Annotated in this window: 281 protein-coding genes, 7 tRNA genes, 1 other RNA gene, 2 pseudogenes and 2 riboswitches (1 of these 293 running past the window's edge); of the genes and pseudogenes, 100 read left to right on the top strand and 191 right to left on the bottom strand. The window is 66.4% G+C overall.

What is annotated here, in order from left to right; genetic code table 11:
- The 6 genes from AC3IMC_RS05640 to fabF all read left to right on the top strand — a co-directional run.
- On the top strand, positions 1-328 hold a 328-nt coding region (locus tag AC3IMC_RS05640), incomplete at its 5' end, for a transketolase-like TK C-terminal-containing protein (protein WP_490917407.1).
- A gap of 168 nt (positions 329-496) precedes the next feature.
- On the top strand, positions 497-1,741 hold the full coding sequence (locus AC3IMC_RS05635) for a PucR family transcriptional regulator (protein WP_221386892.1): 1,245 nt from the start codon (positions 497-499) through the stop codon (positions 1,739-1,741).
- A gap of 88 nt (positions 1,742-1,829) precedes the next feature.
- Positions 1,830-2,759, top strand: a complete 930-nt coding sequence (locus AC3IMC_RS05630) for an ACP S-malonyltransferase (RefSeq protein ID WP_490917406.1) — start codon at positions 1,830-1,832, stop codon at positions 2,757-2,759.
- On the top strand, positions 2,756-3,817 hold the full coding sequence (locus AC3IMC_RS05625; RefSeq protein ID WP_490917405.1) for a beta-ketoacyl-ACP synthase III: 1,062 nt from the start codon (positions 2,756-2,758) through the stop codon (positions 3,815-3,817). The genes AC3IMC_RS05630 and AC3IMC_RS05625 overlap by 4 nt, the downstream gene beginning before the upstream one ends.
- A 78-nt stretch (positions 3,818-3,895) precedes the next feature.
- Positions 3,896-4,141: an acyl carrier protein gene (locus AC3IMC_RS05620; RefSeq protein WP_009359314.1), complete on the top strand. Its 246-nt coding sequence runs from the start codon at positions 3,896-3,898 to the stop codon at positions 4,139-4,141.
- Positions 4,142-4,314: 173 nt separating this feature from the next.
- Positions 4,315-5,550 (top strand): beta-ketoacyl-ACP synthase II, encoded by a 1,236-nt coding sequence (fabF, locus tag AC3IMC_RS05615; RefSeq protein WP_490917404.1) that lies wholly within the window; start codon positions 4,315-4,317, stop codon positions 5,548-5,550.
- Positions 5,551-5,670: 120 nt separating this feature from the next.
- On the opposite strand, the gene AC3IMC_RS05610 is transcribed toward fabF, so the two are convergent.
- The 17 genes from AC3IMC_RS05610 to AC3IMC_RS05530 all read right to left on the bottom strand — a co-directional run bounded on the left by AC3IMC_RS05610 (position 5,671) and on the right by AC3IMC_RS05530 (position 19,085).
- The gene (locus AC3IMC_RS05610) at positions 5,671-6,174 is read right to left on the bottom strand and encodes a DUF3145 domain-containing protein (protein ID WP_490917403.1); all 504 of its coding nucleotides are present in this window, start codon (positions 6,172-6,174) and stop codon (positions 5,671-5,673) included.
- Between the two features lie 271 nt (positions 6,175-6,445).
- Complete coding sequence (locus AC3IMC_RS05605) at positions 6,446-7,372, bottom strand: tyrosine recombinase XerC (RefSeq protein ID WP_490917402.1); 927 nt, start codon at positions 7,370-7,372, stop codon at positions 6,446-6,448.
- A gap of 46 nt (positions 7,373-7,418) precedes the next feature.
- On the bottom strand, positions 7,419-8,639 hold the full coding sequence (gene dprA / locus AC3IMC_RS05600; RefSeq protein WP_490917419.1) for a DNA-processing protein DprA: 1,221 nt from the start codon (positions 8,637-8,639) through the stop codon (positions 7,419-7,421).
- 104 nt (positions 8,640-8,743) lie between these two features.
- Positions 8,744-10,288 carry a YifB family Mg chelatase-like AAA ATPase gene (locus tag AC3IMC_RS05595; protein WP_490917401.1) on the bottom strand — a complete coding sequence of 515 codons (1,545 nt, stop codon included), beginning with the start codon at positions 10,286-10,288 and terminating at the stop codon, positions 8,744-8,746.
- Positions 10,288-10,644, bottom strand: coding sequence for a YraN family protein (locus AC3IMC_RS05590; RefSeq protein ID WP_490917400.1), 357 nt, complete (start codon positions 10,642-10,644; stop codon positions 10,288-10,290). Before AC3IMC_RS05590 ends, AC3IMC_RS05595 begins: the two co-directional genes overlap by 1 nt.
- Before the next feature lie 101 nt (positions 10,645-10,745).
- Positions 10,746-11,072: a DUF2469 domain-containing protein gene (locus AC3IMC_RS05585; protein ID WP_221386884.1), complete on the bottom strand. Its 327-nt coding sequence runs from the start codon at positions 11,070-11,072 to the stop codon at positions 10,746-10,748.
- Positions 11,073-11,121: 49 nt separating this feature from the next.
- The gene (gene rnhB / locus AC3IMC_RS05580; protein ID WP_490917399.1) at positions 11,122-11,964 is read right to left on the bottom strand and encodes a ribonuclease HII; all 843 of its coding nucleotides are present in this window, start codon (positions 11,962-11,964) and stop codon (positions 11,122-11,124) included.
- 2 nt (positions 11,965-11,966) lie between these two features.
- Complete coding sequence (gene lepB, locus AC3IMC_RS05575; protein ID WP_490917398.1) at positions 11,967-12,788, bottom strand: signal peptidase I; 822 nt, start codon at positions 12,786-12,788, stop codon at positions 11,967-11,969.
- Positions 12,789-13,466 (bottom strand): signal peptidase I, encoded by a 678-nt coding sequence (gene lepB, locus AC3IMC_RS05570; RefSeq protein ID WP_490917397.1) that lies wholly within the window; start codon positions 13,464-13,466, stop codon positions 12,789-12,791.
- 83 nt (positions 13,467-13,549) lie between these two features.
- The gene (gene rplS, locus AC3IMC_RS05565; protein ID WP_221386880.1) at positions 13,550-13,909 is read right to left on the bottom strand and encodes a 50S ribosomal protein L19; all 360 of its coding nucleotides are present in this window, start codon (positions 13,907-13,909) and stop codon (positions 13,550-13,552) included.
- A gap of 252 nt (positions 13,910-14,161) precedes the next feature.
- Positions 14,162-14,974, bottom strand: coding sequence for a tRNA (guanosine(37)-N1)-methyltransferase TrmD (gene trmD, locus AC3IMC_RS05560; protein ID WP_490917418.1), 813 nt, complete (start codon positions 14,972-14,974; stop codon positions 14,162-14,164).
- Position 14,975: 1 nt separating this feature from the next.
- Entirely contained in the window at positions 14,976-15,521 is a 546-nt protein-coding gene (gene rimM, locus AC3IMC_RS05555) for a ribosome maturation factor RimM (RefSeq protein WP_490917396.1), read from the bottom strand.
- 99 nt (positions 15,522-15,620) lie between these two features.
- A complete protein-coding gene (locus tag AC3IMC_RS05550) occupies positions 15,621-15,863 on the bottom strand; it encodes an RNA-binding protein (RefSeq protein WP_490917395.1) in 243 nt (80 codons plus the stop codon).
- Position 15,864: 1 nt separating this feature from the next.
- Positions 15,865-16,287, bottom strand: a complete 423-nt coding sequence (gene rpsP, locus AC3IMC_RS05545; protein ID WP_490917394.1) for a 30S ribosomal protein S16 — start codon at positions 16,285-16,287, stop codon at positions 15,865-15,867.
- 181 nt (positions 16,288-16,468) lie between these two features.
- On the bottom strand, positions 16,469-16,921 hold the full coding sequence (locus AC3IMC_RS05540; RefSeq protein WP_490917393.1) for a hypothetical protein: 453 nt from the start codon (positions 16,919-16,921) through the stop codon (positions 16,469-16,471).
- A gap of 106 nt (positions 16,922-17,027) precedes the next feature.
- Entirely contained in the window at positions 17,028-17,903 is an 876-nt protein-coding gene (locus tag AC3IMC_RS05535) for a VOC family protein (RefSeq protein WP_490917392.1), read from the bottom strand.
- A gap of 99 nt (positions 17,904-18,002) precedes the next feature.
- Positions 18,003-19,085, bottom strand: coding sequence for an amidohydrolase family protein (locus AC3IMC_RS05530; RefSeq protein WP_490917391.1), 1,083 nt, complete (start codon positions 19,083-19,085; stop codon positions 18,003-18,005).
- 93 nt (positions 19,086-19,178) lie between these two features.
- A riboswitch (TPP riboswitch) is annotated at positions 19,179-19,286 on the top strand.
- On the opposite strand from AC3IMC_RS05530, the gene thiC reads away from it, so the two are divergent.
- Positions 19,281-21,107, top strand: a complete 1,827-nt coding sequence (gene thiC / locus AC3IMC_RS05525; RefSeq protein WP_490917390.1) for a phosphomethylpyrimidine synthase ThiC — start codon at positions 19,281-19,283, stop codon at positions 21,105-21,107. Its footprint overlaps the riboswitch before it by 6 nt.
- Here the strand turns inward: thiC and AC3IMC_RS05520 are convergent.
- The gene (locus AC3IMC_RS05520; RefSeq protein ID WP_490917389.1) at positions 21,104-21,838 is read right to left on the bottom strand and encodes an alpha/beta fold hydrolase; all 735 of its coding nucleotides are present in this window, start codon (positions 21,836-21,838) and stop codon (positions 21,104-21,106) included. The genes thiC and AC3IMC_RS05520 overlap by 4 nt on opposite strands.
- 102 nt (positions 21,839-21,940) lie before the next feature.
- Positions 21,941-23,524 (bottom strand): signal recognition particle protein, encoded by a 1,584-nt coding sequence (gene ffh / locus AC3IMC_RS05515; protein WP_490917388.1) that lies wholly within the window; start codon positions 23,522-23,524, stop codon positions 21,941-21,943.
- Positions 23,525-23,608: 84 nt separating this feature from the next.
- Here ffh and AC3IMC_RS05510 point away from each other — a divergent pair, with 84 nt between their 5' ends.
- A complete protein-coding gene (locus AC3IMC_RS05510; RefSeq protein WP_490917387.1) occupies positions 23,609-25,012 on the top strand; it encodes a glucose-6-phosphate dehydrogenase in 1,404 nt (467 codons plus the stop codon).
- Between the two features lie 105 nt (positions 25,013-25,117).
- Here the strand turns inward: AC3IMC_RS05510 and AC3IMC_RS05505 are convergent, their stop codons facing one another.
- Together AC3IMC_RS05505 and AC3IMC_RS05500 are read right to left on the bottom strand one after the other, a co-directional pair.
- Positions 25,118-25,456, bottom strand: a complete 339-nt coding sequence (locus tag AC3IMC_RS05505; RefSeq protein WP_043453189.1) for a P-II family nitrogen regulator — start codon at positions 25,454-25,456, stop codon at positions 25,118-25,120.
- Positions 25,453-26,802 carry an ammonium transporter gene (locus tag AC3IMC_RS05500; RefSeq protein ID WP_490917386.1) on the bottom strand — a complete coding sequence of 450 codons (1,350 nt, stop codon included), beginning with the start codon at positions 26,800-26,802 and terminating at the stop codon, positions 25,453-25,455. Before AC3IMC_RS05500 ends, AC3IMC_RS05505 begins: the two co-directional genes overlap by 4 nt.
- A gap of 226 nt (positions 26,803-27,028) precedes the next feature.
- Here AC3IMC_RS05500 and AC3IMC_RS05495 point away from each other — a divergent pair, with 226 nt between their 5' ends.
- The gene (locus AC3IMC_RS05495; protein ID WP_490917385.1) at positions 27,029-28,270 is read left to right on the top strand and encodes an MFS transporter; all 1,242 of its coding nucleotides are present in this window, start codon (positions 27,029-27,031) and stop codon (positions 28,268-28,270) included.
- A 19-nt stretch (positions 28,271-28,289) separates the two neighbouring features.
- On the opposite strand, the gene ftsY is transcribed toward AC3IMC_RS05495, so the two are convergent.
- From ftsY to coaD, 7 genes are all read right to left on the bottom strand, one after another.
- Entirely contained in the window at positions 28,290-29,495 is a 1,206-nt protein-coding gene (gene ftsY / locus AC3IMC_RS05490) for a signal recognition particle-docking protein FtsY (RefSeq protein ID WP_490917384.1), read from the bottom strand.
- Between the two features lie 75 nt (positions 29,496-29,570).
- Positions 29,571-33,158 (bottom strand): chromosome segregation protein SMC, encoded by a 3,588-nt coding sequence (gene smc, locus AC3IMC_RS05485; RefSeq protein ID WP_490917383.1) that lies wholly within the window; start codon positions 33,156-33,158, stop codon positions 29,571-29,573.
- Positions 33,159-33,267: 109 nt separating this feature from the next.
- A complete protein-coding gene (mutM, locus tag AC3IMC_RS05480) occupies positions 33,268-34,254 on the bottom strand; it encodes a bifunctional DNA-formamidopyrimidine glycosylase/DNA-(apurinic or apyrimidinic site) lyase (RefSeq protein ID WP_490917382.1) in 987 nt (328 codons plus the stop codon).
- 6 nt (positions 34,255-34,260) lie between these two features.
- On the bottom strand, positions 34,261-34,989 hold the full coding sequence (gene rnc / locus AC3IMC_RS05475; RefSeq protein WP_490917381.1) for a ribonuclease III: 729 nt from the start codon (positions 34,987-34,989) through the stop codon (positions 34,261-34,263).
- Positions 34,990-35,009: 20 nt separating this feature from the next.
- Complete coding sequence (gene rpmF / locus AC3IMC_RS05470) at positions 35,010-35,213, bottom strand: 50S ribosomal protein L32 (protein WP_009356569.1); 204 nt, start codon at positions 35,211-35,213, stop codon at positions 35,010-35,012.
- Between the two features lie 36 nt (positions 35,214-35,249).
- Positions 35,250-35,774 (bottom strand): YceD family protein, encoded by a 525-nt coding sequence (locus AC3IMC_RS05465; RefSeq protein WP_490917417.1) that lies wholly within the window; start codon positions 35,772-35,774, stop codon positions 35,250-35,252.
- A 122-nt stretch (positions 35,775-35,896) separates the two neighbouring features.
- The gene (gene coaD, locus AC3IMC_RS05460; protein WP_490917380.1) at positions 35,897-36,397 is read right to left on the bottom strand and encodes a pantetheine-phosphate adenylyltransferase; all 501 of its coding nucleotides are present in this window, start codon (positions 36,395-36,397) and stop codon (positions 35,897-35,899) included.
- A 43-nt stretch (positions 36,398-36,440) separates the two neighbouring features.
- On the opposite strand from coaD, the gene AC3IMC_RS05455 reads away from it, so the two are divergent.
- Positions 36,441-37,670, top strand: a complete 1,230-nt coding sequence (locus AC3IMC_RS05455) for an aminotransferase class I/II-fold pyridoxal phosphate-dependent enzyme (protein ID WP_490917379.1) — start codon at positions 36,441-36,443, stop codon at positions 37,668-37,670.
- Positions 37,670-38,437, top strand: coding sequence for a spermidine synthase (locus AC3IMC_RS05450; RefSeq protein WP_490917378.1), 768 nt, complete (start codon positions 37,670-37,672; stop codon positions 38,435-38,437). The genes AC3IMC_RS05455 and AC3IMC_RS05450 overlap by 1 nt, the downstream gene beginning before the upstream one ends.
- Positions 38,438-38,538: 101 nt before the next feature.
- On the opposite strand, the gene rsmD is transcribed toward AC3IMC_RS05450, so the two are convergent.
- Genes rsmD through thiL form a run of 4 tightly spaced genes read right to left on the bottom strand, consistent with a single transcriptional unit; the run spans position 38,539 to position 43,517 of the window.
- On the bottom strand, positions 38,539-39,156 hold the full coding sequence (rsmD, locus tag AC3IMC_RS05445) for a 16S rRNA (guanine(966)-N(2))-methyltransferase RsmD (protein ID WP_490917377.1): 618 nt from the start codon (positions 39,154-39,156) through the stop codon (positions 38,539-38,541).
- A 42-nt stretch (positions 39,157-39,198) separates the two neighbouring features.
- Positions 39,199-41,472 (bottom strand): ATP-dependent DNA helicase RecG, encoded by a 2,274-nt coding sequence (locus AC3IMC_RS05440; protein WP_490917376.1) that lies wholly within the window; start codon positions 41,470-41,472, stop codon positions 39,199-39,201.
- The gene (locus AC3IMC_RS05435) at positions 41,462-42,448 is read right to left on the bottom strand and encodes a DAK2 domain-containing protein (protein WP_490917416.1); all 987 of its coding nucleotides are present in this window, start codon (positions 42,446-42,448) and stop codon (positions 41,462-41,464) included. Before AC3IMC_RS05435 ends, AC3IMC_RS05440 begins: the two co-directional genes overlap by 11 nt.
- 22 nt (positions 42,449-42,470) lie before the next feature.
- Positions 42,471-43,517: a thiamine-phosphate kinase gene (thiL, locus tag AC3IMC_RS05430; RefSeq protein WP_490917375.1), complete on the bottom strand. Its 1,047-nt coding sequence runs from the start codon at positions 43,515-43,517 to the stop codon at positions 42,471-42,473.
- A 69-nt stretch (positions 43,518-43,586) separates the two neighbouring features.
- Here thiL and AC3IMC_RS05425 point away from each other — a divergent pair, with 69 nt between their 5' ends.
- Entirely contained in the window at positions 43,587-44,090 is a 504-nt protein-coding gene (locus tag AC3IMC_RS05425) for a DUF3515 domain-containing protein (RefSeq protein WP_490917374.1), read from the top strand.
- 32 nt (positions 44,091-44,122) lie between these two features.
- On the opposite strand, the gene AC3IMC_RS05420 is transcribed toward AC3IMC_RS05425, so the two are convergent.
- The 6 genes from AC3IMC_RS05420 to leuC all read right to left on the bottom strand — a co-directional run bounded on the left by AC3IMC_RS05420 (position 44,123) and on the right by leuC (position 50,684).
- A complete protein-coding gene (locus AC3IMC_RS05420; RefSeq protein WP_490917373.1) occupies positions 44,123-45,271 on the bottom strand; it encodes a D-alanine--D-alanine ligase family protein in 1,149 nt (382 codons plus the stop codon).
- A 2-nt stretch (positions 45,272-45,273) separates the two neighbouring features.
- Positions 45,274-46,326, bottom strand: coding sequence for an NAD(P)H-dependent glycerol-3-phosphate dehydrogenase (locus tag AC3IMC_RS05415; RefSeq protein WP_490917372.1), 1,053 nt, complete (start codon positions 46,324-46,326; stop codon positions 45,274-45,276).
- Positions 46,323-47,093 (bottom strand): lysophospholipid acyltransferase family protein, encoded by a 771-nt coding sequence (locus AC3IMC_RS05410; protein ID WP_490917371.1) that lies wholly within the window; start codon positions 47,091-47,093, stop codon positions 46,323-46,325. Before AC3IMC_RS05410 ends, AC3IMC_RS05415 begins: the two co-directional genes overlap by 4 nt.
- A gap of 9 nt (positions 47,094-47,102) precedes the next feature.
- Entirely contained in the window at positions 47,103-48,428 is a 1,326-nt protein-coding gene (gene murA / locus AC3IMC_RS05405; RefSeq protein ID WP_490917370.1) for a UDP-N-acetylglucosamine 1-carboxyvinyltransferase, read from the bottom strand.
- Between the two features lie 189 nt (positions 48,429-48,617).
- Positions 48,618-49,220, bottom strand: a complete 603-nt coding sequence (gene leuD, locus AC3IMC_RS05400; protein ID WP_490917369.1) for a 3-isopropylmalate dehydratase small subunit — start codon at positions 49,218-49,220, stop codon at positions 48,618-48,620.
- A 9-nt stretch (positions 49,221-49,229) separates the two neighbouring features.
- The gene (gene leuC / locus AC3IMC_RS05395; RefSeq protein WP_490917368.1) at positions 49,230-50,684 is read right to left on the bottom strand and encodes a 3-isopropylmalate dehydratase large subunit; all 1,455 of its coding nucleotides are present in this window, start codon (positions 50,682-50,684) and stop codon (positions 49,230-49,232) included.
- 113 nt (positions 50,685-50,797) lie between these two features.
- Here leuC and AC3IMC_RS05390 point away from each other — a divergent pair, with 113 nt between their 5' ends.
- On the top strand, positions 50,798-51,517 hold the full coding sequence (locus AC3IMC_RS05390; protein WP_009356552.1) for an IclR family transcriptional regulator: 720 nt from the start codon (positions 50,798-50,800) through the stop codon (positions 51,515-51,517).
- Positions 51,518-51,566: 49 nt separating this feature from the next.
- On the top strand, positions 51,567-52,115 hold the full coding sequence (locus tag AC3IMC_RS05385; RefSeq protein ID WP_490917367.1) for a DUF1697 domain-containing protein: 549 nt from the start codon (positions 51,567-51,569) through the stop codon (positions 52,113-52,115).
- Between the two features lie 25 nt (positions 52,116-52,140).
- Here the strand turns inward: AC3IMC_RS05385 and AC3IMC_RS05380 are convergent, their stop codons facing one another.
- From AC3IMC_RS05380 to AC3IMC_RS05365, 4 genes are all read right to left on the bottom strand, one after another.
- The gene (locus tag AC3IMC_RS05380) at positions 52,141-53,751 is read right to left on the bottom strand and encodes a GTPase (RefSeq protein WP_490917366.1); all 1,611 of its coding nucleotides are present in this window, start codon (positions 53,749-53,751) and stop codon (positions 52,141-52,143) included.
- Positions 53,748-55,523 (bottom strand): dynamin family protein, encoded by a 1,776-nt coding sequence (locus tag AC3IMC_RS05375; RefSeq protein ID WP_490917365.1) that lies wholly within the window; start codon positions 55,521-55,523, stop codon positions 53,748-53,750. The genes AC3IMC_RS05380 and AC3IMC_RS05375 overlap by 4 nt, the downstream gene beginning before the upstream one ends.
- A 188-nt stretch (positions 55,524-55,711) precedes the next feature.
- Positions 55,712-55,787 (bottom strand) — tRNA-Glu (locus tag AC3IMC_RS05370).
- Positions 55,788-55,914: 127 nt separating this feature from the next.
- Positions 55,915-55,986 (bottom strand) — tRNA-Gln (locus tag AC3IMC_RS05365).
- Between the two features lie 301 nt (positions 55,987-56,287).
- Between AC3IMC_RS05365 and AC3IMC_RS05360 the strand changes: the two genes are divergently transcribed.
- Positions 56,288-57,853, top strand: coding sequence for a hypothetical protein (locus tag AC3IMC_RS05360; RefSeq protein WP_490917364.1), 1,566 nt, complete (start codon positions 56,288-56,290; stop codon positions 57,851-57,853).
- Positions 57,854-57,855: 2 nt separating this feature from the next.
- Here AC3IMC_RS05360 and AC3IMC_RS05355 read toward each other — a convergent pair whose 3' ends face one another.
- The 4 genes from AC3IMC_RS05355 to AC3IMC_RS05340 are packed head-to-tail and all read right to left on the bottom strand — an operon-like array spanning position 57,856 to position 61,774.
- Positions 57,856-58,593 (bottom strand): HAD family hydrolase, encoded by a 738-nt coding sequence (locus AC3IMC_RS05355; protein ID WP_490917363.1) that lies wholly within the window; start codon positions 58,591-58,593, stop codon positions 57,856-57,858.
- Complete coding sequence (gltX, locus tag AC3IMC_RS05350) at positions 58,593-60,107, bottom strand: glutamate--tRNA ligase (RefSeq protein ID WP_490917362.1); 1,515 nt, start codon at positions 60,105-60,107, stop codon at positions 58,593-58,595. Before gltX ends, AC3IMC_RS05355 begins: the two co-directional genes overlap by 1 nt.
- 55 nt (positions 60,108-60,162) lie before the next feature.
- Positions 60,163-60,939, bottom strand: a complete 777-nt coding sequence (locus tag AC3IMC_RS05345) for a fumarylacetoacetate hydrolase family protein (protein ID WP_454484282.1) — start codon at positions 60,937-60,939, stop codon at positions 60,163-60,165.
- 16 nt (positions 60,940-60,955) lie between these two features.
- Complete coding sequence (locus tag AC3IMC_RS05340) at positions 60,956-61,774, bottom strand: MBL fold metallo-hydrolase (protein WP_490917361.1); 819 nt, start codon at positions 61,772-61,774, stop codon at positions 60,956-60,958.
- Between the two features lie 151 nt (positions 61,775-61,925).
- Between AC3IMC_RS05340 and AC3IMC_RS05335 the strand changes: the two genes are divergently transcribed.
- Positions 61,926-63,365 carry an LGFP repeat-containing protein gene (locus tag AC3IMC_RS05335; RefSeq protein ID WP_490917360.1) on the top strand — a complete coding sequence of 480 codons (1,440 nt, stop codon included), beginning with the start codon at positions 61,926-61,928 and terminating at the stop codon, positions 63,363-63,365.
- Positions 63,366-63,449: 84 nt separating this feature from the next.
- On the opposite strand, the gene AC3IMC_RS05330 is transcribed toward AC3IMC_RS05335, so the two are convergent.
- The 10 genes from AC3IMC_RS05330 to ilvD form a co-directional block, all read right to left on the bottom strand.
- Positions 63,450-64,562 carry a branched-chain amino acid aminotransferase gene (locus AC3IMC_RS05330; RefSeq protein WP_490917359.1) on the bottom strand — a complete coding sequence of 371 codons (1,113 nt, stop codon included), beginning with the start codon at positions 64,560-64,562 and terminating at the stop codon, positions 63,450-63,452.
- 114 nt (positions 64,563-64,676) lie between these two features.
- On the bottom strand, positions 64,677-65,729 hold the full coding sequence (locus AC3IMC_RS05325; protein ID WP_490917358.1) for a 3-isopropylmalate dehydrogenase: 1,053 nt from the start codon (positions 65,727-65,729) through the stop codon (positions 64,677-64,679).
- Between the two features lie 86 nt (positions 65,730-65,815).
- Positions 65,816-67,372: a methionine--tRNA ligase gene (metG, locus tag AC3IMC_RS05320; protein ID WP_490917357.1), complete on the bottom strand. Its 1,557-nt coding sequence runs from the start codon at positions 67,370-67,372 to the stop codon at positions 65,816-65,818.
- 34 nt (positions 67,373-67,406) lie between these two features.
- Positions 67,407-68,162, bottom strand: a complete 756-nt coding sequence (locus AC3IMC_RS05315) for an ABC transporter ATP-binding protein (RefSeq protein WP_454484291.1) — start codon at positions 68,160-68,162, stop codon at positions 67,407-67,409.
- Entirely contained in the window at positions 68,159-70,957 is a 2,799-nt protein-coding gene (locus tag AC3IMC_RS05310) for an ABC transporter permease (protein ID WP_490917356.1), read from the bottom strand. The genes AC3IMC_RS05315 and AC3IMC_RS05310 overlap by 4 nt, the downstream gene beginning before the upstream one ends.
- A 218-nt stretch (positions 70,958-71,175) precedes the next feature.
- Positions 71,176-72,765 carry a phosphoglycerate dehydrogenase gene (serA, locus tag AC3IMC_RS05305; RefSeq protein WP_490917355.1) on the bottom strand — a complete coding sequence of 530 codons (1,590 nt, stop codon included), beginning with the start codon at positions 72,763-72,765 and terminating at the stop codon, positions 71,176-71,178.
- Positions 72,766-72,889: 124 nt separating this feature from the next.
- Positions 72,890-73,990, bottom strand: a complete 1,101-nt coding sequence (ilvC, locus tag AC3IMC_RS05300) for a ketol-acid reductoisomerase (protein WP_490917415.1) — start codon at positions 73,988-73,990, stop codon at positions 72,890-72,892.
- Between the two features lie 14 nt (positions 73,991-74,004).
- Positions 74,005-74,517 carry an acetolactate synthase small subunit gene (ilvN, locus tag AC3IMC_RS05295; RefSeq protein ID WP_043453275.1) on the bottom strand — a complete coding sequence of 171 codons (513 nt, stop codon included), beginning with the start codon at positions 74,515-74,517 and terminating at the stop codon, positions 74,005-74,007.
- A gap of 2 nt (positions 74,518-74,519) precedes the next feature.
- Positions 74,520-76,427 carry an acetolactate synthase large subunit gene (locus AC3IMC_RS05290; protein ID WP_490917354.1) on the bottom strand — a complete coding sequence of 636 codons (1,908 nt, stop codon included), beginning with the start codon at positions 76,425-76,427 and terminating at the stop codon, positions 74,520-74,522.
- A 398-nt stretch (positions 76,428-76,825) separates the two neighbouring features.
- On the bottom strand, positions 76,826-78,544 hold the full coding sequence (gene ilvD, locus AC3IMC_RS05285) for a dihydroxy-acid dehydratase (protein WP_490917353.1): 1,719 nt from the start codon (positions 78,542-78,544) through the stop codon (positions 76,826-76,828).
- 257 nt (positions 78,545-78,801) lie between these two features.
- Here ilvD and AC3IMC_RS05280 point away from each other — a divergent pair, with 257 nt between their 5' ends.
- The 3 genes from AC3IMC_RS05280 (at position 78,802) to AC3IMC_RS05270 (ending at position 81,176) form a co-directional block, all read left to right on the top strand.
- The gene (locus tag AC3IMC_RS05280; protein ID WP_490917352.1) at positions 78,802-79,899 is read left to right on the top strand and encodes a sunset domain-containing protein; all 1,098 of its coding nucleotides are present in this window, start codon (positions 78,802-78,804) and stop codon (positions 79,897-79,899) included.
- 58 nt (positions 79,900-79,957) lie between these two features.
- Positions 79,958-80,986 (top strand): PQQ-dependent sugar dehydrogenase, encoded by a 1,029-nt coding sequence (locus AC3IMC_RS05275; RefSeq protein ID WP_490917351.1) that lies wholly within the window; start codon positions 79,958-79,960, stop codon positions 80,984-80,986.
- 114 nt (positions 80,987-81,100) lie between these two features.
- Positions 81,101-81,176: transfer RNA gene (locus AC3IMC_RS05270), tRNA-Lys, on the top strand.
- 491 nt (positions 81,177-81,667) lie between these two features.
- Here AC3IMC_RS05270 and AC3IMC_RS05265 read toward each other — a convergent pair.
- Positions 81,668-82,126 carry a MarR family winged helix-turn-helix transcriptional regulator gene (locus AC3IMC_RS05265; RefSeq protein WP_490917414.1) on the bottom strand — a complete coding sequence of 153 codons (459 nt, stop codon included), beginning with the start codon at positions 82,124-82,126 and terminating at the stop codon, positions 81,668-81,670.
- 95 nt (positions 82,127-82,221) lie between these two features.
- On the opposite strand from AC3IMC_RS05265, the gene bcp reads away from it, so the two are divergent.
- From bcp to AC3IMC_RS05225, 8 genes and pseudogenes are all read left to right on the top strand, one after another.
- Complete coding sequence (gene bcp, locus AC3IMC_RS05260) at positions 82,222-82,695, top strand: thioredoxin-dependent thiol peroxidase (protein ID WP_490917350.1); 474 nt, start codon at positions 82,222-82,224, stop codon at positions 82,693-82,695.
- A 95-nt stretch (positions 82,696-82,790) separates the two neighbouring features.
- Positions 82,791-82,875: transfer RNA gene (locus AC3IMC_RS05255), tRNA-Leu, on the top strand.
- Between the two features lie 233 nt (positions 82,876-83,108).
- Positions 83,109-83,801 (top strand): fasciclin domain-containing protein, encoded by a 693-nt coding sequence (locus tag AC3IMC_RS05250; RefSeq protein WP_490917349.1) that lies wholly within the window; start codon positions 83,109-83,111, stop codon positions 83,799-83,801.
- A 218-nt stretch (positions 83,802-84,019) separates the two neighbouring features.
- Complete coding sequence (locus AC3IMC_RS05245) at positions 84,020-85,639, top strand: ABC transporter substrate-binding protein (RefSeq protein WP_490917413.1); 1,620 nt, start codon at positions 84,020-84,022, stop codon at positions 85,637-85,639.
- 79 nt (positions 85,640-85,718) lie between these two features.
- Entirely contained in the window at positions 85,719-87,221 is a 1,503-nt protein-coding gene (locus AC3IMC_RS05240) for a malate:quinone oxidoreductase (RefSeq protein ID WP_490917348.1), read from the top strand.
- Between the two features lie 68 nt (positions 87,222-87,289).
- A pseudogene (locus tag AC3IMC_RS05235) lies at positions 87,290-90,522 on the top strand (efflux RND transporter permease subunit).
- A 195-nt stretch (positions 90,523-90,717) separates the two neighbouring features.
- A complete protein-coding gene (locus AC3IMC_RS05230) occupies positions 90,718-91,827 on the top strand; it encodes an LLM class flavin-dependent oxidoreductase (RefSeq protein ID WP_490917347.1) in 1,110 nt (369 codons plus the stop codon).
- Complete coding sequence (locus AC3IMC_RS05225) at positions 91,827-92,300, top strand: MarR family winged helix-turn-helix transcriptional regulator (protein WP_490917346.1); 474 nt, start codon at positions 91,827-91,829, stop codon at positions 92,298-92,300. Before AC3IMC_RS05230 ends, AC3IMC_RS05225 begins: the two co-directional genes overlap by 1 nt.
- Here AC3IMC_RS05225 and AC3IMC_RS05220 read toward each other — a convergent pair.
- Both AC3IMC_RS05220 and AC3IMC_RS05215 read right to left on the bottom strand, forming a co-directional pair.
- On the bottom strand, positions 92,297-93,103 hold the full coding sequence (locus tag AC3IMC_RS05220) for a transglutaminase-like domain-containing protein (RefSeq protein ID WP_490917345.1): 807 nt from the start codon (positions 93,101-93,103) through the stop codon (positions 92,297-92,299). The genes AC3IMC_RS05225 and AC3IMC_RS05220 overlap by 4 nt on opposite strands.
- 72 nt (positions 93,104-93,175) lie before the next feature.
- Positions 93,176-93,991, bottom strand: coding sequence for a hypothetical protein (locus AC3IMC_RS05215; RefSeq protein ID WP_490917344.1), 816 nt, complete (start codon positions 93,989-93,991; stop codon positions 93,176-93,178).
- Positions 93,992-94,152: 161 nt separating this feature from the next.
- Here AC3IMC_RS05215 and AC3IMC_RS05210 point away from each other — a divergent pair, with 161 nt between their 5' ends.
- Both AC3IMC_RS05210 and AC3IMC_RS05205 read left to right on the top strand, forming a co-directional pair.
- Positions 94,153-94,815 (top strand): DUF1684 domain-containing protein, encoded by a 663-nt coding sequence (locus AC3IMC_RS05210; RefSeq protein WP_490917343.1) that lies wholly within the window; start codon positions 94,153-94,155, stop codon positions 94,813-94,815.
- Positions 94,816-94,865: 50 nt separating this feature from the next.
- Positions 94,866-95,354 carry a GtrA family protein gene (locus AC3IMC_RS05205; protein WP_490917342.1) on the top strand — a complete coding sequence of 163 codons (489 nt, stop codon included), beginning with the start codon at positions 94,866-94,868 and terminating at the stop codon, positions 95,352-95,354.
- A 31-nt stretch (positions 95,355-95,385) separates the two neighbouring features.
- Here AC3IMC_RS05205 and AC3IMC_RS05200 read toward each other — a convergent pair whose 3' ends face one another.
- The 5 genes from AC3IMC_RS05200 to AC3IMC_RS05180 are packed head-to-tail and all read right to left on the bottom strand — an operon-like array spanning position 95,386 to position 101,318.
- Positions 95,386-96,543: a cysteine desulfurase family protein gene (locus tag AC3IMC_RS05200; RefSeq protein ID WP_490917341.1), complete on the bottom strand. Its 1,158-nt coding sequence runs from the start codon at positions 96,541-96,543 to the stop codon at positions 95,386-95,388.
- Between the two features lie 3 nt (positions 96,544-96,546).
- On the bottom strand, positions 96,547-97,464 hold the full coding sequence (gene nadC, locus AC3IMC_RS05195; RefSeq protein ID WP_490917340.1) for a carboxylating nicotinate-nucleotide diphosphorylase: 918 nt from the start codon (positions 97,462-97,464) through the stop codon (positions 96,547-96,549).
- Entirely contained in the window at positions 97,457-99,289 is a 1,833-nt protein-coding gene (locus AC3IMC_RS05190) for an L-aspartate oxidase (RefSeq protein ID WP_490917339.1), read from the bottom strand. The genes nadC and AC3IMC_RS05190 overlap by 8 nt, the downstream gene beginning before the upstream one ends.
- A complete protein-coding gene (gene nadA / locus AC3IMC_RS05185; RefSeq protein WP_490917338.1) occupies positions 99,289-100,593 on the bottom strand; it encodes a quinolinate synthase NadA in 1,305 nt (434 codons plus the stop codon). Before nadA ends, AC3IMC_RS05190 begins: the two co-directional genes overlap by 1 nt.
- Positions 100,590-101,318, bottom strand: a complete 729-nt coding sequence (locus tag AC3IMC_RS05180) for an NUDIX hydrolase (protein WP_490917337.1) — start codon at positions 101,316-101,318, stop codon at positions 100,590-100,592. The genes nadA and AC3IMC_RS05180 overlap by 4 nt, the downstream gene beginning before the upstream one ends.
- Positions 101,319-101,545: 227 nt before the next feature.
- On the opposite strand from AC3IMC_RS05180, the gene AC3IMC_RS05175 reads away from it, so the two are divergent.
- The 3 genes from AC3IMC_RS05175 (at position 101,546) to AC3IMC_RS05165 (ending at position 104,596) form a co-directional block, all read left to right on the top strand.
- On the top strand, positions 101,546-102,943 hold the full coding sequence (locus tag AC3IMC_RS05175; protein ID WP_490917336.1) for an amino acid permease: 1,398 nt from the start codon (positions 101,546-101,548) through the stop codon (positions 102,941-102,943).
- Positions 102,944-103,046: 103 nt separating this feature from the next.
- Positions 103,047-103,874: an alpha/beta fold hydrolase gene (locus AC3IMC_RS05170; RefSeq protein ID WP_490917335.1), complete on the top strand. Its 828-nt coding sequence runs from the start codon at positions 103,047-103,049 to the stop codon at positions 103,872-103,874.
- 74 nt (positions 103,875-103,948) lie between these two features.
- Positions 103,949-104,596, top strand: coding sequence for a phosphoribosyltransferase (locus tag AC3IMC_RS05165; RefSeq protein ID WP_490917334.1), 648 nt, complete (start codon positions 103,949-103,951; stop codon positions 104,594-104,596).
- A gap of 81 nt (positions 104,597-104,677) precedes the next feature.
- Here the strand turns inward: AC3IMC_RS05165 and AC3IMC_RS05160 are convergent, their stop codons facing one another.
- On the bottom strand, positions 104,678-106,012 hold the full coding sequence (locus tag AC3IMC_RS05160) for an MFS transporter (RefSeq protein WP_490917333.1): 1,335 nt from the start codon (positions 106,010-106,012) through the stop codon (positions 104,678-104,680).
- Positions 106,013-106,265: 253 nt separating this feature from the next.
- Here AC3IMC_RS05160 and AC3IMC_RS05155 point away from each other — a divergent pair, with 253 nt between their 5' ends.
- Positions 106,266-107,006 carry an IclR family transcriptional regulator gene (locus AC3IMC_RS05155; RefSeq protein ID WP_490917332.1) on the top strand — a complete coding sequence of 247 codons (741 nt, stop codon included), beginning with the start codon at positions 106,266-106,268 and terminating at the stop codon, positions 107,004-107,006.
- A gap of 49 nt (positions 107,007-107,055) precedes the next feature.
- Here AC3IMC_RS05155 and AC3IMC_RS05150 read toward each other — a convergent pair whose 3' ends face one another.
- From AC3IMC_RS05150 to AC3IMC_RS05135, 4 genes are all read right to left on the bottom strand, one after another.
- Positions 107,056-108,354 (bottom strand): MFS transporter, encoded by a 1,299-nt coding sequence (locus AC3IMC_RS05150; RefSeq protein WP_490917331.1) that lies wholly within the window; start codon positions 108,352-108,354, stop codon positions 107,056-107,058.
- Positions 108,355-108,503: 149 nt separating this feature from the next.
- Positions 108,504-111,626 (bottom strand): AAA family ATPase, encoded by a 3,123-nt coding sequence (locus AC3IMC_RS05145; protein WP_490917330.1) that lies wholly within the window; start codon positions 111,624-111,626, stop codon positions 108,504-108,506.
- Positions 111,623-112,801 (bottom strand): exonuclease SbcCD subunit D, encoded by a 1,179-nt coding sequence (locus AC3IMC_RS05140; RefSeq protein ID WP_490917329.1) that lies wholly within the window; start codon positions 112,799-112,801, stop codon positions 111,623-111,625. Before AC3IMC_RS05140 ends, AC3IMC_RS05145 begins: the two co-directional genes overlap by 4 nt.
- Before the next feature lie 71 nt (positions 112,802-112,872).
- Positions 112,873-113,817, bottom strand: coding sequence for an MIP/aquaporin family protein (locus AC3IMC_RS05135; RefSeq protein WP_490917328.1), 945 nt, complete (start codon positions 113,815-113,817; stop codon positions 112,873-112,875).
- Positions 113,818-113,990: 173 nt separating this feature from the next.
- On the opposite strand from AC3IMC_RS05135, the gene AC3IMC_RS05130 reads away from it, so the two are divergent.
- Positions 113,991-115,004, top strand: a complete 1,014-nt coding sequence (locus tag AC3IMC_RS05130) for an ADP-ribosylglycohydrolase family protein (RefSeq protein ID WP_490917327.1) — start codon at positions 113,991-113,993, stop codon at positions 115,002-115,004.
- On the opposite strand, the gene AC3IMC_RS05125 is transcribed toward AC3IMC_RS05130, so the two are convergent.
- Complete coding sequence (locus tag AC3IMC_RS05125) at positions 114,985-115,464, bottom strand: DUF4395 domain-containing protein (RefSeq protein WP_490917326.1); 480 nt, start codon at positions 115,462-115,464, stop codon at positions 114,985-114,987. The genes AC3IMC_RS05130 and AC3IMC_RS05125 overlap by 20 nt on opposite strands.
- A 9-nt stretch (positions 115,465-115,473) precedes the next feature.
- Positions 115,474-116,517: a 3'-5' exonuclease gene (locus AC3IMC_RS05120; protein ID WP_490917325.1), complete on the bottom strand. Its 1,044-nt coding sequence runs from the start codon at positions 116,515-116,517 to the stop codon at positions 115,474-115,476.
- An 82-nt stretch (positions 116,518-116,599) separates the two neighbouring features.
- Here AC3IMC_RS05120 and AC3IMC_RS05115 point away from each other — a divergent pair, with 82 nt between their 5' ends.
- Positions 116,600-117,394: a VTT domain-containing protein gene (locus AC3IMC_RS05115; RefSeq protein WP_490917412.1), complete on the top strand. Its 795-nt coding sequence runs from the start codon at positions 116,600-116,602 to the stop codon at positions 117,392-117,394.
- A 60-nt stretch (positions 117,395-117,454) separates the two neighbouring features.
- On the opposite strand, the gene rdgB is transcribed toward AC3IMC_RS05115, so the two are convergent.
- From rdgB to clpS, 6 genes are all read right to left on the bottom strand, one after another.
- Complete coding sequence (gene rdgB, locus AC3IMC_RS05110) at positions 117,455-118,102, bottom strand: RdgB/HAM1 family non-canonical purine NTP pyrophosphatase (protein WP_490917324.1); 648 nt, start codon at positions 118,100-118,102, stop codon at positions 117,455-117,457.
- Positions 118,099-118,857, bottom strand: a complete 759-nt coding sequence (gene rph, locus AC3IMC_RS05105; protein WP_441863454.1) for a ribonuclease PH — start codon at positions 118,855-118,857, stop codon at positions 118,099-118,101. Before rph ends, rdgB begins: the two co-directional genes overlap by 4 nt.
- A 71-nt stretch (positions 118,858-118,928) precedes the next feature.
- Positions 118,929-119,726: an MBL fold metallo-hydrolase gene (locus AC3IMC_RS05100; protein ID WP_490917323.1), complete on the bottom strand. Its 798-nt coding sequence runs from the start codon at positions 119,724-119,726 to the stop codon at positions 118,929-118,931.
- A complete protein-coding gene (gene murI / locus AC3IMC_RS05095) occupies positions 119,723-120,754 on the bottom strand; it encodes a glutamate racemase (protein WP_490917322.1) in 1,032 nt (343 codons plus the stop codon). The genes AC3IMC_RS05100 and murI overlap by 4 nt, the downstream gene beginning before the upstream one ends.
- A gap of 105 nt (positions 120,755-120,859) precedes the next feature.
- Entirely contained in the window at positions 120,860-121,426 is a 567-nt protein-coding gene (locus AC3IMC_RS05090) for a DUF2017 domain-containing protein (RefSeq protein ID WP_490917321.1), read from the bottom strand.
- Positions 121,419-121,799 (bottom strand): ATP-dependent Clp protease adapter ClpS, encoded by a 381-nt coding sequence (gene clpS, locus AC3IMC_RS05085; RefSeq protein WP_490917320.1) that lies wholly within the window; start codon positions 121,797-121,799, stop codon positions 121,419-121,421. Before clpS ends, AC3IMC_RS05090 begins: the two co-directional genes overlap by 8 nt.
- Before the next feature lie 38 nt (positions 121,800-121,837).
- Between clpS and AC3IMC_RS05080 the strand changes: the two genes are divergently transcribed.
- Together AC3IMC_RS05080 and AC3IMC_RS05075 are read left to right on the top strand one after the other, a co-directional pair.
- The gene (locus AC3IMC_RS05080) at positions 121,838-123,166 is read left to right on the top strand and encodes a nicotinate phosphoribosyltransferase (protein WP_490917319.1); all 1,329 of its coding nucleotides are present in this window, start codon (positions 121,838-121,840) and stop codon (positions 123,164-123,166) included.
- 9 nt (positions 123,167-123,175) lie between these two features.
- The gene (locus AC3IMC_RS05075; protein WP_490917318.1) at positions 123,176-123,811 is read left to right on the top strand and encodes an isochorismatase family protein; all 636 of its coding nucleotides are present in this window, start codon (positions 123,176-123,178) and stop codon (positions 123,809-123,811) included.
- A gap of 19 nt (positions 123,812-123,830) precedes the next feature.
- Here AC3IMC_RS05075 and AC3IMC_RS05070 read toward each other — a convergent pair whose 3' ends face one another.
- The 5 genes from AC3IMC_RS05070 to AC3IMC_RS05050 all read right to left on the bottom strand — a co-directional run bounded on the left by AC3IMC_RS05070 (position 123,831) and on the right by AC3IMC_RS05050 (position 129,219).
- Entirely contained in the window at positions 123,831-125,609 is a 1,779-nt protein-coding gene (locus tag AC3IMC_RS05070; RefSeq protein WP_490917317.1) for a DEAD/DEAH box helicase, read from the bottom strand.
- The gene (locus AC3IMC_RS05065; RefSeq protein ID WP_221386802.1) at positions 125,609-125,950 is read right to left on the bottom strand and encodes a DUF3039 domain-containing protein; all 342 of its coding nucleotides are present in this window, start codon (positions 125,948-125,950) and stop codon (positions 125,609-125,611) included. Before AC3IMC_RS05065 ends, AC3IMC_RS05070 begins: the two co-directional genes overlap by 1 nt.
- A gap of 119 nt (positions 125,951-126,069) precedes the next feature.
- Positions 126,070-126,849 carry a glucosamine-6-phosphate deaminase gene (gene nagB, locus AC3IMC_RS05060; RefSeq protein WP_490917316.1) on the bottom strand — a complete coding sequence of 260 codons (780 nt, stop codon included), beginning with the start codon at positions 126,847-126,849 and terminating at the stop codon, positions 126,070-126,072.
- Positions 126,850-126,871: 22 nt separating this feature from the next.
- A complete protein-coding gene (locus AC3IMC_RS05055) occupies positions 126,872-128,443 on the bottom strand; it encodes a transporter (protein WP_490917315.1) in 1,572 nt (523 codons plus the stop codon).
- A complete protein-coding gene (locus AC3IMC_RS05050; protein WP_473696955.1) occupies positions 128,425-129,219 on the bottom strand; it encodes an ABC transporter ATP-binding protein in 795 nt (264 codons plus the stop codon). The genes AC3IMC_RS05055 and AC3IMC_RS05050 overlap by 19 nt, the downstream gene beginning before the upstream one ends.
- A gap of 47 nt (positions 129,220-129,266) precedes the next feature.
- Here AC3IMC_RS05050 and AC3IMC_RS05045 point away from each other — a divergent pair, with 47 nt between their 5' ends.
- The gene (locus AC3IMC_RS05045; RefSeq protein WP_490917314.1) at positions 129,267-131,141 is read left to right on the top strand and encodes a Na+/H+ antiporter; all 1,875 of its coding nucleotides are present in this window, start codon (positions 129,267-129,269) and stop codon (positions 131,139-131,141) included.
- Positions 131,142-131,182: 41 nt separating this feature from the next.
- Here AC3IMC_RS05045 and AC3IMC_RS05040 read toward each other — a convergent pair whose 3' ends face one another.
- From AC3IMC_RS05040 to AC3IMC_RS05025, 4 genes are read right to left on the bottom strand one after another with little or no spacing between them, the layout of a single operon-like run.
- On the bottom strand, positions 131,183-131,461 hold the full coding sequence (locus AC3IMC_RS05040; RefSeq protein WP_490917313.1) for a DUF3253 domain-containing protein: 279 nt from the start codon (positions 131,459-131,461) through the stop codon (positions 131,183-131,185).
- A gap of 15 nt (positions 131,462-131,476) precedes the next feature.
- A complete protein-coding gene (locus tag AC3IMC_RS05035; RefSeq protein ID WP_490917312.1) occupies positions 131,477-132,574 on the bottom strand; it encodes an NADH:flavin oxidoreductase/NADH oxidase in 1,098 nt (365 codons plus the stop codon).
- Complete coding sequence (locus AC3IMC_RS05030) at positions 132,574-133,563, bottom strand: co-chaperone YbbN (protein ID WP_490917311.1); 990 nt, start codon at positions 133,561-133,563, stop codon at positions 132,574-132,576. The genes AC3IMC_RS05035 and AC3IMC_RS05030 overlap by 1 nt, the downstream gene beginning before the upstream one ends.
- A 51-nt stretch (positions 133,564-133,614) precedes the next feature.
- Positions 133,615-135,324: a DUF8094 domain-containing protein gene (locus AC3IMC_RS05025; RefSeq protein WP_490917310.1), complete on the bottom strand. Its 1,710-nt coding sequence runs from the start codon at positions 135,322-135,324 to the stop codon at positions 133,615-133,617.
- Positions 135,325-135,515: 191 nt separating this feature from the next.
- On the opposite strand from AC3IMC_RS05025, the gene AC3IMC_RS05020 reads away from it, so the two are divergent.
- A complete protein-coding gene (locus AC3IMC_RS05020; protein WP_490917309.1) occupies positions 135,516-136,832 on the top strand; it encodes an AI-2E family transporter in 1,317 nt (438 codons plus the stop codon).
- Positions 136,833-136,838: 6 nt separating this feature from the next.
- Here AC3IMC_RS05020 and AC3IMC_RS05015 read toward each other — a convergent pair whose 3' ends face one another.
- Positions 136,839-137,633, bottom strand: coding sequence for an alpha/beta hydrolase (locus tag AC3IMC_RS05015; RefSeq protein WP_490917308.1), 795 nt, complete (start codon positions 137,631-137,633; stop codon positions 136,839-136,841).
- 45 nt (positions 137,634-137,678) lie between these two features.
- A complete protein-coding gene (locus AC3IMC_RS05010; RefSeq protein WP_490917307.1) occupies positions 137,679-138,032 on the bottom strand; it encodes an Rv1322 family protein in 354 nt (117 codons plus the stop codon).
- A 79-nt stretch (positions 138,033-138,111) separates the two neighbouring features.
- On the opposite strand from AC3IMC_RS05010, the gene nucS reads away from it, so the two are divergent.
- Together nucS and AC3IMC_RS05000 are read left to right on the top strand one after the other, a co-directional pair.
- Positions 138,112-138,807, top strand: a complete 696-nt coding sequence (gene nucS, locus AC3IMC_RS05005; protein ID WP_490917306.1) for an endonuclease NucS — start codon at positions 138,112-138,114, stop codon at positions 138,805-138,807.
- A 314-nt stretch (positions 138,808-139,121) separates the two neighbouring features.
- Positions 139,122-139,325 (top strand): cold-shock protein, encoded by a 204-nt coding sequence (locus AC3IMC_RS05000; RefSeq protein WP_003804766.1) that lies wholly within the window; start codon positions 139,122-139,124, stop codon positions 139,323-139,325.
- Positions 139,326-139,419: 94 nt separating this feature from the next.
- On the opposite strand, the gene AC3IMC_RS04995 is transcribed toward AC3IMC_RS05000, so the two are convergent.
- The 26 genes from AC3IMC_RS04995 to argS form a co-directional block, all read right to left on the bottom strand.
- A complete protein-coding gene (locus tag AC3IMC_RS04995) occupies positions 139,420-141,945 on the bottom strand; it encodes a bifunctional lysylphosphatidylglycerol flippase/synthetase MprF (RefSeq protein WP_490917411.1) in 2,526 nt (841 codons plus the stop codon).
- Positions 141,946-141,977: 32 nt separating this feature from the next.
- Positions 141,978-143,288: an alpha/beta hydrolase gene (locus AC3IMC_RS04990; RefSeq protein WP_490917305.1), complete on the bottom strand. Its 1,311-nt coding sequence runs from the start codon at positions 143,286-143,288 to the stop codon at positions 141,978-141,980.
- A 5-nt stretch (positions 143,289-143,293) separates the two neighbouring features.
- Entirely contained in the window at positions 143,294-143,725 is a 432-nt protein-coding gene (locus AC3IMC_RS04985; RefSeq protein ID WP_490917304.1) for a DUF2550 domain-containing protein, read from the bottom strand.
- Between the two features lie 10 nt (positions 143,726-143,735).
- On the bottom strand, positions 143,736-144,020 hold the full coding sequence (locus tag AC3IMC_RS04980) for a F0F1 ATP synthase subunit epsilon (RefSeq protein WP_018760117.1): 285 nt from the start codon (positions 144,018-144,020) through the stop codon (positions 143,736-143,738).
- Position 144,021: 1 nt separating this feature from the next.
- Positions 144,022-145,476 (bottom strand): F0F1 ATP synthase subunit beta, encoded by a 1,455-nt coding sequence (atpD, locus tag AC3IMC_RS04975; RefSeq protein ID WP_490917303.1) that lies wholly within the window; start codon positions 145,474-145,476, stop codon positions 144,022-144,024.
- A gap of 83 nt (positions 145,477-145,559) precedes the next feature.
- Positions 145,560-146,447 (bottom strand): F0F1 ATP synthase subunit gamma, encoded by an 888-nt coding sequence (locus AC3IMC_RS04970; protein ID WP_454484388.1) that lies wholly within the window; start codon positions 146,445-146,447, stop codon positions 145,560-145,562.
- A gap of 73 nt (positions 146,448-146,520) precedes the next feature.
- Entirely contained in the window at positions 146,521-148,158 is a 1,638-nt protein-coding gene (gene atpA / locus AC3IMC_RS04965) for a F0F1 ATP synthase subunit alpha (RefSeq protein ID WP_490917302.1), read from the bottom strand.
- A 78-nt stretch (positions 148,159-148,236) separates the two neighbouring features.
- Positions 148,237-149,064: a F0F1 ATP synthase subunit delta gene (locus AC3IMC_RS04960; protein ID WP_490917301.1), complete on the bottom strand. Its 828-nt coding sequence runs from the start codon at positions 149,062-149,064 to the stop codon at positions 148,237-148,239.
- Positions 149,064-149,615: a F0F1 ATP synthase subunit B gene (locus tag AC3IMC_RS04955; RefSeq protein ID WP_490917300.1), complete on the bottom strand. Its 552-nt coding sequence runs from the start codon at positions 149,613-149,615 to the stop codon at positions 149,064-149,066. The genes AC3IMC_RS04960 and AC3IMC_RS04955 overlap by 1 nt, the downstream gene beginning before the upstream one ends.
- Before the next feature lie 51 nt (positions 149,616-149,666).
- The gene (gene atpE / locus AC3IMC_RS04950) at positions 149,667-149,870 is read right to left on the bottom strand and encodes an ATP synthase F0 subunit C (RefSeq protein WP_009356484.1); all 204 of its coding nucleotides are present in this window, start codon (positions 149,868-149,870) and stop codon (positions 149,667-149,669) included.
- Between the two features lie 109 nt (positions 149,871-149,979).
- Complete coding sequence (gene atpB / locus AC3IMC_RS04945; RefSeq protein WP_056335080.1) at positions 149,980-150,780, bottom strand: F0F1 ATP synthase subunit A; 801 nt, start codon at positions 150,778-150,780, stop codon at positions 149,980-149,982.
- A gap of 81 nt (positions 150,781-150,861) precedes the next feature.
- The gene (locus AC3IMC_RS04940; protein ID WP_490917299.1) at positions 150,862-151,200 is read right to left on the bottom strand and encodes an AtpZ/AtpI family protein; all 339 of its coding nucleotides are present in this window, start codon (positions 151,198-151,200) and stop codon (positions 150,862-150,864) included.
- Positions 151,193-151,675, bottom strand: coding sequence for a Cg1360 family ATP-synthase-associated protein (locus tag AC3IMC_RS04935; protein ID WP_490917298.1), 483 nt, complete (start codon positions 151,673-151,675; stop codon positions 151,193-151,195). Before AC3IMC_RS04935 ends, AC3IMC_RS04940 begins: the two co-directional genes overlap by 8 nt.
- Before the next feature lie 99 nt (positions 151,676-151,774).
- Positions 151,775-152,800: an MraY family glycosyltransferase gene (locus AC3IMC_RS04930; protein WP_490917297.1), complete on the bottom strand. Its 1,026-nt coding sequence runs from the start codon at positions 152,798-152,800 to the stop codon at positions 151,775-151,777.
- Entirely contained in the window at positions 152,797-154,662 is a 1,866-nt protein-coding gene (locus tag AC3IMC_RS04925) for a polysaccharide biosynthesis protein (RefSeq protein ID WP_490917296.1), read from the bottom strand. The genes AC3IMC_RS04930 and AC3IMC_RS04925 overlap by 4 nt, the downstream gene beginning before the upstream one ends.
- 99 nt (positions 154,663-154,761) lie before the next feature.
- On the bottom strand, positions 154,762-155,724 hold the full coding sequence (locus AC3IMC_RS04920) for a glycosyltransferase (protein WP_490917295.1): 963 nt from the start codon (positions 155,722-155,724) through the stop codon (positions 154,762-154,764).
- A gap of 6 nt (positions 155,725-155,730) precedes the next feature.
- Complete coding sequence (locus AC3IMC_RS04915; protein ID WP_490917294.1) at positions 155,731-156,642, bottom strand: glycosyltransferase; 912 nt, start codon at positions 156,640-156,642, stop codon at positions 155,731-155,733.
- A gap of 1 nt (position 156,643) precedes the next feature.
- Complete coding sequence (locus AC3IMC_RS04910) at positions 156,644-157,396, bottom strand: L-threonylcarbamoyladenylate synthase (protein ID WP_490917293.1); 753 nt, start codon at positions 157,394-157,396, stop codon at positions 156,644-156,646.
- 12 nt (positions 157,397-157,408) lie between these two features.
- Complete coding sequence (gene prmC / locus AC3IMC_RS04905; RefSeq protein ID WP_490917292.1) at positions 157,409-158,278, bottom strand: peptide chain release factor N(5)-glutamine methyltransferase; 870 nt, start codon at positions 158,276-158,278, stop codon at positions 157,409-157,411.
- A gap of 10 nt (positions 158,279-158,288) precedes the next feature.
- Complete coding sequence (gene prfA / locus AC3IMC_RS04900; protein WP_461856253.1) at positions 158,289-159,362, bottom strand: peptide chain release factor 1; 1,074 nt, start codon at positions 159,360-159,362, stop codon at positions 158,289-158,291.
- 243 nt (positions 159,363-159,605) lie between these two features.
- Positions 159,606-161,741 carry a transcription termination factor Rho gene (rho, locus tag AC3IMC_RS04895; protein ID WP_490917291.1) on the bottom strand — a complete coding sequence of 712 codons (2,136 nt, stop codon included), beginning with the start codon at positions 161,739-161,741 and terminating at the stop codon, positions 159,606-159,608.
- A 292-nt stretch (positions 161,742-162,033) separates the two neighbouring features.
- Positions 162,034-163,008: a homoserine kinase gene (gene thrB / locus AC3IMC_RS04890; RefSeq protein ID WP_490917290.1), complete on the bottom strand. Its 975-nt coding sequence runs from the start codon at positions 163,006-163,008 to the stop codon at positions 162,034-162,036.
- A 2-nt stretch (positions 163,009-163,010) separates the two neighbouring features.
- Entirely contained in the window at positions 163,011-164,117 is a 1,107-nt protein-coding gene (thrC, locus tag AC3IMC_RS04885; protein WP_490917289.1) for a threonine synthase, read from the bottom strand.
- Complete coding sequence (locus AC3IMC_RS04880; protein WP_490917288.1) at positions 164,118-165,434, bottom strand: homoserine dehydrogenase; 1,317 nt, start codon at positions 165,432-165,434, stop codon at positions 164,118-164,120. It lies immediately after the preceding gene.
- On the bottom strand, positions 165,435-166,910 hold the full coding sequence (gene lysA, locus AC3IMC_RS04875) for a diaminopimelate decarboxylase (protein ID WP_490917287.1): 1,476 nt from the start codon (positions 166,908-166,910) through the stop codon (positions 165,435-165,437).
- A gap of 4 nt (positions 166,911-166,914) precedes the next feature.
- A complete protein-coding gene (argS, locus tag AC3IMC_RS04870; RefSeq protein ID WP_490917286.1) occupies positions 166,915-168,579 on the bottom strand; it encodes an arginine--tRNA ligase in 1,665 nt (554 codons plus the stop codon).
- A gap of 173 nt (positions 168,580-168,752) precedes the next feature.
- Between argS and AC3IMC_RS04865 the strand changes: the two genes are divergently transcribed.
- The 4 genes from AC3IMC_RS04865 (at position 168,753) to AC3IMC_RS04850 (ending at position 171,783) form a co-directional block, all read left to right on the top strand.
- Positions 168,753-169,238 (top strand): FMN-binding protein, encoded by a 486-nt coding sequence (locus tag AC3IMC_RS04865; protein ID WP_490917285.1) that lies wholly within the window; start codon positions 168,753-168,755, stop codon positions 169,236-169,238.
- A 3-nt stretch (positions 169,239-169,241) separates the two neighbouring features.
- Complete coding sequence (locus AC3IMC_RS04860) at positions 169,242-170,111, top strand: FAD:protein FMN transferase (RefSeq protein WP_490917284.1); 870 nt, start codon at positions 169,242-169,244, stop codon at positions 170,109-170,111.
- Positions 170,108-171,658, top strand: a complete 1,551-nt coding sequence (locus AC3IMC_RS04855; protein WP_490917283.1) for a ferredoxin--NADP reductase — start codon at positions 170,108-170,110, stop codon at positions 171,656-171,658. The genes AC3IMC_RS04860 and AC3IMC_RS04855 overlap by 4 nt, the downstream gene beginning before the upstream one ends.
- A gap of 49 nt (positions 171,659-171,707) precedes the next feature.
- Positions 171,708-171,783: transfer RNA gene (locus AC3IMC_RS04850), tRNA-Arg, on the top strand.
- A gap of 87 nt (positions 171,784-171,870) precedes the next feature.
- On the opposite strand, the gene AC3IMC_RS04845 is transcribed toward AC3IMC_RS04850, so the two are convergent.
- Positions 171,871-172,821 (bottom strand): cation diffusion facilitator family transporter, encoded by a 951-nt coding sequence (locus AC3IMC_RS04845; RefSeq protein WP_490917282.1) that lies wholly within the window; start codon positions 172,819-172,821, stop codon positions 171,871-171,873.
- A gap of 128 nt (positions 172,822-172,949) precedes the next feature.
- Here AC3IMC_RS04845 and AC3IMC_RS04840 point away from each other — a divergent pair, with 128 nt between their 5' ends.
- From AC3IMC_RS04840 to AC3IMC_RS04825, 4 genes are read left to right on the top strand one after another with little or no spacing between them, the layout of a single operon-like run.
- Positions 172,950-174,002 (top strand): M4 family metallopeptidase, encoded by a 1,053-nt coding sequence (locus AC3IMC_RS04840; protein ID WP_490917281.1) that lies wholly within the window; start codon positions 172,950-172,952, stop codon positions 174,000-174,002.
- Positions 174,003-174,062: 60 nt separating this feature from the next.
- A complete protein-coding gene (locus AC3IMC_RS04835; protein WP_490917280.1) occupies positions 174,063-174,389 on the top strand; it encodes a protealysin inhibitor emfourin in 327 nt (108 codons plus the stop codon).
- Between the two features lie 49 nt (positions 174,390-174,438).
- Positions 174,439-178,416: an ATP-dependent RNA helicase HrpA gene (hrpA, locus tag AC3IMC_RS04830; RefSeq protein ID WP_490917279.1), complete on the top strand. Its 3,978-nt coding sequence runs from the start codon at positions 174,439-174,441 to the stop codon at positions 178,414-178,416.
- 28 nt (positions 178,417-178,444) lie between these two features.
- Entirely contained in the window at positions 178,445-179,428 is a 984-nt protein-coding gene (locus AC3IMC_RS04825; protein ID WP_490917278.1) for a beta-ketoacyl-ACP synthase III, read from the top strand.
- Between the two features lie 56 nt (positions 179,429-179,484).
- Here the strand turns inward: AC3IMC_RS04825 and AC3IMC_RS04820 are convergent, their stop codons facing one another.
- Genes AC3IMC_RS04820 through AC3IMC_RS04810 form a run of 3 tightly spaced genes read right to left on the bottom strand, consistent with a single transcriptional unit; the run spans position 179,485 to position 181,984 of the window.
- Positions 179,485-179,913 carry an HIT family protein gene (locus tag AC3IMC_RS04820; protein ID WP_490917277.1) on the bottom strand — a complete coding sequence of 143 codons (429 nt, stop codon included), beginning with the start codon at positions 179,911-179,913 and terminating at the stop codon, positions 179,485-179,487.
- Positions 179,910-181,076: an NAD(P)-dependent alcohol dehydrogenase gene (locus AC3IMC_RS04815; protein WP_490917276.1), complete on the bottom strand. Its 1,167-nt coding sequence runs from the start codon at positions 181,074-181,076 to the stop codon at positions 179,910-179,912. Before AC3IMC_RS04815 ends, AC3IMC_RS04820 begins: the two co-directional genes overlap by 4 nt.
- Positions 181,073-181,984, bottom strand: a complete 912-nt coding sequence (locus AC3IMC_RS04810) for a sulfurtransferase (RefSeq protein WP_490917275.1) — start codon at positions 181,982-181,984, stop codon at positions 181,073-181,075. Before AC3IMC_RS04810 ends, AC3IMC_RS04815 begins: the two co-directional genes overlap by 4 nt.
- Before the next feature lie 114 nt (positions 181,985-182,098).
- On the opposite strand from AC3IMC_RS04810, the gene AC3IMC_RS04805 reads away from it, so the two are divergent.
- Positions 182,099-183,232: a PLP-dependent cysteine synthase family protein gene (locus tag AC3IMC_RS04805; RefSeq protein ID WP_490917410.1), complete on the top strand. Its 1,134-nt coding sequence runs from the start codon at positions 182,099-182,101 to the stop codon at positions 183,230-183,232.
- 10 nt (positions 183,233-183,242) lie between these two features.
- Here AC3IMC_RS04805 and AC3IMC_RS04800 read toward each other — a convergent pair whose 3' ends face one another.
- Positions 183,243-183,899, bottom strand: coding sequence for an MBL fold metallo-hydrolase (locus AC3IMC_RS04800; RefSeq protein WP_490917274.1), 657 nt, complete (start codon positions 183,897-183,899; stop codon positions 183,243-183,245).
- Between the two features lie 96 nt (positions 183,900-183,995).
- On the opposite strand from AC3IMC_RS04800, the gene AC3IMC_RS04795 reads away from it, so the two are divergent.
- A complete protein-coding gene (locus tag AC3IMC_RS04795; RefSeq protein WP_490917409.1) occupies positions 183,996-184,457 on the top strand; it encodes a Fur family transcriptional regulator in 462 nt (153 codons plus the stop codon).
- On the opposite strand, the gene AC3IMC_RS04790 is transcribed toward AC3IMC_RS04795, so the two are convergent.
- The 5 genes from AC3IMC_RS04790 to AC3IMC_RS04770 form a co-directional block, all read right to left on the bottom strand.
- Positions 184,435-185,319, bottom strand: coding sequence for a metal ABC transporter permease (locus AC3IMC_RS04790; RefSeq protein WP_490917273.1), 885 nt, complete (start codon positions 185,317-185,319; stop codon positions 184,435-184,437). The genes AC3IMC_RS04795 and AC3IMC_RS04790 overlap by 23 nt on opposite strands.
- Complete coding sequence (locus tag AC3IMC_RS04785) at positions 185,319-186,134, bottom strand: metal ABC transporter ATP-binding protein (RefSeq protein WP_490917272.1); 816 nt, start codon at positions 186,132-186,134, stop codon at positions 185,319-185,321. Before AC3IMC_RS04785 ends, AC3IMC_RS04790 begins: the two co-directional genes overlap by 1 nt.
- Positions 186,131-187,099: a metal ABC transporter solute-binding protein, Zn/Mn family gene (locus AC3IMC_RS04780; RefSeq protein ID WP_490917271.1), complete on the bottom strand. Its 969-nt coding sequence runs from the start codon at positions 187,097-187,099 to the stop codon at positions 186,131-186,133. Before AC3IMC_RS04780 ends, AC3IMC_RS04785 begins: the two co-directional genes overlap by 4 nt.
- 112 nt (positions 187,100-187,211) lie before the next feature.
- Positions 187,212-188,282: a hemolysin family protein gene (locus AC3IMC_RS04775; protein WP_490917270.1), complete on the bottom strand. Its 1,071-nt coding sequence runs from the start codon at positions 188,280-188,282 to the stop codon at positions 187,212-187,214.
- Positions 188,279-189,613 carry a hemolysin family protein gene (locus AC3IMC_RS04770; protein ID WP_490917269.1) on the bottom strand — a complete coding sequence of 445 codons (1,335 nt, stop codon included), beginning with the start codon at positions 189,611-189,613 and terminating at the stop codon, positions 188,279-188,281. Before AC3IMC_RS04770 ends, AC3IMC_RS04775 begins: the two co-directional genes overlap by 4 nt.
- Positions 189,614-190,158: 545 nt before the next feature.
- Here AC3IMC_RS04770 and AC3IMC_RS04765 point away from each other — a divergent pair.
- The 5 genes from AC3IMC_RS04765 to AC3IMC_RS04745 all read left to right on the top strand — a co-directional run bounded on the left by AC3IMC_RS04765 (position 190,159) and on the right by AC3IMC_RS04745 (position 196,439).
- A complete protein-coding gene (locus tag AC3IMC_RS04765) occupies positions 190,159-193,971 on the top strand; it encodes a multifunctional oxoglutarate decarboxylase/oxoglutarate dehydrogenase thiamine pyrophosphate-binding subunit/dihydrolipoyllysine-residue succinyltransferase subunit (protein ID WP_490917268.1) in 3,813 nt (1,270 codons plus the stop codon).
- 154 nt (positions 193,972-194,125) lie between these two features.
- Positions 194,126-194,725, top strand: coding sequence for a GDSL-type esterase/lipase family protein (locus AC3IMC_RS04760; protein WP_490917267.1), 600 nt, complete (start codon positions 194,126-194,128; stop codon positions 194,723-194,725).
- An 80-nt stretch (positions 194,726-194,805) separates the two neighbouring features.
- Positions 194,806-195,633, top strand: coding sequence for a DUF4097 family beta strand repeat-containing protein (locus AC3IMC_RS04755; protein ID WP_490917266.1), 828 nt, complete (start codon positions 194,806-194,808; stop codon positions 195,631-195,633).
- Positions 195,633-196,244, top strand: coding sequence for a PadR family transcriptional regulator (locus AC3IMC_RS04750; RefSeq protein ID WP_490917265.1), 612 nt, complete (start codon positions 195,633-195,635; stop codon positions 196,242-196,244). The genes AC3IMC_RS04755 and AC3IMC_RS04750 overlap by 1 nt, the downstream gene beginning before the upstream one ends.
- Before the next feature lie 120 nt (positions 196,245-196,364).
- Entirely contained in the window at positions 196,365-196,439 is a 75-nt protein-coding gene (locus AC3IMC_RS04745) for a 50S ribosomal protein bL37 (protein ID WP_369299106.1), read from the top strand.
- A gap of 115 nt (positions 196,440-196,554) precedes the next feature.
- Here the strand turns inward: AC3IMC_RS04745 and rsrA are convergent, their stop codons facing one another.
- The gene (rsrA, locus tag AC3IMC_RS04740) at positions 196,555-196,815 is read right to left on the bottom strand and encodes a mycothiol system anti-sigma-R factor (protein WP_490917264.1); all 261 of its coding nucleotides are present in this window, start codon (positions 196,813-196,815) and stop codon (positions 196,555-196,557) included.
- Positions 196,812-197,585, bottom strand: a complete 774-nt coding sequence (locus AC3IMC_RS04735) for a sigma-70 family RNA polymerase sigma factor (protein WP_490917263.1) — start codon at positions 197,583-197,585, stop codon at positions 196,812-196,814. Before AC3IMC_RS04735 ends, rsrA begins: the two co-directional genes overlap by 4 nt.
- Before the next feature lie 320 nt (positions 197,586-197,905).
- On the opposite strand from AC3IMC_RS04735, the gene AC3IMC_RS04730 reads away from it, so the two are divergent.
- From AC3IMC_RS04730 to AC3IMC_RS04695, 8 genes are all read left to right on the top strand, one after another.
- Positions 197,906-198,454 carry a DoxX family protein gene (locus AC3IMC_RS04730; protein ID WP_221386744.1) on the top strand — a complete coding sequence of 183 codons (549 nt, stop codon included), beginning with the start codon at positions 197,906-197,908 and terminating at the stop codon, positions 198,452-198,454.
- 6 nt (positions 198,455-198,460) lie between these two features.
- A complete protein-coding gene (gene aroA, locus AC3IMC_RS04725; RefSeq protein WP_490917262.1) occupies positions 198,461-199,840 on the top strand; it encodes a 3-phosphoshikimate 1-carboxyvinyltransferase in 1,380 nt (459 codons plus the stop codon).
- Complete coding sequence (rsgA, locus tag AC3IMC_RS04720; protein ID WP_490917261.1) at positions 199,824-200,939, top strand: ribosome small subunit-dependent GTPase A; 1,116 nt, start codon at positions 199,824-199,826, stop codon at positions 200,937-200,939. Before aroA ends, rsgA begins: the two co-directional genes overlap by 17 nt.
- Before the next feature lie 49 nt (positions 200,940-200,988).
- Entirely contained in the window at positions 200,989-201,801 is an 813-nt protein-coding gene (gene hisN, locus AC3IMC_RS04715) for a histidinol-phosphatase (protein ID WP_490917260.1), read from the top strand.
- A 151-nt stretch (positions 201,802-201,952) separates the two neighbouring features.
- Positions 201,953-202,066: riboswitch (SAM riboswitch) on the top strand.
- A 37-nt stretch (positions 202,067-202,103) separates the two neighbouring features.
- Positions 202,104-203,522: an aminotransferase class V-fold PLP-dependent enzyme gene (locus AC3IMC_RS04710; protein ID WP_490917259.1), complete on the top strand. Its 1,419-nt coding sequence runs from the start codon at positions 202,104-202,106 to the stop codon at positions 203,520-203,522.
- A gap of 111 nt (positions 203,523-203,633) precedes the next feature.
- Positions 203,634-204,392: a class I SAM-dependent methyltransferase gene (locus tag AC3IMC_RS04705; RefSeq protein ID WP_490917258.1), complete on the top strand. Its 759-nt coding sequence runs from the start codon at positions 203,634-203,636 to the stop codon at positions 204,390-204,392.
- A gap of 63 nt (positions 204,393-204,455) precedes the next feature.
- Positions 204,456-205,169 carry a metal-dependent transcriptional regulator gene (locus tag AC3IMC_RS04700; protein ID WP_490917257.1) on the top strand — a complete coding sequence of 238 codons (714 nt, stop codon included), beginning with the start codon at positions 204,456-204,458 and terminating at the stop codon, positions 205,167-205,169.
- A 64-nt stretch (positions 205,170-205,233) separates the two neighbouring features.
- The gene (locus AC3IMC_RS04695) at positions 205,234-205,605 is read left to right on the top strand and encodes a hypothetical protein (protein ID WP_490917256.1); all 372 of its coding nucleotides are present in this window, start codon (positions 205,234-205,236) and stop codon (positions 205,603-205,605) included.
- A gap of 42 nt (positions 205,606-205,647) precedes the next feature.
- Here the strand turns inward: AC3IMC_RS04695 and AC3IMC_RS04690 are convergent, their stop codons facing one another.
- Positions 205,648-206,625, bottom strand: a complete 978-nt coding sequence (locus AC3IMC_RS04690; protein WP_490917255.1) for a S1C family serine protease — start codon at positions 206,623-206,625, stop codon at positions 205,648-205,650.
- 181 nt (positions 206,626-206,806) lie between these two features.
- Here AC3IMC_RS04690 and AC3IMC_RS04685 point away from each other — a divergent pair, with 181 nt between their 5' ends.
- The 3 genes from AC3IMC_RS04685 to AC3IMC_RS04675 all read left to right on the top strand — a co-directional run bounded on the left by AC3IMC_RS04685 (position 206,807) and on the right by AC3IMC_RS04675 (position 208,858).
- Positions 206,807-207,271, top strand: a complete 465-nt coding sequence (locus AC3IMC_RS04685; protein WP_490917254.1) for a pyridoxamine 5'-phosphate oxidase family protein — start codon at positions 206,807-206,809, stop codon at positions 207,269-207,271.
- Between the two features lie 90 nt (positions 207,272-207,361).
- On the top strand, positions 207,362-207,832 hold the full coding sequence (locus AC3IMC_RS04680) for a pyridoxamine 5'-phosphate oxidase family protein (protein WP_490917253.1): 471 nt from the start codon (positions 207,362-207,364) through the stop codon (positions 207,830-207,832).
- Positions 207,833-207,853: 21 nt separating this feature from the next.
- Positions 207,854-208,858 carry a zinc-dependent alcohol dehydrogenase family protein gene (locus AC3IMC_RS04675; RefSeq protein ID WP_490917252.1) on the top strand — a complete coding sequence of 335 codons (1,005 nt, stop codon included), beginning with the start codon at positions 207,854-207,856 and terminating at the stop codon, positions 208,856-208,858.
- 79 nt (positions 208,859-208,937) lie between these two features.
- Here the strand turns inward: AC3IMC_RS04675 and AC3IMC_RS04670 are convergent, their stop codons facing one another.
- The 16 genes from AC3IMC_RS04670 to AC3IMC_RS04595 all read right to left on the bottom strand — a co-directional run bounded on the left by AC3IMC_RS04670 (position 208,938) and on the right by AC3IMC_RS04595 (position 224,172).
- Positions 208,938-209,963 carry an ATP-dependent 6-phosphofructokinase gene (locus AC3IMC_RS04670; RefSeq protein WP_490917251.1) on the bottom strand — a complete coding sequence of 342 codons (1,026 nt, stop codon included), beginning with the start codon at positions 209,961-209,963 and terminating at the stop codon, positions 208,938-208,940.
- The gene (locus AC3IMC_RS04665; RefSeq protein ID WP_490917250.1) at positions 209,960-213,136 is read right to left on the bottom strand and encodes an HAD-IA family hydrolase; all 3,177 of its coding nucleotides are present in this window, start codon (positions 213,134-213,136) and stop codon (positions 209,960-209,962) included. Before AC3IMC_RS04665 ends, AC3IMC_RS04670 begins: the two co-directional genes overlap by 4 nt.
- A 90-nt stretch (positions 213,137-213,226) precedes the next feature.
- Positions 213,227-213,697, bottom strand: coding sequence for a pyridoxamine 5'-phosphate oxidase family protein (locus AC3IMC_RS04660; RefSeq protein WP_490917249.1), 471 nt, complete (start codon positions 213,695-213,697; stop codon positions 213,227-213,229).
- A 167-nt stretch (positions 213,698-213,864) separates the two neighbouring features.
- Positions 213,865-214,233: a transfer-messenger RNA gene (gene ssrA / locus AC3IMC_RS04655) on the bottom strand.
- A 73-nt stretch (positions 214,234-214,306) separates the two neighbouring features.
- Entirely contained in the window at positions 214,307-214,780 is a 474-nt protein-coding gene (gene smpB / locus AC3IMC_RS04650) for an SsrA-binding protein SmpB (protein WP_490917248.1), read from the bottom strand.
- 81 nt (positions 214,781-214,861) lie between these two features.
- Positions 214,862-216,289: a peptidoglycan DD-metalloendopeptidase family protein gene (locus tag AC3IMC_RS04645; protein WP_490917247.1), complete on the bottom strand. Its 1,428-nt coding sequence runs from the start codon at positions 216,287-216,289 to the stop codon at positions 214,862-214,864.
- Positions 216,290-216,316: 27 nt separating this feature from the next.
- The gene (gene ftsX, locus AC3IMC_RS04640; RefSeq protein ID WP_221386727.1) at positions 216,317-217,231 is read right to left on the bottom strand and encodes a permease-like cell division protein FtsX; all 915 of its coding nucleotides are present in this window, start codon (positions 217,229-217,231) and stop codon (positions 216,317-216,319) included.
- Positions 217,228-218,016 carry a cell division ATP-binding protein FtsE gene (ftsE, locus tag AC3IMC_RS04635; RefSeq protein ID WP_490917246.1) on the bottom strand — a complete coding sequence of 263 codons (789 nt, stop codon included), beginning with the start codon at positions 218,014-218,016 and terminating at the stop codon, positions 217,228-217,230. The genes ftsX and ftsE overlap by 4 nt, the downstream gene beginning before the upstream one ends.
- Positions 218,017-218,201: 185 nt before the next feature.
- Positions 218,202-219,317, bottom strand: coding sequence for a peptide chain release factor 2 (gene prfB, locus AC3IMC_RS04630; protein WP_454486169.1), 1,116 nt, complete (start codon positions 219,315-219,317; stop codon positions 218,202-218,204).
- 104 nt (positions 219,318-219,421) lie between these two features.
- Positions 219,422-219,826: a pilus assembly protein TadG-related protein gene (locus tag AC3IMC_RS04625; RefSeq protein WP_490917245.1), complete on the bottom strand. Its 405-nt coding sequence runs from the start codon at positions 219,824-219,826 to the stop codon at positions 219,422-219,424.
- Between the two features lie 38 nt (positions 219,827-219,864).
- On the bottom strand, positions 219,865-220,248 hold the full coding sequence (locus AC3IMC_RS04620; protein WP_490917244.1) for a hypothetical protein: 384 nt from the start codon (positions 220,246-220,248) through the stop codon (positions 219,865-219,867).
- A 160-nt stretch (positions 220,249-220,408) separates the two neighbouring features.
- A complete protein-coding gene (locus AC3IMC_RS04615; protein ID WP_490917243.1) occupies positions 220,409-220,828 on the bottom strand; it encodes a TadE family protein in 420 nt (139 codons plus the stop codon).
- Positions 220,829-220,831: 3 nt separating this feature from the next.
- A complete protein-coding gene (locus tag AC3IMC_RS04610) occupies positions 220,832-221,092 on the bottom strand; it encodes a hypothetical protein (RefSeq protein ID WP_490917242.1) in 261 nt (86 codons plus the stop codon).
- A gap of 64 nt (positions 221,093-221,156) precedes the next feature.
- Positions 221,157-222,098, bottom strand: a complete 942-nt coding sequence (locus AC3IMC_RS04605; protein WP_490917241.1) for a type II secretion system F family protein — start codon at positions 222,096-222,098, stop codon at positions 221,157-221,159.
- Positions 222,095-222,952 (bottom strand): type II secretion system F family protein, encoded by an 858-nt coding sequence (locus AC3IMC_RS04600; protein ID WP_490917240.1) that lies wholly within the window; start codon positions 222,950-222,952, stop codon positions 222,095-222,097. Before AC3IMC_RS04600 ends, AC3IMC_RS04605 begins: the two co-directional genes overlap by 4 nt.
- A complete protein-coding gene (locus AC3IMC_RS04595) occupies positions 222,949-224,172 on the bottom strand; it encodes a TadA family conjugal transfer-associated ATPase (RefSeq protein WP_490917239.1) in 1,224 nt (407 codons plus the stop codon). Before AC3IMC_RS04595 ends, AC3IMC_RS04600 begins: the two co-directional genes overlap by 4 nt.
- A gap of 294 nt (positions 224,173-224,466) precedes the next feature.
- Here AC3IMC_RS04595 and AC3IMC_RS04590 point away from each other — a divergent pair, with 294 nt between their 5' ends.
- From AC3IMC_RS04590 to AC3IMC_RS04580, 3 genes are all read left to right on the top strand, one after another.
- A complete protein-coding gene (locus AC3IMC_RS04590; protein ID WP_490917238.1) occupies positions 224,467-226,767 on the top strand; it encodes a hypothetical protein in 2,301 nt (766 codons plus the stop codon).
- A 196-nt stretch (positions 226,768-226,963) separates the two neighbouring features.
- Complete coding sequence (locus AC3IMC_RS04585) at positions 226,964-227,689, top strand: LGFP repeat-containing protein (RefSeq protein WP_490917237.1); 726 nt, start codon at positions 226,964-226,966, stop codon at positions 227,687-227,689.
- Between the two features lie 282 nt (positions 227,690-227,971).
- Positions 227,972-229,876: a GH25 family lysozyme gene (locus AC3IMC_RS04580; RefSeq protein ID WP_490917236.1), complete on the top strand. Its 1,905-nt coding sequence runs from the start codon at positions 227,972-227,974 to the stop codon at positions 229,874-229,876.
- A 352-nt stretch (positions 229,877-230,228) separates the two neighbouring features.
- On the opposite strand, the gene AC3IMC_RS04575 is transcribed toward AC3IMC_RS04580, so the two are convergent.
- The 6 genes from AC3IMC_RS04575 to AC3IMC_RS04550 all read right to left on the bottom strand — a co-directional run bounded on the left by AC3IMC_RS04575 (position 230,229) and on the right by AC3IMC_RS04550 (position 239,721).
- Complete coding sequence (locus tag AC3IMC_RS04575; protein ID WP_490917235.1) at positions 230,229-232,274, bottom strand: acyltransferase family protein; 2,046 nt, start codon at positions 232,272-232,274, stop codon at positions 230,229-230,231.
- Positions 232,275-232,386: 112 nt separating this feature from the next.
- Positions 232,387-234,315, bottom strand: coding sequence for a hypothetical protein (locus tag AC3IMC_RS04570; RefSeq protein ID WP_490917234.1), 1,929 nt, complete (start codon positions 234,313-234,315; stop codon positions 232,387-232,389).
- 113 nt (positions 234,316-234,428) lie between these two features.
- Positions 234,429-235,598, bottom strand: a complete 1,170-nt coding sequence (locus AC3IMC_RS04565; protein WP_490917233.1) for an acyltransferase family protein — start codon at positions 235,596-235,598, stop codon at positions 234,429-234,431.
- A gap of 327 nt (positions 235,599-235,925) precedes the next feature.
- Entirely contained in the window at positions 235,926-237,344 is a 1,419-nt protein-coding gene (locus AC3IMC_RS04560; RefSeq protein ID WP_490917232.1) for a sugar nucleotide-binding protein, read from the bottom strand.
- 3 nt (positions 237,345-237,347) lie between these two features.
- Entirely contained in the window at positions 237,348-238,346 is a 999-nt protein-coding gene (rfbB, locus tag AC3IMC_RS04555) for a dTDP-glucose 4,6-dehydratase (RefSeq protein WP_490917231.1), read from the bottom strand.
- Between the two features lie 70 nt (positions 238,347-238,416).
- Positions 238,417-239,721 carry a D-alanyl-D-alanine carboxypeptidase family protein gene (locus AC3IMC_RS04550; protein ID WP_490917230.1) on the bottom strand — a complete coding sequence of 435 codons (1,305 nt, stop codon included), beginning with the start codon at positions 239,719-239,721 and terminating at the stop codon, positions 238,417-238,419.
- 179 nt (positions 239,722-239,900) lie between these two features.
- On the opposite strand from AC3IMC_RS04550, the gene AC3IMC_RS04545 reads away from it, so the two are divergent.
- The 9 genes and pseudogenes from AC3IMC_RS04545 to AC3IMC_RS04505 all read left to right on the top strand — a co-directional run.
- Positions 239,901-241,211, top strand: a complete 1,311-nt coding sequence (locus AC3IMC_RS04545) for a polysaccharide biosynthesis protein (RefSeq protein WP_490917229.1) — start codon at positions 239,901-239,903, stop codon at positions 241,209-241,211.
- A 48-nt stretch (positions 241,212-241,259) separates the two neighbouring features.
- Entirely contained in the window at positions 241,260-242,333 is a 1,074-nt protein-coding gene (locus tag AC3IMC_RS04540; RefSeq protein ID WP_490917228.1) for a glycosyltransferase family 2 protein, read from the top strand.
- A 5-nt stretch (positions 242,334-242,338) separates the two neighbouring features.
- The gene (locus AC3IMC_RS04535) at positions 242,339-243,088 is read left to right on the top strand and encodes a glycosyltransferase family 2 protein (protein ID WP_490917227.1); all 750 of its coding nucleotides are present in this window, start codon (positions 242,339-242,341) and stop codon (positions 243,086-243,088) included.
- Positions 243,085-243,501, top strand: coding sequence for a DUF2304 domain-containing protein (locus tag AC3IMC_RS04530; protein ID WP_473696888.1), 417 nt, complete (start codon positions 243,085-243,087; stop codon positions 243,499-243,501). The genes AC3IMC_RS04535 and AC3IMC_RS04530 overlap by 4 nt, the downstream gene beginning before the upstream one ends.
- 32 nt (positions 243,502-243,533) lie before the next feature.
- Complete coding sequence (locus AC3IMC_RS04525; RefSeq protein ID WP_490917226.1) at positions 243,534-244,421, top strand: glycosyltransferase; 888 nt, start codon at positions 243,534-243,536, stop codon at positions 244,419-244,421.
- Between the two features lie 24 nt (positions 244,422-244,445).
- Positions 244,446-245,540, top strand: a complete 1,095-nt coding sequence (locus AC3IMC_RS04520; protein WP_490917225.1) for an NAD-dependent epimerase/dehydratase family protein — start codon at positions 244,446-244,448, stop codon at positions 245,538-245,540.
- 328 nt (positions 245,541-245,868) lie between these two features.
- Positions 245,869-246,732 (top strand): glucose-1-phosphate thymidylyltransferase RfbA, encoded by an 864-nt coding sequence (rfbA, locus tag AC3IMC_RS04515; protein WP_490917224.1) that lies wholly within the window; start codon positions 245,869-245,871, stop codon positions 246,730-246,732.
- Between the two features lie 101 nt (positions 246,733-246,833).
- Positions 246,834-247,325, top strand: a complete 492-nt coding sequence (locus AC3IMC_RS04510) for a hypothetical protein (RefSeq protein WP_490917223.1) — start codon at positions 246,834-246,836, stop codon at positions 247,323-247,325.
- 144 nt (positions 247,326-247,469) lie between these two features.
- Positions 247,470-247,878, top strand: a pseudogene (locus AC3IMC_RS04505) (class F sortase); the annotation flags it as partial.
- A gap of 49 nt (positions 247,879-247,927) precedes the next feature.
- On the opposite strand, the gene AC3IMC_RS04500 reads toward AC3IMC_RS04505, so the two are convergent.
- From AC3IMC_RS04500 to glf, 5 genes are all read right to left on the bottom strand, one after another.
- Positions 247,928-249,892: a DUF6541 family protein gene (locus AC3IMC_RS04500; RefSeq protein ID WP_490917222.1), complete on the bottom strand. Its 1,965-nt coding sequence runs from the start codon at positions 249,890-249,892 to the stop codon at positions 247,928-247,930.
- A gap of 106 nt (positions 249,893-249,998) precedes the next feature.
- A complete protein-coding gene (locus AC3IMC_RS04495; protein ID WP_490917221.1) occupies positions 249,999-250,754 on the bottom strand; it encodes an ABC transporter ATP-binding protein in 756 nt (251 codons plus the stop codon).
- 1 nt (position 250,755) lies between these two features.
- A complete protein-coding gene (locus AC3IMC_RS04490; RefSeq protein ID WP_490917220.1) occupies positions 250,756-251,625 on the bottom strand; it encodes an ABC transporter permease in 870 nt (289 codons plus the stop codon).
- Positions 251,626-253,617, bottom strand: a complete 1,992-nt coding sequence (locus AC3IMC_RS04485; RefSeq protein WP_490917219.1) for a glycosyltransferase — start codon at positions 253,615-253,617, stop codon at positions 251,626-251,628.
- On the bottom strand, positions 253,614-254,801 hold the full coding sequence (glf, locus tag AC3IMC_RS04480) for a UDP-galactopyranose mutase (RefSeq protein ID WP_490917218.1): 1,188 nt from the start codon (positions 254,799-254,801) through the stop codon (positions 253,614-253,616). The genes AC3IMC_RS04485 and glf overlap by 4 nt, the downstream gene beginning before the upstream one ends.
- A gap of 216 nt (positions 254,802-255,017) precedes the next feature.
- Between glf and AC3IMC_RS04475 the strand changes: the two genes are divergently transcribed.
- Positions 255,018-259,040, top strand: a complete 4,023-nt coding sequence (locus AC3IMC_RS04475; protein ID WP_490917217.1) for an FtsK/SpoIIIE domain-containing protein — start codon at positions 255,018-255,020, stop codon at positions 259,038-259,040.
- A gap of 35 nt (positions 259,041-259,075) precedes the next feature.
- On the opposite strand, the gene AC3IMC_RS04470 is transcribed toward AC3IMC_RS04475, so the two are convergent.
- Positions 259,076-259,552, bottom strand: coding sequence for a hypothetical protein (locus AC3IMC_RS04470; protein WP_490917216.1), 477 nt, complete (start codon positions 259,550-259,552; stop codon positions 259,076-259,078).
- A gap of 230 nt (positions 259,553-259,782) precedes the next feature.
- Between AC3IMC_RS04470 and AC3IMC_RS04465 the strand changes: the two genes are divergently transcribed.
- The gene (locus AC3IMC_RS04465) at positions 259,783-260,031 is read left to right on the top strand and encodes a WhiB family transcriptional regulator (RefSeq protein ID WP_003804966.1); all 249 of its coding nucleotides are present in this window, start codon (positions 259,783-259,785) and stop codon (positions 260,029-260,031) included.
- A gap of 133 nt (positions 260,032-260,164) precedes the next feature.
- On the opposite strand, the gene AC3IMC_RS04460 is transcribed toward AC3IMC_RS04465, so the two are convergent.
- Genes AC3IMC_RS04460 through AC3IMC_RS04445 form a run of 4 tightly spaced genes read right to left on the bottom strand, consistent with a single transcriptional unit; the run spans position 260,165 to position 268,511 of the window.
- Entirely contained in the window at positions 260,165-261,631 is a 1,467-nt protein-coding gene (locus AC3IMC_RS04460) for a sensor histidine kinase (RefSeq protein WP_454485013.1), read from the bottom strand.
- Between the two features lie 27 nt (positions 261,632-261,658).
- Positions 261,659-266,512, bottom strand: coding sequence for an NAD-glutamate dehydrogenase (locus AC3IMC_RS04455; RefSeq protein WP_490917215.1), 4,854 nt, complete (start codon positions 266,510-266,512; stop codon positions 261,659-261,661).
- A 56-nt stretch (positions 266,513-266,568) separates the two neighbouring features.
- Entirely contained in the window at positions 266,569-267,873 is a 1,305-nt protein-coding gene (locus AC3IMC_RS04450; protein ID WP_490917214.1) for a CpaE/TadZ family protein, read from the bottom strand.
- Entirely contained in the window at positions 267,870-268,511 is a 642-nt protein-coding gene (locus AC3IMC_RS04445; protein WP_490917213.1) for a CpaB family protein, read from the bottom strand. Before AC3IMC_RS04445 ends, AC3IMC_RS04450 begins: the two co-directional genes overlap by 4 nt.
- A 151-nt stretch (positions 268,512-268,662) precedes the next feature.
- Between AC3IMC_RS04445 and AC3IMC_RS04440 the strand changes: the two genes are divergently transcribed.
- Positions 268,663-268,878 carry a helix-turn-helix domain-containing protein gene (locus AC3IMC_RS04440; protein ID WP_018768505.1) on the top strand — a complete coding sequence of 72 codons (216 nt, stop codon included), beginning with the start codon at positions 268,663-268,665 and terminating at the stop codon, positions 268,876-268,878.
- A gap of 43 nt (positions 268,879-268,921) precedes the next feature.
- Here the strand turns inward: AC3IMC_RS04440 and AC3IMC_RS04435 are convergent, their stop codons facing one another.
- Positions 268,922-269,488 (bottom strand): hypothetical protein, encoded by a 567-nt coding sequence (locus tag AC3IMC_RS04435; protein ID WP_490917212.1) that lies wholly within the window; start codon positions 269,486-269,488, stop codon positions 268,922-268,924.
- Positions 269,489-269,633: 145 nt separating this feature from the next.
- Here AC3IMC_RS04435 and AC3IMC_RS04430 point away from each other — a divergent pair, with 145 nt between their 5' ends.
- Positions 269,634-270,485 carry a LysM peptidoglycan-binding domain-containing protein gene (locus AC3IMC_RS04430; protein ID WP_490917211.1) on the top strand — a complete coding sequence of 284 codons (852 nt, stop codon included), beginning with the start codon at positions 269,634-269,636 and terminating at the stop codon, positions 270,483-270,485.
- Between the two features lie 50 nt (positions 270,486-270,535).
- Complete coding sequence (locus tag AC3IMC_RS04425; RefSeq protein WP_490917210.1) at positions 270,536-271,051, top strand: Rv3235 family protein; 516 nt, start codon at positions 270,536-270,538, stop codon at positions 271,049-271,051.
- Positions 271,052-271,119: 68 nt separating this feature from the next.
- Here the strand turns inward: AC3IMC_RS04425 and secA are convergent, their stop codons facing one another.
- From secA to mtrA, 7 genes are all read right to left on the bottom strand, one after another.
- Entirely contained in the window at positions 271,120-273,858 is a 2,739-nt protein-coding gene (secA, locus tag AC3IMC_RS04420; protein ID WP_490917209.1) for a preprotein translocase subunit SecA, read from the bottom strand.
- A gap of 98 nt (positions 273,859-273,956) precedes the next feature.
- Positions 273,957-275,171 carry a winged helix-turn-helix domain-containing protein gene (locus AC3IMC_RS04415; protein WP_490917208.1) on the bottom strand — a complete coding sequence of 405 codons (1,215 nt, stop codon included), beginning with the start codon at positions 275,169-275,171 and terminating at the stop codon, positions 273,957-273,959.
- A gap of 27 nt (positions 275,172-275,198) precedes the next feature.
- The gene (gene hpf / locus AC3IMC_RS04410; protein ID WP_490917207.1) at positions 275,199-275,924 is read right to left on the bottom strand and encodes a ribosome hibernation-promoting factor, HPF/YfiA family; all 726 of its coding nucleotides are present in this window, start codon (positions 275,922-275,924) and stop codon (positions 275,199-275,201) included.
- Between the two features lie 143 nt (positions 275,925-276,067).
- Positions 276,068-276,997, bottom strand: a complete 930-nt coding sequence (locus tag AC3IMC_RS04405; protein WP_490917206.1) for a ComF family protein — start codon at positions 276,995-276,997, stop codon at positions 276,068-276,070.
- 67 nt (positions 276,998-277,064) lie between these two features.
- Positions 277,065-278,777 carry an LpqB family beta-propeller domain-containing protein gene (locus tag AC3IMC_RS04400; RefSeq protein WP_490917205.1) on the bottom strand — a complete coding sequence of 571 codons (1,713 nt, stop codon included), beginning with the start codon at positions 278,775-278,777 and terminating at the stop codon, positions 277,065-277,067.
- A complete protein-coding gene (gene mtrB, locus AC3IMC_RS04395; RefSeq protein ID WP_490917204.1) occupies positions 278,774-280,726 on the bottom strand; it encodes an MtrAB system histidine kinase MtrB in 1,953 nt (650 codons plus the stop codon). Before mtrB ends, AC3IMC_RS04400 begins: the two co-directional genes overlap by 4 nt.
- The gene (mtrA, locus tag AC3IMC_RS04390) at positions 280,698-281,372 is read right to left on the bottom strand and encodes an MtrAB system response regulator MtrA (protein WP_454485031.1); all 675 of its coding nucleotides are present in this window, start codon (positions 281,370-281,372) and stop codon (positions 280,698-280,700) included. Before mtrA ends, mtrB begins: the two co-directional genes overlap by 29 nt.
- Before the next feature lie 173 nt (positions 281,373-281,545).
- On the opposite strand from mtrA, the gene AC3IMC_RS04385 reads away from it, so the two are divergent.
- The 6 genes from AC3IMC_RS04385 to AC3IMC_RS04360 are packed head-to-tail and all read left to right on the top strand — an operon-like array spanning position 281,546 to position 287,858.
- The gene (locus AC3IMC_RS04385) at positions 281,546-282,952 is read left to right on the top strand and encodes a DUF7847 domain-containing protein (RefSeq protein WP_490917203.1); all 1,407 of its coding nucleotides are present in this window, start codon (positions 281,546-281,548) and stop codon (positions 282,950-282,952) included.
- Positions 282,942-283,589 carry a DUF4129 domain-containing protein gene (locus AC3IMC_RS04380; protein ID WP_490917202.1) on the top strand — a complete coding sequence of 216 codons (648 nt, stop codon included), beginning with the start codon at positions 282,942-282,944 and terminating at the stop codon, positions 283,587-283,589. The genes AC3IMC_RS04385 and AC3IMC_RS04380 overlap by 11 nt, the downstream gene beginning before the upstream one ends.
- Positions 283,586-284,782 (top strand): DUF4350 domain-containing protein, encoded by a 1,197-nt coding sequence (locus tag AC3IMC_RS04375; RefSeq protein WP_490917201.1) that lies wholly within the window; start codon positions 283,586-283,588, stop codon positions 284,780-284,782. Before AC3IMC_RS04380 ends, AC3IMC_RS04375 begins: the two co-directional genes overlap by 4 nt.
- Positions 284,779-285,807 (top strand): AAA family ATPase, encoded by a 1,029-nt coding sequence (locus tag AC3IMC_RS04370; protein ID WP_490917200.1) that lies wholly within the window; start codon positions 284,779-284,781, stop codon positions 285,805-285,807. The genes AC3IMC_RS04375 and AC3IMC_RS04370 overlap by 4 nt, the downstream gene beginning before the upstream one ends.
- Entirely contained in the window at positions 285,807-287,099 is a 1,293-nt protein-coding gene (locus AC3IMC_RS04365) for a DUF58 domain-containing protein (RefSeq protein ID WP_490917199.1), read from the top strand. The genes AC3IMC_RS04370 and AC3IMC_RS04365 overlap by 1 nt, the downstream gene beginning before the upstream one ends.
- 45 nt (positions 287,100-287,144) lie before the next feature.
- Positions 287,145-287,858 (top strand): DUF4166 domain-containing protein, encoded by a 714-nt coding sequence (locus AC3IMC_RS04360; protein WP_490917198.1) that lies wholly within the window; start codon positions 287,145-287,147, stop codon positions 287,856-287,858.
- 4 nt (positions 287,859-287,862) lie between these two features.
- Here AC3IMC_RS04360 and AC3IMC_RS04355 read toward each other — a convergent pair whose 3' ends face one another.
- The 9 genes from AC3IMC_RS04355 to AC3IMC_RS04315 all read right to left on the bottom strand — a co-directional run bounded on the left by AC3IMC_RS04355 (position 287,863) and on the right by AC3IMC_RS04315 (position 298,446).
- Entirely contained in the window at positions 287,863-288,867 is a 1,005-nt protein-coding gene (locus AC3IMC_RS04355; protein ID WP_490917197.1) for a uroporphyrinogen decarboxylase/cobalamine-independent methonine synthase family protein, read from the bottom strand.
- 62 nt (positions 288,868-288,929) lie between these two features.
- Positions 288,930-289,331 (bottom strand): chorismate mutase, encoded by a 402-nt coding sequence (locus AC3IMC_RS04350; RefSeq protein WP_221386666.1) that lies wholly within the window; start codon positions 289,329-289,331, stop codon positions 288,930-288,932.
- Positions 289,332-289,410: 79 nt separating this feature from the next.
- Positions 289,411-291,126 (bottom strand): ABC transporter ATP-binding protein, encoded by a 1,716-nt coding sequence (locus AC3IMC_RS04345; protein WP_490917196.1) that lies wholly within the window; start codon positions 291,124-291,126, stop codon positions 289,411-289,413.
- Positions 291,123-292,163, bottom strand: a complete 1,041-nt coding sequence (locus AC3IMC_RS04340) for an ABC transporter permease (protein WP_490917195.1) — start codon at positions 292,161-292,163, stop codon at positions 291,123-291,125. The genes AC3IMC_RS04345 and AC3IMC_RS04340 overlap by 4 nt, the downstream gene beginning before the upstream one ends.
- Position 292,164: 1 nt before the next feature.
- The gene (locus AC3IMC_RS04335) at positions 292,165-293,256 is read right to left on the bottom strand and encodes an ABC transporter permease (protein WP_221386663.1); all 1,092 of its coding nucleotides are present in this window, start codon (positions 293,254-293,256) and stop codon (positions 292,165-292,167) included.
- Between the two features lie 127 nt (positions 293,257-293,383).
- Positions 293,384-295,018 carry an ABC transporter substrate-binding protein gene (locus AC3IMC_RS04330; RefSeq protein ID WP_221386662.1) on the bottom strand — a complete coding sequence of 545 codons (1,635 nt, stop codon included), beginning with the start codon at positions 295,016-295,018 and terminating at the stop codon, positions 293,384-293,386.
- Positions 295,019-295,269: 251 nt separating this feature from the next.
- Positions 295,270-296,403 (bottom strand): tRNA 2-thiouridine(34) synthase MnmA, encoded by a 1,134-nt coding sequence (gene mnmA / locus AC3IMC_RS04325; protein ID WP_490917194.1) that lies wholly within the window; start codon positions 296,401-296,403, stop codon positions 295,270-295,272.
- Positions 296,404-296,532: 129 nt separating this feature from the next.
- A complete protein-coding gene (locus tag AC3IMC_RS04320; RefSeq protein WP_490917193.1) occupies positions 296,533-297,762 on the bottom strand; it encodes a cysteine desulfurase family protein in 1,230 nt (409 codons plus the stop codon).
- A 9-nt stretch (positions 297,763-297,771) separates the two neighbouring features.
- Entirely contained in the window at positions 297,772-298,446 is a 675-nt protein-coding gene (locus tag AC3IMC_RS04315; RefSeq protein ID WP_490917192.1) for a helix-turn-helix transcriptional regulator, read from the bottom strand.
- A gap of 87 nt (positions 298,447-298,533) precedes the next feature.
- Here AC3IMC_RS04315 and AC3IMC_RS04310 point away from each other — a divergent pair, with 87 nt between their 5' ends.
- Entirely contained in the window at positions 298,534-298,953 is a 420-nt protein-coding gene (locus AC3IMC_RS04310; protein WP_490917191.1) for a hypothetical protein, read from the top strand.
- 101 nt (positions 298,954-299,054) lie between these two features.
- Here the strand turns inward: AC3IMC_RS04310 and AC3IMC_RS04305 are convergent, their stop codons facing one another.
- Complete coding sequence (locus tag AC3IMC_RS04305) at positions 299,055-299,744, bottom strand: hypothetical protein (protein WP_490917190.1); 690 nt, start codon at positions 299,742-299,744, stop codon at positions 299,055-299,057.
- A gap of 193 nt (positions 299,745-299,937) precedes the next feature.
- On the opposite strand from AC3IMC_RS04305, the gene AC3IMC_RS04300 reads away from it, so the two are divergent.
- The 4 genes from AC3IMC_RS04300 to AC3IMC_RS04285 all read left to right on the top strand — a co-directional run bounded on the left by AC3IMC_RS04300 (position 299,938) and on the right by AC3IMC_RS04285 (position 303,073).
- Positions 299,938-300,888: a J domain-containing protein gene (locus AC3IMC_RS04300; protein ID WP_490917189.1), complete on the top strand. Its 951-nt coding sequence runs from the start codon at positions 299,938-299,940 to the stop codon at positions 300,886-300,888.
- A 21-nt stretch (positions 300,889-300,909) separates the two neighbouring features.
- Positions 300,910-301,377, top strand: coding sequence for a tRNA (cytidine(34)-2'-O)-methyltransferase (locus AC3IMC_RS04295; protein WP_490917188.1), 468 nt, complete (start codon positions 300,910-300,912; stop codon positions 301,375-301,377).
- A 198-nt stretch (positions 301,378-301,575) separates the two neighbouring features.
- The gene (gene sigK / locus AC3IMC_RS04290) at positions 301,576-302,184 is read left to right on the top strand and encodes an ECF RNA polymerase sigma factor SigK (protein WP_490917187.1); all 609 of its coding nucleotides are present in this window, start codon (positions 301,576-301,578) and stop codon (positions 302,182-302,184) included.
- A 10-nt stretch (positions 302,185-302,194) separates the two neighbouring features.
- Positions 302,195-303,073 carry an anti-sigma factor gene (locus tag AC3IMC_RS04285; RefSeq protein ID WP_490917186.1) on the top strand — a complete coding sequence of 293 codons (879 nt, stop codon included), beginning with the start codon at positions 302,195-302,197 and terminating at the stop codon, positions 303,071-303,073.
- Between the two features lie 13 nt (positions 303,074-303,086).
- On the opposite strand, the gene AC3IMC_RS04280 is transcribed toward AC3IMC_RS04285, so the two are convergent.
- The 4 genes from AC3IMC_RS04280 to AC3IMC_RS04265 all read right to left on the bottom strand — a co-directional run bounded on the left by AC3IMC_RS04280 (position 303,087) and on the right by AC3IMC_RS04265 (position 307,449).
- Positions 303,087-303,866: a PIG-L deacetylase family protein gene (locus AC3IMC_RS04280; protein WP_490917185.1), complete on the bottom strand. Its 780-nt coding sequence runs from the start codon at positions 303,864-303,866 to the stop codon at positions 303,087-303,089.
- 4 nt (positions 303,867-303,870) lie between these two features.
- Positions 303,871-304,824 carry an electron transfer flavoprotein subunit alpha/FixB family protein gene (locus AC3IMC_RS04275; protein WP_490917184.1) on the bottom strand — a complete coding sequence of 318 codons (954 nt, stop codon included), beginning with the start codon at positions 304,822-304,824 and terminating at the stop codon, positions 303,871-303,873.
- Between the two features lie 13 nt (positions 304,825-304,837).
- Positions 304,838-305,629, bottom strand: a complete 792-nt coding sequence (locus AC3IMC_RS04270) for an electron transfer flavoprotein subunit beta/FixA family protein (protein WP_490917183.1) — start codon at positions 305,627-305,629, stop codon at positions 304,838-304,840.
- A gap of 263 nt (positions 305,630-305,892) precedes the next feature.
- Complete coding sequence (locus AC3IMC_RS04265) at positions 305,893-307,449, bottom strand: trypsin-like peptidase domain-containing protein (protein ID WP_490917182.1); 1,557 nt, start codon at positions 307,447-307,449, stop codon at positions 305,893-305,895.
- A 283-nt stretch (positions 307,450-307,732) separates the two neighbouring features.
- Here AC3IMC_RS04265 and AC3IMC_RS04260 point away from each other — a divergent pair, with 283 nt between their 5' ends.
- The 3 genes from AC3IMC_RS04260 to AC3IMC_RS04250 all read left to right on the top strand — a co-directional run bounded on the left by AC3IMC_RS04260 (position 307,733) and on the right by AC3IMC_RS04250 (position 312,291).
- Positions 307,733-309,829 (top strand): TPM domain-containing protein, encoded by a 2,097-nt coding sequence (locus AC3IMC_RS04260; RefSeq protein WP_490917181.1) that lies wholly within the window; start codon positions 307,733-307,735, stop codon positions 309,827-309,829.
- 108 nt (positions 309,830-309,937) lie between these two features.
- Positions 309,938-310,726: a PspA/IM30 family protein gene (locus tag AC3IMC_RS04255; protein WP_454485068.1), complete on the top strand. Its 789-nt coding sequence runs from the start codon at positions 309,938-309,940 to the stop codon at positions 310,724-310,726.
- Between the two features lie 134 nt (positions 310,727-310,860).
- Entirely contained in the window at positions 310,861-312,291 is a 1,431-nt protein-coding gene (locus AC3IMC_RS04250; protein ID WP_490917180.1) for a cryptochrome/photolyase family protein, read from the top strand.
- A gap of 9 nt (positions 312,292-312,300) precedes the next feature.
- Here the strand turns inward: AC3IMC_RS04250 and AC3IMC_RS04245 are convergent, their stop codons facing one another.
- The 5 genes from AC3IMC_RS04245 to AC3IMC_RS04225 form a co-directional block, all read right to left on the bottom strand.
- The gene (locus tag AC3IMC_RS04245) at positions 312,301-313,233 is read right to left on the bottom strand and encodes a cytochrome b/b6 domain-containing protein (RefSeq protein ID WP_490917179.1); all 933 of its coding nucleotides are present in this window, start codon (positions 313,231-313,233) and stop codon (positions 312,301-312,303) included.
- Between the two features lie 139 nt (positions 313,234-313,372).
- Positions 313,373-313,446 (bottom strand) — tRNA-Met (locus AC3IMC_RS04240).
- A gap of 156 nt (positions 313,447-313,602) precedes the next feature.
- A tRNA-Met gene (locus AC3IMC_RS04235) sits at positions 313,603-313,676 on the bottom strand.
- A 131-nt stretch (positions 313,677-313,807) separates the two neighbouring features.
- Entirely contained in the window at positions 313,808-316,798 is a 2,991-nt protein-coding gene (locus AC3IMC_RS04230; RefSeq protein WP_490917178.1) for a UPF0182 family membrane protein, read from the bottom strand.
- Positions 316,799-316,976: 178 nt separating this feature from the next.
- On the bottom strand, positions 316,977-318,167 hold the full coding sequence (locus tag AC3IMC_RS04225) for a YlbL family protein (RefSeq protein WP_490917177.1): 1,191 nt from the start codon (positions 318,165-318,167) through the stop codon (positions 316,977-316,979).
- 136 nt (positions 318,168-318,303) lie between these two features.
- Between AC3IMC_RS04225 and AC3IMC_RS04220 the strand changes: the two genes are divergently transcribed.
- On the top strand, positions 318,304-319,743 hold the full coding sequence (locus AC3IMC_RS04220) for a zinc-dependent metalloprotease (RefSeq protein WP_490917176.1): 1,440 nt from the start codon (positions 318,304-318,306) through the stop codon (positions 319,741-319,743).
- A 40-nt stretch (positions 319,744-319,783) separates the two neighbouring features.
- Here AC3IMC_RS04220 and AC3IMC_RS04215 read toward each other — a convergent pair whose 3' ends face one another.
- Genes AC3IMC_RS04215 through nudC form a run of 3 tightly spaced genes read right to left on the bottom strand, consistent with a single transcriptional unit; the run spans position 319,784 to position 323,658 of the window.
- The gene (locus AC3IMC_RS04215; protein ID WP_490917175.1) at positions 319,784-320,449 is read right to left on the bottom strand and encodes a M48 metallopeptidase family protein; all 666 of its coding nucleotides are present in this window, start codon (positions 320,447-320,449) and stop codon (positions 319,784-319,786) included.
- Complete coding sequence (locus tag AC3IMC_RS04210) at positions 320,446-322,581, bottom strand: ATP-dependent DNA helicase UvrD2 (protein ID WP_490917174.1); 2,136 nt, start codon at positions 322,579-322,581, stop codon at positions 320,446-320,448. Before AC3IMC_RS04210 ends, AC3IMC_RS04215 begins: the two co-directional genes overlap by 4 nt.
- A 54-nt stretch (positions 322,582-322,635) precedes the next feature.
- Complete coding sequence (gene nudC, locus AC3IMC_RS04205; protein ID WP_490917173.1) at positions 322,636-323,658, bottom strand: NAD(+) diphosphatase; 1,023 nt, start codon at positions 323,656-323,658, stop codon at positions 322,636-322,638.
- A 141-nt stretch (positions 323,659-323,799) separates the two neighbouring features.
- On the opposite strand from nudC, the gene AC3IMC_RS04200 reads away from it, so the two are divergent.
- Positions 323,800-325,110, top strand: coding sequence for a macrolide 2'-phosphotransferase (locus AC3IMC_RS04200; RefSeq protein WP_490917172.1), 1,311 nt, complete (start codon positions 323,800-323,802; stop codon positions 325,108-325,110).
- 72 nt (positions 325,111-325,182) lie between these two features.
- On the opposite strand, the gene AC3IMC_RS04195 is transcribed toward AC3IMC_RS04200, so the two are convergent.
- Both AC3IMC_RS04195 and AC3IMC_RS04190 read right to left on the bottom strand, forming a co-directional pair.
- Positions 325,183-328,674 (bottom strand): ATP-dependent helicase, encoded by a 3,492-nt coding sequence (locus AC3IMC_RS04195; RefSeq protein WP_490917171.1) that lies wholly within the window; start codon positions 328,672-328,674, stop codon positions 325,183-325,185.
- On the bottom strand, positions 328,671-331,609 hold the 3' portion of the coding sequence (locus tag AC3IMC_RS04190) for an ATP-dependent helicase (RefSeq protein ID WP_490917170.1). 361 nt of this gene lie beyond the right edge of the window; 2,939 of the gene's 3,300 nt are visible here — the last part of the coding sequence; its start codon lies beyond the right edge, outside the window — the gene reads right to left on this strand; the stop codon is at positions 328,671-328,673. Before AC3IMC_RS04190 ends, AC3IMC_RS04195 begins: the two co-directional genes overlap by 4 nt.

The following is a 331,609-nucleotide window of genomic DNA, read 5'->3' as shown; positions in this document are numbered from 1 at the left end:
CGTCCCGTTCGTCACCCAGCAGCTCGAAGGCGCCACCGGCCCCGTCGTCGCCGTCTCCGACTACATGAAAGCCGTCCCCGACCAGATCCGGCAATTCGTCCCCAACGAATACGCCACCCTCGGCGCCGACGGCTTCGGCTTCTCCGACACCCGCGCAGCAGCCCGCCGCTTCTTCAAAAACGACACCCACTCCATCGTGGTCCGTGCCTTGGAGATGCTCGCGCGCCGCGGCGAAGTGGACGTGGACTCCCCGGTGAAGGCGATCGAGAAGTACAAGCTGCTCAACGTCAACGCCGGCACCACCGGCAATGCGGGCGGCGAGGCCTAGCCCTAGGCCGGACAGCAAAACCAGCCATGAACGACGGCGGCCCTCACCCACAAGGTGAGGGCCGCCGTCGTTCGCTGCATAGGCGCTCCAACGCTGTGACGCAGCACAAAGCGAATTGTAGCCTTCGCACAAATGGAGCTTGCGGGGCGCTGGCCGTATGCTCAAAGAATGCCAGCACCAGCAAGCCCGTCCGCAAAGCGGAAACCGTCCCCGCCGAAGGTCACCCCGGAGAAGTCCGAAACCCTCAAGCAGCTGCGGGCCAACGTGGGCCAGCTCTCCACCACCACCATGCGGAAACTGGAACAATCGCTGCCCTGGTACAGCAGGCTCAGTGCGGATGAGCGCTCAGCGCTGGGGATGGTGGCGCAGAACGGCATAGCCGCCTTTGTTACCTGGTATGAGCGCCCGAGCTCGCCGTCATGGATCCTGACCGACGTCTTTGGAACTGCTCCCACCGAGCTCACCCGCTCGATCAGCCTGCAGAAGGCGCTGCAGCTGATCCGGATCGTGGTGGAAGTGGTGGAGGACCAGGTTCCCGTCATTGCGCCCGAGGCCGACCAGCCCTCCCTGCGCGAAGCCGTCCTCCGCTATTCGCGGGAGGTGGCCTTCGCGGCCGCCGACGTCTATGCCCGCGCCGCAGAGTCCCGCGGTTCCTGGGATACCCGGCTCGAAGCCCTGATCGTCGACGCCATCCTCCGCGGCGAGAACACCGACGCCCTGCGGTCCCGGATCGCAGCACTGGGATGGAAGGCGCAGGAGCGCTTCACGGTCATGGTGGGCAATTCGCCGTCGGAACCAAGCGCCAGCTACGTCAGCGAACTGCGCCGGATGGCAGGACGGTACGCCGAGGACGCGCTCGTAGGCATCCAGGGTGATCGCCTCATCCTCATCCTGGGCGGCGTGCAGGACCGCGAGACCGCCTATGTAAAGCTCAGCGACATGTTCGCCCCCGGGCCTGTGGTCTATGGCCCCGAAGCAGGCTCGCTCCTGGAAGCCAGCGGATCCGCGCAGTCGGCGTTCGCCGGCCTGACAGCCGCCCGCGCGTGGCCCTCCGCGCCCCGTCCCGTCGCGGCGGACGACCTGCTCCCCGAACGGGTGATTTCCGGCGACGACGCGGCCCGGCGCTCCCTGGTCAAGAACATCTACCGGCCCCTGCTGGCAGCATCGAACGGGCTGGTGGAGACCCTCGGCACCTACCTGGAACTGGGGCATTCGCTGGAGGCGACGGCACGGGAACTCTTTGTCCACGCCAACACCGTCCGGTACCGGCTCAAGCGCGTCTGCGACGTTACCGGCTGGGACCCACTGCTGCCCCGCGAGGCGTTCGTGCTCCAGGCTGCGCTCGTGGTGGGCCGGCTTTCGGCCCCGCCCAAGGCCGCCACGGAGCGGCAGGCGTCCCGGAACCAAGGCTGACACGTTGTAGACTTCCTACAACCTGACCCCGTGAGCTTGGTGCGGAGAAACACCGCTGGATCACACTGTAATTTGGAAAGCTGGTTACGTGCTTGCAATAGTCTGCCCTGGACAGGGCTCACAGACCCCGGGTTTTCTGGCCCCCTGGCTGGAACTGCCCTCGGTGGCAGGCCAGCTGGCCTCCCTCAGTGACATCGCAGGCATCGACCTGATCGCGCACGGGACCACCTCCGACGAGGAAACCATCAAGGACACTGCCGTCGCGCAGCCCCTGATCGTTGCCGCCGGCCTGGTCACGGCAGCCTCGCTCTTCGACGTCGAACTCAATTCCCTTCCCGTGATCCTGGCCGGGCACTCCGTAGGTGAAATCACCGCAGCTGCACTCGCCGGCGTGCTGACCGAGCAGGAAGCCATGACGTTCGTCCGCGAACGAGCCAACAGCATGGCCGCGGCCGCGGCGGTAACGCCCACCGGCATGAGCGCGGTGGTGGGCGGTGACCCGGCGGAAGTACTGGCAGCCATTGAGGCGTCCGGCGCTGCTCCCGCCAACGTCAACGGAGCCGGCCAGACTGTTGCCGCCGGAACCTTTGAACAGCTGAAGGCACTGGCCGACAACCCGCCGGCGAAGGCCCGCGTCATCCCCCTCAAGGTTGCCGGTGCATTCCACACCAGCCACATGGCGCCCGCAGTCAGCGCGCTGAAGGCGCTGGAGCCCCAGCTCAACCCGGTGGCCCCCAAGGTGCCCCTGCTGTCGAATTACGACGGCGGCGAGGTCACCGACGGCGGTGCCGCCGTCGAAAGCCTGATCGCCCAGGTGTCCCGTCCCGTGCGTTGGGACCTGTGCATGGAAACCATGGTCAAGCGCGGCGTCACCGGCGTCATCGAACTGGCTCCCGCCGGCACCCTGGCCGGCCTGGCAAAGCGGGGCATGCCCGGCGTCAAGACGGTAGCGGTCAAGACCCCCGAGGACCTGTCCGCCGCCCTTGCGCTCTTCGCGGAACTGGAAGGCAACGCATGAGCGTCCCCACACTGAAGCAGGCTCCCCTGCAGGAGCACACCCGGATCCTCGGGCTTGGGGCTTACCGGCCCGATGTCATCGTCACCAATGAGGATGTCTGCCAGTGGATCGATTCCTCCGATGAGTGGATCCGCCAGCGTACCGGCATCGTGACCCGGCACCGCGCCCCGGCCGAGGTCAGCGTGATCGACATGGCCGAAGGCGCCGCCCGCGAAGCCATGGAGAAGGCCGGCATCGAGGCCTCCGAGCTTGGCGCCGTCATCGTGTCCACGGTGACCCACCCTTACGCCACTCCGTCTGCAGCTGCCAGCCTGGCCGACCGCCTGGGCGCCACCCCGGCACCGGCTTTCGACATCTCCGCAGCCTGCGCCGGCTACTGCTACGGCATCGCCCAGGCTGATGCCCTGGTCCGCTCCGGCGCCGCAAAGTACGTCCTGGTGGTGGGCGCCGAGAAGCTTTCCGACGTGATCGACAACCGGGAACGGACCATCTCCTTCCTGCTCGGCGACGGCGCCGGAGCCGTCGTCATCGGCCCCTCCGACACGCCGGGCATCGCACCGTCAGTGTGGGGCTCGGACGGCAGCAAGTGGAACGCCATCGGCATGACCCGTTCACTGCTCGATGTCCGCGACCTGGGCCTGGCTGCGCGGCAGTCCGACTCCACCGGCGACCTTGCCCTGCTCGAGGAGGCGCAGGAGCTGTACCCCACGCTCCGCCAGGACGGACAGACGGTCTTCCGCTGGGCCGTGTGGGAAATGGCCAAGGTTGCCCAGCAGGCACTCGATGCCGCCGGCGTCGAGGCCGAAGACCTGGTGGCGTTCATCCCCCACCAGGCGAACATGCGCATCATCGACGAGATGGTGAAGAAGCTGAAACTGCCGGAGACGGTTACAGTGGCACGGGACATTGCCGATGCCGGCAACACGTCCGCTGCCTCAATCCCGCTCGCGACGCACCGGCTCTTGCAGGAAAACCCGGCGCTGAGCGGCGGGCTGGCCCTGCAGATCGGTTTCGGCGCCGGACTGGTCTTCGGTGCGCAGGTAGTTGTCCTTCCCTAAGTACGTCCAAGGGTCCGCAACCGCGGCCCCTCCCGTTTCCGGCAGTCCCTGCCGGCAATACAAGAAAAGGAGCCATCAATGGCTAGCAACGAAGAGATCCTGGCCGGCCTGGCTGAAATCGTCAACGAGGAAACCGGCCTGGCCCCCGAGGCCGTCGAGCTGGACAAGTCCTTCACCGAGGACCTGGACATCGACTCTATCTCCATGATGACCATCGTGGTCAACGCTGAGGAAAAGTTCGGCGTGCGCATCCCGGACGAAGAGGTCAAGAACCTCAAGACCGTTGGCGACGCCGTCAGCTTCATCGCCGGAGCACAGGCCTAGTCAAGGCTCCCGCCGTTTATTCGGCTTGGCGGGCTGCCGGTCCGGACTGACCGGACCGGCAGCCCGCCGCATTTATCCGGCACTATCCCCGACCGGGACTGGGCCGATCATCAACACGTGCGGGACCCTGCGGCGGACGCAGGCGGATTCCCCACCGACGAAAGAGTGATCCCATGACACGCAAAGTAGTCATTACCGGTCTGGGTGCCACCACGCCCATCGGCGGCGATGTACCCACCATGTGGAACAACGCCCTCAAGGGGGTCTCCGGTGCCCGCACCCTGGAGGACGACTGGGTAGCCAAGTACGAGCTCCCCGTCCACTTCGCTGCCCGGTGCAGCACCCCGGCCCTGGACGTGCTCAGCCGCGTCGAGGCCAAGCGGATGGACCCCTCCACCCAGTTCGGCGTCATCGCCGCCCGCGAAGCGTGGGCAGACTCCGGCATCACTGACATCGACCAGGACCGGCTGGCCGTGGCTTTCGCCACCGGCATCGGCGGCGTCTGGACGCTGCTGGACGCCTGGGACACCCTGAAGGAAAAAGGCCCCCGCCGGGTCCTGCCTATGACCGTCCCCATGCTGATGCCCAACGGTGTTGCGGCGGCCGTGAGCCTGGACCTGGGTGCCCGCGCCGGTGCGCACACGCCCGTCTCGGCCTGCGCGTCCGGCACGGAAGCGATGCATCTTGGCCTGGAACTGATCCGCTCCGGCAAGGCCGACGTGGTCATGTGCGGCGGCGCCGAAGCAGCCATCCACCCGATGCCGCTGGCAGCATTTGCCTCGATGCAGGCCCTCTCCCGCCGCAATGATGAGCCCGAGCGCGCTTCCCGCCCCTACGACACTGCACGTGACGGATTCGTCATGGGTGAAGGTGCCGGTGCCCTGGTCCTGGAGGCCGAGGAACACGCCCTGGCCCGCGGTGCACGCATCTACGCCGAGCTCGCCGGCACGTCGGTCACTGCTGACGCCTACCACATCACCGCTCCGGACCCCGAGGGCCTCGGTGCCACCCGTGCCCTCAAGGCCGCCATGTTCGATGGCCGGATCCAGGCCGAGGACGTGGTGCATGTCAATGCCCACGCAACCTCCACGCCTGTTGGCGACAAGCCGGAGTACACGGCCCTGCGCGCCGCACTCGGTACCCACGTGGACAACGTGGCCGTCTCGGCCACCAAGTCCCAGATGGGCCACCTGCTGGGCGCCTCCGGCGCGGTCGAAGCCGTCCTGACCGTACTGGCCGTGCACGACCGGAAGGCACCGGTCACCATCAACCTCGAGAACCAGGATCCGGAGATCCCCCTGGACGTGGTGACCTCGGCCCGCGACCTGCCTGCAGGAAGCATCGTGGCACTGAGCAACTCGTTCGGCTTCGGTGGCCACAACGCCGTGGTGGCTATCCGCAGCGTCTGAGTTTGCCGGCCCGGGGTAAGCCCCGGAAGCAGGAGGAGGCCCCGCCGTTGTGGCGGGGCCTCCTCTTTTGCTATGGAAGTTTGCTTGTTGCGTTCCTGCTGGAAGAACGGACGACGGCGGTCAGCCCACCTGGTGGAGCCAGCGGACGGGTGCGCCTTCGGCGGCATGGCGGAACGGCTCCAGCTCCTCGTCCCACGCTTCCCCCAGCGCGAGGGAGAGCTCGTGGTAGACGGCTGCGGGGTCGCCTGCACCTGACTCGTAGGCGTAACGGATCCGGTCTTCGGAGACCATGATGTTGCCGTGGACGTCCGTGACGGCATGGAAGATTCCCAGCTCCGGCGTGTGCGACCACCGGCCGCCGTCCACGCCCTGGCTCGGCTCCTCGGTTACCTCGTAGCGGAGGTGTGCCCAGCCGCGGAGGCAGGATGCCAGCTTCGAACCCGTCCCGGGGGTACCGGTCCAGGAAAGCTCGGCCCGGAACATTCCGGGCGCGGCTGGCTGCGGGGTCCACTCAAGGTCCGTCCGCTTGTCCACCACGGCGCCGACTGCCCACTCAACGTGGGGGCACAGCGCCGTAGGGGCCGAGTGAACGAACAACAGACCGCGGGTCATTGCAACAGACATTCCATCCTCCATAGCTCTAGGTACGTCTTCCCCAACGACCTCTGCCTGGATGGAACTGCCGTGCATTGCTTTGCGGCGGTGGTTCCCTGCGCGGTATTCAGATGTGTCCAGCTGTAGTGGATTAAACTGTGTCCGGACTTGCCGTGCCGCATCAAGCTTAGGAGCTTCAAGCGGCACTTGAAAGTTGCCGGACGTGACTCTTATTGTGCCGTACCGTGTGGAATTACGCCAGTGCGATTAGTCCGCCCTGCCTCGAGGATGGGACGGCTGTTCAGGCCCGGGGATGGGCCTGCTGGTAGCTTTTCCGCAGGCGGTCCACCGAAACATGGGTATAGATCTGGGTGGTGGCCAGGCTGCTGTGGCCCAGGAGTTCCTGCACGGCACGCAGGTCGGCCCCGCCGTCGAGCAGGTGGGTGGCCGCAGAGTGCCGCAGGGCGTGGGGGCCGGACGCGGAGGTGTCCCCCAGCTCACCGAGGAGGCTGTTGACCAGGGCGCGGACCTGTCTCTGGTCAACCCTGCCGCCGCGGGCGCCCAGAAAAAGCGCCGGGCCGCTGGTCTCCTTGGCCAGCAGGGGGCGCCCGCGCCGGAGCCAATCGTCAACGGCCACGGCTGCAGGAACGCCGAACGGAACTGTGCGTTCCTTGTTGCCCTTGCCGATGACGCGCAGTGTCCTGCGGTCCGGATCGAGATCATCGACATCCATTCCGGCCAGTTCGCCAACACGCACACCGGTGGCGTAGAGCAGTTCGACCATTGCCCTGTTGCGCACGGCAACGGGTTCACCACCGGCGGCGGCCGCTTCGAGCTTGTCGAGCAACCGCGTGAGCTGGGTTGAGTGCAGGACTCCCGGGAGGGAGCCCTCCCGCTTGGGTGCCTTCAACCGCAGTGCGGGGTCCACCTCGATCAGGTCCTCCCTCAGGGCCCATGCGGTAAAAGTGCGGGCAGTAGCGGACCGGCGTGCCAGGGTTGCCCTCGAGGCGCCGGCCTGGCTTTGGCTGCCCAGCCAGCGGCGCAGCGTGCCCAGTTCGATGTCCTTGGGCCCGGCGGCCCCTTCGCCGGCTGCATGGGCAAGGAGGCTGTGCAGGTCGCCCAGGTAGGCCCGCCTGGTGTGCTCCGACACCGCCCGCTCACCCGAGAGGTAGCCGGAGAAGGCATCATATGCTGCGCCGAGTTCCCGGGGCAGTCCGTCATGTTCCATCCCTCCACTGTCCCAGTTGGCGGCCCTGAACGGCCGCGGGACACGGTCATCCTTTGCCCCGTTTCCAGCCGCCGCGCTCCGATACCGCCAGGCCCAGCAGTCCGAGCCGGCCAAGGCCTGCCCTTACCGATTCCAGGCCCAGGCCCGCCACCGAGGACAGCTTCTCCACTGAGGTGGTGGAGCGCAGCGGCAGCGCATCCAGGAGGATCAGGTCTTCCAGGGTGAGCCCGTCCTGGACGGCCGCCGGTGTGTGCCGCGGTTGAGGCATTGCCGTGCCGCTGGGCCCGGCGAGCTCGGCGACCTCTGCCGCGTCGGTCACGCAGACCGCTCCCCCGTCCCGGAGGAGCCGGTGGCAGCCGGCCGAATTGGCGCTGTGCACGGACCCTGGCACCGCGCCGACTGCGCGGCCCAGCGTTTCGGCGTGATGGGCCGTGTTCAGTGCACCTGACCGCCAGCGCGCCTCCACCACCACAGTCACGGCCGAGAGGGCAGCGATGAGGCGGTTTCTTTGCAGGAAGCGGTACCGGGTGGGAGCCGATCCCGGTGGCACCTCGGCGAGGACCGCGCCCTGGTTGGCGACGGCCCGCAGCAGGTCGTCGTTGCCGGATGGATAGAACCGGTCAACGCCGCCGGCCATCACGGCGATGGTGGGGAGGGCGGAAGAACCGCCCGCAAGTGCGGCACGGTGGGCGTGGGCGTCGATCCCGTAGGCACCGCCGGAGACCACGGTGAACCCCCGCTGCGCCAGGGCGTAGGCGAGATCGCCCGTTACCGAGGCCCCGTAACTGGTGCTGTCGCGGGATCCGACCAGAGCGATGGCCTTGTCCGCTGCCGGCAGCGGCTGCTCCTGGCCGCGCCACCAGAGGCAGATGGGTTCCTGGATGCCCAGGTCCGCCAGTTGCGCCGGCCACAGCTCGTCAGAGGGAACGATCAACCGGCCTCCCAGGCGCGCCATGGTGGCGAGGTCCCGCTCGGGCGCCACGTCCGGCACCCGCGGCTGCCACCGCTTCAACGCCGAGGCCAGGCCTGCCCAGCCCGTGGCAGTGCCGCCGTCCGCCAGCAGCGTGCCGATCTCCTGCTCCAGTCCAGGGCCGGCCTTTACCTGTCCGGTGGCGATCCGCAGGGCATCTGTTGCTCCCGTGAGCTGCACGAGTGCCAGCCCCGCTGCGTCCTGGGGCTCCATCAGCCTGGACAGGGCTGCCCGCGCAAGCCGTTCGGCGTCCTGGGGTGCTTTCCTAAATCCCGCCTTTTTGCCCTGTTCCGGCATGTTGCCCTGTTCCGGCGTGTTGCCCTGTTCCGCCATATTGCCCTGTCCTGCCGTGTTGCCCTGCTCCAGCATGTTGTCCTGCTCGGTTCCAACTCCATGTCCCGTCATGCGGCCACCGCCGCTGCCTGCCGCAGGCCCAGGGCCTGCCCGATGTCGTTCGCGTCAGGTGTTTGCCGGTGTCCCAGGTCGGCCAGCGTCCAAGCCAGGCGAAGGACGCGGTCGTAGCCGCGTGCCGTCAGCACGCCCCGCTCCAGCGAAAGGTCGAGGATCCGGGTGGCTGCCGGAGCCAACCGCAGCTCTCCCCGAAGGATCCGGCCCGGCACCTGTGAGTTGGTCTCCAGCCCGAAGGCGCGCAGCCGTTCGGACTGCCGCGAGCGCGCCTCCAGGACACGGCAGGCTACCGAGGCAGTGTCCTCTTCTGCCCCGGCCTGTCCAAAATCTGCCAGCGACACCCGCTCCACCTGCAATTGGATGTCCACCCGGTCCAGGAGGGGGCCGGACATGCGGGCAAGGTACCGGCGGCGCATCACAGGGGTGCAGGTGCAGTCCAGACCTTTGCCCGATGCCTTGCCGCACGGACAGGGGTTGGCGGCAAGCACCAGCTGGAACCGTGCTGGATAAGCGGCAGTCCCGGCAGAGCGGTGGATGACCAGTTCCCCGCTTTCCAGCGGCTGCCGCAGGGCATCGAGGACCCGGCGTTCGTATTCCGGTGCCTCGTCGAGGAAGAGTACGCCGCGGTGGGCCCGGGACGCCGCGCCCGGCCGCGGAAGGCCGGATCCGCCCCCGATAATGGCCGCGGCGGTGGCCGAGTGGTGCGGGTTCTCGAAGGGCGGCCGCCGCAGCAGCTGCACCCGGGATGCCGGCAGGCCGCAGAGCGAATGGATTGCCGTCACTTCCATGGATTCGTGGTCCCCGAGATCCGGCAGGAGTCCGGGCAGCCGTTCTGCCAGCATGGTTTTGCCTGCACCAGGGGGTCCGGTGAGCAGCAGATGGTGCGCTCCGGCAGCCGCTACTTCCAGTGCACGCCGGGCGTCGCCCTGGCCCGAGACATCCGCCATGTCGGGACATGGACCCTGGTCTAACGGGCAGTCGGCCGCGTCCTGGGCGTCATCCGGTTCGAAGTCCAGGGCGAGCTCCTGCGGGTCGGCGCCGAAGTCGAGGGCCAGGCGGGCCAGGGTTCGGTATCCGCGCACCTTCGCGCCGGGCACCAGGGCAGCTTCGGCGAGGTTTGCCTGGGCAACCACGATCTCCGGATAGCCAGCCTGCACGGATGCCATCACGGCAGGAAGGATTCCCCGGACCGGGCGCAGCCGTCCGTCGAGCCCTAATTCGGCGATGAAGACAGCGCGTCCGGTGGGCTTGATGTCTCCGGCGGCCCGCAGCACGGCCATGGTCACCGCGAGGTCGAACCCCGAGCCCCGCTTCGGCAGGGAAGCCGGAATGAGGTTGGCGGTGATTTTCCGGCGGCTCAAAGGGATGCCCGAGTTTTTTGCGGCCGACCGGATGCGTTCCTTCGCTTCATTCAAGGAAGCGTCAGGCAGCCCAAGGATCACGAAGGCGGGCAGCGTCTGGCCGATGTCTGCTTCGACTTCCACCATGTAGCCGTTCAGGCCGACCAGGGCGATGGAATAGGTCCTTCCCAGTGCCATCACCCCACCCCCTTGAGGTGTTCCAGCGTGGGCTCCCCGCCGCCGTCGTCCACCACGGCAATGACGTCCACGCGGCGCAGGGGCATCCGCAGTTCCCGGTCGCGGCACCACGCGGCACCGAGCCGGTGCAGCCGGGCGAGTTTCTCCGGGCCCACCGCCTCGAACGGATGGCCGTAGTCCAGCGACCGGCGGGTCTTCACCTCGGCAATGACGAGGGCGTCCCCGTCGAGGGCCACGATGTCGATCTCGCCCTCGCGGCAGCGCCAGTTGCGCTCGACGACGAGCATGCCAAGGGCTTCAAGATGGCCGGCTGCGAGGTCTTCCCCGCGGCGGCCCAAAAGGTCCTTCGATTTCATGTGTACCTCCGCAACCAGCCTGCGGGGGCGTGGCAGCGGAGGAAACCCGGATCCTGCCGTATGTGGACAGGGCCGGGTGTGGAGGGAAGGTCAGGGCGGGCCTAGTTGCCCAGGTCCACGTCCTTGGGAAGGGCCAGTTCCTCGTTGCGGGGCAGCTCCTCGACGTTGACGTCCTTGTAGGTCAGGACCCGGACGCTTTTGACGAACCGGGCCGAGCGGTAGACATCCCAGACCCAGGCATCCTGGAGGGTCAGGTCGAAATAGACTTCGCCGTCGGCGCTGCGTGCCTGGAGGTCCACGTGGTTGGCGAGGTAGAAGCGCCGCTCGGTCTCGACAACGTAGCTGAACAGGCCGACGACATCGCGGTACTCACGATAGAGCTGGAGCTCCATGTCGGTTTCATAGTTCTCAAGATCCTCAGCACTCATGCTTCCATCTTGCACCATGTCCGGCATGGCTGGCGCCGGGCAGACGGAGTCAGTCTTCGCCCGCGCCGTCCGCGTCAGGATCGTCCACGCCCTGCAGTTCCCCGCCGAGCAGGCGCCAGCTGACCCGATGGTAGGGAGTGGCGCCGGCCGCCCGCAGGACATCCCGGTGCGCCGCGGTGGCGTACCCCTTGTTGATGTCCCAGCCATACTCGGGGTATTCCTGGTGAAGCTCCCTCATCTGGTGGTCACGCTCCACCTTGGCAATGACACTCGCGGCAGCGACGCTCAGGCACTGCATGTCCGCCTTGATCCTTGTGTGGACCGGAGCATCGCAGTCTGCCTCGAGCGCGGGCTGGTCGAACAAGGACGGCTGCTCCGCCGGGGAGAGCCAGTTATGGCTTCCGTCCAGGAGCACCAGTTCCGGCACGACACCGGCGGCCAGGATGCTCCGCCAGGCACGTGTTCCGGCCAGCCGGAGGGCTGCGATGATTCCCAGGGCGTCGATCTCCTGTGCGCTGGCGTGGCCCACGGCCGAGGCGACGCTCCACCGCCGTACCAGCGGCTCCAGCCGCTCCCGTTCGACAGGGCTCAGGAGCTTGCTGTCGCGGACGCCGGGCAGCGGTTTTTGGCGCTCGAGGTCCACAACGGCGATGCCCACGCTGACCGGGCCGGCGAGGGCACCGCGGCCCACCTCGTCCACCCCGGCGAGGAAGCGTACGCCCTGGGCTTTGAAGGAGCGCTCGTGCCTCAGCGTCGGCGCCTTCCCGGTGCTTGCGGATACCTTGGACGAACCGGACCGCGTTTTTGCGGAAGTCCGTGTTCCCGGGGCTTTCTTCGGTGGAACCTGCAGGGCACCGGTCCCTGCGTGGCCCGTCTCCAGCGCGGACGACATGGTCAGCGCGCAGCCGGGACGTTCCTGAACACGTCCGGGTAGTTGTCCAGGGTCTTGATCCTGTTCAGCGGCCACGCAATGACGGCGGCCTTGCCTTCGAGGTCCTTGAGGTCGACGAATCCGCCGTCGGTCTCCATGTGCGCCCGGGAGTCAGCCGAGTGGTTGCGGTTATCGCCCATCACCCACACCTTGCCTTCCGGGACGGTGACGTCAAAATTGCGGACCTGCGGCACTTCGGCGGGATTGATGTAGGCCTCGTCAACGGCCGCGCCATTGATAGTCAGTTTACCGCCGGCATCACAGCACACGACGTGGTCGCCCGGCAGGCCGATAACCCGCTTCACCAGGTGCTGCTCCGAATTGTCGGGCAGGAGGCCGACGAAGGTGAGTCCGTCCTGGACCCAGGTGAAGGGGCCCTCCGTCTTCGCCGGGGCGGGTGGCAGCCAGCCCTTGGTGTCGCGGAACACCACCACGTCTCCGCGGCTGAGCGCGAACGGCTCCGGAACGAGCAGGTTGACGAAGATCCGGTCGTCCACGTCCAGGGTGTTCACCATGGACTCGGACGGAATGAAGAAGGCCCGGAACAGGAAAGTCTTGATGAGGAAGGACAGCACCACCGCGATCACCACCACCGTGGCAATCTCCTTCAACCACCCCAGCAGGGGGTTGCCCGCGGATTTGCCTTCGGCTTTGGAAGCGGACCGGCTTTTTGCGTGCACCGGTGCGGCGGGAGCTGCACCGGGCGCGTCGGGGGCCGGAGCGGCCGGGACCTCCGAAGCTCCGTCGTGGCGGGGCTCGGGATTCGGCGCGTGGTTCTCGGGCATTTACCGTCCGTTCTCTGTCGTCGGCCCCGCAGCGGGCGGCCGGGATACTGGAGCAAATCTATCAAGGGGCCACAGGACCTGGACCGTCCGGCCAATCACCCGGTCCAGCGGCACCATCCCGCCGCCGGGGGCGCCGAGAAGGCTGCGGGAGTCGGCCGAGACAGACCGGTGGTCCCCCATCAGCCACAGCCGGCCCTCCGGCACCACGGCGGTGAACTTTTGCGTGCTGGGGCTGTCACCGGGAAAAATGTATGGCTCGTCGAGGGGTGCGCCGTTGACGGTCACTTTCCCTCCGGCGTCGCAGCAGGCCACAGTGTCACCTGGAACCCCGATGACGCGTTTGACGTAGGTCGTGTCGCTTCCGGTGAGTCCCAGCCACTGGGTAACGGCAGTGGCGGCGTCCGCCAAGGGGCCTTTGCCGCTGTTCAGCGGAGCGAACGTTCCCCGCCCGTCGAAGACGATGATGTCCCCGCGGCGGAGCGGTTCGCCCTGGAAATCGGTCCGGGAGACCAAAATCCGGTCGCCGCCTTCCAGGAGCGGCTCCATGGATTCCGACGGTATGAAGTACACGTCCAGCCACAGCGAGCGGACCAGCCCGCTGACCGCGATGGCAAGGACAAGCGCCAGGAACGCAAAACGCCAGCCCACGGTGCGGGGCTGGCGTTTTGTCTGGTCCATGGTCCGTAATCCTGGCGCTGGTGCATGGCTCCGGCGCTTGCCGGCACGGCCGCGTTCCAGATGTGGTGCAGGTCCGAAAAGACTTACTTGGCGGCGGTGAAGTCGCGCTTTTCCTTGATCTTCGCGGCCTTGCCACGCAGTGCGCGCATGTAGTACAGCTTGGCGCGGCGGACGTCACCCTTGGTAACAACCTCGATCTTTTCGATGATCGGGGAGTGGACCGGGAAGGTACGCTCCACGCCGACACCGAAGGAGACCTTGCGGACCGTGAAGGTCTCGCGCACGCCATCGCCCTGGCGGCCCAGGACGAAGCCCTGGAAGACCTGGACACGGGTGTTCTTGCCTTCGATGATGTTCACGTGCACCTTGAGGGTGTCGCCCGCGCGGAACTCGGGAACATCGTTGCGCAGCGAGGCTGCATCGACGGAGTCGAGAATATGCATGATTGCACTCCTGGTGAACGCCACAGGTCATTCACTTTGGGTCACGGCGGGCAGGCCCGGCTGCTGGAAAGCGCACCGGAAGCTGCCGCCGAAAGTTAAGTGGTCCGCCCGCGTCAATGGTTGACTCGGCCGGTTGCCTTGCTGTTGGCCGCGCTACCCCCTGTGGCAGGTGCGGACCCAGCAGACACAAGGTCTAATTTTGCCACAGCGGTCCGGCAACAGCCAATCCGGCAGCAGTGCGAGCGCGAGCCTTCAGCCCTGCTCCCGGTCAAGCGTTCCAGGCCGGCGGACCAGCCGGCCGTCCACGATCTCGTACCCCAGGTCCTGCAGCGCGGTGCGGTCGGCACGCGGGAGGCTGCCGGCGTCGAACTCCTGCAGCAGGTCGGGGCGGCGCTCCGCTGTCCGGCGGTACTGTTCGTGGCGGCGCCACTGGGCGATCTTCCCGTGGTTGCCGCTGAGCAGGACGGCCGGCACTTCCCGGTCGCGCCAGACGGAAGGTTTTGTGTACACGGGATACTCAAGGAGCCCGTCGGAATGCGATTCCTCGACCAGGGACTCGGGATTGCCCACTACTCCCGGGAGGAGCCGGCCGATGGCCTCCACCATCGCCAGGACCGCCACTTCCCCGCCGTTCAGCACGTAGTCACCCAGGCTGACAGGCCGCACGGTGAAGTGCTCCTGCGCCCATTCGATCACCCGCTCGTCGATGCCTTCATAACGGCCGCACGCGAATACCAGGTGCTGTTCCTCGGCCAGTTCGTAGGCGATGGCCTGGGTGAAGCGCTCCCCTGCCGGCGACGGCACGATCAGGACGGGCTTGCGCTCCGTGTCCTGCTGCCCCTCCGCCACGGCGGAGAGTGCCTGTGCCCACGGCTCCGGCTTCATGACCATCCCTGCGCCACCGCCATAAGGCGTGTCGTCAACGGTGCGGTGCCTGTCCGTGGTGAAGCTGCGCAGGTCATGCACCTGCAGATCCAGGATTCCATCCTGGCGGGCCTTGCCGATCAGGGAGAGCTCAAGGGGCGCCAGGTACTCAGGAAAGATGCTGACGACGTCGATCCGCACCTTAGTCACTGCCTTCCGTATCATCGGCGGCGGTTTCCTCGGAATTCAGTTCGAAGAGCCCGTCCGGCGGGGTGAGCAGGACAAAGCCTTCCCCGATGTTGACCTCGGGCACGATCTGTTCCACGAAGGGGATGAGGACCTCTTCGCCGCCGGGGGTGGTGACCGTGAGCAGGTCCTGGACCGGCATCGTGTTCAGTGCCGTTACCTTGCCGACCACCTGCGAGCCAACCCGGGCCTCCAGCCCGACCAGCTCGTGCTCGTACCAGCCCTCGTCGTCGTCCTCGTCAAGCTCCTCGGTTTCGATGAAGAGCTTGGCCCCGCGGAGCGTCTCCGCCCGGTTGCGGTCCGCGACTTCCTCAAAGCCGAGCAGCAGGATGTCCTTGTTCCACCGCGCACTGCTCACCGTCAGGGGGCCGGACGCCGCAGGTTCAACCACGAACTGCGTGCCCGGCACGAACCGGTCCTCAGGGGCGTCGGTCAGGACCTGGACCGTGACTTCCCCGCGAATTCCGTGCGGCTTGCCGATCCGCGCCACCTGAAGCTGCATGTGTTCCCCTGTTCCCGAATGTGGTGTTTGGATAAAAGAACTCCGGCCCCTCCACCTGCAGGTGGAGGGGCCGGAGCAAAAGCTGGTGTTGCCGTGCGCTCAGCGGCGGCGGTCGGTGTCGACGACGTCGACCCGGACCGCTTCGCCGCCGGCCAGCGCTGCCACCACGGTACGCAGTGCGCGGGCGGTGCGGCCCTGGCGGCCAATCACCCGTCCCAGGTCGTCCTGGTGGACACGCACCTCGAGGGTATCCCCGCGGCGGTTGCTCTTCGAGCTGACCTTGACGTCATCCGGGGAATCGACGATTCCCCGGACCAGGTGCTCCAGCGCTTCTGCCAGCAACCTACTCAGCCTCGGTGGTCTCAGCTTCGGCGTCGGCCGGGGCCTCGGCAGCGTCAGACTTGGAAGCCTTCTTGGTGATGGCTTCCGGGATGATGACGGAACCCTTCTCAGGGGCAACGAAGGCTTCCTTCTCGACCTTGGTCTTGAGGGTGCCTTCCTGGCCCGGCAGGCCCTTGAACTTCTGCCAGTCACCGGTGATCTTCAGGATCGCGGCGACCTGCTCGGACGGCTGGGCGCCGACGGACAGCCAGTACTGTGCACGCTCGGAGTCAACCTCGATGTATGAGGGCTCTTCGGTGGGGTGGTACTTGCCGATCTCTTCGATGGCGCGGCCGTCACGCTTGGTGCGTGAGTCCGCGACGACGATGCGGTAGTACGGGGCGCGCATCTTGCCGAAGCGCTTAAGGCGAATCTTTACGGCCACTTTTGTGGTCACTCCTGTTTCAGAAAAGGGGTGAACCCGGCTTTCTGCACCCGTGGGGCGGGCCGTACTTGCGGGTTCGAAGGACAGGATCCGGACACGGAGAGAGGGGCCGCGCGGATCGAGTACCTGTCCATTGTGCCAGATCAGTGGCGTTATTTCGACTTGGCCCCGGCCACACGGCTCAGGCCGACCAGACGTAGAGCCCCGTGCGCTCGGAATCACCGATGCCGGCGGCAAGTTCCGCCAGCTGCTGGACGTAGGTCCGGGCCTGCGCGGCACCGAAGGGCATGTCCTCCTGGCCCGCCCACTGTTCCGCGACGTCGTCGAGGACGTTGCCCTCGCCCTCCGTCTCGTAGGTGAGCAGGTCCGCCAGGGCGCGGACCATGGCGGGCGGCACGGCCAGGAGTGAGTCACTGGCCACATCCACCATGGTCAGCTCATAGTCGGCCCCGCCGGCATGGACGGCAGTTCCGGCCAGGTCCCCCAGCTGTTCGACTTCGAAATCGCTGATCCCCTGGATCCGCACCGCCTCGCCCGCGGGAGCCGCGGCAGCCCCGCCGCGCCCCTCGTCGAGGACGCCGGCGCGCTTCAGCGCTGCGTCATGGGTGGCGACAAAGATCTCGGTGAAGCCCATGGGATGTGCCCTTCTTCCGTCGGCAAAGCTGCGTTCCGGGCGCCTTTGGGCCCCGGGCGTACGGCATCAGCCTAGTAGTTGCGGGCGGCCGCGCGCACGCGCCGCCCTAGCGGACAGCCACCCGGAGCTTGTTGCGCCACGGATCCTCGAAGCGCAGTTCGGCGCCGGTGTGGTGCGCCGGCACCCCGGCGACCTTGAGGCGGTCAGCCAGCGCCCCGACGTCGTCCCCCGTGGGAACTTCAATGAGCACCTCGCCGAGGCCCAGCGTGTCCTTGCGCGGGCCGGCGCCGCGGCTGTTCCAGACGTTCATGGCCATGTGGTGGTGGTACCGGCCCGCGGAGACGAATAATGCCTGGCCGTGCCAGCCGGCGGTTTTTTCGAACCCGAGGGTTCCAACGTAGAAGTCCCGCGCGGTTTGGACGTCGCCCACCTGCAGGTGCACGTGTCCGACACCTGCGGCGGTGGTGCGCTGGCCTTCGAGCGCCTCCTCGGTGAGGTGCTGCTCGAGGTACCGCTGGGGCGGCAGCGCCAGGCTGTCCATAACGACGTCGGTTCCGTTCCAGGACCAGTTGCTGCGGGGCCTGTCCCAGTAGAGTTCGATGCCGTTACCTTCAGGATCGGTGAAGTAGAACGCTTCGCTGACGAGGTGGTCGGCGCTGCCGGTGAAGGCCCGCGGCTCGTACTGGGCGGCGGTGGCGATGGTGGCCGCGAGGGAGGCCTGGTCCTCGAACAGCAGCGCGGTGTGGAAGAGGCCGGCTTCACCCCTGCCGGGAAGGTTCAGCCCCGGTGCGGGGGCCAGATGCACCAGCGGCCTCTGCAGCCGGCCAAGGTAGATTCCCCCGTCCTGCTCCGCTACGACGTCGAGGCCGAGGGCGCGCTGGTAGTAGTCGGTCATGACCTTCATGTCGCCCACCTTGAGCATGACGGTGCCCATGGCGAGGTCGGCGGGAAGAAGGTCCTGGGCAGTTACTTCTGCGGTCATTGAATGCTCCCTGTGGTGTGGGCCCTCCGAATGAGATGGCCACCCATTAAAATTACTTGAAGCTTCAATTTATTCCAAGTGGTGCCCGGAGATTTCCGCTCAGCGGATGATGTGGCCGTCCAGCACGACGTGGGCCAGTGCCCCAATGGTTTCCGGGACTGCCCGCGGGTCCTCGCGGCACAGCACGACGTCGGCCCGGGCACCTTCGGAAATGTTGTCGGCGCCCAGCCAGGTGCGGGCCGACCAGCAGGCGGCGTCCAGGGCTGCGGCCATGGGCAGGCCCGCGGCGTGCAGGGCAGCGATTTCGTCGGCGATCCGGCCATGGCGGATCACGCTGCCGGCGTCAGTCCCGGCGAAAATCCGGACACCGGCTTCGTAGGCCTCCGCCACCCGTTCGGCGCGGCGTTCCCACAGGGCCCGCATATGGGCCGCGTAAAGCGGGAACTTGGGCTCGGCCTGGGCAGCAATGTCGGGGAACGTCGCGATATTGATGAGGGTGGGCACGATCGGTACGCCCTGCTCAACGAAGCGCGGCAGGTGGCGGGGAAGGAGTCCGGTGGCGTGCTCGATGCAGTCGATACCGGCGTCGAGCATTTGATCCAGCGTGTCCTCGGCAAAACAGTGCGCCGTCACCCTCGCGCCTTCGTCATGGGCCGCCTGCACGGCGTCGCGGACGACGGCGGCGGGAAAGGACGGCGCCAGGTCACCGATGCCCCGGTCAATCCAGTCCCCCACCAGCTTCACCCAGCCGTCGCCGTCGCGCGCCTGCTTGCGCACCGCCTCGACGAGGCCTTCAGGCTCGACCTCCTCGGCGAAGCCCCGGAGGTAACGCCGGGTCCGCGCCACATGCCGGCCGGCACGAATGAGGACCGGAAAGTCCCGGCCGCCCTGCATCCAGCGGGTGTCGGCCGGGGAGCCGGCATCACGTACCAGCAGGGTGCCGGCGTTAAGGTCTGCCATTGCCTGCTCTTCTGCGGTAGCGGTATCCACCGGGCCGTCCGGGCCCAGTCCAATGTGGCAGTGGGCGTCCGCGAATCCGGGCAGCACCCAGCCGTCGAGAACCCGGTCAGGCGGTACTGCCGGCCGGCTGAAGGTAAGCCTGCCGTCCACGGACCAGAGTCCGTTCCGGACGGTGTCCGGACCTGTCAGGACGGGGCCCCGAAGTTCGATGACTTGTGGCATTCGGATGTCCTTTCGCTGCCCGCACAGGGTAGCACCGCCCGAATGTTACAAGGCCCGCCGCGTTTGTCCCTGCGGGGCGTGTGGTAGCTTCGTTCCTGACCACACGGGTGCCCCTGCAGGGGCTGAGATCGGGCTGACGCAGCCTGCGACCGTTGAACCTGTCCGGGTAATGCCGGCGAAGGAAGTGAGTATTCCTTGAGTACACAAAATGCCCAGTTGAACCCTGCCCAAAGCCAGGCGGAAGCCTCCCGTCCGGCCCCAGAAGCGGCTCCCGTGACCCAGTCCCTGAAATCGCACTCGCTGGCGTTCATCGAAGACACGGGGAACGGGATCCGCGTTCCGGTGACGGAAATTGCTCTGGAGGACTCGCCGAACGGCCAGCCGAACGCGCCCTTCCGGACCTACCGGACGGCGGGGCCCGGCAGTGACCCGGTACGCGGCCTGCAGCCCTTCCGGGAGCAGTGGATTGCTGAGCGCGGGGACACCGAGGCCTACAGCGGCAGGGAGCGGAACCTGCTCGACGACGGCCGCTCGGCGATGCGCCGCGGCGCCGCCTCTGCGGAATGGAAGGGCGCGCAGCCGGTGCCCCGCCGTGCCGTCGAAGGCCGGACGGTGACACAGATGCACTATGCCCGGAAGGGCATCATCACCCCCGAAATGCGCTTCGTCGCCCTGCGCGAGAACTGCGACGTCGAGCTGGTCCGGAGCGAGGTGGCGGCTGGCCGGGCCATCATCCCCAGCAACATCAACCACCCGGAATCCGAGCCGATGATCATCGGCAAGGCCTTCCTGGTGAAGATTAACGCCAACATCGGCAACTCGGCAGTCACCAGTTCCATCGCCGAAGAGGTGGACAAGCTGCAGTGGGCCACCCAGTGGGGTGCGGACACCGTCATGGACCTCTCCACCGGTGACGACATCCACACCACGAGGGAGTGGATCATCCGCAACTCCCCCGTACCGATCGGCACCGTGCCCATCTACCAGGCCCTGGAAAAGGTGAACGGCGAGGCCAACGCCCTGACCTGGGAGATTTTCCGCGACACCGTCATCGAGCAGTGCGAGCAGGGCGTGGACTACATGACCATCCACGCCGGAGTGCTGCTGCGGTACGTGCCGCTGACCGCCAACCGCGTCACCGGCATCGTCTCGCGCGGCGGCTCCATCATGGCGGGCTGGTGCCTGGCACACCACCAGGAGAACTTCCTCTACACCCACTTCGACGAGCTGTGCGAAATTTTCGCCAAGTACGACGTCGCGTTCTCCCTGGGCGACGGCCTGCGCCCCGGTTCCACCGCGGACGCCAATGACGCCGCCCAGTTCGCGGAGCTGGATACGCTGGCCGAGCTCACGCAGCGCGCCTGGGAATACGACGTACAGGTGATGGTGGAAGGCCCTGGCCACATTCCCTTCCACCTGGTCCGGGAAAACGTCGAACGCCAGCAGGAACTCTGCAAGGGCGCGCCCTTCTACACCCTGGGACCGCTCGTCACCGATGTTGCCCCTGGCTACGACCACATCACCTCTGCCATCGGTGCGACGGAAATCGCCCGGTACGGCACGGCGATGCTCTGCTACGTCACCCCGAAGGAACACTTGGGCCTGCCGAACAAGGACGATGTGAAGACCGGCGTGATCACCTACAAGATCGCGGCCCACGCCGCAGACCTGGCCAAGGGGCACCCCGGCGCGCACGAACGCGATGACGCCGTGTCCAAGGCCCGCTTCGAGTTCCGGTGGCGGGACCAGTTCGCGCTGTCCCTGGACCCGGAGACCGCCGAGGCGTTCCACGATGAAACTCTTCCGGCAGAACCGGCCAAGACGGCCCACTTCTGTTCGATGTGTGGTCCGAAGTTCTGCTCGATGCGGATCAGCCAGGATATCCGGGACGAGTACGGGTCAGCCGACTCGCAGGCGGCGCTGGCTGAAATGGCGTCCGGGATGCGCGAAAAGAGCCAGGAATTCCTTGCGGCCGGCGGGAAGGTGTACCTGCCTGAGCTGCAGGTTCCCGCGGGCAGCTAGGACGCCCGGGCCGGTTGGCTCCGGCTGACCTCGCTGATGAACTGCCGGATGGTGTGGTCGCCGTCCGGCGAATCATGGGGCCGGTGCCCGCCCGCGGCAACGCGGTGCAGGGCACCGGTCTCCCGCAGGTAGCCGGCAATCTCTTCGTACAATGGCTCCCAGCCCCCGGTCAGGACCAGGGTGGGAACGCCCGGAACGATGTGCAGGGGTGCCTCCCAGGAGGGCGCCTGGAGCCGGAGCCGCCGGGCCGAGCGTCTTTCCTCGGCAGTGGCGGGCTGCTGCAGGTCCGTGGCGTAGACCCGGCGCACGAACTCACGCTGGAAGTCCTCGTCACTGAGCTGGTGGCGGACCTCAAACAGGGGCTGCATCAGGCTGATGTGGGCTGCCGTGGCCGGCAGTTCCGCGGTCAGCGAGAGGCACGCCGGCTCCACCAGGGTTAGGGAATGGACGAGGTCGGGGCGTTCAACGGCGGCCATCATGGCTGCGATGGCCCCTTGGGAGTGCGCCACCACGTGTCCCCCGGCGGCTCCCCGTCCGTCATCGGCCAGTGACCGCAGCACGATGGCCGTGTCCTCGGCGAAAGAGGACTCCAGGGGCTCTGCGACAGCGTCGTAGCCGTGCCGGCGCAGGAACAGGGCGTCGTAGGACAGTGCCATGCCGTGCTGGCGCGGCCAGGCAGCGGCGCCGAAGCTGCCGGCACCGTGCACGAACACTACCCTTTGCTTGAACATGTCCCCACCCTATTCCACGGCGCCGTCATCTTAAGTGAGTAGCGCCAGGTGTCGTTTTGAACCGTCAAAACGACACCTGGCGCTGCTCAGTTGGGCCGGGTGCTACTTGCCGAGGAACTTGTCGAAGCCCTTGGGCAGGTTCAGCTGCGAGGGGTCGAAGTCACCGCCCTGCTGGCCGAAGGCTGCCCCGGTGGGCAGTGCCTTGGCAGCGTTGGCACGCCGGGCTTCCGCTTCCTTGCGCTCCTGCGCGGCCTTGGCCGGGTTGCCGGACTTGGCCTTCTTCTTCGGGGCGTTCTTGGCGTTCTTCCGGGCACCGCCGCCGGCGCCTGGCAGGCCGGGCATGCCCGGCATTCCCGGCATGCCGCCCTGGGCCATCTTCTTCATCATCTTCTGGGCCTGGGCGAAGCGTTCCAGCAAGCCGTTGACCTCGGAGACGTGGACGCCGGAGCCGCGGGCGATGCGGGCGCGGCGGGAGCCGTTGATGATCTTGGGCGCAAGGCGCTCGTGCGGGGTCATGGACCGGACGATGGCTTCGACCCGGTCGATCTCACGCTCGTCGAACTGCTCCAGCTGCTGCCTGATGTTCTGGGCGCCGGGCATCATCATGAGCATCTTCTTCATGGAGCCCATGTTGCGGATCTGCTGCATCTGGGCCAGGAAGTCCTCGAGGGTGAAGTCCTCCTGGTCGGCGAATTTCTTCGCCATCCGGGCGGCTTCATCCTTGTCCCAGGCCTTCTCGGCCTGTTCGATGAGCGTGAGGATGTCACCCATGTCCAGGATGCGCGAGGCCATCCGGTCGGGGTGGAAGAGTTCGAAATCGTCCAGCCCTTCACCGGTGGAGGCGAACATGACGGGCTTGCCGGTGACCGACGCGACGGACAGCGCGGCGCCGCCGCGGGCGTCGCCGTCGAGCTTGGACAGCACGATGCCGGTGAAGTTGACGCCTTCGTCGAAGGCGAGGGCCGTGTTGACGGCGTCCTGGCCGATCATGGAGTCGATCACGAAGAGGACTTCGTTGGGGACAATGGCACGGCGGATCTGGCGGGCCTGCTCCATCATGTCGGCGTCGACGCCGAGGCGCCCGGCGGTGTCGACGATGACGACGTCATGCAGCTTCTGGCGGGCTTCCTCGACGCCGGCGCGGGCGACGGCGACGGGGTCGCCGGCGGGCTGGTCCAGCTCCTGCGAGGTGGCTCCGGGGTGCGGGGCAAAGACGGGCACGCTGGCGCGCTGGCCCACCACCTGCAGCTGGGTGACCGCGTTGGGGCGCTGGAGGTCGCAGGCCACCAGCATGGGGCTGTGGCCCTGGGCCTTCAGCCACTTCGACAGCTTGCCCGCAAGGGTGGTCTTACCCGCACCCTGGAGGCCGGCGAGCATGATGATGGTGGGGCCGTTCTTGGCCAGGCGGATGCGCCGCGTTTCACCGCCGAGGATCTCCACGAGTTCCTCGTTGACGATCTTGACGATCTGCTGGCTGGGATTCAGCGCTGCCGAGACCTCGGCGCCGAGCGCGCGTTCACGCACCCGCGCGGTGAATTCGCGGACGACCGGAACTGCGACGTCGGCGTCCAGGAGGGCGCGGCGGATCTCCCGGACGGTGGCATCGACATCGGCCTCCGTGAGGCGGCCCTTGCCGCGGAGATTCTTGAAGGTTGCTGTCAACCGGTCAGAGAGTGAATTGAACACGCGCCGTGAACTTCTTTCAGGAGATGATCGGGACTCGACTATCTAGGGTATCAAGTCGGGCACAGTAGGTGGCATGCTGGCCCAATGACGAGCCAAACAACTGTCAAGACCTTGCTCATCCTGGGCGCCTCCGGGGACCTCACCGGCCGCCTCCTGCTGCCGGGCCTGGCGCGCCTGGTCGCGGCCGGCCGCGCAGAGGGCCTCAGCCTGGTGGGGGCCGGCTCAGATCCGTGGACGCCTGAACAATGGCGGGAGCGGGTCCAGTCGTCGTCGGCAGCGGCGGCCGGCGGTGCGGACAAGTCCGGCAAGGAAGCCCTGGAGAGGCTGCTGAAGGACACGGTGTACCACCAGGTGGATGTCACGGCCCAGGGGGCACTGGCACGGCTGCTCGCGGACCTGCCGGGACCGGTAGCGGTTTACTTTGCGCTTCCGCCGCGCATCAGCCAGAAGGCCTGCGAGGTCCTGCGGCCGGAGGAGGTGCCCGAGGGCACCCGCCTGGTGATGGAAAAGCCGTTCGGCTCCAGCGAGGAATCGGCCCATTCCTTGAACCAGACCCTGGCGCGGCTGGTTCCGGAAGAGCACATCCACCGGGTGGACCACTTCCTGGGCAAGGCCACCGTCCTGAACATCCTGGGCCTGCGCTTCGCCAACAACTTCCTGGAGCCGGTGTGGAACCGGCAGCACGTGCAGAAAGTGGAGATCTTCTTCGACGAGGACCTGGCGCTGGAAGGCAGGGCCCGGTACTACGACGGCGCCGGTGCCCTCCGCGACATGATCCAAAGCCATCTCCTGCAGGTGATGGCGCTGATGGCCATCGAACCGCCGGCCACCATCGGCGAGCGCGACCTGCGGGATGCGGTCTCGGCTGTCCTGCGCGCCAGCAGCGTGGGTGCCCCGTTCGCGAAGACAACGCGCCGGGCGCGGTACACGGCCGGGACTGTGGGAGGCAAGGACGTGCCGGACTACGCGGAAGAGGAGGGCGTGGATGCCGGCCGGGAGACCGAGACACTGGCCGAGATCCAAGTGGGCATCGACAACTGGCGCTGGCAGGGCGTGCCGTTCATCCTCCGGTCCGGCAAGGCGCTCGGAGACCGGCGCAAGGAAGCGGTGGTCACCTTCCTGCCGGTGCCCCACCTGCCGCAAGGCTTCACGGGGGTGGACTCCCCCAACCAGCTGCGTATCGGCTTCGGCCCGGACACCCTGGCGTTCGACGTCGACGTCAACGGTCCCGGGAACATCTTCAGCCTGGGCCGGGTCACCCTGGAGGCGGAATTGAGCGCCTCCGACCTCCTGCCCTACGGCGAGGTCCTGGACGGCGTGTTGACCGGCGACCCGCTTCTGTCCGTGCGCGGCGACACGGCGGAGGACTGCTGGCGGATCGTGGAACCGGTGCTTAAGGCGTGGGACCAGGGCGAGGTGCCCTTGGAAGAGTACGACGCCGGCTCTGCCGGGCCTGCATCCTGGCCCACCAACCGGGACAAGGGCTGACCCTTCCACCCAGGGCGGCCACGGCACCCTTAACGGCAGACAGGACGGGCGGGAACCTTTCGGTTCCCACCCGTCCTGTCCATGCCTCCCGGCACAGGGGCCTGGCTAGATCGCAGCCACTCCGCGCTCGCCCGTGCGGACCCGCACTGCCTCGTGGACGTCGATGGTCCAGACCTTGCCGTCCCCGGCCCGGCCGGTGTTGGAGCTGGCGATGATGACGTCCAGGATGTCATCCGCCTGTTCGTCGGTGGCCAGGACTTCCACCCGGATCTTGGGCAGCAGGTCCACGTTGTATTCCGCTCCGCGGTAGACCTCGGTGTAGCCTCGCTGCCGTCCGTATCCGCTGGCTGCGCTGACCGTCAGGCCCTGTACGCCGTAGGCTTCCAGTCCCTCCCGGATGGCTTCGAGCTTTTCCGGCCTGACGATTGCGGTGATCAGTTTCATGCCCCCACGCTTTCCTTACCTGTTGCTGACTGGCTCTTCTGTGCACCGGGTGCCGGGGCGGATTCCGCCTGGGTCTTGCCGGTGATCATGTCGTGCAGCGGCTGGAAGCTTCCGCCGTGGCCGCTGAGGCCGAATTCGTAGGCGGTCTCGGCGTGCAGGCTGAGGTCCACACCCACCGTTTCCTGTTCCTGGGAGACCCGGAAGCCCATGGTCTTGTGGATGGCCAGCGCGATGATGGCCGTCAGGACGGCCGAGTAGGCGATGGCGATGCCGGCTGCTGCCAGCTGGGCCCAGAGCTGGGTGAGGCCGCCGCCGTAGAAGAGGCCGCCGCCCACGCCGTCGGTGGGCAGGGCGATGAAGCCCAGGGCGACGGTGCCGATGATGCCGGAGACCAGGTGCACGCCGACGACGTCCAGGGAGTCATCGAAGCCCCAGCGGAACTTCAGGCCGACGGCCAGTGCGGAGGCCACGCCGGCCACGACACCGAGGCCAAGCGCACCGACCGGGCTGACGTTGGCGCAGGCCGGGGTGATGGCCACGAGGCCTGCGACGACACCGGATGCGGCGCCCAGGGAGGTGGGGTGGCCGTCGCGGATGCGTTCGGTCACGAGCCAGCCGAGCATGGCGGCGGCGGGGGCTGCCAGGGTGTTGATCCAGATCAGGCCGCCCTGTTCGGCGGTGGTGGCGGCGCCGCCGTTGAAGCCGAACCAGCCAAACCACAGGATGGCCGCGCCGAGCATGACGAACGGGATGTTGTGCGGGCGGTGGTTGGGGTCCTTGCCGAAGCCCTTGCGGTTGCCGATGATCAGGACGAGGATCAGCGCTGCCACACCGGCGTTGATGTGGACAACAGTGCCGCCGGCGAAGTCGATCGCGGGGCCGAGAGCCTTGCCGATGGCGCCTTCGGGCCCGAAGAGGCCGCCGCCCCAGACCATGTAGGCCAGCGGGCAGTACACCAGGGTGACCCATACGGGGACGAACACGGACCAGGCACCGAACTTGGCGCGGTCAGCGATGGCGCCGCTGATCAGTGCCACCGTGATGATGGCGAAGGTGGCGGCGTAGCCGACCTTGATGAGCCCGTCGGGGGTGGTGATTCCTTCAAGGCCGAACGTGGCGAACGGGTTGCCCACGATTTCCAGGAACCCTTCACCGGAGCTCATGGAGGCGCCCCACAGAACCCACACAACGCCGACCATGCCGATGGAGATGAAGCTCATCATCATCATGTTCAGGGCTGCTTTGGCGCGGGTCATGCCGCCGTAGAAAAATGCCAGACCGGGTGTCATGAACAGCACGAGCGCTGCCGCCACCATGACCCAAACGTGACCTGCGGTAAGTTCCATGGTGCACGTCCTCTCTCATCGAATCTTGCGGATCGCTCCGCCTGCCAACGCCTTTTTGCGTCCTGTAAGAAGTGTGTCGGCGGCGTGTTTCGCCCGCAGAGGATTTAGATTGCCGGTCTGTTACAACAACCTCTAGGAAGTAAATGGTGCATATCCGCTTTGTTACGGTTATGTTTCTGCGTTCACGCAGCCACCCCGCTTCCTGTTCAGCAAGGACTCTCGCACCATGACGCCAGCACCCCGCGGAAGCGGCGCCACTTCAAGGATCCTGGCCCGCCTGCGGCCCCAGCGGGAAAAGCTTCCCAGGGACATCCTGGTGATGCTGGCTGCCGCGTTCCTGATTGCGCTTGGATTCGGGCTTGTTGCGCCCGTATTGCCGCAATTCGCCACAACCTTCGGCGTCGGAAACACCGAGGCCGCCGTGATCGTTGCGATCTTCGCCTTCATGCGCCTCGCGTTCGCCCCCGCCGGCGGCTACCTGATCGGCAGGTTCGGCGAGCGGCCCGTGTATGTTGCGGGGCTGCTGATTGTGGCGCTGTCAACGGCGGCCTGCGCGTTTGCCCAGAGCTACTGGCAGTTGCTGCTGTTCCGCGGCTTCGGCGGCGCCGGCTCAGTGATGTTCACGGTGGCGTCCATGGCGCTGGTGGTCCGGCTGGCGCCGGCCAGGAGCAGGGGCAGGGTCTCGGGCGCCTACGCGTCGGCATTCCTGATCGGCAACGTGTGCGGACCGATCGTGGGCGGGCTGCTGGCCGGCCTGGGCCTTCGGGTCCCGTTCCTGGCCTATGCCGCGGCCCTGATCGTCGCAGCCCTCGTGGTGCAGACCCAGCTCAGCCACGAGCGCCGCGGGGCGGACGGGGGGCAAAAGCGGGGTCCGGTGATGCGGTTTGGCGAAGCCCTGGCAACCGGCACCTACCGGTCCGCGCTTCTGTCGAGCTTCGCCAACGGCTGGGCCACGTTCGGCGTGCGGATGGCAACCGTGCCCTTGTTCGCCGCGGCCGCGTTCGGTGCCGGGCCCCAGGCGGCCGGACTTGCACTGGCGGTCTTTGCCGCCGGCAACGCCGCCGCCCTGAGCTTCTCGGGCCGGTTGGCGGATTCGATGGGCCGTAAACCCATGATGATTTCCGGGCTGCTGGTGGCCGGCCTGTCCACCGCCGGGATCGGCGCCACCCATGACCTGCCGTGGTTCCTTGCGGCGTCGACGCTGGCAGGCATCGGGTCGGGCCTGTTCGGCCCCGCCCAGCAGGCCGCCGTGGCCGACGTCATCGGCAGCGAACGGTCCGGCGGCAAGGTTCTGGCCGTCTACCAGATGACGTCCGACGTCGGGGCGATCGTCGGGCCCGTGGTGGCCGGGCTGCTCGCCGACCGGCTGGGGTTTGGCTGGGCGTTCGGGGTGACCGGCGGCGTCATGCTCGTTGCCGCCGCCGGCTGGCTGGCCACCCGGGAACCGCTGCGCAACGCCAGCGCCTGACCGGCCAGGTGCAGTCCGGCTAGTTCAGGAGGGCGTCGACGAATCCTTCGGTATCGAAGGGGGCGAGGTCGTCGGCGCCTTCGCCCAGGCCGATTAGCTTCACAGGCACCCCGAGTGACTTTTGGATGGCGACGACGATGCCGCCCTTGGCGGTGCCGTCCAGCTTTGTCAGGACGATGCCGGTGATGTTGACAACTTCGGAGAAGACCCGGGCCTGGTTCAGGCCGTTCTGGCCGGTGGTGGCGTCCAGCACGAGCAGGACCTCGTCCACCTCGGCCAGTTTCTCCACCACCCGCTTGACCTTGCCAAGCTCGTCCATCAGGCCCACCTTGTTCTGGAGCCGGCCGGCGGTATCGATCATGACCACGTCGACTTCCTGGTCGATGCCTGCCTTGACGGCTTCGTAGGCGACGGAGGCGGGGTCGGCGCCGTCGATATCCGACTTCACGGTGGGAACGCCCACGCGCTGGCCCCACGTAGCCAGCTGCTCGGCGGCGGCAGCCCGGAAGGTGTCCGCGGCGCCAAGGATGACGTCCTTGTCCTCCGCGACCAGTACGCGGGCCAGCTTGCCCACGGTGGTGGTCTTGCCGACGCCGTTCACGCCCACCACCATCATCACCGCGGGCTTGTCGCCGTGGCGCTGGACGTTGAGGCTGCGGTCCATGGTGGGGTCCACGATCTTGACCAGCTCTTCGCGGAGCATGGCTTTGACGTGCTCGGGCGTCCTGGTTCCCAGCACCTTGACCCGTTCCCGGAGGGCGTCCACGAGCTGCATGGTGGGCTCAGTCCCCAGGTCTGCGAGGAGGAGGGTTTCCTCCACCTCGTCCCAGACGCTCTCGTCGATCTTGTCGCTGGACAGCAGGGCCAGCAGCCCTTTGCCCATGATGTTGTTGGAGCGGACCAGCCGCTCGCGGAGGCGCGTGAGCCGCCCGGCGACGGGCAGCGGAGTTTCAACGGGGATGACTTCCAGCCCGGCGGCATTGTCCGGAACGGTTGTGGTGTCCAGCCCTTCGAGGTCGACGCCGGCAGGGGCCTTGCGCTCGATGGTTCCTTCGCGGTCCAGTACTGCCGTGCTGCCGCCGGAGCGGATTTCGGGGTCGTTGGCGTCGCGGGTACCGGGATACCGGTTGATGTTCCTCCGCGTCTTGAGCAGGACCGGAATCAGCCCGCCAATCACCACCAGGGCAACAAGGATGGGCAGGATTATGGGAAGGATGTCATTCACTCCCCTAGCTTCTCACAAAGAATCCGCCCGCCTCCGGCAGGGTGCCGGAGGCGGGATGCACTGCGCTGCCTCCCGCTAGACCCCTGCGCCGAGGCGCTGGCTGATGACGGTGGAAACGCCGTCGCCGCGCATGGTGACGCCGTAGAGTGCGTCGGCCACTTCCATGGTCCGTTTCTGGTGGGTGATGACGATCAGCTGGCTGGACTCCCGGAGTTCCTCGAAGATGGTGATCAGGCGGCCCAGGTTGGTGTCGTCCAGGGCAGCCTCCACTTCGTCCATCACGTAGAACGGCGAGGGCCGCGCCTTGAAGATCGCCACCAGCAGGGCCACCGCGGTCAGGGAGCGCTCACCCCCGGACAGCAGGGACAACCGCTTGATCTTCTTGCCGGCGGGACGGGCCTCCACTTCGATCCCCGTAGTGAGCATGTCGCCGGGGTCGGTGAGGACCAGGCGGCCCTCACCGCCGGGGAAAAGGCGTTCAAAGACCCGGACAAACTGGGCCTGGGTGTCCTCGAACGCTTCGGTGAACACACGCTGCACCCTGTCATCAACTTCCTTGATGATGTCCAGCAGGTCCCGCCGGCTGGCCTTCAGGTCCTCCAGCTGGGTGCTCAGGAACTGGTGGCGTTCTTCGAGCGCGGCGAACTCCTCAAGGGCCAGGGGGTTCACCTTGCCAAGGCTGGCGAGGTCGCGTTCGGCCTTGCGCAGCCGTTTCTCCTGTTCTTCCCGGACGAAGGGCTTGCCTTCCCGGATCTCCTGGCCGGCGTCGTCCACCGGTGCGCGCAGGGCCGCCCACTTGTCACCGGACTCCTCCGCCGGGACAGGCACCGGAACATGCGGCCCGAATTCGCTGACCAGCGCTTCGGGGCTAATACCCAGTTCATCGACGGAGCGGGTTTCCACCGCTTCAATCCGCGCGCGCTGCTGGGTACGGGCCAGTTCGTCTCGGTGCACGTTGTCCGTGAGGTCGGCCAGCTCGCGGGCCAGGGCATCGTTGGCCTCCCGGACATCGCGCAGGCCGCGGTCCCGCAGTTCGCGGTTTTCCTCGGCTTGGTCCCGTTCGTGCCGGGCAAGGTCCACCGATATGTCGACATAGCGAAGGGCAAGGTCGACGGCGGCGGAAACGGCCGCCGCCCGCTGCGCCTGGATACGGCGGCGCCGGGCGCGTTCGGCAGCCTCCTCGCGGGCACGGCGTTCGGTGGCGGCGGCACGCTCGAGGGACGCCACCCTGTTCCGGGTGGCTGCGAGCTGTTCTTCGGCGCTGCGCAGGGAAAGACGCGCTTCCACCTCTGCAGCCCGTGCGGTGGAAGCGGCGCGGGCCAGGGCGTCGCGCTGGTCGGTGGAGGGTTCCTGCTCCACGGGGACTTCCTGTGCGGCGGCGAGCCGTGCGGTGATGGCTGCCAGCGCTTCCTCCTCGGCCGCGACGTTTTCCTCGGCCCGGGCCAGGGACGCGGCAAGCCGGTCGCTCTCCCCGACGGCGCTGCGCAGGACCGAGTTGAGGTGGCCCAGCCGTTCTGCCACGGCGGCCAGACGTGCATCTGATTCGTGGAGCTTGTCCAGGGCGATGTCCGCCGCTTCCTGCGCGCCGGCGCGCCGTGCCTCGGCAGCTGCCAGGGCAAACCGGTTGCGTTCCAGGCCGGCGGTGACGGCGGAGAGTGAACGCCCGGCGTCGTCCACGGCTGCCTGGACCTCCAGGAGGGACGGGGCCGAGGCAGATCCACCGGTTACGGTGACGGCGGTGAAGACGTCACCGTCGCGGGTGACTGCCGTCAGGCCGGGCGTGACTGCCACGAGTCCGGCCGCTGCCTCCACATCATCGACCACGGCGGTCGTGGCCAGCAACTGCCTGACCAGCGGGAGGTGGCTGGCCGGGGCCTCCACCAGGTCCGGTGCCCACCTCACACCCTCAGGAAGCGGGCCCCTGCCGGCGTCCCCTAGGTGGTCCGCGGCCGCGGACGCGAGGAGCAGCGACGCCCGCCCGGCGTCGTCGTCCTTCAACAGCTGCAGAACCTCCGCCGCGGTTGCCCGGTCCCGCACCAGGAGAGCCTCGGACACCTCCCCGAGGGCTGCGGCAATCGCCGTCTCGAAACCTCCCTCGACCGTCAGTGCTGAGGCGAGGCTCCCCTCCACCCCGGCAAGCCCTGCCTCGAGTGCGTGCCGGGCGCCGTCCTTGCGGTCAAGGCCGAGCTTCAGCGCTTCCAGGCGTGCTGCCAGGGCATCACGCTTGCGGATCCCCTCGTTCACCGCCGTCTTGAGGTCGGCGATTTCCTGCAGTACGGCGTCCAGCACCTCGCTCGCGGCCTCGTACTCGGCGTCGAGGGACTCCTCCCCCTCTTCCACCCCGGCCACCTGGTTTTCCAGCGCGATGAACTCGGCCTGGGCCCGGGCGCGGCGCTCCGTTCCGGCAGCGAGCGACTCCCTCAGCCGGCCCAGTTCGGCCTGTGCGGATTCCACCCGCGACCTGGCTGCGGCGACCTGCCCGGCCAGACGCGCCAACCCTTCCCTGCGGTCCGCCAGTGCCCGCAGCTCAGCCGTGAGCCGCCTGTCCTCCGCCAGGGACGCCTGCTCAGCCTCGGCCTTCACAGCAGTAGCTGCTTCCAGCGCACTCCGCCTGCCGGCGATGTCCTGTTCCAGTTCTGCGAGCTCCTGCCGGACCCGGGCCGCCTGCCGTTCCAGTTGTTCCGGGTCCCGGCCGGAAGCGGGGGCCGGGTCGTCGGATCCCAGCAGGCGGCTGCGTTCGGTAGCCAGGGAACCGAGCGAACGCAGCCGCTCGCGGGCGGTGGACAGCCGGTACCAGCTGTCCCTGGCGGCATTCAGCCGGGGGGTTGCCTCGGCGGCGAGTTGTTCCAGGGCGGCCTGTTGTCTGCGGCCGGCTTCGAGTTCCTGCTCGACGGCGGTCCGGCGCGCCTTCAGCGCTGCCTCGTCCGCGACGTCTTTCTCCAGCGCCTGCTGCAGCTGGACCAGGTCGTCGGCAAGCAGGCGGGCGCGGGCGTCGCGGACATCGAACTGGACGCGCTGGGCGCGCCGGGCCACTTCTGCCTGCTTGCCCAGGGGCGTGAGCTGCCGGCGGATCTCGCCGGTGAGATCGGTGAGGCGCTGGAGATTGGCCTGCATGGCCTCCAGCTTGCGGACGGTTCGTTCTTTGCGCCGGCGGTGCTTGAGGATCCCCGCGGCTTCTTCAATGAAGCCGCGCCGGTCCTCGGGAGTGGCGTGCAGGACGCGGTCCAGCTGGCCCTGGCCGACGATGACATGCATCTCCCGGCCCAGCCCGGAATCGCTGAGCAGTTCCTGGATGTCCAGGAGCCGGCAGGCGGCGCCATTGATGGCGTACTCCGAGCCACCGGTACGGAACAGCGTCCGGGAGATGGTCACTTCGCTGTACTCGATGGGCAGGGCGCCGTCGGTGTTGTCGATGGTCAGCGAAACGTGGGCGCGGCCCAGGGGCGGGCGGCCGGACGTGCCGGCGAAGATAACGTCCTCCATCTTGCCGCCGCGAAGGGTTTTCGCGCCCTGCTCCCCCATGACCCAGGCCAAGGCGTCCACGACATTTGATTTGCCCGACCCGTTCGGGCCCACGACCGCGGTGACGCCGGGTTCGAACTCGAACGTGGTGGCGGACGCAAAGGACTTGAACCCCCGGACGGTGAGGCTTTTGAGGTGCAAGGCTTTTCGGATCTCCTGAGTGGCTGCAGCGGCTGCTAGGCTCCCCTCAATCTACTGCCTGGCCGCGGAATTTCGCGGGATATCGCCGGGGAAAGGCGCAGCGGGCCGGCTACCAGCGCCCGTTGCGGGGACGCGGCTGGCAGACGGGGCAGGTGTGCGAGGAGCGGTTCATGAACTGCTCGCGTCGGATGGTCGCCGGGATTCCCGATGCGGCGCACCGCTTGCACGGTTCGCCTTCGCGGCCGTAGGCGTTGAGGGACCGGTCGAAGTATCCGGACGCACCGTTGACGTTCACGTACAGGGAGTCGAAGCTGGTGCCGCCCGCTGCCAGGGCGTCGAGCATCACCTCGCGTGCACTGTCGATGACACGCTGGGCATCGGCACGGCGGAGCGTGTCGGTGGGGCGGGCGAAATGGAGCCGGGCCCGCCACAGCGCTTCGTCGGCGTAGATGTTTCCGATGCCGGACACGAGGCCTTGGTCCAGCAGCGCCCGCTTCAGGCCGGTCCTCCGTTTCCTCAGCCGCCGGTAGAAGAGTTCGAACGAGAAAGCGGGATCCAGGGGATCGCGTGCAATGTGCGCCGCCTCCCCGGCGATCAACGGAAGGGGCGATTCGGCGAGCCCGCCGGGTCCGGCGTCGTCCGTGGGAACCAGCGAAGTGACGAACAATCCGCCGAAAATGCGCTGGTCCACGAACCTCAGCTGCTCGGGCATGCCCTCCTGCGGGCTGAGGCGGAACCTGACCTTGAGGTGCTTTTCGTCCGGAACGCCGGAATCCTGCATCAGGAGCTGGCCGCTCATGCCCAGGTGGGCCATGAGTGCCACGTGCGGCTGCGGCACGCCGGTGCCGTCTGTTCCGGCGGCGGAAACACTTCCAGGGACGTCAGCACCGTCCAGCAGCGGCAGCCAGAGGAATTTGCCGCGCCGCACGACGTCGGCCACCATGGCCCCTTCGAGGTTGCCGGCGAAATCGTCAGCGCCCAGGGCGTGGCGCCGGATGGAGCGCGGGTCGAGGACCTCGACGGCTTCGATGGTCCTGCCGCGCACCCAGCTCACCAGGCCGCGGCGCACCACTTCCACCTCGGGCAGTTCCGGCATGGCGGGCTACTTGGCGGCTACGGAGCCAGCGGCTTTGCCGGTGGCGTCCAGGCTTTCCGCCCCAGTGAGCACCCGCCAGCCGTCAGCTGCCGCTTCCTGCTCCGCCTCTTTTTTAGAGTGCCCGGTGCCCTTGCCGTAGGCGGTTCCACCAATGCTCAGCACAGCTGTGAACGTCCTGGCGTGGTCCGGACCGGCGCCGTCCACGGCGTAGTGGATGGTGCCCAGCTGGCGGCTGGCCGCGAGCTCCTGGATGCTGGTCTTCCAGTCGGTGCCGGCACCAAGGACAGCCGCATCCTTCAGCAACGGGCCGATCAGGCGCATGACCAGCTGGCGTGCCGTCTCGATGTCGTTGGAGACATAGGTGGCCCCGATCAGGGCCTCCATGGTGTCCGCGAGGATGGACGCCTTGTTCTTTCCCTGGGTGAGCTTTTCGCCCTGCCCCAGGTAGATGTACTCCCCGATGCCCAGGCTTCGCCCGATGTTGGCCAGCGCCCGGGTGCTGACGACCGCCGAGCGGCGTTTGGCGAGGTCGCCTTCGGGCAGGTCGGGGTTGTCCCGGTAGAGGGCGTCGGTCACGGAGAAGCCCAGGATGGAGTCGCCCAGGAATTCCAGGCGCTCGTTGGTGGGGATGCCGCCGTTTTCGTAGGCGTACGAGCGGTGGGTGAGCGCAAGACGAAGCGTCCCGGCGTCAATATTGACACCGAGACGCTTCAAAAGCTCTTCAGTTGAAGACATCTTTCCAGCCTGTCGGCCGATTAGACGTCAGCGACCTTGCGGCCCTTGTACTCAAGGAACAGCGCGGTGCCAGCAGAGTCGGTGACGACCTTTGCCTGGTGCGGCAGGCTGTAGGTGACCTGGCCGTTTTCAACGGTCTTCACCAGGTGGGGGGCGGTCGCCTTCCACTGCGAGCGGCGGGCGCGGGTATTCGAGCGAGACATTTTCCGCTTGGGAACAGCCACGGCTAACTCATTTCTCTCTAGACAAACACGTACAAATCAATTTTGCCGGTCAGGCTTAGCCATATCAGCTAGGGCAGCCCAGCGAGGATCCAGGACCTCGTGGTGGTGCCCCGGCTCGTCTTCCAGGCGAACTCCGCATTCGGAGCAAAGGCCCTGGCAGTCTTCCCGGCACACCGGCTGGAACGGCAGATTGGTGACAACCGCGTCCCGCAACACCGGTTCAAGATCGATTACATCGTGCTCGACTCGACGTTGCTCTTCATCATCTTCTTCGTCCGAAAGCTCAGCGCCCTCGTAGAAGAAAAGTTCTTGCACATTGACCTCAAGGTCATACGCAAGGGGATCCAGGCATCGGCCGCACTCGCCGGTTACACCGACGACAACGGTTCCAGATACCAGAATTCCTTCGTGTACGGCCTCAAGCCTCAGGTCGAGCTCGACATCCGAGCCTTCCTGAACACCAATGAGCGCCACACCAAGATCACCCGGTGCGGGTACATGTTCCTTCAGCGTCCGCATGCTTCCCGGGCTGCGCCCGAGGTCCTTGACGTCGAACGCCAGGGGCGAACCAGCATCTCTTTTAATGAGAACTCCTGTTGAACATATGACCGACGTACCATCTTAGCCCGATGAGCCCTAACGACTCAAACTGGCCGGAGGCGGCGCCGAAGTACCGGACAAGCTTACCGTCTTGGCTGCAGGTCGGTCGAAGACTCGCCGGAGAGCATCCGGCGGTGCACGGACCTCGGCACGTAATCAGTGACGTTCCCGCCCAGGGACGCCACCTCCTTGATCAACGTGGAGGACAGGTGCACGTAGCTTGCCTCGGCCGGGAGGAAGACGGTCTCCACCCCGCTTAGCTGGCGGTTCATGGTGGCCATGGGATGCTCGTAGTCGAAGTCCGAGGACGACCTGAGGCCCTTGACGATGGCGGACACACCGCGTTGGCGGCAATACTCGGCCAGAAGCCCCTCGCCCACCGGTTCCACGACGATGCCCTTGAGGGAGGCGAGGGTCTCACGGGCCATCTCGAGCCGCTCGTCCAGGGTGAACATGTACTTCTTCGCGAAGTTCGTGGAAATGGCAACGATGACCTCGTCAAAGAGCCCGGCGGCACGTGCAATGACTTCGAGATGGCCGTTGTGGATGGGGTCGAAGGATCCGGGGCAAACAGCGCGTCTCATGCTCCGAACCTACCCCATGGCAAGGCCGGGATACCATGACTGGATGCATCCAGCACGGGAACTTTCCACGCCCCTGTCACCTGCCCCCTGGCAGCGCACCGCACTTGGTGCCAACCTCCTTTCACCCGATGGCAGCCTGGGCGTGACCATCTTCGAGGAAATGACAACCCTGGCCCTGCAGACCGGCGCCATCAACCTCGGCCAGGGCTTTCCGGACGAGGACGGCCCGGCCGAAATCCGGGAAGCCGCCCGTGCAGCCATCGCTGCCGGAGCCAACCAGTACGCGCCAGGGAAAGGGATCCCCGAACTCCGGGAGGCCGTTTCCGCGCACCAGGACCGGTTCTACGGGCTGTCAGTGGATCCTGCCTCGGAGGTCATCATCACCACGGGCGCCACGGAAGGCATCGCGGCCGCCCTCCTGGCATACGCCCGGCCAGGCGACGAGGTGCTGACGTTCGAGCCGTTCTACGACTCCTACGGGGCAATCATTGGACTGTCCGGCGCCACCCACGTGACGGTGCCGCTGGCGGCCCCGGACTTCATGCCCGACCTGGACGCCCTGGAGGCCGCCTTCAACGCGCAGACGCAGGTGGTGCTGCTGAATAATCCGCACAACCCCACAGGGGCGGTCTTTCCCCGGCACGTCCTGCAGCGCGTGGTGGACCTCGCGGCCCGGCACGGCAGCATCATCATCACCGATGAAGTGTATGAGCACCTCACGTTCGGCGTCGCCCACACGCCCGTGGCTTCGCTCCCGGGAGCAGGGGAACGCACCATTACCATTTCCTCGGCAGGAAAGACCTTTTCCCTGACCGGGTGGAAGGTGGGTTGGCTCAGCGGGCCTGCGGAACTCGTTTCCGCAGTACGCACGGTGAAGCAGTTCCTCACCTACAGTTCGGGCACCCCCTTCCAGCTTGCCATCGCCCAGGGCCTGGCCCTGCCGGACACTTTCTACGAGGGCAGTGCCGCGGCCTTGGAGTTGAAGCGCGACATCCTCAGCGAGGGGCTGCGCGCCGCCGGCTTCGACGTCTTCACTCCGCAGGGCACCTACTTCGTCAACGTGGACACCGCCCCGCTCGGCATCACTGACGCGCTGGACCTCGCCAGGCGGCTGCCGGCGCTGGTGGGCGTGGCCGCCATCCCCGTCCCCGTCTTCTGCCATGAGGAAGGTGCACGACGCACCCGAAGCCTGCTCCGGTTCGCATTCTGCAAAAAGAATGCCGTCCTGGAGGAGGCCGCGGAGCGGCTTGCCACACTGCGTGGCAAGCTCTAATGTCGTCGCGGTTCCTGCGGACCACCGGCCAGCATGCCACCATCGAACCGGACGCGTTCACCGAGGGCGGTTTCGTCCTGAGCATCGGCGGCGCTGAGCAGTCGCACGTCAACCTCGAGCGGCCCGCCGAGATCTTCTATGAGTACCTGCGCAGGATCGGGCACCTGGTGGATCTTGCCGCTCCGGAAGGTGCGCCGGTCCGCGCGCTGCACCTGGGGGCGGGCGCCCTGACGCTGGCCCGGTACATCCAGGCCACCCGCCCCGGCTCGGTGCAGTATGCGGTGGAACTTGAGCGTGAGCTGCTGGACTTTGTCCTGAAGTACCTGCCCCTTCCCGAGGGCACGGACCTGACCACCGTCATCGGGGACGCCAGGGACGCACTCGGCGCGCTGGACCCCGGCCTCACGTTCGACGTCGTAATCCTGGATATTTTCTCCGGCCCCGAGGCGCCGGCCCACATCGCCTCCAGCGGGTTCTACCGGGAGGCGAAGGCGCGCCTGCGTCCGGACGGAGTGCTGATCGTCAACGTCGGTGACGAACCGGGGCTCACCCTGGTGCGGAGCCAGGTAGCTGCGCTGCGGGACGTTATGGGGGACGTGGCCGCTGTTGCGGAGGCCGGGATGTTCGACGGCCGATACCCCGGCAACATCATCCTTGCCGGAACCTTGGGAAAGTGGCCGGAGCAGTGGACCGCGGAGCTGCTTGCCCGGGGCCCGCATCCGGCCAGGGTGCTGGCGGGTGTCGACCTGGACGCGCTGGCAGGCTGACCCGCCTCACCCCTCCGTGCCGGAATCCGGTCCGGGCTCCTCGATGCTGTCCCGCGCGCCGTCCTGGGCCACGCGCGTCCTGTGTTATCCGCCGTCCTGGGTTATCCGCCGTCCTGGGTCAGGGGAACATCCTCGGCGTCGATGGCGTCCGGCACGAACGGCTCTGCGAACCACAGCCTGGTTTCCCCGTATTTCTTCTCCGCGAACCGCGTCATCGCCCCGGGCCAGCCAGGCTCCGGCGAACGTGAGGACCTCTCCACCACGACGACGGCCCCCGGAGCCAGGTGGGCGGACAGCTTTTGCAGCACTGAGGTCACTGCCGCCTCCTCCAGTGGATAGGGCGGATCCAGGAAGACGAGGTCCCACGCCGCGGTGTCGGCGGCGCGTTCCAGGAAGGGTTCGACCTTGGAGCGGTGCACGGTGACCGCCTTGCGGCCCAGGACACCATTGATAAGGTCGGCGTTGCGCTGGCATACGGCGCTGGCCTTGGCATCCGACTCCACCAGGTCCACGGACGCCGCTCCCCTGCTGCCGCTCTCCACGCCCAGGGCCCCGGAGCCGGCATAAAGGTCCAGCACCCGCGCGCCGGCGATGGCCTCGAAAGCATCAAGCCGGGAAAACAGCGCCTCCTTGACCCTGTCCGTGGTGGGCCGCGTCAAAGATCCCGGGACGGCCATCAGCGGTGTGCCGCCCGCGGCTCCCGCAATGATCCGGGTCATGCGGCCCACCGCGTCTTCCGGCCGCGAACGGCGCTTTCCTTGCTAGCCGCGTTCAAGGAACGCCTCCTTTTCGGGGTTGAGGTATTTGTCGATGGCATCAGCGAGTTCCGGATGGCTGGACAGGAAGGGGTCGTCCCGGACAACGCCCTGGGCGTCTTCCCTGGCCCTGGCAATGACGTCTTCATGGTCCAGGACCCGCAGCAGCTTCAGGGTTGAGCGGCCGCCGGACTGCGAGGCGCCCAGGATGTCACCCTCCCGCCGCAGCTTGAGGTCCTCCTGCGACAGGACGAAGCCGTCGGTGGTGTCGGCCACCGCCTCCAGCCGCCGCCGGCTGGGATGTCCGGGCTCGAGGGCAGTGACCAGCAGGCAGGTCCCCGGCAGGCCGCCGCGCCCCACACGGCCGCGGAGCTGGTGAAGCTGGGAGATCCCGAACCTGTCGGCGTCCAGGATGACCATGAGTGTGGCGTTGTGGACGTCCACGCCCACCTCGATCACTGTGGTGGAAACGAGCAGCTTGATGCGGTTGGCAGTGAACCCTGCCATGGTGTCCATCTTCAGGTCCGCGTCCTGGCGCCCGTGGAGCGGGGCCAGCGGGACGCCGGACAGGGACGGCTCAGCCAGCAGATGCTCGACGACGGCCGTTACGGAGGCCAGTTCGCGCGCGCTTTCGTCCGTGTCGAGGCCCGGCGGTTCGGCTTCCCCGGGGCTGAAATCGCCGTCGTCGTCCGTACCGATCTTGGGGCAGACCACGTACACCTGGTGCCCGGCGTCGATTTCCTCCCGGGCGCGCGCCCAGATCCGTGCCGCCCAGGCGGGGTTCTCCGCAAGGCCTACCAGGTGGGTGGTGATCGGCGCCCTGCCCTGGGGCAGTTCGTCGAGGGTGGAAGTTTCCAAGTCACCGAAGACGGTCATCGCGACGGTGCGGGGAATGGGGGTGGCGGTCATGACCAGCAGGTGCGGGGGCTTGCGTGCCTTGGCCCGGAGGGCGTCGCGCTGCTCCACGCCGAACCGGTGCTGCTCGTCCACCACAATGAGGCCAAGGTCGTAGAAGGATACGTTGTCGCTGAGCAGTGCATGGGTTCCGATAATGATGCCCGCCGTGCCGGAAGCGGCGTCCAGCATGGCCTGTTTCCGTGCCGCCGTGGGCATGGAACCGGTCAGGAGGGTGACCTGGACGGACGTTCCTGCGCTTCCGGCCAGCCCGCCCAGCAGGCCGTCTGCGGAAAGCGGGCCAAGGGTGCGCCGGATGGAGTCGTAATGCTGGGCGGCGAGCACCTCGGTGGGCGCAAGGAGGGCAGCCTGTCCCCCGGCGTCGACCACCTGCAGCATGGCCCGCAGCGCCACGATGGTCTTGCCGGACCCCACTTCGCCCTGCAGCAGCCGGTTCATGGGAGTGTCGCGCGCAAGTTCCGCGGAGAGCGTCTTCCCGACGGCGGCCTGGCCGGCAGTGAGGGTGAAGGGCAGGTTGCTGTCGAAAGCGGACAGGATGCCGTCCTCTGCGGGCCGCCGGGCGGTGGCTTCCTCGGCGGCGAGCTGCGCCCTGCGCCGCGCCAGCGCTGACTGCAGCACCAAAGCTTCCTGGTACCGGAAACGGTCGCGGGCCCGCTTCCAGTCCAGCGCCGCTTGGGGCGCGTGGATGAGCCGGTAGGCATCCGCCAGGGGCAGGAAACCTTCCCGCGCCGCGACAGCTGCGGGTACCGGATCCGGCAGGGAGCCGAGGTCGACGGTTTCCAGCAGGGCGGCGATGACCTGTTGGATCTTCCAGCTGGGCAGCTTGGCCGTCGCAGGGTAGACAGGGATGGGCATGGCGGCGAGTTTCTCCGGATCCCCGCTGCCCTGGTTGAAGGGGTCGTCGTCCAGTATGAGGAAGTCAGGGTTGGTCAGGCCCAACTGCCCTTTGAAACTGCTGACTTTTCCTGAGAACAGGGCGCGCCGGCCCTGCAGCAGCTCCGCCTTGGCCTTGTAGCCGTTGAAGAAGCTGATTTTGAGGGTTCCGGGCACTTTGCCCCGGAAGTCACGGCCGCCCACCAGCCGAAGCCCCTGCTGCCCGTCGTCGTCGGAAACTATGACGTCGGTGATGGTCCCGCGCCGCGCCTGCATGCGCCGGGTGCTGCTGGAAAGCACCCTCGCAATCAGGGTGACGTCCTCATCGAGTGGAAGCTCACTGATGGGCGTCAGCTCACCCCTGGTGAGGTAGCGGCGGGGGAAATAGCTGAGGAGCCCTTCGACGGTGGTGATGCCGAGGTGCTTTTCAATGACCGCCGCGGAGCGTTTCCCGATCCGCCGCTCCAGGGCGAGGTCCAGTTCAGCGTTCATGCCCGCTGGTGTTCACTGCGTCCGCTTCGGGATCCCGGGGCAGTGCCAGTTCGCTGATATTGATCTGCGATGGTTCGCCCAGGGACTTGATGATCTCCACCGCCGGGTCCGGGTCCGGGACGTGGACGTGGACGCGCCAGCGGTAGTTTCCTTCGGCATCCGGGCCGCCGCCGACCTGGCTCATGATCACTGACTCGCCAATTTCGTCGAGCCGCTGCCGGAGCGTGGCCGCGTTCAACGGCGACAGGCTGATGGTGCACATGACTTCCACCCCGTCGTCGTCCGGCATGGAGGCATGGATGTGGGGATCCGACACGTCATAGCCATGCAGGCCGTCCAGGAGTTCGCTTTGCAGTTCCTGGCCCATGACTGCCGAGCGGAGGCAGTCCAGGATCAGCAGCATTCCCACGCCGCCGGCGTCCACCACATGGGCGGACTGCAGCGCGTCGAGCTGTTCCTCGGTGTGGATTACCGCGGCCAGGGCACCCTCAACCGCGGCGTCGAGCGCCAGGCCCAAGGCGTGGTTGCTGTCGTCTCCGTTCTGCCCCGCGTCCACCGCCGCCGCGGCGCGGGCCGCTGCTTCCATGACGGAGAGCATGGTCCCGGGTACGGGATCGCTGAGGGCGGACCAGGCGCGGATCTGTGCCCGGTTCAGGGCTGCCGCCAGCAGGGTGGAGGTCAGGCGGGTGTGTCCGGCCAGCGGCTCGGCGGCGGCGCACAGGAAGACTGAGAAGAGTGTTCCGGAGTTCCCCCTGGCTTCCTCCATGGCTGCCTGCCCTGCGGTGGCAAGGATGGCTCCCACGTCAACCGGGGCGGGCTGCTCTTCGCTGAGCACCAGGGAGCGGGCGGCGGCGCGCACCGTGAGGTAAAGGTTGGTGCCGGTATCACCGTCAGCCACCGGGAAGATGTTGATGGCGTTGAGGCGGTCGCTGTGGTTGCCCAGGGCAGTTTCAGCCTTGCCCAGCCACCTCTTCATCGCCAGCCCGTTGGCGGCAACCTTAGTGTGCAAAGTGATCCCATCCCCCGGTGTCCGCGGCCCGGCCCGCAATCAGGACTCCCGGGCCTTCATCGGTTCCGAGTGCTTGTACCGAGCCTATCGCAGTGAATCCGGGAGGCAGCCGAACGCCGGCAGGGAATGTGGCCAGCAGGCCGTGGTCCTCCCCGCCGCCCAGCACCCACCTTGCGGCGTCCGTGTCCAGCAGCGCCGCCGCCGGCCCGAGGAGTCCGGCAAGGTGCTGGAGTGCGGCGGGGTCGAGATGGACGGCGACATTGCTGGCTGCAGCCAAACGCTTGCCGTCGCGCAGCAGGCCATCGGAAATGTCCAGCATCGCTGTGGCGCCGGCCGCACGGGCCGCCGGCCCCGCGGCCAACGGCGGCCGGGGGCGGGACTGCAGGTCAACGAAGACCCGCTCGGCAGGGCTGAGGCTGTCCACTGCAACGTTCGACTCCAGGAGGGCCAGACCTGCCGCGGCGTGGCCGACCGTCCCGGCCAAAGCGAGGACGTCGCCTGGTTGCGCGCCGGACCGCAAGACCGGCCGGCCGCCGTCGAGCGTGCCCGTGACGGCGACCGTCACGGAAATCTCGCGGCCACGGCCCAGGTCACCGCCGGCCACTGAGCAGGCGTTTGCACCCAGGGCGGTGATCCCCGCGGCAAGCCCGTCGGCGAGCTCCTCCACCCAGCTGACGGGCGTATCCACCGGAAGGGTGAGGCTTACCACCATGGCCGTGGCCCGCGCCCCCATGGCGTTGATGTCGCTGAGGTTCTGCGCGGCCGCCTTCCAGCCGACGTCGAATCCCGTAGTCCGGTAGCCATTGGGCCACAGAAGGCGGAAGTCCTGGTCCTGGACCTGCGTGTCGATGCTGATCACTGTCCTGCCGTCCGGGGCGGCCACGATGGCGGCGTCGTCCCCCGGCCCCAGCAGCGTGGCTGCGGCGTGGGACTCCCCCATCCGAAGGCGCGGGAAAATCAGGGAAAGCAGGTCGGCTTCGGACAGGCCGGCGACAGTGGGCTGGCAGGCAATGCGGTCAGGGAGGTCTACAGGCACGCCACTACGCTACCGCGCCCCGCCGACATCGTGTCCCGACGGGGTTCACGGCGGCGATAGGCTGGAGGGATGCACCGTCCCCAGCCTTCCCTGTCCGTTCGCGCCGCCAGGATGGCACTGATCGGGGGAATGGTTGCCGTTCCGCTGGTCGCCTGCGCCCCGGCCGTGGACGTCACGGCGGCCAAAGACGCGGCCAACCCGGCGTGCGCACCCATGATGGTGGCACTCCCGGATGCGATCGGCGATTCGAAGCTGCGCAAGACCAACAGCCAGGCCACCGCTGCCTGGGGTGATCCCTCGCTCGTGATCCTGCGGTGCGGAGTCAACGTGCCGGGACCGACGACGGACCGCTGCGTCACGGTCAACGGCGTCGACTGGGTGATCAAGGAGGGCGACCCGGTGTGGACCCTCACCACCTACGGCCGTGAACCCGCCACGGAGATCCTGATGGACCCGGACAAGATCAGCTCCGCAACGGTGCTGGCTGACCTGTCGGCCGCGGCAGCCAAGGTGCCGGCGGTGCGGAGCTGCGTAGGCCAGGAGGAACTGCAGAACCTGCCGAAGAGCCAATAAGGAGCCCTGGCCGATGAGAGGCCAGGACTCCGTCAGCGAAGGCCGGTCTTACGGTTCAGGGCCAGGTAGATGAGCTCATCGATCAGGTCCGCGTAGTCCAGGCCGGAGGCGGCCCACATCTGCGGGTACATGCTCTTGGGCGTGAACCCGGGCATGGTGTTGATCTCGTTGATGATCAGCTCGCCCTCGGGAGTGTAGAAGAAGTCCACGCGGCTCAGGCCTTCGGCACCCACGGCATCGAACGCGGCGGCGGCCAGCTCGCGGACCCGTGAAATGGCTTCCGCGGGGATGTCCGCCGGGCAGCTGAGCGCTGCGGCATCGTCCTCGACGTACTTGGCGTTGAAGTCATAGAACTCGTGCGTTCCGCCGGCCACCGAGATCTCACCAGGCATGGAAGTCCGCGGAGCGTCGGTACCCCGGCCTTCGAGGACGGCACACTCGATCTCACGCCCGACAATTCCGGCCTCGATGACGAGCCGAAGGTCGTGCCGCCGGGCTTCTTCGATGGCCGCGTCCAGTTCCTCCAGCGAGTCCACCTTGGAAATACCCATCGACGAACCCGCCCGGGCCGGTTTGACGAAGACGGGGAAGCCAAGCCGGTCCACCTGCTTGCGCACTGACTCCGGGTCCTTGAGCCACTGCCTGTCGGAGACCGACACATAGGGGCCAACCCTCAGGCCCGCGGCTTCGAAGACCACCTTCATGAAGTGCTTGTCCATGCCGACGGCCGAAGCCAGGACACCGGCTCCGACATAGCGGGTGTCCGACAGTTCCAGGAGGCCCTGGATGGTGCCGTCCTCGCCGAACGGTCCGTGCAGCAGCGGGAAGACGACGTCGACGGCACCGAGTTCCTGCGGCACCTCGTTGGGTGCCGCGACGATCAGCTGGTGCTCCCCGCCGATTTCGGCCAGGGTAACGGTCCGGGCGGAGGGCACCACTTCCGGGAGGGACGACGCCGCAAGGGACCACTCGGCGGTATCGGCGGGGGCCAGGACCCATTGACCTGTCTTGGCGATCCCTATAGGGATCACCTCATACTTGTCCTTGTTAATGGCGCCCAGCACCCCCGCCGCCGTCACGCAGCTTACGGCGTGTTCGCTGGAGCGGCCGCCGAAAAGCACCGCTACCCGCGGCTTTCGCGTGCTCGCCGTTTCCCCCGTGGTGGATATGTCTTGGGACATGGTCAGTAATCGCCTTCAGGTTTCAATTCCCGGGACAGCAGGACCGGCCCCAGTTGGTCAACGGACAGCTTGCCTGCCAGCACCGCAACGACGGCGGCAGTGATGGGCATTTCGACGCCGAGCTTGCCGGCAAGTTCGTGGACGGCCTGGCCTGATTTTATGCCTTCGGCGGTCTGGGTCATTTTCCGGCCCACCTCGTCCAGCGTCAGCCCCTGGCCCAGGAGCCGGCCGGCCGTGTGGTTCCTGGAGAGTGCGGAGGAGCAGGTGGCCACGAGGTCCCCAAGGCCTGCCAGCCCTGCCATGGTCTTCGCGTCTCCGCCCAGCGCAAGTGCCAGGCGGGACGTTTCCGCCAGCCCGCGGGTGATGACGGAAGCCTTGGTGTTGTCGCCCATCTGCCGGCCTTCGCAGATGCCGACTGCCAGGGCAATCACGTTCTTCACGATGCCGCCGATTTCGACGCCGACGACGTCGGCCGTGGTGTACGGCCGGAAATATGGCGCGGTGCAGGTCCTGGCGATCCAGCCCGCGGTGGCCGAATCAGTGCAGGCCACCACGGAGGCAGTCGGCTCCTCGCGGGCGATTTCCATGGCCAGGTTGGGACCCGAGACGACCGCGATGCGGTCCAGCGGCAGGTCCAGCTCCTGGCCGATGACCTCGCTCATCCGGGCGTCGGTGCCCAGTTCCAGGCCCTTCATCAGGGACACGACCACCGCGCCCGGAGCGATCATGTCCTTCCATTCGCGCAACTGCGGACGGAGGGACTGGGCCGGGACGGCCACCACCACGAGGTCGGCCCCCGCCAGTACCTCCCGTACGTCGGTTGAGGCGGTGATGCTGTCCGGCAGGACGATGTCCTTGAGGTACACGGAGTTGCGGTGGCCGGTGTTGATCTCGTCCACCACTTCCGCGCGCCTGCCCCAGATCCTGACGGAACGGGGAGTCCCGGCCGCGGTGGCGGCATCGCCGAGGATTTTCGCGAACGTTGTACCCCAGGAACCCGCGCCAAGGACGGCGACGCTGCGGGCCGAACCCGCGAGCTTTCCTTCAGCGGTCACCGGGCATCCGTTCCGGCCTCGGGCTGCTGTCCGCGCTCCACGAAGCGGCCGTGCTTGGACTGCTGCTGCTTGGCCGGATCCCAGCGCTCGGCGGGGGGCTGCTCGCCCCGGAGACCGGCCAGGAGATCCGTAATGGCGTCCATGATGGCGTCGGTGGCTTCTGTCAGAGTGGCCTTGTCGAGGGGACGGCCGGCGAAGGCGCTGAGGTCCACCGGGTCTCCCACCACGACCCTCGAAAGCTTGCGGGGGAAGATGTGGAACGTCTTGCCGTACCGGGGAAAGACCTCGTGCGCACCCCAGTGCGCGATCGGAACCACGGGGATGCCGCCCTCCAGGGCCAGCCTCGCCGCGCCGGTGTGGCCCTTCATGGGCCAGAGCCCGGGATCGCGGGTGAGGGTGCCCTCCGGGTAGATGATGATCGCGCCTCCCTCGGCCACGATCTCCTGGGCCACCTGCAGCGAGCGGTTCGCTCCCGCCGTCGAACGTTCCACGGGCACCTGTTTGGTGGCCCGCAGGAGCCAGCCGAGGCCCGGAACCTTGAACAGGGCCTCTTTGGCCAGGAAGTGCGGTGCGCGCTTGTTGTTGTAGAGCATGTGGCCCACCACCAGGGGATCAATTTCCGTGCAGTGGTTAGGGGCGGCGATGAAGCCGCCGGCGGGAAGTTTTTCGGTTCCCTCCCATTTCTTGCTCATCATCGCGGTCATCAAGGGCCGGACGATGCCGGCAATGAAAACGAATGTGGCCTTGCTCTTGGCCGATTCCTTCACGGTTCCGCTCTACTTCGTGGTGGTGATGTCGAAGTCGGCACCGAGTCCCGCGAGCTTTTCGGTGAACCGCTCATAGCCGCGGTTGATGATGTCGATGCCGGTGACGCGCGAGGTGCCGGTGGCAGCCAGGGCAGCGATCAGGTGGCTGAACCCGCCGCGAAGGTCGGGGACGTCGATATCGGTGCCCTTGAGCTGGGTGGGGCCGGAAATGACGGCGGAATGCAGGAAGTTGCGCTGCCCGAACCGGCAGGGCACGCTGCCCAGGCACTCGCGGTGGACCTGGATGCTGGCACCCATGCGGATCAGGGCGTCGGTGAAGCCGAAACGGTTCTCGTACACCGTCTCGTGGACGATGGACACGCCTTCGGCCTGCGTCAGCGCGACGACGAGCGGCTGCTGCCAGTCCGTCATGAAGCCAGGGTGGACGTCGGTTTCCAGGACCAGCGGGCTCAGCTTTCCGCCGCGGTGGTAGAAGCGGATGCCGTCCTCGCCGATGTCCATGCCCCCGCCCACCTTGCGGTAGGTGTTCAGGAAGGTCATCATGTCGCGCTGCGAGGCGCCTTCAACGAAGATGTCGCCGCGGGTCACCAGGGCTGCCGACGCCCAGGAGGCCGATTCGTTGCGGTCCGACAGGGCGCGGTGGTTGTAGCCGCCCAGGTCACGGACGCCCTCGATCCGGATGGTCCGGTCGGTCTGGACGCTGATGATGGCGCCCATCTTCTGCAGCACGGCGATGAGGTCGATGACCTCCGGCTCGGTGGCCGCACCGGAGAGCTCGGTAATGCCTTCGGCGCGGGTGGCGCTGAGAAGGACCTGTTCGGTGGCGCCAACGGACGGGTAGGGCAGGGAGATCTTGGCCCCATGGAGCCCCTTCGGCGCGGAGATGTGGATGCCGCCCGGGCGCTTTTCCACCACTGCCCCGAACTGGCGCAGCACGTCCAGGTGGTAGTCGATGGGCCGGTCGCCAATCTTGCAGCCGCCGAGGTCGGGGATGAAGGCCTCGCCGATGGCGTGGATCAGGGGTCCGCAGAGCAGGATGGGGATACGCGAGTCACCTGCGTGGGCATCAATGGCGGTGCTGGGCGCGGTCTTGGCGGACTTCGGGTCCAGGGTCAGGTCACCGTTGACCGGGTCTTTCTCCACGGTCACGCCATGCAGCTGCAGCAGGGAGGTGACAACCTCCACGTCCTTGATCTCCGGAACGTTCCGCAACACCGAGGGTTCATTGCCCAGCAGTGCCGCCACCATGGCCTTGGGGACGAGGTTCTTTGCCCCCCGGACGCTGACGCGGCCTGTAAGCGGGACTCCGCCGCGGATTGTCAGAACACTACTCATATACCGGTTTCCTCACGATCACTAGCCCACAAATCCTTGCGAAGGCTCCAACCAAGCATAGGAGGTCGCGTTACCGAACCGAAATAAGGGGCCGCCGAAGGCGGGGCGTGGCGGCCGCCGGGACAGCTCCGGCCCCTTTCCCCGTACGCGCGGGACGCGAGGGGGAAGGGGCCGGAGGGAAAGCCTGGCCTAGGAAACCCGGGCCGGCAGCGTTTTCGGCTTGAAGCTGGGGCGGGTGGCTTCGTAGGCGGTGATGTCCGCCTCATGCTGCAGCGTCAGCCCGATGTCATCCAGGCCTTCCAGCAGCCGCCAGCGGGTGTAGTCGTCGATCTCGAACGGCGCCACGATATTGCCGCACACCACGGTCTTGGATTCGAGGTCCACCGTGACCTCGGTTCCGGGTGCGTTTTCGAGCTCTTTCCAGATGAGTTCGATGTCGTCCTGCGCCACCTGGGCGGCCAGCAGCCCCTGCTTGCCGGAGTTGCCGCGGAAGATGTCGGCGAAGCGGGAGGACAGCACGGCCTTGAAGCCGTAGTCCTTCAGCGCCCAGACAGCGTGCTCACGGGAGGAACCCGTCCCGAAGTCGGGGCCGGCCACCAGTACGGAACCTGCACTGTACGGCTCCTGGTTCAGGATGAACGAGGGATCCTTGCGCCAGGCGGAGAACAGGGCGTCCTCAAAGCCGGTGCGGGTGATGCGCTTGAGGTACACGGCGGGGATGATCTGGTCGGTGTCAACGTTGCTCTGGCGCAGCGGGACGCCGATGCCGGTGTGCTGGGTGAACTTTTCCATGGTCTTGTCCTAGGCTGCGTCGATGCGGATGGCGGCGGGTTCGGGGGCCGGTTCAAGGTCCGACGGCGAGCTGAGCGTGCCGCGCACTGCAGTGGCCGCGGCGACCACCGGGGACACCAGGTGGGTGCGCCCACCCTTGCCCTGGCGCCCTTCGAAATTGCGGTTGGACGTGGAGGCGCACCGCTCCCCCGGCTCCAACTGGTCCGGGTTCATGCCCAGGCACATGGAGCAGCCGGCGAACCGCCATTCGGCGCCGAAGTCCTTGAACACGCGGTCCAGGCCCTCGGCCTCGGCTTCCAACCGGACGCGGGCGGATCCGGGAACCACAAGCATCCGGACGTTCGGGTCCTTTTCGCGGCCGCGGATGATGTCCGCCGCCGCCCGCAGGTCCTCGATCCGGGAGTTGGTGCAGGAGCCCAGGAAGACGGTGTCCACCCGGATGTCCTTCATGGGAGTCCCGGCTTCCAGGCCCATGTACTGCAGGGCGCGTTCAGCAGCGGCCTTGGCGTTTTCGTCGCCGAAGTCCGCCGGGAACGGCACCGCTTCGGACAGGGACACGCCCTGCCCCGGGTTGGTGCCCCAGGTGACGAACGGCTCCAGCGTGTCGGCATCCAGGTCCACCTGTGCGTCGAAGACGGCGTCGTCGTCGGTCTTCAGCGTGTTCCAGTACTCGACGGCGGCGTCCCAGTCCGCGCCTTCCGGCGCGTGCGGGCGGCCCTTCATGTAGGCATACGTGGTCTCGTCCGGGGCCACCATTCCCGCGCGGGCGCCGGCTTCGATGGACATGTTGCAGATGGTCATGCGGGCGTCCATGGACAGGGCCCGGATGGCCGAGCCGCGGTATTCCAGGACGTAGCCCTGGCCGCCGCCGGTGCCGATCTTGGCAATGACGGCGAGGATAATGTCCTTGGCGGTGACGCCGGGGCGCAGCGTGCCCTCGACGTTGATGGCCATGGTCTTGAACGGCTTCAGCGACAGGGTCTGGGTGGCCATGACATGCTCCACCTCGGAGGTGCCGATGCCCATCGCCAGGGCGCCGAACGCGCCGTGCGTGGACGTGTGCGAGTCGCCGCAGACCACGGTCATGCCGGGCTGGGTGAGGCCCAGCTGCGGGCCTACGACGTGGACGATCCCCTGTTCGGCGTCGCCCAGGCTGTGCAGCCGGACGCCGAACTCCGCGCAGTTGTGGCGCAGGGTCTCGATCTGGGTGCGGCTGGTGAGATCGGCAATGGGCTTGTCGATGTCCAGGGTGGGAGTGTTGTGGTCCTCGGTGGCGATGGTCAGGTCAGGGCGGCGCAGCTTGCGGCCGGCCAGCCGCAAGCCTTCAAACGCCTGCGGGGACGTGACTTCGTGGACCAGGTGGAGGTCGATGTAGAGAAGGTCGGGCTGGGCGCTGGCACCGTCGCCGTCACCTTTGCGCACCACGTGTGCGTCCCAGACTTTCTCGGCCAATGTCCTTGCCATGGCCATCTCCCTTCACTGCTGTTTGGCTGATTGGTCCAACTGAATCAGGGCGGCTCCGCGATGCGCCAGCCGAAAGATTTGCATCTCAGATATTGAGACGGCAATATCATTACATGGACAATTCTAGTGGAGTCGGTGTCATTGATAAAGCAGCCCAGGTGCTTGACGCACTCGAGGCCGGCCCCACCACCCTGGCACAGCTCGTGGCGGCGACCGGCCTGGCCCGGCCCACTGTCCACCGCCTCGCTTTGGCGCTCGTCCACCACCGCCTGGTCAGCCGCGACATCCAGGGCCGGTTCGTCCTGGGCAGCCGGCTCGTTGAGCTCGCCTCCGCCGCCGGCGAGGACCGCCTGATTGCCTCCGCCGGCCCCGTGCTGATGCAGTTGCGCGATGCCACCGGTGAAAGCGCCCAGATCTTCCGGCGCCAGGGTGACTGGCGTGTGTGCGTCGCCTCCGCGGAGCGCCCGATCGGGTTGCGCGACACCATCCCCGTCGGCACGCAGCTGTCCATGAAAGCCGGCTCCGCCGCCCAGGTGCTGCTCGCCTGGGAGGACCACGACCGGCTCCTTGAGGGCCTGCAGTCTGCCCGCTTCACGCCCACCGTCCTGGCAGGAGTACGACGCCGGGGCTGGGGACAGAGCCTTGGCGAACGCGAGCCGGGGGTCGCCTCCGTCTCGGCACCGGTGCGCGGTCCGTCCGGCAGGGTGATTGCCGCCGTCTCCATTTCCGGCCCCATCGAGCGCCTGACCCGCCAGCCGGGGCGCCTGCATGCGGAAGTGGTCTGCAATGCCGGCCGCATCCTGACCGAGGCGCTGCGCAAGAACAACGACTGAGGCAGGAACAACGCCTCAAAGCGCCGGGACCTGCCGCTAGGCTGTGGCCATGGGCAGCTATGCAGTGTTCCTCCGCGGCATCAATGTTGGCGGCATCAATATCAAAATGGCCGTCCTTCGGGAGGCACTGAAGAACTGCGGTTTCCCGGACGCCAAGACCTTGCTGGCGAGTGGAAACGTAGTGCTCTCCAGCAGCCTGGATGCAGCCGACGTCAAGCGGCAGTGCGAAACGTGCCTCCGTTCAGCGTTCGGCTACGAGGCGTGGGTGGTAGTGCTGGACGCGCGGAGGGTGGCCGGTCTGGTGGCGGCCTGCCCCTACCCCGACGACGACAAGTCCACCCACAGCTACGTCACCCTGTCATCGGACACCGCTGTCCTTGATGAGCTGGAAGCGGCCGGGTCAGCCCTGGAGGGCCATGACCAGCAGCGCCTGGGTCCAGAGGCCCTGGCCTGGCTCGCTCCAGCCGGCGGGACCCTGGACAGTCCCTTCAGCAAAATCAGCGCCAAGGCAAAATTCAAGGCTGCCACCACCACCCGCAACCTGCGCACCATGATCAAAGTGGGGGACGCGGCGGCCGGGCTCGCGGGCGCCGGCTGACCGCGCTGCCCATTGACCGGGCCGCCTACGCCGCCGTCTTCAGCGCCGCATTGAACGCAGAGAGCCGCGCGATCTCCACTTCCACCGGTTCAACCACCAGCTCCTGCGCCACGGCGGCAACGGCAGCGTTAAGCCGCCTCCGTGCCCGTGCGGCGCGCGCCCTGGCAGCACCGGCTGCGATGAAGCGGCCTGTCATGGCGAGGAAGATCCCTAACGCAACGCCAAAAGCGATCATCAGGGTGGGCACGGGCCAGCCCTCCACCCGTGGCACCTCCGGGACGGGCATCTGGAAATAGCCCAGCGCGGCCAGCACGCCAAGCCAGCCCAGGCCGCCCAATACCGTCAGCAGCGCCAGCCACTGCACCACATTGAAGACGCCCCACCACCACGCCCTCCGGTTGGCGCCGAGGTCCGCACCGGCAATGGCCTGGTCGAGGGCATCCGGCAACCGGTCCCTGCCTTCCCTGGCGGCACCCCTGATGGCTGCCCGCCAGGGGCCGGGAGCCCCGGCACTGGCGGCATCGGCGAACTCCCTGACGGCTGCGTCGGTCCGGGCCCGCTCCGGCGCCCCGGCCGGCGGCAGCGAGGTCCGGTTGAGGCCCGCCGGCGCGTTGCTGCGGAGGTTGAGGCGCCTCAAGGGGTCCGGCCGGAACCGGGAGAGCCAGCGGGTAACCGGCCAACCCGTCCGGCGCACCGACTCGAGCCGGTAGGACTGTGACACGGCCTGCACCACGGCAGGAACGTTTGCTGCCACGGCGAGTTCCTCGGCCAGCCGGGCTTTTGCCGGGGAACGCACGCCTGCGGCTTCGCCATCCCCAGAAGCGTTGTGGAGTCCGCCGGCTGCACGGGTTACGTCGGCTTCCAGCCGCCGTGACTGGGCCTGGCGCTCCAGGGCCACCTTCCGGATGGCGTCACGCACCCCGGCTACGCCTGCTCCGGTGACGGCAGACGAAGCGAGCAAGCGCACCTTGCCCAGGCCTTCCCCCGCCAGGATCCCCCGCAGGGAATCGAGCACGGGCTCCACGTCGCGCTCCGGCAGGCGGTCCACCTGGTTCAGGACTACAAGGGTGACGGCGCCGTGGGAGGCGTGAGGCGCCAGGAAGCCGTTGTGGACCGCCGCGTCTGCATACTTCTGGGGATCGAGCACCCACACGAGGACGTCCACCATGCCCACCATCCGCCGCACGATTTCACGGTTGGCTGCACGGGTGGAGTCGAAGTCGGGCAGGTCCAAAAGGATCAGGCCGGTTTCCTCGTCGGCAAAGCCCTTCACGGGCGCCGCGTGGTGCCGGTGGCCCACCTCCAGCCAGTCGAGCAGGGCGTCACTGCCCGGTGCTCCCCAAACCCCCGCCAACGGCTCCGACGTCGTCGGCCGGCGGGCCGCCGCCGTCGCAATTTCCGCCCCGCTGACGGCGTTGAAAAGGGAGGACTTGCCGCTTCCCGTTGCCCCGAAGAACCCCACCACGGTGTGATCCGCGGACAGTGAGCGGCGGGAGCGGGCCCGTTCCAGGACGCGGAGGGCTTCCTGCAGCGGCTCGTCGGGGAGGATTCCCTCCCCGAGGGTGCAGGCGTCCTGGAGCGCCTGCAGCTGGCCGTCCAGCCGGGATTGCTTCCTGGTTCCACCGTGCCGGCTCATGCGTTCTCCGCCAGCCGGGCCAGGGCATGGGACTGCGCCGTGAGCGTCTGCGCTGCGGCCGGATTCACCTCCGGCAGGCGTTCGAGGAACTTCTGCTGTTCCTCCTGCAGCAGCCGGCGGCAGCGTCCGGCCAGGTCCGTGCGCGCTTTCTCTGCCATCCGCCGGACGGCGTCTTCGCCGAACACAGCTTCGAGCAGCCGCTGGCCCACGACGGCGGTACCACCGGCCACCCCGATCTCCAGGCCGGTCAGGCCTGCCGTCATGGAGAACACCACGATCATCAGCGCGGCCCCCAGTCCGTTGATCCCGAACGACAGCCAGCGTGCCTGGGTCCGGCGCCCCTGGCCTTCGGTGCGGATCAGCTCCATCAGCCCTTCCTGCCAGGCACGGATTTCCGCTGCCGCCCGCCCGGCGAAGCCCGCAGACGTTCCGGACAGGTCATCCGTCCCCAGCAGCTGCCGGCCCGCGGGGTCGGAGCGCCACCGCTGGTCGGTATCCTCTGCAGCATTGGCGGCCTCGTCGAGGATCACCGCCTGCAGCCCGGTTTCGATGGCGGCCTCAACCTTCACCGCCGGTGCCGGCTCGCCGCGGAAGAAAGCCCCCAGCCGGTCACGGAAGCGGCCCACGTTCTGTTCGAGGGTCCGGAAGAACTCGCCGGTGCCCACAAAGTCCTGCCAGCGCGCCAGCACCTCGCCGCGGAGCAGGGCGCCGTCGCGGGTTGCGTCCAGGATGCGGCCGGCCGCATCCTCGTAAGCAGCGGCAGCGTCCGCTTCGAGTCGCGCCGCTGCGTGCTCCTGCTCCTGCACAGCCACCCCAAGCCTTTCGAGGTGGGCGGCCAGCGTGCGGACAGCCCCGTTCAGTGTACGGCGTGCCACGGCGGAGCGACCCGCCGCATCGGCGGCCAGCCGGCCGAGCCACTCCCCCAGCTCGGCCACAGCACCCGACGGCAGCATGCCCTGCGGATCCAGCGCCATCTCCGGAATGATGAACAGCCGGCTCCCGCCGAGCCCTTCCCGGTCCAGGAGGGCCCGAAGATCCTGGCTCACCTCGGCCTCCGCGCCGGGCGGCACCCGGTCCAGCACCACGGCAACGGTAATGTCCCGCGCAGCGGCATCCAGGAGGAGCGCCCACGGGACAGCGTCCGCGTAGCGGTTGGCGGTGGTGACAAACACCCACAGGTCGGCGGCGGCCAGCAGCTGTCCGGCGAGCAGCCGGTTGTGGTCGGAAATGGAGTCGACGTCAGGTGCGTCCAGCAGTGCGATGCCGGCGGGCACCGCGGCGTCGGCCAGCAGGACCAAGGACGACGCGGAGTCCGGGTCTGCCCCGCGTGTCCCCCCTCCTGCCGTGACGTCGCCGCCGGCGAGGGCCCCCCGCACGCGGCTGAGCCCGGGCAGGACGCGCTGACCTTCGAACCAGCCGGCTTCGTCCGGGTGGTGCAGCAGGATGGGCTGGCGGGTGGTGGGGCGGATGGCGCCTGCGCGGGTGACCGGATGCCCCACGAGGGCGTTCACCAGGGTTGATTTCCCGGCACCCGTGGAACCTCCGACGACGGCGAGCAGCGGGGCGTCCAGACTGCGGTAGCGCGGAAGAATGTAGTCGTCGAGCTGCGCTGCTGCTGCGGCAGCTTCGCGGCGGGCCTGTTCAGCGCCCGGCAGCGCCAGCGGCAACGTGGCGCCGGCCAGGCCCGCCCGGATGTCCTCCAGCAGCGCCACCGCCTCTGCAGTGCGTGCTTCCTGCCGTGCGGCGCCTGCGTGCTCGTTCTGGGAGGTCACACCAACATCATGCCAGTTCAGGCCCGCCTGGAGACTGACCCGGCGCGTCGTCGCCCGCAGGGCATCCCCCACAGAAGGTCAATTCTCCGCGAGAGGATAAGGGGTTCTGTCCGCTAAAGGGGGAACGCTCATGATCTACTGCCGGCAAAAGCAAAATGGCCCCGGGCGTTTGCCCGGGACCATTTCGGTGGTGACCCCAGCGGGATTCGAACCCGCGTTACCGCCGTGAGAGGGCGGCGTACTAGGCCGCTATACGATGGGGCCGCGTACTTTTTCAGCGTTTCCGCTGTTCAAGCTCAGTGAGTATTTCACACACTTTGCTTTGGTTTCAAATCGGCGAACCGGCTGGAAACCTTCCGATTTGCGGGCTCAAACAGCCTGCAATCCAGAGCTGGGATACCAGGACTCGAACCTAGAATGACGGTACCAGAAACCGTAGTGTTGCCAATTACACCATATCCCAATGGCACTTTCGGGCCGGTTTTCAGGGCTTTTTCCCTGCTCCGTGCGCCTCAGCACGAGAAATTACTTTACCCGAGACTTTCGGCTCGCACAAATCGAGCTTCCCGCGAGCGGGACGCGGCCCACAGACGCAATCTCCCGGACCCCTTGCCGACCTTCCAATCATGTGGTTACTCTCGAGTAAGTTACCCATCGGTAACAACCCTCCCCGCCCAGCCATCCGGGCACCCACGAGGAACGGGAACGCCTTACCAACCACGGTCCACACCGCCGGGCAGCGTCGTCCGGCGGAGAGTTAGGAAGTGTCAGCGTTGACAACCCGCACAGCAACCATTGCCTCCGAAAAACCAAAGTTCCGCTCCCAGTCCGTTGCGATCATCGTCCTGTCCCTGCTATTGGTTCTGTTCCTTGCCTTCTACACCTACCTCACAGGCCAGATCTCCAACGGCGCAGCCCGGCTTACGGAGGGGGCCGAACAGGCAGCAGCGGGAGCAGCCCAACTCAAGGAGGGTTCGGGACAGCTGGCCACGGGCGCCGGTGCAGCGAACAAGGGCGCCGCGCAGGTGAAGGACGGTGCGGGCAAGGTCAAGGACGGCAGTACGGAACTGAATACCGGTGCCGCGGCCCTGGAGTCGGGCGCCGACAGGATCTTCTCGGGGGTCCGCGACCAACTTGCACCGGGCGTGGACAAGCTGCACGCCGGTACCACCAAGCTGCAAAATGATGTCCTGAATAAGCTCGTTCCCGGTGTTTACCAGGTGGACGACGGCGCAAAGAAGCTCCAGGCAGGTGCAGTCGCTCTCTCGGCTGCCCTGACGCCGACGGCGGCAGGCAACGCGCCGAACAATCTTGCCGACGGTGCGGGCCAGTTGGCTGCAGGTACGGGTCAGCTCGCGGCCGGAGCGGGACAACTGGATGCCGGCGCCGGCAGCCTCAACGCCGGAACCGCGGCGCTGAAGAACGGAACCGCCCAGCTCAAGGGTTACCCGGGTGCAGGCAACGATCCCGCCACGGGTGAAGGGCTCGCCGCACTCAGCCAGGGACTGGACCAGCTTGAGGCGGCAGCGAACGGCCCCCAGGGCCTGGTGCCGCTTGCAGTGATCAAGGACCAGATCGCCAAACTGGCTGACGGCGGCCGGAGGGCCTATGCAGGGGCCGGGCAGCTCGATGCGGGAGCGGCAAAGGTGAACGACGGCGCCGCGCAACTGAAGGCCGGAACGGACAAGTTGAACGCGGGAGCCGGCCAGTTGGACGACGGCGCAGGCCGGCTCAAGGCAGGCTTCGCCACGCTTGCGGAGAAGCTCAATGCGACTGACCCGCAAAACCCCGGGGTGGTGCTGGGAACGTCCATGTTGGCGGAAGGCACTGCCAAAATTCGGGTGGGAATGGATGGTGTGCCTGGCGACCCGGATCGTCCAGGCCTGATCTACGCCGCGAACAACCTGCAGGACGGCACCAGTAAGCTGAGCGCCGGCATCAACGGCGACGGCGACCCCGCAAACCCCGGCCTGCTCGCCGGAACCCAGGCGCTCTCCGACGGCACCGTCAAGCTAAGCCAGGGAACGGGGCAGCTGCAGTCCGGCTCCGCCCAACTGGCTAGCGGAACCGGACAGCTCGCCGAGGGCAACGGCAAACTCGACGACGGGTCAGGCAAACTCGCCGAAGGCGCCGGCAAGCTGGCCGACGGCAACTCCAGGATCGCGGCCGGGACCCAGGAGCTGCACACGAAGGTGGCGGCCGTTTCGCCGTCATCGTGGCTCAACGATCCCGCCGTCGCGCTGCCGCTGGTGGCACTTCTGGTGGCCGCCGCCGTGGCCGCCTACGTGGTCCTTCGCCGGCGCTCACTGCGGTCCAGCGCGGCGGGCTGACCCTATTGCAGCAGCTGTTCCAGGGAAGCGACCATGCCGCCCTCGAAGCCTTCCACGACCTCACCCGACCGGTTGAGCCACACACCCAGCAGGCCTGCCGCTGTGGAACCTTCCGCATCCAGCAGCCGGTTGTCGCCAATGTAGAGGGTTTCCCCGGGCGCGGTACCCAGAAGCCTGACGCCTTCGAGGTACATGGCCGGATCAGGCTTTGCCACGCCGAGGGTATCGGTTCCCACCAGATGGGTGACCCGTTCCAGCCCGGCGCCGTCCAGCTTGGCGCGCTGGTAGTCATGGACATTGTTGCTGACCGCCCCGTAGGGGATGCCGGCCTGGTCCAGGACGTCCAGCAGGGGAAGTACATCCGGAAACGGCTTCACATAGGACGGCTGCTTCTCCACGTACGCCGAGAGCCAGCGGTGCGATTCCTCCCCCTCGGCCAGTTCCACCCCGAAGTGCCCCAGCGCAGCGCGGCCCCGGAGCAGGCGCTGTTCGTTGAAGGTCAGCTCACCCGCCAGGTACCGGTCGTAGTAATGCGTGGTCTCGTGCGTGAAGATCCGCCCGAACCGCTCCCACCCGGCCTGGTCCAGGCCGGGAAGGAGGTGTTCGCTGACCTCGCGCAACGCTGTGGTCATCGAATATTCGAGGTCCACCAGGGTGTCATCGATGTCGAAGAGGACGCCCCGGACCGTCCCGAAAGGAGTTTCGAGGACACCGGCGCGCGCCTTGCTGGGAGCCTCCATCAGCCGCGGAACGCCTGGAGCCTGCGCAGGGATGAGTCCTTGCCCAGGATCACCATCGATTCGAACAGCGGCGGGGAAATGCGCCGGCCGGAAACAGCCGTGCGCACTGGCCCGAACGCCAGACGCGGCTTGATGCCCATGTCCTCCACGAGCGCCTGCTTCAATGCGGTCTGGATGTTCTCCGCCGTCCAGTCCTCCACGGCGTCCAGCGCGGCAAGGGCGGCGTCCAGCACCTCGGTGAGATTGGCGGGCAGTCCCTTGCGGGCGTCGTCGGCAATGTCGATGGCATCGTCCGCCTTGAACAGGAACGCCAGCATGTCCGGCGCCTCGCCCAGCAGGGTGATGCGCTCCTGGATCAGGGGCGCGGCTTCGGTGACGATGTCCTCTTCGCGGTCGGTCAGGATCTCCCCCACCAGCCCCGCTTCGCGAAGGTAGTGCACCACGCGGTCCCGGAACACCCCAGGGGCGAGCATCCGTACATGGGTGCCGTTGATGGCCTCGGCCTTCTTCAGGTCGAAGCGTGCCGGGTTGGCCAGGACGTCGTGGATATCGAAGTGCTCAACGAGCTGCTCGACCGTGAAGATGTCCTCGTCCGCGCTGAGGGACCAGCCCAGCAGGGACAGGTAGTTCAGGAGGCCCTCCGGAATGAAGCCGCGCTCACGGTGCAGGAAGAGGCTGGACTCGGGGTCCCGCTTGGAGAGCTTCTTGTTGCCCTGTCCCATCACGTAGGGCAGGTGGCCGAACTCCGGCATGTACTCTGCCACGCCGATGGCGTACAGCGCGCGGTACAGGGCGATCTGCCGCGGGGTGGAGCTGAGCAGGTCCTCGCCGCGGAGGACGTGCGTGATGCCCATGAGCGCGTCATCGACCGGGTTCACCAGGGTGTACAGGGGCGCGCCGTTGGCCCGCACCACGGCGAAGTCCGGCACGGATCCGGCCTTGAAGGTGATGTCGCCGCGGACCAGATCGGTGAACGTGATGTCCTCGTCGGGCATGCGCAGGCGGAGGACGGCCTGGCGGCCCTCAGCCTTGTACTGCGCCAGCTGCTCGTCGGTCAGGTGGCGGTCGAAGCCGTCGTAGCCTAGCTTCGGGTCCCGGCCCGCCGCACGGTGGCGCGCCTCGATTTCCTCGGGCGTGGAGAAGGATTCGTAGATGAACCCGCCGTCGTGCAGCCGCTTAATGACGTCCTGGTAGATGTCGCTGCGCTGTGACTGCCGGTAGGGTTCGTGCGGGCCGCCCACCTCGACGCCCTCGTCCCAGTCGATGCCGAGCCACTTCAGCGCATCCAGCAGCTGGTGATAGCTTTCCTCGCTGTCGCGTGCCGAGTCCGTGTCCTCGATCCGGAAGACCAGGGTGCCCTTGGTGTGCCGGGCGTAGGCCCAGTTGAACAGGGCCGTCCGGATGAGGCCGACGTGCGGGGTGCCGGTGGGCGAAGGGCAGAACCGGACCCGGACCGGGGTCTCGGCGGTGACAGGCGGGATTGATGCGGCAGGCGACGAGGAAGCGATAGTCATAGTGGCTTCAACTTTACCGCCTGGCCGGGCCCGGTTCTTTGCCCTGCAGGTGGGATCAGCGGCGAACGATCGGGTTGGAAAGCCGCCCGATGCCTTCGATCTCCACTTCGAAGCGGTCGCCTTCCTTGACCAGGCCAACGCCGGCCGGGGTGCCGGTCATGATCACGTCGCCGGGCAGGAGGGTGAACGCCTGCGACACCACGGACACCAGTTCCCGGACGCCACGGATCATCTGGCTGGTGCTTCCATCCTGGCGCACCTCACCGTTCAGGCGGCCCGTGATCTGGAGGTCTTCGGTGTCGAGGTCGGTCTCGATCCAGGGGCCCAGCGGGGCGGAGGTGTCGAAGCCCTTGGCGCGGGTCCACTGCAGGTCGGTCTTCTGGACATCGCGGGCCGTGAGGTCGTTGCCGCAGGTGTAGCCGAAGATGACGTCGTCCACGCGGTCTTCCGGCACGTCCTTGCAGATCCGGCCGATCACCACGCAGAGTTCGGCTTCGAAGGAGACCTCTTCGGAGAAGTCCGGGAGCACCACAGGATCGTTCGGACCTACGACGGCGGTGTTCGGCTTCAGGAACAGCAGCGGCGAGGCAGGGACTTCGTTGCCCAGTTCATGGGCGTGCTCCACGAAGTTCCGGCCGACGCCGATGACCTTGCTGCGGGGGATGATCGGGGCCAGCAGCCGGACGTCCTCGAGCTTGTGGCGGACGGAGGTGCGCTCCACGCCGTTGAAGAAGGGGTCGCCATGGATGACAGTGATCTCCTCACTGCCGGGCTCACCATCCACCACGCCGTAGAGGGGATCGGAATCGACAACAAATCGGGCAATACGCATGGCTCCTACCCTACCGTTACGCCTGTGGCCGCCCGGCGCCGGCAGCGCCCGGGCCGCGCAGGTAGGAAAGCTGCGCGGCGACGGACATTTCGGCAGCACGCCGGACCGAGCGGTCGACGTCGGCATAGACGTCGTCGGCGACCTCAGCCACGGACGCGTCCCGGCCGAGCCGTCCCAGCGCCGCGCGGATCTGCGCCAGGCGTTCCTCCCGGTGCCGGCGGTAGCCCTGGACGACGGACTCCAGAGAGGGCAGCACCGGGCCATGGGCCGGCAGGACGGTGGCCGGCCCGATTTCCTCCAGCCGGTCAAGGGTTGCGAGGTAGTCGCCCAGGGTGCCGTCCGGGTGGTCCAGCATGGTGGTGCCGCGCCCCAGGACGGTGTCCCCCGTCAGGACCGAACCGTGAGCCCCGTCGCCTGGCAGGTGGAAGCAAACGGAGTCGGAGGTATGGCCCGGAGTGGCCAGCACCACGATGTCCAGGCCGGCTGCGTGAACGGTCTCGTCCGGAAGCAGCGGCGTTCCCCTGCCGTGGCAGTGGGCCGGGTCCGCTGCCCGCACCGGCGCACCGGTGAGTTCGTGCAGGCGGGCAGCCCCTGCCGTGTGGTCCGCGTGGCGGTGGGTCACCAAAATGAGTTCGACGGCGCCGGCCTGGACGAGTGCGCGCAGGTGGTTTTCGTCGTGCGGACCCGGATCGACGACCACCACGGTTGCGTGGCCGGGGGCACACAACAGATAGGAGTTGGTGCCGTCCAGGCTCATCGGCCCCGGGTTGGGTGCCAGGATGAACTGCGTCAGGGCAGAGCTGCGCTGCAGGACGGGACCGGAGGCTGGAGTCACTCCCCCATCCTTGCATCAATGCCCGGAATACATTTCAAAGGCGTAAAGGGCGAAGACCCGCCTTCCGGGAAATAGATGCGAATGAGGGACGGGCCTGTACGGCATGAGACCATTTAGCGTTTAGTAAACGCAGGGGGTATCCCCTGCTTTTTTGGGGGGCTTCGTGAAAAGAACAATTGGTAAATTATCCCTGCCATGGGGCAGGACATCCTTTCCGCTCCGGGGGCGGGGCTTTCTCTCTGCTTTCGCGTGCGCACTGCTGATCTTCGTGGCGGGTGCTGGCAGCGCCGTGGCAGCCACCGCACCTCCCGCTCCCACACCGCTCCAATACTCGGAGACGGCAATCGCAAAGGCCTACCAGGCGAATCGCGATGTGCTCGGAGAACCGGCGGGAAACGTCGAATGCCGGACAGGCAGTTACCCGTGCTGGCAAACGTTCACCAATGGCGGGCTCTACGTTGTTGCTGAATTCCAGCAGCCGATCATGGTTTCCGGTGCCATTTACCTGAAATGGAATACCCTCGGGGGCCTGTTCGGTGAAAAGGTCGGTTCGCCTGTTCGGCCCATGGAATGCGATGCAGCCCTCAACTGCCGGCAGACATTCCACACTGGCACCATTTATCTCCAGAACGCCGGTCCTGCCATCATCGTGCCCGGGTATTACTGGACTAACAACTCTTACGCGGCCCAGCTTGGCTGGCCCTTGGCTGACCCCACGTGTTCCTCTGGCTCCATCTGCACCCAGACGTTCGAGCGCGGCCTCACCTACACGCGCGGCAATGAACAGCCTGCCGTCACATATGGCGATATCTACACCTATTACACAGCGCATGCATCATCACTGGGCGGGCCGTACAGCACCCCCGGATGTTCTGAACGCGGATGTACCCAGGCTTTCGAACGCGGCAAAGTCTTTGCCTCACCAACGCTTGGGACATTCACCATGACGGGGGCAATCGACGCCTTCTACCGCTCCAACGGCGGAGCCGGGCTTGGCTGGCCCACGTCCGAGGAACAATGCGGGCTCGCCGGCGGTGGCTGCGTACAGCATCTGGAAGCCGGCCGGGCGTACTGGGCCCCTGTGGTGGGCCCCTCAACTATTGGTGGTGGCATCCTGACTGCCTGGTCGTCGTCGGGGGCGGAGCGGGGCGCTCTGGGATACCCGATCCGCCTTGAATTCTGTCACTTGGGCCTTTGCTACCAGCGATTCCAAAGCGGCGCGTACCTGGTATGGAGTCCGGGCGCGGGTACCCAACTGACGGCCGGTGCGATCGGGGCGAAGTTCGAACGCTACCTCACCTATTTGGGCGCGCCCACCACATCGCAGGAGAATTGTGGGCTCCAGTCCGGCGGATGCTTTCAGCAGTTCGCCCTCGGCAGGATGTACTGGGCTCCCGGACTCGGGGCTTGGCCCATCCGCGGCGGGATGGAAACCAGGTGGAGGATGGCCGGAGCAGAAAACGGCTACTTGGGGTACCCCGTAAGCCCCGAGTATTGTCGGCTGGACGGTACCGGGTGCGCCCAGTACTTCCAAAGAGGCCAGCTGGTCTGGGGCACCGGTCTCGGCACCGAAGGAGGCTATGCGCCGTAACCGGCCCATCCCCTGTCGAAGGGACAGCCAAACGGCGCCTGCCGGACCAAGTCCGGCAGGCGCCGTCGTTTTTTAAAGGTTGGACTACGCCAGGCGGGTCAGCCAGCCGTGGGTGTCCGCTTCGGCACCGGTCTGGATGCCAAGGAGCTTTTCGCGGATGGCCATGGTGGTCTCCCCTGCCTTGGCGTCCTCGGAACCGATGAACTCGGTGGCGTCCTTCAGCACGCCGATCGGGGTGATCACTGCTGCGGTACCGCAGGCGAACACTTCGGTGATCTCGCCGGAGGCAACGCCGTCGCGCCACTCGTCGAGGGTGATCTTGCGCTCGGCCACCTCGCGGCCCATATCCTTGGCGACCTGGATCACGGACATCCGGGTGACGCCTTCGAGGATGGTGCCGGTGAGCGCCGGCGTAACCAGCGAACCGTCCTTCATGACGAAGAACACGTTCATGCCGCCCAGTTCTTCCACGGCGTCGTCGTTGAAGTGGTCCAGGAACAGGACCTGCTTGCAGCCGTTGGCCTCCGCCTCCTGCTGCGCGATCAGGGAGGCTGCGTAGTTGCCCCCGCACTTGGCATCGCCGGTGCCGCCGCGTCCGGCGCGGGCGTACTGGCGGGAGATCCAGATGGAGACGGGCTTGAGCTCGCCGCCAAAGTAGTTGCCGGCGGGGGAGGCGATCACCCGGAAGGACACCTCGCGGGCGGCCCGGACGCCGAGGAAGGCTTCGGTGGCGATCATGAAGGGCCGCAGGTACAGGGCTTCGCCGTCGCCGGTGGGGACCCATTCCTTGTCAACCGCCACCAGTTCGCGGATGGCGGTGAGGAAGTATTCGGCCGGCAGCTCGGGAAGCGCCAGCCGGCGTGCGGACTTGTTCAGGCGCGCGGCGTTGGCTTCGGGGCGGAAGGTCCAGACGGAGCCGTCCGCGTGGCGGTAGGCCTTGAGCCCTTCGAAGATTTCCTGGCCGTAGTGGAAGACGGCTGCGGAGGGGTCGAGGACGATCGGACCGTAGGGCTCGATCCGGGCATCGTGCCAGCCGCCGTTGCCGTCCGCGTCCACGCTGTAGTCGACGACGGCGGTGTGGTCGGTGAAGTAGTTGCCGAATCCCGGGTTTGCCAGGATGGCTGCACGCTCTTCAGCAGACTTCGGGTTTGCCGAGGGCTGCCGGGTGAATTCGACGCCATGGGCGGTCTGAGTCATGGTTCCTCCACGATCGGCCGCCCGGGGGTTCAGCGCTGAACAACAAGGCGGCATTTGGTGATTCGAGACAAGCTTACGCCCGAAGCCGGCGGCAGCCTGCCGGGGCAGTTACAGCTAGAGGCCGGCGGCGATGGCGTCGCCGATGGCGCTGGTGCTGCGTGCGGTACCGTCGCGCTTTTCGACGTCGGCGGCCACGGCGGCCTCGATCCTGCGGGCTGCTTCCGCGTAGCCCAGGTGGTCCAGCAGGAGGGCGGCGGAGAGGATGGCTGCCGAGGGGTCTGCCTTGCCCTGGCCGGCAATATCTGGAGCGGAGCCGTGGACCGGTTCGAACATTGACGGGGCGGTGCGGTCCATGTTGATGTTGCCCGATGCGGCCAGGCCGATACCGCCGGTGACGGCAGCGGCGAGGTCGGTGAGGATGTCGCCGAAGAGGTTATCCGTGACGATCACATCAAAGCGGGAGGGGTCCGTGACCATGAAGATGGTGGCGGCGTCCACGTGCAGGTAGTCGTGGGTGACCTCCGGGAATTCCTGGGCGACGGCCTCGACGGTGCGCTTCCAGAGGTGCCCTGCGTAGACCAGGACGTTGTGCTTGTGGACGAGGGTGACGTGCTTGCGTTCACGGGCGCCGGCACGGCGGAAGGCATCACGGACCACGCGCTCCACGCCGTGGGCGGTGTTCAGGGACACCTCGGTTGCCACCTCGTGCGGGGTGCCTGCCCGCAGCGTCCCGCCGTTGCCAACGTAGGGGCCCTCGGTACCTTCGCGGACCACGATGAAGTCGATAGTGCCGGGGTTGGCCAGCGGGCTGCCCACTGTTCCGTACAGCCGGGACGGCCGCAGGTTGACGTAGTGGTCCAGGCTGAACCGCAGCTTCAGCAGCATCTCGCGCTCGATGAGCCCGGACGGGATCCGGGTGTCGCCGGGTGCGGCACCGACGGCGCCAAAGAGGATGGCGTCGCGCGTCTTCAGGTCCGCCAGGACGTGGTCCGGCAGGGTTTCGCCGGTGGCCAGCCAGTGCTCGGCGCCGAGATCGTAGTGGGTCTGCTTGAGCTCGACACCCTCCGCGGCCACGGCCTTTTCCAGGACTTTGACTGCCTCGGCAATGACTTCGGGGCCGATGCCGTCGCCGGGAATTACTGCAAGATCAATGGAGGATGCGCTCATGTTTTCAGGTTAGCCAAGACATCCATATGCTGGTCAAGCCGTCTCAGCTTTTGGACACGGGCGCAGCCGCCGTTGCTTACGCGCTCCTATTCAGCGGGTTCCTCAAACTTGGGGAACACCGGGGTGGGAGCGGGCAGGGCGGTGCCGGCCGCGATGGGCGTCCCGATCGCGGCGAACTGGCGGGCGTCGCCTTCCGGCTGTCCCAGCGCGTCCAGGAGCTTTGCCGTGGCGTTCGGCATGACCGGCTGGGCCAGGATCGCCACGATCCGGAGCACCTCCAGCGTCACGTAGAGCACGGTGTTCATGCGTTCGACGTCGGTCTTCCGGAGCACCCACGGGGCCTGCTCGGCGAAGTACGCGTTGGTGTCGCCGAGGACGTGCCAGATGGCTTCCAGCGCGCGGCTGAATTCCTGCTTGTCAAAGGCGGCACGGGCGGCGTCGAGCAGTCCATTGGCCTGGGCCAGGATGGCGTTGTCGGCCTCGGTGAATTCCCCCGGAGTGGGCACGGCGGCGCCGCAGTTCTTGGCAACCATCGACAGTGAGCGCTGGGCGAGGTTGCCGAAGTTGTTGGCCAGGTCCGAGTTCATCCGGCCCACGATGGCCTCGTGGTTGTAGCTGCCATCGGCGCCGAAGGGCACTTCGCGCAGGAAGAAGAACCGGACCTGGTCCAGCCCGTAACGGGCCACGAAGTCGGCAGGCGCCACGACGTTGCCCAGGGACTTGGACATCTTGACCCCGTTGTTGTGCAGGAACCCGTGGATCATGACCCGCTTGGGCAGTTCCAGTCCGGCACTCATGAGGAAGGCGGGCCAATAGATGGCATGGAACCGGGAGATGTCCTTGCCGATGATGTGGACGTCGGCCGGCCAGTACTTCCGGAACTTCTCCGAATCGACGTCCGGGTAGCCGACGCCGGTGAGGTAGTTGGTCAGTGCGTCCACCCAGACGTACATCACGTGCTTGTCGTTTCCGGGGACGGGGACACCCCAGTCGAAGGTGGTGCGGCTGATGGACAGGTCCTCGAGGCCGCGCTTGACGAAGCTGATGACCTCGTTGAACCGGTACTGGGGAGCACCGAATTCCGGCTGCGCCTCGTACAGTGCCAGCAGCTTGTCCTGGTAGGCGGAGAGCCGGAAGAAGTAGCTCTCCTCGGCCGTCCACGTCACCTCGGTGTCGGTCTCTTTCGAGTACCGCACGCCGTCGTCCTTGACCACGGTGTCATCTTCGCCGTAAAAAGCTTCGTCGCGGACCGAATACCAGCCCTCGTACTTGGAGAGGTAGATGTCGCCGTTGGCCTCCATCTTCTTCCAGAGCGCCTGCGAGGCCGCGTAGTGGTCCTCGTCGGTGGTCCGGATGAAGCGGTCGTAGCTGATCCCCAGGGCGGAGTGCGCTGCCTTGTAGATGTCCGCGTTCCGGTTGACCAGTTCCTTCGGAGTGATGCCTTCCTTCTCCGCGGTCTGGGCAATCTTCATGCCGTGCTCGTCCGTACCGGTCAGGAACATCACGTCATAGCCGTCCAGGCGCTTGAAGCGGGCCATGGCGTCGGTGGCAATGTACTCGTAGGCATGTCCAATGTGCGGCACGCCGTTGGGGTAGGTGATGGCCGTGGTGATGTAGAACGGCGTTTTCTCTGGAGCAGTCACGGTTGGACGTTTACCTTCGGTGCGGAGGGGCGGGCTAGATCAGTTCTGTCAGCGTATCGCTCAGACGGACCAGTTCGTGGTCGTGCGAGGCGACCAGGACGGCGATACCGTCCGAAGTGGTGTCCTTCAGGATGCTGATGATGCGGTTTGCCGAGGCACGGTCCAGGCTGGCTGTGGGTTCGTCCACCACCAGGACCCTGGTCCCCAGGATCAGGGCGCGGGCGATGGCCACGCGCTGCCGTTCACCGCCGGAGAGCTGCGCCGGACGGTGCCGCATGCGGCGCCCCAGGCCCACGAGGTCCAGCAGGTCCTTGGCCATGTCCCGCCGCTGCTCCACTTCGCCGTCCGGGACGGCGGGCAGCAGGACGTTTTCAAGCGCGCTCATGCCATCAATCAGGGCACCACCCTGGTCGACGTAACCGATCAGGGCCCGACGGCGGTCGGCGATTTCGTCGTCGCCCATGCTTTCGAGGGAATCCCCTTCCCAGAAGACGCGGCCCGAGGTCGGCAGGGTGAGTCCCGCACCGACGGTCAGAATGCTCGTTTTACCGGAGCCGCTTCGGCCGGCGACGCAGTGCATCTCGCCGGCGTGCAGGGTCAGGTCGAAGCCTTCGACCACGCTCACGGCCTCGGCACCGCCTTTACCGCCGCCGTAGCGGATGGTGATGTCGCGCATTTCCAGCGGGGTGGCGTGGTCCGCGGACTTGACGATGGTATTGGCCCGGGTCTGCAGGGGGACCTCGTTGGAGCCGCCCCTGCGGCTCCGCTGGACGTTCGTCGGGTTTGTCATTGGACCACTTTCGTTGCAATCGGTATCCAGCAAAGTACAGCCACCAGCCCGGCCACGGCAGCCCAGAGGGCCGCGTAGGGGGCCAACAGCAGGCCGATGCCGAGGGCGCCCAGCACGCCCAGCGGCAGGGCCACGGTTCCCACCAGCGCATTCTCGAACAACCGGACCTGCCGCAGCATGTCCGGGTTCCAGCCCATTGCCTGGAGGATGCCCAGGTACTGGCGCTTGGCGTTGAGCTCAAAGCGCCCGGTGACCAGGGTGAGGACAAGGCCCACGGCTACACCCGCCAAGGCCAGAAGGATGCTCGGCAGCGTGACGCTGGCTGCGGCCAGCCCGCTCAGTGCGCTGGCACCCGCGGCGCGCGGAATGTCGATCAACAGTGCGATCAGCCCGCCCACCGCGGCTCCGAAGACACCAACGGCGATGGCAAGGGACAAGGTGTTGAACTTGTTGGTGCTCAGCTGGCGGTTGGCAAAGGTCAGTGGGGAATCGACCGGAATGAGCCGCTCATCGTGCTGCGGCTCCTGGTCGATCTCATCGCGGTGGCGGAGCTGCTGCGCGGCGAACAGCGCTGCACCCACGTAGAGGACCAGGACCGCGGCGCACACCAGCGCGGTTGCCAGGCTCCAGCTCACCAGGCTCAGCACGATGCCGACGGCGGCGAGCAGCACGGCTCCGACGCCGAATTCCTCGAGCACCCAGCTGCGGATCCGCCGCTGGGTCCAGCCCATGGCGCGCAGGGTTCCTGCCTCGCTGCGGCGCTTGCGGATGTAGCTGACCGTGGACGCCCCGGTCAGCAGGGCAGCGCCGCAGAGGGTCAGGAAGAGGAGGGTGATGTTGGTGCCGGACAGGGCTCCGGCCACGGCTTCGGCTGCGTTCTGCCGCACCCAGGACTGCTGCACAGTGCCGAGCGCCGATTCCTTGCCCGCTCCATCCTTGGAGTAACCGGGCACGAAGATGCTGGTGTCCTCACGGGCAGAACCGGCCACCACCGTGGCGTCCAGGCCCATGTCCCTGATTTCCGCGGCAAGCTTCTCCACCTCGGGCTGGGCGTCCTTCCAGCTGCCCGGCGCCTTGGCCCGGACGCGTACTGCGTCGATGACTGCGGCGTTCTGTTTGTAGCCGCGGGCGGCCGCCAGTCCGTAGTAGTCGGTGATGGCACCGGCGGACTGGCCCGCCAGCCCGGTGGCGCTCAGGGACGGCTTCAGTTCGGTCCCGGAAACGTCCTTGCCTGCCGCATCCTTGACCAGGGTGAACGGGGTGGGGTCGTAGCCGCCCAGGGGAAGCTTGTTGACGTCGCCGGACGCGGCAGCCACGGTGGCCGGATCGAAAGTGCCGTAGACCATGGGCATCGGCGTTGCCGCCTGCTGCTGGCCCGTGGACAGGTTGTCCCGGTAGGAACGCTCATCCACCGGCTCGCGCTGGGTCTGGTCGACGGGTGCACCGTTGGCAGCCTTGTCCGGGAGCCGGTTGACCGTGACCCACTCACCGGGGACTGCGGTCTTGTCAACGGCGCCATTGGCCGCGGTGTCGCCCTCCGTGTACTTCGGGGCACCGGCAAAGTTGGTGCTCCACTTGGCGGGCGTATACAGCCCCTGGTTGAAGTTGCCGTTGCTGCCGAGCAGCGAGGAATGGTCCGTGGACCCGGGCCAGGACAGGGCAAAGGGATCCTTGGACACGAACGGCAGGTAATCCTTGCCCAGTGACTTCGAAACGGTGCCGACGTCCTTGACCACTTTGCCGGCGTCGTCAATCTCTTCGATCTTGACGTTGTACTTGAGGTCCAGGGACGTGCCCGAGCGCACGATCAGCGGAACAGCCTGGGAGCCGGTGGTCAGCTGTCCTGTGCGCTTGGCCTGCTGGTACTGGGTCATCAGGGGGGCCCAGTACTTGAGCTTGACGCCCAGGAAATCGGGCCCTTCCTTCAGCTGTTCCATGCTGATGCCGCTGGTGAACAGTCCTTCCAGGTAACGGCCCACCGCGCCGGCGTCCCGGGCATCGGCGGGCGGTGCCTTTTCCAGCGGTGCCAGGAAGTCGCCGGCCGAGCCCAGCAGGGCGCGCTCGGCGGCGGGGTCAACCGCGACCACAGATTCGGTGACTTCCGGTGCGAGCGGAAGGGCGACCGACAGATTGAAGAGATTGTGTTCAGAACCGCCGGCGGGGGCGGGGAACTTGATGCCGGTCTCCCCGGCGGGCGGGGCGATGCGGATGCTGCTGCCGCCCTGTGTTTTCTCCTCGACGAGGCGGGCCTTGCCCAGGGTCCCCTCGGCGCTGGTCTTGAACAGGGTCTGCTCCGAGTTACCGTCCGAGCTCACGGCGCTGGCGGTCAGCCGGTACTTCTTGGCCGTATCGCTGAGGACGGATTCGGCGGCGGGCCACTTGTCCGGGGCCGTGGCGCCCGCGGCCTGGTCAGCAGTGGCGGTGCCGGCGAGCCCGGCGTTGTACCCGAGGTAGTCCATGGCGTCCAGGCGCGGAGTCTCCAGGTTCTGCGTGACCCTTGAGACGAGGCTGATGGGCGCCGCCACGGACGTGCCGGACAGCTTCCTGATGGAGTCCAGCTGGTCGAAGCCGATGCCGCCCGCGCCGTTGGCGATCTCCGGCTGCAGGAGGGCCCCGGACGGCGCCTTGGCCTGGACCAGGATGTCGTAGAGCCCCCTCGAGTTTTCATCAACCGTCCGGTTGAGTGCGGCCTGCGACTGGCCTTGGACGAGGACCGACAAGCACATGGCTGCGATCAAGATGGCCGCGGTCAACAGCAGCACCCTGCTTCTGATGAACCTCTGGACGGCGTTCATGGAACTCCCTGAAACCTGGATTGCGTGCGCACACTTCCATCCGCCCGGGCAGACGTGGTCAATGACGGACGGATGTGCAAAAGGTATTGGCCGGTCTGCCGGCTACGGTCCTGAATCAGGACCAAGCCATTGTAAGCAGACCGGCCAATCTTATGTATTTCGGCCCGGACACGCCGGGCGAAGGAGCGGCCGCGGTGTTTCCGCCGCGGGTGTCGGGACTAGTCCTCGAGGTCCACTTCCCGGACCATCTCGGCGCCGATTCCGGCCTTGATGGCATCCAGCACCTGCTGGGGAACGGAGCTGTCGATGGTCAGCAGGGCGAGCACCTGGCCGCCCTCGTTGGAGCGGGCAACCTGCATGCCCGCGATGTTGATGTTGTTCATGCCCAGGATGTGGCCGATGGTTCCGATGACGCCGGGACGGTCGGTGTAGGCCACTACCACGAGGTGCTCGCTGATGGGGATCTCAACCTCGAAGCCGTTGATGCCCACCAGCTTCTCGATCTGCTTGGGCCCGGTCAGGGTACCGGACACGGAGATCTGGCTGCCATCGCTAAGGGCTCCGCGCAGGGTCAGGACGTTGCGGTAGGACTCGGTCTCCGGGGTGGTGATGAGGCGGACGTTGATCCCGCGCTGTTCGGCGATGACCGGAGCGTTGACGTAGGAGACCTGCTCGGTGACGACGTCGGCAAAGATACCCTTCAGCGCTGCCAGTTCCAGGACCTTGACGTCGAGGGAGGAGATTTCCCCGGCAACTTCAACGTCGAACTGGGTCAGCGAGGCATGGGTCAAAGCAGTGAAGATGCGGCCCAGCTTCTCGATCAGCGGGATGCCCGGGCGGACGTCGGGGGCAATGACGCCGCCGGCCACGTTGACGGCGTCCGGCACCAGTTCGCCCGCGAGGGCCAGGCGGACGGACTTGGCGACGGAAACACCGGCCTTTTCCTGGGCTTCGTCCGTGGAGGCGCCCAGGTGCGGGGTGACCACGACGTTGTCGAGCTTGAAGAACGGCAGGTCGGTGCTGGGCTCCTTGCTGAACACGTCGACGCCGGCACCGGCGATCTGGCCGTCCTGCAGCGCGGTGAAGAGGGCTTCCTCGTCCACCAGGCCGCCGCGGGCCACGTTGACCACGTAGGCGGTGCTCTTCATCTTCTTGAAGGCGTCCGCGCCCAGCATGCCGACGGTTTCGGGCGTCTTGGGCATGTGGATCGTGATGAAGTCGGACTGGGCCAGGAGCTCGTCCAGGGTGACCAGCTGCACGCCGAGCTGCGCGGCGCGGGCGGAGGTGATGTAGGGGTCGTAGGCGAGGATCTTGGTGTCGAAGCCCTTGAGTCGGGCTGCCACGAGCGCACCGATGCGGCCGAGGCCGATGATGCCGATCTTCTTCTCGAACAGTTCGATGCCCGTGTACTTGGAGCGCTTCCATTCGCCGTCCTTGAGGGCGGCGCTGGCCTGCGGGATGTGGCGGGCGAGGCTGAGGATGTGGCCCACGGTGAGCTCAGCGGCGGAGACGATGTTGGACGTGGGGGCGTTGACCACCATCACGCCCGCCTGGGTGGCGGCCTTGATGTCCACGTTGTCCAGCCCGACGCCGGCACGCGCGATGACCTTCAGGTTCTTCGCGGCGGCGATGGCTTCGGCGTCCACCTGGGTGGCGGAGCGGACCAGGATGGCGTCTACGTCGCTGATCGCCGAGAGCAGCTGGGAACGGTCGGCGCCGTCGGTCTGGCGGATTTCAAAATCCGGGCCGAGGGCCTCGACGGTGGCGGGGGAAAGTTCTTCGGCGAGCAGTACTACGGGTTTTGACACGGCTGATCCTCTGCGTTGCAGTCCTGGGGATGGAACAAGTCTAGGCCGACAGAAAGGCCGGGCTCACATTGTTAAGTGTGAGCCCGGCCTCATCATGGCATGCTGGGCGGTTGGTCCTGCAGCCTTAGCGGGCTGCGGAGCCTTCCACGTAGTCGACGTCCTGCTGCTGCCAGGAGAACAGGGAGCGCAGTTCGCGGCCGACAGCCTCGATGGGGTGCTGTTCTGCCTTGGCGCGCAGTTCCTTGAACTCCACGGCGCCGTTGTCCTGGTCCTCGATGAAGCGCTTGGCAAAGGCACCGGACTGGATGTCGGCCAGGACGGCCTTCATGTTTTCCTTCACCTCGGGGGTGATGACGCGCGGGCCGGAGACGTAGTCGCCGTACTCTGCAGTGTCGGAGACGCTCCAGCGCTGCTTGGCGATGCCGCCCTCCCACATGAGGTCGACGATGAGCTTGAGCTCGTGCAGCACCTCGAAGTAGGCGATCTGCGGCTGGTAGCCGGCCTCGGTGAGGGTTTCGAAGCCATACTGGATCAGCTGGGACACGCCGCCGCAAAGAACAGCCTGCTCGCCGAAGAGGTCCGTTTCGGTCTCTTCGGTGAAGGTGGTCTTGATGACGCCGGCGCGGGTGCCGCCGATGGCCTTGGCGTAGGACTTGGCCAGCTCCCAGGCGTTGCCGGACGCGTCCTGCTCGACGGCGATGATGTCCGGGATGCCGCGGCCGGCTTCGAACTCGCGGCGCACGGTGTGGCCCGGAGCCTTCGGGGCCACCAGGATGACGTCAACGCCCTCCGGCGCCTGGATGTAGCCGAAGCGGATGTTGAAGCCGTGCGCGAAGGCCAGGGCCTTGCCGGGGGTCAGCTTGTCCTTGATGGAGTCGTTGAAGATCGAACGCTGGTGCTGGTCCGGCGCCAGGATCATGATGACGTCGGCCCATTCGGCGGCGTCGGCGACGTTCTTGACGGTGAAGCCCGCGTCCTCGGCCTTGGCCCTGGACTTGGAGCCTTCCTGCAGGGCGATGACGACCTCGACGCCGGAATCGCGCAGGTTCAGCGCGTGGGCGTGGCCCTGGGAGCCGTAGCCAACGATGGCTACCTTGCGGCCCTGGATGATCGACAGGTCTGCGTCGTCGTCGTAGAACATTTCAGTCACTTGCGTAACTCCTCTTGAGTGGTTTTTAGATAGTGGTCTTGCGGTGCTGCGGTTACGGGCGCGAAGTCCCGCCAGGGCACGTGCGTGTCCTAGGCGGAGCGGAGCGCCCGGTCACTCATGGAGCGGGATCCCCGTCCAACGGCCAGGGTGCCGGACTGCACGATTTCGCGGATACCGAACGGCTCCAGCACTGAAAGCAGGGCTGTGAGCTTTTCGGGGTGGCCGGTGGCTTCAATGACGACCGAATCGGTGGAGACGTCGACTACTGAGGCACGGAACAGGTCTGCGGCCTGGGTCACCTGCAGACGTGTCGCGGCATCCGCACGTACTTTGACCAGGATGTGGTCGCGCTGTACGGAAGATTCGGGGGTGAGCTCAACGATCTTGATCACGTTGACCAGCTTGTTGAGCTGCTTGGTGACCTGCTCGATGAGGTCGCCATCGGCGTCGACGACCACTGTCATGCGGGAAACTCCCGGCACTTCGGTGGGGCCAACGGCCAGGGAATTGATGTTGAAGGCGCGGCGGGCGAAGAGGCTCGCAACACGGGTCAGGACGCCGGGCTTGTCTTCAACCAGAACGGAGAGTGTGTGGCGGCTCATGGTCAGTCTTCCTCTTCCCATTCCGGGGTCATGTTGCGGGCAACCTGGATCTGGTCGTTGCTCACGCCGGCGGGCACCATCGGCCACACCATGGAGTTGGGGCTCACCACGAAGTCGATGACCACGGGGCGGTCGTTGATTTCGAGGGCTTTCTGGATGGTGGCATCGATGTCTTCTTCGCGTTCAACGCGGAACGAGGCGCAGCCATAGGCCTCCCCCAGTTTGACGAAGTCCGGGATGCGGACGGTGTCGTGGCCGGTGTTGAGGTCGGTGTTGGAGTAGCGGCCCTCGTAGAAGAGGGTCTGCCACTGCCGCACCATGCCCAGCGAGGAGTTGTTGATGACGGCAACCTTGATGGGGATGTTGTTGATGGCGCAGGTAGCCAGTTCCTGGTTGGTCATCTGGAAGCAGCCGTCGCCGTCGATGGCCCAGACCACGCGGTCCGGCTCGCCCACCTTGGCGCCCATGGCCGCCGGAACAGCGTAGCCCATGGTTCCGGCGCCGCCGGAGTTCAGCCAGGCGTGCGGGCGCTCGTACTTGATGAACTGCGCAGCCCACATCTGGTGCTGGCCGACGCCTGCCACGTAGACACCTTCGGGCCCGGTGAGGGCGCCGATCCGCTGGATGACCTTCTGCGGGGCAATGAGGCCGTCGTCCGGTTCGGTCCAGCCCAGCGGGTAGGTTTCCTTGAGGTTGTTCAGGAACGCCCACCAGGTGGTGAGGTCCGGGGCACCGGAGGCATCGAACTGCGCGCGGACGGCCTCGGTCAGTTCCGGGATGATTTCCTTGACGGAACCCACGATGGGGACGTCGGCGGTGCGGTTCTTGGAAATCTCCGCAGGGTCGATGTCCGCGTGGATGACCTTGGCGTTGGGGGCGAAGGTCTTCAGCACGCCGGTGACGCGGTCGTCGAAGCGGGCACCGAGCGTGATCAGCAGGTCGGACTGCTGCAGGGCGGTGACGGCGGAGACACTGCCGTGCATGCCCGGCATGCCCACGTGCTGCGGGTGCGAATCGGGGAACACGCCCTTGGCCATGAGGGTGGTCACCACCGGCGCGCCGGTTGCTTCGGCGAGGGCGAGCAGTTCGACCGAGGCATGCGCCTTGACCACGCCGCCACCTACGTACAGGACGGGCTTGGTGGCGCCGGCGATCAGCTTGGCCGCCTCGCGCACCTGCTTGTTGTGGCCGCGGGTCACCGGCCGGTAACCGGGCAGGTCGATCTTCGGCGGCCAGGAGAAGGTCATCTGGCCCACCTGGGCGTCCTTGGCGACGTCGACCAGGACAGGGCCCGGGCGTCCGGTGGAAGCCAGGTGGAAAGCTTCGGCCATGACGTGCGGGATGTCGTTGGGGTCGGTCACCAGGAAGGAGTGCTTGGTGATGGGCATGGTGATGCCCACGATGTCGGCTTCCTGGAAGGCATCGGTGCCGATCACGCCGCTGGAGACCTGGCCGGTGATGGCCACCAGGGGCACGGAGTCCATGTGGGCATCCATGATGGCGGTAACGAGGTTGGTGGCACCGGGGCCGGACGTGGCGATGCAGACGCCCACCTTCCCCGTGACCATGGCGTAGCCTTGCGCGGCGTGGCCGGCTCCCTGTTCGTGACGGACCAGCACGTGGTTCATGGTGGAGGCCATCAAGGGGTCGTAGGTGGGCAGGATCGCGCCACCGGGCAAACCGAAAATATCGTCGACGCCGAGTTCTTCGAGCGAGCGGACGATTGCTTGCGAGCCGGTCATCACCGTCGGGGGTACGACGTTGTTCGGCCCAAGGACAGGAGAGACGGCAGCAAGGTCGGCGACGACGGCGGCATGGTCAGCCGCCCGGTCGGCGCGTTCCGGAGCCTTGGCGGCTCCAGCGGACTTGGTAGCCATCAGCGAGGGGCTGATGGGCGATCCTTTGCTCATCGGACTCTTCCTTGTGGATCTTCTCTGGTTCTGGAACTGGTTCAAACGGTGGGAATAAAAAAACCCCTCGGCCTGGCGGCTTTTGAGGGGTTTGCGCGTGACGGTTCGTTACCAGGGGGCTAAGGTGCCACGCGCTTGGTAAGGACGACGACGGTGCCGGCGGTAACGAAAGTCATGCGTTCAGTTTTCCCTCTTGGCAAGATGGGTGTCAACGAGAGACAACCCTATCTCACCATGTGGACTACACTGTCCACTCTTTGATCCTATCGCGGCGGGATGATCCCCCGCCGGCCCGGCGGGCGCGAGCGCTGTCCGGCCGGGGCCCCTCGGATCACCCACTATTAAGCCCTGCCGCCTAGAGCGGGCAAGCTCGGGGCGCGAGACCTGGACAACTCAAATCAGCCGGTCCAGGCTCCCTGGCTGGCGCTGTGGACCAGCTTCGCGTACTTCGCCAGCACGCCCTTCGTGTACCTGGCGGGCAGCGGCTCCCAGCCCACCTTGCGGGCCTCAAGCTCGTCCTCGTCCACCAGCAGGTCGAAGGTGCGTGCGGCGATATCCACCCGGATCCTGTCGCCATCCTTGACGAAGGCGATGGGGCCGCCGTCGACCGCTTCCGGGGCAACGTGGCCGATGCAGAGGCCGGTGGTGCCGCCCGAGAACCGGCCGTCGGTGAGGAGCAGGACGTCCTTGCCCAGGCCCGCCCCCTTGATGGCGCCGGTGATGGCGAGCATCTCGCGCATGCCGGGGCCGCCCTTGGGCCCCTCGTAGCGGATCACCACGACGTCACCGGCCTGGATCCGGCCGTTGTCCAGCGCATCCAGGGCACCCTGTTCGCGTTCGAAGACGCGGGCGGTGCCTTCGAAGACGTCAGCGTCAAATCCGGCGCTCTTGACCACGGCCCCCTCGGGCGCCATGGAGCCGTGCAGGATGGTGATGCCGCCGGTCTTGTGGATCGGGTTGTCCAGCGCGCGGAGGATTTTGCCGTCGACATCCGGCGGATTGATCGCCTCGAGGTTTTCCGCGACGGTCTTGCCCGTAACGGTGAGGCAGTCGCCGTGGAGCAGGCCGGCGTCGAGCAGTGCCTTCATGATGACCGGCACGCCGCCGATCCGGTCGACGTCGGTCATGACGTAGCGGCCGAAGGGTTTGAGGTCGCCCAGGTGAGGGATCCTGTCGCCAATCCGGTTGAAGTCGTCCAGGGTCAGTTCCACCCCGGCTTCGCGGGCGATGGCCAACAGGTGGAGGACGGCGTTGGTGGAACCGCCGAACGCCATGGTGACGGCGATGGCGTTCTCGAAGGCCTTCCGCGTCATGATGTCGCGGGCAGTGATGCCCTGGCGGAGCAGGTTGACCACCGCTTCGCCGGATTTGCGGGCGAAGTCGTCACGACGGCGGTCTGCCGAGGGCGGGGCGGCCGACCCGGGGAGGGACATGCCGAGGGCCTCGCCGATGCAGGCCATGGTGTTGGCCGTGTACATGCCGCCGCAGGCTCCTTCACCCGGGCAGATGGCCTTTTCGATGCGGGTCAGGTCTTCCATGCTCATCTTGCCGGCCGCACAGGCGCCCACGGCCTCGAAGGCGTCGATGAGGGTGACTTCCTTTTCGGAACCGTCCTCGAGCTTGACCCAGCCGGGCATGATGGAGCCGGCGTAGAGGAAGACGCTGGCAAGGTCCAGCCGGGCGGCAGCCATGAGCATGCCCGGGAGGGACTTGTCGCAGCCGGCCAACAGGACCGAGCCGTCAATCCGCTCGGCCTGCATGACGGTTTCGACGGAGTCGGCGATGACTTCACGGGAGACCAGGGAAAAGTGCATCCCCTCATGGCCCATGGAGATACCGTCGGACACGGAAATGGTGCCGAACTGCATGGGGAAGCCACCGCCGGCATGGACCCCTTCCTTGGCGCCCTGCGCGAGCCGGTTCAGCGAGAGGTTGCAGGGAGTGATTTCATTCCATGAGCTCGCGACGCCGATCTGCGGCTTGGCGAAGTCGTCGTCGCCCATGCCGACGGCCCGGAACATGCCGCGCGCAGGGGCTGCGTGGATGCCGTCGGTCACCACCCGGCTGCGGGGCTTGATGTCTGGCTTGCTCACAGTCTCGGTCCGGGCGTCGCTCATAGGGGAAAGTCTAGGGCGCGGTACAGCGGCGAGACGACCATCAACTCCCTATTTCTGACAAATGCCGGCATTTGTCAGGCCGAATGGTGGACTTGCGTCTCACAATCTGGGATGCGCCGCGTTGCTGCCAGGGCGCGCAAGCCTCTCACCTGCGCCTTCTCCTCCCCCTTGTCCACGCCCATGTCTCTGGACAGCGCTGGTGACCCGACGTAGCGTCGGGGCAGGAAACCAACCCATCCGTAACCGAAGGGCTTGCCATGGACATTGTCTTCTGGATCATTCTTATAGTCGTCATCGCCATCGTGGTCTGGTGGCTGCTGAACCGCAGCAGATCGGACAACGCGCCGGGCACCGGCCCTGGCCAGACGCGCGCCGACGGCGCCCTGGAGGGTGGAAGCGCGGCGGCATCCGCGGAAGCCGCCGGGACCGCGGGCATTCCCTCCGCTGCCGGTTTTGGAAGACCGGCTGAACCGGCCGCCCCTGTAACGGCGGAAGAGCCCGTTGACGCAGCCGGCCCGTCCTCCCCGTCCACCCGTGCCGGCGTGCCGCAGGCTGCGCCAGGCGAGGCGGGCACTGGCGGGCCGGACGCTGGCGAGGCCGGCACTGGCGAAGCCCCGGGGATACGCGAGGAACGCCGGCGCCAGGACGAGGCCGAGTGGGAAACGCAGTGGTCCGAAGCTGCTTCTCCGGCACCCCGCACTGGATCCTCCGCAACAGGCACCGGCGCCGCATTGCACCCGGTGGCCGCGGACACACCGGAACCGGCGCCGGCACCAGCACAGCCCGAGCCTGCGACTCCCGCGGGCGAAGCCGCCTCACCAGCAGCGAGGCCGGTCCACCATGACGAGTACACCGGGCCGCATGCCCCCACCCTGCCGGGTGCGGAGACTGCCGCCGTTGAGGATACAGACGACGCCGGGATGCCGGACGGTGCCGTACAGCAGGGGGGCACCCCGGTACAGCAGGAGCCGGCAGGCACGGCGGCAACCAGTGCCGGCGCCCGGCGGGCCTCCGGTGATGCCGCCACAGCCGAGACACTCGACCGCGCGCAGTCTTCGGCCGTCGTCGAAAACGGGGCCGACCATCATGCCAGTGTCCCGGCCGGGCAGGGCGCGGCACTTGCGGAACCCGCGGGGCACCTGGCCGCCGACGAACCCTACGGCGCAGGCTCGGCCGCGCCGGGCCCCGACGGAAGCGGGCCTGCCGACTACACCGTGAAGGGCGACGCCGGCGCCATGGTGTACTACGAAGAAGGACACCCCGACTATGAACAGACCCGGGCAGAGGTGTGGTTCGAGTCGGCCGCGCACGCCGAGGCCGCCGGCTTCCGGGCGCCACGGCGCAAACGGCTTTAGCGGGCCAGGCGGCCTTCCGGCCCTCCGTTGCTGGACGGCTGCCTGCCTGGCGCTGGTCGTGGCGGCGTGCACTGGAAGCCCCGCGCCGCCGCCGACCGGAAGCACAGGCACGCCGGCAGGCACTGCCCCGGTGCTGCAGGTGGCGGAACGGCTGGACCTGCAGCTGGACATCCCCTGGGCCGCAGTCTTCCTGCCCAACGGTACGGGCATCATTTCGGAGCGGGAGAGCGCCCGACTGAAGGCGGTCCGCGATGGAAAAGCGGCGGACCTCGGCAAGATTCCAGGCGTCGTGCCCGGCGGGGAGGGGGGCCTGCTGGGCCTGGCGCCCTCCCCGCAGTTCGCCGCCGACCATTACCTCTACGCCTACCTGACGGCCAAGGACGACAACAGGGTGGTGCGGCTGATTGTCGAGGACAACGGCAGTGGTTCCTTCAGGCTGGGTGAGCCCGAGGCGGTCTTCACCGGAATTCCAAAAGCCGGAACCCACAACGGCGGCAGGATCCGGTTTGGCCCGGACGGATTCCTCTACGTTGGAACGGGCGACGCGCAGCGCCGGGAACAAGCGCAGGACCGAAAAGCCCTGGGCGGCAAGATCCTCAGGCTCACCGCCGATGGCCGACCGGCACCCGGCAACCCCTTCGGCAATGCTGTGTACAGCCTCGGCCACCGCAATGTGCAGGGGCTGGCGTGGGACAGGTCCGGAAGGCTGTGGGCGAGCGAGTTCGGGCCGGACGTGGACGATGAGCTGAACCTGATCCTGCCGGGCGCCAATTACGGATGGCCTGCAGTCACCGGCGCTCCCCACCGCGCGGAGTTCCAGGATGCAAAGGTGGTCTGGCCAGATACCAGCGAATCATCTCCAAGCGGCCTGGAAATAGTCGGGGACACGGCCTACCTGGGAGCGCTCCGGGGCCGGCGCCTGTGGGCCGTCCCGCTGGCCGGGACCGAGGCGGGCAATCCTGTGGCCTATTTCACAGGCCAGTACGGGCGGATCCGGGACGTGATTCAGGCCCCCAGCGGACAGCTTTGGCTCCTGACAAACAACGAAAACCCTGATTTCGTGCTGGTTTTGCAGCCATTCGGGTGATGGGGAGCCCGCTGACCGCGCCGATTTCACTTGCACCAAAAGTTCGTGTAGAGTTTCATGTCGTTGCGGAGATCAACGGGAAAGAAAAAGCCCGGAGATGAACGCAAAGAAGATGCACCTCTAGCTCAATTGGCAGAGCAATTGACTCTTAATCAATGGGTTCCGGGTTCAAGTCCCGGGGGGTGCACCACTGGGAAAACAGCCTCCGGGCCGCGGAAACGCGGACCGGGGGCTGTTTTGTTTTACTTGGTTGAACCCTGTGTCGCAGGCACCTCCGCAGGAGCCGGACATATTTCCGGAAACCCCCATCACCTCCCGCCCCCAATTCCGGGACCCCATCACTACGCCCACGGCCGACCGCACATGCCGTTTGCAGGCGCTCAAGAGCGTGCTGTGGGGCACTCGGTGTGGCCGGTCCTTGCCGAGGCCGCTCGAGCATTTTCCGGGCAAATCCATCCCAATCACCTCATGGGTTCTTACGAGGCTTCGCACGCGCCCGGCGGCAGCTCCGCCGTCGAACTGTATGTGGCTTTAATGGGGCATTCGCCAAACACGGCAGGAAGTGATGGCGCGTCTTAGGGAGAGCGGCAGGAAGTGATCGCGCGTTGAATGGAGCCGAACAAAAAGCGGCCCCGGTCTTTCCCAAGACCGGGGCCGCTGCTGCGGCTTGATGCCGTGCGTTTATTTTGAGGCGTTGTCCAGCAGGGCGCCGGCGTTGCTGGGCGTGGTGGCGAACTGGCTTGCCAGCTCGCGGACCACGGCCTGGAGTTCCTGGCGCAGGACCTCGGGATCAATGGATGCGGACGCCAGGACGGAGCGTTCCATCTCCACGGCGGCCGCCACGGCTTCCTTGCCCCGCTCGGTGAGCGACACCACGTGGCTCCTGCGGTCCGAGGTGCTTCGTACGCGGGCGATGTGGCCGTGGGACTCCAGCCGGCTCAACGTCTTGCCCATGGTCTGCGCCTGAACGCGGACGTATTGGGCGAGTTGGGCCTGGGTCATGGGGCCCTGGGCGTGCAGGACTTCAATCGCTATGACGCCGGCATGGGTAAGGCCTATGGCGCCAAGTTTTTCATTCCAGGAGTGTTCGACGAGGCGGGCAGCAGTGGACAAGAGCCGCCCCGTGGGCCAGTGATCCATATCAGGCATGCAGCAAGTATAGCCAAATGCCGATTAGCACTGGGCCCCGGTGCTTACTAGGCTGTTGTGTCCCGCCTGCAACAAGGAGAAAAACAATGGCTGAAAGACTCGTGATCGGCGACAAGGCACCGGCTTTCACGCTGCAGGATTCGACCGGCAAGGACGTCAGCCTCGCCCCCGGGGCCGGCCGCTCCACCATCGTCTACTTCTACCCTGCCGCGTCGACTCCCGGCTGCACCAAGGAAGCGTGCGATTTCCGCGACAGCCTCGCTTCCCTGCAGGCGTCCGGGTACGACGTCCTGGGCATCTCCCCCGACCCCGTGGAGAAACTTGCAAAATTCGCCGCCAACGAATCGCTGACCTTTCCGCTGCTGTCTGACGCAGACCACGCTGTGGCCGAGGCCTACGGCGCCTGGGGCGAGAAAAAGAATTACGGCAAGACCTACGAGGGCCTGATCCGCTCCACAATCGTGGTGGACCCGGCTGGCAACGTTTCCCTGGCCCAGTACAACGTCAGGGCCACCGGGCACGTCGACAAACTCCGCCGGGACCTGCAGCTCGACGCCTGACCCGCTTCCCGCCTGCCCGTGTCCTGCGGACGCAACGCTACAATGGAACCTGGCATCCGCCGTCGTACGCTTTTGCGTTCAGCCCGGAGGCTTTCGCGCGAGTGGTGAAATTGGCAGACACGCAGGATTTAGGTTCCTGTGCCTTCGGGCGTGGGGGTTCAAGTCCCCCCTTGCGCACCAACATCAAGGATCCCCCGGCCCAGGCCGGGGGATCCTTGCGTTAAAAAGTTCGACGGCGGCGGCGCACTTTTCGTGCCGCACCGAAAAACTCCCCGGATCCACCCATCCGCCCCGGTCCTCCAACCGAATTGCCGGTGAGACACCAGCCAAAGGTTGGTGCTTACCGAAAAGGCAGACTGCACAGCCCGCACCTAAAGTCCGGGCGGCAGGCGAACCATCCAAGGAGAACCGAAATGCAGACCATCAAGCGCACCACTTTCACCGTCGCAGGCGTTGCAGCGGCCGCTCTGCTCAGCCTCACCGCCTGCGGTGGTTCAGGCAGCACCTCGGGGTCGGCAGCGTCATCCGCGCCGATGTCCCCGGCCCCCAGCTCCAGCATGGCGTCGCCGTCCGCCAGCGCCACCACCAGTTCATCGGCAGGCATGATGGATCCCGCTGCGAACCTGGTGGGCCCCGGCTGCGCAGCCTACGCCCAGCAGGTCCCCACCGGTGCCGGATCGGTCGAAGGCATGGCGTTGGATCCCGTAGCCGTCGCCGCCTCCAACAACCCCATCCTGACCACCCTGACCGCGGCCGTTTCCGGCAAGCTGAACCCCAAGGTGGACCTGGTGGACACGCTCAACGGCGGCGAATTCACCGTCTTCGCGCCTGTGGATGACGCCTTCAAGAAGATCGACCCCGCCACCATCGAAACACTCAAGACGGATGATGCGCTGCTCAGCAAGATCCTGACCTACCACGTGGTGCCCGGCCAGATCACCCCGGACAAGATCGCCGGCACGCACGCCACCGTCCAGGGCGGCTCCGTCACCGTGACCGGCAGCGGAGACTCCCTCAAGGTGGACGACGCCAACGTGGTCTGTGGCGGCGTCAAGACCAAGAACGCCACTGTCTACCTGATCGACTCAGTCCTGATGCCCAAGTAGTCCTCCCCCGCCCCCCCCAACACCGGGCCGGGTCCGCCGGACAGAAGTCCAGCGGACCCGGCCTTGGCGCGTCACTCCCCGGCGTGGGGTCTGCTCCAACCCGCGTCCTTTAGACTGGACCCCGGCCCGCAAGAGGCGGAGCGCCGGGATCCAGGGGTGGGAGACGAGTGTCCAGCAGTACATCGCGGCGGACGGTCATCAAGGCCGGGGCCGTCCTCATGGCGCTGGGCGTAACCTCCTGCACCGGCGCGCCATCGCCGTCACCGACCCCGGGATCCCCCAGCTCCACGCCTGCTGCCGAGCCGGAGGCCACCTTCAATTTCGGCACTGCCGCCCAGCCCCTGGGCCTGGACCCGGCCCTGTCCAACGACGTCGAGTCCCAGCGGATCACCCGCCAGATCCTCGAAGGGCTGGTGGGCGTTGACCAGACCACCGGCAAGCCCACCCCCCTGCTGGCCACGGAATGGAGCGAGTCCAACGAGGGCCGGACCTACACGTTCAAGCTCCGCACCGGCATCTCGTTCCAGGACGGCACCCCCTTCAACGCCGACGCCGTCTGCGCAAACTTCAACCGCTGGTTCGCCTTCCCTGCCGAGCTGCGGCGGCAGGCACCCGGCAGCTCCTTCAAGAGCGTGTTCAAGGCACACTCGGACGAGCCCGGGCTGTCGATCTTCAAAAGCTGCACCGCTGTCGCTGCCGACACCGTGCAGATCGACCTGACCCAGCGGTTCACCGCCTTCCTCCAGGCACTGACCCTGCCGGCGTTCGCCATCGCATCCCCTGCGGCCCTTGCCGCCGGCAAAGCCGACGTCCTGGACCAGAACCGCGGCGGCCAGCCACTGTCGGTCTTCGCCACGAACCCGGTCGGGACAGGCCCCTTCACCCTGTCCGCCTGGGGCACGGACAGCGTCACGCTGACCACCAACAAGGCGTACTGGGGGGACCGCGGCCACATCGCCACCATCAACTTCCTCGCCTACAACCATCCCCAAACCCGCCTTCAGGCCCTGCTGGACGGCAAGATCGACGGCTACGATTCGGTGACCGTGGGGAACTTCGACCAGCTGGTCAAGCGCGGCAAGCAGATCGTCCAGCGCGACCCCTTCTCAGTCATGTACGTGGGCATGAACCAGGACGTGCCGGTGCTGCAGAACCAAAAGATCCGCCAGGCGGTGGAACTGGCCATCGACAAGGAAACCCTGATCCGGAAGTTCTTCATCGACAACACCGCCAAGGCCACCCAGTTCGTCCCGCCCAAGATCAGCGGCTTCAACAACGATGCCCCGGAGCTCGGCCACGACCCCGCCAAAGCCAAGGAATACCTCAAGGAGGCCGGGTACGCCGGCGAAGAGCTGAAGTTCTACTATCCGCTCAACGTCACCAGGCCCTACCTGCCGACGCCCGAGAAGGTGTACGCCGAGCTCAGCCGGCAGTTGACGGCGGTGGGCTTCAACATCCGGCCGGTCCCGGTGGACTGGTCGGACGGCTACCTCCAGAAGGTCCAGTCCCCCGGCGACCACGCGCTTCACATCCTGGGTTGGAACGGCTCCTACTCCGATGCCGACAACTTCGTCGGCCCGCTCTTCGGGGAGAAGAACGGCGAGTTCGGGTACCAGGACCCCCAGGTGTTCTCCAAGATCAACCGCGCCCGTGGGCTGCCGGAGGGCAAGGAACGCGATGAGCAATATCACACCATCAACGCCCAGATCGCCGCGACGGTACCGGCTGTGCCGATTGCCTTCCCCATCTCCGCGCTGGCCCTCTCCGACCGGGTCCTGGGCTACCCGGCATCACCGGTCTTAAATGAAGTTTTTACGAAGGTCCAACTAAAGCCTTGACGGGCCCGTTCAATTTCAGTATGCGGGCAGGGCGGGGATATTCTGTGACAGCCAGAGCCGCTGCAATCGGAGACTGATCGTGACCTTCATTTCCAAGACCCCACATGCCGACGTCGTCCTGATTGGCGGCGGCATCATGAGCGCAACGCTGGGGGCATTCCTCAAGCAGCTGGAGCCGGACTGGACCATCTCCCTGTTCGAACGGCTGGACCAGCCCGGGCTTGAAAGCTCCGACCCCTGGAACAACGCCGGAACGGGCCACGCCGCGCTTTGCGAGCTCAACTACTCCCCTGCAGCCAAAGACGGCTCAGTAAACCCGGCAAAGGCGCTGCTCATCAACGAACAGTTCCAGCTGTCCCGCCAGTTCTGGTCCCACCTGGTGGACCAGAACCTGATCGGCTCCCCCAAGGGCTTCATCAACACCGTCCCGCACATGAGCTTTGTCATCGGCGAAGACCACACCCGGTTCCTGAAGACCCGCTACGAGGCGCTGAAGCCGCACACCCTCTTCCGGAGCATGGAGTACTCCGAGGACCACGCACAGATCGCCAAGTGGGCGCCGCTGATCGTCAAGGGCCGCGACCCCAAGCAGCGCATCGCGGCCACCCGCGCCGCCGAGGGCACCGACGTCGACTTCGGGGCCCTGACCCGCGAGCTGACCACTTACCTCGGGAACAACGGCGTCGAAATCAACTACGGCCACGAGGTCACCGGAATCTCCCGGGCGTCCGACGGCGGCTGGGACCTGTCGCTGAAGTACCCCAAGTCGGGCGAGCACGGCAAGATCCACGCCAAGTTCGTCTTCGTCGGCGCCGGCGGCGGCGCGCTGCACCTGCTGCAGGCCTCCGGTATCCCGGAAAGCAAGGGCTACGGCGGGTTCCCTGTCTCCGGGCAATTCTTCCGCTGCACCGATGAGACCATCGCCGCCCAGCACAGCGCCAAAGTTTATGGCCAGGCTTCCGTGGGCGCTCCCCCCATGTCGGTACCGCACCTGGACACCCGCTACGTCAACGGGAAGCGCTCGCTGCTGTTCGGACCGTACGCCGGCTTCTCCACCAACTTCCTCAAGAACGGTTCCTACCTGGACCTTCCGCTGTCCATCCGCCCGGGCAACATCATCCCGATGCTGGCCGTGGCCAAGGACAACATGGACCTCACCGCCTACCTGGTCAAAGAAGTTGTCAAGAAGCATGACCAGAAGGTCGAGGCACTGCGCGAGTACTACCCGGAGGCCAAGAGCGGGGACTGGGAACTGATCACTGCCGGCCAGCGTGTACAGATCATCAAAAAGGATCCGCAAAAGGGCGGCATCCTCCAGTTTGGAACCGAAGTGATTGCCGGCCGCGACGGCTCCATCGGCGCGCTCCTGGGCGCGTCGCCCGGAGCCTCCACCGCCGTCCCCATCATGATCGAACTGCTGCAGAAGACGTTCCCCAGGGACTTCAAGGGCTGGCAGTCCAAGCTCAAGGACATGATGCCCGGCTACGGGGTCAAGCTCGACGAGAACCCGGAGCTTGCCGCCGAGCTGGAACGGGCTACCGCCAAATCCCTCCAGCTGGAGAGCGTTTCCGCCAGCCGCTGACCCTGCAGGGGCCAGCGGCTGGCACCCCAGGGCCTGTACCAGTCACTTAACCCCTCAGGAGACCAACAATGTTCCGGCTGGCACACCTGTCACTGGCAAACCGGGCCCTGATCGCGCTGATCACCGTCTTCGCTTCGGTCTTTGGCGTGATCACCATGTCCTCGCTGAAGCAGGAGCTCATCCCCTCGATCGAGTTCCCGCAGATCACGGTGCTGACCGCCATGCCAGGTGCGTCGCCGGAGGTGGTGGACAAACAGGTCAGCGGACCGCTGGAAAAGGCACTGAACGGCGTGGAGGGGCTGGAATCCACCTCCTCCACGTCCCGCACCGGAGTCTCACAGATCACGATGGTCTTCACGTACGGCTCCAACCTGGACCGGGCGAGGAACCAGATCGACAGGGCAATCTCCAACGCCAAAAGGACACTTCCCAGCGACGTCCAGCCACAGGCAATCGCCGGAAGCATCAGCGATTTCCCCATCGTGTTCCTCGCCGTATCGTCTGACAAGCCCCTCAGTGACCTCAACGCAGACCTGCAGCGCCTGAGCGTTCCCCGGCTGCAGAAGATCGACGGCGTCCGCAGCGCCGATGTGACGGGCGGCGCCTCCCAGCACATCGAAATCCTTCCCCGCCCCGATGCGATGGCAGCGTCGGGCGCCAGCGTGACCGCCATCAGGGATGCCCTTTCCAACAACGGCGCCCTGGTTCCCGCCGGCACGCTGGAGGACCAGGGCAGGACGCTGTCCCTGCAGGTCGGCAGCCCGGTCGATTCCCTCGATGCCATCAAGGCACTTCCGCTGGCCGGCGCGAAAAATGCCGCAACCATCGGCTCGGTGGCCGACGTTTCCCTCAAGGACGACGAACGCACCTCGATCACGCGCACGAACGGCGCCGAGACCCTCGCCGTCTCCGTCACCAAAAAGCCCGAAGGCGACACCGTCGGAATCTCCCACGCGGTCCGGGACAGCCTGGACGAGCTTGAGGCAGAGCTGGGCTCCAACGCCAAGTTCACCCCCGTGTTCGACCAGGCTCCGTTCATCGAGAAGTCGATCAAGGACCTCACCACCGAAGGCCTGCTGGGCCTGGGCTTTGCCGTCGCCGTCATCCTGCTCTTCCTGATGTCCGCGCGTTCCACGCTGGTCACGGCGGTGTCCATCCCGCTGTCACTGCTGATCACGTTCATCGGCTTGTCCGCCACCCGCTACTCGCTGAACATCCTGACGCTGGGGGCGCTCACCATCGCCATCGGCCGCGTGGTGGACGACTCGATCGTGGTCATCGAAAACATCAAGCGGCACCTCAGCTACGGTGAGGAAAAATCCGCCGCCATCCTGACCGCCATCCGTGAGGTGGCCGGGGCCATCACAGCATCCACCCTGACCACCGTGGCTGTCTTCCTGCCGATCGCGTTCGTGGGCGAACTCGCCGGCGAACTGTTCCGGCCCTTCGCCCTGACCGTCACCATGGCGCTGCTGGCGTCACTGCTGGTTTCCCTGACGATCGTCCCCGTGCTGGCCTACTGGTTCCTCAAGAACCCGGGCGCAGTCCCCGGCGGCTTGCCCGCAGGATCGCCGGAGGCCCGCCGCATCGCAGCCGAGGCGAAGGCGAAGGCCCACGACGCCGAACAGCGCAGCCGGCTGCAGCGCGGGTACCTTCCCATCCTGCGGACCACGCAGAAGCACCCCGTCATCACCCTGCTGGCCGCCGTCCTGGTGCTGGGGGCCACCGGTGCCATGACACCCCTGCTGGCCACGAACCTGCTGGGGAACTCGGGCCAGAACAGCATGACCGTGCGCCAGGTGCTGCCCGCGGGCACCAGCCTGGCGGACACCAGCGCTGCTGCCATCCGCCTCGAGGAGGTCCTTCGCGGCATCGACGGCATCAAGGACGTGCAGGTGACCTCCGGAAATGCCCAGGCAGGCTTCGCTGCGCTCACCTCCACCGGCTCCTCCAACTCCACCTTCACCGTGGTGACGGATGAGAAGGCGAACCAGGAACGACTGCAGGAGACCGTACGCTCGGAGCTTGCCAAGGTGCCTGGCTCCGGCAAAGTCTCCGTGGGCACCCAGCAGGGCGGCTTCGGTACCTCGTCCACGGTTGACATCACCCTGAAGGCCGCCACCAGCGCCGACCTGCAGGCAGCCAGCGACGCCATGGTCTCGGCCATGGCCGGCGCACCAGGAACCAGTGAGGTGGCCAGCAACCTGGCTTCCAGCAACCCCGTGGTGCAGGTCAAGGTGGACAGGGCCAAGGCGGTAGCCGCCGGGCTGAACGAGGAACAGGTGGCAGGGGTCCTGGCCTCCACCATCAGTCCCATCCCCGCCGGCACGGTGCGGATCGACACCAACGACTTCCCTGTCCGGATCGGCCAGGGCACGAAGTTCACCAGCATCGACGCCGTGCGCAACATCCCGCTGCCGGCGGGCGGCCGGCCCGTAACGCTGGGCAGCATCGCGTCCGTCGAGCAGGTGGACGTGCCCGTCTCCATTACCGCCAGCAACGGCCAGCGCACCGCCAAGGTGTCCGTTACGCCGTCGGGCGCCAACCTGGGTGCGTCAACAGCGAAGTCCAGAAGCGTCTGGCCGGCGTCCAGCTGCCGCCAGGGGTCACCGCCGAACTCGGCGGCGCCACCACCCAGCAGGCCGAATCCTTCCGGCAGCTGGGCCTGGCCCTGCTGGCGGCCATCGCCATCGTGTACGTGATCATGGTGGCCACCTTCAAGTCCCTGGTCCAACCCCTGATCCTGCTGGTCTCGGTTCCTTTCGCAGCCACCGGAGCCGTGGGCCTGCTGCTGCTCACCGGTGTCCCGCTGGGCCTTCCGTCGCTCATCGGCATGCTGATGCTGGTGGGCATCGTGGTCACCAACGCCATCGTGCTGATCGACCTCATCAACCAGTACCGGCAGCCGCGCGAGGGCCGTCCCGGCATGAACGTTGCTGACGCCATCACCCACGGTGCGCGCCAGCGCCTGCGGCCCATCCTCATGACGGCCCTTGCCACGGTGTTCGCCCTGACCCCCATGGCGCTGGGCCTTACCGGTGGAGGCGGGTTCATTTCCCAGCCGCTTGCGGTGGTGGTGATCGGCGGCCTCGTGTCCTCCACCGCCCTGACCCTCATCCTGGTTCCGGTGCTGTACCGGCTGGTGGAGGGCCGGCGCGAAAGGAAGGCGCTGCTCCGGGACATGCAGGCCCGCCCGGAGTTCGGCCCGGCCCCCGACGTCGACGCCGAGTTCCAGGATTGGACCACCGGCCAGGTTCCCAAGGTCAGCGGCCGCCGCGCCGCTCCCGGCGGAGCCGAATAGCCCTGCACCTTCCTGCCATGCCCGTGCCGCTCCCGCGGCGCGGGCATGGCTGCGTTAACCCCCGGGATGCGGCAGGCCAACGTGGGGAATAATTCCTGCGCGGCCGCGTTACAGTAGGCGATAGATGCAAATGCATCTAAATTGGGCTAGACTGGAAACAAGCCCGGCAAGTCCACGAACGGAAAGAGGCACATCATGCAGATCGGTGTTTTCAGCGTCAGCGACATCACCACGGATCCCACCACAGGGCGCACCCCCACCGAGCACGAGCGCATCAAGGCCTCGGTGGCGATCGCCAAAAAGGTCGAGGAAATCGGCATGGATGTCTACGCACTGGGCGAGCACCACAACCGCCCCTTCTTTTCCTCCTCCCCCACCACCACCCTCGCCTACATCGCCGCCCAGACCGAGCGCATCATCCTGTCCACGGCCACGACGCTGATCACCACGAACGACCCCGTCAAGATCGCCGAGGACTTCGCCATGCTCCAGCACCTGGCGGACGGGCGCGTGGACCTGGTCCTCGGGCGCGGCAACACCGCTCCGGTGTACCCGTGGTTTGGCAAGAACATCCAGGACGGCGTGGAGCTGGCCATCGAGAACTACAGCCTGCTGCGCAAGCTCTGGGACGAGGACACCGTCAACTGGTCCGGCAAGTTCCGCACACCCCTGCAGAACTTCACCTCCACCCCGCGCCCGCTCGACGGCGTGGCTCCCTTCGTATGGCACGGCTCCATCCGCACCCCGCAGATCGCGGAGGTGGCCGCATACTTCGGCGACGGCTTCTTCGCCAACAACATCTTCTGGCCCAAAGAGCACTACCAGCAGCTGATCGGCCTCTACCGGGAGCGCTACGAGCACTACGGCCACGGCAAGGCGGACCAGGCGATCGTTGGACTCGGCGGCCAGTTCTTCATGCGGAAGAACTCGCAGGACGCCGTGAAGGAGTTCCGCCCCTACTTCGACAACGCCCCCGTCTACGGCCACGGCCCGTCGCTGGAGGACTTCACCTCGCAGACCCCGCTGACCGTGGGCAGCCCGCAGGAAGTCATCGAGAAGACGCTGACCTTCCGCGAGCACTTCGGCGACTACCAGCGCCAGCTGTTCCTGATCGACCACGCAGGCCTGCCGCTGAAGACCGTGCTGGAGCAGCTGGACTTGTTCGGCGAGGAAGTGCTGCCCGTCCTCCGCAAGGAGTACGCGGCCCTCAAGCCGGCCCACGTTCCGGAGCCGCCCACGCACGCAGGCCGGGTTGCCGCCCTGCTGGCGACACAGGAATCCGACGCCGCGGTTTCGGAGGCGTGATGGCTGCCGGAGGCTCCGAATCGCCTGTCCGGCTCGCTGCCGAGGCATGGGAGTCACTGTTCCGGGCGCAGGTTGCGGTGATGCGCAAGCTGCAGTCCGGGCCGGCCTTCCGGAAGCTCGCCGTCAACGAATACGACGTCCTGTTTACGCTTTCCCGCTGCCCGTCAGGCTGGCTGCGGCTCAACGAGCTCAACGACAACGTCCTGCTGAGCCAGTCCAGCCTGAGCCGGCTGGTGGAGCGGCTGGAGAAGCGCGGACTCGTGGCCCGCATGCCGGCACCGGAGGACGGCCGCGGCGTACTGCTGAAACTGACGGACGAAGGCCGGGAGCTCCAGAAGGAAATCGGCCGGGAGCATGTGCGGGACATTTCCGCCCTGGTGACTCCCGCTTTGACCCCGGCCGAGCAGAAGGAACTGGTCCGGCTCACCGACAAGCTGCGGAACTCGCTGGGTTCCGTGCCCCGGAAGCGCTAGCCTAGCGCCACCAGCTGCGTGGGGTCCTCCGCCGGAAGGGCGCCGTCCACCACGGCTGTCACCCGCAACTGGTTGAGGGTGAGGCTGCCTCCCACGGTGGAGAGAAAGGCGGTGTCGGACGAGTCCCGGCCGGCCGTGATGCGCAGCATCGACTCCCGCGGGGCAAGCCCTGTGGGGTCGATGACGTGCCAGGCCCCTTCCACGTAGGCTTCCGCCACGGCATGGAAATCCATCGGGCTCAGCCCGGGTGCATACACGGCAGCGAGGCGGGCAGGAATGTCCTTCGAGCGCAGCAGCGCGATGGCCAGGTGGGCGAAGTCCCTGCAAACGCCGCGCCTGCTCAGCAGGGTTTCCACCGCACCGTCCGTACCCCGGGAGGAACCGCTGAGGTACCGCAGTTCCCCATTGACCCAGTTGCGCACAGCGTGCAGCAGGCCTGCGCCCTGCACGCCCTCGAATTCCGCGTAGGCGGTGGGGAGCAGCCGGTCCGATTCGGCGTAGCGGCTGGGGCGGACGTAGCGGATCCGGTCTGCCAGGCTGGCCTCTTCCGGCTCGCCGCGTCCGGTCACGGTGGCGGCGTACTCCACGGTGACCTCAGCCGGCTCAGTGAACTCCATGTAGTGGAAGCGTCCCCCGTGGTGGTCCGCAATTTCAGTCAGCGGAACGTCATTGCCGCCCGCGACGACGGACAGCGTCTCGTCGAAGGATGAATACCCGCTGTTCCTCGCTGCGGCGATGGCCATGGCCACCTTGGTGTTGGGGGCGGTCCTGAAGACCAGGCGTGCGGAAACAGAGCGTTCCATGTCTCTCCGGGGGATGTCGGGGGCGGACGGAAAGTCGCGTGCCCCGGCGCCTCATGGGAGCGGGCAGCGGGACTAGTTTTTGACCTTCAGCGACATTAGCATCCGCTGCACGTTGGCGAAGTCTGAGCTTTCGTCCACGTACTGCGCGGCCTGGCCCAGCGTGTCGAACGCCTGCACGGGAGCCACTTTCTCGTCCGGAGCGAAGGCCTTCAACGAAACCACGTCGCCGAAGGAATAGTCGCCCTTGCCCGCCGGGCCGCGCACCACGTTGCGCAGCTCGCACGCCTGCCCGTCCGCCCCGCCCACAACGTTGGTGATGCCGTAGGAACCGAAGAAACGGTAGCCCTGGATCACCCGGTAAACCATGCGGGGAGGGATGGTCCCTTCCCCGCCTGCAGCGGGCAGTTCCATGGGCACGCTGCTAATCACGGTGTAGGGGCGGCGTGCAGCTTCGGGGCAGTCGCCGGACGACGGCGGCAGTCCCGTCCGCAGGGCTGCCATGAACGTTCCGTCGGGCTTCTTCACTTCCACCTTCAGCGCACCGGCAAGGGCACCGTCCTCCGGGGGCACCGACTGTGCGATCCAGTCCTGCGGCAGGTCAAAGCTGATGGTCTTGCCGGGATCCGAGAAGGTCTTCCAGGATGATGCGGTGGGAACCGCCCGCGGCCCTGTGGGTGATGCCGGTCCGGAAGGGGACGCAGCGGTGGATCCGGCCGGCGTAGATGTTCCGGGGACCGGCGTGGCCGTGGATGGGGAGCCGGTGCCGGCTCCCGTGTGAGCTGTCCAGCCGGGGTCCTTCGGCTGCGGGCCCGCGCACCCCGCCAGGAGCAAGCCTGCGAGCAGCAGGGACGCCCCGGAAACAACCCTCGATCCTGCCGTGCCTCTCATGGAAGCCAGCCTAGTGGCGCACGGCAGCCATCACGGTGCCACCACGCTGGCATGTCACACCCTTCCGTCACCCCGCCCGGCGCCGCCCCGCAGCACGGGCACCGGCCCGGCGTGTCGCCGTCGTACGCTTCCTGCCGCGGCCGGGCACTAGGCTTGAGGCTATGGCGGAAGAGCAGCACGGCGCAGCCGAAGAAAACCCCGCGGACATCTCCGCCCTGGACATCGCCGACTGGCGGCTGCGCACCTTCGCGATGTACGACAACGTCCGCAAGCTCGCCGCCGACAACCCCGCGGAGGCGCACTCGTACTGGCGGCACCAGCGGGACCTGATGTTCGCCACGCACCCGGCGTCCGCGCTGACGCGGGCAGGACGGGCAAGCTTCGCCGGGCTGAAGACCGCCTACTACGATCCGATCTACCGCTTCCACGTGCCTCTCACCAAGGAGGGCGCCGGCCGGGAAATGAGCGTGGACACGGGGACCGACGGCGTGGTCAACTTTGTCCGGCTGGGCACCTTCGACCTGCCGGAGATGGGCCAGCTCGCGGTCTGGAAGATCCATGGGTACGGCGGCGGAATCTTTGTTCCGTTCCGCGACGCCACCGCCGGCCAGCCCGGCGGCAGCTACGGAGCGGGGCGCTACCTGCTGGACACCATCAAAGGCGCCTTCCACGGCGTCAACGGGACCGGGCCCGGCGCCACGTTCGTCCTTGACTTCAACTTCGCCTACAACCCTTCCTGCGCTTACAACGAAGCGTGGGCATGCCCGCTGGCCGGCCCCGCCAACAGGCTGGCCGTCGAGATCCCCGTGGGCGAGCTGTACTGACCCATGGCTTCTTCCACCAGGCGCCTTGCCCGCGTCCGCCCGCTGCCGGCATGAGGGAGGGCGGAACTGCCCAGGTTGCGCTGGAGCCGTCCACGCGGCGCCTCCCCGCCAGGAGGCACCACCGGGGCATCCTGCGCTTCCCGGTGGTCCGGCAACTGATCCGGTTTTCCGGCGTCGGTGTCGTCTGCACCGCGGCGTCCCTGGCCCTGTACGCGGTGCTGCGGCCATGGCTGGGGGCCCAGCTGGCCAACGCGGTGGCGCTGGTGGTGACGTCGCTGCTGAACACCGCGTTGAACCGCAGGCTGACGTTCAAGATCGCCGGCCAGCAGCGGCGCACCCGGGACCACCTCCACGGCCTGGTGGTGATTGCCGTGGCGCTGGTGATCACCGGCGGCAGCCTGGGCGTGCTGCACTGGTTCAACCCCAATGCCTCGGTGGGGGACGAACTGACGGCCACCACGCTGTCGGGCTTCCTGGCCACGGCCGTGCGCTTCAGCCTGCTGCGGCACTGGATTTTCCGGCGGGCACGCCACCGCTAGCCCCCCGGGGCGGCGCACCGGCGGCAAAGACTCAGTGCGCTCCCAGCGCTTTCACGCCGGCGACGGCGGTCCGGACGGCCGCGGCGGCTGCCTCCAGGTCATCCCGTGTGACCGAGGCGTCAAAGCTGAAGCGTACGGCTGTCTGGGCAACCTCGGCGGGAATCCCCAGGGCGGTGAGCACGGGCGAGGGCGCGTCGGAGCCGGCTGCGCACGCCGAGCCGCTGGAGCACACGATGCCCTGCCGTTCCAGTTCAAGGAGGACCGCTTCGCCGCTGGTTCCCGGGAAGCAGAACGAGGCGATGGACGGCAGCCGTTCCGTGGGGTGGCCGGTAAGGACGGCGTCGGGGACTCCGAAGAGCACGGCGTCGATGAACCAGTCCCGCAGGGCGGCCACCCTCCCCTGCTGCTCCGCCTGGCGGCCCTGCGCCAGCGTCAGCGCGGTGGCCATGCCCACCGCGCCGGCCACATTTTCGGTGCCCGAGCGGCGGCCGCGCTCCTGCCCGCCGCCATGGACCAGCGGCTCCAGCCGCGTGCGGCTGCGGACGTACAGCAGTCCGCAGCCCTTGGGAGCACCCAGCTTATGGCCCGAGATGCTCATGGCGTCCACGCCCAGACCCCGGACATCGAGCGGCAGCCATCCGGCCGCCTGCACCGCATCGGTGTGGAAGGGAATGCCGTGCGCGTGTGCGAGTTCCGCCAGCGCGGCGATGGGCTGCACGGTACCCACCTCGTTGTTGGCGTACATCACGCTCACCAGTGCCGTCTCCGGCCGCAGCACCGCGGCCAGCGCCTCCGCCGTCACCCGTCCGGCGGCGTCCACGGGCACCACGTCCACGGTGAAGCCGTGGAAGCGCTCGAGGTACCGGGCGGATTCCTCCACCGCGGGGTGTTCGACGGCGCTGATCACCACCCGGTCCAGCTCCGGCCTGGCTGCCTGCCGGGCCAGGGCGATGCCCTTGAGGGCGAGGTTGTCCGCTTCCGTCCCGCCGGAGGTGAACACCACTTCCGCGGGCCGGCAGCCGAGGACTGCGGCCACCGAGGCGCGGGCGCCTGCGAGCGCGGTTGCCGCAGAACCGCCGAGCGCATGGTGGCTGGACGGGTTTCCGAACTCACCCGTGAGGTAGGGCCACATGGCGTTCAGGACCTCACGGCGGACGGGGGTGGTGGCGGCGGCGTCAAGGAAGATCACGGGTCAGCCGGCCGTCAGCTCGATATCCAGGCCGAGGTCCAGGGCAGCCACCGTGTGGGTGAGGGCGCCGACGGAGATCACGTCCACGCCGGTGGCCGCGATGGCCCGGACGGTGCCCAGGTTCACGTTCCCGCTGGCTTCCACCCGTGCGCGTCCTGCCACCAGGGCCACGCCGGCGTGCAGTTCCTCCAGCGTGAAGTTGTCCAGCATGATGGTGTCCACGCCGGCGGCCAGGACGGGTTCGATCTGGTCCATGCTGTCCACCTCCACTTCGAAGTGCGTGGTGTGGCCCAGTTGCGCCTTGGCGGCCCGGAGGAGCCCTGTCAGTTTGGCGGGCTCGCCGCCGGTCATCACGGCAAGGTGGTTGTCCTTGGCCAGCACGGCGTCCGAGAGGCTGTACCGGTGGTTCATGCCCCCGCCGCAGCGGACGGCGAAGCGTTCCAGCACCCGCAGGCCAGGGGTGGTCTTGCGGGTGTCCGTGATGCGTGCGGTGGTTCCTTCGGTAAGCCGGACGAACTCGGCGGTTTTCGTGGCGATGGCGGACATCCGCTGGACCAGGTTGAGCGCCACCCGTTCTGCCTGGAGCACCGAGCGTGCGGCTCCGCTGACCCGCGCAAGGTGGGTGCCGGCGTCGAACGCTTCACCGTCCGTCACCAGCAGCTCGACGTTCGTGGCGGGGTCCACCAGCTGCATGGCGTCCCGGAACACGGTGGCGCCGCTGAAAACGCCCGGCACCCGGGCATTCAGGACGGCTGTGGCACGGGCCCCGGCCGGGATCAGCAGCTGGGAGGTGATATCGCCGGAGGGTGCGTCCTCGGCGAAGGCGCGTTCCAGGATCTCCCGTACGGGAGCCGCCGGAAGGGTGAGGTCCAGTGCCGGCCTGGCGGGCGCAGCCTGGTCGAGTACGGCGGGTTCAGTCATGGAGGAGGCTCGCTTTCGGGCGCAGGGAGTACGTGGTGTCAGGTTCGGCGGGAGCGGCAGGTTCGTCGTTCCGGTAATGGGCGCCAAGGGATTCGGTCCGGTCCAGGGCCGCCCGGACCAGCAGTTGCGCGGCCAGCAGCAAATTCCGGTCTTCGTGCACCACAGGGTCATCGGAGCCGGCAACAGCGAGAGGATGCACGACGCCGGCCCACCGGTCAAGCGTCCGGCCAGCCGCGCGCAACAGCTCCCCGGAGCGCAGCACCCCGGCATGCGACGTCATGAGGCGACGAAGGGCATCCCGCGAAAAGGGCTCCCCGGCCCCTACTGCCCCACCGAAGCTGGACGGCCCACTCCCGCGCTTCGCTTCCAGTCCGCCCGGCTCGCCTTCTAAAGCAGCAGGGACGGCGACGTGCGCGCTTGCGTTTCGCGGCAGGGGTGCGGAAGCGTGCGTCAAGCGGAGGCCGCCCGCGGCCGAGGCAGCACGCGGAGCATCGCTGCCGCGGGACGCGTCCCAGCCCCGGTCACCGGAGAGAAAGGCTTCCACAGCGCGGCGGCCGAAGACGAGTCCCTCAAGGAGGGAGTTGCTGGCCAGCCGGTTAGCCCCTTGGACGCCCGTGCAGGCAACCTCGCCGGCGGCATAGAGGCCGGGGACGCTGGTGCGGCCGGCGTGGTCGGTGGCGATCCCGCCCATCCAGTAGTGGGCGGCGGGGGCGACCGGGACCAGTTCGCGGGTCCAGTCGATGCCGGCCTCGAGCGTCTTGCGGGTGAGCGTCGGGAACCGCCGGCGGAGGAAACCGCTGCCCTTGGCCTGTTCGATGGCGCGGGCGTCCAGGTAGACATGGCCGGTGGGGTCGCCGAGTTTGGCCAGGTGCAGGGCGATGCTGCGCGAGACGACGTCGCGGGGCGCGAGTTCGGCGTCGGGGTGGTAGGCCTTCATGAAGCGCCGTCCGCCGGCATCCACCAGGATGGCTCCTTCGCCGCGGACGGCTTCGGAGATGAGCAGCGGTCCGCCCGTGCCGGCCTGCCCGAAAGTATCAACCAGGCAGGTGGGGTGGAACTGGAAGAACTCCAGGTCTGCCACGGCCGCTCCCGCACGGACGGCGAGCGCCAGGCCGTCGGCGGTGGCCACCGCCGGGTTGGTGGTCTGGGCGAACAGTTGGCCGGCTCCTCCGGTGGCGAGCAGCACGGCGTCGGCCTCCAGGTGGGCGGACCGGCCTGCGTGGAGGTAGTCCACCCCGGTGATGGTTCCCGCACTCATGCGGAGCGCGGTGGCGTGTGCTTCGGAGATGATCGTGAGTTTTCCGGCATCCCGGCGGGCCAGTACCGCCTGGATTAGGGCTGCGGCGACCCGGGCGCCGGTGGCGTCGCCTCCTGCGTGCAGGATCCTTGGCGCGCTGTGTGCCGCTTCGAGGCCCAGGGCCGGTCCGCCGTCGGCAGTCTTGTCTTCCTGCGCAGCGGCACCCTGCCCTGCCTCCAAACCGTGCCCTGCGTCAAAGCTGACCCCGTAATGCTGCAGCCCGGCGATGTCGCCGGCGGCGTCGGCGCACATGAGCTGGACGGCAGCTGCGTCACAGTGGCCTGCCCCTGCCCGGAGGGTGTCGGCGACGTGCGCGGCAACGGTATCGCCCGGCGCGGGTGCTGCAAGGACTGCGGAGATGCCGCCCTGGGCGTACCAGGTGTTGCTCTGCTCCAGCGCACCTTTGGTCAGCAGCACCACGTCTGCGCCTGCGTCCGCCGCCTGCAGTGCCGCGTACAGGCCGGCGATGCCGCTTCCGACGACGGCAAGCCGGCGTGGCGGCAGGGCGGCACTGGGCTGCCGGGTCATTACGGCCTCGCAGCCAGCATGCGCTCGAGCGCAGTCCTGGCGTTCGCCTGCACGTCGTCGTCCACGGTGATGCGGTTGACCACGCGGCCGGCCACCAACTCCTCCAGGACCCAGGCCAGGTAGCCGGGGTGGATGCGGTACATCGTGGAGCAGGGGCAGATCACCGGGTCCAGGCAGAAGATGGTGTGCTGCGGGTATTCGGCGGCGAGCCTGTTCACCATGTTGATCTCTGTGCCGATGGCGAAGGTGGTGGGCTCGGTGGCGGCGGCGATCGCTTTCTTGATGAAGTCGGTGGAACCGGCTGAATCAGCGGCGTCCACCACCTCCATGGGGCACTCGGGGTGCACGATTACCTGGACACCCGGGAAATCGGCGCGGGCCTTCTCGATCTGCGCCACGCTGAAGCGCTTGTGCACGGAGCAGAAGCCGTGCCAGAGGATCACGCGGGAGTCCAGCAGCGCCTGTTCGTCATTGCCGCCGAGGTCCTTCCGCGGGTTCCACATGGGCATCTGCTCCAGCGGCACCCCGAGTGCTTTCGCGGTGTTCCGGCCCAGGTGCTGGTCGGGGAAGAACAGGACGCGCTGTCCCCGCTGGAAGGCCCACTCGAGGACAGTCTTTGCATTGGAGGACGTGCAGACAATGCCGCCGTGTTCACCGCAGAACGCCTTCAGCGCGGCGGAGGAGTTCATGTAGGTGACGGGGATGACCGGGACCCGGCCCTCGGCGTCCGGTTCCGTTCCAAAGACCTCCTCGAGCTGTTCCCAGCATTCCGCCACGGAGTCGGCGTCAGCCATGTCAGCCATGGAGCAGCCGGCGGCGAGGTTGGGCAGGATGACGGCCTGTTCAGGGGTGGAGAGGATATCCGCCGTTTCGGCCATGAAGTGGACGCCGCAGAACACGATGGCTTCCGCATCCGGCTTGGTGAGCGCCGCGTTGGCCAGCTGAAAGGAATCGCCCACGAAGTCCGCGTGCTGGATCACTTCGTCCCGCTGGTAGAAGTGCCCCAGGATCACTGCACGGTCGCCCAGCGTGGCCTTGGCCGCGCGGATGCGCTCCGCGAGTTCCGCGTCGCCGGCAAGTTTGTACTCCTCGGGCAGCTGCCCCTGGCGGGGGGTGGCCGCGGGCGCGGTGTCGGCGCTGGACGCTCCGGGGCCGTAGGCAGGGATGCCGGCGAGCGCTTCGGCCAGGTCGTAGTCCCACGGCCCCTTGGCGAGGGCAGGGCTGCAGGTGCTGCGGGTTGCGGCAGCGCCCTGTTCGGCCTGTTCGCGCGTGATCAGCTGGATCGCTGTGTTGACGCTGCTCATGGTGTGCTCCTGTTGTCGGGGTCGAGGCCGGGCCGGCCGGTGTAGCGGTAAAGGCGTGGCGGGCGGTGTTTGCCGCCCTGGAGGAATTCGCCGGTTTCTTCGATTTCGGGTGTGGCTTTGAGTTGCCTGCGGAAGTTGGCCGGGTCCAGTTCGCGGTCCAGGACGGCTTCGTAGACTTCCCGGACCTGGGCCAGGGTGAAGTACTCCCCCAGCAGGTGGTAGGCCACCGAGCCGTAGGCCAACTTGTTCCGCAGCCGCCACAGCGCGTAGTCGACGATGGCGTTGTGGTCGAAGGCCAGTTCCCCCAGGCGGTCGGCGCGGAACCAGCGGACGTTTTCCGATTCGTCGGCCAGGGCGGCCTCGGTGGGCTGGACCAGCGCCCAGTACACGATCGACACCACCCGTTGGGTCGGGGACCGGTGCAGGCCGCCGAACGCGTACAGTTGCTCGAGGTAGCTGGGGGCCAGGCCGGTGGTCTCCTGCAGGTTGCGGGCCGCGGCATCCTGGAGGGACTCGCTGTGGCTCAACGGTCCGCCCGGCAGGGCCCAGAGACCCTTGAAGGGCTCCCGGATCCGCCGCACCAAGGGAAGCCAGAGGGTGGGCCGGCCAGAGCGTTCACTGGGCCGCAGGGCGAAGATCACTGTGGAAATCGCAAGCGACGGCGGCGCAGCCTGCCGCTCCGAGACATTTGCCGAGCTGTAATACACCGCGTCACCGCCCTCCATCGTCCTTGACCGCCCCTCCGGGCCCGGATCCTTACTTATAGTCAGTTTGACCAAAACTAATAATACTTCCGCGAAGGCGGGAAGGGGAAATATTTCCCGGGGTTTGAGCTGGGCCATCTGCCGCAGCCCTTCGCCGGTGGTCAGTGGGACGCCGCCCGAGGCGGTAAATTCAAGAGGTCCCACAAGGAACGCTTCGCCGAACCACGCCCCAAGAAGGTTTACCGCCCATGACGATGAAGTCCGCCCGCACCATCCCTCCCGCACCGCACCACAGCAGCCCGGCCCCCCACAGCATGAAGCCGCGCCAGCTCACCATGATGGGGCTTGGCAGCGCCATAGGCGCAGGCCTGTTCCTCGGTTCCGGCGCAGGCGTGCAGGCGGCCGGCCCCGCAGTCCTGGTCTCCTACCTGGTGGCCGGAACGCTGATCATCCTGGTGATGTGGGCGCTGGGCGAGATGGCGGCCGCGAACCCGAACAGCGGCGCGTTCTCGGTCTACGCCGGGCGCGCGCTGGGCCGTACGGCCGGCGCCACCATCGGGTGGCTCTGGTGGCTGCAGCTGGTGGTGGTGATCGCCGCCGAGGCATTGGGCGCCGCGGGCCTGCTGTTCTCCGTCTGGCCCGTGGTTCCGGTCTGGGCGCTGGCGCTGCTGTTCATGGTGGTGTTCACGGCCATCAACCTCACCGGCGTCCGCAGCTTCGGCGAGTTCGAGTTCTGGTTCGCCATCCTCAAGGTGGCCGTCATCGTCCTGTTCCTTGCCATAGGTGCCGCCCTGCTCCTTGGCCTGCTGCCCGCCGTCGCGTCCCCCGGCCTTGCAAACCTCACGGCCGACTTCGCGCCCCGGGGCCTCGGCGGGGTGGCCGCCGCCCTGTTCGTGGTGATCTTCGCGTTCGGGGGGACGGAGATCGTCTCGGTGGCGGCGGCCGAAACCGAGGACCCTGAACGGAGCGTGGGCAAAGCCATCCGGACGGTCGTGTGGCGCATCCTGGTGTTCTACATCGGCTCCGTCTTCGTCATCGCCGCCGTCCTTCCCGCAACATCCAAGAGCCTTGCCTCGCCCTTCGCGGGCGTCCTCGACGCCGCCCGGATCCCCGGCGCTTCCGCCGCGATCACCCTGGTGGCCGTCGTCGCCCTCCTCTCGGCACTGAACGCCAATCTCTACGGGGCATCCCGCATGGCCTACTCCCTGGCACAGCGGGGCGAGGCGCCGCGCGCCCTGACCCGCCTCAACGGCGCGGGCGTCCCCCTCCTTGCGGTGGGCGTCTCGGTCGCCTTCGGCTTTATCGCCACGGTGCTGGAGCTGTTGTTCCCCGAACGCATCCTGCCGGCCCTGTTCCAGCTGGTCGGCTCGACGTGCCTGGTGGTCTGGGGCAGCGCGCTGGTGTCACAGCTGATCCTGCGGCGGCGGGCCGACCGGGACGGCACGCCGCTTCCCCTGCGGATGAAGGGCTTTCCCGGCCTGACATACCTGGGCCTTGCACTGTTGGGCCTGATCTTCGCCGTGGGCTTCAGTGCAGAGGGCAGCCGCGTGCAGCTCCTGAGCACCTTCGGACTGGTGGCAGGGATCGCGCTGGCCTGCGCCGCCGGTGCCCGGGTGGCCGCCGGACGCCGGGCCTCCGGCGGGTAGAGTGGTGCCCACCTGCGGGGGCAGCTGTTGGCGGGCCCCGGCATGACAGACGCACCGAAGCGCCGGGCCAGCCCAGGCGCAGAACCTGATGAGGACTGAGAGCATGAGCGGCAGGCACACCGGACAGCAGCACCCGCACACCGTGGAAGGCACGGATCCGCAGATGTATGTCGCGGTCCACGAGCCCGCCAACGACGCCGGGCTGCGGCCCGTGCTGCTGCTGCACGGTTTCTCCTCATCGTCCAAGCTCAACTGGGAGGACACGGGCTGGGTCACGGCGCTGCTCGAGGCCGGCCGGCGCGTCATCACCGTGGACCTTCCGGGCCACGGCCGCAGCGGCGCACCGGAGGACATGGACTCGTACTCCCCCAGCAAGATCCGGGCGGACCTGCTGCAGGCGGCGTTCGACGCCGGCGCGCGCCCCCTGCGCGAGGGCGATCCTTCCAGCGGGCTGGACGTAGTGGGCTACTCCCTGGGTTCCAGGCTGGCATGGGAGTTCGCCGCGACGCAGCCCGAACTGGTTCACCGGCTGGTGCTGGGCGGCCCAAACACCTCGGATCCGCTGGCCGAGTTCGACCTCGTCGCTGCACAGGACTACCTGGCGGACGGCACGCCCATCCAGGATGAATCCACGGCCCAGCTGCTCAAGATGGCCCTGCTGCTGCCGAGCAACAACATTTTCGCGCTGCTCTCCCTGGTGGAGGCCATCAAGGCCGAACCCTACGACCCCGCCGAGGCAGTCCCGCACGTGCCGGTGCTCCTCGTCGCCGGGGACAAGGACGAACGGCTGGCCAGCCTGCCCAAGCTTGCGGAACTGGCCCGGAGCGCCGGTTCCCTGGCCGAACAGCTGGTCCTGCCGGGCCGCAACCACACCAACGCCATCACCAGCCGGGCATTCAAACAGGCCGCCATCTCCTTCCTGGCTGTTTGACCGGCACCGGCGGTTTGACCGGCACAGGCGCCCGGGGTGGCGGGATGCCGACGCGAAGGGAGGGCAGGGAACATATGGGCATGCGATTTGAAGACCGCACCGAGGCCGGGGAGCGCCTGGCGACGGTCCTGGCCCAGTTCCGGGAACAGCCGGATGCCTTGGTGCTGGGCCTGGCCCGGGGCGGGATCCCGGTGGCCGCCGCCGTCGCCAGTGCGCTCAAGCTGCCCCTTGGCGCCATGCTGGTCCGGAAACTGGGAATCCCCGGGCACGAGGAAACCGCCTACGGCGCCCTTGCCTGGACACAGGGCCGCACCGTCAAAGTGGTTAACAAACCCCTCCTGGACCGTGTCCTCGAACATGGCGTGCGGCGCGAGTGGCTTGATGAGGTGGAAACCCGCGAGCGCGCCGAATTGCTGCGCAGGGCAGGACTATTCCCGGACGCCGCTTACGACGTTGCCGGCCGGACCGTCCTGCTGGTGGATGACGGCCTGGCCACCGGCGCCACGATGCGGGCCGCCGTCGAAGCAGCCCGCGCGGGTGGTGCGGCCGCCGTCGTCGCCGCCGCTCCTGTGGCGTCCGTTGACGCCGAAGCCTCGCTTGAACGCGTCTGCGATGCCGTGTTCGTCCTCTACCTGCCGGGCAAGTTCCGGGCGGTGGGCAGCTTCTACCGGCACTTTGGGCAGCTGACGGACGACGACGCCGCCGGATTCCTCACCCGATGACGCCATCGGCACACCCCAACCGGCGCTGACAACGCTGCAGGCCCGGACATCGGTCCGGGCCTGCAGCGTTGAGTCCAGCCGTTAGTGGTGGGCGCTGACGCCGAGCGGGCGGCCCTTGGTTTCCTTGGCGAGCACCACTCCAACGGCGGAAATGACGCACAGCACCATGATGTAGATACCGATCGAACCGGTCCACCTGGTGGACTGCAGCAGCGACTCCGCGATGGTTGCGGCGAAGGCGCCGCCCAGGATGGCTCCGAACGCGTAGCCGATGGAGATGCCGGAGTACCTGACGTTGGCCGGGAACATCTCGGCATACATGGCGGACATGGGGCCGTAGGACAGGCCCAGGCCGATCGTCAGGACGAACAGCGCGATGCCGTACAGCATGATGTCCTTGGTATCGATCAGGGCGAACATCGGGATCATCCAGGCGAAGACGATGGCGTAGCCCAGCAGGAAGGTCTTGACCCGGCCGATGCGGTCGGACAGCCAGCCGCCCACCAGGGTGAAGATCAGCCAGCCGAAGGACGCCAGCGTGGTGGCCAGCAGGATCTGCGGCGTGGGCATCTTCAAGGTCTTCGTGGCGTATGAGATGAAGAACGCGATCAGCAGGTAGCCGGCTGCGTTGTTGCCGATGAAGATCAGGGTGGAGTACAGGACCGGCAGCTTGTGGTTCCGGATCAGCTCGCCCAGGGGCGCCTTGCTCTCCTTTTTCCGCAGGGCCATCTCCTGGAAGACCGGGCTCTCGGCCACGGCGCGGCGGATCATGTACCCGACCACGATCAGGACGATGGAGAGCAGGAACGGCACGCGCCAGCCCCAGGCCGCAAAGTCTTCCTTGGACATGCTGGTGTTGAGGAAGAACAGCAGCCCGGTGGCCAGGATCATCCCCACGGGCACACCGATCTGCGGGTAGGCGCCAAACAGGCCGCGGCGGTTGATCGGCGCGTGCTCCACGGCCATGAGGGCAGCACCGCCCCATTCACCGCCAGCTGAGAAGCCCTGGATAATGCGCAGCAGGATCAGCAGCACCGGAGCCCAGGCCCCGATCTGCGCATAGGTGGGAAGCATGCCGATCAGGGCGGTGGCGGCCCCCATCATCACGAGGGTGAAAACCAGCATCGCCTTGCGCCCCAGCCGGTCCCCCAGGTGGCCGGCGATCACGGCTCCGAGGGGGCGGAAAAGGAAGCTGATGCCGATGAGGGCGAAGGACAGGATCTGCGCCAGCCCCGGGTTGGACTCGTTCAGCGGTGCCAGGAACAGCGGCGACAGCAGCGTTGCGGTCAGCTGGGCAAAGATGAAGAAGTCGTACCACTCGATGGTGGTGCCGACCAGGGTACCGGCGAGGACCTTGCGCTCCTCGCGCCGGCTGCTGGGGCCGGCGAGCGTATCCACCTTGGAGGGTGTGGTCATTGAAACTCCATTGTTTATTGGGCGGCAGTGCGCCCGGTCGCCTTCAGGATTACCGACAGAACGGTCAGTTAGTTAGTAGGGTACTACGAAAATGTGATGCTGAACACGCGGTTTGGAAATTCGCCCACCGATGGACCCGGGAAGGAATTAGTTCTATATTTGAATAGCAAGTTCGCAATGAGGACACTACCGCCATGGCCTTCCCAAAACAAGAGTTCCAGGGCCCCGGCCCGAGCCGCCTAGGATGGAGTCCATGACTCCTCCAGCCGCAGCCCGGGCGGGAGCCGCGCCGCAGCAGGCTTCCGCGCCGCCGTCCCAGACGCTCTCGCGCGGTATCCGTGCCCTCGAAATCCTTGCAGCGGCCCCGGGGCCGCTCACCATTGCCGAGCTTGCCGACGCCATGGGTGTCCACCGCTCGGTGGCCTACCGCATCCTGCGCACCCTGGAGGACCATTCGCTCCTGGTGCGGGACGATGCAGGCAAGGTCCAGCCGGGACCCGGGCTGGCGGTCCTGGCGCGGGGCGTATCCCGGAACCTGCAAAGTGCTGCTCTGCCCGAGCTCACGCATCTCGCCAACCTGCTGGACATGACCGCGTTCGTGGCTGTCTGGGACCATCACGACTGCATCACCCTGGTCACCGTGGAGCCCAGGCACTCCGGGGCCACCGTGGCCCAGCACCCTGGAACCAGGCACCCAATCAACGCCGGCGCGCCGGGGATTGCCATCCAGTCCGCCATGTCCGAGGCCGAGTGGGACCGGCTGGACACGGGCATCGCCTACCGCCCGGAGGCAGCCGAGGCGCGCAGGACGGGGTATTCCGCCAGCCACGATGAAGTGATTGCCGGTGTTTCCTCGCTTGCGGCGCCGGTCCGTGTGCCGGGCGGCCGGCCGGCGGCCCTTGCCGTCGTGTACATCCGTTCCGCCCATGATCCTGCGGCCGTGGGCACCGCCCTGGCAGAAAGTGCGGCGCGGATCGAAAGCCAATTGGCATAGCTCCCGCCCGCGCCGCGCCGGGCTGCCCGGGAGATGCCGGTTGCGGCCGTCAGTGGCGGCGGCGAAGGACGACGGCGGCTGCCGCACCCAGCAGCGCCAACGCTCCCGCGGCGCAGAGCGGAACAAGGAACGCGCTACCGTAGCCGTGGACCTGTGCCAACTGGCCGCCAATGAAGGACCCGAGCGCCGTCCCGGCGACAATGCCGCTGGCCAGCCCGGTCATGACCGTGCCGAGACGCCGCGCAGGGGCGAGGGCGCCGCCCACGGCGAACACGGTGACCATGACCGGTCCCACCGGCAGGCCCAGGACCAGCAGCACCACAGCCATGCCGCCCAGGGAAGCGGGCAGCAGCAAGAGGACGGCCAGCGCCGCCATCAGCCCCGCGCACAGCATCCACCGCAGGTCAAGGCTGGCGCGCCGGGGCCAGTAGGCCACCGACAGCGCTGCCACCGCGGAACTCAGGCCCATCACCGCGTACAGCAGCCCTGCGATCTCGGCACCGGCGAGCCCGGCCGAGAAGGCGCTCAGGGCAGCCTGGGTGGAACCAAAGAACGTTCCCATGCAAACCATCGCGGCAACGGGCAAGGCAACAGCCCAGGGCATCCTTTTACCGATGGCTGGGCCGCGGTCCCGCCCGGCGGCGCGCCGCGCAACCGGCACCGCGCGGTGCGTGGGATGCGCGGCAAAAGCGGGAACCAGCGTGATGGTGATCGCTGCCGCCAAAGCCAGGGGCAGCCACGGAGCGACCGCACTGGCGAGGACGCCCACCAGTGCGGGGCCCAGGACGAAGGTCACCTCGTCGGCGGTGCTTTCGTAGGACAGTGCGGTATCCAGGTCTCGGTCCGGGCCGTCAGACCCGCCCGGGGCAGGGGACGTCAGCGCCATCCAGCGGACCCGGGCCAGGGGTCCCACCTGCGGGCTGCTGGCCCCGGCGGCGAAGGCTGCGGCCAGCAGGGCCAGCGGGAAGTTTTCGTCCTGTTCCAGGGCGCAGGCAGTGAGGATCAGGAGCGCCACAGCCGCCGTGTTCAGGACCGCGGACAGCAGCAGCACCGGGCGCTGGCCCCGCCGGTCCGCCAGGGATCCCAGGATCGGGGCACCCAGGGCCGATCCGATGCCTACGGCCCCTGCCGCAGCGCCCCCGGTGGCAAAGGAGCTGCTGGTGGAGGTGACCAGCGTCAGTGTGCCCATGGTCAGCATGGCCAGGGGCAGCCGTGCGAAGAGTCCCAATGGCAGGAAGCTCTTCCCGGCCAGCAGGGGAAGCCGGGCGAAGCGTCCTTCGCGCGCAGCTCTCTCCGGGCCCTGGGTGGCAGCTTCCGGGGTGGCTGAAGGTGATGTTTGAGAAGTCAATTCCGGGCTCGTTCAGTCAGCGCGCATCGTCCCTCCTCCCGATGCGCCCAACCCGGTAACGCGTCCAAGTATATCGGCCGCCGGGGCGGGCTGCTGGTACTGCCGCCGGCCCGCCTGCCGGCAACACGCTGCGTACCGCCACCGCTCCGTCAGACGACGGCGTCCAGGCTTTCCGAGATCCGGAGCGTTGAGCCGTTGCGGCCTTTGAGGACCTGGAGCTGCGTGCCGATCCGCTGCTTCATCTCGGCAACGTGGCTGACCAGGCCCACAACCCTGCCGCCGTCCCGGAGCCCTTCAAGGGCGTCCATGACCTGCTCGAGGGATTGCTCGTCCAGGCTGCCGAACCCTTCGTCCACGAACAGGGTCTCGATCTCCACGCCCCCGGACTCCTGCTGCACCACGTCCGCGAGCCCCAGCGCCAGCGACAGCGACGCCATGAAGGATTCCCCGCCGGAGAGGGTGGAAGTGTCCCGGCGGTAACCCGTCCACTGGTCCACCACTTCCAGGCCGAGTCCGGATTTCGCTCCCCGGGCGGCCTTGGCGTCGGTGTGCTGCAGGAGGTACCGGCCGTCGCTCATGGCCACCAGGCGTTCGGAAGCTGCGAGGGCCACCTGCTCCAGCCGGGCTGCCAGGACGTAGCTGTTGAGACTCATCCGGTAGGTGTTCTCACCCCTGCCTGCCGCAGTATCGGCCAGCGACGCCAGCATCCGCGCCCGCTCGGCCGGTTCCCGGGCTGAACCCGCAAGCACGTCGTACTCTGCCGCGACGGATGCCAAGGACGTCAGGCAGCGGCGGGCAAGGCCGGCGGCCAGGTCGGCGGCGCGGGCATCCTGCTGGGCGGCGTCCGCTTCGCGGCGCAGTGCCGCCAGCCGTTCCCCGTCCACCGCGAAGCCGCCTGCCGCTTCCTCATGTGCCAGCAGAATGTCCTCGGACGCGAACAACTCGGCAACCCGGGCGGCTTCATCCTGCGCCGCCCGGATTCCGGCCTCCAGCGAAGCCACCTCGGGTGCGGCCAGGAGCTGGCTGCGGACTTCCCCGGCCGTGGCGAAGCCTGCTCCGGGGAGTGCCAGCTCGAGCTGTTCCTGCGCGTCTGCCGCCTGGCTCCGGGCTGCTGCGAGACGTGCCTGCGCCTCAACGGCCTGGTCCAGTGCCGCAACGGCGCCTTCAAGGGCCCGCAGCCGCCGGGACAGGCTGGGGTGCTCCCCCCGCAGCGCCGCCAGCGCCTGGTCCAGCGATTCCTCCTGTTCCGCCAGGTCGGCGAGGGTTCCCGAAGCCTGGGAAAGCCCCGCCTCTGCGTCGGCAACCTTTGCCTGGTTTCCGGCGATGTCGGCGTCGAGTGTTTCCAGCCGCCTCCGGGTCCCCAGGAGTTCCTCGGCGGCTTCCTCGGCATCAGCCGCCGCTGCGAGCGCCCGCTCGGCGCCGGCACGCGCCTCCTCTACGGGGGTGTTCCCGCCCTGTCCGGAGAGGACGGCAACCAGTTGCCCGGCTTCGGCCAGTTCTGCGGCTACGGCAGCATGGGCCGCCTCCGCGTGCTCATACGCGGCGTGGGCGGCTTCCTCGTCCTGGGCCAGGCCGGGACCTTCACTGCCCGCAGCCGCAGGATCGGGGTGTTCTTCGCTGCCACATACGGGGCATTGGCTGCCGGGGGCCAGTTGCGCGGCCAACTCGGATGCCGCATTGGCGAGCCGCTCTTCCCGGAGGTCCAGCCAGCGGCGCTTGGCCTCCAGCAGGTTTTCCCGGGAATCGTCGTGGCGCAGCTTGATCCGGTGCCTGGCCTGGCACGCAGTGCCGTACCGGCGGACCACGTCCAGCAACTCCTCGGCAGCCCCGGCCTCCTTGCGCCGCAGCGCCGCGTCGCTGGCACGCAGTTCCAGGTGCTGCATTCCCGCTGCAAGGCGTTCCCGTTCCGCCAGGAGTTGCCCCGCGCGGGCCTCCAACCTTCCGGCTGCGGCTTGGAGTTCCGCCTGCCGGTCCAGCAGGCTGCGGTGCCGTTTGCGCAGGGACTGAAGCCGTTCCTCATCCGGCAGCCGGGCCTCGACAACTGCCAGCAGCGAACGGAGGCGGCCCAGTTCTTCCGCGGCATTCGTCGCGGCCGGCCGCGCGCCGGCGGTTCCCCCGCCTGCGGCACCGGCGCCGTGAAGATCCACTGCAGGATCGTCGCCGGCATCGTCATCTGCAGGCGACAGCTCCAACTGGGCCAGTTCGCCGTCCTCGGCCGCGGCGAGCCGGAGCAGGGTCATGGCGGACTCGGCTGCGCGCTCGGAGCCGCGCACCTTTGCCGCGGCGGCATCCACGGTCTGCAACTGGCCCGCGAGGACCTCGGCCTGGCGGTGCCGGGCCAGCCGGGCGGAGAGGTCCTCCAGGTGCGGCGCGGCGTCCGCCACTGCCGTTTGCCGCGCCACCGCTGCTTCGAGCTTGCGGTGGCGTTCATGCCGGGCGGCCTCGGCGTCAGCGGCATCCCGTCGTTCCCGGCTCACGGTTTCCGCCGTCTCGGCCAGCCCGCTGAGTTCCTGCAGGCGCAGGTCAACGGCGCGTTGCAGCCACGCGAGCCTGCCGGGAATGTCCTCTGCGGGGGGCGCAGCGGCGTCGTCGAGCTGCAGCTGGGCGGCTTCTGCCTCGGCGCGCGAGGCAAGGAGTGCCAGTTGCGCAGTGAGGGCGGCGACGTCCTCCCGTGCGGCGGCGGACTGCCGGGACAACTCCTGCTCCAGGGCTTCAAAGCGCTGGGTGCCGAAAAGCTTCTGCAGCAGGTCCAGCCGGTCAGTGGCCTTGGATCGCAGGAAGGCAGCGAAGTCACCCTGCGGCAGCATGACAACCCGGGTGAACTGGTCGCGGTCCATGCCCAGCAGGGCCATGATCTCAGCCCCCGCTTCGTCATTGCGGGCAGACTTCTCCACCCAGGCCCCGCCCACCCGCTCCCGCAGGAGAGTCTTGGCCTGCTGCACGGTGAAGCCGTTTTTGCCCCGGGCGCTTGGCTTTTCCCAGGCCGGTGAGCGCGTCACTTCGAAACGGCGCCCCTGGGCGGAAAACTCGCAGGTCACCGCGGGTTCCTGCGAAGGCTCCGCGTGGTCGCTGCGCAGCCGCTTGCCGTCCTGCCGCGCTCCGGGAACAGATCCGTACAGGGCAAAGCAGATGGCGTCCAGCACGCTTGTCTTGCCGGCACCGGTTGGACCGTTCAGGAGGAACAGGCCATGGGCGCTGAGCCGGTCGAAGTCGATGTCCTCCGTTCCCGCGAAGGGGCCGAACCCGGCAATCTTCAGGTGGTGGATCCTCACCGGGAGACCTCCAGGAGCCGGACGTTTTCCAGCGCCGCGGCGAGCGCGGCCTTTTCGGCGTCATCGGGAACCCGTCCCCGCACGTGCTCCAGGAACCCGCAGCAAACGGAGAGGTCGTCCGGCGCCTCAGCGAGCCTGCTGCTGTAGGACGCCTGGCTGGTGGCCCCGGCCCCCTGCGGGTCAAAGGAAAGGACGAGGGTGTCCGGGAACCGGGAGCGCAACCGCTCCATGGCCCGCGCGGGCCTCTGGGCATCGGTCAGCGTGACCTGGCAGTACGCGGTCTCCGCCCAGGCGTGGTCCGGCGATTCCAGGAGGCTGGACAGTTGTCCGCGCAGCACCGCCAGGGTGCGCGGCGCTTCCCAGCGGACCTCCTCCACGGCGGTCACTCCCTCGGCACCGATGTCCACGAGCCAGGCGCCTTTCTGGTGCCCCGCTTCGGAGAACGAGTAGGCCAGGGGCGACCCCGAATACCTGACCCGGTCCGATAAGGTTTGCCGGCCGTGCAGGTGGCCCAGCGCGGTGTAGCTGAACCCGTCGAAGAGATCCAGCGGCACGGCGCCGACGCCGCCAATGCTGAGGTCCCGTTCGCTGTCCGAGCTGATTCCCCCGCTGGCGAAGGTGTGGGCCAGGACCACCGGGTGTACGGCCGCGGCATCGGAGCGTCGCCCGACGTCCTCCCGGATACGTGCTGTTGCCGCCCGGGTGACCTCGAAGTGGCTTGCCGTCTCCACGCCCAGCTGCTCCGCAGTGAGCCGGGGCTCAAGCCACGGAATGCCATAGACGGCAACGACGGCTTCCTGGCCCGCGGCGTCCGTCCCCAGGGGCAGCAGCAGCGGTTTGTCCAGGTCCTCCACCCGGGTGCGCAGGTGCACTCCCCCGCGTTCGAGCAGCCGGGAGGCGAAACCCAGGCGGATGGCGGAATCATGGTTGCCGCTGGTAAGGACCACCTGCGCGCCGGCGGACGTCAGGCGGACCAGGGCGTCGTCGAGCAGGTGGACCACGTCCACCCCCGGCAGCGCGCGGTCGTAGACGTCTCCCGCGATGAGGACGACGTCCACGTGATGCCGGACAACAGCCGCCACCAGCTGGTCAACGAAGCCGCGTTGGGCTTCCAGCATGCCGACGCCGTGGAAGGAACGGCCCAGGTGCCAGTCCGAAGTGTGAAGTAACCGCATGTTCCTAAGCTATCGGCAGCCACTGACAGTACTGATACCGGCTCACCGGCGTCATGCCGGCGACGCAGCGGTCATCGCCGCTTGCCCTCGAAAAACTCCTGTGCCTCACTCACGCCTGCCGCCTTCTCCCCATCGGTGCGCGCGTCATCGGCCGGCTCTTCCGGGTCCGCTACCAGGCCGTCGTCGTCAATGCTGCCTGCATGGTCACCGCCCGCAGCGTTCTCGGCGGCTTCCACCCCCGCAGCCTCCCGGTGACCTGCCACAGTGGCTGTTGCAGCACCGCGGAATACGAGCCCCGCGAGGGCTGCCCCCAGCAGGGGTGCCGCCAGGAACACCCACAACTGCTCCATTGCCCAGCCGGAGCTGAACACTGCCGAAGCCAGGGCGCGGGCGGGGTTGAACGGCAGGTTGCCCACCGACTGGCCCAGCTGCAGGAGCGCCGCGAAAGAGAGGCCGACGGCGACCGGTGCCACGGTGCGCAGACCGCCGTCACGTCCGGCCGCGCCGAGGAAGACGGCCACGACGATCGCCGCCCCCAGGACCTCCAGGAGCAGCACTGCGGCCATCGGAGCCTGGATGATGGAGTGTTCGCCGAATCCCGCGGCGACTGTATCGAAGGCGGTCCTGCTGTCCTGGATGCCGGGCAGCGTGCTGAGGATCCCGAACAGGGCCAGGGCGCCGAGCAGCGCGCCCACCGCCTGGGCAAGGACGTAGGCTGCTGCCGTGCCGGGGCGGATCCTGCCCGCCAGGAGGTGTCCGAGGGTGATGGCGGGGTTGAAGTGGCCGCCGGAGACGTGGCCGAACGCCAGCATCGCGGCCGTCACTGCAAGACCGGCGGCCAGGGCGGCCGGGACAGGGCTGGACTGCGGGATGCTGAACAGCGGCACGCCCAGTCCGGCCACGGCCAGGAAGAGGCTGCCGAAGGCCTCGGCCGACAGCCGGTGCAGCAGCGCGGGCTGCGCGGCAGCCGGGGCGGCTGGCTGCTGGGTGTCACGGCCGGGAACAAGGGTGCTCATGTGGAACCTTCAGTTGGGGGGTGGGCTTCGGGGCTGCGCCGGGCAGCCCCAGCAGTATTCCATCCCAGGCTGTGCGTTTGCTGGACAGCTGCTGGACATTGCGGGCCCGTTCCAGTGCCGCAAAGGACCACCGCCGCAAAGGGCAGGTGCCGCCGCCACGGTAAATTTACTGCATGAGTACCGATCACCGCGTCCCCGTCCCCACCCTGAAGTCCCGCATCCACGGCTGCCTTCTGGGCGGAGCGCTGGGTGATGCGGCGGGCTATGCCGTGGAGCTTCCGGGCGGCCTGTTCTCCGACGATACCCAGCTGACCCTCTACACCGTGGACGGGCTTGTGGAGGCCCTGGAATGGGCCAACGCGGGCGTGGGCGCGGACGTCAACGCGTGCCTGTGGCTGGCGTACCTGCGCTGGCTTGCCACCCAGGGCGAGGACGCGGGGCCTTCGGCGCCGGTCCCCCAGCCCCGTTGGATCGACGGCAACGAGGTCCTGCGCCGGCGCCGGGATCCCGAGCAGGACTGCATCTCCGGCCTCGCCACCGGTGAAATGGGCACCGCGGCCCGTCCCGTCAATCCTTCATCGAGGGGCCGCGGAACGGTGATGCGTTCGGCACCGTTCGGCCTGGTGCCGCACATTACATCCGACGCCGTCTACAAGTTGAGCGCAGATGCCGCCGCACTGACGCACGGGCACCCCGCTGCACGCCAGAGTGCCGGAATCTTCAGCCTCCTGATCCACCGCCTGGTGTCCGGCGAAGGATTGCGGGCGGCCGCTGAGGCCGTCACGGCGCATGCGGCCGGACTCCCGGACGTGGCACCGGAGCTGCCGCGGCGGCTGGAGGCTGCCCTTCGCCTCGCAGGCTCAGCCCCTGTGCCCGGAGAGCTGGACGAGGCGCTGGGCGGGGGTGATGCAGCCGAAGAAGCCCTCGCCGTCGCGCTTTACTCCGCGCTGGCCACCGCCCCGCGCGGTGGCGCCGCCCTGCCGTCACAGCACTTCAGCGAGGCTGTGGCACTGGCGGTGAGCCACGGCAGCGCGCGGGATACGGCGGGCGCCCTGACGGGCAGCATCCTGGGAGCCGGCTACGGGGAGGACTGCCTGCCGGTCCAGTGGCTGGAGGTGTTGGAGGGGGCCGAGGTGGTCCGCGGCATGGCCGACCAGCTGGTGGGGGTTACGACCGGCGAAGGCTGATGTTGTTGCACGCCTCGCAGATGTCCTCCGGGATGACGCCGCGGCGCTGCAGGAACCCGAAGATGGTGCAGCCGAGGCAGAAGCCGGCAAACGCTTCCAGGGAGGCCGCGACCGCCAGGATCCCCAGCAGCGTCCAGGCTGCCGGGGCCGCACCTGAGGCAAGAAGGAGCAGGGCGGCGGTGGAGACCGCGGCGCCGATCCCCTGGGCGAAGCGCTTGGGCGGCCCGGGCACCAGCTTCACCTTTCGCAGGCGCGGTGTGATGACTTTCACCGACAGCAGCGCCAGGGGCGAGATCCGGGGGCCGAACAGCACGCGCAGCCAGAATCCGACGGCGATGGCGAGCAGTCCCCAGAGGGAACCGGTGGCGGCGGTGACGACAGCCAGCAGCACGACAAGCCCGGCCGTCACGCGGGCTGCGTACTCGTTGACGGGATTGGGAAAAGCGAACAGGGTGCCCATGAGGCAAGGCTAGGAGGCGGCCGCCGGGACGCAAAGATTTGTTGCGCCGGATGACCCATCATGCGGTCCGCCGACCATCTGCAGGAACTCCCCCTCGGACAGCACCTCGATCGCCTGCCCCCGCTCATGGAGCTCCAGGACGCGCCGCGCTTTTCCGGTCAGGCGGCCAGAGCGCAGGTCGGAGGCGACGAACCCGTCGCCCACCACCAGGACGGTGGTGCGGCCGGTCACGCGGCTTTCGGTCCGTGCGCCGCAGCGCGCCGAACGCTGCTTCGCCTCCGGGCGGGCAATGGACAATTGCCCGGTGAAGACGATGGTCTGGCCGTAGAGCGGGTGGCCTGGCTCGGCATCGGGATCCGGGTCCGGGTTCAGGCCTTCCTCGGGCCAGCCGGACTGGAACCGGCGCAGCAGCGCCGCACCGTTGCCGGAAGCGCCGGACATGGCGGCCACGCTGGGCTTGGAGAGCTCACCGCTGGCCGGATCGAAAGCATGCTGCCGTGGCATGGCCAGGCCCAGCGACAAGTAAAGTTCGGCGATGCTGTTGGCGCCGTTGCGGGTGGCAATGTCGATCAGAATTCCGGCGCACGCCCGTGCATCCTCAGCGGCGTCGTGGTGGTTGACCAGCGGAACCCCCGCTTCCTCGGCGGCGAAAGGCAGCGAGTTGGACACGAGCGAGTAGCAGCGCCGGGATAGCATGACCGTGCAGACATAGTCGTAGGCCGGACCGGGCATGCCGGAGACTTCCAGTGCGGAGCGGATCACGCCGAGGTCGAACGCTGCGTTGTGGGCGGCCAGGACGTCATCGCCGATGAAGGCGCCAATCTCCGGGAACAGCTCCCCGAACCGGGGCTGCCCTGCCACGTCGGCAGGAGTGATCCCGTGGATGCGCACGTTGTGGTGGTCGAAGTGGTCGTAGTTGGCCGGCGGACGCATCAGCCAGGATGCTTCGGCCACGATCTTCCCGCCCCTGACCTTCGTCAGTCCCACTGAACACGGGGAGCCCCGGAAGCCGTTCGCTGTTTCGAAGTCAATCGCCGTAAAGTCCAAACCCACGGCCCCCACCTTACCGCCGGAAGCGGCCCGGCCCGGGACGCACAGGCCCGTCAAGTACCCTTGAGGGGTGAACTTTCCTGTGATGAACGACCTCGCTGTGTCCATGCTGGGCGGTGCGGGACCGGTCCAGCCGCAGCTGGCCTCCTTCCTGCCCGACTGGCTGAACCCCCAGGTGTTCCTGGCCGATCCCGCCCTTGCACCGTGGGTGGTCCTGCTGGTGTGCGGGATCGTTTTTGCGGAGACCGGCTTGTTGGTTGGGTTCTTCCTGCCGGGCGATTCCATGCTGTTCACCGCGGGCCTGCTGGTGGCCACGGACACCATCAAGTTCAACGTGTGGCTGCTGGCCCTGCTGATCGTGGTCTCGGCCATCATCGGCAACCAGACGGGCTACCTGATCGGCTCCAAGGCCGGACCGGCCATTTTTAACAAGCCCAACTCGAGGCTGTTCAAGCGGGAAAACGTTGAAAACGCCCACGCCTTCTTCGAAAAGCATGGCGGCAAGGCCCTGATCCTGGCCCGTTTCGTGCCCATCATCCGCACTTTCGTTCCGGTCATCGTGGGCGTCGCGCAGATGAGCAGGAAGAAGTTCTTCCTGTACAACGTCATCGGGGCAGTGCTCTGGGGCGGCGGCGTCACGCTGCTCGGCTACCTGCTGGGAGACAAGGTCCCGTGGGTCCGCGACAACCTGGACATCATCTTCATCGCCATCGTGCTGGTCTCGGTGATCCCCATCGGCATCGAGGTCCTGCGCGGGCTCTCCGCCAAGCGCCAGGCCAGCGCCTACGGCACCGACGCCGTGGACGAGTACATCGAAGAGCACGAGCCGGAGGAGGAGCGCAAGACTCCGCGCAATATCCACGGCACCCGCCAGGAGTAGCGGCTCCCCATTAACAGCACGAAGGGTGCGCGCCCCCTGAACGGGGCGCGCACCTTTTGTCTATTCCGCAGCCTGCAGCGCCGCCACGATGGACGGAAGCAACGCACGGAAGGCCTTCCCGCGGTGGCTGATGGCGTTCTTTTCCTCCGCGGACAGTTCCGCGCAGCTGCGGTCCTCGCCGGCCGGCTGGAGCACAGGGTCGTAGCCGAAGCCGCCTTCCCCCCGGGGCTCCCGCAGGAGGAACCCTTCCAGCTGGCCGTACTCCACCACTTCGCGCCCCGGACCTCCGTCCGGGCCGGGCACCGCCAGGGCCGCCGCGCAGACGAACGCTGCCCCGCGGTGCTGGTCCGGCACGTCGGAGAGCTGGTTCAGCAGGAGCTCCAGGTTGGCGGCGTCGTCCCCGTGGCGCCCGGCCCAGCGCGCTGAGAAGATCCCGGGCGCGCCGCCCATGACGTCCACCGCCAGGCCCGAGTCGTCGGCGATGGCCACCAGGCCGGTGGCGCCGGCCACCGCACGTGCCTTCAGCAGCGAATTCTCGGCGAAGGTGACGCCGGTTTCGGCGACGTCGGGCGCACCCGCCGCGGCTGCGTCCACCACCTGGGTGTCGACGTCGAGCCCGGGCACCTGCCCGCGCAGCAGTTCCCGCAGTTCCCGCAGCTTGCCCTTGTTGTGGGTGGCGAGCACCAGCCGCGCAGCAGGGACGCTCACAGGGTGTCCGCCAAGGTTTCGCGCTGGATGGCCGCGAGCTGCGTGGTGCCCAGCAGGGCCAGGTCCAGCAACTGGTTCAGCTCCTCGCGGTCGAACGGTGCTCCCTCGGCGGTCCCCTGCACTTCGACGAATTTGCCCGAACCGGTGACCACAACGTTCATGTCGGTCTCGGCCCGCACGTCCTCGACGTACGGCAGGTCCAGCATGGGAACGCCGTCGATGATCCCCACGGAAACGGCGGCAATGGTGTCCAGGAGGGGCTGCGCGTTCTTGGCGATCAGCTTGGTGTCCCGGGCGAAGCGGATGGCGTCGGCCAGCGCCACGTAGGCACCGGTGATCGCCGCAGTGCGCGTGCCGCCATCGGCCTGCAGGACATCGCAGTCCAGCACGATGGTGTTTTCGCCCAGGGCTTTGGTGTCGATGATGGACCGCAGCGACCGGCCGATCAGGCGCGAGATCTCATGGGTGCGCCCGCCGATCTTGCCCTTGACCGATTCCCGGTCGGAGCGGGTGTTGGTGGCGCGCGGCAGCATGGCATATTCGGCGGTGACCCAGCCGCGGCCTTCGCCCTTGAGCCAGCGCGGAACTCCGGCGGTCAGGGAAGCCGTGCACAGCACCCGCGTATTGCCGAATTCGATCAGCGCCGATCCCTCAGCCTGGTTGGACCATCCGCGGGTGATGCTGATGGGCCGGAGCTGGTCGGGGGCACGGCCGTCGGCGCGCACGATGGGCACTGCTGTTGCTTCAGATGTCATGCCTTTAGCTTATCGAGTGCCGCCCGGGCGGGCGCGCGGGTACCTGCGCGGCACCCGGCAGGACGCAGCCCCTAGATCGTGTAGTGCACGCCCGCCACGGCGACGGCCACGTCACCGGGGAAGACCGGGCGGGCTTCCGCCATGACGGTGGTCTGGGACGTCCAGACGGGGATGTGCGTCAGCAGCAGGCGGCGGGCCCCGGCGGCAGCGGCAGCCTCGCCCGCCCGCTTGCCCGTGAGGTGGACGTCCTTGATGTCGCTGTCCCGGCCTTCCTCGAAGGCGGCTTCACACAGGAACAGGTCTGCGTCCCTTGCCGCTTCCTCAAGCCCGGGGCAGGAGTCGGTGTCGCCCGAGTACGTCAGGGTCCGGTGGACCGGTGTTCCGTCCTTGCCGGGCTCCACCACGTCCACGCGCAGCGCGTAGGCCTCCTCGATGGGGTGGTTCACAGCGTACGGGGTGACGGTGAAGGGTCCGACGGTCACGGGCTTGCGCTCCGCCCAGTTGGTGAAGTCGAACTCCTCGTGCATCCCGGGGTCCAGGTCCAGGCCGTACGCGGTGGCCATCCTGTCAGCCGTGGCCGCGGGCCCCCAGACGGGAATCCGGCCGCGTCCCCAGCCGCCGGGCTTCCAGCGGATGGCCACATGCAGCCCGCACAGGTCCATGCAGTGGTCCGGGTGCAGGTGGGTAAGGAAGATCGCGTCGATGTCCTCCAGGTCCGTGTAGCGCTGGATAGCCCCCAGCGCCCCGCTGCCGAGGTCCATCACCACCTTCCACGTCCGCTCGCCGTCGCTGGCAGTCAGCAGGTAGCACGACGCCGGGGAGCCGGGCCCGGGGAACGAGCCCGTACACCCCACAATGGTCAGCTTCACAGGGCAGGTCCCCCGGCGCGGCCGGCATCCGTGAGCCCACCGCCCACGAAGTTCGAGATGCGGGGGCGCTGCCGGGCGCCTTGGGCTGCCGCGATCATCTCCGGCGTGATGCGCGCCAGGCTGCCGGTGGGATACTGGGCCGCCACGTGGTCAACCTGGCGCACGGACAGCACCTCCGGGCCCAGGAACCGCCGGGCCAGGGCTTCGAACTGCCCGGCGTCGCCGGTGGCCACGAAGTGGTGCTCGGGCGGAGCATCGGAGGTGCGCTGCAGGTTGTGGGTGGCCAGGGCCCGGTACACGTCCTTCGCGGTTTCCTCGGCGCTGGAGACGAGCGTGACATCCGCGCCCATCACGTACGAGATCACGCCGGTCAGCAGCGGGTAGTGGGTGCAGCCCAGGACCACTGTGTCCACGGCGGCAGCCTTCAGCGGTGCCAGGTATTCCTCGGCGACGGCGAGCAGGGCCGGGCCGGTGGTGATGCCCGCCTCCACGTAGCTGACGAACTCGGGGCACGCCACCGAGGTGATGTCGAGGTCCGGGGCCGCGGCGAACGTGTCCTCGTAGGCGCGCGAACCCACGGTGGCAGACGTGCCGATGACGCCCACCTTGCCGGTGCGGGTGGCGGCGACCGCACGCCGCACCGCCGGCTGGATCACCTCGATGACCGGGATGCCGTACCTCGCGGTGTACCGCTCGCGGGCATCGCGCAGCACAGCGGCCGACGCCGAGTTGCAGGCAATGGTCAGCAGCTTGACCCCGGAGTCCACCAGTTCGTCCATCACGCCCAGGGCGTTGGCCCGCACCTCAGCAATGGGAAGGGGGCCGTACGGCCCGTGGGCGGTGTCCCCCACGTAGAGGATCGACTCGTTGGGGAGCTGGTCGATGATGGAGCGGGCAACGGTCAGGCCGCCGACTCCGGAGTCGAAAACGCCGATGGGCCGGGTTGCCGGAGCGGCGGCCGGAAGGTCGCCGGCCGCGGGCGCCGGTTCAGTTCGCGCTGACGGGTCCATGCTCGAGGCTGTTGTCATGATTATTCGAGGATAGGTGCTCCCCGATGTGTCAGGCATCATCTTGTGGCCTGCAACTCGTGTCTGATCTGTCACAAGGACCCCGGGAACGGCGGCGGCCGCCGCTCAACGCCGGGATTCCAGCGACTGCAGCATGGCCTGGACCAGGGATTCCTGCAGCCAGGTGGTGAAGTTGTACACCAGCGCCAGGTAGCTCTCCACATCCTCGGCCTGGGACCAGTCCTGCATCCGGTGGACGTGCTCCGCGTCTGCCTCGTCCCGGATGTCCAGCCGCTCGGCCAGGACCAGCCGCACATCGTTCAGCGCCATGGACCAGTGCCGTGCCCCTTCGGGCGTCAGCACGATCTCGTCCTTGTCCAGGTCCAGGGCGGCTGCGCGCAGGGCCCCGATCTTCGTTTCCCGCAGCGAACGCTCGGTGAGTTGGCGGAACTCAAGGCTGGCCGCGCCGTCGTCCTTCACCACGTTGGGCAGCAGGCGCCGGACGGCACGGTCCGTGGGCTCGGTAACGTCCATGTCGAGTCCGATCAGTGCCGCCAGGGGGTCCTGCCCGGCGCGTTCCTCGGGCTGGAGCATGGAGATGACGTCGTCGATCAGGCTGCGCAGCAGGTCCCGTTCGGCCGGTTCCAGGTAGCCGGTGATGCCTTTGAGCCCGTACTTGAATGCCTTAGCCACGTTTCCCCTTGCCCTGGCCCGGACCGCCGGACTTGCCTGAATTGCCGCCGCCCCCGCTTGCCTTCTCCACCGTGGCCCACAGCCCGAAGCCGTGCATGGCCACCGCGTGCCGCTCCACCTGTTCCTTGCTGCCCGAGGCCACGATGGAGCGGCCCTTCTTGTGGACCTCCATCATCAACTTGTTGGCTTTGCTTTCGGAGTAGCCAAAGTAGCTTTGGAACACGTAGCTGACGTAGCTCATGAGATTGACGGGATCGTTCCAGATCACCAGGTTCCAGGGGATGTCCGGCGCGGTCAGCGAGTCGGTGGACTCTGCTGTGCCGGTCCGGGTGCCCTCCTGCGTATCAGGGCCGGGCGCAACGCTTATGGTCATCTGTCCATTCTATGGGGACGCCCGATAGAGTGATTTTCGTGAGCACCTCAGCCGGCTGGGACCATCCCCGCACGTCCTTTTACACTGACCACTACGAGCTGACCATGCTGCAGGCGTCCCTCCACTCAGGGGCGGCGCACCGCAGGTCCGTGTTTGAGGCGTTTGCCCGGCGGCTGCCGGACGGCCGGCGCTACGGCATCGTGGCCGGAACGGGACGCCTCCTGGAAGGCATCGCCAACTTCCGCTTCGGCAAGGCTGAACTGGAGTTCCTGGAGCGTACGCACGTGGTCAACCAGGAGACCCTCGAGTACCTGGCCGACTACAAATTCTCGGGCGACATCTGGGGCTACGCCGAAGGCGAGGCGTACTTCCCCAACTCCCCGATCCTCATTGTCGAGGGCACGTTCGCGGAGGCCTGCATGCTGGAGACGTACATCCTCTCGGTCCTCAACCACGACACCGCCATCGCCTCCGCCGCGTCCCGGATGGTCAGCGCCGCGCACGGCCGGCCCTGCATCGAAATGGGGTCACGCCGCACGCACGAGGAAGCGGCCCCCGCATCGGCACGGGCGGCCATCATTGCCGGCTTTGACAGCACCTCCAACCTCGAGGCCGGCATCCGGTACGGAGTGAAGACCGTAGGCACCGCGGCCCACTCGTTCACGCTGCTGCATGACACCGAGCGGGATGCCTTCGAGGCGCAGATAGGCTCGCTTGGCGAGGGCACGTCGCTGCTGGTGGACACGTACGACGTCGAAAAGGCCGTCCGCACGGCCGTTGACCTGGCCGGGCACCGGCTCGGCGCGGTCCGGCTGGACTCGGGCGACCTGGTGGACCAGGCACAGTGGGTGCGCCGGCTGCTGGACGACCTTGGCAACGAAAACACCAAAATCGTTGTCACGTCCGACCTGGACGAGTACGCCATCGCAGCGCTGCAGTCCGCGCCCGTCGACTCCTACGGCGTGGGCACCTCGCTCGTGACAGGCTCGGGAGCCCCTACGGCCAGCATGGTCTACAAGCTCGTCAGCCGCACGGACGACGACGGGAATTTCGTGTCCGTTGCCAAGGCAGCCAAGAACAAAGCGAGCGTTGGCGGGCGCAAGTACGCGCTGCGGAAGCTGGACGGGCGCGGCACGGCCACCGCCGAGGTGGTGGGTGTGGGCCATCGGCCCGAGGACGACGGCAACGACCGGCCGCTGCTGCAGCAGTTCATGAAGAACGGCGAGCTGCTGCCGGGATGGACCGGCCACGAGGGAGTAGTCCGGGCCCGCCAGCGGCACGCGGAGTCAATGGCGGAACTCCCGCCGGTGGTCAACCGGCTCCAGCGCGGCGAGGCTGCGATCCCCACGCTCTACGAAGACAACTGAGGAGAACTGATGTCCCGGGCCCTGATCATCGTTGACGTCCAGAACGATTTCTGCGAGGGCGGTTCGCTCGCTGTCCCCGGCGGCGCGGCTGTGGCCGGTGCCATCAGCGAGTACCTGGACGCCCACCACGGCCAGTTCGACCATGTGGTGGCCACCCAGGACTGGCACATCGACCCCGGCAGCCATTTTTCCGACACTCCCGACTACAAGGACAGCTGGCCGCCGCACTGCGTGGCCGGCACCCGCGGCGCGGAGCTGCACCCCGACCTCGACACCGAGTACATCCAGGCCTACTTCCGTAAGGGGCAGTTCGCTGCCGCGTACTCCGGTTTCGAAGGGCTGCTGGCACCCGAGGACGCTGTCCCCACCGGCGAACGGCAGCCAGGCGGACTGGCCGCCGCCGCTGACACGGAACGGCTGGCAGACGGGGATGCCATCGGACTGGATGACTGGCTGCAGAGCCACGACGTCGAGGACGTAGTGGTGGTGGGCATCGCCACTGACTACTGCGTGAAGGCCACCTCACTTGACGCCGTCCAGGCCGGCTACGGCGTGACCGTCGTCAGGTCACTGACCGCGGGCATCGCCGAGGACCTCGAAGAGGCCGTTGCCGAAATGGAGCTTGGCGGCGTGGACATCGCCTAGCTCCGGCTCCGCCCCACCGCTACTTCCGGCCGACGAACCAGTCCTGGAGCATGCGCAGCCGGGACTTCAGCTGCTCTTCGTTGGCCTGTGCCACCGGCGGTCCACCGCAGACGGTGCGCAGCTTCGTATGCACCACGCCGTGCGGCGTCCCGGTCCGGGCAGCCCACGCCGCCACGTTCTTGGCGAGTTCGTTGCGCAGGTCCATCAGCATGCGGTGGTCCGGGACGGCGGGGGCAGCGGGCTCCGCCGCCGGAGCCTTCCGGTTCTTCCGGTTCAGCTGCTCGTGCTGGCGCTGGCGCAGGAGCGTGCCCACCTGTTCGGCGTCCAGGAGCCCGGGGATCCCCAGGAAGTCCATCTCGTCGTCGGACCCCACCTCGCCGCCGGTGCCGAACTCGCCGCCGTCAAACAACACGCGGTCGAAGGAGGCCTGGGAATCCAGGGCCTCGAACTTGCCCTTGGTGAGGCTGTCCGAGGCCTTCTCCTCGCGGTTGGCCTCGTCCATCAGCGAGTCTTCCGGGTTGAAGAGCCCGTCCGGGTCCTCCTTTTCCGGCCGGTCCAGGGCGTGGTCCCGCTCCATCTCCATGGAGTTTGCCAGCGCCATCAGCTGCGGGACGGACGGCAGGAACACCGACGCCGTCTCGCCGCGTTTGCGGGCACGCACGAAGCGGCCCACGGCCTGGGCGAAGAACAGCGGGGTGGAGGTGGACGTGGCGTAGACACCCACGGACAGCCTGGGCACGTCCACGCCTTCGGATACCATGCGGACCGCAACCATCCAGCGCTTATCCCCGCCGGAGAACTCCTCGATCTTGCTGGAGGCCTTCGCATCATCGGAAAGGATGACGGTGGGCGACTCCCCCGTGATCCTCTTCAGCTGGCCGGCGTAGGCACGGGCGTCCTCGTGGTCGGTGGCGATGACCAGGCCACCGGCGTCGGGGACGGTGCGCCGTACCTCGCTGAGGCGCTTGTCCGCGCCGGCCAGGACGGCGGGGATCCACTCGCCGGCAGGGTTCAGGGCGGTCCGCCAGGCATGGCTGGTGATGTCCTTGGTGACGGCGGCCTCGCCCAGCGACGCCGCCATTTCCTCGCCGGCGCTGGTGCGCCAGCGCATCTGGCCTGAGTAGGCCATGAACATGACAGGCCGGACCACGTGGTCCCGCAGCGCGTTGCCGTAGCCGTACGTGTAGTCGGCCTTGGAGCGCCGGATGCCGTCCCGGTCCTCTGCGTACTCCACGAACGGGATGGGCGAGGTGTCCGAACGGAACGGCGTACCGGTCAGGGACAGCCGGCGCACCGCGGGGTCGAACGCCTCGCGCAGGCCATCACCCCAGGACAGCGCCTCGCCGCCGTGGTGGATCTCATCCAGGATCACCAGCGTGCGGGCGGCCTCGGTCTTGGCACGGTGCAGCAGGGGCTTGCTGGCAACCTGTGCATAGGTGACAGCCACGCCGATGAACCCGCGCCCGTGCTGGCCGTCGGAGTTCTTGAAGTTGGGGTCGATGGCGATGCCCACCCTGGCGGCGGCGTCTGCCCACTGCCGCTTCAGGTGGTCGGTGGGCGCCACGATCGTCACGCGGTTCACCGCCCCCGAGTCGATGAGCGTCGAGGCAATCCGCAGCGCGAAGGTTGTCTTGCCGGCGCCGGGGGTTGCCACCGCGAGGAAGTCCCGCGGGCTGTTCTTCAGGTAGAGGTCAAGCGCTTCCTGCTGCCAGGCACGGAGTTTCGGGGCGGTTCCCCAGGCTGCACGTTCCGGATAGGCCGGAGGCAGGGTGGGGCCGCCAAAGAGCGTCTCCGTCACTACTGGTTGCTGCCCGAGTCCCCTCCGGGACCCTTGCCGCCGTCGTTGCCCGGGCGAAGGCCCTCATAGACCTCTTTGCACGTGGGGCAGACCGGGAACTTCTTCGGGTCCCGGCCCGGCGTCCAGACCTTGCCGCACAATGCGATGACAGGCTCCCCGGTCATCGCGGACTCCATGATCTTTTCCTTCCGCACGTAGTGCGAAAAGCGCTCCCGGTCCCCCGGTTCAACTTCCTGGCGCAGTTCCTCGCGCTCAATGGTGGCCGTGGACGTTCCAGCCCCGGAAAGCTCGCGCATCGGGTCGTTTTCGAGAGGGTCCGTCATGCTAGTCATGCCAACCATCTTAGCCTTTCCGCCGGCCCGGCGTCCGACGTCGGCGCGGCACGTGCCGGACGAAACCCACCGTCCCGCGCGGGCCGCCGTCGTCCTCTTCCGGACTGAGGGGACCGGCCGTGCCCAGGTTACAGCCCCTGCCAGGCCGGCTTGTGGTCATAGGTGTGCCGGTAGAAATCGGCAAGCCGGAGCGCAGAAGCGGCGGCCTCGTCCAGCAGGATGGTGGCGTGCGGATGGAACTGCAGTACCGACGCCGGGCAGATGGCTGCCACCGGTCCTTCCACGAAGTCGCGGACCGCCTGAGCCTTCTGCGCGCCGGTGGCGAGCAGGATCACATGCCGGGCATCCATGATGGTGCCCAGGCCCTGCGTCAGGACATGGTGCGGCACTTCGGCCAGGCTGTGGAAGAACCGGGCGTTGTCCCGCCGTGTCTGCTCGATGAGGCTCTTGATGCGCGTGCGCGAGGCGAAGGAGGAACCCGGCTCGTTGAACGCGATGTGGCCGTCCGTACCCACCCCGAGCAGTTGCAGGTCCACCCCGCCCGCCGCCCGGATCGCCTCCTCATAGGCCGCGCACGCGGCCGGGATGTCGGCGGCGGCGCCGTCCGGGCCGTGGACGTTCTCCGGCGCGATGTTCACCCGGCTGGTGAATTCCCTGCGGATCACCTCCCGGTAGGATTCCGGGTGCCCGGCCGGCAGCCCCACGTATTCGTCGAGGGTGAACGCGGAGGCCCGGCTGAAGTCCAGGCCCTGGGCGTGCCGGGCTGCAAGTTCGTCGTACACGGGCAGCGGCGATGAACCCGTCGCCAGGCCCAGGACAGCATCAGGCTTGCGCCGGACGAGGTCCTCGATGGCATCCGCCGCCAGCCTGCCAAGCTGTTTACTGCCGCCCAGGATCACTACTTCCATGCCATTTCCTTCCGGTAGGTTCTCAGCGATTAACGGAAACCTGCGCCAGGAGGTCCGGCCCCCGCGCATCCAGCCACCTGCCGCCCAGCCGGACGCCTGCCAGGAACAGCGCCAGCCCCAGCACAATCCCGGCCGCGAGGTTCAGCCAGCCAAAGAGGGCGTTGCCCGTGAGCGCCTGGCCGAGCAGCAGCGCAGCTTCCGGCAGCACCAGGACCCCCAGGACCGCCATGCCCAGGAACTGCACCGCAAGGGTCTGGCCAACATTGCCCGGCGGCTTCTTGAACGGGCTGTCCCCCGGCAGCGGAACCGTCACGGTGTACCGGGCCGAGACCACCGAGGACAGTCCGAGGCCGGTGAACAGTATCCCCAGGCTCAATCCCAGCCGGCCCGGCAAGGCAGTCCATTCCTGCGAGAACGCGGCGTAGCCCACTGCAAAGACCAGCACCACGGGCAACGCGAACGCCATGCATGCCAGCGCCCTGCCCAGCCGGTCTGCCACCCCGGAAACGCCGGTGGCAAGGTGCAGGGCGAACGCGGTGTTGTCGTAGGAGACGTCGGCGGAGATGGACCAGGCGAGGATGAAGGCGGACAGCGGAGCCAGGAGGGCCAGGCTCCCGTAGTTCCCGGTCTGCGTTCCCTGGAAAGCCAGCACCACGGGAAGCAGCGGTATCACCACCAGGGAGCCCGAATACCGCGGATCGCGGAGCCAGTAGGTGAGGGAGCGCGCCATCACGGCACCGGCAGGGGTGGCCGGCAGCACGCCCAGGAGTCCCAGCCGGCTGCCCTTGCGCTTCGTGCCACCGGCATACGGGGGCGTCACCAGCGCGCGCTCCAGGAGCAGTTTCCAGCACCAGGCTAGCGCGGCGAGGGTAGCCAGGGACAACAGCAGTTTCAGGGCCGCGGCGCCTGGACGGCCGGCCGCCACATCGCCGGCCAGTGCCCAGGGCGCCCCCAGCGGGGTCCACGAAAGGGTGCGGGCAAACTCCGGCAGGAAAGCAGCGGAGGCCGAAATGCCGCGGCCCACCGCTGCCACGATCGGGCCCAGCAGGACCAGGGGCACCATGAACACGATGGAACTGGTGTCCTTGAAGCGGCGGGACGCGGCAAGGCTCGCCGTCGCGGTGGTCGTCACCTTGGCCAGCACCACGCAGGTCAGGACGCCCAGGCAGGCACCCAGCAGGGCCGCCAGCGCAGGCAGCACGCCGCGGGACCAGGTCACCACCGTGGACAGTGCCACCAACAAGGTAGCCAGCCCGGGGATCCCGATCAGACCGCCGAGTGCCAGGCCAGCCAGCAGCTGCGGCATCGGGATCGCGAAGGTGGTGAAGCGCGCCGGGTCAAGGGTCATGTCCGTGGCGGATGCCACCAGCGGAATAACGCCCCAGCCCACCACGGCGGCCGCACCGCCCAGGACCACGGCCGTGTAGGCAACCTCCTGGCCGGCATTGCGCAGCAGGACCAAGGCAAGGATCAGCGTCGCCACCAGGCCGAGCGCGTACAGCCCGGCAATGGCCATCCCCACCAGCTGCCAGCGGCTGCGGCGAAGACCATTGCGCAGCAGCGTGAGCTTGAGCCTTAGAAGGTGCGCAACCATTCCAGCCCCTCCGTGTGGGTATGGCCGCCGACCAGCTGCACGAACCGGTCCTCCAGGGAAGCTCCCGCACGGACCTGGTCCACTGTTCCGGCCGCGAGCAGCCGGCCGCGGGCAACAACCGCCACGTGGTCGCACATCCGCTGGACCAGGTCCATGACATGGCTGGACACGATGACGGTGCCGCCCGACGCGACGTAGCGGTCCAGGATGGAGCGGATGTTCGCTGCCGACACGGGATCGACAGCCTCGAAGGGTTCGTCGAGGACCAGCAGCCGGGGCGCGTGGATCATGGCCGACGCCAGGGCGATCTTCTTGGTCATGCCGGCCGAGTAGTCCACCACCAGGGTCCCGGCGTCCCCGGTCAGGTCCATCGCCGCCAACAGCTCCCGTGCCCTGGCGGACACCACGTCCCGTTCCATCCCCCGCAGCAGGCCCGCGTAGGTGATCAGCTGTTCACCGGTGAGCCGGTCGAAGAGCCGCACCCCGTCGGGCAGGATTCCCATGAGGCGCTTGGCCTGCAGCGGATGCTGCCAGACGTCCACGCCGTGCACCAGGGCCGTGCCGAAGTCGGGCCGCAGGAGCCCGGTCGCCATGGACAAGGTGGTGGTCTTGCCGGCGCCGTTGGGTCCCACGATTCCGAAGAATGATCCGGCAGGGACCTCCAGGCTGAGCCCGTCCACGGCGATCTTCCCGCCGAACCTCTTCGCCAGCCCACGGATGGAAAGGGCTGCGACGGGTGCCGCCTCCGGGGCCTGGGCGGGTATCGGCGTTGTCATACCGCCAGCCTAGCCGCCAGGCCCGCAGTCGGTGCCAGACTAAACAGATGGATATCGCACTGGGCCTGCTGGCCATCGTGGCGGTGGTCTGCGCCGGAAGCGCCCTCGGCCGCATGGTCAACGTACCGGTCCCGCTGCTGCTCGTCGTGGCGGGCATCGCCGGCTCCTTCCTGCCGTTCATCCCGCCGGTGGAGTTGAACCCCGAGCTCGTGCTCGTTGGCTTGCTCCCGCCGCTGCTCTATGCGGCCGCATTCAGGACGTCCTTGTTCGACTTCAGTTCAAACAGGCGCTCCATCGCGCTGCTGTCAGTGGGCTACGTCGTGTTCGGCACGCTGGCTGTGGGCCTGGTGGTGTGGTGGATCTTTCCTGAGATTCCCTTGGCAGCGGCCTTCGCGCTCGGGGCTGTGGTTGCGCCGCCGGACGCTGTGGCGGCGACGGCGATCGCCCGCAGGGTGGGCATGCCTCGGCGGATCGTGAACATCCTGGAAGGTGAATCGCTGGTCAACGACGCCACGGCCCTGGTGTGCCTGCGCGCCGCGGTGGCGGCCATCGCCGGCTCCGTCTCTGTGCCCGATGTGGCCGGCGGCTTTGCCGTCGCCGCAGGCGGCGGCCTGGTGGTGGGCCTCGCCGCCGCCTACATCCTGACCGAAATCCGGAAGCGGGTCAGGAACGTGGCGATCAATACCTCGACGTCGCTGATGGCGCCCTTTGTTGCCTTCCTGCCGGCCGAGGCCATCCACGCGTCCGGGGTGCTCGCCGTCGTGGTCACCGGGCTGGTGATGGGCACCAAGGCTCCGGCCATGCCCAACGGCGCCGCGCGGCAAAGCGCCCGGAGCAACTGGGACACCGTGCAGTTCCTGCTGGAGAACTCCGTGTTCCTGCTGATCGGACTGCAGGTGCGGACCATCGTCGAAAGCGTCCAGGACGATTCCCTGGGCGTGGGCCGGGTGTGGCCGGGCTGCGCCGCGATCCTGCTGGCGGTGTTGGTGCTGCGCCCCGTCTGGGTTTTTCCAACCACCTACCTGCCCCGCCTGATCCCGGCCGTGCGCCGGAAGGATCCGGCACCGCCGTGGCAGTTCCCCGCCATCGTCTCGTGGGCGGGCATGCGCGGCGTGGTCACGCTGGCCGCCGTCCTGACGCTGCCCGACGACCTGGAGCACCGCAACGTGCTGGTCCTGGCGGCGGTGGTGGTGGTGGCGGGCACGCTGGTCCTGCAGGGCTTGACGCTGCCGGGCCTCGTCCGGGTGCTGGGGGTTCCGCGGCCGGACAAACGGGAGGACGCATTGAACCAGGCCTCGCTGATGCAGCTGGCCACCGCGGCGGGACTGGAGCGGCTGGAGCAGCTGCGGCGGGAGGGCGACCCGCCGGAAGTCATGGACATGCTCCGGCGGCGGACGCAGGAGCGCGGGCTGGCGGCCTGGGAGCGGCTGGGCAGGCCCGGCACCGAGGCGGCCACCCCGAGCCAGCGCTACGCCCAGCTGAGGATGGCGATGCTCGAGGCCGAACGGGAGAAGGTGCTGGAGCTGAGGAGCGGCGGGGATTTCGCACATGAAGTCCTGAGCGAGGTGCTGGAACGCCTGGACGTCGAAGAGTCCATGCTGGACGCTTCCCTCAACGAACTCGGCTCGGGCGTCGAGGGCGGCGGCGAGGGGTTGTCCCAGCCGGGCGGGGTCTGCGACCACCTGGCCACGGCACTGCCGTCTCCCGTTCCCGCCAGCCCTGCCTGCGCCGGGTGTGCCAGGGAAGGAACCATCCCGGTCCACCTGCGGATGTGCCTGGGATGCGGAAACGTGGCCTGCTGCGACTCATCCCCCGGCCGGCACGCGAGCCGGCACTTCAAGGAATCCGGCCACCCCGTCATGCGCAGCATCGAACCCGGCGAACAGTGGCGCTGGTGCTATGTGGACGACCTGCTGGGCTGATCCGCGGGAACGGGTCCGGCCGGCCGTCAGTTCAGCTTTCGTCAGCGGACCTTGCGGATACGGATCGGCCCCTTGGCAGTAGCGGGATCCACCGCGGAGCCGCCCTGCGTGACCTGGACCTCACCGGCTTCCACCAGCCGCCGTGCCGCTTGGCGTACCGGCTCCATCAGGCCCCGCCAGTCGTCCCCGCCCACCCTGCGGGCAGCATCGGACGGGCAGATGGTGGCGGTCGCCGCGCGCGACGCCAGCAGGCCCAGGATGGCGGCTTCAAGCTCCTGGTCCGTCGGACGTGATGCCTCGTGCGGCGGCTCGCGGGTCATCTGCAGATCACAGGCTCAGAAGGTCCGCCGGGGAACGGCGCGCTCGTACTGTGGTGGCCAGGCGAGATCATGGCCCAGTTCGAAGGCCGCGCGGAGCCACCAGTGGGGGTCCCTCAGTGCCGCCCTGGCGATGAAGACGCCATCAGCCTGTCCGGTGGCGATGGCATGCTCGGCCTGGCCGGGAGTGGTCACCAGGCCCACGGTGCCGGTGGCGACTCCAGCCTCTTCCCGGATGGCGGCGGAGAACCCGGTCTGGTAGCCCAACCCCGGCTTGATCTGCTGGTGGGCCACTGCCCCGCCGCTGGAGACGTCCACGAGGTCCACGCCACGTGCGGCCGCCTCGCGGGCAAGCCGGACCGAGGCGCCCTGGTCCACCCCGCCCGGCGCCCAGTCCGTGGCCGAGATCCGGAGCAGCAGCGGCATGGAATCGGGAATAACAGCCCGCACGGCGTCAACCACGGCCAGCATCAGCCGGCTCCGGCCAGCCTCATCCCCACCCCACTCGTCGTCGCGCTGGTTGATGAGCGGACTCTGGAACTGGTGCAGCAGGTAGCCGTGGGCCCCGTGGATCTCCATGGTGTCAAAGCCTGCGTCCACCGCACGGACCGCTGCGGCGGCAAAATCGGCGATCACCCCGTGGATCTGGTCCACGGTCATTGCAGCAGGGGCGGCGTAGCCTTCAAAAGAGGTTGTGGACGGCCCCAGCGTGTCCCAGCCGCCGTCGGAAACCGGAACGCTCCCGTGCTTGCCGGAGAACGGCCAGTACGTGGACGCCTTGCGTCCGGCGTGCGCCAGCTGCACGCCGATCCGGGTGCCGGCAGTGCCGTTCCGGTGGACAAAGGTAATGATCCGCTCCCAGGCCGCTGCCTGTTCGTCGTTGTACAGCCCGGCATCGCGGGGGCTGATCCGGCCCTCAGCGTTGACGGCCGCCGCCTCGGTCAGGATCATCGCGGCGCCGCCCACCGCAAAGCCGCCCAGGTGCACCAGGTGCCAGTCGTTGGGGACCCCCGGGGCGGCGTCGGGATCGCAGCTGTACTGGCACATGGGCGAGACCCAGCCCCTGTGCTGCAACTCCAACGACCGCAGCGCCAGCGGATCGAACAGGCCCGGCACTAGAAGAGCACCCGGGCCAGCGCCTGCCTGGCCTTGGCCACACGCTCGTCAGCGGCGCCCACGACGTCGAACAGTTCCAGGAGCCGGACCCGCGCGGTCTCCCGCTCGGGGCCGAAGTTCCGGCCGATGAACGCCACCAGCCTGTTCAGGGCGTCGTCCACGTGCCCGCCGGCAATGTCCAGATCCGCCACACCGAGCTGCGCCTCAAGGTTGTCCTGTTCGTTGGCCGCCAGCGTGCGCAGCGCATCGCCATCCTGGGCCGACAGGGACTGCAGGCGCCCCATGAGCTCCACCTGTGCCAGCCCTGCCTTGGCGTCGTGGTCTGACGGCATTTCCTTCAGGGCCTGCCGGTAAGCCTCGGCAGCGGCGGGATAGTCGCCGGCCTCGATGGCATCAAAAGCGGCCTGGTGCAGCGGCGGAAGCGGCGGCGGCGCCTGCTCCGCGGCAGCTTCCCCGCCCAGGCTTCCGGTCACGCCGTTGGCAGCGGCCACCTTGAGCAGTTCCTCGAACAGGCTGCGGACCTGCTGTTCATCCGCTGCCCCCTGGAAGAGCGGCACGGGCTGGCCCTTCAGGACGGCGACCGCCGTAGGCACTGCCTGCACCTGGAAGGCCTGGGCGAGCTGCGGGAAGGCTTCGATGTCGGCCGCCCCGAGGACCAGCCGGCCGCCGTAGCCTGCCACCACCCTGTCCAGGAGTTCGAGCATCCGCCCGGACTCCGGGGAGTAGGAGGCCCAGAGGGCAAAGACCACCGGCACCTGCGCAGAGAGTTCCACCAGCTGCTGGAAGTTGGCTTCGGTGACGTTGACCTTCAGCTCCGGTCCACCTGCCTGTGCGCCGGGCTGCCCTGCCGGGGGCGCCCCCGCGCCGGCACCGGGCTGGGCCCCGGAAGGAGCTGCCGGGCGCTTCAGCGAGGAAAGGTCGACGGCGCCACGCAGGTTAAGCGGGTTGGCGGCGGCAGGAGGGACTGGACGGGAAGCTGGCGAACTCATGTTTCCCACTCTAGCCACTCCGGCCGCCGCCGGTGGTAATACAGCCAGGGGCTACTTGAAGCTGGCCCCTACCAGGCCGCGGGTGGCGGCAACGAGCTTCATCGGGTCGCTGGAACCGGCCGGCGGTACGTACACCGCCATTGACTCGGCAAAGTTCAGGACCATCCCCGTGGTGGTCTCCTTGCCGCCGGCCAGGGCTGCGGCGTCGTCACCGATGGTGAGCTTGTCTCCGGCAGCCTTGGGTGTTCCCTCGAAGCCGAAGTTGATCCTGCCCAGCACCAGGGCGCCCCCGTCGGAGGTCCGGAACACCACGGTGCTCTCCGGGACCACCTTGTGGGTGAAGGTGAAGTTGCCGTTCTCGCCGGCCTTGGCCACCTCCGCCTGGTAGGACAGCGTGTCGGCGATGTAGGGCGAGGACTCGCCCTCCACCAGCTTGTCCTTGAAGGGCGAGTCGGCGGATGTGAGCCTGTCGGCGAGCCCGGACATGGCCTCCTCCCCGCTGTACAGCAGGCCGGCCTTGTCGGCGGGGGCCGGGGTCTGGGTGCCTCCCCGGCTGATGTTCGGGAAGGTCGTTCCGGGCTGGAGCGGGGTGGTCTCCATCAGCTTGTAGTTCTCGCGCGGCGACTGCTGGACGAGGGTCAGGATCTGCGGGACCACGTTGCCCTCGCCCTGGGTGACGGCCAGCACCGAACGCGGCCAGTTCCGGTCGCTGGTGACCACCGTGGTGAGCAGCTTGGTGGAGCGCACGGGCATGCGGGGCTCGTAGGAGCCCACCTGCGAGCGGATCTTGTAGTTCTGCGTGCGGACTTCCAGTTCGGGGCCGGCTACGCGGTCCGCGAGCTTTGCCGCGTCCTTGGCGGCGTCGCCCGCATCGGTGGCGCTGGAGACCTGCTCCAGGATGCGGCGGAACTGGGAATCCAGCAGTACCGGCAGGCCGCCGGAAGCTGCGGGCGCGGAAGCGTTTCCGCTGGGGGCGGGAGACGGAGTGGCGGCCTGGGCGGCCGCCGCGGTTCCGGCCAGCGCGGCGGCCGTCATGCCGGCGGCCAGCATGGTCAGCCGCGACGGGGAAGACTTCGCCTGGCTGCGGGCACGGGCGCGCTGCGCAAAGCTGCTGCTCCCACCGCCGCTTTCGCCATCGGCCCCGCCGTCCTTCCGGCGCCCTGAAAGCACGGCCAGGGCGATGCCGCCCAGGATCAGCAGGCCGCCGATAACCATCAGGGGGACGGCCCAGGGGGTGGAGGTATCGTTCGGGAACGTCATGGACACGGACGCGGGGGCGGGCTTGGTGCCGTCGGCGGCCAGCAGCAGGGACCAGTCACCGTCGGCTGGCGGAGTCCAGGTGTATTCGAGCGCACCGCTGGCGTTTTCGCTGGCGACCCAGAGGTCGGACCCGGCCGGGTTCGGCGCCGTGGCGTCGCCGTCGGCGTGTTCAACCTGCAGGGACTTGCCGTCCTCGGAAACCCCGGAGATGGTGTTGTGGGCCGTCGGGCCGACCCAGGCCTGGACGTCGTCGGGCCTGCCGGCGGCCAGGATGAAGCTGCCGTCGCCCTGGACGGTCACCTTGACCGGTCCCTCGTGGAGGGTCCGGAGTTTCTGGTCAATGACGGTCAGCGGAGCGGCAGCGGCGTCCGCGGGGACGGCAGCGGTGAACGTCTCCGATGGAGCCCAGATGGTCCTCTGGCCGATGCCGGCCAAAAGTGTCAGGAGGCCGAGCAGCACGAGTGCGACTGCAGTCTTTAAACGCAAGGGAACACCTATCATCAGCGGGGGTTTGCCCTCAATAGTAACCTTTTTGTTACCACGGGCCCGGTTTCCGCCGCCCGGGGCGGGGCGGCCCGGCCTCCCGGATGTCGCCTTCCGCTCCCGTTGACAAGCCTGCTGATAGTGTTTGCGATGATCATCACACCGGCCCGCCGAGGCGGCGCCTCGCACGGAACAGGCCCCAAAAACCAGTGACTGACAAGACGGACCCGTCCTCGGCGGAAGCCGGAAATTCCGGGGACTCCAGGGGCGCCGCTCCGGCCCCCGTGGCCCCGGTGGGCATGGCAGCCGCCCGGCGCCGGGGCACCGCCGCGGCGGCCCTTGGCCAGGTGGTGCGCAGGCTCCGGCAGCCCCTGCCCGGCGCGCAGCCCCGGCTCCGGTTCGAAATGCCGCCGGAGTATGCAGGACAGGCGCCCGAAGCGGACCACGACAACGACGAGGAGCCGCAGTTCGGGCACCCCGGGCCCCGCATGTCTCCCCAGCATCCGCTGTACATGGGGTTCATGGGCACAGTGGGCGTGGGACTGGCGTTGCTCGTCTACTGGATCGGCTCCCACACCACGCAGCTGCTGCTGTGGATCGTGGCGGCGCTGTTCATCGCCCTGGGCCTTGAACCGGTGGTCGGCTGGCTGGAGAACCGGAAGATTCCCCGTCCGGCCGGAATCCTGGTCTCGGTGGCGGTCCTGATGGGCGCCGTCGTCGGATTCTTCGCCACCCTGATTCCCACGATCGTGGAACAGGTGTCGGAAATCGTCCAGCAGGCGCCGGACTGGGTGCGCACCTTCATGGATTCGGACTTCTTCCACAGCGTCGACAATCAGTTCGGCATCCGCGACCGGATCTCCGAGGAACTGGCCAAGTTCGTCAACGACCCCGCCGCCATGGGCGGGATCTTCGGTGGCGTGGTGGGCTTCGGCTCCACCGTGGCCAACGCCCTCTTCGGCACGCTGATCGTCCTGGTCCTGAGCCTCTACTTCCTGGCGGCGCTGCCGGCCATGAAGAAATGGGGCTACCGGCTGGCACCGCGTTCCCGCCGGAAGCGCGTGGCCGCGCTGTCGGAGGAGATCACGCGCTCAGTGGGCAACTACGTCATCGGGCAGGCCTGCGTGGCCCTGCTCAACGCCACGTTCGCCTTCATCGTCATGTCCATCGTGGGCATCCCATTTGCCCTCCTCCTGGCGTTCGTGGTGGCGCTGCTCGCCTTCATTCCCCTGGTGGGCGGCATGATCGCCGGCATCGTGGTGGTGCTGGTGTCCCTCACGGAGGGCTGGCAGGCCGCCGCGGTCTACGCCGTCTGCTACTTCGCCTACCTGCAGTTCGAGGCCTACTTCATCTCGCCGCGCATCATGCAGAAGGCCGTGGCCGTTCCCGGCGCCGTGGCGGTGATCTCCGTGATCGCCGGCGGCAGCCTGCTTGGCGTGCTGGGCGCCCTGATCGCCATCCCCACGGCCGCCGCCGTCATGCTCCTGGTCCGGGAGATCTACATCGTCCGGCAGGACCAGCACTAGCCGGAGCTACGTGGCCGCTGTCGCCGTCGGGCCGTCCCATTCCTGCGGGAGCGGAACGCCGGCGCCGGGGCTGACCAGTGCCACGATGTCATTAAGCACGCGCGCGGCATACTTCTCCCCCACCCACAGGTGCTTGGCGCCTTCCACGCCCACGACCTTTGCCTGCGGCACCAGGGCGAACCTGGCCGCCGCCTCGGCAGGCTGCAGGAAGTCGTCGTGCTCGGGCACCAGCACCGTCAGCGGCTTGCCCGATTCCGCCCACTGCTGAAGGTGCTTGTCGGTGGCACGGTGCAGCGGCGGCGACAGCAGCACGGCGCCCTCGATCTGCGCGGCCACCGGCTCCACGGCGCCGTACATCAGCGCCAGCTCCGTCCCGAAGGACCAGCCCACCAGCCAGCGGTTGTGCAGGCCACGGTCGACGGCGAAGCGGACGGCGGCCTCGACGTCGTACCGCTCGCCGATGCCCTCTTCAAAGCCGCCGGTGCTGGTGCCCCGCGGTGACTCTGTGCCGCGGGTGTTGAACCTCAGCACCGCGATGCCGGCGAGCGCGGGCAGGCGGTAGGAGGCCTTGCGGAAGACGTGCGAGTCCATGAACCCGCCGTGCGTGGGCAGCGGGTGGAGCGTGATCAGCGTGGCCTTCACCGGCCCCGATTCCGGAAGGGCCAGCTCGCCCACAAGGGTGTGGCCGTCCTCCGTCTGCAGTTCGATGTTCTCCCTGAGTGCGGGCAGCACAGTGGAGGCACGGATGGGAGCGGGGCCCGCGGACGGGGTGAAGTGGTACGACGCCGGATCAAAAGTCATGCCTGCCAGCTTAGCGAGAGCCGGGCGGGGCTGCGGCGGAAGACATCAGCGGTAGCGGTAGCTTCGTGACATCCAGCAGTTGGTGTGCCAGTGCCGGCGTTCGGCCAGGCCGGCCGCGGCACCGAAGAGGTGGTCGTCCTTCCAGACCACCAGGTGCGCGACTCCGGGCAGGACGGCCGTGGAGCATTCGGGGCAGATGTACGTCTTCTCGGCCTTCTTCGCCGTCATGGTGCGCACCATCCACTCGCCGTCGGGGGCGCTTTCCCGGCGGACGATGCCGGCCCGTGCCCGTTCAAGGTCCAGTTCGGGGACATCGGCGCTGTTCCTGCGCCCCGCTCCCCTGCCTGGAGCGGCATCCTTGCCGGAGGCTGGGCGGCGGGGTCGGTTGGAGCGCGGCATGTATCCATTCTGCCCCAGCCGGCCGGCAGGACCGGGAGCCGGCACGGCCCGCGGGTGCCCACGCGGTAGTCTGTACGGCGTGCGACTTGTGATAGCCCATTGCTCCGTTGATTATGTTGGCCGGCTTAAAGCCCACCTCCCGCTCGCTACCAGGCTCTTGCTGGTGAAGGCGGATGGTTCGGTGCTGGTGCACTCGGACGGCGGCTCCTACAAGCCCCTGAACTGGATGAGCCCGCCGGCCACGCTCCGCGTTTCCTCACCGGACGACGTCGACCTGGAGCTTGGCGTCGTGGAGCAGTGGACGGTCCAGTCGGCCAAGACCGACGACCGGCTGATCATCAACATCCACGAAAAGCTCAGTGAATCCTCGCACGACCTTGGCGTGGACCCCGGCCTGATTAAGGACGGGGTGGAAGCGGACCTGCAGCGGCTCCTCGCCGAGCAGATCGAGACGCTGGGGCCGGGGTACTCCCTGATCCGGCGCGAGTACTTCACCGCCATCGGGCCGGTGGACATCCTGGCCCGGGACGCCGACGGTGCCACGGTGGCCATCGAACTCAAGCGCCGGGGGGACATCGATGGCGTGGAGCAGCTGACGCGGTACCTGGAACTGTTGAACCGGGACCCGCTGCTGGCCCCGGTCCGGGGGATCTTTGCCGCGCAGCAGATCAAACCGCAGGCCAAGGTCCTCGCCAACGACCGCGGCATTGACTGCGTCACCCTCGACTACGATGCGATGCGCGGCGTCGACGACATCGAATCGCGGCTTTTCTAGTCCCCTTCCAGGGTTCCTGTCCGCTCCCCACCGGAGCGCACCGCCCTCCGGAACGCCCTGTTTCGCGTTACCGGCTTTTTACCCAAAATTTCTCCCTTTTCCTGTCCGGGCCGTTGACCTGCGGGAATGGGCATGAAATTCTTGTCTCAGTCTTTGTGTAGGTGTTTTTCATGCTCGCAAGACATGTTGCGAGCGCGAAGCTCCTGCAGCGCCGGACCCTTTCAGGCAAGGCAATCCAGGTTCTTCTCGCGGAGTGACCAAGACCGGTACGAGGTGTGCCGTTCTTAAATAAGTTCCACAATGAGGAGAAATAAATGGCACAGGGAACCGTCAAGTGGTTCAACGCTGAAAAGGGCTTCGGCTTCATTACCCCGGATGACTCCGACGGCGATGTCTTCGTTCACTACTCGGAGATCCAGACCGGCGGCTTCAAGACCCTCGACGAGAACCAGCGTGTTCAGTTCGAGATCGGCCAGGGCGCCAAGGGTCCCCAGGCTACCGGCGTAACCGTCGTCTAGTCTGACCCCGTTCAGCCTTACCCGTCCGGCCGCCGCGTGCGGCCGTCAGCGGAAGAGATGGTCCCCCGGCGAATACGCCGGGGGACCATTTCTGTTACGAGACCAGCTTCCGCACCAGGCGGGCCCCCTGGGCCAGGGAAAGTCCCGGAAGGTAGGCGCGGGTGAGTGCCCTGCCGATGGCCGGCAGGTGCAGCGGGTCCTGGTAGTACAGGTAGAGCGCACGGTACTCCGGCTTGAACCGGGACTTGAAAGCCGCGAGCGAGCGGAACCCGTAGACAGGTTCCAGGGCATGGCCCACCAGATCCAGGATCCGGACGAGGTTCTCCGCTTCCTCGTCGCGGGCGCCGCCATCGCCCGCCCCCTCCTGCGCCTGGATCTCCGGCCGGCTGGCCAGCGGTGAACCCGACAGCGAAATCACATCCACGGAATCATGCAGTTCCAGCACCGCGGAGGCGATCAGGAATTCCATCACCCCCGGGAACCCCTCGCTGCCCCGGCGCATGACGTCAAGTGTGCGGCTGACCAGCCGCCCGCCGTCGTACACGGGAAGCCAGCTGGTCACCCCGTGGACCGTCCCGTTGCCGTCCACGGCCAGGCAGCACAGGACCTCCTCGTCATCGAGCTCGTCCACACCGCCCAAAGTGAAGCCCATCTCGGGAACCGACTTCCCGGCCGCCCATTCCTCGGACACTTCATTCAACCGGGACCGCAGCGCTGCGGGCAGCGAATGGTAGGAGCCCCACACAGCCTCGACCCCCAGCTTGGCGGCGCGGTTCAGCGCGGTGCGGACGTTTTGCCATTCCTTGCCCTTGAACTCGAGCTCGTGCAGGGCAAGCCGGGTCTCCTGTGCAACAGCCACCCGCGAATAGCCCCGCTCGCGCAGAACCGGCCACAGGGTGTCGTCGCAGGAGTACAGCGCAGGTATCAGCGCCTGGCTGCGGCAATAGTCCAGGAATCCCTCTGTGACTGCCTGCTCTGCCCGGCGGTCGCCGAACGCCCCGCCCAGGGTCAGCGCCACCGTGCCGTGCTGCTGGAACGCCACCGCGCCCTTGCCGTCCGGGCTGAACCAGTAGGTGTTGGGCTCCCACAGGGCCATCCAGGACAGCGGACCGCCGCCTTGGTGGAGGAGTTCCCGTGCCCGGTCCCTGTCCTGCCCGCCCAAGACGTGCCCGTGGTGGCGGCCGACCAGCACCCACCACACCGCCACCAGGGTGACGAGCCAGAAGATGGGGCCGGAATAGGCAAAGAGGAACGCCTCGGCGCTGTCCCGGGCCCCGAAGACCCGGCGGAAGTTCTGCGGAATGGGCACCGGGACATACTGCCGGGCCAGTTCGGCCAGCAGTCCCAGCACTCCCCCGTCGCGGGCCAGGCCGCCGGAACCAAACCAGGCAACGGTGTAGAAACTGGCAAGGGTCAGCCAGGTCCCGCCCACCACCACGCCAAGCGTGCGCCGGGCTCCCGGCTGGGTCTGCACGCGGAACTGCCGGCGGTTGAGCCACAGCACCACTGACAGCAGCAACGGCACCACAACGAGGGGCAGCACGTGGGCAAAGGCGGAGGCCAGGGGCGTGGCGTGCGGACCCTGCAGCCGTGACGGGACCAGTGCGAACAGCGTGAGGTACACAGTCGCCAGGGCTGTCACCGCCAGCTGGATGGCAAGCGCGATGTTCAGTGCCAGCCTGCGGCCACGGCGCATGCCGTCGGCGCAGATCAGCAGCAGGATGACGGGGACAATGGCCAGGGCCAGCCCGAAGGGACCCGCAAACCCGGCACGGCCGGTCTCCAGGCAGGAGGGGTCCACGGTGGCGCCACAGTTGAACACCAGCTGGCTGAGGGTGGGCATCGGGCTCAGCACCACATCGCGCAGCAGGGCGAGAGGACCGGTAGGAGCACGCGTGATCCCGGTCAGGATCGGCCCCACGGCAAACACGGCCACTGTGAGCGCCAGCAGGTTCCTCGTCTCGCGGCCCGTGGACCGGTGCCGGTGCAGCCGCCCTTGGTCGCCCTGGATCCACCAGCCGGCAAGGAGGCCCAGGAGCGCACCGATCAGGCCGATCACGGTTTCGGCGTGCCCCACATAGAGGACCAGCAGGATCGAGACCGAGAGCACCGCGGTACGGAGCCGGCGTTGCCAGAGCAGCGGCATGCGGGCACTGGCGGCCAGTCCCGCGGTCAGGACCGGAGCATACGGCCCGATCAGCCGGTCATCGACCATCCGGTCCAGCCAGCCGTCGCCACCGTACACCGCCAGCTGGGTCACCAGCAGGAAGAGGGTCACGGCGGCGAACTGGCCACCGAAGAACAGTCCGACGGCGGCACGCCGGCCAAGCCTGCGCTCTGCCAGTCCCAGCAACAGGACGATCATGAGGGACGCGGTCAGGTACGCGAGCGGATTAGTCGCAAAAAAGATGCTGGTGAAGAGCTGCCACCAGTTGCCGGCCCGCAGGTCCGGGCCGCTGACGGAGGCCAGCCACAGGAGCTTCTCGGGCGGTCCGTCCAGGTAACTCCCGGTCACGGCACCGGCTCCGAGGAAAGCGGCAAGGACACACAGAGTGAGCGGCATTGACTTCAGCGTCGCCAGGGCCTGCCGGACTGCCGGCCGGCCCACGCTGGACCACATCAGCGTGACTGTTCGGTCCCTGGTTGGGGCGTTCACGGCTGCATCCTCCACCGGTCGGCCAGGAACTGCAAGGCGTCCGCTATCCGTTTCGACGAGGTATCCCAGGAATGTCCGGTGTGTTCAACGACGTACGCGCGCACGGTGAAGCCGGCGCCCTCCGCCGCAGTGGCCAGCGTGTGGAGGTACCCCACGAATTCGGGGTCGTTCTGGCCTGCGGTCAGGTACATGCCGCTGGCCTCGAACCGTTGGTGTTTCATGATCTCCAGTGGCAACTGTTGGGTGAATTCCTCCGGCTTTCCCGGGAAGGAGGCGTCGATGGTCTTCTGCCGTTCCTTGGCAATGGCGGGCTCTGCTTCACTGGAGAACGCCAGGACGTCCGCGAAGACGTCAGGGTGCCTGGTGCCCATCTGGACAGCGCACGTTCCCCCGAAGGAGAATCCGCCCACTGCCCAGTGGCTGTGGTTGGTATCGATGGCAAGGGTGGAACTGATCCAGCGCGGCACGTCCTGGGATAAGTAGGTGTCCGCGTTGGCGATCTTGCTGTCCATGCACATGGTGTTGGCGGATTGGGAGCCGTTGGGGTCGGGGATCACCACCACCGGTGCCAGCCCGCCGTGCGCCGCGGCAAAGGAATCCATGTGCCCCCGGATAGCGCCGCCGGTCAGCCAGTCAGCGGGGCCACCGGGCTGGCCGGCCACCAGGACAAGGACCGGGAGGGCTGGACGGTTGTGGGCAAAGTAGGCAGGGGGCAGGTAGATATAAGCGTCACGGTTGTTCATCCCGGACGATGTGCCGGGAATCGGCGACCTCCGGAGGACTCCCCCGGCCGGCAGCTCGCCGTCGGGCTTCCAGCCCTGCAGCGGCACGCCGTCGGACTCGCCGGAGCGGCGCATGAGGTCCTGCTCCAGGGCCGGGATCCGGGCCAGGGCGGTGCCCATCAGGTCGCTGACGGTCCGGTTCAGCCCGAAATAGGCATTGATCTGGAGGGCCGAGAGCAGCACTACCAGCAGCGCTGCCAGGATTGCTCCACCGCGTCTGCGCCAATCGGTCAGCGGCAGCCGGAGCAGCGCAAGGAGGACGGCCGCCACGGCGGGCACCAGCCACATCAGCACGGGGTCAGGCAGGTCCTCGGGAAAGACCGTGAAGACATTGATCAGCGCCCAGTGCACGGTGGCCACCAGCGCGAATGCTCCGGCCGCCGCAATCACTATCCGGGAGAGCCACAACCTCGCCGGGGCACACCGGGGAGGCACCAGGAGCAAGGCAGCGGCGCCTGTTCCCAATACCAGGACGGTCCAGTACAGTGGCCCGTCCGTGAGCCGGATGTCCGAAAACCAGTCCACGTTGGCTAGCGCCAGGTGCCCACGCCGATGACGGGTCCCGCTTCCAGCCAGGATGACAGGCCGGTGTAGGCATCGAACTTCATGGCCAGGCGCAGGTCCCGTCCCTCGTAGCGCAGTTCGACGATCACCACGTCCGGCTGCACCTTCACGGCTTCCGCCTCCGTAGGTTGGCGTCGGCCCAGCAGTTCCAGGGAACTGCGCCTGAACGTGTGCTTGGGGCGCACGCTCAGGGAGATGAGCCGGAACCATTCAAGGCAATCGTCCTGATAACGACAAACCCCCATTTGCCAGCTGTTTCCAGCCATGCAAATGGAGGCGTCCACGGTGCCGAGGGCACGCCGCAGGTTGAAGCGGCGCACCCCCGAAAGGCACAGTGCAAAAATCAGCAATCCGAAAGTGACTGCCAAGGCGATGAACGGAAAATCTGCTGCGTCCATCAAGGTCGTGCTAGCGGATCCCAGCGGTAGCCGAGCCGCCCAGCTGGGCGTTGTCAGCAACGATAACCACGCGGTTGTTGTCGACGGAGAAGAACCCGCCATCGACATCTACCGCAATACGGTCCCCGGAAACCGGCTGGATTGCCAGCTCACCCTCGGCCAGGATCGCCAGCAGGGGCGAGTGGCCGGGCAGGATTCCGATTTCACCATCGCTGGTGCGGGCCTTGACCATCTTGGCCGCTCCGGACCACACGAAGTGGTCCGCTGCGACAATCTCAACCTCAAGCTCAGCCATATTACTTGGTCTGTTCCTGGATCTTGGCCCACTGGCGCTCAACGTCATCGAGGCCACCGACGTTGAAGAACGCCTGCTCCGCGATGTGGTCGAGGTCGCCGTCGCAGATCGCGGCGAAGCCTTCGACGGTGTCCTTGATGGAAACCGTGGAGCCTTCGACACCCGTGAACTGCTTCGCGGTGTAGGTGTTCTGCGAGAGGAACTGCTGGATGCGGCGTGCACGCGACACGACGATCTTGTCCTCTTCGGAGAGTTCATCGACACCGAGGATGGCGATGATGTCCTGGAGTTCCTTGTTCTTCTGCAGGATCTGCTTCACACGGACCGCCGTGTTGTAGTGGTCCTTGCCGATGTACTGGGGGTCCAGGATGCGCGAGGTGGACGTCAGTGGGTCAACGGCCGGGTACAGACCACGGGAGGCGATTTCACGGGAAAGTTCCGTGGTCGCGTCCAGGTGTGCGAAGGTCGTGGCCGGAGCCGGGTCGGTGTAGTCGTCAGCGGGGACGTAGATGGCCTGCATCGAGGTGATGGAGTGGCCCTTGGTCGACGTGATGCGTTCCTGCAGGAGGCCCATCTCGTCAGCCAGGTTGGGCTGGTAGCCCACGGCGGACGGCATACGACCCAGCAGGGTGGACACCTCGGAACCTGCCTGGGTGAAGCGGAAGATGTTGTCGATGAAGAGCAGCACGTCCTGGTTCTGGACATCGCGGAAGTATTCCGCCATGGTCAGGGCGGACAGGGCCACGCGCAGACGCGTTCCCGGCGGCTCATCCATCTGGCCGAAGACAAGGGCTGTGTCCTTGAGGACGCCTGCCTCTTCCATTTCGACCCAGAGGTCGTTGCCCTCACGGGTACGCTCGCCGACACCGGCGAAGACGGAAGTACCACCGAAGTTGCGGGCAACACGGGTGATCATTTCCTGGATCAGAACGGTCTTGCCCACGCCTGCGCCGCCGAACAGGCCGATCTTTCCACCCTTGATGTAAGGGGTGAGGAGGTCGATGACCTTGATGCCCGTCTCCAGCATCTCGGTGGAGCCTTCGAGGGAAGCAAAGTTGGGAGCCTTGCGGTGGATCGGCCAGCGTTCGCTGACGTCCAGCTCAGACTCTGCAACGTCCAGGGGCTGGCCCAGCACGTTGAAGATGTGGCCCTTGACACCGTCACCGACAGGAACGGAGATGGGGGCACCGGTGTCCACTACGGAGGTGCCGCGGACAAGTCCGTCGGTTGCCTGCAGGGAGATGGCGCGGACGAGGTTGTCACCCAGGTGCTGGGAGGTCTCGAACGTGATGGTCTTGGTTTCACCGTTGAGAGTAATCTCGGTGGTGAGGGCGTTGTAGATCGACGGGATTGCGTCAGCCGGGAATTCGACGTCGACAACCGGGCCGATGACGCGCGCAATACGGCCGGTGGCACCGGCCGTTGCGGCTACGTGTTCGGTAGCAGTGGCAGTCATCTCTCTCACTTCACTCAGTAGATGGCGTGGGGTTAAGTTTATCTGTGGTCTTGCTGGTTCCGCGGGAACCGAGGTGGCAGAAGCTACGACGCCAAGGCGTCGGCACCGGCAACAATCTCGGAGAGTTCCTGCGTGATTTCGGCCTGGCGGGCCGTGTTGCGCAGACGCGTGTACTTCTTGATCAGTTCCGTTGCGTTGTCGCCTGCCGACTTCATCGCCCGCTGGCGTGCGGCCAGCTCGGAGGCAGCGGCCTGCAGCATTGCTGCAAACAGGCGTGCTTCGATGTAGCGCGGCAGGAGCGCGTCGAGGACCTGCTCGGTTTCCGGCTCGAACTCGTAGAGCGGCAGCAGGTCCGTCTCGGAGGCCTGCTCTTCCACTACTTCCAGCGGCAGGAGGCGGATGACCGTGGGCTCCTGCGTAACCATCGACTTGAAGCGGGTGTAGACAACGTGGATCTCATCCACTCCGCCGTCTTCGAAGGACGCCGCAAAGTCGGCCAGCAGTGCCTCGCCGATTTCACGGGCGGTGCTGAACTCGGGGGCGTCGGTTCCTCCGGTCCAGACCCGCGCATACTCGCGGCCCCGGAAATCGAAGTAGGCCTGGGCCTTGCGGCCCACGAGGTAGGTCTTGACTTCCTTGCCTTCGGCGTGGAGCAGCTCGTTGAGACCTTCCGCCTGCTTGAGGACGCTGGCCGAGTAGGAACCGGCCAGGCCGCGGTCCGAGGTGATTACCAGGACTGCGGCACGGCGGATCTGCTCCGGCTCAGTGGTCAGCGGGTGGTCGATTTCGCTTTGGCTGGCGACAGCAGAAACGGCGCGCGTGATCGCGTTCGCGTAAGGCAGTGAAGCTGCTACGCGCGCACGGGCCTTCCCGATGCGCGAGGTAGCGATCAGTTCCATCGCCTTGAAGATCTTGCGCATCGACGTGGTCGAGCTGATCTTCTGGCGGTAGACCCGGATCTGGGCTCCCATACTTATCCTTTCCTAACATTCCGTCGCCGGGTGTGCCGGACCCTGCGGCCCGGCACACCTGGACGATGCGGAACTAGCGCTTCTGCTTGACGATCTTTTCCTGGTCAACGTCGCCCTCGGAGATAGCTTCATGCTCCTCGTGGCCGGCGCCTACCAGCTGGTTGTCGCCCTCGCCGAAGAAGCCCTTCTTGAAGTCGACGATCGCGGACTTCAGAGCGGCAACGGTGTCGTCGTCCAGCACGTTGGTCTGGGCCAGCGTGGTGAGGATCGAGGACTTGTGGCGCAGGTGCTCCAGGAACTCGGCTTCGAAGCGGCTGATGTCCTCAACCGGAACGTCGTCCAGGTAGCCGTTGGTGCCGGCCCAGATGGACACAACCTGGTCCTCGACCGGGAACGGCGAGTACTGGCCCTGCTTGAGCAGTTCCATCAGGCGGGCACCACGGGTCAGCTGCTGGCGGGACGCCGCATCCAGGTCCGAGGCGAACATAGCGAATGCCTGCATGTCCCGGTACTGGGCCAGGTCCAGCTTCAACGTACCGGAGACCTTCTTCATGGACTTCACCTGTGCGGCACCACCCACGCGGGACACGGAAACACCCACGTCGACAGCAGGACGCTGGTTGGCGTTGAAGAGGTCCGACTGCAGGAAGATCTGGCCGTCGGTGATGGAGATGACGTTGGTCGGGATGTAGGCGGAAACGTCGTTCGCCTTGGTCTCGATCAGCGGCAGGCCCGTCATGGAACCGGCACCGAGCTCGTCGGAGAGCTTGGCGCAACGCTCCAGCAGGCGGGAGTGCAGGTAGAAGACGTCGCCCGGGTAGGCTTCGCGTCCCGGCGGGCGGCGGAGCAGCAGCGATACTGCACGGTAGGCCTCTGCCTGCTTGGACAGGTCATCAAACACGATCAGGACGTGCTTGCCGCCGTACATCCAGTGCTGGCCGATGGCGGAACCGGCGTACGGTGCCAGGTACTTGAAGCCTGCGGGGTCGGAAGCGGGAGACGCCACGATGGTGGTGTACTCCAGCGCGCCGTTGTCCTCGAGGGTCTGGCGGATGGCGGCGATCGTGGACGCCTTCTGGCCGATGGCGACGTAGATGCAACGGACCTGCTTGGTCACGTCACCGGAAGCCCAGTTGGCCTTCTGGTTGATGATGGTGTCGATCGCGATGGCGGACTTGCCGGTTTGGCGGTCACCAATGATCAGCTGGCGCTGGCCACGGCCGATCGGGATCATTGCGTCGATGGCCTTCAGGCCGGTCTGCATCGGCTCGTGAACCGACTTGCGCTGGGTCACGCCGGGAGCCTGCAGCTCCAGCGCACGGGTGGTTTCGGCCTTGATCTCGCCGAGGTCGTCGATGGGCACGCCCAGCGGGTCGACCACGCGGCCGAGGAAGGCGTCACCGACGGGGACGGACAGAACCTGTCCCGTGCGGTGGACTTCCTGGCCTTCTTCGATGCCGGTGAAGTCACCGAGGATGATGACGCCGATCTCGCGGACGTCAAGGTTCTGGGCCAGGCCCAGGGTGCCGTCCTCGAAGCGCAGCAGCTCGTTCGCCATGACCGAGGGAAGGCCCTCAACACGGGCGATGCCGTCACTAGCGGTGGTTACGCGGCCGACCTCTACGCGCTCTGCGTTTCCGGGTTCGTAGGACGCCGCGAACTCGTTCAGCGCATTACGGACGTCGTCGGCGTTGATGGTCAATTCGGCCATCTGCAGTCCCTGCTCTCCTGTTTTTGTGATCACCGTTAGATGACCGGGGTTTCTATCAGTTTGGTTGTGCTTGTCCGGCTAACCGGCCAGCTGGCGTTGCAGTTCGTTCAACCGGGCAATCACCGAAGCGTCGAGCACTTCGTCACCGACCTGAACGCGGATGCCGCCAATGAGTGCCGGGTCAACGTTGACGTTGACCTTCAGTTCCCGCCCGTACAGCGCGTTCAGGCCCGCCTGGAGGCGGGACAGCTGCGTCGACGTCAGGGGGCGGGTCACGCTGACCGTAGCAATCCAGCGCTGCTGCCGCTTGGCCGCCAGCTCGGCGAACCGTTCCACAAGGCGCGTGGCCTTGATGCCGCGGGGCTGGGTGACTGCCTGGGTGATGAGGACTTTGGCTTCCTCACTGACACCGGGCACCAGCTTTTCGGCAAGCGCAGCCTTGGCGGCGGCGCTGGCCTGCGGCTCGGACAGAGCACGTTGTACCTCGTGGCTGGAAGCCACAGCCTGGTTGAAGGAGAACAGCTCGTTCTCCAGCTCTTCCAGGCCAGTGATGCCGGAGGCAGAAACGGCCGACTTGTTTTCAGCAACGGAAATGACCACCGTTGCGGCAAGAGTCTCGAGTGCATCGCCGATGTCCCGCGCCGATGCCCAGCGTGAACCGGCCAATCCGCCCGCGATCTCTGCGGCATCAGCGGAGACTTTTCCGCCAACCAGCTTCCTGACCAGCGCCGACTTTTCGTCACCGTTCCGGGACGGATCAGTCAGGGCACGGCGCAAGCCAGCCGAGCTGTCCACCATTTCCAGGATTCCGAAGAGTTCCTTTGCCAGCTGCAGCGACGCGGTAGGAAGCTTGGCCTCCAGCGCGGTCAGCGCTGTTGCCAGCGATTCGCTCGATACGCCTGCCATTACTTAGCTGCACCTGCGTTCTGGGTCTCCAGATCTGCCAGGAAACGGTCAACAACCCGTGCTGCACGCTCGTCGTCGTTGAGCGCTTCGCCCACGATGCGGCCGGCAAGGGTGGTAGCCAGGGTGCCTACCTCGGAGCGCAGGGACACAACGGCCGCCTGGCGCTCGGACTCGATCTGTGCGTGGGCCTGCGCAGTGATGCGGGCAGACTCGGCAGCAGCCTTCTCCTTGAGGTCCGCAAGGATCTGTGCACCTTCGGCGCGGGCTTCCTCACGGATGCGGTTTGCTTCGGTGCGGGCGTCGGTCAGCTGCTGCTTGTACTCTTCGAGTGCAGCAGACGCCTCAGCCTGGGCCTTTTCAGCCTTTGCAATGCCGCCTTCAATGGCCTCGGCACGCGCGGCGAAGGTCTTTTCGAACATCGGGACAACGAACTTGACCACGATGAACAAGAGGATGAGGAAGCCCACGAGGACAACGCCCATTTCCCAGAGGTTGGGCATCAGGGGGTTGACTTCGCCCTCAGTGGCGGCTGAGATGATCAGCTGATTCATGTTTCACCCGTCCTTTTCTACTCGGTTCTGAAAGTTCGCTTCGCTCTAGGACTAGAGAACGAAGGCGAAGACCAGGCCGAGGATGGCGAGGGCTTCGGTCAGCGCAAGGCCAAGGAACGCGATCGGCTGCAGCACACGCTGGGCCTCAGGCTGGCGTGCAACGCCGTTGATGTAGGCAGCGAAGACGAGGCCAACACCGATACCACCGCCGATTGCGGACAGACCGTAACCTACGAGGTTGAGATTGCCTTCCATTTTTCTTCCTTTCAAGATGCCACCCATGTGGCAGGTTGTTTGGGTTGCTTCATCCCCGCGAGGGGAATTCTGTAAGTGCCGCCGGAGCGGTGCTCCCGGCGGCGTGGGCCTAGTGGCTGTCGGCGTGCAGGGCACCTTCGATGTAGATCGCGGTCAGCAGCGTGAACACGTAGGCCTGCAGGACCATGATCAGGGCTTCAAGCATGTACATGGCGATGGCGCCGGCAAGCACCAGCACGGACGTGCCCTTGAGCAGGACGTTCTCCTGCATGACCAGGTACTCGATGCCGGATCCGGCAATCATCACGATGAGGTGGCCGGCGAGCATGGTGGCGAACAGACGGAGGCTGTGCGTCACGGGACGGACCAGGAAGTTGGAGATGATCTCGATCGGGATCACGATCGGCAGGATGAACCACGGAACACCGGACGGAACGGTGGCCAGCTTGAAGTAGCGCAGGCCGTTCTTCTTGACGCCGATGGCGATCCAGGTGAAGTAGACGAGCCCTGCCAGCACGTAGGCTCCGCCGACGTGGGAGAACGTGGGCAGCTGGATGAGCGGGATCGCTCCGTAGATGTTGTTCACCAGGATGAAGAAGAACAGGCTGAACAGCAGGGGGACGTACTTGATGAAGTCCCTGCCGCCGATGATGTCCTTGGCGATGCCGTTGCGGACGAAGCCGTAGGCGGCCTCGCCGGCGAACTGGAGCTTGCCGGGTACCAGCTGCTGCTTGCGTGCGGCAAGCACGAAGAAGGTGGCGATAATGGCGACAGAGAGGAGGACCAGCAGCATCTGCTTGGAGAATCCTTCTGCGGCACCCCACGGCAGGATTGCCGGCAAATGCATTTCGTTAATACCAGGAGGAGTAAACTCTCCTGAATCTTGGGCCGGGAGCGCAAGCGCGATCAACGCGTTTCCTCTCTGCAGTGTCCATCATTGGGCGTTGGGCGGGGACCAAGGGCCTGGCGGCCTGCTGTTCCCCCTGTGAAATTATTTGGCATTCGTGTCGCCGTCCTTGGACGGCCCGCTGGCAGCAGGACGCTCACCAGCTTTTTTGCGGGAACTGGTGAGGCCATGCATGTGGGAAAGGTAAAAACCTCCGACGGCTCCAAGCAGAGCGCCTGCGAGCACAATCCAGCGCGTTCCCCACAGATAATCCAGTCCCCACCCTATCAAACTCCAGACGATGATTCCGCCAATGATGTAGCTGAAGACGGCCATCCCGGCGTTGTATCCGCCGTCGGAGTTGTCCCCGGAAACGCCGGGAGCGGATGCGCCGGAGCCGCGGTTGCCGTTTCCGGCAGCGCCGCGTTTGCGTGCGTTACGCATTGGGGGCCTCCTTCTCCTCTGGATCGTTGTAGATCTGCAGGCGGGCTTTGCTGAAACCATGGATCTCAGCAGCCTGCCACAGTACGACGGCGACGACCGCCCCGATGACGAACCAGCGGCCATCGAGCCAGTCAGGGGTACCCACGACGAACAGGACGGCGGCAAAGCCAACCACCTTAATGAAGTAGGTGGCCACGAACATCCCGATCGCACCGGACGGATTGCGCCGTCCCACGAAGTGGCCCACCAGCAGGCTGATGCCGAAGAACAGCATCACCAGCAGGCCGCCAAGGAGACTGGATACGGCGCCGCTGGCTCCGTTGAGGAGGCCCGCAGGGACCGCGCACAGCACAAGTCCGGACACGGCGGCGATGGAGCTGCGCCTGAGCAGGTTCAGCCAGAGCGAACGGGTGGGACCGGAGGCGCCAACGTGGCCATGGCCGGATGCAGGTCCGGACTCGGCGTTGGAGGTCATTCGATCCCAATCGTCGGCACCACATGGCAGATCGCCAGGAGGCAGGGGGTGGAGTGGCAGCTTGGGCTGCACTCAAATTCTACACGAGATAGAACACGGCTAGGTCACCGGCAGGCGGGTCACCTTGGACCGGCGGCGGTACCGGCGGATCAGGTCGGGGCTGGCCAGGTAAAGGACAAGTACCAGCAGGCTCGCGGCCACGCAAAGAGCCACGACAGGAAGCGGCGCCGTGGCGGCCACGAACCCGAGCATGATGACGGCAGCGGTGCATGCCGTGACGGTGGCAGCCGACTGGAGGTGCGTGAAACCGACGTCCGTGAGGCGCTGATAGACGTGCTCGCGGTGCGACGCGTACCACCGCTCCCCCGCCTTGATCCGGCGCAGCAGGGTATAGCCCGTGTCGGCGGCATAGACCAGGATCGGTGAGAGGACGTACTCGACATAGACGCCGCCAAGGAAGCCCGCCACTGCAAGGGCCGCCACTGACGCGCCCAGCAGGTAGCTGCCGACGTCGCCCAGGAAGACCGAACCCCGGCCCAGGTTCCACGGCAGGAACCCGAGGAAGGACATGGCCAGCACCGCTCCGCCTGCGGTCAGCCAGGGCTGCCCCGCCAGCATCCCTGCCACCGCATAGGCGCCGCCGGCCGTGACGCCGTGCAGCCCGGAAATGCCATTGACGCCATCCATGAAGTTGGCAATATTGACGTACGCAGCGATGGCGACCGCAGCCAGCGGCAGCCACCAGAAAGACTGCCCCGTCAGCATGATCAGCAGCGCCGAACCCGCGGCCCCGATGCCCAGTTGTGCCGCTGCCCGGCCACGGATGGACATGCCGCGCAGGTCCTCGATCCAGCCCACCACGGCACACGCGGAAATGATGCCGAGCATGACGGCGGACAACGAACGGTCCACGGTGACGACGCCCAGCAGCACCGCGGCGCCATAGCCGATAACCGTGGCGAGCGCGGTGGCGACGCCCATGCCGCGAAGGGTCACTTTGACGTGCGACGAGCGGGCCGACGGGACATCCACCACGCCCATCCGCACCAGCCACGGCTTTACTGCAAAGGGCAGCAGCAGGCTGGCCAGCAGGGTGATCACGGCGACGAGGACCAGCGGGGTCATGACGCCACCCTGATCTCGCCGGCGTCGTCGGACTGGTCGTCCGGAATGACTCCGTTGATGCCTTGTTCCGCCTCGCACCGGGCCAGCCAGACCTGGAGGTCCAGCTTGTCCGGATCCTGCTCGGTGGCGCGGGTGTGGGAAATCTTCGGATGCAGCGGCCGTTGATCCAGTTCGCCCGTGCCCACGAGTTCCTCGTGCAGTTTCTCACCGGGCCGCAGGCCGGTGTAGATGATCTGCACGTCCTTGCCCGACATCGCGATCATCCGTTGCGCGACGTCCAGGATGCGCACCGGCTCGCCCATGTCCAGGATCAGCACGTCCCCGCCGGCGCCAATGGCGCCGGCCTGGATCACCAGCTGGCACGCCTCAGGAATCGTCATGAAGAAGCGGGTGACGTCGGGATCGGTGACAGTCACGGGACCGCCAACCCGGATCTGCTCGGTGAACAGGGGCAGCATCGAGCCCCGGCTGCCCATCACATTGCCGAAGCGCACGGAGACGAACGTCCTGCCGGTCTGGCCGGCCATCCACGCCGTCAGCTTTTCGGCCACCCGCTTGGAGTGGCCCAGGGCGGTGGTGGGGTTCGCCGCCTTGTCGGTGGAGATGTTCACGAAGTGCGAGACGCCGGCGCGCTGGGCCGCCCGCAGCACGTTCAGGGTGCCGCACACATTGGTCTTCCACGCTTCGACCGGATACTGCTGGAGCAACGGGGCGTGCTTCAGGGCTGCGGCATGGAACACCACTTCCGGCCGGCGGTCCTCGAAGATGTCCCGGAGCGCCTCACCATCACGGATGTTGGCCAGCACCGTATCGCGGCCGGCCAGCAGGCCGCGGCCGGTGATGGAGATTTGGGTCTGCTGCAGCCCGGTTTCGTCGTGGTCCAGCATGATCAGTTCCGCAGGATTGAACTGCACGATCTGGCGGCAAAGCTCCGAGCCGATCGAGCCACCGGCGCCGGTGACCAGCACGCGCTTGTCCTTGATGTACCCGGCGATCTCGTCCACTTTGATGTCGACGGGGCGACGGCCAATCAGGTCCTCGACGGCCACGTCCCGGAAGTCGGAGAAACCGGCAGGAGCACCACTGCCGAGCATGTCCCGCAGTGGCGGCAGCACCAGCACGCGGACGTTCAGCCCTGCCACGGCGTCGGAGATGCGGCGGACCACCGTAGCCTCGACGTTGGCGAAGGCCACGACCAGGACCGTGGCGCGGGTGCGGCGGATGATGGCAGGAAGGTCGTCGCCGCGGCCCTGCACCTGGACGCCGGAGAGGCGGAGGTGTTTCTTGGCGGGATCGTCGTCGATCAGGCCGACGGGAAAGTACGGCGAGTCGGGGTCCTGCAGCATCCGGGTCACCAGCGAGTTCCCGAGGAAGCCGGCGCCGTAGACCAGGGTGTTCTGGGCACCGTCGCCGGGACGGGCCTTGCCCTCCACGTACAGCCGCTTGGCGTACCGGGTGGCGGCCATGAACAGGCAGGCGAAGGGGAAGGCAATAAGGCCCACGCTGCGGCCGATGTTGATGGCCTCGTACAGGACCAGCAAGCTGGCAGTGATCGAGGCCGCGGCGATGACGGTGACGAAGACCAGTGCCCTGGCCTCTTGGAAGCTGCCGAACGGGTACCTGCCCCGGTACAGGGCCAGGGAGTACCCTGCTCCAACCTGCGCGACGATGGCGATGGCGGAGATCACCAGCGCGCCGGCGAACTGTTCGACGCGGATGCCCATCTCATAACGCAGCAGCAGCGCCAGGACGATTGCCACGACCCACGACATGGAGTCCAGGAAGAGCTGGATCCAGATCCAGAGGGCGGGCTTCTCGTCCCGTACTGCGGCAGGTGCGCGCGTTTCAGATTTCGTACTCAACGGAGATTGCAACCGACTTCCACTACCACGGCGGCCAGGCGCCTGTTTCAAAATTCCCCGCCGCAACACTGTCGGACGGCGCCGGGGCCTAGAACGATACTAATCTCTTCCGGTTCCCCGTCCCGGATAGGCGGGCACGGCAGGCATCGGCGTCCAGCCGGTGTCCGCGAGGATGCTGCGGGATTCGCGCCACCCCTGCCACAGTGCCCCGGCCCCCTTGAGGGTGCGTTCGACGAGGACCAGGCGGACGAGTTCCTTGAGGAAGGTCAGTGCGGTTCCGGCCGCAAACCCGGGCGGGTTGTACTTTCCGTGGGCCCGCAGGTACTGCGCAACGAGCCCGCGGTTGCGCATGACGTAGCGGCGGCTCAGGTCCGACGAATCGTTGAGGTGCCGCAGGCCCAGGTCCACCTGCCGCTGTGCGCGGACCTTCTTGATGACGAAAGCGTTGACGTACACCACGGGGGTCTTTTGCGCTGCGAGCCAGCCGTAGATCAGGTCGTCCCAGGTGATGAAGAAGCGGGGGTCCGGCAGGCCGATGGACCGGGCCACGGAGGCGCGGATCAACATTCCCTCGAAATTTCCCACGTTGGTGCGGAACACGTCCGAGTGCTTGAACACATCGCGCGAGACTGGCAGGAAGATACCCAGGGCCTCGACGAAGTGGTGCTGCCAGAAGAACGGGTTGCCGTTTGCGTCATACCTGCGGCCGATCATGCACGAATAGTCCGGTGTGAATCTGTCCAGGGCCTCCACGGCACCCGGGAGCACCTCGACGTCGTCGTCCATCAGCCACAGCCATTCGGCGCCGGCCTCCAGCGCCAGCTCCACGCCACGGGAAAACCCTCCCGCGCCGCCGACGTTCCGCTCCAGCCGTTCGTACTGGATGGGCGGTCCGCCGGCATCCGCCGCACGCGCAACGACGTCGGCCGTGTGGTCGGTGCTGGCATTGTCCACCACGAGGATCCGCGCCGGGGCGGTGCTGAGCCGGGCAAAGGAACCGAGCAGGTTCTGCAGGAAGTCGGCGCGGTTGTATGTCACGACGACGGCGAACAGGTTCTCCACGGCGGCCTAGCTGTTGGCTGACATCAGTTCCGCGGGCGAGCCGAAGCCCTTGCCGCGGAAACCGGTGGAGTAGGCCCGGAACCATTTCGCCAGGCCCTTGAGGTCCCCGGTCTTGAGGAAGTAGTAGGGGAAACCGACGATGTCGGCGCTGAACCAGCGCAGGTTCCGGTACTTCCGGGTGAGGTAGCCCCGGTTCCGGAAGTAGCAGTAGCGCTTGAAGTCGCCCTCCGGAATGACGGGGGTGATGAACCCGCCGAAGACCGGCTTCATCTCGGTCCAGGTGGCAGGATGTTGCACGGCGACGGTAGCCAGGGTGCCGTACTTCAGCCCGGCCTTTTTCACCCGTGACAGGAAGTCCACTTCATCGCCGCGGATGAAGAACTTCACGTCCGGAATCCCGATCTTGTAGAAGACGTCGGTCCGGATCAGCGCGCCGTTGAAGAAGTGCACCATGTCGGGCAAATAGCCCATGGGTGCCAGGCGGGACCGGTCGTTGGTCAGCAGCCCGTTGATGCGGAAATTGAAGGAGAGCCGGTTGGGGTCGGCCGTGGCGGCGACCAGCGGGCTGACGATGTCCAGCTGGTGTTCGGCGGCAGTCCGGAGCAGCTCGGCAAGGCAGCTGCCGTCTTCCGGGTGGCCGTCGTCGTCCATCAGCCAGATCCACTCCGCGCCGCTGGCCATGGCGGCCAGGATGGCGTACGCGAAGCCGCCCGCACCACCGAGGTTCGCCTCGGAGCGCAGGTAGTTGATGTTCTGCGCTCCCCCGGCCTTGATGACGTCCGTGGCCGGAACGGTGCCGGAGTCCACGAGGGCGATCGAGTGGATCGGCGCGGTCTGCGCGGCCAGGCCCTTCAGCAGCAGGCCGAGTTCTTCATGGCGGTCGAACGTTACGGCCGCGACGGCCACTTTGGGCTGCATATCAGTTCCCCGGAAGGTTGTCGGTGTTGACGGCGCTGCTGCCTGCGGCGCTGGGTGCGGCCTCGGGCGCGTCGGGTTCCTCCGCCATGGGGATCTCCCCCAGGCCCAGGACGCCGGGAACGTGTTCGCGGAGCTGGTCCAGGCTGACCGCCCCATTGCGGACCACCCGCAGGCGCGGCCCGGTGGCATCCACGATGGTTGACGGCACGCCGGCCTCGCCCTCGACGGGGCGGGGGCCGCCTTCCAGGTACACCTCGACGGAATCCGCGAGCTGCTCACGTGCGGCCGCGGCTGTCTGGGCCGGCGCCTGGCCGGTGCGGTTGGCGGAGGAGACGGCGAGCGGGCCCGTGAGCGTCAGCAGTTCCAGGGCGACGTCGTCCGCGGGCATCCGCAACGCCACGGTTCCCTTGGTTTCGCCGAGGTCCCAGTCCAGCGATGGCTGGGCATGCAGGATCAGGGTCAGGCCGCCGGGCCAAAAGGCCTCGGCGAGCTTGCGGGCGTCGGCAGAGACCTCCGTGGCGAGGCCGTCCAGGGCGTTGATCCGGGGGATCAGCACGGGCGGGGGCATGGCGCGGCTGCGTCCCTTCGATACCAGCAGCATGGTGACGGCCTGCGGCGAGAAGGCATCCGCCCCGATCCCGTACACCGTGTCCGTGGGGAGCACCACGCACTTCTTTTCACTGATGGCACGCTGGGCATGCTCAAGTCCCTGGGCACGCTGGTCGTCGGTGCTGCAGTCGTAGGTTGTTGTCACTGGCCTATTCTTTCATTCCGTGTGGTCCGGCCCGGCAAGGATGGCGCTGGTGGCGCGCTCCTTGCCGTTGAGGTCCAGATGCGTGCTGATAATGGTCCAGGGTCCCCTGCCGAGCATTGTGGCGATCCAGGCTGCCTGGACTTCGGCATGCTCCATCACGAAGTAGCCCCCGGGGCGCAGGAGCCGGGCAGCGGAGGCCGCTGCCGCCGCCGGGAGTTCCATGCCGTCCGCTCCCCCGCCGTACAGCGCTTCCGGCGGGTCATGGAGGGCCACTTCGGGCTCGTTGGGGATGGCTTCAGCGGGGATGTACGGCGGATTGGACACCACGACGTCGAAGGTTCCGTTAAGCTCCGGCAGCGCGTTGCGCAGGTCCCCCAGGACGAGGTTGACCCCCAGGGGGGCGAGGTTTTTCGACGCCCAGGCGTGTGCGAGGGCACTGTATTCCACGGCGTGCACCTCGGCGCCCGGCACCTCCTTGGCGATGGATCCGGCGATGGCTCCCGAGCCTGTTCCCAGGTCGACGATCCGCGGACGGGCCATGCCGCGCACGTGGTCGATAACGAGCTGTACCACGGACTCCGTTTCGGGGCGCGGAATGAAGACCCCGGGACCCACCGCAAGTTCGAGGTAGCGGAAGTGCGCCACGCCGGTGATGTGCTGCAGCGGCACGCGCCCGGCCCGTTCCGCAACGAGTTCGGCGTAGCCCTCGGGCGCGGGCGTGTCGCCCAGCATCAGCGCGCGGAGCCGGCCCAGCCCCACCTTCAGGAGGTGGTCGGCGAGGAGTTCGGCATCCACGCGGGGACTGGGTACGCCCGCATCCCGCAGGACTGCGGTTGCCTCGGTGACGGCGTCCGCGAGGGACTGGCCTTGCCCTGTTGTCATACCGCGGGTGCTAGTCGCCGATGGCGTCCAGCCGCGCCTGTTCGTCCATCTCGATGGCGGACTGGATGACGGGTTCCAGGTCGCCGTTCATGACCTGGTCCAGGTTGTAGGCCTTGTAGCCGGTGCGGTGGTCCGCGATCCGGTTTTCCGGGTAGTTGTAGGTGCGGATGCGCTCGGACCGGTCCATGGTGCGGATCTGGGACTTCCGCTGTTCGGAGTTGGCGGCGTCGATCTGCTCCTGCTGGTGCGCCAGGATGCGTGCGCGGAGGACGCGCATGCCGGCTTCGCGGTTCTGCAGCTGCGATTTCTCGTTCTGCATGGCCACCACGATGCCGGTGGGCAGGTGGGTGATCCGGACGGCGGAGTCCGTGGTGTTCACCGACTGGCCGCCCGGGCCGGAGGACCGGTAGACGTCGATCTTGAGGTCGTTGGGGCTGATTTCCAGCTCCTCGGGCTCATCAACTTCCGGCAGCACCAGCACGCCCGCGGCGGAGGTGTGGATCCGGCCCTGGGATTCCGTGACCGGGACACGCTGGACGCGGTGCACGCCGCCTTCGAACTTAAGCCGCGCGTAGACGCCTTCGGCGGGATCGTTGGAGCTGCCCTTGACGGCCACCTGGACGTCCTTGTAGCCGCCCAGGTCGGACTCCGTGGCGGAAATGATCTCGGTCTTCCAGCCGCGCGATTCCGCGTACCGCGTGTACATCCGCAGCAGGTCGCCGGCGAAGAGGGCAGCCTCGTCGCCGCCTTCGCCGCCCTTGACCTCCAGGATCACGTTGCGGGCGTCGTCAGGATCGCGCGGAATGAGCAGCCGGCGCAGCTTGGCCGCAGCGGTCTCCAGCGAGGCCTCGAGTTCGGGCACCTCTGCGGCGAACTCGGGATCCTCGGCAGCCATCTCCTTAGCCGCAGCAAGGTCGTCACGGAGGCCCTCCCACTTGTGGTACGCCTCGACAATGCCATTGAGCTGAGCCGACCGCCGCCCCAGCTTCCGGGCAAGCCGCTGGTCGGCATAGACAGCAGGATCCCCCAGCTGCGCCTGGATGGCATCATGCTCATCAAGCAGGCCCTGTACGGACTCAAACATTCTTAAACCTCTTTCGTTCTGCGCTCCATTTTAGTGGGGCGCAGGAATCCAATCCCAAAGCAGGCCGGGCGTATGGTGGGACGGACGCCCGACGCGCGGGTTTTCCGCCCCGGGAGTGGCATCGGGCCTGCCGGAGCGTGGCGGCTCACGTCCGTCAGGACTGAGCCGCCACGCGAAGGGGCGGGGGCGGAAAACCCGCGCGGCGAACCACGCAAGGCACCGACACCCCGCCCCTTAACTCAGCTATTTGTCGTTATCCGACTTCGCACCAAGCGTCGTCTTCTGCACCTGCATGAGGAACTCGACGTTGCTCTGGGTTTCCCGGATCTTGTTGGTGAGCAGTTCAAGGCTCTGCTGGGTCTCGAGTCCGGAGAGGACGCGGCGCAGCTTCCACATGATCTTGACTTCCTCGGGCGAGAGCAGGTTCTCTTCGCGCCGGGTGCCGGACGCGTTGACGTCCACGGCGGGGAAGATGCGCTTGTCCGCCAGCTGGCGGGACAGGCGCAGTTCCATGTTGCCGGTGCCCTTGAACTCTTCGAAGATGACCTCGTCCATCTTGGAGCCGGTCTCGACGAGTGCGGTGGCCAGGATGGTGAGCGAGCCGCCGTTTTCGATGTTGCGGGCGGCGCCGAAGAAGCGCTTGGGCGGGTAGAGGGCTGCGGAGTCGACACCACCGGACAGGATGCGGCCCGAGGCCGGTGCTGCCAGGTTGTAGGCACGGCCCAGGCGGGTCATGGAGTCCAGGAGGACCACCACGTCCATGCCCATTTCCACGAGGCGCTTGGCGCGTTCGATGGAGAGTTCGGCCACGGTGGTGTGGTCGTCGGCGGGGCGGTCGAAGGTGGAGGCAATGACCTCGCCCTTGACCGTGCGCTGCATGTCCGTGACTTCTTCGGGACGTTCGTCCACCAGCACCATCATGAGGTGCACCTCAGGGTTGTTGGTGGTGATCGCGTTCGCGATGGACTGCAGGATCAGCGTCTTGCCGGCCTTGGGCGGGGAGACGATCAGGCCGCGCTGGCCCTTGCCGATCGGGGCCACGAGGTCGATGACGCGGGGACCGATCTTTTTGGGGTCGGTCTCGAGGCGCAGGCGCTCGGACGGGTAGAGCGGAACCAGCTTGGCGAATTCGACGCGGTCCTTCAGCTCTTCGGCGGTCTTGCCGTTCACCGAGGTGACGCGGACCAGGGCGTTGAACTTCTGGCGGTTGGACTGCTGGTTGCGGTCCTCGCCTTCGCGGGGTGCGCGGATGGCGCCGACGACGGCGTCGCCCTTGCGCAGGTTGTACTTCTTGACCTGGGCCAGGGAGACATAGACGTCGTTGGGGCCGGGCAGGTAGCCGGAGGTGCGGATGAACGCGTAGTTCTCCAGGACGTCCAGGATGCCGGCGACCGGCAGCAGGACGTCGTCCTCGGTGATTTCGACGTCGTCCACGTCCGGGCCCTGCGAACGTCCGCGGCGGCGGTCATTGCGGTCGCGGAAGCGGTCGTTGCGGGAGTTGTCCCGGTCCTGGCCGCCGGAACGGTCGTTCCGGTCGCGGCGGTTGCGGCGGTTGCGGCGGCTGCCGCCGTCGGAATCGTCGTTGTCGCGGTTGTCGCGGCCCTCGCGGCCGCCTTCACGCTGGCCGGCTTCGCGGCTGCCGGCGTTGTCGCGGCCTCCGTCGGAGTCGCGGGGGGCGTTGTCGCGGCCCCGCGTGCGGCCGCCTTCGCGGCGCTCGGTGCGCTGCCCTGCGTCGCCGGCCTCAACAGGGGCGGTTTCGGTGCGCTGTTCGGCGCCGCGCTGGTCTGCTGCGGGCTGCTCGGCGGGCGCTTCTGCCGGTGCTTCCTGCACGGAAGCGGCGGCTGCTTCGCCGCGGCGGCGGTTGCGGGTGCGCGGCTGGCGGCGTTCGGCACCTTCGGCTGCCTCGGGGGTTTCCACGGGAGCAGCCGACGGCGCCTCGGCACCGGCGGCGGCAGGTGCAGGGGCGGTTTCGGCGGCGGGAGCTTCGGTTGCCGGGGCAACCACGCCGTCGCTGACGGCGCGGCGGCTGCGGCCGCGACCGCGGGCCCGGGTGCCTTCCGCGGCGGGAGCCTCAGCTGCTGCAGCCTCCGGAGCGGAGGCAGGCGCGGCGGCGGGAGCCACGGGGCTTTCGGTGGCCTTCTCCGCTGCCTTGGCAGGGGCCTTGGTGGTCAGGGTGCCTGCACGGTGCGCGGAGATGGCCGAGACCAGGTCCCCCTTGCGCATGCGGGATCCGCCGGAGATGCCGAGCTGGCTGGCGAGGGCCTGCAGCTGGGCGAGCTTGAGGCCGGCGAGGCCGCTGCTCTTGGCGGTTGCAGCCGGCGCACCGGCTGCAGAAGATGATAGTTCCACAGCTGGCGACAGCTCAGTGGTTTCGGTCACGAAGGATCCTTCCCCCTCGACGGCGTCCAGACTGGGAGCTGGACGCGATGATGTGATCTGGGCTGCAGTTCAGATCTGCAGCCGGGATTTCGGCCTTGCCGGTTGGATTTCGGCCAGCAGGGCCGGATACTGATTCACCTTGCGTTGCACCCGTGGCGCAACACCGGGCTGACGGTTCAGGGGCAGTTGGATGCTGCAGGTTCCTGCGACAGACCAAGCAGGCGGCACCGGAATACATTCACAGTCGTAGATCAAAAAGCAACTGATGCAGGAGCAGATCAGATAGGCGGAATTACCGCCGGTGCAAGTCCACCTTAGCACCTTCAACGTCCACTGCGAGCTTCAGAACACGCCAGCCAATGCCGGGCGTGTTCGCTGCGGTGAAGGCATCGATGAAGGCGAGGGCATCGTTGGCCTGGTCGGCGCCGTTGGCGAGCACCAGCACGGTGGGCCCGGCCCCGGAAACCACCGCCGCGTAGCCTGCCTTGCGGAGGGCCGCGATCAGCGCTGCGCTGGGGCGCATTGCCTCGGCGCGGTAGCTCTGGTGCAGATAGTCCTCGGTGCCGGCCAGCAGGAACTCCGGCTTGGCGGTGAGCGCATGGATCAGCAGCGCGGCGCGTCCCGAGTTCATGGCGGCGGCATGGTGGCCCACCGACGCCGGCAGCAGCGCACGGGCCGCCTCCGTGGACAGCTCGTAGTCGGGGACGGCAACGATGGGAATGACCGATCCTACGACGTGTGCACTGGTGCTGCTGTACTGCTCACTGTCCTGCCATGACAGCGCCAGTCCGCCGAAAATGGCGGGTGCCACGTTGTCCGGGTGGCCTTCCAGTTCGCTGGTGAGCTGGAGGATCCATTCCTTCCCGCGCCTGCTTTCGGCCGGAACCATCGCGTTCGCAGCGGAAACAGCGGCCACCACGGCGGAGGCGGAAGAGCCCAGGCCCCGCCCGTGCGGGTTGACGTTTTCGGCAGTCACCTTCAGGCCGCCGTGCCGGTACCCCAGCCTTTCAAACGCCGCATCCATGGCCCGGATGACCAAGTGGCTGGCGTCGCGCGGCAGCGTCTCGGCACCTTCGCCGCGCAGGTCGAACACCAGTTCGTCGGTGTCCAGGCTCTCGACGGTCAGGGTGTCGTGCAGTGCCAGGGCAAGGCCCAGGCTGTCATAGCCGGGGCCAAGGTTTGCCGTGGTGGCGGGGACGCGGACGGTGACGCGCTGGCCCGGCTCGATCAGTTGCAGTCCGACGGCGGCCTGCGAGGTGGTGTCCAAGGCTATTTTTCTTCCAGTCCCAGTTCAGCTGCCACGGTGACGACGTCGTTGGGGACCTTGACCGGCTGGACGTCGCTGCCGTCTTCGGTGCGCAGGGCCCACTGGGGATCCTTGAGTCCGTGCCCGGTAACGGTGATGACGATCGTCTTTCCGCTGGGGACCTCGCCTGCGGCGTGCTTCTTGAGCAGGCCGGCCACGCCTGCAGCGGAACCGGGTTCCACGAAGACGCCTTCCTTTGCAGACAGCCAGCGGTGCGCGTTCAGGATTTCCTCGTCCGTGACGGCGTCGATGAGTCCGCCCGATTCGTCACGGGCCCCCACCGCGCCGTCCCAGGAAGCAGGGTTGCCGATGCGGATGGCGGTGGCGATGGTGTCCGGTTCCGTGATCGGGTGGCCGGCGACGAAAGGCGCAGCCCCGGCGGCCTGGAAACCCCACATGGCGGGGCTCTTGGTGGACACGGCCGGGAGGGTGCCTGCAGTTTCGGATTCGAAGGGTGCGGAGTACTCCTTGTAGCCCTTCCAGTACGCCGTGATGTTGCCGGCATTGCCCACGGGCAGGACGTGGATGTCCGGGGCGTCGCCCAGTGCGTCGACCACTTCGAAGGCACCCGTCTTCTGGCCCTGGATGCGCGCGGGGTTGACCGAGTTGACCAGGAACACCGGGTAGGACTCACCCAGCTTGCGGGCGATGTCCAGGCAGTTGTCGAAGTTGCCGTCAACCTGCAGCAGGGTGGCACCGTGGGCGATGGCCTGGCTGAGCTTGCCCATGGAGATTTTGCCTTCGGGTACCAGGACGGCGCACTTGAGGCCGGCAGCGGTGGCGTAGGCGGCGGCGGAGGCGGAGGTGTTGCCGGTGGAGGCGCAGACCACGGCCTTCGCCCCGGAAGCCACTGCGGCGGTCATGGCCATGGTCATGCCCCGGTCCTTGAAGGAGCCGGTGGGGTTCATGCCCTCGACCTTGAGGTAGACCTCGGAGCCGGTGAGCTCGGAAAGCTTCTGTGCGTGCACCAGCGGGGTGCCGCCCTCCCCCAGGGTGATGACCCTGGTGGATTCCGTCACGGGCAAACGGTCAGCGTATTCGCGGATGACGCCGCGCCATTGGTGAGCCACTTAGACTCCTTCTACCCGCAGAACGGATGTAACTGAATTGATGACGTCCAGGCCCTTCACGGCCTCGACGGTGGCTGCAAGGGCAGCCTCTGACGCGCGGTGGGTGACGATCCGCAGCTCGGCGCTCTCCACGTTGGATTCCGCGTCGCGGTGGATGGTCTGCCGCATGATTTCGATCGAGACGCCGTGCTCGGCGAAGAGCTGGGCGATCTTCGCCAGCACGCCGGGCTGGTCGGCAACGTCCAGGCCGATGTAGTAGCTGGTGGTGGCCGCGTCGATGGGCAGGGCGGGAACGTGGCCGGTGGTGGTCTCGGTGCGTCCCGGGCCACCCAGGACCAGGCGCCGGGCGGCGGAGACGAGATCACCCAGGACGGCAGACGCCGTGGGGGTTCCGCCGGCGCCCTGGCCGTAGAACATCAGTTCACCGGCGTTTTCGGCCTCGATGAAGACGGCGTTGAAGGCGCCGTGGACAGCGGCCAGCGGGTGCTCGCGCGGCAGGAGGGTGGGGTGCACGCGGACGGACACGCCTTCCTTGCAGTCGGCATCGACCAGTTTTTCGGCGATGGCCAGCAGCTTGATGACGAAGCCAGCGTCCTTTGCTGCTGCGATGTCCGAGGCGGTGACGGACGTGATGCCTTCGCAGTGGACGTTCTCCAGCCCGAACCGGGTGTGGAAGGACAGGGAGGCAAGGATGGCGGCCTTCGCGGCGGCGTCGTGGCCTTCGACGTCTGCCGTGGGGTCCGCTTCGGCGTAGCCAAGGCGCTGGGCTTCGGCCAGGGCATCAGCGAACTGGGCGCCGGTGGTGTCCATCTGGTCAAGGATGAAGTTGGTGGTGCCGTTGACGATGCCCAGCACGCGGGTGATCCGGTCGCCGGCGAGGCTGTCCCGGATGGGGCGCAGGATTGGGATGGCACCGGCCACGGCGGCCTCGTAGGAGAGCTGGACGCCGGCTTTGTCAGCCTCTTCGTACAGGGTGGGGCCGTCCTGGGCCAGCAGGGCCTTGTTGCCGGTGACCACGCAGGCGCCGTTGCGCAGCGCGGACAGGATCAGCGTGCGGGCGGGCTCGATGCCGCCCATCAGCTCGATCACCAGGTCGGCGTCCTTGACCAGGGTTTCGGCGTCGGTGGTGAAGAGTTCCTGGGGAAGTTCCACCTCCCGGTCCGCGTTGACGTTGCGCACCGCAATCCCGCTGAGCTGCAGGCGGGCTCCGGTACGGGCGGCAAGGGCGTCGGCATCCTCAATGAGAATCCGCGCAACCTGGGCCCCAACGTTGCCACAGCCCAGCAGGGCTACTTTCAGGGTTCGCATTTCCGTCATTCAGGCTCCCATGTCGCGGTTCAGCAGATCTTCTTCGGTTTCCCCGCGGACAATCAGCCGGGCAGATCCGTCGCGCACCGCGACAACGCCCGGCCGGGCCAGATAGTTGTAGTTGCTCGAGAGGGCCCAGCAGTAGGCGCCGGTTCCCGGTACAGCAAGCAGATCACCGGCTGCCACGTCCTCGGGCAGATATACATCTCTAACAACTATGTCGCCGCTCTCGCAATGTTTGCCCACGACGCGGGACAGCTGCGGGGCCGCCGCTGACGTGCGCGAGGCAAGAATTGCGGAATAATCCGCGTCGTACAGCACCGGCCGGGCGTTGTCGCTCATGCCGCCGTCCACCGAAACATAGCGGCGCGGATACGTAACGTTGTTGCCGCCGTCACGGTCGCCGGAAACTGCCGGGGCGTCGACGCGGACGGTCTTGAGCGTGCCCACCTCATACAGGGTGAAGGTGGTGCTGCCCACGATCGCGCGTCCGGGCTCGATGGAGATGCGGGGCGCAGCGATGCCCAGCTCGGCGCAGGTGGAACGCACGACGGCGGCCATTGCCGTCGCGATTTCCGCCGCGGGGCGGGGGGTGTCCACCGGGGTGTAGGCGATGCCATACCCGCCGCCGAGGTCCAGCTCGGGCATGGTGATGGAGTACTTTTCCTGCATGGCTGCCAGGAACCGGAGCAGCTTTTCGGCGGCCAGCGCGAAGCCGTCCGGCTCGAAGATCTGCGAGCCGATGTGGCAGTGCAGGCCGAGCAGCTCGATGCCGGGATGGACCGAGGCCGCTGCCACTGCTTCCTCGGCGGCGGAGATGCCGGCCTCGTCGGTGGTGTCGGCCGCCATGGAGAGGCCGAACTTCTGGTCCTCGTGGGCGGTGGCGATGAACTCGTGTGTGTGGGCGTGCACGCCGGGCGTGAGCCGGAGCATGACCTTTGCCTGTTCGCCGCGCGTTTGGGCGATCGCGCCGACCCGGACCAGTTCGGCGAGGCTGTCCACCACGATCCGCCCCAGCTTCATGTCCAGGGCACGGTTGATTTCGGCGTCGGATTTGTTGTTGCCGTGCAGCGCCACCCGTTCCCCGGCGATTCCGGCGCGGGCCGCGACCGCCAGTTCGCCGCCGGAAGCGGTGTCCAGGCGCAGCCCTTCCTCATCCACCCACTTCACCACGGCGGTGCAGAGGAAGGATTTGCCGGCGTAGTAGACGTCCACGCCGCCGCAGATGTCGGCGAAGGCGGCATCGAAGGAGTCCTTGAAGGCGCGGGCCCGGGCCCGGAAGTCGGACTCGTCCATGACGAACAGGGGCGTGCCGAACTGCGCCTTGAGCTCCTGGACGTCCACTCCCCCCACGGTGAGGACACCGGCGTCGTTGCGGACCACGCTGCCGGCCCACATGGGCTCGTGCAGCGTGTTCAGGTCGGCCGGGACCTGCAGCCATTCGGGGGCAAGCGGGGACGCGGCGGTGTTCGAAGCTACTGACATCTTGTTACATCCGTTCCGGCGCGGAAACGCCCAGCAGGTCCAGGCCGTTGGCCAGCACCTGGCTGGTGGCATCGTTGAGCCACAGCCGGGTGCGGTTGAGGTCGGTGACGGCTTCGTCGCCCATGGGGGCGATCCGGCATGCGTCATACCAGCGGTGGTAGGCACCGGCGATGGTTTCCAAGTGGCGCGCCACCCGGTGCGGTTCGCGCAGTTCCGCGGCCTTGGCAATGACCGAGGGGTAGCTGCCGAGGTAGGACAACAGCTCGTTCTCCGTGGCGTGGTCCAGCAGCGAGGCGTCGAAGCTCTCCTGGCCGTCCACGTGGCGCTCGACGCCGGCAGCGACAGCGTTGCGCGCGGCTCCGCGGGAGCGGGCGTGGGCGTACTGCACGTAGAACACAGGGTTCTCGTTGCTGTGCTTCTTCAGCAGCTCCGGGTCCAGCGTCAACGGCGAGTCCGCGGGGAAGCGCGCCAGCGAATAGCGCACGGCGTCCTTGCCGAGCCAGTCGATCAGGTCCTTGAGCTCGATGATGTTGCCGGCCCGCTTGGACAGCTTGGCACCGTTGACGGACACCAACTGGCCGATCAGGACTTCGATGTTGACCTCGGGGTCGTCGCCGGCGGCGGCCGCGATGGCCTTGAGCCGGTTGATGTACCCGTGGTGGTCGGCGCCCAGGAGGTAGATCTTCTCGGTGAAGCCGCGGTCCTTTTTGGACAGGTAGTAGGCGGCGTCGGCGGCGAAGTAGGTCGGCTCGCCGTTGGCCCGGATCAGCACGCGGTCCTTGTCGTCGCCAAAGTCCGTGGTCCGCAGCCAGACTGCGCCGCCGTCGTCGAACACGTGGCCCTGCTCGCGAAGGCGCGCCACGGCACTTTCGATCGCGCCGGCGTCGTGCAATTCCTGCTCGGAGAAGAAAACGTCGAATTCGACGCCGAAGTCCGCCAGGGTGGCCTTGATGTCCTTCATCTGCGCCTCGTAGGCGGCGGCGCGGATGACCGGCAGGGCGGCAACTTCGGTGAGTTCGCGGATGTCCGGGTGGGCGGTAAGGACCTCGTGGCCAAGGTCGGAAATGTACTGGCCCGGGTAGCCTCCGTCGGGTACGGGAAGGCCGTGGAGGCGGGAGTAGACGGATGTGGCGAAGGTGTTCATCTGTGAGCCGGCGTCATTGATGTAGTACTCGGCCGTGACGTCAGCGCCGGAAGCGCGCAGCACCCGCGCAATGGAGTCGCCCAGCGCGGCCCACCGGGTGTGCCCAATGTGGAGGGGGCCGGTGGGGTTGGCGGACACGAACTCCATGTTGACGGTGCGCCCGGCGAGCGCGGCGTTGGTCCCGTACTCCTTTCCGGCCTCGACGATGGTTTTCGCGAGGGTACCGGCTACGGCGGCGTCCACCGTGATGTTCAGGAAGCCGGGGCCGGCAATGTCCACGGCGGAGACGCCGTTGATCGACTTCAGGCGGGCGCCGAGAACGCTCGCAAACTCACGCGGATTGGTGCCGGCCTGCTTGGCCAGCTGCAGGGCGATGTTGGTGGCCCAGTCGCCGTGGTCCCGGTTCTTGGGTCGCTCCACGCGCACGTCCTCGGGAACTGCTGATGCCGCAAGGGCAATCTCGCCGGCGGCGACGGCGTCCTTGAGGCAGGCGGATATGGCGAGGGAAAGTTCTTCGGGAGTCACCCCTCTAGACTACCGGGGGCCGGTGACAGCAAAGAATTTGGAGCCCGGCCGCTGCCTGCCGCTACTTAAGCCTGTGAAGCGTGGCAAACAGTGAACCAATCGCGCCCCTCCGGCGTTGACAAGACCGTAGCCACAGGCGCGGGACGTAACCGATAAACGAAACGGGAGCCTTGATGAGATTCTCCAGGCCGAAAAGCACTGTCACCCAGGGGGCAACAACTGCTGGCGCAGTAGGCAAGCGCGTCTTTGTTGGGATTGCCGGCCTATCCCTGGCGGGAACCGTGGCCGGCTGCGCACCTTCCTCCGCCGAAACCACTCCGGCCGCCCCCTCGGGCGGAACGTCCACGCTGGCGGGCAGCGGGGCCCAGTACAAGGACGGGACCTACAGCGCGGACGGAAACTACGTTTCGCCCAACGGCACGGAGACCGTGGGCGTGCAGCTGACGCTCGCGGCAGGCAAGGTCACGGACGTCCGGATCACCCAGCACCCGTCCAACCCGAACACCCGCAAGTTCCAGGGCGAATTTGCCGGCGGCATCGCAGCGCAGGTGGTGGGCAGGAACATCGACGAACTCAAGGTCTCGAAGGTAGCCGGCTCGTCGCTGACCAGCGGCGGGTTCAACCAGGCGCTTGAGAAGATCAAGTCGGAGGCGCAGTAAGGCGTGTCCGCCGGCCGGGAGGACTTTGCGTTTACGGGGATCGGGACCCACTGGGTCATCTCCACTTCCCTGCCGCTGCCGCCGTCCCTGCGGGCGCGGCTGCTGGACAGGGTTGAAAGGTTCGACGCCGCGTGGTCCCGCTTCCGGCTCGACTCCCTGGTGGCGGCAATGGCGCGGGAACCCGGCAGCTACAGTTTCCCGGCGGAGGCCGCCGCCCTCGGCGACCTGTACGCAACGCTGTACCGCGTTAGCGCCGGCGCCATGACGCCCCTCATCGGCGGCAGCCTGGAACGCCTGGGATACGGCGCCGGCTATGCTCTGGAACCCGCCGGGCCTCCGCTGCCGGCCCCTGCCTGGGAATCGGTCCTGGCGTGGGAGGGAACCACCGTTACCGCGGGCGCCCCGGTGGTGCTGGACATCGGCGCCGCGGGCAAGGGCCTGCTGGTTGACCTGCTGGCCGCCGAACTCGCCGCCGCCGGGGTGGAGAACTTCGTGGTTGACGGCAGCGGAGACCTTTTGGCGCGGGGAACGGAGGGCGTCCGGATCGGTCTCGAGCACCCGTACAACCCTGCCCAGGCCATCGGAATCGTTGACCTGGCGGACCGGTCCCTCTGCGCTTCTGCCGCCAACCGGCGCGCCTGGGGGGACGGACTGCACCACGTCCTCGACGGGACCACTGGGCAGCCGGTCCGGACCGCCGTCGCCACCTGGACGCTTGCGGACTCCGCCATGGTGGCCGATGCCCTGGCCACCGCACTGTTCTTCGTCCCCGGCGCAGTGCTTGACGAAGTGTTCGATTTCTCCTGGCTGACCGTATTCTCAGACGGCAGCGCCGCCTATTCGCCCGGATTTGAAGGGACACTGTTCTCATGACCCCCGTGGAAACCCCGGCTGCCGCTGCGTCCCTGGCCGGGCGCATGGCCGGCGCCGTTGGCCGGTACACGATGTACCGGCTCATCCTGCTGGTCCTTGCTGCCCTCGCCGCATACAGCCTGCTGCTCAACGTGCTGGGCTGGCTGACCTTTGGCGTTCCGGAAATGCTGGCGCACCTGGTGCTGTGCCTGGGCCTGACCTACGCCTCCAACCGTGCGCTGGCGGCGCTCTTCCGGGTGAACCCGCATTCGGAGTCCTCCCTGATCACCGGGCTGCTGCTGTATTTCCTGTTCTGGCCGTCCCTGCAGCCAATGGATCTGGCCGGCGTGGCGCTGGCCTGCCTGCTGGCATCGGCGTCGAAATACGCCCTGGCCTGGCGCGGGCGGCACATCTTCAACCCGGCTGCCGCCGGAGCCTTCGTCACCGGACTCACAGGGCTCAACGTCGCAACGTGGTGGGCCGCAACGCCTGCCATGCTGTGGGTGCTGGTTCCGGGCATTGCGCTGGTGCTCTACCGGACGCGCAAGTTCCCCATGGGCTTAGTGTTCATCCTGGTTGCCACGTCCATCATCACCGCGGAGCTGATGCGCTCCGGCATGTCAGCCGGGACGGGTCTGTGGCAGGCACTGGCCCAGCGCCCCGTGCTGTTCTTCGTGGGGTTCATGCTCACCGAGCCCCTGACCCTGCCTCCCCGCCGCTGGCAGCAGCTGGCACTGGCCGCCGCGGTCGGGGTGGTCTTCGCCGTCCCCTACAACCTGGGCTTCCTTGCCAATTCGCCGGAGGCTGCCCTGCTGCTCGGCAACCTCCTCGCCTTCATTGCGGGCCAGCGGGGCAGCGTAAGGCTGCAGTTCACGGGCGTCCGTCCGCTGACGCCAAGCACCGCAGAGTTCTCCTTCAGGCCCTCGCGTCCGGTGCGCTTCCTGCCGGGCCAGTACATGGAGCTGGACCTTCCGCACACCGGATCCGACGGAAAAGGCCGACGCCGGGTGTTCAGCCTTGCAGGTTCCCCGCAGGAACGTGCGGTGAAGTTTGGCGTGCGGACAGCCGGGCCGTTGTCCCACGCCAAGAAGGCCCTCCTGGCATTGCAGCCCGGCGATGAGGTGATGGCCACCTCGGTGGGCGGGGACTTTGTCCTCCCCCGCGACCCGCAGCAGCCCGTGCTGCTCATCGCCGCCGGAATCGGCATTACTCCCTTTGTCTCACACTTGTCATCGGGCGGCCTGCACCAGCGGGACGCCGTCCTCCTGTACCTCGCCAGGAGTGCGGATGAAATTGCCTACGTTGAGGAGCTCCGCGGGTCCGGCATCCGGGTGCTGGTGCAGCTGGCCGACGGTTCGGAGCCTCCTGCCGGCTTGACTGCTGCGGGCGGCCGCAGCGGGAACGCGGGCAGCAGGCTGGACGGGGATGCGCTGCTGGCCCTTGTCCCCGATATCGCCGGTCGCGAGGTCTACGTTTCGGGGTCGCCGGCCAGCGCCGCCTCGCTCCGCCGGGCCGCCAAAAGCGCCGGTGCACGGCGGGTGCATGTCGATTCGTTCTCTGGTTACTGAGGTGCTAAGCTCTAGGACGTCCCGCCGGCAACGGCAGGATATCCGGATTGCCCTCGTAGCTCAGGGGATAGAGCGTCTGCCTCCGGAGCAGAAGGCCGTAGGTTCGAATCCTACCGAGGGCACCACCTGAAAACCCCGCCGTTCATACGGCGGGGTTTTTGTTTGCTGCCGTGGCAGCACCGCCGTCGAACGCGGCCGGCAACACCGCAGGACTAGAAGCGCAGCGTGGCCTCATCCAGCGTCGCCAGGGTCAACACGGCTTCCTCCACGGTGGCGTGGTCCTCCAGGTCCCGCTCGATCCGGCGCAGCGTCCGGGCCACTTCGTGCTCCGGGTGGTCCCCCTCCAGGTCGACCGCGGCAACGAGGTACAGCCGGCGCGGGCCCACGAATTCCAGGTGCAGGTAGGTGAGCCGGGAGATCTCGCGGTGCTCCAGCAGCCGCTCCGCGATGGAGCGCTCAATGTCGGGGGTGACGCCCTGTCCCACCAGGAAGCGCCGGTTGCGGTCGATGAGGACGACGGCGACGACGGCCAGCAGCACGCCCACAACGATTGAGCCCACAGCATCCGGCAGCGGCGAGCCCGTCACCTGGTGCAGGAAGACCCCAATGAAGGCCACCACCAGGCCAATCAGGGCGGCCGAGTCCTCGGCGAACACGGCGCGCAACGTGGGGTCCGAACTGATCAGCACCTGCTCCAACGTGTGGCGTTCCAGTTCGCGGGCCGCCTTCCGGGTCTGCCGGAAAGCCTGGATGAAGGAGATGCCCTCGAAGACGAACGCCACGCCGAGCACCACGTACGCCACCGTGAAGTCGGCGGCCGGTTCCGGCGAGATGATCTCCTGGATGCCGTGCATGATGGACACCACCGCGCCCGCCGTGAAGAGCCCGAATGCGGCAAACATCGACCAAACGTAGGCCTCGCGGCCGTACCCCATGGGATGTGCCGCGTCCCGCGGACGGGCTGACCGCCGCTCCGCGAGGAACAGGAACACCTGGTTTCCGGTGTCCGCCCAGGAGTGCGCTGCCTCCGCGGCCATGGAGGCCGACCCGGAAAGGACGGCGGCCACCGACTTTGCTGCTGCAACAAGGAAGTTCGCCAGGAAGGCGATGATGACGGTCAGCAGGGTGGAACCGGGTTTCTTCCGCTTCGGGGTCTGTGCCATGGGCCTACCGTACCCACATGGGCTGGTGGCAGGCGGGCGGAGGGCTGGTGAATTTTCAGCAAGCGGCCTGCCGATGATTGTCGGTGCCCCCTCGTAGGCTGGCACCACCTAGCTGAGGGGGTTACGCCATGCACGTTCCATTTTGTTCCATCGTTCCGCCGTACCTGCTGCGGCGCCTGGCACGGCAGGACGCGCCGGGATTCTCGTCCGCTGCTGCCGCCGCCCGGAAGGCCCTGGGCCACGTCGCATCCTTCCACGTCGCCCGCGCACAACAGGTTCCGGCTCTCCCACCTGGCGTGCTTCCTGCCAAGCCCGGGCCGGTGAACCGCACCATTTACGACGCCCGCAGCACTGAAACGCTCCCGGGAGACCTGGCCAGGAAGGAGGGAGCCGCGGCAACGCAGGATGCCGCCACCGATGAAGCGTACGACGGACTCGGCCACACGCACCGGCTCTATGCCGACGCCTTCGGCCGTGACTCCATCGACGGTCTCGGGCTGCACCTGAACGCCACGGTGCATTTCGGCAGGCTTTATGACAATGCGTTCTGGAACGGCAGCCAGATGGTGTTCGGGGACGGAGACGGCGAGGTGTTCGAACGCTTCACCAAGTCCGTGAGCGTCATCGGGCACGAGCTTGCCCACGGCGTCACGCAGTTTTCGGCGGGCCTGGCCTACCGGAACCAGGCCGGCGCCCTGAACGAATCCATGTCCGATGTCTTCGGCGCACTCGTGGAGCAGTACGTGAAGAACCAGGCCACGTCCGAGGCCAGTTGGCTGATCGGCGAAGGCCTCTTCACCCCGCAGGTGCAGGGGCGCGCCCTGCGCTCCATGAAGGCTCCGGGAACCGCGTACGACGACGACGTGCTGGGCAAGGACCCGCAGCCGGACTCCATGGACTCCTATGTCCGCACGGGCGCGGACAACGGCGGGGTCCACATCAACTCCGGCATCCCCAACCGCGCCTTCTACCTGGTGGCGGAGGCCCTGGGCGGTTACGCCTGGGACTGTCCCGGCCGTATCTGGTACGAGGCACTGACCAGCGGTTCATTGCCGCCGGCGGCAACGTTCACCGTGTTCGCACGTGCCACGGCACGCGCCGCCGGGGAGCTTTACGGCGAAGGATCGGCAGAGCATGACGCCGTCCGGCAGGCGTGGGAGACTGTGAAGGTCAAAATTTAGCCACAGCCAGGCTGCCTGGGGACCGGCAGCCTGGCTCCACGGAAGCCCGGGGACCAGGCCATGAAAATCAAGGTGGAGCGTACCGGGGGGCTCGCGGCGATGACGCGGGTATGGACAGTGGACGCCCGGACGGACACCGACCTCAACCAGTGGCAGCCCATCGTCGAGGCATGCCCCTGGGATGCGGTCCCGAGGACCCAGCGGGCGGCCGCCGCAGCCTTTGAGTCCCCGCAGCCGGACCGCTTCTTCTACTCCATCAGTGCCGGGCAGCGCCGGGCGGCCTTGCCGGAGCAGGCCCTCACCGGCCCCTGGCGGGTCCTGGTGGACACCGCACGTGCGGCCGCGGAGGAGTCCGGCCCGGGCAGTGCCGGCTCCGGGCAGGAATGAAGGCGGGCGCGAAGGGCCTCCCCCTGCGGCAGTAGACTTGTCTGCAGCCATGACTTTTCATATTTCCTATCCCGCCGAGCTGCCGGTATCCGAGCGCCGCGACGATCTGATGGCAGCGATCGCCGCCAACCAGGTGACCATCATCGCCGGCGAGACGGGCTCCGGAAAGACCACTCAGATACCCAAGATGTGCCTGGAACTGGGCCTGGGGGACAACGGTCTGATCGGCCATACCCAGCCGCGTCGCCTGGCGGCACGGACCGTGGCCGAGCGCATCGCCGAGGAACTTGGGGTGGACATCGGCCAGGAAGTGGGCTTCCAGGTCCGCTTTACCGGTGAGGTCAGCAAGGCGACCAAGGTCAAACTCATGACCGACGGCATCCTGCTGGCTGAGATCCAGCGCGACAAGCTGCTGCGCAAGTACAACGCGATCATCATCGACGAGGCCCATGAACGCAGCCTCAACATCGACTTCATCCTGGGCTACCTCAAACGCATCCTCCCCCAGCGGCCGGACCTGAAGGTCATCATCACCTCGGCCACCATCGATCCGGAGCGTTTTGCCAACCACTTCGGCACCCCGGAGAAGCCCGCTCCCATCATCGAAGTCTCGGGCCGGACCTACCCGGTGGAAATCCGCTACCGGCCGCTCTCCCAGCCGGCATCGGACGAGGACGAATCCTCGGACGACGAACTCGAAGAGGACCGGGACCCGTTGGATGCCGTCTGCGACGCCGTCGACGAACTGGCCGCGGAGGCGCCCGGCGATATCCTGGTCTTCTTCTCCGGTGAGCGCGAGATCCGGGACGCCGCGGAAGCCCTGCAGGCACGCGTCCAGGCCAACCGCCGGCTGGCCAATACCGAAATACTCCCCCTGTTCGCACGCCTCAGCCTGCAGGAACAGCACAAAGTGTTCCACCCGGGCAACAAACGCCGGATCGTGCTGGCCACCAACGTGGCGGAAACGTCACTGACAGTGCCCGGCATCAAATACGTCATCGACACCGGCACCGCCCGCATTTCGCGGTACTCGCACCGCACCAAGGTCCAGCGGCTTCCCATTGAACGGGTATCGCAGGCCTCGGCGAACCAACGGTCGGGACGCTGCGGCCGCGTCTCGGACGGCATCGCCATCCGCCTGTATTCCGAGGAAGACTTCGACGCGCGCCCGCAGTTCACGGATCCCGAGATCCTGCGGACCAACCTGGCTGCCGTCATCCTCCAGATGACCGCTATGGGCGTCGCCCGGGGGCCGAAGGACGTGGAGGACTTCCCCTTCGTCGAACCGCCGGAAACCCGCGCCATCAACGACGGCGTCACCCTGCTGCGCGAACTGGGCGCCCTGGCTCCGCCCCGGCCGCAGAAAGCAACGGGGAAGGCCGGGGCCAAGGACGACTCCCGCGGCGGCGGGCTCACCGCCGTCGGGCAGAAACTCGCGCAACTGCCGGTGGACCCCCGGTTGGGCCGGATGATCGTCGAAGCCGGCAAACGCGGCTGCGTACGGGAAGTCATGATCCTCGCCGCGGCGCTCACCATCCAGGATCCCCGCGAGCGCCCCACGGACAAGCAGCAGCTGGCAGCGGAAAAGCACAACCGCTTCCGCGACGAAAACTCGGACTTTACGGGCTATCTGAACCTGTGGAACTACCTGCAGGAAAAGCAGCAGGAGCTTTCGTCGTCGGCGTTCCGCCGCTTGTGCCGCGCCGAGTTCATCAATTACCTGCGGGTCCGCGAATGGCAGGACCTCTTTGCCCAGCTCCGCCAGCTGGCCCGGCCGCTGGGCATCAGCCTGGACAACAAGCGGCTGGCGGACCCGGTGGGCAACCACGACGGCATCCACATCAGCCTGCTCTCCGGGCTTCTGAGCCATATCGGCATCCTGGACGAGCGCAAGCGCGAATATGCCGGTGCCCGCGGGAGCCGTTTCGCAATCTTCCCCGGATCGGCGCTGTTCAAGAAATCCCCCACGTTCGTGATGGCAGCCGAGCTGGTGGAGACCAGCCGGCTGTGGGCGAGGGTGGCCGCCAGGTTCGATCCCCTCTGGGCTGAGCAGGTGGCGCCGGACCTGGTGAAGCGCAGCTACAGCGAGCCGCACTGGTCCACACGCCAGGGCGCCGTCATGGCCTACGAGAAAGTGACCCTTTACGGCGTCCCGATTGTCGCCCAGCGCCGGATTAACTACGGCCGGGTCGACCCGGTGGTTGCACGCGAGCTGTTCATCAGGCACGCCCTGGTGGAGGGCGACTGGCGCACCCACCACAAGTTCTTCCACCGCAACAGGGCGCTCCTGAACGAAGTCGAGGAACTCGAAGCGCGCATGCGCCGCCGCGACCTCATGGTGGACGACGAGACGCTGTTCGAGTTCTACGATGCCCGCATCGGACAGGACGTGGTCTCTGAACGCCACTTCGACAAGTGGTGGAAGGACGCCCGCCGGGAGCACCCGGACCTGCTGGACTTCGACAAATCACTGCTCCTGAGCGATGATGCCGATGACCTGGACGAGTCCGCCTACCCCAGGACGTGGCTGCACAAGGGTTTCGAACTGCCCCTCACCTACGAGTTCCACCCCGTGGCGCCGGGCTCGGCGCCCGATCCGTCCGACGGCGTCACTGCCGAAGTGCCGGTGCTGTTCCTGAACCAGCTGGAGGACGCGCCGTTCCGTTGGCTGATTCCCGGGCAGCGGGTTGAGCTGGTGACCGCCCTGATCAAGTCCCTGCCGAAGCAGGTGCGGAAGAACTTCGTCCCGGCCCCCGACGTAGCCCGGCAGGCAGTCGCCGTCCTGGAGTCGGACTTCGATCCGGCCACGGATGAGCTTGAGCCCTCGCTCGAACTCGCGCTGCGCCGGCTCCGCGGCGCGATCATTCCGCCCGGTTCCTGGAACTGGGATGCGGTACCGCCGCACCTGCGCGTGAGTTTCAAGGTGGTGGACAGCAAGGGCAAGGTCCTCGGCGAGGGCAAGGACCTTGCCAAGCTGCAGGAACGGCTTGCACCCGCCACGCGGCGCGCCATCGCCGAGTCGCTCGGTGCCACCCCGGCGTCCACCGCGGCCCGCAACGGCAAGGTGCAGCGGGAACCCGGCGCAACGCACGACGGCGGGTCCCCGGCGGCTGCGCGGCCCGGCGGCCAGCAGGCGGCCGGTGCCGCCAACGGGTTCGTGGAGCGGGACGGCCTGACGGAGTGGACGTTCGGCACGATCGAGCGGCAGGTCAGCAGCCTGGTCAAGGGGCACACGGTGACCGGCTATCCGGCGTTGGTGGACCAAGGGAAGTCGGTGTCCCTTCGTGTCTTCCAGACGCAGGAGGAACAGCTCGACGCCATGCGCGGCGGCGTTATCCGGCTGCTGGCGCTGCGCGTCCCGGCGCCGGACCGTTACGTCCTGGAACACCTGAGCAACACGGAGAAGCTCACCTTCAGCCAGAATCCGCACGGCTCGGTAGCGGCGTTGATCGCCGACTGTGCGCTTGCCGCCATCGACAAGCTCACCCCCGCGGAACTGCCTTGGGACCGCAAGGCTTTTGACGGGCTCTATGAGCTGGTGCGGGCCGAACTGATCGACACCGTCTTCACCGTGACCGCCGTGGTGGAGCGCATCCTGGCCAGCACCCGGCGGATCGAAAAGCAGTTGAAGGGCACCACCAGCCTGGCCCTGATCAGTGCCCTGAATGACATCAAGAGCCAGCTCGAACAGCTGGTCTATCCGGGTTTTGTGGCACGCACGGGCTACGGCCAGCTCAGCCAACTGCCCCGCTACCTGGCGGCGATCGAAAAGCGGCTCGAACGCCTGCCAGGCAACGTCCAGCGCGACGCCCTCAGCATGGCGGTGGTGCAGCGGCTCGAGGACGACTACGACGACGCCGTCTCCGCGCTGCTGCCCGGGCGCCGCGCCGGACATGAATTAACCCAGGTGCGCTGGATGATCGAGGAACTCAGGGTAAGCCTTTTCGCCGTCGAGCTCGGCACCGCCTACTCCGTGTCAGAGAAACGTATCCGCACCGTGCTCAACAGGGCACTGGCCCCCGCCTGACCGCGGTCCCCCCAACGAGAGGAACTCCATGAAGCTCACGCTTGCCCAAGGCCCGGCAGGGACAGAGATCGCCGGGCTCGGCCACGCCCAGCCCGCCCGGATCATGGACAACCATGAGCTCGAGGGCATGATGGACACCAGCGACGAGTGGATCCGCCAGCGCACGGGCATCGTCACCCGGAATATCGTTGCCGGGGGCGAGACCGTGGTGGACCTGGCCATCCCCGCAGCCCGCATGGCGCTGGCTGACTCGGGGGTGCCCGCCGCAGACATCGATCTCGTAGTGGTCGCCACGACGACAGCCGCCGAGCGTTCCCCCAACACCGCCGGACGCGTGGCCGAGGCGCTTGGGCTTGGACGGGACGGACGCGGCCCGGGGATCATGGACGTCAATACAGCATGCTCGGGCTTCGAGTACGCGCTCGGCGTCGCCGACCAGGCCATCCGCACCGGCAGCGCCACCCACGCCATCGTCGTCGGGGCCGAGACCCTGTCGACCGTCACCGATTGGACGGACCGCGCGACGGCGGTGCTCACCGCGGACGGTGCCGGCGCCGCCGTCGTGCGCCCGTCCGAAACGCCGCGGATTGGACCAGTGGTGTGGGGGTCTGAAGGCGGCATGGCCGATGCGGTCAGGATCTCACCGCCGTCGGGCAGGTTTTCGCAGAACGGCCGTGAAGTGCTCCGGTGGGCCCTGACCAAGGCACCGGACCGCGCCCGCGAGGTGGTGGCCCGCGCCGGGCTGGCCCTGGACGACATCCAGGTCCTGGCCGCGCACCAGGCCAACCTGCGCATCATCGAACCCTTGGCGGACGCACTGGGCATGTCGGACCGTGTTGTCATCACCGATGTCACGGAGTCGGGGAACACGTCCGCGGCCAGCGTCCCGCTCGGTCTCTCCAAGTGGTGGCACGCCGGGAGGATCCCGGCGGACGTCCCTGCGCTGTTGTTCGGTTTCGGAGGCGGATTCACCTATGCCGGCATGGTGGCGATGACCCCGCGCAGGGACTGATCCACAGGTACGGACCCTGCGGCGCCGCCCGCCGGGGAAACGGCGGGCGGCGCCCGTCAGGAAGCCGGAACGAACTCTCCGTACCCTGCCGCGCGAAGACCGACCCGCAGCTTCTCCGCGTTGGCGTCCAGGACGTCCGGGTCCGGGTTCTGGTCAGCGGAGCCGAAATCGAAGTCAGCCATGCTTTGCGACGGCCACACGTGCACGTGCAGGTGGTTGATTTCGTAACCGGCCACGATCAAGCCGGCGCGCCGGGCCCCGAAAATGTCCACCTGGACCGCGCCGATGCGGCGTGCCACTTCCATGACCCGGGCAAGGGTCTCCGGCGAGGCGTCCGTCCAGCGGTCCACTTCCTCGGTGGGAACCACCAGCGTGTGGCCATCGGCGAGCGGGCCGGTGGTGAGGAACGCGGAGACGTCGTCCTCGCGCCATACGAACCGGCCGGGTATCTCGCCGTTCAGGATCCTGGTGAAAAGCGTGCTCATGCGTCTGCCTCCTCGGCGGGTGCCTGCAGCGTGCTGGTGTCCAGCACGAACCGGTATTTTACGTCTCCTGCAACCATGCGGTCATAGGCCTCATTCAGATGGGCGGCGCCCACCACCTCGACGTCGGCCACCACGCCGTGTTCGGCGCAGAAATCCAGCATCTCCTGCGTTTCGGCGATCCCGCCGATCAGCGACCCGGCGTAGGCGATCCTGCGCCTGATCAGTGCACCGGGGTTGACCGGCGGCATGGCCTCGGACGGCAGCCCAAGCTGGAACAGCGCCCCATCGACGCGCAGGGTGCGGAAGAAGGGGTTCAGGTCGTGCGGGGCGGCCACGGTGTCGATGATCAGGTCGATGGTGCGGTCAGCGGCGGCCATGGCAGCTTCGTCGCGGGAGAGCACCACCTCGTCCGCTCCCAGTTCCAGCGCAGCAGCGACTTTCGAGCCGGACGTGGTGAAGACCACCACCTTCGCCCCCATGGCCTTGGCAAGCTTGACTGCCACGTGGCCCAGGCCGCCCAGGCCCACCACGCCCACCACGTCGCCTTCCGCCACATCAAAGTGCCGCAGGGGCGAGAAGGTGGTGACGCCGGCGCAGAGAAGGGGAGCGACGGCGGCCGGGTCCAGCGATTCGGGGACCCGGAGGACGTACCGGCGGTCCACCACGATCGAGGACGAATAGCCGCCCTGGGTGATGCCGCCGTGGCGCCGGTCCTTCGCACCGTAAGTGCCGGTCATCCCGCTTTCGCAGTACTGTTCCAGGCCGTCGAGGCAGCTGTCGCACTCGCGGCAGGAGTCCACCATGCAGCCCACGCCCACCCGCTCGCCCACGGCGAAGTCAGTGACGGCCGAACCCACGCGGCTGACGGTTCCGACGATCTCGTGGCCGGGAACCAGCGGGTACACCTTGCCGCCCCACTCTCCGCGGGTGGCGTGCACGTCCGAGTGGCACAGCCCGCAGAATTCGATGGCGATCTCGACGTCGTCCGCTGCGAGTGCCCGCCGCGCTACGGTCAGGGGCACCAGGCCGCTGTCACTGGACACCGCACCGCGGGCTGCAGCCAACAAGCCGGCATCGTCCGTCCCTGCTCCTGCGGACGGGCCGTCGGCGGCGGGGTATACGGGTTTGGCGAGGGGCGGCGGTACGGGTCGTCCTGGAGTCATAGTGCGACGCTACCCTTGCCTCCTGCGAAGTTGCCAGCCGGGGCGGCGCCGTCCCCGGGTTCCGGCCCATCTCCTGGTTCCGGGCCGGTGGCCACCGGCAGTTCCGGACGGTTGGACCATTCGGAGAACGAGCCCGGATACAGCGCTGCGGCGAACCCGGCAATTTCCAGTGCTGCCACCTCATGGGCTGCCGTGACCCCGGAGCCGCAGTAGACGGCGACTTTGCCGCCATCCTGCACGCCAAGGGCCTCGAACTTCCGGCGCAGCTCCGCGGGCGGCAGGAACCTGCCGGTGTCGTCCACGTTTCCGGCTGTCGGCGCGCTGATGGCGCCCGGAATGTGCCCCGCGCGCGGGTCGACGGGCTCAACCTCGCCCCTGTACCTCTCCCCTGCCCTCGCGTCGAGCAAGGTGCCCTGCTGCGGCCAGGCGGCGGCAGCACCCGCGTCGGCCACGGGCATGTGCCCGCTGCCCAACTCCACGTCACCCGCGCCAGGGCGGACTGGACCCGACTCGAGCGGAAGTCCGGCTGCCCGCCAGCCGGCCAGGCCGCCGTCGAGCAGGTAGACCTCGGTAAGGCCGGCGTCACGGAGCATCCACCACAGCCGGGCCGATGCCATGTTGCCGCTGTCATCGTAGGCGACCACCACGTCGCCGTTCCGGACGCCCCAGCGGCGGGCCGATTCCTGGAATTGCTCCCGCGACGGCAACGGGTGCCGCCCCCGGTCCGGAACCGTCGGATCCGAAAGCTCGGTGGCCAGGTCAACGAAGACGGCCCCCGGAAGGTGTCCTGCAAGATAATGTTCGTGACCGTGCGGATCCCCGAGCGCCCACCGCACGTCCAGGAGCACAATGCGGCGGCCTGCGGCCAGCCGGGCCTGGAGGGTGGAAACGTCCATCAGCGTATTCATCGGACTCCTTTAATGCAGCGGGTCAGGCAACCGCGCAGCCTCTCCTGGGTGCACGGCCAACGCTTTCCACTTTAGAGGGGCAGCGCCCGCCACCGCCGGTAGGCTGGTCCGGTGATGATCGAGGGCAGCGGACATGGCGGCACGAGCCGGAGCGGAGCGGACCGGGTGTGGGCGGACAATGCCATCCGCACCATCCGGGCGGAGAACAACCGCTCGGCTGACACCCACCTCTACGCGGTGCCGCTGCCGGAGCACTGGGGCATCCAGCTTTACCTCAAAGACGAGTCAACCCACCGTTCCGGCAGCCTCAAGCACCGGCTGGCCCGCTCGCTGTTCCTGTTCGGCCTCGTCAATGGCTGGATTCGGGCGGACACGACCATCGTGGAAGCCTCCAGCGGCAGCACCGCCGTCTCCGAGGCATACTTCGCCCAACTGCTGGGGCTGCCCTTCGTTGCCGTGATGGCCCGCACCACCAGCCAGGAAAAGATCGCGCTGATCGAACAGTTTGGCGGGTCCTGCCTGCTGGTGGACAACGCATCGGACGTGTACGCGGCAGCAGAAGAAGTTGCCGCCACCTGCAACGGCCACTACATGGACCAGTTCACCTACGCCGAACGGGCCACCGACTGGCGCGGCAACAACAACATCGCCGAGTCGATCTTCGGCCAGCTTCAGCTCGAGGAGCATCCGGTACCGGACTGGATCGTGGTGGGGGCAGGCACCGGGGGGACCAGCGCCACGATCGGCAGGTACCTGCGCTATCACAGCCACCCCACGCGGCTGTTGGTGGTGGATCCGGAGGACTCCGCGTTCTATCCGGGCTGGCTCGCTGCCACGGGCCGGACGGGTGACACCGCCCAGCCGCCGGCAGGCCGGCCCTCCAGGATTGAAGGGATTGGCCGTGCCCGGATGGAGCCGAGCTTCATCCCGTCCGTGATCGACCACATGGTCCAGGTTCCGGACGCCGCGTCTGTTGCCGCCATGCGCCACCTTCGCGCTTATGCCGGTCTGCATGCCGGCCCGTCAACCGGCACGAACCTCTGGGGCGTGTGGCAGACAGTGGCGCAGATGCTGTCCGACGGCCGGACGGGCAGCATCGTTTCGTTGATGTGCGACGGCGGCGAACGGTATGCGGGCAACTACTGGAACCCGGACTGGCTGGCGTCCCAGGGGCTGGACCCGCAGCCTTACGAAACGGTGATCAGCCGCTTCCTCGACACGGGCCAGTGGTCTGCTCCCCCGGCCTAGCGCTGGTGGACTAAACCTCCACGGACTCCCGCGGGCCCAGGTGCTTGTACTCCGTGCCGTACTTCGCGCCGATCCGCTGGACGTGGCCCTCGACGATCCCCAGGCCGTTGTCGTTGAGCAGGCCGTCATGGATCTGGAAAGCCCGTGGCGCCCGCACACCGATGACGAAGTCCACCACTTCGGCCGACTTGCTCCACGGCGCGTGCAGCGGAACCAGCAGGGTCTGCACCTTGATTCCGTCGGGGATGATGAAGGAGTCCCCCGGGTGGTACACGTTTGAATCCACGAGGTAGCCGATGTTGGCCACCACGGGGATCTGGGGGTGGATCAGGGCGTGCTGGCCGCCAAAGCTGCGGATGTCGAAGCCTGACACCTGGAAGGTTGAACCCGGCTCCACCACATGGATGCGGGCTGCTGCGCCCGGCGCTTCCGCCCGCAGCTTGCCGGCAACGCTTTCCGGCGCGTACAGGACCAGGGCCGGGTCGCCTTCAAGGGCGTCCACCACGGCCGCCATGTCGAGGTGGTCCGGGTGCTCATGGGTCACCAGCACGGCTTGGGCCCCCTCCATCGCCTCAGCAGCCTCGGAGAATGTGCCGGGGTCCAGGACAATGACGCCGCCATCCTTTTCGAGCCGAACACAGGAATGGGTGTATTTGGTCAGCTTCATGGCGCCAGCCTAGGGTGCGCCGCAGAGGCCTGTCCACGAGGCTCCGGCTGGTAATCTTGATGTTTGCCACCCACCCCCACGGAAGCGAGTTCGTCCATGCCGATCGGCGCCAAGGCTGGTTCCCCTCCGCCATCGCCGGCGGGCAGCGGCAAGGAACAGCGCGTCACCAAGCAGCGCCGGGCGGTCAGCGCCGCGCTGGATGAGCTGGATGACTTCGTCAGCACCCAGGAGCTCTACCGGATCCTGCAAAACCAGGGGGTGTCGGTCTCCCTGGCCACCGCCTACCGCATCCTGCAGTCGCTGGCCGACGAGGGCCTGGTGGATGTGCTGCGCAACGGTGACGGCGAAGCGGTCTACCGGCGCTGTGCCGTGACCGGCCACCACCACCACCTGCTGTGCCGGAACTGCGGGAAGGCCGTGGAGGTTGAAGCGCCAGCGGTGGAAACCTGGGCTGCGCGCACTGCAGCGGAGCACGGATTCACCGAGGTGGCGCACACCGTGGAAATCTTCGGCCTGTGCCCGGACTGCAGTTCGCTTAAGGCTGCGGGGAAACTCTAAGGACCCGGCCGTTTGCTCCCTGCCGGAACCGCAGGGAGCCAATGACGCGGCACACCACGTAGATCAGGAATGACAACGTGGTGACGTAGGGACTGATGGGGATCCGTCCGCCCAGCGCCAGCAGGATTCCCCCTACCGTGGCCGTGACGGCAAAAACAACGCTGAGCACCACTGTGGCCACCGGCGAAGACGTAACGCGCATGGCTGCGGCTGCCGGCGTAATCAAGAGGGCGAGCACCAGCAGTGCACCCACCACCTGGATGGACAGTGCCACGCTGACCCCCAGCAGGACCATGAAAACGAGGGCAAGGGTACGCACGGGAACCCCACGGGCCTCAGCGACCTCGGGATCCAGGCTGGCAAAGTTGAGCGGGCGCCAGATGGCCAGCAGGACGGCGATGACCGCGACGGCGGTGCCCGCAAGGGCCTGGAGCTGGACGGTGTCCACGGACACGATCTGGCCGGTCAGCAGGCCGAACTTGTTGGCGGCGCGGCCTTGGTAGAGGGACAGGAACAGGATCCCGAGTCCCAGCCCGAACGGCATGATCACGCCAATGATGGAATTCTTGTCCCGGGCCCGGACGCCCATCAGGCCCAGGAGCAGCGCGGCGGCCACCGACCCGACGAGCGAGCCGAAGACCACGTCCGCGCCTACCAGCAGGGCAAAGGCGGCACCCGCGAAGGACAGCTCGGAAATTCCATGGACGGCAAAGGCGAGGTCGCGCTTCATCACGAACGTACCCACCAGCCCGCCCAGGAGGCCCAGTACGGCGCCGGCCCAGATTGAGTTCTGGACCAGGACCAGCAGCTCACCGTAATTGTCGAAGCTGAAGATCGCCCCCAGGATGCTGTCAACGTCCATCACGCCACCTCCCGCGCCAGCTCGTGGTCATGGGTGTGGTGGTGCGTAGTGGCGTCCGGCAGGCCAACCACCACGATCCGGCCGTTGGCGCGGATGACCTCGACGTTGCTTTCGTACAAGTCGGAAAGCACCTCGGTGGTCATCACGTCCTCCGGGGTTCCCACTTTGAACCGGCCGCCGGCCAGGTAGAGGACCCGGTCCACGTAGTCGATGATCGGGTTGATTTCATGGGTCACGAAGACCACGGCGCTGTTATGCTCCCGGCACTGTTTGTTGATCAAGGCGCTCACGGCCTGCTGGTGGTGCAGGTCCAGGGAGAGCAATGGTTCATCGCACAGCAGGACCTTCGGGTCCGTGGCCAGGGCCTGGGCCACGCGGAGCCGCTGCTGTTCACCGCCGGAGAGCTGGCCAACCGGCACCTTAGCGTATTCCGTGGCGCCCACCACCTCCAGCAGCTCATCGATCCGGCGGTTCGCCTTCGCCGGGGACAGCCGCAACCCCCAGCGGTGGCCATCCACGCCGAGGCCCACGAGGTCGCGGGCGCGCATCGGCGTGTCAGCGGGAAAAGACTTCTGCTGCGGAATGTAGCCGATCATGCGGCTGCCGCGCTCCACTGCCCGGCCGCCCACGGCCGCCTGCCCCGACTGGAGTTTCTGCAGCCCGAGCAGGACTTTCAGGAAACTGGTCTTGCCGCTGCCGTTGGGGCCCAGCACGGCGAAGAACTCACCGGGCCTGATGTCCAGGTCCAGGTCCTCCCAGAGCGTCCGCCGGCCGAACTTGAGGGACGCCCCGCTGAGGCTGACCACGGAATTCACCTGTTTGTCTCCAGAACCTTGCCGATGTTGTTCACATTGTCCGTCATCCACTGCACGTAGGTCTTGCCCTCGGGGAGGGTTTCGTTGAAGTCCACCACCGGAACGCCGGCAGCTTCGGCGGCCTTTTTCAGCGATTCGGTCTGCGGACCCTCCGTCTGCTCGTTGTATGCCAGCAGGCGCACCGACCGCGAGGCCACCAGGTCCGTCGCCTGCTTCAGCACTGCGGGCGGGACATCGGCGCCTTCCTCAATCGCAGCAGTGTATTCCCCGGGGGTGGCGTTCGCCAGCCCGGCATCCTCGAGCAGGTAGAGCGGAACCGGTTCGGTGACCGCCACCGGCGCGTTGGCGGCGCCGGCCTTCAGCCCGTCCAGGTGCCCATGCAGGCCGTCCAGGGCGGACTTGAAGGCGTCCGCATTGGACGTAAATGTCGCAGCCGACGCGGGATCCAGCGCCCCGAGCTTGCCGGCGATGCCGTCCGCCAGCCGTTCCATGGCGGGCAGGCTGTACCAGACGTGTTCGTTGAACTCGCCATGGTCGTGTTCTTCGGCCGGGGCCGTAGCGTCACCCGTGGCTTCCTCCCCGGGGTGGGCCAGACCGGAAATTTCGACGGCGGTCAGCACCGCCCCGGCGTCGAGCTTGCTGCTTTCCACCAGGGTCTTCAGGAAGTCGTCGTAGCCGCCCCCGTTCGCAATGACGAGTTTGGCTTTGGAGACGGCAAGCCGGTCCTGCGCGGTTGCCTCGTAGGAGTGCGGGTCCTGGCTTGTCTTGTTGATGATGGCGGTCACGTCCACCTTGTCCCCGCCAATCGTTTTGGCGATGTCCCCGTAGACGTTCGTGGATGCCACGACGTTGATCCGCCCCGCGGCCTCCGGTGCCTGCGCCGGCTGCGGGCTGCATCCAGCCAGCAGGAGACCAAGCCCGGCAAGGGCGGCGAGCAATGAGGGGGCAGCGGTTCGACGGCGCACGGAAAAACCTCAGATCTGGGGAGCGGAAGCGACTTCTCCAGCCTATACCTAAATGGGAATGATTCCTATTTAGAAAACGGGCCTGCCCGCCCTCCACAGGAGGGCGGGCAAGTCAGCTTCCGTTAGGCTGGCCGAGCCTCCTGATCCCGGTGGCCTGTGTGGCATCCCGGATCTCGCCGACCAGTTGTTCGATGACGTCCTCCAGGAAGAGTACGCCGCGGGTTTTGCCGTCGGGACCGATCACGCGGGCCAGGTGGGAGCCCGTGCGCTGCATCACCGACATTGCCTTTTCGATCTCGTCACCCAGTGCGAGGTTGGCCAGCGACCTGATCCGGCTTTCCGCGATCGGAAGTTCGTAGGCCGCCTCCGGGATCTGGAGGACGTCCTTGACGTGGAGGTAGCCATACAGCATGTCCTCGTCGTCCAGCATGGGGAACCGGGAGAACCCCGTACGGCTCACTGCCTTTTCGAACTCCACCGGAGTGGTGGAGGCCCGCAGCATCACCAGGTCTTCCAGCGGGACCATGATGTCGCCCGCCGTGTGCTCGGAAAACTCCAGCGCACCGGTGATCAGGCCTGCGTCGTCGTCCACGAGCCCATGGCGCGTGGACTCCTGCACGATCGACTGGACCTCCTCCAGCGTGAAGGAGGACGTCACCTCATCCTTGGGCTCGATCCGCATGAGCTTCAGGATGTGGTTGGCCGACCAGTTCAGGACGGAAATCACCGGGTGGACCAGCCTGGAAATGAACAGCAGCGGCGGGGCCAGGAGAAGGGCGGCCTTGTCCGCCACGGACACCGAGATGTTCTTGGGCACCATCTCGCCGAAGGTGACATGCAGGAAGGTCACCAGCATCAGTGCCACAGCAAAGGCCGCCACGCCGGCCGCCTCCGCAGGAAGGCCTACCGACTCGATCGGAACGGCCAGCAGATGGTGGATGGCCGGCTCGGCGACGAGCAGGATCAGCAGCGAGCACACCGTGATGCCCAGTTGCGCGCAGGCGAGCATGAGCGAAACGTTCTCCATGGCACGCAAGGTGGTCTGGGCGCGTTTCGATCCGGCATCGGCCAGCGGCTCCACCTGGCTGCGCCGGGCAGACATGATGGCAAACTCCGCTGCCACGAAGAATGCGTTGCCGAGCAGCAGGACGCCCAGCCACAAAATTCCGGCCCAGTCGCTCATTGCCTGCTCCCGTCGCCGGGTTCGTGCAGCCCAGGTTCAGGCGCGGGCCGGAAGCAGATCCGGTCAATCCGGCGGCCGTCCATCCGGGTGACGCTAAGGCTTCCGCCGCCGACGGGCACAGTGTCGCCGACCACCGCGATCCGGCCGAGCTGGCTCATGACGTAGCCGCCCACGGTCTCGTACGCCGCTTCGTCCGGCACGCTAAGCCCCGGGATCTGCTCCGACAACTCGTCCGGGCGGAGGAGCCCCGGAAAGTACCAGTCGCCGGAGGCGCTTTGCAGGAGTCCGGGCCGGACCTTGTCATGCTCATCGGCTACCTCGCCGACGATCTCTTCCACCAGGTCCTCAAGGGTGGCGATGCCCGCGGTGCCGCCATATTCGTCAAGCACCACGGCCAACTGCAGGTTTCCTTCCCGGAGTTCAGCCAGGAGCGCATCGAGGTGGATGGTCTCGGGAACCCGAAGCACGTCAGTCATGATGGCTCCGGCTTCAAGGTTTTGCCGGCGTTCCCACGGGACGGCGACGGCTTTCTTGACGTGCACCAGCCCCCGGATGTCGTCGGCAGAGTCACCGATGACAGGGAACCGGGAGTACCCGGTCCTGCGTGCGGCGTCAACGACGTCGGAGACGGGCTGGTCGGCATCGATCGTCTCGAGGCGGATCCGCGGCGTCATGACATCGGCCGCCGTGCGGGTGGAGAAGTTCAGGGTCCGCGCGATGAAGTTCGCCGTACCGGCGTCGAGCGTTCCCATCGCAGCCGACCGGCGGACCAGCGACGCCAGCTCGGCCGGGGTGCGTGCACCGGAAATCTCTTCTTTGGCCTCGAGCCCGAAGACGTGAAGCACCTTGTTCGAGAAGCCATTGAGCAGCACGATGGCGGGCTTGAAGATGGTGGTGAACACCAGCTGGGGCCCGGCCAGGGCCCGGCCCACCGGGAAGGCAAGGGCAATCGCCATGTTCTTCGGCACCAGCTCCCCCAGGAGCATCGACAGCAGCGTGGCAACCACCATCGCCAGGACCAGGGAGATGGAATCGACCGCGACGGCGGGAAGCCCGACGGCGGACAGCGGGGCCTGGAGCAGATGGCCCAGCGACGGCTCCATCACGTAACCCGTGAGAAGCGTCGTCAAGGTGATGCCGAGCTGGCAGCTGGACAGCTGGGTGGACAGTGATTTAAGGCAGGTAAGCAAGGGCACTGCGCCCGTGTCGCCGTCGTCAATGGCCCGCTGGACGGTGGGCTGGTCCAAGGCGATGAGGGAGAATTCGACGGCAACGAAGAAACCCGTGCCGGCGATGAGCAGCAGTCCCGCTGCAAGAAGTAGCCATTCCATTCAGCAGCCCGCCTTGGCGGCGGCAGCCGGCGGAAAAGGACGCAACGCAAGGGGCGGGAAGCTGCTTCGTTCCGGCGGAGGATGGTCGGCTGATACCGATGCCTGGCCCCTGCCGCTGGCGGAAGGTTGGGCCGGGGTCTGGTGATGGGCGCGTTGTCGGGGTTTGCCGGCTCTGGGGGCGGACTGCGCGGCGGCTCTTTTCAAGCTCCGCTGACAGCGCCCAGGCCGGCACCTAGATTTACTGTCCATAAGAATTTCAGTCTACAGGAGCAGCCCCTGCCGGGCGGAGCGCCAACTGGCCGCGCGGCCGGAATGAAAGCCCGCGGACAAGCCTTAACGGACTGCCTGCGCAATCGGCAGTGCCGCCACAAACAGGCCCGCCTTTGTCACTTCATGATTTGGGTCACCCTTATTGGCAGTTAACGCAAAATGCTCACTAGACTTGCAAAGGTCTGGGTTCAGGGGACGCAGAGACTGGTTCGAACGTAGTGCTGAAGCACCGGGGGGCCAAAGAGAAATCAAACTCATGGAAGAGGCGTATTTCATTGCCAGAGCAGCCAAGCCACCGTCTACCAGAGGAATTTGGCGGAAACGAGTGGCTCGTTGACGAACTGTACGAGCAGTACCAGCAGGACAAGAACGCCGTGGATGCCAAGTGGTGGCCTTTGTTCGAATCCTTCGACTCGGGTAACGGTTCTTCTTCCAACGGAAATACCGCGCACCCGCCCACCCGCGAACTCCCTGTTGTGAAAGCTGCATCCGCTGCTCCGGCACCGTCGCCGGCCGCAGCCCCCGCCGCTCCCCCGGCACCTCCCGCCGCGCAGGCACCCGCTCCTGCAGCGGCACCGGCACCTGCACCTGTCAAGAAGGCCCCCGCCACCGTGGCCCGCGACGGCGGCAAGAAGACCGAAGCCGGCACCGGATCGCAGCCCATTCCGGCACAGCTGCCCAAGAACGTCAAAGCCCCCACGGCTCCCGAAGAGGACGTTGTCTCCGTCCTACGCGGACCTGCCAAGGCCATCGCCACCAACATGGTCACCAGCCTCGAGGTGCCCACTGCCACGAGCGTTCGGGCGATTCCGGCCAAGCTGCTCATCGACAACCGCGTGGTCATCAACTCCAACCTGGCCCGCGCCCGCGGCGGCAAGGTTTCCTTCACGCACCTCATCGGCTACGCCGTGATCCGCGCCCTCTCCCAGTTCCCCTCCATGAACGTCTACTACGACGAGGTGGACGGCAAGCCGGTCGCCGTCCAGCCGGCGCACGTCAACTTTGGCATCGCCATCGACATGCCCAAGCCCGACGGCACCCGCCTGCTGATGGTCCCGAACATCAAGAAGGCCGAAACCCTCAACTTCGCAGAGTTCTGGCACACCTACGAGGACCTCATCAAGCGCGCCCGCAACGGCAAGCTCACCGCCGAGGACCACCAGGGCACCACTGTGTCGCTGACCAACCCCGGCGGCATCGGCACCGTCCACTCCGTGCCGCGCCTCTCCAAGGGCCAGGCCGCCATTATCGGCGTCGGCGCCCTTGACTACCCTGCCGAATTCCAGGGCGCCAGCGAGAAGATCATCGCCCAGAACGCCATCAGCAAGGTCCTCACCCTGACCTCGACCTATGACCACCGCGTCATCCAGGGAGCCGGCAGCGGCGAGTTCCTGAAGCTCGTCCACTCGCTCCTGCTGGGTGCGCAGAACTTCTACGATGAAATCTTTGAAGCCCTGCGCATCCCCTACGAGCCTGTGCGCTGGAGCGCCGACAAGCAGGTGGACCCGGCCGACGAGATCAACAAGGTGGCCCGGATCCAGCAGCTGATCCACTCCTACCGGGTCCGCGGTCACCTGATGGCGGACACCGATCCGCTCGAATACGTCCAGCGCAAGCACCCGGACCTCGACGTCCTGACCTACGGGCTGACCCTGTGGGACCTGGACCGCGAATGGCCCACCGGCGGCTTCGGCGGCAAGCCGATGCTGAAGTTCCGTGACATCCTCGGCGTCCTGCGCGATGCGTACTGCCGCACCACCGGCATCGAATACATGCACATCCAGGAGCCGGCCGAGCGCAAGTGGTTCCAGGACCAGCTGGAGCACCCCTACTCAAAGCCCAGCCGTGAAGAGCAGCTCCGGATTGTCTCCAAGCTGAACGCTGCGGAGGCTTTCGAAACCTTCCTGCAGACCAAGTTCGTGGGCCAGAAGCGCTTCTCGCTTGAAGGTGGGGAATCGCTGATCCCGCTGCTGGACGCCATCATGTCCGACGCAGCCGACGACGGACTGGACGAAGTAGCCATCGGCATGGCCCACCGCGGCCGCCTCAACGTCCTGACGAACATCGCCGGCAAGACCTACGCCCAGGTGTTCCGCGAGTTCGAGGGCACGCAGGACCCGCGGTCTGTCCAGGGCTCCGGTGACGTCAAGTACCACCTGGGCACCGAAGGCACCTTCACCTCGGACAACGGCAAGGAGACGAAGGTCTACCTTGCCGCCAACCCGTCACACCTCGAAGCCGTGGACTCGGTCCTCGAAGGCATCGTGCGGGCAAAGCAGGACCGCCTGGACCAGGGCGAAACCTTCCCCGTCCTGCCCATCATGGTGCACGGTGACGCCGCCTTCGCCGGCCAGGGCGTCGTGGCTGAGACCCTCAACCTGTCCCAGCTGCGCGGCTACCGCACCGGTGGCACCATCCACGTGGTGGTCAACAACCAGGTGGGCTTCACCACCGCTCCGTCGTCCTCGCGTTCCTCCACGTACTCCACCGACGTCGCCAAGATGATCCAGGCACCGGTGTTCCACGTGAACGGCGACGACCCCGAGGCCGTTGTCCGCATCGGCCAGCTCGCCTACGAGTTCCGCCAGCGGTTCCACAAGGACGTTGTGATCGACATGGTGTGCTACCGCCGCCGTGGCCACAACGAAGGCGACGACCCCTCGATGACGCAGCCGCTGATGTACAACCTGATCGAAGCCAAGCGCTCGGTCCGCAAGCTGTACACCGAATCGCTCATCGGCCGTGGCGACATCACCGAGGAAGAAGCCGAGCAGCTGCTGCGCGACTACCAGGAGCGGCTGGAGCGCGTCTTCGCCGAGACGCACGCAGCACAGACGTCGCCGATCCCGATCGTCACCGCAGATTCCGCTGCCGTGTCCGACATCGAACGGCCCATGGCCCAGCAGTCCGACTCCAGCATCAACGCCCCCGTCTCCACGGCCATCAGCGCCGAGACGCTGGCCCGGATCGGCAAGGCCCACATTGAAGTCCCCGAGGGCTTCACGGTGCACGCCAAGCTCAAGCAGCTGCTGGAAAAGCGCGAGCAGATGTCCCGCGAAGGCGGCATCGACTGGGGCTTCGGCGAGATCGCGGCCTTCGGCTCCCTCATCATGGAGGGCGTCCCCGTGCGCCTGGCAGGCCAGGACTCCCGCCGCGGAACATTCGTCCAGCGCCACGCCGTGTTCCACGACCGCGCCAACGGCAAGGAATGGCTGCCGCTGGGCAACCTGTCCGACGACCAGGCCAAGCTGTGGATCTACGACTCCCTGCTGTCCGAATACGCGGCCATGGGCTTCGAATACGGCTACTCGGTGGAGCGCCCGGACGCCCTGGTCCTGTGGGAAGCCCAGTTCGGTGACTTCGTCAACGGCGCCCAGACCATCATCGATGAGTTCATCTGCTCCGCCGAGCAGAAGTGGGGACAGCGCTCCTCGCTGGTCCTGATGCTGCCGCACGGCTACGAGGGCCAGGGACCGGACCACTCGTCCGCGAGGATCGAGCGGTTCCTGCAGCTGTGCGCTGAAGACAACATGATCGTGGCCAACCCCACCACGGCGGCCTCGCACTTCCACCTGCTGCGCCGCCAGGCGTACAGCCGGCCGCGCAAGCCGCTGATCATCTTCACCCCCAAGCAGCTGCTGCGCCTGAAGGCTGCTGCCTCGGCGGTGGAGGACTTCACCAACGGCGCCTTCCGCCCGGTCATCGGTGAGCATGAGCAGCTGGCCGCCAACGCCGTCGAGCGCGTGCTGCTGGTCTCCGGCCGCCTGTACTACGACCTCCTGTCCACCCGGCAGAAGACCGGCGACAAGACCACTGCCATCATCCGCGTGGAGCAGCTCTACCCGCTGCCGCACGCCGAGATCGCGGCGGAACTCGCCAAGTACCCGAACGCGGAGGTTGTGTGGGCCCAGGACGAGCCCGCCAACCAGGGACCGTGGCCGTTCATCGGCCTGCACCTGCCGGAAATCCTTGACCGCCGCGTCCGGCTGGTCTCGCGTCCGGCGTCGGCCTCCACCGCTGCCGGTTCCATGAAGCGGCACGCCGCGGAGCAGGATGTCCTGCTGAAGCAGGCCTTTGCACGGAAGTAACCAGTAAGGCTGCCCGGCCGGACGTCGAAATACCAGACTCCGGCCGGGCAGTTCTGTTTAATGGATGGACAGCGCCGCCCCCGGACCCCGCAACAGCGGCGGCGGTGGCAGCGGCCAGTACCGAAGCAACCCGGACCGAAGTAAAGAGGAACGCGTGGAAGACAGGAAGCTGCGGATCGCAGCTGTGGGAGACGAACTGCTGGCCGGACTGGGTGACCCCCGTGCACTGGGCTGGCTGGGCCGCGTCCTGGCCCGCACTCCCCAGGACGGTATGGTGCTGGAGAGCTACTCCCTTCCCTGCCCGCAGGAAGGCACTGAGGGGCTGGCCGCGCGCTGGCTGGACGAAGCCGGACGGCGTTTCAGCGCCCAGACCGAAAACCGCCTGGTGATCGGCCTCTCGGGCCGCGACATCGAGTTCGGCCTGTCAACGGCACGAAGCAGGCTCAACCTGGCCAACATCCTCGATTCGGCGTCACAGAACCGGGTGGAGGTCTTCGTCGTTGGCCCGCCGCCCACCCTGGATCCTGCCCAGAACCGCCGGCTGGATGAGCTGAACACCGCGTTCGCGGATGTGACTACGCGGCGCAAGCATCTCTACGTGGATACCTTCTCGCCGCTCCTCAACCACGAGCAGTGGCGGCAGGACCTGGCGGCCAACGGCGGCACGCCCGGCCAGGCCGGCTATGGGCTGATGGCATGGCTGGTGCTCCACCGGGGCTGGTTCCAGTGGCTGGGAATGGACGTCCCGCAGTAACGCAGACGCGATATATCTTGACTCTGCGGTGGGCGTGGCGGTACCGTGAACGTCACGATATATCGTCTTTCGGAGGTACCATGCCTGACGCAACCTGGAGTGTCACCAGCCCCCAGACCCTCGACCTGGACGGCGTCACGTCGTTGAAGCTGGGCATGGTCCAAGGCAGGTTCGATGTGGTGAGGCACGCCGAGCCGGTGGCCCGGGTGGAAATATCGGACGTGCACGGGGATCCCGTGGCGGTCTCCCTCACTGGCGGGAAGCTGGAAATCAGGCACCAACTGCACGGTGCGCACGGCTGGTTCAAGAACCTGATGGAATCCATGAACCACAACAGTGACAACTCCGCCACCATCAGCATCGCCCTCCCGGAGGGCGTAGAGGTGGAGGCCGGAACGGTCAGCGGTGACGGCCTCGTATCCGGCATCTCGAGCCACGTCCGGCTGAATACCGTCTCCGGCTCCGTAATGGCTGACGGCACTTCGGGGGAACTGCAGGTCAACACGGTCAGCGGGGAGGTCAGTGTCCGGAACCACACCGGCGTCCTCACAGCGAAGAGTGTTTCCGGCGAGGTGACCGCCTCAGGCTACTTCACCAACGTCCGCACGAACACGGTCAGCGGCAACCTCAGCTTCGACCTGCTGGGCTTCACCCATGACTTCGGGTCAAACTCGGTGTCGGGAGACCTCACCATCAGGCTTCCGCACGACGTGGGCGTGGACATTGTTGCCAAGTCGGCCAGCGGCGCCGTGGTCATCGACGACCAGCAATGCTTCCTGACGAACGGGAAGATGGAGACCATCGCCGGCCCTGACGGCCAGCTGATGCTCGTACGGACCAACTCCGTGTCCGGCCGGACCGCCATCTTCCATTCCCCTTCCTCCGATGGCGGAAACGCGGGACACTGATGCCGCCCGTCTTTGCGCACGGGGCACTGCGCCTTTATCTCCTTGCGCTGCTCGAAAGCGGCCCCAAGCACGGCTACGAACTCATCAAGGCACTCAAGGACCGGTTTGGCGGGACCTATTCGCCCAGCGCAGGCACGATCTACCCGCGGCTCGGCAAGCTTGAAGAAGAGGGCCTGGTGGCCACCGAATCGGCAGGACGCCGGACGAATTACCGCATTACTCCCGCCGGCCTGGCGGAGCTGAACCGGCGGAGGGACGAACTCGCCGGCGTTGAGAAGGACATTTCCGCCTCCGTCCAGCGGCTCGCGGACACGCTCCGGGAAGACATCCGCAGCAGCATGCGCGGCCTGCGGGCCGACCTCGCAGCGACGGCTGAAGCGGCCCGCGCTGCGGCGGCTGCCCGCGACCTGCGCATCACGGGCGGCCGCCCTTCAGCAGGCATCAGGCAGCTCAAGGAGGCGGAGATGATGCTGCAGACTTTCCGCGACGACGTCCGGTCCGATCTGCGCCAGGGGTCCCGGCAGCAGCCCATCAGCGCTGTCACCCTGGAGACCCTGCGGACAGTGCTGGAACAGGCGCGGGTGGCTGTCCGCGGAACACTCCAACCCTGAATGGCCGGGCCGGGAAAGACCAGGCACAGGTCACCGGCGTTTCCCGGTTCGCGGGGCGTGGCGATCATGTGGGAGACTGGAGGGCAGCTCTTTTGAGTACCAACAGTAAGGAGGCCAGCTATGAGCAAGCGTGCACGCAAGCGTCGTGACCGTAAGCGTGGCGGCGCGAACCACGGGAAGCGCCCCAACACCTAGGCACACGCCAGGAACTGCGGTTCAAGCGAAGGACCCCGGAAGCCATTCGGCTTCCGGGGTCTTTTGCTGTATGACGTCCTCGATCGACCTCGCAGGCGGACGCGACGCGTGGTCGCTACGCCTCCACGGGGCGGATGGTGTGGATCCGGTCAAGAATGGCGTTCTTAAGGTTGTCCGGGGCGGACTCGGTGCAGGAGCGCTTGACCATGTTGCGGATGACGCATTCAAGGTCGTACTGCTGCGTGCACTCCGGGCAGTCGTCGAGGTGGCTCTTGATCTCCGAGAGGTCCTCCCGGGTCAGCGCGCCGTCGAGGTACTCGTAGATGCGTTGCATCCGGGCGTCGTCGCAATCGCCCAATCCCTGGCAGTCGCTCATTTCCTGTTCTCCTGTGGTTTGCTTGCTGCCGCATCCGGTGCCTCTGCGGCCGTTTTGAATCCCCGCTCGGCGGCATACTCCGCCAGCATGTCCCGCAACATCCTCCGGCCGCGGTGAAGCCGTGACATGACCGTGCCGATCGGCGTGTTCATGATGTCCGAGATTTCCTTGTAGGCAAAGCCCTCGACGTCGGCGAAGTAGACGGCCAGGCGGAACTCTTCAGGAATGTCCTGCAGTGCCCGTTTGACGTCGGAGTCCGGAAGGTGGTCCAGCGCCTCGGCTTCGGCTGACCGGAGGCCGCTCGACGTATGGGACTCGGCCCGCGCCAGCTGCCAGTCCTCGATGGTGTCCGAGTTCGACTGAAGTGGTTCGCGCTGCCGTTTGCGGTACAAGTTGATGTACGTGTTGGTCAGGATCCGGTAGAGCCATGCCTTGAGGTTAGTTCCCGGCTTGTACTGGTGGAAGGCCGAGAAAGCCTTGGTGTAGGCCTCCTGTACCAGGTCCTCGGCGTCGGAAGGGTTCCGCGCCATGCGCATGGCGGCCGAATACAGCTGGTCGACATACTGCATAGCGTCCCGTTCAAAGCGCAGCCTGCGCTGTTCAACGGTTTCGGCCGATACATCCAGTGTGGCGTCTTCAGTCTCCAGTCCGGCCTGCGAAGAGCCGGAACCTGCCTCCGCGGCAGGCTCTGGCACGGCATCTGCCGTGCCCTTCACTTCGCCGGAGGAAGCCTCGTACATGGCCGCGATGGCCGGATCCAGGGTGCTCATTGCCTTCAAGTCTACTGTCAGGCTCCGTGCCGGGGGCATGCCGTACTGCGGCGCCCCGCCGGCGAGGGCCTGCACCGCCACCGGGCCTGACCGCCTGGTACCGTCAAACACGGTACCGTCAAACACGGCTCCGTCACACACGGTTCCGTCCAACACCTGCCCCAAGGCCCAACTCCGCTCTGTTCCCGTGAATGATGCGTGGACCCCTCCCGTGGACCCAGTTTCCATAACTCCGTCCCGCAGGCAAATATTCCCCAAAGGTGCAAGACTAGGACGGACTCCGCCGCGTGACGCGGTCCGTCCATCCAGGAGGAAAAGCCATGTCCTTTGTCCGCACTCTCGCACGGCCCATGCTGGCCTCCAGTTTTGTCCTCGCCGGACTGGATAAACTCAAGAACTCCGACGACACGGCCCAGCAGCTTTCGCCCCTGCTGCGCAAGGCTGCAGCCACCCTGCCCTTCCAGGCGGACGAAAAGACCCTGGCCCGCGTCATCGGCGGCACCCAGGTGGGAGCCGGCGTCCTGTTTGGCCTTGGCAAGTTTTCCCGCTTGTCCGCCACCCTGCTCACGGTGGTGTCCCTCCTGAACACCTTCGTTGAATGGCGCAGCGCGGACATCAGCAGCAAGGAAGCACGCGAGACCCGCCGGAACCAGCTGCTCAAGAACCTCTCGCTGAGCGGGGGCGCCCTGCTCGCCTCCGTTGACACCGCGGGCAGGCCCGGCCTGGCCTGGCGCGCCGAGCACCTCGCTGCCGACGCCCGCCGGAATGCCGCGCACCTGGCTGCCGACGCCCGCAAGACCACCAACAAGAAGCTGCACAAGGCGGACAAGGCTGTGCGCCGCGCCGTCGAGCACGCCACGGGAGCATAAGGACGCATGACCGCAGCAGCTGCCGCCACGGACGGATCCGCCCTGCCTGTTGAGCATTGGGCCGCCCCTTTTGCATCCCGGCCTATTGACGCCACCGTGACGGTGCCGGGGTCAAAGTCACTGACCAACAGGTACCTGGTGCTCGCTGCGTTGGCCGACGGTCCTTCACGCCTGCGGGCGCCCCTGCATTCCAGGGACTCCGCCCTGATGATCGACGCACTCCGGCAGCTGGGCGCCACCATCACGGAGGTACCCGGCGACGGCGCTTTCGGCCCGGACCTGGAGGTGGTTCCGCTGCCCGCGGCCGCAGGGGAAGCCCGGACCCGGATCGATTGCGGGCTCGCGGGCACTGTCATGCGGTTCGTGCCGCCGCTCGCGGCGCTGCGCAATGGTGCCAGCGTGTTCGACGGCGACCCGCATGCCCGCAAGCGCCCGATGGGAACCATTATCGAAGCGCTCAAGGCCCTCGGCGTGGCCGTCTCGGCCGAGGACGGGAGCGCTCCAGCGTCGTTGCCGTTCGTGGTGGAAGGCACCGGCACGGTGCGTGGCGGCCACCTGGTGATTGATGCCAGTGCCTCCTCACAATTCGTCTCCGCCCTCCTCCTGGTGGGTGCCCGGTTCGAGGAGGGCCTGCACCTTGAGCACGTGGGCAGGCCCGTTCCGAGCCTGGACCACATCAACATGACCGTCGCCGTTCTCCGTGGCGCCGGCGTGTCCGTGGACGATTCCGTCCCCAACCACTGGGTGGTGTCCCCCGGACCGATCCGTGCCTTTGACCAAAGGATCGAGCAGGACTTGTCCAACGCAGGCCCTTTCCTCGCCGCGGCCCTGGCATCCCGTGGGACCGTCCGGGTCCCGAACTGGCCGCTGGAAACCCAACAGGTGGGAGACCTGTGGCGCAGCATCCTCGCCAGGATGGGCGCCAGCGTCACCCTCGCGGACGGCGTCCTCACAGTCACAGGCGGCCCCGAGATCAAGGGCGGCAACTTCGCGGACACCAGTGAGCTGGCCCCCACGGTGGCGGCGCTGTGCGCCCTGGCCACGGGACCCTCCCGGCTCTCCGGGATCGCGCACCTGCGGGGGCACGAAACGGACCGGCTCGCTGCCCTCGTAGCCGAAATCAACAGGCTCGGAGGTGACGCCGAGGAAACCAGCGACGGCCTGGTGATCCGGCCCGCCCCGCTGCACGCCGGCGTCGTCCACAGCTACGCCGATCACCGCATGGCCACCGCCGGGGCGATCCTGGGCCTGGCAGTGGAAGGCATTCAGGTGGAGGACATTGCCACCACCGCAAAGACCATGCCGGACTTTCCGCGGCTCTGGGCAGCGATGCTGGCCGGGGACGCCGCCGGACCGGAGGAGTCCAGCGGTGGCGCGGCGCACTGACTCCTGGGACGAATCCGACGTCCGGATCCGGCCCAACAAGAAGGGCTCCCGTCCGCGCACCAAAGACCGGCCCAGCCACGACGACGCCGTCACCGGACGCATCATTACCGTGGACCGCGGCAGGTATACCGCGGTGGTGGGCGAGGATTCGGACAACGAACGCGTGGTGATCGCCGCGCGGGCCCGTGAGCTTCGCCGCTCGCCGGTAGTTGCCGGCGACTTCGTCTCGCTCGTGGGGGATGTCTCCGGCGCCCCCGACACCCTCGCCCGGCTGGTGAAGATCCAGGACCGGCACACGCTCCTGCGCCGCAGCGCCGACGACACAGACCCCGTGGAACGTGCGGTGGTGGCCAACGCGGACCAGCTGGTCATCGTGGTGGCCGCCGCCAACCCTGAGCCACGCACCGGCTTTATCGACCGGGCGCTGGTGGCGGCCTACGACGCCGGGATCGAGCCCATCCTGCTCGTCACCAAGGCCGACGTCCGGGATCCCGCTGAGCTGCTGTCCAACTACACGCACCTGGACTTCCCGGTGATCATCAGCCGCACCGCCGATGAGCAGGCCTCGGGTATCGACGCCCGCTCCGACGATGGCCTTTCTGCCCGTCTCGACAGCACTGCAGTGGCGGCGCTGCGGGCCCACCTCGACGGCAAGGTCACCGTGATGCTTGGCCACTCCGGCGTCGGCAAGTCCACCATGGTGAACGCACTGACAGGTGCCGAGCGGGCCACCGGTGGCGTCAACGCCGTGACAGGGCGTGGACGGCACACGTCATCGTCCGCGCTGGCCCTGCGGTTGGCTGACGCCCCGCCCGGCAGCTGGATCATCGACACCCCCGGCATCCGTTCCTTCGGCCTGGCGCATGTGGATCCGGACAGGATCCTCCGGTCCTTTCCGGACCTCTCCCCCGGGATCGAAAACTGCGAACGCGGGTGCAAGCACACCGCATCGGCAGTGGACTGCGGCCTGGATGACTGGGTGAACAACGGGCACGCAGGTACCACTGGTCCCGCCCGGCTCGCGTCCCTGCGCCGACTGCTCGGCACGGATCCGAGAATGGAAGCGCAGGAAACCAAGGAACTCGGCAGCGTCAACTGACGCAGCCGAAGGTCCCGGCAGAGGCCGGGACAGACGGTAGTTTGGAACCATGATCCAACCCGCTTCGAGCTACAACGATGACCTGCGCCTGGCCCATGTCCTGGCCGACTCCGTGGATGACCAGACCATGAGCCGCTTCAAGGCCCTGGACCTCCACGTCGAGACCAAGCCGGACCTGACGCCGGTCACCGACGCGGACAAGGCCGCAGAGGAAGCCATCCGCGGCCAGCTGTCCCGTTCACGCCCGCGCGATGCCGTCCTGGGCGAGGAGTTCGGCAGCACCGGCCACGGCTCGCGGCGCTGGATCATCGACCCCATTGACGGGACCAAGAACTTTGTCCGCGGCGTCCCGGTCTGGGCCACCCTGATTGCACTGGTGGACGAGGGCGAACCCGTCGTGGGCGTGGTCAGCGCCCCGGCCCTTGGCAAACGCTGGTGGGCAGCAAAGGGCATGGGGGCGTACATGGGCCGGTCCCTCGCGGCCGCCACGCGGCTCCGCGTGTCCAACGTATCGAAACTTTCGGATGCCTCCCTTTCATACTCCAGCCTGACGGGCTGGAAGGAACGCGGGAACCTGGACGAGTTCCTTGCCCTGACGGAGGACGTGTGGCGGACCCGCGCATATGGCGACTTCTGGTCCTACTGCATGGTGGCGGAAGGCTCGGTGGACATCGCCTGCGAACCGGAGCTGAACCTGTACGACATGGCAGCTCTGGTCCCCATTGTCGTGGAGGCGGGCGGCCGGTTCACGTCCCTGGAAGGCGAGGACGGCCCGTTCGGCGGCAACGCCCTGGCCACCAACTCGATCCTGCACTCGGAGGTTCTGCACCGCCTGAACCCCTATTTGGACGATCTGCTGTAACGGTCGCCGTACCCCTCTGGAGCCGAATATTGCGACGCCGGACGCCCCCTGAAGGAGTCGTCCGGCGTTCTTTATTCGGCAGGCGTAACAAACGCCTTAACAATTGCCCCGGCTTCAGTCCGGGCCGTTCCATGTTCTACGCTTTTATGCAGGTCACGAGTGCCAGCGCAAAACCCCGGTTTGCTGGCCGGCAACCCTCCATTCGCGGTGGGGTGCCCCGGGTGACGACCAGGCCGGTCCGGAGCGGATGCGGCAAGCGCGGATTCCTGTCATGTCGGGGTCCTGATACAAGTGAGGTCTCTGTGACAACTGCCACCGTCTCCCCCAGCACTGCCATCGCCGAAGGATCGGCCGCCTTCAGCGCACGCCAGGCCGCCGGCCACCCGCTCGCTGCCGTCACCGGCGCTGAAATCCAGGCACCCCTGATCACCGGCGGACATGTCCGCTATGCCAACCTCGACTACGGCGCATCCGCACCGGCACTGTCCTTGGTCTCCGCGTACCTGAACGAGATCCTGCCCTATTACGCGAGCGTGCACCGCGGGGCCGGCTACGCCTCCCAGATCAGCACCTCGGTGTACGAGAACGCGCGGAGCATCGTCCGCGACTTCGTGGGCGGCCGCCCTGACGACTCGGTCATTTTCACCCGGAACACCACGGATTCGCTCAACCTGCTGGCTGGCTGCCTGCCCGTCACCGACGGCCGCGTTGCCGGCGAGGTCCTTTACCTGGACATCGAGCACCACGCGAACCTCCTGCCGTGGCAGGGCGTGCCGCACCGCAGCATCGTGGCCGCGGACACCATCGCGGGAACCATCGAGGCAGTCAGGGCCGAGCTGGAGCAGGGCGGCGTCAGCCTGCTCGCAGTCACCGGCGCCTCCAACGTCACCGGCGAGATCCTCCCCATCCGCGCACTGGCCGCGCTGGCCCACCAGCACGGCGCACGGATCGTGGTGGACGCGGCCCAGCTCGCCCCACACCGCCGCGTGGACATCAGCGCGGACGACGTCGACTACCTCGCCTTCTCCGGGCACAAGCTCTACGCGCCCTTCGGCTCCGGCGTCCTGGTGGGGCGCCCCGACTGGCTTGACGCCGGCACCCCGCACCTCGCCGGCGGCGGTGCAGTCAAGGAAGCGAGGCTCGACGGCGTCAGCTGGGCGAGAGGGCCGGCCCGCCACGAGGGGGGCTCGCCGAACGTGCTCGGCGCCGCCACCCTTGCCCGCGCCACGCAGGTCATTGCCGGGCTGGACCAGGACCGCTGGCACGCGCACGAGTCCGCCATCCGGTCCTTCCTGGTGGAAGGCCTCCAGGACATCGAGGGTGTCACTGTCCACCAGATCTTCAAGGACACCAACCCGGAAACGGACACCATCGGCGTCGTCAACTTCTCCGTGGAGGGTTATGACGCCGGCCTGGTGGCCGCCTACCTCTCGGCCGAACACGGCGTGGGACTGCGTGATGGCCGCTTCTGCGCGCACCCGCTGCTGAAGCGGCTCGGGCTGCCGTCCGGCTCCCTGCGCGCCAGCTTCGGCGTCGGATCCAGGCTGGAGGACGCGGAGCGGCTCCTCGACGGCATCCGCACCCTGCGCAGCAGCGGGCTGGGCTGGGACTATGTCGTGGATGCAGGCCGCTGGGTGCCGGCCAATGACTTCCGCACCTACCCGCACTGGGCGCCCAATACGCCAGGCACCGCCGGCGCCGCGCCCTGCACGGAGGACTGACCGGGGGCTAAGCACGGGGCCCTGGCCCTGCGCCTTCCGCACCAGCTTGCCTGCGCCGCCATGCGGTAAATTCAAAAGGTATCCATCGGCAGCAGGTGAAGGAGGCCACGCGTGGTCCGGGGCGGTCCCAAACTCGATCACGGGCGGCGGCAGGAGCTTGGGCAGAGCTTCCAGGACGGCGGCAGGCACTACCAGCGGGTCCGGCCCGGCTATCCCCTGGAATCGGCCCGGTGGCTGGTTCCCGAGCACGCCCGCGACGTCCTGGACGTCGGCGCCGGTACCGGAAAGTTCACTGCCTTGCTGCTGGAGATGGGCCTGGACGTCACGGCCCTCGACCCCTCTGCGGACATGCTCGCACAGCTGAAGGCCCACTGCCCTGCCGCCACGGCTGTGACGGGGACTGCCGAGGCGACCGGCCTGCCCGGGGCGGGCTTCGACGTCGTTACCGTGGCCCAGGCCTGGCACTGGTGCGACCCCCTGGCCGCGAGCACTGAGCTCGCCCGGGTCCTGCGGCCGCACGGAACCCTCGGCCTGGTCTGGAACCAGCTGGACACGTCCGTGCCCTGGGTGCACCGCCTGTCCAGGATCATGCACGCCGGGGACGTGTACCGGCCGGGCCACAAGCCCGTGGTGGGGCCTGAATTCCACCGGCTCGAAGGGCACGTGACGCATTGGCAGGACACCGTGACCACCACCGACCTGATGGAACTCACCAAGTCCCGCAGCTACTACTTGCGCGCCGGCGAGGCGACGCGGGCCAAGGTCCTGGCCAACCTGGACTGGTACCTGCACGAACACCTCGGCCACACCGCTGATCAGGAACTGGAACTTCCGTACCTCACCCTCGCCTGGCGGGCCGTCAAGGCATGACCGGATCCGCTTGGACATCGGCCGGGCCGCACCCGCACGCCGGAAGCCGGTAGGCTTGGACGTGTGAAGACCAGTGCGCCCTCCTCCTCGATCGAGGACTACGTCAAGGTCATCTACTCATTCACCGAATGGCAGGACAAGCCCATCACGTCCTCGCAGTTGGCCCAGCGCCTGGGCGTGGCCAACTCCTCGGTGTCCGAAATGGTCCGCAAACTCAAGGACCAGGGCCTGGTGGACCACAAGCCCTACAGCGCCGTCACCCTGACCGCCCCCGGCCTCCGCCTGGCGCTGGCCATGGTGCGCCGGCACCGGCTGATCGAGACCTACCTCGTCCAACAGCTGGGCTACAGCTGGGACGAAGTCCACGACGAGGCCGAACTGCTGGAGCACGCCGTCTCGGATACGTTCATTGAACGCGTGGCGGCCAAGCTCGGAAACCCCAGCCGGGATCCGCATGGTGACCCGATCCCCACGGCGGAAGGGCAGGTGCTGATGCCCCGCGCCCACCTTCTGGCGGAACTGGACGAGGGCCACACCGGCAGGATCACCCGCATCAGCGACGACAACCCGGAACTGCTGCGCTACCTTGCCGCCGAGGACATCGACCTGGACGCCGACGTCGAGGTCATGGGGCGACGGCCGTTTGGCGGCGCCCTCGTGGTGCGGATCAGCGGGCCGGCTGGCGCCCGTGACTTCGACCTCGCAGACGAGATCGCGTCGGCGCTGTGGGTTTCCAGTGGCACGCCGCACCCCGGCTGTGTCCTGGGCACAGTCTGATGTCGGCTCCCGGACTCCAGTTTCGGGACGGCGATGTGGTCCGTTCGGCGTATCGTGGACACTGATGATCAGCAGACGTGACGCGGCAATCGCCCTGGATGTTCCCCTCGAAATGGCGCAGCGCCACGGCCTGCCCAAGTGGATGACGGAAGCGGAGCTCCGCACCATCCTGGACAACCCCCCGCCCTGGCTGGTGCAGTCCCGGGCGAACCGGACGGGGAAGCGGCCGGTATGGGTGCACCTCGAATGCGCCGTGTGCGGGTACGAGGAGGCAGCACGTCCCAAGAAGTGGTGGCCGGACTTCACCTACGTCGTATGCGGGCATCATGCCCCCTCCGATGTTCCGTCCCTCCGCCCCGGCTTCGTCCGCAGCGAGTACGACGGCGTGGGCACGCGTTTCGTGGGCATCGCGGACGTGGCGGCACCCGCCTCCTAAGCCGGGTTCCGCCGCCGTCCGATGTGCCGGCGCCCCCTGCACTCAACCGCCGTTGCCGGTCATTTCCTCCGGAACCGCCGTGAGGCGCATTTCGGCGCCGTCGCGCAGGACGGCGATGTCGAGCGGCTCGCCGATGGCGTCGGCGAACAGCAGCCGCTGCAGGCTCTCGGCGTTGCTGACCGACTGGCCTCCCGCTGCCAGAAGGATGTCCCCGGGCGCCAAACCTGCCTTGTCGGCCGGCGAACCGGGCAGCACCTCCACCACCCGCAGCCCTTCCCGATGCCCTGTGCGAACCACGGCGCTGGCGCTGAGCTGGATGGGCGTACTCACCAGGCCCAGGTAGGCACGCCGGACACGGCCGTCAGACAGCAGCGCCGAGATGATCCTGCGGGTCGTGGCATTGATGGGGATGGCCAGTCCCAGCCCGGCACCCGCCACGGCAGTGTTGATGCCCACGATCCTGGCGTGGGTGTCAGCGAGTGCGCCGCCGGAATTTCCCGGGTTCAATGCCGCGTCCGTCTGGATGACGTCCTCTATGACGCGCCGGTTGCCGCCGGACCAGACGGGAATAGCACGGCCCAGCCCGCTCACCACGCCGGCAGTCACGGACCCGGCCAAGCCCAGGGGGTTTCCGACGGCGACCACCAACTGTCCTACGCGCAGGGACTCCGCCGCGCCGAACTCCGCGGGCGGAACCTTGGGACGCGATCCATGGACCACCGCGAGATCGGACAACGGGTCGGCGCCTACGAGCTCAAGCTCCATCCTGCTGCCGTCAGCAAAAACCGCATGCCCCTGGCTGGTGCCCGCCACGACATGGGAATTCGTGAGCAGGTAGCCGTCCTCGGTGAAGAGCACGGCGGAACCGGCGCCCACCCGCACCCTGCCGTTGCGCCGGCCCGCGGACATTTCAATGGCTGCGACATGCGGCGTGACGGCCGCGGCGACCCGCATCACCGTCTGCGAGTACGCGTCCAGGACTTCGTCGTTATCAGGGATGTGTTCCCGCGCCTGTTCCATGGCGCACCTCCAGCTTCATGCCGACCCCGGCCGAGGCGTTCGCTGCGCCGGGTCCTTACGGGGAACAACGCGGAAACCGGGCGTTCAAGTCCCGCCGCCGCTACGCCATGGGTGAACGCCGCCACTGGTGAACGCCCCGTCTCCGGTGCGTGGCAGCTGCCCAGCCCCTAGGATCGGTAGCATGAGTGATTTCCCCGCCGGGTCGCGGACAGAAGTCCTGGATCCAGAAGAATGCTGGCGGTACCTTCGGTCCTCCTACGTGGGCCGCCTGGCCGTCATCAACGGCAGCGTTCCGGAGATCTTCCCCGTGAATTTCACCGTTGCCGGGGCAATGCTGCTGTTCCGTACGGCGCCGGGCACCAAGCTGCGGGCCCTGCTCACAGGTGCCGTGGCCGCATTCGAGGTTGACGGCCTCAACCCCTACGCCACGGAGGCTTGGAGCGTAGTGGCCAAGGGCAGGCCGGAGCCCTTCGATGAAACCCGCATGCAGCTTCCCGCGCCCGACGCCGACCGCGAACCCTGGGCGCCCGGCAGCAAGGAACACCTGATCACCATCACGCCCACCGAGATCAGCGGGCGAAGGTTTCCGGTCACGCCACGCACCCGGTGGTGGCCGCCGGTGGATTTTTCGGCAGACTGGCTTTAGTCATTGACGACCGGCCCTTCGGGCGGGAATGCCGGACGCCGGGCCTTTATGCCCTTCCTGCCGCGACGCCGTCCGCCTACGCTGTGGCCTATGAGCGACACGAATAACATACCCGAACCAGAAATTCTCGATCCTGAAGAATGTTGGGCGCTCCTCTCCCAAACCGGGGTGGGGCGGCTGGCCGTGTTGGTGGATGGCCATCCCGACGTCTTTCCCGTGAACTACAAGGTTGACGGGCAGAGCCTGGTCTTCCGCACGGGTGGCGGCACCAAGGAGCAGGCAATCCGGACTGATGCCACCGTGGCACTTGAGGCAGATGCGGTCAGCTCGCAGTTCGGCCTCGCGTGGAGCGTGGTGGTGAAGGGCAAGGCTGCTGAAACCGCTTCCTCTGGCGCTGAACTGGACCACATCCGGCGTGCAATGTTCCCCTGGCAGGGCGTCGGGCAGGAGCACTTCATCCGGATCGTGCCGGAGTCCATCACCGGGAGGCGCTTCACCATGAACGCGCCCCTGTTGTGGCGGTCGTCGCTGGACGATGCAACCCGCGCCGGCTTTGAGTAGGCGAAGCCGTTAGGACCCGGCGTGCTTGCCTGGTGGGTGGGTGAACCCGGCCCCATATCTGCCCGTCCCCTGGTTCGGGGTCAGCGCGGCGCTCCGAGGCCGGGTCCCCGTGAAGTGCTGGTGGACGTGACTGTCTGCGGTGTCTGCCGCACGGACCTGCATTTGGCGGAGGGGGACCTGGCACCCCACCATCCGCAGGTGGTGCCAGGACATGAAGCGGTGGGAACCGTCGTCGGCATGGGCGCGGACTGCACACGCTTCCGTCCCGGCGACCGGGTGGGCGTGGCCTGGCTCGGCGGTGTCTGCGGCAGTTGTGGGTATTGCCGCCGCGGTGACGAAAACCTCTGCTCAGCACCGGTCTTCACCGGATGGGACAGGGACGGCGGTTATGCAGAGCAGCTCACTGTCGCCGAGGATTTTGCCTACCCGCTGCCCACCGCCTTCACAGACGAGCAGGCCGCACCCTTGCTGTGCTCGGGGATCATCGGATACCGGGCCCTGAAGCGCGCCGCGCTGCCGGCGGGGGGACGGCTGGGTATCTACGGCTTTGGCAGTTCGGCTCACATCACCGCCCAGCTGGCACTGCACCAGGGCGCTTCCGTCTACGTGATGACACGCTCGGCGGAGGCACGTGCCTTGGCGCGGGAATTGGGCGCGGAATATGTTGGCGGTGCCTATGACATTCCGCCGGCACCGCTTGATTCCGCCATCCTGTTCGCTCCGGCCGGGGACCTCGTCCCGGTAGCACTGCGTGCCCTTGACCGCGGCGGCACCCTGGCCATCGCCGGGATCCATCTCAGTACCATTCCCCCGCTCAATTACGGCTCCGAGCTCTTCTTCGAACGCCAGGTGCGGAGCGTGACAGCCAACACGCGCGCGGACGGACACGAATTCCTGGACCTCGCCGCGCGGGTCCCCGTCTCCCTGACCACCACGGTGTACCCGTTCGACGCCGCGGACCAGGCGCTGGAGGACCTGGCTGCGGACAGGATCACCGGATCAGCGGTACTCCGGATCCGTTCCTGACAATCCGTTCCTCACAGCCCGCCAGCCGCTGGCGCCAGGACAGTACCCCGCCCGGAGCCGTACTCACCCGGAGCCGTACTCACCCAAACAGGACTGCGGCTTCCTGGTACCGGGCCTCCGGCACAGTCTTCAGGGCGCCAAGGGCCTGTTCCAGTCCGACGTTGACGATGTCCGTACCGCGGAGTGCGACCATGTCGCCCCATTTGCCGGCAGCCGCCGCTTGAACTGCGGCCAGGCCCAGCCGGGTGGCGAGGACCCTGTCGAAGGCGGTCGGCTCCCCGCCGCGCTGGATATGGCCGAGGATAGTGGCCCGGGTCTCGATCCCAGTCCGTTTCTGCAGCTCTTCTTCGAGGAACAGGCCAATTCCGCCGAGGCGTGGCCGGCCGAAGGTATCGAGCCCGCGCGGTGCATAAGGTGCAGCATGGCCGGCGGGTGCGAACGCTTCAGCCACCACCACCAGTGGTGCCCGGCCACGATCGCGGGCCGACAGTACCCAGGCGCAGACCTGCTCCAGGGAGACGGGATGTTCCGGTATCAGGATGGCGTGCGCGCCCGAGGCCATGCCGGCATGCAGTGCTATCCAGCCGGCGTTCCGGCCCATGACCTCGGCGATCATGCACCGGTGATGCGATTCACCGGTGGTCCGCAGCCGGTCGATGGCCTCCGTAGCCGTTTGCACCGCCGAATCGAACCCGAAGGTGTAGTCCGTCGCACCCAGGTCGTTGTCGATGGTTTTAGGCACGCCCACTACGTTGATGCCCCGGCTGTTCAGCTCCCGGGCGGCGGCCAGTGTCCCTTCACCACCGATGGCGATCAGGCCCTCCAGCTGGTTTCGGCGGAGGCTGGCGCGTACCGCTTCCACGCCGTCCCCAGCCATCGGATTGGTCCTGGACGTCCCCAGGATAGTGCCGCCCAGGCGTGAAATGCCGCGGACGCTGGTCCTGGGCAGGGGGACAACGTCCTGCTCCAGGACTCCGCGCCATCCGTCGCGGAAACCCAGGAACCCGTACCCGTGCGCCACCGTCCCGCCGAGGACTGCTCCCCGGATCACCGCGTTCACGCCGGGGCAGTCTCCTCCGCTGCTGAGGATCCCCAGCTGCCTCATGATGCTGCCACCCCCGGTGTGCGGGCAGCCAGCGGGACATGCCGGGCCTGTCCTGGCGGAAGGACCAGCGTGCTGCCATGGACGCGCACGTTAATGGGCCCGGCATTGCCGGGTGCCGATGCAATGTCCAGGTGCCCCTCGGTCAGGTGGATCTTCAGCTTGTGCCCCCTGTACAGCACTTCAAAGCCCACGGCGCGCAGGCCTGTGGGCAGGTTGGGGGCGAACAGGATGGTGTCACCGCTGAACCGCAGGCCCGCGAAGCTGCGCTGAACCACGTCAATGGTGCCGGCCATTGCGCCCAGGTGGATCCCCGTACGGGTGGTGCCGTGCTGGGTGTCGTCGAGGTCGGCGTCGAGCGCTTCCCTGAAACTGTCCCACGCACGGTCAGCGTCCACTGCCGCAAGGACGGATGCGTGGGCAACCCGGCTGAGGGTGGAGCCGTGGGCCGTCCGGGCCAGGTAATAATCGATGGTCCTGTTGAGCTGTTCCTGCGAGAACCCGTAACCCAGGCGCTGGAGAATACTGACCAGGCCTTCATGACCCAGCAGGTAGGGCAGCATCAGGACATCTGCCTGCTTGGCGAGCTTGTAGCTGTTGGTGCCGTCGCCTTCCGCTTCCAGGATCAGGTCCAGCCGTTCAATACTGCCGTAGGTGTTGCGGTAGCGTTCCCAGTCGAGCTCCCGCAGCTGCTCGTAGCCGTCAAACTGGCTGATGACCCCATCAGCGTGGATCGGGACGTACATCCTGGCGCCCAGGTGTTCCCATCCGGCCACTTCCACGTCCGTGGCTCCAAGGCGCTCCATAAGCCCGGCGCGTTCGCTTCCGTCAAGGAAGGCCATGATGCCTGACGCCTGGTCGCACACCCAGGCCGCCATCACATTGGTGTAGGCGTTGTCGTCGAGGCCCGGAGTCGCCCGGCCCGGATAGCCGGTGTGGTACTCGTCCGGCCCCACAACGCCTCGCAGGTGGTACCGGTCAGCTTTCGGATCGTACTCTGCGAGGGAGAAGAAGAACCGGGCGACGTCGATCACCAGTTCCGCCCCTTTTTGCAGGAGCCACAGCTTGTCACCGGTGGCCTGGAAGTACTGCCAGGCGTTGAAGGCGACCGCCAGACCCGAGTGCACTTGCAGGTGTGAGTGGTCCCGCACCCACCGCCCGGACCTGTCGTTGTACAGCCACTTCGGAGTCTCTTCGGTCCCGTCACTGCCGCTCTGCCAGGGAAACATGGCGCCGGACAGTCCCCTGAGCGCTGCCGCGTAGCGGGCCGCCGGGAGCCTGCGCCACCGGTACTCGATCAGTGAACGGGCCACGGCAGGGGTCCTGGAGGTGAGCAACGGCAGGACGAACAGCTCGTCCCAGAAGACGTGGCCGCGGTAGCCCTCGCCATGAAGGCCGCGCGCGGTGACGCCGGCGTCCAGTTCGGCGGTGTGGTGGCTCAGGGTCTGCAGGAGATGGAAGATGTGCAGGTTCAGGACCAGCCGGACTTGGACGGGTGCGTCAATATCCACCATGAACGGTTCCAGTTCCCGATGCCACGCCTCGTGGTGGGCGGACATCAGTTCCTCGAAGTCCCCGCCTGTGCGTGCCAGGACGGCCCGCGACGCTGTTTCCGGTGATGAAATGGCACGGTCGCGGGAGGTCACGACGGCGACCGTCTTGGTGATGCGCACGGGCAACCCATCGGTGAGCTGGATTGTGAAAGTCCGAAAATGGAGCGCTCCTTTCCTCCCGCCCTCCCCCGGGCCTGCGTCGGAGGAAATGCAGGTGCGTGATGCCGCGGCAATACGGATCAGGCTTTGGGTCGTCTCCGCCTCGACGACGAAAGTCCCATCCGGGCTGGTTCCAGGGCTGTCGCCCGTCCTGTCGGCGAGGTGCACGTCCGACCCCTGGGCCCGCTCGGGCAGGTTTGCATTCCGGACCCCGGCATTGATGCCACTGCGCACCTCGAGCGTTCCACTCCAGCCGTGGGCCGTGACGGTGGTTTCGAGGGCCAGCAGATGCGGTTCGGCCATGGACACAAACCGGGTCTGCAGCACTTCCATGCGTTGCCCATCGGCACTTTCGAGCAGCAGCCGGCGCTCCAACACTGCCCTTTTCAGGTCGAGGATGCGCCGCTCCCGGACGGCGGCAAGGCCTCCCTCGGACCACCACTGTTTGCCGGCCAGACGCATGTCCAAGGCCAGGCAGTCAGGGGCGTTGACCATGTGTTCTTCCATCAGCTCCTCGCCGGCCGATTTCGCCGTGACCCGGTTGTAGACGCCGGCCAGGTACATTCCTGCGTAGCTGAACGCTCCGCCTTCCGGAGCGGCTCCCCGGACGCCCATGTAGCCGTTGCCCAGTGTAGTCAGCGCCTCGCGGTGGCCTTCGTGGCCAGCGTCGAATCCTTCGTAGACGAGGTGCCAGGCATTGCCGATGACCTGTCCGAGGTCGAGCTCGCCCACATCGTTGAGCACCGTTCCCGCGCCGGCGGCCTCCAGTTGGCGGCGGCTGCCGGTGCGGTCGATTCCGACGACCAAGCCAAAGCCGCCGCGCCGTCCAGCCTCAACCCCCGCGGCAGAATCCTCGATGACCACCGCGTGCGCAGGTGGCACGCCCAGCCGTGACGCGGCTGCCAGGAACACGTCCGGAGCCGGCTTTCCCTGCAGGCCGAGCCCTGCCGCCGTCGTTCCATCCAACACGTCAGTAAAGAGGTTCCTGATGCCCGCGGCGTCCAGCACCCGCGGGGCGTTGCGGCTCGAGGTGACCACTGCAGTTGGAACTCCCGCGGCGGACAAGCGCTGCAGCAGTTGCAGTGTGCCCGGATACGGTTGAACGCCGTCGCGCTCCAAATGCCGGAGGAACATTTCGTTCTTCAGCGCACCGAGGCCGACCCCGGTCCATGTCCCGGCCTCGTCGGACTCGGCGCCCAGCTCGACGTGGACTCCCCTGGCGGCCAGGAAGTTCACCACTCCCTGCTCACGCGGCCGGCCGTCGATGAAAGTGAGGTAGTCCGAGCGCGTAAGGGGTGCGCGGTTGGCGCCGGCCGGTACACGGGGGTCGTGGAGGATGTGGTCGAAGGCGTCCTTCCAGGCGGCCTGGTGGACCAGCGCCGTATTGGTGACCACCCCGTCCAGATCGAAGATCACGGCGTCGAACGGCGGCTTGGCGGCAACTGCGGTGGGCGACCCGATCATAGGTCAGTGCTACCAGCACCGGGGTTGTTTTGGACAGGGCCGTAGGGCCTGCACACCCTGCCTTCCATGTCTGCCCTCACGTAGGTGCTGTCACTTGGGCCCGCTGCCGGCTGGATGCTCCACGTGGTTCCACCAGGTCAGCGGCGAGGTCACCGTGAACCGTCGGCCGGTCACGGAGGTGGGGACGACGCGCACGAAGTAGTCTTTGTCCCCGGCCTGCCAGGGAAACAGGGTGAGGCCGACGCCGGCCAGGAGTTCGTTTGAAGCTTCCAGTATGTCGGCCTTGCCTTTGATGAGGACGCTCCAGGCTTTGCGGCTGGCATCGTCCAGGCCGTCTGCTTCAAGCGCGACAGCGAGTGGACCTGCTGCGGCCCGGAGCTTGGTTCCTTCGCCCGTGCGAAACACCACAGATTGATGGTCCACCTTGTAGTTGACCGGGAAAACCTCGGGATAGCCGTCCACCAACACAGCGAGGTGGCCGACGGAGACCCGCCGAAGGAGGTCCCAGCAGGCCGCGGCGTCCAGTACTTCCGTGGGAGTTTGCGGTGGATCGTTGTGCATGGCCTTGAAGCTACAGCCTGCTACCGGGCTTCGCTAGGGGATTTAGGCCCGGACGGCCCTGCGGACCGGGCACAAAAAACACCACCAACGAAAAACACCCCGGTCCGAAGACCGGGGTGTTTCTGATGTCTCGACTCATCCGTAGTGGATGTGTCGACTCACCACAAATGTGGAGATGGGGGGAATTGAACCCCCGTCCGATGTCGTGTTGTCAGGGCTTCTCCGGGCGCAGTTTGCGTCGGATTTTCTCGGCCCCAGCCATGCTGCAAACAGCTGGCTGATCCGGGCCCAGTCACCTAAAAGTCCCGTCCACCCCGATGACGGGGGTAAACAGCAGTGGCTATCTAAATGACGCCAGGTACCGGGGCGATAGCATCCCCGGGCTGACGGACTGTCTTACTGCTTAGGCAGCAAGAGCGAAGTCAGTGCGCGTTTGTTTGGCACTTATTGTTTTGCAGACAGCGTTAACGAGATAATTCTGCATCCTCGGCCCGCTTCACCTGTCGCGACAAACACCGTCGAAACCGATCATCCCCATATTTTGTTACCAAACCGGCTGGCAAGCCTGCCGGACTACCAATACTAACGCATGCCGCAGGGAAATAATTCCTAGCGCCGCCGGTTGCGCTCGCGCATCTCCCGCTGGGCTTCGCGGTTGTCCTGCTGCTCGCGCAGCGTCTGCCGCTTGTCGTATTCACGCTTGCCCCGGGCCACGCCGATTTCGACCTTGGCACGGCCGTCAACGAAGTACAGCTGGAGCGGGACGATAGTGTAGCCGGACTCCCGGACCTTATGGGAGATCTTGATGAGCTCCTCGCGGTGCAGCAGCAGCTTGCGGCGGCGGCGGGCGGCGTGATTGGTCCAGCTGCCCTGGTTGTACTCGGGGATGTGGATGGCTTCCATCCACAGTTCGTCGTTGTAGAAGGTGCAGAATCCGTCCACCATTGACGCGTGGCCTTCACGCAGGGACTTCACTTCGGTGCCCATGAGCGCGATGCCGGCCTCGTAGGTGTCCAGTATGTGATAGTCATGCCGGGCCTTGCGGTTGGTGGCCACCACTTTACGGCCACTTTCTTTGGGCACGGGGAAACTCCTCAGGTTGACTTTGGATGTCCTCCACGCCATCGGCGCGGAGTCTTACCAGTCTACAGCGGGCGGTACGGCCTACAGCAGCCTCATGGGGTCGACGGCGGCGCCGTTCAGCCACGTTTCGAAGTGCGCGTGGCATCCTGTGGAGTTGCCGGTGTTGCCCGAGTAAGCGATCAGCTGGCCCTGGGACACCCTTTGCCCATTGGAGACCACGATGCTGGAGTTGTGGTAGTAGATCGTGGTCAGGGAGTTGCCCTCCACCACCCCGTGCGAGATCTTGACGCGCCATCCTCCGCCGTCCGCGGAGTTCCAGCCCGAGCTGAAGACTTCCCCAGCCGCTGCCGCGTACACGGGGGTTCCGCAGGCAGCGCCGAAGTCGATACCGGTATGCATGTAGCCGCCGGTTCCGTAGAAGTCGATCGTTCCCGGCGGAGTGGAACGGTACCCGAAGCCGGAGGTGATGGGAATGCTGCCATCGAAGGGGTGGCGCAGTCCGAAGGCCGACGGCGATCCGGTGCTGGGTACGAAGGGCTGGACGGGCGGGGCGGGACGGTTGGCGGCAGCCGCGGCAGCCGCGGCAGCTGCGGCGGCCGCTTCAGCCTGCCGGCGCTGCTCCGCTTCCCAGGCTTCGCGCAGTTTCCGGTCGCGTTCAGCGATCTCGTTGGCAACCTGGTTCTGGCTGGCTTGGACACCGGCCAGTTGCGCCTGGATGCCGGGCTTGGCTGCCTGGAGTTCTGCGTCCAGGCGCGTGGTGTCGGCAATCAACTGGTCGACCTGGGCCTTCTTGGCGGCCGCTTCGTCACGGGCGGCCTTTTCCCGCTCGAGGGCTGCGTCCGCCTTGGATTTAAGGTCCTTGATCTCCGCTTCCACGGCCTGCAGCCGGGCTTCCGAGTTGACGTTGGTGGCATTTTGCTGGGACAGCTTGTCCATGGCGGCGTTTTGGCTGCGCATCGCCTGGTCGGCGAGGTCCATGGTCTCGGTCAGGCTGCTGCCGGCGTTGGAGCCGAAGAAGAGTGACAGGTTGGAGGGCACGCCGCCGGACTTGTAGGCCTGGGTGGCGATCTGGCCGATCAGTTTCTTGGTGTCCGCGATCTTTTGCTTGTCCGTCTCAAGCTGCTGGGTGATCTTGGCTTTGTTCTGCTGTGCCATGTCCACACGGGCGGCAAGGGCTTCGACCTCCTTGACGGCGCTGGCAACACGCCCCTGGGCTTCGAGGAGCGCCTGCTGGGCTCCGGGCAGCTGGCCCTGGTAGATCACCAGGTCACCGGCCGCCTTCGCGATCCGGGAATCGACGAATTCCAGCGACTGCTGGACGCGCGCGGCCTCGGCTTCGAGGGCGGCCTGGCGGTCCTCGAGGTCGTCGGCGAACGCCACCGGCGTAGGCGCGGCGAGCCCTGCGGAAAGCATGACGGTGAGGACGCCGCTGATGATCCCCAAACGGCGGGCAGCCGCGCGCCCACGGCGGAGCCGGGGCTTCGGGGAGGCGTGATCAGTCAGGTTCATGGGCATTCCTTGGTCGGTTTGCATAGCCTAAACGCGCAAGTATCTACGTAAGGTCAAGAGAGACGAAATTCCTGCCAAGGATGCGCCAAGGATCAGCAGCGCCGGGGCGAGGATGAGCGTCTGGCCCGAGGAGATAAAGGCCGTGTCCGGGTACTGGCGGGACATGTAGTCGCCCAGGAAGAAGTGCGCCACCGCCCACAGGGTGCCGGAGGCCAGGGCTGCGCCGATGACGGCAGCGATGACGCCCTCCAGGATAAAGGGCAGCTGGATCACGGTCTTGGAGGCACCGACGAGGCGCATGATGCCGGTCTCCCGGCGCCTGCTGAAGGCGGAGAGCCTGATGGTGGTGGCAATCAGCAGGATGGCGCACACGATCATGACGCCGGCGATGCCGACTGCGACCAGGGAGGCCCCGTTCATCACCGAGAACAGCCTTTCGAGCAGCTGGCGCTGGTCGATGACAGTTTCAACGCCCGGCTGGGAGGAGAACGTCTCGCTGATGATCTGGTACTTCTCGGGGTCCTTCATGTTGATCCGGAAGGATGCCGGCAACTGGTCGGGGGTTACGGAGTCCACAATGGGCGAGTTCGAGAACTGGTCCTTGAAGTGCTTGTAGGCCTCTTCCTTGGACTCGAACTGGAAGTCGTTGATGTACTGCGCCACGGCCGGGGATTCCAACAGTGCGTTGAGGCTCTGTTGCTGCTCGGGGGTGACTGACCCTGTGGCGCAACCAGGCGCCGTCGAGCCTTCACTGCAGAGGAAGATCGCTACCTGGACCTTGTCGTACCAGTAGCCCTTCATCTGGTTGATCTGCATCTGAAGCATCCCGGCCGCGCCCACGAAGGTGAGGGACACGAAGGTCACCAGGATGACGGAGACCACCATGGACACGTTGCGGCGCAGGCCGCTGCCGATCTCGGAAAGGATGAATGCGAGCCTCATCGCTGTGCCCCGCCTTCCGCGCCTTCGCCCGGCAGGCCGTCGTCGTGCGCCTCCCTGCCGCTGGCGTCCTTCAGGCGCCGCGACTGGCCGACGACAGGAATCATCGATGTGTAAAGGGCCTTGGCCTCGTCGCGGATGACCACGCCGTTCTTCAGCTCCACCACGCGTTTGCGCATCTCGTTGACGATGTCGTCATCGTGGGTCGCCATGACGACGGTGGTTCCGTTCTGGTTGATCTTGTCCAGGACGCCCATGATCCCCATGGATGTGGTGGGGTCCAGGTTTCCGGTGGGCTCGTCAGCCAGGAGGATTCCGGGGCGGTTCACCACCGCGCGGGCGATGGCCACCCGCTGCTGCTCGCCGCCGGACAGCTCGTGCGGCATGCGGTGTTCCTTGCCCTCCAGGCCTACCGTCTTCAGGACCTCAGGCACGGTGTCGCGGATGACGCTGCGGCTCTTGCCGATGACCTGCATGGCGAAGGCCACGTTGGCGAACACGTTCTTCTGGGGCAGGAGTCGGAAGTCCTGGAAGACGACGCCGATGCCGCGGCGCAGGCGCGGGACGCGCCAGCTGGAGATCTTGGCGACGTTCTGGCCGGCAACGTAAACGGCGCCGGAGGTGGCGCGGTCTTCCTTGAGCACCAGGCGCAGGAAGGTGGACTTGCCGGAGCCGGAGGCGCCCACCAGGAAGGCGAATTCGCCGCGGTCAATCTCAAGGTTGACGGAGTCCAGCGCAGGCCGGGCTGTCTGGTCGTAGACCTTGGTGACATTTTCGAATCGAATCATGGCCCTAAGTACCCTGCAGGGCATGGCTGATTCTTTTGGATGCAGCCCAGTTCTGCAGCCGGGGCACGGGTGTTCGCTTGGGGGAAGTGGGCCCCGGCCCCTTGACTATACTCAGGACCGCCCGCGGTTTGGCAGGCTATCGGGGGCGTGTCGCGGGATGGCCGTTGCCGGCGCCTGCCTCCGGCTTATTTTTCGGCGTTACGGTTATCGGTGCGCCAGCGGATGCCGGCGTCGATGAAGTCGTCGATTTCGCCGTCGAACACTGCCGCCGTGTTGCCTACTTCGTGTTCGGTGCGCAGGTCCTTGACCATTTGGTACGGGTTCAGCACGTAGGAGCGCATCTGGTCGCCCCAGGAGGCCTTGACGTCCCCGGCGAGCGCCTTTTTCTCCGCGTCTTCCTGTTCCTTCTTGAGGAGCAGGAGGCGGGACTGGAGTACACGCATGGCTGCGGCACGGTTCTGAAGCTGGGATTTCTCGTTCTGCATCGAAACCACGGTGCCGGTGGGAATGTGGGTCAGCCGGACTGCGGAGTCGGTGGTGTTGACGGACTGGCCGCCGGGACCGGAGGAACGGAACACGTCCACCCTGATTTCGTTGTCCGGAATGTCGATGCTGTCCGTCTGTTCGATCAGCGGGATCACTTCAACGGCTGCGAACGAGGTCTGGCGGCGGCCCTGGTTGTCGAAGGGGCTGATCCTGACCAGACGGTGGGTTCCGGCTTCCACACTGAGGGTGCCATAGGCGTAGGGCGCCTTGACTTCGAAGGTGGCCGATTTCAGGCCGGCCTCTTCCGCGTAGGAGGTGTCCATGACGGTGGTGGGGTATCCGTGGCGCTCCGCCCAGCGCAGGTACATGCGCAGGAGCATCTCGGCGAAGTCCGCTGCGTCCACGCCGCCGGCGCCCGCGCGGATGGAGACCACGGCTTCACGTTCGTCATACTCACCGGACAGCAGGGTGACGACTTCCAGGTCCTTGAGGGCCTTCCTGATCGACTCGAGTTCGGCGGCGGCCTCCCCCATGGAGTCGGCGTCGTCCTCGTCCTGGCCCAGTTCCACCAGGACTTCGAGGTCATCGATCCGTGACGCCAGGTTTGTGAGGCGTTCCAGCTCGGACTGGCGATGGGAGAGCCGTGACGTGATCTTTTGAGCGGCTGAGGGATCGTCCCAGAGGTCCGGCTCCCCTGCCCGTTCGCTGAGTTCGGCGATGTCTTCCTTGAGAGCCTCCACGTCGGTAACGCGTTCGATGGACTCGTAGGTGGCGCGGAGCGCGCGGATTTCAGCGGAAAAATCAATATTGGCCATGGTCGTTTAAGCCTACGCTATCGGGGCTGATGGCCTTGCTCGGCCCGTTAACAGGGCCCGGGTCCGGCCGATCAGAATCTGAGGGGGTGGTTCCCCCGTGGGGTTCAGCGGGTCAGGCGTGAGCGGGCCGTCGAGGTCGCCTCGATGCGGATTCCATCAGGAACCAGGAAGTTCACCACTGGCGGGTGCACGGCCGCCGTCAGGACCACGACGGCGGTTGAGCCGTCGGGTGTGCCCGTCGCCCCTGATACCGCCAGGCCGGAGAAGCGGCGGGCGGCAGGGCTCTGGGCTATGAAGTCGGCAGCCACGTTCCTGACCCGTGCAGGGTTGAGAACGGCCGAGGGCGTTCCACCCCTCGAATCAACTTCGCCGAGGGTGTAGCTGTCCGCTGCGGCAAGGGATGCCCCGTCCGCCAGGGACAGGAGACGCTTGTGCTCAAGGTATACGGCCGAGATCCCCATTACCACCGTGGCCACCAGGAGGGCCAGGGCCACGTAGCCGAGGATCATGACCGTTATCTGTCCGCCTTCGTCGGCCGCCCCGGGTCTCACTTGTAGCGTCCCACCAGTTGCGTGGACGCGGCCTCCACCTGCGTGGCAGTGAGTCCATCAGCGAACGGCACGAAGGGAAGGGCTACGCCCAGCCGGACGGTGACGGTCACAGCTGCGCCGGCCGCCTGGCAGTCGGTCTTGCTGCACGTCAAGGCCATGGTGGCTTTCTCTGCGGGGTGACCGAAATCCGCGAGGGCGAGTGCCACCGCCTCCTCGGCAGCTGCCTGGGCCGCGGAGGCATCGGGTTGGGCAACGTAGACCTTGGCTGCCTGGTCCGCTGCCCCGACAACGGCGAACGACGCGCCTTGGATCTGTCCCACGGTGATGATGAAGTACACCACGGGCACCATTAGCAGGAGGGCCAGGAACGTAAACTCCACCACTGCACTCCCCCGTTCACGTGTGTGCGCAGTCAAAGGGCCCAGGCGTCTCTGCTGCGGGGTGCCGGCGCACCGTGGACGCTCAGCGTCCCCGGCACGGATCCTCGGCCGCTGGAGGCAGAGTGCCTCGCTCAGACGGGCGTGGAAGCGTATTAACATGTCATCCTTGAATAGCCGCATGTCCTGTCACCTCCAGCACGCCGCGGGGCCCAATGAGTCCGATGACCGGCAGTGGCGCCCTGACTGTGACTTCCAGGACGCGCATGCCCTGCAGGTCCGCTTCGCTGGTACTGACATCCTCGGCAAAGCTGTTATTCAGGGCAGTTCCGATAAGGCTGCGGGTCCGTTCCAAGGCGTCGGAAGCGTCCCGGTCTGCAAGGGTGCCGTAGCGGGCGCCTGAGGCGGCAGCATCGATCAGGGTGTTGCGGACGTGCAGGACCAGTGTCAACTGGATGACCGCGAGGAAGAACATGGTCAGCAGGCCACCCACCAAGACAAAGTCCACCACAGCCGAGCCCCGTTCCCCCGCCCGGGACAGCACCGGGGGTACCGGTGGCGGCGTCGCGGTGGGCTTGCCCATGAGTCAGCCTCCCACCTTGTCCATCGCCTGGTTGAACATGGTTTCAAGGGCTGGGCCGGCGAGCGCCAGCAGGGCCGCCACCAGGACCGCTGACATGAGGGTAATCATCACCCAGCCAGGGACGTCACCGCGCTCCGGGTGGTCGTCGCCCCCGCGCCCTGCAGCCAAGGGCCACCTGCGGCCGTTGGTGCGTGCTGACTGGACCGGCAGGAGCGCTGCAAGGCCAACGACGAACATCGTGCAGCGGGCTACCATTATTTTCAATTTTTTGACCTCTTCCTTGGTTCCTGCGGTGGGATGGGCGCGGATGCGTGGTGTTCCGCCTGTTTCAAAAGCCCAGATTGATCGCGGCAATACCGGGAAAGACCGCAAAAACCACGGTCAGCGGGAGTACGCCAAAAACAAGTGGCACCATCATCGCTATTTCTTTCTTGCCCGCGGCCTCCATGAGGTCGCGTTTGGCAGTGTCACGGACGTCCTGGGCCTGCGCACGGAGCACGTCGGCAAGCGGCGTGCCCCGTTCCACGGCGACAATGATGCCGTCCACGAACCTGGCCAGGGGCGCAAGATCGGTTCGTGCGGAGAACTCCTGCAGCGCGAGAACCAACGGCTTGCCTGCCCGTGTTTCCGCAAGGATTTTCGAGAACTCCTTGGAGAGCTCTCCCTTCGCGCTCCGGCATACCCTGTCGAGGGCGCCGGTGGCACTTTCTCCTGCGCTGACGGCCAGCGCCATCAATTCGGCCAGGCTGGGAAATTCTGCCATCATGCGTGCTTCGCGGCGGCGGACCTGGACCCCGAGCCAGTAGTCGCGCAGAACAAAGCCCGCGCCTGCGCATCCAACGATGGCCGCTGCAGCAAGGAGCGGGTTGAAGCGGCCGCCGGCGGCACCCAGCAGGATCACAGTAAGGGACGCGACAAAGCCGCCCGCGGCCCACAGCAGCTGTTCTGCCCGGAAGTCAATGGCTGACTTGTTGATCCCGGCCTGTGCCAGCCGGCGTTCCGTTGCCCCCGGTGATGGATTCAACCGCCCCAGAGCGGCAAGCCAATCGTGGAGTACCGGCCGAAGAATCTTCCCGAGCGGCCCGAAAGGTGCGGCGCTCTGCTCGCCCGCGCGCAGTAGCCGCGATTCGAGGTTCTGGGACTTGAGTTGGGGTTCGATGCGATCTGCCAGCGTAGTTGCCCGCATCGGCGGCGACCGGAAGATAACAAGCCACAAACCAATGCCAAAGGCAACTCCACACAGTACTCCCGCCGGGGAGATCGGGGTCATCGGAGCACCCTTTCGTCCTGGGGAAGGGCACCAATCCGCAACATGATCGTGTAGCAGATCAGCGACACCACCAGCCCGCCCAGCAGGACTGCCGCGCCGAGGGGCGTGTTGTAGGCCTGGATCGCCTCCGGCCTCGTCGCGAGGAGGATCAGCACGATCCAGGGAGCCGCGACGGCCAGCCGCGCGGCATTGATAGTCCATGACTGGCGTGCTTCAAGTTCGCTGCGTGTGCGGGCGTTTTCACGAAGGAATTCGGCCAGGGTGCCCAGCAGCCTGCCAAGGTCAGATCCGCCTACCTCCCGGGTTAACCGCAGTGCTTCGATGATGCGGTCCGCAACGGGGTCGGCAAGCCTGTGTTTCAGCTGGTTCAGGGAGCCGTCGAACTGGCCGCCGGCCCGGTAGTCGGCGCCGAACTCGCGAAAGACAGGACGCAATTCCTCCGGTCCCTTCTCGCCCAGCTGTATGAGGGCCTCGGGCAAAGGCAGGCCTGCGCGAATCGCCGATCGGAGGTGATCGACGACGTCCGGCCACAGCTGTCGAAGCATGGCACGCCGCTTCTTCGCCCGCCAGCGGAGCAGGGCAATGGGCAGCCAGCCTGCAAAGAGGCCAAAGCAGGCTGCAATGGGCCACGACCGGCTCAGCGCGAAGACGACCAGCGCCACGAAAAGGGCCAGCCCGAGGCAGGTTCCAACCAAGCCGGTGGTTGAGACTCTGTCGACGCCTGCCACCGCCAGAAGGTCGGACAGGCGGCTGGGTCTGCGTTCCCGGTGTTCCTTGTCAGTGGTTTCCCAGCACGACCACCAAATGAGGAAAAGCCCCGCCCCGGTGGTCGCACCGAGCAGCGCGGATATCATCGCGGGTCCAGGAGCGCAGCGACGTCGTACCCCGCTCTGGAGAATTTCTCGGCCGCGGGCATGGAGTTGGCGCGCGGCCGCAAGGTGCCGTTGTCCGCGGCGAAGACCAGGGATGATTCGATGATTCCGTTTTCCACCCTGCGGCCCAGCGAGAGGATTTCCGTGACCTGCCGCCGTCCATCGGCCTGCCGGCTGCAGTGCACCACCAGATCGATGCACGAAGCCACGGTAGGGACGACGAAGGCACTGGAAATGTTGTCCCCCGCAAGCAGCGGAAGCGTGCAGATCTTCGTGACAGCGTCGTGGGCCGAATTCGCGTGGACCGTGCACATGCCCGGCAATCCCGAGTTCAGGGCAATGAGCATGTCCAGGCTCTCGGCTTCGCGGACCTCCCCCACCACCAGGCGGTCGGGACGCATCCGCAAGGCCTCCTTGACCAGGCGCCTAAGCGGAATTTCACCCTCGCCTTCAAGGTTCGGCTGGCGGCACTGCAGGCCGACGACGTCACGCAAAGGAAACTGCAGTTCGAAAATCTCCTCTACGGTGATGACGCGTTCCCGGCTACCGATACTGGCAGCAAGGCAATTCAACATTGTCGTCTTGCCGGCCTGCGTTGCGCCGGAAACGAGGATGTTGAGGCCGCTCGACACTGCCGCGCCCAGGAACCGGGCAGCCTGTGGTGTCAGTGTGCCCAGTTCAACGAGGTGCTCGAGCCTGCTCGCCTTGACCACGAACTTCCTGATGTTGACTGCCCAGTGGCGGCGGGTCACGTCGGGAATGACCACGTGGAGCCTGGAACCGTCGGGCAGCGCAGCGTCCACAAAAGGCGACGACATGTCCAGGCGTCGGCCTGAGCTCTTCAGCATGCGCTCCACGAGGTCGCGTACCTGCTGCTCGGACAGGCTCAGGGAGGTGAGCTCCGACTCGCCGTTCCGGGCGACATAGATTTCGTTGGGAGCATTGAGCCAGATCTCTTCAATCGAAGGATCGTCGAGCAGCGGCTGCAGTACTCCGAACCCTGCTACTGCATCAAAGAGGAACCGGCGGGCGGCGTCCAGGGGGCCGAGGGGCGGCAGCGGTCCCAGGAGGGCACGCTCGTCGTAGTCAGTGACCGCTGCTTCCACCAGCCGGCGAACCTCGCCTGCCTGCCGCAATGGATCAAGGCCGCGGCGGCGGATAAGTTCGCGGACCTCGTCCTCAACGATTCCCAGCGCATCCATATGTTCCCCCAGACAACTGCCGCCCCCGGCGGAGGCAGTACGACTGGCAACAGCCTAGGGAGACTGCCCGGCCTTAACAAGTCAATCCTGCGAAGCTGTGGACAAAGAGGCCAAAACTGATGACACGCGGTTCTGAGTACAAAGACCGCGGACCCTAGTAGCCAGCACCAGGTAAGTGGGGTACCCACTACCCGTGCCCGGGCAGTTGCACCCGGGGTTAATGGTCAGCGGGGGCACCAGCTTCCTGTGGGGCCTGGATGCGGCAGCGTTGGGGCTGAGAGTTTAAGGAGAATCGTGAAGATACGGACGAGACGCTCCCTGAGCCAAGGACTCGCAACAGTCCTTTTGCTTGCGGCTCTTGGGGCGGGAGCCGGGACGCCGGCACATGCGGCGACCGCGCTGGACTACGGCACACCCAGTATCAGTTATACCGGGGCCACCAATCCTCCCACCGCCGATAAGCCGGAGAGCAAGCTCTGGTGGAATGACGGCGCATGGTGGGCCGACATGTGGACCAGCGGCAGCGGGTGGCACATCTATAAGCTTGACCGCGCGAACCAAAAGTGGGTGGACACCGGCGTTCCCATCGACAGCCGCGCAAATACCCTCGCCGATACCCTCTGGGACGGGACGCACCTCTACATCGCATCCCATGTAGTGACCGCATCCTCCGAGACCGTGACCGAACCATCCCTCGCCAACCAGCCGGCCAAGCTCTACCGGTACAGCTACGCCAACGGAACGTACAAGCTGGACAGCGGATTCCCCGCTACGATCGCTACCAAGAGCAGCGAGTCAATGACCATTGACAAGGACAGCACAGGCGTTGTCTGGGCCACTTGGACGGAGGTCAACGCAACGGCGACAGGCAGCTACACCAGCAGCGTCATGGTGAACAATTCGGGGCCTGATGGGGCAAGCTGGGGGACTCCCTTCGTTCTTCCAGTCAACAACGTGCACCCGGCAGTGGACGACATTTCTGCAGTAGTGGCATTCAACAAGAAGCAGATCGGGATCATGTGGTCCGACCAGACCACGGGCTCGGTCTGGTGGGCTACGCGCACCGACGGCACGTCGCCCACCATCTGGAAATCCCAGCCGGCAGTGCAAAGCAAGGGCATCGCCGACGACCATCTGAACCTCAAGTCACTGCAGGCAGACCCTGCCGGCAGGGTCTACGCGGCGGTGAAGACAAGCCTCGACGAGACCACCGCGGACATGACGCAGCCCCAGCTGCAGTTGCTGGTGTTCAAGCCGGGCACGGGAGCGTTTTCCAAGCCCACCACCATCTCGACTCTTGCCGACTGCCAGACACGGCCGCAAATTGTGCTGGATCCGGATAACAACAAGATCCATGCCTTCCAGACTGGTCCGTCCACCAACGTCAGCGGGTGCCCCTACGCCGGAGTTTCGGGCAGCATCTATGAGAAGACCGCTGACATGGACAACCCTGTGTTCGGGTCCGGCCGCGGGACGCCGATTATCCAGAACGGCTCTTCGGCCACCGTCAATAATCCGACCACCACCAAGCAGCCCGTCACCAGCGCCAGCGGCATCGTGGTGCTGGCCAGCGACGACACGGCCAAGCGGTACTGGTTCGCTGACCTGGCTGTAAAGAGCTCCCTCCCGTATCCGGTGCAGGGTCCCATCGGAGACAAGTACGCCGAGGTCTCCGGGATCGTGGGGCTTCCCGTAGCCAATGAGGTCACGAACCAGCGGTTCGGCGGCTCGTACCAGGAGTTCGAGCACGGAATCATCGCTTACCTGCCCGCCTCGGGCGCCTTCGCGGTTGTCAATGGCATCAACACGACGTGGAAGGGCAGCGGCGCGCAGGACGGCGATCTTGGCTATCCGACGTCGGATGAATATTCACCGATGGCCGGTGGTGTGATGCAGGACTTCCAGTTCGGAAAGATCTCCTGGAACGCGGCCACCGGGTCCCGGATCACGAAGGGCGGCATCGGGGCCACGTGGGACAACGCCGGCGGCCCGCTCAGCGGCCTCGGCTACCCCACCACGGACGAGTATGCACCGATTCCCGGCGGCGTCATGCAGGGCTTCCAGTACGGCAAGATCTCCTGGAACGCCGCGACCGGCTCACACATCACCAAGGGCGGCATCGGCGCCACGTGGGACAACGCCGGCGGCCCGGCCAGCGGCCTGGGCTACCCCACCACGGACGAGTATGGGACTGCCAACGGAGGCGTAACGCAGGCTTTCCAGTACGGGCAGATTGTTTGGTCACCGGCTACGGGCTCGCACATTATCAAGGGCGGCATCGGCCAGACATGGATCAACGCCGGGGGCCCGAACAGCGGGCTCGGCTACCCGACGTCGGACGAAATTGGCGGGCTTGTCTCCGGGGGTGCCAAGCAGTACTTCCAAGGCGGAGAAGTCGTCTGGTCTCCCACTACTGGCGCACGCATAGTTACTGGCGGTATCAGGTCCTCGTGGGTCAGCCTCGGTTCCGAGCGGGGCCGCCTCGGCTACCCGACCACGGCAGAGTACTCCGCAGGCGGAGGTGCGTACGCCCAGGACTTCCAAGGCGGGCGCATCACCTGGCGCTCGGGCAGCGTAAGCGTGGCGTACGCCTAGCGGCACAGTTGCAGCAGCCTGAACAGGTTGGCCCCGGACGTTGGCAACGTCCGGGGCCAATTACTGGAAAAGCTCAGTCATAAATCGAGACACTAACCGCAGAATCGGGCAAACCCTAGCGAATAGAAATTCCTACAGCATAATGAGCTAGGCGTCGAGTCACGACGCATGGACGCAATATTTTCATGGGGGAAACATGGCACGTTTTCGTGCGAGGCTGGCTGCCCTCGCAGTCGTTGGATCGTTGGCGCTGGGCGGAGTTTTTGCCGCATCGGCTTCCGCCTACAGTTATGCCGTCGGGGGCGCCATCGGCGCCAAGTACTACGCACTGGGCGGTACGAGTTCACCGCTGGGTTCTCCTACCAGCTCCGAATGGGCCGTAGACGGTGGGGCAATACAAAACTTCCAGTTTGGCCGGATTTTCTGGTCGCCGATTGGCGGGGCACATCCGCTGTGGGGCGCAATCAACAACAAGTGGTACGTGGGCCACGACGCTGGCTACCCCATCCGGGATGAAGAAGCATTGGGCGGGGGCGCTATCGCCCAGCACTTCACGAACGGAACCATGTACTACACGCCCCAGATCGGCCTCCACTACATTGGTGCCGGCATTCGTGAAGCGTGGTGGAACAAGGGCGGTCAAACAGGAGTAGCAGGCTACCCGATATCAGACGAAAGCTACTGGTACGCCGGGGGCGCCGTTCAGGCCTTCCAAGGTGGAACTTTCTACTTCACTCCCCAGTACGGCACCCGTCTGCTGCAGGGGGCTATCCGCTGGGAATACGAAAACAGCGGTGGTTACTTCTATATGGGACGTCCCGTAACTGACGAATACTCTGTAAATGCGACGACCCGGGCACAGCGCTTTGAAGACGGGATCATTTACTGGTCCAACGGCAGGCTCTGGACGCAGCGGTACTAACTCGTCGGCTCACAACTTGACTGGCCCGGCCCCTCCAGGGGGCCGGGCCTTCATGCTTCTAGGCAGGAAGGCCTCCAGGCATCCGGAGGTTACCGCGAGTCACCGCTAAGGGCCGGAATCACGCCAGTAACAACTGAATCACTAGTCCCATATGTAACTCGGATGCTATGGTAGGCGCACAATTTACCGATCCACCGACTGCCGGATCCTGTTCCTGGGGGAACCGCCCGAGCAGCAACCTAATGAGCGCCTGTGAAGCGCCACATTGTCTCCGGAGCAAAAATGAAGCGGAACCCGTCTCAGTCCCGTCGCCCCGCAATGAAGTCCTTGGGGATAGCGCTGCTGGCAGTCAGTTTGTTGGCAGGGCCGGGCGCAGCGTTGGCTGTGGAACCCTCCCCCGCAACCCCAACGACGCAGCCCACTCCATCGCCCTCCTCCGCAGCTGAACCTGCTCCGACGCCGTCGGCCTCTCAAAGCACAGCCGGCGCACCGCAACCGAGCGGCGCCGCAACTCAAACCGCGTTGCCCTCGGCGAGCCCCACCGCGCAAGCGCAACAGTCCATGGCTGAAGCCATCGGACCTGGAGGGGCAGAAATGGGTCAGCGCTCAGCACGCGTGGCCGCCCAGAGCCAGACGCCCAAGACCAGCGCGGAGACGCTCACTGGCCAGGGCACCTGGACGCCGACTTTCGGGGTGCAGGGACTTGACGTCAGCGGCCACCAGACGAGCGTCGACTGGCAGCAGCAGTGGAACATGGGTGCCAGGTTCGCGTACGTGAAGGCTTCCGAAGGTAACTACTTCACCAACAACCTCTTCAACTCCCAGTACCAGGGCGCACGCAACGTGGGGATGATCCGGGGCGCCTACCACTTTGCAATCCCCAACTGGTCCTCCGGGGCGGACCAGGCACGGTACTTCGTTCAGAATGGGGGCGGCTGGTCAGCCGACGGCTACACCATGCCCCCCGTTCTCGACTTCGAATTCAATCCCTACGAAGGCAGGACCATCAACGGTTTCTACTTCGGGAACACCTGTTACAACATGTCCCCGGGTCAGCTGTCTTCGTGGGTCCAGGACTTCGGCAACACCGTTCGGGCACTGACCGGCCGTTTGCCTGTGATCTACACAAATACAAGCTGGTGGAACCAGTGCCTGGGAAACCCTTCGGGCTTCGGTGATTACCCGCTGTGGATTGCTGCATATCCCGGCTCACCCACGAACAACGCGGGCCCGGTTCCTTCAGGCAGCTGGGGGACCTACAGCATCTGGCAGTACAGCAGCACCGGTCCGTTCGCCGGTGACTCGAATGTATGGAACGGGGACTACTCGTCCCTCCAGCGTTTTGCGCTGGCCGGCGACAACATTGAAGCCGCCTTCAACCAGGAATACCAATCCTCCAAGTCGTGGATTGGGAACCCCTGGGGCCCGATCGCCTGTGGGTTGGTCAACAATGGCTGCTACCAGATCTACCAAGGCGGAACGATCCAGTGGTCTCCAGCTACGGGCGCACACGCGATACGCGAAGGCGCAATCCGGGGCACTTACCAGCGATCCGGATCTGAAAACGGGCTATTGGGTTATCCGGTCGTGGGGCCTGAAATCTGCGGCCTGAAGGGTGGCGGGTGTTACCAGATGTTCCAAGGAGGCGCCATCATCTGGAGCTCCGGCACCGGCGCCCAGATCAGTCCCGCAGGCCCGATCCGGGACCGTTATGCGGCCATGGGCTTTGAAAACGGCGTCCTGGGTTATCCCGCTTCGGGCCAGGTATGCGGATACGCAGCGTCCGGTTGTGTGCAGATGTTCCAAGGAGGAGACATCTACTCCTCGCCCGCATCAGGTGCTTATGCCGTCACTGCCGGCGCAATCCGTGCAAACTTCCAGCGGCTTGGTTCGGAGAATGGCCAGACCGGTTATCCGGTCAGCAATGAGGTGTGCGGCTTGAAGAACGGTGGCTGCTACCAGTTCTTCCAGGGCGGATCCATGATCTGGTCCTCCGCCACAGGAGCACACTTCAGCCCCTTCGGATCCATCCGGTACGTGTGGGCGACCCAGAACTTCGAAAACGGCTGGCTCGGATACCCCTACACCGACGAATACTGCAACGCTAACAGCGAGTGCCGGCAGGACTTCCAGGGAGGGTCACTGATCTGGACTCCAACTACGGGCGTCAGCGTATACCGCCGCTAACAGCGGCAGCACTGACGCCGTTGCGGCGGTGCAGATGAACTGCTCCCCGGAAATTACGCTGAAACCTCAGAGTAATTTCCGGGGGAGCAGTTTTTTCCGTTTAGGCACCAGCTTCCAACCTGACAACGTCTGGTTTGTTGATCCTTTGGGGTTCGGCGTCAAGCGGTCGTTGCAGCACGTGAGCTTTAGCAGTTGCAGTTGGGGCAATGCGGTCTTCGGGCGCCCTTCCCTGGAACGCTGCCAGAGCTGATCTGATGTCCGTGGCATACGTGCAGAACGTAGTACACCGACGTTGCTCCGGCCTCAGAACGGAGCCACACGGCGTAAAAGGCCGTGTACGGCTATCGTGCGGCTAACCGTGCCCGCGGGTCAGAATATTCTGCACCCTTTGTACGATCCCGGGTCCAAGCGTCTTACTGAAAGTCGCCGTAATGTGTGACTCATCGCGATATACAACGATATGGTTCACGACCATGGGGCAACGATCACCCTGGCAGTATGCTTCATCAAAGCGCAAAAGCGGTACCCCTGCTGTTGCGGCGGCATCGACCAGATGGTCCGGCAGCGCAAATGCGCTGGATTTGTCCGTTCCGCACTCCTCTGCCTTTTTAAGGTCATCACGAGCACTTATGAGACACTCCCGGGTACTGGCATCCGGCCTCGGATTATCAGCAATTACCACGACCTGTACGCCAGCATCAATGACGGGCTTCCATGCGGTGACGTAATCCTGCACAGCTTGCCCATACGGCTGTGCCGCGTAGGCATGCCTAGCCGCCGTAGTGATCACGAGGTCGTAGTGTCCATTAAGGAGATGCTCTTGTATGTCCGCTCTGGCGGCCCTGCACTGGTTGTCGACAGAAACCGTCCACTGGCATCCCCACCCAACATACGTGTCAAGCCGCCAATCCACATCATCTAACTCCGGGACTAGACCTGGAATCAGCATCGCGGCGTGAGAGTCACCAACCAATGCGACATTCAAGTGCGCGTCTTTCGACCCATAGCTGCAGCTTTTCATGCCTTTGTTCTGGTCAATCCAGCAGTCGAAAGACTTACCGATGTCGGCATCCAATTCTCCACTTTTCGGAAGAATTGCATCATCGGGGACAGAATTTTCACAGCTCCTCCCTGCCGACAGAGCCGGCCCGGCACCGAGGCAGCCCTTGCTGAATGCCTCTTCGATCTGTGTTTTCTGGCCTGAATCCTTAGTAAAAGCACTGGCAGCAACTGCCCCAGTCACAGCAACAACCACAGCCATCGCTGCTGCACCTGAAATATAGGTCCAAGAGGGGTGGCGCCGTACGAGAAGATTATTATTCCGAAGGGGATCTTCGATTAATTTCCGGGTTACAACAGCAAGGGCGAAACTGAGGAGCAGTATGACTATTTGCCACTGCCAACCTATTCGCGCATTAAGGATATGGGGCAGTATGACTATAAGGGGCCAGTGCCAAAGGTAGGCCGAATACGAGTTGTTGCCAATGAACTGCAATGGTTCAGCACTGAAGAGCCTGCCAGCCAGAGTGTTCTCATCAACTGCAACCGCCCAAATCACTGCCGCCGTTCCAGCGACAGGAACCACTGCTGCATAGCCTGGAAACGCCATTGTGTCAGTGAAGAGGACGGCAGAGAACAAAATGAGAAACAACCCGAGCCACGCTATCGGGTTTTTCAGTCGCGCTGGCGCAGCGGACCACTTTGGTGGCAAGCACGCCAGTAGACTGCCCACCCCAAACTCCCAGGCGCGTGTTGTGGTGGCGAAGTAGGCACCTGAAGGATCCTCAGCTGTTTCGAGGATGCAGTATGCCAACGAGCATCCCGTTACGAGGATGAAAACAGAGTTCGTCAGCAGCTGTTTCCGGCTGTGAGAGGCACTAGAAAACGCACGCCATGCCAGTATGACAAGCAACGGCCAGACCAGGTAGAACTGCTCTTCCACCGAAAGGGACCAAAAATGTTCGACTGGCGAGGCTATATTGTCCCGCGCAAGGTAGTCGACGGCATCCCAGCGCAGTCGCCAGTTCTGGAAATAAAGCGTAGACGCGACGAACTCGCTGAGGAACTGCTTCCAGAAGTATTCGGGCACAAAGAGGACAGTGGCTGCCAGGGAAGTGGCGATGACAACCAGACTTGCTGGAAGCAACCGCCGCGCGCGCCTGGCCCAAAAGCTACCCAGTCTGACAGAACCCGTCTTGCGCGCTTCACGCAAGAGCTGGGAAGTGATCAGGAACCCGGAGATTACAAAGAAGATGTCTACGCCGACATAACCACCCCTGATACTTGAAGGCCAAAGGTGGTACAAGATAACTGCCATGACCGCGAGTGCACGAAGAGCTTGGATATCCGGTCGAATGCCCAAAGTGAGGCGGGTCTCGCTGGCTACTAGGGTTGACATAGGAGAAGTACGAATCCTGAGCTAATTGTTGTTCTTATTCGGGTGATGCTCCGCAGGGCTGTTGGGCGACAGTTCCAGAAACCAGACCCAAGGTGATTCCGCGGCTGTGTCACTACCTGATGGAGGGGTCGCCAATCAACTGGCCAAGTAAGTCTTGATTTGCGGGGTCAACGATGATGCGAATCTCAGGATCCTCAAGTTTGAGCGCGGCGACAACCGACGGCAATCCTTCCACACCCGACCAAAGCGGTAGCAAGTGCGGCATCAGCTTCGCCGAAGACTTCTCCGTGTAGGTCCCCGTTAATGCGTCGTACCACTGAAAGGCCAGTATCGCGTCAAAGTCTTTCCCGTAGGTTGTGAGATAGGCGGCAGGTGCACCGCCGTTTGATTCGACGGCATTGAGCAGAGCAACGACGTGCGCCGGCACCGGACCTTCCAGTGTCTTACGTTCCCTCTCAAGCTCGAGGGCCGAAGTGGAGCTAGGGGTTAATCCAACTTCTCTTGCATCGAATGTCAGTCCGAAGCATTGAGTCGCCCCAGCTGCCAGGAGTACCGCAGCGACAGGTCTCGACCACGACTGCTTCGGCTGCTCACGAGGCTTCGAATGGAAGTAGGCGACGACGCAAAGCGCCAGCACGACCAACGCTATGAGTTCCAGGGCAAGAATCAACTTGATGGAGTAGTAGGACAACGCGCCTGATTTCGAAATCTGGGCAGCCGCCATAACTACAAGCACAGCGAGTCCGGCCACGAGTGTCCAAATGGAAGCCGCGGACCTGGCAATTTGTCGGACTGAAAGCGTTGAAACCCGACTCGTCACCGTTGAGCGGATCATGAGACTGGTCGCGAGCGCTGCCATAAGGAGCGCACTGACGACACCGAAGTCGGGGAGAGGGACTCCCCCGACAGCATAAAGCACGTCGTTTGCAGAGATAGACGACAACTGCTTAATTGCTGGAATAAGGGCAAGTATCCCGAGGAATACGATCAGTGCAGCAGTGACATATTGGAGCCCCGAGGCGATCCACCGCCGACGAGTCAATGGAAAAAGAATGACCAGGCAAGCACCGACGAGAAGAGTCCCCAGAAGAACCCAGTTGTGCACCACACCCACGGCGGCCGCGATCGAGGCCAACATAAGGACAGGCTGGGAAAAAATCCGAACCTGAAGCAGCATCAGCACCAGGAACGCGGCAACAAGGGCCGCTGCAACGTAAAAGTTTTGAAAGCCATGCATAGTAGCGGCAGCTCCGGGTCCGTAGATCCATCCTGCAGCAACGAAAATAACTACAGGGGCAGCCATACTAAACCTGCGCCGGAACATGGGAATGGAGCAGAGTGCTGCAGCCACCAGGCTGGCCACGAGGGTGGAGACAACAGCGCTAATGATGGTGTACGAGACGAGTTCCCCTTCAAGGTCAGCAGCCAGCGGGCCTTTCACCAGTTCGCTCAGTAACGTCACGGCTGCGTGATAGCCCTGCGGATAGTTGTGAAACTGCCAGGCGCTGCCATCAGGCGAAGCGCCCAAAGCGCCGATAATCCTGCCATGGGTCCTCAGCATGTAATACATGTCAAAGTGAGAGGCATTGTCCCAGTTCATGGTCAGAAGCGTCAGTGCATCGAGGGATGTCCGGGCCCTGAAGAAGTTGATAAGGGAGCCGGCGGACAAGACAGCAGCGATCACCGGCAGGGAGTCAATGGCCCGAACCTCGGGAACCATCTGTCGAATTCGTGATCGCTTGTTGGCACCGTATGCAACCCAGGCCCCTAGAGCGCCCGCAATGGACGCCAACAAGGCCGTGCCCCTACCCATGGTGGTGATGGGAAACGGAAGCCACCACAGGACGGGAGCGAGGCCAAAAAGGAAAACTAAAGCCAAAAGGATCCGCCGGGAAAGATAACGAGAGGTTGGTACTGCCAGCACCAACAGTCCCGTACCGATGAGGACAGCAAACCCGCCGGGCCCCACCGCCACACGGCCTGCTACTACAAGCACGAAAATCGCGAGGCCCACGCTGATGGCCGCAATGCCCCTTTGCATCTTCGATGGTCCGGACGGCAAAGGGCCGGATGAACTGGATCGGCGGGCGACTCGCGCGCTGCGTCTCATAGGTTCAACTGCAGTGAGAGTGCCGGCTGTTTCACCCCAACGGCTCACCTCGAGCTCACCGGAGTAATGGCACCCAACTGGTCCTGCTTCAGGTTCCCATTCGCCTCATTGGGAATTGATTCAGGGTCCGAGGCAGGAAAGCTGATCCTTGCTTTGCGTACCCTGTTCATCACCGGCTGCTCTACAAAAAACCAACTGGCGAATGCTAATAGAGCAGTTATTGCCGTCGAAGCCACCATGTACGGACCCAGGCCGAATTTCTGCACGCCAAACACAGCCAGCAATTGCTGAACCGGGAAAGCGTAGATATAAAGACCGTACGAGATATCATTTCGATGGATAAACTCAGGGCTTGGTAGCCATGACGAAATCCAGAGAAAGGCATATGCCACGAAAGCTCCACATGCCTGGCCGCCCCAGCTTGGGAAAGCGGAAACGATGATCAAAGAGGCAGCAATAGCGAGACCGCCCCCGATCCAATGCAGGCCAATTTTGTTGCGCCACAAAAATACCGCCGAGCCCCCAAGAAAAAAGGGCAAGAGACGCATGAGGAGGACAAAATCAAAGTTCTGACCCACGTACACTCCGATTTGCTCAATGTTCGCTTGAACAATGACGCTTGCCACGAATGCAACAGTTATGGGCCAGGGAGACTTTCTGAACATTGCAAAAAGCCCCAGTGCAGCAATAATCAGATAACAAATGAACTCATAATATAGAGACCACAGCGATCCATTCCACGCGCCAGGATAAGGAACGTTATAGGGCCCGCCAGAAATATCCGCCAGCTGCATCTTCAAAAACATGTTCGAGTATAGATAGTTCAAAGGCGTCGTGGCAGTTGAGAAATAGCCCCTCAACGTGCCCTTGGCAGCTAGAAACCCTATTGGAGCAATGACTGCCACCATGAATACTAGGCAGACCAGGAATGCCGGCATAATCCTGGCAATGCGGTGCACCAAATAGTCTCCAAGCCGGTTGCTGAACCGACTTCCTGTGATGAGATAACCGCTGATGCTGAAGAAACCAGCAACCGCCCAACCTCCCAGCCATTCTCCTGCGAACGCGGGCCCCCCGCCAAGGCCCATCAGTGGCCAGCAATGGTGGACGAGGACGGCGAGAGCCAGAACGAGTCTGATGAGATTGAGGCTATTCTTCCGCGGATTGAGCTTGTATCCGAACCACAATCCTTGTCTGTAAATACTGCTCGGCATGTAGGCTCCGTGGAATTTGGGGTTTAAGACCTGTCCATCTTACCGGCGGACGTTGGGAGTTCCGTCCAAGCGGCGGACCAGTAAAGTGCAGACACTTGGGTTTCCCGCACCGTAGGCGACAACACGGAGGTAGCAACTTCAGGGCTGCAAGCAACCGAGGCTCCGGCAATGGTCGTTCAGCCAACATCCCGGACGACGCTGTGTCATTGGCATCGATGCGCATCCGGACTTGTTCGACAAACCCCCTTCCGAAGAAACACGTTCCAGTGTGAAATCAGGAGGCAACGCACGAAGGCGAGGGGGCGAACGTATGTGCGGGCTTCAGATTCAGCGCCGGAGACCGCGCACGTACTCTTTCAAAGCGTCCTGCGAATTTCTTGCAGCATACCCCTGGGAGGCGATCTTGCTGAGGTTGAGAGTACTGTTCAGCGGCCTCGGAGCGGCATCCTTACCCTTGAAGTACTCGGCTGAACTGACGCCCGTTACAGCCTCACGGCTTTCACCCACCAGTTCGTAGACGTCTGCTGCAATGTCCGCCCAAGTCTGCGGCTCACCGTCGTTCGTCAAGTTGTAGGTTCCATACGACGCACCGGTTTCCAGAAGGTGCCTGATTCCTGAAGCGATGTCCTCGGTGAAACTGAGTCGGCCGGTCTGATCGTTGACAACAGAAGGTTTGACGCCGCGCAGGGCCAATCCGGCCATGGTGCGCACAAAGTTGTTGCCATCGCCGATGACCCAACTCGTCCGGACAATATAGTGCCGAGGCACAACACTGACTATTGCGTCGCCTGCAGCCTTTGTCTGGCCGTACACCCCCAGTGGGGTAAAAGGCTCCAACTCGTCGTGGACATCGCGGCCGCCGTCGAATACGTAGTCAGAGGAAACATGGACAAGGGTAAGGTCGTGCTCGACGGCGGTGCGCGCCAAGTGCGACACCGCTGCCACGTTGATGGCCCAGGCAGCGGCGCGGCCTTCCGCGGTCTCCGCCGTGTCCACTGCTGTGTAGGCCGCCGCGTTGATGATCGTGGAGTAGTTCTTCCAGTTCCTGGCACGATATGCATCCTCGTTGCCGAGGTCGAATTCAGCGCGACCAGCAAATTCCACTGATTCGTCACCTTCGTAGAGCGCCCGGAGCGCCTTACCAAGCTGTCCGTCGGCGCCTACCACCAAGACCTTCTTCCCCGGCATGGGGGCAACGTCCGCCAGCCGGGGATGGGCTTTATCCTTCTCGGACAGCTCGGCCTTCTCCAAGGAGATGGGCCACTGAATCGCCGCTGTTTCATCAGCCAGATTCAGGAACGTGTACTGGCCCTGGGCTTCGGCAGACCAATGATCGTTGACCAGATAGGTGTAGGCGGTGTTGTCCTCAAGGGTCTGAAATGCGTTGCCAACTCCGCGTGGGATAAAGATTGCCTGGCTGGCATCCATTTCCGCTGTGAAAACCGTGCCAAAGGACGGGCCCTTGCGGAGGTCAACCCAGGCACCAAAAATACGTCCAGTGGCTACGGATATGAACTTGTCCCACGGCTCCGCATGGATTCCCCGGGTGGTGCCGGCTTTCTCGTTGAAGGAGATGTTGTTCTGGACTGGCCGGAAATCGGGCAGGCCAAGGGACACCATCTTCTCCCGCTGCCAGTTCTCCTTGAACCAGCCGCGGTTGTCACCGTGGACCGGGAGATCATAGAGGACAACCCCCGGAATTGGCGTCTCGTGGGCGGTCAGCTTTTTCCCGAATTCGATCGCCATGCCCTACTGGCCCTGTTCCTTGTATTTTGCTTCCGTGACCGCTTTTTGAGGCCTCCACCAGTCCTCGTTGTCCCTGTACCAAGCGATGGTGTCTTCGATGCCGGCATCGAAATTGGAAAACTGCGGTTCCCACCCAATCTCGGTGCGCAGGCGTGAGGAATCGATGGCGTAGCGCAAGTCGTGGCCCGGCCGGTCCACCACATGGTCGTACGCGTCCGGTGACTGGCCCATGTGCGTCAGAATGAGCTCCACGACTTCCTTGTTGTTCTTCTCGCCGTCAGCGCCGATGAGGTAGGTCTCGCCAATGGTGCCCTTATCGATGATTGCCAGTACGGCTGAAGAGTGGTCGTTGGCGTGGATCCAATCCCGCACGTTCTCTCCCTTACCGTACAGCTTGGGGCGTATTCCGTCGATCACGTTGGTGATCTGGCGCGGAATGAACTTTTCCACGTGCTGGTAAGGCCCGTAGTTGTTGGAGCAGTTGCTAATCGTGGCCTGCAAACCAAAAGACCGCACCCACGCCCGTACCAGCAAGTCGGAGCCTGCCTTAGTGGAGGAGTAGGGGCTGGACGGGTTGTACGGCGTCTGCTCCGTGAACCGCTCCGGATCGTCAAGCTCAAGGTCGCCGTACACCTCGTCGGTGGAGATGTGGTGGAAACGCTTGTCGTGCTTCCGTGCCGCCTCGATGAGCACGTAGGTGCCGATGATGTTGGTGTCGAGGAATGGGCGCGGATCGTGCAGGGAGTTGTCGTTGTGCGATTCCGCGGCATAGTGGACTACTACGTCGGCGTCCGCAACCAGTCCGTCCACGAGGGCAGCGTCGGCAATATCGCCCCGAACAAAACTGAAGCGGTCCTCCGGGAGGTTTTTGAGGGACTCGAGGTTTCCTGCGTAAGTGAGCTTGTCCAGTACCGTTACCGTGTGGTCGGTCTCCCGCAGCACGTAATGGACGAAGTTTGAGCCTATGAATCCGGCACCGCCGGTTACGAGGAGTCGCGACATAGTCCTAGGTTACCGGCTGCACGTTGGTGCAATGTCATCCGTGGCCGGCGCGGGCACGTCCGGATGTCCCTTAGTAACCCGGGGCTGGCGGGTACCCGTAATACTGCTCCAGAGTGTCAATACCCCGGTTGCGCATATCCATCGCCACGTCCCGTCCGACGTACCGCAAATGCCAGGGTTCGTAGGCGTAGCCGGTCCAGTAGCTCATTCCCGCCGGATAGCGGATCACAAAGCCAAATTCGTACGCATGAGCCGCCGCGAACCCGCCTGCGGCTGTGGACGCAAAACATTCCTGCAATCCGCAGGCTCCACTGGGATTTCCGATGTCAACGGCCAATCCACTCTGGTGTTCTGAATACCCAGGCCGTGCCGAGATGGAGTCCGCCAGTTCCTGCCCGTACATTGCAACGTAGCTTTCGTACAGGGACGCCTGGCTGGAGTAACTCCGGAAACCGCTCACCACCGTTATCGCCACACCCGAGGCATTGGCCGCATCGACAAATTGCCAGAACGCAAGCGCTGCCTGATAACGCAAGGGGTGCCCGCCGACGTTCACCATGTCCGTGGGCGCGTAGTCGATGGGCGAGAGCGGATTCCTCTTGTTGATAACACGCTGGTACTCCCCTGGAGGATAGTAACTGACCGTTACCCCCGTGGTCGGATACCAGGTCAGCGTACCGCCCTGAAATCTTTGGCTGCAGCCGCCGTCTCCGGGGCATACTTCCTCAGTCACCGGGTAGCCCAGGCGCCCGTTCTCCCATCCCAGCGTTCCCCAGACGTAATCAATGGATCCTCCGGTTGCGTACGCCCCGACGCCCGGCGCCCAGTGGATTTGGCCGCCTTGGAAGGCCTGATAGCAACCGTCAGCCAGGAGGCGGCACCTTTCAGCAGCCACCGGATAGCCCAACGGGCCGGACTCAAAGCCGCCGCCTGCCCAACGGTTCCTGATGGCGCCCCACCGCGTTTGTTGGGCGCCGCTCGCCGGCGACCAATGGATTTGCCCGCCCTGGAAAGTCTGGTAACAGCCTGAGCGGACGAGGCCGCAAATTTCATCCGACGCAGGGTATCCAAGGCCGCCTTGCTCCCACCCCTGTTGCTGCCAGGCCGTACCGATTGCGCCCCACGTGGCACGGGCACCGGTTCCAGGCGTCCAGTGGATCTGGCCCCGCTGGAAGTCCTGATAGCAGCCACCACCCGCGAGCCCGCACCGTTCAGGTCCAACAGCGGCGCCCAGCGGGCCAGCCGACCCGCCGAGCATCTGATACTTGTCCTGAATTGGTGTGCCTGCGTCGGCGGGTACGGCAGACAGTAAGCCGGCAAGCAAACAGAAGACGGCGAAAAGGCCCGACAGCGTGGCAACCCGATCACGTTTCATGTGCACCTGACTGGTCGAAGGAAATGAAATCCCTGGTAGTGCTTACACACCGGGCAAGGTGGCCCAGAGCCCGTGCGCTGATTCTAGTGGTCCGGAGGCCGGGAAGCTCCCAAAAGGCTTACCGTAAGATCGAAGGGCACCTGGGAACGACAGGTCTTCGCGCCACCACGGAAAGCCACATGAATTTGCCTTGGAAGAAACCCGCCCTCCAGCCGGCTGAGGCGGACGGCGACGCTGCCGGCAATCGGACTATCAGCACCAAGAGTGCATCGGGAGTGGGAGCAGCGTCCATCATCGCCGCTGCCGCCGGATTCATCATCCTTGTGCTTGCCGGGAACCACCTCCGACCCGAGGACTACGCCCAGTTCAGCGTATTCTGGGGCGCCCTGTTTGGCATCTTCGGCGTGCTCTCCGGCATTCAGAGTGAAACAACGCGTGCCGTTCGCTCCGGGGACCCAGGGGGTGGGACCGGCGACACGCCCGGACTCCATCCCCCGGTCCTGGCTAACGGCCTCCTGGTCGGTGGCATCCTTGCTGTACTGATCCTGGCTTCCTCATGGCTCTGGGCACCTTCCGTCCTCGGCAGCAATGCCCCGTGGCTGCTTCCCACCCTGGCTGTCGCCGCCGTCGCCTATTCAGGTCACTCGGCCCTCGCCGGTGCCTCCGCCGGCGCCCAGGAATGGACCCTGTACTCCAGGCTGATGAGCGCTGAGGCGCTGTTCCGCCTGGCGACCGTTGGCGGCGTAGTCCTGCTGGGCGCCGGCCTCCTCGGCCTTGAATTCGCGTGCGCCCTCGCCGCCGCTTTGTGGTTGGTGTTCCTGCTGCTGTCCCCCACCGCGCGCGGCGCCGCTGCGGCCCGTGCCGATGTGCCCCGATCCGTTTACATGAAGCAAACCGGGCATGCCATGCTCTCATCCAGCGCCACGGCTGCCCTGATCGTGGGCTTTCCCGTGATCCTCAGCTTCACCAGCACGGCCCAGGAACTTGCCTCCGCCGGCGGCCTGCTCCTGGCCATCCAACTCACGCGGGCGCCCATCATGGTGCCGCTCCAGGCTTTCCAGGGTGTTGCCATTGCCGCATTCGTCAACCAGCGGGACCGGGGTATCCGGGCACTGTATAAGCCCACGGCACTGTTCATTGGGGTGGGCGTGGCCGGAGGTATCGCGGCCGGACTGCTGGGGCCCTGGCTGATGGAACTGTTGTTCCCGGGTAAGTACGAGGTTCCCGCCTGGCTGCTGGCCACTCTGACGTTCGACGCAGCCCTGATGGCCATCCTCACGCTGACGGGGACGGCGACCCTTGCTGTGGGACTTCACCGTGCCTACTCCCTGGGCTGGGTAGCGGGGACGGGCGTGAGCGTCATCTGCCTCCTGCTTCCTTTGCCGCTGCCCGTCCGGACGGCCCTGGCCCTGGCGGCGGGACCTGCGTTGGGCGCCGCCATCCACGTCGCTTCAATACTCAGGCGCGGAAATGCGGCCGCGTCCCCCTGAATACCGTCACGCTCACCGCCGGAACCCCACATACACGAAGGATGGCCTGTGCCCAACAACTCCCAACGTCCCAGGACCAGCGTGATCATGCCCGCCTACAACGCCGCTGACCTGCTTGAGCGAGCGGTCAGAACCGTCATGGCTCAGACTGATCCGGATTTCGAGCTTCTCGTCGTGGACGACCACTCGACGGACGGGACCCTGGACTTGGCCCGGCGCCTGGAGGGAGAGTTCGACAACCTGACGGTCATCGCCCTGCCGGCCAACTCTGGGGTGTCGGCCGCGCGCAATGCCGGCCTCGATGCAGCCCGGGGGTCCTGGATCAGCTTCATTGACAGCGACGACCAGTACCTGCCGACATTCCTTGAAACTATGCACGCCGCTACAGCGCCGGACGTGGATGTGGTGGTCGGTGGGCGGATTGTGGTGCAGCCTGACGGCACGGAAGCACCCAACGCCTCGCGTGCGCTGGGTGAATTCGACGGCGCAGAGGCCTGCAGGCTTGCCATGTGCGACGAACTCACGCCGTTCCCATGGGACAAGCTGATCCGGCGCGATCTCTTCGAAAAGGTCCGCTTCGCCGAAGGCGCCGCCCGGTTCGAGGACATGGCCACCAATATCGTTCTCCACTCGTTGTCCCGCCGTGTCCGGTCTATCAGCACACCGGTGTACCGCTACCACATCATGGCTGGGTCGCTTACTTGGGGCCGGGTCCCCACCGTGGCCGACACGACCGTGGCATTGAACCATCTGGACCAGCATCTGGATCCACAGTTCAAGGAGGGCAAGTATCGCGCCGCATACGATTGCATGCGCACGCTGGTGTTCCTGCTGGTGGCCCAGAGCGCGATCGCCCGCGGCAGCGGTACAGCGGCCGCCGCTGTCACTGTGGCGGAGTGCCGCCACGACATCAGCTGGGACATGCTCGTCCGCACCCTTGCCGTGCACAAGGTTATCGGGGCAGGGGCAGCCCTGCTGAAGCTGGCGCCCGCGGTCTACTCCTATCTGTACCTCCGGCACATCCGCGCCACGTACGGCGTGGGGAAGCCCCAAACGCCTTCGGCAAAGGCGCCCGCAGCCGCGCCGCCAGCCAACCCGGGTACCGGTTCTGGTATAGATTAGTAGCTATGTCAATCCCCCCCTACAGCCGCGCCCTCGTCATTATGCCGGCGTGGAACGAAGAGGAATCCGTTGGCAATACTGTCCGTGAAGTGCTTGCCCTCCGCGAAGGCTATGACGTCCTCGTAGTCAACGACGGCTCCCAGGACAGTACTGCTGCAGTAGCGGCAGAGGCCGGTGCCGTTGTTCTGGACCTTCCTTTCAATCTCGGCGTCGGCGGGGCCATGCGGGCCGGCTTCAAGTACGCAAAACGGAACGGGTACGACGCCGTCATTCAGGTCGATGCAGACGGACAGCACCATCCCAAAGAGATTTCCCGCGTACTGGCTGCCCTGGCTGACGCTGACATCGCCATTGGCGCGCGCTTCGCAGACCGCGGCACCTACAAAGTGTCAGGCCCCAGGCGCTGGGCGATGGTCCTGCTGGCCAAGGTCATTTCAGGTCTGGCCCAAACCCGCCTGACTGATGTCACCTCCGGATTCAAGGCAGCCAACCGCCGGGGCATAGACCAGTTCATCGACCACTACCCGGCAGAATACCTTGGCGACACCATCGATTCCCTGGTTGTCGCCATCCGGTCCGGTTGTGTGATCACGCAGGTTCCCGTGGAAATGCGTGTGCGCCAAGGCGGGACGCCCAGCCACAACCCCGTCAAGTCCGCCATCTACCTTGGCCGGTCAGTGTTCGCCCTGCTGTTCGCTCTGACCCGGCGCCGCTCGGAAATCCGAACACCTTCTCCTCAACTCGAAAGAGCATGATTTTGTCCGTTCTGGCCGCTTTCATCCTTGCCCTCGTCATCGTCGTCCTCGTGGTCGAGATGCTCCGCCGGAAGAAGCTCCGGGAAAAGTATGCAGTGCTCTGGCTGGTCGTTGGGCTGGCAACGCTGATCCTTGCGGCCTTCCCGCAACTCCTGGCGCTGACAGCGCGGCTCCTTGGTGTCCAGGTCCCGTCGAACCTCCTGTTCGCGATGACCATCCTGTTGGCCCTTGGCGTCTGCCTGCACTTGTCGTGGGAGATATCCGTTGTGGAGGACGAGACCCGCACACTGGCGGAGGAGGCGGCAATCCTCCGGACCCAGATAGAGCGGTTGGAGGCCCGCTTGGATGCCGAACTGGCCGAGCCCTCCCGGACCCCGACTGCGACCGACCCGGCGCCTTTTGACCGCGGCTGACACCAGCCTTACCCCGACGTATTGGATTTCGCATGCCACTTGATATCTTCATCCCCTACTGGGGCGACCCCGGCTACATGAAAGAGACCGTCCGCAGCGTCCTCAACCAGGACTCGGACGACTGGCTCCTCACGGTCGTGGACGACGCATACCCCGACGATGAGATCCAGCGCTACATGGCCGCCATCGATGATCCCCGCGTCAAGTACATCCGCAAGGAACAGAACGCTGGAATCACCGAAAACTATAAGACCTGCGTCTCCCTCGCTACAGAGGAGGTCATGGTTATCCTCGGGTGTGACGACGTCTTGTTGCCCAACTATGTAACAGTGATCAACCGAGCCCACCAGCGTTTCCCGGACGCAGCGATCATCCAACCGGGCGTTCAGGTGATCGACGAAGCAGGCACCGTGGTGCGGACCCTGGTGGACAGCACCAAGCAGCACATCGTCCGCCCCCGTTCGCGCGGACCCCGCCTCCTCTCCGGTGAGCACCTTGCGGCCAATCTGATGCACGGTGACTGGCTCTACTGGCCATCGCTTGCGTTCCGCACTGACAAAATCCGCTCCGTCGAGTTCCGCTCCGGCTTCCCGATTATCCAGGACCTGGCCCTGGTCATGGACATGGTCTACCGCGGAGACCAGCTTCTTCTTGAGCCCACCGTCTGTTTCTCCTACCGCCGCCACTCGGAAAGTGCTTCTTCCACCAAGCTGGTGGACGGCTCCAGGTTCGCCGGGGAACGTGACTACTTCGCCGTCTCGGCAGAGCAGGCAAGTCTCAACGGATGGACGAAGGCTTCACGGGCAGCGAAGCTTCGGCTCACATCCCGCGCCCATGCCCTCGCACTTCTGCCAAAAGCCCTGGCCAGCAAGAATTTCCCGGCCGTCAAGGTCCTCCTCAGCCACACCTTTGGTAACTAAATGTCAGCTCCAGAAAGGCCCTTCATGACTACACCCGCCCCGGAAACCCAGGCTCAGGAAACGGTCCTGGTGACTGGTGGTGCCGGTTTCATTGGCTGCGCCATCTCCAGCGACCTGGTTGCGAACTTCCGCCGCGTGGTGGTCGTGGACAACCTGCACCCGCAGATCCATGCCTCCGGTGAGCGTCCCGCTGAGCTGCACGAAGGCGCGGAGCTTGTGGTTGCAGACATCACCGCGGCCCAGACCTGGGACGAAGTCCTTGCAGACGTTACTCCTGACGTCGTCATCCACCTTGCCGCCGAGACGGGCACCGGCCAGTCGCTGGAGGAGTCGACCCGCCACGCGCACGTCAACGTGGTGGGCACAACGCAGTTGCTTGACGGCCTGAACCGGCACGGAAAACTGCCGCGGCGGATTGTCCTGTCCTCCAGCCGCGCAGTCTACGGTGAGGGACCCTGGGTCGACGCTGATGGACACCGTTTCTACCCGGGCCAGCGGACCAGCGCCACCCTGGACCAGGGCCAGTGGGATTTCCCCAATGCGACGCCTGCCGCCATGAAGGCTTCGGAGACGTTCCCTGCCCCGGTGAGCGTCTATGGAGCCACCAAGCTCGCCCAGGAAAACATCCTCCAGGCCTGGGCAAAGTCCTACGGCGTGGAGACTGTAATCCTGCGCCTCCAGAACGTCTACGGCCCGGGGCAGTCCCTGATCAACCCCTACACGGGCATTATGAGCCTGTTCTGCCGGATGGCCATGGGTGGCAAGTCCATCCCCCTGTACGAGGACGGGGAAGTACGCCGCGACTTCGTGCTTATCGACGACGTGGCCTCCGCTATCGTGGCCGGCGCCCTGTCCCCCAACGTCCAAGGCGAGCCGATGGACATCGGTTCGGGGGAATTCCAGACCATTGGCACCGCCGCCAGGATCATCGCGGCCCGCTACGGCGCCCCGGAGCCCCACGTCACCGGGCAGTACCGCCAAGGCGATGTACGGCACGCCTGGGCTGACATCGAAGCAGCGAAGTCGACTCTTGGATGGAAGCCGCAGTACAACCTCGAACAGGGCATAGAGCGGCTCAGCACATGGATCAACGCGCAGCCGGACGTGCAGCCTTACTAGCACGCCAGCAGCGGACGACGGCGGTACCTTACGGTGCCGCCGTCGTCGGGTTTAACCGGGCAATTGTTTTGTGACGCCTGGATCAGTCTCAGTTGTCCAGCGTCGCGAGGATGTGGTTGAGCGCCGCCTGGTTGTCCGGATCAACAATGATCACGGCTGACGGGTCCGCTTTCAGGATTCTGTTGACCACAAGGCGCAGGTTGTCCGAGCGACAGTGATGTCTCCGCACCGCTTTCGCCCCGAGTTTATGAAGCTGATCGAGGCCCGGTCTACTGCTATCGCCTCGTCCCGGTTTGCCCCGCGCGGAACGGCCAGCAATGATGGACTAATGCGCGGAATTATCCTTGCCGGGGGCACCGGGTCCAGGCTTCACCCGATCACCCTCGGCATCAGCAAACAACTGGTCCCTGTATACGACAAGCCGATGATTTACTACCCCTTGTCCACCTTGATCCTGGCCGGGATCCGCGACATCCTCATCATCACCACCCCACAGGACGCTGACCAGTTCCAGCGACTCCTGGGAGACGGTTCTCAGTTCGGGGTGAACCTTTCCTACGTCCAGCAGCCAAGTCCGGACGGCTTGGCGCAGGCCTTCATCCTCGGCGCTGACCACATCGGCGACGACACCGTTGCCCTTGTCCTCGGCGACAACATCTTCTACGGCCAAGGCATGGGCACCCAGCTGCGCCGGCACGCAAACATCAAAGGCGGCGCAGTGTTCGGCTACTGGGTCAAGGATCCATCCGCTTACGGCGTCGTCGAGTTTGACGGAGACGGCAAGGCCCTGTCACTCGAAGAGAAGCCGGAAAAGCCCCGCAGCCACTACGCCGTCCCTGGCCTCTACTTTTACGACAACGACGTTATTGATATCGCAAAGAATTTGAAGCCCTCTCCTCGCGGCGAATTGGAAATTACAGACGTCAACAAGGTGTATCTCGAACGAGGCCTCCTCCAGGTGGAAATCCTCCCCCGCGGCACTGCCTGGTTGGATACCGGAACCTTCAATGACCTCAGCGACGCGTCGAACTTCATTCGAACGGTGGAAAACCGACAGGGCCAAAAGATCGGAGCACCTGAAGAAATAGCATGGCGCCTGGGCTTCCTGACCGATGACGACCTCCGCCGACGTGCAGAGCCCCTGGTCAAGAGCGGCTATGGCGCCTACCTGTTGGAACTTCTGGAAAGCTGACCGGCGAACGGCTGCTCATCTGACCAAGCTGGTCTTGTGACGTAGCCGTGGCCCGGGCACCTCTTCCACTTTTTGCCGGCTGCACTTCACCAAGGAACTTAATGCGCACCCCCCTCAAAGTTGTTCTCTCGGTAGTTGTCGCCGCCACCGCTCTCAGCTCCTGCAGCATCACCGACGCGCCCCCCAAGGAATCGCAGACACCTTCGGCGCAGCCCACCCAGACGGCGGCGCCGACGTATCCACCATCGACCGAAGAACCCAATGTGCGGCTGACTGTAACCACGCTCTCGGGCAATGCTGCCGCCCAGGCGACCCACCACCTCGTCTGTGTGAGGGCAACGGCCGTACAAGGGACCGACCTGCAGGATGCAGACAAGGCCTGCAGCCTGTTGAACCGCCAACCCAGTCTGCTGGATTACGAGCCTACGGAAACCAACGACGAATGCGAAGCAGTCAACCAGCCAAACATCGCTGACGTATTCGGGGAAATTGACGGTAAGCAGGTCAGGACCAGCTTCCGGCGCAACAACACATGCAATGTGAAGAACTGGGACAACCTCAGGGCGCTGCTGGGAACAGTCACCGAAAAATAGCTGCATCAGCCGTTGGCTGACCGGAGCCGCGCTGTCGGACCGTGCCGCGGCCTACGGGCCACGCCGAGGGCGACGGCTGCACGTACCGGCAGGGATGGGAACTTCCTCGCCCACTCCCCTGCAGACCTCCCGGCGCTGGACTTATTGGAACCGGACAAGCAAGCGGTTGCCAACCGCAGCCTTGTACCGCCGAGGACGCCAGATGGATACTGGCTGGCTCCCTTTGGTTCCCCTGGAGCCGGCTCCACAAACACCACGTACATTGTGGGCCAGCTGGCTGGGCCAGGACGCGCCCTTCAACCACCTCAGCACTGCCGCTGCTCCGGGAGACCGGCTCACCGTCCTGACAGCAACAGGTACCGTCGACTATCAAGTGGACATTGTCACCGCACATTCAAAGTTAACCCTGCGGGACAGCGATATATGGAACGTTGTTCCCAACAGGCTCGTCCTGATCAGTTGCCACACTGACGATCCTTGGGGCTCAAACATCGTGGTCGTCGCGTCGCCGGTGGGCAGCCGGTCGGCAACTAAGCCCTACGCCCAGCCTTGAACAGGTCGATCTCGGGGCCCGATCCCATGTGCTTTGCCGCCCCTGCCGGCTACCAGCAGGCAATAACCTTAAAGAGCCGCGCTCCGGGACCTTCCGAATCAACAAGCTTCAGGCTTTCGTTTTCCTCCAGATTCATCACTCCGCCGTAGCCGGGAAGAGTACCTGTCACAGTTCGGGTGCCGAAATCCAGGACATAGTGGACGTTGAGCTTCCGGACAGCTTCACAGACGGCGGGGAACTGAGCTGCGTCTTTGAGGCCGGCGTTGACCACATCGACGTCCGACCCATGGGTTGTAAGGATGTGCGGCTGGATCACCTTCCGACCGGCCAGTGCGTAGGCAAGCGACGTTCCGCTGCTTGGCAGACCGGCAATACTTGTCCCCGGTTCCGTTGTTTCCGGGAGACGTTCCAGCAGCCGCCGTTCTTGCGTCGACAGCAGCGCGGAGTTTTCCCCACTCCGGTAACTCCAGTGCGCGTTAAAGGCGGCAGCGTTAGTCGGCAGCAGTTGGGGCACCAAGGAAACAAAAGCCACTACATAGACCGCGCCTGCCAGAAGTCTCCGCCGCGCCGGGCCCGGTCGGCCCGGGAAGCGGGCAGCCATGAAGGCGGACCGGTCGAGCACCTGAAGTTTTCCATGCAGCCAGTCCATGAGATAGAGCGCCCCGATCACCGCCGGTCCAATCACGACAACCGGGAGCAGCGCGGCCAGCCTGTAGCTGTCGTAGTACCAGACGCCCGTGATGAACTGCCTGATGGAAGCGTCATAGCCCGCAGCAAAGAAGAAAAGCCCGGCACCGATAAAGTACGTGCCAATAAGCCAGCGGCGCGATTTGGAGACCCAAAGATGGGCCAGGCCCGCGATAAGGCAGACGCTGACGACTTCCTGGGTGGGACGGCCCAGGAACGAATTCAACATCAGCTCCCCCAGCGCCTGGGCAGGGGTCTCCACTACCCGCCAATTGGCCGAATCAGCCGGGGGACGAAGGAAGTACCAAAGGGCCGTCAACGCAAGGAGCCCCATGGCGAGGGCCCCGGAAATCACCAACGCCGTTCGTTTCGCGTGGGCCGATCCAACATAGCGCAGGTCCCGCATCTTGCAGTAGTACAGGCCGAGGACCCCGGGCAGTGCGAAGGCCAGCAGGGCCATCAGAGTGCTCGGATGTGCCAAAGCCACGCCGGCGGCTGCGAGGGCGGCGCTCAACCACGCAATCGGAGCTGCTGGACGTTCGTGGAAGCCGAGCCCCAATGCTGTGAAGGCCAGTCCCAAAGCGGCGGGAAGAACGGAGATCGAGAGCAGGTTCGGGTACAGCACGCCCCAGTCGATCATCAGGATCGGGAACGTTGCGAAGCCCGCCGAGAAGACAAGGGCAATAACGGCTGCCGCCTTGCGGTAGCCAGCAACCGCGAAGACCAGGAAGAGCGTGCCCAGAGGCCATGCCACTGCACCGATGGCGATGCTTGTTGCGTTGACGAGGACAGGGATGGACGCTCCAGTGAATTCCCCGACAAGGGCCACTATTCCATGCCACGCGGCCGGGTAGGCGCTGATTCCGGTGAAGGCTCCCAGGTTCAGGGGCGAAGCATTCTGCGACTCCATCGCCCAACGGACGGCGTTGAGGTGGAAGACATTGTCATACGTTTGGGAGATGGAGTCCGGGTGGATCATTGCGGTAGCCAGTTGGGCCCCGATCACGACGGCTGCGATTGCAGAACCGATGCCGACCACAGCGGTGAGGTGGCCGGTACCTCGAGGTTCGGGTATGTGGAACCTTCTGGAACCCCAGAACTTCGATATGAAGAACGCGATGACAGAAACCACGGCGCAGCCCACCAACACGGGCGCGGGTGTCCAGGGCAGGCCCAGGAAGGGAAAAACCAATGCCAGGAAACCGATGGTTCCAACGCTGAAAGCAGGAGCAACGAGGAGGGCAAGAATTCCGGGCACCCTGATAGCTATCGAAGTCGCCAAGCCGGGAAGCAGGATCAAAAGCACGGCGGTAAGGATTACTGGCATGGATTGCCACCAGGACACGGAAACACCACTTTCAGGAACGTCTGAAGAAAAACTGGACGGCAACGACAAGAAGCTCTTGGGCGCCTAACGCCCATGCGATCCGGAACTAGGCGGGATCCATCGACCGTCGCCTGAGTTCGGCAACGACGTCGTGCACGTCACCATCCATGATTATTTCGCCGTGTTCCAGCAGCACACCGCGCTCGCACACGGTCGCTACAAGATCAAGGTCATGACTGACCACGAACAGGGTCTTGCCGGCATCGGAAAGTTCCTTGATCTTCGCAATGCATTTGCGCTGGAACGGTTCGTCACCGACTGCAAGGATTTCGTCGATAAGGAACACCTCGGGATCGGTGTGCACAGCAATCGAGAAAGCGAGCCGGAGGTACATGCCCGAGGAGTAGAACTTCACCTCGGTGTCGATGAACTCGCCGATCTCCGAGAACTCGACAATCGAGTCGAACATGTCATCGATCTGCTTCTCGGTCATCCCGAGAATGGCGCCATTCAGGTAGACATTGTCGCGTCCGCTGAGGTCATGATGGAAACCCGCACCTACCTCGATCAGCCCGGCCACCCGTCCCCGGGTGCGGACAGAGCCTCCGTCCGGTTGCAGCACGCCGGATATGAGCTTCAGCAGCGTTGATTTGCCGGATCCGTTCAGGCCCATGAGTGCTACGGTTTCGCCCTGTTTGACCTCCAGGGAGACGTCCTTGAGTGCCAGGAACTTTTTGGACAGGTCACCCTTACGGCCCTTTACCAGCCACACAAGGGCTTCCTTCAGGGACCTGGTATGACGCAGGACGAACTGTTTGCGGACGTCAATGCAGCTGATGGCAACATGGCCATGCTTCGTCATGTCAGAGCTCCTGGGCGAAGTGAACGGAAAGCCTGCGGAACATCAACTGGCCAAGGAAGAGAATGGCAAGAGTCGTCAGCAGGGAGACGGGGAGCCAGAAGCCCAGCAGATCAGGGGGCATGATGTCGCCGACCACCTGGTCAGACTTCAGAGTCGGCTCCCAGAAAGCCCAGTGGAAGACTTCCACGGCCGTCGTGATCGGGTTCAGCTGGTAGACCCAGTACCAGGGCCCCATCACGCGTTCGACCATGGTCCACACGTAGAGCACCGGAGAGGCCCAGGTCACGACCATCACGATCATGTCCACGATGTTCTCGGAGTCGCGGAAGTAGACGTTGGCCGCGCCGAACATGAGACCGAGGCCCGTGGCAAGCACGGCCATCATGATGAAGATCAGGACGGCGGCCGCCAGTTGCAGCACGGACGGCGCCCAGCCAACCACCAGGCATGCTGCGATCAGCACCACCAGCTGCGGCAGGAAGTGCGCGGCCGAAACCCACACTGTCGCGGCGGGGAACAGCTCCCGGGGCAGGTAGATCTTCCGGATCAGATCCCGGTTGTCCACGATGGAACGCGTGGCATTGGACAGGGATTCGGTAAAGAAGTTGACCAGCACAATGCCCGAAAAGAGGTAGATAGCGTAGTTGGGCGTCCCGTGCTCAAGGTTCAGGAAGATCCCCAGCGCAATGAAGTAGATCAGGAACTGCATGAGGGGTTTTACATAGGACCACATCAGGCCGAGCACTGATCCGCGGTAGCGGATTTTGATTTCCTTGCGTACCAACAGCTTCAGCAGGAAACGGTCGCCGTATATATCAAGGAGGCCACGACCCACCCCCGGTTTGATGAGCTGGTCCGGCTGTCGGCCCATCTAGCTGTTGTCCTTCGTCTCGGCGTCGAATGTCTTTTTCCAGGCCGCCATCGATGTTATTTCCGGAACAGCCGCGCGGTATCGCTCAGCCAGCTTGTCCCATTCCTTGTAGAGCCGGAGGTGCAAGGCCGTGGCTTCGGCAAGCATCGACTTCAGCTTCTTGGGGTCGCGCCGGTACCAGGATGCACCCGTGCCCTCGGCATTGGAGACAATGACGCTGTCGTAGTGGGCAAGCCGGAACCAGCGATTGTCGCGGTGGGCAAGGAAACCCTGTGGGCGTTCCGAACTTTCCGGCGCAGGAGCCTGGATAAGCTGGCGGGTCACGGTCTTGATGCCCCACGGAACCAGGTCCTTTTTGCGTGGCATGCCAATAGCCGCGCCGCCCATGGGGCCGCGGCTCAGTTTGGGCGCCGGGAAGTCGTCGACATCCTCCTTCAGCTGGGCGTCCGGGTACTCGGACTTCAGCGCGTTGATCTCAGGAAGTTTGGTGGCAAGGATCCCGTGCAAGCCATCCGGTCCCTTCAAGAGGTCCTTGAGGGCCTCAATCCTGCCGTGCTCCGTGAAGTACTGCATGGAGACCAGGTGCTTGACGTCTGCCTGCACGGATTCCCGCAGCACACGGCCCCCCTTGGGGTACGGACTGTGGATCAGCGTGGTGATCAGACGGTTTCGTCCATGGAAGTATGACTGCCACCCGACCATGTCGTCTTTGTCGCCCCAGGAGACGTGCCACACCGCGGCACCCGGCATCGACACCGTGGCGTAGCCCGCTTCCCGCGCGCGAAGGCCATATTCCGCGTCATCCCATTTGATGAACACCGGGAGGGAAAGCCCGATTTCCTCGATGACTTTGGTGGGGATCAGGCACATCCACCAGCCGTTGTAGTCGACATCAACGCGGCGGTGCAGCCAGGCCGTCTGACGAAGATTGGCAACACTGAAATCGTGGCGCAGTTCCATGTCTGCGTGCGGTTGTGCCGGCACAATGCGGTAGGGGTCGACTACTTCGCCGAAAGTGTGAAGAACGCTGCGGCTGTAGAGATCGAACATGTGTCCGCCGACAATAGTGGGTTTGCGGCAGTGGTCCGCAAAGGTGAGCAGCCGGGCGATGCTCTCGGGCTCAACCACGATGTCATCGTCAAGGAGCAGCACGTAGTCGCTGCCGTTCTCGACTGCCTCATACATTCCCCGGGCAAAGCCACCTGAACCGCCCAGGTTGGCCTGGTTGATCACGCGGAGCTTTCCGCCCAAGGACGCTGCAACCTCGGCGAATCCCGGCTGGTCCTGCACCTTCTGCGTGCCTTGGTCGACAATCAGGATCTCCTTGACGTGAGTCAGGACATCTTGGTTTTCGGCGAGGATACGCGCATTGTTCAAGCAGAAGTCGGGCTTGTTCATCGTCGTAATTTCCAGGGTGACCTGGCCGGCTTCCCGGGCCGCTTCCGCGGTCTCCCACTGCGCGGCTTCCAGAAGCAGCCCCTCCGCGGTGGCGGCAAGGTCGAACCAGTACCAGCCGCCGTCGCCAAAGGGCTTAAGCGTCAGCTCGAAGACTGACGTTGCTTCCCCTTCGACGTGGCAGCCGTCGACACGTTGGATGGATCCGCGCGCGTTGGACTTGTAGACCGTGACGGTTCCGGTGCCCCTCGTCTTGACCACAAGCCGGATATCCCGCACGGACGTCCAGCGCCGCCAGTAACTTGCGGGGAAGGCATTGAAGTAGGTGCCAAAGGAGATCAGCTCGCCGGAACGGACCCGCATGGACTGACGCGAGACAAGGTCCTCGAAATGTGCTTGGCTCACACCGGAGCTGAACATCTGCAGCTTGTCTTCGGGCAGCTTCGGGGCGCGAGCCAGTTCGTCATTCTCGCGCAAACGGATGCCGCTGGCCGGGCCGGCGTCCACGTAAAGCGGGATGGTGTCCGTTTGGTCAGCGGACGGCAGGATCACCCGCTGGATCGTACGCCAGTCAATTACTGCGTCCCCGTCGCTCATGCGGTGACTCCTCCACTTTCAAGTTTTGCGCCGCTCTCGAAATGCGGCCGGATCTTGTTGTCGAACATGCTGAGCGCCGATCCGATGGCCATATGCATGTCCAAGTACTTGTAGGTGCCCAGCCGTCCGCCGAACAGGACATCCTTCTCCGCCTCCGCAAGGTCGCGGTATTTGAGGAGGCGCTCCCGGTCGGCAGATGTGTTGACCGGGTAGTAGGGCTCGTCACCCTTCTCCGCGAAACGCGAAAATTCGCGCATGATGACGGTCTTCTCGGTCTGGTAGTCCCGTTCCGGATGGAAATGACGCGGTTCGATGATCCGGGTGAAGGGTACGTCGTCGTCGTTGTAGTTGACGACAGACGTTCCCTGGAAGTCACCCACGTCCAGGACTTCTTCCTCGAAGTCGATCGTGCGCCAGGACAGGTCGCCCTCTGCGTAGTCAAAGTATCGGTCCACAGGTCCCGTGTAGACGACTGGGATGTTGCCGACTACCTTGTTTTTGCTGTACTCGTGTGACTCGTCGAAGAAGTCCGTATTCAGCCGCACCTCAATGTTGGGGTGCTCTGCCATCTTCTCGATCCAGGCGGTGTACCCGTTGGTGGGCAGGCCCTCGTATTTGTCGTTGAAGTAGCGGTTGTCGTAGTTGTAGCGCACCGGCAGCCGCGAAATGATACCCGCCGGCAGGTCCTTGGGGTCCGTTTGCCATTGTTTGCCGGTGTAGTGCTTGATGAAGGCCTCGTACAGCGGACGGCCAATCAGCTGGATGCCCTTGTCATTGAGATTTTGGGGATCCGTTCCTGCCAGTTCCCCGGCCTGTTCCTGGATGAGGTCCCTGGCCTGGCCGGGAGTCAGGTTGGCCCGGAAGAACTGGTTGATGGTGGCCAGGTTGATGGGCAGGGAGAAGACTTCGCCCTTATGGACGCCGTAGACCTTGTGTACGTAGTTCGTGAACGTCGTGAACCGGTTGACATACTCCCACACACGCTCGTTGGAGGTGTGGAACAGGTGGGCACCATACCGGTGAACCTCAATACCGGTCAGTTCTTCCTTTTCACTGTAGGCGTTTCCGCCAATGTGGTGGCGGCGGTCGATGACGACGACCTTCAAGCCGAGCTCGGTGGCGGCCTGTTCTGCGATTGTCAGGCCAAAAAAGCCGGACCCTACGATGACAAGGTCAGCGGTCACAAAATCTCCTGGATAGCATGCGGGCAGCGCAAGGTGGCGCATTGTCTGCTGCTCTAGCCTACCCGAGCGACCGCATGACCCGTCGAATCAAGAGCCCGCCCGTGCACCGACCCGCGCCGAAGCTCGTTTCCTTGGTTTTCCACATAGGGACGACGGCGGGCCACAAGCGTGGCGCGCAGAGCTAGCGTGGGTGCAAACGGACGAAGGATCCTACCCATGACACTCCACTGCACACTGGTGGCCGGCCCCGGGTCCCCCCGGTGCCAGGTGCCGCTGGAATTGTCCATCGACGTCCCCGACGGCACCGGGGGCACCGTCCTCCACGACCAACTGGTGCGGAAGTTCGGTTCAGGCACGGTCACCGTGGACGGCGAGGACCTGCGTTCACTGGTCGTCGGAACAGCGCCGCTGGTTAACGCCGCTGTTCTGGTCGACGGCGGAGCCCGGCTTTCGGGCCGGAGGTTGCGCCAGGGCACGCCGCCTGATGCCGCGGCTCCGCTCGCCCTCGCAATCCACAGCGGGGCGGCAGCAGGAACCGTGGTGCCCTTGCAGCGGGGCAGTTACAAGGTGGGCCGAAGCGGAACGCGGATTGTCATTCCGGACCCCGAACTGTCCCGCGAGCATGCCGAGATCGTCGTCACCGACTCTCAGATCATCCTTCTTGATCTCGACAGCGCGAACGGTACGTACGTTGACGGAGAAAGAGTCCGGAGTACCGTAATCTCCACGGACTCCACCATCCGCTGCGGTAACTCGCACATGTCGCTGCTGTTCATGGACGTGCCCGAACGGGCGCTGGCAGATGCCGGGAAATCCGTTGTGGAACCTATCACTGTCCCTGGGCGGCCCGGCGCCGGCAACCGGATGCTCCTTGTTTTAGCGGCGTTCCTTCCCTTGGTTATCGGCGTGGGCCTCGCACTCTTTACGGGCATGTGGATGTTCCTTGCCTTCTCCGCCGCGTCCGCGGTCTCCGTCCTGATCCCCCTCACCACCGGCAGGCGGCAGCGTCGGGAACTGTCGTCCGTTCTCCAAGCAGCTGTTGAGGAGGACCGGAAGCGACGACGGCGGAGCGCACCTTCCCTGCCGATCGTTGCACTGGCTGCCAAACCAGGGCCTGAGGCTTCCCCAGCCAGTACCGGTTCGGAAGCCGTCTGGTTGCGGCTGGGCCAGGCGGAACAGGCAGCCAATGTGCGGATGGAGCCGACCGGCGGGCCGCTGGCAATCCCAGCGGCCGGAGCCCTCCCCGTCATGCTGGATCCGGGCAGGCCGCTGACCACGGTGGCTGGGCCGCCCCTTGCCGTTGACGGGATGTTGAGGTCCTTGGTCATGCAATTGGCTGGCTACCCTTTGGGCAGGACGACGCGTGTCATCATCCACGGGCCGCCGGAAGACCTCCCCCTGACCGCCAGGTACCTTCGCGGCGTGACACTTACGTCTACGACGCGTGCCGGCATCGAAGCAGTAAAGGAAGGCTCCACCTCTGGTGGTTGGCGGCAGGTCGTCATCATTCGAGGGACGGCCACCCGGCCGGGGTCTCATGACGCAGTTCGTGACGCCGCCGTACAGCGCGGATGCCAGGCGATTCAGATGTTGACGGAGGATGCGGCCTCTGTGCAGCCGGATGTGCTGATGTCCGAGCGCCGGTGCGTCCTGCGGGAGCCGAACGGGGAAAGATCCTTTGTGCCGGACTTGGCACCGGCGGCGGTGTTCACGGAGTTCTGCCGGCGCATGGCTGCTGCATCAGGGCAGCGGGACCACCGGGACCACTGCGTCCCGGCCTCGTGCGGCCTTGATGACATCCTGCCGCTGTCCGCGTCGGACATCAGAAGCCGCTGGGACTCCAGCCCGCAGGACGCGGGACTGATGGTCCCGATCGGAATCGGAGCCGTCGGCGCACGTACCTTCGACCTCCAGGCCGATGGCCCGCACCTGCTGGTGGCCGGCACCACCGGTTCCGGCAAATCAGAACTGCTCCGCAGCCTGGCACTGGGTCTCGCCCTGAGCTACCCGCCGGACCGGGTCAATTTCTACTTCATTGACTTCAAAGGCGGCTCGGGCCTGGCTCCGCTCAGCGAACTGGTTCATTGCGTCGGGCTGCAGACCGACCTTTCCGCACATGATCTGGAGCGAACCTTGACGTCGCTCCGCGCCGAAGTGCGGCTGCGTGAAGAATGCCTTGCGGCAGCGAGTGTCCCGGATATCGCCAGCTACAGGTCGGTGCCCGCTGCCAGGGACTTCACCCTCCCCCACCTCGTGATCCTTATTGACGAGTTCCGCATGCTTGTCGATGACGCACCGGAGGTGCTGCGGGAGTTGCTGCGGATTGCGTCGACAGGACGTTCGCTGGGCATCCACCTGGTCATGGCGACCCAGCGGCCGCAAGGGGCCTTGACTGCCGACATCAGGGCAAACGTCACGTCCAGCATCGCCCTTCGCGTGCAATCCGAGATGGAGTCAGTCGACATCATCGGTTCCAAGGCCGCCGCTTCCATCAGTGTCGATGCCCCCGGCAGGGCATTCATCGCGCGGGGTATGGAACCAGCCCAGGAATTCCAGACCGCATCCCTGGCCCCAGCCCCCGTATCCCGCCGCAAAGCCGCCGTGGAAGTGCAGTTGACGACGGCTCACCTCACCTCCTCCGAATCCTTCGCGGACGAGGAGAACGCTGCTCAGCTGACACCCGCCCAGGCAGTGGCTCCCCTAGCGGCCATCGTGAAGGAGCTGTGTGCCGAACGCAAAGAGCGGCCGCCACGACGACCGGTCGCCAGTCTCTTGCCGGATGAGTTGGACGAGCACGCCGTCGGACAGGCAGACGCCGGTGCTATGTCTGCGGAGGCTGGCTGGTCCGTCCGGCTGGGCTTGATGGACCAGCCCCAGAGGCAGGTAGTCGAGCCACTGGTCTGGGCCCCCACCCGGGATGGCCACGCTGCATTCATCGGCGCTTCCGCTTCCGGCGCCGGCGAAAGCCTGGAGCAACTTGTCAGAAGGCTGATGACGACAAACACGGAAGCACATTTCTACTTCCTGGACTCGGCAGGCGCCTTCCTGCCGCTCGCCGCCGCGAACCGGACGGGTGCCCATGCAGGACTGCATGACCTGCGCCGGGCCGTCCGTGTCCTGGAGCGTCTTACCGAGGAGCTGGGACAGCGCCTCAGCCACCCTGTCGGAAGCGAGGTCCCCCTCGTCGTGGTCGTCTCCGGATGGGGATCGTGGGTTTCAGCATTCCGGTCCGGGCCACTGGCCTGGGCAGAGGACCTCGTCCACGACCTTGTGCGTGATGGGACCCGCGCGGGAATCACCGTCCTGATGTCCGGAGAGCGGGAACTTGTTACCTCACGGTTCTTTGGAGCCCTCCCTACACGGTTCTACTTTCCTGCCGGGTCCAACGAGGACTCCAGGGCCGCTTGGCCGCGGATGCCTGCGACCCGCGCGGTGCCTGGAAGAGCAGTTGCTTTTGGCCCGGTGGCGGGGGACGGACCGGCCGTCTGCCAGTTCTATCGCCCGTCACCCACTGGCGCTATCGCCGGGACGGCGGACAGTGGCGCTGCAGAGAACATGCCGGCAGCATCGCGTCCGTTCAGAGTGGAACCGTTGCCTGTCAGGATAACGACCGGTCGGGTGGCATCGCTCGCACTGTCGTCGCAAGGTCCACTGCTGGCTGGAGCAGGACCGCAGGGCGGGCAGCGGAGGAACCTGCTCCTGGGAGTGGCGGGCAATGAAGTGGGCACTGCCTCCATTCGGATTCCGGATGGAGGCGTCATTGCCGTTCTCGGCGGACCCGGGAGCGGCAAGAGCAATGTGCTGCGGGCCCTGCAGGCCCTGAACCCCGAAACCACCTGGGCATGTCCGGAGTCCGCAGAATCAGGTGACGAATGCTGGAACCGCCTGCTGTCAAAGGCAGAGTCCGGACTCCTGCCGGGGAGGACCGTGATCCTCGCTGACGATGTCGACCTGCTGACGCCCGGCGCTCTGCGGCATCTGGGGCAACTGCATAACCTCGGCCATGCGCTCGTGGTCACTGCCGGCTACAGCCCCATGCTCGCCCACCGTATCTCCCCGGTCGTAAGCGCACGGGAAACGGGCACGGCAATCCTGCTTGCCCCGCGCTCCCAGGCCGACGGTGACCTTTTCGGGGTCCGCTTCGAGGTCGAGCCGAACCCGCTGCCGGGAAGGGGCGTCCTCATCTCGGCCGCCCGGTCCTCCCCCGTCCAGGTGGCGTGGGCCGGCGAGGACGATTAGGGCGTAAGTGTCGCCGTCCCCGGCCGGCCGGAGGCTCAGAGCGTGGGCGTACTCCCGGTGCGGGAGGCATAGCTGATCACCTTGCTGGAAAACAGGAGAACGATGGCCACGACCGCCGGCACCACCATCGCCAGGCCTGCGGGAACCAACCCGCTGGTCAGCGCGGGAACCCCGATCGTCAACACGAACAACTGTGCAACGAGCGCCGCGGCCCTTGTCCAGCGGTAACCCCGGTGAAGGAAGACCGCTACCGCGTACAACCATGCAGAGAATGCCAGCAGGAGTCCCAGCGTAAAGACCGCGCCCCAGAAGGAGAGGACCGGGCTTCCGCTGAGCAGTTCAAAGGCGTACCAGGCCGCGGCTGCCAAGAGCGCGGTCGCCTCGGCCCCGGCGATGAGCGCAACCACAACGGCGGCGGGAGGCACGGCGCCCCGGTGTCCGGCGGACGCCGCGGACTGCGGGGTGTCGTCCGGGGAAGATGGGCCTGCAGGGTTTACGGGGGGTCTTGACACACTGGCACCCTACCGGAGATAGTCGGACACTGGTGAGGGCCCCCGCCGCCAGTGTGATGCATCGCTCAGGATTCACGGGATATCAAGCGCTATTACCCCTTGTTTACACAGCGTTAACATGACAGGCTTTATTCAGATGACCAAGGGGGCCCCGAAGGGCCCTTTTCCTTTGTAGCCACTAGTGAATAATTTCACAAAGGCTCTTCCCAGAAATGGAGCAACTGATCAGCATGGATTGGCGTAACCGCGCAGCGTGCCTCGACAAGGACCCGGAACTGTTCTTCCCCGTCGGAAACACAGGGCCCGCCCTCCTCCAGATCGAGGAAGCAAAAAGCGTCTGCCGCCGGTGCCCCGTGGTGGACACGTGCCTCCAGTGGGCTCTCGAATCCGGCCAGGATGCCGGCGTCTGGGGCGGCATGAGCGAAGACGAGCGGCGCGCTCTGAAGCGCCGAGCCGCCCGCGCCCGCCGCGCTTCCTAGCGCCCGCGCTTCCCCAGCAGGCACTCGCACCAAGTGGCTTGTGCAGAGGCCCCGGCGACCATCCGCAAGGATTGTCGCCGGGGCCTCTGTCAGTCTGGCCGGGAAGGCGCAGCCCACGGGCAGCGCCCTGCGCTTACTTGCCCGCCAGGCTGAGCCGGATCTGGACCGCGGTGCCGCCGCCCTCCCGCGGCTTCCACTGGATGGTTCCGCCAAGTTCACTCGTGACCAGGGTGCGGACAATCTGCAGTCCCAGCCCCTCAACGTGCGGGGTCTCGGGAAGCCCCACGCCGTCGTCGGCAATGGTCACCGTCAGCTCTTCGCCGTCCTCGCCTTCCGAGCGGTCGGCCACAAGCCACACCGTGCCCGCCCTTCCCTCAAGGCCGTGCTCGACGGCATTGGTCACCAGCTCGTTGATGACGAGGGCCAGCGGAGTGGCAAGATCACTCGGCAGCTCACCGAACGTACCCGAACGCTCCGTCCTGACCTGCTGGGACGGCGAGGCAACCTCGGCTGACAGGCGGAACTGGCGCCCGATCAGTTCGTCGAAATCAACACTCTGCGTCAGGCCCTGGGACAGCGTCTCGTGGACCAGTGCAATGGTGGCCACGCGGCGCATCGCCTGCTCCAGGCCCTGTTTTGCTTCATCGCTCACCATCCGCCTGGACTGCATGCGCAGCAGCGCGGCAACAGTCTGGAGGTTGTTCTTGACGCGGTGATGGATCTCGCGGATGGTGGCGTCCTTGGTCACCAGCTCCATTTCGCGCCGCCGAAGCTCAGAAACGTCCCGGCACAGGACCAGGGCACCGAAGCGCTGTTGCTCGTCCCGCAGGGGAATGGCACGGAGGGAGAGGCTGACGCCGCGGGATTCGATCTCGCTTCGCCATGGCATCCGTCCGGTCACCACGAGCGGCAGGGTCTCGTCGACCATCCGGCGGTCCTTGAGCAGGCCGGCGGTGACTTCGGCGAGCGAACGTCCCTCCAGGGACTCCCCGTCACCAAGGCGGCGGAATGCCGAAACACCGTTGGGGCTGGCATACTGCACCACGCCATCGGCGTCCAGCCTGATCAGTCCGTCCCCCACACGGGGAGCGCCGCGGCGCGAACCTGTCGGCGAAGCGAAGTCCGGCCACAGCCCCAGCGTGCCCATGCGCAGGAGGTCATAGGCACACTGGCGGTAGGTCAGCTCCAGCCGGGACGGCATCCGGGAGCTGGACAGGTCCATGTGCGTGGTGACGACCGCAAGGGTCCGCCCGTTCCGGACCATGGGGACCGCCTCGACCCTCAGCGCCATCTCGCTGTTCCAGTTTGTTTCGCTGGAGCGCTCGATGGACCGGCTGTTCCAGGCCTTGTCCACGAGCGGCTGCAGGTCAGAGCGGATCCCCTCCCCCACGAAGTCGCTGTGGAAGGCGGTGTGCGTGGTGGAGGGGCGGACGTGGGCCAGCGCAATGTATCCAAGCTCCGGGTGGGGGAACCACAGCGCCAGGTCGGCGAACGCGAGGTCCGCTACCATCTGCCAGTCCCCCACCAGGAGGTGCAGCCATTCGGCATCGCCCGGCCCGAAATCAGCGTGTTCCCTGATGGGGTCCGTAAAGATTGCCACTGCACCTCCAGTTGCGACGCCGCGTTGCTAGCGTCGGACGATTGACCTCAAGAGCCTCAATGCTACCGACAGTGAGGCCATGTCGTCGGCCTCGAGGGCGTTCACCTCGTCGAACATGCTCTTTGCCCTGCCCAGCTGCTCTGCATTCTGCGCCTCCCACTCCTTGAGCCGGGACTCCGGCGAGTCGGACGCGGACGTTGCGTCCAGCACCGCCGTCGTCATGTCCGACACGGTCGAGTACAGGTCGTCGCGCAAAGCTGCGCGGGCAAGGGCCTGCCACCGGTCCTGCCGCGGCAGGCTGCTGATCCGCTCCAGCAGCGAGTCCGCATGGAATCGGTTGAAGACCGTGTAGTAGACCGCGGCGATTTGCTCTACCGGGTCCTTCCGCGTCCGGGCGATCTTTGCGATATCCAGCAGCACGAAGCTTTCGAACAGCTCCGCCCAGCGAAGTGCCAGGCCTTCGGGAAGCTCCCACTCGCGTCCCTTTTCCAGCCACCCGGCCACCCGCTCACGGTCGTCGCCGCGCAGGTAGTCCAGCAGCCGCGCCCGCATCGGGTCCATGAGCGGCTTGAACTCAGCCACCACGTCCGCGATCGGGCGTGAAACGCTTTCCTGGCTCAGCAGCCAACGTACCGCGCGGTCCAGCAGCCGCCGGATGTCCAGGTGCACAGTGCTCCAGTGTTCCGTGGGGAAGGACGCCGGGAGGCTGTTCAGCTCTGCCACCATGGCATCCAGCTCGTACACCTCGCGCAGCGCCACGAATGCCTTCGCCACGGCCACTTCGCTGGCAGAGGTTTCCTCCATGACCCGGAAGGCGAAGGTGATGCCGCCGAGATTAATCATGTCGTTCGCCACCACGGTGGCGATGATCTCGCGGCGCAGGGGGTGGGTGTCCAGCTCTGCGTCGAAGCGTTCGCGCAGCTGGTGCGGGAAGTAGGACCGCAGGGTGCTGCGGAACCACGGATCGTCGGCCAGGTCGCTTTCGCGCAGCGCGGTGGCCAGTTCGATCTTGGCATAGGCGGCCAGCACCGAAAGCTCCGGCGACGTGAGGCCCTGTCCCTGCTGGAGCCGTTCCCGCAGGGTCTCGGTGCTGGGCAGCGCCTCGAGATCCCGCTTCAGGTCGGCGGACTTTTCCAGCCAGTCCATGAGCCGCTCGTAGCTTGGGCTCCACTCGGCCACCCGCGTCCGGTCGTTCAGGAGCAGGATGTTCTGGTCGATGTTGTCTTCCAGGACCAGCCGGCCCACTTCATCGGTCATGGCGGCGAGGAAGGCGGCACGCTCGTCAGCCGGCAGCTTGCCGGCCGCAACCATCCGGTCCACGAAAATCTTGATATTGACCTCGTGGTCGGAGCAGTCCACGCCCGCGGAGTTGTCGATCGCATCGGTATTGAGGATGACCCCCTGCAGGGCCGCCTCGATACGGCCGCGCTGGGTCATGCCCAGGTTTCCGCCTTCACCCACGACCTTGACACGCAGGTCCCGGCCATCCACCCGGATGGCGTCGTTGGCCTTGTCCCCCACGGAGGCGTTGGTTTCCGAACTGGCCTTGACGTAGGTGCCGATCCCGCCGTTGTAGAGCAGGTCCGCCGGAGCGAGCAGGATGGCGCGCAGCAGTTCCGGCGGGCTGAGTTCGGCGGTGTCCGCCGGCAGCCCCAGTGCGGCCCGCACCTGGCTGGACACCGGAATGGACTTTGCCTGCCGGGGATAGACCCCGCCGCCCTCGCTGATCAGCGATTTGTCGTAGTCGTCCCAGGATGACCGGGGCAGTTCGAAGAGCCGCTGCCGCTCGACAAATGAAGCTTCCTCGTCGGGATTCGGGTCGAGGAAGATATGCCGGTGGTCAAACGCAGCCAGCAGGCGGATGTGCCGGGACAGGAGCATCCCGTTGCCGAAGACATCGCCGGACATGTCCCCGACGCCGACGACGGTGAACGGCTCGGTCTGGGTGTCGAGGTCGAGCTCACTGAAGTGGCGCTTCACTGATTCCCAGGCACCGCGGGCGGTGATGCCCATGGCCTTGTGGTCGTAGCCCACGGATCCGCCGGACGCGAAGGCGTCCCCGAGCCAGAACCCGTACTCCGCGGAGAGCCCATTGGCGATGTCGGAGAAAGTCGCCGTCCCTTTGTCCGCCGCGACCACCAGGTAGGAATCGTCGTCGTCGTGCCGTACAACGTCCGACGGCGGCACGAGCCGCTCGCCGTCGCCCTCGGTCAGGAGGTTGTCGGTGAGGTCCAGGAGGCCACGGATGAAGGTCTTGTAGCTTTCGACACCTTCCGCCATCCAGGCAGCCCGGTCGGCGCTGGGGTCCGGAAGTTGCTTCGCGAAGAACCCGCCCTTGGCACCGGTGGGGACGATCACGGCGTTCTTGACTGTCTGGGCCTTGACCAGGCCCAGGATCTCGGTCCGGAAATCCTCCCGCCGGTCTGACCAGCGAAGCCCGCCGCGCGCCACCTTTCCGAACCGCAGGTGCACGCCCTCCACCCGGGGCGAGTAGACCCAGATCTCGAACATCGGCCGCGGGAATGGCAGGCCCTCGATCTCCGCCGGGTGCAGCTTGAAGCTAAGGTGCGGTTTGTCCTGGTAGAAGTTGGTGCGCAGCGTCGCCTCGATGAGGTTGACGAAGGTGCGCAGCACCCGGTCGGCGTCCAGCGTGGCAACCTTCTCGATCGCTGCTGCCAGGTCGCTGCGGACGGAAACCTGCGCCTCGGCACGCTCAGCATCGTTCAGGGACGGATCGAACCGGGCTGCGAAAAGAGCGGTCAGCCCCCTGGTCACGTCCGGGTTCGCCAGCAAGGTGTCGGCCATGAACCCAAAGGAGCTGGAGTTTCCCATCTGGCGCATGTAGCGCGCGTAGGCGCGGAGCACGGTGACCTGCCGCCAGTGCAGCCCTTCCCGCAGCACCAGACGGTCAAAGCTGTCCGACTCGGCTGCGCCGGTAACGGCCGCGCCGAAGGAATCGGCCAGCAGTGCGCCGGTGGATACCGGATCCACCCGGGCCGGATACTTTAGCCCGAGGTCGTAGAGGAAGAAATCGCGGCGGTCCGCCGTCTCGATTTCGAACGGGCGTTCATCCAGGACCTCAAGTCCCAGGTTGTGGAAGTACGGCAGGATCTGGCTCAGGCTCTTGGGCTCCAGCATGTAAAGCTTGACCCGCGCGTCCTCCTCCAGCGTGGCTCCCGCACCTTCGGGCAGGTACACGTGGACGCCGGGCCGGTCCTGCCGGGCCCCCTCGGTACGCTCGGCGGCCGCACCGTACTTCTCAAAGCGTGCAATGTCCTCAAGGGCGTCTTCCACCTCGTAATCCACGCGGTAGCTGGCCGGGAACGCCTCGGCCCAGATGGCGGCCAGTTCCTTGGCTTCGGCCGGGTCGCGCCCCTCGCGCAGGACTTCGGCAATTCCCTCGCTCCAGGAACGGGCGGCGCGGACCAGCCGCTTCTCCAGTTCCTCGCTGTTGACGTGGCTGACGTCGGCGTCCTTGGGCAGCCGGATGCGGAAGAACAACCGCGCCAGCGCCGACTCGGTCATGCGGGCTTCGTAGTCGATGGACACTGCCTGGAACGTTTCCCGCAGTTCCTGCTCAATGCGGAGCCGGACGTTGGTGGTGTAACGGTCACGGGGCAGGTAGACGACGGCGGACATGAAGCGGCCGTAGATGTCCGGCCGCAGGAACAGCCGGGTGCGGCGCCGTTCCTGGAGCTTCTGGATGCCGAGCGCGGTGGCGGCAAGGTCGGGGATCTCGATCTGGAACAGTTCGTCGCGGGGGTAGGTTTCCAGGATTCCCAGCAGGTCCTTCCCGGAGTGCGAGTCCGGGGGGAAGCCCGCGTTCTGCAGCACTGCATCAACTTTGTCCCGGACGATGGGGATGTCGCGGACCGACCCGGCGTAGGCGCTGGTGGCAAAGAGGCCGATGAAGCGCCGTTCGCCATTGACGTTGCCTGCCGCATCGAAGCTCTTAATTCCGATGTAGTCCAGGTAGGCCGAGCGGTGGACCGTGGAACGCGAATTGGCCTTGGTGATGACGAGCGCGCGCTTTTCCCGGGCCTTCTTCCGGCCGGTATCGGTCAGGTGCTGGATGTGCGGGGAGTCGGCGGCGGCCCGCAGCAGGCCCAGCCCGCTGTCTTCGCGCAGTTCAAGGACGTCCTCGCCGTCAACGTTCAGGAGATCGTACTCGCGGTAGCCGAGAAAGGTGAAGTTGCCGTCATCCAGCCACCGCAGCAGGTCCTTGGCCTGGCGCAGTTCGGCGATCTGGCCCGGGTGGGCCACCTGGTCAAGGCTTTCGGCGATCTGCAGCGCCTTCTGGCGCATCTTGGGCCAGTCCTCGACGGCGGCCCTCACATCGTTCAGGACACGGGCCAGCCCGGCCTGCAGCGAAGCCTTCGCCTCGTCCGGGACCCGCTGGATCTCAACGGCAATCCACGACTCCATGTGGGAGGCGTTCCCGCCTTCGGCGATCAGGTGCGAAAGATTGGGCATGGCGGCGGTGTCACCGCTGGAGATGCCCAGATGCGCCGGGACTTTGTTGACCTTGACCAGTTCACCGGTTTCGCGGTTCCGGGTGGCCACAAAGAGAGGGTGGACCACCAGCTTGATGGCGGCATGCTGCCGGACCAGCTCCGCGTTCACTGAATCGACGAGGAACGGCATGTCGTCCGTGACGACGAAGACGACGCTGCTGTCTTCTTCGTCAACGATCGACACCTTCGCCTGCCCGCGCTGACGCACGGATGCTGCCTTCCGGTGCTCCTCCGCCCGGGCCACCAGCACGTCCCTGGGGTAACTCCTGGCGTCCTCTTCGGCCAGGTGCTGATAGTAGTCCCCCATGAAACCCTCAAGGCCTTCAATGGAGAGGGGCTGATCCTCCACACTGGATCCAGACGACATCGACAACGCCTCCATCAAAAGATATTCGCCGCACCATTGCAGCTCTTATGGCGAGCCTAGTCCTTTACCCTTCGGCGTGGAGTGGAAGAAAACACAGAGGATCTTGATTTTTGCTGGACGGGTGCACAAACCAATTCACGGATGGCGTGGCGGAGTGACGTCTCGGGGGCGATCTCGAGCAACAGGGACCCTCCCAGGAGGGCGGCGTCCGCGGCTGAATGATCATAGGGAAGAAACGCCGCAAGCTCCGCGGCAGGTCCGAACCGCTTCCAGGCATCCCGCAACTGGCGCTCCGGGCCCCTGCCAACGGCGGACGCTCGGACCTTGTTCATCACCACGACCGGTGCGGCATGGGGCACCGCCTCTTCCAGTTCGGCGAGTGCGCGGACGAGCCTGGGTACGCCCACCGGGTCGGCAGAACCTACGGCGTAGACCGTGTCAGCGAGCTCAAGGGGGCGCAGCGTGGCCGCGTTGCGCCGCGGGGCCATGGTGTCGAAGCTGAGTTCTTCATCGGCTTCGAGGCAGAAGCCCGTATCCACCACTACTGCGTCGACGACCTGCCGGGCGCGTTCGAGCACCAGTGCAAGGGCAGTTGCGCGCAGCTCAGTCCACCGGTCAGCCCGGGTAATTCCGGTCAGCACCCTGAAAGTCCCGGCAGCGGTTGCAACGGTGCTGGCGATCCTGCGAAGAGCCTCGGAATCGAGCTGACCCTGGTCTGCCAACCGGCAGGCTTGCGCCAGACCGGCTGACTCATCAAGCAGCCCCAGCACGGCCGCCACACTGGGGCCGTAGGTGTCGGCGTCCACCAGCAGTACTTCCTGCCCATCGGCGGCGAGCTCACCGGCGATGTTCGCCGCCACGGTGGTCCTGCCCGGTGATCCTGCAGGGCCCCAGACGGCGATAATCCTCCCGTCACCCGGTTTCCCCGCCTCCGCTTGCGGTTCGGTAGGCTCGACGCTCAAGGCTGCAGCTGTATCCGCGGTTGCGCTGAGGTCCGCGGGGCGTGCGATGCCGGTCAGTTGGGCGACGGCATCGGCAATCCGCTGGGACAGCTCCGCCGATTCCACTCCCGTAAGTGCCGATGCCACCCCGATTTTACGGAGCCTGGCGGCCTCCTCGGCGCTGTCTGTCAGGGCGATGACAGCCACTCCGACTGCCCCCAACCGGTCCACCAGGGAGGCGCTCAGTCCCTCGGAGCCCTCGGCGACCACGGCAGCCCTTGCCAGTCCGCTTTGGCAGGCGGCCAGCAACTCAGGCAATTCCCCGCACCTTCGCACCACCGTCACCGGGCCATGCAGGCGCTCCAGCCCGCCGACCAGGTCCTCCCGGCTCTGGCCCACCGTCACGACAGGAATACTCATCGGATCCTGCCGGGGTTCCACACGACGGAGATCTTTGCCTCGTTGGCCTGGGCCCCCAGCAGCGCGGGCATCTGGCTGTCTTCGACCAGCACCATCAGCACCGTGGTTTTGGACGACCCAAGCGCGGTTGATCCCGTTGTCACCTCGGCGATCTCCGCACCCGGTAGGACGAGCTTCGGTTCGCTGAACCCGTTCTTTGCATCGGGATGCGCTACCCACACATCCACCCGGGCACCGGGCACGGCCTGCGAGGGAAGGCTCTGCTCAACCTGGACGGCAACGGGCTTTCGGTTCAGCTGGTCCACTTCGCCGAGGCTGGCCCGCGGAACGAGCTGGTCCTTCGCAATTCGCTGGACGGCCACCGTTCCCGCGGGAAGTCCGTCCGAAGCCGTGATGTAGTGCTGCTCGGCATCGCCGAGTCGCACCTTGACGCGGACCACGTTGTCGGGAGTCAAACTTTCTCCCACTGCAATGCCGTCCCGGGCCGCGTAGACCTCCGTGGTGCGGTCGGCACTGCCAACCAGGAAGACGACGCCGGCCACAGACGCCAGGACCAGCAAAATTCCCACCATGAGCCGTGGATCTTTCCACGATGGGCGCTTCAAGCGCGCCGCAGTGGCAGATGATTCAGGAACCATACCGTCTCTCCCCCTATATCGCCGGGCCTGTCACCTGGACCGGACACCTCATTGTTGCGGCAAGGCGGCAGGAACAAAAGTCATTTACCCGAAAGCCACCAAACTGTGGATAACCGCGGCAAACTGCACCTTCTGGTGGCAAAATGGGTTCATGCCCAGGTTCCTCACGCTCGCGGATGTCGCAGAGCAGCTCCAGATCAACTCCCCCGCCGCATATGCGTTGGTCCGCAGCGGCGAGCTGAAGGCCATACAGGTCGGAGGCAGGGGTCAGTGGCGGGTCGAAGAGAAGATGCTGGAGCAGTACATCGAGGAACGCTACGCCGAAGCCTCCCGCATGATCCAGGAGTCGCGCTCCAAGTCGGTCTGACGCTCCCGAACGAGCAGCCGCATCAATCCTTGAACCCGCATCCCTAGAGCTCGCCCGGCTTGCGGGACCGGATCATGGCCAGTGCCGTGAACGGTAGGGTCGAGACCTGGCCGACGTTCCGGCTCCGGCGTACCTCACCTGGGTCCAGTGACGCCAAGTCGATGAAATCCTTGCCCACACGGTCGATCACCCCGTAGAGAGTCATGGTTCGGGCTCCGCCCACCGTTACCGACAGCTCTGCGCGGTCCCGGGCGAGACAACGCAAGGAATGGGCAAGTCCTATCGAGCGGCGGACGGGGGACGTTTCCGCGTGGACGCGCCTGCCCAGGCCCACATAACGCGCTGCAGCAGTGAAAGGGATCAACGCCTGTTGGTGCTCCTCGTGCAATAACAGAGCGTCCGCCCCGACGTGCATCACTTCGCCCTGCACCGATTCACCACAAGTGAGGTGTATCCCGATCCTATAGCCCAAGGCCGCGCGCAGCCGGTCCTCAAGCTGTTGGTTGACCAGTTCAGCCCGCGTCCGCTCGTTGACCTCCGCATCCAAAGCCAGCCGGTCCGCTTCCGCGAATTGGCTTTCCATGTCATCGAACAAGGCATCCCAGCGCATGCGGCCAGCGTAAAGCTCCCCGGACCCCCGGTCAACGCGGCCACCAAATCCTCTCCAACGTATGGACAAAACGCGCTGTCGAGGCTCACACTGATGCAAGCGGCATCAAAATGCATCAAACTGCATCAAATGAGCGGAGAGCATTATGGAAACCTGCAGGCACCGCCGGACTGATACCGGCACCGCGCTGGCCCTGCTGATCCTGGGAATCGTGCTCTGCCTCCTGGGGCGCGGCCTCCTGGAGCGTTGGGAGGGGGCCGCTTCACATCGTCAGGACCCCGCCGTCGAGGCCCTCCTGGGGCTCGCCGCAGCAGCATCGGGCATCGCTTTGCTGTTGTGGTGGACTATTTCGCTGGTGTCAGCGGCCGCCGGCGTGATGCTTGAGCGCCACGGACAACACAGGGCGGCGGCAACGGCACGCCGGCTCTCTCCGGCTTTCATGCAGCGGCTGGCCATCGCCGCGATGTCGCTCCAGCTGGCCTCAGGGGTGGCAGCACAAGCGGCTGTCACAACGCCCGGACCGGAGTGGTCTCCGACAGTGCAGCAATCCTCGTCCGCTCCTTCGAATCCTGGAACCCAGCAAAACCAAGCCGGCAGTGGGCGCCCCGACGCCGGCCCCGCCCCCGGGCCGGCACCAGGTCCTGCCAAGTGGAGCGCGTCCCTGGAACGTACCGGTGAGGCTGAGGGACAACCGCCGGCGGGCGCGCTTTCGCCCGGCTGGCAGCCGGCTTCCCTCCCCGTGGAACCGGGCCCGCTGGCGGCACAACAAACCCGGCAACCCCCGAGTGCGGAAGCCCGCGTCCGGAGGACTGCAGTGACGGTGATGGCGGGAGACACCTTATGGGACATCGCCGCCGCGCACTTGGGGGCGGAAGCGTCCGACGTCAAGATAGCCCTCGAATGGCCCCGCTGGTACGCGGCGAACCGCGGGCTGATCGGGTCCAGCCCGGACGTGTTGCTTCCCGGCCAGATACTCGTGGCCCCCGCGCCGGCCTAACCACAGCCGCGCCACCTGCGCCGGCCCATTCAACAAAAAGGGGAAAACCAATGACTGCAGTGACGCCCATCCGTGCCGTGGAGGACCGCACCGGCCGGGACCGAAACGAGAGGGCAGGTGAAGACGGGAAAAGGCCGGCACGGGTCACCGCGCCAACTCAGGCCGGCTCCCCTGGCGTCGCGCGGCCGGTGCCTGTATCCCTGCGGCCGGTCAGTGAAGCCGCGGAAGTGCGCGCCATTACCCGGGGCACGGTGCAGGCGTCCATGGAGGTCCTGGCGGGCATCCGTCCCATTCATCAACTCGCGCGGCGGCTTGACCCGCGCTGCATGGCGGCGCTGCAGCACCGTGCCGCTCTGATCCGGCGCGAAATGACCCGGACTGGAAATCCTGCACTGGCCCGGCTGCATCGGAACTCCACGGTCCGTTCCGTCAGGGTGTGCGAGGTGGCTGAGGGTATTTATGAAGCAAGCGCAGTGGTGGTGGACGACGTACGCGCCCGCGCCGTTGCCGTCCGCCTTGAGCGGAGCAAGCAGATCTGGCGGGTGGTTGAACTTGTCATCGGGTAACCACCAGGCGGAAAGCACGCAGGGCAGGGACGCTTCGTCCCTGCCCCGTATCCGGTGTTGCGTGCCCGCTAGCGCTTTTTCTTCTTCGCGGGGCGTTTGGCCGCATCCTGGGCTGCTGCCTTGGCGGGATTCCCCGACCGCCCGCTTGCGCGGGTTTCAACCCGTGTCTGGGTTTCACCGCTTTCGCTTGGCGCCGTGTACTGCAGCTGGGCCGGTTTGTCCGGTGCTTCGAGGCCTGCGGCGCGTACCTGCGGTTCCACATGCTCAGTGTGTCCGCCCGCGGCGTCCGGCACTACCACATCCTGGGCGGGGGTGACTTCCACTTCAAGGTTGAAGAGGAAGCCGACGCTTTCCTCGCGGATGGCTTCCATCATGCTTTGGAACATGGCGAAGCCCTCGCGCTGGTATTCCACCAGCGGATCGCGCTGTGCCATGGCGCGCAGGCCAATTCCCTCCTTCAGGTAATCCATCTCATACAGGTGCTCCTGCCATTTCCGTCCGATGACGGAGAGGACCACCCGGCGTTCGAGTTCCCGCATGCTTTCCGAACCGATGGCTTCCTCGCGGGCCTGGTAGACCAGGCGGGCGTCGGAGAGCAGTTCTTCCTTGAGCATCTCCACAGTCACCCTGGACTTGCCGCCGGCTTCGTCGATGATGTCTTCGGCCGTGACGCTCACGGGATAGAGCGTCTTGAGGTTTGTCCACAGCTGATGGAAGTCCCAGTCGTCCCCGTTGCCTTCGGCGGTCGCCGCATCGATCAGGGCGGTGATGGTGTCCTCGACGAAGAACTGCACCTTCTCGTGCAGGTCGTCGCCTTCCAGGATCCGGCGGCGGTCGCTGTAAATCGCCTCGCGCTGGCGGTTCAGGACGTCGTCGTACTTGAGCACGTTCTTGCGCTGCTCGGCGTTGCGGCCTTCAACCTGTCCTTGTGCCGAGGCGATGGCCCGGGAGACGAGCTTGGATTCCAGGGGGACGTCGTCCGGAATGGAGCTGTTCATGAGGCGCTCTGCCGCCCCCGAATTGAACAGCCGCATGAGGTCATCGCGCAGGGACAGGTAGAAGCGCGATTCGCCGGGGTCGCCCTGGCGCCCGGACCGCCCGCGGAGCTGGTTGTCGATACGGCGCGACTCGTGGCGTTCGGTCCCCAGGACGTAGAGGCCCCCGAGGTCCAGGACTTCCTCGTGCTCGTCCTTGACTGCCTGCTTGGCCGCTTCCAGCGCCGCCGGCCACGCTGCTTCGTACTCTTCCGAGTTTTCCTCAGGATCAAGGCCACGCTTGGCAAGCTCGGCGACGGCCGTGAATTCTGCGTTGCCGCCCAGCATGATGTCGGTACCGCGGCCGGCCATGTTCGTGGCCACCGTAACGGCGCCCTTGCGTCCGGCCTGGGCGACGATCGCCGCTTCCCGGGCATGGTTCTTGGCGTTCAGCACCTCGTGCCGGATGCCTTCCTTCGCCAGGAGCTTGGAGAGGTACTCGCTCTTTTCCACGCTGGTGGTGCCCACGAGGACCGGCTGTCCCTTTTCGTGCCGTTCGGCGATATCGCGCACCACGGCGTCGAATTTGACCACCTCATTCTTGAAGACCAGGTCCGGCTGGTCGACGCGCTGCATGTCGCGGTTGGTGGGGATGGCCACCACACCCAGCTTGTAGGTGCTCATGAACTCGGCTGCCTCGGTTTCGGCGGTACCGGTCATGCCGGACAACTTGCCGTACATGCGGAAGTAGTTCTGCAGCGTTACCGTGGCGAGCGTCTGGTTCTCGGCCTTGATCTCGACGCCTTCCTTGGCCTCGATCGCCTGGTGCATTCCCTCGTTGTACCGCCGGCCGGCCAGGATACGCCCCGTGTGCTCGTCAACGATCAGGACTTCACCGTCGAGGATGACGTAGTCCTTGTCCCGCTTGAAAAGTTCCTTGGCTTTGATGGCGTTGTTGAGGAAGCCAATCAGCGGCGTGTTGGCGGACTCGTAGAGGTTCGAAATGCCAAGGTAATCTTCGACCTTCTCGATTCCGCTCTCCAGCACGCCCACGGTGCGCTTCTTTTCGTCGACCTCGTAGTCCTTCTCCGGCTGCAGCCGGAGCACCACCTTGGCGAACTCGCTGTACCAGCGGTTGGTGTCCCCCTGGGCCGGACCGGAGATGATCAGGGGGGTACGGGCCTCGTCGATCAGGATGGAGTCCACCTCGTCAACGATGGCGAAGTGGTGGCCGCGCTGGACCAGTTCGCTGCGGTCCCACGCCATGTTGTCGCGGAGGTAGTCGAAACCGAACTCGTTGTTGGTCCCATAGGTGATGTCCGCCGCGTACTGCTGGCGGCGCACTGCCGGGTCCTGGTTTGCCAGGATGACGCCGCTGGTCAAGCCGAGGAATCGGTACACGCGGCCCATAAGTTCGGACTGGTATTCGGCCAGGTAGTCGTTGACGGTGACCACGTGCACGCCCTTGCCGGCGAGGGCGTTCAGGTAGGCGGGAGCGGTCGCCACCAGGGTCTTGCCTTCACCGGTCTTCATCTCAGCGATATTGCCCAAATGCAGGGCTGCGCCGCCCATCAGCTGGACGTCGAAGTGGCGCATGCCCAATGTCCGTGATGAGGCTTCCCGCACTGCCGCGAAGGCTTCGGGGAGCAGGTCGTCGAGCTTTTCACCATCGTTGTGCCGCTCCCGCAGGCGGTCTGTTTCTTCCCGAAGCTCGGCGTCGGTGAAGGTCTTGAACGAGTCTTCGAGGGCATTGATGGAGTCGGCGTAATTCCGCAGTTGCCGGAGTGTCTTCTTGTCACCCGTGCGGAGGATTTTTTCGATAAGTGATGCCACGTGAAGATGCTCCCAGTCTCATGCCGCCGAATTCTGGCGTGTTCAGTCTACGGGAGAGACACCGGGGCGGTGCCCGTTTTCCCTAACAGCGATACGGCTCAACGGCGCCGGAGTTCGTGCCCCAACGCTGCCGCCAGGTCCCCGGCGGGTGTGACTTCGATGTCCGGCAGGCCCAGCCAACCCGCCATCAACGCCAGCTCGGCGGCAAGTTCGACGGCGGTGTCCGCCGGGGCGTCCGGCTCGGCGTGGGCGGATTTCACCAGCAGCCGGCCGGCAGGCCGGTCAGCCTTCAGGTCCACGCGGGCCACCAGCCTGTCCCGCAGGAGGAACGGCAGGACGTAGTAGCCAAAGCGCCGCTTATGTTCCGGCGTGTAGATCTCGATCCTGTAATGGAAGCCAAACAGTTCCCACAGCCGGCGGCGTTCGAAAACCAGGGAGTCGAAGGGGCTGAGCAGGGCCCGGCCTGCAGCGCGCCGGGGCACGGCCGCCTCCACGTGCCGGAACACGTCCCTGCCCCAGCCGGACACGGTGACCGGCTCCAGCCTCCCTTGCTTCACCAAGTGTTCCACGGACTGCGCCGTCGCTTTGACCGGCGTGCGGAAGTAGTCGGCGAAGCACCGAATGCTTCCAATGCCGTGGGCCATGGCCGCCGCCTCCGTCAGCCGGTGCAGCGCCGCCGATGGGTCCGCGTCGCCGCCTGGCAGCATCTGCATCTGCGGGAGGACCTTCGCAGTCAGCGCGTAGCGCCGCTCGAACTGCCCCGTCCTGGAGGCCGCCGAGACCACTCCTTCTTCGAAGAGGTGCTCCAAAACCCTTTTGACCGTGTTCCAGTTCCACCCCCAGTTGTCGGTTTGTTTTTCCTCGACATGGCCAATCCTGGCTGTCAGCTCGGCGGCCGTCATGGGCCGGGAATGGGCAAGAGCGGCCAGGATTTTGGCCGCAACAGCGTTGCGCACCTGAGGGTCCATACGGGAGGCCCCCACCCAGGCCCGCTTCTGCCAGAGGAGCAGGTCCTGATAGTGCTCCGGGCGGATGTAGCTGGCTTCATGGGCCCAGTACTCGAGCATGCGGCGCGGATGGCTGCCGGACATGCGCTCGAGGATGGTGCGGTCATAGTCGCCAAGCCGGGAGTAAAAGGGCATGAAGTGGCTTCGGACCAGGACGTTGACGGAGTCAATCTGGACCAACTGGAGCCGGGCAAAAGTACGGCCCACCGTCCGTGCTGTCACGGGGCCGGTGGGCCGTCCCTTATGGAGTCCCTGTGCTGCCAGTGCGATCCGCCGTGCCTGGTGGAGGCTCAGCGATGCCGGCACTTCAGTCCTCTCTGTCGGTCAAAGCACCTACACCTTGGCGGGCGTGTCGTCGGAACGGTAAGCCAGGACTTTTTCCTCCACGACGGTGTCGCCGGGCTCGCATTCATGGTCCAGTGTGATGACCCCGTAGGTCCATCCGCGGCGCCGGTACACGACCGAGGGCGTGTTGGTCTCCTTGTCCACGAACAGGTAGAAGTCGTGGCCGACGAGCTCCATGTTGTCGACGGCGTCGTCAAGTGTCATGGACGCCGCGGGAAAGACCTTGCGGCGGATGAGGACAGGAGACTTGCCAGCCGGGATATCGTTTTCGATGTCGTAGGGGGTCTTTTCTTCCCCGGGAGCTGCGGCATCACTGCGGTGGTTGGCCTCAAGGTAGAGCGGCTCGTGGGCACTGGCGGGCTCCAGTGAGGCGGTAGCTTCCCGGACGGCCTTCGGCGTGTGGCGTCCGTGGTGGACCTTCTTCCGGTCCTTTGCCCGGCGGAGCCGTTCGAGCAGTTTGTTGTATGCGAGGTCAAAGGCGGCAAATTTGTCTGCGGCGCTCGCTTCGGCACGGATCACAGGCCCACGGCCCAGGACTGTCACCTCAACGGTGAGCTGGTCGCCGGTTTGCCGGGCGTTCGTCTCCTTGGAGACCTTCGCGTCGACCCGCTGGACTTTGTCGCCCAGCGATTCGATCTTGGCGATCTTTTCCCCGGCATATTCGCGGAACCGGTCTGAAACTGTCAGATTTCGTCCGCTGATCATAAACTCCATGGTGCCCTCCAAATGACTTCGGTGACACGACGGCGGCACTTCCCTGGGCCGGGCTGTCTGACAGTCGAGCCCCTTTCCGAGCCGCCATCGAAAGGTACATTCTGTCTTGGTACCCACCACCGACGTTAGTTCATAGCCACCCGTTATTCATCCTTTCCCGGTTTATTTTTTTCTAAGTCCTGGGCCACCGGCAGGGACCGGTTGGCTGCACCTCCGGCCATGCGTGAATCGGGCGGCCGCGTCGCCGCCAGCACGACGGCGCCCCTCACCACAGCCCCCGCTGCATGCAGTGCGCGGGCCGCTTCCCCCACGGTGGCGCCGGTGGTCAGGACGTCGTCGACGATGATGCAGTGGCGGCCCGCCACCCTTGCAAGCGCCCTGGGCTTTACCTTCATGGAGCCCCGGACCCGCTGTGAACGGGCGCCCCGGCCAAGGCCCTTCTGGCCTCCCGGCATCTGCAGGGCCGGTGGCCCTGCCTTGCTGAGGCAGTCTGCCGCGCGGATCCCGGGAAGCCGCCGGGCCGCCTCCCTGAGGAGCAGGTGGACAGGACTGAACCCGCGGCTGAGGTAGGCTCCCGTGCTGGTGGGGACAGGGACAAGGAGGAATCGTCCGCTGCCCCCGGCCGCAGCCCGTACCGCTTCGGCGAGGGCACCGCCAAGGCAGCGTCCCAGCTGGTACTGGCCGTTCCGCTTGAAAGACAGCAGACCTTGGGCCAACTCGTCGCGGTAGACGCCGGCGGCCACCACCGGCAGCAGGACGGTTCCGCTGACGTCCATCAGGGCCGGGGCCCCACTCTCCGCACGGAAGGGGTGCCTGGTGATCTGCCTGATGCGGCCGGCGCAGGATGCGCACAGGTGCCGGTCTTCGGCTCCGCAGCACACGCAGTCGACGGGAGCAGCGAGGGCGAGAAGGTCCGCGGCGGCACCGGTGATCCAGTCAACGGTGCGCAGCACCACAGCCTGGTGTTCCTGGCGGTGCTTTGCCGGCGAGGACGGCGCCGGGCGGAGATCGGGATCAGGCCTGGGCGCCCTCCGCCGGGCGCCCGCAGTGCCGCCGGCCGTTGTCCTGTCCACCCCTCCACCTTGGGGCGTCACGGATTCCTGGAGTAGGCCTTGCCTGCACTATGTGGACAACCGGGCCTCAGCCGGGGAAGGCGGGATCGATCGGTCCCTTGATTTGCGGCGACCACCCGTTGCCGAGCCGCTGGAAGATGCCTTCCCCGGACTGCGCATAGATGTCATCCGCACCGTTTCCTGCGCTGATGGCCACGAGCCCGGGCCAGGCGGCCAGCTGCTGCGGCTGGCCCGACGCCAGGGACAGCAGTTCAGGCGTGACGTTGGAACCGGCAGATCCCTTCATCACCACCACCGTGGTGCTGCTGACCCACACCCCCTGGTCCGGGTCAGTGGCGGAGGGCAGGGAGACGGGGTTGGTCAGTTCACGCGGCGTGCCGTCTCCGGCCCGGATGATCCCCGCAACCTGGACCCTGGATTTGCCGTTCTGTTCCGAGATGACCAGCGCCCGGACGCCGTCACGGGATACCCGGAATTCCTTGACCGTCCGGCCGGCAAGCCAGGAAGGCGCCAAGGTGACGGACGGAACCGGGGATCCTTCGGCTACCCCCGCGGGATGGAAGGCCACCACTTCGGTGGCGCCTGTAGCGCCGGGACCGGCAGTCCATACCCAGTCGTTGACGCTGAAGGACGGCCTGCTCAGGGTGCTCCTGGTAGTCAGGGCGCGCGCGGGCTGGCCGGGGGCGATGCTGTAGAGGGTGGTCCTGCCGTCATTGAGGAAGGCGGCGGTCTGGGATACCGGCGATTCGGCCGGATAACGGGGGCTGAGGGAGGATACCGGCTGCATGTCCGGCAACGGGGAGACACGGTTGTTTTCGTAGCGCACCAGCTCGTTGCCGCTGATGGCGATCTGGCGTGACGGTACGGTCTTATCAAGCACCGGGGGAAGGACTGCTCCGTTGTCCTCAACCCGGACCAGGTCCTGGTTGGCTCGAAGCTCGACGTTCACGACGTCGGGCTGGCTGCGGAACGTCAGGGTCAACTGCATCTGCATGCGGAGCCGGTCTTCTGCTGATGTCTCCATCAGTTCCTTGGCCGTCAGGTCGACCTGCGCCGCCCCGGAGACCACCGGCACCGATTCGCGGGCAAGCTTGATCCCTGACGGAAACGCGCTGGCCACCGCACCGCGCAAGTAGGGCGCAGGCCCGGCGAGCAGGCTACTGGTCATTGCCTTGACGGTCTTGTTCTTCAGGAACCACCGGACATCCGGGATGGCGTAGGTGAAGGTGGGGTCGTAGAAGTAGATGGGGTAGGCGCCGTAGATGACCTTGAAGGTTTCTTCCGCGATGGCCGTCCCGTCCGGGATCGCGGAGATCCGCCATTCCCCGTCCACCTGGCTCACGGTCACGGGGATCCGCTCCACAGTCCCTTGGGGCGACTGGGTGGCGATGCCGTCGGCGTCCACAGTGTAGGAGACATCGAGTTCGTAGTTGTAGACGTTCTCCGTGTCCGTTGGCACAACCCTTGCTTCCCGGTACACCAACGCCCGCTTATCCGGTTTCCACGACACTGCCGATGCCTGCGTCAGGTACTGGCGCGCGACGGCGTAGTCATCCTCGTAGCCGCTGCCGGCCCGGTAGAAGTAGTCGATGATGGTCTCCGGCGAGGCACCGGGCTGCGGCGCCGCCGGCAGGAACACCGGAGCGCTGACGTTGCCGGCGCTGCTCTCGCTGCTTTTTCCCACCGGGCCCGACGTCGGGATCCGGGCACAGCCGGCCAGGAGGACCATCAGCAGCGCCAGCAGGGCAGCCGCGGACTTCGCCCGGGGGCTGCCTGTCATGGTGTCTCCTTCTGTGCGGGCGCCGGGCCGGGCCGGGCGCCACCAGTCTCCAGCACCAGCATGTTGCTGTAGTCCTGTTCGGCAGGGATGTTGCCCGGCGTTCCCGGTATCACGGCGTCCCGCGGTTCGAGCTGGACCGGCGACTCCACGATTTCCTCCTCCTGCCGCAGGGGAAGGGTCAGGCGGAAGTTCGCGCCATTGCCTTTCCTGCCCCAGGCCTGCAGCCAGCCGTGGTGCAGCTTGGTGTCCTCCATGGCGATCGAGAGCCCGAGTCCGCTGCCTCCGGTAGTGCGGGCGCGGGCAGGGTCCGCACGCCAGAACCTGTCGAAAACCCTTGCGGCCTCCGCCGGCTCCATTCCTATGCCGTGGTCCCGGACAGCCACTCCCACGGCGGTTTGGTTCGCCGCCACCGTGACGGCCACCGGTTTGCCTTCGCCGTGCTCCACCGCGTTCAGGATCAGGTTCCGCAGGATCCGGTCGATCCGGCGCGCATCCATTTCCACGATGATGGCACCTTCGGGCGCGCTGAGGACGATGTCAGAGCCGTACTCAGCCGCCACCGGCGCAGCGCCCTCAATCACGTGGGCGACCACCTGGATGAGGTCCTCGGGCTCGGCGTCGAGCACGGCCACGCCGGCGTCGAAGCGGCTGATTTCCAGGAGGTCCGAGAGGAGGGACTGGAACCGTTCAACCTGGTTGTAGAGCAGTTCCGCGGAGCGCTTGTTGATGGGGTCGAAATCGTCGCGGGCGTCGTACAGCACCTCGGCCGCCATCCGGACGGTGGTCAGTGGCGTCCGGAGTTCGTGCGAGACGTCGGACACGAACCGCTGCTGCATCTGCGAAAGGGTCGCCAGCTGCGTGATCTGCTCCTGGAGGCTGGCCGCCATGTGGTTGAAGGAGGCGCCCAGGCGTGCCACTTCGTCTTCACCGCGGACCACCATGCGCTCCTGCAGTTGGCCGGCTGCGAGTTTCTCCGACACCATAGCCGCGTGGCTGACAGGACTGACCACGTTGCGGGTAACGTACCAGGCGACGGCCCCGATCAGCAGGACCAGCACCGCCCCGCCTGCCCAGAGCACGCTCTGGATTTCGTTGAGCGTCTGCTGCGCGGTGTTGAGGTCATAAATAAGGTAAAGCTCGTAGACGGTGCCGTTGAAGGTCACCTTGTTGCCCACGGCGATGCCCGGCCGGTCCTCGGTTCCCACGGGAATGACGGTGGAGGCCCAGTACTGGTCCTTTCCGGACTGCTGGACCGCTTTGCGCAGTTCCGGGGGGATGACGCTGACGGTCAGTTGGTCCGAAGCGCGTGACTCCACCCATCTGTTCCGGGGCTTGGTCTGCTCCGGCATCGCCTCGAAGACGTACCGGCGCTGGATCACCGATCCCCGCCCCTCGACGGCGTTCAGCGTGTCGTATACCAGGGTGATGACGCTGGACTGGTCGGTGACCTGGGCGCCGTCGAACGTTTCCTGCACCTGCTTGACGTTGTAGCGGGTTTCGGACTCCGCCTGAGTCAGCCGCTCCTGGAACAGGTTGTTGGCAATCTGGTTCGAGAGGTAGGCGCCGACCACCGCGAAAGACGTCACGGCCAGCATCAGCGTGGTCAGGACGGTGCGGAACTGGAGCGAGCGGCGCCACCGCTTCTGCAGTGCGCGCCCGAGGTACCGCAGGCCGGGAAGGAACCGCCGGACACCCATCCGGACCAGCCTTGCCACGCGCAAGGACACGATCAACGCCCTGCGCTGCCAGATGCGGGCCCGGAATGCCACCTTGCGCGCTGCCGGCGTCAACGTTTCCTTGCCATCGCCGCCATCGGGCGTGTCCTGCCTCCCCGCATTCACGGAAGGCTGCGGCGCGGCGTTTGGAGTGCCTGCAGGCGTGGGGGCGGAATGGTCCGCTCCCGCGTCGTGCCCGGCGGGGTCAGACCCCTGCTTTGTAGCCGACACCACGCACCGTCAATACCACTTCCGGAGCTTCCGGGTCCTGCTCGATTTTGGAGCGCAGCCGCTGCACATGGACGTTGACCAGCCGGGTATCTGCAGCGTGGCGGTACCCCCAGACCTGTTCAAGCAGCAGTTCCCGAGTGAAGACCTGCCACGGCTTGCGGGCCAGTGCCACAAGGAGGTCGAATTCCAGCGGAGTCAGCGAGATCCGCTCATTGCCCCTGCTGACAGTGTGCCCGGCGACGTCGATGGTGATGTCCGCGATCTTGAGCGTCTCGGGTGCCTTCTGGTCACCCGGACGGAGGCGCGCGCGTACCCGTGCCACCAGTTCTGCAGGCTTGAAGGGTTTGGGCACGTAGTCATCAGCGCCGGATTCCAGGCCACGGACGACGTCGGAGGTGTCGGATTTGGCAGTCAGCATCACGATGGGAACATCCGACTCAGCGCGGACCTGCCGGCAGACCTCGATGCCGTCCATGCCGGGAAGCATGAGATCGAGCAGGACAAGGTCGGGCCTGGATGACCTGAAGACGTCGAGCGCCTTTGCGCCGTCCGCACAAAAAACCGGCTCAAAGCCGTCGTTGCGGAGGACAATTCCAATCATCTCGGCCAGCGCTTCGTCATCATCAACCACCAGAATGCGTGCCTTCATAGTTATATATTCCCTTATCAGGATGGCTTTGTCCTGTTCAGCGGCTTCCGGCATGGCGGGGCACTAGGACGTCCGACGGCGGAACTATAGTCTTGGGGCATGCCTCGCGCCGCCCGCGCCCAGCTTGCAACGTGCTGCGCGGAGCAGCAGGCTACTGATATGGGGAGGAATCAGTGTCACCACAGGAGTCCGGCGCCGGGGAACCCACGCGGGACCAGCCGGACCGGGGAGAGGACGACGGCGGGGGTGCGGCTTCAGGCGGCATCGGCCCGGTACCGCCGGCCTGGCATCAGCCGTGGGCGCCACCGGCGGACGGACAACCAGCGGGCTGGCAGCAGCCGTCCCCGTGGCAGCAACCACCTGGTCACTACGGAAACCGGGACACTGCCTACGGCGCCCCTTCTGCCTACGGCGGCCCGGCATACAACGGCAACCCGGCCGCCGGGCCCCAATACCCCGGATACCCCTATCCCGGCTCCCTGTACGATAAGCCGACGTACGGCAGCTCCCCCTACGGCCAGCCGCGCTACACAGCTCCGCCCAAACCAGGCATAGTCCCGCTGCGCCCCCTTCTGTTCGGCGAAATCCTGGACGGGGCGTTCCAGGCTATCCGGCGCAACGCCAAGGCGATGCTCGGCGCGGCCCTCCTGGCCCAGTCCCTGGCCGCCATCCTCACGGCAGTGGTGACCGCGGCCACGGCCGCTTCTGCCGGTTCCATCGAGGCCTGGGCCGACACCGCCACACCCGCGGACGTTGCCTCGGTCGGCATGGGGTTTGTTGCCGCCGTCGTGCTGTTTTCCATCCTGGCGGTCTTCGTCTCGGTCGTCCTCCAGGGCGCCATGGTGGTGCCCGTGGCCAGGTCGATCCTTAACCGGCCCACAGGTTTCCGCCTGATGTGGCAGTTGGCGCGCTCCAGGACCGGCGCGCTGGTCCGGCTGGCTGCTCTGCTGATGGCGGCCGGAGTGCTCGCGGTCCTGCTCCTGGCGGTGGCCACAGCCCTCCTGCTCTCCAGCGTGCGGGGGATGGGGCTGCTGCTGGCCATCCCGGTGTTTTTCGCTTTCGTGCTGCTGTTCGCCTGGGTGGCGGTCAAATTCATGGTGGCGCCTGCCGCCGTCGTCGTCGAAGAGCTGGGCGCTTTCGCGGGACTGCGGCGCTCCTGGGAACTTACCCGGGCCAACTGGTGGCGCATCTTCGGTATCACGGCGGTGGTAAGCGTCGTCGTGGGCGTCATCAGCCAGGTGGTCCTGATCCCGGTGACGTTCCTGGCCAGCTTCCTGACGAGTGTCGTCTCGCCGCATGGCGGGAGTGGACAGGAAACAACCGTGGCCGTCGCGGCAGGCGTGCTCACAGCCGTGCTTGGGGCACTGGCCGGCGCCGTGGGCTACGCCTCCCAGACATCCGTCATGGCCCTGCTGTACCTGGACCTGCGGATGCGCAAGGACGGGCTGGACATCGCGCTGCTGCGCCAGCATGAGTCAGGCGCTGACCCGGGCGTTCCGGGCAGGGGTGTCGTGCCGGGCGTGCCCGGGGCCTACCCGGGCCGAGGAACTGCGGCACGCGGATGGCCGGATGGGCGCTGAGCCGCCGGTGCTGCCCTCCGCGGATGAAGCCAGGCGGTGGGCTGCGGAGGAACTGGCCAAACCGGAGTACCGGGACGCTGCCCCTTCCTGGCTTGGGACACTCTGGCGGAACTTCCTGGACTGGCTGCGGTCCCTGGACGGGGGCTCCACGGGCGACGCCGCGCAGGTGCCAGGCGCGGTCATAGCCATCGTCATTGCCGTCGTCATCATCGCCGCCGTGATCCTGGCGCGCCCCCGCCTGAACGCCCGGGTCCGCCGCCCCAAGGAGGTATTCGAAAAGGACGTTGCCGTCCACGCCGCCGACTACCGGGCGCGCGCGGAAGCCGCAGCGGCCTCCGGAAAGTGGGGGGACGCCGCCGTCGACCGTTTCCGGGCCCTCGTCCGCAGCGCTGAAGACCGTGCCGTCCTGGACCCGCAACCGGGCCTGACTGCGGACGAAGCGGCACGGGCCCTGTCCCTGCCCTTCGCCGCCGAGGCCAGGCGCCTGGAACTGGCGGCGGCGATGTTCGACGGGATCCGGTACGGGAACCTGGCTGCCGGGCGCGCCGACTACCAGGCCATGGCCGACCTGGATGCGGCGCTGGAGGCCAGCAGGCCCGCCCGCTCCCCCGTTGGCAAGGCGGTGCCACTGCCATGACCGGCATTCTGTCCATCGATAACGACTCCACGGGCACTGGCCCTCCGGGGGCACCTGCACCGGCAGGGAAGCGGCGACGCTGGGTCCGTCGCCATCGCACCCTCGCTGCGGGCGCGGCAGTGGTGGCTGCCGCCCTGGCGCTCGCCGTCGGGACGCAGCTGGCGCCCAAGGGAGACAGCATTCCCCTCTCCGTCAGCAACGCGGGGCCCGACGGAGCCAAAGCCCTGGCAGTGATCCTGCGGCAGCACGGGGTCGACGTCCATACCCCGGAGAGGTTGGAGGACGCCCTTGCCGTGCTGCGGCCTGGTTCCACCCTGCTGCTGTATGACCGGAACGGAGTCCTGGGCGGCCCGCAGCTGGAGGCGCTGATGGAGCAGGCGGACCGGGTAGTAGTTGTCGCGCCCAGGCTGAACACGCTGACCGCGCTGGATTCCGGGATCCGCCAGGCAGGCGTGGTCCCCGAGGCCTTTCCGGTCCTGGAGGCTGGCTGCACCCTGCCGGCGGCGGAGGCTGCCGGGCAGGTCACGGGCACAGCGGGTTTCGTGTACGACGGCGGCACCACCTGCTACCGTCCGGGTGGCAGTGCCGCCGGGCTGCTTGCCGCCAGCACCGACCTGCGCATTACGGTCCTGGGCAGCACGGCGGTCATGGGCAACGACAAGCTGGACGAGGCCGGAAATGCGGCTCTCGCCCTCAGGCTGCTCGGCAGCTCGCCGGACCTCGTCTGGTACCTGCCGACCCTGCAGGACGTGGCGGGGGACGGCACTAACGCAACGTTGGACGACCTCGCCCCGGACTGGGCCCGCTTCCTGGGTCCATGGCTCCTCGTGATCGCTGTCGCGGCCATAGCCTGGCGCGGCCGGCGCCACGGGCCCCTGGTTTTCGAGCCGCTGCCCGTCATGGTCAAGGCGGTGGAGACGGCAGAGGGGCGCGCCCGGCTCTACCATGATTCGCACGCGATCGGCCAGGCCCGCGACAACCTGCGGGCAGGGCTGCTGACGCGGCTTGCAGGCAGCCTCCGGCTGGGCCCTGGTGCCACTGCAGCGGAAACCATCACCGCGGCAGCGACGGTGCTGGGCCGCGACCCTGCCGGTATCGCTGCCCTGGTCAATGAACACCCTCAAACCGAGGCCCGGCTGGTCGCCTGGTCCCAGGCCCTGGACAATCTGGAGAAAGAGGTCACGACCAAATGAGCGAACACAGCAGCGGCCCCACGGTCCTTAACCCCTCGGACGACAACGCCTCCGGCGACGGCCGCGCATTGCCGGACGATGCCGCCCGGCAGGCCCTGCTGGACGTCCGCCGCGAGGTGGCAAAAGCTGTTGTAGGGCAGGACGGCACGGTCACCGGCCTGCTGATTGCCCTCCTCTCGCAGGGACACGTGCTGCTGGAGGGCGTCCCGGGCGTGGCCAAGACCCTCCTGGTCCGTGCGCTGTCCGCGGCGCTAAGCCTCGACACCAAGAGGGTGCAGTTCACCCCCGACCTGATGCCCGGGGACGTCACCGGCTCATTGGTGTACGACTCCCGCACTTCCGATTTCAGCTTCCGGGAAGGGCCGGTGTTCACCAACCTCCTGCTGGCTGACGAAATCAACCGCACACCGCCCAAGACACAGGCCTCGCTGCTGGAGGCCATGGAGGAGCGCCAGGTGTCCGTCGACGGACAGTCCCTCCGGCTGCCTTCGCCGTTCCTCGTGGCGGCCACCCAGAACCCGGTGGAATACGAGGGAACCTATCCCCTGCCCGAGGCCCAGCTGGACAGGTTCCTGCTCAAGCTCACCATGCCCCTGCCCGGGCGCCACGACGAGATCGAGGTTATCCGTCGCCACGCGGCAGGATTCGACCCCCGGGACCTGCAGGCGGCAGGAGTCAGGGCCGTCGCCGGCGCCGGGGACCTGGCGCGGGCACGGGAGGCCGTGGCGGGCGTGGCGGTTGAACCGGAAATCGTGGGCTACATCGTTGACCTGGTCCGCGCCACGCGGGCGGCACCGTCCTTCCTGCTGGGCGTGTCGCCCCGCGGTGCCACCGCACTGCTGAACACTTCACGGTCCTGGGCCTGGCTCTCCGGACGCTCCTTCGTCACCCCGGACGACGTCAAGGCCCTGGCTTTGCCGTGCCTGCGGCACCGGGTGGCACTCCAGCCCGAAGCCCAGATGGACGGCGTTCGCGTGGACGACGTCCTCGGCAGCATCCTGGCAGCCGTCCCCGTCCCGCGCTGATGGCCGTCTCAGGACGCTTCGTGGCGCTGGTTGTGCTCGGACTGGTTCCGGTCCTGCTGGTCCCGGGGTGGCCAACGGTCCTGGCGGTGGGCGCGGCGCTCCTGGTCCTGCTGTGCACAGACCTGCTCCTCGCCGGGTCCCCCCGGCAAATCGTCGTGCTGCGCGCCGAACCTGAAAACGTCACGCTCAATAACACGGCAACGGCCGTGCTGACCATCCACAACAACGGCAACCGGAGGCTCCAGGGAACACTGCGGGACGGCTGGCAGCCGTCCGCCGGGGCGCAGAACCCGGTCCAGGCCATCGACGTCCCGTCGGGCGAAAGCCGGCGGCTGGCAATCACTCTCCGTCCTGTCCGCCGCGGTGACCTTACGACACCCCATGTGACGTTCCGTTCCTTCGGCCCCCTGGGTGTGGCGGCGCGCCAACGCACCATCGGATGTCCCGGCTCGCTGCGCGTGCTGCCGCCCTTCCACTCCCGCCGGCACCTGTCCTCGAAGCTCCGTCAACTGCGCGAACTCGACGGAAAGGCCGCTGTCCAGATCCGGGGCGCCGGCACCGAGTTCGATTCGCTGCGGGGTTACGTCCGGGGTGACGACGTCCGCTCCATTGACTGGCGGGCCACCGCCCGGCGCTCCGCCGTCGTGGTGCGGACGTGGCGGCCCGAACGGGACCGCCGGATGGTGATGATCCTGGACACGTCCCGTACGTCGGCAGCAAGAATCGGTGACGAAACCCGGCTGGACACCGGGATGGAGGCGGCGCTCCTGCTGGGGGTCCTGGCCGAACGCGGAGGCGACCGGGTGGATCTCGTGGCCTTTGACCGCCGCGTCCGCGCGCGGGCAGGTTCCGCCGGGCAGGGGAATCTCCTGGGCCGGCTGGTCCAGGCCATGGCGCCGTTGGACCCCGAGCTCATCGAGATGGACTGGGCGGCGCTCCCGGCTCAGGTCCGGGCCGTTTCCCCGCACCGGTCCCTGGTGGTCCTGCTGACAACGCTCGACGGCGGGGCACCGGAGGAAGGCCTGCTGCCCGCGGCGGAGCGGCTCGCCAGCCAGCACACCGTAGTGGTCGCGGCTGTCCGCGACCCCCAGCTTGGAACCATGCTGCGGGAACGCGACGACGCCACCGGGGTCTACCGCGCGGCCGCGGCGGAGCGCGCCCTGCTCCAACGGGCTGCAGTGACAGCGGAACTGCGGCGCTGCGGCGTGGAGGTGGTGGATGCCGAACCCCACCAGTTGCCGCCCCGCCTCGCGGACATGTACATCAAGCTCAAGGCTGCCGGTAGATTGTGAAGCCGGACGCAGCAGCCGCCCATCGACACCAACAGGAGGTCCTCCGTGAACACCCCGATCTACGAGCAGGCACTCGGCAGGGATTTCGCGCGCCTGCAGCCCGAACTGCAGGAGTACTTCTCCCTCGCTCCGGGCTCGGGGCAGTACGGGGTAGGGGAAGGGACATTCGACGTCGTGGGGTGCCGCCAGCGCTGGCTCCGCCCCCTGCTGCGGGTCACCGGGGGCGAAGAAGCCTTTTTCCCCGAGTACGGTGAAAACGTTCCGTTCCGGATCGAAAACCACGCACACCAGGATCCGTTCGGCCGCTCCAGCCTGACCGCGCGGCGGGAGATCCGTTTCCCCGGACGCACCCGGCTGTTCCAGGACACCACCAGCGCCACGAGCCGCGGCGGCGCCACCCAACTGGTGGACTACGTTGGCCGGTACCGGCGCCTGGTGACGGACCTGAACCTCAGCGTGACCCCGGAAGGAAGGCTCCGGGGCGTATCGGAGGCTTCCAGGCTCTTCCTGGGCCCGCTGCGGATACCGCTTCCCCAGGCACTGGACGCCAAGGCCTACGCCGAACAGTGGTGGGATCCGGCCGAGGGCAGCCACGGAAGGCACCGCATCCAGGTCAAGGTGATCCAGCCCCAGATCGGGCTGGTCCTGGTGTACGCCGGGGCTTTCGACTATCGGCTCCGCCCCTACACCAGCGGCAGCTCCGCGCACAGCTTCCTGCCGCGCTACGCGCAGCCGGACCGCTGGGAGAACAGGACCTGAGCCCCTACCCCACCGAGCGTTGGTTCAGGCCGTCGGCCAGCTGGGTGAGCCTGCCCAGGACAGCCGTGGCCTGTGCCGGGGTATGGCCGGCCAGCCCCGCCGAGGGTGTCACCCGGACCGCGGCCAGCAAAGCGGCGGGAAGGCCCACCTGGCGCCAGGGGCGCCACACGGAGTCCACGCAATCGGCCACCTTGGGCAGCGTGCTGCCGGAAACGTCCAGCGCGCCCGCCCAGAAGCGCTTCCCGGCCTCGGCCGCCCCGGCCAGCTGCTCCCACTGGCGGTTGGTCAGCGCCTTCAGCGGCACCGCGATTCCGTCAGCCCCCGCCGCCAGGATCTGCTCGAACGGCGCTTCCAGTTCGGGAACGGACACCACGATTTCCGACGCGCCGGCCAAGCGCAGCGCATCCAGGACCACACGCCAGGATTCCCGGGCCTCCGACCCTGGAACAGCCCTCAGCGTGCGGTAGCCGCTGGCCGTGGGGATGGCACCGGCCAGCACCGCGGCAATATCCGGTTCATCCACCTGGACCACCAGCCGCGCCCCCGGCACCGCCGACGAAACCCGGGCGAGGTAGCTGCCCACCCCTTCCGCCAGGGACGCGGCGAGGTCCCGGCGGGCACCGTAGTCCACTACCGCGCGCTCGCCGTTGTGCAGGTGCAAGGCCGCCGCGAGGCTCAGGGGTCCCACCAACTGGACTTTGAGTTCTGTCGCCGAAGACTCCTCCGCGCCGGCTACGTCGGCCAGGACGTTGATGTCGGTGGCGAGCGCCGATGCTGCCTTTCGGATGTCTTTGCCGGGGCGGTCGACAAGCCGCCAGCCGTAGGGCTGGACGTCGGCCCACAGTTCCTCAAGCAGCGAGGCGGTGCGACCCACCGCGTCGGACCCGACGCCGCGGTCCGGCAATTCGGCCAGGAACGGCAGGTGCGGGCTGCCCAGCTCCCCCCTGATGATCCGGGCCGCTTCCAGCGGGTCCTCGCCGGGCCACGGGCCCAGTCCAGTGGCTGTCACTTCCTTGGGCGGCAGGGCCGCCGTCGAAAGCGTCCCGTTGCCGCGCTGTTGCTCTTCCCGGCTCACCTCAGTGCGGAAGCCTGCGGTCCGGACGCGGCCTGGTGGTCCTCGGCGATGGCCTCGTGGTGGCGGATGACCTCGCCGATGATGAAGTTCAGGAACTTTTCGGCGAATGCCGGGTCAAGGTGCGCGTCCTCTGCCAGACGCCGCAGGCGGGCGATCTGGGCGGCTTCCCGTCCGGGATCCCCGGCGGGCAACCGGTGGGCAGCCTTGAGGAAGCCCACCTTTTGGGTGGCTTTGAAACGTTCCGCCAGCAGGTAGACCAGGGTGGCGTCGATGTTGTCGATGCTCGAACGGATGGACAGCAGTTCAGCCATCACCGAATTGTCCACCTGGCCGGCCAGGGAACTGGCGGAGGGATCGAAATCGTCAGGACCGGGTGAGCTGAGGTTGTGCTGCGTCATGGTCCCAGTCTATGGGAGCGGCCGGAACCGACGCGGGTGTTAAGGGCCGGTACCGGCGGGCTGCCGGTACCGGCCCCCGTCAGCTGCCCAGCAGGGCGCGGTGCTCCTCGCGCCGCTTTGCCTGCTCAGCCGGATCCGGAACAGGAAGCGAAGCGATCAGTCGGCGCGTGTAGTCATGCTGTGGGTTGCCCATGACCTGGCTGCCAATCCCCTGTTCCACCAGCTTCCCCTTGTACAGCACCCCAACCCAGGTCGAGAGAATATCCACTACCGCAAGGTCGTGGCTGATGAAGAGGCAGCCGAACCCGAACTCCTCCTGGATGTCTTTGAACAGCTCCAGGACTTTCGCCTGCACCGAAACGTCAAGGGCCGACGTCGGCTCATCCGCTATCAGCAGCCGCGGATTCAGGCTGAGCGCCCGGGCCAGGGATGCGCGCTGCCGCTGGCCGCCGGACAATTCGTGCGGGTACCTCCCCGCATACGACGCCGGCAGCTGCACTGATTCGAGCAGCTCACCCACACGCTTGCGCGCCTGGGCTTCGCTCGGCCGGGTGTGTATCAGCATGGGCTCGGCGATGCACTCCCCGATGGTCAGCTGCGGGTTGAACGACGCTGCCGGGTCCTGGAACACGAAGCCGATGTCCTTCCGCAGCGGCTTAAAGGTGCGTTCGCGCAGATTCAGCATCTCGTAGCCAAGCACCTTGAGGCTGCCACCGGTGGTGCGGTTCAGCCCCGCGATGGCCCGCCCGATGGTGGTCTTGCCGGATCCCGATTCCCCGACAAGGCCGAAGACCTCACCCCTGGACAACGTGAAGCTGACACCGTCCACGGCCTTGAACGCCGGCGTTCCCAGCCGGCCGGGATACTCGATCACCAGGTTGTCCGCCGCCACCAGCACTTCCTCATCCTGGTGGGGCCGCCGGGTCAGGCCCTCCGACGCCGAGTTGCGGCCGAGGTGCGGCACAGCGGCCAGAAGCCGGCGGGTGTAGTCCTGCCTGGGTTCGGCGAAGAGCTTCCGGGCCGGAGCCTCCTCGACGATGTCGCCCTGGTACATCACCACCACCCGGTCGGCCAGGTCTGCCACGACGCCCATGTTGTGGGTGATCAGGACGATCGAGGTGCCGTACTTGTCCCGAAGGTCCCGGAGTAGTTCCAGGATCTCCGCCTGGACAGTCACGTCCAGGGCGGTGGTAGGTTCGTCGGCGACGATGAGCCCGGGATTCAGCGCCAGGGCTGCGGCGATCACCACACGCTGCTTTTGGCCGCCGGAGAACTGGTGCGGATAGTAGTTGACCCGGTGCTCCGGGTCCGGGATGCCCACCTTGCCCAGGGCTTCGACAGCCCGCGCCCTGGCTTCCTTGGCACTCACCCGCCCCCCGCCGTCGCGCGCCGCATGGGCACGGATGCCCTCGGCGATCTGCCAGCCCACGGTGAAGACCGGGTTCAGGGCGGTGGAAGGTTCCTGGAACACCATGGCGACGTCGCGTCCGCGGATCTGGCGCAGGCGCGCGGCGCTGAGGCTGATCACGTTGGTGCCGTTGATGAGTACCGCCCCTGAGCTGCTGGCGGTTTCCGGCAAGAGGCCAAGGATGGTCTTGGCAGTGACAGTCTTGCCGGAACCTGACTCACCCACGATGGCCAGTACCTCGCCGGCCTTGATGTCGAGACTGACGTCCTTGACGGCCCGGACATCGCCGGCATCGGTGGCAAAAGTGACCTGGAGGTGGTCGATATCAAGGACCGTCTTGCGGTCCTGCTCCCGGCGGTCGGACACCGACCCAAGGTTTTCGCTCACGGGTTGCTCGATTCTGTTTCGGTGCCGGGTCCGGCAACACCAGGTCCGGCAACGGCTGGTGCTGCGGGCGCTGCCGCCTTGCGGGTGGCCCGCTTACGGCCGCGGAGGCGGGGATCGTTCAGGTCGTTGATGCTCTCGCCCACGAGCGTCAGCCCGAGGACCGTCCAGACGATGGCGAGGCCGGGGAAGAGCCCGGTCCACCAGATGCCAGAGGTGGTGTCTGCGAGCGCCTTGTTGAGGTCGAAGCCCCATTCCGCCGCTGAGCTTGGCTCGATGCCGAAGCCCAGGAAGCCCAGCCCTGCCAGGGTCAGGATGGCTTCCGAGGCGTTGAGGGTGAAGATCAGCGGCAGCGTGCGCGTGGCATTGCGGTAGATGTGCCGGGTCATGATGCGCACGTTCGAGGCGCCCACCACCTTGGCGGACTCGACGAAGGGTTCCGCCTTCAGCCTGATGGTCTCCGCGCGGATCACCCTGAAGTACTGCGGGATGAACACCACCGTGATGGAGATGGCTGCAGCCAGGATCCCGCCCAACAGGCTGGACTGGCCGCCGCTGATGACAATGGCCATGACGATTGCCACCAGCAGCGAGGGGAAAGCGTAGATCGCGTCCGCCACGACCACGAGGATGCGGTCCAGCCAGCCGCCGATGTAGCCGCTGACCAGGCCGAGGATGACGCCCGCGAAGATGGACAGGATCACGGCCACGATGATGACCAACAGCGCCGTCTGGGTACCCCAAATGACACGGGAAAGGACGTCGTACCCGCCCACCGTGGTGCCGAGGAGGTGCTTGCCGCCCGGCTCCTGCTGGGTGGGGAAATTGCCCTCGGCGTCCGAAAGCTGGGCAAAGCCATAGGGGGCGAGCAGTGGTGCGGCCAGTGCCGTCAGCAGGAAGATGCCGGTGAGGACAAGTCCCACGACCAGCATGAAACGCTGCAGGCCGACGCTTTTGTTGAAGTGTGACACAACCGGCAGCCGCCGGAAGAAGGACGCCCGCGGGTTGGCGACGGGTTCCAGGGTGGTCTCGGCAGTCATGTCAGTACCTCACGCGGGGGTCGATCAGCGCGGCAACGATGTCCACGATGAAGTTGGTGACGGCGACGATGACGGCCAGCAGCACCACGATGCCCTGGACGGCCACGAAGTCGCGCGCCGTGAGGTAATTGGCCAGCTGGAACCCCAGGCCCTTCCACTCAAAAGTGGTTTCGGTGAGCACGGCGCCGCCAAGCATCACAGCGATCTGCAGGCCCATGACCGTGATGATCGGGATCAGCGCCGGCTTGTATGCATGCTTGGTGACCAGCCTGAACTCGCTGACGCCGCGGGAGCGGCCGGCCTCGACGTAGTCCTTGCCAAGGGTGCCGATGACGTTGGTCCGGACCAGCCGAAGGAAGATTCCAGCCGTCAGCAGGCCCAACGCAAGGGCGGGAAGGACCGCGTGCGACATCACGTCGCTGAACGCTGCCATGTTGCCGCTCCGCAGGGCATCCAGCCAGTAGATGCCCGTGGGCGCCTCCAGCGCGGTCAGGGACAGCTCGGTCCTGGTTCCTGCCCGGCCGGCCACCGGGAGCCAGTGCAGCCACACGGAGAACACCAGTTTGAGGAGCATGCCGGCGAAGAAGACCGGGGTGGCGTAGAACAGGATCGCCAGGATCCGCAGCACGGCGTCAGGCAGGTGGTCGCGCCGGTGCGCGGCAACCATGCCCAGCGGAATGCCCACCAGCAAGGCGACGATGAGCGCGTTGATGGACAGTTCCAGCGTGGCCGCTCCGTACGTGGTCAGCATTTCGGTGACCTGGCGGTTGTCGGAGAGCGTTGTGCCGAAGTTGCCCGTTGCCAGTTGGCCCAGGTATTCGAAGTACTGCACCAGGAGCGGCCGGTCGTAACCGGCGGCATGGATGCGCTCCTGCAGTTGGTCAGGTGGCAGGCGTCCGCCCATGGCTGCGGTGATGGGGTCACCGGTGATCCGCATGAGGAAGAACACCATGGTGACGAGGATGAGGATGGTTGGGAAGATCAGCAGGAAGCGGACCAGGATGTACTGGCCCAGCCCTCCCCCCGCCGCTTTCTTCTTGGACGGTAGGAGCGCGTCAGCGTCGCTGGGAGGCGCGTCAATCAAGGTTGTCATCGGTACCTGAATTCGTGGTGACCGGGAGCCAGCAGTCCCCTCGTTGCTGGCCGATGACCGGCAAAAGGCGGGACGCCTCCACGGCGTCCCGCCTCCGGCCGGTCAGAGCCCGATGGGGGGTGGCTGCTTACTTGGACAGGACGCCGAGACGGGTCTTGAACGACGGATCAAGGGTCTTCTCGACGCCCTTGACGCCCGATCCGGCAACCAGCAGCTGCGCGCCCTGGAGCAGCGGCAGCGTGGAAAGGTCCTTGGCGACGGCGGACTGTACCTCGCCAAGCAGCTTCTCGCGCTCAGTCTTGTCCGGGGTGGTCAGCTGCTTCTGGACCAGTTCCGTCACTGCCGGGTTTTCATAGTGGTTCTTGAGGAAGTTGCCCGGGATGAAGAAGGGCGTGAGGTAGTTGTCCGCGTCAGAGTAGTCCGGGAACCAGCCCAGCTGGTAGACGGGGTAGGCGTCTGCGGTGCGTGCCTTGGAGTACGTCACCCATTCGGTGGACTGCAGGTCCACGGTGAACAGCCCGGACTTCTCCAGCTGTTCCTTGATCATGGCGTATTCGTCACCGGAGGACTTGCCGTAGTGGTCCGGGTTGTACTGCAGTTTTACGTTGACGGGCCCGCTGACCCCGGCGTCGCTGAGGACTTTCTTCGCCTTGTCCAGGCTGGGCTTGCCGGTGCCGTCGCCGTACATTTCCTTCATCGGCTGCGTGGCCCCCGGGAGCCCGTCGGCGACCACGGAGTAGGCCGGGACGTAGGTTCCCTTGTAGACCTGGTCGGAGATGGCCTGCCGGTCCACGATATCGGCCATGGCCTGGCGGACGGCAAGGGCCTTGGCCGGGTCCGCCTCCGGGGTCTTGGCCCCGAACGGCATGGTGTCGAAGTTGAAGACGATGTACCGCAGCTCACCGCCCGGGCCCTTGTAGACCTTGACCTTCGAGTCTTTGGCAAGGTCCGCGGCGTCCGTGGCCGTGAGGCTCCGGCCGGCAACGTCGATGTTGCCGCCCTGGACGTCCAGCTTCAGGTTGTTGGAGTCGGCGTAGTACTTGATGACGGCGCTGTCGTTGGCGGGCTTGCCCAGCAGGCCGTTGTAGTCCGGGTTGGACTTGAGGCTGACGAGTTCGTTCTTCTTGTAGGAATCGATGGTGTAGGGGCCGGCGAACGGCTTGCCGGCGACGATGTCCTCATCGCTCATCACCTTGTCGGCCGGGAAGACTTCCTCGTCAACGATCGGGCCTGTGTTGGTGCCGAGCACGCTCGGGAACACCTGGTCATTGGCTGCCTTGAGGGTGAACACCACAGTGGTGTCGTCCTTGGCTTCAACCGACGTCAGGTTGGAGAGCAGGGATGCGGGGCCGTTGGGGTCGTTGATCTTCATGACGCGGTCGTAGGAGAACTTCACGTCCGAGGCGGTCAGCGCGTGGCCGTTGGCAAACTTCAGGTTGGGCTTGAGCTTCACCGTGAACTCAGTGGGAGCAGTGAAGGAGGCGGACTCGGCGATGTCCGGGCTTGCCTCGGCCGAGCCCGGCTTGGAGTTCATCAGGAAGGGGTAGACCTGGTTCATTACCAGGAAGGAGCCTGCGTCGTAGGATCCGGCGGGGTCGAGGGTCACGACCTTGTCCGTCGTTCCAAAGGTGATGGCACCGCCGCCGGCACTGCCGGTGGACGTTCCGCCGCCGCCAGAGGGCCCGGTGCAGGCTGTCAGGGCGAGGGCGGATATTCCTGCGAGCGCGATGGCGCGGTGCAGGGGTGTTGTGCTCTTGATCATCTGTGAGCCTTCTGTTCGATGAATACGCGCGCGCCGGCATGCGGGCGCGTTCGCCCGGCTGCCTGCGCGCAGTGCTGATGCGTAGATTCAATCAGAGAGTCAGCCCTCAGGACGGCCTATTCTGTGAGTTGAAACACAAAATTTATTTCAGGTCCGTGTCCGCCCCGCCCTTCGTACGGGAAGCGTGCACGGCAAAGCGCCGCCCCGGTTGCATCCGGGGCGGCGCTGGAGGTTTGCGGGAGGTTTCCGGCCTACAGGGCAGCGCGCTGCAGCGAGCGTGCGGCGTCGATGGTTGCCTGGCCCAGGACCCGGCTGCCCTGGTACAGGACCACGGTCTGGCCCGGTGCCACTCCCCGCAGCGGGGCTTCCAGCCGGACCACGAGCTGGCCCGACGCCGAACCGTCCGTGGGCACCTCCATCCGGGCAGTGGCGGGGACAGGGTCGCCGTGGGCGCGGACCTGGGCATGGCAGTCGAACTGCGCGCCCGTTTCCACCTCAGCGATAGGCAGGCCGGCCCAGGAGACCTTGATCCCGCGGATCTCGTCGATGGCCAGGAGCGCCTCGGGACCCACCACCACCTTGTTTTCCTTCGGGCGGATCTCCAGGACGAACCTCGGCTTGCCGTCGGCCGCCGGGGTTCCCAGCTTGAGCCCGCGCCGCTGGCCCACGGTGAAGGCGTTGGCACCGGGGTGTTCACCCACCTTGGCCCCGGTCTCGTCAACAATGTCGCCGGTTGTCATATCGATCTTTTCGGCGAGCCAGCCTGCCGTGTCGCCGTCGGGAATGAAGCAGATGTCGTGGCTGTCCGGCTTGTTCGCCACGGACAGTCCCCGCCTCTCCGCCTCCGCCCGCACTTCGGCTTTGGAGGGGGTATCGGCCAGCGGGAACATTGAGTGCTTCAACTGCTCGTGGGTCAGCACGCCGAGGACGTAGCTCTGGTCCTTGGCCCAGTCCGCTGCACGGTGCAGTTCCCGGTTGCCGTCGGCGTCTTCAACCACCTTGGCGTAGTGGCCGGTGCAGACGGCGTCGAAGCCAAGAGCAATGGCTTTCTCCAGCAGGGCGGCGAACTTGATCCGCTCGTTACAGCGCATGCACGGGTTCGGCGTTCGGCCAGCGGCGTATTCATCGATGAAGTCCTGGACCACGTCCTCTTTGAAACGCTCGGAGAAATCCCAGACGTAGTATGGGATGCCCAGGACATCGCAGGCCCGCCAGGCGTCGCGGGAATCCTCGATGGTGCAGCAACCGCGGCTTCCGGTGCGCAGTGTGCCGGGCATCCTGGAAAGCGCCAGGTGGACGCCGACGACGTCATGGCCGGCCTCCACTGCCCGGGCGGCGGCGACGGCGGAGTCCACTCCACCGCTCATGGCTGCAAGTACTCGCATGCTGGCTTTCTGTTGGGGGATGCTGGCTTTCCGGGGCCGTGTGCTGGAACGCCGGCGGCGGAAACGATCTTCGCCTATCCATTCTACGGCTGCAGGCAAATCGGGCAGTGAAGCAGCGTGCAGTGAGGGTCAGGAGCCGCGCAACCCTTGGCGCGCAACAGTTCCCGCAGTCTGGATCGAGGACTCGCGCCCTGCCATGCCTGCCTGGCGTGCGCGCGCATAAGCCTCGGGCAGCGCCGCAAGCAAGGCATCGACGTCGGCCTCGGTGGATGAGTGCCCCAGGCTGAACCGCTGGGCTCCGCGCGCTGTTTCCTCGTCCAGGCCCATGGCCAGCAGCACGTGGGAGGGCCGGGGCACCCCGGCGGTGCAGGCGGACCCGGTGGAGGATTCGATGCCGGCCAGGTCCAGCAGGAACAGCAGCGAATCCCCCTCGCAGCCGGGGAACGTGAAGTGCGCATTGCCGGGGAGCCGCCCGTCGCCGCGCGCGCCCCGCAGGACCGCCTCAGGGATGTTCCCGCTGATGCCGTCGATCAGCCGGTCGCGCAAGGCGGCAATCCGCGCCGCTTCCGCGGGCAGTGCCGCCGTCACGGACTCCGCAGCGGCAGCAAAGGCCGCGATGGACGCGGTATCCAGCGTGCCGGAGCGGACGTCGCGCTCCTGACCACCGCCGTGCTGCACGGGCGTGAGCTTGACCGAGCGGCCCAGCAGGAGGGCGCCCACGCCCACCGGGCCGCCGATCTTGTGCCCCGAGATGGACATGGCATCGAGGCCGGAGTCCTTGAAGTCCACGGGGATCGAGCCGAACGCCTGGACGGCGTCGGAGTGGACGGGCACTCCGGCGGCATGTGCCAGTTCAACGATCCGATGCACGGGCTGGACCGTCCCCACCTCGTTGTTGGCCCACATGACGGTAACCAGCGCCACGGTCCCCGGTTCGCGGGAGAGTTCAGCTTCGAGGACGTCGAGGTCCAGCACGCCCTCGCCGTCCACGGGCAGCCAGGTCACTTCGGCGCCCTCATGGCGTTCCAGCCATTCCACGGTGTCCAGCACGGCATGGTGCTCGACGGCGGAGCACAGGATGCGGCGCCGGGCGGGATCCTCCGCCACCCGGGACCAATAGAGGCCCTTCACCGCAAGGTTGTCCGATTCGGTTCCGCCGGACGTGAAGATCACCTCGGAGGGGTGGGCGCCGGCGGCGGCGGCAAGAGCCTCCCGCGCGTCTTCCACCGCACGGCGGGCGCGGCGGCCGGAGCCGTGCAGCGAGGAGGGATTGCCGGTGCGGGCCAGTTCACGCGTCAGGGCGGCCAGCGCTTCCGGGGAAAGCGGGGTGGTGGCAGCGTGGTCGAGATAGACAGGCACCTTGTAATTCTAGGCCGTTCGGGCCGTGCCGGTGATCCTGGCGCAGCAGTGGCCGGCCTCGTCGTCACCCGCCACGCGGTCTTCAGGGTCGCCGCAGCCTGCCGCAGCACCGCGGAGGAACGCGCCGTTCATGCCGCACACCACCGCCGGGTGCTGCTGCGAGAGCCGATGGAAGGGGCAATTGGGAAGCAGGAAGCCGCCATCTCCGTCGGGCCGGGGCCGGTAGCCTGCCTGCACCAGGAAATCCTCCAGGGACCCCGCCGCCTCCGCCATCTCCCGGCCTTTCCGGTGTGACACTGACTGGAGGGCGGCGGCCACGGGCCCCCCGCCGGACAGCGAGGTTTCGATCGCGTCCGCCATCAGCTCGCCGGCCAGATCGTAATTCCGGTCGGGAACGGAGGCCCCGACCTCTCCCCCCACCGGCCGGTACATTTTGGCGGGCCGCCCGGAGCCGGGGCCCACCCTGCCCGGCGGCTTACGGAACTCGACCGTCAGGAGCCCGTCCTGGACCAGCCGGTCCAAGTGGAATGACACCGTACTCCGGGGAAGGCCCGCCACCTCCGCCACCTCGTCACGGCCCACGGGTTGGGGCGAGGCTGCCACCACCTCGAACAGCTGCAGCCGTTTCTCATCGGTCAGGGAGGCAACGGCTGCAATCCGGTCCGCCCACGGTCGTCGGTTCATGGCCCACCAATCCAAAGTCAAGATCTCTTGATTATAGACCATGCCCGTCTCTAAAATTGGCATACCTACTTTTAGAAGGAGCCAGCAATGAAAACAGCTTCCGCAGTACGCGCCCACCACGTGCCCACGGCTGAACCGGCCCGGCAGGCGTTCCTGCTGCTGCGCACTGTCTTTACCGTTGCGCCAATCCTGTTCGGGTTGGACAAATTCACGAACGTCCTCACCGACTGGACGGTATACCTGGCGCCGCAGGCCACGGCCATCGTGCCGCTGACACCGCAGGCCTTTATGTACGTCGTCGGTGTGGTGGAGATCATCGCAGGCATCGCCGTGGCAGTCCGGCCGAAGTTCGGCTCGCTGCTGGTGGCGGCGTGGCTGGCGGGCATCATCATCAACCTCCTGCTGCTGGGAAGCTTCTACGATGTGGCCCTGCGCGACTTTGGGCTGCTGGTGGGCGCCCTTGCCCTCAACCGGCTCTCAATCCGTCCCGGGGCGGCCAAGGCCTGAGGGCCGGGAGCACCGCCAAAAACCAAGCCACCCAATTCCAGCAACCGCCGGCCCGCTGAGCCCTCCACCGGCGGTTCCTGCGTTACAAACCGGGGGGCCTGTCAGGCCGACGGCGGCAGCACCGGCAGGAAGCGGTTGACGTCATCACGGGCCGCACGCAACGAGGCGGCATCCGGGCAGGACACCGAAACATAGATGGACGATCCGGCGGTTCCGAAGACCCGCGCGAGGACGGCGGTCGACTTTCCGCCGGGTGCCGTTTGCTCCAGGGCCAGGACTTCCACCCTCCGGCCTGGTTCTTCCGCCGTTCCGCCCCACTGCAGCGTCGCTGTCTTCAGGTACGTGGGCTGGATAGTGGCGTCGAGGTATTGGTACAGGGCGACGGTGGATTCCCTGTCGTCCCCGCGCACCAAGGGAGCCTGGCCGGTATTGGCGCTGGCAGCCACAAGGCACCCGTCCGACTTCAGGTACTGGCTAAGGCCGGCAACATTGTCCTTGACCTGCTTCCATCCCGGCGCACGCTTCAATTCGTCAGCAATTCCTATGGGCACCCCCGGAGCCAGCACGCCGCCGGCCGAAAACGGCAGGTCCTGCGCCGCGACAGCCGCTGCGTCATGCCCCGGCGCGATGGTGGGCGTGGACAGCGCGGGGGTGGTTGCCGGCGCGGGGGGCACGGTGGGGTCCCGGACGTCCACGCTGCAACCGCCCAGCAGCACCGCTGCAAGGCCCGCTGACAGGAGCGGCACTCCCCTGCGCCATCCGCTGCCGGCCGGTCCCGCCGTCGTCGGCATGTCCTTCTCCATTCCACTGCTGTCCCCCGGCCGGTTCCCGGCCGCGCCATCAAGAGTCTAGACTCCGGCCCCGCCGGGAACCCGCAGGCCGTGGACAGACGTTGTCCCAGCAGGCCGGCGAACTGTGCTGGCTAGACTGGGCGAGGCACCTTCGATTCCCCGTTCGGATGCGCACAAGGATAAGGAAGATTGCTTGACCGAGAGCAGCAGCTCCCACTACCAGGTCCTGCGCGTGGCAGTCACGGCCACGGAAAAGGAGATCAAGGTGGCGTACCGGCGTGCTGCCAGGAAGGCACATCCTGACCACGGGGGCGACGCCGCCACCTTCCGCCGTGTGACCGCCGCCTACGAGACGCTGATCGACCCCCAGCGCCGGAAGGCCTATGACCGCTCCTACGCTGCCGGTACCGCAGGCGGCTCTTCATCCGGCGCCGGAGCCCATTTCGATGCCCCTGCCGCCGGGAGCCGGGCCTCCGCCACGGTCCACCGGCCGGGCAACGCAAGGAACACTGCGGGGGACCCGGCCGTCTACGTCCCGCCATACGACGAAGCCGATTCCGCCGGCGTTCCCCTGATCCCCTTCACCCAGGCCCGCCAGCAGGTGCACGGGATGCCGCGCAAGCGGGGAATCTTCGGGGCGGAAGCCCGCATCCAGCGGGAGCTGCGCACTGTCCAGCTGTTGTCGCGGCAGGTCCTGCCGGCCCTCCCGGCCGCCCGCCTCATCAACGGCCTGCAGTCCCCCGCCGACAACAGTCACATCGACCATGCCGTGCTGTCCGGTTACCGGCTGGCCCTGGTGAACTCGATGCTCCTGCCCAAGGGCGCCTACGCCTGGGACGGCCGGACCCTCAACCACGGTGGCCGGGCGGTGGCGCCCCCGCAGCTGGGCGCGGTGGTGCGCGCGATGCAGGACATCTTCCCGGAACTCAATGTCACCGGATGGACGGTGGTGCTCAGCCCGGAGGGCAACCTCCATGAACCCGTGATCGACCACCACCGGCGGCCGGCCGGCGCGCTTGAGAGCGTCCGGATCGTCAACGCAGCCGGCCTGGTGCGCGGCCTGAAGGAATTTCTGGCCTCGGGACCGGCACCCAATACAGTCAACGTCCCGGTCCTGGCAAGGCTGCTGCGCGGCATGCACTGAGGCGGTGGCTAGGATAGGGAGGTGTTCCGCATCCTGTTCCATGCTCCCGAAATCCCCGGCAATACCGGCAACGCCATCCGCCTTGCCGCCATCACCGGCGCCGAACTGCACCTCGTGGAACCCCTGGGGTTCGACTTCTCAGATGCCAAGCTGCGCCGGGCCGGTCTTGACTACCACGACCTCGCCGTCGTCACTGTGCACAAGTCCATCGCGGACGCCTGGGCCCACCTCAAGCCTGAGCGCGTCTATGCCTTCACATCGGATGGAACCACAAGCTATACGGACGTTGCCTACCAGCCCGGTGACGTGCTGATGTTTGGCAGGGAGTCGGTCGGTTTGCCCGAGGAGCTGAAGGTGGACTCCCATGTCACGGCCACGGTGCGGCTGCCGATGCTGCCGGCACTGCGCTCGCTGAACCTTGCCAATGCGGCCTCGATTGCCGTTTATGAGGCATGGCGCCAGCAGGGCTTCGCCGGCGCCCGGCTCTAGCCCGGGAAATCTTCAGCCCAGGAAATTTTCCCGCACGGACCCATCCCCGCGTCCCGCTGCGCCGAATGGCTGGTGGAAGCATTCGACGGGACCGAGGAGCGGCAGGTGACATTACTTGAGGGCGGTCCCGGCACCAGGTACCGCCACCTGTCCGGAACTGCCAATGATCCACCTCCGGGAGACTTATGCTTGGGAGTAATGGAAACTCCCAATGCGCCGAATGCCGAGTCCGCCGCAGCGGTAACCGAACCGCGGGTCGACCCCGGCCAACGGCTGTCGGCCCTGCTGGAACGGATCGCCAGGGGGGACCAGGCAGCGTTTGCCGAGTTCTACCAGCTCACCTCGCGCCGCGTTTTCGGTATGGCACGGCGTGTCCTGATCGACCCCGAGCTCAGCGAAGACACCACCCAGGAGGTCTTCCTCCAGGTGTGGCAAAACGCGGCGAAGTTCGATCCCCAGTCCGGGAGCGCCCTTTCGTGGCTGATGACCATCTCCCACCGGCGTGCGGTGGACAAGGTCAGGTCGTCGCAGTCTTCCACTGACAGGGAGGCGAAGTACGGGGCCAGCACGCAGGACGTTGACCATGACACTGTTTCCGAGGAAGTTGGCAACCGGCTCGAAGCCGAAGCCGTGGTCCGCTGCCTGGAAACGCTAACCGAAACACAACAGGAGTCCGTACGCCTCGCCTACTACGGCGGCCTCACCTACCGGGAGGTCGCAGAGCGGCTGAATGCGGCCGTTCCCACTATCAAGTCCCGCATCCGCGATGGGCTGATCCGATTGAAGACCTGTCTGGGGGTGAGTTGAGATGAACGGAATGGAGCACGGACATAACGGCCGCTCGAGTTCCTTTGGCGACACGGTGGCCATGGACCTCGCATCCGGTCGCGCCGTCGACCTCGCCGAACTCTACGCCCTGGACGCCGTCACCGAGGAAGAACGTGGCGCCATCGACGCCTACATGGCCAGCGCCCCCGATGCTGAGCGCCGGGCCTTCCTCGATCGGGTCCGCCAGGCCCGCGAGACACTTGCCCGCACCTTCCGGGCCGAGGAGGAGCCGCCGTCGGACCTGTTTGACCGGATCGTTGCGCAACTGCCGGCGCAACTGCCGGCGCAGGACCACAAGCCGGGCGGCAGCACTCCGGCACCCGCCGCGTCCGTCCCGCCGGCAGCCGGACTGCACGGAGCCGGACTGGATGAAGCCACGGACGAGCTCGCCAAGGCCCGCCAGCGCAGGGAAGAACGACGCCGGCCCGGCGGGACGCGCCGCTGGCTCGCCGGGGTGGCCGCCGCGGCAGCCATAGCGCTCGGTGGCGTGGGCGTCGGCGCATACCTTGCGGACCAGAACGATCCCGTGAACCAGGTGGTCCGGGCCACCGACGTGCGCGAAGCCTCGGTCAACGTCGCGGGCGGAGGCAAGGCCACCCTCCTGATTTCGTCCTCGCATGACGCCGCCGTGGTGAAGATGAGCGGCGTCCCCGCGCCGCCGTCAGGCAAGGTTTACCAGATGTGGCTCATCCCCAAGGACGGGTCCGCTCCCGTCTCCCAGGGGCTGATGGACGAAAAGGCGCTCTCCAAGCCGGCCGTGGTGCAGGGGATCCACTCCGCCGCAGCCTTGGGGATCACCGTGGAGCCGGTCGGCGGGTCCTCGGCCCCGACGCTGCCCACGGTCGCAGCCGCTCCGCTGGGCGCGTAACCGGCCAGGTGGCTCAGAAGCCCGCGATGGTTCCCGGTCCGTTGATTGCCACCACGTGGAAGGCCTCGGCGCTGCGGCCGTCGGCCAGTCCTGCCCGGGCGGCGTTGGCCTGCATGCTGCGCCGCACCGTCGCCTCCATCGCTTCCACATCCGGGTGCTGGCTGACGTGGACATGGATGGCTTCCAGCTTCGCCTCCACATGGTCAGTGACATCCACGAAGTGGTTTTCGCGTTCCTCCGGCCCCGCGTACAGCCACAACCACGGCAGCTTGTAGGCGGCCAGCCCCGCATCGGCCAGTTCCGGGTAGGCGAAAGGGTTCTCAAGGGCCGGGTATACGGCCCGGGTCACGGCTTCCCCCACCGCGAGGTGGTCGGGATGGCTTTTTTGGATCCGGCCCCAGTTCCGTTCCGGGTGCATGGACAGGACGACGTCGGGGCGGATCTGGCGGATCAGCCGCACCACCCCCTTCATCACCTCGTGCGAGGGTTCGAGGTAGCCGTCGCGCTGGTGGAGGTAATGGATGTCGGAGACGCCCACGAGCTCGGCGGCGCGGCGCTGCTCGGCGTCGCGCATCGCGATGATGTCCGGCCGGTGGGCGGGGTCGAAGCCGCCGGCGTCGCCATCGGTCATGATGCAGTAGCTCACCTCGACCCCGGCCGCCGTCCAGGCAGCGATAGTGCCCGCTGCGCCGAAGTCAATGTCGTCCGGGTGGGCCGCAAAACAGAGCACCCGCCCAACCCGGTGCGTGTCCGGGTTGAACGGGCTCTGTGCCTTTGTGGTGGAGGCAGTCAAAGAATCAGCCTTTTCGCTTCTTGATCTCCGCGGCGGCCTGCGGGAGGACATCGAAGACGTCCCCCACGATGCCGAAGTCTGCGATCTCGAAGACCGGCGACTCAGCATCCTTGTTGATGGCCACGATGACCTTGGACGTCTGCATGCCGGCCTTTTGCTGGATGGCGCCGGAAATGCCGGCAGAGATGTACAGCTGCGGGGACACGGTCTTGCCGGTCTGGCCCACCTGCGCGTCATGGCTGATCCAACCGGCGTCCGTGGCTGCACGGGAGGCACCCACGGCAGCACCGAGGGCATCGGCAAGCTCTTCCACGGGACCGAAGTCGCCGTCCATTCCGCGGCCGCCGGCCACCACGATGCGGGCGTCCGTCAGGTCCGGCCGCCCCGTGGCAGCCTTCTGCTCCCGCGCGGTAATGCGGGCAGCTGCGGTGCTGCTTCCGGCGGGAACCTCAACGGTTGCGGTTGCCGGGGTGGTGGGAGCAGCGGCCGGCTCCGGAGTGACGTTGTTGGCCTTCAGGGTCAGCACCGACACCGCGGTGGTTGCCTTGCAGGCGGTGTTGTAGGAGCCGGCCAGGACCGACTTGTGCGCAGTGCCGTCCGCGTCCACCGCGACGACGTCCGTGATAACGCCGGCGTTCAGGCGGATGCCCAGCCGCGCCGCGATCTCCTTGCCCTCGGGCGAGTTGTCCAGCAGGATGATGCCCGCGCCGGCGGATTCAGCGGCGGCGGCCAGGTAGGCGGCCTTGGGAGCCACGAGGAAGTCGTCCAGGTCATCGGTGGAGGGACGGAGGACGGTGCCCACGCCGTACTCGCCGAAAGCCGCCGCGACGCCGTCGGAGAGTTCTCCGTTGAGCACCACCGTGCTCTCCCCCAGGGAACGCGCCAGGGTCAGCAGCTCCAGGCTGCTCTTCTTCAGCGACGCGCCGGGGTTGTCAATGAATACAAGTACTTTTGCCATGTCGGGTTCCCTCTTAGAGCAGCTTCTGGGCGGCCAGGAAGTCAACGAGCTTGATGCCGGCGTCGCCTTCGTCGGTGATGATGGTGCCGGCAGTCCGCGGCGGCCGCTGCTCGGCGTTGGTCACTGTGGTCCAGGAGCCGGAAAGGCCCACCTGCGCGGGGTCCACGCCGATGTCGGCCAGGGACAGCGTGGTGATGCTCTTGCGCTTGGCCGCGATGATGCCCTTGAAGTTGGGGTACCGCGGTTCATTGATCTGGTCGGTGACGGACACGACGGCGGGCAGCGTAGCCTCCACCGTTTCGGAGGACGTGTCGGCGTCGCGCCTTGCCGTCAGCCGGCCGCCGTCGACCTCGAGCGAGGAGGCAAAGGTGACCTGGGGCAGGCCGAGCCGCTCTGCCAGCTGCGCCGGCACCAGGGAGGTCTCGCCGTCGGTGGACGCCATGCCGGTGATGACCAGGTCCACGTCGCCCAGGTGCCGCACGGCGGCGGCGAGGGCGAGGGAGGTGGCGGCGGCGTCCGAGCCCGCGAGTGCCTCGTCCGTCAGGTGCACACCCTCGGTGGCACCGATCTGGAGCGACTTCTTGATGGCGTTGACAGCCCCGGCCGGCCCCATGCTCAAGGCGATGACCTGGTTGCCGGCCTTGCTGCCGCCACGCGCTTCCGCCAGCTGCAGTGCGGCTTCCAGCGCGTACTCGTCAAGCTCGGACAGAATGCTCTCGTCGCGGTCGGTGGTGAAACCCTCGCCGTTGAGGTGGCGGTCGAATTGGGCGTCCGGTACATGTTTGACCAGGACTACGATCTTCAATGTCTCTTCCACTGTATTTACAGCAGCCTTCCATGCTTGTGGACAGCCAGCCGGGTGGGTCATGGCCTCGTAAATGCCCGGCAAACGGGTAAACCCTAGCTAACCATACCGGCGCACCCATGCGCCCTCTTCCGTTAACGCCTGTGTCAGGCGCCCGACCATGCGGGCATGACGACGGCGGCGTCCCCGCTCAGGTGGGACGCCGCCGTCGTCATGTGGGGGCTGGGCTGTACGCCGCCTTTCGGCGGCAGACGGCCTCCCGGTCAGCTGGCAGCTGCTCCCAGGGTGACGTCGAACGTCTGTTCCTTGCCGTTGCGCAGCACGGTGATCTTTACCGTGGCTCCGGCAGCCTGCTCCCGGACGGCTGCCGTCAGCTCGTTCGGCTCGCCGATGCTGAGGTCGTTGAACTTGGTGATGACATCGCCGACCTTGATGCCGGCCTTGCCCGCCGCCGAGCTTGCGTCCACGGACGCAACGTCGGCTCCGACCGAGAATTCGGAGGCAGCGCCGGAGGACGTCTTGGGCTTCACACTGACACCAAGCTGGCCATGCGAGACCTTGCCGTTGTCAATGAGCTCCTGCGCCACACGCTTGGCGTGGTTGATGGGGATACTGAAGCCAACGCCGATGTTGCCGCTCTGCGACGAAGTGGTGTTGGATCCTGCGGAAGCAATCGCCACGTTGACGCCGATGATCTCACCCTTGCTGTTGACCAGGGCGCCGCCGGAGTTGCCGGGGTTGATGGCGGCGTCGGTCTGGATAACGTTGATCGAGATGGACCCCTCGCTGCCGCTCTGCTGGCTCTGGCCCCCGCCGGGAGGCGCGAACTGGAAGCCCTGGTCGCCGCCCTGGGTATCGTCGCCGCCCTTGGGCGCGGCCGAGGAAGCCACACTGATGGTGCGGTTCAAGGTGGAGACGATGCCGTCCGTCACCGTGCCGGTGAGTCCAAGCGGGGAGCCGATCGCGATCGCGGTGTCCCCGACGTTGAGCTTGGAGGAGTCGCCCAAGGTGGCGGGAGTGAGCCCGGAGGCGTTGTCCACCTTGATGACGGCGAGGTCCGACAGCGGATCGGTGCCCACGAGCTTGGCAGCCAGGACCTTGCCGTCGCTGGTCCGGATTTCGAGGCTCGCGTTGGCGGTCTGGCCGTCAAGGGTTACCACGTGCGTGTTGGTCAGGATGTGGCCCTGGTCATCCAGGACGATGCCCGATCCCGTGCCCCCGGAGCCGCCGCTCGTCGCGCTGATCGTGACGACACTCGGGGATGCCTTCACGGCGGCTGCGGTGATGGCGTTGATGTCGTCCTTGTTGTTGACGATGACGGTGCCCGGCTGGCTGCTGCTGCCGATGGTGGACGTGCTGGAGCCCGCGTTTCCGAACAGTTCCCCGGAACCGACCGTGGCCACTCCCCCGCCGACAAGGCCGGCGGCGAGGATGCTGGCCACCAGGGTACCGACGCCGAACGTCGCCTTCCGCCGCGGCGCGTCCTTCGGGTTGTGGGCCAGGCCGACGCTGCCGTGCTGGGCCCCGTGGCCGGGCTGGGGGCCGTAATTTTGCTGGGCATACATGTGCGGACCGTTCGTGGGGGAACCGTCCGTGGGCTGCCCGTCCTGGTTCCGGGCCTGGCCGGAGGAAGCCTGCTGGCCGTAGAACGGCTGGCGCTGCGGGTACACGGGGCGGGGGCCGGCGGGGGCGTCTGCATCCACATGCTGAGTCGACCCCCGGTAGTCCCCGGGCTGCTGCTGGTCGTGCTGAGGCCAGGGATTCCGGTCGCCCGGGCGGTCGCCCTCGGGGACCGGGCCCGGGGTGTGATTCTCAGTCATGGGACTTCCTTTCATCCTTGTCTGCCATTAACTATGGACCGCGCCGCTGGAACAAGTTCGGATGTTTGCTGAGAGCTTCCTGAACGTACCTGCCCACCGGCCCGCGGGCGGGCTCCCGTTTCGCTGGCGGCATATTTGGGCGCATGGACTGAGTGTGGGGTGCACCATAGAATCAAGATGAATTGCCACAGCGACCTGCGGCTTCACACCAAGCGTGGGGGCGCTGCTGGATTCGACGACTGATTCGTCCCGAATCGGTGTCAGGCGTGCTGAAGGGTTGCACATGCGGTCAAAGTTCAAACGTATCCTCGCCGTGATCGGCCTTGCCGGATTGCTGGCGGTACCCGCCGGCGCGGCATGGGCCGAAGACCCGGTGGCCATCCCCTCCGGCACCAACATTGTTGACGACGCCGGCGTCCTCGGCAGCCGCAAGGGCGAGGTCCAGGACGCCATCCAGAAGCTCCTGAGGGACCACAAGTACAACCTTTACGTGGTCACCGTGAAGTCCTTCGAGAACCCAAGCGACCCCGTCCAGTGGGGCCAGGCCGTGGCCAAGGCGAAGGGCATGGGCAACGCCGACGTCATCCTTGCCATCGCCACTGACCAGGGCAAGTACTACTTCTCCCCGAGCAGCGCCAGCAGCATCTACTCCAAGCGCACCAACATTACGCAGAATGCCATTGCCGCCAACCTCGGTGCCGGGAAGCGCGACTTCGCCCAGGCCGCCATTGACACCGCCTCCGCCGTTGGTGATGCCGCTGGTGGCGGCAGCGGGACCGTGTCCTCCGGAGACGGAGCCGGCGCGGCGGTGCTTGTTGGCGCCGGCGTGGTCGTCGCTGGCGGCGGCGCCTACCTCTACTACCGCAACCGGCGGAAGAAGGCTGCCGCCGGCCAGGCCTCCAGCGGCAGCTACGGCCCGCAGGGTGCCGAGCTGGATCCGTTGGCCTCACTCAGCGTCGAGGAGCTGCGGCGCAAGAGCGGCTCGCTGCTGATCGAGGCGGACGACGCCATCAAGTCAAGCGAGCAGGAACTCGGCTTTGCCCAGGCACAGTATGGCGATTCCGCCGTCGGCAATTTCACCAAGGCACTCGACGACGCGAAAGCGCACATGAGCGAATCCTTCAAGCTGCAGCAGCAGCTTGATGACCACATCCCGGATACCGAGGAGCAGCAGCGCACCTGGCTGGGCGAGATCATCCGGCGCTCCGAAGCCGCCCTTGCCTCACTGCAGGAGCAGAAGGCGGACTTCGATTCCCTGCGCGAGCTGGAGAAGAACGCCCCGCAGGCACTCGCCGCGGTCAACGCCGGGGCCCAGCAGGCGGATGGGAAAATTGCGAGCGCGGAACAGTCCCTGGCGGCGATGCGGTCAAAGTACGCCGACAGTGCCCTCGCGCAGGTGGCGGACAACATCGTGCAGGCCAAGGAACGCCTGGCTTTCGTTCAAAACGCTTCCGCCACGGCGCAGCAGAAGCTCGGCGAAGGCGAAGGAAGCATGGCCGCGGTAGCTGTCCGTGCTGCCGAAGAGAGCCTGCACCAGACGAACGTCCTGCTGGACGCCATCTCGAAGGTTGCCGGCAACCTTGACGGGGCGCGCAACAGCCTCGAGGGGGCCGTGGTGGACACCTCGCAGGACCTCGCCCAGGCAAAGGCCATGATCCAATCCGGCGCCCACCCCGAACTGGCCGGGCCGGTGGCAGCCGTGGAGGCGGCACTCGCGCAGGTCAAAACCGAAATCCAGGGCGGAAAGATCGACCCCATAGCCACCCTCCAGCGGGTGGAAGGCGCCCACCAGACGCTGGACCAGGCGCTCACCGGCATCCGTGACCAGCAGGAGCAGGCCCGGCGTGCACAGGCTTCCCTGCAGCAGACGATCATGTCCGCGCAGGCCCAGATCAGCGCCACCTCCGACTACATCACCGCCCGGCGCGGCGGGGTGGGGACGGAGGCAAGGACACGGCTGGCTGAATCGCAACGGAACCTCGACTACGCCCTTTCGATTGCACGCACCGATCCCGTCACGGCCCTCACCTACGCGCAGCAGGCCCACGCACTGGCTGCCCAGGCGGCACAGCTCGCCCAGGCAGACGTGGACCACTTCGATGGCTATGCCAACCAGGGCTACGGCCGGGGCGGCATGTTCGGCGGCGGCGGAGGCGGCGGCCTGGGCGGCGCCATACTCGGTGGCATCCTGATCAACTCCATCCTCAACGGCGGCCACGGCGGCTGGGGCGGCGGAGGCGGCTGGGGCGGCGGAGGCGGCTGGGGCGACGGCGGAGGTGGCGGCGGCTGGGGCGACGGCGGAGGTGGCGGCGGCTGGGGCGGCGACGGCGGTGGCTTCGGCGGCGGCGACTTTGGCGGCGGCGACTCCGGCAGTTTCTAGAAGATGATCCACCGCGCGCCGGAAGATCCCGGCGCGCGGACAGAAGCAGTACACCACTGTGCACCGGTTCCCAGTGGTCAACACAGAGCAGGACGAAAGGCAAACACCATGGTTAAGCAGTCCATTTTCGGCCGGATCGCGCAGCTGGCGAAGGCGAACATCAACTCCTTGCTGGACAACGCCGAGGATCCGCAGAAGATGCTGGACCAGATGGTCCGCGACTACACCAACAACATCGCTGAGGCCGAGTCCGCCGTCGCGCAGACCATCGGCAACCTCCGCATGCTGGAAGACGACTACAACGAGGACGTCAAGAACGCGCGGGACTGGGGAAACAAGGCCCTCGCAGCGTCCCGCAAGGCCGATGAGTTCCGGTCCGCCGGCGATGTTGCCGACGCCGAGAAGTTCGACAACCTTGCCAAGGTGGCCCTGCAGCGGCAGATTGCTGCCGAGAACGAAGCCAAGGGTGCGGAACCGAGCATCGCTTCGCAGCGCGAAGTCGTGGACAAGCTGAAGACCGGCCTTGAGCAGATGAAGAACAAGCTCAACCAGCTGACCAGCAAGCGCAACGAACTGGTGGCCCGGTCCAAGACGGCTGCTGCACAGTCCCAGGTCCACGACGCCATCAAGAGCATTGACATCATGGACCCCACCAGCGAGGTGGGCCGTTTCGAGGAGAAGATCCGCCGCGAAGAGGCAAAGGTCCGCGGACAGCAGGAACTCGCCGCATCCAGCCTGGACGCGCAGTTCAACCAGCTGGAGGACCTGGGTGAGCAGACGGAGATCGAAGCCCGCCTGGCCGCCTTGAAGTCCGGGGGCGCCAAGCCGGCCCTCGGTGCGGGCAGCCCCGCAGCGGCTGGCTCAACCGTGGACGAGGCAGACTTCGACAAGCTCTGAACCGCGGGACACGCTTCCGTGACGCACGGCTGAGGGCCGGGACCAACGTCCCGGCCCTTCGCCATGTCCCCACTGTGTACCGTCCCACTGTGTACGGTCCCACTGTGTACGGTCCTACTGTGTACCGTGGTGGCATGGTTGCTTCTTCCGATGGAACATCCCTGGTCTGGCTGCGCGATGACCTGCGGCTTGACGACAACCCGGCCCTGGCAGAGGCGGCCCGGCTGGGCAATCCCACCACCGTGGTCTACATTCTCGACGGGGAGTCCGAAGGGGTACGGCCGCTGGGCGCCGCTGCCCGCTGGTGGCTGCACCATTCCCTGGTCGCTCTTGCCGCCGGGTTGGAAGCAAGAGGCTCGCGCCTGGTGCTTCGCCGGGGACCCGCCGGCGATGTCATCCGGGAAATTGCCACCCAGACCAATGCCCGCAACCTTTTCTGGAACCGCAGGTACGGCCTTCCGGAGCGGAGCATCGATGCCAGCCTCAAGGACTGGGCCGCGGAGAACGGAATCGAAGCCTCCAGTTTCCAGGCCAACCTTCTGTTCGAACCCTGGACGGTCCGCACCGGCGCCGGCGGATACTACAAGGTCTACTCCCCTTTTTGGCGGGCCTGCCTCGCCTCGCAGGATGTCCGTGATCCCCTGGACGCCCCGGAGGCGCTGCCGGAACCTGCCGCCTCGGGGCACGGCCTTCCGGCCAGCGACGCGCTTGCTGGCTGGAAGCTGCTGCCGGCCTCGCCCGACTGGAGCGGCGGCTTGGCGGACACCTGGGAACCCGGTGAACAAGGAGCGGCGCAACGGCTCACGGACTTCCTGGACGGTCCCATCGAGGAATACGGCACCGGCCGGAACATCCCGGGTGTCGAAGGAACCAGCCGGCTCTCACCCCATTTGCGCTTCGGCGAGGTCAGCCCCTTCCGCGTATGGCGCGAAATCCGGCGACGCCACCCCCGCAAGGTCCCGGCCGACGTCGGAATCTTCCGTTCGGAGCTGGGCTGGCGGGAGTTCAACTGGCACCTGCTGTACCACAACCCGGACCTTGCCACCCGGAATTTCCGGCCGGCGTTCGACAAGTTCCAGTGGGCCTCCCCTCAGCACGAGGAGCTGGAGGCCTGGCAGCAAGGGAAGACTGGCTACCCCTTGGTGGACGCAGGCATGCGGCAACTCTGGCAAACCGGGTGGATGCACAACCGGGTTCGCATGGCGGCCGCGTCCTTCCTGGTCAAGAACCTCCTGATGGACTGGCGTACCGGCGAGGAATGGTTCTGGGACACCCTGGTGGACGCCGACGCGGCCAACAATCCGGCAAACTGGCAATGGGTGGCGGGGTCGGGTGCGGACGCCTCGCCGTACTACCGCATCTTCAACCCGGTGACGCAGAGCAGGAAGTTCGACCCCCACGGCCGCTACCTGCGCATGTTCATCCCGGAGCTTGCCGGCGTCGAAGGCAAAGCGGTCCACGAACCCTGGACGGCGGAGACGGAGGGCTACCCCAAGCCACTGGTGGATCTGCCGGAATCACGGCAACGGGCCTTGGAGGCCTACCAGAAGCTCAAGGACGACTGAAGGGGCAGGTCAGCGGCTGACCTTGCCCATGAGCGAGGCAATGGGCCGCAGGAAGATCGGCCGGGCGAGGAACCAGGCGGCCACCATCACCACCACGGATGCCAGGAACACCCAAAAGCCGAACCAGGTGTCGTCGTCGCGGACACCATACATGTGGTTCAGGTTGCGCAGTGCACCTGTGGCCAGGACGAGGAAGACGTGGACCACGATGAAGGCCACAAAGTAGACCATCACCGGGAAGTGTACGGCGCGGGCCCATTCGATGGGGTACGCCTTGTTCAGGCCGGGGGCCTTCTTCGGCCATGCTGAAGACATCCGGAGGCCTGTGATGAACGCCAGCGGCGCGGCAATGAAGACGGTAGCGAAGTACGTCAGGAGCTGCAGCGCGTTGTAGTTGATCCAGCCGTCTTCAGTGGGCCAGTCCAGCGACGCGTATTGGAGGGCGGCCGACAGCGCATTGGGGAAGACGTCCCAGCTCGTGGGGACGATGCGGGTCCATTGCCCGGTGGCGAACAGCAGCACGGCGAAAACCAGCCCGTTCAATATCCAAAGGGCGTCCAGGGTGAGGTGGAACCACAGCTCCAACGTTATTTTTGCAGGCGCGTTTTTTGTGCGGATGAGGCCCTTGTTGTTCCGGGTCCAGTGGCCGCTCGGCTTGGTGGTGGTGCGCACCTGCCAGCCCGTACGGATGATCAGGAGCAGGAAGAACGCGTTAAGGAAATGCTGCCAGGCCAGCCACGCGGGGAACCCGACCGGAGCATTCTCCGGCAGTTCGGACTGCCCCGGGTAGGTGGCGAGGAAAGAGGCGACGGCGGGAAGTCCCACGAGCAGCCTGGCGATCAGCACCACCAGCACGAGCCCCACGAGGACGGCGGGAACCGCCCAGTAAAGCCGGTTCCGCTTTCCCGTCGCGGTGCCGGGCTTCTTCGTGGATGTGGCCATGGAACAACATACCTCTCAGGAATGACTGCGGGCCGCCCACAGATTGTGAGGCCCTGCGAAAGAGAATACTAGGAACTGCTGGCATCCAAGGAAAAAGAAGACCCCGTCCGGCGTAATCGCCGGCCGGGGCCTTCATAAGTTGCGGGGACAGGATTTGAACCTGTGACCTCTGGGTTATGAGCCCAGCGAGCTACCGAACTGCTCCACCCCGCGTCGCTCGAACAACACTACCCTATTTTTGCGGCCGCCGCGTCCACCACCGCCCCGGGCTCTCCGGGTGGGAGCAAGGGGTGCCCTGGTGCTCCATCGGAAGCAAGACGGCACAACAAAAGGCCCGGACATTGTTTCCAATGTCCGGGCCTTTCCCAGTTGCGGGGACAGGATTTGAACCTGTGACCTCTGGGTTATGAGCCCAGCGAGCTACCGAACTGCTCCACCCCGCGTCGCAAGAACTACTTTACCGGCAGGTGAACCTGGGGCCAAATCCTGGCGGCGTGACGTCCGTTACGCCAGCCCGGCCCCGCTCCCAAAGGGCGCGGGGGCCGGGCTGCCGCCGTCGAACTGCCTGGGGTGACTACTGCCCCGCTGACGGCGAGGGCGACGGGGATGCCGACGGTGCAGGGGTGGCCTCCGGAGCTGTCACCGGGATCTTGGCCTCAGCGTCCATGGCCTTCTGCAGGGCTGCGGCGATCCTCTTCTGGGCCTCGCCATAGGCAGCGAAGTCGCCGGCGGCGAGCGCCGACTGCCCGGCCTGGATGGCAGAGTTGGCCTCATCGAGGGCCGCCTTCAGCTGCGCCTTCGCGTCCGCTTCAGCGGGAGTGGCGGGCGCTGCGGGCCCGGCCGGAGTCTGGCCGTTGTTGGCCGAGTCACCGGCCGAAGCACCCGAGTCGCCGCCGAAGAGCTGCTTCAGCGCGGCATCGAGTGTGGGCGCGAAGCCCACCTTGTCACCGAAAGCCACCAGCACGCGCTGGAGGGTGGGGTACGAGGTCTCACCGGTCGACTTCAGGTACACCGGCTGGACGTACAGGATGCCGCCGCCGACGGGCAGGGTGAGCAGGTTGCCGTTCAGCACGTCCGAGGCACCTTGCCGCAGCAGGTTCAGGGCCTGGGAAACCGTGGGATCGGAGTTGAACTTGTTCTGCGCCTGCCCGGGGCCGGGCACCTGGGTTTCCGGCGGGATCTGCAGCAGCCGCAGCTTGCCGTAGCCCTCGGCCTTCACCCCGGCCTGGTTCCCGGCGTCGGAGTCGGCGGCGAGGAAGCCGTAGAGGACGTTGCGGGCGTTTCCGTTCACAATCTGCGGGATGAAGGAGGACGTCAGCTGGAACGCAGGCTTCTCCTGGTCCGGCATCTGCAGCGACATGTAGAACGGCGGCTGCTTGACATCCGTGTTGGAATTCACGGTGGGGTCGGCGGGCACGCTCCACGCGTCATTGTTCTTGTAGAAGCTGCGCGGATCAGTCACGTGGTACTGGCCCAGCAGCTCGCGCTGGACCTTGAACAGGTCCTCCGGGTACCGGACATGGCTCATGACGGCGCCGGACATTTCCGTGTAAGGCTTCACGGAGGCCGGGAAGACCTTCTGCCACGCTTTCAGCACGGGATCGGTGTCATCCCAGGCATACAGGGTGACGGACCCGTCGTAGGCGTCCACCGTTGCCTTGACGGAGTTGCGGATGTAGTTAACTGTGCTGTTGGGCAGCGCCACGGCCCTGCCAGTGGTGGTCTGGGTGTCGGCGGTGGCTTCCGACAGCTGCTTCTGCTGCGAGTACGGGTAGTACTGGCTGGTGGTGTAGCCGTCCACGATCCACTTCACCCGGCCGTCCACCACGGCTGGGTAGGCATTCCCGTCAACCGTAAGGTACGGCGCAACCTTCTGGACGCGTTCCCGGGGGTTGCGGTCATACAGGATCTGTGAAGCGGAGTTCACGCCGTCCGAGAGCAGCAGGTCCGAAGACTGGAACTTGATGGAGTAGAGGACCTTGTTGAAGAAGGAACCGACGTTCGGCCCGCCGTTGCCCTGGAAGGTGTACTGGGTTTCGCCGCCTTCACGGCCCGTCGGCCGGTCCTGTTCCCGCGGCGTGGCACCTTCGGGCGCGCCGACGATGGAGTATTCCGGCGAGGATTCGCCGAAATAGATCCTGGGCTCGTACGTGGAGTCATTGCCCAGCACGCCGGTGGAGGGGATGCCGGACTGCAGGAAGTCAGGCTTGCCGTCCACCGTGAATTTGTTGCCCTTGGCGGCCACGACACCGTATCCGTGCGTGTACACCACGTGCTGGTTGAGCCAGCCCTGCTGGTTGCTGGCCACGTTGGCCGGGTTCAGTTCACGCACCGCGATCACGGTGTCCTGGATCTTCCCGTCCACCTCGTAGCGGTCGACGTTCAGGGCCTCGGGGAACTGGTAGTACGGGCGGTACTGTTCCAGCTGCGCGAACGCGTCGGAGATCAGGTTCGGGTCGAGGAGCCGGATGTTGGCCGTCGTCTGCGCATCCGGTGCGAGGGCGCCCGTGTTGGCCGTGTTCGTGGCTTCATACCGGGTTTCCTGGATGCCGTCCAGGCCGTAGGCCCTGCGGGTGTTGTCGATGTTGCGCTGGATGAATTCCTTCTCCAGCGTCTCTTCCGACGGGCGGACCTGGAACTGCTGGATCACCCAGGGGTAGACCCCGCCGGCCAGGATGGACGTGATGATCAGCATGGCGGTGCCGATCACCGGCAGGCGCCAGCGTCCGATCACAGCGGCAACGATGAACAGGATGGCGACCAGCACGGCGGCCACGGCGAGGATGGCCTTGGTGGGGATGACGGCGTTGACATCCGTGTAGAGGGCACCTGCCCATCGGCCGCCGTTGCTTTGCACCGAGGAGTAGCGGTCAAGCCAGAAGTTCACCCCCAGGAGCACCAGGAACGCAGCGCCGGTAACGGCGATATGGATCTGTGCGGCGCGGCTGGTGAACACGCCGCGCTCCATCAGGCGGATGCTGCCGTAGAGGTAGTGCGTCAGGAGGCCCGCGATGCCGGCGATGACCACCACGCTGATCAGGAAACCGGTCACAAAGCCCAGGAACGGCAGCGTCATCAGGTAGAAGCTGATGTCCAGGTTGAACTGCGGGTCCGTCTGGTTGAAGCCCACCTGGTTGAAGAACAGCAGCACCTTCTGCCACTGGCTGGCTGCGGCGCTGCCGGCGAACAGGCCAAAGAGGATGGGAAGGCCTACCATCACCACGCGGCGGACCGGCTCAAGCTGCGCCTGGTAGCGGTTGAGGTTGTCCCGGATCTCCGAGTCCGGCGCGTAGACGGGCCGGGAGTTGTAGGCGATGCGGATCGCGAAGAACACGGCCGCGAACATGATTGCGAAGCCGGCAGCGAAAGTGGCGATCTTGGCCAGGTTTTCCGTGAGGAACACCTCGATGAAGCCCAACTGCCGGTACCAGAGGACGTCGGTCCAGACATTGGCGAAGAAGATGAAGCCCACAACCACCAGGGCAACAACAATAAGGGTGGGGGTCAGCGCGCCGCGCCGGGAAGGGGGTCTGCCGGTGGACGTGGTGCTGGCGGGACGGGACAAACTGGGTACCTCATAGCTGGTCGTCAGAATATTCGAAGCGTGCGTGCGGGCGACGTCCGGTACCGGTGAAACCGCTGGTCACGTCCGTCATCTTTGCCACGAGTGGCGGTAAAGCTTAGTTCCTGTCGAGTCTAGTTGGGCCCAGTCTAGTTGTGCCGCAGTCCAGTTGTGGTCCACCCTAGCTGCCCGCGCAGGCGGGCAGGCCGGCGGTGTCCTGCCCGCTGCCGGCGACCTCCACGGCATGCCGTGCCTCGGCCAGGTTTTCCACCCGTACTACCTGGAGGCCGTCGGGGATGTGGCCGGCCACCTCGTCGCAGTTGGACGCGGGCGCGAGGAAGAGGGTGGCGCCTGCAGACCGGGCTCCCCGCATCTTTTGCCCGATGCCCCCGATCGGTCCCACGGCACCGTCCGGCGAGATGGTGCCGGTGCCGGCAATATGCTTGCCGCCGGTCAGGTCTCCCGGTGTGACGGTGTCGATGATGCCCAGCGAAAACATCAGCCCCGCACTGGGTCCGCCCACCTTGTCCAGGGAGATCTGGACGTCGAAGGGGAAACTGAACAGGTACTTGAGCATGACGCCGAGGATGAACCGGCCCTGGCCGTTGTCCTTTGGGGTCACCTCCACCGTGACCGGCTGCCCGCCGCGGTCCACCGTGACCGAGGCCGGAGCGCCCGTGCCCGCAGCCAGCTCGTCCTGGATGACCGCAAGGGAGGTGATGTCCTTGCCGTTGATGGACTTCAGGATGTCGCCCTGTTCAATCCTGCCGGCGGAGGGCGAATCCTGGGAGAGGCCCGCGGCCTGGAGCTGCTGGCCGAAGGGAATCTTCAGTTCATGCAGCGCGGAGGCCACGGCGTTCTCCTGCGAGGTGGTCATGGCCACCGCGCTCTGCTCCTGGGCTTCCTCCTTGGTGGTGCCTGTCGGGTAGATCAGTTCCACCGGGTACACCGACTTGGAGCCGTCCAGCCAGGCCGAGAAAGCGCCGAGGATGCTGACGGGGCCCGTGGGACCGCCGTCCACGTACACGGTGGTCAGGTCCAGGCTGCCGGCCGCCGGGTAGGTTTCGTGGCCGGTGACGTGGATGACCGGACGCCCCTGGCTCTCGCCAAGGGTGTTGTAGGTGGGGCCCGGCGACTCAATGACGTAGGGCACGGGCAGCGTGCCCACCGCAATACCCAGCCCCAGCGAAGCCAGCCCGGCAACCATCATGGTGGAAACGCGCCTGCCCCGGGCGCCGTCGTCGGCCGCTCCCGCGCTTCCCCAGCTCTGTCCGCCAAAGGGGGCCCCATCGCTGACGGGCGGCGTGCCTGCGGGGAAAGAAACGTCGGGAACCTGGTCCTCGGAGGGGTGGCCGCCACGGGTTGTAGTCACCCCATCAACAGTACGCGGTGGCAGCGCGCCGGAGTGCTTTGCCTAGAGCGAACGACGGCGGCGGGCGGCAGACAGCCGACCACCGCCGGGGTACCGTGAAGGTTGATTAACAGTCACACCGACGATCGGCGGGATCATGACCTCCAATCCACTCAATCCGTCCAACGGCGACGACAACCCCAAGGATCCGTTGACCGAGATGCTGCAGAACCTTATGGGGGGCAAGGGGATGGAAAACTTCGACCCCGCCGAGCTCGCCAAGGCCGCCGGCCTGCCGAATGATCCCAACCTGCTGGCGCAGATGTTTTCCCAGGTCCAGGCGATGATGAGTGCGCCGTCGGAGGGACCCGTCAACTGGACCCTTGCGCATGACAATGCACGGCGGGTGGCCGCCAGCAGCTCCGACCCCTCTGTGACGGCCCAGCAGTCCCGGGACGTGGACGAGGCGCTGCGCCTCGCGGAGCTTTGGCTTGACCCCGTCACGGACCTGCCCGCCACCGGGCTGATCGGCCGCGCCTGGTCGCGTGCCGAATGGGTGGAAGCCACCCTGGGCACCTGGAAGCGGCTGACCGAACCGGTGGCGAACAGCATCGCCAACGCGCTCTCCTCCGCCATGACCGAGCAGATGCCCGAGGAGATGAAGTCCATGATGGGCGGCGCCTCCTCGATGCTGCAGAACATGGGCGGCGCTATCTTCGGCATGCAGCTTGGCCAGGCCATCGGGGCCCTGTCCGCGGACGTCGTCAGCTCCACAGACATCGGCGTCCCGCTCGCCGACCTCGAAATGGCCCTGCTGCCTACGAACGTTGCCGCGTTTGGCGAGGGGCTGTCGCTGCCCGAGAACGACATCCGCCTGTTCCTTGCGGTCAGGGAAGCCGCCCACGCCCGCCTCTTCGTCCAGGTCCCGTGGCTGCGCGGCCACCTCCTCGGCGCCATCGAGGCATACGCCCGGGGCATCCACATTGACACCTCCCGCATCGAGGAACTCGCCCGCGATCTGGATCCCAGCAATCCCGAAGGCATTCAGGAGGCCCTCTCGCAGGGCGTCTTCATGCCGCAGCGTACCCCGGCGCAGGACCAGGCCCTTGAGAAGCTCGAGACCGCGCTCGCCCTCGTGGAGGGCTGGGTGGATGAGCTCACCGCGGCCGCCACCGAAAAGGTGCTGCCGTCCGCGGGCGCACTGCGGGAAACGGTGCGCCGCCGCAGGGCGACGGGTGGGCCTGCCGAGCACGCTTTCGCATCCCTGGTGGGGCTGGAACTGCGTCCGCGCAGGCTCCGCGACGCCGCCACCTTGTGGGCTGCGCTGAAGGAAGAGCGGGGCATCGAGGGACGGGACGCCATCTGGCACCACCCCGACCTCCTGCCCACCGCTCAGGACCTGGACGACCCCAAGGGCTTCAGTTCCCGCCGGAAGCTCGCCGAGGCCAGCGACAGTGAGGTGGACGACGCCCTGCAGAAGCTGCTCAGCGGTGGTTTCGACGATGCGCCCGGTACTGATGGGCCCGGTACGGATGGCGCCGGCGGAAGCGGCGGAAACAAGGACGACGACGGCGGGCCGGACCAGCCCAAGGGCTAAGGCTGTCCGGCGGCCCAGCTCCCCGGCCGGAGTCGGCGTCCTAGTCTGCGTCGGCGGGCCAGGGGCCTTCGTCCGTTCCGTTCCCCTGCCCCTGCCCGGCTGCGCCGGCAGGGGCAGTCCGGTCTGTGCCGAGGCCGCGGGACGTGGCGAAGGCGACGCCCTCCAGGAAGGCTTTGGCCCGCCGGGTCTCGGGGTACGCCTCGAGCAGCTTCCAGAACGCCGCGTTGTGGCCCGCCACCAGGAGGTGGGCGAGTTCGTGCAGCAGGACGTAGTCGATCACCCACTGCGGCATGCTGCGTAGTTTGTCCGACAACCGGATGGTGCCCTCCGCGGGGGTGGCCGAACCCCACCGCGAGTTCTGGTTGCTGACCCAGCGGACCGACGCCGGGACCGCGCGGCCGCCAAAATACTTGGCGGAAAGCTCCGCTGCGTGGGCCGCCAAGGCTTCATCGCTGGCCGGGCGCCGCCGGCCGGCTGCCGCCCGCCGCTCCCCCTGCCGGTGGAGCTTCGCGAGCATCCGGTGGACCCATTCCTTCTCCTGCGCCGCGGTGAAGCGGGCCGGAATGGCAACCACCGCCGTCCCGTTCTCCCAGAATGCGGCTACCGTCCGGGTCCGCCGTGCCGACCGGCGCACTTCCACCGGTGCCCCGCCGGACGTCGTCAACCCGGCCGTTTGCTGCCGGCCCCGCTGGGCTGGGCCGGTCACAGGGCCGTGCTCTCGGCGAGGACCCGGAGAACGTCTTCGCCGTACCTTTCCAGCTTTGACGGCCCGACTCCGGCCAGGCCCGCGAGTTCCTCCAACGATGCCGGCCGGGCTTCGGCGATAGCCGTCAGGGTGGCATCCGTAAAGACCACGAACGCGGGCACTTCCGCGGACAGCGCCGCCTCGCGGCGCCAGTTCCGAAGGGCGTCGAACGTTTGTTCCTCGTAGCTGGGCGGACAGGCGTTGCAACGGCCCACCTTGCGTTCCGCTCCCGTGGCCAGCATGCTGCCGCAGACCCTGCACATGGCGGGCGCGGCTGCCTTGCGGCGGGGTGCAGGCCCCTTGCCACGGGCGCTGGAACTCGCAACCGAATCGGGCCGCAGCCCGTCCAGGAACCGGGAGGGCTTGCGGTTGGCCCGGCCGCCCGGTGTCCGCGCGGTGCTCCAGGACAGGAAGAGGTGCTCGCGGGCGCGGGTGATGCCGACGTACAGGAGGCGGCGTTCCTCGTCCACGGACTCAGGGGCGTCGGCGAAGGAGATGGGCATCAGTCCTTCGCTGAGCCCCACGAGGAACACCGCATCCCATTCCAGGCCCTTGGCCGCGTGGAGTGAGGCGAGCGTGACCCCTTGGACGGTGGGTGCGTGCTGCGCGAGCGAGCGTTCCTGGAGTTCGTTGACGAAATCGGCGAGGCCGAACTCGGGTCCCCGGTTCTGTACGAGTTCATCGGCAAGGGCCACGAGCGCCGCCAGGGACTCCCAGCGCTCCCGCAGGGCTCCGCCGCTGTGGGGGGCGGAGTCCGTGTAGCCCAGGGACGAAACAATGTCCCGGACCAGCTGGCCCAGTGGCTCGGGAGCATCGCTTTCAGCCACGGCACGCGTGGCGGCCCGCAGCTGGAGGATGGCGTCCCGGACCTCCTTGCGGGCGAAGAAGCGTTCCCCGCCGCGCAGCTGGTAGCCGATCCCGGCCGCTGCCAGCGCCTGTTCGTAGGCTTCGGACTGGCCGTTGGTGCGGAAGAGGACGGCGATCTCGCTGGCCGGCGTACCGGCGTCGAGCAGTACTTTGATCTTCTGCGCCACCGTGGCTGCCTCGGCCTCATCATCGGAGCATTCGGTGAACTGGGGTGCCGGGCCGGCGGGACGCTGTGCCACGAGCTGCAGGGGCGTGGCCCAGGCGGCGTCGGCGGCCGGACCGCCGCTGCGCCGCCCGGCGAGGAGCTCGTTGGCGAGCTTCACCACCTGCGGGGTGGAACGGTAGTCCCTGATGAGCTTGACCACGCTGGCCTGTGGGTAGCGTGCCTTGAAGTCGAGCAGGTGCCGGGGCGAGGCTCCCGTGAAGGAGTAGATGGTCTGGCTGGCGTCCCCGACCACGCACAGTTCGTCGCGGCCGCCCAGCCAGAGCTCAAGGAGCCGCTGCTGCAGCGGGGAAACGTCCTGGTACTCATCGACCACAAAGTGCCTGTACTGTTCCCGGACGGTGGCCGCGACTTTCTCGTCCTCCTGCAGGATGCCCACGGTGATCAACAGGACGTCCTCGAAGTCGATCACGTTGCGGTCGGTTTTGACGTCCTCGTAGGACTGGAAGACGCGTGCGACGGCGGTCAGGTCGAATCCGCCCGGCGACCCCCTGCCCTGGGCGTTCTCCAGGTAATTGGCGGGCGTGAGCATGGACACCTTGGCCCATTCGATTTCCGATGCGAGGTCCCGGATGGAGGCGCGGTCGGTGCTGAGCCGCAGGCGCCGGGCAGCCTCGGCAAGCATTTGGGCCTTGTGGTCCAGGAGGTTGGGCAGCGTTCCGCCCACCGCCTGCGGCCAGAAGAACTGCAGTTGGCGCAAAGCGGCGGCATGGAAGGTCCGGGCCTGCACGTTCCCCGCCCCCAGGTCCCGCAGCCTGCTGCGCATCTCCGCTGCGGCGCGGGCCGTGAAGGTCACGGCGAGCAGCCGCTGCGGACTGTAGACGCCGGAGTGGACGCCGTACGCGATGCGGTGGGTGATGGCCCGGGTCTTCCCGGTCCCTGCCCCCGCCAGTACGCAGAGCGGGCCGTTGAGGGTGCTGGCCACCTCACGCTGTTCCGCGTCCAGCCCGCCGAGGATCCGGTCCTCAAGGGAGGCTGCTCCGTCAAAATTCTCTGTAGTCACTTCTGCTGCTTTGTGTCTCGACTACCGCGTGCTGGAGTCTGGTGGATGAAATTGCTAGGCGCCGGCCAGGTCCCGGATCCGCCCGCCGAACCAGTGCTCAATCAGGGAGCGGGCAATGGAGAGCCTGCTTGAAATGGTGATTTCGCCGCTGAGGACTGCTTCCTGCAGTTCCTCGCGGCTGAACCAGCGGGCCCTGGTGACCTCCACGCCGTCGGGCGTTGCCCGGGCGTCTTCGGTGACGGCGGTAAATCCAAGCATAAGGGAGGCCGGGAACGGCCATGACTGGGAGCCCAGGTACTGGCAGGCTGTGACCCGGACCCCGACCTCCTCCTGGATCTCCCGGACGACGGCCTCCTCAAGGGACTCGCCGGGTTCGACGAACCCCGCCAGCGTGGAATAGTTGCGGGCGTCCAGAGGTCCGCCTCCACCCAGCAGCAACCGGCCATCCGGCCCCACCACCGTGACAATGATGGCCGGGTCCGTGCGCGGAAAGTGCTCGGAGTTATCCGCCGGGCAGCGCCGCACCCAGCCACCGGCTTCCACCTCCGTTGGCGTGCCGCAGCGCGGACAGTGGGTGTGGCCGGCGTGCCAGTTGGCGATGGCGCTCGCTTCCACGAACAACGCGGTGGACGTGGCAGTCAAATCCCCGGCAACTTCCCGGAAACCGGCCCAGGAGGCCCCGTGCGGAATACCTGCCGTTCCGGGCTCAAGCGGCTCGGGCAGGACAAAGAGCAGCAGTTCCGTGCTGGCCGGAAGGTCCGAGGCCGGGAGCGCCGATCCCAGGTAGACCACCAACTCGGGGCCGGCGCCTGCCTTTCGAAGCTCCGCCAGCAGTTCCTTGGCTCCGGTCAGGACCATCCTGCCGTCCTTTACCAGGCCCTGCCGGCCGGACAGGACAGCGGCCATGGCATCTTCTGTTGCCAGCAGCTCATCCACCATGCCTGGCCTGCTGCGAGCGACCGATCCGCGGTCCACCAACGCCGGCCGCACCGGGAGCAGGGTATCCACCAGGTGGTTGGCCGGCGGCCCTGCCGGAATGGTTTGGTGGACTGGAATGACAGACTCCGCATGGCTCATGAGACCACCGTACTTACTGGTGCCGACATTCCGCATTTCCTTTGCGGGTTTCCGGGGCCCCGGGCGGAGGAAATCCAGCTATCTGAGGACTCGCCGCCTGCGGACCGCCTTCCGGGGCGGCACGCAATCTACCGTGGAACGGTGAGAAGAAAACCGATTGAACTGGCGGCCATTGCAACCGCGGCAGTCCCCGGACTGACGCCGACGGCCGTTAGCTCTGCGCCGGATGATCCCGCGGACTTCGATGCGGCACTGCTGCTGGACTCCGAGGGCAAACGGTGGCGGGTCAGGTCGCCACGCCACGCTGAAGCCAGTACCCGGCTCGAAACCGAGTTCCTGGTCCTGCGTGCTTTCGCCCCGGCGGTGCGGGCCGAGCTGCCGTTCCTGATGCCCACCGTGGCCGGCAGCGTGCGGTTGGGCACCCTGAGCACCTTTGTCTACTCGCATCTGGCGGGCACCACGCGCAGCGTCGAGGAACTGACATCCGGACCGGAAAGCCTGGCACGGGAAATCGGCTCCGCCCTCGCTGCCATCCACGACCTCCCGCGGTCCCTGGTCAGCAACGCGGACCTGCCCAGTTACACGCCGAACGAGTTCCGCCAGCGGAGGCTGAACGAACTGGACCAGGCTGCCACCACCGGGAAGATTCCCGCGGCATTGCTCCGCCGCTGGGAGCACGCCATGGAGGATGTCTCCTTGTGGCGGTTCAACCCGAGCGTGGTCCATGGGGACCTGCACGAGGACAACCTGCTGGTAGAGGCCGGGCGGGTGACGGCGGTGACCGGCTGGACGGACCTGCGAATCGGCGACCCGGCCGATGACTTCGCCTGGCTGGTGGCATCCAATGAGCAGGACTTCGTGGATGCCGTCCTGAAGGCCTACACCGCTGCCCGGCGTGATGCCCCGGACCAGCACCTGCTGCGCCGGGCAGCCCTGTCCGCGGAGTTTGCCCTGGCGCAGTACCTGGTCAAGGGCCTCGCCGCCGGAGATCCTGCAATGGTCTCCGAAGCTGAGGGGATGCTGGAGAGCCTCGCCAGCGACATTGCCGAATTCGGCGGCCAACCCATCAGCGTTGAGCCCCTCCCCACAGCTGGGAACCGTGACGGGTCAGTGCCGTCAACTGGGGCCGGCACTGCCGCGGGCAGTACCGGCCCTGCCCACGGCGGGCCAACTGCAGGCGGCAGCAGCGTCGTGACGCCAGCAGTCACCGTGGCGCCCCTGCCCGTCCAGCCCGCGGTCACTGTCGTCCCCGTTCCCCAACCCGCCGTGGACGTTGCGCCCATCCCGGCTGAGCCGCAGCAGGCCGTCACCGCGAACGGCGCCGCGAGGGCAGCCGGAGGCCCTGGGCTGGAAGCCGGAGGCACCGGGCTGGAAGCCAACGGGCCGGAGGCCAAGGGGCCGGACGACACGTCAACTGCGGCGATCTCCATCATCAACGTCAAACAAGGCTGACCCGGCCCGGGCTGCCGGCCAGCCTTCCTCGGCGAAGGTGATCGCCTTTGTCGCGGAAAGCCGGCCCGCAGCTCAGGCCCCGGCCAGCGCTCCCGCCACGATGGCCTCCAACTCGGCGGCCGTTCCCAGATCATGGGGCCGCACCACAGCGTTGTCGGCCACGTAGAAAAACGCAGCCCGCACTTCTTCAAGCGGAACCTCTTTGAGGCGCGCCCAGGCCAGCCGGTACGCGGCAAGCTGGATCGACCGGGTCTTCAACTGGGCCGCGGAGGGCCTGCGGCCGGTCTTCCAGTCCACCAGGTCCCAGCGGCCGTCGGCGTCGCGGAACACGGCATCGATCCGTCCGCGAACCACTACCTCCCCTACGCGGGTTTCCACCGGGACCTCTACGAAAGCGGGGGACCTGTCCGCCCAAGGAGAGGCACGGAAGGTGGCCACCATGGCGTCAAGGTCGTAGGCGGCATCAATGTGGTCGTCGGATCCGGGAGCTTCGCCAAGGTCCAGCATTCCCGCCGTCCCGTAGTACTCCTCCACCCAGGCGTGGAATGCCGTTCCCTTGCGCGCCGACATGCCGGGTTCGCGCGGAACAGGACGGCGCAGCCGTCCGAGCACCGCTGCCGGATCCTCCCCCAGGTCCACCAGGGTGGACGCCGAGATGTGGCTGGGGAGGTGGACGTCCTGGCCGCTGGACCGTCGGGCCCTGCGGTCCAGCAGCAGGGCTGCTTCCCGCGCCCATCCAGCCGCTGCGCCAGTCAGAGGGGGCCTTGCGCCATCAGCTGGCTGCAGCTCCGTTCCTCCGGACTCCATCGCCCGGAGGACACGCTCCGCCGCCCTCTCCATGGCCTGCCTGCGGCCGGGGACAAGGCGAAGGCGCTCCCCCGTGCGCGGGTCGACGGGCCCCTCCAGCGGATCATAGGGCCATCCGGCCACTTCGGTTTCAAGCGTCAACGGACTCGACCCGGGCAGCGCAGCTTCCTCCTGGGACAGCGGATGAACCACGGCGTTGGCACCCGACGCAGCGCTTTCACCGTGGACAAGGCCCTCAAGCCCGGCCAGGAAAGGGGACATTTCCGCCTTACCCGCCCGCGAGCCCACCCAGGCTGCGCTGGACACCCAGAGGACATGCTTCGCCCTGGTGTAGGCGACATAGGCCAGGCGCCGCTCCTCCGATTCACCGTGGGCCTGTACCGCGGCCTTGTAGTCCTTTTCGGCATCCAGCCAGCCCTTCTGGTCCGGCTGGTCAAGGTCCCACTGCGGCAGGTCGGCGCGGTCCCCGCGCAAGGGCCAGGGCAGTGCCGCGGCGCCGCTGCTCCAGCGGGAGTCCCTGTCGCTGGGAAAGGCGCCCGCGTTCAGCCCGGGAACAAAGACGACGTCCCATTCCAGTCCTTTCGAAGCATGGACCGTCAGAAGCTGTACTGCTTCCCGGTTTACGTCGGTGGCTGGTGCTTCCAACCCGTTTTCCTCGGCGGAGGCAGCTTCCAGCCAAGACAGGAAGGCCAGGACGTCCACCCGCTGGGAGGTGCGCAGGAATCCTGCGGCGGCGTCCTGGAAGGCATCGAGGTTCCGCCGGGCCTGGTGGATGCTGATCCCTGGGCGGGCGGCAACCTCGATGTCCAGCAGCATGGCCCTCTCCACTTCACCCAGCAGGGTGGTGAGATCGTCACCCAGATAGCCGCGCAGTTGCCTCAGTTCTACTGACAACCGCGCCAGCCGGCTCCGGGCCTCGGAGCTGAGGGACCTGCCGTTGGACGACACCCACCCGTCCCGCGGCAGGAAGTCCACAGCTTCGACCAGGCTCGCGGCGTCGGTCAGGTCACCTTCAAGGATGGTTTCCCCTGCATCGGCGCCCTCGTTGCGGGCACCGGAATCATCGGCCTGGTCGTTCCCCGGGACCGCCATCCCCCGGCGCCGGGCCAGCTGGCCGGACCAGTCACGCAGTGCCATGAGGTCGGCGGTTCCAAGACGCCACCGGGCACCGGCAAGCAGCCGCATCAACGCGTCGGAGCGACCGGGATCCGCAAGGACCCGGAGCGTGGCGACGAGGTCAACGACCTCCGGGGTGTCCAGGAGTCCGCCGAGGCCAACGATCTCATAGGGGATGCTCCGGGCTTCGAACTGCCGCCGGACTGCCTCCATCTGCGCCCGCCGGCGGCACAGGACGGCGATGGCCGGGGGAACCACAGAGCCGTCCGCCTTGCGCTCGAAATCGGTCACGCGGTACTTCACGACGTCATCCGCGAGGGCGGCGGCCTCGTCCACATCGCTGGCAAAGCGTCCCAGCACCACCGTTCCGTCCACGGCATTCGGGCTTGGCTGCAGTGGCGGCACGTCCGAGGCGGCGCCCCTCCCGCCCGCGGGCGCCTGCTGCGCCGCTGCCTTGCCAAGCGACTGGGACATGACGTTGGCCGCCGCAAGGATGGAGCGGCCGTTCCGCCAGGCAGTAGTGAGGTAGGACGTGGGCGCAGGCGCCCAGCCGTCAGCTCCTCCCGGTTGGCCGGTGCGGACGGGGAATTCACGCACGAAGTGGAACAGCTGCCCGGCCGAGGCGCCGCGGAAGCCGTAGATGGACTGGTTCGGGTCGCCCACGGCCGTCACTGCATGGCCCCCGCCGAAGAGCCTGGAGAACAAGACCAGCTGGGCGTACGACGTGTCCTGGAATTCGTCCAGCAGAACCACCTTGTACCGCTGCCGTTCCATGGTGGCAGCCAGCGGGACGTCCTGGGCCACGCGTGCTGCGAGGGCCACCAGGTCACCGAAATCGAGCGCACCGCGGGCGCGTTTGGCCGCTGCGTACCGGCCTACCATGTCAGCGACACTGGCCCTCGTCCGCAGCATGCCGGCGAGGTCGGCGGCCGCCTGGGGTGGATTTTTCTTCTTTTCGGCCAGGTATGGCAGGGCCTCGTATTCGGCGAGCCGTGCCATCAGCCACGCCTCGACGTCCTCCGGTTCCTGGAGGTGCTCAGCGCACTCGCCAGCGAGCTGGATAACGGCCTTGACCAGCGTGGACTTGGCGGCCCTGAAGTGCGTGTATTCGCCGTCATAGGCCTCCACCACCTCGCTGGCAAGTTGCCACGCCTGGGCACCACCGAGCAGGACGACGTCGCGTTCCACCCCAAGCCGCAGTCCATAGTCAGAGACGATGCCGCTGGCGAACGAATGGTAGGTGGACACCTTGGGTTCCAGAGCGTCGCTGCTGAGCAGGCCTTCGGGGAAGACCTGATGCCCGGTGTCCTTTGCGGCCAGCCGCTGCAGGGCCAGCAGCTTCGCCCGGATGCGGCTGGCGAGTTCACCAGCCGCCTTCCGCGTGAAGGTGACGCCGAGGACTTCTTCGGGGCGCACCCAGCCGTTGGCGACGAGCCACACCACCCGGTCAGCCATGGTGGCTGTCTTGCCGGAACCGGCCCCGGCGATGACCAGGCGCGGGGCCAGCGGAGAGGCGATGATGGCCGACTGCTCGGCGGTGGGCTGGTTTTTCTCACCGAGCAGCGCAGAGAGTTCTTCGGGACTGAAACGCGGCGGCGGGGGCGCCTCCGGAAGGACCAATGCTTCCCTGGCCTCGCTCACTCGGTTACCTGCCTTCCGCGGACGCACAGGGGGCACACCTCGGGGAGCCGGCAGCCGTGGCCGCCGTGGCTGCCCTTGGCTGGATCATGCCGTGCCGTGAATTCATTGCCGCCCATGACGGCCGCAGCTTCCATCACCATGTCCAAGGCCCAGTTCTCCTGCGGGTCAATGGGTTCCTGCTGTTGGATGGCCGGACTTTTCGCCCCGGTCCCCAGTTGCGCCAGCACCGCCCCGCCGGACAGGCCCGGCCTGTCACCGGGTTCTGCGGCGAAGCCGCCCGCGAGGACGGCCGCCTGGTACGCCCCAAGCTGGGGGTGCCGGGAAAGCTCAGCCTTGCCTGGCTGCCGCTTCCCCGTCTTGAGGTCCACGACGACCAGCCTGCCTTCGCCGTCAATCTCCAGCCGATCCACCTGGCCGCGGAGCGTGGCCGCGCGCGGCGACGCGTCACCAACATCCACCCCGCCAAGGGATACCTCGAAGTCCTGTTCGACCCCCAGGAGGCTGCGGCCTTCGCTCCTCATCACCAGCACATACTGCGCCAGCTTCCGCACCATCGCTTCCGCGCGCTGGAAGTCCAGCTTGCCCTCCCAGTTGTCCTTCATTCCGAGGGCCGGCCAGCGGCGGACGAGCTCAGCAACGTACTCCGAACCGGAGGCCTCGGGCATGTCCTGGGCGATAACGTGCACCAGCGTGCCCAGGCTTCGTGCAAAGTCCGTGGCCGCTTCGCCGCCGGCTGCCTGAACGAACCAGTCGAGCGGAGACTTCTGCACCGTCTCGACTTTGGAGGGAGATACGAAGACAGTGCCTCCGGGAGGAACCACCGGCTCAAGGGACGTCAGCGGTGCCAGCCCCCACCAGCTTTCCGGGTGGGCGCCTGCGGCCGCCGGCTCAGCTGCAGCAAGATGCGCCAGTACCCTGGCAGCTTCTTCGGCCTCGGGCGCCGCGGCCGCCTCAAGCTGGGCGTACTGCCGCAGCTCTGCGACAAGGGCACGCAGGGTCATGGGCCGATCCACCCGGGTGAAACCGCGGGCCTCCTCCCCCGCTTCCAGGGGTGCAACGAAGTCCAGGAAGGATGACGGCTGGTCGTCTTCGGACGAGACGGCGGTGCAGATGAGCAGTTCACCGGCCCTGGAGACGGCGGTGGAGAAGCTGCGGAGTTCGTCGTACCGGATGTCACGCAGGCGGCTGAGCGGGTCGCGCTGAAGGGCATACTCCGGCCCGTGCTCAACGGCATCCGCATACAGGGTGCTGCCGAGCAGTTCGCCACGGAGCCGTGTATTGGGCCACACCCCTTCCTGCAGGCCCGCGATGATCACCATGGGCCATTGCCGGCCTGCCGCGCTGGCCGGAGTCATCAGTTCCACGGCGTCGTCCAGCTGGGCACGGGCGGCGAGGGTGTCCATCGGCAGCTCCTGGCTCAGGAGGTACTCCAGGAACTGTTCGGGTCCGGCACCGGGCATCTGGTCCACGTAGCGTTCCGCGGTGTGGAACAGCGCCATCATTGCGTCCAGGTCCCGGTCCGCGCGTGAGCCGTGGGGCCCTCCTGCGAGCGCTGTTTCTGTCCAGGCCGAGGAGAGGCCGGTGGAATTCCACAGCGCCCAGAGCACCGATTCCGCGTTGGCTCCGGGCAGGGCTGCCGCCTCCCGTCCGGCGTGGATCATCCGGGCCGTCCGGCGGGCGGCACGGCCTTCGATCCCCAGGGCTCCCAGTGCGCCAGGTTCCAGCAAGGCTTCGACGAGGAGTGCGTCGCTGCTGCGGCCGCCGCCCCCGAGCAGTTCCTCACGCCGAAGTGACTGCCGGAGCCTGCGCAGCTCGATGGAGGTTGCTCCGCCGATCCTGGACGTGAGGAGGGATACCGCAGCCTCCGGGGTAAGCAGTGCCGGATCCAGTGCGATGGCAAAGGCATCCAGGAGCGGACGCACTGCCACCTCGTCCCGGACCGCGGATTCGGCCACCGGCACGCGTACCGGGATCCCCTGGCCGGACAGGTACCGCTGCAGCTCGCTGACCTGGCCGCCGTTGCGAACGATCACTGCGATGTCCGCCAGGTCCCGCCCGTGGTTGATGTGCTGGTCCAGGATGCGCTGTGCGACGTAGCGCAGTTCGTGGACCGCTGTGGGAACCAGGTGGGCTTCGACGGCGCCGGCGGGCCGGAGGGTCCCGGGCTGCTCCAGTTGCCGTGCCATTTGCCCGCCCGCGCGCTGCGAAATGCGTCCGGCGACGTTGAGCCATGACTCCGCCACGGCGGGCGCCAGCCCGTGGGCGTACCGAAGGGGACGTTCGACGGCGGGCCCCTTCGTTGACAACAGCCGGGGCAGCTCAGCCACCAGGTCAGGCCGCGCCCCCCGGAATCCCTGGACGACGGTGTCCGGGGAGGAGGTTATGAAACAGTCTTTGCCGGCAGCGATATCGGCAAGGAGTTCGAAGATGGCGGGGTTCGCCTCCTGGACGTCATCCACCAGGATGAGCTGCAGGCGGGCACGTTCGGCAGCAAGGAAAGCCGGGGCGTCCTGGAAGATCTGCCGGGCGGCCGTGATGATGCCGGCGGGGTCGAACGCCTCCGGCATCCGAAGGTCAAGGACGTCCCGGTACTCCGCGTACAGCGCGGCTGCCGCCTTCCAGTCCGGCCTGCCGCACTCGTTCCCCAGCTGCTCAAGGTCCGCTGCCGTCCGCCCTGACTCGATGATGCGGTCGAACAACTGCCGTACTTCCTGGCGGAAGCCGCGGGTCTCCAACGCCCCGTCAAGGTCCGCTGGCCACGGCAGCTCAAGTCCCGGCAAACGGTGGCCCTCGAGGAGTTCCTTGATGATCAGGTCCTGCTCCGGCCCGGACAGGAGGCGGGGCGGTTTGGACAGGGGAATAACGCCTTCGGCTTTGGCCCGCCTGATCACGTCAAAGGCATACGAGGCCCACGTCCGGGCCGGTGTGGTACTCA

The sequence above is a fragment of the Arthrobacter sp. E70 genome, assembly GCF_058266945.1.
The sequence above is the reverse complement of the archived record's forward strand: the minus strand, read 5'-3'. Positions and strand labels throughout refer to the sequence as shown.

Excerpts from the sequence above, each read along its gene's own strand:
- AC3IMC_RS05635 (WP_221386892.1), top strand. The coding sequence starts at position 497 with ATGCCAGCACCAGCAAGCCCGTCCGCAAAGCGGAAACCGTCCCCGCCG.
- AC3IMC_RS05625 (WP_490917405.1), top strand. The coding sequence starts at position 2,756 with ATGAGCGTCCCCACACTGAAGCAGGCTCCCCTGCAGGAGCACACCCGG.
- AC3IMC_RS05620 (WP_009359314.1), top strand. The coding sequence starts at position 3,896 with ATGGCTAGCAACGAAGAGATCCTGGCCGGCCTGGCTGAAATCGTCAAC.
- fabF (WP_490917404.1), top strand. The coding sequence starts at position 4,315 with ATGACACGCAAAGTAGTCATTACCGGTCTGGGTGCCACCACGCCCATC.
- AC3IMC_RS05610 (WP_490917403.1), bottom strand. The coding sequence starts at position 6,174 with ATGTCTGTTGCAATGACCCGCGGTCTGTTGTTCGTTCACTCGGCCCCT.
- AC3IMC_RS05605 (WP_490917402.1), bottom strand. The coding sequence starts at position 7,372 with ATGGAACATGACGGACTGCCCCGGGAACTCGGCGCAGCATATGATGCC.
- dprA (WP_490917419.1), bottom strand. The coding sequence starts at position 8,639 with ATGCCGGAACAGGGCAAAAAGGCGGGATTTAGGAAAGCACCCCAGGAC.
- AC3IMC_RS05595 (WP_490917401.1), bottom strand. The coding sequence starts at position 10,288 with ATGGCACTGGGAAGGACCTATTCCATCGCCCTGGTCGGCCTGAACGGC.
- AC3IMC_RS05590 (WP_490917400.1), bottom strand. The coding sequence starts at position 10,644 with ATGAAATCGAAGGACCTTTTGGGCCGCCGCGGGGAAGACCTCGCAGCC.
- AC3IMC_RS05585 (WP_221386884.1), bottom strand. The coding sequence starts at position 11,072 with ATGAGTGCTGAGGATCTTGAGAACTATGAAACCGACATGGAGCTCCAG.
- rnhB (WP_490917399.1), bottom strand. The coding sequence starts at position 11,964 with ATGTCGTCCGCGCTGGAGACGGGCCACGCAGGGACCGGTGCCCTGCAG.
- lepB (WP_490917398.1), bottom strand. The coding sequence starts at position 12,788 with ATGCCCGAGAACCACGCGCCGAATCCCGAGCCCCGCCACGACGGAGCT.
- lepB (WP_490917397.1), bottom strand. The coding sequence starts at position 13,466 with ATGGACCAGACAAAACGCCAGCCCCGCACCGTGGGCTGGCGTTTTGCG.
- rplS (WP_221386880.1), bottom strand. The coding sequence starts at position 13,909 with ATGCATATTCTCGACTCCGTCGATGCAGCCTCGCTGCGCAACGATGTT.
- rimM (WP_490917396.1), bottom strand. The coding sequence starts at position 15,521 with ATGCAGCTTCAGGTGGCGCGGATCGGCAAGCCGCACGGAATTCGCGGG.
- AC3IMC_RS05540 (WP_490917393.1), bottom strand. The coding sequence starts at position 16,921 with ATGGGCTTCACCGAGATCTTTGTCGCCACCCATGACGCAGCGCTGAAG.
- AC3IMC_RS05535 (WP_490917392.1), bottom strand. The coding sequence starts at position 17,903 with ATGACCGCAGAAGTAACTGCCCAGGACCTTCTTCCCGCCGACCTCGCC.
- AC3IMC_RS05530 (WP_490917391.1), bottom strand. The coding sequence starts at position 19,085 with ATGCCACAAGTCATCGAACTTCGGGGCCCCGTCCTGACAGGTCCGGAC.
- AC3IMC_RS05520 (WP_490917389.1), bottom strand. The coding sequence starts at position 21,838 with ATGTTCAAGCAAAGGGTAGTGTTCGTGCACGGTGCCGGCAGCTTCGGC.
- AC3IMC_RS05510 (WP_490917387.1), top strand. The coding sequence starts at position 23,609 with ATGACGAGCCAAACAACTGTCAAGACCTTGCTCATCCTGGGCGCCTCC.
- AC3IMC_RS05505 (WP_043453189.1), bottom strand. The coding sequence starts at position 25,456 with ATGAAACTGATCACCGCAATCGTCAGGCCGGAAAAGCTCGAAGCCATC.
- AC3IMC_RS05500 (WP_490917386.1), bottom strand. The coding sequence starts at position 26,802 with ATGGAACTTACCGCAGGTCACGTTTGGGTCATGGTGGCGGCAGCGCTC.
- AC3IMC_RS05495 (WP_490917385.1), top strand. The coding sequence starts at position 27,029 with ATGACGCCAGCACCCCGCGGAAGCGGCGCCACTTCAAGGATCCTGGCC.
- mutM (WP_490917382.1), bottom strand. The coding sequence starts at position 34,254 with ATGCCGGAACTGCCCGAGGTGGAAGTGGTGCGCCGCGGCCTGGTGAGC.
- rnc (WP_490917381.1), bottom strand. The coding sequence starts at position 34,989 with ATGTCTTCAACTGAAGAGCTTTTGAAGCGTCTCGGTGTCAATATTGAC.
- coaD (WP_490917380.1), bottom strand. The coding sequence starts at position 36,397 with ATGAGACGCGCTGTTTGCCCCGGATCCTTCGACCCCATCCACAACGGC.
- AC3IMC_RS05455 (WP_490917379.1), top strand. The coding sequence starts at position 36,441 with ATGCATCCAGCACGGGAACTTTCCACGCCCCTGTCACCTGCCCCCTGG.
- AC3IMC_RS05450 (WP_490917378.1), top strand. The coding sequence starts at position 37,670 with ATGTCGTCGCGGTTCCTGCGGACCACCGGCCAGCATGCCACCATCGAA.
- rsmD (WP_490917377.1), bottom strand. The coding sequence starts at position 39,156 with ATGACCCGGATCATTGCGGGAGCCGCGGGCGGCACACCGCTGATGGCC.
- AC3IMC_RS05440 (WP_490917376.1), bottom strand. The coding sequence starts at position 41,472 with ATGAACGCTGAACTGGACCTCGCCCTGGAGCGGCGGATCGGGAAACGC.
- AC3IMC_RS05435 (WP_490917416.1), bottom strand. The coding sequence starts at position 42,448 with ATGAAGAGGTGGCTGGGCAAGGCTGAAACTGCCCTGGGCAACCACAGC.
- AC3IMC_RS05425 (WP_490917374.1), top strand. The coding sequence starts at position 43,587 with ATGCACCGTCCCCAGCCTTCCCTGTCCGTTCGCGCCGCCAGGATGGCA.
- AC3IMC_RS05420 (WP_490917373.1), bottom strand. The coding sequence starts at position 45,271 with ATGTCCCAAGACATATCCACCACGGGGGAAACGGCGAGCACGCGAAAG.
- murA (WP_490917370.1), bottom strand. The coding sequence starts at position 48,428 with ATGAGTAGTGTTCTGACAATCCGCGGCGGAGTCCCGCTTACAGGCCGC.
- leuD (WP_490917369.1), bottom strand. The coding sequence starts at position 49,220 with ATGGAAAAGTTCACCCAGCACACCGGCATCGGCGTCCCGCTGCGCCAG.
- leuC (WP_490917368.1), bottom strand. The coding sequence starts at position 50,684 with ATGGCAAGGACATTGGCCGAGAAAGTCTGGGACGCACACGTGGTGCGC.
- AC3IMC_RS05390 (WP_009356552.1), top strand. The coding sequence starts at position 50,798 with ATGGACAATTCTAGTGGAGTCGGTGTCATTGATAAAGCAGCCCAGGTG.
- AC3IMC_RS05385 (WP_490917367.1), top strand. The coding sequence starts at position 51,567 with ATGGGCAGCTATGCAGTGTTCCTCCGCGGCATCAATGTTGGCGGCATC.
- AC3IMC_RS05380 (WP_490917366.1), bottom strand. The coding sequence starts at position 53,751 with ATGAGCCGGCACGGTGGAACCAGGAAGCAATCCCGGCTGGACGGCCAG.
- AC3IMC_RS05355 (WP_490917363.1), bottom strand. The coding sequence starts at position 58,593 with ATGGAGGCTCCCAGCAAGGCGCGCGCCGGTGTCCTCGAAACTCCTTTC.
- gltX (WP_490917362.1), bottom strand. The coding sequence starts at position 60,107 with ATGACTATCGCTTCCTCGTCGCCTGCCGCATCAATCCCGCCTGTCACC.
- AC3IMC_RS05345 (WP_454484282.1), bottom strand. The coding sequence starts at position 60,939 with ATGCGTATTGCCCGATTTGTTGTCGATTCCGATCCCCTCTACGGCGTG.
- AC3IMC_RS05330 (WP_490917359.1), bottom strand. The coding sequence starts at position 64,562 with ATGACTCAGACCGCCCATGGCGTCGAATTCACCCGGCAGCCCTCGGCA.
- AC3IMC_RS05325 (WP_490917358.1), bottom strand. The coding sequence starts at position 65,729 with ATGAGCGCATCCTCCATTGATCTTGCAGTAATTCCCGGCGACGGCATC.
- AC3IMC_RS05315 (WP_454484291.1), bottom strand. The coding sequence starts at position 68,162 with ATGACAAACCCGACGAACGTCCAGCGGAGCCGCAGGGGCGGCTCCAAC.
- AC3IMC_RS05310 (WP_490917356.1), bottom strand. The coding sequence starts at position 70,957 with ATGAACGCCGTCCAGAGGTTCATCAGAAGCAGGGTGCTGCTGTTGACC.
- ilvN (WP_043453275.1), bottom strand. The coding sequence starts at position 74,517 with ATGAGCCGCCACACACTCTCCGTTCTGGTTGAAGACAAGCCCGGCGTC.
- AC3IMC_RS05290 (WP_490917354.1), bottom strand. The coding sequence starts at position 76,427 with ATGAGCAAAGGATCGCCCATCAGCCCCTCGCTGATGGCTACCAAGTCC.
- ilvD (WP_490917353.1), bottom strand. The coding sequence starts at position 78,544 with ATGAGCGACGCCCGGACCGAGACTGTGAGCAAGCCAGACATCAAGCCC.
- AC3IMC_RS05280 (WP_490917352.1), top strand. The coding sequence starts at position 78,802 with ATGGACATTGTCTTCTGGATCATTCTTATAGTCGTCATCGCCATCGTG.
- AC3IMC_RS05265 (WP_490917414.1), bottom strand. The coding sequence starts at position 82,126 with ATGGATCACTGGCCCACGGGGCGGCTCTTGTCCACTGCTGCCCGCCTC.
- bcp (WP_490917350.1), top strand. The coding sequence starts at position 82,222 with ATGGCTGAAAGACTCGTGATCGGCGACAAGGCACCGGCTTTCACGCTG.
- AC3IMC_RS05250 (WP_490917349.1), top strand. The coding sequence starts at position 83,109 with ATGCAGACCATCAAGCGCACCACTTTCACCGTCGCAGGCGTTGCAGCG.
- AC3IMC_RS05245 (WP_490917413.1), top strand. The coding sequence starts at position 84,020 with ATGGCGCTGGGCGTAACCTCCTGCACCGGCGCGCCATCGCCGTCACCG.
- AC3IMC_RS05230 (WP_490917347.1), top strand. The coding sequence starts at position 90,718 with ATGCAGATCGGTGTTTTCAGCGTCAGCGACATCACCACGGATCCCACC.
- AC3IMC_RS05225 (WP_490917346.1), top strand. The coding sequence starts at position 91,827 with ATGGCTGCCGGAGGCTCCGAATCGCCTGTCCGGCTCGCTGCCGAGGCA.
- AC3IMC_RS05220 (WP_490917345.1), bottom strand. The coding sequence starts at position 93,103 with ATGGAACGCTCTGTTTCCGCACGCCTGGTCTTCAGGACCGCCCCCAAC.
- AC3IMC_RS05215 (WP_490917344.1), bottom strand. The coding sequence starts at position 93,991 with ATGAGAGGCACGGCAGGATCGAGGGTTGTTTCCGGGGCGTCCCTGCTG.
- AC3IMC_RS05210 (WP_490917343.1), top strand. The coding sequence starts at position 94,153 with ATGGCGGAAGAGCAGCACGGCGCAGCCGAAGAAAACCCCGCGGACATC.
- AC3IMC_RS05205 (WP_490917342.1), top strand. The coding sequence starts at position 94,866 with ATGAGGGAGGGCGGAACTGCCCAGGTTGCGCTGGAGCCGTCCACGCGG.
- nadC (WP_490917340.1), bottom strand. The coding sequence starts at position 97,464 with ATGACTGAACCCGCCGTACTCGACCAGGCTGCGCCCGCCAGGCCGGCA.
- AC3IMC_RS05190 (WP_490917339.1), bottom strand. The coding sequence starts at position 99,289 with ATGACCCGGCAGCCCAGTGCCGCCCTGCCGCCACGCCGGCTTGCCGTC.
- nadA (WP_490917338.1), bottom strand. The coding sequence starts at position 100,593 with ATGAGCAGCGTCAACACAGCGATCCAGCTGATCACGCGCGAACAGGCC.
- AC3IMC_RS05180 (WP_490917337.1), bottom strand. The coding sequence starts at position 101,318 with ATGGAGGGCGGTGACGCGGTGTATTACAGCTCGGCAAATGTCTCGGAG.
- AC3IMC_RS05175 (WP_490917336.1), top strand. The coding sequence starts at position 101,546 with ATGACGATGAAGTCCGCCCGCACCATCCCTCCCGCACCGCACCACAGC.
- AC3IMC_RS05170 (WP_490917335.1), top strand. The coding sequence starts at position 103,047 with ATGAGCGGCAGGCACACCGGACAGCAGCACCCGCACACCGTGGAAGGC.
- AC3IMC_RS05165 (WP_490917334.1), top strand. The coding sequence starts at position 103,949 with ATGGGCATGCGATTTGAAGACCGCACCGAGGCCGGGGAGCGCCTGGCG.
- AC3IMC_RS05160 (WP_490917333.1), bottom strand. The coding sequence starts at position 106,012 with ATGACCACACCCTCCAAGGTGGATACGCTCGCCGGCCCCAGCAGCCGG.
- AC3IMC_RS05155 (WP_490917332.1), top strand. The coding sequence starts at position 106,266 with ATGACTCCTCCAGCCGCAGCCCGGGCGGGAGCCGCGCCGCAGCAGGCT.
- AC3IMC_RS05140 (WP_490917329.1), bottom strand. The coding sequence starts at position 112,801 with ATGCGGTTACTTCACACTTCGGACTGGCACCTGGGCCGTTCCTTCCAC.
- AC3IMC_RS05135 (WP_490917328.1), bottom strand. The coding sequence starts at position 113,817 with ATGAGCACCCTTGTTCCCGGCCGTGACACCCAGCAGCCAGCCGCCCCG.
- AC3IMC_RS05130 (WP_490917327.1), top strand. The coding sequence starts at position 113,991 with ATGAGTACCGATCACCGCGTCCCCGTCCCCACCCTGAAGTCCCGCATC.
- AC3IMC_RS05125 (WP_490917326.1), bottom strand. The coding sequence starts at position 115,464 with ATGGGCACCCTGTTCGCTTTTCCCAATCCCGTCAACGAGTACGCAGCC.
- AC3IMC_RS05115 (WP_490917412.1), top strand. The coding sequence starts at position 116,600 with ATGAACGACCTCGCTGTGTCCATGCTGGGCGGTGCGGGACCGGTCCAG.
- rph (WP_441863454.1), bottom strand. The coding sequence starts at position 118,857 with ATGACATCTGAAGCAACAGCAGTGCCCATCGTGCGCGCCGACGGCCGT.
- murI (WP_490917322.1), bottom strand. The coding sequence starts at position 120,754 with ATGACAACAGCCTCGAGCATGGACCCGTCAGCGCGAACTGAACCGGCG.
- clpS (WP_490917320.1), bottom strand. The coding sequence starts at position 121,799 with ATGACCATAAGCGTTGCGCCCGGCCCTGATACGCAGGAGGGCACCCGG.
- AC3IMC_RS05075 (WP_490917318.1), top strand. The coding sequence starts at position 123,176 with ATGTCCCGGGCCCTGATCATCGTTGACGTCCAGAACGATTTCTGCGAG.
- AC3IMC_RS05065 (WP_221386802.1), bottom strand. The coding sequence starts at position 125,950 with ATGGTTGGCATGACTAGCATGACGGACCCTCTCGAAAACGACCCGATG.
- nagB (WP_490917316.1), bottom strand. The coding sequence starts at position 126,849 with ATGGAAGTAGTGATCCTGGGCGGCAGTAAACAGCTTGGCAGGCTGGCG.
- AC3IMC_RS05055 (WP_490917315.1), bottom strand. The coding sequence starts at position 128,443 with ATGGTTGCGCACCTTCTAAGGCTCAAGCTCACGCTGCTGCGCAATGGT.
- AC3IMC_RS05050 (WP_473696955.1), bottom strand. The coding sequence starts at position 129,219 with ATGACAACGCCGATACCCGCCCAGGCCCCGGAGGCGGCACCCGTCGCA.
- AC3IMC_RS05045 (WP_490917314.1), top strand. The coding sequence starts at position 129,267 with ATGGATATCGCACTGGGCCTGCTGGCCATCGTGGCGGTGGTCTGCGCC.
- AC3IMC_RS05040 (WP_490917313.1), bottom strand. The coding sequence starts at position 131,461 with ATGACCCGCGAGCCGCCGCACGAGGCATCACGTCCGACGGACCAGGAG.
- AC3IMC_RS05030 (WP_490917311.1), bottom strand. The coding sequence starts at position 133,563 with ATGAGTTCGCCAGCTTCCCGTCCAGTCCCTCCTGCCGCCGCCAACCCG.
- AC3IMC_RS05025 (WP_490917310.1), bottom strand. The coding sequence starts at position 135,324 with ATGATAGGTGTTCCCTTGCGTTTAAAGACTGCAGTCGCACTCGTGCTG.
- AC3IMC_RS05015 (WP_490917308.1), bottom strand. The coding sequence starts at position 137,633 with ATGACTTTTGATCCGGCGTCGTACCACTTCACCCCGTCCGCGGGCCCC.
- AC3IMC_RS05010 (WP_490917307.1), bottom strand. The coding sequence starts at position 138,032 with ATGCCGCGCTCCAACCGACCCCGCCGCCCAGCCTCCGGCAAGGATGCC.
- AC3IMC_RS05000 (WP_003804766.1), top strand. The coding sequence starts at position 139,122 with ATGGCACAGGGAACCGTCAAGTGGTTCAACGCTGAAAAGGGCTTCGGC.
- AC3IMC_RS04995 (WP_490917411.1), bottom strand. The coding sequence starts at position 141,945 with ATGTGGTCCAGCGTGGGCCGGCCGGCAGTCCGGCAGGCCCTGGCGACG.
- AC3IMC_RS04985 (WP_490917304.1), bottom strand. The coding sequence starts at position 143,725 with ATGGACGCAGCAGATTTTCCGTTCATCGCCTTGGCAGTCACTTTCGGA.
- AC3IMC_RS04980 (WP_018760117.1), bottom strand. The coding sequence starts at position 144,020 with ATGGCTGAGCTTGAGGTTGAGATTGTCGCAGCGGACCACTTCGTGTGG.
- atpD (WP_490917303.1), bottom strand. The coding sequence starts at position 145,476 with ATGACTGCCACTGCTACCGAACACGTAGCCGCAACGGCCGGTGCCACC.
- AC3IMC_RS04970 (WP_454484388.1), bottom strand. The coding sequence starts at position 146,447 with ATGGGAGCCCAGATCCGGGTCTACCGCCAGAAGATCAGCTCGACCACG.
- atpA (WP_490917302.1), bottom strand. The coding sequence starts at position 148,158 with ATGGCCGAATTGACCATCAACGCCGACGACGTCCGTAATGCGCTGAAC.
- AC3IMC_RS04960 (WP_490917301.1), bottom strand. The coding sequence starts at position 149,064 with ATGGCAGGCGTATCGAGCGAATCGCTGGCAACAGCGCTGACCGCGCTG.
- AC3IMC_RS04955 (WP_490917300.1), bottom strand. The coding sequence starts at position 149,615 with ATGAATCAGCTGATCATCTCAGCCGCCACTGAGGGCGAAGTCAACCCC.
- atpE (WP_009356484.1), bottom strand. The coding sequence starts at position 149,870 with ATGGAAGGCAATCTCAACCTCGTAGGTTACGGTCTGTCCGCAATCGGC.
- AC3IMC_RS04940 (WP_490917299.1), bottom strand. The coding sequence starts at position 151,200 with ATGCGTAACGCACGCAAACGCGGCGCTGCCGGAAACGGCAACCGCGGC.
- AC3IMC_RS04935 (WP_490917298.1), bottom strand. The coding sequence starts at position 151,675 with ATGACCTCCAACGCCGAGTCCGGACCTGCATCCGGCCATGGCCACGTT.
- AC3IMC_RS04930 (WP_490917297.1), bottom strand. The coding sequence starts at position 152,800 with ATGACCCCGCTGGTCCTCGTCGCCGTGATCACCCTGCTGGCCAGCCTG.
- AC3IMC_RS04915 (WP_490917294.1), bottom strand. The coding sequence starts at position 156,642 with ATGCAGCCCAAAGTGGCCGTCGCGGCCGTAACGTTCGACCGCCATGAA.
- prmC (WP_490917292.1), bottom strand. The coding sequence starts at position 158,278 with ATGACAACAGGGCAAGGCCAGTCCCTCGCGGACGCCGTCACCGAGGCA.
- prfA (WP_461856253.1), bottom strand. The coding sequence starts at position 159,362 with ATGTTTGAGTCCGTACAGGGCCTGCTTGATGAGCATGATGCCATCCAG.
- AC3IMC_RS04880 (WP_490917288.1), bottom strand. The coding sequence starts at position 165,434 with ATGACGGAAATGCGAACCCTGAAAGTAGCCCTGCTGGGCTGTGGCAAC.
- lysA (WP_490917287.1), bottom strand. The coding sequence starts at position 166,910 with ATGTCAGTAGCTTCGAACACCGCCGCGTCCCCGCTTGCCCCCGAATGG.
- AC3IMC_RS04865 (WP_490917285.1), top strand. The coding sequence starts at position 168,753 with ATGAGATTCTCCAGGCCGAAAAGCACTGTCACCCAGGGGGCAACAACT.
- AC3IMC_RS04855 (WP_490917283.1), top strand. The coding sequence starts at position 170,108 with ATGACCCCCGTGGAAACCCCGGCTGCCGCTGCGTCCCTGGCCGGGCGC.
- AC3IMC_RS04845 (WP_490917282.1), bottom strand. The coding sequence starts at position 172,821 with ATGGCACAGACCCCGAAGCGGAAGAAACCCGGTTCCACCCTGCTGACC.
- AC3IMC_RS04840 (WP_490917281.1), top strand. The coding sequence starts at position 172,950 with ATGCACGTTCCATTTTGTTCCATCGTTCCGCCGTACCTGCTGCGGCGC.
- AC3IMC_RS04835 (WP_490917280.1), top strand. The coding sequence starts at position 174,063 with ATGAAAATCAAGGTGGAGCGTACCGGGGGGCTCGCGGCGATGACGCGG.
- hrpA (WP_490917279.1), top strand. The coding sequence starts at position 174,439 with ATGACTTTTCATATTTCCTATCCCGCCGAGCTGCCGGTATCCGAGCGC.
- AC3IMC_RS04825 (WP_490917278.1), top strand. The coding sequence starts at position 178,445 with ATGAAGCTCACGCTTGCCCAAGGCCCGGCAGGGACAGAGATCGCCGGG.
- AC3IMC_RS04820 (WP_490917277.1), bottom strand. The coding sequence starts at position 179,913 with ATGAGCACGCTTTTCACCAGGATCCTGAACGGCGAGATACCCGGCCGG.
- AC3IMC_RS04815 (WP_490917276.1), bottom strand. The coding sequence starts at position 181,076 with ATGACTCCAGGACGACCCGTACCGCCGCCCCTCGCCAAACCCGTATAC.
- AC3IMC_RS04810 (WP_490917275.1), bottom strand. The coding sequence starts at position 181,984 with ATGAATACGCTGATGGACGTTTCCACCCTCCAGGCCCGGCTGGCCGCA.
- AC3IMC_RS04805 (WP_490917410.1), top strand. The coding sequence starts at position 182,099 with ATGATCGAGGGCAGCGGACATGGCGGCACGAGCCGGAGCGGAGCGGAC.
- AC3IMC_RS04800 (WP_490917274.1), bottom strand. The coding sequence starts at position 183,899 with ATGAAGCTGACCAAATACACCCATTCCTGTGTTCGGCTCGAAAAGGAT.
- AC3IMC_RS04795 (WP_490917409.1), top strand. The coding sequence starts at position 183,996 with ATGCCGATCGGCGCCAAGGCTGGTTCCCCTCCGCCATCGCCGGCGGGC.
- AC3IMC_RS04790 (WP_490917273.1), bottom strand. The coding sequence starts at position 185,319 with ATGGACGTTGACAGCATCCTGGGGGCGATCTTCAGCTTCGACAATTAC.
- AC3IMC_RS04775 (WP_490917270.1), bottom strand. The coding sequence starts at position 188,282 with ATGAGCGACTGGGCCGGAATTTTGTGGCTGGGCGTCCTGCTGCTCGGC.
- AC3IMC_RS04770 (WP_490917269.1), bottom strand. The coding sequence starts at position 189,613 with ATGGAATGGCTACTTCTTGCAGCGGGACTGCTGCTCATCGCCGGCACG.
- AC3IMC_RS04755 (WP_490917266.1), top strand. The coding sequence starts at position 194,806 with ATGCCTGACGCAACCTGGAGTGTCACCAGCCCCCAGACCCTCGACCTG.
- AC3IMC_RS04750 (WP_490917265.1), top strand. The coding sequence starts at position 195,633 with ATGCCGCCCGTCTTTGCGCACGGGGCACTGCGCCTTTATCTCCTTGCG.
- rsrA (WP_490917264.1), bottom strand. The coding sequence starts at position 196,815 with ATGAGCGACTGCCAGGGATTGGGCGATTGCGACGACGCCCGGATGCAA.
- AC3IMC_RS04735 (WP_490917263.1), bottom strand. The coding sequence starts at position 197,585 with ATGAGCACCCTGGATCCGGCCATCGCGGCCATGTACGAGGCTTCCTCC.
- AC3IMC_RS04730 (WP_221386744.1), top strand. The coding sequence starts at position 197,906 with ATGTCCTTTGTCCGCACTCTCGCACGGCCCATGCTGGCCTCCAGTTTT.
- aroA (WP_490917262.1), top strand. The coding sequence starts at position 198,461 with ATGACCGCAGCAGCTGCCGCCACGGACGGATCCGCCCTGCCTGTTGAG.
- hisN (WP_490917260.1), top strand. The coding sequence starts at position 200,989 with ATGATCCAACCCGCTTCGAGCTACAACGATGACCTGCGCCTGGCCCAT.
- AC3IMC_RS04695 (WP_490917256.1), top strand. The coding sequence starts at position 205,234 with ATGATCAGCAGACGTGACGCGGCAATCGCCCTGGATGTTCCCCTCGAA.
- AC3IMC_RS04690 (WP_490917255.1), bottom strand. The coding sequence starts at position 206,625 with ATGGAACAGGCGCGGGAACACATCCCTGATAACGACGAAGTCCTGGAC.
- AC3IMC_RS04685 (WP_490917254.1), top strand. The coding sequence starts at position 206,807 with ATGAGTGATTTCCCCGCCGGGTCGCGGACAGAAGTCCTGGATCCAGAA.
- AC3IMC_RS04680 (WP_490917253.1), top strand. The coding sequence starts at position 207,362 with ATGAGCGACACGAATAACATACCCGAACCAGAAATTCTCGATCCTGAA.
- AC3IMC_RS04670 (WP_490917251.1), bottom strand. The coding sequence starts at position 209,963 with ATGAGGCAGCTGGGGATCCTCAGCAGCGGAGGAGACTGCCCCGGCGTG.
- AC3IMC_RS04665 (WP_490917250.1), bottom strand. The coding sequence starts at position 213,136 with ATGATCGGGTCGCCCACCGCAGTTGCCGCCAAGCCGCCGTTCGACGCC.
- AC3IMC_RS04660 (WP_490917249.1), bottom strand. The coding sequence starts at position 213,697 with ATGCACAACGATCCACCGCAAACTCCCACGGAAGTACTGGACGCCGCG.
- AC3IMC_RS04645 (WP_490917247.1), bottom strand. The coding sequence starts at position 216,289 with ATGAACCTGACTGATCACGCCTCCCCGAAGCCCCGGCTCCGCCGTGGG.
- ftsX (WP_221386727.1), bottom strand. The coding sequence starts at position 217,231 with ATGAGGCTCGCATTCATCCTTTCCGAGATCGGCAGCGGCCTGCGCCGC.
- ftsE (WP_490917246.1), bottom strand. The coding sequence starts at position 218,016 with ATGATTCGATTCGAAAATGTCACCAAGGTCTACGACCAGACAGCCCGG.
- prfB (WP_454486169.1), bottom strand. The coding sequence starts at position 219,317 with ATGGCCAATATTGATTTTTCCGCTGAAATCCGCGCGCTCCGCGCCACC.
- AC3IMC_RS04625 (WP_490917245.1), bottom strand. The coding sequence starts at position 219,826 with ATGATCCTCGGCTACGTGGCCCTGGCCCTCCTGGTGGCCACGGTGGTA.
- AC3IMC_RS04615 (WP_490917243.1), bottom strand. The coding sequence starts at position 220,828 with ATGGGCAAGCCCACCGCGACGCCGCCACCGGTACCCCCGGTGCTGTCC.
- AC3IMC_RS04605 (WP_490917241.1), bottom strand. The coding sequence starts at position 222,098 with ATGACCCCGATCTCCCCGGCGGGAGTACTGTGTGGAGTTGCCTTTGGC.
- AC3IMC_RS04600 (WP_490917240.1), bottom strand. The coding sequence starts at position 222,952 with ATGATATCCGCGCTGCTCGGTGCGACCACCGGGGCGGGGCTTTTCCTC.
- AC3IMC_RS04595 (WP_490917239.1), bottom strand. The coding sequence starts at position 224,172 with ATGGATGCGCTGGGAATCGTTGAGGACGAGGTCCGCGAACTTATCCGC.
- AC3IMC_RS04585 (WP_490917237.1), top strand. The coding sequence starts at position 226,964 with ATGGCACGTTTTCGTGCGAGGCTGGCTGCCCTCGCAGTCGTTGGATCG.
- AC3IMC_RS04580 (WP_490917236.1), top strand. The coding sequence starts at position 227,972 with ATGAAGCGGAACCCGTCTCAGTCCCGTCGCCCCGCAATGAAGTCCTTG.
- AC3IMC_RS04575 (WP_490917235.1), bottom strand. The coding sequence starts at position 232,274 with ATGTCAACCCTAGTAGCCAGCGAGACCCGCCTCACTTTGGGCATTCGA.
- AC3IMC_RS04570 (WP_490917234.1), bottom strand. The coding sequence starts at position 234,315 with ATGCAAAGGGGCATTGCGGCCATCAGCGTGGGCCTCGCGATTTTCGTG.
- AC3IMC_RS04565 (WP_490917233.1), bottom strand. The coding sequence starts at position 235,598 with ATGCCGAGCAGTATTTACAGACAAGGATTGTGGTTCGGATACAAGCTC.
- AC3IMC_RS04560 (WP_490917232.1), bottom strand. The coding sequence starts at position 237,344 with ATGGCGATCGAATTCGGGAAAAAGCTGACCGCCCACGAGACGCCAATT.
- rfbB (WP_490917231.1), bottom strand. The coding sequence starts at position 238,346 with ATGTCGCGACTCCTCGTAACCGGCGGTGCCGGATTCATAGGCTCAAAC.
- AC3IMC_RS04550 (WP_490917230.1), bottom strand. The coding sequence starts at position 239,721 with ATGAAACGTGATCGGGTTGCCACGCTGTCGGGCCTTTTCGCCGTCTTC.
- AC3IMC_RS04545 (WP_490917229.1), top strand. The coding sequence starts at position 239,901 with ATGAATTTGCCTTGGAAGAAACCCGCCCTCCAGCCGGCTGAGGCGGAC.
- AC3IMC_RS04535 (WP_490917227.1), top strand. The coding sequence starts at position 242,339 with ATGTCAATCCCCCCCTACAGCCGCGCCCTCGTCATTATGCCGGCGTGG.
- AC3IMC_RS04530 (WP_473696888.1), top strand. The coding sequence starts at position 243,085 with ATGATTTTGTCCGTTCTGGCCGCTTTCATCCTTGCCCTCGTCATCGTC.
- AC3IMC_RS04525 (WP_490917226.1), top strand. The coding sequence starts at position 243,534 with ATGCCACTTGATATCTTCATCCCCTACTGGGGCGACCCCGGCTACATG.
- AC3IMC_RS04520 (WP_490917225.1), top strand. The coding sequence starts at position 244,446 with ATGACTACACCCGCCCCGGAAACCCAGGCTCAGGAAACGGTCCTGGTG.
- rfbA (WP_490917224.1), top strand. The coding sequence starts at position 245,869 with ATGCGCGGAATTATCCTTGCCGGGGGCACCGGGTCCAGGCTTCACCCG.
- AC3IMC_RS04510 (WP_490917223.1), top strand. The coding sequence starts at position 246,834 with ATGCGCACCCCCCTCAAAGTTGTTCTCTCGGTAGTTGTCGCCGCCACC.
- AC3IMC_RS04500 (WP_490917222.1), bottom strand. The coding sequence starts at position 249,892 with ATGCCAGTAATCCTTACCGCCGTGCTTTTGATCCTGCTTCCCGGCTTG.
- AC3IMC_RS04495 (WP_490917221.1), bottom strand. The coding sequence starts at position 250,754 with ATGACGAAGCATGGCCATGTTGCCATCAGCTGCATTGACGTCCGCAAA.
- AC3IMC_RS04490 (WP_490917220.1), bottom strand. The coding sequence starts at position 251,625 with ATGGGCCGACAGCCGGACCAGCTCATCAAACCGGGGGTGGGTCGTGGC.
- AC3IMC_RS04485 (WP_490917219.1), bottom strand. The coding sequence starts at position 253,617 with ATGAGCGACGGGGACGCAGTAATTGACTGGCGTACGATCCAGCGGGTG.
- AC3IMC_RS04475 (WP_490917217.1), top strand. The coding sequence starts at position 255,018 with ATGACACTCCACTGCACACTGGTGGCCGGCCCCGGGTCCCCCCGGTGC.
- AC3IMC_RS04465 (WP_003804966.1), top strand. The coding sequence starts at position 259,783 with ATGGATTGGCGTAACCGCGCAGCGTGCCTCGACAAGGACCCGGAACTG.
- AC3IMC_RS04455 (WP_490917215.1), bottom strand. The coding sequence starts at position 266,512 with ATGTCGTCTGGATCCAGTGTGGAGGATCAGCCCCTCTCCATTGAAGGC.
- AC3IMC_RS04450 (WP_490917214.1), bottom strand. The coding sequence starts at position 267,873 with ATGAGTATTCCTGTCGTGACGGTGGGCCAGAGCCGGGAGGACCTGGTC.
- AC3IMC_RS04445 (WP_490917213.1), bottom strand. The coding sequence starts at position 268,511 with ATGGTTCCTGAATCATCTGCCACTGCGGCGCGCTTGAAGCGCCCATCG.
- AC3IMC_RS04440 (WP_018768505.1), top strand. The coding sequence starts at position 268,663 with ATGCCCAGGTTCCTCACGCTCGCGGATGTCGCAGAGCAGCTCCAGATC.
- AC3IMC_RS04435 (WP_490917212.1), bottom strand. The coding sequence starts at position 269,488 with ATGCGCTGGGATGCCTTGTTCGATGACATGGAAAGCCAATTCGCGGAA.
- AC3IMC_RS04430 (WP_490917211.1), top strand. The coding sequence starts at position 269,634 with ATGGAAACCTGCAGGCACCGCCGGACTGATACCGGCACCGCGCTGGCC.
- AC3IMC_RS04425 (WP_490917210.1), top strand. The coding sequence starts at position 270,536 with ATGACTGCAGTGACGCCCATCCGTGCCGTGGAGGACCGCACCGGCCGG.
- hpf (WP_490917207.1), bottom strand. The coding sequence starts at position 275,924 with ATGGAGTTTATGATCAGCGGACGAAATCTGACAGTTTCAGACCGGTTC.
- AC3IMC_RS04400 (WP_490917205.1), bottom strand. The coding sequence starts at position 278,777 with ATGACAGGCAGCCCCCGGGCGAAGTCCGCGGCTGCCCTGCTGGCGCTG.
- mtrA (WP_454485031.1), bottom strand. The coding sequence starts at position 281,372 with ATGAAGGCACGCATTCTGGTGGTTGATGATGACGAAGCGCTGGCCGAG.
- AC3IMC_RS04380 (WP_490917202.1), top strand. The coding sequence starts at position 282,942 with ATGGGCGCTGAGCCGCCGGTGCTGCCCTCCGCGGATGAAGCCAGGCGG.
- AC3IMC_RS04375 (WP_490917201.1), top strand. The coding sequence starts at position 283,586 with ATGACCGGCATTCTGTCCATCGATAACGACTCCACGGGCACTGGCCCT.
- AC3IMC_RS04370 (WP_490917200.1), top strand. The coding sequence starts at position 284,779 with ATGAGCGAACACAGCAGCGGCCCCACGGTCCTTAACCCCTCGGACGAC.
- AC3IMC_RS04365 (WP_490917199.1), top strand. The coding sequence starts at position 285,807 with ATGGCCGTCTCAGGACGCTTCGTGGCGCTGGTTGTGCTCGGACTGGTT.
- AC3IMC_RS04350 (WP_221386666.1), bottom strand. The coding sequence starts at position 289,331 with ATGACGCAGCACAACCTCAGCTCACCCGGTCCTGACGATTTCGATCCC.
- AC3IMC_RS04340 (WP_490917195.1), bottom strand. The coding sequence starts at position 292,163 with ATGACTGCCGAGACCACCCTGGAACCCGTCGCCAACCCGCGGGCGTCC.
- AC3IMC_RS04335 (WP_221386663.1), bottom strand. The coding sequence starts at position 293,256 with ATGACAACCTTGATTGACGCGCCTCCCAGCGACGCTGACGCGCTCCTA.
- AC3IMC_RS04330 (WP_221386662.1), bottom strand. The coding sequence starts at position 295,018 with ATGATCAAGAGCACAACACCCCTGCACCGCGCCATCGCGCTCGCAGGA.
- mnmA (WP_490917194.1), bottom strand. The coding sequence starts at position 296,403 with ATGCGAGTACTTGCAGCCATGAGCGGTGGAGTGGACTCCGCCGTCGCC.
- AC3IMC_RS04315 (WP_490917192.1), bottom strand. The coding sequence starts at position 298,446 with ATGAACCGACGACCGTGGGCGGACCGGATTGCAGCCGTTGCCTCCCTG.
- AC3IMC_RS04310 (WP_490917191.1), top strand. The coding sequence starts at position 298,534 with ATGAAAACAGCTTCCGCAGTACGCGCCCACCACGTGCCCACGGCTGAA.
- AC3IMC_RS04305 (WP_490917190.1), bottom strand. The coding sequence starts at position 299,744 with ATGCCGACGACGGCGGGACCGGCCGGCAGCGGATGGCGCAGGGGAGTG.
- sigK (WP_490917187.1), top strand. The coding sequence starts at position 301,576 with ATGGAAACTCCCAATGCGCCGAATGCCGAGTCCGCCGCAGCGGTAACC.
- AC3IMC_RS04285 (WP_490917186.1), top strand. The coding sequence starts at position 302,195 with ATGGAGCACGGACATAACGGCCGCTCGAGTTCCTTTGGCGACACGGTG.
- AC3IMC_RS04275 (WP_490917184.1), bottom strand. The coding sequence starts at position 304,824 with ATGGCAAAAGTACTTGTATTCATTGACAACCCCGGCGCGTCGCTGAAG.
- AC3IMC_RS04265 (WP_490917182.1), bottom strand. The coding sequence starts at position 307,449 with ATGACTGAGAATCACACCCCGGGCCCGGTCCCCGAGGGCGACCGCCCG.
- AC3IMC_RS04260 (WP_490917181.1), top strand. The coding sequence starts at position 307,733 with ATGCGGTCAAAGTTCAAACGTATCCTCGCCGTGATCGGCCTTGCCGGA.
- AC3IMC_RS04255 (WP_454485068.1), top strand. The coding sequence starts at position 309,938 with ATGGTTAAGCAGTCCATTTTCGGCCGGATCGCGCAGCTGGCGAAGGCG.
- AC3IMC_RS04250 (WP_490917180.1), top strand. The coding sequence starts at position 310,861 with ATGGTTGCTTCTTCCGATGGAACATCCCTGGTCTGGCTGCGCGATGAC.
- AC3IMC_RS04245 (WP_490917179.1), bottom strand. The coding sequence starts at position 313,233 with ATGGCCACATCCACGAAGAAGCCCGGCACCGCGACGGGAAAGCGGAAC.
- AC3IMC_RS04220 (WP_490917176.1), top strand. The coding sequence starts at position 318,304 with ATGACCTCCAATCCACTCAATCCGTCCAACGGCGACGACAACCCCAAG.
- nudC (WP_490917173.1), bottom strand. The coding sequence starts at position 323,658 with ATGAGCCATGCGGAGTCTGTCATTCCAGTCCACCAAACCATTCCGGCA.